The sequence below is a fragment of the Nocardia aegles genome (assembly GCF_052545135.1).
Genome location: NZ_JBQWRI010000002.1, coordinates 630,201 through 1,062,420, shown reverse-complemented (window position 1 = coordinate 1,062,420; position 432,220 = coordinate 630,201). Strand labels below are relative to the sequence as shown.

362 protein-coding genes, 8 pseudogenes and 1 CRISPR repeat array (1 of these 371 running past the window's edge) are annotated in these 432,220 nt (G+C 68.5%); of the genes and pseudogenes, 196 read left to right on the top strand and 174 right to left on the bottom strand.

The annotated features are described in order from the left end of the window. Positions 1-154: 154 nt before the first annotated feature. Positions 155-448 (top strand): annotated as a pseudogene (locus ACT89H_RS10000) (tyrosine-type recombinase/integrase); the annotation flags it as partial. A gap of 240 nt (positions 449-688) precedes the next feature. Here ACT89H_RS10000 and ACT89H_RS09995 read toward each other — a convergent pair. The 3 genes from ACT89H_RS09995 to ACT89H_RS09985 are packed head-to-tail and all read right to left on the bottom strand — an operon-like array spanning position 689 to position 10,374. Next, the gene (locus tag ACT89H_RS09995) at positions 689-4,075 is read right to left on the bottom strand and encodes a Swt1 family HEPN domain-containing protein (protein ID WP_445108231.1); all 3,387 of its coding nucleotides are present in this window, start codon (positions 4,073-4,075) and stop codon (positions 689-691) included. A gap of 57 nt (positions 4,076-4,132) precedes the next feature. Next, positions 4,133-6,877 (bottom strand): DUF1156 domain-containing protein, encoded by a 2,745-nt coding sequence (locus tag ACT89H_RS09990; protein WP_445108230.1) that lies wholly within the window; start codon positions 6,875-6,877, stop codon positions 4,133-4,135. Continuing rightward, positions 6,874-10,374, bottom strand: coding sequence for a helicase-related protein (locus tag ACT89H_RS09985; RefSeq protein ID WP_498049527.1), 3,501 nt, complete (start codon positions 10,372-10,374; stop codon positions 6,874-6,876). The genes ACT89H_RS09990 and ACT89H_RS09985 overlap by 4 nt, the downstream gene beginning before the upstream one ends. Positions 10,375-10,849: 475 nt before the next feature. Between ACT89H_RS09985 and ACT89H_RS09980 the strand changes: the two genes are divergently transcribed. Continuing rightward, positions 10,850-11,667 (top strand): IS5 family transposase gene (locus ACT89H_RS09980; protein WP_445108276.1). Its coding sequence is split into 2 segments (ribosomal slippage): positions 10,850-11,197 and positions 11,200-11,667, totalling 816 coding nucleotides; the frame shifts between segments, so codons are not numbered across the junction. A 519-nt stretch (positions 11,668-12,186) separates the two neighbouring features. Here ACT89H_RS09980 and ACT89H_RS09975 read toward each other — a convergent pair. Continuing rightward, on the bottom strand, positions 12,187-12,471 hold the full coding sequence (locus ACT89H_RS09975) for a hypothetical protein (protein ID WP_445108228.1): 285 nt from the start codon (positions 12,469-12,471) through the stop codon (positions 12,187-12,189). Positions 12,472-12,584: 113 nt separating this feature from the next. Between ACT89H_RS09975 and ACT89H_RS09970 the strand changes: the two genes are divergently transcribed. Continuing rightward, entirely contained in the window at positions 12,585-12,944 is a 360-nt protein-coding gene (locus ACT89H_RS09970) for an amidohydrolase family protein (RefSeq protein WP_445108227.1), read from the top strand. Between the two features lie 103 nt (positions 12,945-13,047). On the opposite strand, the gene ACT89H_RS09965 is transcribed toward ACT89H_RS09970, so the two are convergent. From ACT89H_RS09965 to ACT89H_RS09925, 9 genes are all read right to left on the bottom strand, one after another. After that, a complete protein-coding gene (locus ACT89H_RS09965; RefSeq protein ID WP_445108226.1) occupies positions 13,048-13,593 on the bottom strand; it encodes a bifunctional DNA primase/polymerase in 546 nt (181 codons plus the stop codon). A gap of 206 nt (positions 13,594-13,799) precedes the next feature. Further along, positions 13,800-14,483 carry a hypothetical protein gene (locus ACT89H_RS09960; protein ID WP_445108225.1) on the bottom strand — a complete coding sequence of 228 codons (684 nt, stop codon included), beginning with the start codon at positions 14,481-14,483 and terminating at the stop codon, positions 13,800-13,802. 54 nt (positions 14,484-14,537) lie between these two features. Further along, entirely contained in the window at positions 14,538-14,747 is a 210-nt protein-coding gene (locus ACT89H_RS09955) for a hypothetical protein (protein WP_445108224.1), read from the bottom strand. Beyond that, positions 14,744-15,250: a hypothetical protein gene (locus ACT89H_RS09950; protein WP_445108223.1), complete on the bottom strand. Its 507-nt coding sequence runs from the start codon at positions 15,248-15,250 to the stop codon at positions 14,744-14,746. Before ACT89H_RS09950 ends, ACT89H_RS09955 begins: the two co-directional genes overlap by 4 nt. Beyond that, positions 15,247-15,720, bottom strand: coding sequence for a DUF3085 domain-containing protein (locus ACT89H_RS09945; RefSeq protein ID WP_445108222.1), 474 nt, complete (start codon positions 15,718-15,720; stop codon positions 15,247-15,249). Before ACT89H_RS09945 ends, ACT89H_RS09950 begins: the two co-directional genes overlap by 4 nt. Before the next feature lie 2 nt (positions 15,721-15,722). Beyond that, positions 15,723-16,175 carry a hypothetical protein gene (locus ACT89H_RS09940; RefSeq protein WP_445108221.1) on the bottom strand — a complete coding sequence of 151 codons (453 nt, stop codon included), beginning with the start codon at positions 16,173-16,175 and terminating at the stop codon, positions 15,723-15,725. Further along, complete coding sequence (locus tag ACT89H_RS09935) at positions 16,172-16,477, bottom strand: hypothetical protein (RefSeq protein WP_445108220.1); 306 nt, start codon at positions 16,475-16,477, stop codon at positions 16,172-16,174. The genes ACT89H_RS09940 and ACT89H_RS09935 overlap by 4 nt, the downstream gene beginning before the upstream one ends. 21 nt (positions 16,478-16,498) lie before the next feature. Beyond that, positions 16,499-18,082 (bottom strand): hypothetical protein, encoded by a 1,584-nt coding sequence (locus ACT89H_RS09930; protein ID WP_445108219.1) that lies wholly within the window; start codon positions 18,080-18,082, stop codon positions 16,499-16,501. 295 nt (positions 18,083-18,377) lie between these two features. Beyond that, entirely contained in the window at positions 18,378-18,614 is a 237-nt protein-coding gene (locus ACT89H_RS09925; protein WP_445108218.1) for a hypothetical protein, read from the bottom strand. Between the two features lie 594 nt (positions 18,615-19,208). On the opposite strand from ACT89H_RS09925, the gene cas3 reads away from it, so the two are divergent. The 6 genes from cas3 to cas4 all read left to right on the top strand — a co-directional run bounded on the left by cas3 (position 19,209) and on the right by cas4 (position 26,243). Further along, positions 19,209-21,503, top strand: coding sequence for a CRISPR-associated helicase Cas3' (cas3, locus tag ACT89H_RS09920; protein ID WP_445108217.1), 2,295 nt, complete (start codon positions 19,209-19,211; stop codon positions 21,501-21,503). A gap of 282 nt (positions 21,504-21,785) precedes the next feature. Continuing rightward, positions 21,786-21,947, top strand: coding sequence for a hypothetical protein (locus ACT89H_RS09915; protein ID WP_445108216.1), 162 nt, complete (start codon positions 21,786-21,788; stop codon positions 21,945-21,947). A gap of 185 nt (positions 21,948-22,132) precedes the next feature. Continuing rightward, a complete protein-coding gene (gene cas5c, locus ACT89H_RS09910; RefSeq protein ID WP_445108215.1) occupies positions 22,133-22,765 on the top strand; it encodes a type I-C CRISPR-associated protein Cas5c in 633 nt (210 codons plus the stop codon). Next, positions 22,765-24,615: a type I-C CRISPR-associated protein Cas8c/Csd1 gene (locus ACT89H_RS09905; RefSeq protein WP_445108214.1), complete on the top strand. Its 1,851-nt coding sequence runs from the start codon at positions 22,765-22,767 to the stop codon at positions 24,613-24,615. The genes cas5c and ACT89H_RS09905 overlap by 1 nt, the downstream gene beginning before the upstream one ends. A 32-nt stretch (positions 24,616-24,647) precedes the next feature. Further along, complete coding sequence (gene cas7c / locus ACT89H_RS09900; RefSeq protein WP_445108213.1) at positions 24,648-25,595, top strand: type I-C CRISPR-associated protein Cas7/Csd2; 948 nt, start codon at positions 24,648-24,650, stop codon at positions 25,593-25,595. 6 nt (positions 25,596-25,601) lie between these two features. Further along, positions 25,602-26,243: a CRISPR-associated protein Cas4 gene (cas4, locus tag ACT89H_RS09895; RefSeq protein WP_445108212.1), complete on the top strand. Its 642-nt coding sequence runs from the start codon at positions 25,602-25,604 to the stop codon at positions 26,241-26,243. 39 nt (positions 26,244-26,282) lie between these two features. Here cas4 and ACT89H_RS09890 read toward each other — a convergent pair whose 3' ends face one another. After that, a complete protein-coding gene (locus ACT89H_RS09890; protein ID WP_445108211.1) occupies positions 26,283-26,705 on the bottom strand; it encodes an IS110 family transposase in 423 nt (140 codons plus the stop codon). Between the two features lie 223 nt (positions 26,706-26,928). On the opposite strand from ACT89H_RS09890, the gene cas1c reads away from it, so the two are divergent. The 4 genes from cas1c (at position 26,929) to ACT89H_RS09870 (ending at position 33,358) form a co-directional block, all read left to right on the top strand. Next, positions 26,929-27,945, top strand: a complete 1,017-nt coding sequence (gene cas1c, locus ACT89H_RS09885) for a type I-C CRISPR-associated endonuclease Cas1c (protein WP_445108210.1) — start codon at positions 26,929-26,931, stop codon at positions 27,943-27,945. Further along, the gene (cas2, locus tag ACT89H_RS09880; RefSeq protein WP_445108209.1) at positions 27,945-28,235 is read left to right on the top strand and encodes a CRISPR-associated endonuclease Cas2; all 291 of its coding nucleotides are present in this window, start codon (positions 27,945-27,947) and stop codon (positions 28,233-28,235) included. Before cas1c ends, cas2 begins: the two co-directional genes overlap by 1 nt. A 136-nt stretch (positions 28,236-28,371) precedes the next feature. After that, positions 28,372-30,936: direct repeats of the CRISPR family, unit length 37 nt; unit sequence GCAGCGCCGAGCCTCCGCGCTCGGCGAGAATCTCAAC. Between the two features lie 173 nt (positions 30,937-31,109). Next, the gene (locus ACT89H_RS09875; protein WP_445108208.1) at positions 31,110-32,711 is read left to right on the top strand and encodes an ISL3 family transposase; all 1,602 of its coding nucleotides are present in this window, start codon (positions 31,110-31,112) and stop codon (positions 32,709-32,711) included. Between the two features lie 329 nt (positions 32,712-33,040). Beyond that, positions 33,041-33,358, top strand: a complete 318-nt coding sequence (locus ACT89H_RS09870; protein WP_445108278.1) for a hypothetical protein — start codon at positions 33,041-33,043, stop codon at positions 33,356-33,358. A gap of 43 nt (positions 33,359-33,401) precedes the next feature. Here ACT89H_RS09870 and ACT89H_RS09865 read toward each other — a convergent pair. Further along, a pseudogene (locus tag ACT89H_RS09865) lies at positions 33,402-34,452 on the bottom strand (IS110 family RNA-guided transposase); the annotation flags it as partial. 881 nt (positions 34,453-35,333) lie between these two features. Beyond that, entirely contained in the window at positions 35,334-36,806 is a 1,473-nt protein-coding gene (locus ACT89H_RS09860; RefSeq protein WP_445108275.1) for a penicillin acylase family protein, read from the bottom strand. Between ACT89H_RS09860 and ACT89H_RS09855 the strand changes: the two genes are divergently transcribed. From ACT89H_RS09855 to ACT89H_RS09840, 4 genes are all read left to right on the top strand, one after another. After that, positions 36,805-37,446, top strand: a complete 642-nt coding sequence (locus ACT89H_RS09855) for a hypothetical protein (protein ID WP_445108207.1) — start codon at positions 36,805-36,807, stop codon at positions 37,444-37,446. The two genes, ACT89H_RS09860 and ACT89H_RS09855, sit on opposite strands and share 2 nt — an antisense overlap. Positions 37,447-37,765: 319 nt before the next feature. Then, positions 37,766-38,332 carry a peptide deformylase gene (gene def / locus ACT89H_RS09850; RefSeq protein ID WP_445108206.1) on the top strand — a complete coding sequence of 189 codons (567 nt, stop codon included), beginning with the start codon at positions 37,766-37,768 and terminating at the stop codon, positions 38,330-38,332. Next, entirely contained in the window at positions 38,332-39,255 is a 924-nt protein-coding gene (fmt, locus tag ACT89H_RS09845; RefSeq protein WP_445108205.1) for a methionyl-tRNA formyltransferase, read from the top strand. Before def ends, fmt begins: the two co-directional genes overlap by 1 nt. Beyond that, positions 39,252-40,907 carry an RsmB/NOP family class I SAM-dependent RNA methyltransferase gene (locus tag ACT89H_RS09840; protein ID WP_445108204.1) on the top strand — a complete coding sequence of 552 codons (1,656 nt, stop codon included), beginning with the start codon at positions 39,252-39,254 and terminating at the stop codon, positions 40,905-40,907. The genes fmt and ACT89H_RS09840 overlap by 4 nt, the downstream gene beginning before the upstream one ends. Before the next feature lie 8 nt (positions 40,908-40,915). Here the strand turns inward: ACT89H_RS09840 and ACT89H_RS09835 are convergent, their stop codons facing one another. Together ACT89H_RS09835 and ACT89H_RS09830 are read right to left on the bottom strand one after the other, a co-directional pair. Beyond that, positions 40,916-41,785, bottom strand: coding sequence for an RNA polymerase sigma factor SigF (locus ACT89H_RS09835; RefSeq protein ID WP_445108203.1), 870 nt, complete (start codon positions 41,783-41,785; stop codon positions 40,916-40,918). Next, positions 41,785-42,207, bottom strand: a complete 423-nt coding sequence (locus ACT89H_RS09830) for an ATP-binding protein (RefSeq protein ID WP_039798878.1) — start codon at positions 42,205-42,207, stop codon at positions 41,785-41,787. Before ACT89H_RS09830 ends, ACT89H_RS09835 begins: the two co-directional genes overlap by 1 nt. A 96-nt stretch (positions 42,208-42,303) precedes the next feature. Between ACT89H_RS09830 and rpe the strand changes: the two genes are divergently transcribed. After that, positions 42,304-42,960, top strand: a complete 657-nt coding sequence (gene rpe / locus ACT89H_RS09825) for a ribulose-phosphate 3-epimerase (protein ID WP_445108274.1) — start codon at positions 42,304-42,306, stop codon at positions 42,958-42,960. 6 nt (positions 42,961-42,966) lie between these two features. Here rpe and ACT89H_RS09820 read toward each other — a convergent pair whose 3' ends face one another. Continuing rightward, complete coding sequence (locus ACT89H_RS09820; RefSeq protein WP_445108202.1) at positions 42,967-43,437, bottom strand: hypothetical protein; 471 nt, start codon at positions 43,435-43,437, stop codon at positions 42,967-42,969. A gap of 561 nt (positions 43,438-43,998) precedes the next feature. Between ACT89H_RS09820 and ACT89H_RS09815 the strand changes: the two genes are divergently transcribed. The 4 genes from ACT89H_RS09815 (at position 43,999) to ACT89H_RS09800 (ending at position 47,392) form a co-directional block, all read left to right on the top strand. Continuing rightward, positions 43,999-44,622: a riboflavin synthase gene (locus tag ACT89H_RS09815; RefSeq protein WP_445108201.1), complete on the top strand. Its 624-nt coding sequence runs from the start codon at positions 43,999-44,001 to the stop codon at positions 44,620-44,622. Positions 44,623-45,142: 520 nt separating this feature from the next. Continuing rightward, the gene (locus ACT89H_RS09810) at positions 45,143-46,387 is read left to right on the top strand and encodes a bifunctional 3,4-dihydroxy-2-butanone-4-phosphate synthase/GTP cyclohydrolase II (protein ID WP_445108200.1); all 1,245 of its coding nucleotides are present in this window, start codon (positions 45,143-45,145) and stop codon (positions 46,385-46,387) included. A 31-nt stretch (positions 46,388-46,418) separates the two neighbouring features. Then, positions 46,419-46,898 carry a 6,7-dimethyl-8-ribityllumazine synthase gene (gene ribH, locus ACT89H_RS09805; RefSeq protein ID WP_445108199.1) on the top strand — a complete coding sequence of 160 codons (480 nt, stop codon included), beginning with the start codon at positions 46,419-46,421 and terminating at the stop codon, positions 46,896-46,898. A 2-nt stretch (positions 46,899-46,900) separates the two neighbouring features. Further along, positions 46,901-47,392: a PH domain-containing protein gene (locus ACT89H_RS09800; RefSeq protein WP_445108198.1), complete on the top strand. Its 492-nt coding sequence runs from the start codon at positions 46,901-46,903 to the stop codon at positions 47,390-47,392. A 154-nt stretch (positions 47,393-47,546) separates the two neighbouring features. On the opposite strand, the gene ACT89H_RS09795 is transcribed toward ACT89H_RS09800, so the two are convergent. Further along, on the bottom strand, positions 47,547-49,499 hold the full coding sequence (locus ACT89H_RS09795; RefSeq protein ID WP_445108197.1) for a gamma-glutamyltransferase family protein: 1,953 nt from the start codon (positions 49,497-49,499) through the stop codon (positions 47,547-47,549). An 86-nt stretch (positions 49,500-49,585) separates the two neighbouring features. Here ACT89H_RS09795 and ACT89H_RS09790 point away from each other — a divergent pair, with 86 nt between their 5' ends. From ACT89H_RS09790 to tpiA, 8 genes are all read left to right on the top strand, one after another. Then, complete coding sequence (locus tag ACT89H_RS09790; RefSeq protein WP_445108196.1) at positions 49,586-49,729, top strand: hypothetical protein; 144 nt, start codon at positions 49,586-49,588, stop codon at positions 49,727-49,729. 57 nt (positions 49,730-49,786) lie between these two features. Beyond that, on the top strand, positions 49,787-51,796 hold the full coding sequence (gene uvrC / locus ACT89H_RS09785; RefSeq protein WP_445108195.1) for an excinuclease ABC subunit UvrC: 2,010 nt from the start codon (positions 49,787-49,789) through the stop codon (positions 51,794-51,796). 110 nt (positions 51,797-51,906) lie between these two features. Further along, positions 51,907-52,887 (top strand): RNase adapter RapZ, encoded by a 981-nt coding sequence (gene rapZ, locus ACT89H_RS09780; protein ID WP_445108194.1) that lies wholly within the window; start codon positions 51,907-51,909, stop codon positions 52,885-52,887. After that, positions 52,884-53,930, top strand: a complete 1,047-nt coding sequence (locus ACT89H_RS09775) for a gluconeogenesis factor YvcK family protein (protein WP_445108193.1) — start codon at positions 52,884-52,886, stop codon at positions 53,928-53,930. The genes rapZ and ACT89H_RS09775 overlap by 4 nt, the downstream gene beginning before the upstream one ends. Further along, complete coding sequence (gene whiA, locus ACT89H_RS09770; protein ID WP_280497505.1) at positions 53,921-54,904, top strand: DNA-binding protein WhiA; 984 nt, start codon at positions 53,921-53,923, stop codon at positions 54,902-54,904. Before ACT89H_RS09775 ends, whiA begins: the two co-directional genes overlap by 10 nt. A 196-nt stretch (positions 54,905-55,100) precedes the next feature. Further along, positions 55,101-56,120, top strand: coding sequence for a type I glyceraldehyde-3-phosphate dehydrogenase (gap, locus tag ACT89H_RS09765; RefSeq protein WP_445108192.1), 1,020 nt, complete (start codon positions 55,101-55,103; stop codon positions 56,118-56,120). Positions 56,121-56,125: 5 nt separating this feature from the next. Continuing rightward, positions 56,126-57,340, top strand: coding sequence for a phosphoglycerate kinase (locus ACT89H_RS09760; RefSeq protein ID WP_445108191.1), 1,215 nt, complete (start codon positions 56,126-56,128; stop codon positions 57,338-57,340). A 2-nt stretch (positions 57,341-57,342) separates the two neighbouring features. Further along, complete coding sequence (gene tpiA / locus ACT89H_RS09755) at positions 57,343-58,128, top strand: triose-phosphate isomerase (RefSeq protein ID WP_445108190.1); 786 nt, start codon at positions 57,343-57,345, stop codon at positions 58,126-58,128. A 232-nt stretch (positions 58,129-58,360) separates the two neighbouring features. On the opposite strand, the gene ACT89H_RS09750 is transcribed toward tpiA, so the two are convergent. Further along, a complete protein-coding gene (locus ACT89H_RS09750) occupies positions 58,361-58,732 on the bottom strand; it encodes an META domain-containing protein (protein ID WP_445108189.1) in 372 nt (123 codons plus the stop codon). 98 nt (positions 58,733-58,830) lie between these two features. On the opposite strand from ACT89H_RS09750, the gene ACT89H_RS09745 reads away from it, so the two are divergent. Beyond that, positions 58,831-60,429: an MFS transporter gene (locus ACT89H_RS09745; protein WP_445108188.1), complete on the top strand. Its 1,599-nt coding sequence runs from the start codon at positions 58,831-58,833 to the stop codon at positions 60,427-60,429. A gap of 56 nt (positions 60,430-60,485) precedes the next feature. Then, the gene (gene secG / locus ACT89H_RS09740) at positions 60,486-60,719 is read left to right on the top strand and encodes a preprotein translocase subunit SecG (protein WP_039798855.1); all 234 of its coding nucleotides are present in this window, start codon (positions 60,486-60,488) and stop codon (positions 60,717-60,719) included. Positions 60,720-61,025: 306 nt separating this feature from the next. On the opposite strand, the gene ACT89H_RS09735 is transcribed toward secG, so the two are convergent. Beyond that, positions 61,026-61,364, bottom strand: coding sequence for a hypothetical protein (locus ACT89H_RS09735; RefSeq protein ID WP_445108187.1), 339 nt, complete (start codon positions 61,362-61,364; stop codon positions 61,026-61,028). 80 nt (positions 61,365-61,444) lie between these two features. Between ACT89H_RS09735 and ACT89H_RS09730 the strand changes: the two genes are divergently transcribed. Further along, positions 61,445-62,047, top strand: a complete 603-nt coding sequence (locus ACT89H_RS09730) for a DUF7691 family protein (protein ID WP_445108186.1) — start codon at positions 61,445-61,447, stop codon at positions 62,045-62,047. 9 nt (positions 62,048-62,056) lie between these two features. Here the strand turns inward: ACT89H_RS09730 and ACT89H_RS09725 are convergent, their stop codons facing one another. From ACT89H_RS09725 to tkt, 7 genes are all read right to left on the bottom strand, one after another. After that, positions 62,057-62,536 carry an SRPBCC family protein gene (locus ACT89H_RS09725; protein ID WP_445108185.1) on the bottom strand — a complete coding sequence of 160 codons (480 nt, stop codon included), beginning with the start codon at positions 62,534-62,536 and terminating at the stop codon, positions 62,057-62,059. A 48-nt stretch (positions 62,537-62,584) separates the two neighbouring features. Continuing rightward, on the bottom strand, positions 62,585-64,894 hold the full coding sequence (locus ACT89H_RS09720; protein ID WP_445108184.1) for a thiamine pyrophosphate-dependent enzyme: 2,310 nt from the start codon (positions 64,892-64,894) through the stop codon (positions 62,585-62,587). A gap of 118 nt (positions 64,895-65,012) precedes the next feature. After that, complete coding sequence (gene pgl / locus ACT89H_RS09715; protein WP_445108183.1) at positions 65,013-65,768, bottom strand: 6-phosphogluconolactonase; 756 nt, start codon at positions 65,766-65,768, stop codon at positions 65,013-65,015. Next, positions 65,761-66,669, bottom strand: coding sequence for a glucose-6-phosphate dehydrogenase assembly protein OpcA (opcA, locus tag ACT89H_RS09710; protein ID WP_445108273.1), 909 nt, complete (start codon positions 66,667-66,669; stop codon positions 65,761-65,763). Before opcA ends, pgl begins: the two co-directional genes overlap by 8 nt. Next, positions 66,666-68,240, bottom strand: a complete 1,575-nt coding sequence (gene zwf, locus ACT89H_RS09705; RefSeq protein ID WP_445108182.1) for a glucose-6-phosphate dehydrogenase — start codon at positions 68,238-68,240, stop codon at positions 66,666-66,668. The genes opcA and zwf overlap by 4 nt, the downstream gene beginning before the upstream one ends. A 3-nt stretch (positions 68,241-68,243) precedes the next feature. Then, positions 68,244-69,380 (bottom strand): transaldolase, encoded by a 1,137-nt coding sequence (tal, locus tag ACT89H_RS09700; protein ID WP_445108181.1) that lies wholly within the window; start codon positions 69,378-69,380, stop codon positions 68,244-68,246. A gap of 6 nt (positions 69,381-69,386) precedes the next feature. Continuing rightward, positions 69,387-71,528 carry a transketolase gene (tkt, locus tag ACT89H_RS09695; protein ID WP_445108180.1) on the bottom strand — a complete coding sequence of 714 codons (2,142 nt, stop codon included), beginning with the start codon at positions 71,526-71,528 and terminating at the stop codon, positions 69,387-69,389. Between the two features lie 555 nt (positions 71,529-72,083). Between tkt and ACT89H_RS09690 the strand changes: the two genes are divergently transcribed. Continuing rightward, positions 72,084-73,073, top strand: coding sequence for a heme o synthase (locus ACT89H_RS09690; protein WP_445108179.1), 990 nt, complete (start codon positions 72,084-72,086; stop codon positions 73,071-73,073). A gap of 182 nt (positions 73,074-73,255) precedes the next feature. Here the strand turns inward: ACT89H_RS09690 and ACT89H_RS09685 are convergent, their stop codons facing one another. Next, on the bottom strand, positions 73,256-74,221 hold the full coding sequence (locus tag ACT89H_RS09685) for a quinone oxidoreductase family protein (RefSeq protein ID WP_445108178.1): 966 nt from the start codon (positions 74,219-74,221) through the stop codon (positions 73,256-73,258). A 61-nt stretch (positions 74,222-74,282) separates the two neighbouring features. Here ACT89H_RS09685 and ACT89H_RS09680 point away from each other — a divergent pair, with 61 nt between their 5' ends. Further along, complete coding sequence (locus ACT89H_RS09680; RefSeq protein ID WP_445108177.1) at positions 74,283-74,633, top strand: hypothetical protein; 351 nt, start codon at positions 74,283-74,285, stop codon at positions 74,631-74,633. Between the two features lie 178 nt (positions 74,634-74,811). On the opposite strand, the gene ACT89H_RS09675 is transcribed toward ACT89H_RS09680, so the two are convergent. Together ACT89H_RS09675 and ACT89H_RS09670 are read right to left on the bottom strand one after the other, a co-directional pair. Further along, the gene (locus tag ACT89H_RS09675; RefSeq protein ID WP_445108176.1) at positions 74,812-75,072 is read right to left on the bottom strand and encodes a hypothetical protein; all 261 of its coding nucleotides are present in this window, start codon (positions 75,070-75,072) and stop codon (positions 74,812-74,814) included. A gap of 4 nt (positions 75,073-75,076) precedes the next feature. Then, a complete protein-coding gene (locus ACT89H_RS09670) occupies positions 75,077-75,958 on the bottom strand; it encodes a universal stress protein (protein ID WP_445108175.1) in 882 nt (293 codons plus the stop codon). Between the two features lie 252 nt (positions 75,959-76,210). On the opposite strand from ACT89H_RS09670, the gene ACT89H_RS09665 reads away from it, so the two are divergent. Beyond that, positions 76,211-78,457, top strand: coding sequence for a protein kinase domain-containing protein (locus ACT89H_RS09665; RefSeq protein ID WP_445108174.1), 2,247 nt, complete (start codon positions 76,211-76,213; stop codon positions 78,455-78,457). Between the two features lie 270 nt (positions 78,458-78,727). Here ACT89H_RS09665 and pip read toward each other — a convergent pair whose 3' ends face one another. The 5 genes from pip to mptB form a co-directional block, all read right to left on the bottom strand. Beyond that, positions 78,728-79,705, bottom strand: coding sequence for a prolyl aminopeptidase (gene pip / locus ACT89H_RS09660; RefSeq protein ID WP_445108173.1), 978 nt, complete (start codon positions 79,703-79,705; stop codon positions 78,728-78,730). Positions 79,706-79,872: 167 nt separating this feature from the next. Beyond that, positions 79,873-80,847 (bottom strand): COX15/CtaA family protein, encoded by a 975-nt coding sequence (locus ACT89H_RS09655; protein ID WP_445108172.1) that lies wholly within the window; start codon positions 80,845-80,847, stop codon positions 79,873-79,875. Between the two features lie 66 nt (positions 80,848-80,913). Further along, positions 80,914-81,705 carry an ABC transporter permease gene (locus tag ACT89H_RS09650; protein WP_445108171.1) on the bottom strand — a complete coding sequence of 264 codons (792 nt, stop codon included), beginning with the start codon at positions 81,703-81,705 and terminating at the stop codon, positions 80,914-80,916. Continuing rightward, the gene (locus ACT89H_RS09645; RefSeq protein ID WP_445108170.1) at positions 81,702-82,634 is read right to left on the bottom strand and encodes an ABC transporter ATP-binding protein; all 933 of its coding nucleotides are present in this window, start codon (positions 82,632-82,634) and stop codon (positions 81,702-81,704) included. The genes ACT89H_RS09650 and ACT89H_RS09645 overlap by 4 nt, the downstream gene beginning before the upstream one ends. Beyond that, the gene (gene mptB, locus ACT89H_RS09640) at positions 82,631-84,313 is read right to left on the bottom strand and encodes a polyprenol phosphomannose-dependent alpha 1,6 mannosyltransferase MptB (protein ID WP_445108169.1); all 1,683 of its coding nucleotides are present in this window, start codon (positions 84,311-84,313) and stop codon (positions 82,631-82,633) included. The genes ACT89H_RS09645 and mptB overlap by 4 nt, the downstream gene beginning before the upstream one ends. A gap of 531 nt (positions 84,314-84,844) precedes the next feature. On the opposite strand from mptB, the gene ACT89H_RS09635 reads away from it, so the two are divergent. The 7 genes from ACT89H_RS09635 to ACT89H_RS09605 are packed head-to-tail and all read left to right on the top strand — an operon-like array spanning position 84,845 to position 91,203. Further along, positions 84,845-85,645, top strand: a complete 801-nt coding sequence (locus ACT89H_RS09635; protein WP_445108272.1) for a helix-turn-helix transcriptional regulator — start codon at positions 84,845-84,847, stop codon at positions 85,643-85,645. Then, positions 85,642-87,078, top strand: coding sequence for a Fe-S cluster assembly protein SufB (sufB, locus tag ACT89H_RS09630; protein WP_445108168.1), 1,437 nt, complete (start codon positions 85,642-85,644; stop codon positions 87,076-87,078). Before ACT89H_RS09635 ends, sufB begins: the two co-directional genes overlap by 4 nt. Beyond that, a complete protein-coding gene (sufD, locus tag ACT89H_RS09625) occupies positions 87,078-88,256 on the top strand; it encodes a Fe-S cluster assembly protein SufD (RefSeq protein WP_445108167.1) in 1,179 nt (392 codons plus the stop codon). Before sufB ends, sufD begins: the two co-directional genes overlap by 1 nt. Positions 88,257-88,287: 31 nt before the next feature. Beyond that, positions 88,288-89,064 carry a Fe-S cluster assembly ATPase SufC gene (sufC, locus tag ACT89H_RS09620; RefSeq protein ID WP_445108166.1) on the top strand — a complete coding sequence of 259 codons (777 nt, stop codon included), beginning with the start codon at positions 88,288-88,290 and terminating at the stop codon, positions 89,062-89,064. 1 nt (position 89,065) lies between these two features. Then, the gene (locus ACT89H_RS09615; protein ID WP_445108165.1) at positions 89,066-90,319 is read left to right on the top strand and encodes a cysteine desulfurase; all 1,254 of its coding nucleotides are present in this window, start codon (positions 89,066-89,068) and stop codon (positions 90,317-90,319) included. A 3-nt stretch (positions 90,320-90,322) separates the two neighbouring features. Next, a complete protein-coding gene (gene sufU, locus ACT89H_RS09610; protein ID WP_445108164.1) occupies positions 90,323-90,790 on the top strand; it encodes a Fe-S cluster assembly sulfur transfer protein SufU in 468 nt (155 codons plus the stop codon). A 29-nt stretch (positions 90,791-90,819) separates the two neighbouring features. After that, positions 90,820-91,203: a metal-sulfur cluster assembly factor gene (locus ACT89H_RS09605; protein WP_445108163.1), complete on the top strand. Its 384-nt coding sequence runs from the start codon at positions 90,820-90,822 to the stop codon at positions 91,201-91,203. Between the two features lie 59 nt (positions 91,204-91,262). On the opposite strand, the gene ACT89H_RS09600 is transcribed toward ACT89H_RS09605, so the two are convergent. The 3 genes from ACT89H_RS09600 to ACT89H_RS09590 are packed head-to-tail and all read right to left on the bottom strand — an operon-like array spanning position 91,263 to position 93,822. Further along, positions 91,263-91,925, bottom strand: coding sequence for a methionine ABC transporter permease (locus ACT89H_RS09600; protein ID WP_445108162.1), 663 nt, complete (start codon positions 91,923-91,925; stop codon positions 91,263-91,265). Beyond that, complete coding sequence (locus tag ACT89H_RS09595) at positions 91,889-92,953, bottom strand: methionine ABC transporter ATP-binding protein (protein ID WP_445108161.1); 1,065 nt, start codon at positions 92,951-92,953, stop codon at positions 91,889-91,891. The genes ACT89H_RS09600 and ACT89H_RS09595 overlap by 37 nt, the downstream gene beginning before the upstream one ends. Next, a complete protein-coding gene (locus ACT89H_RS09590; RefSeq protein WP_445108160.1) occupies positions 92,950-93,822 on the bottom strand; it encodes a MetQ/NlpA family ABC transporter substrate-binding protein in 873 nt (290 codons plus the stop codon). Before ACT89H_RS09590 ends, ACT89H_RS09595 begins: the two co-directional genes overlap by 4 nt. A 128-nt stretch (positions 93,823-93,950) precedes the next feature. Here ACT89H_RS09590 and ACT89H_RS09585 point away from each other — a divergent pair, with 128 nt between their 5' ends. Next, the gene (locus ACT89H_RS09585; protein WP_445108159.1) at positions 93,951-94,196 is read left to right on the top strand and encodes a DUF6098 family protein; all 246 of its coding nucleotides are present in this window, start codon (positions 93,951-93,953) and stop codon (positions 94,194-94,196) included. A gap of 30 nt (positions 94,197-94,226) precedes the next feature. On the opposite strand, the gene ACT89H_RS09580 is transcribed toward ACT89H_RS09585, so the two are convergent. Next, the gene (locus ACT89H_RS09580) at positions 94,227-94,412 is read right to left on the bottom strand and encodes a DUF2795 domain-containing protein (protein WP_445108158.1); all 186 of its coding nucleotides are present in this window, start codon (positions 94,410-94,412) and stop codon (positions 94,227-94,229) included. A gap of 178 nt (positions 94,413-94,590) precedes the next feature. Between ACT89H_RS09580 and ACT89H_RS09575 the strand changes: the two genes are divergently transcribed. Both ACT89H_RS09575 and ACT89H_RS09570 read left to right on the top strand, forming a co-directional pair. After that, positions 94,591-95,916, top strand: a complete 1,326-nt coding sequence (locus ACT89H_RS09575; RefSeq protein ID WP_445108157.1) for an NAD(P)/FAD-dependent oxidoreductase — start codon at positions 94,591-94,593, stop codon at positions 95,914-95,916. 105 nt (positions 95,917-96,021) lie between these two features. Then, positions 96,022-96,633 carry a hypothetical protein gene (locus tag ACT89H_RS09570; protein WP_445108156.1) on the top strand — a complete coding sequence of 204 codons (612 nt, stop codon included), beginning with the start codon at positions 96,022-96,024 and terminating at the stop codon, positions 96,631-96,633. A gap of 31 nt (positions 96,634-96,664) precedes the next feature. Here the strand turns inward: ACT89H_RS09570 and ku are convergent, their stop codons facing one another. Further along, positions 96,665-97,645 carry a non-homologous end joining protein Ku gene (ku, locus tag ACT89H_RS09565; protein ID WP_445108155.1) on the bottom strand — a complete coding sequence of 327 codons (981 nt, stop codon included), beginning with the start codon at positions 97,643-97,645 and terminating at the stop codon, positions 96,665-96,667. Then, positions 97,642-98,754, bottom strand: coding sequence for a lycopene cyclase family protein (locus tag ACT89H_RS09560; RefSeq protein ID WP_445108154.1), 1,113 nt, complete (start codon positions 98,752-98,754; stop codon positions 97,642-97,644). Before ACT89H_RS09560 ends, ku begins: the two co-directional genes overlap by 4 nt. 459 nt (positions 98,755-99,213) lie before the next feature. Between ACT89H_RS09560 and ACT89H_RS09555 the strand changes: the two genes are divergently transcribed. Then, positions 99,214-101,424 carry an MMPL family transporter gene (locus ACT89H_RS09555; protein ID WP_445108153.1) on the top strand — a complete coding sequence of 737 codons (2,211 nt, stop codon included), beginning with the start codon at positions 99,214-99,216 and terminating at the stop codon, positions 101,422-101,424. Between the two features lie 158 nt (positions 101,425-101,582). Here ACT89H_RS09555 and ACT89H_RS09550 read toward each other — a convergent pair whose 3' ends face one another. After that, positions 101,583-102,347, bottom strand: coding sequence for an SDR family oxidoreductase (locus ACT89H_RS09550; RefSeq protein WP_445108152.1), 765 nt, complete (start codon positions 102,345-102,347; stop codon positions 101,583-101,585). Positions 102,348-102,514: 167 nt separating this feature from the next. Between ACT89H_RS09550 and ACT89H_RS09545 the strand changes: the two genes are divergently transcribed. Beyond that, positions 102,515-104,146, top strand: a complete 1,632-nt coding sequence (locus tag ACT89H_RS09545; RefSeq protein WP_445108151.1) for an ABC-F family ATP-binding cassette domain-containing protein — start codon at positions 102,515-102,517, stop codon at positions 104,144-104,146. An 81-nt stretch (positions 104,147-104,227) separates the two neighbouring features. Next, positions 104,228-104,458 (top strand): helix-turn-helix domain-containing protein, encoded by a 231-nt coding sequence (locus ACT89H_RS09540; RefSeq protein WP_445108150.1) that lies wholly within the window; start codon positions 104,228-104,230, stop codon positions 104,456-104,458. 109 nt (positions 104,459-104,567) lie between these two features. Here the strand turns inward: ACT89H_RS09540 and ACT89H_RS09535 are convergent, their stop codons facing one another. The 3 genes from ACT89H_RS09535 to ACT89H_RS09525 are packed head-to-tail and all read right to left on the bottom strand — an operon-like array spanning position 104,568 to position 106,485. Beyond that, complete coding sequence (locus ACT89H_RS09535; protein ID WP_445108149.1) at positions 104,568-105,497, bottom strand: MvdC/MvdD family ATP grasp protein; 930 nt, start codon at positions 105,495-105,497, stop codon at positions 104,568-104,570. A 42-nt stretch (positions 105,498-105,539) separates the two neighbouring features. Then, positions 105,540-105,995, bottom strand: coding sequence for a hypothetical protein (locus ACT89H_RS09530; protein WP_445108148.1), 456 nt, complete (start codon positions 105,993-105,995; stop codon positions 105,540-105,542). A gap of 19 nt (positions 105,996-106,014) precedes the next feature. Then, the gene (locus ACT89H_RS09525; RefSeq protein WP_445108147.1) at positions 106,015-106,485 is read right to left on the bottom strand and encodes a hypothetical protein; all 471 of its coding nucleotides are present in this window, start codon (positions 106,483-106,485) and stop codon (positions 106,015-106,017) included. A 119-nt stretch (positions 106,486-106,604) separates the two neighbouring features. On the opposite strand from ACT89H_RS09525, the gene ACT89H_RS09520 reads away from it, so the two are divergent. After that, entirely contained in the window at positions 106,605-107,399 is a 795-nt protein-coding gene (locus ACT89H_RS09520; protein ID WP_445108146.1) for a hypothetical protein, read from the top strand. 6 nt (positions 107,400-107,405) lie between these two features. Here ACT89H_RS09520 and ACT89H_RS09515 read toward each other — a convergent pair whose 3' ends face one another. Together ACT89H_RS09515 and ACT89H_RS09510 are read right to left on the bottom strand one after the other, a co-directional pair. Continuing rightward, positions 107,406-107,972 carry a TetR/AcrR family transcriptional regulator gene (locus tag ACT89H_RS09515; RefSeq protein ID WP_445108145.1) on the bottom strand — a complete coding sequence of 189 codons (567 nt, stop codon included), beginning with the start codon at positions 107,970-107,972 and terminating at the stop codon, positions 107,406-107,408. A 110-nt stretch (positions 107,973-108,082) separates the two neighbouring features. Further along, the gene (locus tag ACT89H_RS09510) at positions 108,083-110,980 is read right to left on the bottom strand and encodes an aconitate hydratase (protein ID WP_445108144.1); all 2,898 of its coding nucleotides are present in this window, start codon (positions 110,978-110,980) and stop codon (positions 108,083-108,085) included. Positions 110,981-111,264: 284 nt separating this feature from the next. Between ACT89H_RS09510 and ACT89H_RS09505 the strand changes: the two genes are divergently transcribed. From ACT89H_RS09505 to ACT89H_RS09465, 9 genes are all read left to right on the top strand, one after another. Beyond that, on the top strand, positions 111,265-111,858 hold the full coding sequence (locus ACT89H_RS09505; RefSeq protein ID WP_445108143.1) for an Rv1476 family membrane protein: 594 nt from the start codon (positions 111,265-111,267) through the stop codon (positions 111,856-111,858). A gap of 416 nt (positions 111,859-112,274) precedes the next feature. Then, positions 112,275-113,693, top strand: coding sequence for an NlpC/P60 family protein (locus tag ACT89H_RS09500; RefSeq protein WP_445108142.1), 1,419 nt, complete (start codon positions 112,275-112,277; stop codon positions 113,691-113,693). A 133-nt stretch (positions 113,694-113,826) separates the two neighbouring features. After that, positions 113,827-115,008 (top strand): AAA family ATPase, encoded by a 1,182-nt coding sequence (locus ACT89H_RS09495; protein WP_445108141.1) that lies wholly within the window; start codon positions 113,827-113,829, stop codon positions 115,006-115,008. A gap of 26 nt (positions 115,009-115,034) precedes the next feature. Then, entirely contained in the window at positions 115,035-115,988 is a 954-nt protein-coding gene (locus ACT89H_RS09490; RefSeq protein ID WP_445108271.1) for a DUF58 domain-containing protein, read from the top strand. After that, a complete protein-coding gene (locus ACT89H_RS09485) occupies positions 115,985-116,986 on the top strand; it encodes a VWA domain-containing protein (protein WP_445108140.1) in 1,002 nt (333 codons plus the stop codon). Before ACT89H_RS09490 ends, ACT89H_RS09485 begins: the two co-directional genes overlap by 4 nt. Before the next feature lie 170 nt (positions 116,987-117,156). Then, complete coding sequence (fabG1, locus tag ACT89H_RS09480) at positions 117,157-117,873, top strand: 3-oxoacyl-ACP reductase FabG1 (protein WP_445108139.1); 717 nt, start codon at positions 117,157-117,159, stop codon at positions 117,871-117,873. Between the two features lie 83 nt (positions 117,874-117,956). Further along, positions 117,957-118,793, top strand: a complete 837-nt coding sequence (gene inhA / locus ACT89H_RS09475) for an NADH-dependent enoyl-ACP reductase InhA (RefSeq protein ID WP_445108138.1) — start codon at positions 117,957-117,959, stop codon at positions 118,791-118,793. A gap of 8 nt (positions 118,794-118,801) precedes the next feature. Beyond that, positions 118,802-119,875, top strand: coding sequence for a ferrochelatase (locus ACT89H_RS09470; RefSeq protein WP_445108137.1), 1,074 nt, complete (start codon positions 118,802-118,804; stop codon positions 119,873-119,875). 70 nt (positions 119,876-119,945) lie between these two features. Further along, a complete protein-coding gene (locus tag ACT89H_RS09465; protein WP_445108136.1) occupies positions 119,946-120,320 on the top strand; it encodes a hypothetical protein in 375 nt (124 codons plus the stop codon). Positions 120,321-120,417: 97 nt separating this feature from the next. Here the strand turns inward: ACT89H_RS09465 and ACT89H_RS09460 are convergent, their stop codons facing one another. After that, positions 120,418-121,233: an Rv1486c family protein gene (locus tag ACT89H_RS09460; RefSeq protein WP_445108135.1), complete on the bottom strand. Its 816-nt coding sequence runs from the start codon at positions 121,231-121,233 to the stop codon at positions 120,418-120,420. Between the two features lie 158 nt (positions 121,234-121,391). Then, entirely contained in the window at positions 121,392-122,216 is an 825-nt protein-coding gene (locus tag ACT89H_RS09455) for a DUF3097 domain-containing protein (protein ID WP_445108134.1), read from the bottom strand. A gap of 130 nt (positions 122,217-122,346) precedes the next feature. Here ACT89H_RS09455 and ACT89H_RS09450 point away from each other — a divergent pair, with 130 nt between their 5' ends. After that, complete coding sequence (locus ACT89H_RS09450) at positions 122,347-122,778, top strand: NfeD family protein (protein ID WP_445108133.1); 432 nt, start codon at positions 122,347-122,349, stop codon at positions 122,776-122,778. Continuing rightward, positions 122,778-124,037: an SPFH domain-containing protein gene (locus ACT89H_RS09445; RefSeq protein ID WP_445108132.1), complete on the top strand. Its 1,260-nt coding sequence runs from the start codon at positions 122,778-122,780 to the stop codon at positions 124,035-124,037. The genes ACT89H_RS09450 and ACT89H_RS09445 overlap by 1 nt, the downstream gene beginning before the upstream one ends. 67 nt (positions 124,038-124,104) lie before the next feature. Here ACT89H_RS09445 and ACT89H_RS09440 read toward each other — a convergent pair whose 3' ends face one another. Then, positions 124,105-124,950 (bottom strand): SGNH/GDSL hydrolase family protein, encoded by an 846-nt coding sequence (locus tag ACT89H_RS09440; protein ID WP_445108131.1) that lies wholly within the window; start codon positions 124,948-124,950, stop codon positions 124,105-124,107. 115 nt (positions 124,951-125,065) lie between these two features. On the opposite strand from ACT89H_RS09440, the gene ACT89H_RS09435 reads away from it, so the two are divergent. After that, a complete protein-coding gene (locus ACT89H_RS09435; RefSeq protein WP_445108130.1) occupies positions 125,066-125,743 on the top strand; it encodes an O-methyltransferase in 678 nt (225 codons plus the stop codon). 61 nt (positions 125,744-125,804) lie between these two features. On the opposite strand, the gene ACT89H_RS09430 is transcribed toward ACT89H_RS09435, so the two are convergent. Further along, positions 125,805-126,479 (bottom strand): TetR/AcrR family transcriptional regulator, encoded by a 675-nt coding sequence (locus ACT89H_RS09430; protein ID WP_445108129.1) that lies wholly within the window; start codon positions 126,477-126,479, stop codon positions 125,805-125,807. Between the two features lie 61 nt (positions 126,480-126,540). Here ACT89H_RS09430 and ACT89H_RS09425 point away from each other — a divergent pair, with 61 nt between their 5' ends. The 4 genes from ACT89H_RS09425 (at position 126,541) to ACT89H_RS09410 (ending at position 130,208) form a co-directional block, all read left to right on the top strand. Beyond that, complete coding sequence (locus ACT89H_RS09425) at positions 126,541-128,013, top strand: MFS transporter (protein WP_445108128.1); 1,473 nt, start codon at positions 126,541-126,543, stop codon at positions 128,011-128,013. 103 nt (positions 128,014-128,116) lie between these two features. Beyond that, positions 128,117-128,782 carry an urease accessory protein UreF gene (locus ACT89H_RS09420; RefSeq protein ID WP_445108127.1) on the top strand — a complete coding sequence of 222 codons (666 nt, stop codon included), beginning with the start codon at positions 128,117-128,119 and terminating at the stop codon, positions 128,780-128,782. A gap of 25 nt (positions 128,783-128,807) precedes the next feature. Further along, positions 128,808-129,527 carry an urease accessory protein UreG gene (ureG, locus tag ACT89H_RS09415; protein ID WP_445108126.1) on the top strand — a complete coding sequence of 240 codons (720 nt, stop codon included), beginning with the start codon at positions 128,808-128,810 and terminating at the stop codon, positions 129,525-129,527. A 9-nt stretch (positions 129,528-129,536) separates the two neighbouring features. Further along, entirely contained in the window at positions 129,537-130,208 is a 672-nt protein-coding gene (locus tag ACT89H_RS09410) for an urease accessory protein UreD (RefSeq protein WP_445108125.1), read from the top strand. Positions 130,209-130,277: 69 nt separating this feature from the next. On the opposite strand, the gene ACT89H_RS09405 is transcribed toward ACT89H_RS09410, so the two are convergent. Both ACT89H_RS09405 and ACT89H_RS09400 read right to left on the bottom strand, forming a co-directional pair. After that, positions 130,278-131,156, bottom strand: a complete 879-nt coding sequence (locus ACT89H_RS09405; RefSeq protein ID WP_445108124.1) for a hypothetical protein — start codon at positions 131,154-131,156, stop codon at positions 130,278-130,280. Positions 131,157-131,245: 89 nt separating this feature from the next. Then, positions 131,246-132,679: an NAD(P)/FAD-dependent oxidoreductase gene (locus tag ACT89H_RS09400; RefSeq protein WP_445108123.1), complete on the bottom strand. Its 1,434-nt coding sequence runs from the start codon at positions 132,677-132,679 to the stop codon at positions 131,246-131,248. A 216-nt stretch (positions 132,680-132,895) separates the two neighbouring features. On the opposite strand from ACT89H_RS09400, the gene ACT89H_RS09395 reads away from it, so the two are divergent. Next, the gene (locus ACT89H_RS09395) at positions 132,896-134,392 is read left to right on the top strand and encodes a cytochrome P450 (RefSeq protein WP_445108122.1); all 1,497 of its coding nucleotides are present in this window, start codon (positions 132,896-132,898) and stop codon (positions 134,390-134,392) included. A gap of 13 nt (positions 134,393-134,405) precedes the next feature. Here the strand turns inward: ACT89H_RS09395 and ACT89H_RS09390 are convergent, their stop codons facing one another. Both ACT89H_RS09390 and ACT89H_RS09385 read right to left on the bottom strand, forming a co-directional pair. After that, the gene (locus ACT89H_RS09390) at positions 134,406-135,251 is read right to left on the bottom strand and encodes a serine hydrolase (protein WP_445108121.1); all 846 of its coding nucleotides are present in this window, start codon (positions 135,249-135,251) and stop codon (positions 134,406-134,408) included. A 164-nt stretch (positions 135,252-135,415) separates the two neighbouring features. Then, positions 135,416-135,613: a hypothetical protein gene (locus ACT89H_RS09385; protein WP_445108120.1), complete on the bottom strand. Its 198-nt coding sequence runs from the start codon at positions 135,611-135,613 to the stop codon at positions 135,416-135,418. Between the two features lie 257 nt (positions 135,614-135,870). Between ACT89H_RS09385 and recC the strand changes: the two genes are divergently transcribed. From recC to recD, 3 genes are all read left to right on the top strand, one after another. Beyond that, on the top strand, positions 135,871-139,239 hold the full coding sequence (gene recC, locus ACT89H_RS09380; RefSeq protein ID WP_445108119.1) for an exodeoxyribonuclease V subunit gamma: 3,369 nt from the start codon (positions 135,871-135,873) through the stop codon (positions 139,237-139,239). 214 nt (positions 139,240-139,453) lie between these two features. Next, positions 139,454-142,843 (top strand): UvrD-helicase domain-containing protein, encoded by a 3,390-nt coding sequence (locus ACT89H_RS09375; RefSeq protein ID WP_445108118.1) that lies wholly within the window; start codon positions 139,454-139,456, stop codon positions 142,841-142,843. Then, positions 142,840-144,729: an exodeoxyribonuclease V subunit alpha gene (recD, locus tag ACT89H_RS09370; protein WP_445108117.1), complete on the top strand. Its 1,890-nt coding sequence runs from the start codon at positions 142,840-142,842 to the stop codon at positions 144,727-144,729. The genes ACT89H_RS09375 and recD overlap by 4 nt, the downstream gene beginning before the upstream one ends. 40 nt (positions 144,730-144,769) lie before the next feature. Here recD and ACT89H_RS09365 read toward each other — a convergent pair whose 3' ends face one another. Further along, positions 144,770-145,804, bottom strand: a complete 1,035-nt coding sequence (locus tag ACT89H_RS09365) for a cytochrome d ubiquinol oxidase subunit II (protein ID WP_445108116.1) — start codon at positions 145,802-145,804, stop codon at positions 144,770-144,772. 3 nt (positions 145,805-145,807) lie between these two features. After that, the gene (locus tag ACT89H_RS09360; RefSeq protein ID WP_445108115.1) at positions 145,808-147,226 is read right to left on the bottom strand and encodes a cytochrome ubiquinol oxidase subunit I; all 1,419 of its coding nucleotides are present in this window, start codon (positions 147,224-147,226) and stop codon (positions 145,808-145,810) included. A gap of 406 nt (positions 147,227-147,632) precedes the next feature. Between ACT89H_RS09360 and ACT89H_RS09355 the strand changes: the two genes are divergently transcribed. Then, positions 147,633-147,848, top strand: coding sequence for an Rv3202a family protein (locus tag ACT89H_RS09355; protein ID WP_445108114.1), 216 nt, complete (start codon positions 147,633-147,635; stop codon positions 147,846-147,848). Continuing rightward, positions 147,820-148,191 carry a cold-shock protein gene (locus ACT89H_RS09350; RefSeq protein WP_445108113.1) on the top strand — a complete coding sequence of 124 codons (372 nt, stop codon included), beginning with the start codon at positions 147,820-147,822 and terminating at the stop codon, positions 148,189-148,191. Before ACT89H_RS09355 ends, ACT89H_RS09350 begins: the two co-directional genes overlap by 29 nt. A gap of 364 nt (positions 148,192-148,555) precedes the next feature. Here the strand turns inward: ACT89H_RS09350 and ACT89H_RS09345 are convergent, their stop codons facing one another. The 4 genes from ACT89H_RS09345 to ACT89H_RS09330 form a co-directional block, all read right to left on the bottom strand. Next, positions 148,556-148,867, bottom strand: coding sequence for a hypothetical protein (locus ACT89H_RS09345; RefSeq protein ID WP_445108112.1), 312 nt, complete (start codon positions 148,865-148,867; stop codon positions 148,556-148,558). Positions 148,868-148,889: 22 nt separating this feature from the next. Then, complete coding sequence (locus ACT89H_RS09340) at positions 148,890-149,309, bottom strand: Hsp20/alpha crystallin family protein (protein WP_445108111.1); 420 nt, start codon at positions 149,307-149,309, stop codon at positions 148,890-148,892. 444 nt (positions 149,310-149,753) lie between these two features. Next, a complete protein-coding gene (locus tag ACT89H_RS09335; RefSeq protein ID WP_445108110.1) occupies positions 149,754-150,554 on the bottom strand; it encodes a putative protein N(5)-glutamine methyltransferase in 801 nt (266 codons plus the stop codon). A 98-nt stretch (positions 150,555-150,652) separates the two neighbouring features. Beyond that, positions 150,653-151,522 carry a YdcF family protein gene (locus ACT89H_RS09330; protein ID WP_445108109.1) on the bottom strand — a complete coding sequence of 290 codons (870 nt, stop codon included), beginning with the start codon at positions 151,520-151,522 and terminating at the stop codon, positions 150,653-150,655. Positions 151,523-151,960: 438 nt separating this feature from the next. Between ACT89H_RS09330 and ACT89H_RS09325 the strand changes: the two genes are divergently transcribed. Then, a complete protein-coding gene (locus tag ACT89H_RS09325; protein WP_445108108.1) occupies positions 151,961-152,806 on the top strand; it encodes a bifunctional 5,10-methylenetetrahydrofolate dehydrogenase/5,10-methenyltetrahydrofolate cyclohydrolase in 846 nt (281 codons plus the stop codon). Positions 152,807-152,834: 28 nt separating this feature from the next. On the opposite strand, the gene ACT89H_RS09320 is transcribed toward ACT89H_RS09325, so the two are convergent. From ACT89H_RS09320 to ACT89H_RS09305, 4 genes are all read right to left on the bottom strand, one after another. Further along, positions 152,835-153,605, bottom strand: a complete 771-nt coding sequence (locus ACT89H_RS09320; RefSeq protein ID WP_445108107.1) for a DUF8176 domain-containing protein — start codon at positions 153,603-153,605, stop codon at positions 152,835-152,837. Positions 153,606-153,859: 254 nt separating this feature from the next. Further along, positions 153,860-154,507: a nucleotidyltransferase domain-containing protein gene (locus ACT89H_RS09315; protein ID WP_445108106.1), complete on the bottom strand. Its 648-nt coding sequence runs from the start codon at positions 154,505-154,507 to the stop codon at positions 153,860-153,862. Between the two features lie 55 nt (positions 154,508-154,562). Then, positions 154,563-155,315: a L,D-transpeptidase gene (locus ACT89H_RS09310; RefSeq protein ID WP_445108105.1), complete on the bottom strand. Its 753-nt coding sequence runs from the start codon at positions 155,313-155,315 to the stop codon at positions 154,563-154,565. 191 nt (positions 155,316-155,506) lie between these two features. Beyond that, the gene (locus ACT89H_RS09305) at positions 155,507-155,941 is read right to left on the bottom strand and encodes a winged helix-turn-helix transcriptional regulator (protein WP_445108104.1); all 435 of its coding nucleotides are present in this window, start codon (positions 155,939-155,941) and stop codon (positions 155,507-155,509) included. A 66-nt stretch (positions 155,942-156,007) separates the two neighbouring features. Here ACT89H_RS09305 and ACT89H_RS09300 point away from each other — a divergent pair, with 66 nt between their 5' ends. Further along, positions 156,008-156,910: an NADP-dependent oxidoreductase gene (locus ACT89H_RS09300; RefSeq protein WP_445108103.1), complete on the top strand. Its 903-nt coding sequence runs from the start codon at positions 156,008-156,010 to the stop codon at positions 156,908-156,910. 34 nt (positions 156,911-156,944) lie between these two features. On the opposite strand, the gene ACT89H_RS09295 is transcribed toward ACT89H_RS09300, so the two are convergent. Beyond that, positions 156,945-157,604, bottom strand: a complete 660-nt coding sequence (locus ACT89H_RS09295; RefSeq protein WP_445108102.1) for a cyclodeaminase/cyclohydrolase family protein — start codon at positions 157,602-157,604, stop codon at positions 156,945-156,947. A 147-nt stretch (positions 157,605-157,751) separates the two neighbouring features. On the opposite strand from ACT89H_RS09295, the gene ACT89H_RS09290 reads away from it, so the two are divergent. Then, on the top strand, positions 157,752-158,789 hold the full coding sequence (locus ACT89H_RS09290) for an LLM class F420-dependent oxidoreductase (RefSeq protein ID WP_445108101.1): 1,038 nt from the start codon (positions 157,752-157,754) through the stop codon (positions 158,787-158,789). Positions 158,790-158,837: 48 nt separating this feature from the next. Here the strand turns inward: ACT89H_RS09290 and ACT89H_RS09285 are convergent, their stop codons facing one another. Further along, a complete protein-coding gene (locus tag ACT89H_RS09285) occupies positions 158,838-159,176 on the bottom strand; it encodes an STAS domain-containing protein (protein WP_445108270.1) in 339 nt (112 codons plus the stop codon). Positions 159,177-159,541: 365 nt separating this feature from the next. Beyond that, positions 159,542-160,486 (bottom strand): MerR family transcriptional regulator, encoded by a 945-nt coding sequence (locus ACT89H_RS09280; RefSeq protein WP_445108100.1) that lies wholly within the window; start codon positions 160,484-160,486, stop codon positions 159,542-159,544. A 165-nt stretch (positions 160,487-160,651) separates the two neighbouring features. Between ACT89H_RS09280 and acpM the strand changes: the two genes are divergently transcribed. Further along, complete coding sequence (gene acpM / locus ACT89H_RS09275) at positions 160,652-160,957, top strand: meromycolate extension acyl carrier protein AcpM (protein WP_445108099.1); 306 nt, start codon at positions 160,652-160,654, stop codon at positions 160,955-160,957. A 2-nt stretch (positions 160,958-160,959) separates the two neighbouring features. Here the strand turns inward: acpM and ACT89H_RS09270 are convergent. Further along, positions 160,960-161,317, bottom strand: a pseudogene (locus ACT89H_RS09270) (alcohol dehydrogenase catalytic domain-containing protein); the annotation flags it as partial. A 162-nt stretch (positions 161,318-161,479) separates the two neighbouring features. Between ACT89H_RS09270 and ACT89H_RS09265 the strand changes: the two are divergent. Next, the gene (locus tag ACT89H_RS09265) at positions 161,480-161,977 is read left to right on the top strand and encodes a hypothetical protein (protein WP_445108098.1); all 498 of its coding nucleotides are present in this window, start codon (positions 161,480-161,482) and stop codon (positions 161,975-161,977) included. A 24-nt stretch (positions 161,978-162,001) separates the two neighbouring features. Here the strand turns inward: ACT89H_RS09265 and ACT89H_RS09260 are convergent, their stop codons facing one another. Continuing rightward, entirely contained in the window at positions 162,002-162,685 is a 684-nt protein-coding gene (locus tag ACT89H_RS09260) for a PAS and ANTAR domain-containing protein (protein WP_445108097.1), read from the bottom strand. A 232-nt stretch (positions 162,686-162,917) separates the two neighbouring features. Here ACT89H_RS09260 and ACT89H_RS09255 point away from each other — a divergent pair, with 232 nt between their 5' ends. Together ACT89H_RS09255 and ACT89H_RS09250 are read left to right on the top strand one after the other, a co-directional pair. Beyond that, positions 162,918-163,421 (top strand): STAS domain-containing protein, encoded by a 504-nt coding sequence (locus tag ACT89H_RS09255; RefSeq protein ID WP_445108096.1) that lies wholly within the window; start codon positions 162,918-162,920, stop codon positions 163,419-163,421. A gap of 271 nt (positions 163,422-163,692) precedes the next feature. Further along, positions 163,693-164,145, top strand: coding sequence for a TraR/DksA family transcriptional regulator (locus ACT89H_RS09250; RefSeq protein WP_445108095.1), 453 nt, complete (start codon positions 163,693-163,695; stop codon positions 164,143-164,145). Between the two features lie 27 nt (positions 164,146-164,172). Here ACT89H_RS09250 and ACT89H_RS09245 read toward each other — a convergent pair whose 3' ends face one another. The 3 genes from ACT89H_RS09245 to ACT89H_RS09235 form a co-directional block, all read right to left on the bottom strand. Next, entirely contained in the window at positions 164,173-165,825 is a 1,653-nt protein-coding gene (locus tag ACT89H_RS09245) for a SulP family inorganic anion transporter (RefSeq protein ID WP_445108269.1), read from the bottom strand. Positions 165,826-165,827: 2 nt separating this feature from the next. Next, on the bottom strand, positions 165,828-167,660 hold the full coding sequence (locus ACT89H_RS09240) for a phosphoenolpyruvate carboxykinase (GTP) (protein WP_445108094.1): 1,833 nt from the start codon (positions 167,658-167,660) through the stop codon (positions 165,828-165,830). 94 nt (positions 167,661-167,754) lie between these two features. Next, complete coding sequence (locus tag ACT89H_RS09235; RefSeq protein ID WP_445108093.1) at positions 167,755-168,084, bottom strand: ArsR/SmtB family transcription factor; 330 nt, start codon at positions 168,082-168,084, stop codon at positions 167,755-167,757. A gap of 441 nt (positions 168,085-168,525) precedes the next feature. On the opposite strand from ACT89H_RS09235, the gene ACT89H_RS09230 reads away from it, so the two are divergent. Beyond that, positions 168,526-169,362, top strand: a complete 837-nt coding sequence (locus ACT89H_RS09230) for an SDR family oxidoreductase (RefSeq protein WP_445108092.1) — start codon at positions 168,526-168,528, stop codon at positions 169,360-169,362. A 90-nt stretch (positions 169,363-169,452) separates the two neighbouring features. On the opposite strand, the gene ACT89H_RS09225 is transcribed toward ACT89H_RS09230, so the two are convergent. Further along, positions 169,453-170,454, bottom strand: coding sequence for a helix-turn-helix transcriptional regulator (locus tag ACT89H_RS09225; RefSeq protein WP_445108091.1), 1,002 nt, complete (start codon positions 170,452-170,454; stop codon positions 169,453-169,455). A 62-nt stretch (positions 170,455-170,516) separates the two neighbouring features. Here ACT89H_RS09225 and ACT89H_RS09220 point away from each other — a divergent pair. The 4 genes and pseudogenes from ACT89H_RS09220 to ACT89H_RS09205 all read left to right on the top strand — a co-directional run. Further along, positions 170,517-171,068: pseudogene (locus ACT89H_RS09220) on the top strand (DinB family protein); the annotation flags it as partial. After that, positions 171,066-171,485, top strand: a complete 420-nt coding sequence (locus ACT89H_RS09215) for a RidA family protein (RefSeq protein WP_445108268.1) — start codon at positions 171,066-171,068, stop codon at positions 171,483-171,485. The pseudogene ACT89H_RS09220 and the gene ACT89H_RS09215, both read left to right, overlap by 3 nt. Positions 171,486-172,342: 857 nt before the next feature. Continuing rightward, on the top strand, positions 172,343-173,026 hold the full coding sequence (locus ACT89H_RS09210) for a CPBP family intramembrane glutamic endopeptidase (RefSeq protein WP_445108090.1): 684 nt from the start codon (positions 172,343-172,345) through the stop codon (positions 173,024-173,026). 449 nt (positions 173,027-173,475) lie between these two features. Beyond that, a complete protein-coding gene (locus ACT89H_RS09205) occupies positions 173,476-174,021 on the top strand; it encodes a hypothetical protein (RefSeq protein WP_445108089.1) in 546 nt (181 codons plus the stop codon). A 377-nt stretch (positions 174,022-174,398) separates the two neighbouring features. On the opposite strand, the gene ACT89H_RS09200 is transcribed toward ACT89H_RS09205, so the two are convergent. After that, entirely contained in the window at positions 174,399-175,601 is a 1,203-nt protein-coding gene (locus ACT89H_RS09200) for an AI-2E family transporter (protein ID WP_445108088.1), read from the bottom strand. A 538-nt stretch (positions 175,602-176,139) separates the two neighbouring features. On the opposite strand from ACT89H_RS09200, the gene ACT89H_RS09195 reads away from it, so the two are divergent. Next, positions 176,140-177,204 (top strand): DUF4185 domain-containing protein, encoded by a 1,065-nt coding sequence (locus ACT89H_RS09195; RefSeq protein ID WP_445108087.1) that lies wholly within the window; start codon positions 176,140-176,142, stop codon positions 177,202-177,204. Here the strand turns inward: ACT89H_RS09195 and ACT89H_RS09190 are convergent. The 6 genes from ACT89H_RS09190 to mftR form a co-directional block, all read right to left on the bottom strand. Further along, positions 177,149-179,440, bottom strand: coding sequence for a SpoIIE family protein phosphatase (locus tag ACT89H_RS09190; protein ID WP_445108086.1), 2,292 nt, complete (start codon positions 179,438-179,440; stop codon positions 177,149-177,151). The two genes, ACT89H_RS09195 and ACT89H_RS09190, sit on opposite strands and share 56 nt — an antisense overlap. Continuing rightward, a complete protein-coding gene (locus ACT89H_RS09185; protein WP_445108085.1) occupies positions 179,437-180,072 on the bottom strand; it encodes a SpoIIE family protein phosphatase in 636 nt (211 codons plus the stop codon). Before ACT89H_RS09185 ends, ACT89H_RS09190 begins: the two co-directional genes overlap by 4 nt. Next, complete coding sequence (locus ACT89H_RS09180; RefSeq protein WP_051020806.1) at positions 180,065-180,478, bottom strand: ATP-binding protein; 414 nt, start codon at positions 180,476-180,478, stop codon at positions 180,065-180,067. The genes ACT89H_RS09185 and ACT89H_RS09180 overlap by 8 nt, the downstream gene beginning before the upstream one ends. Beyond that, positions 180,468-180,857 carry an STAS domain-containing protein gene (locus ACT89H_RS09175; RefSeq protein WP_039798459.1) on the bottom strand — a complete coding sequence of 130 codons (390 nt, stop codon included), beginning with the start codon at positions 180,855-180,857 and terminating at the stop codon, positions 180,468-180,470. The genes ACT89H_RS09180 and ACT89H_RS09175 overlap by 11 nt, the downstream gene beginning before the upstream one ends. Before the next feature lie 13 nt (positions 180,858-180,870). Further along, on the bottom strand, positions 180,871-181,764 hold the full coding sequence (locus tag ACT89H_RS09170) for an STAS domain-containing protein (protein WP_445108084.1): 894 nt from the start codon (positions 181,762-181,764) through the stop codon (positions 180,871-180,873). A 138-nt stretch (positions 181,765-181,902) separates the two neighbouring features. Then, positions 181,903-182,499, bottom strand: coding sequence for a mycofactocin system transcriptional regulator MftR (mftR, locus tag ACT89H_RS09165; protein WP_445108083.1), 597 nt, complete (start codon positions 182,497-182,499; stop codon positions 181,903-181,905). Between the two features lie 65 nt (positions 182,500-182,564). On the opposite strand from mftR, the gene mftE reads away from it, so the two are divergent. Both mftE and mftD read left to right on the top strand, forming a co-directional pair. Further along, entirely contained in the window at positions 182,565-183,266 is a 702-nt protein-coding gene (mftE, locus tag ACT89H_RS09160) for a mycofactocin biosynthesis peptidyl-dipeptidase MftE (protein ID WP_445108082.1), read from the top strand. Continuing rightward, the gene (gene mftD / locus ACT89H_RS09155; RefSeq protein ID WP_445108081.1) at positions 183,263-184,486 is read left to right on the top strand and encodes a pre-mycofactocin synthase MftD; all 1,224 of its coding nucleotides are present in this window, start codon (positions 183,263-183,265) and stop codon (positions 184,484-184,486) included. Before mftE ends, mftD begins: the two co-directional genes overlap by 4 nt. Before the next feature lie 4 nt (positions 184,487-184,490). Here the strand turns inward: mftD and ACT89H_RS09150 are convergent, their stop codons facing one another. Then, entirely contained in the window at positions 184,491-184,961 is a 471-nt protein-coding gene (locus tag ACT89H_RS09150) for a MarR family winged helix-turn-helix transcriptional regulator (protein ID WP_445108080.1), read from the bottom strand. Positions 184,962-185,237: 276 nt separating this feature from the next. Between ACT89H_RS09150 and ACT89H_RS09145 the strand changes: the two genes are divergently transcribed. From ACT89H_RS09145 to ACT89H_RS09135, 3 genes are all read left to right on the top strand, one after another. Next, positions 185,238-186,914, top strand: a complete 1,677-nt coding sequence (locus ACT89H_RS09145; RefSeq protein WP_445108079.1) for a fumarate hydratase — start codon at positions 185,238-185,240, stop codon at positions 186,912-186,914. Positions 186,915-187,053: 139 nt separating this feature from the next. Beyond that, positions 187,054-187,518: a hypothetical protein gene (locus tag ACT89H_RS09140; protein ID WP_445108078.1), complete on the top strand. Its 465-nt coding sequence runs from the start codon at positions 187,054-187,056 to the stop codon at positions 187,516-187,518. Between the two features lie 789 nt (positions 187,519-188,307). Continuing rightward, complete coding sequence (locus tag ACT89H_RS09135) at positions 188,308-188,835, top strand: M15 family metallopeptidase (protein WP_445108077.1); 528 nt, start codon at positions 188,308-188,310, stop codon at positions 188,833-188,835. Positions 188,836-188,958: 123 nt separating this feature from the next. Here ACT89H_RS09135 and ACT89H_RS09130 read toward each other — a convergent pair whose 3' ends face one another. The 4 genes from ACT89H_RS09130 to ACT89H_RS09115 form a co-directional block, all read right to left on the bottom strand. Continuing rightward, on the bottom strand, positions 188,959-193,146 hold the full coding sequence (locus ACT89H_RS09130; RefSeq protein WP_445108076.1) for a TIGR02680 family protein: 4,188 nt from the start codon (positions 193,144-193,146) through the stop codon (positions 188,959-188,961). Between the two features lie 3 nt (positions 193,147-193,149). Then, positions 193,150-194,574, bottom strand: coding sequence for a TIGR02678 family protein (locus ACT89H_RS09125; protein WP_445108075.1), 1,425 nt, complete (start codon positions 194,572-194,574; stop codon positions 193,150-193,152). Next, positions 194,574-196,226 (bottom strand): TIGR02677 family protein, encoded by a 1,653-nt coding sequence (locus ACT89H_RS09120; RefSeq protein ID WP_445108267.1) that lies wholly within the window; start codon positions 196,224-196,226, stop codon positions 194,574-194,576. The genes ACT89H_RS09125 and ACT89H_RS09120 overlap by 1 nt, the downstream gene beginning before the upstream one ends. A gap of 155 nt (positions 196,227-196,381) precedes the next feature. Beyond that, positions 196,382-197,521 (bottom strand): XRE family transcriptional regulator, encoded by a 1,140-nt coding sequence (locus tag ACT89H_RS09115; protein ID WP_445108074.1) that lies wholly within the window; start codon positions 197,519-197,521, stop codon positions 196,382-196,384. Between the two features lie 331 nt (positions 197,522-197,852). Between ACT89H_RS09115 and ACT89H_RS09110 the strand changes: the two genes are divergently transcribed. Next, a complete protein-coding gene (locus tag ACT89H_RS09110) occupies positions 197,853-198,158 on the top strand; it encodes a hypothetical protein (protein WP_445108073.1) in 306 nt (101 codons plus the stop codon). Here ACT89H_RS09110 and ACT89H_RS09105 read toward each other — a convergent pair. Continuing rightward, positions 198,060-200,651, bottom strand: a complete 2,592-nt coding sequence (locus ACT89H_RS09105; protein ID WP_445108072.1) for an AMP-binding protein — start codon at positions 200,649-200,651, stop codon at positions 198,060-198,062. The genes ACT89H_RS09110 and ACT89H_RS09105 overlap by 99 nt on opposite strands. Positions 200,652-200,759: 108 nt before the next feature. Further along, positions 200,760-201,644: a PAC2 family protein gene (locus ACT89H_RS09100; RefSeq protein ID WP_039798445.1), complete on the bottom strand. Its 885-nt coding sequence runs from the start codon at positions 201,642-201,644 to the stop codon at positions 200,760-200,762. A gap of 162 nt (positions 201,645-201,806) precedes the next feature. On the opposite strand from ACT89H_RS09100, the gene metH reads away from it, so the two are divergent. From metH to ACT89H_RS09045, 11 genes are all read left to right on the top strand, one after another. Continuing rightward, entirely contained in the window at positions 201,807-205,403 is a 3,597-nt protein-coding gene (metH, locus tag ACT89H_RS09095) for a methionine synthase (protein ID WP_445108071.1), read from the top strand. A 603-nt stretch (positions 205,404-206,006) separates the two neighbouring features. Continuing rightward, positions 206,007-207,830: a serine/threonine-protein kinase gene (locus ACT89H_RS09090; protein ID WP_445108070.1), complete on the top strand. Its 1,824-nt coding sequence runs from the start codon at positions 206,007-206,009 to the stop codon at positions 207,828-207,830. 379 nt (positions 207,831-208,209) lie between these two features. Then, positions 208,210-208,881 carry an HAD family hydrolase gene (locus ACT89H_RS09085; protein ID WP_445108069.1) on the top strand — a complete coding sequence of 224 codons (672 nt, stop codon included), beginning with the start codon at positions 208,210-208,212 and terminating at the stop codon, positions 208,879-208,881. A 167-nt stretch (positions 208,882-209,048) separates the two neighbouring features. Beyond that, positions 209,049-209,912, top strand: a complete 864-nt coding sequence (locus ACT89H_RS09080) for a HalD/BesD family halogenase (RefSeq protein WP_445108068.1) — start codon at positions 209,049-209,051, stop codon at positions 209,910-209,912. Between the two features lie 44 nt (positions 209,913-209,956). Further along, entirely contained in the window at positions 209,957-210,793 is an 837-nt protein-coding gene (locus tag ACT89H_RS09075) for a class I SAM-dependent methyltransferase (protein ID WP_445108067.1), read from the top strand. Continuing rightward, complete coding sequence (locus ACT89H_RS09070; protein ID WP_445108066.1) at positions 210,790-212,604, top strand: choline/carnitine O-acyltransferase; 1,815 nt, start codon at positions 210,790-210,792, stop codon at positions 212,602-212,604. Before ACT89H_RS09075 ends, ACT89H_RS09070 begins: the two co-directional genes overlap by 4 nt. 102 nt (positions 212,605-212,706) lie before the next feature. Continuing rightward, positions 212,707-212,988: a phosphoribosyl-ATP diphosphatase gene (locus tag ACT89H_RS09065; protein ID WP_498049529.1), complete on the top strand. Its 282-nt coding sequence runs from the start codon at positions 212,707-212,709 to the stop codon at positions 212,986-212,988. Positions 212,989-213,031: 43 nt separating this feature from the next. After that, on the top strand, positions 213,032-213,883 hold the full coding sequence (gene hisG, locus ACT89H_RS09060) for an ATP phosphoribosyltransferase (RefSeq protein ID WP_445108064.1): 852 nt from the start codon (positions 213,032-213,034) through the stop codon (positions 213,881-213,883). A 113-nt stretch (positions 213,884-213,996) separates the two neighbouring features. Next, on the top strand, positions 213,997-214,131 hold the full coding sequence (locus ACT89H_RS09055) for a hypothetical protein (RefSeq protein ID WP_445108063.1): 135 nt from the start codon (positions 213,997-213,999) through the stop codon (positions 214,129-214,131). 101 nt (positions 214,132-214,232) lie between these two features. After that, on the top strand, positions 214,233-215,324 hold the full coding sequence (locus tag ACT89H_RS09050; protein ID WP_445108266.1) for a YeiH family protein: 1,092 nt from the start codon (positions 214,233-214,235) through the stop codon (positions 215,322-215,324). Positions 215,325-215,470: 146 nt separating this feature from the next. Further along, on the top strand, positions 215,471-215,698 hold the full coding sequence (locus ACT89H_RS09045; protein ID WP_445108062.1) for a hypothetical protein: 228 nt from the start codon (positions 215,471-215,473) through the stop codon (positions 215,696-215,698). Positions 215,699-215,702: 4 nt separating this feature from the next. On the opposite strand, the gene ACT89H_RS09040 is transcribed toward ACT89H_RS09045, so the two are convergent. Continuing rightward, a complete protein-coding gene (locus tag ACT89H_RS09040) occupies positions 215,703-216,614 on the bottom strand; it encodes a RecB family exonuclease (RefSeq protein WP_445108061.1) in 912 nt (303 codons plus the stop codon). A gap of 75 nt (positions 216,615-216,689) precedes the next feature. Here ACT89H_RS09040 and ACT89H_RS09035 point away from each other — a divergent pair, with 75 nt between their 5' ends. Further along, positions 216,690-217,523, top strand: a complete 834-nt coding sequence (locus tag ACT89H_RS09035) for a tRNA (adenine-N1)-methyltransferase (RefSeq protein WP_445108060.1) — start codon at positions 216,690-216,692, stop codon at positions 217,521-217,523. 43 nt (positions 217,524-217,566) lie between these two features. On the opposite strand, the gene ACT89H_RS09030 is transcribed toward ACT89H_RS09035, so the two are convergent. After that, positions 217,567-218,082: a WKL family lipoprotein gene (locus tag ACT89H_RS09030; protein WP_445108059.1), complete on the bottom strand. Its 516-nt coding sequence runs from the start codon at positions 218,080-218,082 to the stop codon at positions 217,567-217,569. 179 nt (positions 218,083-218,261) lie between these two features. Here ACT89H_RS09030 and arc point away from each other — a divergent pair, with 179 nt between their 5' ends. Further along, entirely contained in the window at positions 218,262-220,022 is a 1,761-nt protein-coding gene (gene arc, locus ACT89H_RS09025) for a proteasome ATPase (RefSeq protein ID WP_445108058.1), read from the top strand. Positions 220,023-220,194: 172 nt separating this feature from the next. Here arc and ACT89H_RS09020 read toward each other — a convergent pair whose 3' ends face one another. After that, positions 220,195-222,285, bottom strand: a complete 2,091-nt coding sequence (locus ACT89H_RS09020) for an acyltransferase family protein (RefSeq protein WP_445108057.1) — start codon at positions 222,283-222,285, stop codon at positions 220,195-220,197. A gap of 222 nt (positions 222,286-222,507) precedes the next feature. Here ACT89H_RS09020 and ACT89H_RS09015 point away from each other — a divergent pair, with 222 nt between their 5' ends. Together ACT89H_RS09015 and ACT89H_RS09010 are read left to right on the top strand one after the other, a co-directional pair. Next, positions 222,508-222,990, top strand: a complete 483-nt coding sequence (locus ACT89H_RS09015; protein ID WP_445108056.1) for a cation:proton antiporter regulatory subunit — start codon at positions 222,508-222,510, stop codon at positions 222,988-222,990. A 4-nt stretch (positions 222,991-222,994) separates the two neighbouring features. Then, a complete protein-coding gene (locus tag ACT89H_RS09010) occupies positions 222,995-224,176 on the top strand; it encodes a cation:proton antiporter (protein WP_445108055.1) in 1,182 nt (393 codons plus the stop codon). 102 nt (positions 224,177-224,278) lie between these two features. Here the strand turns inward: ACT89H_RS09010 and ACT89H_RS09005 are convergent, their stop codons facing one another. Further along, positions 224,279-225,007: a peptidylprolyl isomerase gene (locus ACT89H_RS09005; protein ID WP_445108054.1), complete on the bottom strand. Its 729-nt coding sequence runs from the start codon at positions 225,005-225,007 to the stop codon at positions 224,279-224,281. Positions 225,008-225,218: 211 nt separating this feature from the next. Here ACT89H_RS09005 and ACT89H_RS09000 point away from each other — a divergent pair, with 211 nt between their 5' ends. The 4 genes from ACT89H_RS09000 to ACT89H_RS08985 all read left to right on the top strand — a co-directional run bounded on the left by ACT89H_RS09000 (position 225,219) and on the right by ACT89H_RS08985 (position 229,083). Beyond that, entirely contained in the window at positions 225,219-226,055 is an 837-nt protein-coding gene (locus tag ACT89H_RS09000) for a nitrilase-related carbon-nitrogen hydrolase (protein WP_445108053.1), read from the top strand. Positions 226,056-226,071: 16 nt separating this feature from the next. After that, a complete protein-coding gene (hydA, locus tag ACT89H_RS08995; protein WP_445108052.1) occupies positions 226,072-227,493 on the top strand; it encodes a dihydropyrimidinase in 1,422 nt (473 codons plus the stop codon). Between the two features lie 30 nt (positions 227,494-227,523). Continuing rightward, entirely contained in the window at positions 227,524-228,570 is a 1,047-nt protein-coding gene (locus ACT89H_RS08990) for a TIGR03842 family LLM class F420-dependent oxidoreductase (RefSeq protein ID WP_445108051.1), read from the top strand. Between the two features lie 171 nt (positions 228,571-228,741). Beyond that, positions 228,742-229,083: a DUF732 domain-containing protein gene (locus ACT89H_RS08985; RefSeq protein ID WP_445108050.1), complete on the top strand. Its 342-nt coding sequence runs from the start codon at positions 228,742-228,744 to the stop codon at positions 229,081-229,083. Positions 229,084-229,242: 159 nt separating this feature from the next. Here the strand turns inward: ACT89H_RS08985 and ACT89H_RS08980 are convergent, their stop codons facing one another. After that, positions 229,243-229,452, bottom strand: a complete 210-nt coding sequence (locus ACT89H_RS08980; protein ID WP_445108049.1) for a hypothetical protein — start codon at positions 229,450-229,452, stop codon at positions 229,243-229,245. Between the two features lie 12 nt (positions 229,453-229,464). Beyond that, on the bottom strand, positions 229,465-229,641 hold the full coding sequence (locus tag ACT89H_RS08975; protein WP_445108048.1) for a hypothetical protein: 177 nt from the start codon (positions 229,639-229,641) through the stop codon (positions 229,465-229,467). 403 nt (positions 229,642-230,044) lie between these two features. On the opposite strand from ACT89H_RS08975, the gene ACT89H_RS08970 reads away from it, so the two are divergent. The 11 genes and pseudogenes from ACT89H_RS08970 to ACT89H_RS08920 all read left to right on the top strand — a co-directional run bounded on the left by ACT89H_RS08970 (position 230,045) and on the right by ACT89H_RS08920 (position 241,773). Beyond that, positions 230,045-230,548, top strand: a complete 504-nt coding sequence (locus ACT89H_RS08970; protein WP_445108047.1) for a general stress protein — start codon at positions 230,045-230,047, stop codon at positions 230,546-230,548. Between the two features lie 3 nt (positions 230,549-230,551). Then, entirely contained in the window at positions 230,552-232,435 is a 1,884-nt protein-coding gene (gene dnaK, locus ACT89H_RS08965; RefSeq protein ID WP_445108046.1) for a molecular chaperone DnaK, read from the top strand. 8 nt (positions 232,436-232,443) lie between these two features. Next, entirely contained in the window at positions 232,444-232,971 is a 528-nt protein-coding gene (locus tag ACT89H_RS08960) for a nucleotide exchange factor GrpE (protein ID WP_445108045.1), read from the top strand. A gap of 6 nt (positions 232,972-232,977) precedes the next feature. Next, positions 232,978-233,883: a DnaJ C-terminal domain-containing protein gene (locus ACT89H_RS08955; protein WP_445108044.1), complete on the top strand. Its 906-nt coding sequence runs from the start codon at positions 232,978-232,980 to the stop codon at positions 233,881-233,883. Next, a pseudogene (locus ACT89H_RS08950) lies at positions 233,880-234,208 on the top strand (chaperone modulator CbpM). Before ACT89H_RS08955 ends, ACT89H_RS08950 begins: the two are co-directional and overlap by 4 nt. Then, positions 234,190-236,823 (top strand): ATP-dependent chaperone ClpB, encoded by a 2,634-nt coding sequence (gene clpB, locus ACT89H_RS08945; RefSeq protein WP_445108043.1) that lies wholly within the window; start codon positions 234,190-234,192, stop codon positions 236,821-236,823. Before ACT89H_RS08950 ends, clpB begins: the two are co-directional and overlap by 19 nt. A gap of 14 nt (positions 236,824-236,837) precedes the next feature. Continuing rightward, positions 236,838-237,290 carry a thioredoxin gene (gene trxA, locus ACT89H_RS08940; protein ID WP_445108042.1) on the top strand — a complete coding sequence of 151 codons (453 nt, stop codon included), beginning with the start codon at positions 236,838-236,840 and terminating at the stop codon, positions 237,288-237,290. Continuing rightward, entirely contained in the window at positions 237,287-237,553 is a 267-nt protein-coding gene (locus tag ACT89H_RS08935; RefSeq protein ID WP_445108041.1) for a UBP-type zinc finger domain-containing protein, read from the top strand. The genes trxA and ACT89H_RS08935 overlap by 4 nt, the downstream gene beginning before the upstream one ends. Further along, positions 237,531-239,243 carry an FAD-dependent oxidoreductase gene (locus tag ACT89H_RS08930; RefSeq protein ID WP_445108040.1) on the top strand — a complete coding sequence of 571 codons (1,713 nt, stop codon included), beginning with the start codon at positions 237,531-237,533 and terminating at the stop codon, positions 239,241-239,243. Before ACT89H_RS08935 ends, ACT89H_RS08930 begins: the two co-directional genes overlap by 23 nt. 13 nt (positions 239,244-239,256) lie before the next feature. Further along, on the top strand, positions 239,257-239,697 hold the full coding sequence (locus tag ACT89H_RS08925; RefSeq protein ID WP_445108265.1) for a DUF1931 family protein: 441 nt from the start codon (positions 239,257-239,259) through the stop codon (positions 239,695-239,697). Positions 239,698-240,456: 759 nt separating this feature from the next. After that, the gene (locus tag ACT89H_RS08920; RefSeq protein WP_445108039.1) at positions 240,457-241,773 is read left to right on the top strand and encodes an aspartate aminotransferase family protein; all 1,317 of its coding nucleotides are present in this window, start codon (positions 240,457-240,459) and stop codon (positions 241,771-241,773) included. Between the two features lie 9 nt (positions 241,774-241,782). On the opposite strand, the gene ACT89H_RS08915 is transcribed toward ACT89H_RS08920, so the two are convergent. Further along, positions 241,783-242,286: a nitroreductase/quinone reductase family protein gene (locus tag ACT89H_RS08915; RefSeq protein WP_445108038.1), complete on the bottom strand. Its 504-nt coding sequence runs from the start codon at positions 242,284-242,286 to the stop codon at positions 241,783-241,785. Between the two features lie 102 nt (positions 242,287-242,388). On the opposite strand from ACT89H_RS08915, the gene ACT89H_RS08910 reads away from it, so the two are divergent. Together ACT89H_RS08910 and ACT89H_RS08905 are read left to right on the top strand one after the other, a co-directional pair. After that, positions 242,389-242,757, top strand: a complete 369-nt coding sequence (locus ACT89H_RS08910) for an arsenate reductase family protein (protein WP_445108037.1) — start codon at positions 242,389-242,391, stop codon at positions 242,755-242,757. A gap of 44 nt (positions 242,758-242,801) precedes the next feature. Continuing rightward, on the top strand, positions 242,802-243,482 hold the full coding sequence (locus ACT89H_RS08905; RefSeq protein ID WP_445108036.1) for a TIGR00266 family protein: 681 nt from the start codon (positions 242,802-242,804) through the stop codon (positions 243,480-243,482). Here ACT89H_RS08905 and ACT89H_RS08900 read toward each other — a convergent pair whose 3' ends face one another. Then, on the bottom strand, positions 243,483-244,085 hold the full coding sequence (locus tag ACT89H_RS08900; protein WP_445108035.1) for an NUDIX hydrolase: 603 nt from the start codon (positions 244,083-244,085) through the stop codon (positions 243,483-243,485). It lies immediately after the preceding gene. A 53-nt stretch (positions 244,086-244,138) separates the two neighbouring features. Between ACT89H_RS08900 and ACT89H_RS08895 the strand changes: the two genes are divergently transcribed. Next, positions 244,139-244,519, top strand: a complete 381-nt coding sequence (locus ACT89H_RS08895; protein ID WP_445108034.1) for a nitroreductase family deazaflavin-dependent oxidoreductase — start codon at positions 244,139-244,141, stop codon at positions 244,517-244,519. A gap of 94 nt (positions 244,520-244,613) precedes the next feature. Here the strand turns inward: ACT89H_RS08895 and ACT89H_RS08890 are convergent, their stop codons facing one another. The 3 genes from ACT89H_RS08890 to ACT89H_RS08880 all read right to left on the bottom strand — a co-directional run bounded on the left by ACT89H_RS08890 (position 244,614) and on the right by ACT89H_RS08880 (position 246,852). Then, positions 244,614-244,901 (bottom strand): DUF427 domain-containing protein, encoded by a 288-nt coding sequence (locus tag ACT89H_RS08890; protein ID WP_445108033.1) that lies wholly within the window; start codon positions 244,899-244,901, stop codon positions 244,614-244,616. Positions 244,902-244,965: 64 nt separating this feature from the next. Next, complete coding sequence (locus ACT89H_RS08885; RefSeq protein WP_445108032.1) at positions 244,966-245,496, bottom strand: NUDIX hydrolase; 531 nt, start codon at positions 245,494-245,496, stop codon at positions 244,966-244,968. Between the two features lie 144 nt (positions 245,497-245,640). Next, positions 245,641-246,852, bottom strand: coding sequence for a DUF418 domain-containing protein (locus ACT89H_RS08880; RefSeq protein ID WP_445108031.1), 1,212 nt, complete (start codon positions 246,850-246,852; stop codon positions 245,641-245,643). 121 nt (positions 246,853-246,973) lie between these two features. Between ACT89H_RS08880 and dop the strand changes: the two genes are divergently transcribed. The 13 genes from dop to ACT89H_RS08815 all read left to right on the top strand — a co-directional run bounded on the left by dop (position 246,974) and on the right by ACT89H_RS08815 (position 260,601). Further along, positions 246,974-248,473 carry a depupylase/deamidase Dop gene (gene dop, locus ACT89H_RS08875; protein WP_445108030.1) on the top strand — a complete coding sequence of 500 codons (1,500 nt, stop codon included), beginning with the start codon at positions 246,974-246,976 and terminating at the stop codon, positions 248,471-248,473. Between the two features lie 264 nt (positions 248,474-248,737). Beyond that, on the top strand, positions 248,738-248,932 hold the full coding sequence (locus ACT89H_RS08870) for a ubiquitin-like protein Pup (protein WP_014986166.1): 195 nt from the start codon (positions 248,738-248,740) through the stop codon (positions 248,930-248,932). 65 nt (positions 248,933-248,997) lie between these two features. Further along, positions 248,998-249,783, top strand: a complete 786-nt coding sequence (prcB, locus tag ACT89H_RS08865) for a proteasome subunit beta (protein WP_445108029.1) — start codon at positions 248,998-249,000, stop codon at positions 249,781-249,783. A 2-nt stretch (positions 249,784-249,785) separates the two neighbouring features. Then, a complete protein-coding gene (gene prcA / locus ACT89H_RS08860) occupies positions 249,786-250,583 on the top strand; it encodes a proteasome subunit alpha (protein WP_445108028.1) in 798 nt (265 codons plus the stop codon). A 219-nt stretch (positions 250,584-250,802) separates the two neighbouring features. Beyond that, positions 250,803-252,161, top strand: a complete 1,359-nt coding sequence (gene pafA, locus ACT89H_RS08855; RefSeq protein ID WP_174372166.1) for a Pup--protein ligase — start codon at positions 250,803-250,805, stop codon at positions 252,159-252,161. A 33-nt stretch (positions 252,162-252,194) separates the two neighbouring features. Next, a complete protein-coding gene (locus ACT89H_RS08850; RefSeq protein ID WP_445108027.1) occupies positions 252,195-252,491 on the top strand; it encodes a thiamine-binding protein in 297 nt (98 codons plus the stop codon). A gap of 101 nt (positions 252,492-252,592) precedes the next feature. After that, positions 252,593-253,588 (top strand): helix-turn-helix transcriptional regulator, encoded by a 996-nt coding sequence (locus tag ACT89H_RS08845; protein WP_445108026.1) that lies wholly within the window; start codon positions 252,593-252,595, stop codon positions 253,586-253,588. Beyond that, positions 253,585-254,562 carry a helix-turn-helix transcriptional regulator gene (locus ACT89H_RS08840; RefSeq protein ID WP_445108025.1) on the top strand — a complete coding sequence of 326 codons (978 nt, stop codon included), beginning with the start codon at positions 253,585-253,587 and terminating at the stop codon, positions 254,560-254,562. The genes ACT89H_RS08845 and ACT89H_RS08840 overlap by 4 nt, the downstream gene beginning before the upstream one ends. A gap of 22 nt (positions 254,563-254,584) precedes the next feature. After that, positions 254,585-255,634, top strand: coding sequence for a 2-dehydropantoate 2-reductase (locus ACT89H_RS08835; RefSeq protein ID WP_445108024.1), 1,050 nt, complete (start codon positions 254,585-254,587; stop codon positions 255,632-255,634). Between the two features lie 64 nt (positions 255,635-255,698). Then, positions 255,699-255,959, top strand: coding sequence for a Sec-independent protein translocase subunit TatA (tatA, locus tag ACT89H_RS08830; RefSeq protein ID WP_445108023.1), 261 nt, complete (start codon positions 255,699-255,701; stop codon positions 255,957-255,959). 98 nt (positions 255,960-256,057) lie between these two features. After that, positions 256,058-257,011, top strand: coding sequence for a twin-arginine translocase subunit TatC (gene tatC, locus ACT89H_RS08825; protein WP_445108022.1), 954 nt, complete (start codon positions 256,058-256,060; stop codon positions 257,009-257,011). A 3-nt stretch (positions 257,012-257,014) separates the two neighbouring features. After that, a complete protein-coding gene (locus ACT89H_RS08820; RefSeq protein ID WP_445108021.1) occupies positions 257,015-259,717 on the top strand; it encodes a DEAD/DEAH box helicase in 2,703 nt (900 codons plus the stop codon). Positions 259,718-259,881: 164 nt separating this feature from the next. Next, entirely contained in the window at positions 259,882-260,601 is a 720-nt protein-coding gene (locus ACT89H_RS08815) for a DUF4333 domain-containing protein (RefSeq protein WP_445108020.1), read from the top strand. Between the two features lie 51 nt (positions 260,602-260,652). On the opposite strand, the gene ACT89H_RS08810 is transcribed toward ACT89H_RS08815, so the two are convergent. Continuing rightward, positions 260,653-261,618 (bottom strand): 5'-3' exonuclease, encoded by a 966-nt coding sequence (locus ACT89H_RS08810; RefSeq protein ID WP_445108019.1) that lies wholly within the window; start codon positions 261,616-261,618, stop codon positions 260,653-260,655. An 83-nt stretch (positions 261,619-261,701) separates the two neighbouring features. On the opposite strand from ACT89H_RS08810, the gene ACT89H_RS08805 reads away from it, so the two are divergent. Next, positions 261,702-262,829 carry a M24 family metallopeptidase gene (locus tag ACT89H_RS08805; protein WP_445108018.1) on the top strand — a complete coding sequence of 376 codons (1,128 nt, stop codon included), beginning with the start codon at positions 261,702-261,704 and terminating at the stop codon, positions 262,827-262,829. Positions 262,830-262,871: 42 nt separating this feature from the next. Here the strand turns inward: ACT89H_RS08805 and ACT89H_RS08800 are convergent, their stop codons facing one another. Next, positions 262,872-263,315: a PPOX class F420-dependent oxidoreductase gene (locus ACT89H_RS08800; RefSeq protein ID WP_445108017.1), complete on the bottom strand. Its 444-nt coding sequence runs from the start codon at positions 263,313-263,315 to the stop codon at positions 262,872-262,874. Between the two features lie 111 nt (positions 263,316-263,426). Between ACT89H_RS08800 and dprE2 the strand changes: the two genes are divergently transcribed. The 4 genes from dprE2 (at position 263,427) to ACT89H_RS08780 (ending at position 266,878) form a co-directional block, all read left to right on the top strand. Next, positions 263,427-264,182: a decaprenylphospho-beta-D-erythro-pentofuranosid-2-ulose 2-reductase gene (gene dprE2, locus ACT89H_RS08795; RefSeq protein ID WP_445108016.1), complete on the top strand. Its 756-nt coding sequence runs from the start codon at positions 263,427-263,429 to the stop codon at positions 264,180-264,182. Further along, positions 264,179-265,441, top strand: coding sequence for a precorrin-6y C5,15-methyltransferase (decarboxylating) subunit CbiE (gene cbiE / locus ACT89H_RS08790; RefSeq protein ID WP_445108015.1), 1,263 nt, complete (start codon positions 264,179-264,181; stop codon positions 265,439-265,441). The genes dprE2 and cbiE overlap by 4 nt, the downstream gene beginning before the upstream one ends. A gap of 79 nt (positions 265,442-265,520) precedes the next feature. Continuing rightward, on the top strand, positions 265,521-266,138 hold the full coding sequence (locus ACT89H_RS08785) for a DUF8020 domain-containing protein (protein WP_445108014.1): 618 nt from the start codon (positions 265,521-265,523) through the stop codon (positions 266,136-266,138). Further along, complete coding sequence (locus tag ACT89H_RS08780) at positions 266,135-266,878, top strand: cobalt-precorrin-6A reductase (RefSeq protein ID WP_445108264.1); 744 nt, start codon at positions 266,135-266,137, stop codon at positions 266,876-266,878. Before ACT89H_RS08785 ends, ACT89H_RS08780 begins: the two co-directional genes overlap by 4 nt. Before the next feature lie 31 nt (positions 266,879-266,909). Here ACT89H_RS08780 and ACT89H_RS08775 read toward each other — a convergent pair whose 3' ends face one another. The 5 genes from ACT89H_RS08775 to ACT89H_RS08755 all read right to left on the bottom strand — a co-directional run bounded on the left by ACT89H_RS08775 (position 266,910) and on the right by ACT89H_RS08755 (position 270,664). After that, the gene (locus ACT89H_RS08775) at positions 266,910-267,440 is read right to left on the bottom strand and encodes a PadR family transcriptional regulator (protein ID WP_445108013.1); all 531 of its coding nucleotides are present in this window, start codon (positions 267,438-267,440) and stop codon (positions 266,910-266,912) included. Between the two features lie 58 nt (positions 267,441-267,498). Further along, positions 267,499-267,894 carry a hypothetical protein gene (locus tag ACT89H_RS08770; RefSeq protein WP_445108012.1) on the bottom strand — a complete coding sequence of 132 codons (396 nt, stop codon included), beginning with the start codon at positions 267,892-267,894 and terminating at the stop codon, positions 267,499-267,501. Between the two features lie 32 nt (positions 267,895-267,926). Beyond that, positions 267,927-269,492: a precorrin-3B C(17)-methyltransferase gene (gene cobJ / locus ACT89H_RS08765; protein WP_445108011.1), complete on the bottom strand. Its 1,566-nt coding sequence runs from the start codon at positions 269,490-269,492 to the stop codon at positions 267,927-267,929. After that, complete coding sequence (locus ACT89H_RS08760) at positions 269,489-270,124, bottom strand: precorrin-8X methylmutase (RefSeq protein WP_445108010.1); 636 nt, start codon at positions 270,122-270,124, stop codon at positions 269,489-269,491. Before ACT89H_RS08760 ends, cobJ begins: the two co-directional genes overlap by 4 nt. A 102-nt stretch (positions 270,125-270,226) precedes the next feature. Continuing rightward, positions 270,227-270,664, bottom strand: coding sequence for an Lrp/AsnC family transcriptional regulator (locus tag ACT89H_RS08755; protein ID WP_445108009.1), 438 nt, complete (start codon positions 270,662-270,664; stop codon positions 270,227-270,229). 137 nt (positions 270,665-270,801) lie between these two features. On the opposite strand from ACT89H_RS08755, the gene ddaH reads away from it, so the two are divergent. Next, complete coding sequence (gene ddaH / locus ACT89H_RS08750; protein ID WP_445108008.1) at positions 270,802-271,647, top strand: dimethylargininase; 846 nt, start codon at positions 270,802-270,804, stop codon at positions 271,645-271,647. Positions 271,648-271,659: 12 nt separating this feature from the next. Here the strand turns inward: ddaH and cobG are convergent, their stop codons facing one another. Both cobG and ACT89H_RS08740 read right to left on the bottom strand, forming a co-directional pair. Further along, positions 271,660-272,865 carry a precorrin-3B synthase gene (gene cobG, locus ACT89H_RS08745; RefSeq protein ID WP_445108007.1) on the bottom strand — a complete coding sequence of 402 codons (1,206 nt, stop codon included), beginning with the start codon at positions 272,863-272,865 and terminating at the stop codon, positions 271,660-271,662. Between the two features lie 44 nt (positions 272,866-272,909). Further along, positions 272,910-273,929 (bottom strand): alpha/beta hydrolase, encoded by a 1,020-nt coding sequence (locus tag ACT89H_RS08740; protein WP_445108006.1) that lies wholly within the window; start codon positions 273,927-273,929, stop codon positions 272,910-272,912. Between the two features lie 194 nt (positions 273,930-274,123). Between ACT89H_RS08740 and ACT89H_RS08735 the strand changes: the two genes are divergently transcribed. The 4 genes from ACT89H_RS08735 to ACT89H_RS08720 all read left to right on the top strand — a co-directional run bounded on the left by ACT89H_RS08735 (position 274,124) and on the right by ACT89H_RS08720 (position 280,693). After that, positions 274,124-275,197: a hypothetical protein gene (locus ACT89H_RS08735; RefSeq protein WP_445108005.1), complete on the top strand. Its 1,074-nt coding sequence runs from the start codon at positions 274,124-274,126 to the stop codon at positions 275,195-275,197. Between the two features lie 112 nt (positions 275,198-275,309). After that, positions 275,310-276,092: an SAM-dependent methyltransferase gene (locus ACT89H_RS08730; protein ID WP_445108004.1), complete on the top strand. Its 783-nt coding sequence runs from the start codon at positions 275,310-275,312 to the stop codon at positions 276,090-276,092. Positions 276,093-276,425: 333 nt separating this feature from the next. After that, on the top strand, positions 276,426-280,001 hold the full coding sequence (locus tag ACT89H_RS08725; RefSeq protein WP_445108003.1) for a cobaltochelatase subunit CobN: 3,576 nt from the start codon (positions 276,426-276,428) through the stop codon (positions 279,999-280,001). A 170-nt stretch (positions 280,002-280,171) separates the two neighbouring features. Next, positions 280,172-280,693, top strand: coding sequence for a DUF8020 domain-containing protein (locus ACT89H_RS08720; RefSeq protein WP_445108002.1), 522 nt, complete (start codon positions 280,172-280,174; stop codon positions 280,691-280,693). 117 nt (positions 280,694-280,810) lie between these two features. Here ACT89H_RS08720 and ACT89H_RS08715 read toward each other — a convergent pair whose 3' ends face one another. The 6 genes from ACT89H_RS08715 to ACT89H_RS08690 form a co-directional block, all read right to left on the bottom strand. Beyond that, positions 280,811-282,163: a cytochrome P450 gene (locus ACT89H_RS08715; RefSeq protein ID WP_445108001.1), complete on the bottom strand. Its 1,353-nt coding sequence runs from the start codon at positions 282,161-282,163 to the stop codon at positions 280,811-280,813. Positions 282,164-282,280: 117 nt separating this feature from the next. Then, complete coding sequence (locus ACT89H_RS08710) at positions 282,281-282,649, bottom strand: STAS domain-containing protein (RefSeq protein ID WP_445108000.1); 369 nt, start codon at positions 282,647-282,649, stop codon at positions 282,281-282,283. 339 nt (positions 282,650-282,988) lie between these two features. After that, positions 282,989-283,246, bottom strand: coding sequence for a DUF4235 domain-containing protein (locus tag ACT89H_RS08705; RefSeq protein WP_445107999.1), 258 nt, complete (start codon positions 283,244-283,246; stop codon positions 282,989-282,991). After that, on the bottom strand, positions 283,243-283,638 hold the full coding sequence (locus tag ACT89H_RS08700; RefSeq protein ID WP_445107998.1) for a DUF3618 domain-containing protein: 396 nt from the start codon (positions 283,636-283,638) through the stop codon (positions 283,243-283,245). The genes ACT89H_RS08705 and ACT89H_RS08700 overlap by 4 nt, the downstream gene beginning before the upstream one ends. Beyond that, entirely contained in the window at positions 283,635-284,051 is a 417-nt protein-coding gene (locus ACT89H_RS08695; protein ID WP_445107997.1) for a phage holin family protein, read from the bottom strand. Before ACT89H_RS08695 ends, ACT89H_RS08700 begins: the two co-directional genes overlap by 4 nt. Before the next feature lie 182 nt (positions 284,052-284,233). Beyond that, positions 284,234-284,782, bottom strand: a complete 549-nt coding sequence (locus ACT89H_RS08690; RefSeq protein ID WP_445107996.1) for a TerD family protein — start codon at positions 284,780-284,782, stop codon at positions 284,234-284,236. 337 nt (positions 284,783-285,119) lie between these two features. Here ACT89H_RS08690 and ACT89H_RS08685 point away from each other — a divergent pair, with 337 nt between their 5' ends. After that, the gene (locus ACT89H_RS08685) at positions 285,120-285,500 is read left to right on the top strand and encodes an RskA family anti-sigma factor (protein ID WP_445107995.1); all 381 of its coding nucleotides are present in this window, start codon (positions 285,120-285,122) and stop codon (positions 285,498-285,500) included. 12 nt (positions 285,501-285,512) lie between these two features. On the opposite strand, the gene ACT89H_RS08680 is transcribed toward ACT89H_RS08685, so the two are convergent. From ACT89H_RS08680 to ACT89H_RS08670, 3 genes are all read right to left on the bottom strand, one after another. Further along, positions 285,513-286,664 carry a carboxylate-amine ligase gene (locus tag ACT89H_RS08680; protein ID WP_445107994.1) on the bottom strand — a complete coding sequence of 384 codons (1,152 nt, stop codon included), beginning with the start codon at positions 286,662-286,664 and terminating at the stop codon, positions 285,513-285,515. A gap of 305 nt (positions 286,665-286,969) precedes the next feature. Beyond that, positions 286,970-287,710: a histone deacetylase gene (locus ACT89H_RS08675; protein WP_445107993.1), complete on the bottom strand. Its 741-nt coding sequence runs from the start codon at positions 287,708-287,710 to the stop codon at positions 286,970-286,972. 86 nt (positions 287,711-287,796) lie between these two features. Then, positions 287,797-288,060, bottom strand: coding sequence for a helix-turn-helix transcriptional regulator (locus ACT89H_RS08670; protein ID WP_445107992.1), 264 nt, complete (start codon positions 288,058-288,060; stop codon positions 287,797-287,799). 101 nt (positions 288,061-288,161) lie between these two features. On the opposite strand from ACT89H_RS08670, the gene map reads away from it, so the two are divergent. The 3 genes from map to ACT89H_RS08655 all read left to right on the top strand — a co-directional run bounded on the left by map (position 288,162) and on the right by ACT89H_RS08655 (position 289,917). After that, the gene (gene map, locus ACT89H_RS08665; protein ID WP_445107991.1) at positions 288,162-288,926 is read left to right on the top strand and encodes a type I methionyl aminopeptidase; all 765 of its coding nucleotides are present in this window, start codon (positions 288,162-288,164) and stop codon (positions 288,924-288,926) included. Positions 288,927-289,043: 117 nt separating this feature from the next. Further along, a complete protein-coding gene (locus ACT89H_RS08660) occupies positions 289,044-289,454 on the top strand; it encodes a PadR family transcriptional regulator (protein WP_445107990.1) in 411 nt (136 codons plus the stop codon). A 79-nt stretch (positions 289,455-289,533) separates the two neighbouring features. Next, positions 289,534-289,917: a PPOX class F420-dependent oxidoreductase gene (locus ACT89H_RS08655; RefSeq protein WP_445107989.1), complete on the top strand. Its 384-nt coding sequence runs from the start codon at positions 289,534-289,536 to the stop codon at positions 289,915-289,917. A 286-nt stretch (positions 289,918-290,203) separates the two neighbouring features. On the opposite strand, the gene ACT89H_RS08650 is transcribed toward ACT89H_RS08655, so the two are convergent. Together ACT89H_RS08650 and ACT89H_RS08645 are read right to left on the bottom strand one after the other, a co-directional pair. Continuing rightward, a complete protein-coding gene (locus tag ACT89H_RS08650; RefSeq protein WP_445108263.1) occupies positions 290,204-291,520 on the bottom strand; it encodes a metallopeptidase TldD-related protein in 1,317 nt (438 codons plus the stop codon). Between the two features lie 68 nt (positions 291,521-291,588). Then, complete coding sequence (locus tag ACT89H_RS08645) at positions 291,589-293,118, bottom strand: TldD/PmbA family protein (protein WP_445107988.1); 1,530 nt, start codon at positions 293,116-293,118, stop codon at positions 291,589-291,591. Between the two features lie 162 nt (positions 293,119-293,280). Here ACT89H_RS08645 and ACT89H_RS08640 point away from each other — a divergent pair, with 162 nt between their 5' ends. Next, positions 293,281-293,928, top strand: coding sequence for a TetR/AcrR family transcriptional regulator (locus ACT89H_RS08640; RefSeq protein WP_445107987.1), 648 nt, complete (start codon positions 293,281-293,283; stop codon positions 293,926-293,928). Here the strand turns inward: ACT89H_RS08640 and ACT89H_RS08635 are convergent, their stop codons facing one another. Beyond that, a complete protein-coding gene (locus tag ACT89H_RS08635; RefSeq protein ID WP_445107986.1) occupies positions 293,929-294,696 on the bottom strand; it encodes a TSUP family transporter in 768 nt (255 codons plus the stop codon). Between the two features lie 446 nt (positions 294,697-295,142). Here ACT89H_RS08635 and ACT89H_RS08630 point away from each other — a divergent pair, with 446 nt between their 5' ends. From ACT89H_RS08630 to ACT89H_RS08595, 8 genes are all read left to right on the top strand, one after another. Then, a complete protein-coding gene (locus ACT89H_RS08630; protein ID WP_445107985.1) occupies positions 295,143-296,315 on the top strand; it encodes a sensor histidine kinase in 1,173 nt (390 codons plus the stop codon). A gap of 132 nt (positions 296,316-296,447) precedes the next feature. After that, entirely contained in the window at positions 296,448-297,107 is a 660-nt protein-coding gene (locus ACT89H_RS08625; RefSeq protein ID WP_445107984.1) for a response regulator, read from the top strand. A 90-nt stretch (positions 297,108-297,197) separates the two neighbouring features. Further along, the gene (locus ACT89H_RS08620) at positions 297,198-297,674 is read left to right on the top strand and encodes an FxsA family protein (RefSeq protein WP_445107983.1); all 477 of its coding nucleotides are present in this window, start codon (positions 297,198-297,200) and stop codon (positions 297,672-297,674) included. Between the two features lie 125 nt (positions 297,675-297,799). Next, complete coding sequence (locus ACT89H_RS08615; RefSeq protein WP_445107982.1) at positions 297,800-299,398, top strand: amidohydrolase; 1,599 nt, start codon at positions 297,800-297,802, stop codon at positions 299,396-299,398. Positions 299,399-300,307: 909 nt separating this feature from the next. Beyond that, positions 300,308-301,975: an apolipoprotein N-acyltransferase gene (gene lnt, locus ACT89H_RS08610; RefSeq protein ID WP_445108262.1), complete on the top strand. Its 1,668-nt coding sequence runs from the start codon at positions 300,308-300,310 to the stop codon at positions 301,973-301,975. Positions 301,976-302,351: 376 nt separating this feature from the next. Then, entirely contained in the window at positions 302,352-315,986 is a 13,635-nt protein-coding gene (locus ACT89H_RS08605; protein WP_445107981.1) for a non-ribosomal peptide synthetase, read from the top strand. After that, positions 315,983-316,975 (top strand): ATP-binding cassette domain-containing protein, encoded by a 993-nt coding sequence (locus ACT89H_RS08600; RefSeq protein WP_445107980.1) that lies wholly within the window; start codon positions 315,983-315,985, stop codon positions 316,973-316,975. The genes ACT89H_RS08605 and ACT89H_RS08600 overlap by 4 nt, the downstream gene beginning before the upstream one ends. 89 nt (positions 316,976-317,064) lie before the next feature. Next, the gene (locus tag ACT89H_RS08595) at positions 317,065-317,847 is read left to right on the top strand and encodes an ABC transporter permease (protein ID WP_445108261.1); all 783 of its coding nucleotides are present in this window, start codon (positions 317,065-317,067) and stop codon (positions 317,845-317,847) included. A 75-nt stretch (positions 317,848-317,922) separates the two neighbouring features. Here ACT89H_RS08595 and ACT89H_RS08590 read toward each other — a convergent pair whose 3' ends face one another. Further along, the gene (locus tag ACT89H_RS08590; RefSeq protein WP_445107979.1) at positions 317,923-318,258 is read right to left on the bottom strand and encodes an RNA polymerase-binding protein RbpA; all 336 of its coding nucleotides are present in this window, start codon (positions 318,256-318,258) and stop codon (positions 317,923-317,925) included. A gap of 243 nt (positions 318,259-318,501) precedes the next feature. Here ACT89H_RS08590 and ACT89H_RS08585 point away from each other — a divergent pair, with 243 nt between their 5' ends. After that, a complete protein-coding gene (locus tag ACT89H_RS08585; RefSeq protein WP_445107978.1) occupies positions 318,502-318,822 on the top strand; it encodes a hypothetical protein in 321 nt (106 codons plus the stop codon). Here the strand turns inward: ACT89H_RS08585 and ACT89H_RS08580 are convergent. Continuing rightward, a complete protein-coding gene (locus tag ACT89H_RS08580) occupies positions 318,794-319,852 on the bottom strand; it encodes a hypothetical protein (protein WP_445107977.1) in 1,059 nt (352 codons plus the stop codon). The genes ACT89H_RS08585 and ACT89H_RS08580 overlap by 29 nt on opposite strands. Before the next feature lie 386 nt (positions 319,853-320,238). After that, positions 320,239-321,225, bottom strand: coding sequence for a glycosyltransferase family 9 protein (locus ACT89H_RS08575; protein WP_445107976.1), 987 nt, complete (start codon positions 321,223-321,225; stop codon positions 320,239-320,241). A gap of 212 nt (positions 321,226-321,437) precedes the next feature. On the opposite strand from ACT89H_RS08575, the gene ACT89H_RS08570 reads away from it, so the two are divergent. The 3 genes from ACT89H_RS08570 to ACT89H_RS08560 all read left to right on the top strand — a co-directional run bounded on the left by ACT89H_RS08570 (position 321,438) and on the right by ACT89H_RS08560 (position 324,087). Then, positions 321,438-322,028 (top strand): HdeD family acid-resistance protein, encoded by a 591-nt coding sequence (locus ACT89H_RS08570; RefSeq protein WP_445107975.1) that lies wholly within the window; start codon positions 321,438-321,440, stop codon positions 322,026-322,028. Between the two features lie 171 nt (positions 322,029-322,199). After that, positions 322,200-322,505 (top strand): hypothetical protein, encoded by a 306-nt coding sequence (locus tag ACT89H_RS08565; protein ID WP_445107974.1) that lies wholly within the window; start codon positions 322,200-322,202, stop codon positions 322,503-322,505. 739 nt (positions 322,506-323,244) lie between these two features. Then, on the top strand, positions 323,245-324,087 hold the full coding sequence (locus ACT89H_RS08560; RefSeq protein ID WP_445107973.1) for a patatin-like phospholipase family protein: 843 nt from the start codon (positions 323,245-323,247) through the stop codon (positions 324,085-324,087). Between the two features lie 159 nt (positions 324,088-324,246). Here ACT89H_RS08560 and bfr read toward each other — a convergent pair whose 3' ends face one another. From bfr to ACT89H_RS08545, 3 genes are all read right to left on the bottom strand, one after another. Then, entirely contained in the window at positions 324,247-324,726 is a 480-nt protein-coding gene (gene bfr, locus ACT89H_RS08555; RefSeq protein WP_445107972.1) for a bacterioferritin, read from the bottom strand. Positions 324,727-324,784: 58 nt separating this feature from the next. Beyond that, entirely contained in the window at positions 324,785-324,976 is a 192-nt protein-coding gene (locus tag ACT89H_RS08550; protein ID WP_445107971.1) for a (2Fe-2S)-binding protein, read from the bottom strand. Between the two features lie 257 nt (positions 324,977-325,233). Continuing rightward, a complete protein-coding gene (locus ACT89H_RS08545; protein WP_445107970.1) occupies positions 325,234-325,419 on the bottom strand; it encodes a PhlB family protein in 186 nt (61 codons plus the stop codon). On the opposite strand from ACT89H_RS08545, the gene ACT89H_RS08540 reads away from it, so the two are divergent. Then, positions 325,409-325,678: a hypothetical protein gene (locus tag ACT89H_RS08540; protein ID WP_445107969.1), complete on the top strand. Its 270-nt coding sequence runs from the start codon at positions 325,409-325,411 to the stop codon at positions 325,676-325,678. The genes ACT89H_RS08545 and ACT89H_RS08540 overlap by 11 nt on opposite strands. Before the next feature lie 468 nt (positions 325,679-326,146). Here the strand turns inward: ACT89H_RS08540 and ACT89H_RS08535 are convergent, their stop codons facing one another. The 3 genes from ACT89H_RS08535 to ACT89H_RS08525 all read right to left on the bottom strand — a co-directional run bounded on the left by ACT89H_RS08535 (position 326,147) and on the right by ACT89H_RS08525 (position 327,193). Beyond that, positions 326,147-326,404: a cold-shock protein gene (locus tag ACT89H_RS08535; RefSeq protein WP_445107968.1), complete on the bottom strand. Its 258-nt coding sequence runs from the start codon at positions 326,402-326,404 to the stop codon at positions 326,147-326,149. A gap of 23 nt (positions 326,405-326,427) precedes the next feature. Then, a complete protein-coding gene (locus ACT89H_RS08530) occupies positions 326,428-326,574 on the bottom strand; it encodes a hypothetical protein (protein WP_445107967.1) in 147 nt (48 codons plus the stop codon). Positions 326,575-326,773: 199 nt separating this feature from the next. Further along, positions 326,774-327,193 (bottom strand): Hsp20/alpha crystallin family protein, encoded by a 420-nt coding sequence (locus ACT89H_RS08525; protein ID WP_445107966.1) that lies wholly within the window; start codon positions 327,191-327,193, stop codon positions 326,774-326,776. 145 nt (positions 327,194-327,338) lie between these two features. Here ACT89H_RS08525 and ACT89H_RS08520 point away from each other — a divergent pair, with 145 nt between their 5' ends. Beyond that, positions 327,339-327,716 (top strand): MerR family transcriptional regulator, encoded by a 378-nt coding sequence (locus ACT89H_RS08520; RefSeq protein ID WP_445107965.1) that lies wholly within the window; start codon positions 327,339-327,341, stop codon positions 327,714-327,716. An 8-nt stretch (positions 327,717-327,724) separates the two neighbouring features. Here the strand turns inward: ACT89H_RS08520 and ACT89H_RS08515 are convergent, their stop codons facing one another. The 12 genes and pseudogenes from ACT89H_RS08515 to ACT89H_RS08460 all read right to left on the bottom strand — a co-directional run bounded on the left by ACT89H_RS08515 (position 327,725) and on the right by ACT89H_RS08460 (position 338,013). Next, positions 327,725-328,144, bottom strand: coding sequence for an ATP-binding protein (locus tag ACT89H_RS08515; protein WP_445107964.1), 420 nt, complete (start codon positions 328,142-328,144; stop codon positions 327,725-327,727). 345 nt (positions 328,145-328,489) lie between these two features. After that, positions 328,490-328,936, bottom strand: a complete 447-nt coding sequence (locus tag ACT89H_RS08510; protein ID WP_445107963.1) for a response regulator — start codon at positions 328,934-328,936, stop codon at positions 328,490-328,492. After that, positions 328,933-330,546, bottom strand: coding sequence for a sensor histidine kinase (locus ACT89H_RS08505; protein WP_445107962.1), 1,614 nt, complete (start codon positions 330,544-330,546; stop codon positions 328,933-328,935). Before ACT89H_RS08505 ends, ACT89H_RS08510 begins: the two co-directional genes overlap by 4 nt. Next, complete coding sequence (locus tag ACT89H_RS08500; RefSeq protein ID WP_445108260.1) at positions 330,543-331,784, bottom strand: PP2C family protein-serine/threonine phosphatase; 1,242 nt, start codon at positions 331,782-331,784, stop codon at positions 330,543-330,545. The genes ACT89H_RS08505 and ACT89H_RS08500 overlap by 4 nt, the downstream gene beginning before the upstream one ends. 237 nt (positions 331,785-332,021) lie before the next feature. Next, positions 332,022-332,186, bottom strand: coding sequence for a hypothetical protein (locus ACT89H_RS08495; protein ID WP_445107961.1), 165 nt, complete (start codon positions 332,184-332,186; stop codon positions 332,022-332,024). Positions 332,187-332,347: 161 nt separating this feature from the next. Continuing rightward, a complete protein-coding gene (locus ACT89H_RS08490) occupies positions 332,348-333,397 on the bottom strand; it encodes a fused (3R)-hydroxyacyl-ACP dehydratase subunits HadA/HadB (protein WP_445107960.1) in 1,050 nt (349 codons plus the stop codon). Positions 333,398-333,510: 113 nt separating this feature from the next. Continuing rightward, entirely contained in the window at positions 333,511-333,996 is a 486-nt protein-coding gene (locus tag ACT89H_RS08485) for a hypothetical protein (RefSeq protein WP_445107959.1), read from the bottom strand. A 745-nt stretch (positions 333,997-334,741) separates the two neighbouring features. Continuing rightward, the gene (locus tag ACT89H_RS08480) at positions 334,742-335,086 is read right to left on the bottom strand and encodes a hypothetical protein (protein ID WP_445107958.1); all 345 of its coding nucleotides are present in this window, start codon (positions 335,084-335,086) and stop codon (positions 334,742-334,744) included. Between the two features lie 106 nt (positions 335,087-335,192). Further along, positions 335,193-335,327, bottom strand: a pseudogene (locus tag ACT89H_RS08475) (MarR family transcriptional regulator); the annotation flags it as partial. Positions 335,328-335,512: 185 nt separating this feature from the next. Next, positions 335,513-335,953: a limonene-1,2-epoxide hydrolase family protein gene (locus ACT89H_RS08470; RefSeq protein ID WP_445107957.1), complete on the bottom strand. Its 441-nt coding sequence runs from the start codon at positions 335,951-335,953 to the stop codon at positions 335,513-335,515. A gap of 137 nt (positions 335,954-336,090) precedes the next feature. Further along, complete coding sequence (locus tag ACT89H_RS08465; RefSeq protein ID WP_445107956.1) at positions 336,091-336,975, bottom strand: tyrosine-protein phosphatase; 885 nt, start codon at positions 336,973-336,975, stop codon at positions 336,091-336,093. A 495-nt stretch (positions 336,976-337,470) separates the two neighbouring features. Next, positions 337,471-338,013, bottom strand: a complete 543-nt coding sequence (locus ACT89H_RS08460) for a MarR family winged helix-turn-helix transcriptional regulator (protein WP_445107955.1) — start codon at positions 338,011-338,013, stop codon at positions 337,471-337,473. Positions 338,014-338,300: 287 nt separating this feature from the next. Between ACT89H_RS08460 and ACT89H_RS08455 the strand changes: the two genes are divergently transcribed. After that, a complete protein-coding gene (locus ACT89H_RS08455) occupies positions 338,301-339,164 on the top strand; it encodes a phosphotransferase family protein (RefSeq protein WP_445107954.1) in 864 nt (287 codons plus the stop codon). 15 nt (positions 339,165-339,179) lie between these two features. Here the strand turns inward: ACT89H_RS08455 and ACT89H_RS08450 are convergent, their stop codons facing one another. Continuing rightward, positions 339,180-339,488: a VWA domain-containing protein gene (locus ACT89H_RS08450; protein ID WP_445108259.1), complete on the bottom strand. Its 309-nt coding sequence runs from the start codon at positions 339,486-339,488 to the stop codon at positions 339,180-339,182. Positions 339,489-339,527: 39 nt separating this feature from the next. Then, a complete protein-coding gene (locus ACT89H_RS08445; protein WP_445107953.1) occupies positions 339,528-340,661 on the bottom strand; it encodes an XdhC family protein in 1,134 nt (377 codons plus the stop codon). Positions 340,662-340,796: 135 nt separating this feature from the next. Here ACT89H_RS08445 and ACT89H_RS08440 point away from each other — a divergent pair. Beyond that, positions 340,797-341,036 (top strand): annotated as a pseudogene (locus tag ACT89H_RS08440) (LysR substrate-binding domain-containing protein); the annotation flags it as partial. A gap of 162 nt (positions 341,037-341,198) precedes the next feature. On the opposite strand, the gene ACT89H_RS08435 reads toward ACT89H_RS08440, so the two are convergent. Together ACT89H_RS08435 and ACT89H_RS08430 are read right to left on the bottom strand one after the other, a co-directional pair. Beyond that, on the bottom strand, positions 341,199-341,576 hold the full coding sequence (locus ACT89H_RS08435; RefSeq protein ID WP_445107952.1) for a cupin domain-containing protein: 378 nt from the start codon (positions 341,574-341,576) through the stop codon (positions 341,199-341,201). 147 nt (positions 341,577-341,723) lie between these two features. Beyond that, positions 341,724-342,602: a LysR family transcriptional regulator gene (locus tag ACT89H_RS08430; protein ID WP_445107951.1), complete on the bottom strand. Its 879-nt coding sequence runs from the start codon at positions 342,600-342,602 to the stop codon at positions 341,724-341,726. A 425-nt stretch (positions 342,603-343,027) separates the two neighbouring features. Here ACT89H_RS08430 and ACT89H_RS08425 point away from each other — a divergent pair. The 3 genes and pseudogenes from ACT89H_RS08425 to ACT89H_RS08415 form a co-directional block, all read left to right on the top strand. Further along, positions 343,028-350,671 (top strand): annotated as a pseudogene (locus tag ACT89H_RS08425) (type I polyketide synthase); the annotation flags it as partial. A 121-nt stretch (positions 350,672-350,792) separates the two neighbouring features. Further along, a complete protein-coding gene (locus tag ACT89H_RS08420; protein ID WP_445107950.1) occupies positions 350,793-359,462 on the top strand; it encodes an SDR family NAD(P)-dependent oxidoreductase in 8,670 nt (2,889 codons plus the stop codon). Positions 359,463-359,468: 6 nt separating this feature from the next. Beyond that, positions 359,469-365,843: a type I polyketide synthase gene (locus tag ACT89H_RS08415; protein ID WP_445107949.1), complete on the top strand. Its 6,375-nt coding sequence runs from the start codon at positions 359,469-359,471 to the stop codon at positions 365,841-365,843. A 58-nt stretch (positions 365,844-365,901) separates the two neighbouring features. Here the strand turns inward: ACT89H_RS08415 and ACT89H_RS08410 are convergent, their stop codons facing one another. The 8 genes from ACT89H_RS08410 to ACT89H_RS08375 form a co-directional block, all read right to left on the bottom strand. Further along, on the bottom strand, positions 365,902-366,315 hold the full coding sequence (locus tag ACT89H_RS08410) for an ester cyclase (RefSeq protein WP_445107948.1): 414 nt from the start codon (positions 366,313-366,315) through the stop codon (positions 365,902-365,904). Between the two features lie 41 nt (positions 366,316-366,356). Beyond that, positions 366,357-367,127: an SDR family NAD(P)-dependent oxidoreductase gene (locus ACT89H_RS08405; protein WP_445107947.1), complete on the bottom strand. Its 771-nt coding sequence runs from the start codon at positions 367,125-367,127 to the stop codon at positions 366,357-366,359. After that, on the bottom strand, positions 367,124-368,944 hold the full coding sequence (locus ACT89H_RS08400) for a dipeptide ABC transporter ATP-binding protein (RefSeq protein ID WP_445107946.1): 1,821 nt from the start codon (positions 368,942-368,944) through the stop codon (positions 367,124-367,126). Before ACT89H_RS08400 ends, ACT89H_RS08405 begins: the two co-directional genes overlap by 4 nt. Next, complete coding sequence (locus ACT89H_RS08395) at positions 368,941-369,792, bottom strand: ABC transporter permease (protein ID WP_445107945.1); 852 nt, start codon at positions 369,790-369,792, stop codon at positions 368,941-368,943. Before ACT89H_RS08395 ends, ACT89H_RS08400 begins: the two co-directional genes overlap by 4 nt. After that, positions 369,789-370,748, bottom strand: a complete 960-nt coding sequence (locus tag ACT89H_RS08390) for an ABC transporter permease (protein WP_445107944.1) — start codon at positions 370,746-370,748, stop codon at positions 369,789-369,791. The genes ACT89H_RS08395 and ACT89H_RS08390 overlap by 4 nt, the downstream gene beginning before the upstream one ends. Continuing rightward, the gene (locus ACT89H_RS08385; protein ID WP_445107943.1) at positions 370,733-372,328 is read right to left on the bottom strand and encodes an ABC transporter substrate-binding protein; all 1,596 of its coding nucleotides are present in this window, start codon (positions 372,326-372,328) and stop codon (positions 370,733-370,735) included. Before ACT89H_RS08385 ends, ACT89H_RS08390 begins: the two co-directional genes overlap by 16 nt. A gap of 335 nt (positions 372,329-372,663) precedes the next feature. Further along, positions 372,664-372,915, bottom strand: coding sequence for an ADP-ribosylglycohydrolase family protein (locus ACT89H_RS08380; RefSeq protein ID WP_445107942.1), 252 nt, complete (start codon positions 372,913-372,915; stop codon positions 372,664-372,666). Between the two features lie 120 nt (positions 372,916-373,035). Then, a complete protein-coding gene (locus ACT89H_RS08375; RefSeq protein ID WP_445107941.1) occupies positions 373,036-373,227 on the bottom strand; it encodes a hypothetical protein in 192 nt (63 codons plus the stop codon). A 615-nt stretch (positions 373,228-373,842) separates the two neighbouring features. Here ACT89H_RS08375 and ACT89H_RS08370 point away from each other — a divergent pair. Continuing rightward, the gene (locus ACT89H_RS08370) at positions 373,843-379,299 is read left to right on the top strand and encodes an ATP-binding protein (protein WP_445107940.1); all 5,457 of its coding nucleotides are present in this window, start codon (positions 373,843-373,845) and stop codon (positions 379,297-379,299) included. Between the two features lie 131 nt (positions 379,300-379,430). On the opposite strand, the gene ACT89H_RS08365 is transcribed toward ACT89H_RS08370, so the two are convergent. Continuing rightward, positions 379,431-380,321: a universal stress protein gene (locus ACT89H_RS08365; protein WP_445107939.1), complete on the bottom strand. Its 891-nt coding sequence runs from the start codon at positions 380,319-380,321 to the stop codon at positions 379,431-379,433. A gap of 67 nt (positions 380,322-380,388) precedes the next feature. Then, complete coding sequence (locus ACT89H_RS08360) at positions 380,389-382,182, bottom strand: AMP-dependent synthetase/ligase (RefSeq protein WP_445107938.1); 1,794 nt, start codon at positions 382,180-382,182, stop codon at positions 380,389-380,391. Positions 382,183-382,617: 435 nt separating this feature from the next. Here ACT89H_RS08360 and ACT89H_RS08355 point away from each other — a divergent pair, with 435 nt between their 5' ends. Together ACT89H_RS08355 and ACT89H_RS08350 are read left to right on the top strand one after the other, a co-directional pair. Then, a complete protein-coding gene (locus ACT89H_RS08355) occupies positions 382,618-383,607 on the top strand; it encodes an Acg family FMN-binding oxidoreductase (protein ID WP_445107937.1) in 990 nt (329 codons plus the stop codon). A gap of 27 nt (positions 383,608-383,634) precedes the next feature. Continuing rightward, positions 383,635-384,237 (top strand): Rv1733c family protein, encoded by a 603-nt coding sequence (locus ACT89H_RS08350; RefSeq protein WP_445107936.1) that lies wholly within the window; start codon positions 383,635-383,637, stop codon positions 384,235-384,237. Positions 384,238-384,264: 27 nt separating this feature from the next. Here ACT89H_RS08350 and ACT89H_RS08345 read toward each other — a convergent pair whose 3' ends face one another. Continuing rightward, positions 384,265-385,821, bottom strand: a complete 1,557-nt coding sequence (locus tag ACT89H_RS08345) for a bifunctional aminoglycoside phosphotransferase/ATP-binding protein (RefSeq protein WP_445107935.1) — start codon at positions 385,819-385,821, stop codon at positions 384,265-384,267. Between the two features lie 58 nt (positions 385,822-385,879). Continuing rightward, positions 385,880-386,215 carry a hypothetical protein gene (locus ACT89H_RS08340; RefSeq protein ID WP_445107934.1) on the bottom strand — a complete coding sequence of 112 codons (336 nt, stop codon included), beginning with the start codon at positions 386,213-386,215 and terminating at the stop codon, positions 385,880-385,882. Positions 386,216-386,462: 247 nt separating this feature from the next. Between ACT89H_RS08340 and ACT89H_RS08335 the strand changes: the two genes are divergently transcribed. The 5 genes from ACT89H_RS08335 (at position 386,463) to ACT89H_RS08315 (ending at position 393,885) form a co-directional block, all read left to right on the top strand. Further along, positions 386,463-387,419, top strand: a complete 957-nt coding sequence (locus ACT89H_RS08335) for a universal stress protein (RefSeq protein WP_445107933.1) — start codon at positions 386,463-386,465, stop codon at positions 387,417-387,419. A gap of 134 nt (positions 387,420-387,553) precedes the next feature. Continuing rightward, the gene (locus tag ACT89H_RS08330) at positions 387,554-389,344 is read left to right on the top strand and encodes a thiamine pyrophosphate-requiring protein (RefSeq protein WP_445107932.1); all 1,791 of its coding nucleotides are present in this window, start codon (positions 387,554-387,556) and stop codon (positions 389,342-389,344) included. Positions 389,345-389,465: 121 nt separating this feature from the next. Next, positions 389,466-391,163 carry an aa3-type cytochrome oxidase subunit I gene (gene ctaD / locus ACT89H_RS08325; RefSeq protein ID WP_445107931.1) on the top strand — a complete coding sequence of 566 codons (1,698 nt, stop codon included), beginning with the start codon at positions 389,466-389,468 and terminating at the stop codon, positions 391,161-391,163. Positions 391,164-391,383: 220 nt separating this feature from the next. Then, positions 391,384-392,058, top strand: a complete 675-nt coding sequence (locus ACT89H_RS08320) for a DUF6069 family protein (protein ID WP_445108258.1) — start codon at positions 391,384-391,386, stop codon at positions 392,056-392,058. A 765-nt stretch (positions 392,059-392,823) separates the two neighbouring features. Then, entirely contained in the window at positions 392,824-393,885 is a 1,062-nt protein-coding gene (locus ACT89H_RS08315) for an acyl-CoA dehydrogenase family protein (protein ID WP_445107930.1), read from the top strand. 508 nt (positions 393,886-394,393) lie between these two features. Here ACT89H_RS08315 and ACT89H_RS08310 read toward each other — a convergent pair. Continuing rightward, positions 394,394-394,867 carry a hypothetical protein gene (locus ACT89H_RS08310; RefSeq protein ID WP_445107929.1) on the bottom strand — a complete coding sequence of 158 codons (474 nt, stop codon included), beginning with the start codon at positions 394,865-394,867 and terminating at the stop codon, positions 394,394-394,396. A 371-nt stretch (positions 394,868-395,238) separates the two neighbouring features. Here ACT89H_RS08310 and ACT89H_RS08305 point away from each other — a divergent pair, with 371 nt between their 5' ends. After that, the gene (locus tag ACT89H_RS08305; RefSeq protein WP_445107928.1) at positions 395,239-396,156 is read left to right on the top strand and encodes a hypothetical protein; all 918 of its coding nucleotides are present in this window, start codon (positions 395,239-395,241) and stop codon (positions 396,154-396,156) included. Positions 396,157-396,173: 17 nt separating this feature from the next. Here the strand turns inward: ACT89H_RS08305 and ACT89H_RS08300 are convergent, their stop codons facing one another. Both ACT89H_RS08300 and ACT89H_RS08295 read right to left on the bottom strand, forming a co-directional pair. Continuing rightward, positions 396,174-397,622, bottom strand: a complete 1,449-nt coding sequence (locus tag ACT89H_RS08300; protein WP_445107927.1) for an aldehyde dehydrogenase family protein — start codon at positions 397,620-397,622, stop codon at positions 396,174-396,176. 196 nt (positions 397,623-397,818) lie between these two features. Continuing rightward, entirely contained in the window at positions 397,819-398,547 is a 729-nt protein-coding gene (locus ACT89H_RS08295; RefSeq protein ID WP_445107926.1) for an IclR family transcriptional regulator, read from the bottom strand. A 155-nt stretch (positions 398,548-398,702) separates the two neighbouring features. On the opposite strand from ACT89H_RS08295, the gene ACT89H_RS08290 reads away from it, so the two are divergent. The 9 genes from ACT89H_RS08290 (at position 398,703) to ACT89H_RS08250 (ending at position 407,114) form a co-directional block, all read left to right on the top strand. Further along, the gene (locus ACT89H_RS08290; protein ID WP_445107925.1) at positions 398,703-399,956 is read left to right on the top strand and encodes an FAD-dependent oxidoreductase; all 1,254 of its coding nucleotides are present in this window, start codon (positions 398,703-398,705) and stop codon (positions 399,954-399,956) included. A 34-nt stretch (positions 399,957-399,990) separates the two neighbouring features. Next, positions 399,991-401,238 carry a styrene monooxygenase/indole monooxygenase family protein gene (locus tag ACT89H_RS08285; protein WP_445107924.1) on the top strand — a complete coding sequence of 416 codons (1,248 nt, stop codon included), beginning with the start codon at positions 399,991-399,993 and terminating at the stop codon, positions 401,236-401,238. Further along, complete coding sequence (locus tag ACT89H_RS08280; protein ID WP_445107923.1) at positions 401,169-401,765, top strand: flavin reductase family protein; 597 nt, start codon at positions 401,169-401,171, stop codon at positions 401,763-401,765. Before ACT89H_RS08285 ends, ACT89H_RS08280 begins: the two co-directional genes overlap by 70 nt. A gap of 26 nt (positions 401,766-401,791) precedes the next feature. Continuing rightward, positions 401,792-402,610, top strand: a complete 819-nt coding sequence (locus ACT89H_RS08275) for an alpha/beta fold hydrolase (protein WP_445107922.1) — start codon at positions 401,792-401,794, stop codon at positions 402,608-402,610. Between the two features lie 310 nt (positions 402,611-402,920). Continuing rightward, positions 402,921-404,057, top strand: a complete 1,137-nt coding sequence (locus ACT89H_RS08270) for an alcohol dehydrogenase catalytic domain-containing protein (RefSeq protein ID WP_445107921.1) — start codon at positions 402,921-402,923, stop codon at positions 404,055-404,057. A 35-nt stretch (positions 404,058-404,092) separates the two neighbouring features. Continuing rightward, a complete protein-coding gene (locus ACT89H_RS08265) occupies positions 404,093-404,635 on the top strand; it encodes a cupin domain-containing protein (RefSeq protein ID WP_445107920.1) in 543 nt (180 codons plus the stop codon). A 540-nt stretch (positions 404,636-405,175) separates the two neighbouring features. Next, the gene (locus tag ACT89H_RS08260; RefSeq protein ID WP_445107919.1) at positions 405,176-405,751 is read left to right on the top strand and encodes a VOC family protein; all 576 of its coding nucleotides are present in this window, start codon (positions 405,176-405,178) and stop codon (positions 405,749-405,751) included. A gap of 27 nt (positions 405,752-405,778) precedes the next feature. Next, on the top strand, positions 405,779-406,738 hold the full coding sequence (locus ACT89H_RS08255; protein WP_445107918.1) for a fumarylacetoacetate hydrolase family protein: 960 nt from the start codon (positions 405,779-405,781) through the stop codon (positions 406,736-406,738). Continuing rightward, entirely contained in the window at positions 406,731-407,114 is a 384-nt protein-coding gene (locus ACT89H_RS08250; RefSeq protein WP_445107917.1) for a carboxymuconolactone decarboxylase family protein, read from the top strand. The genes ACT89H_RS08255 and ACT89H_RS08250 overlap by 8 nt, the downstream gene beginning before the upstream one ends. 118 nt (positions 407,115-407,232) lie before the next feature. Here the strand turns inward: ACT89H_RS08250 and ACT89H_RS08245 are convergent, their stop codons facing one another. Then, entirely contained in the window at positions 407,233-407,922 is a 690-nt protein-coding gene (locus tag ACT89H_RS08245; protein WP_445107916.1) for an IclR family transcriptional regulator, read from the bottom strand. Between the two features lie 227 nt (positions 407,923-408,149). Here ACT89H_RS08245 and ACT89H_RS08240 point away from each other — a divergent pair, with 227 nt between their 5' ends. Then, the gene (locus ACT89H_RS08240) at positions 408,150-409,616 is read left to right on the top strand and encodes an NAD-dependent succinate-semialdehyde dehydrogenase (protein WP_445108257.1); all 1,467 of its coding nucleotides are present in this window, start codon (positions 408,150-408,152) and stop codon (positions 409,614-409,616) included. A 111-nt stretch (positions 409,617-409,727) separates the two neighbouring features. Here ACT89H_RS08240 and ACT89H_RS08235 read toward each other — a convergent pair whose 3' ends face one another. Then, entirely contained in the window at positions 409,728-410,582 is an 855-nt protein-coding gene (locus tag ACT89H_RS08235) for a PaaX family transcriptional regulator (protein ID WP_445107915.1), read from the bottom strand. A gap of 130 nt (positions 410,583-410,712) precedes the next feature. Between ACT89H_RS08235 and ACT89H_RS08230 the strand changes: the two genes are divergently transcribed. From ACT89H_RS08230 to ACT89H_RS08210, 5 genes are all read left to right on the top strand, one after another. After that, complete coding sequence (locus tag ACT89H_RS08230; protein ID WP_445107914.1) at positions 410,713-411,582, top strand: p-hydroxycinnamoyl CoA hydratase/lyase; 870 nt, start codon at positions 410,713-410,715, stop codon at positions 411,580-411,582. Between the two features lie 36 nt (positions 411,583-411,618). After that, positions 411,619-413,211 (top strand): class I adenylate-forming enzyme family protein, encoded by a 1,593-nt coding sequence (locus tag ACT89H_RS08225; protein ID WP_445107913.1) that lies wholly within the window; start codon positions 411,619-411,621, stop codon positions 413,209-413,211. A gap of 51 nt (positions 413,212-413,262) precedes the next feature. Further along, positions 413,263-415,044 carry an acyl-CoA dehydrogenase C-terminal domain-containing protein gene (locus tag ACT89H_RS08220; RefSeq protein ID WP_445107912.1) on the top strand — a complete coding sequence of 594 codons (1,782 nt, stop codon included), beginning with the start codon at positions 413,263-413,265 and terminating at the stop codon, positions 415,042-415,044. Between the two features lie 153 nt (positions 415,045-415,197). Beyond that, positions 415,198-418,032: a tetratricopeptide repeat protein gene (locus ACT89H_RS08215; protein WP_445107911.1), complete on the top strand. Its 2,835-nt coding sequence runs from the start codon at positions 415,198-415,200 to the stop codon at positions 418,030-418,032. 79 nt (positions 418,033-418,111) lie between these two features. Then, complete coding sequence (locus ACT89H_RS08210; RefSeq protein ID WP_445107910.1) at positions 418,112-418,570, top strand: DUF6294 family protein; 459 nt, start codon at positions 418,112-418,114, stop codon at positions 418,568-418,570. Between the two features lie 258 nt (positions 418,571-418,828). Here ACT89H_RS08210 and ACT89H_RS08205 read toward each other — a convergent pair whose 3' ends face one another. The 7 genes from ACT89H_RS08205 to ACT89H_RS08175 form a co-directional block, all read right to left on the bottom strand. Further along, entirely contained in the window at positions 418,829-420,292 is a 1,464-nt protein-coding gene (locus ACT89H_RS08205; protein ID WP_445107909.1) for an NAD-dependent succinate-semialdehyde dehydrogenase, read from the bottom strand. Positions 420,293-420,387: 95 nt separating this feature from the next. After that, positions 420,388-421,191 (bottom strand): HpcH/HpaI aldolase family protein, encoded by an 804-nt coding sequence (locus ACT89H_RS08200; RefSeq protein WP_445107908.1) that lies wholly within the window; start codon positions 421,189-421,191, stop codon positions 420,388-420,390. Next, positions 421,176-421,964: a fumarylacetoacetate hydrolase family protein gene (locus ACT89H_RS08195; protein WP_445107907.1), complete on the bottom strand. Its 789-nt coding sequence runs from the start codon at positions 421,962-421,964 to the stop codon at positions 421,176-421,178. The genes ACT89H_RS08200 and ACT89H_RS08195 overlap by 16 nt, the downstream gene beginning before the upstream one ends. A 34-nt stretch (positions 421,965-421,998) precedes the next feature. Then, entirely contained in the window at positions 421,999-423,153 is a 1,155-nt protein-coding gene (gene hpaD, locus ACT89H_RS08190) for a 3,4-dihydroxyphenylacetate 2,3-dioxygenase (RefSeq protein ID WP_445107906.1), read from the bottom strand. 38 nt (positions 423,154-423,191) lie between these two features. Then, positions 423,192-424,700, bottom strand: a complete 1,509-nt coding sequence (hpaE, locus tag ACT89H_RS08185) for a 5-carboxymethyl-2-hydroxymuconate semialdehyde dehydrogenase (RefSeq protein WP_445107905.1) — start codon at positions 424,698-424,700, stop codon at positions 423,192-423,194. Positions 424,701-424,740: 40 nt separating this feature from the next. Further along, on the bottom strand, positions 424,741-425,445 hold the full coding sequence (locus tag ACT89H_RS08180; RefSeq protein WP_445107904.1) for a GntR family transcriptional regulator: 705 nt from the start codon (positions 425,443-425,445) through the stop codon (positions 424,741-424,743). After that, positions 425,432-426,952 (bottom strand): fumarylacetoacetate hydrolase family protein, encoded by a 1,521-nt coding sequence (locus ACT89H_RS08175; protein ID WP_445107903.1) that lies wholly within the window; start codon positions 426,950-426,952, stop codon positions 425,432-425,434. The genes ACT89H_RS08180 and ACT89H_RS08175 overlap by 14 nt, the downstream gene beginning before the upstream one ends. Positions 426,953-427,191: 239 nt before the next feature. Here ACT89H_RS08175 and ACT89H_RS08170 point away from each other — a divergent pair, with 239 nt between their 5' ends. Next, complete coding sequence (locus ACT89H_RS08170; protein WP_445107902.1) at positions 427,192-429,105, top strand: FAD-binding monooxygenase; 1,914 nt, start codon at positions 427,192-427,194, stop codon at positions 429,103-429,105. Between the two features lie 54 nt (positions 429,106-429,159). Here ACT89H_RS08170 and ACT89H_RS08165 read toward each other — a convergent pair whose 3' ends face one another. The 3 genes from ACT89H_RS08165 to ACT89H_RS08155 all read right to left on the bottom strand — a co-directional run. Beyond that, positions 429,160-429,858, bottom strand: a complete 699-nt coding sequence (locus ACT89H_RS08165; protein WP_445107901.1) for an IclR family transcriptional regulator — start codon at positions 429,856-429,858, stop codon at positions 429,160-429,162. Positions 429,859-429,998: 140 nt separating this feature from the next. Then, positions 429,999-431,324 (bottom strand): UDP-glucose dehydrogenase family protein, encoded by a 1,326-nt coding sequence (locus ACT89H_RS08160; RefSeq protein ID WP_445107900.1) that lies wholly within the window; start codon positions 431,322-431,324, stop codon positions 429,999-430,001. Continuing rightward, positions 431,317-432,220: the 3' portion of a glycosyltransferase family 9 protein gene (locus ACT89H_RS08155; protein WP_445107899.1), read on the bottom strand. 47 nt of this gene lie beyond the right edge of the window; the window shows 904 of its 951 coding nt (coding positions 48-951); the start codon falls outside the window, past its right edge; it ends in the stop codon at positions 431,317-431,319. The genes ACT89H_RS08160 and ACT89H_RS08155 overlap by 8 nt, the downstream gene beginning before the upstream one ends.

The window sequence follows — 432,220 nt, the reverse complement described above, 5'->3', positions numbered from 1 at the left end:
GGCCGCGAGCTCGTCGGCACGGCGCAGCTTCCGCACGATGTCCTCCGCGGAATGCCGCTTACGTCCTGCCATATCCCTCAGTGTCCCTTCCAGCCCTCACCAGGGCCAACAAGGACTCTAATACCAACTGGTCTTACTCAATGGGAACAGGCCATTCCCGTCCGCCGTATGGACGCTGCGCGACCCGCAGAATGTCGGTCACGCGTGGCAGCGCGTCCGTGAAGCCCTTGGCTTCGATGAGGACATCACCCCGCACAGCTTCCGCCACGCCGTCGCCACGATCCTCGATGATGCTGGCCTATCTGCCCGAGTTACCGCTGACGTCCTCGGCCAGATCGATGTCACGATGGCGCAGAAGTACTACATGGCACGAGGCCGACCGCACCGCAACGCCGCCGCTGTCCTACAACGTGCCATCGAGGGCGGGCCAGACGAGTCCGTCAGGTGACGACTGACGATTCGACACCGGTCACATCGGGCCGGTTGTGGTTGGCCCTCAGTAGTCCCCGGTTGCCCGCGGTCCTCATCTTTCTCACGGGTACGTCGGAGGAGAAAGGGCACCACTGGTGACCTGCCCTAGCTAGGGCGGGTCACCAGTGTCTTGGCCCGACTCATAAAGGAGGCGCTTCCACCGGCTTCCTCGCAGGCCAAGGAGCCATCCACACGACTCATGGTCGAACAGCGACCGCTATCGGTCCTCGAATTTCCCTTCGACTCGAAGGTGCCCAAGATTCTCCAGCACCTTCATTACAGTGTCCTCGGAGAATCCGTCTGTTCGCGTCGCAGTGATCTGCACCTCCACATCAAGGTCCACGCCTTCGGGCGCGGACAATAGCGCCAGCAGGTCTTTGGCGAGATTGTTCAGATCGCGGGAATAGCGTTCAGGGTTCACCTGCAACGAGCCCCAAAACCTGGTATTGCGAACAAGCGGCTGGCTGACGGCCCGCTCTGTTGCTCCACCCGAGCTGGAATCCGAAGCAGCTTCAGTGTGACCAGTCTGCTGACGCGGCCCCGCGTGGTCGCCTGATTCGGCCGTTGATTCCAGCTCGTCATCAACCTTGTCACGCTCCCGTTGAGCGTACGCACGTCCGAGCTGGACAAGCACGCTGCTGTCGGTCAACTGAGTCAGGAACTCCCCCGAGCCTGGCAGGACCAACTCGATGTAGCGGTTGTCCGCGTCGTCATATCCAGCGGCGACCGCAAAGCCTTCCACACCCCCAGTCAATTCCTCGAATACTCCAAAGATTCCTTCTTCAAGAACCTTTCGACTCCTCAGACGACTCAGGTATGGGTACCGGCAGTAGTACTGCCACAACTCACCCAACGAGATGTGGCCCGACTCCCATACTTTGGAAAGTTTTTTGTCGAGATCGTGTCGAATCAGCCGCGCTCCCTGCACCACGCGGAGTTTGTCGAGATTGCGAAGCTTCGTTCCGACGCGGTCCGGGATTACATCGCCTTCATCATCCAAAGTGACTGCACGCAATCCAACTCGACCGGTTTTCTCGTCCCAGACCGGATAGATAGCGGTGTTATAAGCCTGGGTCAAGCGGAGCCAGACCGTGTCATCGGCGGTCTTACGACGCTTCCGTGCCATCGACGCCTGGTCCGGCACTAGGGGCAAGTCACCATCATTGACGATGGATTCCCACGCCAGGTATTCGCGGGTCGCATCCATCAAGTAGCCCAGCAGTTCGCGATCGGCAGCCGCAAAGACCAGCATGTTTTGGTTCATTCGCGGCGCATCACCGCGTGCCTCAAGTGTCTGCGTGGCGTATTCAAGCGCGGGGTTGACTTGGTTCTGCGCCGAGAAATGATACCGCGGATGAATTATCGCAAGGGCAACTTCAACTGTTTCGGAGACGTCACCCGATTCCGAACCCGGGAAGACCCGCCCAAACAATCCTCTATGCTTACCCGCAGAATCACGTTCTTTCAACCTGCGGACTATTTCCACATAGACGTCCTCAGGGTGGCTGCGATACTCCTCCGCACGATCACGGGCAAGACGATTGACCGATTGTTGGGTGTCGTACCAGTATGAACTTCCATCGACGTAGAAGTAGAGCGCCTGCTCGCTCAGGAGGTGGATAGCTGAGGCGAAGTTCCCAACAACGTCCCCCGGCAAAGCGGTGCCAAGCCAGATTCGCTTCCGCTCAACACCTTTCTGCTGAGCACCGCTCCGAGCCGCCGAGGCAAGGAATGCCGAGCGGGCGAGCCGACGCGTGATGTGGCGTTGAGAAAATATCGCACGACTCTTGTCGACACGCTCGGGGGTGGAGTTCGGCGAGTCGACATCGGCCTCGATGACAGCTTTCCACGAATCCGACAGGTAGTGCGTGATCTCACCGAGCACCCACTCGTCTCCCAGCGGCAGCGATCCAGGCATGATCAGCGGAGCAGGATCTTCTGCCTGCCACAGCCGATAGATTACCGCGCTCATCAAGCGCAGAACGCCGCGGGTCTTCTGGAAGCGCTCTAGGGTCGACCAATCCTCGTAGAGGCGGTGGAACAACTCGGGGTGAATCGGGTAGGCGCCTTTGATCTCGTCCTCATACTTGGGCTCCAACACCGTGTTAGGGAACTCGGCACCATGCTCTCGATAGAACTTCACCAGAGCTTTTGCGATGAAGTCCCGCTCCTTTGTCGCATGCGCAGTTGGTTCTTCGAACAATCGACGTCGGACGATCTCGAACGATTCATCTGGAGTGGCTGGACGCCAATGTTTTCCCAACCGGCCGACCACGTTCTGCAGTCGTTCCAGTACTTCTTGACCGCGGACTCCCCCAACCTCCGCCTCGTTGCCTCTTGTTGTACGGTCCTTGGGGTCGTGAGAGGCCGGAACCGAGACGATTAGCATGATGCCGGGGATTGCTTTGGCCAGCTCGGTAAGTGTTTGAGCAAAGGTGAACTGGCCTTCGAAGTTGCCACCGGGAAGATCGTCCCTGCCGTGGAGCAGCCGCGCGTAGGCCACCCACTCATCGATCAGGATCACACACGGGGCATAGGTCTCAAGCAACTGCCGGAGAGAGGCTCCGGAAGGCACTCTGTTCAGGTCCGATTCCGCAACAATGTCGTAGGCAGCCTGCCCACCGAGTTGCCAGGCGAGCTCACCCCAAAGAGTGTTGATTCCTGGCCGGCCACCTTCACGAGAAGGCTTGGCCGTCTCGATATGGTTGCCGACGATGGCAACCCGACGCACTCCCTGGACGAGTGGGGTCCCTCCGAGCATGTCCTGAACAGGCTGGGGAAAGTCATCCGCACTGTAGCCCGGAGAGTATAGGTGCCATACTGCAAGCATCGAATGGGTCTTGCCACCACCAAAGTTAGTCTGGAGGTTGAAGACCGGCTCAGCATTGCCGTCATTCGCAATCCGTCGCGCGGTATTGGACAACAACTCACGCAGACCATCTGTCAGATACGTGCGCTGAAAGAACTGAACCGGGTCGGAATACTCCAGGCTGCTCGTCTTGCCGTTGGCGACATGATACAGATCAGCAGCGAACTCGGCCTGGGCGTACTTGCCAGTCCGGACATCCTCGTGGGGGATCATCACATCACGCCAGCTGCCCAGCCTCTCGGCAGCAACCGTGATCGACGCCGCAGCGCTAGCGCTCTTGCGCGCACGATCTAGAGCTCGCTTGTTATCAACCTGCGCCGTATGTTCCTCACGCTGCTCACGAGCCTGGTCAGACAGCGCCACCTCACCTACTGCTCTGAGCAGACGCTCGATAGTATCCAGAATCCGGTAGGCGTCGTCGTAAGTGATCTTTCCATTGTGTGCCCAGACGTTACGAGCCTCGCGCAGCTCGCTTGCATACCGCTGACCACTGTGCCCAATCAAGTCATGGAAGACATTTCTATAGTCTGTGATGACCTTGAGCTGCAGCTGGGGATCCTGCTTGGACAGCTTTGTTCCACCGCTACGTTTGGCAGATTCTTTCGCAGCGACGAGATCCAGCCAATCTTTGCCTTGCGGGGCAGCTTCCTGCATTAGCCGATCTACGACCGGTTCCAGCCCCTCAGCGAGGATCTCAAATCCCTTGCCCACCCGCTGGGCGTTTGACAACGCCATCCTTGTACCTATCCCCTCGAGCCCAGGAGGCCACCCCAACCGGCAGCCCGTCAGTCATCAATCCTCGACCTCCTCAATGAAGGAGAAGAGGTCGGCTTCCTCCTCCGAACCGTACTCGACCGGTCTGACAGTCTGTGCGGCACTGATGATGTCGGGCCAGGCCGTACCCAACTCGTTGAACATTGCGGCAGTTCTCTGATGCTTCCTATCTGCAATCTTGAACAGACGATGGACCAGTCGGTTCACGCGGTCGAAGCTGACCGCAGCATCTGGCCGGCTACGGACTTCGGCAACCAATCGTGCAGCCCCGTCGATGCCATGTTCCTTATACCTCTTCGCCAGGTGCATCGCGACCTCCCAATGGGAGATCCGATGATCCTTGAGGCGAACATAATTCGCGGGAATGTCGTCGACATCGAGCAGGCCGACAGTCGATCGAGGAGTGTTGCTCACAACGCCAGCTTCGACAAGGTCACGGATCGCGGTTCCGGTCTGTCGGAGAACGACATCCGCATCTCCGTACGCACCGCGTTCGAAACCGAACTGGCGGAACCACTTCAGCGAAAATCTCGTCGCGGCGTCGAACTCTGCCTCCTCACCGTCGATAATTGACGTTGCAGTCTTGTCGATCTCAACCAACGCGTCTCGAACCGACATCGACTGTCCGTCTGGCTGGAGCACTTCTTTGTAGCTTGACAGAATTCTCATACCAGGACCGATTGCAGCTTGTCCCATGTCAAGAGGGGACACGCCACCTTTTCGCAGCGCTTCGATCGCGTCAGGCAACTCTTCCTGCAGGCGTGACAGAAAAGTAGACTTGTCCGCAATTTCGTCCCCGTTCCTCGGCCGGCAGATAAGGATAATGTAGGACGCGAGGGCATTTGCCCCCTGACTCACCTGTCTGGTGCTCATGGTGGAGTCGATCGGCATCGTTCCGACGATACCGAGACCCGACGCTAAAACAGCTTGAAGGAGCGAGACCCACGCTGACGAGACCGCACCAGTTCCTTCAGAATCATCTTGTTTGGCGGCGTACGCAACAACGATAGGCAGATCCGCTCGGGAAGCCTTCTGCAACGAGGTGAACACCTCTGTGAATCCGTCGATAAAGTACTGCTGAGCTTTGTCTTTGCTGCCATCGTGGCGAGCTGGATTCGCCACCAACTCGACAGCCTTCGGTGTGGCGATGGTTCCGAATAGATCAGGGTGAATTCCGCGAAGTGCACGCCGCAGCCAGAGGTAGAAGTAGTCGCTCAGATCTGCGTAGTTAATTTGACCAAAATATGGTGGGTCCGTGACAATCAGCGCCGTACCAGGGTCGACCAAATCACCTGCACGGCGGGCATCAATCTGCGCGACTCTTCCTAGCATTCCCGCCGACGGCAATGAACGCAGCACCCCGATTACAGAGTTAACCTGCGCATTCCAGCTTCCGACGGATTCACCAAAGGGATACGCCTCGGCAAAATCCCACAGCATTGGCATCGCCTGGGTACCGAATCCCGGCTCCGGTTTCGACGGACCTAGACGCGTCCTCCATCGCACAAGGCTGGAGTTCGCCTGCGCCATCTTGCTCACGCAGATCCCCAGCACCGTGGCCACAGTGCGCGCGTACTCGTCGCTGCCTCCGTCATCCACAATCCGATCGCACAAGCCAGCGATCTCGTCAGAAAACGCCGCCAATACGGCCAACTGCCGAGGCGTATAGAGATCAATGTGACGATGCAGACCGTACAGCCCGGTTCGGAAATCCCTCGTATTACTGCCGATCTCGATCTCATCCAGATCGTCCGGGAGTTCGATTTCGAAAGATTGCTGATCGCCGGCCGACTCCGGACTGACGAAGGTCCGCCCGCTGGCGGTATCCATACAGTAGGCAATCATCTGGAGGCCAAGCCTCCCAGATTGCCCCAAGACTCGCAACTCCCGTTCCCCCAGTGTCGATGAGCATTTCGGGCAGGAGAATTGCGCCCGCCCGCTACCTTTGGTGGCAGTCGCTGGGCCACCCTTGCCCGGGTGGACGACAAAGCGCACCGTGTCGCCCTCGACTACGGGCTCGACCGTAGCTTCTCTCCCTTTTTGCTTGCTGAGCCAGGCTGACCCGAAGAGTGGAATTTCGATGGAGCACATTGGGTTTGGGCAAGGCGCGGTTCGGGCCCATAGCCAAGCAACTGGTTCGCCGCCGGCAGGAAGCACATAGTAGTGCCCAACCTTCTCGCGAACGTTTTCAAGCACGACCGATGCATAGTGGCGAAGGTCGTCGGAAAAGCCGTCGTAGGCTACATCCTGAGTGCGCCCCGATTCGTTGTCGCTCGATACGGCGGTAGTTCTTGCAACTGAGGGCAGCAGCTCACCTAATGTTCGGGTGACGAGAGCGGCCACAGGATTCAGGTCGGAGCTGACTGCTGGCAAACCGAGACGAAGCGCTTCGACAATTGTGGAGCCGCCCCCAGCGAACGGATCAATTACTGTGGGTAGCTCGTCGTTCGACGCCGCAATGTACGCCCGAGCCTTCCGGAGTATGGCGTCAGTGGGCGCGGTTCCGTCCGCGGGGACGAGTTGCTTGACAAACTCTATGAGCGCGTCTCGATCGGGACCGGGGCCGGGATCATCGACAAGGGAAGCGAAGATGAGGGCCCGGAGCGCAGGCGTAGGCATCGGTGCGAACCATTTGTGAAGATTCTTGATCGTGCCGACCTTGCGGTCCTTGTAGGCGATGCTTGCACGGCTGATCTGAGTCAGCGGCAGAGTGACCTCGATCAGCTTGGGCCGGTACTCACCGTCAGTTGTTGCCGGGTTCATACCGGAGGCCCTCCTCGCATCCACGTCTTCTTCCAGTTGCCACCGAGCTCGGTCGCGTCGAACCTGCCGAAATCTACATGCTGGAACGGGTCGGTGATGTAGCGGACCTCGTCGTACTCAGGTCCATCAGGGTGCACGCTCACCAATGCCAGCCTGAAGTTCTGTCCAGAGTTCTTGCCTGTCAGCACCTCGGTCCTGGTCACATGGAAGTCCGCGGCACCGTGGATCCGCCCTTTGACCTCGATAAACACCCAGTGGTCATCGACAGTACGCGATTGGATATCGTAACCCGGGTGGTTGTGCGCCATCTCCTCAGGGATGCGTCCGAGCTTGCGTTCCTCCTGAAGTACGCGATCGACCGCGCGTCGTTCGACCTCCTCGGTCGACTTCGCGTATGCCTCCGGAGGATCGTGACGCAGGCCAGCGAGGCGATCGAGCAAACCCTGCGGGATCACCAGAGCGGCTCCACCGACGCGTGGTGGACGGACATGCAGTCTGGTGTCACGGTCGAGCTCGGCCATGCGCCGTTCGAGTCGCTGCTCAAGGTTGCGCGCCTGACGGTCGGCAAATTCCGACCTCATCTTCACGGACTTGCCTGATTGTTCGGCATCGAGGAGGTCGACATGCCGGGAGTCCCAGTAGTTGATCTCCTGGAGCAACCGTTGACGTACAAGTCTGCGAGTGCGTTCAGTCTCTTTCTCGACCCGCTTTCGAATATCAGCGATGTGGTTGCTCAGCCCGTGTTGCACCGCCCAGCCGATCGCGAGATCCTCGACGCCGTTCGCCAACCACGCTTCGTCTCGGACTGCCCGAACCAAGTCCCGCTCTTCCTCGTTTGCGGGCGCATAGTCGAGATATGGCGCCGATCCAGCCATTCTGGTTTCTTCTGGTCCAATTTCAACGAAGTCAAATCGTTTACTGATCGTCCTCGGAGGAACCTGACCGTCTGCAATTTCTTGCGTAACAGCGACGAGCAAGCGAGGTCGCTCTCCGACATCTCGACGGTTAACCAAGATGGCACCACTCTTGAGCTGCGAACCGTACCTCTCAACAACGAGCGCCAATACTGCATCAAGTAGCGGGTGTCCCGGCGCAAGAAGAGCTGCGTGAGGTGCACCAGCGTGCCGAACCAACGGCTGGTCGAAGGTGATGCGCTCGTATCGGTGAACTATCGGCGCACTGATCTTGACTAGACGTTCAAAGTGGCGAAGGTCAGCGGGAACATGTGTGATCTCGTAGCGTCCGGGCTCCCGCTCTGAGATACGACCTCCGAGCAGCTTGAAAGCAGCAAGGAAGAACGCCTTGATGTAGTGCGGCTGGAGCCTCCGGGCTTTAGCTTCTTCCATCCGCAGTCGCCACTCGGCCACATCGGCATCAGCAAGCTTTTGGTGGGCGAGCGCACGCTCCGCAAGGAGCTTGTCAAGTCCTTCACCCACCGATGCGTCTATCACTTCGTTCAGGCGGCTGCGAACTTCTGGGCGATCTCCGTATTGAACAGCTTCCATCAATAACGTACGGAGTGGCCGGTCCTGGAATGCTTCGCCAAGTACGTCGAATACCTTGCCCTTATAGGCTTTACGCTGTTCATCAATCTTTCCCAGCAGCCGAAGAAAGACGGCTCCCTCTCTGGTGTCCTCGGCGACGAGGTTCCAAAGATGGCACACCTCAGTCTGCCCAATGCGGTGAACTCGACCGAAACGCTGTTCGATGCGGTTCGGGTTCCACGGCAGATCATAGTTGACCATCAGGTTGGCCCGCTGCAAGTTCAGACCTTCGCCGGCAGCATCTGTCGCGATCAGGATGCGACATTCAACGTCTTGGGTGAATAGCTCCTTAATTTTACGGCGGTTTTCCCGCGATACTCCACCATGAATGGTTACGACGGCTTCTTCCTTGCCGAGCAGGCCGCAGATTCGGTCTCGAAGATATTCCAGGGTGTCCTTGTGCTCAGTAAAGATTATCAGCTTTCGGGGACTGCCGTCCGTGTCTCGTATCATCGGTTCGCTGAGCATCAGTTCGCGTAGTTCAGACCACTTTTTGTCTGTACCGCTGTGGCGCACATGACGAGCAACAGCTACGAGATCCGAGAGGATGACCAGTTCCTTGTCCAATTCTGCCAGTGTCTGAGCAGCGGTGGCAGCGTCAACAACGTCATTCTCAAGCTCCTCGAGTTCTGAGCTTGGAATCTCATCTAATGCTTCGTAAGGGTCGGCGTCGATACCAATTCGTGTGGCGATGTCGTGAATAGCGCTCTGCGATGTAGCCCTGTTTGCCACCATCTCCTGACGGAGCAGACGAAGCCGCTTCTGCCGACGCACCAGCGACTGCAGTATCGCTTCGGGACTCGATGCAAGACGCCTCTGAAGGACAGTGAGCGCGAAGCCGACGGTATTGCCCCGCTTGCCATCCGCCATTGCCTGCGCCTTGCCCATCTGATCGCGAACATACGCGGTCACCACTTCATACAGCTCACGCTCTGAATCCGAGAGGGGGTACGGCACTGTATACGCGCGACGCTCAGGGAACAGCGGCCTTCCTTCAAAGGTCAGCAAGTCTTCTTTCACCATTCGGCGCATTAGTCCGTCGGTGTCGGTTGAGCTGACTCCTTCGCGATACTTTCCCTCGAACCGATCTGAATCGAGCAACCCCATAAACAGCTGGAAACTTGGTTCACTACCAGCATGGGGAGTTGCTGTCATCAGCAGAAAGTGTCGAGTTTGTTTGCCGAGAATCTCCCCAAGCTGGTAGCGCATCGTCTTCTTTAGTTCGTCCCCGAAGTAGCTTGCCGACATGCGGTGAGCTTCATCGACCACAACCAGATCCCATTCCGATCGTTTGAGTTGCTGTTGCAGCTCCTCTGACCGCGCGAGCTGGTCCATCCGGGCGATGAGAAACGGGTGTTCCTCGAAAACCGACCCGTCCAATTTCGAGTGGATCAAATCGCGAGTAAGCAGGTCGAAGCGAAGGCCGAACTTATCGAGAAGCTCCTCCTGCCACTGGTCGACCAAGCCTCCAGGCGCAACGATCAAACACCGCTCCAGGTCTCCACGGAGCTTGAGCTCCTTGATGTAGAGGCCAGCCATGATCGTCTTCCCAGCGCCCGGATCGTCTGCCAGTACGAATCGGAGCGGGCTGCGGTCGAGGAGCTCGCCGTAGACAGCTTGGATCTGGTGAGGAAGAGGCTCCAAGTCACTGGTTGTCACGGCCAGCATCGGATCGAAGCTAGCAGCCATACGAATCCGCAGCGCTTCGGCAGCGAGTTTGAACAGTGCGCCGTCACCATCGAAGCTGTAGGCAGGTGATTGCGCGCCGACACTCAGTCGTGCTTCATGATCGCGATACACAAGTTGATCAGCAACGGCGCCGTCGTCGTGTCTGTAGGTCAGCATCACGGCACCCTCGCCGTACCATTTGGCGGCCACTACGGTCACCACGGTGTCCGCCGCTAGGCCAATGACGACCGCCCCCGGAGTCAGGTCCTCCAACCTCGCCGCCATGCTCTGCCTCCCAGCTTCTTACGACCACAGCTCCAGGCCGCCTACAGCAACCTACCGGAGCCGTACGACAGCACCGGCTAGCTGGCGAATCTGACTGTTCGTCGGATTGTTGGTTGCCGTCGCCAGCCGAACTCCTCGCACCACCCGCATTCGCTCGGTATCGGATAGCGCGCCGCCGCCTGGGGCTCGCGTCTTGCTCCTCGAACGCCTAGACCACTGATGGGCGACACCTGACTATCCTGGTTCAGCTGATCTCCCACCCCGTAGGCCGCAACCACCCGGTATACGCCCGCAGCCCGATTGTCCCGCAGGGCCGATTCGTGTGCGCCACGTATACACGACTGCACCGAGCACGCCGGGGTGCCTCCGGCACGAAAGCCGTCGGCTGAATTAGTGGTGACTTAGACCGCGTCTTACGTGGTTGTGATTCGGTTCTGCTGCATCCGATCCGGTTGTGCTGCATGATGTTCGACTTGTGGTCGATGAGTTGTCCAAACGCCTTGTCCCGGATGAGTTGTGGGCTCTGGCCGAGCCGCTGTTACCGGAGTTCACCCCGCGGCCGCAGGGCGGTGGTACCGCGCCGACCGATGAGCGTGCGGTGTTCGCCGCGGTGGTGTTCGTGCTGACCAGCGGCTGCGCCTGGCGGATGCTGCCGCCGTCATTCGGCGTGACCGTCCCGACCGCGCACCGCCGGTTCAGCGCATGGACCGAGGCCGGGCTCTGGCGGCGATTACACCGTGCAGTTCTGGACGAGCTGGGAAGCAAAGGCTTGATCGATTGGTCGCGTGCGGTGATCGACGCGGCGTCGGTGCGAGCGAAAAAGGGGGATCTCTGACCGGGCCGAGCCCGGTCGACCGCGGCAAATCCGGCTCGAAGATCCATGTCCTGTCCGATCGCGCGGGAATCCCTCTGTCCGTGGGGATTTCGGCCGCCAACACCAATGACGCACAAGCGTTACGCCCGCTGGTCAAAGCGATCCCAGCAGTCCGATCCCGGCGCGGCCCACGCCGGCGTAAACCCGGCAAGCTGCACGCCGACAAAGCTTACGATGCTGCTGACCTGCGGGAATGGGTGCGCGACCGAGGCATCGGTGTCCGCATCGCCCGCAAAGGCATCGAATCCTCCGACCGCCTCGGCCGCCATCGATGGGTGATCGAGCGCACGATCTCGTGGCTGACCGGCTATCACCGGCTCAACATCCGCTACGACCGCAAGGCCACGCACTATCTCGGCTTCCTCACCCTCGCTGCGGCACTGACCTGCTACAAGAAGCTCGCGAAGTCATCCACATGAGACACGGTCTTAATGGGGAAGACAGATCAGGCGGGGTTCCGAATGGCCGGTCCCCGATGAGGCGACCACCCGGTATCGGAGTCCGGGGTCGATTCGATCCAGATTCAGTTGATGCTGCAGGCCACCGGGTGGTGGCTGTGCGTGCACCGGGCAGCGTACTCGGCCGGGGTGAGATAGCCGAGCGCCGAGTGGCGGTGCCGTAGGTTGTGTCTGCGCGGCCGGCAGCGGACGACGGTGGCAGAATCACCATACGGAGTGGGGCGGGGACGGTGGATGTGTCCTGGAGGGGGACGGACGCATCCACCATCGCGCCTCGGCGCCGGGTGCAGCAGCGGGCAACAGCCCAGCGCGGGCAGCATCGGGCTTCGACCAACGGAAACCGAAAGTGACTGTCCCCCGGCGAACCCCGAACCCCTGCAGGCAGACTAGCCTCGCCACTCACCCGAACCACAGGGAAACGCCCATATCGATACGCTGCCCGTACGCCGGGGGATTCGGGGTGTCACCGCGTGTTCTGCGTCAGCCCCGGCCGGTGGTGCGGGTGGCGGCGTAGGTCAACCCGTCGGTGATGGTCCGATCGGCCTCCGCCGCGGTGAACCCGTCGACGCCGACATGGATATGCGCGGCGTCGGTGAGCACGGCGTGAGCGTGGGCGTGGTCGAGCAGTCCGGCGCCGACGAGCCGACCCAGGGAGTTGGCCGCCAACAACAGCGTGCGATGCCGCACCCCCGGGTAGGCGTTACGAACTCGGGCGCTCTGATTAACCAACGCCGCCCGCAGGTAGGCGTCGGGATGACCGACCACCGGAGCACTGTGGGGAACCGGTTGCGGCGCTAGCGGGCTCAGCAGCTCGGTCAGCCACTGCGGCAACAGGATCGGTGACTGCTTGCCGAAGCAGCCGTGATAAACCCGCCCGCTTGTACGGCGAAACGACCCTGGCGGCCGAAGCGATACGCGCGCAGATGCCGATCGCGCTCGGAGCCGACTGGCTGCCGACCTGGTCGGCCAGCTTGCTGGCCGAGATGAAGGTCGCGCAGCGTGTGTTGGCCGAACAAGGCGCACCAGTTCCTCCCGACAAGCTGGTGCAGATGGTGACCAGCGATGCCGCACACATCGCCGGTATCAACGGCAAGATCGGTGTCGTCCACGAAGGCGCATCAGCTGACATACTGGTGTTGGAACGTCACCACAACGACCCGTACGAAAATGTGCTGGCTGCGGATCCCTCTTGGGTCGATCTGGTGTGTATCGGCGGCGACATCTGTTACGCACGTTGAGATTCGAATGCTCTGAAGGCGGATTTACCTGGTGTCGAAGAAGTTATAGCGTGGGGCAAGCAAATGCTGCTCGATACTCGATTCAGTACTGACGCTGGCAACGTCAACCCATCGCTGTCCGCTGTACGAGCACAGCTGACGGCGAACTATCCGCCGGTCGGACCGATATTTGCCTAACCTCGGGTAGTCGGGATCCTGCGGCGACGACGTAGCCGCCGTGTCCGCGGCTGTCGATGCGCCAACCCAGGCGGGCGATGGTGTTGCGCAGCGCGAGTGTGCGCGGCGCACGGTAGTACAGGTGCATCCCGCCCGACGGCGTCGCCACAGCGTACGTTGGTACCGGTGCCGGCTGCCCGGACTCGGCTGCCAACCGGACCAGCACCTCTCGGCCGTTGCGCGCCGGACTCCACTGCGGCGGGGGAGCGTGGCCGTGGCCGGTGTCGAGATCCAGTACATGCACTCCGGAGGGGCCGCATGCCACCGCGACGTTGTCGGCCGGTCGCCGCCGCCACCACGCGCGAATCCGGCGGTGATCCCGGGTGGCGGCCCGGTCCCACTGTTTGATGACCGGCACCTTCGTTCCCGGATGTAGGGGGAACACATGGAAGCCACGCTCGGCGTTGTCCAGCGCCGCCCCCAGCAGGGGCAATTCTTCTGCCCGAAGGCGACCACTGTCCTGGACCGCGCCGCACACTCGTATTGCTGAGCGCAGACGCGTCCGGGATCCGGCTCGCTGCGGCGGCGGCCGATCCGGTCACACGGCACCCGGAGGTTTTTTCGCCGGAACTGAGCTCCAGCGATCTTCGGGCGTGCGTGCCGGCCCGTGGATGCGGGCGAGCACCTTATCCGAGGTCGTCACGGTCGTCGTCGCCTGTTGCCAAACAGTATCGAAAAGGCGACGTGCGCAGCCAGCAGGTCGATCGGACGGGCGGATCCGTCATCGTCGGCGGGGGCGGCGTCGCGGACTTTGCGGATTTTCAGCAGTTCGACTCCGCGCAGGTCGACACCGACGACGGGCGAGGTGGTGTCGGTGCCGGGGTCGTGGACGACGGTGTAGTCCGAGATCGCGATCCACACCTCGTACCAGGCGTCGGCGGGCTGGCCTTCGCGCGGTGCCTCCCGGGGATCCCGCTCGTTGGCCTGCCACCGGCCGCAGGCGCACGTCGGGTCGTCGCAGCGGGTGAACTTCTCGGGTGGGTGTGGGTTGTAGCGGGTCTGCCGCCCGGCCAGCATGGGGCACGCCTGGCGGGAGTAGTGCCCGCATTCGGGATGTACCCCTGGCTCCGGAGCGATCCCACGCAGGTAGTCGGCGGGCCGGATGTAGAGCACGACCCGGTCCTCCAGCGGTTGCCCACAGACCTGGCACAGCGTGCGCGACCACGTCTGGGACAGTCGTTGGTGGTCGAGTTTGCCCCACACCGGGCGGGTACGGTCGCGGTGGGCGAGGGTGATGTAAGGGACAACTAACCCCTGCGACTGCGGTGCGGGCGCCAACCGCACCGGGATCTTCGGTCGGGTCGGCGGCGTCGGGTCGGTCAAACGAAATCACCTCCAAGCGGCTGGGTGCGCCACAGCGGGCGCGGGATGGGAAGGTCAGGACCGGCGGGGCGGGATCGGTGCGGCCGACAACTCGACTCGGATCACCTGGTCGGGGACGGCGGGGGCGTGGATGCGGATTTCGATCACCGCGCGGCGCGCGCCCGTGACCGGTGGCTCAGCGAGCCAGGGCTCGAATCGGTCGGGGTCCAGGTGGGGCAGGTTGGTTTCGATCCAGGCCACCAGCTCGGCGGCGCTGGTGATCACCACGGCCAGCGGTGGCCGGTGTGCGGGTCGAGGTCGTGCACCGCGACCGCGACGGGCGCGCCGGGCACCTGGATGCTCACCGACCGCGGCAGCAACGCCTGCACGCCACTGGCAGCGAGGTTGCCGCGCGTGATCACCCACCGGCCGCGCTCATCGAGTTCGGCGGGCAGCAGCCGCCACCGGTACCCGGTCGGCAACCGATGAAACAGCTGCGGTTGCCAGAGATCTCGACTGCCGCCGTCCTCGTCGACGGTGACGTGGGTGGCGTACTCGATGCGCACCAACGCCATCACCCCCGCAACCCCTACCCGGGCGGGGACTGGATCGACGCCAGGGAATATGCCGATCGAGGCGCGCGGCCGGGGCACGGTCGCGAACGCGGCGTGATAGCCCGCGACGAGCACCCGCTCTGTGGGGGCGATATCGGACAGGACCGACCGATACTGCGGATCGGTCTGCAGGCGGGCGAGGTAGCGGCTGGCGTCGGCTCGCAGCACAATCACCCCACACCCTGGGACGGGCGCCGGTCAGCGTCGGACAGTGGCGTGGTGGGCGCGGTGGGGCTGAACATCATTGTGAAGCTGCTGGGTGAGACAGTGATGGACAACCAGCCGTTCACCGCGGCGTAGGCACGGATCAGCTCGATGAGCGTGTGTCCGTCGACGTTCTCGGTGAGATCGAGGTATTCGATGAAGTCGTCACCGAGCGGTTCACCGTGATCCCAGTGGGTTGCGGGCCCGTGGTCGAGAGCGTAGACCACCCGCGCCTGGTAGTCGGGGCTGTCGGGTTCGCCGGGCTGGTGCGGGATGCCGTTGCTCATCAGGTAGATGCCGTGGTCGTTGACCCAGATCAGCGACGGCATCGCCGGGCCGGGATCAGCATACGGCGGGCGGGAATACTCAGTGGCTGCCATCGCGTGCTCGGCAAGAGCGATCACCTGCGACAGCGGGAACCACAGAGCGACCGACGTCATGCTCAGCACTCCTTCCGATGGGAGAACGCGGTGGACACCGCTTCGGCCGTGCCGCCGCCGAGCGGGGTGACGGACTCGATGAACGCCAGTGGCAGCGGCACCCCGGCCTGCTCGCCGGGCCGGGACAGCACGGTGTGGTGGCGGTGCACCGCCTGGACGCGGACGGGGTCGTGGACGCAGCCGCCGCGAGTGATGACCGTGGCCGCCACCCGGGCGCGGCGAAGCCGCTGCAGCTCGGTCGCGATGAGCGCGACTACCGGATCACCGCCCTCGCCCACTTCGGAGGCCGCAGCGGTGCCGGCCAGGCGCTGATACAGCAGGTCTCGGGCGGCGTCGAGGTCGTCGAGGTTGGCGTCGTCGTCGAACCAGGCGTCGATGCGAGCGAGGACCTGGCGAAGGAACTCGGACTCGGACGCGTCAGCGACGGGTGCTGGCGGGGTGTGGTGGTCGCTCATTGGCGACCTCCTGGCAGACGTCGCCACCACCTGAGACGCCGCTGTCGGCGAGGCCGGGCGTGGCAGGCCAGCACGGCGGCGAGGGTGTCGGCGCTGCGAGCGTCGAGATCGGCGTAACGCCAGTCGTGGTCGGGGTCGTCGCGGTCACGCAGCAGCAGCCGCAGATGGTGGCCGTCGGTGCTGGCGACGACGGCGTGGCCGTCGACATCGCGCAGCCGGATCAGGATCGTGGCCAGATTCGGGTAGTAGGGCACGGAAATGTCCGCCTCTCTGGAGGTGGGTTCGCGGCCGAAGATCGGCACGCGGTCGGAAAGAACTTGTGGTCAGGCGGTTTCGAGTTCGAGGAGGTCGGCATAGCGGTCCAGGCCGTCGAACGCCGCGCATTCGCAGCGGGGGAACGGGCGCAGGCACTCGGCGTAGAATCCGCAGGCGGTGCAGTGCGGGCCGGGCTGTTCGGGGTCGAATTCGCCGCAGCCCAGGCAGTACTCCCAGTCTGCGGCGCTATTGTCGTCCCACGTGTGCGGGAGGTAGGTGCGGTTGGAGTACCAGATCCCGCCGTCCCAGTGCCCGTAGTGTTCGTTGAAGATGTAGGCGGAATGCTTGTAGGCGGGGTCGACGGTCAGCAGCACCATCTTGTCGCCGCCCAGCCACCGCTCCAGCCGCTCACGGCCCGACCAGGAATCCAACGGGCCGAACGGCCGGGTGGGCAGGAGTTCCTCGGCGGCGATGCGGGTGTCGCTGCGCTGATCGCCTCTGGTCGGGCGGACATTGCTGGGCAGGATCCCGTTGTGCGCGAGCACGGTGCGCTGGCTTGCTGGCGGGAATGGTGATGTGCGCAGGGCAGCGCGCGCGGCCCCCGATCGCGGGACGTGGCGGTAGTGGCGGAGGCGGTGTGGCAGGTGCAGTCGGGGAACGCGGTTTCGCAGTCGAAGCACCAGCCGCAGTTGGTTGATCGCCTGATACCGCTCCAAGCCCAGCGCGTGCTGCGGGCCTTTGGCGGTGTCCTTCGCCCGCGCCCGCGCGGTTCGGTCGAACGGCGCATACCGGGATCGGCGTCGGGCGATGGTCGAGACGGCGGATTCGTTGCGGTACAACAGCTTCATCCACCGGTAGATGTGGGCGGGGGAGTCGAACCCGTCGCGGCTGGCATGCACATGCAGCCCCACGGTCGTGTCGGTGTCGCAGTGGAGGTCTTCGAGTGCTTCCAGCAGCGGCCACGGGAAGTGCTCGATCGCGTACTGGTAGGACATGGGGTGGGTGACGAGTTCGAATCCGGTGGTCCGGATCGAGGAATCCTGCTTCAGATACCCCAGGCCGCCGAGGTGTTCGGTGGCGACGGTGACGCATTCGCCGTAGCGGTAGCGGGGGACGATGATCTCCAGCTCCAAACCGAGAAACAGCGGGCCCTTGCCGTGGAAGCGGGGATCGGGTTTGTAGCTGTAGTGCCAGACGTGATCTCGGCCCGCCCGGCAGTCACAGTCGTAGCTGCGGCGGGTCAGGGTGCCGCAGCTTGGGCACGGGGCGAACCGGTGGACGCAGCGGGGGCAGGCGCGGTGCCCGCCGGCGACGTAGCGGCCATCGGTGGTGTAGCGGCTGCACCGGAAGCAGATGTCGAACAAGACTGTGGCGCAGCGTAGGCATACCGGGTCGTCGGTGTCGGTGCGTACTGCGGGGCTGGTGGGTTTGCGACAGGACACGCACGGCCGCCAACCGGACACGCAGCGGGCGCAGAACTGCTGATCGTCGGCGGTTTCGGTCAGTGCGAGCGTGGGCTCGCGGCAGTGATCACACAGCGATATCTGTCCTGCGCAGTGATGACAGACGAACTGGTGCTCGACCGGGTACCGGTCACCGGGATCACCACTGCCGCAGACCGCGCACAGCGCAACAGAGAGGGTATCGGGCATGACAGGCCACCTTCCGGAAACGACAGAACGCCAGACCGGAAGGCGTCCGCCCGGTCTGGCGTTCAGGGGGCAACAGGGTGTGGGTGTGATGTGAGTGGTGCACTGCAAAGCCACGAATCGGCGGGCTCGCGTGGGCGAGTCGGCACCGCGTTCGTTAGTGGAACAGGTAAAATCGAATGCGGGAGAATCATCAGGCGGGCCTGAAGATTTCAGGAGGCCGGCCATGCCATCGCGTCGCCCATCGCAATCCCTGCGCACGGCTCGATCCTCGGAACTTGCGGCGCGACTGGAACGTTCACGCGCTCGCAGCAAACGACGCCGGGAACTGGCACGCCAGCGAGAGCGCGCCATCCAGGATGCGGTGAAGCGTTACCTCACCGATTGGGAAGCGATCAAAGCCTGCGAAAACCGGCGTGATCAGAATATCGCCGCGTTGCGACAGCAGATCAGCGCCCTCGAGACGCGCGCCGGTGCCGAGATCGCCCGTCACCGTGCCGATCAGGCCGAGGCCGCCGCTGTCATTCGTGACCATGGTGGCTCCGACGAGGACATCGCTGAGTTGTTCGAGATCAGTCCCAAACTAGCTCGGCAACTGATCGCCGCCGCCCGCGCCGCTCGCGATATCACACCACAGCAACCGCCCTCAGCGGTCGTCGCGGCAACCGGACGACTCGAGCGTGTCCGACCGATCCCGGCAGAGCCCCGTCCCCCGACACCACCGGTCACAAGCACCGACGACACCGCTGAGCCGCCGCAATCAACGCTGACCACGGACCCGTTGAGCACCTGAGGCAACGCGGGCGGGTGGTCGAAAGAGCAGATGCCGGGGGCGGCGAGCGCTGCTCGGTGGTTCCCTGGTGGTGTCCCCATGGTTTCGTCAAGAAATGTCGGCCGGATTACGCGCGGCCGGGTTCGAGAACTCGGCGAGAATCTCAACATCTTGAACGTCACGCTGAACGATCGAACGCTGAGCGTCCTCGCTCGGCGAATATCGCAACGCTGGCCCGCGACCCGCCGATTGTCAGCGACACCGATCGCGACTTATTGATCGGTTCGACCGTACGCGAGATTGCCGAGCGTCGCTGTTTGGTGGGTATCGCGTCGTTGGTCGGGATAGGCTGGGCGAATGTCTCTTTGGGCGCACAGCCGTAGTGACATGTCGGGTGTTCGTCACGAGCTTGATGAGCACTGTAGGTCGACAGCGCTGTGGGCGTCCCGCTTCGCTTCGGTCTTCGGCGCGGGAGAGTTGGCCTATGTGTTGGGGTTGTTCCATGATGCGGGGAAGGCGTCGTGTGCCTGGCAGCAGCGGTTGTTGGAGGTGGAGGGCACCGGAGACCGGGTGGGGGTTGCGCATAAGCAGTTGGGTGCGCGGTTGGTGTTCGGTGTCGGTGGATTGGGGGCGATGGCAGTCTTGGGTCATCACGGGGGTTTGGCGAATCAGTCACAGCTGCGGGATGTCCTGACCAGTTCGCTCAGTGACGACGATTATGAGGCTGCGGCTCGGTTCTTGTTCGCTGTGCCAGAGGCTTCTGGGGTTTACGCCGGGCAGCGGCTGTTCCCGGCGCGGTGGGCGAGGGTGTCGGACAAGCTGGTGTGGGAGATGCGGCTGCGGTTGGTGTTTTCGGCGTTGGTGGATGCCGATCATCTCGACACAGGGGCACATCGCCGTGGCTTGCCGGGCCCGCAGGTCGCGCCGCCAGCAGATATGCGGATGCTGGTGAAACGGTTCGAACAGCGTCGTGCTGAGATGCTTGGTGATCGGAGCGGCGAGATCGGACAGTTGCGTTCGCAGGTGTATGAGGCGGCGGTGGCGGCTTCCGAATGCGAGCCGGGCCTGTATCGGTTGACGGCGCCGACAGGATTGGGGAAGACATTCGCGCAGGGAGCCTTCGGGTTGCATCATGCAGCGCGACGCGGTATGTCGCGGGTGATTGTGGCGGTGCCTTTCATTACGATCACCGAGCAGAACGCCGATGTGTACCGGCGATTGCTCGATGACGGTGACCAGCCGGTGGTGTTGGAGCATCACTCCAGCGTCCGCTTCGAAGAACGTGACGACCATGATCCGGTCGGGTCCAATAAGCGTGATCGGTGGGCGAGGTTGGCGGCAGAGAACTGGGATGCACCGTTTGTGGTGACAACCACGGTGCAGCTGTTCGAATCATTGTTCGGCCGCAAGCCTTCCCAGGTGCGTAAGGTGCACCGGTTGGCGAACGCGGTAGTGATCCTGGACGAGGTTCAGGCGTTGCCGACACGGCTGTTGTTGCCGATCTTGAGTGGTTTGCGGGTGCTTGCCGAGCACTTCGGCACGACGGTGCTGTTGACCTCGGCGACCCAGCCGCAGTTCCAGGCTCTGTCGGTGTGGAATGCCTCTGACACCCACGACAAGGTTGGCATCACGGAGGTCATCGCTGATCCGCAGCCGCTGTTCCATCGGGCGCGGCGAGTGCGTTATGAGTGGCGGCTGGATCCGAAACCCTCCTGGCAGGAGATTGCCGACGAGGTGATCGGACAAGCGCAAGCGCTGGTGGTCGTCAATTCCGTCGCCGATGCTCGCGACCTGTTCCGGTTGGTGTCGCAGCATCGCAAGGATGTGTGGCACCTGTCGACTCGAATGTGCCCCGCGCACCGTCGCGCCGTGCTGACGAAAGTGACCGAGCGGCTGCGTGTGGGCCGGCCCACCGTCCTCGTCTCGACGCAGTTGGTTGAAGCCGGTGTAGATCTCAGCTTTCCGGTGGTCTGGCGCGCACTTGCTCCGGCTGACTCCCTGCAACAGGCCGCTGGCCGCGCCAACCGTCACGGTGAATACGACGAAGGCGGGCTGGTCGTTGTCTTCGACCCGGCCGAAGGCCGCCGGCCTGCCGAGTACGAGGTGGCGTGCTCGCTCACGATGACGCATTTCGGTCCGGACGGAGCGGAACTGGACGATCAGCGAACCTTGGCTCAGTACTACGAAGAGCTGTACCGCGATCTGCAACTCGACCATTATCTGGCGGATTCGTCGAACGCGCCGGTAGGTCAAGTCGTTCAACGTAACCGAGCAGCGCTGGACTTCATCGCGGTGTCTGATGGCCCGCTGGTGAACGCTGGTGGCTCGCAAAAACGCGACCGGAAGAAGGCGTTCCGCATGATCACCGACGAGTCGATGCCGCTGGCCGTCGTTGATCACGAGGACGCCACCCGAGTCGAAGCGATGCTGGGCGACCTGGCCGCGGGCACTGTCGGGGCCGGAACTGCGCTGCGGCAGCTGCAACCATGGATCGTTCAGTTGAGCGCGAACATCGCCCGGCGCCCCGAGGTAGCAGCCCTGATCGAGACCGTTGTAGGCGATCTTGGTGTATGGAAGGGCACCTACGACTGGGATCCCCGTACCGCCTGTGGTGTCGGCCTCGATGAGAAAAAAGTCGTCACAGTACTCTGATCGGAAAGACAGTGGTCACAGGCAGTGCCCGTGGTTACGCAGCGCTAGCGTGCCCGTTAGCGAGGATCTCAACATACATTTGTCGACTCGGACACCGCACGCCGATCGGGCTTGGCTCGATCGGCGTTCTTCGTTAGCGCCCTACCTGAAACGAACTGTGCGGTCTAATTTCCTTTTGGCGCAGTCTAATTCGATCTGCTGGTGGTTGCTCGCGTGTTCAGGTGCATGTAACCTCCTTGGCTCGTGGGTGAGTGGAAAAGTGTATGAACTGACGGAGTCGTGATGACTGTTGAGGATGAGAGAGTTGCGTCGCGCGGTCAAGGGCAGGTCTTCGGTCGTTTGCGGTCGATCGCCCTTTGGATCGGGCAGTTGCTTGCGGTAAAAATCCTTGCCGAGCTCCTCGTTGCTGTCCCGCGTGCCGTGTGGCGGTGGCTCGATCTCTGACGGCCGCGCTCGAGGTCTTGGGGTTGCCGGCACAGTGCTCACTGGACTCGGGTGGAACCATCGCCTCGACCGACGCGGACTTGTCGGGGGTGTAAGGCATGATCCCGCAACGAGTTCGACTGTCAGTCCGATAGGTACCGCAATCGCGTGAACTCCTCGGGGTCCCAGGGAAGGAAGGGTGGCTTATGGCTTTGGTGGTTCAGGTTCATGGCCCGGGTGCGTTGTTCACGCAGCCCGGGTTGACCGCTGAGCGGTTGACCTATTCGGTGATGACGCCGACTGCGGCGACCGGCGTGTTGACGGCGATCTATTGGAAGCCGGAGTTCCAGTATCGGATACGCCGGATCGAAGTCCTGAGTCCGATAAGGACGTTCACGCTGCGCCGTAACGAGACCACGGATCTGGCGTCGCTGCTCGACGCGGTGTCCAGCGGCAGGACGATCGACACCACCGCTCATCGGGTCCAACGGAATGCGGTGTGCCTGAAGGATGTCGCCTACCGCATCCATGCGCAGATCGAGTTGATGCCGCATGCGAACAAGCCCGAGGCCGCGTACCGGGACCAACTGCGGCGGCGGGTGGCCCGTGGGCAGTGCTTCAGCCAGCCGTATCTGGGGACGCGCGAGTTTCCTGCGGCGTTCGAGGAGCCGGACGATCGCGCACCTATCGAGCTGTCGGCTGAACTGGGAATGATGCTGCACAGCATTGATTACTCTCGCACGCCGCGGCGGTCGACGTGGTTCCCGGCTCGGCTCGAGCGGGGTGTGTTGGAGGTTCCCCGGCGTGGGATCGCCGACGATGAGGCGGGGGCGTCCTGATGTTGTTGGAGCGTCTGACCGCCTATGCGCGGGAGCACCGCAGTGCGGTACCGGCGTTTCACCGCGGCCGGGAGTTCCGGTGGAAATTGGATATCCGCACCAGCGGTGCGCCGACGTTGCAGCCTCTGCGCAATCAGGACAGACCGAAGCGAGGCGTAGTGCATACCGTTCCGGCATCGACTCGCACGGTGGGGATCTCGCCGAATCTGGCGGCAGACGATGCCCAGTACGTTCTGGGCTGGGGAGATGACGATACCGACGATTCCCGGGTCGCTGACTGCCATGCCGCGTTCGTCGCTTTGATCGACGACTGGGCCGCGGAGGTGCCCGCCGAGCAAGACCAGGTTCCGCACATTTTGACCGACCTCTATCGTTCCGGGACCTTGGCAGCGCTGTCTCGTCCCGACGGTTTGCGCGCGAAAGACGGTGTGGTGATCGCGGTCGACGGACGGTATGCCTATCGCAGTCCGAGCGCCGCGGAGTTCTGGCGCGCCCGTGTCGGAGTGAAGAAGGGCAGCGGGCGCAGCGGGGTGTGCCTGGTGTGCCGGAGCGCGGCACCGCTGGCGAACACGATTCCGGGCAAAGTCCCTGCGACGCTTGTGCCCGGTGCCAGCAACGATGCCGCGTTGGTCAGCGTCAACGAGCGGGTATTCGGCTACGACTTGGCCGCTCAGCTGACCCACACCCCGATCTGCCTGACGTGTGCCGACGATGTGATGGTCGGACTGACCGGCGTTTTGTCTTCCGATCACGCGCTGACCTATTCCGGGCAGGACACACGAGTGGCGTGGTGGGTCGCTGAGACCGACGAACTCGACCGCATGCAGTTGGTGCTCGACCCCGATCCGGCCGAGGTCGACGCGTTCTTCGAATCGGTACACAAGGCCCGCGAACGCACTCAGCGCCTCAACGGTCGGTTCTGCTGGTTGGCTGTCGGCGGAAATGTCGCCCGCATCATGGTCCGCGAATGGCTCGATATCTCGTTGACCAGCAACGACGACGACGTCGTCAACCACGACACCAACATTCTGGCGTGGTTCGCCGATCACAAGAACACGCCGCGAATCACTCAGCCGTTTCGGCGGCGGGACGGGACCGCAATCCCCGCCGGCAGGTGGGTACACAGCCCGGTCGCTCTCGCGGCGTGTCTGGGCCGGTGGGACGAGAACAGTAAACGCTACCGGCCATTTGGTGCCAAGAACGCCGACCGACCTGACCACGCGCTCCATCAGTTGGTGCGGGTGGCGGTGCTCAACGAACCGCTAACGGCAGCGATGCGCTCGCACCTGATCCACCGCATCCGCAGCGACAGCCGGATCGACAACCAGCGCGCTGCACTCGTGCGCCTGGCCCTCAACCGAAACCCATACCGACAGAAGGACGACACCGTACCGATGTCCCTGGACGAAACCTGCACCGATCCCGCCTATGTCGCCGGCCGCATTTTCGCCGCCCTGGAAGAAACGCAACGAGCCGCGCACCGCAAACCCACGAGCGATTCAGACACGTCGGCCACGGCTGACCAAGAGACGGAGGAGGAGGTGCGGCGCGAAGTCAACAGCACCTTCGGCGACCGCTTCCTGCGCCGTGCTATCGACACCCCTAGACCCGTACTAGCGCAGGGACGCAAAGAAGCCGCTGCCTGGCTGACGAAGATCCGACGTCGCGACAGCGCCAACCGCGCCTACTGGTACAAGAACAGGCTGACCGGCCTCTATGACCTTCTCGAGCAGGCCGGGGGTGTTCCGGCGCGCAACAACCTGCGCCAGCAGGAGCAATTCGTCCTCGGCTACCACCACCAGCTCGCCCACCGGGCCAATCCCGCGAAAACCGCCACCGATCAGGCGTGACAACTCACCATCACCAGGAAGGACACAACCCGATGACCGCTCACCCTGCCGCGCACCTGAATCCGGCTGTTCGCCACGACATGGTGTTCTTGTTCGACGTCACCGATGGAAACCCCAACGGTGACCCCGATGCAGGCAACCAACCGCGCGTCGACCTCGAATCCGGCCACGGGTTGGTCACCGACGTGTGCCTGAAACGCAAGATCCGGGACGCCCTGGCACTGGCCGCCGCAGGCAATCCGCGCTACAGCATCTTCGTCGAGGCCGGTCACGCGCTCAACACCCGGCTCAAGGAATCGTTGACCGCCACCGGCGTCGAGACATCCGCGAGCAGCGCCAAGAAGAACACCAGGGAAAAAGCCAAACTGACCGCAGAACAAGCCGCGACGGCGAAGGCCTGGCTGTGCGACCGGTACGCCGACATCCGATTGTTCGGGGCGGTGTTGTCCACCGGCGAGACCAACGCACTCGGCAGTATCCGTGGCCCGTTGCAGTTCGGGATGGCCCGATCGCTCGACCCGGTCATTCCCACGGAACATGCCATCACTCGCGTCACACAAACCCGCCAAGAGGACATCGACAACGGGGAAAGCACCGAGATGGGTTCCAAATGGACTGTGCCCTACGGACTGTACCGGGTCGAGATCACCTACTCCGCCGCCCGCGGCAGCCAAACCGGCGTCGACACCAAAGATTTCGAACTCCTCTACCAGGTGATGGAAATGATGTTTGACCACGACGCTTCGGCCACCCGCGGTCGGATGACCGCGCGCGGCCTGCACGTCTTCAGCCACGACAACGCCTTCGGTAACGCTCCGGCCCACAAACTCTTCTCCCGAGTCCAGATCCACGCCAGCGGTGACCCGCAGCTGTATGACGCCGGTGACTGGAGCCCACGCAAGTTCAGCGACTACACCGTGGTGCCGGTGGACACCAGTGCCTTGCCCTCTGGTGTCACCTACACCGAAGTGTTCAACTGACCGACGATGCCCGAGCAATATTTCGCCGACGACCTGTGGAGTGTGCCGCTCTCAGCGATCGAGCACTATGCCTACTGTCCCAGGCAGGCCGTGCTGATCTGGCAGGAGACCTACTTCGAGTCCAACACCGACACCGTGCGCGGCGACCTCGCTCACGAGGCAGTCGACCGCGGCGGCACACTCACCGGGCGTTCCGGCGCTCGCATATGGCGGTCGTTGCCTGTGCACAGCCACGAACTGGGTGTCCACGGTATCTGCGACACAGTCCACCGCACACCCACCGGGCCGATACCAGTCGAACACAAATCGGGTCGCTACACCCCGGGCGGCCCAGCGGACTTTCAGGTGGCCGCGCAAGTCTTGTGCCTGCGAGAAATGTTCGACCAACCCGTGCCCCATGGAGAGGTGTTCGCAGGGAAGAGTCGCCGGCACTACCGGGTCACCGTCGACGGCGCCCTCGAAGCCGCAGTGCAAGATGCGATCGAGCAGCTGCGGCGACGGATCACCGAAGACGCACTGCCGCCGCCGGTGAATGACCACCGCTGCACGCGATGCTCACTGCGTCCGGGCTGCGTTCCCGAAACAGCCCGGCGCAAAACGATCGACCTGTTTACACCGCGCCCACTCCGAAACCACGATTCTCAATGAAGATGTCGACCGTTCAAGATCATGAGGTGCGGTTCGATGTCACCGACGGCGGGCGGTGAGCATCCGCAACTCGGTGATGAGTTCGTCGTCGATGCGCATCGGTGTCAGGTCGCGGCGGACACGGACCTGGTCGGCGATGACCGCCGCGTCCTTGGCGTCGGTTTTCCCCGCGCCGCGATAGCCGTCGGCGGCCCGGTTGACCTGGGTGCCGCTGATGTAGAAAACCGTCTGGTCATGGACTGCGAGCAGGGTCAGCAGCAGTGCCGATTCGCCGGTGGCGATGTCCACGGCCCAGTCCACCCGGTCCGCAATGCCGGCGGCCTGGCCGATCAGCTCCAGCAGGGCCTGTTCATCGTTCCGGACTCGCCGCGACAGCAGCCGGTTGCCGTCGGCGTCGACCACCACCGCGTGATGATGCCGCTTGCCGATATCGACTCCGGCCCACGCACGTTCCAACGTCATCTCCCTCGATCACCAAACCTGTTGCACCACAGACGGCCTCGCTGTCACATCCCTACGCAGCGACTGGTTCGCAATTCTCAATCAGCAGTCGAGTCATCGAGGGGGTGGCGGGCGGCCAATCGTTGGAAGCCACAACTACTGCAGATGACTGAAAGCCACACCCGACACCCCTGGGCACCAGGACCCTACGACTGGCCCGAGCTACCCGAGAAAGAAGGTAGGGATGACTGAGCTGCTCAAAACCCTCTACGTCACTACACCAGGCACCAGCCTGCACCTCGACGGGGACGCGCTGCGCGTCCACCACCCGGACAAGCCGGGTCGGCACCTGCTGCCGCTGATCCGTCTCGACGACATCGTCGTCTTCAACGGTGTCACCGTCACCGACGACCTCATGCACCGCTGCGCAGCCGACGCCCGCGGTGTGACCTGGCTGACCCGCAACGGTAAGTTCCTCGCTCGTGTCAGCGGACCCCGGACCGGCAACCCGCACCTGCGCATCCAGCAGATCCGCGCCCACGATAATCCCGACCTGCGGCTGGACATCGCGCGATCGATGGTCGCGGGCAAGTTACACAACTACCGCCAGCTACTGCTGCGGGCGGCCCGCGACCTCACCGGAGACCGACAATCCACACTCCGGTCCATCGCAGACCGCCACGCAGCAGCACTGACCAACCTGCGAGATGCCCTCACCCTGGACGAAATACGCGGCATCGAAGGACGCGCGGCACGTGACTACTTCCAAGCAATGCCCACCCTCGCGCCGGGCGCCGGAACCGGCAGAAGCAAACGCCCAGCCACCGACCCGGTCAACTGCCTGCTGTCCTTCGGCTACGGCATGCTCCGAGCCGCCATCCACGGCGCCCTCGAACAAGTCGGGCTCGACCCCTACGTCGGGTACCTTCACGGCATCCGCCCAGCCAAACCAGCCCTCGCGCTCGACCTCATGGAAGAGTTCCGGCCGCTGCTGGTCGACCGACTCGTGCTCACTCTGCTCAACCGAGCACAAATCAAACCTGATCACATGCAACAACTCCCAGGCGGACAAACCAATCTCACAGACGACGGCCGGAAATTCTTTCTCGAACAATGGTCCATCGCACGCGAACGAACATGGCCGCACGCCTACCTCGACCGCGAGATCCCCGCCGCGCTCCTCCCACTCGTCCAAGCACGGCTATTGGCCCGCCACCTACGCGGCGACACCGATACCTACATCCCGTGGATGGTCTCCTGATGGAACTACTCATCACCTACGACGTAGAGACCGCCACCCCAGCAGGAGCCCGCAGACTTCGACAAGTTGCGAAGATCTGCGAGGGTTACGGCCACCGCGTCCAGAAATCCGTCTTCGAAATCACATGCACTCCAACAACCCGCCTACGGCTGGAAGCCGCGCTCGCCAGAACCATCGACCCAGTACGCGACAGCATCCGTATCTACCAACTAGACCGCGGCACCTTCGAAACAACCCAACACCTCGGTGCCGCAGTGCAACCGCCGCACACCACACCCCTGGTCCTGTAATGACCAGGTTCGGAACCCCAAGCGCAAGCAGAACACCACGAACGTTCCCAACCCACCACCAGGACAAGCGAAAGATTCACGAGACCACGCCGCCATCTAATCCATTCGCTGAACCGAAAGCAGCAGGTCATCCAGCGCAGCGCCGAGCCTCCGCGCTCGGCGAGAATCTCAACGCCGGACGGGGCGAACGTACCGGCCACCGAGCACAGCAGCGCCGAGCCTCCGCGCTCGGCGAGAATCTCAACGAGTACCTGGCCCGATCCGCCGCCAACGGCTCAGCGCGCAGCGCCGAGCCTCCGCGCTCGGCGAGAATCTCAACTACCCCATCGAGGAGCACCAACTACCGCTGGATGGGCAGCGCCGAGCCTCCGCGCTCGGCGAGAATCTCAACCGCATCACCGCGAACACGGCAGACAGCCAGCAGCCGCAGCGCCGAGCCTCCGCGCTCGGCGAGAATCTCAACTGGCTACCAAGGCCGCGCGCACACCACGCCAATGCGCAGCGCCGAGCCTCCGCGCTCGGCGAGAATCTCAACGGGTTGTCGGCGTAGTGCGCACTCACCAGCGCCATCGCAGCGCCGAGCCTCCGCGCTCGGCGAGAATCTCAACGGCGGCGTGGTCGGCGCGCATCTGGTCGCGATCGGCGCAGCGCCGAGCCTCCGCGCTCGGCGAGAATCTCAACCGCTGCCGAGCAGGTCGAGATCGTGCGCGCCGAGGCAGCGCCGAGCCTCCGCGCTCGGCGAGAATCTCAACCTTTGTGGCTTCCTCGAAATCCATGCTCACGCCTGCAGCGCCGAGCCTCCGCGCTCGGCGAGAATCTCAACGACGCCCTCGATGAGGTGTGGTCGTCGTGGATGCGGGCAGCGCCGAGCCTCCGCGCTCGGCGAGAATCTCAACCTCGCCCTCGGCGATGTAGACCGTGCGGCCCTGCTGCAGCGCCGAGCCTCCGCGCTCGGCGAGAATCTCAACTCCCACTCCCGGTTGCAGCGCCTCCGTGACGCGGCGCAGCGCCGAGCCTCCGCGCTCGGCGAGAATCTCAACTCCAACGCGCTGGTGACCCGCTCCCAGCTGGCGCGCAGCGCCGAGCCTCCGCGCTCGGCGAGAATCTCAACAGCTGCTTCAACGTCGGTGGCGGCGTGTGTGCGGCGGGCAGCGCCGAGCCTCCGCGCTCGGCGAGAATCTCAACGATTAGGAGGCACACACCTATGCCCACAGCCACGGCAGCGCCGAGCCTCCGCGCTCGGCGAGAATCTCAACGGGTGGAGGAACAACCAGAGCAGCACTGGGATGCTGGCAGCGCCGAGCCTCCGCGCTCGGCGAGAATCTCAACGTGTCCGAGGCGATGATGCACTCCTACCGCGGCAGCAGCGCCGAGCCTCCGCGCTCGGCGAGAATCTCAACCGGAAACGCCCAAAGCATCGGTGACCGTGTTCGGCGCAGCGCCGAGCCTCCGCGCTCGGCGAGAATCTCAACGACTCGGGGCGCTTCCGGTCACGCACGCCATATAGGCAGCGCCGAGCCTCCGCGCTCGGCGAGAATCTCAACTGCTGCAACTGCGGTTGATTGATTACATCAAAGAATGCAGCGCCGAGCCTCCGCGCTCGGCGAGAATCTCAACTCGTTCGAGGTACCCGAGTATCTGCCCGGCCCGGAGCAGCGCCGAGCCTCCGCGCTCGGCGAGAATCTCAACATCAACCTCGGCAATAAATTGGCGGGGATCACGCAGCAGCGCCGAGCCTCCGCGCTCGGCGAGAATCTCAACGTCAGCTACGCGGTGTACACGCCCGCCGAAGAGGGGCAGCGCCGAGCCTCCGCGCTCGGCGAGAATCTCAACTCCACGGTAAGGCTGAGGAGCGCAAGCTATCCGGGCAGCGCCGAGCCTCCGCGCTCGGCGAGAATCTCAACTACTGCGGCGGAGGACATCTCCCGTAGGACGTTCGCAGCGCCGAGCCTCCGCGCTCGGCGAGAATCTCAACATCAGCGATCGCGTCGCCGCCGCGCTGGCCGATGCCGCAGCGCCGAGCCTCCGCGCTCGGCGAGAATCTCAACATCAGCGATCGCGTCGCCGCCGCGCTGGCCGATGCCGCAGCGCCGAGCCTCCGCGCTCGGCGAGAATCTCAACTCCTTCGGTTTCTGTGTATCTCCTTGCATCCCCCGGCAGCGCCGAGCCTCCGCGCTCGGCGAGAATCTCAACTCGCACGAGGACGACTGAGGATGGACTGCCTACGGGCGCAGCGCCGAGCCTCCGCGCTCGGCGAGAATCTCAACCTGTGCCACGGCGTCTACTTGATTCGCGCCGGCCAGCAGCGCCGAGCCTCCGCGCTCGGCGAGAATCTCAACTGCGCTGCCGCTGGTCAGCGGCACGATCAACCCGGGCAGCGCCGAGCCTCCGCGCTCGGCGAGAATCTCAACATCGAATCGGCCGGTGATCGCGTGACGGTGTTGCGCAGCGCCGAGCCTCCGCGCTCGGCGAGAATCTCAACGAGCCCGTCGGCCAGGAGCATCTGTTCCACCGGCAGCCGCAGCGCCGAGCCTCCGCGCTCGGCGAGAATCTCAACCGCTGATCGAAACGTGGACCAGCACGGAAATCGATGCAGCGCCGAGCCTCCGCGCTCGGCGAGAATCTCAACTCGCGCCGCAGCGCAGGGCTGGACCCGCTACTTCGGCAGCGCCGAGCCTCCGCGCTCGGCGAGAATCTCAACGGTACCCGCAATGACCTGCGGCAGCAGCTCCGGGCAGCGCCGAGCCTCCGCGCTCGGCGATGTCGGCGGAACGTGAAAACTGGATCTGGCACAGACTTGGTGATTGACCCGTTTCGGGATGCGGAGGGGCGGTTGATAGTTCATTATGTCGCGGGTGTTCTGATCTTGGAGCGATGGAGGTCCTGTTCCCGCATCTGGACGGTCTGCGGATCGAGGTGATCCGCGCGGCGGGTTCGACAGTGCGGATCGAGGCCGCCACCAGTGACGATCCGGTCGGCTGTCCGGGCTGCGGGACGCTGTCCGGGCGTGTCCATAGCCGGTACCGGCGACGGTTGTCGGACACCTCGATCACCGGCCGGGAGGTCGTGATCGGGTTGCAGGTCCGCAGGCTGTTCTGCGACAACTCCGATTGCGGCAAAACAACTTTCGCAGAGCAGGTACCGCAACTGGCCGCCCGGCACGCCCGCCGCACCCTGATCCTGCAGCACACGCTGTGCGCAGTCGCGCTGGCCTTGGGCGGGCGCGCGGGAGCGCGGCTGACCCGGCAACTGGCCGCGACGGTGAGCCGGATGACGTTGCTGCGTCAGATCCGGGCGCTGCCCGATCCGCAGCATCCGATCCCGCGGGTGCTGGGCGTGGACGACTTCGCCCTGCGTCGCGGGCACGAATACGGCACGATCCTGATCGACATGCATACCCGCCGGCCGATCGAGGTACTCGAGGATCGGACCGCCGACACCCTGGCAGCCTGGTTGCGGGCCCACCCGGGCGTGGAGATCGTCTGCCGGGACCGCGCTGGCGCCTACGCCGAAGGCGCCGCGATGGGAGCACCGGACGCGGTGCAGGTCGCCGATCGATGGCATATCTGGCACAACCTCGGTGAAGCGGTCGAACGCACCGTGGCACGCCACCGCGCCAGCCTGCCCGCCGCGACCACCGCCCCCGAGCCGCAGGACGGGTCCGAAATCGCCGCGGCTGCCGCCGGAATACTCCCCGGGCCGGCCGCGCCCGAGGAACGGCAGGATCGCACCGCGGTGCGCACCCGCCAGCGCTGGGCCGAGGTCCATGCATTGCTGGCCCAAGGCACGAGCATCCTTGCGATCAGCCGCGAGCTGGGGCTCGCACGCGGCACCACACGCCGCTTTGCCCGCGCCGAATCGGCCGACGAGCTGCTGGTCAACAACCGCCTCGGCTACCGAGTCAGCATTCTCGAGGCATACAAGCCCGACCTGCATCGGCGGTGGAACGAAGGCTGCACCAACGCAACCCAGCTGTTCCAGGAGATCAAAGCCCGCGGCTACCAAGGTAGCGAGAAATTAGTGCGCAACTACCTGCAGCCCTTCCGCGCCCTCACGCACGCCCCGGCCGCCCCACCCAAGCCACCGACCGTCCGCACAGTCGTCAGCTGGATCATGACCAACCCCGACACCCTCGCTGCCGAACACCGGGCCAGCCTCGACGCAATCCTGGCAGTCAGTCCCGAACTGACCGCGCTGGCTGGGCACGTCCGCGCGTTCGCCGAGATCATGGGCCAGCGGCGCGGCCGGGATCTCGAACGGTGGATGGCCGCGGTCGCGACCGACGACCAGCCGCCGCTGCACTCGTTCGTCCGAGGCCTGCGCCGCGACCAGGACGCGGTCACCGCCGGGCTGACCATGTCCTGGAGCAGCGGAACGGTCGAAGGGCATGTCAACCGCTTCAAGATGCTGAAGCGGCAGATGTTCGGCCGCGCGAAAACCGACCTACTCCGCAAACGAATCCTGTTGAGCAAGTGAGCAACCCGGCCAACCGAATCACGAAATTTGTGCCAGATCCTGGATTGGCGTTCCGTTGACAGGCGAGAATCTCAACGACCGCTATACAGTCTTCTATGCCGAACCCGTAACAGCAGCGCGAGCCTCCGCGCTCGGGGAGAATCTCAACGCCTCACCCGGCCGATATGTCGAGCTGGCCCGCAGCGCAGCGCCGAGCCTCCGCGCTCGGCGAGAATCTCAACTCATCGGGTGGTCTTCAATCCGGGTGGGGGGTGTCCCTATGGTTTTCGTCAAGTTGTGGCGGCGGGTGGATCCGCTCTGTCCGTGATCGTCGGATACGTTGGTTGCGGGTGGCGATTCGAGCGGTGGGAGGCTGGCGGATGCACTGGGTGATCGGGGTGGCGGGGCTTGTCGTGGCGGTGGTCGTGATCGATCGGATCGCGGTGTGGGCGGAGCGTCGGGGCTGGATCTATTGGCGTCATGGGCCCAAGACCGCTGGAGTCGGTTCGGGCATGCTCGGTCAGGTGGAGTCGCTGCTTTCTCCGTCCTATCGGCATGTCGTCGAGGAAGCCCGGTCCAGGCAGATGGTGAGGCTCGACCAGGCAGTCGGCGAAGGCGACGACCCGGTGGTGATCGTGGTGCGCGGCGGCCGGGAGGGTTCGCGCTAGCCGGTGCTCGCTGATGCGGGTGAATCGCGGGAGGGCTGTTTGGTTTCAGCATGGCGTAGAGGACGTCGCAGCGGCGTCTGGCCAGGCAGATGAGGGCGGCGTTGTGTTTCTTGCCCTCGTCGCGTTTGCGCGTGTAGTAGGCGCGGCTGGCCGGGTCGTGCAGGGCCGCGAACGCGGAGAGGAATAGCGCCTGTTTGAGTTTGTGGTTGCCGGATCGGGCGGGGTGCGCGCCGCGGATGGAGCTGCCGGAGCGGTGGGTGATCGGGGCGATGCCGGCGTAGGCGGTCAGGTGCCCGGCGGTAGGGAAGGCGCTGCGGTCGCCGACTTCGAGCAAGATGCGAGCTCCGGTCCTGACTCCGACGCCGGGCATCGAGGTCAGGACCTTGGCAAGAGGGTGCGCATCGAGCATCCTCTCGATATCGGCGGCGATCGATTGTCGTTGCAGCAGCATCGATTTCAGCGAGTCAGCGAGTTTGGGGAGCACGATCTCGGCGGCCTTGCTGCCGGGGACGGTGACCGTCTGCGCGGGCGGCGGCAAAGATCTCCTCGGCCAGGCGTGCGCCCATGCGCGGTGCGTGTTTGACCGCCAGCGCGGTGAGCTTGCGTTTCCCGGTGGCTCGGATGCTTTCGGGTCCGCCGCAGCGGGACAGGATTTCCGGCACCGCTGGATGGGTGATGCGGGAGCCGAGGACGCGTTCGAGGGCGGGATGGATGCTGGTGAGCAGGCCGCGGATACGGTTGCTGGTGCGGGTGGCCTCCCCGGCCAGGTCGTCGTCGTAGCCGACCAACACCCCGAGCTCGGTGAGTGCTTCGTCGCCGACATCGACCCGGCGCAGCGTGTGGGGCATGGTGCGGGCGGTGTCGGCGATGATGAACGCGTCGCGGGCGTCGGTCTTGGCTTGTCCCGGATAGAGATCGGCGATGCGGCGCATCGACAGTCCGGGCAGATAGGCCACGTCGTGGCCCATGGCGCGGGCGACGGTGACCGGCAGTGCGCCGATGGTGTTGGGTTGGTCGACCACGATCAGCAGCGGCCCGTGTGCGGCCAGTTTCCCGAAGACCGCCCGCAGGCGGGCTTCGTCGTTGGGTAATGCGATGTGTCGATGATCCGAATCTGCATAACGCATGGTCTGTTTCCTTCCACCGATGTGATCCCGCTCGGTCGGCTCGACAAGGGCAGCGGATCGGCAAATAACTGGTAAATAGAGGTGGGTATGTGGCCGGGATCTCACGCCTCGATAGTGCGGAGAAATCGTTGGAGGAAAGGTGCCCAGAACCTGAAATTTGTGTCAAATCCACTGCCGCGGGTATCTTTCGTGCGGTGGCAGCCCGTTCGTAAGCGGTCGAACTGCACCCATAGTTCCGGATGTTCAGCCTGGACCTTCGCGGCGTTGAACCAGCGCACCGAGTCGGCCTTGCCGAACGTCGCGATCCCGGTGATGCCGCGGAGCGGTACTGACAGCGCGAAGCGCCTCGGCTGACGCCATCCAGCCCCGTTCAAAGGCCGCCCCGCGTGGCTGGTCAACTATCCGCCGCACCGCTGCGGCGACGGGTTGCCGACTCTGATCGGTGCATCCATTGCTGCGGGGAGAAACGCCATGGACGACCGGACGTTGGAGAACCACTACCTCGACGTGATCGAGCAGCTGCGCAGGGCGGCGACCCTGACGACGTGGCGGCTCGTGATCTCGACAAGCACCTGAGCAGGCTCGATCGCGAGCTTGAGAGGGGTGCTTGGAGCGACCGCTACTTCGAGACGATGCTCGAAGTGCGTGAGCGCTCGTGGATCGCGTTGCACAAGGCCACCACCGGGCGGAAGTCGCCGATCGGGCAGCGCAGATGGAGGCATCGAGGGCGGGATTTGCCCATCCTCCCGAAACTGCGGTCACGGCATCTCGCTCGAAGACGAATCATGTTGCCCAGCAGCCCGTTCGTAACCGCTTGACTTGCGGTCGAGGAATGTCTGGGTAGTCAGTTACCCACGCAGGGTGTTTCGCGGTGGTGGCTCTCTGTGGGCGATCTGGACTGTCGGGCCATGCGGATGCGGTATTGGAGGTGGGAGTCGGTGAGTCGAGTCGTCGGGCACTGTCTGCAGCGGGGTTGGGCGGCCGGTCCGCCAGGCGCGGTGTTGATCGCGGTAGTAGCTGGAGTACACGACACCCGACTGCCCGCCGGGCATCTGGGCTAATCCATCGTATTCGTGTCCAGGGGAGACGATGAGGCGTTGGACTGGGCCGTGGCCGGGGCCGTAAGCGGCGATACTTTCCAGGCCGCCTTCTGGCACCAGATGCCTGAGGCTGAAGAAGCGGGTCAGCCAGGTGACCCCCAACGGGTGTGGGACCTCCACCTGTAATACGTCGCGCCAGCGCAGTCGGCTCAGCGGCGTGCTCGGATGGGCTGCCGCGAGTTGCTGGGCGGCGGTGTCGGGCCGGGCAGCTAGGTAGTCGGACCAGTCGGCAGAGCCGTCCAGCAAGCTGGGGATCGGGGATGGTGTCTCCCTCAGCAGGCGTCGCAGCACCGGTTCGGGGTTACGCCAGGTGTAGCGGAATGCTGGGTCTGCAGCGGCGCATCGATGCAGCAGTCGGGCCATGAGATCGTGCACCAAGCGGGCTCGGAACGCGACGAGCAGGGCGATTCCGAGACTGTCAGGCCCACTGCGGCCGTCCCAGGCCAGCAGCGCCCGTGTGGCCTCATCGGCCAGTGGCGAGCGAAGGAGTCCGGTCAGTTGCAGAGCCTGGTCGTGGTAGAAGGTGTAGAAACCAGCATGCGCGTCGCGCTGCATGGCGAAGAGGGACGGTTCGTCCCAGTCGTCGCGGGTCTCGAGGAGCTCAGCGATGCGGAAACGGCGGTAAGATGCGGGGACGTTCGTGCCGACGTCGCTGTCGCGGTGTGGAGGAGGGTCGTTCGCCCAGACCGCGACGTCGTCCGCGGCGAGGGCGACCGTCGGAAGCCGGTCAGTGTCGATGAAGCCGGGCAGCAGTTCCGTGTCGGTCCGGTTGGGATAGCGGCCGGAGACCGTCTGCACAAGGCTGGAATCGGCGTCGATGATGATCATTGCCAAGGGCGGACTGCCGCTACCGTGTGCGATTGCGCAAGCCTCGAGCGCGCTGTGCGCCTCCAGCAGCTCCGTCCAGCGCAGGTCGGTTGCCTCGAGACGCAGGCCGTTCCATTGGAGTGCGACAGGGGCGCCGAGCACCGGCTCGGGCAACACGGGTCCGGCGGGAGTGCTGTGGACGGTGATGGGCACCGGGTCTGCGCCGCGGACCTGGATGATCTCGGTGCGCTCGGTGATTTGGTCGTCGGGTGCGGCGACGAGGCGGGTCACGTCGGCAGGAATATTGGCCAGTCCCCAGGCGACTGAGCCATTGCTGCCACACACCAGCAGAGGAAGCCCCGGCAGGGCGAAGCCCAGCGCCCGCCCACCCGGAGAGGTAGATGAGCCCGAAATGGATGGCTTCTCCTGTGGCGGCCGGGACCGCGGCGCGTTGCATCGCCACGTCGAGGTCCTCGCGGATGGCGTTGAGGCGGAGGCGTTCTCGGCTGTCGGGAAATCTGGAGAACGCCATCGCCCACCGGTGCAGTTGCTGATCGACCTCGCGGCGGTGCTCGGACGGGATGGCGGCGGGCAAAATGGTCTTGGCGAACTTCTCGGCGGAGATCGACCGGTTGAGCGCGCTGACGCGCTCGTTGGACCATTCCGCCCAGCCGAGGTCGACAGCGGGGTCTACGGTGACCGTGGCGGTGTCGGGGTCGAGGATCAGCCCGTACTCGTCGCGGAAGTCCTCGATCAGGTTGGCCAGGGTTTCGGCTGCGAGCGTAGAGGTGCCACGCCACAGCCAGGCATCGGTCAGCGCGGCCGCCAACTGTTCGAGCGAGCCCTGGTAGTCGATGTTCAGCATCCGCTGGCGTGCAGCCGCACGGTGGCGGGAGATCATGTCGTCGACCGCGGTGTCGCCGGTCGGTTCGGAGTCTGCGGCGGTGTAGGCGGAGGACCACTGCGCGAGCAGCATGGTGGCGCGGTGCAGCACCACTTTGATCAGCAGATGAGCCATGCGCTGCGCCTGGGTACCTGGTTGATGGGGTGGTGACGCCGTCACCACTTTGCTGGTGACGCCGTCACCACTGGAGCGTCCAAAACTGCGCTGACCTGGTTGTTGACGCCGTCACCACAATCCCGCTACGTTCGGTACTGAAATGCATCGACATGTCGTGAACCTGCAGGTGAGAAGCAGGTCAGGTGTCATCGATGGGCCGCTGACCAGGCCTTTTCCGGGCGGCCGGGCGGAGGGATCGACACCCCGCCCGGACCGCATAGGAGTTGTACCAGCTTCGGGCCGGTGAATCGGGGATTTCCGATCGTCTCACTAGAATGGGGCGACCGTATTCGTCCGCTTTCGGGAGCCAGCCGTGACCATCCAGCCCGTTCGCCTGTTCGGCGATCCCATCCTGCGTGCCCGCGCCGCGGAGGTCACCGCGTTCGACCGGGAGCTGCGGCAGCTGGTGACCGACCTGACCGAGACGATGCACGACGACGGCGGTGTCGGGATGGCCGCGCCGCAGATCGGGGTCGGCCTGCGCGTGTTCGTCTACGACACGGGCGACGCCGCGGGGCATCTGGTCAACCCGCAATGGGAGGTCGTCGGCGACGAGGAGCAGGTCGGGCCGGAAGGCTGCCTATCGATTCCCGGCGTGCGCTACGACACGCGCCGGGTGCTGCGGGTGCGGGCATCCGGTGTGGACGTCGACGGCAGACCGGTCGCCTTCGAGGCCGAGGGGCTGCTGGCGCGATGCGTGCAGCACGAGACCGATCATCTCGACGGGGTGCTGTTCATCGACCGTCTCGACCCGGCTCAGCGCAAGGAGGCGATGCGGGTGATCCGCGAATCCGAGTGGTTCGCAGCGGGCTTGACGGTGCGCCCGGCCCGCTCGATGAGCGGTGCGGGCCGGCCCAACCCGTTCGGGGTGGGCCGCTGATGCGCGTCGTCTTCGCGGGAACCCCGGAACCGGCGGTTCCGTCGCTGCGGCGTCTGCTGGAATCGGCGCGGCACGAGGTGATCGCCGTGGTGACGCGGCCGGACGCGGTCGCGGGCCGCGGCCGGAAGGTGACCAGATCGCCGGTCGGCCGGTTGGCCGACGAATACGGCATCCCGGTATTCACCCCGGGCCGGCCCTCGGAGCCGGATTTCGTCGCGCGGCTGACCGAATTGGCGCCGGACTGCTGTCCCGTCGTCGCCTACGGCGCGCTGCTACCCCAGCAGGTGCTCGACATCCCGCGCTTCGGCTGGATCAATCTGCATTTCTCGCTGCTGCCCGCGTGGCGCGGCGCGGCGCCGGTGCAGGCGGCGATCGATGCGGGCGACGAGATCACCGGCGCCTCCACCTTCCGGATCGAGGCCGGCCTGGACACCGGTCCGGTTTTCGGGATGGTGACCGAGAAGATCGCCGTCACCGACACCGCGGGCAGCCTTTTGCAGCGGTTGGCCGACAGCGGCTCCCACCTGCTGGAAGCGACGCTCGACGGGGTGGAGGACGGGCGCTTGCACCCGGTGCCGCAGTCCGCCGACGGCGTCTCGTACGCACCCAAGGTCGGCGTCGAGGCCGGGCACGTGCGCTGGGATCTGCCCGCGCTGGTCATCAGCAGGCGGATCCGCGCGGTCACCCCCGCGCCGGGGGCGTGGACCGAGGTCGGCGGCACCCGGCTGAAGCTGGGGCCGGTCGAGTTGGTCGAGGAGGAGTTGCCGCAGCGCGTGATCGAGGTTCGCAAGTCCGGTGTCTTCGTCGGCACCGCGACCACCGCCGTGCGGCTCGACCAGGTTCAGCCGCAGGGCAAGCGCATGATGGCCGCGCTCGACTGGGCGCGCGGTGCCCGCCTGCAGCCGGGCGCGGTGGTCGAATGACGCGCGGCAATCGGCCCGGTGACGGCAACGCGCGCGACCGGCGGCGCGACGAACGAGAGTCCGCACCGAATCGTTCCGGCGAGCCGGGCCGCGGCCGCGCGCAGGGGAGCGGGCGGCAGCAGGATCGCGATGGTGCGGACCGGGCACGGGCCACCGGACGGCGTTCCGGCGGTAAGCGAGCCGACGCGGGTGGTCGTGATCACGACGAACGGCGCGGCTCCACCGGACGACGCTCGGCGGCTGCCCGATCGGATCGTTCCACCGGCGGGCGCCCGGCTTCGCGCGAGGGAGCCAAGGCCGCCGGACGATCGCACCGTAACGATGCCGATCCACCGCGATCGGTCGCCAGGGATGTGCTGCGGGCGGTCCGGGAGCGCGATGCCTACGCCAACCTCGTCCTGCCCGGATTGCTGCGAGAACGGGGATTGTCGGGTCGAGACGCCGCGCTCGCCACCGAACTCGCCTACGGCGCGTGCCGGTCGCTGGGACTGTTGGACGCGGTGATCGCCGACGGCGCGGGCCGGCCGGTCGAGGAGATCGACGGACCCCTGCTGGACGTGCTCCGGCTCGGCGTCTACCAGTTGCTGCGCACCCGGATCGGCGCACACGCCGCCGTGGACACCTCCGTCGCGCTGACGCGCGCCGAATTCGGCGCGGGCAAAGCGGGTTTCGTCAACGCCGTGCTCCGGCGCGCGGGAGAGAAGACTCCCGAGCAGTGGGTCGACGCGCTCGCGCCCGCCGATCCCGTCGGCCGGTTGGCGTTCGAGTACGCCCATCCGTCCTGGATCGCGCAGGCCTTCGCCGACGCGCTCGGCGCGCGAGCGGCGGAACTGCGCGACGTGCTCGCCGCCGACGACGCCCGCCCGCTGGTGCACCTGGTGGCCCGTCCCGGCGACATCACCGCGGAGGAACTCGCACTGGTCACCGGTGGCGAGGAGGGCCGCTGGTCGCCGTACGCGGTCTATTTGGACGGCGGCGACCCGGGCAAGCTGGAGCCGGTCCGCGCGGGCATGGCGGCGGTGCAGGACGAAGGCAGTCAGTTGGTGGCGCTGGCGCTGACCAGGGCCGTACTCGACGGCCCCGACACCGGGCGCTGGCTCGACCTGTGCGCCGGACCGGGCGGCAAGGCCGCGCTGCTGGGCGCGATCGCCGCGATCGACGGTTTCCGGGTGGACGCCGTCGAGCCCGCCGCGCACCGCGCCGAACTGGTGCGCAAGGCCGTGCACGACCTGCCGGTGGACGTGCACGTCGTCGACGGCCGCGCGAGCGGGTTGACCCCGGGCTACGACCGCATCCTGGTCGACGCCCCGTGCACGGGCCTGGGGGCGTTGCGCCGCAGACCCGAGGCGCGTTGGCGGCGCACCCCGGCCGACGTCCGCGAGCTGGTGGTGTTGCAGCGCGAATTGCTCACCGCCGCATACGGTTTGCTACGCCCCGGTGGGGTGGTGGTGTACTCGACCTGCTCGCCGCACCTGCCGGAAACGGTGTCCATCGTCGCAGATGCCGTGCGCCGTCTCGGCGCCGAGCAGCTCGACACTCGTGAACTGCTGCCCGGCGTCACCGATATCGGGGACGGACCCGGGGCACAGCTGTGGCCGCACCGACACGGCACCGACGCCATGTTCCTGGCCGCGCTACGCAAGCCCCGCTGAGCGCGGGCTCATTCCCGGCTGGATTGCTCGCGCAAGCGGGCCAGGGTTTTGGCGAGAATGCGGGAGACGTGCATCTGGGAGATACCCATCTGCTGCGCGATCTGGGTCTGGGTCATCGATTCGAAGAACCGCATGGTGAGGATGCGCCGTTCCCGCTCCGGCAACCCGGCCAGCAGCGGACGGATCGCGACGTACTCCTCGACCCGATCGAACTGCGACTCCTCCTCGCCGAGAGTGTCCAGGAGCGAGGCGTCGGTGTCGCGGCCGAGCGTGGCCGCGTCGATCGAGCTCGGCTGGTAGGCGTTGCCCGCGATGACCGCCTGGGTCACCTCGTCCGGGTCGACGTCCAGCTCCGCGGCGATCTCCTTCGCCGTCGGCGAGCGGCCGAGGGATTGCGAAAGGCTGTCGATCGCCGCGCCGATGCGCAGGTGAGTCTCCTTGACCCGCCGCGGCACTCGCATCGCCCAGGTGTTGTCGCGGAAATACCGGCGGACCTCGCCCATGATGGTCGGCACCGCGAAAGACAGGAAGTTCGAGCCGCGCTCGACGTCGAAACGATCCACCGCGTGCACCAACCCGACCCGCGCGACCTGGGTCAGGTCGTCGAACGGCTCACCGCGCCCGCTGAACTTGCGGGCGATGTGGTCGGCGAGCGGAATGCAGCGGCTGATCAGTTCCGCGCGCAGCGCGCTGTGCCGCGCCGTTCCGGCCGCACTGGCCGATAGCTGCTCGAAGAGCAATCCGACGTCGCCGTAACCGGGAACCGCGCCCGCCGCGTCCAGGGTCTCCGTGGCGTCTAGTGCGTCGTCGTCCTCGGTGGTCAGCGTGTCGGCGTCGTCGTCGCGCTGGGGGTCGAACACGGTGTCTTCGTCCGCCACTACGCCTTCCCCCGGACCCGACGGAACTCGACCGTCGTCGGATATCCGGAGACCGTCGCGTCGAACGAATCCTGGGTCGCCTCCACCGCGTCGGTGAGGGTGCGCAGCACATGCCAGCCGAAGCTGCGCTGGTCGGGCAGCCCCGGCTTCTCCGCGAGGCCATCGACCCGGACCAGCAACTCGGTGTCGCCGACGGTGAAACGGCAGTTCAGGCTCGTTTCCGGAGCGGCGACCGCGATCAGGGTCGAGCAGACCTCGTCGACGGCCAGTCGGATGTCGGCCACCTCGTCCAGCGTGAAATCGCTGAGTAGCACGAGAGTTTCGGCGAGCCCACGCACGATGGGCAGTTGTGTCACCGACGCCGCCACCCGAATCTCCACCGGGGTGCTGTAGAGCCCCTGTTCCGCCGAAATATTGATCACCCTATGCAGGCTACCCACTCGCGCGCTGGACAACCCTGGCTACCGTTAGACTCCGGCGTTGTGTCCAACCCGATTCACCCGCGTCCGGCCGCTCCGATGATCGCCCCCTCCATCCTGTCCGCGGACTTCGCGCACCTCGCGGACGAAGCGCGGGCCGTCGCAGGCGCCGACTGGCTGCACGTGGACGTGATGGACGCACACTTCGTGCCGAATCTCACGATCGGCCTGCCGGTGGTGGAGAGCCTGCTGAAGGCGACCGCGATCCCGCTGGACTGCCACCTGATGATCGAGGATCCGGCCCGCTGGGCGCCGCCGTACGCCGAGGCGGGCGCGCACAACGTGACCTTCCACGCGGAGGCGACCGACGATCCGATCGCGGTCGCCCGCGACATCCGCGCCGCTGGCGCCAAGGCGGGTCTCTCGGTGAAGCCCGGCACGCCGATCGAGCCGTACCTGGAGATCCTGCGCGAATTCGACACGCTGTTGGTGATGAGCGTGGAACCCGGCTTCGGTGGGCAGTCGTTCATTCCGGACGTGCTGCAGAAGGCGCGCATCGTGCGGAACCTGGTCGATGCCGGTGAGCTGCGGCTGCTGGTCGAGATCGACGGCGGCATCAACGCCGACACCATCGAGGCGGCCGCGGAAGCGGGTGTGGACTGCTTCGTCGCCGGGTCCGCGGTCTACAGCACCGCCGACCCCGCGGCCACCGTCGAGAAGCTGCGCAGCCAGGCGGCCGCGGCGTGGGCGCGCTGAACGGTGCTAGCGGGCCCGCGTTGCGCGCCCGGCGACCGCACGGATCGTCTCGATCACCGCGCTGATCGGCGGACGGCGGGCACCGGCCTCGGGCGACCGGATCCATACGCGATACCCGGTGCGCTCGTCGTCCGGTGAGGGCAGCACCACTTGGCTGCCCGTGCAGGCCACCGCCGCGTAGAGGCGGAACAATTCGGCCGAGACCGCCGGGCTGACGGCGTCCGGCTGGGCGGGGCCGGTGAGGAAGGTCCAATGCCTGGCTCGCGGATGGTCGACGACGGGACCGGCGATTCCGTCCTGGACGAGTTGCCGCAGCACCTGCTCGCCGAGTTCGGCGGGCATGGTGACGGCTCCGTAGTCGACGCCGATGTGCAGGAGAATGCGGTGCGAACCGGGATCCATCGATGCGGGCAGTTGGAATTCACGCCGATACCGTGAGCAGCGAACTTCCGGCGTCGAATCGAGAAATGTGGTCACACTGCGCTCCCAGCTGTGTACAACCCGATTTCTTCCACTGTGTTCTCCGGCTTTCTCGAGGAGTGAACATCGTGCGGCAGGCTTCCCGTTCGTCCGAAATGTTCCCTGGTAGAAAGCCTCATCGGACTTCATGGTCGGGAAAGTTGAACGTGAGAAGTCGGCCGCGTAACGATATCGCCTCCGGCGTCGCCCGAGCGCGGATTCTGCGTTATAACCGTGTTTCGTTCGGGTATCGAGCATGAATCGGAAACCTCCCCAGCGGGGTACATTAATTCATGCGGTACGGCGAATGCCTTCGAAGGATTTTCGTTACCCGTCCGCCGGGGCGATCGCCGCGGGTGCGGCCATATTTCGTTCCCTTTCCGATGGGACCGGCCGGTTCCGCCTGCCTCGGCGCGGCACGCGGTCTGTTCCGGCGCAGGGCCCGGTCCGCGCTCGGCGGCCCGGAACGCGGCTGTCTATGGCGACCCCGCGTCACTAGGCTGAGGCGGTGCGGGAATAGTGTCCGGGTCCCGGCTGTTCCGCAACCGGAAGACAACGACGCGACAGGAGTCGGACGACATGTTCACAGGCATCGTCGAGGAACTCGGCGAGATCGTCGCCAGCGAGCAGCTGACCGACGCCGCGCGGCTGACGATCAAGGGCAAGCTGGTGACCTCCGATGCCGGGCACGGTGATTCGATCGCCGTGAACGGAGTGTGTCTGACCGTCGTGGAGGTGGTCGGCGGCGACTCGTTCACCGTCGACGTCATGGCGGAGACGCTCAACCGCTCGAGCATCGGCAAGCTGGACGTCGGTGCCAAAGTGAATCTCGAGCGCGCCGCGGCGCTGAACAGCAGGCTCGGCGGCCACCTGGTCCAAGGGCACGTCGACGGCACCGGCACCGTGCTCTCGCGCACTCCGTCGGACAACTGGGACGTGGTGCGGATCTCGCTGCCCGAGAACATCGCCCGCTACGTCGTGGAGAAGGGTTCGATCACGGTGGACGGCATCTCGCTCACCGTCTCCGGCCTCGGCAGCTCCGACGCGCCCGCCGACACCGGCGGCCGGGACTGGTTCGAGGTCTCCCTCATCCCCACCACCCTCGCCCTGACCAACCTCGGCTTCGCCGCCGTCGGCACCACGGTCAACCTGGAAGTCGACGTGATCGCCAAGTACGTCGAACGCCTCCAGCAGCGCGGTTGACCGTGGCCGCCCCGCCCGCCCTCGCCCGCTCACGGAGGCTGCGCGACGGGTATCGCACGTGCGCTACGGAGCTGCCGCAGCGTTGTAGTCCTCAGGCACAGTCACGGTGATCGCCGAACATGCGGTTCGCTGAGCATCGTCTCGATTCGTCGGATCGACGTAATTCAGGTATCCGAGCGAGGGAAACCCGACCAGGCTCCGCCTGCGCCCGAGCCCGCATCCGAGAAACCTGCTATCCGCAACCGGTAGGCGCGGATGGCCGCTGGGAGCCCAGGTCTCGGGACACCGCGGCAGTTGTCCCATGTCGCGGCGGGCGGCGGGGCGCGGCGAACATCAGGGTCGAGCGATCCCGGCGTCGAGCGCCCAGCGCACCTCGACCCCGTCTTTCGAGCGGAGCGAGACCGAGCATGCGTCGTTCGCGGCCCGGCTCGAGGGGCCGCGAACACGCAGCGCCGCAGGCGCTGCAAAACCAACCCAGTACTGTGGTGAGGCACCTATTTCGAGATGGAGCACAGCAGACGTGACCAGGTTCGACAGCATCGAGCGCGCAGTCGCCGATATCGCCGCCGGTAAGGCGGTTGTCGTCGTCGACGACGAGGACCGCGAGAACGAGGGCGACCTCATCTTCGCGGCAGAGAAGGCCACCCCGGAACTGGTCGCCTTCATGATCCGCTACACCTCCGGTTACATCTGTGTGCCGCTCACCGGTGACGACTGCGATCGGCTCGGCCTGCCGCCGATGTACGCGATGAACCAGGACAAGCACGGCACCGCCTACACCGTCTCGGTGGACGCGCGTGAGGGCGTCACGACCGGTATCTCCGGCGCCGACCGCGCGACCACGATGCGGCTGCTGGCCGACGCCGACGCGAAGGCCGACGATTTCACCCGGCCCGGCCACGTGGTGCCGTTGCGCGCCAAGGACGGTGGCGTGCTGCGCAGGCCCGGTCACACCGAGGCCGCCGTGGATCTGGCGCGCATGGCCGGCTTGCGTCCGGCCGGCGTGATCTGCGAGATCGTCAGCCAGAAGGACGAGGGCCACATGGCCCGCACCGAGGAGTTGCGCGTTTTCGCCGACGAGCACGAGCTCGCGCTGATCTCGATCGCGGACATGATCGCGTGGCGGCGCAGGCACGAGAAGCACGTGGTGCGCGTGGCGGAGGCGCGTATCCCCACCGCCCACGGGCAGTTCATGGCGGTCGGCTATCAGAGCATCTACGACGAGGTGGAGCACGTCGCGCTGGTTCGCGGCGACATCAGCGACGGCGACGACATCCTGGTCCGTGTGCACTCGGAGTGCCTGACCGGTGACGTGTTCGGGTCGTTGCGCTGCGATTGCGGTCCGCAGCTGGATGCCGCCTTGGAGATGGTCGCGGCCGAGGGACGCGGCGTGGTGCTGTACATGCGCGGTCACGAGGGCCGCGGGATCGGCCTCATGCACAAGTTGCAGGCCTACCAGCTGCAGGACTCCGGCCACGACACGGTCGACGCGAATCTGGAACTCGGCCTGCCCGCGGATGCCCGCGATTACGGCACCGGCGCGCAGATCCTGGTGGATCTGGGCATCCGGTCGATGCGATTGCTCACCAACAATCCGGCCAAGCGGGTCGGCTTGGACGGCTACGGCCTGCAGATCACCGAGCGGGTGCCGATGCCGTTGCGCGCGAACGCGGAGAACCTGCGTTATCTGCGCACCAAGCGGGACCGGATGGGCCACGACCTGATCGGCCTCGACGAGCTGGATCTCGGCGAGACCGCGCATTGAACAGCGAACAGACTCCGAAAGGCGGACATCGATGAGCGGTTCCGGGGTACCGACTTTCGCGCTGGCGGACGCCAAGGACCTCTCCTTGGGCATCGTCGCCTCGCGCTGGCACACCCAGATCTGCGACACCCTGCTGGCGAACGCCGAGCGGGTGGCCAAGGACGCGGGCGTCCAGCAGATCACGGTGGTGCGCTGCGCGGGTGCGATGGAGCTGCCGGTGGTGGCTCAGGAGCTGGCCAAGTCGCACGACGCGGTAGTGGCGCTCGGTGTGGTGATCCGCGGTGACACGCCGCATTTCGACTATGTGTGTGACGCGGTTACCGCGGGCCTCACCCGGGTGTCGCTGGACGAGGGCACGCCGGTCGCGAACGGGGTGCTCACCACCAACAACGAGCGGCAGGCACTGGACCGGGCCGGGCTACCGGAATCCGATGAGAACAAGGGCGAACAGGCGGCCGCCGCGGCGCTGGACGCCGCGTTGACCCTGCGCGCCCTGCGACAGTCCGCGTAGCGATGCCGGTCGTCCGTATCTTCCGGAGGAACGTGGGCCCGGCCGACGATACGCCGGAGTGGGACTTCGAGGTGCGCCCCCGGCGCGCGGTCCGGACGGCCTGGATCGCGGCGGTGGTGGTGGCGGCCACGTTCACCGTGGGCGGTATCTGGCTGCGCAGCGGGTCGACCGGTGTCAACTTCCGGGTGGCCGATCAGATCGCGATGATCGGGATAGGTCTGCTCGGCGCCGCGGCCGTGCTGCTGCTGACCAGGCCGCGGGTGCGGGTCGGCGCCCGGGGGGTGTCCGTGCGGAACATACTGGGCGACAACGATTTCCCCTGGGACTACATCCGAGGGGTGTCGTTCCCGGACCGGAAGTCCTGGGCTCGTCTGGAGTTGGTCGACGACGACTACGTCCCGTTGCTGGCGATCCGCTCGAACGACAAGGAGCATGCGGCGCAGGCCATGGCTCGCCTGCGCGAACTCGGCGCGAAGTATTCCGGGCGGAAGTGAGCGGGCACGGTGCGCGGCCGCCCGCCGGCTCGGGGGCCCGGTCGCGTAACCGATGGTCCGGCGTAGATAGCCGTATCGCCCTCGGTGGGCGCGCCGACAACTCGACGTGCGCCGGGACAGCAACCAGCGGTCGCGACCGAGCCCGTTGGCTCGATCACTGCGTATCGCCGAGGACCACGCCTTCCCGGCGCGGATCCGCGCCGCCGATCCAGCCGTCGGCGCCGTTGCGTTGCAGAGCGCTGAGGCCGCTGGACTGGGGCGCCACCGAGACCTGATGGCCCAGTTGGCGTAGCCGCAGCACCAGCGGGTCGTGGTCGCCGTTGTCGGTGGCGTCGATCGCCGGATGCTCACCACCGATACCGGTGGACGGACTGTTCCCGGCGCCGAACGCGACCGCGGAGACCGCCTGCTGCGGGTCCAGGCCCCAGTCGAACATGTTGACCAGTGTTTTCACCAGGAACTGGATGATCACCGAACCACCGGGCGAGCCGGCCACATGGGTGAGTTCGCCGCGCGAGCCGTCGGGCGCCTTGTCGAAGATCAGCGTCGGGCTCATGGAGCTGCGCGGGCGCTTGCCCGGCTGCACCCGGTTGGCGACCGGGACGCCGTCAGCCCCCAGCGGATCGGCATTGAAGTCGGTGAGCTGGTTGTTCAGCACGAAGCCGTCGACCAGATGGAAGGAACCGAACGCCGACTCCACGGTGGTGGTCATCGCCGCGGCGTTGCCGTACTTGTCGACCACCGAGATGTGGCTGGTGCCGTGCTCGGGTGGTTGCGGGCCGATGCCGAGCGGCACGGGGCCGAAGTCGCCCGGCGGCGCGGTGCCCATGCTGCGGTTCGGATCGATCAGCCCGGCACGCTGCCGCAGATAGTCGCGATTCAGCAGGGTTTGAGCGGAATTACCCGGCAGCGGAACGAAATCCGAGTCGGCCACGTACTTGTTGCGATCGGCGTAGGCGAGGCGTTCGGCCTCCGAGATCACGTGCACGGCTTGGGCGTTCGGCCTGCCGCCGTTGCGGTCGATGTTCTCCGGCCGCAGGGCCGACAGGTCGAAGTTCTCCAGGATGCCCAGGGTGGCGGCGACGGTGATGCCGCCCGAGGAGGGACTGGGCATGCCGCACAGTTCGTGCTCGCGGTAGCCCGTGCACAGGGCGGTGCGCTTCTTCGCCTGGTAACCGGCCAAGTCCTGGGTGGTGATCAGACCGGGAGTGCGCCCGCCGGAGGACCTGCCCGCGGCCGCGGCGATGTCCTGGGCGATGGCGCCCGTATAGAAGGCCTGCGCGCCCTCGGTGGCGACGGCGCCGAGCGTCTTGGCCATGGCGGGATTGGTCAGCACGGTACCGGCGGTCTTCGGGCTGCCGTCCGGGTTGAGGAAATACGCTTTGGCGTCCTCGTCCGGGGCGAGGTCCTTGGCCGACTCCGCGATCTGGCCCGCGAGGCGGGGACTGATCGGGAAGCCCTGATCGGCCAGTGCGATGGCGGGGTCGAACAGCGCGCGCCAGGCGGTCTTGCCGTGATCGCGGTGCGCCAGCTCGAGCATCCGCAGCACCCCGGGGACGCCGATGGAGCGGCCGCTGGCCCGCGTGTTCGGCGTGGGCTCGGTGCGCTCGGTGTCGCTGATCCAGCGCAGATAGTTCTCGGTCGCGGCGGCGGGGGCCACCTCGCGCCCGTCGTAGGCGTCCACGGTCTTGGTGTTCGCGTCGTAGTAGATCAGGAAGGCCCCGCCGCCGATGCCGGACGCCTGCGGCTCGACCAGGCCGAGCACCGTCTGCGCCGCGATCAGCGCGTCCGCCGCGGTGCCACCGTCACGAAGCACCTCACACGCGGCTGTGGTCGACACCGGATTCGCCGTGGACACCGCGAAGGTGTGCGTGCGCACCGGCGTCATGTTCGCGCGATAGCCGGTCGCTATCTCCGGGTTGGTGCTGAGGTCCTTGGTGGCGCTGCCTGCGGGCCCCGCCGCGGTGGCCGTCACCGGCGTGCCGTTCGGCACCGTCGCGCAGACACCGCCTGCCTGGCTTTCGCCGGACGAGCAGGCGGTGGCCATCCCGATGATCAGTGTGAACGCCGCCGCCACGGCGACCCGAGTTGCTCGCTTGCGCCCCATGCCGGGACTCTAACCCTCGCTATCGACCGCCGCGGTGGTTTCCTTCCCACCGGCGAAATCGCCCTGGCGGCAGCGTGTGTCGTCGGGTGCTGGGTGATCGGGACCTCGCGACCGTCCCACCCGTTGTCGCCCTCGTCGCCGCGGGGTACTCGCTCGCCACGTCGGCAGCCGTCGTGCACCTGCTGTGCCGCCCGGAAGCCGAGGCGTGGTTCGGCACCCCCGTGCCCTGACCGCCGCCGACAGCCGCCGTCGGCCGGGCTGTCGGTGCCGGTCTATACCCTGGATGGGTGGCAGATCCAGCGACGTACCGGCCCGCGCCGGGCACGATCCCCGTCGAACCCGGTGTGTACAAATTCCGGGACGCCCATCGGCAGGTCATCTACGTCGGCAAGGCCAAGAGCCTGCGCAGCAGGCTGAACTCGTATTTCGCCGACGTCGCCGGGCTGCATCCGCGCACGAGGCAGATGGTCACCACCGCCGCGAGCGTCGAATGGACGGTCGTCTCCACCGAGGTGGAGGCGCTGCAGCTGGAATACAACTGGATCAAGGAGTTCGATCCGCGCTTCAACGTCCGCTACCGCGACGACAAGTCCTACCCGGTGCTCGCCGTCACCCTGAACGAGGAATACCCCCGGCTGTTCGTCTACCGTGGCGCGCGCCGCAAAGGCGTCCGCTATTTCGGCCCTTTCGCGCACGCGTGGGCCATCCGCGAGACGCTCGATCTGCTGCTGCGGGTGTTTCCCGCGCGCACCTGCTCCAACGGAGTCTTCCGGCGGCACAGTCAGATCGGGCGTCCCTGTCTGCTCGGCTACATCGACAAATGCTCGGCCCCCTGTGTCGGGCGGGTGAGCGCCGAGGAACACCGCACGATCGTCGACGACTTCTGCGACTTCCTCGCCGGCCGCACCGACCGCTTGGTCCGGGAGCTGGAGCGCCGGATGCACGAGGCCGCCGAGGACTTGGACTTCGAGACCGCCGCCCGGCTGCGTGACGACGTCCAAGCGCTGCGCCGCGCACTGGAGAAGCAGGCGGTGGTGCTCGGCACGGGCACCGACGCCGACGTCATCGCCTTCGCCACCGACGAGCTGGAAGTGGCGGTGCAGGTCTTTCACGTGCGCGACGGCCGGGTGCGCGGCCAGCGCGGCTGGGTGGTCGACAAGTCGGGCGACGCGGTCGACGTCCCGGAGGCGGGCGGGGAACTCGCCGCGTTGGTCGAACAGTTCCTCACCCAGTTCTACGGCGAGCAGGTGGCGGTGGTCGAGCAGGCCGCCGACGAGCAGCCCGCCGCCGTGGTGCCGCGCGAGGTACTGGTGCCCGAACTGCCCGTCGACGTGGAGCAGCTCCAGCAATGGCTGTCGGACCTGCGCGGTTCGGCGGTGAAGCTGCGGGTGCCCCAGCGGGGAGACAAGAAGGCGCTCGCCGAGACCGTGCAGCGCAACGCGATGGAGGCGCTGGCCCAGCACAAGCTCAAGCGCGCGGGCGACTTGACCTCGAGATCCCAAGCGCTGCAAGAGATCCAGGACGCCCTGGAACTGGACACCGCGCCGCTGCGCATCGAGTGCGTCGACGTCAGCCACGTGCAGGGGACCGATGTGGTCGCCTCGCTCGTGGTCTTCGAGGACGGTCTGGCCCGCAAGTCCGAGTACCGCCACTACACGATCCGGGAAGCGGCGGGCGAAGGCCGCTCCGACGACGTCGGCAGTATCGCCGAGGTGACTCGCCGCCGGTTCCTCAAGCTGCGCCGCGAGCGCGACATGATGGAGCACGAGGACCTCGCCGCGACCGGAAGCGCCGACGACGCGCTGGAGCTCACCTCCCGTCCCGGCATCGATCCTCGCACCGGACGCCCGCGCAAGTTCTCCTATCCGCCCAACCTGTTCGTCGTCGACGGCGGCGCCCCCCAGGTCGCCGCGGCCGCCGAGGTGCTCGACGAGCTGGGCATCACCGATGTCGCGGTGATCGGCCTGGCCAAACGGCTCGAGGAGGTGTGGGTGCCCGGCGAGAGCGACCCGGTGATCCTGCCACGCACCAGCGAGGCGCTGTATCTGCTGCAACGCGTCCGTGACGAGGCGCACCGCTTCGCCATCACGTTCCATCGCAGCAAACGGTCCCGCCGGATGACCGCCTCGGCCCTGGACTCGGTGCCGGGGCTCGGCACGGCGCGCCGGACCGCGCTGGTCTCCCATTTCGGTTCGGTGGCCAAACTGAAGCAGGCCAGCGTCGAGGAGATCACCGAGGTGCCCGGCATCGGCTTGGCGACCGCGAAAGCGGTCCTTGCGGCGCTCGAGTCCGAATAGTCAGTCGACAGTGCACCAGAAGTTTCGGTTTCGCGTACGTTGTGTCTGCGGCCGATACCGAAGCCGGTGCGCGATGATCGGAAGGCACCCAGGGACGGATCCGGTAGGACATGACACGCGTCGAATCGAACAGCAGTGCGGGCAACCCGCCGACGAGCGCGGGACGAGCGGCATCGTCCAGCGCCGTCAGCGGGGCGAGTCCGCAGGTCGAGGTCGTGATCGTGACCGGGCTCTCGGGCGCGGGCCGCGGCACCGCCGCCCGCGTGCTCGAGGACCTCGGCTGGTATGTGGCCGACAACCTGCCTCCCGAACTGTTCGGGCGAATGGTGGAGCTGGGTGCTTCCGCGAAGCCGCCGATCCGTCGTCTCGCGCTGGTCATGGACGTGCGCAGCCGGTTCTTCACCGGCGATCTGTCGGTGGTCACCGAGCAACTGCGAACGCTCGGCGTGCGCACCCGGGTCCTGTTCCTCGAGGCGTCCGATGACGTGCTGATCCGCCGTTTCGGTTTCGCGCGGCGCAGGCATCCGCTGCAGAGCGAGAGCAAGGACGGCACGCTGTCGGCGGGCATCGCCGCCGAGCGAGTGCGGCTGTCCGCCGTGAAGGCCGCCGCCGACCTGGTCATCGACACCACCGAGCTGTCCATCCATCAGCTGCACCGCAAGATGGAGGAGGCCTACGGCGGCGGCGCGCCCACCGCGTTGCAGCTCACCGTGCAGTCGTTCGGCTTCAAGTACGGGGTGCCGCTGGACGCGGACATGGTATTGGATGTCCGTTTTCTACCCAATCCGCATTGGATACCGGAGTTGCGGGAACACACCGGTCAGGAGACGGTGGTCAGCGAGTACGTGTTGTCGCGTCCCGGTGCGGAGGATTATCTGCGCACCTGCCACCACCTGGTCGAACTGGCCACGAACGGTTACCGCCAAGAGGGGAAGCGATACATGACGGTCGCAGTGGGCTGCACCGGAGGTAAGCACCGGAGCGTCGCGATTGCCGAGGCACTGGGCGAGTTGATGAGCGAGGTCGCCGGCGGGGCGGAGGACTCCGCCGACGTGGTCCGGGTCGTGCATCGAGATCTGGGGCGAGAATGACCGGTTGGGAATCCGATCCCAGCATCGTCGCGCTGGGTGGCGGACACGGCCTGTACGCGACACTGACCGCGGTGCGACGGCTGACCAGGAAGATCTGCGCGGTGGTCACCGTCGCCGACGACGGCGGCTCCTCGGGGCGGCTGCGCGCCGAGCTGGGGGTGCTTCCGCCGGGCGATCTCCGGATGGCGCTGGCCGCCTTGGCCGCGGACGCCGACGGCGTCTGGACGCGGACCGTGCAGCATCGGTTCGGCGGCACCGGCGCGCTGGCCGGGCACTCCGTGGGCAACCTGATCCTGGCCGGGCTCACCGAGGTGCTCGGCGACCCGGTGGCCGCGCTGGACGAAGTCGCCCGCATGTTGCGCATCACCGGCCGGGTACTGCCCATGTCGCCGATCGCGCTGGACATCGAGGCGGATGTGTCCGGGCTGGAGGCCGATCCGCGGGTGAGCCGCTGCATTCGCGGCCAAGTTGCCATCGCCACAACCCCGGGTAAGGTGCGGCGGGTGCGGCTGATTCCCTCCGATCCACCGGCCGGTCCGGAGGCGACCTCGGCGATCGAACACGCCGACGTCGTGGTGCTCGGCCCGGGATCGTGGTTCACCAGCGTGATTCCGCACGTCCTGGTTCCCGAGCTACGGGAAGCCCTGGTATACACCAGGGCTCGCAAAGTCCTGGTGCTCAATCTCGCCGCGGAGCCGGGGGAGACCGCGGGGTTCTCCGCGGAGCGGCATCTGCATGTATTGTCCCAGCACGCACCGGAATTCGTCGTCGACGAGGTGCTGGTCGATTCCGGCTCCGTGCCGGAGGGCCGCGAGCGGGAACATGTGGCCAGGGCTGCCGAACAGTTGCGGGCGCGAGTAACGTTCTCCGATGTCGCCGAAGCGGGAACGGACCGGCATCACCCCGGAAAGCTTGCCGCCGCACTGGATCAACTGATCCGGCAACCTCGGCCGCAAATGGCAGGGCTTCGAGTCGAGGGACGGCACATGGGTCAGGATGTGCGTTCCGGGTTGGGTGGAAAGGAGCGCGTCCCGTGGCGATGACAGCCGATGTGAAAGACGAGCTGAGCAGGCTCACGGTGTCGCAGGTGAGTTCCCGCAAGGCGGAACTGTCCGCTCTGCTGCGTTTCGCGGGCGGCCTGCACATCGTCGGCGGCCGGGTGATCGTCGAGGCCGAGGTGGACATGGGGTCCATCGCGCGCAGGCTGCGCCGGGAGATCTTCGAACTCTACGGCTACGGCTCCGACGTGCACGTGCTCGGTGCGGGTGGACTGCGCAAGACTTCCCGTTACGTGGTGCGGGTCTCGAAGGAGGGCGAGGCGCTGGCCCGGCAGACCGGTCTGCTCGACGTGCGCGGCCGTCCAGTACGTGGCCTGCCCGCGCAGGTGGTCGGCGGCAGTATCGCCGACGCCGAAGCCGCTTGGCGTGGTGCGTTTCTCGCACACGGCTCGCTCACCGAGCCCGGACGTTCCTCGGCGCTCGAGGTCAGCTGCCCCGGCCCCGAGGCAGCGCTGGCGCTGGTCGGCGCGGCCCGGCGGCTCGGTATCACGGCCAAGGCACGGGAGGTGCGCGGCACCGATCGCGTGGTGGTGCGCGACGGTGAGGCGATCGGCGCGCTGCTGACCAGGATGGGCGCGCACGGCACCCGGATGGTGTGGGAGGAGCGCAGGCTACGCCGCGAGGTGCGCGCGACCGCGAATCGGCTGGCCAACTTCGACGACGCCAATCTGCGCCGCTCGGCGCGGGCCGCGGTCGCCGCGGCGGCGCGGGTGGAACGCGCGCTGGAGATCCTCGGCGACGACGTGCCGGATCATCTCGCCGCCGCGGGACGGCTGCGGGTGCAGCACCGGCAGGCGTCGCTGGAGGAACTCGGCCAGCTCGCCGACCCGCCGATGACGAAAGACGCTGTCGCCGGCCGTATCCGGCGGCTGCTGTCGATGGCCGACCGGCGGGCGAAGGAACTGGGCGTGCCGGACACCGAATCGGCCGTCACGGCCGAACTGCTCGACGAAGCCTAGTTCGGGTTTTACGCGATCCCCGCGGCGCCTCCGTCGCGGGGATCGTGGCGCTTCCGGCGCCCGTACCGGTGTCGGTCGGGCGTCTGACCAGGCATCGCGTGCTCACGAAAGCCAGGTGCGTGTCGGAGAGGCCGCGGCAGGACGTTAGTGTGAGTGGACATCGGAATGATCCGCTGGAAAGTTGAGGAGCGATAACGTGACTGTCCGGGTAGGCATCAACGGCTTCGGTCGTATCGGACGTAATTTCTTCCGGGCGGTGGAGGCGCAGAAGGCGCTCGGCACCACCGACATCGAGATCGTCGCGGTCAACGACCTCACCGACAACGCGACCCTCGCGACCCTGCTCAAGTACGACTCGATCCTGGGCAGGCTGCCCCAGGACGTCTCACTCGACGGCGACGACACCATCGTGGTGGGCGACCAGCGGATCAAGGCGCTGGCCATCAAGGAGGGCCCCGCCGCGCTCCCCTGGGGCGACCTGGGCGTCGACGTGGTCGTCGAGTCCACCGGCATCTTCACCGACGCAACCAAGGCCAAGGGCCACCTGGCCGCGGGCGCCAAGAAGGTCGTCATCTCCGCCCCGGCCAAGGGCGAGGACATCACCATCGTGATGGGCGTCAACGACGACAAGTACGACGGCAGCCAGAACATCATCTCCAACGCCTCGTGCACCACCAACTGCCTCGGCCCGCTGGCCAAGGTGCTCAACGACGAGTTCGGCATCGAGCGCGGCCTGATGACCACCATCCACGCCTACACCCAGGACCAGAACCTGCAGGACGGCCCGCACAGCGACCTGCGCCGCGCCCGCGCCGCCGCGCTGAACATCGTGCCCACCGGCACCGGCGCCGCCAAGGCCATCGGCCTGGTGCTGCCCGAACTGCAGGGCAAGCTGGACGGCTACGCGTTGCGCGTGCCGGTCCCCACGGGCTCGGTCACCGACCTCACGGCGACCCTGCGCAAGTCGGCCTCGGTCGAGGAGATCAACGCCGCCTACAAGGCCGCCGCCGAGGGCCCGCTGAAGGGCATCCTGAAGTACAACACCGACCCGATCGTCTCCGGCGACATCGTCACCGACCCGGCCTCGTCGATCTACGACGCGCCGCTGACCAAGGTGATCGACGACCAGGTCAAGGTCGTCTCCTGGTACGACAACGAGTGGGGCTACTCGAACCGTCTCGCCGATCTCATCGGCCTCGTCGGCAAGTCGCTCTGACGCGCATGGCTGTCAAGACACTCACGGATCTGCTCGACGAGGGTGTCGAGGGCCGGGGCGTGCTGGTGCGCTCCGACCTGAACGTGCCCCTCGACGACCAGGGACAGATCACCGACCCCGGCCGCATCATCGCCTCGGCGCCGACCATCAAGGCGCTCGCCGAGGCGGGCGCCAAGGTCGTCGTGACCGCGCACCTCGGCAGGCCGAAGGGCGGACCGGACCCGAAGCTGTCGCTGGCGCCGGTGGCCGCCAGGCTCGCCGAGGAGCTGGGCCGCAACGTGCAGCTCGCCGGTGACGTGGTGGGCCAGGACGCGCTCGCGCGGTCCGAGGGCCTCACCGACGGCGACGTGCTACTGCTGGAGAACATCCGCTTCGACCCGCGCGAGACCAGCAAGGACGACGCCGACCGGGCCAAGCTGGCGGCGGCGCTGGTCGAGCTGGTCGGTGACGACGGCGCGTTCGTCTCCGACGGGTTCGGCGTGGTCCACCGCAAGCAGGCGTCGGTGTACGACGTCGCGCAGTCGCTGCCGCACTACGCGGGCAAGCTGGTCGCGGCCGAGGTCGAGGTGCTGGCCAAGCTGACGGAGAACCCGGACCGGCCGTACGCGGTCGTGCTCGGCGGATCCAAGGTCTCCGACAAGCTGGCGGTGATCGAAGCGCTCGCGCCGAAGGTCGACACGCTGGTGATCGGCGGCGGCATGTGCTTCACCTTCCTTGCCGCACAAGGCCTTTCGGTGGGTGCCTCGCTGTTGCAGGAGGAGATGGTCGACACCTGCAAGCGGCTGCTCGAGCAGTACGCCGACGTCATCCACCTGCCGCGCGACATCGTGGTGGCCGACAAGTTCGCCGCCGACGCGGAGTCCACGGTGGTGCCTGCGCACGAGATCCCGGACGGCTGGCTGGGGCTCGACGTCGGCCCGGATTCGGTGGACCGTTTCTCGGCGCTGCTCACCGAGGCGCAGACCGTGTTCTGGAACGGGCCGATGGGCGTGTTCGAGTTCGAGAAGTTCGCCGCGGGCACCCGCGGGGTGGCGCAGGCGATCGTGACGGCCACCGGCAAGGGCGCGTTCACCGTGGTCGGCGGCGGCGACTCGGCCGCCGCCGTGCGGGCGCTCGGCCTGCCGGAGGACGGCTTCTCGCACATCTCCACCGGCGGTGGCGCGTCGCTGGAGTACCTGGAGGGCAAGCAGCTGCCCGGCATCGCGGTGTTGGAGGACTGAGCATGGCACGCAAACCGCTCATCGCGGGCAACTGGAAGATGAACCTCAATCACCTCGAGGCCATCGCCCTGGTGCAGAAGATCGCGTTCGCGCTGCCGGAGAAATACTTCGACAAGGTGGACGTGGCGGTGATTCCGCCGTTCACCGACCTCCGCAGCGTGCAGACGCTGGTCGAAGGGGACAAGCTCCTGCTCACCTACGGCGGCCAGGACGTCTCGGTGCACGAGTCGGGCGCCTACACCGGCGAGATCAGCGCGAGCATGCTCGCCAAGCTGGGGTGCACCTTCGCCGTGGTCGGGCACTCCGAGCGGCGGCAGTACCACAACGAGGACGACGCGACCGTGCTGGCCAAGGCCAAGCAGGCGCTGAAGCACGGGATCACCCCGATCGTGTGCATCGGCGAGGGCTTGAACATCCGTGAGGCGGGCACGCACGTCGAGTACAACCTCGAACAACTGCGCGGTTCGTTGAAAGGCCTTACGGCGGAGGAGATCTCGAAGATCGTCATCGCCTACGAGCCGGTGTGGGCGATCGGCACCGGCAAGGTCGCCACCCCCGCCGACGCGCAGCAGGTCTGCGGCGCGATCCGCGGGGAACTGGAGAAGCTCGCTTCCCCGGAGGTCGCCGCGGGCGTCCGCGTGCTCTACGGCGGGTCGGTGAACGCCAAGAACGTCGGAGAACTGGTCGCGCAGACCGACATCGACGGCGCGCTGGTCGGCGGTGCTTCGCTGAAGGGTGACGAATTCGCCACCCTCTCCGCCATCGCCGCGGGCGGTCCACTGCCCTGATCCGGGCACTAGGCGCGACAGCCCGGTATCGCTCCGTCGGTGATACCGGGCTATTGTGCGTTTCCCAACGGTGAACCATGGATGCTGTCCGGCCTGCGATGGTGAGGCAGCCCGATTCCCCAGTCGGACAGGGACTTCCGTGCGGCGACGAAAGCTGTACGCCGCGCTCCCGGTCGCGCCGGCCGCTCGTGCCGGTCGTTCCGGGGACCACCTCGGCCGACGAGCACACCCATCACGACCGAGGCCACCGCGACGGCGGTGCAGCCGGGCAACGGCGCGCGCGCTCACCCGCGTGCAGGACCAGGCCCGCGCCGTTGTCGTTGCGTATGGTCAGCGTGTCGGCGTCCACCGTGGCGGTGGTTTTGCCGGCGTTACCGGAGACGCCGTTGTCCTCGGCGATGACGAGCGTGGGTCGCGCTTCGTCGAGCGCGCGTGCGCGGATCTGGCTGTTGTCCGTGATGAGCGCGACGACCAGCCACGGCGTGACCTTGATCGGTGTGTCCGGCCGGGCGATCTTCTTGTCGAGCAAGGTCACGGTGCGGTCGGGGCTGCGCAGCACGAGCCGCCTCACCGCGGCGGGGCCGGCGGGCGCCGCCTTGCTCATCGCGGCGGTGCTGCTCGCGGCGACCCAGGCGCGACCGGCGGCGCAGGCACCGGATGCGGCGTCTGGGCGGTGTTCGTCCCGCGACTAAGCTTCGCCGAGTGACCACTGCCGCGACGATCCCGATTTCCACCTGGGCGCCGCTGCGTTCGCCGGTCTACCGAGCGCTGTGGGTGGCACAACTGGTGTCGAACCTGGGCACCTGGATGCAGACCGTCGGCGCGCAATGGATCATGGTCGATCAGCCGAACGCGGCGGCGCTGGTGTCGTTCGTGCAGACGGCGATCACGCTTCCGGTGATGCTGCTGTCCATTCCGTCCGGAGTGATCGCCGACCTGCTGGATCGGCGCAGGTTGCTGCTCGGCGCGCAGTCCACGATGGCGGTGCTGGCCATGGTTCTCGCGGTCTCGACCGCCACCGGGCACACCACGCCCGCGGTGCTGCTCACCTTGTTGTTCCTGCTCGGCTGCGGTCAGGCGCTGACCGCGCCCGCCTGGCAGGCGATCCAGCCGGAACTCGTCCCTCGCGAGCAGATCCCGGCGGCGTCGGCGCTGGGCAGCATGAACATCAACATCGGAAGGGCGGTGGGTCCGGCGCTGGCCGGGGTGCTGGTGTCGCTGTCCGGGCCGACGCTGGTGTTCGCGCTGAACGCGGTGTCGTTCGTCGGCATCGTCGCGGTGCTGACGGTATGGCGCCGCCCGCCGACCGAGCGCCGCCTGCCCACCGAGCGTCCGCTCGCGGCCTTGCAGGCGGGCACCCGGTTCATCCGCGCGGCGCCCGCCGTCCGGCGGGTGCTGCTGCGCTCGATCCTGTTCATCGCACCCGCCAGCGCGGTGTGGGCGCTGCTGCCGGTGATCGCACGGGATCGGCTCGGGTTGTCGTCATCCGGGTACGGCCTGATGCTCGGTTCCCTCGGCATCGGCGCGGTGCTCGGAGCCGCGGCGCTGTCGCGGTTGCGCGCGTGGCTGACCCCCACCCAGCGGCTGACCACCGCCGCAATCCTGTTCGGACTGGCGTCGGCGGGCACCGCGCTGCTGCGCGTCGTCCCGGTGGTGCTTGTCCTGCTGGTGTTCGCCGGCCTCGCGTGGCTGCTGGCGATGTCCACCATGAACTCGACCATGCAGCTGCTGTTGCCGTCCTGGGTGCGTGCCCGAGGACTGTCGGTGTACCTGCTGGTCTTCATGGGCGGGCAGGCGATCGGCTCGCTGGTCTGGGGCTTGGTCGCCGACGCGATCGGCTCGGTGCCCGCGCTGCTGTGGGCCGCCGCGCTGCTGGCGTTCTGCGCGGTGAGCACGGCGTGGCTGCCCATCCGCAACGATCCCGAACTCCTCGACCTCACCCCCACGGCGTTCTGGCCGGAACCCGAGCTGGTGGTCGAACCCGATCCCGACGACGGTCCGGTGCTGATCCTGCGTAACTACGACGTCCCGGACGAGTGCGCCGAGGAATTCCTCGCCGCCATGGCCTTCGTCGGGCGATCCCGGCAGCGCACCGGAGCGATGGAATGGCGCCTGTATCGCGACGTCGGGGTGATCGACCGCTACGTCGAGGCGTTCGTCGTGCGGTCCTGGGCCGAGCACATGCATCAGCACCAGGTCCGGCTCACCGCCCAGGACCGGCTGCGGGAAGAAGCGGTCGCGAAGTTCAACGCCCTCGACGGGGAACAGGTCACCCACCTGGTCGCGGTCGACCGGCGCTAGGGCGCCGCCGAGTGCCTGATTCGGTGCCGTCGCACCGACCGCATACACTGTCCGGCATGCGGATGTTCCTGGATATCCTCCTGATCATCACCAGTGTGCTGCTGGTGCTGTTGGTGCTGCTGCACCGCGCCAAGGGTGGGGGTCTGTCCAGCCTGTTCGGTGGCGGCGTGCAGTCCAGCCTGTCCGGGTCCACCGTCGTGGAGAAGAACCTCGACCGCGTCACGATCTTCACCGGCGTCATCTGGCTGATCGCCATCCTCGGCATCGGCCTGGAGATCAAGTTCGCCTGATCCCGGCGGTCATCGCGCCCGCCGCGGCGCAATAGCTCGTCCCGGGTACCGGGGCCATCCGCAGCGTGCCCAGCAGCTGACCTGCGTAGTTCGCGGTCGCGATCAGCGCGCCGTCGGGCGCGGTGATGCGGTGCGCGTCGAATTCTCCCCGTTGCCGCCGGCCGCGTGATTCGCCGCGACCCGCAGTGGGTACGAGGACCGGGGTCGGATCACGTTGCGGTGCGTAGATGGATCCGCACGCCGCGCGGACGGTCGACCTCGCGATCTACCTCGGCACAGCGCTTTCCCGGTGTGCGCTGATCGGACTCACTCGACGCGATGAATGCGACAGTAGATGTCGGTGAACCCGTAGTACTCGGCGAGATCGCGGCGAAAAAGCTTGCCATGTAATGAAACCGGACGCCCACGTCGAACGACTCCTCCCATGCCGTCGGCGGGATCTCCCAGAACGGCTGGCCCAGCCGCCGGGCCGCGTCGGGGGTTGTAGACGTCGTTCACCAGCACGTCCGGCCTGCCGTGCTCGGTGCGGATCAACTCGAACAGCCGCCCCACCGCGTCGTCGTCGCTGTGGTCGAACACGTACGCGACGCCGATCCCGCCCGCGGCATCGACCTGCGCGGCCGTGGCGTGTCCGGTGCCGCGCATCCGGCCGGGCTGCCCCTTGAGTCGAAACGTATTCGGGCTCAGCGGTGTTCGTGTCGGTGGGCACCGCTAATGTTCGGTGGATGAGCTATGGCCTGAGCATCTACGTCGTCGAGCTGGACCGGATCAAGGGCGCCATCGGATCCGGGGACGACAAGCTCCGGCGGATGATCGGCGGCCGGTTCAAAGCCCAACTCACCCACGACGACGACTGGTTCGCCGACGAGATCGCGGCCGGCGCGCCCACCCGCTACGAGGCCGTGCGCGCCGTGATCGAGGGCGGGCCGTTCGACCCGGCCTACGGTTTTCAATACGGCTACGCCTACCAGACGATCTGCCGGTTCTACGGCCGGTTCGTGGACAACCGCTACTTCTCGGCGTTCCGGGGCCGCTGGCTGGACCATATCGACGACGGCTTGGCCACGCTCGGCATCAAAGCGGTGAGCGTCCGCGCGTTCAGGTACCACTCGCTGCCGCCGTCGCTGCCGCAGCCCGACGAGTTGCCGGGCTACGGCGAATGGACACCGGAGCAGTGCGCGGAAGCGCTCGTGCAGTGGGAGTCGACAACGCCACCGCAGCGCGAAGAGGTCGACCACGAAGTGCTCGCCGCCATCGAGTCCTGCGTCGAATGGATCCGGGAGGCGCAGGCCCGCCCCGGCTGGGGCATCGCCGGGTTCTTCTACTGAGCGGCGGGCCTAGCGGTATTCCCCGGCCAGTTTCGGGTAGTCCGACCACCGCGGCAGCGGCTGGTAGTCGAGGTAGGCGGTGAGACGGTCGAGCAGGTACTGCCAGCGCGGGCCGATCGCGCCCGCGTCGGCGGAGCACACGTGGCGGCGGGTCAGTTCCACGGTGGTGACCACGCCGACCTGGGTCATCCGGACTTCGAGCAGGCAGCCGTCGATGTGCACGACCAGTTCGTGCGGCGCTTGGCAGTGGTCGACGCGCACCGCGACCGGGCCGGGGACGGGACCGTCGAACAAGTCGATGGTCAGGTTGCCGTTGCCGCCGGATACGGCGCCGAGCCAGCGGGCGAGCTGGCCCCGCTCGGTGGCCGCCGACCAGACGTCCAGCACGGGCTTGCGGAACGACCGCAGGTAGTGCAGGAGCACGAGGTCGCCGTCGGCCGTGTGCTCGTGCTCCGGGCGTACCTCGCCGAGCATGGACACCGTGGTCATCGCGAGTCCTTTCCGCTGCCGGTCACCGTCGTGCTGACGGTATTTCCACTATTCCCCGGCCGAATCGAATTCCGGGGAATGCCGTGCCTCGGCGCGCCGCGGCTGTGCTCCGGTCGCCTCGCTCAGCAGGCGGAGGGCCGCGGCTTCGATCCGGTCCTCGTCGAGCAGCACCGTCGCGGCGGCCGGACCCAACGGCACGAAACTGTCCTCGCTGGTGACGCGCGCGATGCGGCCGGTGAAACCGGCGTCGATCAGCGCGGCGCACACCGACTCCGATACGCCGCCGCTGCGGCGCGTCTCGTCCGCGACGAGGACCCGCCCGGTCGCGTGGGCGTGGCGCAGCAGATCCGCCACCGGCAGGGGAGCGAGCCAGCGCAGGTCGAGTACGCGTGCGTGAACGCCGTGACGAGCCAGGCGCCGCGCCGCGCGCAGGCTCATCGGCACGCCGTTGGCGAAGGCGACCAGGGTCAGGTCCTCGCCGTCGCCGTAGACGCGGGCGCGACCGATTTCCACGTGCTCGGCCGGAGACGGATGTGCCAGCCATGCGTCGTCGCCGGGCTGGTGCAGGTCGCGGGTGTGATACAGCGCGATGGGCTCGAGATACAGGCAGACTCTGCCGTCCACGCGGGCCGCCGCCACGCACGTGCGCAGCATCGCCGCGGCGTCGTCGGCCCGGGCCGGGGAGGCGAGCACGACGCCGGGGATGTCACGCAGCGCGGCCACCGAGTTGTCGTTGTGGAAATGGCCGCCGAAGCCCTTCTGATAGGCGTATCCGGCGATCCGCACCACCATCGGATTCCGGTAGCGGCCGTCGGAGAAGAACGACAGCGTGGCCGCTTCGCCACGGATCTGATCGGCGGCGTTGTGCAGATAGGCGAGGTACTGGATCTCCGGAATCGGCACGAACCCGGCCAGCGCCGAGCCCAGCGCGGTGCCGAGGACGCTCTGCTCGTCCAGCAGCGTGTCGAACACCCGGCGCGCGCCGAACGTCTTCTGCAAACCCTTCGTCACGCCGTATACGCCGCCCTTGCGGCCGACGTCCTCACCGAAGACGAGGATGTCGCGGTCACGTGCCAGCAGGCTCGCGAGGGTGTCGTTGATCGCCTGCGCCAGCGTCATCGGCTCGGTGCGCGCAGCGCCGTCGAGGCGGTGCGGCGAACCGATGGCATTCCCGATGTCCGCGGGTTGGCGCTCGTTGTGCGGGAGAGGGCCGGTCCGCAGCGCGTCGGCGCGCACCAGCGCCGGGCGGGAGGGCGCGATCGGCGCGATCACGGCCGCCGCCGAGGTGAGTTTCGGGTCCGCCGAGACGAGTTCGGCGGCTGTGGCGACGCGGCGGCCGATGTCGGCATAGCGGTCCAGCACCTCGGTGGGGGTGGCCACGCCGGACTCGATCAGCAGCCGTGCGGTGGCGAGGACCGGATCGCGGGCGAGATCGGCGGCGATCTCGGCGGGACGGCGGTAGGCGGTTTCGACATCCGATCCCGCGTGACCGAGCAGACGCACGGTCCGCAGCTGCAGGAACGCGGGCGCGCGGCGATCGCGCACCCACCGCACCGCAGTGTTCGCGGTGGTCAGCGCGTCGAGGGCAGCGCAGCCGTCCGCGTGGAAGTAGGCCAGGCCCGGGCGGCTGCCGTAGGCCTGCCGGATCCACTCCGGCGGCGTGGGAACGCTGATCCCGATGCCGTTGTCCTCGCAGACGAACAGGATGGGCATGGCGATCCCCTGGCGCGCGGTGTGCACCGCGGCATTGATCGCCCCGGCCGCGGTGGAGTGGTTGGCCGACGCGTCGCCGAAACTACACACCACCACCGAGTCGGCGGGCCAGGGACCGGCGACGCCGAGCCGGGCCGCGCGATCGATCGCGAACGCCAGCCCGACGGCCCGCGGCAGGTGTGAGGCGATGGTCGAGGTCTGCGGGATGACGTTGGCGGCGGCGCTGCCGAACACCTTGTGCCGCCCCCCGGAGATCGGGTCCGCCGCCGCGGCCACCACCCCGAGCAGGACGTCCCGGATCGGGTCGAGCCCCGGCACACGCCGGGCCCGGTGCACGAAGAACGCCCCCGATCGGTAATGCGGCAACGCGGGGTCGGTGACCCGCAGGGCTGCCGCAAGGGCGGCATTGCCCTCGTGACCGGACGATCCGATGCTGTAGTAGCCGCGCCGGGTGCTGCCGAGGCGGCGTGCCGCGAAATCGAGCTGCCTGCTCGTCGCCTGTGCCTCGAACAACTCGAGGCACGCCGCGCCGGTGATCACGCCGCCGGGCGCGATCGACTGATCCGCCGGGCGGCCGGGCCGCGGTTCGAGTGCGGCGACGGCGGTACGGAACCGCTCGTCCAACTCCACTGCCTGATCGGTCACCGACCGATCATCTCGTAAGATCCGCCGTTCTTCCGCATTATCCGGCAGTGATCTTCCGGAAATAGAGCGGTATTGCGGGCAAATTCACGAGCTGATCCCGGTCGGTGACAGTGACCGCTCAGCGCAGAGCGGACGCGGCCTCCTGATCCAGCAGCCAGGTGGTCGACTCGATGCCCGTCGCGCCCGCCGCGGGAACGTCCACCGGATCCGCGCCGCCGATGGCCGCGGCGACTGCCTCGGCCTTGGCCGCGCCGCCGACCACCAGCACGACATGCCTGCTGCGGCGGATCGCGGGCAGGGTGAGCGTCACCCGGACCGGCGGTGGTTTCGGCGAATTCGTGACGGCGACGACGAGTTCGTGCTCCTCCCGCACCGCGTCGGTGTCCGGGAACAGTGAATTCACGTGGCTGTCACCGCCCATGCCGAGCAGGTGCAGATCGAACGCGCCGTGTTCGGCGAGGTAGGCGTGCACTGTCGCGGAGTACTCGGCCGCGGCCTCCACCGGATCGGGGTACTCGCCGTCGGAGGCGGCCACCGGATGCACCCGGGCCGCGTCCACCGGCACGTGATCGAGTAGCGCCTGCCTGGCTTGCAGGTCGTTGCGCTCCGGGTCGTTGGCCGGCACGAAACGCTCGTCGCCCCAGAACACCTCGACTCTGGACCAGTCGATAGCGCCGGGCGACTTGCGCACCTGCTCGAGCAGGGCGATGCCGGTGCCGCCGCCGGTCAGCACGACCGACGCGGAACCGCGCTCGGCCTGCGCGGCGACGACGACCGAGACGAAGCGGGCCGCCGCGGCGGCCAGCAGCGACTCGGTGTCCAGGTGCACCTCGACGGTGTCGCTGGGGAACGGCGAATCGGTGTGCTCACTCATAGATCACCCTTTCGATTCCGGCCAGCGCATCGGCGTAGATCTCGTCGGCGTCCAGCCTGCGCAGGTCTTCGGCGAGGCAGTCACGAGTTTCCCGGCGCGCCAGCGCGATCCGCTGCACCGGCTCGCCAGTGCGGGTCAGTGTCGCGGTGCGGCCGGTCTGCGGTCGTTCGATCGCGATGGAGACGGTGGGACGACGCAGTTCCACCCGCAGCGGTCCGGTCCGCCGGTACACCGGGCAGCCGAGCCGGGCGGACAGCCAACCGGCCAGCATGTCCAGGGCGGGTTCGTCGCGCAGCCCGGACACCGTCACCGAATCCACCGTCTCGAACGGCGGCTCGTCCATGGCCGACGCCAGCAGCGCCCGCCAGTAGGTGATCCGGCTCCACGCCAGATCGGTGTCGCCGCTGGCATAGGACCGCAGCCGTCGCTTGATCGCCGCCTGGGGATCGGCCGCGAACGTGGCGTCGGTGATGCGGCGGCCCGCCAGGCGGCCCACCGAATCCCTGGCCGGGAAATCCGGCGCGCCCCGCGGCCACCAGGCCACCACCGGCGTATCCGGTAGCAGGAACGGGGTGACGACGCTGCTCTCGTGGCTGACCAACTCACCTTGCAGCCGCAGCACGATGACCTCGGCCGCCCCCGCGTCGCCGCCCACCCGGATCTGCGCGTCCAGCCGGGTGGCGGCCTCCCGGGCGCCGCGCGCGAGCACCACCACGCGACAGGGGTGCTCGCGGCTGGCCTCGTTCGCCGCTTCGATCGCGTCCTCGGCCTCGGAACTGTCCAGCGTGCACACCACCAGCGTGAGCACCCGGCCCATGGTGATCACACCGTTGCTCTCGCGCAGCTGCACGATGCGCTTGGTGACCTCGCCGGTCTTGGTGTCGGGCATGTCGACGATCACGGGCGCCGCCATTCCCGCCCGGTGCGAGCGATCATCTCGTCCGCCGACGACGGACCCCAGGTGCCCGCCTCGTACGGTTCCGGCCTGCCGTCGCCGGCCCAGTGCTCGAGCACGGGATCGAGGATGCGCCAGGACAATTCGACCTCCGCGTTCACCGGGAACAGCGACGGTTCCCCGAGCAGCACGTCGAGGATCAGTCGTTCGTAGGCCTCGGGCGAGGACTCGGTGAACGCCTCGCCGTAGCTGAAGTCCATGTTGACGTCGCGCACCTCCATGCTGGAGCCCGGCACCTTCGAGCCGAACCGCGTGGTGATGCCCTCGTCCGGCTGCACCCGGATGACCAGCGCGTTCTGCCCGAGTTCCTCGGTCATGGTCTGGTCGAACGGCAGGTGCGGCGCCCGCTTGAAGATCACCGCGATCTCGGTGACCCTGCGGCCAAGTCGTTTCCCAGTGCGCAGGAAGAAGGGAACACCCGCCCAGCGGCGGGTGTCGATCTCCAGCCGGATCGCGGCGTAGGTCTCGGTCTTCGAGTTCGGGTCGAAGCCTTCTTCCTGCAACAGCCCGACTACGTGCTCGCTGCCCTGCCAGCCCTCGGTGTACTGGCCGCGCGCGGTGGTCTCGTCCAGCGGTTCGATGAGCCGGGTTGCCGAGAGCACCTTGATCTTCTCGGTCTGCAACTGCTTGGGCTCGAAGCTGATCGGCTCCTCCATGGCGGTGAGGGCCAGTAGTTGCAGCAGGTGATTCTGGATCACGTCCCGCGCGGCGCCGATGCCGTCGTAGTAGCCCGCGCGTCCGCCGAGGCCGATGTCCTCGGCCATCGTGATCTGCACGTGATCGACGAAGTTGGCGTTCCAGATCGGCTCGTACTGCTGGTTGGCGAAGCGCAGCGCGAGGATGTTCTGCACCGTCTCCTTGCCCAGATAGTGGTCGATGCGGAAGACCCGCTCCTCGGGGAACACCCCGTTGACCAGCGCGTTGAGCTCCTGCGCGCTCGCCAGGTCGTGCCCGAAGGGTTTCTCGATCACCACCCGCCGCCAGGGCTTGCGTGCCGCGTCGGGCCCGGTGGTCTGGGCCAGGCCGTGCGCGCAGAGCTGATCGAGCACGAGCGGGAACATGTTCGGCGGGATGGACAGATAGAACGCGTGATTGCCGCCGGTGCCGCGCTCCTTGTCCAGTGTGGTCAGGGTGTCGGCGAGCCGGTCGAAGGCCGCGTCGTCGTCGAAGGTGCCCTGGACGAACCGGATGCCCTCCAGCAGCTGATCCCAGACCTCCTGGCGGAACGGGGTACGCGCGTGCGCCTTGACCGCCTCCAGCACCACCTGCGCGAAGTCCTCGTCCGCGTAGTCGCGGCGCGCGAAGCCGACCAAACCGAAGGCCGGGGGCAACAGCCCCCGGTTCGCCAGGTCGTAGATGGCCGGCATCAGCTTCTTCCGAGACAGGTCACCCGTGACGCCGAAGATGACCATGCTGCACGGACCGGCGATGCGCGGAAGCCGTTTGTCCCGTTTGTCCCGCAGCGGGTTGTGCCATTCGGCCGCGTCGGGCCGATCCTCGGACGCTGTCCCGGCCATCAGTCAGCCGTTCCCGGTCGACGCCGACTTCAGCTCGTCGGCGGTGGCGGAAAGCAGCTCCTCCCAGGACTTCTCGAACTTGTCCACGCCCTCGCGCTCGAGCACCGCGAACACGTCGTCGAGGTCGATACCCACCGCGGCGAGCCGATCGAAGACATCCTGGGCCTCCTGGGCCTTGCCACTGACCGTGTCGCCGGCGATCGCGCCGTGATCGGCGACCGCCTGCAGTGTCTTCTCCGGCAGCGTGTTCACCGTGTTGGGGGCGACCAACTCGGTGACGTACATCGTGTCGGGGTAGTCCGGGTTCTTGACGCCGGTCGACGCCCAGAGCGGACGCTGCCGATTCGCGCCCGACGCCGCCAGGTTCAGGTACGTGGAGGTGTGCTCGCCGCCGTCGAACACGTCCTGGTACTCGGCGTAGGCCAGGCGGGCGTTGGCGATGCCCGCCCGGCCGCGCAGCGCGAGCGCCTCCTCGGTGCCGAGCGCCTCCAGTCGCTTGTCGATCTCGGTGTCCACGCGGGAGACGAAGAAGGAAGCGACGGAATGGATCTTGGCCGGGTCGTGACCGGCGATCTTGGCCTTCTTCACACCCTCCAGGTAGGCGCCCATCACCGCGCGGTAGCGCTGCACCGAGAAGATCAGCGTGACGTTGACGCTGATGCCCTCCGCGATCACGGCCGTGATGGCGGGCAGGCCCTCCTCGGTGGCGGGGATCTTGATGAACAGGTTGGGCCGGTCGACGATCTTCCACAGTTCGACCGCCTGCGCGATGGTCTTGTCGGAGTCGAACGCCAAGCGCGGGTCGACCTCGATGGAGACCCGGCCGTCCACGCCGCCGGTCGCCTCGAAGACCGGAGCGAACACGTCACAGGCGGCGCGGACGTCATCGGTGGTGATGGTGCGGATCGCGGCGTCGGCGTCGGCGCCTTGCGCGGCAAGCTCTTTCAGCTGGCCGTCGTAGGTGTGGCCCTGGCTGAGCGCACCCTGGAAGATCGTCGGGTTGGTGGTGACCCCGACGACGGATCGGGTCTCGATCAGCTCGAGCAGGTTGCCGGAGCGGATCCGGTCCCTGGACAGATCGTCCAGCCATACGGACACTCCCGCCGCCGAGAGGGCGGCGAGATTCTCGTTCTGAGCCATGAGCGCTTATCCCTTCACGTTCTCGAGCGTGCGCTGCGCGGCGGCAACGACGGCTTCCGGAGTGAAGCCGAATTCGCGGAACAGGGTCTTGTAGTCGGCGGAGGCGCCGAAGTGCTCGATCGACACGATCTCGCCCGCGTCACCGGCGAACCGGTGCCACGGCATGGCGATACCGGCTTCGACGACGACGCGCGCGGCGACCGCGGGCGGAAGCACATCGTCCCGGTAAGCCTTGTCCTGCGCGTCGAACCACTCCACGCACGGCATCGACACCACGCGGGTGGCGATGCCCTGCTCCTCCAGCGTAATGCGGGCGGCGACGGCGAGCTGGAGCTCCGAACCGGTGGCGATCAGGATCACTTGCGGTGTGCCCGTGGACGCCTCGGCAAGGATGTAGCCGCCCTTCGACACGCCTTCGTAGCTGGTGCCCTCGAGAATCGGCAGATCCTGGCGGGTCAGCGCCAGCCCGGACGGGCCGTCCTGGTGCGGCGGCTCGGACACCGAGAAGTGCGAGCTGTGCTCGCTGCTGTCGTGCTCCAGGATGGTGCGCCAGGCGTAAGTGGTCTCGTTGGCGTCACCCGGACGGACCACGTTGAGGCCCGGGATGGCGCGCAGCGCGGCCAGGTGCTCGATCGGCTGGTGCGTGGGGCCGTCTTCGCCGAGACCGATGGAGTCGTGGGTCCAGACGTAGATCGCGGGCACGCGCATCAGCGCGGCCAGTCGCACCGAGGGGCGCATGTAGTCGCTGAACACCAGGAAGGTGCCGCCGTACGGACGGGTCGGGCCGTGCAGCGCGATGCCGTTGAGGATCGCGCCCATGGCGTGCTCGCGCACACCGAAGTGCAGGGTGCGGCCGTACGGATCGGCCTTCCACATGCCGGTGGAGATCGACTCCGGCCCGAAGCTGCGCTGGTCGGGCATGGTGGTGTTGTTGGACTCGGCCAGGTCGGCCGAACCGCCCCACAGCTCCGGCAGCACCGGCGCCAGCGCGGCGAGCACCTTGCCGGACGCCTTGCGGGTGGCCATGCCCTTCGGATCCGGTTCGTAGCTGGGCAGATTCGAGGTCCAGTTCTCCGGCAGCCGCCGCGCGAACAGGCGGTCGAACAGCGCCTTGTTCTCCGGGTTGGCCGCGGCCCACGCGTCGAACGACCGCTGCCACTCCTCGTGCGCTGTGCGGCCGCGCTCGACGACCTTGCGGGTGTGCTCGAGGACGGCCGGGTCCACGTCGAAGCTCTTGTCCGGGTCGAAGCCGAGGATCTTCTTGGTGGCGGCCACCTCGTCGGCGCCCAGCGCCGCGCCGTGGGCGGTGCCGGTGTTCATCTTGCTGGGGGCGGGGTAGCCGATGATGGTGCGCAGCACGATGATCGAGGGCTTGCCGGTCTCGGCCTTGGCGGCTTCCAGCGCGGCCTCGATGGCGACGACGTCCTCGCCGCCTTCGACCACCTGCACGTGCCAGCCGTAGGCCTCGTAGCGCTTGGCGACGTCCTCGGTGAACGCGATGGTCGTGTCGTCCTCGATGGAGATCTTGTTGTCGTCGTAGATCACCACCAGGTTGCCCAGCTGCTGGGTGCCGGCGAGCGACGACGCCTCGGAGGTGACCCCCTCCTCGAGGTCACCGTCGGAGGCGATGACGTAGATGAAGTGGTCGAACGGGCTCGTGCCCGGCGCGGCGGCGGGATCGAACAGGCCGCGCTCGCGACGCGCCGCCATCGCCATGCCGACCGAGGAGGCCAGGCCCTGGCCGAGTGGGCCGGTGGTGATCTCGACGCCGTCGGTGTGCCGGAATTCGGGGTGGCCCGGGGTGAGCGAGCCCCACTTGCGCAGGTTCTTCAGGTCGTCGAGTTCCAGACCGTAACCGGCCAGGTACAGCTGGATGTACTGGGTCAGGCTGGAGTGACCGGCCGACAGCACGAACCGGTCCCGGCCGACCCAGCTCGGATCGCTCGGGTCGATGCGCATGGTCCGCTGGTAGAGCGTGTACGCCAGCGGCGCCAGGCTCATCGCGGTGCCGGGGTGACCGTTGCCGGCGTTCTGCACCGCCTCGGCGGCCAGCACCCGGATGGTGTCGACAGCCTTGGTGTCGAGATCCGTCCAGTCGTCCGGGTGGTTCGGCTGAGTGAGGGCGCGGATGTCGTCTGTGATCGACACGACCGAGGTTCTCCTGACATTGGTTCGTCGGCGGCGGGCGGGGTTTCTGACGGCGATGATCGCGCGGCAGCTACGGCGGGCTAACCGGATATACCCACTTACCCTAGATGTGCCCGCTGACCGGTACACCACTCACCCTGTGTTGGTTTCGCGGCGCCCACTGCGCCTCGGCCGTGCAGGTCGGGTGTCGAAGAGGGGGCGGACGACGCCTGCGCGGAACAACGGCGCACGGCTCGGCGTGCCGGTCGAGGACGCGGCGGAGGAAGGGCGAGCGGCTCCGGACCGGGTGGTGCGGAGTAGCCGTAGGTGCCCGGCGAAACCTGCCACAGCGGCGTGGCGAGAGCAGTCGGGCCCGTCACAGTCCGGCGCGGTAGCGCGGGGCGACGGGAGGGGCGAGCGCGGCGAGGGTCTACCATCCTTTGTAGTAGTAGTCGCGCCGCACCGGTCGGAAGGGCGCCGGGGCGGACGGAAGTCCGGCGCGGGCGCACCCGTACCACCGGGACGAGTGCACTGCTGGTCGATGCCGGATGCGAGCACAGCGTGCGAGGAGAGACAGTGCGGATTGGGCAACAGCCGGGTGGCGATGGTGCGCACGGTTCCTCCGCGACGACGCTGGCCGACCGGTTCCCGGGTCCCGGCCTACCGTCCCGGCTGATGCGACGGGTGCTGGCCTACGTCGCGCTGACCAAGCCCAGGGTCATCGAGCTGCTGCTCGTCGCCACCATCCCGACCATGCTGCTGGCCGATCGCGGCACCGTCGATATCCGCCTGATCCTCGCGACCCTGTTCGGCGGCTGGATGGGCGCGGCGAGCGCGAACACGCTCAACTGCGTCGCGGACGCCGATATCGACAAGGTCATGAAGCGCACCGCCAAGCGGCCGCTGGCCCGGGAGGCGGTGCCGACCCGCAACGCCTTCGTGTTCGGCGTCGCGCTCGGCATCGGCTCGTTCGCCTGGCTGTGGTGGCAGGCCAACCTGCTCAGCGGCCTGCTGGTCGTCGCGACGATCCTGTTCTACGTCTTCGTCTACACGCTCGGTCTCAAACGCCGCACGTCGCAGAACGTGGTGTGGGGCGGCGCGGCCGGCTGTATGCCCGTGCTGGTGGGGTGGTCGGCGGTGACCGGCGGCATCGGCTGGCCCGCCATCGCGCTGTTCGGCGTCATCTTCTTCTGGACGCCGCCGCACACCTGGGCGCTGGCCATGCGCTACAAGGAGGACTATCGCGCGGCGGGCGTGCCGATGCTGCCGGTGGTCGCCACCGAGCGGACCGTCACCAAGCAGATCGTCGTCTACACCTGGCTGACCGTGCTCACCACGCTCGCCCTGGTGCCCGCCACCGGCGTGATCTACGCGGCCGTGGCGCTGGTGGCCGGAGCGTGGTTCCTGCTCATGGCGCACCAGCTGTACGCGGGCGTGCGGCGGGGCGAGTCGGTGAAGCCGCTGCGGCTGTTCCTCCAGTCGAACAACTACCTGGCCGTGGTGTTCTGCGGCCTCGCGGTGGACTCCGTGCTCGGCTGGGACACCATCGGCAGCTTCTTCAGCTGAGCGCGCGGGTGTAGCCGTCCGGCCGGACGAGCACCCGGGTGTCCTCGGCCGCGACGGAGCCCGCGTACCCGTCCGGCGCATCGCGCTCGGCCGGGTCACGGTAGCTGATGTCGACGATGCCGAGGCCGGTGGGACCGGGCGCCCGTGCGAGAACGAGCTGTATCCGACCTACCGCCCGCGGCTCACGGAAGCAGGACGATCGAACCGGTGGTCTTGCGGTCTTCGAGGTCGCGGTGGGCCTGCTCGGCGTCGGCGAGCGGGTAGGTCGCGCCGATCCGGATGTTCAGGGTGCCGCGCGCGATAGCGTCGAAGACATCACCCGCGCGCCAGGTGAGTTCGGCACGGTCCCGGATGTAATGCCCCAACGTGGGACGGGTGACGAACAGCGAACCGGCCGAGCTGAGCCGCTGCAGGTCGAACGGCGGCACCGGACCGCTCGCGCCCCCGAACAGGGCGAGCATGCCACGCACGCGCAGCGCGGCGATGCTGGACTCGAAGGTCGCCGCGCCGACGCCATCGTAGACCGCCGCCACGCCGACGCCGCCGGTGAGTTCGCGCACCCGGTCGGCGAGGTCGTCGCCGTAGCGCAGCACCTCGGCGGCTCCCGCCGCGCTGGACAGCGTCGCCTTCTCGTCGGAGGAGACCGTCGTGATCACCCGGACGCCGCGCGCGGTGAGGAGTTGGGTGAGGATCAGCCCGACGCCGCCCGCGCCCGCGTGTACGAGGACCGTCTCGCCGGCCTCGGGCCGATAGACGGACTCGATGAGGTAGTGCGCGGTCATGCCCTGCAACAGGGCCGACGCGGCGACGGGAGGCTCGACGTCGTCCGGTACCCGGATGGCGACGGCGGCGGGTACCGCCACCTTGGGGGCGTAGCTGCCCGACGCGTCGGCCCAGGCCACCCGGTCGCCCACCGCGAAGCCGGTGACCGCCGAGCCTACCTCGGTGACGACGCCGGTGCCCTCCGCACCCGGGATGTAGGGGACCGCCTGCGGATAACGCCCGGTGCGGATGTAGGTATCGATGAAGTTGATACCGATCGCCTGCGTATCGACCAGGAGCTGATCCGGCGCGATCCGCGGATCGGGCACCTCCACGTACTTCAGGACCTCGGGACCACCGTGCTCGGAAACCTGGATGGCGTGCATGGGTTCCAGTTCTACACCCGAGGGGCGGGCGCGCCGCCTACCGGTCGGTAAACTGCGTCCCATGAGTTCTCAGACCGCCACGGCGCCGCAGAAGCTGTCGGGTGCCCTCGTCGAGTCCGTCAAGGGGTTCGTCGCCGATCACGGACGTTCGGCCACGGCCGTGCTCCAGCCGATCGGTCGCGCGGGTGTGCGAGTCACCCTGGTCGGCGCCGACGGTGTGCTCGGTGACCGGGTGGTCCCGGGCCTGGAGACGGCCAAGGAGCTCGTCGCCACGATCGACGGTCTCACCGAGGCCGACGAATGGGATCGTGAACTCACCTCGATCGTCACCCCCCGCAAGGGCCACTGGGCCAAGATGGCGGGCTGGGTCGCCAAGCAGGCCCGCTTCCCCAAGGCGCGCAACGAGAACTGATCGTTGCCCAGCCTGTCGCCGCGCGGCGACTATCCGCCGTACTCGATCAGGGACGACGCGAGCGAGCACCGCGGTGTGGACGTCGATCTCGCGCGGGTGGTGCCGCGCCGGTGATCCGGCCGGCTCGCCGCGCCTGCCGAACGAGCGACTGTTCCCGCAACCATGACCGATGGCGCACTCAGGTGTCGCGGTGAGGATCGTGCCGCCGGCCGATTCCCCAGCGCACCAGCCCGGCGGCCACGGCGAGATAGAGGATGGCGGCGGCGATCACCATGATGCCGTAATCCGACGCCCAGCCGGGGATCCTGGTCGATGCGGAGAGGGCGACGACCACCATCACCAAGCCCAGGATCTCCGCCACCGGGCCGAGGGGTGCGAGGTCCGTATCGTGGCGCTCGGACGAGGACGGGCCGGGCACGCGGCGGGTGCGACCGCCCACGGTCCTACCGTTCACGGCAGATCACCACCGGACGCTGTGCGTGGTGCAGCAGATTCTGGCTCGTGGATCCGAGCAGGAGCCCAGTGAGCCGGTTGTGCCCGCGGTTGCCGGTCAGCACCAGTTGCGCGTCCTCGTCCCCGAGCAAGGCCTCCGCGGGCGTGGCTTTCCGTACCACCTTGGTGACGACGACATCCGGGTATTTCTCGCTCCATCCGGCCATGCGTTCGGACAGCAGTTCCTCCTCCTGCTGGGCCAGCGTCTCCCAGGCGTCGGGGACCGGGGTCCATTGCAGCAGATCCGGGTCGTTCCACGCGTGCACGGCGATCACGCCGACGCCCAGCGCGGACGCCAGTTCGAACGCTTCGCCGATCGCGGCGGAACATCCGGGACTCCCGTCGACACCGACGAGTACCGGCCGCTCGTCCGGCTGTGGGCGGTCGAGCCTGCCCCGCCAGACGGTCACCGGACAGGCCGCCTTGTTCGCGACCGTGAGCGCGGTGGAGCCGAGCAGCAGCGTGGACAGCCGGTCCTGGGATTTCGCCGCGACGACCACCATGCGCGCGCGTTTGCTGTGCTCGATCAGCTCGCGCGCGGGCACGCCGTTCTCGACGATCCGGCGGATCTCGACGTCGGGCTGCTCGGCCCGCACGGCCTCGAACGCGTGCTCGACCTTCTGCTCCGCCGCCGATCGGAGTTCGGGTAGCAGGTCGACCTCGGCCAGAGCGAAGGAGGTCATGGGGTAATCGATCGTGGGAACGACGCCGAGCAGCATTAACGCGGCGTGCTGCCGGTTCGCGATGGCCCCGGCCCAGCGTGCCGCGCCCACAGCGGTCGGGCTGCCGTCGATTCCGACGACGATCGACTGACGGTCGGCTGGTGCGCTCATTTTTGCTCCGATTCTCGGCTTCGGGAGTGTCGGCTCTCACGGTCCCAGCCGACCGGCTGCCCGCACCGGAGCCGGTGGCCCCCGATTGGGAGGACCTAAGACCTTCGCCGCCCGCACGCGGGTCTCATCCTCGGAGCGATACTCTTGAGCTGGGAGTTCCCGTAGTGAGGAGGCGATGTGGGAGACGTACGACACTGGGTTTCCTCGCCGGTAGTCGCCGAGTGAGTGATCACGGCTGATTCCGAGCTACCGATGCGCGAATGGGCCGATCCGGTCGATTCCGCCGAGCGGACCCGTGCGGAGCTTGCCGCCGTCGTGGCGCGGTTCTCCGCGGCGTGGGCATCCGGGTCTCCGCCCGACCTGTCCGCCTACTTGCCCGGTGAGCAGGCCCAGCGGCGCACGGCACTGATCGAGCTGATCAAGGTCGACCTCGAAAACCGCTGGCTTCGCCATCACTGCCCCAAGAGACTGATCGACTATCGTGCGGAATTCCCTGAGCTGCGTAACGGCCCGCTGCCCCGGGACCTGGTCTACGAGGAATTCCACGCCATGCGCCGCAGCGACCACGCCGCGGCGGCCGATATGGCCGCCGCCGCGGCGGCCGGCCCGGACGTCGACGAGCTCACCGGCGACTACCGCAGCACGATGATCGCGCGCCCGAGCGCCCAAGTCGCGCTCGATGCCATCGAGGTCGGCGACCAGGTCGACGATTTCGACCTGCTCATGCGGATCGGGACCGGCGCGTTCGCACACGTCTACCTCGCCCGGCAGCAATCCATGCAACGACTCGTCGCGGTGAAGATCTCCCACAATCACGGCAACGAACCGCAGACGCTCGCCCAGCTGGACCACGAATACATCGTGCGCATCTTCGACCAGCGGCTCATCGCCGATCGCGAGCTGAAGCTGCTCTATATGCAGTACCTGCCGGGTGGAACGCTGCTGGACCTGCTGCGCCTATCCCGCGCGACACCTCCGCAGCGGCGCGGCGGGCAACTGTTGCTCGATGCCGTCGACAGAGTACTCGCCGACAAGGGCGAAGTCCGGCCCACCGAGTCGGCCGTCCGGACCCGGATCGCGACGCTGACCTGGCCCGAGACCGTGGCCTGGCTGGGCCGGCGGCTCGCGGACGCATTGCAGCACGCCTCCGAACGGGGAGTACTGCATCGAGACATCAAACCCGCGAACGTGCTGTTGAGCGCCGAGGGAATTCCCAAGCTGGCCGACTTCAACGTCAGCTTCAGCGATCGGGTGAAGGGCACCAGCCCGCTGGCGTACTTCGGTGGATCGCTGGCGTACATGTCGCCCGAACAGCTGGAAGCCTGTCACCCCGACCTGCCGGGCAGCGCCACCGACCTCGACACCCGCAGCGACCTCTTCGCACTCGCGGTGATGCTGTGGGAACTGCTCACCGGGCGCAGGCCGTTCGCGGACGAGAAGGGCGCGGGCGAGTCGCAGGCGTCCCTGGCTCGCATGCTCGAACTGCGGCGCAGACCCATCGCGCCGGCATTCGTGTCGGAGCTTCCCCCGGATTGCCCGATGGCACTGCGCCGAGTGCTGCTGAAGTGTCTGTCGCCCGACCGCGCGGACCGCTATTCGTCCGGCTGGGAATTGGCGCAGCAGCTCGACCTCTGCCTGGAGCAGCGGGCCCGTGATCTCGTCTATCCACCCCCGGACAGTTGGCGCGCGCGACTGTCGCGCCGGCCCACCCCGATCTTGTGGCTGTCCTCGCTCGTCGGCGTCGGACTGGCGACGATCTATCTGGCCGTGCACGTCCAGGAACTGATCCGAGAGCGACTGCCCGATGCCACCAATGCGCAGCTCAACCTGGGCGTGTACGTGTTCGTCCTGATCGCGGGCCCGCTGTCGGTCCTCATCTACGCATACATGTCGCGTGATCTGCTCGCGGTTCCCCGCGGCTTGCGCGCGGGCAGACGTTACGACGAGGCACTGCTCGCGCGAGTGCGCTCCCGAACGCTGTTCTGGGGTGACATGTGCGCGCTGAACACCTTTCAGACCGGGATCACGGCAACCGCGACCGGGGTGTTGCTGTGCCTGCGGTCGACCGACCTTCCGGCTCGGCTGGTGGTCCATGCGGCGATGACCGTGGTCATGGCGGCCGTCATCTCCGTTGCCTACACGTTCTTTCTGTCGACGTTCTACATCGTCCGCTGTGTCTATCCGGTCTATCTGCGCTACAGCCGCGCGACGGCACACGACTTCGGCGACATCCGCATGTTGCGCCGCAGAACCACGGTGTATCTCGCGGTGACGGCCTCCGTACCGTTGGTCGGGGTACTGGCCGGATTCAGCCTGCTCGAACCCTACGAACTTCCGCTGGTGCGTGACTCGGTCCTGGGATTGTGCGCGGTCGGCGGACTCGCGTTCGTCGCCGTCTATTGGCTGTACCGGACACTCGACGCAGACCTGCGCGCGCTCCAGCGGGTGGTCGGCATCGACGGAGAGCGTGAGCCGACCGGCCCGCGCGGCAGAACCTAATGGGTGCGGTCGGACGTAGTCCGTCCTCAGCCCCGCGCATGGCCGGAGCGAAGGCGGAGGTACGCCTAATGGGCGCCGCCGGACGTAGTCCGTCCTCAGTCCCGCGCATGGCCGGAGCGAAGGCGGAGGTACGCCTAATGGGTGCGGTCGGACATAGTCCGTCCTCAGTCCGCGCATGGCCGCAGCGAAGGCGGAGGTACGCCTGATGGGCGCAGCCGGACGTAGTCCGTCCTCAGTCCGCGCATGGCCGCAGCGAAGGCGGAGGTACGCCTAACCGGCGAACCGTGCGACCGCCCGCAGGACGGCGGCCCCCATCGCGGGGCTGCCGGTATGCCCGGAATCGTCGATGACCTGGAGTTCCGCGTCGGGCCATGCCTGGGCCAGCTGCCAAGCGGTGTACAGCGGGGCGCTCAGGTCGAGTCTGCCGTGGATCAGCACGCCGGGAATTCCGGTCAGCCGGTGCACGTCGCGCAGCAACTGCCCGTCCTCGAGCCACGCCGCGTTGGCGAAGTAGTGCGTGCAGATCCGCACGAAGGCCAGCCGCCCGGCGTCCGGCTTGGCGCTGTACTGCCCTGGTCTGCCCAGGTTTTCGTGCGCGATCACCGCATCCTCCCAGGCGCACCACCGCCGCGCCGCCGACTCGCGGGTCCGCGCGTCGGGGCTCTCGATCAGCCGTCGATAGGCGTCGACGAGGTCGCCGTGTCGGTCGGCGAGCGGAACGCCGGTGCGGAAGGTCTCCCACTGCTCGGGCAGCAGTCGCGCGACGTCGCGATAGAGCCAGTCGATCTCCTCTGGCCGGGTCATCGTCACCCCGACGAGCACGATCTCGCTGACTCGATGCGGGTAGCGCTGGGCGTAGGCGAGGATCAGGGTCGAGCCCCAGGAACCGCCGAAGAGCAACCACCGGTCGATCCCGAGGTGTTCGCGCAGCCGTTCCATGTCCGCGATCAGGTGCTGGGTGGTGTTGTGGGTGAGCTCGACCGAGGGGTCGGAGGCATGCGGCAGGCTTTCGCCGCAGCCACGCTGATCGAACAGGACGATCCGGTAGGCCGCCGGGTCGAAACTCTTCCGCGAGCCGCGCCGTCCGCCGCCGCCCGGTCCGCCGTGCACCACCAGCGCCGGTTTCCCGTCCGGGTTACCGCTGGTCTCCCAGTAGATCCGCTGTCCGTCTCCGACATCGAGCAGCCCGTGGGCATACGGCTGTATCTCGGGAAAAGGCTGCGGCACATCGGTTTGCGGCGTGGACACGATCGACCACGCTACCGTCGAGCGCGGCGGAACGCGCTCGGATCGCAGCGCGGCGGGTCAGGCCCGCGGAGTCTCGGAGTCGCGAAGAGAGCAGCGCGGGCAGCGGTCACGCCCTGTATCGCCCGGTTCGTTCGGGCCGGACGATCACGGTTCACGCGGCAATTCGTTCAGGCCGCCTGCGCGGCGGTGTCCGGCGTCGGTGCGGTGACCCGCTCCCGGGTGCGCAGCGAAGCCCACAGCGCGGCGGTGGCGGCGGTGCACGCCGCGGCCCCGCCGACGTGCACGACGACCAGTGCCGCGGGGACGTCGGTGAAGTACTGCACGACGCCGACCAGCCCTTGCGCGCACACCAGCCCGAGCAGCACGAACAGGCGGGTGCGCACGGCGGGTGCGATGCCGACCGCGAACAGGCCGAACGCCAAGCCGATCAGCAGCGCGAGGTAGCCGACCAGCAGCTGTGAGTGCAGATGCACCAGGGTGACGATCTCGACCTGCAACCGCTCGACCGGACGTTCGATGCTCTTGTCGCCCGCGTGCGGACCGGCGGCGGTCACCAACGTGCCCGCGATCAGAACCGCCGCCAGCGCGACTCCGGCCAGCGCGGTGAGCCGGCGCAGCGGGGCGGGAGCCTGCACGGTGTCGATGCCGTCGTCGGGTTCGCCGATCTTCGCGTACAGCACCACCGCGAGCCACACCATCACCATGGACGCGAGCAGGTGCGTCGAGACCGTCCACCACAGCAGTCCGGTGCGCACCGTGATGCCGCCGATGACCGCCTGCACGACGGTGCCGCCGGGCATCAGCCACGCGTACACCAGCACCTCGCGGCGGCGGCGCGCCCGGGTGACCGCCAGCACGATCGCCGCCGCGCACAGCGTGACCACGAACGTGAGCAACCGGTTGGAGAATTCGACCGCCTGGTGGAGGGCCGGGACCTCCGACACCGCGACCGGTGTGAAGCTGCCGGGGAAGCACTGCGGCCAGGTCGGGCAGCCCAAGCCGGACGCGGTGACCCGCACGACGGCGCCGGTCACCGAGATGCCCGCCTGGGAAAGGATGACAGCCAGCGCGATCAGGCGCTGCACCCGTGACGAGGGCAGCGGCAGTTTATCGACGAGTCGCAAGAACGCGCGATACAGCATGTCGAAAATGGTAGCCGGGCCGGATCCGGCGGCTTCATCTGGTCTACTACATTTCGTCGTTGACGCTCAGTGGAAGCGGAACAGGCGGGCGGCCGCGACGCCCGACACCGCGCCCCACACCGCGAGCACGGTGATCCCGAACCAGTCGACGCTGTTTTCCAGCGCGCTTTCCAGCGCTTCCGCCAGCGCCCCCGACGGCACCAGCCGGGCGAGCACGCTCACCGCCGTGGGCAGGTCCTCGGAGGCGAACACGACGCTGGCGACGGCGAGCATGACGAACCACAGGATGTTCGCCAGCGCGAGCACCACCTCGGCCTTGAGGGTGCCGCCGAGCAGCAGGCCCAGCGCCGCGAACGTCGCGGTGCCGAGTGCGATCACCGCCGCGCCCAGCAGCAACCCGAGCGGTTCCGGACGCCAGCCCAGCGCCACGCCGATGAGGCCGAGCAGCACGGCTTGCAGCACCACCACGATGAGCACGGCCGCGCATTTGCCCGCGATGACGCCCCAGCGCGGCAGCGCCGTCGCACCGAGCCTTTTGAGCGCACCGTAGCGCCGGTCGAAGCCCACCGCGATGGCCTGACCGGTGAACGCGGTGGACATGACGGCCACCATCATCACCGCGGGCACGATCTTGTCCACCCGGTGCGCGCCGAGGTCGCCGAACGGCAGCAGGCTCAGACCGACCAGCAGGGTGATCGGGATGAACATCGTCAGCAGCAGTTGCTCGCCGTTGCGCAGCAACAGGATCAGCTCGAGTCTGGTCTGGGCCAGCAGCATCGCGGCGCGGGTGTTCGGACGCGGGGCGGGGGTGAAGGTGCCCGGCGCGAAACGGTTGGCGGTCCGGTTGTGCTCACTCATCCGCGCAGGTCCCGTCCGGTCAGTTCGAGGAAGACGTCCTCGAGGCGGCGCTGGTCGATCCGGATGTCGGTGGCCAGTACGTTCATGCGCGCGCACCACGCGGTCACGGTGGCGAGCACTTGCGGATTGATCTCGCCCTCCACCAGATAGGTGCCCGGCGTGGTCTCCCGGGGCGCGAAGCCCTCGGGCAGGGCGTTGGCCAGCAGTTCCAGGTTCAGTCTCGGCGGCGCGCAGAAGCGCAGCTGCCCGGCCGCGCCGTGAGCGGTGACCTCGGCCGGGGTGCCGGAGGCGACGATGCGGCCGTGGTCGATGATCAGCAGCTGGTCGGCGAGCTGCTCGGCCTCGTCCATCATGTGCGTGGTCAGCACGACGGTCACCTCGTCGCGGCGCAGGGCGTCGATCAGCTCCCACACGATCAACCGGGCCTGGGCGTCCAGTCCCGCGGTGGGCTCGTCGAGGAATACGATCTCCGGCTTGCCGACCAGCGCGCAGGCGAGGGCGAGCCGCTGCTGCTGGCCGCCGGAGAGCCGGCGGTACGGGGTGCGGCGGTTGTCCTGGAGGCCGAGCGTGCGCAGCAGCCAGTCGGGGTCGAGTGGATCCGCGGAGTAGGCGGCCACGAGGTCGAGCATCTCACCCGCCCGCGCGCCGGGGTACGCGCCGCCGCCTTGCAGCATGACGCCGATGCGAGGGCGCAAGCGTTCGGAATCGGTGACGGGGTCCAAGCCGAGCACGCGCACCGTGCCCGCGTCCGGCGCGGCGAATCCCTCGCACATCTCCACGGTCGTGGTCTTGCCGGCGCCGTTCGGGCCGAGCAGCGCAAGCACCCGCGCCGGTTCCACCTCGAACGTCAGGCCGTCCACGGCCGTGGTGTCGCCGTAGCGCTTGACGACGCCGTCGACGCTGACGGCGGGTCCGGAGGGTGCGTTCACGATGTCACACCGTAGGAGGTGGGCACCTGTGACGGAGCCGACACCCCCGTCTGCCCGCGCCAGGGCAGCGAATTGCGCGTGATCACGATGAACAGCACCCCGACGATCACAGTGGCGATCGCGGCGCCGACGATCTGGAACACCTCGAGATCGGCGCCGCGCGGCATCAGGATCACGCTCACGATCGCCGAGAACGTCACCGCGGGGACACGGAACACCGGCCGCGTCGCCCAGGCGGCCATCGGGACGATCGCCCACAGCAGATACCAGGGCTGCACCACCGGGAACAGCAGCACGATCGCGCCGAGCGCCACGCCGAGCGCGCCGACCGGGTGCAGCCGCCCGGTGCCGGTGGCGACCAGCATCCGCACCGTGAAGAAGGCCGCGACCAGCGCCGCGATCGGGCGGGTGATGCTCAGCAGGGCGGTGGTGTGGTCGCCGAGCCCGAGCAGCACGCCGCCGAATCCGGTGATGATGCCCAGCACCGTCGGCAGCGACATCCAGCTGCGTACCACGCTCGCCGTGTTCAGGGTGTAGATCCAGCCGAAGCCGAGACCGCTCACCGAACTGATGACAAGCGTTGTGCCGATGGCGATCGCGCCGAGCATGGCGGCCGCGATGGCGACCGTGCGCAGCGAGGCGCCCCATCGTCGAGCCAGCGCCATGCCGACGAAACCGAGCGCGATGATCGAGGTGAACTTGATCGACGACGACAGCGTGATGATGATCGCGCCCCCGATCAGCCAGGCGTAGGCGCGGCCGTCGAACGGGTGGGTGTCCTCGATGGCGCGCAGGCAGAACTCCATGCCCGCCAGCATCAAGCCGAGCATGAGGGCGTCGTTGTGTACGCCGCCGACCAGGTGGAACAGCACCAGCGGGTTGGCCGCGCCGAGCCACAGCGCGCTCACCGGCGCGACGCCGCAGCGCACCGAGAGCCGCGGCAGCGCCCAGACGATCAGCGCGACCCCGCCGAGCGCGAGGATCCGGTGCACCCACACGCCCGCGATGATGTTGTCGCCGGTGAGTTCGGCGATGCCGCGGCCGATCCAGAGAAACAGCGGACCGTAGGGCGCGGGGGTGTCACGCCAGATGGTCGGGACGTTGTTGGTGAGGACATTGTCGATCCCCAGTCCCGCCACCGGCCCTTCTTCGTAGGGGTTGATGCCGCGCGCGGCGATCTCGCTCTGCGCCAGATAGGAGTAGACGTCGTTGCTGAACAGCGGGGGAGCGACGCTGAGCGGGATCAGCCACAGCAAGAGCGTGCGATCGAGCTGCGAGCGGGTCAGCCGGTGCAGCGGGGAGCCGCCGATGCCGCCCACCGCGAACCGGCCCAGCAGCAGCCAGGCCAGCACCACGACGACGGTGCCGGTCATGCACATGGCCAGCGAGCCGGTGTGGGCGCGGGCGAAGATGCCGAGCACGCGCACGCCGGAGGTGGGGTTCTGGTGCACCGGCTGCGCGCCGATGCCCAGCGCGCTGATCGCCATCAGCACCGTACCGGTGGCGCCCATCAGGCGGATCCGGTCGAGCTGCGCCAGCTCCGTGCGATCGAGTCCGGGCACCTCCGACTCGTCGCGGTGCAGCACCGCGATCGTGTGATCGGCCGCGGGCACGTCCAATCCGAGTGCCCGGCGCCCGAACGCCAGTGTCCTGCGCCGCGCGCCGTCCAGTACCGCCACGCAACGAAGCCTAGTTCGAACGGCGTGCGTCTACCGCGAACGGACCCTGCTCGTTCCACCCGGACCCGGCTCGCTCGGGCGGCACGGTCGACGCATGGTTTCGGAGGTCAGGCGGCGGATCGACGTGGCCGCCTCCGGCTGCGGGCGCGGCGCGGATATCCGGGGTCGGTCCGAAGGCGTCGAGCGAGGCGGCCGAACTTCCCGGCCGGCGAGGCGCCGAGCGCCTGTGACCAATCGCACTGCGTGCCCGACCGTACCGGTAACCGGCCGCGCGAGTGGGTCGTGCGCGCGATGCCCGGCCGTCGCGGTCGTGCTCGCTCCGCTCGATCGGGCCCGATCGGCGTTTCCTCTGCGCAGGTCAGCCCGGGAAGTTGTGCTGCGCCCAGGTGTCGGGCCGGGCGACCCCTGGCCGGAACGGTCGACTGCGGTTTTCCGCCGGTCGGGATCCGCGCAGGTCGATGGGGTCGCTGACTCAGGGCACCCTTATTAGATTTCGGGAACGAATTCCGCCACACTGATGTTGTGAAAACCGTGGATTTGCGGAGGAACGACGCGGGAGCCGGTCGCAGGGCCGACGCCGGGTCGGTCGCTGCGCCCGCGGCGGTCGGCGGCGAAGGGCATACCCGAGCGGCCATCGTCCAGTTGCTGCTGGAAGAAGGACCGATCACCGCCACCGCCATCGGGAACCGGCTCGGCCTGGCCCCGGCCGGCGTACGCAGGCATTTGGACGCCCTGATCGACTCCGGTCAGGCGCGGGCCGGCCGATCGGCGCCCTGGCAGCAGAAGGGCCGGGGCCGCCCGGCCAAGCAGTACCAGCTCACCGCGGCCGGACGCGGCAAACTCGGCCACGCCTACGACGATCTGGCCGGAGCCGCTATCCGGCAGCTCGGAGAGATCGGCGGCGAACAGGCCATCACCGAGTTCGCCCGCTCCCGGGCACGCACTATCGTGGCCGGGATCGAACCCGTCGGTGAGCACACCACGGAACAGACCACGGCCAAGGCCGAGGAGATTGCCGAGGCATTCACCGACGCCGGGTTCGCCGCTACCACCCGCAAGGTGGGCGCGGGCGTGCAGATCTGTCAGCACCACTGCCCCGTGGCGCACGTCGCCGAGGAGTTCCCGCAGCTGTGCGCGGCGGAGCTCGAGGCGTTTCGTGAGCTGCTCGGCACCCACGTGCAGCGACTGGCCACGATCGCCAACGGCGACTGCGCGTGCACCACGCACGTGCCGCTGCTCGTCCTGCCCGCCGGCCGGACCGAAACTCCAGCACCCGCCGCTGCACAGCCCGCAGCGGAACGAACGAACGACTCCGGAAGGAGTGCCGAATGACGACGACCACCGACCAGGTGCAACCGCTCACCCAGGAAGAGACCATCGCTTCCCTGGGCAAATACGGTTACGGCTGGGCCGATTCGGATGTGGCCGGCGCCAGTGCGCAACGAGGCCTGTCCGACGCGGTTGTCCGCGACATCTCGGCCAAGAAGAACGAGCCGGAATGGATGCTGGAACAGCGGCTCAAGGCCCTGCGTATCTTCGATCGCAAGCCCATGCCGATCTGGGGCTCCAACCTCGACGGCATCGACTTCGACAACATCAAGTACTTCGTGCGCTCGACCGAGAAGCAGGCCGCGTCCTGGGACGAGTTGCCCGAGGACATCAAGAACACCTACGACAAGCTGGGCATCCCTGAAGCGGAGAAGCAGCGGCTGGTCGCCGGGGTCGCCGCGCAGTACGAGTCCGAGGTCGTCTATCACCAGATCCGCGAGGATCTGGAGGCCCAGGGCGTGATCTTCCTGGACACCGACACCGGCCTGCGCGAGCACCCGGAGATCTTCCAGCGGTACTTCGGCTCGGTGATCCCCGCCGGTGACAACAAGTTCTCCGCGCTGAACACCGCCGTGTGGTCGGGCGGTTCGTTCATCTACGTGCCGCCGGGTGTGCACGTCGACATCCCGTTGCAGGCCTACTTCCGGATCAACACCGAGAACATGGGCCAGTTCGAGCGGACCTTGATCATCGTCGACGAGGGCGCCTACGTGCACTACGTCGAGGGCTGCACCGCGCCGATCTACAAGTCGGATTCGCTGCACTCCGCGGTGGTGGAGATCATCGTGAAGAAGGGCGGCCGCTGCCGCTACACCACCATCCAGAACTGGTCGAACAACGTCTACAACCTGGTCACCAAGCGGGCCAAGGCCGAGGCGGGCGCGACCATGGAGTGGATCGACGGCAACATCGGTTCCAAGGTCACCATGAAGTACCCGGCGGTCTGGATGACCGGTGAGTACGCCAAGGGCGAGGTGCTGTCGGTGGCGTTCGCCGGCGAGGGCCAGCACCAGGACACCGGCGCCAAGATGCTGCACCTCGCGCCGCACACCTCCTCGACCATCGTGTCGAAGTCGGTGGCGCGCGGTGGCGGCCGGGCCTCCTACCGCGGCCTGGTGCAGGTGAACAAGGGTGCGCACGGCTCGAGGTCCACGGTGAAGTGCGACGCGCTGCTGGTCGACACGATCAGCCGCTCGGACACCTACCCGTACGTCGACATCCGCGAGGACGACGTGACCATGGGGCACGAGGCGACCGTCTCGAAGGTCTCCGAGGACCAGCTGTTCTACCTGATGAGCCGCGGCCTCACCGAGGACGAGGCGATGGCCATGGTGGTGCGCGGCTTCGTCGAGCCCATCGCCAAGGAACTGCCCATGGAATACGCGCTGGAACTCAACCGCCTGATCGAACTGCAGATGGAAGGAGCCGTCGGCTGATGGCCGTGGAGAACGTAGCCGAAGCCGCCGAGGCTCGTACCCCTGCGCTCAACAAGGGCGAGGTCTTCACATCGTTCGACGTGAACGCCTTCGAGGTGCCCTCCGCCAAGGACGAGGCGTGGCGGTTCACCCCGCTGCGCCGCCTGCGCGGACTGCAGGACGGCACCGCGGTGCGCGATGGCCGCGCGACCGTCGAGGTCGCCGCGGCCGAGGGCGTCACGGTCGAGACGGTCGACCGGTCCGACGCCCGGCTCGGTGCGGGCGGCGTGCCGTCCGATCGTGTTGCCGCCCAGGCATACTCGGGCTTCGAGCAGGCCACCGTCGTGACGGTCGGCAAGGAGGTCGAGGTCGCCGAGCCGGTGACCGTCACGATCACCGGGCCCGGCGAGGGTAAGACCGCCTACGGCCACCTGCAGATCCGGCTGGAGCCCTTCGCCAAGGCCACCGTGGTCATCGACCAGCGCGGCAGCGGAACCTACGCGGAGAACGTGGAATTCGTGCTCGGCGATTCGGCCACGCTGACCGTCGTCGCCGTGCAGGACTGGGCCGACGACGCGGTGCACGTCACCGCGCACCACGCCGAGCTCGGTCGCGACGCCACCTTGCGGCACACCGCGGTCACCCTCGGCGGCGACCTGGTGCGCCTGACCGGCAACGTCCGCTACGACGGCCCCGGCGGCGACGCCGAACTGCTCGGTCTCTACTTCGCCGACGCGGGCCAGCACTTCGAGCAGCGTCTGCTGGTCGACCACGCGGTGCCGCACTGCAAGTCGAACGTGCTGTACAAAGGCGCGCTGCAAGGCGACCCACACTCGCCGAAGGGCGACGCCCGCACCGTGTGGGTCGGCGACGTGCTCATCCGCGCCGCCGCCGAGGGCACCGACACCTTCGAGGTGAACCGCAATCTGGTGCTCACCGACGGTGCGCGGGCGGACTCGGTGCCGAACCTGGAGATTGAGACCGGCGAGATCGTCGGCGCCGGACACGCGTCCGCCACCGGCAGATTCGACGACGAGCAGCTGTTCTACCTGCGCGCCCGCGGCATTCCGGAGGACGCCGCTCGCCGCCTGGTGGTGCGCGGTTTCTTCCACGAGATCATCCAGAAGATCGCGGTGCCCGCGGTCCGGGAGCGGCTGGAGGCGGCCATCGAGGCCGAACTCGCCGCCATCGGCGCCTGATCAACGACCCCATACCTGGCAAAGGAATTAGATGACCACCCTGGAAATCAAGGACCTGCACGTCGAGGTCGCCAACCCCGACGAGACCGCCGAGCCCATCACGATCCTCAAGGGCGTGAACCTCACGGTGAAATCCGGTGAGACGCACGCGATCATGGGCCCGAACGGCTCCGGCAAGTCGACGCTGTCCTACGCGATCGCCGGTCACCCGAAGTACACGGTGACCTCCGGCTCGATCACGCTGGACGGCGAGGACGTGCTGGCGATGTCGGTGGACGAGCGCGCCCGTGCGGGCCTGTTCCTCGCCATGCAGTACCCGGTCGAGGTGCCCGGCGTCTCGATGTCGAACTTCCTGCGTACCGCCGCCACCGCCGTACGCGGTGAGGCCCCGAAGCTGCGGCACTGGATCAAGGAGGTGAAGGAGTCGATGAGCGAACTGGAAATCGACGCCGCCTTCGCCGAGCGCAGCGTGAACGAGGGCTTCTCCGGCGGTGAGAAGAAGCGCCACGAGATCCTTCAGCTGGGCCTGCTCGCGCCGAAGATCGCGATCCTGGACGAGACCGACTCCGGCCTCGACGTCGACGCGCTGCGGATCGTCTCCGAGGGCGTCAACCGCTACAAGGAGCGCGAGAACGGCGGCATCCTGCTGATCACGCACTACACCCGCATCCTGCGCTACATCCAGCCGGAGTTCGTGCACGTCTTCGTCGGCGGCCGCATCGTCGCCGAGGGCGGCCCCGAGCTCGCCGAGGAACTCGACGCCAACGGCTACGTCCGCTTCACCCAGACTGCTACCGCTGGAGCCTGATATGACCGCTACGGTCCGCACCCTCGACATCGCCCGCATCCGGGCCGACTTCCCGATCCTGAACCGCACGGTCCGGGACGGGAAGCCGTTGGTGTACCTGGACTCCGGCGCGACCGCGCAGCGGCCGATCGAGGTGCTCGAAGCCGAACGCGACTTCCTGATCACCAGCAACTCGGCGGTGCATCGCGGTGCGCACCAGCTGGCCGAGGAGGCCACCGACGCCTACGAGGGCGCGCGGGCCGACATCGCGCGGTTCGTCGGAGTGGACGCGGGCGAGATCGTGTTCACCAAGAACGCCACCGAGTCGCTGAACCTGGTGACCTACGCGTTCGCCGACGACCGGTTCCCGCACCACGTGGGCCCGGGCGACGAGATCGTCATCACCGAGCTGGAGCACCACGCGAATCTGGTGCCCTGGCAGGAGCTGGCCCGCCGCACCGGCGCCACGCTGAAGTGGTACGGCGTGACCGACGACGGCCGCATCGACCTGGACTCGCTGGAACTGTCGCCCGCCACCAAGGTGGTCGCGTTCACCCATCAGTCCAACGTCACCGGCGCCGTGGCTCCGGTCGAGGAGCTGGTCCGCCGGGCGAAAGCGGTGGGCGCGCTGGTCGTGCTCGACGCCTGCCAGTCGGTGCCGCACATGCCGGTCGACTTCCGTTCGCTGGGTGTCGATTTCGCCGCGTTCTCCGGGCACAAGATGCTCGGTCCCTCCGGCGTCGGCGTGCTCTTCGGCCGCCGCGCGCTGCTCGAGGAGATGCCGCCGTTCATCACCGGCGGGTCCATGATCGAGACGGTCTTCATGGACCACAGCACCTACGCACCGCCGCCGCAGCGCTTCGAGGCGGGTGTGCCGATGACCTCGCAGGTGGTCGGATTGGGCGCGGCCGTACGGTATCTGGAAGAGATCGGCATGGACGCCGTCGCCGCGCACGAGCACACGCTGGTCGGCGCGGCGCTGGACGGGCTGGCCGGGATCGACGGCGTGCGGGTCATCGGGCCCACCGAGAACGTCGATCGCGGCGGCGCGGTGTCGTTCGTGGTGGACGGCATTCACGCCCACGACGTCGGGCAGATCCTGGACGACGAGGGCGTCGCCATCCGGGTGGGCCATCACTGCGCGTGGCCGCTGCACCGGCGTTTCGGCATCGCCGCGACCGCGCGCGCCTCCTTCGCCGTCTACAACACTCTCGCCGAGGTGGACGCGCTGGTCGCCGCGGTGCGGAAGGCGCAGCGCTTCTTCGGGGTTGCATAAGTCATGCGCATGGAGCAGATGTACCAGGAAGTGATCCTGGATCACTACAAGCACCCGCACAACCGGGGGCTGCGCGAGCCGTTCGGGGCCGAGGTGCACCACGTGAACCCGACCTGCGGCGACGAAGTGACCCTGCGCGTGCAGCTCGACGACAACGGTGACGTCACCGACGTCTCCTACGACGGCCAAGGTTGCTCGATCAGCCAGGCCGCGACCTCGATTCTCACCGACCAGGTGATCGGGCTCCCGGTGCAACAGGCGCTGAAGGTGGTCGACTCCTACAGTGAGATGATCTCCAGCCGCGGCACCATCGAAGGCGACGAGGACGTGATCGGCGACGGCATCGCCTTGGCGGGAGTCTCGAAGTACCCAGCGCGGGTGAAGTGCGCGCTGCTCGGGTGGATGGCGTTCAAGGACGCCGTCCTCAGGATCGGCCCCGAGCAGCCCGCGCCGGCCGCGGAAGAGAACTGAACCGTCCGATGGAAAACGGGGATAGCGTCATGACCGACACACCGGCCACCGAGCAGACCGAACCGGCCGCAGAATTGCCCGAGCTGCCCGCCGAGGACACCACACTGCTCGAGGACATCGAAGAGGCGATGCGCGACGTCGTCGACCCGGAACTGGGCATCAATGTCGTAGACCTCGGCCTGGTCTACGGGTTGCGCGTCGAGGAAGAGAACATCGCGGTCCTCGACATGACGCTGACCTCGGCGGCCTGCCCGCTGACCGACGTCATCGAGGACCAGTCGCGCAACGCGCTGGTACGCAGCGGCCTGGTGGAAGATCTGAAGATCAATTGGGTCTGGATGCCGCCGTGGGGTCCGGACAAGATCACCGAGGACGGCCGCGAGCAGCTGCGCGCCCTCGGCTTCACGGTGTAATCGCGAGTTCGGCAGCAGCCGCCGGATAGTGCCCGAACAAGGCCCCTCCGGCGGCTGAGTCATCGGCGCAGAACCTTACGGGCCAGCCAGTTGCCGAAGAACTGGATGCCCTGCACACCCGCGATGATGATCAGCGTCGCGACGAGCGTGACCTGCCAGTCGAAGCGCTGGTAGCCGTAGACGAGGGCGAAATCGCCGAGACCGCCGCCGCCGACGGTGCCTGCCATCGCGGACATGTCCACGATCGCGATCACCACGAAGGTGTAGCCCAGGATCAACGGCCCCAGCGCCTCGGGGATGAGCAAGGTCACGATGATGCGCAGCGGTCCCGCGCCCACCGCGCGCGCTGCCTCGAGCACGCCGGGATCGACGGTCACGAGGTTTTGTTCGACGATGCGCGCGATGCCGAACGACGCCGCGACGATCATCACGAACGCCGCCGCTTCGGTACCGATCGTGGTGCCGACCACCTCCAGCGTCACCGGGCCCAGCGCGGCCAGCAGGATGATGAACGGGATCGGGCGCACCACGTTGACGAGTACGTTGAGCAGCAGGTTGATCGGCGCGTTCGCCAGCAACCCGCCCCTGCGGGTGGTGTAGAGCGCGGTGCCGAGCAGCAATCCGATGAAGCCGCCGGCCACGAACGTGATCGCCACCAGATAGAGCGTGGTGCCGATCGCTTCGTTCAGCACGGGTCCGAGTTTGTCCCAATCGGTGTGCATGGCAACTCCTTTCCGGTCGACCGGCGCTCGAGCTCGGCGACCACCTTGTCGACGGCGTCGTCCGGGCCGTGCAGCGCCAGGGTGAGGCTGCCGAAAGTCTTCTCCTGCAGGCTGCTCACCCCGCCGTAGACCACCTCGAACCGGACCTCGGCGTGCGTGGCGGCGGCCAGGGCCGCGCCGATGCCGAGTTCGTCGTCCACGTCCACGGTGATCAACCGGCCCCCATGGCGATCGGCGAGGCGGCGCAGCTCGTCCTCGGAGGGGCGGTTGTGCAGGACGGTCTCGACGAACGAGCGGGTGGGCGCCGCCCGCGGCGCGGCGAAGACGTCGAAGGTGTCGGCGAGTTCCACGATGCGTCCCTCGGCGAGCACCGCGACGCGGTCGGCCACCGCGCGGATCACGTCCATCTCGTGGGTGATGACCACGATGGTGACACCGAGTTCGCGATTGATCTTGCGCAGCAGCCGCAGCACCTCACCGGTCGTCTCCGGATCCAGCGCCGACGTGGACTCGTCGGCCAGCAGCAGCGACGGCGAAGTGGCCAGCGCCCTGGCGATGCCGACCCGCTGTTTCTGGCCGCCGGACAGCTGATCGGGGTAGCTGCGCGCTTTGTCGGACAACCCGACGAACTCCAGCAGTTCGGCGACCCGCGCCTTGCGTTCGGCGCGTTTCCAGCCGGCGACCCTCAGCGGATATTCGATGTTCCCCGCGGCGGTGCGGGAGCGGAAGAGATTGAACTGCTGGAACACCATTCCGATATCGCGCCGCAGGCGCCGCACCTGGCGTTCCGGCACGCCGGTGATGGGTGTGCCGGAGACCTCGACCGTGCCGCTCGTCGGTTTCTCCAGCGCGTTGATCAGCCGCACCAGCGTGCTCTTGCCCGCCCCGGAATACCCGATCACACCGAAGATCTCGCCCTGTTCGATGCGCAGATCGATATTGTCGAGCGCCACGTTGCGCTGCGCGCCCTTGCCGAAAGCCTTCGTGACCGAACGGAACTCGATGGCGGGAACGGCTGTGTCGCTCACTTGCCGTCGCGGATGGTCTGCTGCACCCGCTGCAGGATCTGTTCGAGTTCCTGGCCGCTGCGCCGCACCTCGACGGCGGTGCCCTTGGTCACCTCGTCGTGCGCCTTCTGCACCTCGGGGTCGTGCCATAGTTCGGCGAGCTGCAGATAGACCGGGTTGTTCTTGTCCTCGGCGCGGGTGACCAGCGCGTTGATGTACGGCTCCGCGGCAGGATCCTTCGGATCATCCTTGTACAACGCCGAATGCGGGTCGATGCCGGAGCGCTCCAGGAAGGTGTTGTTGATGATCGATCCGTCGACCGAGGCCAGCGACAGCGCGGTCTGCGCGGCGTCGACGGGGGTCACCCGGACCTTGGAGGCGCCCTTGTCGATGTCGGCCGGAGTGGGCGCCTTGGTGTCGGACGTCAGTTTCAGCAGTCCGGCGGCTCGCAGCACGAACAGTGCCCGCGCCTGATTGGTGGGGTCGTTCGGGATCGCGATCTCCGCGCCCTGCGGAATGTCGGCCACCGACTTGTGCTTCTTGGAGTAGAGACCCAGTGGCACGATATAGGTGGAACCGATCGGCGTCAGCGTGTCGTTGTTCGCGACGTTGTAGGCGCCCAGGAATTGCAGATGCTGGAAGAGATTGATGTCGATCTGTTTCTGCGACAGCGCGAGATTCGGTTGCTTGTAGTCGGAGAAGTTGGTGATCCGCAGCGTGATGCCCTTGTCTTTGGCGCGCTGCTCGAAGACGTCCCAGGAGTGATCCCGGTCGGTGGTGCCGATTCGCACGACCTTGTCCGAGGAAGCGTCGTGACCGCCGCAGCCGGTCAGGGTCAAGGCCGCGGCCGCTACCAGAACCGGGATCGCCAGTACCCGATGGAATTTCACTCGTGCTCCCGATTGCTCGTCGCGATATGACCCGATAATCCAAGCGACGAGGCGGAACGAGCGACAACTGTTTCGATTGTGGTGAGCGAAACCCTCCGCGCGAACTGTACGAGCGTCTAGGTCCCGCGGTGGACTGGATCGCTCGCAGAATTCACCAGTACGCGGACCTGGGCGCGGAGCACGACCGCTATGCCTGGCTGCTGACCGGCCGGGTCGCGGGGTTCGGACCCGATCACGAACCTCTGCTCACCGACATCCGGCCGCTGGCTCGTCTGACGTCCGGCGTCCTCGCCGAAGCCGCCGAGCTGTACCACCGGCGGTTCCATGTCGGGCGCGATTCGACCGAAAGCGACCACGGGTCCGGTGCGGTCTGAGTCGGCGACCGGCTCCGTGGTCGCGGTCGTTCACGAGACGGCTTTGCTCACCGCGTTGGGACCGTCGTAGGTCCGGTCGGGGATCGCCTCGAGGGCGTTGAGAATATCCTTGTCGGCGCCGTTGTCCCGGGCTTTCGTGACAATGCCGTCGCGGTCGCACGGATAGTCGATGCCCGACAGATACTTCTGTACCTGAATGGGATTCACCTGGCCCATGGTGTGCTCCTTTCGCGAAATCGTCGATTCGAGCAGCGGACACCGACGCACTACCACCCCCTGGGCATGCCAAACCATGACCTCAGGGCCGTCCGCGCGGCCACGAGCGACCGGTAGCGCGGTTTCGGATGGGTCCGGGCGGGAATCGCGTCGGGGAGTCGACGCCAAGGAGGTCTCCGTGCCGGATGGGAACACTGCGAGCCCGCAGCGGGTCGTGATCGTCGGTAGCGGGTTCGCGGGTTTCACCTGCGCGCAGAAGCTGTGCCGCATCGTGGCCAAGGCGAACCGGGATGTCGACATCGTGCTGGTCACGCCCAACGACTACATGCTCTATACCCCGCTGCTGCCGGATGTGGCGGGTGGACTGATCGACCCTCGGTTCGTCGCCGTTTCGCTGGCCGATTCGCTGCCGAGGGTCCGGTTGGTGGTCGCGAACGCTCGGTCGGTCGATCTGCGGAACAAGACGATCACGGTGGCCGGTGAACATCACCCGCCCCGGCAGTTGTCGTGGGATCGGCTGGTGCTCACGCCCGGGTCGGTGACCCGCCTGTTCGACATCCCGGGCCTGGCCGAGCACGCGCGCGGGCTCAAGACCGTCGCCGAGGCGCTGTACCTGCGCGAGCAGCTGCTGCGCCAGCTCGAACTCGCCGACGACGAGGAGGACCCGCAGGTGCGGCGGGCTCGCCGCACCGTGGTGGTCGTGGGGGCGTCCTACGCCGGCACCGAACTCGTCGCGCAGTTGCGCGCCCTCGCCGACGCCTACGCCGCGCGCCGCGGGTTCGATCCGGCCGAAGTGCGTTTCCTCCTGCTCGACATGGCCCCGAGGGTGATGCCCGAGGTCGGCGAGCGGCTCAGCGAAAAAGTGCTGAAGGTGCTGCGCAAACGCGGCATCGAGATCCGGCTGGAGACCTCGCTGACCAAACTCGACCAGAACTCGGTCGTGCTCACCGACGGCACGGTGGTGCCCACCCACACGGTCGCCTGGGTGACCGGAGTGACCGGCGCCCCGGTGCTCGCCACCCTCGGCCTGCCGCTGGAGAAGGGCCGCCTGGTCGTCGACGCGAAACTGACCGTGCCCGGCCATCCGGACGTCTTCGCGGGCGGTGACGCGGCGGCGGTGCCCGACCTCACCAAGCCGGGCCGGATCACCCCGCCCACGGCGCAGCACGCCACGCGGCAGGGCAAGACGCTCGCCAGGAATGTCGCGGCCAGCCTCGGCATCGGCGCGGCCGCCGACTACAAGCACCGCGACCTCGGTCTGGTCGTCGACCTCGGGCCGGGCTTCGCGGTCGCCAACCCGATGGGCGTCGGCCTGTCCGGACTGCCTGCCAAGGCGGTGACCCGCGCCTATCACACGTTCGCCGTGCCGCGAGCGGTCAACCGCTGGGCGATCACCATCTCCTATCTGACCATCGCGGTCACACCCCGCCCCCTCGCCCTCCTGGGACTCGTCAGTCACGAGGAGGCGAGCTTCGGCGCCAGCGAGGGGATTTCCGCGACGTAGCGGGTCACGGCGCCGTCTTCGGGACAACGCGAGGCGACCGGCTGCTTCCTTGCCGAACCCCGTGCGGTGGGCGTCGGCAGCGGAGATGATGCGGGGGTGGACGAGATGACGTATCGGCGATCGCGAGTCGCGCTGCACGCGGTCGCGGAGTTGCTGATCGCCGGGCCGCAGCACCGGCAGTTCGGCACCATCCGGCTGGAAATCGTGCACCGGGGTTTCGCCGGTGTGCGTTGGCCGGTTTCCGTGGTCGGGGAGGAACTGGTGTGGCCGCGCGGACGTCGTCGGCTGACGGGGACCTACCGGGAGGCTGCCGAGGCCGCGGGCTTCGAACCGGTGCCGCCGGAAGGGGTGTATGCGAACACCACGGGCGTGGATCCCGATGCGGCGATCGAACTGGATCCGTCCGCGGCCGGGTTGATCGAAGACTGGTTCACGCTGGCAGACAAGGCGTTGCGCTGCCTGACCTCCGGTGCGACACCCGTGCTGTGGCCGGAGCATTTCGATCTGGCGAGCACGATCGACGAGGTGAACTACGGGGTGTCGCCCGGGGACGACGCCCATCCCGGTCCCTACGCCTACATCGGTCCCTGGCGACCGCGAACCGGCGACTTCTGGAACGCGCCGTTCGGCGCGCTCCGGCCCCGCACCGCGGTGAACACCGTGGCGGCCCTGCTGGAGTTCTTCGAAGCGGGCAGGCGGCACGCGGCGCAGGACTGACCTCGGCGTCGGCGACGGCCCCGAGGAATACTCAGGCGCCTTTGCGCGCCGCGGCCTTCTTGGCGGCCTTCTTCGCGGGCGCCTTCTTCGCCGCGCTCTTGGACGCACCGCTCTTCGCCGCGCCCTTGGACGCGGTGCTCTTGGCGGCGGTGCTCTTGCCGCCGGCGCTCTTGGCGGCGGCCTTCTTCGCGGTCTTCTTCGGCTCGGCGCCGTCGCCCCCCGCTGTCCGGCGCCCGCTGGCCTCCAGGCTGCGCTGCAGTGCGGCGACCAGATCGACCACCTCGGCGTCCATCCCGCTCGGCACCGGCTCCGGCTGCTCGGGCACCGTGCCGGTGCCGCTGGCGATCGCTTCGTCGAGCAGGCGTTTGAGCTCGATCTGGTACTCGTCGGTGAACTGCTCCGGATCGAAGTCGTCGGACATGGCCTCGACGAGCGTCTCGGCCATCGTGATCTCCTGCGGCCGGGGCTCGGCGACACCGTCGAGGGATTCGAACTCCACGGAGCGGACTTCGTCGGGCCACAGCAGCGTCTGGACCACCAGAATGCCCTCGCGCACGCGCAGCGCGGCCAGCCGGGTCTTCTGCCGCAGCGTGAAGTACACCAGGGCGGTGCGTTCGATCTTCTCCAGCGTCCGGGCCAGCAGGACATAGGCCTTCGGCGTGCTGGAGTCCGGCTCCAGGTAGTAGCTCTTCTCGAACAGGATGGGGTCGATCTGCTCCGACGGCACGAACTGCAGCACCGGGATCTCGTGCTTCTCCGCTACGGGCAGTTTCGCGAAGTCCTCGTCGCTGAGGACCACCTTGTCGCCGTCCGGCGACTCGTAGGCCTTGTCGATCTCGGTGTACTGGACGGATTGGCCGCACACGGTGCAGACGCGGTCGTATTTGATCCGGCCTCCATCCTTGGCGTGCACCTGATGGAACCGGATGTCGTGGTCCTCGGTGGCGGTGTACACCTTCACCGGAACGTTTACCAGCCCGAATGCGATCGAGCCCTTCCAGATCGACCTCATGCATCCATCATGGCCGAAGCCCACCGGCCTCGCGAGGGAACCGGAATCGTGAGTGTCGCGGCTGCGACCCGCCGGCGTAGCGGTCCCGGCAGCGCCGCGAACAGTGCGCTCATCGCCGCGACCGTCCCGGCGAGGTCGGTGCGGCCGGACAGATACGCGCGTTGCGCGTCCGGTGGCAGCGCGAAAAACGTGTCGAAGAACAGTGGGACATCACCGGGCGGCAGCGCCAGCAGCGCGCGCAGCCCGGCGCGGCGCAACCAGTGGACGACACGTGCCGGGGCGGGCCATACGTCCTGTCCCGCGGCCACCGCGTCGGCGGCGGCCAGCGCGGCGCCGACGCTGTAGCCGGTCGCCGGATGCAGGAACCCGCCCGCCGCCCCGAACCTGCGCGCGCCCGGACGGCCCCCGTGCAGCGGAAAACGGACGTGCTCCACGGGCTCGTCGCCGGTGAGCCGGATGTTCCTGGCGTGCAGCCGTTCCCGCAAGCGGGTGCGCAGTTGCCCACCCGTCAAGGCGGGGCGGCCCGCCAGGCAGGTTTCCTCGAGCAGCATCCGCTCGTCGTCCAGCGGAACGGCGTAGAGGAACGAGCGCGGAGCGTCGGGGTCCGCGCCGTTGTCCGGACGCCAATCCATGAACAGCGGCTCGAGCCCGGCGCACTGTCCGGCGTCCGCGATGACGCCGTAGGCGGTCTGCTCGGCCCGGGCGGGCGAGCGGGCGAGTCCGCGCGCGTCGACCACCCGGCCGCCGGTGACCATCGCGCCGGACGCCAACCTCACCCGCGCGGGGCCGACATCGATCGCGCGATCGATCACCACGTTCACATCGGCCAGATGCAGCGACTTCTGCAGCCGTGCCGTGTCGAGCACCGCGTACGGGCGGTCCAGCCGGTGAACCCGCGTTCCCCAGGCCGTCGGCCGGGGTACCGTCGCCGCGACGACGCGAGGCGACAGCCAGTCCGGCAGCTCGTCGGCCCACGCCGCGTAGGTGGCCGTCCACCTGCGCTCCGGCGCGGGATCGACCACGGTGACCGTGAGCCCGCGCACCACGGCGCGGTGCGCGAGGGCGCGTCCGGCCGGGCCGAGACCGCAGACGACCAGGTCCGGCTTCACGCCGCCCTCGTCCGGATCCGCGGGAGTGCGTTGCGATGCATGGGTCGAGCCTCTCATCCGCGCCGGGCCGTCGCGCGGCCGCGGCGTCGGAGCCGTACTCAGCGCAGGTTCCGACCGCGAAGTGAACGTTGCGCGAATGTCGTCGTGGGGGTCGGGATCGCCTGCCCGCGCGCGGAAGGGTGTGCCGGCGGGGCTCCGCTGCCTTCCGGTGCGGAGGAGTGAGCAGCGTGTCGGCAGCCGGCCGGACTCGGCGCACCACCGGAATGTGTTCGGGCTCACCGGAGTTTGTTCCGCGTTGCTAGGATGCCGGGGCGCTGGCGCACGCATCCGGCTCCGGTGCCGAGTGCCAGAAGCCGGCGCACCGGTGCGCCGCGGATGGCGCGCCGGGCCGGTTGCGACCGGCGACCGCTGGAGTCCGAGCGAAAGCGGTACGACCGGAACGAGTTAGGGGTAGACGCAGTGTTCGAACTGACCAGGCGGCACAGCCGGTGGATCCTGGCCGTGTTCGTGGTGCTCGCACTGGCGATGGGCACGCTGAGCGCGACGCTGTTCGACAAAGTGCAGGGCGGCGGGTACATCGACCCCGGCAGCGAATCGAGCCGGGCCACCGCGGTGCTGCGCGACGCCTTCGGCCAGGCCACCCCGAATTTCGTGCTACTGGTGCAGACTCGCCGGTCGGTGGACGACGACGCGACGGCCACCGCGGCGACGAATCTGGTCACCGAGCTGAAATCGGTGTCCGGCGTCGCGGGTGTCACGTCGTACTGGACCGACAAATCGCCCGCGCTGCGCAGCACCGACGGGACCAAGGGCCTGATCGTGGCCAGCATCCTCGGCGAGGAGGCCGAGGTCGACCAGCGGGTGGGCGATCTCGCCGACCGATTCGGCGGCACCCACGGTCCGCTCGAAGTGCGGGTCGGCGGCTACGCGATGCTGCTGCACGAGACGGTGCAGCAGAGCGAGAAAGACGTCGTGCTCGGCGAATCCATCGCGTTCCCGATCACGCTGATCGCGCTGCTGCTGGTGTTCGGTGGTCTGGTCGCGGCCAGCCTGCCGCTGGTGATCGCGATGATCACAGTGATGATCACGATGGGCGCGCTGTGGATCATCGCGAGCGTCACCGATCTGGCGGCCACCGCGACCAACGTCGCCACCCTGCTCGGCCTCGGCCTGGCGATCGACTACAGCCTGCTGATCATCAGCCGCTACCGCGACGAGTTGGTCGCCGGTCAGCAGCCCGCCGCCGCCGTGGCCGCCACCATGCGCTCGGCGGGCCGGACCGTCGCGTTCTCGGCGGTCACCGTCGCCGTCGCGCTGTCGGGCCTGCTGTTCTTCCCGCTGCTGGCCGTCCGCTCGATGGGCTACGCGGGCCTGGCCGTCGCGGTGATCGCCGCGACGGTGTCGCTGACCGCGCTGCCCGCGATCCTGGTCCTGCTCGGCACCAAGATCGACAACGGCCAGTTGTGGTGGTTCCTGCGCGCGGCCCGTCCCGCCCCCGGCGAGGGCGCCTGGCACCGCCTGGCGCGGTTCGTGATGATGCGGCCGGTGCCCATCGGCCTCGGGGTGACCGCCCTGCTGCTCGTGCTGGGCGCGCCGTTCCTCGGGGTGAACCTCGGCTTTCCCGACGAACGGTCGTTGCCGGAGTCGATGAACAACCGCCAGGTCACCGAGACCATCCAGCGCGACTTCGCCGCCACCGAACAGAACGGCCTGTTCGTGGTGCTGCCCGACAGCGCCTACAGCGCAGCCGGATTGGACGCCTACGCCCGGGAACTGTCGGAGATCGAGGATGTGCGCCGGGTCGACACCGCCACCGGCAGTTACAGCCACGGCGGTTTGCTCGTGGGGCCCACCGCGGCCGACGACCGCTTCCGAGCCGAGAACGCCGCCTATCTCACGGTGGTCCCGGACACCACGGATCCCACGGTGCTGGACCGGATCGCCGACGACGTGCGTGCCGCGCCCGCCGCCTCGCCGGTGCTGGTCGGTGGCGTGGCGGCGGCCGACACCGACGCGATCGACTCGGTGATCTCGGCGCTGCCGTACGCGCTGGCCTTCGTCGTGCTGGTCATGATCGTGGTCTTGTTCCTGCTCACCGGAAGCGTCGTGCTGCCGTTGCTGGCCGTCGTGCTCAGCTTCCTGAGCCTCACCGCGACCTTCGGCGCGCTGGTCTGGATCTTCCAGGACGGGCACCTGTCCGGGCTGCTCGGCTTCACCGTCACCGGCGACCTGCCGCCGACCGTCCCGGTCATGCTGTTCGGCGTCGCGTTCGGTCTCGCCATGGATTACCAGGTGTTCCTGTTGGCCCGCATCCGCGAGGAGTACCGGCGCACCAGGTCCAACGCGCTGGCCGTCACTTCCGGACTGGAGCGGATCGGCCGGATCGTCACGGCAGCCGCCCTCCTGATCTCGCTGGTGTTCCTCGGCTTCCTCGCCTCCGACATCACCTTCATGAAGGCGTTCGGCATCGGCCTTCCACTCGCCGTGCTGGTGGACGCGACCCTGGTACGCGGCTTCCTGCTGCCCGCTGCGATGGAGTTGCTCGGCCACTGGAACTGGTACGCGCCCGGCCCGCTGCGCCGACTGCACGAGCGGTTCGGGATCGAAGAGGCTCCTGCCGCCGCCGCGGTCGCCGGACGCGAGGACTGGCGCCAGCCCGTCCGGCTCTGATCCCGCAGCGACGGAAAGGCTCGATCGAGCATGGGCGATCAGGCGGCTTCGGGGCGGCCCGCCCGATGCCGCGACCGTCCAGAAGTACCTGCACTACCGGCACGCCGACACGATCGGCGCACTGGCGTTCCGCGAGCGCAGGCGACCGACGTGCGCGGTCAGATTCCGCCCGTGGACAGCAGCCCGCCGTCCACCCGGACCGTCTCGCCGGTGATCCACGCCGCGTCGTCGGAGACCAGGAATCCGATCAGGCGAGCCACGTCCTCCGGGCTGCCCAGCCGCTTCATCGGGTAAGCGCTGGTCGCGCGCTCTTCGTCGGCCGAGTACAGAGCGTCGGCGAACTTCGTCTTGATCACGCCCGGCGCCACCGCGTTCACCCGGATCTTCGGTCCCAGCTGCCAGGCGAGTTCACCGGTGAGATGGATCAGCGCGGACTTGGACGCGCCGTAGGCGGCGATCACACCGGTCGAGCGGATGCCCGCGACGCTGGCCACGTTGACCACGGCGCCGCCGTGGTCGCGCATCCACGCCCTATACGCCTCCTGGATGTAGCCGAGGGCAGCGACCACATTCACGTCGAAGATCTTGCGCACGGCATCGAGGTCGGCGTCCATCAGTGAGCCGAAGACCGGGTTGATGCCGGTGTTGTTGATCAGGACGTCCAGCGAGCCGAACTCCGTGACCGCGCGCTCGACCGCGGCCGCCCGCTCCTCGGCGACACCCGAGTTGCCCGCCAGGGCGACGACCTGCCCTTGGTGGCCCAGTTCGCGCAGCCGGGTGGCGGCTTCCTCCAGCGGATCCTTCTTCCGCGCGGTGATCAGCACGTTCGCGCCGCGGCCGAGCAACTCCGCCGCGACCGCCTTGCCGATGCCCCGGCTGGCCCCCGTGACCAGAGCACTCTTGCCCAATAGATCGGTACTCATGGCTTCGCACGGTAGCGCAGGCGGACGCGGAGGCCGTTATCGCCGTCACATGCGGGGTGCTGGTATATGGGCGGACCGTTCGCCCCGGGTAAAATCAGTGGTTCTTGTGCGCATCGGGCCGCACAATCGAGCACGCGTCCAGCACCACGATCCGCGAGGAGAAATTTGTGATCACCGCGACCGACCTGGAGGTCCGGGCCGGAGTCCGCACCCTGCTGTCCGCTCCCGGACCGGCGCTTCGGGTGCAGGCGGGCGACCGGATCGGGTTGGTCGGGCGCAACGGCGCGGGGAAGACCACCACGCTGCGCATCCTGGCCGGCGAAGGCGAACCGTACGCGGGCAAGATCCTGCGCTCCAGCGACATCGGTTACCTGCCGCAGGATCCGCGCGAGGGCGATCTCGACGTGCTGGCTCGCGACCGGGTGCTGTCCGCGCGCGGCCTGGACACACTGATCCGGGAGATGGAGAAGCAACAGGCGCTGATGGCGGAGGTCGCCGACGACGCGGAGCGGGAGAAGGCGGTCCGCAAGTACGGTCGCCTCGAGGAACGCTTCTCGGCGCTGGGCGGTTACGTGGCCGAGAGCGAGGCGGCCCGCATCTGTCACAGCCTGGGGCTGCCCGACCGGGTGCTCGGTCAGCCGTTGCGCACCCTGTCCGGTGGTCAGCGGCGCCGAATCGAATTGGCGCGCATCCTGTTCGCCGCCTCCGACGGCAGCGGCGGACGCTCGGACACCATCTTGCTGCTGGACGAGCCGACCAACCACCTCGACGCCGACTCGATCACCTGGCTGCGTGGTTTCCTGCAGAACCACGACGGCGGCCTGATCGTCATCAGCCACGACGTGGACCTGCTCGCCGATGTGGTGAACAAGGTGTGGTTCCTGGACGCGGTGCGCGGCGAGGCCGACGTCTACAACATGGGTTGGAAGAAGTACCTGGACGCGCGCGCCACCGACGAGCAGCGCAGGCGCAGGGAACGCGCGAACGCCGAGAAGAAGGCGAGTGCGCTGCGCGCCCAGGCGGCCAAGCTCGGCGCCAAGGCCACGAAAGCGACTGCCGCGCAGAACATGGCCAAGCGCGCCGATCGCCTGCTGGCCGAACTCGACGACGTGCGGGTCGCCGACAAGGTCGCCCGGATCAAGTTCCCCGAGCCCGCGGCCTGCGGTAAGACGCCGCTGATGGCGGAGAACCTGACCAAGGTCTACGGCTCACTGGAAATCTTCACCGGCGTCGACCTCGCGATCGACCGCGGCAGCCGGGTGGTGGTGCTCGGGCTCAACGGCGCGGGCAAGACGACGCTGCTGCGCCTGCTCGCCGGGGTCGAGCACCCGACGGCGGGCGGCCTGGTGCCGGGGCACGGTCTGAAGATCGGTTATTTCGCCCAGGAGCACGACACCCTCGACGACAACGCCACCGTGTGGGAGAACATCCGACACGCCGCGCCGGACGCGGGCGAGCAGGATCTACGTGGCCTGCTGGGCGCGTTCATGTTCTCCGGCCCGCAGCTCGACCAGCCCGCGGGCACGCTCTCGGGCGGTGAGAAGACCCGTCTCGCGCTGGCCGGACTGGTCTCCTCGGCGGCGAACGTGCTGCTGTTGGACGAGCCGACGAACAATCTCGACCCGGTGTCGCGGGAGCAGGTGCTCGACGCCCTGCGCACCTATGCGGGCGCGGTGGTGCTGGTGACCCACGACCCGGGGGCGGCGGAGGCGCTGGCTCCGGAACGGGTCATCTTGCTCCCGGACGGGACAGAAGACCACTGGTCGGCCGAATACCTGGAACTTATTCAGCTTGCGTGAGATTCATCACAGTTACCCGTTGATCACGGCCTGTTGAGTGCTTAGCCTGGAAAGACGCTGCTCGGCGACTCGGAGGAAGCCATGAGCGACAGGCCACAGAGCAAGGCCACATTGGGTAAGGGCACACGCGTCACCGGGAAGTCACGCGACCGCCTACAGACCCAGCTGAAGAAACAATACGAGGCGGGTGCGAGCATCCGGTCACTGGCGCGGTCCACCGGCCGCTCCTACGGTTTCATCCACAACGTGCTGGTGGAGTCGCATGTGCAGCTCCGTAGCCGGGGTGGGGCCAATCGCCGCAAGAGCCGATAACGCCGTCACGGCCTGACCGCGTGTGGTCTCGGCGCGGACCTGGCCGCCGACGTCGCGGCGTCGAAGAACGCCCTCGGTACGCCGGTGGCGGTGTTCGCCGCTGCCGGGCTCAGTAGCCCTCGACCGTGCCGTCGCCGTTCACCAGCAGGTGGGCCAGGCTGCGGAAGATCGGCAGCCCGGTTTTGATCTCCAGGTAGGCGAACTGGCCCTGCGGGTTGACCTCCAGGAAGTAGTACTCGCCGTCGCGGCCGAGCCGAATGTCGAGTACGCCGAAGGACAATCCGAGCGCGCCCATCAGAGTGGCCAGTGACTTGCTCACCGAGGCGGGCAGGTGATCGTGCGCGAAATCGACCGACGTGTCCAGACGGGAGTCGACCCGGCCGACGCCCGCCTGGGAGTCGATGCGCACGGTCCATTCGACCCCGTCCACCCACACCACGCGCAGATCGCAGGTGGCGTCGACGTAGTCCTGGAAGGTGGTCGGCGCCGAACGGATCGCGGCCAGCCTGCCGAAATCGTCCCTGGAGATGATCCTGGTCTCGGCGAACTCCGCCCGGCTGGTGCCGGTGCGCTTGTAAACGACCGGGCCGGGACGGGATTCGACGAAGCTGCGCGCCTCGTCCGGATCGTTGGTGATCAACGTCTCCGGCACGGCGAACCCGGCCCGCAGCGCCGTCTCCAGCTGGACGATCTTGCGTGCCGCGGTACGGTCGGCGCCCGGGTCGTTGACCCAGTAGGCCGGGATGGACCAGAGCAGCCCTTGAATGAATCCGTCGCACTCGGCCTGGCGAAAATCGTTGTCCGACGCGCGGACACCGGCGGGAACCCGGGTGTGGTGCGGGCGGCGCCACCACACCGACCGGACGTCGTCGAGGCCGATCAGGTGCGACAGCGAGCGGGCGGTGCCGAGCCGGTCTAGCCGGAAGCTGCCGGACTCCCGGGGGAAATCGCGCAGGTCGAGGTGGATCGGGCCGAGCCCGTGATGTTCTCGGAGCGTCGCCGCCATCGCGGTGGCGTGTAGATCATCGGATTCGGACACGATCAGGACCGAACCGCGCCGGCGTGCGGCCATCGCCTGAGCTCAGTCGAGGCTGTCGCAGTTGATGCCGTCGTCGCTGCCGTTGATCGACTTGGTCTGGCAGTAGGTGAACGTCGCCCCGCCCGCAGCCGGGGAGTCGACGAGTTGCAGCCGGTCGGCCCAGCTTTCGGTGAGCTGCCGCAATTGCTCGTCGCCGAGCGCCTCCGACGGTGACTCCGGGATGGTCATGGGCCGATCGACCAGGTCGATCCGCAGCCTGCGGGTGAAATCGGCGGTGGCGCCGGCGCGAATATCCACCAGCACGGGACGCCCGTCCTGATCGGCCTGTGATGCCGCGGAATCCACCACGCGCAGGACATCGGACCGACTGAAGGTCCACGTTCCCTCGGCGACGCGCACGCTGATCTGCCGGTCCGATTCCGCGACCAGCAGACCCTGGAGCGGAGGAACACGGTCGCCCCTCGGCGTCGGCCCGGGGAGGTGGATTGCGTCGGTCATAGCCGTTTCTCCGATCTGCTCACGATTTGCCACGACCCCCGAGCGTGTGAGCGATCATATCGCGATGAGCGGCGCAATCGGTTCGGATCGCGAGAATTTCCCGCCAATGGCAAACCGAATTCCGATCAATACCGGCCGAGTGTCGAAAGTTTTCCGGTAGCCTGGAAATACTGACAAAGCAATCATGAAGCTGATCTCCCGTGCTGCGCGGATGCCGGCCATCGCCTGATAGTGGCGGCGGTGCATCTGTACTTTCGTCCTGCTCGGGCGGGCGGCTCGCGGCGACCGCTTCTAGCGGCATCGGATTTCCGCCCGCTCCGCAACTTGTTCGAAATCGACTGCGCGCGGCCGCGAGATCGGTCATCGGGGATTCGCCCGCGGCGATTCGTTCCAGCAGCCGGAAATACTCGAAGCGCTGCACGCCGGGCGTGAGCGCGATGCGGATCCGCGCCGTGCTGTCCGGTGTGGCGTCGAAGGCGCCGAATCGCACTCCGGATGCGACAACTCGTGCCGCGATGAGGTAGCTCGATCCTCGTGTCGAGCGGGCGTCCGTGCTCTACCTTGAGATTCCGTACCGAAGGGGTCGGTGCGGTGGGCAAGGAGGCCTCGATGATCGACATCATCACTCTCCGCGGCACCGGGGAGCCGCGCAACTCCGACGGATCGCCCGCGGGCATGCTGCACGACGTCGCGAAACTACTCGACACCGCCAAGTTCAGTTGCTTCGAACCGGATTGGCCCGCTTCCGTCGGCCCCGTGCCGGAGGTCTGGGGTCCCTCGCTGGAGACCTCGGTACGGCTCGGCATCGCCGCCGGGGTGCGGGCCATCCAGGACTCGCCGAACGTCTGCGGCCTGCTGAGTTATTCACTCGGCGGCATCTGCGCCGGCCGGATCCTGGAGGGCGTCCGGTCCGGGAAGTACAAGAACGCCGACGGCACGCCGCTGGAGATCGCCTTCGTGGTGAACATCGCCAACCCGTTGCGCCGAGCCGGGCAGTCGGTCGGCAATCTCTGCCCGGCGAATACGTTCGGACTGCACGGGCAGCGGGGTGCGTGGCCGGCGTCGGTCGACGTCCGCGAGTACGCCAATCCCGGCGACATCATCACCGCGTCCCCGGCGGATTCGCCGTTGCGCGTCATCGACGTGGGCATCTCGCCGTTCTCCTTCGTGGAGGGCGCCCGGATCGGCGATGTCGCGCCGCTGATCTTCGCCGAACTGCTCGAAGTCCTGCTGCGCGACCCGATCGCGAACCTCGAGCGCTACACGACCGCCGTACGCGGTGTCATCGGCTATCTGACTCCGTGGCCCGACGGCCAGCACGTGCTCTATTCCGGACGGACGATGCCGGGGACGAACGTCCTGTGGACCACCCACGCCGCGCAGTACCTCAACGCGACGTACTAGCCGCGCTCACTGCTTGCGCCGGACCGAGGCCTCGACGAGATCCAATACGGCGGAAAGGTTCTCGTTGGTGTGGCCGGAGGCGATCCGGGCGATCAAACCGTCGAGGACGAGGTCGAGGTAGCCGAGCAGGACATCGGTGGGCACGTCGTCGCGCAGCGCGCCCGCGGCCTTACGGCGTTCCAGGCGGGCCAGGGTGGCGGCAGTGAGTTCGGCCGAGCGTTGGGTCCAGCCGGCCCGGAATTCGGGGTCGGTGCGCAGCCGCCGGGCGATCTCCAAACGCGTTCCGAGCCAGTTGAACTGGTCGGGGTGGGCGAGCATGTCGCGCATCACCTGCACGATGCCCTGATTGGCCGCGACGTCGGCCATGCGTTCGGCGTCCTCCTGGGCGAGGGCGAGGAACAGCGCGTCCTTGTCGCGGAAGTGGTGGAAAATGGCGCCCCTGGATAGCCCGATCTCCTCCTCGAGGCGGCGCACGGTGGCGCCGTCGTAGCCGTATTCGGCGAAGCAGCGGCGTGCTCCGTCCAGGATCTGGCTGCGCCGGGCGGCGAGGTGATCGTCACTGACCTTGGGCATGGGATCCTCCAGCGGGGGATACGCGGACCCCCGCGTCGGTGTTCACCGAACGCGGGGGTTTCACGGCACGAGCGAGGGGCGCGAACACGCGCCGCCGAAGGTGGGCGCGATCAGGCGCGGATCATGTTGCGCAGCACGTACTGCAGGATCCCGCCGTTGCGGTAGTAGTCGGCCTCACCGGGGGTGTCGATGCGCACCACCGCGTCGAAGGTGATCTTGTCACCGTTCTCCTTGGTGGCGGTGACCTTCAAGGTCTTCGGGGTGGCACCCTCGTTCAGCTGGGTGATGCCCTCGATGTCGAAGGTCTCGGTGCCGTCCAGCTTCAGCGACGCGGCCGACTCGCCCGCCGGGAACTGCAGCGGGATGACGCCCATGCCGATGAGGTTGGACCGGTGGATGCGCTCGAACGACTCGGTGATGACGGCCTTCACGCCCAGCAGGCTGGTGCCCTTGGCGGCCCAGTCGCGGGAGGAGCCCGAACCGTATTCCTTGCCGCCCAGCACGACCAGCGGAATGCCCGCGGCCTGATAGTTCTGCGCCGCGTCGTAGATGAACGCCTGCGGACCGCCGGGCTGGGTGAAGTCGCGGGTGTACCCACCCGAGACGTCGTCGAGCAGCTGGTTGCGCAGCCGGATGTTGGCGAAGGTGCCGCGGATCATCACCTCGTGGTTACCGCGACGCGAGCCGTAGGAGTTGTAGTCCTTGCGCTCGACGCCATTGGCCTCCAGGTACTGCGCGGCCGGGGTGCCTGGCTTGATGTTGCCCGCCGGGGAGATGTGGTCGGTGGTGACCGAGTCACCGAGCAGCGCGAGCACCCGGGCGCCCTTGATGTCGGTGACCGGCTCCGGGGTCTGCGGCATGCCCTCGAAGTACGGAGGCTTGCGCACATAGGTCGACTCGGCGTCCCACTCGAAGGTCTTGCCCTCCGGCGTGGGCAGGCTGCGCCAGCGCTCGTCGCCCCGGAACACGTCCTTGTAGTCCTCGAGGAACATGTCGCGGCTGATGACCCGGTCGATGGTGTCCTGGATCTCCTGCGGTGAGGGCCAGATGTCCTTCAGGAAGACGTCCTTGCCCTCGGTGTCCTTGCCGAGCGGGTCGTTCTCGAAGTCGAAGTCCATGGTTCCCGCCAGCGCGTACGCGATGACCAGTGGCGGGGAGGCCAGGTAGTTCATCTTCACGTCGGGGGAGATGCGGCCTTCGAAGTTACGGTTGCCCGACAGCACCGCGGTGACGGTGAGGTCGTTGTCGTTGACCGCCTTGGAGATCTCCTCCGGCAGCGGGCCGGTGTTGCCGATGCAGGTGGCGCAACCGAACGCGACCAGGTTGAAGCCCAGCTTGTCCAGGTACGGCCACAGGCCCGCCTTCTCGTAGTAGCCGTTGACCACCTGCGAGCCCGGCGCCATGGAGGTTTTCACCCACGGCTTGCGGGTCAGGCCCTTCTCCACCGCGTTGCGGGCCAGCAGGGCGGCGCCGAGCATGACCGACGGGTTGGAGGTGTTGGTGCACGAGGTGATCGAGGCGACCACGACCGCGCCGTGGTCGAGCACGAAGTCGCCGTACTCCTCGCTGCGCACCGTCACCGGCTTGGAGGGACGGCCTTCGGCGCCGTTGGCGGCCGACGCCAGCGGCACGGCGCCGTCGTCGGCGAAGGACAGCACGGCCGGGTCGCTGGCCGGGAAGGATTCCTCGACGGCCTCGTCCAGCTTGCTGTGCGGGGTGTCGGCGGCGGGGCCGCTCTCCGCGTCGCTGGTGTAGTTGTGGATGTCCTTGCGGAACGCGATCTTGGACTCCGACAACAGGATCCGGTCCTGCGGGCGCTTCGGGCCCGCGATGGACGGCACCACGGTGCTCAGATCCAGCTCGAGGTACTCGGAGTAGGCGGGCTCGGTGTCGGGATCGTGCCAGAGGCCCTGCTCCTTGGCGTACGCCTCGACCAGCGCGACCTGCTCGTCGGAGCGGCCGGTCAGGCGCAGGTAGTCGACGGTCACCTCGTCGATCGGGAAGATCGCCGCGGTGGAACCGAATTCGGGGCTCATGTTGCCCAGGGTGGCGCGGTTGGCCAGCGGCACCTCGGCCACGCCCTTGCCGTAGAACTCGACGAACTTGCCGACCACACCGTGCTTGCGCAGCATGTCGGTGACGGTGAGCACGACGTCGGTGGCGGTCACGCCCGGCTGGATCTCACCGGTCAGCTTGAAGCCGACGACGCGCGGGATCAGCATCGAGACGGGCTGGCCGAGCATGGCCGCCTCGGCCTCGATGCCGCCGACGCCCCAGCCGAGGACGCCGAGGCCGTTGACCATGGTGGTGTGCGAGTCGGTGCCGACGCAGGTGTCGGGGTAGGCCTGGCGGATGACATCGCGGCCCGTGCGGGCGCCCTGCGTGGTTTCCCCTTCGGCTGCCTCCTCCGGGCCCGACCCGCTCGGGCGGTCGCGGACCATGACGACGCGGGCCAGGTGCTCGATGTTGACCTGGTGCACGATGCCGGTGCTCGGCGGCACGACCTTGAAGTCGTCGAACGCGGTCTGGCCCCAGCGCAGGAACTGGTAGCGCTCACCGTTGCGCTGGTATTCGATGTCGACGTTGCGCTCGAAGGCGTCGGCGCGGCCGAAGACGTCGATGATGACGGAGTGGTCGATGACCATCTCGGCGGGGGCGAGCGGGTTCACCTTGTCCGGGTCGCCACCCAGGGTGGCCACGGCCTCGCGCATGGTGGCCAGGTCGACGATGCACGGCACGCCGGTGAAGTCCTGCATGATGACGCGGGCGGGCGTGAACTGGATCTCGGTGTTCGGCTGCGCCGTCGGATCCCAGCTCGCGATGGCGCGGATGTGGTCGGCGGTGATGTTGGCGCCGTCCTCGGTGCGGAGGAGGTTCTCCGCGAGGACCTTCAGTGCGTAGGGGAGTTTCTCGGTGCCGGGCACGGCGGAGAGGCGGAAGATCTCATAGGAGTTGCTTCCCACCTCGAGGGTGCCCTTGGCGCCGAAAGTATCGATACTTGTCGTCACGTCAGCTCCACTCGTCTTTGCGGCAGCCGCCGGCGGGGCTGTGCCGGCGGCCGAGTCTTCGGAGGGGCTCCGGCGCCGCTCGGGCGCTGGTTCCTCGCGCCTAGAACCTTAACAGTACGCTTGTCCTGTGAAATACCAGGGGGCGGTTCGGCGTGCCGCGCGCGCGGGATGCGACACTCCGTCGCGTACTGTGCATTCGAGCCGGCAAGGGGATCTTGCTCGCGCTGCAGTGTTGGATGCCCGTCGCTTCGGTTGCCGATGCGGCTCGACAGACCGGATGGAAGATGACCGCCCCGCACAACTCGGTTTTCACCCCTATGGCCGCCGAATTGCCGCCGAACGTCACCACCGACACCGTGCGCACGCTCAATGCCGATCTGGCCGACGATCACGTCGCGACGCTGACCGGCAAGGACAAGACGGAACTGATTGCCATCGCTGCGGAGGCGCGAACGCACGGGATCCCGCTGAGCATCGTAGTCGTCCCCGGTAATCCAGGACACGACTCGAGCCTACGGGACTTGGCCACCGAGATCGGCAAGACACAGCACGGCACCGTGGTCGTCTTCAGCGACGACTGGGTCGGCACCTACAGCGACACGATCAGCCGCGTGCGGCTGGAGTGGGCCGAGGACGCCGCCAAGAGCACGCAGGGCAGGAGCGGGGAAGCCGCCGGCATCTTCGCCGCCCGCTTGGAGACGCCGGAGTCGGTGTCCTGGACCGCGATCACCTGTGCGCTGCTGGCCGGAACGGTTGCGGTCATCGCCGGACTGTACTGGCTCAAGGTACGGCGGGCGGCCGACGACGCGCGGTCGGTGCGAGTATCGAGCGAGGCACGGACGCCGGGGGACGAATCGCCCGACGCTCGCTCCGTCTGAGTTTTCGCGTCGCGGCCGGCCCGGATCGCACGGGTGCGCACGCCGAAATAGCGCCGTTGCTCATCGCCGCGCAATATTCTCGCGTTTTCCCTGACGCGGCCTTCGCTCGATGCGAAGTCGCGACGTGTCCGATTCAGGGGTATAGCGGGGGCTCTGGTATCCGCCTAGCTAATTTTCCGGACGGTTGGTCTGTTCTCTTAGGTCGACCTCTAGCAGCCATGTAGCAAATTCAAGGCAATAGCGAAATTGCGGGCATTCGCCGTGTTGTTGCAGTTTTGTCGGTGACGTAAGTGTCGTACGGTTCGAATGGTCCCTGATGGGGAATAAGTGTTCCCAGAGGCCATCTGTCGACCACAGTGCATCATGGTTCGCCTGATGCCCTCGAGGATTGCCGGAATCCGGTCCTTGGAGGTGTGATGCGCAACAACGGCGGGCTCACCAACCGGCGCCGACTGTCGATCGCTGTGGGATTGCTGATTGTGGTCGCTGCAGTGGTCACGGCCGGGCCGGTCGCTGCTGTGCCGCCTCCTCCGCCAAATCCCAGCGACGGCGAGATCGCCCAGGCGGGCGCGCAGGTCGACGCCGGTGTCGCCGAGGTCGGCACTCTCATCAACCAGGTCGCGGTGGCCGATCAGCAGCTGGGACAGCTCGACGGCGCGGTCGCGCAGCGCCGGGAGGACGTCAACAGAGCTCTGGTCGACCTGCAGACCGCCCGCGATGCCGCCGACGCGGCCGCCGTCGTGGTGGTGGACACCCAGCTGGCCCTCGCCGATGCCGCGGCCAAGGTGGGCCAGGCACGACGCAACTTCGATCAGTTCGCCACCCAGGCCTATACCAATCCGGGCTCCGACTCGATGGTCACCTACCTCGCCGCGGCCACCCCCGCGCTGGCACTGGACCGGGCCCAGCTCCTCCAGCTGGTCGCCAAGGACCGCAGGCAGGTGCTCGACGGCCTGCGCCGGGCGCAGATCGATCAAGGCAACAAGAACTCCACCGCCCGGCGGGCGAAATCGGACGCCGACGCGGCCGCCGCCGTCGCCGCGGCGCGCAAGGCCGACGCCGAGCACGCGGTGGCCGCGGCCAAGGCCGAACTCGATCGGCAGACCGCTCAGCGCGACGACCTGCTGCGGCGGCGCCAGGACGCGCAGGACCGGTTGGATCACGCGCGGCAGAACGTGGCGGGCCTGCAGGACCAGCGCGACGCCTACCTGGCCTGGGACGCCATGCGCAAGGTGGAGGAAGCGGAGGTGCGTGCCGCCGCCGCGGCGGCCGCCGCGCGCGCGGCCGCGGACCAGGCCGCTCGCGATCGGGCCGACGAACTCGGCACCGGAAAACGGCCGCACACACAGCTGGAGGACGCGCCGCCGCCGCGGCGGAGCGCGCCACGGCCGAAGTCGCCGCCGGTCGCAGGCTCCGCGGCGATCGAGATCGTGGTCGATCGCGCCATGTCGCAACTGGGCGTCACCTATGCCTGGGGCGGCGGCGACGAGGACGGGCCGACCCGCGGCATCCGCGACGGCGGCGTCGCCGACAGTTACGGGGACTTCGACAAGGTCGGCTTCGATTGTTCGGGGTTGATGGTCTACGCGTTCGCGGGCGTCGGGGTCTCGCTGCCGCACTACAGCGGCTACCAGTACAACGCGGGCACCCGGGTACCGGTCGGCGATCGCGAGCGCGGCGACATGCTGTTCTGGGGACCGAACGGCAGCCGGCACGTGGCGCTGTATCTGGGCGACGGGAAGATGGTGGAGGCGCCGGAGTCCGGCGACGTGGTGAAGGTGTCCCCGGTCCGCGAGAGCGGCATCATGCCGTTCGCGGTGCGCATCGTCTCCTGATACCGGACATTCCGGGTGCTCGGTCCGGCGCAGGCACCGCGGAATTTCCATTCTGTCGGGTCCGGTTGCGGCACAGGCGGTGATTACCTGGAATAGTTGTGGCAGCACGCACAGGACCAAGGCGAAAGCGGGGATGTTGGTGACTTCGACGGACGGTGTGAGCGGAGCGAACTCGGCGAAGGATGCGCCGGTCTCCACGCCCGGCACCCTCGAGCGTGACGTCCAGACCCTGGAGAAGGCGATCTACGAGGTCAAGCGGGTGATCGTGGGACAGGATCGCCTGGTCGAGCGACTGCTCGTGGGCGTGCTCGCCCGCGGTCACGTCCTGCTCGAAGGGGTGCCCGGCATCGCGAAGACCCTTGCCGTGGAGACCTTCGCCAAGGTGGTCGGCGGTTCGTTCGCCCGCGTGCAGTTCACGCCCGACCTGGTGCCGACCGACCTCATCGGTACCCGCATCTACCGGCAGGGCCGCGAGGAGTTCGACACCGAGCTCGGCCCGGTCGTCGCCAATTTCGTGCTCGCCGACGAGATCAACCGCGCGCCGGCCAAGGTGCAGTCGGCGCTGCTCGAGGTGATGGCCGAGCGGCATGTATCGATCGGCGGCAAGACCTATCCGATGCCCGACCCGTTCCTGGTCATGGCGACGCAGAACCCGATCGAGAGCGAGGGCGTGTACCCGCTGCCCGAGGCACAGCGCGACCGCTTCCTGTTCAAGGTCGTCGTCGACTACCCCTCCGTGGAGGAGGAGCGCGAGATCATCTACCGGATGGGCGTCACGCCGCCGGAGGCGAGCCGGATCCTCGAGCCGGAGGACCTGATCCGCCTGCAGAAAGTCGCGGCCAACACCTTCGTGCACCACGCCCTCGTCGACTACGTGGTCCGAGTGATCGCGGCGACCCGCAAGCCGGCCGATTTCGGCATGCAGGACGTGGCGGGCTGGATCTCCTACGGCGCCTCGCCGCGGGCGAGTCTCGGTATCATCGCCGCGGCGCGCGCGGTCGCGCTGATCCGCGGTCGTGATTACGTGGTGCCGCAGGACGTGGTCGAAGTGATCCCGGATGTGCTGCGCCATCGCCTGGTGCTGTCCTACGACGCGCTGGCCGACGAGATCAGCCCGGAAGAGGTCATCAGGCGCGTTCTGCAGACCGTCGGCCTGCCGCAGGTCGCCCCGCAGGCAGTCGCGCCGGGCGTCCCCGCCGCGCCGCCGCAGGGCACCCCGCAGCAGGTTCCCCAGCCGCCGTCGCCGCAGCAGGCCGTGCCCCAGCCGCCCAACGGGCAGCAGTCGCAGCCCGCGGGCACCGTTCCGCCGAAGTGACCTCGGATCGGGTTGCGCCAGTGCCGATGTCGCCATCCCACGCACCGCCGTCCTTCCACGCGGGGGAGTTGACCGACCCCAGGCTCACGGTCGCCCTCAAGACCCTCGAACTCACCGTGCGCCGCAGGCTCGACGGCGTGCTGCACGGCGATCACCTCGGGCTCATCCCCGGCCCCGGCTCCGAGCCGGGTGAGGCGCGCGTCTACCAGCCGGGCGACGACGTGCGCCAGATGGATTGGTCGGTCACCGCCCGCACCACCCATCCGCACGTGCGGCAGATGATCGCCGACCGGGAGCTGGAGACCTGGATGGTGGTCGATCTGTCGGCCAGCCTGGACTTCGGCACCGCTGCCTGCCAGAAGCGCGATCTCGCCATCGCCGCCGCGGCCGCCATCACCCATCTGACCGGTGGCGGCGGCAACCGGATCGGGGCGGTCGTCGCCACCGGTGACCGGTTGACCCGCATTCCGGCGCGCGGCGGGCGCATCCACGCCCAGTCGCTGCTGCGCAGCATCGCGACCACACCGCACGCGCGTGACGGTGTGCGCGGGGACCTGCGCGGCGGTATCGAATCGCTGCGCCGTCCGCAGCGCAAACGCGGACTCGCGGTGATCATCAGCGATTTCCTGGGTGACATCGATTGGCAGCGTTCGCTGCGCGCGATCTCGGCCAGGCACGATCTGCTCGCGGTCGAGGTGCTCGACCCGCGCGACCTGTCGCTGCCCGACCTGGGCGACGTCGTGTTGCACGACCCGGAGACCGGGCGGACCCGCGAGTTCAGCGTGACCTCCACTCTGCGCGCCGATTTCGCCGCCGCCGCGCAGCGCCACCGGCAGCAGGTCGAACAGGCCCTGCGCAGCTGCGGCGCTCCGGTGCTCACCCTGCGAACCGATCGGGACTGGATCGCCGACGTGGTCCGGTTCGTGTCCACCCGGCGCCACAGCTTCGGCGCCCCGACCGGGCGGGTGCCACGTCAGTGAGTATTTCGCATTTCACCGCACAGATCTGGCTCGGATTCCTCGCCGTCATCGCGCTGATCGCGCTCGGCTACATCCTGGTGCAGCGCAACCGGCACAAGCACATGTTGAAGTTCACCAACATGGAGCTGCTGGAGAAGGTCGCTCCCGCGCGGCCGAGCGCGTTCCGACACGTGGCCGTCGCGCTGCTGCTGGTCGGCCTGGTGTTCCTCACCGTCGCCGCCGCCGGACCGACCGCGGTCAAGAAGGTGCCGCGCAACCGCGCGACCGTCATGCTGGTGATGGACGTGTCGCTGTCGATGGAGGCGACCGACGTCGCCCCGAGCCGAATCCAGGTCGCCAAGAAGGCGGGTAAGGAGTTCGTCGACGGGCTGCCCGAGGGCGTGAACATCGGCTTCATCACCTTCGCGGGCACCGCCTCGGTGATGGTGTCGCCCACCACGAACCACGAATCGGTCAAAGCCGCGATCGACAATGTGAAGCTGGCCGAGCGCACGGCTACCGGTGAGGGAATTCTCACCGCGCTGCAGGCGATCGATACGCTCGCCACGGTGCTCGGCGGAGCCCAGGAGCCGCCGCCCGCCCGGATCGTACTGATGTCGGATGGGAAGCAGACCGTTCCGGATTTCAAGGACGTCGACAATCCCCGGCACGAGTACGTCGCCGCCCGGCTCGCCAAGAGCAAGAACGTCCCGATCTCGACCATTTCCTTCGGCACCCGCTGGGGCGTCGTCGAAATCCCCCGGGAAGACGGCAGCAAGGACCAAGTGCGCGTCGAGGTGGACGACGACGCCATGCGCGAGATCGCGCGGCTGTCGAGCGGGGAGTTCTACACCGCGTCGTCCCTGCAAGAGTTGACCAAGGTGTACGACACCTTGGAGCAACAGATCGGGTACGAATTGACCAGAGGCGACGCCAGCCGCCCGTGGTTGCTGCTCGGACTGGTGGTCGTCGCGGCGGGCGTGGTGATCGGTCTGGTGTATCGCCAGCGTTTGCCCTAGCGCTACGGACGTCGAGGTGCGCACGATTCAGGCCGTAGCCGCCCGCTGGAGCGGGCTTCGATTATGCCGTTTTGTCGCGTTTCACCCGACGCGGCAGGGCGCGAATGACGGTCGGACGAACGTGGCGGCCCGGTCGTTGTCTGCCGATTCGACCAGGTAGGTTGAAGCCCATGTCGAACATCACATCCCGGTCGGTCCTGGTGACCGGCGGAAACCGCGGCATCGGACTCGCGGTCGCGCAGCGTCTGCTTGCCGACGGTCACAAGGTGGCCGTCACGCATCGTGGGTCGGGGGTGCCGGACGGCCTGTTCGGCGTGAAATGCGATGTGACCGACAGTGAGTCGGTGGACAGCGCCTTCGCCGAGGTGGAGGCGCACCAGGGTCCGGTCGAGGTGCTCGTGGCGAACGCGGGCATCACCGACGACACACTGCTCATGCGGATGAGCGAGGAGCAGTTCACCCGGGTGCTCGACGCCAACCTGACCGGTGCGTTCCGCTGCGCCAAGCGGGCCAACCGCGCCATGCTGCGCGCGCGCTGGGGCCGGATGATCTTCCTCGGCTCGGTGGTCGGCATGACGGGCCAAGCCGGCCAGATCAACTACGCCTCCTCGAAGGCCGGCGTGATCGGCTTGGCCCGCTCGATCACCCGCGAGCTCGGCTCGCGCTCGATCACCGCGAATGTCGTCGCCCCAGGGTTCATCGAGACCGACATGACCGCTGATCTGCCCGAGGACATGCGGGACATGGCCAAGAAGTTCATCCCCTTGCAGCGGCTCGGTCAGCCGGAGGACATCGCGGCCGTCGTCAGCTTCCTGGCTTCCGAGGATTCCGCCTACGTCTCCGGCGCCGTCATCCCCGTCGACGGCGGCATGGGCATGGGCCACTGACCACACCGACCATCGCGTCGAGCGGCCCTCAGCGGCCGCCCGCCGCCGACCCCACATTCGAATGTCAGGAGAACCGAGAACTCATGGGCGGACTGCTCGAAGGCAAGACCATCCTGGTCACGGGCATCATCACCGATTCGTCGATCGCCTTCCACGCGGCGGCCGTCGCGCAGGAGCAGGGCGCGAAGGTGCTCATCACCGGCATCCCGGAGCGGCTGCGGCTGATCGACCGGATCGCCAAGCGCCTGCCCCAGGAGGTCCCGCCGGCCATCGGGCTCGACGTGACCAGTGAAGAGGACCTCGCGGGCCTGGCCGACAAGCTGCGGGAACTGGCGCCGCAGGGCATCGACGGGGCGCTGCACTCGATCGCGTTCGCGCCCCGCACCCTGATGGGCCCGGAAGCCCGGCCGTTCCTGGACGGCCCCGGCCCGGACGCGGCCAAGGCGTTCGAGATCTCGGCGTGGAGCTACGCGTCGCTGGCGCGCGCGGTGCTGCCGGTGATGAACGAGGGCGGCTCGATCGTCGGCATGGACTTCGATCCGCGCACCGCGATGCCGTTCTACAACTGGATGGGCGTGGCGAAGGCGGCGCTGGAGTCGGTGAACCGGTACGTCGCACGCGAGGTGGGCGCGGCCAAGAAGATCCGGTCCAATCTCATCGCCGCGGGTCCGATCAAGACGCTGGCCGCCAAGGCGATCGCGGGCACCGCGACCGACGACGCCGCCAAGCTCAACCAGCTCAACGTCTACTGGGATGGCGCCTCGCCGATCGGCTGGGACGTCGACGACCCCACCGTGGTGGCGAAGTCGATCGTGGCGCTGCTGTCGGACTGGCTGCCGGGCACCACCGGTTCGATCATCTACGTTGACGGCGGAGCCAGCCACAACACCTGGTTCCCGGAGAACATGGCGATGAACTGAGCGATCGGATGGGAGACACCGTGGTTCGCACCGCCGACGCACTGCTGCTGCTGTCCTTCGGGGGTCCGGAGCGTCCCGAAGACGTGATGCCGTTCCTGGAGAACGTCACCAGGGGCAGGGGAGTGCCGCGCGAGCGCCTCGAAGCGGTCGCCGAGCACTACCTGCACTTCGGCGGTGTCTCGCCGATCAACGCACTCAATCGCGACATCATCACGGCGGTCGAGGCCGAACTGGCCGCCGCGGGGATGGATGTGCCGGTGTACTTCGGTAACCGGAACTGGCATCCCATGGTGGAGGACACCGTCGCGCGGATGGCCGCCGACGGTGTCGGCTCCGCACTGGTGTTCCCGACTTCGGCATGGGGCGGCTACTCCGGATGCCTGCAATACCACGAGGACATCGCCCGCGCGCGTGCGGCTTTCGGTGCGGGCGCGCCGGAACTGCTGAAGCTGCGCCAGTACTTCGATCACCCGCTGTTGATCGAGACATTCGCCGATGCCATCCGCGCGGCGCGCGATCAACTCTCGGCCGGGCAGCGCGCCGCGGCGCGGCTGGTGTTCACCGCGCACTCCATTCCGGTGTCCGCCGATGCCGCCGCGGGGCCACCCGCCGACGGCGGTCGGCTCTACAGCCGTCAGGTCGCCGACGCGGCCGGATTGTGCGCGGCGGCAGCCGGTTTCACCGACTACGACCTCGTCTGGCAGTCGCGTTCGGGTCCGCCACAGGTGCCGTGGCTGGAACCGGACATCCTCGACCACCTAGACGATCTCGCCGCCAAATCGGTCGAGGCCGTGATCGTCTGTCCGGTGGGCTTCGTCTCCGACCATCTCGAAGTCATCTGGGACCTGGACGACGAGGCCGCGCGGAAAGCAGCCGAACTCGGTATGGGCTTCGCGCGGGCCGCGACGCCCGGGAGTGATCCGCGTTTCGCGAAGCTGGTCGTCGAGTTGATCTCCGAGCAATTGCGCGATGTCGAACCCCGGCGGCTCGGTGCGGTCCCGGGCTACGGCTGCACGCGCGACGGCGCGCCGTGTGCTGTCGGCTGTTGTGCGATCACGCGTCGTCCCACTGCTGGGAACTGAGGAGGAGCGGTCGCGGATAGCATCGCCTGCGACCGATCGCCGAATCCGACCTCCCTGGGGGTAACGCTAAATGACCTGTGCCGACGTGCTGACCAACGCCGCCGTGCTCGATCCGCACGCCTGGTCCGATGCGAATGTGTGGACCGTGGCGCTCGACGCCACGGAGGCCAGGCGCCGCGGCGGCCGCGGTGGCGGCGGTTTCTCGATCGGCGGTCTGCTGCTGTGCATCGGGGTCGTCGCTGTGGTCATCGGGCTCGTGGTCTGGCTGAGTAAGCGGAACAAACCGAACCGGTCCCCGCAGCAGTATCCACAGCAGCAATACCCCCAGCAGTACCCTTCGCAGCACCACTTCCAAGGGCAAGCGCAGTACCCGGCGCCACAGTACCAGCAGCCTTTTTCGCCGCAGGGGCAACAGCAGTATCAGCAGTATCCGCCGCAGCGGTGAATCCCGCCGCACCGGTGCCGCAGAAGTCCGGGCTGGGCAGGACGGGCCGCGCCTACGCCCCAGGACGTGAAGCGCATGTCCACGAGCCGCGGCAGGTTCAGCGGCTTCCGCGTGCCGAAGTGTGCACCGCGACCAGGCGCGCGGCGCGGATCGCGTCCCACAGCGGCCGCAGCAGCGATTCCTGCGCTCCGATCGCGCTGGCGGAGGTGGGCGCGGAGGCGGGCTCCCGCTGCGCCACCGTGAGGATGGCGGCCACATGATCGGCGGTATCGAGAATGCGTCTGGCGCGCAACGGAATCGACTCCGGATAGTCGTGCCGCGAGTAGTCGGCCAACTCGGCTTCGATGAGTTCGCGGGGATCGGAGTCGGCCGCGCCGAGCGAAGTGGTGTGCAACTTCATCAACGCGTCGGCGGCGTCGCGGACCGCTTCGCGCATCGCGTATTCGGCTTCGCCGAGGGACATGTCGGGGCCCGGCTGCACGGGGAAGGGCGCGCTGTAGACGGTCCATTGCAGCGTGTCGTCCTCGGCCCAGTGTGGGATGAGACCGGTCCCCTCGGTGCCCGGCACGCCCATCAGCATGCCCTCGCCCGCCTCGATCGCGTCGGCGGCGAACGCCGTGCCCGCGGGCACGCCGCGGACGTCTCCCGGGACGGGCAGCACCAACCGCAGTTGCGCGCCGGGCTGAGCCATCGTCTCGCGAATCACCTTGAGCAACGCCATGACTCCGCTTCCCGGCAGGCTGCCGTGAGCGGACCAGGGTAGGTCGGTGCGGCCGCCGGTGAGCGGATCACCCGCCGCGATGGTGTGCTTCGGCGCCCACGCGTGCAAGGCGGCCAAAACGTCGTCGGGCGCACTGCAGCCGGCCAGCCAGGAGCTCGCCCACACCGTCAGCGTCGCACTTGGAGAGCACATAATTATCGAGCATAAAGGGTGGGCGCTACCAGTGGGCATCCATCCGCCAGGGCATTGGTGAGCAGCGCGGAAACCTCAGGCGCCGCGCCGGGGACGACGAGTGGGCCTGTGCGGATACCTGTGCGGCAGCTGACTGGCGCGCCCATGATCCGCCGGCGTCAGTCCGGTTCGGTGACGAAATCTATGAGTCGCTCGACAGCGCCGATGAGGGGCGCCTCCAGATCGCGGAAGGACGACACCGCCTCGTACACCTTCCGCCAGCCGTCCTGCGGGGAACCCCAGCCCAGGCGCAGGCAGACGCCGGTCTTCCAGTCCTCGTCGCGCGGCACCGGGGGCCACTGTGCGATGCCGAGGGTCGCCGGGCGCACCGCTTGCCACACGTCGACGAACGGGTGGCCGGTCACCAGGACGTGCGGCCCGAGCCCGGTGGTCAGCTGGGTCTCCTTCGATCCGGTCACCAGATGGTCGACCAGCACGCCGACCCGCCTGCCCGGGCCGGGCCGGAATTCCGCGAGCCGAGCGGCCAGATTGTCCAAGCCCTCCAACTGCTCGACCACCACGCCCTCGACCCGCAGGTCGTGGCCCCATACCCGTTCGACCAGCGCGGCGTCGTGCACGCCCTCCACCCAGATCCGGCTGCCGCGAGCGACCCGGGCGCGCAGCCCCTCGACCCTGGTGGAGCCGGAGGCGGAGCGGTTCGGCGTCTTCGGCGGGGCGGCCCGCGGCCGCACCAGCGTCACCGGCTCGCCGTCGAGGAGGAACGCCGCCTCGCGCAGCGCGAACAGGCGCACGGTGCCGCGGGCGTCCTCGAGTTTCACGAACTCGCCGTCGTAGCCGCGATCGAATCCGACCACCGCGCCACAGAATCCGGTGGCCGCGTCCTCCACGACCAGGTCGCGTTCCGCGGTGACCGTCGGCACCGCCCTTTTCTTCGATCGAGGATGTCCGGAGAAGATGTCGCCGTACCTGTCACGCCCGCTCACCTGCCTGAAGCTAGCACCGCCGCTGGCGCTTTCGGCGTACCAGGGGCACCGCGCGTCCGCGTGCGGAATTCATCGGGAGTACTCGTGGCGCTCGCCCCCGGGATCATGGTCCGCGCACTACAGTGGTCGTGTGGCCGCAATTTTTTGGCTGGTCGCGGGCATTGTGCTCGCGGCGGCGGAGATGCTCACCGGCGACTTCACCTTGCTGATGCTCGGTGTCGCCGCGCTGGGCACCGCGGGCGTGAGCGCGGCGGCGGATACCACCGTCGTGGTCGACGCCGTCGTCTTCGCGGTGATTTCGGCGGTGCTGCTGCTCGGCGTGCGCCCGATCATCCGGCGTCGCTTCGGAACTCCGCCGCCCACGCCGACGAACGTCGATGCCCTGCCGGGCAAGACCGCTCTGGTGCTCGAGCAGGTCGCGGCGCACTCCGGCCAGGTGAAACTGGGCGGGGAGGTGTGGACGGCGCGGCCGATGGACACGACAGAAGTCTATGAACCGGGTACGACCGTGTATGTCATGAAGATCGACGGCGCGACCGCCGTCGTCTGGAAGGGGCCTTGATGGCTGTACTGATCGTTGCCGCCGTCCTCGTCTTGCTGGTCGTGGTGGTGGTGTTCAAGTCGATCGCGCTGGTGCCGCAGGCCGAGGCGGCGGTGATCGAGCGGCTGGGCCGGTATTCGCGGACAGTGTCCGGCCAGCTCACGTTCCTCGTGCCGTTCGCCGACCGCGTTCGCGCCAAGGTGGATCTGCGCGAGCGGGTGGTGTCGTTCCCGCCGCAACCGGTGATCACCGAGGACAACCTCACCCTGCACATCGACACGGTGGTCTATTTCCAGGTGACCAGCCCGCAGGCGGCGGTGTACGAGATCAGCAACTACATCGCCGCCGTGGAGCAGCTGACCGTCACCACACTGCGCAACGTCGTCGGCGGTATGACACTCGAGCAGACCCTCACCTCCCGCGACGCGATCAACGGCCAGCTGCGCGGCGTGCTGGACGAGGCGACGGGGCGCTGGGGGTTGCGCGTGGCCCGGGTCGAGCTGAAGAGCATCGATCCGCCTCCGTCGATCCAGGAATCGATGGAGAAGCAGATGAAGGCCGATCGCGAGAAGCGGGCCATGATCCTCACCGCCGAGGGCCAGCGCGAATCGCAGATCAAGACGGCCGAGGGTTCGAAGCAGGCGCAGATCCTGTCCGCCGAGGGCGCCAAGCAGTCGGCGATCCTGGCCGCCGAAGGTGAACGGCAGAGCCGCATCCTGCGGGCGCAGGGTGAACGGGCCGCCGCGTACTTGCAGGCGCAAGGCCAGGCCAAGGCGATCGAAAAGGTCTTCGCCGCCATCAAATCCGGCAAGCCGACGCCGGAATTGCTTGCCTACCAGTACATGCAGACGCTGCCCATGGTCGCGCGCGGTGACGCCAACAAGGTGTGGCTGGTACCGAGTGATTTCGGCAAGGCGCTGGAGGGATTCGCGAAGAGCTTCGGCACGCAGGGCGAGGACGGCGTGTTCCGGTACGAGCCGCCCGCTTCCGACGGGGCGGAAGCCAAGCCCGAGGACGACTCCGATGTCGCGGACTGGTTCGATACCGCGCCCGACCCGACCATCGAGCGTGCTGTGCGTGCCGCCGAGGCGACGGCGCGGACCCCGGTCGAGGGCCTGACCCCGACACCGCCCCCGCAGGGGTTCGAGCCTTCACCGCACCAGCCGGTTATTCCTCCGCAGGAGGCCTTCCCGGCTCAGCAGCCGCCGCAACCTCCGGCCCAGCGCCCGGACGACCCGCACGGCCGTCCGTGGCAGCCGCCGGAGAACTTCTCGAAATAACATCGCGCCCGCGCCGCCCCGGACTCCGCCCGAGCCCGGGGCGGTTGCGTCGGTGCGGTCGGATCGCTCAGCCGGGCAGTCCGGCGGCGCGGATCGCCGGGACGACCACGTCGGCGATGCCGCGCATGCCCTGCGGGTTGAGGTGGTAGGGCACGAGCGTTTCGGTGGCGAGGACGGGCTCCATCCAGCGCACGCCGACGGGTGCGCACGCATCGCGGCCCTCCGATGCGGCGCTGGTATCCACGTAGGTCGCGCCGTGCGCGATGGCGACGCGGGACACCACGGAGTTGAGCCGGTCGAAGGCGGCTCGGATGGGAGCCGCGTCGGACGGGCGAAGACCGACCAGCGCTGGACAGCCGCCGTCGCGCACATACCGCGGCCAGCCGTCGACGACGATCAGCGCCCGCGGCGCCCGGGCCGTGATCTGCCGCAATGCGGCCGCGTAGGACGGCGCGATCGCATCGATGTCGGCGCTCCACTCCGGGCCCGCGCACCCGCCGGCGCCGGTGAGGCCGTAGCCATGGCAAGCGACGATGTGCTCGGCCATCAGCGCGTCATTGGCGCCGATGTGCACCGTGACCAATCTGGTGGCGGGGCCGAGCGCGTCGAACTGGGGTGGGATCCCCGGTTGCTGGGCAGCGCTGAGATCCGCGATGACCGCGGAGTTGCAGGTGCGGTCGTCGATCTGGAGGCCGAGGTCCCTGGCGATCAGATGCGGTGTATTCGCGGTCGAGCGAAGGCATCGGAACGGGGCCGAGATGTCGAAGTTCCGCACGCCCGTGGTGGCCGCTCCGGAATCACCCAGAGCGACGTATTCGGCCCCGCCGCCGGTGGGGTCGGCCTCGGCGGGGGAAGTGGTGCCGAGGGCGAGCAGACAGGCGGTGACCGCTATTGCTCGTGCGAGATTCGTCAAGTCGTCTCTGCCCGTCCATTCGTCGGCGCGCTCACCAAACAGGTACGTCTCGTCGTGCCGAACGCTACTCGGGCAGGCGCGCCCGCGGGCGGAATCGAGTGGCAGACTGCGAGGTATGACGACAGCTGGATGGGCCGATGTAGACCACTACCTGGTGGAGACGCTTGTGGCGGATCCCGATTCCGACGCGGCGCTGGAGGCGAACAAGGCGGCCGGCCTGCCCGCCATCGATGTGTCACCGCCCCAGGGAAAGTTTCTTCATCTGCTGGCCAGGACGGCCGGCGCGCGCCGCGTGCTGGAGATCGGCACGCTCGGCGGATACAGCACCATCTGGCTGGCCCGCGCGGTCGGCCCCAAGGGGCGGGTGGTCACGCTCGAGTTCGCGGCCCGGCACGCCGAGGTGGCGCGGACGAATCTGGACCGGGCGGGCGTCGGCGACCGGGTGGAGATCCGGGTCGGCGCCGCACTGGACAGCCTGCCCGTGCTCGCGGAGGAGGATCCGGAACCGTTCGACTTGGTGTTCATCGACGCGGACAAGGTGAACAACTCGAATTACGTGCTGTGGGCGCTGCGGCTGACCCGCCCGGGCTCGGTGATCATCGTCGACAACGTCGTGCGCGGCGGCAAGCTCGGCGACGAGCGCTCCGAGGACCCGGAAGCGCAGGCCGGGCGCGAACTCGTGGAATTGCTCACCGCCGAACCGAACCTGGACGCGACCGTGGTGCAGACCGTCGGCAGCAAAGGCTGGGACGGCTTCGCCTATGCCGTGGTGAACGGCGACAGCGTCGAGTGAATCGTCTCGGCGCCAGCAGGCGGCTGCGGTCCGTCGGCGTCGCCGGGCCGCTGACATCACGCTATGTCGAGGTCGATGGCGCTCGCCGCGTCGCCCGTGCCTCGAAGCCGTCGCAGAGCGCGCCGAGCCCGTCGTAGAGCAGCTCCGCCTGGGTCAGGTCACGCACACCACTGCCCGCGAGATCGGCCAAGGCGGCGGGGACCGGTTCCCGCGCCGTGCCGTCGAGCAGCGTCCGCAACCCGTTGTCGCCTGCGGGATCCATGCCTTTGCGCGCCATCAGCTCGGCGCTGATCTCGGGCAGCGTCGCGCCGGAGATGTAGTTCCACACCGTGAAGGACATGCCGGTCGCCTCGCGGGTGGACACGCCGAGTTCCATAAACCCCTCCACCAACCAGGCCAGACAGGCCATGCTCTGCGGCCCGAAGCTGTAGCGCGGCGTGGCGAAGGTGAGTAGCACCCACGGATGCTGCCGGTACAGAGACCGGTCGACCTCGGCGGCGATGCGAACCCGGTCGCGCCAGGTCCACTCCTGCCCCTCGGGGGAGGGGTACGGGTTGCGCCGGGCCACTTCGTCGGTCATCAGCGCGAGGAGTTCGTCCTTGTTCGCGACGTGGCGATACAGCGACATGGCTCCCACCCCGAGCCGGTCGGCGATGCGCCGCATGGACAGCGCGTCCAAGCCCGCGGTGTCGGCGAGCTCGATCGCGGTATCCACGATGGCGGCGCGGTGCAGCATGCGTACACTGTACCCGGACTCGGGCGTTCGACGTGCGCGCCGTGGAGAGGATGATTCGGTGATGACAGACGTGCACCCGGTCCGGACGGCGCCGGCCACGACCGGCTCGCGACGCGCCTGGCTCGGTCTCGCGGTCCTGCTGCTGCCGGTGCTGCTGGTGTCGATGGACATCTCGGTGTTGTTCCTCGCGCTGCCGACACTGACCCTCGATCTGGACCCGTCGGCGGACCAGCAACTGTGGATCCTGGACATCTACGGCTTCCTGATCGCGGGCCTGCTGATCACCATGGGCACGCTCGGCGACCGGATCGGGCGGCGCAACATCTTGCTGACCGGCGCCGCGGTTTTCGGCATCGCGTCGGTGATCGCCGCGTTCGCGCCCAGCGCGGGCGTGCTGATCGCGGCGCGGGCACTGATGGGCATCGGCGGCGCGACATTGCTGCCGTCCAGCCTGGCGCTGATCTCGAGCCTGTTCCCGGACACCCGGCAGCGAGCCGCGGCGATCGGTATCTGGACGGCGTTCTTCGCAGGCGGTTCGGCTGTCGGGCCGATCCTCGGAGGCATGCTGCTGCACCAGTTCTGGTGGGGCTCGGTGTTCCTCATCAACGTCCCGGTGCTGCTGGTCCTGCTCGCGCTCGGCCCGTTCGTGCTGCCGGAACACCGGGCGGGAGTGCGGGGACCGCTGGATCTGCCGAGCGTCGCGTTGTCGATCGGCGGCATCCTGCCCGTGGTGTACGGGATCAAACATGCCGCTACCCAAGGCATCGACGCGCAGGCGATCGTCGTCGCACTGGTCGGCGGGGTGATCCTGGCGGTGTTCGTGCGCAGGCAGCGACAGCTCAGCGAACCTCTGCTCGATCTGCGGCTGTTCACCAGGCCCCAGTTCTCGGTCGCCATCGGCGCCAGCCTGACCGGCATGCTGTCGCTGGCCGGCCTCAGCTACCTGACCAGTATCTACCTGCAGTCGGTGACCGGGCGCACGCCGCTGGCGGCGGCGCTGCTGGGCATCCCCATGGCGATCGCGGTCTTCGTCTGCTCGATGAGCGGCGCCCGGGTCGGGCACCGTTTCGGGGTCCGCGCCACCTTCGTGCTCGCTCTGCTCGCCTCGGCGGCGGGCAACCTGATGCTGCTGGGTGTCGGCGCGCACGACGGACTCGGCTGGTACCTGGCCGGTTCCACGATCGCGGGGATGGGCTACGGCCTGGCCTTCACGCTGGTGTCGGAGGTCTCGGTGTCCTCGGTGCCGCCGGAGCGGGCCGGGTCGGCGGTGGGTATCTCGGAAACCAGCTTCGAACTCGGCAACGCCCTGGGCCTGGCGCTGCTCGGGTCGCTCGCGGCACTGATCTTCCGGCGCGGCGGCGACTATGCGGCGACGCTCGGCGAAACCATTCAGCAGGCCGGCGGGAACACGGTGCTGATCGAGGCGGCGCGCGGATCCTTCGTCGACGGCATGCACGTCGCGGTGGCCGTCGGTGCGACGGTGCTCACGGCGATGGCGCTGATCGCGCGCTTCGTGGCTCCGCGTGCGCGCTGAGCCGTGCGGCCCGGTGTGACCACGAAGCCGCGCGAAATCGCGGCGGAACCTTCGGGCAACAACGGGGACATCCGTCCGACACACCGGGACATAGGATCGACGAATGCGTGACTCCGCTGCGTCCGGTCCGGCTACGTCCGGTCTCACGACGGTGCTGGCGCTGGCCGATTCGCGGCTGCCGATCGGCGGTCACGTCCATTCCGGTGGCGTGGAAGAAGCGGTCGCCTCCGGCTTGGTCCGCGACGTGGTGACGGTCGAGCAGTATCTGCGCCGCCGGATCCGGACCGCAGGGCTGGTGACCGCGTCGCTTGCCGCGGCGGTGTGCGCGGGCGACCTGGAACCGACGCGGGCGGAGGCGGAAGCAGACGCGCGCACGCCCGCACCCGCGGCGCGGGCCGCGTCCCGCGCTCAAGGCCGCGGCCTGTTGCGCCTGGCGAAACAGTTGTGGCCGCGGCACGATTGGTCGTCGCTCGGTACGACCCCCCATCTGTCCACGGTCTTCGGAATGGTGGGGGCGGCCACCGCGATGCCGCCCCGGGAGATCGCCGGTGTGGTCGTCTACACGACTCTCACCGGTGCCGCCACCGCGGCCCAGCGTCTGCTCGCCCTCGACCCCGCCGCGATCGCCGCGTGCACGGTCCGGCTGGCCGACCTGTGCGACCGTGTCGCCGCCGAGGCCGTGACCGGTCTCGCCGCGCTGTCCGACCCGCTGCAGGACGTGCTCGCCGAGCGACACCGGCAGCGGGACATGCCCCTGTTCGCGAGTTGACGTCCCGGAAGAAGGAGACCGCGCCATGCCCCCGCATCTGATCGACGGTGAGCCGCACGACCACGGTCACGACCGGCCCAAACGCGCCCGCACGCCCGGAGAGGCGCTGCGCATCGGGATCGGCGGCCCGGTCGGTTCCGGCAAGACCGCGCTGGTCGCCGCGCTGTGCAGGCAGTTGCGCGACGAGCTGTCGCTCGCGGTCCTGACCAACGACATCTACACCACCGAGGACGCCGACTTCCTGCGCAGGCACGCGGTCCTGCCGGACGAGCGGATCACCGCCGTGCAGACCGGCGGCTGCCCGCACACCGCTATTCGCGACGACATCACCGCCAACCTCGACGCGATCGACGATCTGGTCGCCGCCAATCCGCCGCTGGATCTGATCCTGGTGGAATCCGGCGGCGACAATCTGACCGCCACCTTCTCCTCCGGCTTGATCGACGTGCAGATCTTCGTGGTGGACGTGGCGGGCGGCGACAAGGTGCCGCGCAAGGGCGGTCCCGGTGTGACGTTCTCGGATCTGCTGGTGGTCAACAAGACCGATCTGGCGCCGTTGGTCGGAGCGGACCTGGGCGTGATGGAGCGCGACGCGGCGCGGGTGCGCGCCGGCCGGCCGACAGTGCTCGTCTCGCTCACCGCGGACCCCACGGCGACACCGGTGCTGGCCTGGGTGCGCGAGCAACTGCGCGCGGTCGCCGAGCAGGACCGAGCGGGCGCCGGCGAATCCGCCGCCGCGCACTGAGTGCCGCCGGTGCGCACGGAGTTACGCATCGCCGCTCGCCCAGGAGCGCTTCCGGAGATCCACGCGAGCGGTGGTTTGTCCGCACGCCACACCGGCCTGCGGTCGGTCCATCTGATCGGCACCGCCGCTACGCCGCTGGGCGGCGACGAACTCGACGTCGTGATCGTGGTCGCGCCGGGCGCCGAACTGGTGGTGCGCTCGGTCGCGGCGACAGTGGCGTTGCCGGGCGCGGCGACGCCGTACTCGTGCGGACGCTGGCAGCTCGACGTCGGCAGCGGGGGAGTGCTGGATTTCGATCCCGAGCCGATGATCGTCGCGGGCGGAGCGCGCCATCACACGGTCACCACGATCCGGCTGGGCTCCGGTGCACGGCTGCGGATGCGCGAACGCGTCCAACTCGGCCGCGCGGGCGAGGACGGCGGCGCGTGGCGCGCAGACCTGATCGCCGACGTCGACGACACACCCCTGCTGCGCCACCGGCTGGCGCTGGGCGCGGACACACCGGCCGACGACGCGCTGTCCGCACCACGGGCCCTGGAAAGCGAACTCGTCTATCCGGACGACCGTGCCGCGGCGGTGACGGGTTTGACGCAGACCCGGCTGCCGCTGGCGGCGGGGGGCAGTTTGTTCACCCGCACCGGGGCGCTGTTGAGCGGCTCCCGGGCGGAGCACGCCGGATAGACAAGGGTGGGAGCCCGACAGTGTCGTCGGGCTCCCCCTTTCCGGCTCGCTCCTAGACAACCCATCCGATCAGCCGTCGGCCGGCCCCGGGGCCGTGTCCCCGGCCTCCGGAGCTGTGTCGGTGGCTTCCGGGGCCGGGTCCACCGACTCCGGCGCGCTCTGCGCCCGCGGAGGTGCGCTGAGCGAGTGCGCCGCACCGAGTCCCGCGCCGATGCCCGCCCCGATGGCAGCCAACGGGGCCGCCATCAAAGCTGCGCCGTAAGCGGCCCCGATCGGGCCCGCGGCGAGACCGATCGGGGCGAACGGCAGACCGATGGCCAGGGCGAGACCCCCGCCGACGGCCGCCCCGAACAGCGCGAACGGACTCGCGAACGCGGCGCCCGCCGCGGCGCCGATGGCGGCGGCACCCACGGTCTGGCCCGCCACCCGATCCGACCGCGTGCGCTCCATCCCGATCGAGTCGAGGTAGGTCGCGATATTCGCCTCCGCCATCGCGGCGCCGTCGTTGAGCTGGATCGCCTGTTCCCGGTAGAGCCAATCCGGCGCGTCGACCTGCACGTCACCGAAGCGCAACTTGTGCGGCGGCGGCGCGATCGGTGGCACCGGGGCGACGGGAACGGGGCCGTGCAGCCCTTCCACCGGGGCCAGATACTTCGGATTCGGCAACGGACGCGCCCACTGCAGCGAACTCAGCGTGTCGTCCGGAATCCGCAGTCCTTCATAAGGGCGGACGTTCGGTGCCTCCGCCGCGGGCCATTGGGCCGGCTGGTCGGTCCGTTCGGACTGGTCGACGGGATCGGTCCGGGTCACCGGAACGGGGCGATCGGGCGCGGCGTTCGCGGTGCCGGTTCCCACCAGCGCGAGGACGAGTGGAACCGCTCCCACGGCGACGATGGACCCGAGTTTCGCTCGGTGTGGTGTGGGTGCTCGATGCTTGCCTGTGCCCATAGATCGCCTTTCATCCGAAGGAGACGTCGACGCCCCACATTCGGATCTGACGGCGACCTGGATTGGTCGAGCACGCTATAACGGCCGGATCAGCCGGCTTTCGCGTCGGTGTGCGCCTTGTCCACCGCGAGCCTGCTGTTGGTGGCGGCGCCGAGCGCGGCGGCCAGTTGTTCGGCGTCCTCGTCGTCGCCGTTGCTGATCGCCTCCAGGGCCAATCGGGCGAACACCCATTGCTCGGTGGCGGCCATCTGCCCGCGGCTGCGGCCGAGGAAGGTGACGAACCACTGGATGACGGTGATGATCCGGCTGCGGTAGCCGACCAGGTAGTACAGGTGCAGCGCCAGCCAGGCCAGCCACGCGATGAACCCGCCGAACTCCAGCTTGCCCACCTGGCACACGGCGCTGAACCGCGAGATCGTGGCCATGCTGCCCTTGTTGAAGTACTTGAACGGCTTGCGTTCCTGCGGCGTCCGGCCTTTCAGCCCCGCCTCGATCTGCCGGGCGGCGTAGGTCGCGCCCTGGATGGCGCCCTGCGCCTGCCCCGGTACGTTCGGCACCGACATCAGATCGCCGACCACGAAGACGTTCGGATGGCCTTTGACGGTGAGGTCCGGCTCGACCACGACCCGGCCCGCGCGGTCGACCTCGGTACCGTCGGATTGGTCGGCGATCAGCTTGCCCAGCGGGCTGGCCTGCACACCGGCCGACCACACCTTGCACGACGACTCGATGCGGCGGGTCGTGCCGTCGGAATCCTTCACTGTGACGCCGAACGCGTCGACATCGATCACCATGGCGTTGAGCTGGATCTCCACGCCCATCTTGGCCAGGCGCCGCTCGGCCTTGCCGCCCAGCTTCGGGCCCATCGGCCCGAGCACCGCGCCCGCGCCCTCGATCAGCACGACCCGCGCGTCACGCGGATCGATGTTGCGGAAGGTGCCCTCCAGCGTGCGGTCGGACAGCTCGGCGATCTGTCCGGCCAGCTCGACGCCGGTCGGGCCGGCGCCGACGATGACGAAGGTCAGCAGCCGGTCGCGCTGCTCCTGTGTGGTCGCGAGTTCGGCCTGTTCGAAGGCACCGAGGATCCGGCCGCGCAGCTCGAGTGCGTCATCGATGGTCTTCATGCCGGGGGCGTAGGTGGCGAATCGGTCGTTGCCGAAGTAGGACTGCTGGGCGCCGGTCGCGACGATCAGGCTGTCGAACGGGGTGATCGTGTCCTGGTCGAGCAGGCGCGAGGTGACCGTCTTGGCGGTCAGGTCGATATCGGTGACCTCGCCGAGCAGCACCTGCGCGTTCTTCTGCTTGCGCAGCACCAGCCGGGTCGCGGGCGCGATCTCACCGACCGACAGGATGCCGGTGGCGACCTGGTAGAGCAGCGGCTGGAACAGGTGGGTCGAGGTCTTCGAGATCAGCGTGATGTCGACGTCGGCGCGCTCGAGGTGCTTGGTGCCGAACAGGCCGCCGAAGCCGGAGCCGATCACCACCACCCGGTGCCGGCCGTTCTCGACAGTCTGAGTGCTCATCGTGCTGCTCCTCGATGCACCGTGGGGTCGTCCCCGGCAAGGGTTCCTGACAGCTAAACGGTAGCCGCCGAGCCGGGCACCGTCACGACGAGATCCCCGTTCCTGGCGTGTTGCGACCGCGGCCGGGCCGGGGGAAAAGAGCCGACGCGAGGCGAACCGGCCGAGTGCACGACGTCGAGAGCCTACGATGGTAACTGTCGCTCAGGGAGGATTGCCATGGTCGCCGGTGACCGTGCGATCGGTCGGAAGCCCAGCGTGCGGGCCGAATCGGAGAACATCGCGCTGATCGAGGTACCGCACGGCCATCTGATCGATCGGGCGTTGGGATTGTTGCCGGAACGGCGCCAGGTGCTGGCCACCCCGCCGCGGGGCAGCGACACCGTGCCGGTACGCGGCGATGCCGGGCTGCCCTACCTCGGCCGGGCGTTGCACTACATGCGCTGGGGTCCGGCCGAGATGATGGAGCGCTACCGCAGGTACGGACCCGTCTCGCTGAACACCTCGCTCGGTGTCGACCGTGTGCTGGTCGCGGGGCCGGACGCACTCGACGAAGTACTCGGGCACCGGCGCCGTGATTTCGGCCAGGGCTGGGACTATTTCATCGGCCCGTTCTTCCGGCGGGGACTGCTGCTGCTGGAATTCGACGAGCACAGATTCCACCGCAAGATCATGCAGCAGGCGTTCACCCGGGACCGGCTGGAAGCACACCTGGCCGCGCTGACACCGGTGGTGCGGGACACGATCGCGCACTGGGTGCCGGGGGAGCGTGGCGCCGAACGCACGGTGCGGCTGTATCCGACGATCAAAGAGCTGACCCTCGAGATCGCGGGGGAGACCTTCCTGGCCGTGGACGTCGGCCCGCAGCGCAGGAGACTGATCGACGCGTTCGTCGACTGCACCCACGCGGGGCTGGCGATCATCCGGCATCCGGTGCCGGGCGGGAACTGGCGTGCCGGGCTGCGCGGCAGGAGAGTGCTCGAGGACTACTTCACCGCGATGCTGCCGCAGAAGCGCCGCGTCGAGACGGCGGACTTCTTCTCCGGGTTGTGCCACGCCCGCAGCGAGGACGGCGGCGTCTTCGGTGACGCCGACGTGGTGAACCACATGATCTTCCTGATCATGGCGGCGCACGACACCACCACGACGACCGCCACCGCCGTCGCCTACTACTTGGGCAAGCACCCGGAGTGGCAACAGCGGGTGCGCGCCGAAGTGCTCGACATGGACGCACGCCTCGGCGATGCGGTGCCCGCCATCGCGGACCTGGAGGCGCTGCACGACCTGGATCTGGTGGTCCGGGAAAGCCTGCGGCTGATGCCGCCGGTTCCGGGTCTGTCGCGCCGCGCCGTGCGCGACACCGAGATCGCGGGCCATTACATTCCGGCGGGCGCCCCGGTGGACCTCGCCTACCAGGTGAACCACTTGCTGCCCGAACTGTGGACCCACCCCGAGCGCTTCGATCCGGAACGATTCGGCGAGCAGCGGCGCGAGGACAAGTCGCACCGCCTCGCGTGGATGCCGTTCGGGGCGGGCGCGCACAAGTGCATCGGGATGCACTTCGGCACGTTCGAGGTGAAGACGGTGACCGCCGCCCTGGTGCGTGCCTACGAGTGGCGGATTCCCGAGAAGTACCGTATGCCCTGGGGCTTCACCGCGATTCCTTTCCCCAGGGACGGTGCGCCGATGACGTTGCGCAGGCGCGCGGCCGCCTGAGCGGGCGCGTCGGTCAGCGGCCCGCGAGCAGGATCTGCGCGAGCTTGGTGTCGGTCTCGGCGCCCTCGGTGTAGCCGCCCGCGTCACCCAGCGAGCTCATGATGGCCAGGGTGTAGCGCTCGCCCGGTCCGGCGAAGCCGACCGAGTTGACCACCCAGCCGCCCTGTTCGGCCGACCAGCCGTTCTTCAGTCCGGGCCGCATGCTCGCGCCCGCGCCCCACACGCCCCAGTGCTGGTTGGAGTCCACCGCGCGCATCCGGTCGACGAGGTAGTTGCGGTCGTCGGGGTGCATGCGGTTGAGGATGTGGTCCATCAGGCGGTCGAGGTCGGCGGCGGTGCACTTCTGGAACGACCAGTCGGGGAACAGCGCGGTGTTGGTGGGCTGCGGAACCAGCGAGGTCATCCCGTTGGCGCGGAAGGCGTTGTTGAATGCCATCCGGTCGATTCCCGCGTACTTGGTCCACAGCAGGTCGGCGGCGCCGTCGTTCGAGGTCGCGAGCATTCCCTCCATCAGGCCGCGGTCCTCGGGGGTCAGAGTGATGGCGCCGGCCCGCGCCCGATTGAGCAGGTCCGCGGCGATCGCGAGCTTGATCGTGGAGGCGGTCCAGACCGCGTTCTGGGCGTTGGCGTTGGCGTAGACGCCGCCGGAGACCCGGTCGCGCAGGACGTAGCCGGTGACACCGGGACGGCTGTCGAGGTAGGCGTCGGCCTTCGCGATGCGGCTGCTCAGATCGCAGTCGAGCCCGGGCAGGCAGCCCTGGGTGTGCGCGAGCGGCACCGCGCCCGCGATCGGGAGCGCGGCGGGCAGGCTCGGGGCGATGATCGCCGCAGCGGCGAGGACACAGGCGGAAGCGGCCACGCGGGGAACGGTTCGGGTGGCGGGGGACGGATAACGCACGAGGGATCACGATCGCACATCACGGGTCGGGACGCACGTCTTGAGCCAGGGGTCCGTGGTGTGCTATCCCCGGGTCCGGTGGTTGCGCCGCAGTGGAATTCGCACATCACCGCCGGCCGGGCGGGTCAGCGGAAGGCGGCGCGGAGTTCCTCGACGGTGCGTCCGTTGAGCCGGTAGCAGTGCTCGAACGCCTCGGTGTGCCGATCCCGGGGCCAGGAATGCAGGACGACGGTGCGACCGTAGTGGCGCGAGTTGATCAGCTCCCAGTGGTCACCGATCCGGCGGACCGTGAATCCGCCTTTCGGGACCAGGGGAATCACCATCGCATCCATGAACGCGAACCAGCCTTTCGGTGCAGCTCTCTCGTTCCGCCCCGGTGCAAACTCTCCTCCCGGTGCAGCACTGTCGCACATGGCCGCGGCGGTCCCCGCGTGACACGTCGGAGCAATCCGTTCTCGTGTGGTCTATTTCACTGTCCTCCGGATGGGGCGGTGCGATTGCACGTCGGTCGCTGGGCGTATAAACGTGCACGTAAGTCCGCGGCCGGGGCAGCCGGACACCACCGATCGAGAGGGCGCAGATGCCGCTGCACATCCACCGTGCCGAGCGCGCCGACGTCCTCGCCGTGGCGCTCGCCGAGGTGCTGGCGGCGCCGCAGGAGGACCCGTTCGCGGCGGAGGTGGTCGCGGTGCCCGCGAAAGGCGTCGAGCGCTGGCTGACCCAGACGCTCTCGGGGGTGCTCGGCGCGGGCGTCGCGGCCGACGGCGTGTGCGCGAACATCGTCTTCCCCGCTCCTGCCGCGTTGGTCGCCGAGGCGCTGGCGGCGGCGAGCGGGGTGGCGCAGGCGGAGGATCCGTGGGCCCAGGAGCGGGCGGTGTGGACGCTGCTGCGGGTGATCGACGCCTCGTTGTCCGAGCCCTGGTGCGCGGTGCCGGCCAGGCATCTCGGCGCACGGGACACCGCGGGCGGCGAGCACCGCGCCGGACGGCGCTACGCCACCGCCGCCCGGGTCGCCGCGCTGTTCGACAGTTACGCCGCCCAGCGTCCCGCACTGATCACCGAGTGGGCGGCGGGCCTGGACACCGATGGCGCGGGAGCTTCGATACCCGACGACCTGCTCTGGCAGCCGATGCTGTGGCGCAGGTTGCGCGCCGAGATCGGGACGCCGAGCCCGGCCGAGCGGCTCGACGCCGCCTGCGCCCGGCTGCGTGAGCGACCGGATCTGGTCCCACTGCCGCCGCGGCTGTCGCTGTTCGGTGTGACCCGGTTGCCCAGCGACCAGCTCGCCGTGCTGTCGGCGCTGGCCGCCGCCCGCGAGGTCCATCTGTGGCTGGTGCACCCGAGTCCCGTCCTCTGGTCGGCCCTGAGCGGGCTGCCGCCTGCCCGCACGCGTGCCGAGGACCGCAGTGCCACGGCGGTCACCCACCCGCTCCTGGCGGGACTGGCGCGCGACATCCGGGAGTTGCAGCAGCGGCTGGCCGCGTCCACCGTCGCCGGATCCGACACCTGCCATCCGCTCATCGTCCCTGGAGACGGAGCGGCACAGGATGATTCGCCCGTGACATTGCTGCGCGCGCTGCAACGGGGCATCCGGGACGACCGGTGGCCCCCGGTGCCGCGGGAGGTCGGCGCCGACGGCACCGTGCAGGTGCACGCGTGTCACGGCCCGGCCCGGCAGGTGGAGGTGCTGCGGGAATGCCTGCTCGGATTGTTCGCCGCCGACGCGACGCTCGAGCCGCGTGACGTGCTGATCATGTGCCCGGAGGTGGAGGCGTACGCGCCGCTGGTGCGCGCGGCATTCGGGCAGCGCACGCCGGGGTCGCCCGAGGCGCACAGTGATTCGGAGCACCCCGCGCATCGCCTGCGGGTGCGCCTGGCCGACCGGGGGCGCGGGGTGACCAATCCGCTGCTCGCGGTTATCGCTGTGCTGCTCGAACTGGCCGACGGACGGGTGACGGTGACCCAGGTGCTCGATCTCGCCGCCGCCGAAACCGTCAGGCGCCGTTGCGGATTCGACGACGACGACATCGAGCGATTGCGTGCGTGGGCGGCCGAGTCCGGGGCCAGGTGGGGCATCGGGCAGCGTCAGCGCCAAGCGTTCGGGCTGGCCGATTTCGCGCAGAACACGCTGAACAGCGCGGTGGACCGAATCCTGCTCGGCGTCACCGCGGGCGAGACCTCCGAGGACTGGCTGGATCTCGCACTGCCCTTGGACGATGTGGACAGCAACGACGTCGATCTGGCCGGGCGCTTCGCGGAGTTCGTCGATCGGCTCGCGGTGTGCCTGCGCGACCTGCGCGGTCCGCGGCCGGCGCACGAATGGGCCACGGTGCTCGGCCGCGCGCTGGATCTGCTGACCGACGTGCCGGACCCGCAGGCCTGGGTGCGGACCGAGGCCCGGCGGGAAATCGCCGCCGCCACCGAGCACGCGGGCGATGTGTCGTTGCGGCTGTCCGACATCGGTGTGCTGCTGCGTTCGCGGTTGGCGGCGCGCCCCACCCGCGCCAACTTCCGCACCGGCGAGCTGACCGTCTGCACGATGGTGCCGATGCGGTCGGTGCCGCATCGGGTGGTGGTGCTGCTCGGGTTGGACGACGAGAAGTTCCCGCGCGCGAGCGCAGCGGACGGAGACGACGTGCTGGCCCGCGCACCGATGCTGGGCGAACGCGACCCGCGCAGCGAGGACCGGCAACTGCTGCTGGACGCGGTCATGGCGGCCCGGGACACGCTGCTGGTGCTCCACACCGGCGCCGACCCGGTCAGCGGAGCGCACCGGCCGCCCGCCATCCCGGTCGCCGAGTTGCTGGACGCGCTGCGGGCCCACGTCGGCGCCGCGGCGATGCGCTCGGTGGTGACGCGGCATCCACTGCAATCGTTCGATCGTCGCAATTTCCGGGCCGAGCAGCCGTTCAGCTTCGACACCGTGGCCTTGGCGGGTGCGTACGCGGCCGACGGACCTGCGCGGCCGCGGCCCGGTTTCCTGGCCGCGCCGCTGCCCGCCGCGGAGACGGCCGACGTCGCGCTGGCCGATCTGATCGCGTTCGTGGAGCATCCGGTGCGCGCGTTCCTATGGCAGCGACTCGGGCTGCGGGTCCCGGAACACGACGAGGATATCGCCGACCGGCTGCCCATCGAGCTCGATGGGCTGGCCAAGTGGGAGCTGGGCGAACGTCTGCTCGCGGCTCGTCTGACCGGTGCGGACCCGGCCGGGCTGCGGGCGGCGGAGTGGCGGCGCGGCACGCTGCCGCCGTTCGGGTTCGGCGCCGCCGTGCTCGACGAGGTGGAGCACACCGTGGACCGGTTGGTGCGCGCGGCGCAGGCGGACTACGCGGGCCCGGCGCGCGCGGTGGACATCGCGGTCGACCTGGGCAACGGGCGGCGGCTCACCGGCACCGTGCCCGAGGTGCGCGGCGACACCCTGGTCCGCACCACCTTCTCCCGGCTGGCCCCGAAACACCGGATCGCAGCGTGGGTTTCGCTGCTGGCGCTGGTGGTCACCGAGGATCGCTCCTGGCGGGCGGTGAGCACCGGCCGCGGGCAATTCGGCCGTCCGACCCGGCGCTGCGAGCTCACCGCACCCGACGCGCCCGCGGCCAGGGAGATTCTGCGCCGGCTGGTCGCGCTGCGCGACGCGGGTCTGACCGAACCACTGCCCGTCGCGCCCGCCGCCACCGCGGTCTACGCCGAACGCCGTTTCCGCGGGGCGGGCACCGAGGACGCGATCGCCGCGGCGGAGCGCGAATTCAACGGCGGCCCCAACGGTCCCGGGCCGTTCGGCGACCACACCGATCGCCACCTGCGCTACGTCTGGGGCCCGGCGCCCCGGCTCGACGACCTCATGGCCGCGTCCGCCGCGGCCGGCGAACCGGGCGAGAGCACCCGCTTCGGCGCGCTGGCCCGGCGGATGTGGGCACCGCTGCTGGCCGCGGAAAGCCAGGACCGGCCGTGACCGTTCACGAAGCCGGCCGCCCGAGACGGTCCGGCGCGCCGCGGCACGCGATACCCGCCGCCGCGGCGCGTGCCGGTCGCCGCCGGGCGGCGGGGCGCGCGGCACAATGTCAGCTCGGACAGCCGCTACCGGTCCGTCGGGCGTGGCCGGGTACCCGGGCGACCGTGACGGCCGCGGACCACGTGACCACCGGCCGGGCAGGAGGGAGGCGCGCATGACCGTGCCGGAAACCTCCTTGCGGGCACGGGCCTTCGACGCCGACGCGGTCCAACCGTACGGACCGTTGCCCACCGGCACCACCGTGCTGGAGGCGAGCGCGGGCACCGGCAAGACCCACGCCATCGTCGGTCTCGCCGTACGCTATGTCGCCGAGGCGGGGGTCGAGGTGTCCCAGCTGCTGCTGGTGACGTTCAGCCGCGCGGCGACCCAGGAACTGCGGGAACGCACTCGCGACCGCTTCGTGGCCGTCGCCGCCGGATTGGCCGACCCGGACGCGGCGAGGGCGCATGCCGACCAACTGGTCCGATACCTCGCGCAGGCCGAGGAAGACGAGGTACGGTCGCGGCGGCAACGGTTGCTGACCGCCCTGTCGGATTTCGACGCGGGCACCATCGCCACCACGCACAGCTTCTGCCAGCGCATGCTCGACGAACTCGGCCTCGCGGGCGAACACGACCCGGGTACCCGGCTGGTGGAAACCGTCGACGATCTCGTCGGCACCGTCGTCGACGATCTCTATCTCAACCGCTATGCGCGCGGCGAACCGCCGTTCTCGGTGAAGGAGGCTCGCACGCTCGCGCTGGCAGCGGTGCGGGACCGGCACGCGACGCTCGTGCCCGACGGCGAGACCGGCGAGCGCGTGGCGTTCGCCCGAGCCGTCCGCGCGGAGACCGAGCGCCGCAAACGTCTGGCCGGGCTGCGCGACTTCGACGACCTGCTCGTGCTGCTGCACGACGTGCTCGCCGATCCGGAGCACGGCCCGCGCGCATGCCGCCGCATCCGGTCGCGTTACCGCGTCGCCCTGGTCGACGAGTTCCAGGACACCGACCCGCTGCAGTGGGACATCCTGCGCAGGTCGTTCCACGGGCACGCCACCTTGGTGCTGGTCGGCGATCCCAAACAGGCGATCTACGCGTTCCGCGGCGCGGAGGTGCTCAGCTACCTGGACGCGGTCGCGCACGCCGACATCCGCGAAGAGCTCACCACGAACTGGCGCAGCGACGCGGGACTGCTCGCCGCGCTGGACCACCTGCACGGCGGGGCGGCCCTGGGGCACGAGGACATTCGCGTCCATCCGGTCACCCCGACCAGACCGTGGTCGCGGCTGTCCGGACCCGCCGAGCTCATCACGCCGCTGCGAGTGCGGTGCCTGCCGCGCACCGGCGCGGGACCGCTGAACAAATCCGGCTTTCCGGCCGTCGGGCGCATGCGCAGCGCAGTCGCCGACGATCTCGCCGCCGACATCGTGCGTCTGCTCGAATCCGGTGTGCTGCTGGATGGTAAACCGGAAACGGTGATACCAGAAGGGGATTCGCTGGCGGTAGGCGATCCGGCGCGCAGGCCGATCGGACCGGGCGACATCGCGGTGCTGGTGCGAACCCGCTCGCAGATCGACGTGGTGCGTGCCGCGCTGGACCGCGCCGGGGTCGCCTCCGTACTCGCCGGCGGTGTCAGTGTCTTCGGCACCGACAGCGCCACCGACTGGCTATGGGTGCTGCGGGCGCTGGAACAGCCGCACCGCGGCGACCGGGTGCGGCTGGCCGCGTGTACACCGCTGCTGGGTGTGACCGCGGCCGAGATCGACAGCGGGGGAGCCGATCTGGTCGGCCGGGTGAGCGTTCAACTGCGTGAGGCGGCGCGGTTGTTCACTCGCGCGGGATTCGCGGCCGTGTTCGAGAAGATCGCCGCCGAAACCCGACTGGCGCCGCGACTGCTCGCGGTGGAGAACGGGGAGCGGCAGCTCACCGACCTGCGTCATCTCGCGCAGTTGCTCGACCAGGTCGCCTCGACCGAGGGACTGGGGCTGACCGCGCTCACCCGGTGGCTGGCCGACCGGGTGCGCGATCCCGCCTCCGGCGCCGTCGCCGACCGTAGCCGCAGGCTCGACCGGGACGCCGCCGCCGTCCAGATCGCCACCGTGCACGCGAGCAAGGGACTCGAATTCCCGGTGGTGTACCTGCCGTTCGCCTGGGACAGCGCGAAGAACCCGTATCCGGCGACATTGCTGTTCCATGCCGACGACGGTGCGCGTGTGCTGGACGTCGGTGGCGCGGACGCCCCCGGATACGCCGCACGGAAGGCGCGCAGCGAAGCCGAGGAGGCGGGCGAGGAACTGCGGCTGCTCTACGTCGCGCTGACCCGCGCCATGTGCCAGATCGTCGCCTGGTGGGCACCCGCGATCACCACCGCGGCCGCGCCGCTGCATCGCATGGTCTTCGGGCGCGCCGATCGTGGCGCCGCCGTCGCCGACCGAGCGACGGTTCCGGCCGACGCCGTTGTCGCGCAATCGCTTTCGTCGTGGGCGCAGGGCGCGGGCGCGGCGATATCGGTGACGGCGGTGGCCGGGCCCGACGGAGTCGCGATCCGGCGAGCGCGCACCGCGCCCGCGCAGGGCGCACTGGCCGCCGCCGGCTTCGACCGGGTGCTGGACCAGCAGTGGCGGCGCACCTCGTACTCGGCGCTGACCGCCTCCGCGCACGGCCCGGCGGCACCCGGATCCGACAGCGAACCGGAGGACGCGCGCGGACCGGGTGACGAGCCCGCGGGAACCTCCCTGATCGGCGCGGCGGAGCCGGAGCCGTCGGGCGCCGCGTCGCTGATGAACGCGCTGCCCTACGGCGCGGAGTTCGGCACGTTGGTGCACGGCGTCCTGGAGCGGATCGACACCGGCCGTTCGGACCTGGGGGCCGAGGTGCGCGATCGGTGCCGCGAGGCGGTGGGCGAGCTGATGGCCGAGGTGGATACGGAATGTCTGGCCACCGCGCTGCTGGCGGTGCTGCGCACCCCACTGGAGGGTGGCTGCCTGGCCGATATCGCCCCGCGGGACCGCCTCAGCGAACTCGAGTTCGAATTGCCACTGGCAGGCGGGGACCGCGTCGGCTCCACCGCGGCGACGCTGCGGCGCGTCGCCGAGTTGCTGCGCGAACTCCTTCCGGCCGACGACGAGCTGTTCCCGTACGCCGATCAGCTGGCGGCGCTGGAGGACATACCGCTGCGCGGCTACCTGACCGGCAGCATCGACGCCGTGCTCCGTGTCCAGGGGAGCGCGCACCCGCGATTCGTCGTCGTCGACTACAAGACCAACCGGCTCGGCACCGGTGATCTCACTGTCGCGCACTACACCCGTGACCGGATGGCCGCGGAGATGATGCGTTCGCACTACCCGCTGCAAGCATTGCTGTACTCGGTCGCGTTGCACCGGTATCTGCGCTGGCGGCTGCCCGGCTACGATCCGGCCCGGCATCTCGGCGGGGTCCGTTACCTGTTCGTGCGCGGCATGATCGGACCGGAGACGCCCGCGGGGTGCGGCGTCTTCGACTGGCATCCGCCCGCCGATCTGGTCGCGGCGCTGTCGGCGCTGCTGGCGGGGGAGGCGGGCCGGTGACCTCGATCCAGGTGGCGCAGCGAGGAACCGGCCTGCTGCGCACGTTCAACGAGGCGGGCGTGCTGTCGGCCGCGGACGTGCACGTGGCGCTGCGCTTGGGCCGGCTGGGCCGGGAGTCGTCGGAGGCGGTGTTGTTCGCCGCGGCGCTGGCCGTGCGCGCGGTGCGCTCCGGCTCGGTGTGCCTGGAACTGCATCGGATGCGGGAGATCGGCGTCGACGCCGACGAGACCTGGGACGCGGGCGTCGATCCGGCGACATTGCCGTGGCCGGACATTCCCGCCGTGGTCGCCGCGCTGCGGGTGAGCCCGCTGGTACGTGGTGGACCGGCGGGTCCGTTGCGGCCGCTGCGGCTGGTGGAATCCCACGGGGCGGGCGATTCCGGTCCGCTGCTCTACCTCGATCGGTACTACCGGCAGGAGCAGACGATCCGGCGGGTGCTCACCGAGCGATCGGCACACCATCCAGTGGTCGTTCCCGGGATCGTGCGCCGCGAACTGGACCGGTTGTTCGACGCGCCGTCCGGCCCGGCGCCGGATCGCCAGCGCCTGGCCGCCGCGCTCGCCGCGACCCATTGGACCACCGTGGTCGCCGGCGGGCCCGGCACCGGCAAGACCCACACCATCGCCCGGATCATCGCCTTGCTGGCCACGCACCGCGAGGCCGAGCCGAAGCTCCCCGCGCTGCGCATCGCGCTGGCGGCGCCGACCGGGAAGGCGGCGGCGCGCCTGCAGGAAGCCGTTCGCGAGCAAGCGGTTTCGCTCGGATTGCCGGAACTCACCGCCGCCACCCTGCACCGGCTGCTCGGCTGGCAGCGCGGTCGCAGTACCCGGTTCAAATACCACGAGTTCAACCGGCTGCCCTACGACGTGATCGTGGTCGACGAGACGTCGATGGTCTCCTTGACCATGATGAGCAGGCTGCTGGCCGCGCTGCGCCCGGACACCCGCCTGGTGCTCGTGGGCGACCCGGACCAGCTCGCCTCGGTCGACGCGGGCGCGGTACTCGCCGACCTGGTCGCCGGACCGGTCGCCGCCACCCCGAATCCCGTGCTCGACGAGATCCTCGGCCCGGAGGCGACCGGCGAGCACACCGAGGCATTGACCGCGCTGGAGCGCACCCGTCTGCGCGGCGGCATCGTCCGGCTGACCAGGGGCCGCCGGTTCGGCGGGCGGATCGCAGGGCTGGCCGTCGCGGTGCGAGCGGGAGACGCGGACGCCGCGCTCGAGTTGTTGCGCGCGGGCGGCGACGAATTGTCGCTCAGCGGGCCCGACGAGCTGACCGCGGTCCGCGCCGACGCAGTGCGGGCCGCGACCACGGTCACCGCCGCCGCGCTCGACGGCGACGCGGCGGGCGCGCTGCACGCGCTGGAATCGCATCGCCTGCTCTGTGCGCACCGGCAGGGGCCGTTCGGTGTCGAGCGCTGGGACCGGATGGCCGCGGAGTGGGCCGCCGCCGCGGGAGCGGGCCCGGATTCCCACCAGGCGCCGTGGTACCCCGGCCAACCGCTGCTGGTCACCGCGAACGATCACGAGGCGCGGATCTACAACGGCGACACCGGCGTCGTCGTGCGCATGCCCGACGGCTCGCTGCGCGCGGCGCTGCAACGCGGCAGCGAACCGTATCTGGTGCATCCCACGCAGTTCCCCGCGGTGGTCACCGTGTTCGCCATGACCATCCACCGCAGCCAGGGCAGTCAGTACGACACCGTCTCGGTCGTCCTGCCCGAGCCCGAATCCACCCTGCTGACCAGGGAATTGCTGTACACCGCGATCACGAGGGCACGTCGCCACGTCCGCATCATCGGCACCGAGGAGTCCATCCGCGCGGGGATCGCGCGGCGGGTGCTGCGCGCCAGCGGGCTGTCGCGCCGGGAAGAACCCCGATGACGGGATCGCACATTCGCGGCGCCCACGGCGGCTATCTGGTCTACACCTGTTCCGGTGTGCCGGCACGCACGGGCTCGTCGCGGACCCACGCGTCGGTCTGGGTGAGCCAGAACAGGTAGGCCAGGGCGGGGAGGACCGTGACGGCGGCGACGGCGACGACGACGAGCAGTCCCACCAGGGTGGCGCGCGCACCCGCGGCATCCGCGATGAGCAGGTGATCGACGAGGATCCACGGCGTCTGCGCGACCGCCCACCCGATGACGATCGCGGCGACCGCGACCGTCGCGGGAACGCGCGCCCACCCGAATCGGCGGCGGTACACCAGGGCCAGGGTGAGCACGCCCGCGGCTGCCGAGAGTGCGATCAGCGGAAGGGCGCGCCCGAGGAGTTCGGCACCGAGTGTCGGTGCGTCGTGACGGATCGGCGCGATCGCCGCGATCGCGACCGCCCCGGTCACGCCACCGACGATCAGCGTGCGCAGGCGCAGGTATCCGGCGAGTGCGTTGTCGCCCGAGCGCGCGGCGTCGGCGGTGAGGAAGACGCCGGCCAGGAAGGCGGACGTCCCGACCGCCAGAACACCGCCCAGAATCGAGGTCGGGTTCAGCCAGGAGCGCATCCGGTCGCCGTACCCTTCGGCGGGCACCCGGCCGGAGGCGATCGCGCCGACGGCGGTGCCGAAGAAGAACGGCGTGATGAGCGACGCGCCCGCGAACAAGGCGCCGAACAAGCGTGCCTGGCGCAGTGTCGCGGAGTACTTGCGGAACGCGAAGTTCGCCCCGCGCAGCACGATTCCGAGCAGCGCCAGGCTCATCGGGATGAACAGGGTGGTCATGATGGCGGCGAACACCGTCGGGTACGCGGTCCAGAGGAACACCAGGACGTAGATCAGCCACACATGATTGGCTTCCCAGACCGGTCCGATGCTGTGGTCGATGAGCACTCGCAAGCGGCTGCCGCGCCGGGGGCCGCCCGCGGTCAGGTCCCAGAATCCGGAGCCGAAGTCGGCGCCGCCGAACAGCGCGTAGAGCACCACCCCGGTGAACATCGCGGTCGCGACCACGTCCGAGAGATCCATCGGTCACGGCTTCCCGACGCCGCGGGCGCGCTGCGCCTGGTCGACCGGTGAAGCGCCCGGTCCATAGGGGGCGGTGATGGTCGCGGTGCCGGTGCGCCAGCGCCGCGCCATGGAACGCAGGACGACGATCGCACCCACCGTCATCCCGGCATACACCAGCAACACGCTGACAAAGCTCCACCACAGGCCGGTGCTCGTGCCGGCGGCGTCGGTGGTGCGCAGCACCTGCCACACCGTCCACGGCTGACGGCCCACTTCTGTGGCGATCCAGCCGCATTCCAGCGCCAGGATCGCCAACGGTCCGGCGGCCACCGCCGCTGTCAGGAACCAACGTTCGGCCAGCAGGTCGCGGCGGCGGCGCAGCAGCCAGAACACGATCACCATCAGTGCGAGCAGGGTGCCGATGGCGACCATGGTCTGGAAGGCGAGGTGGGTGAGGTTGACCGGCGGCCGATCCGCCACGGGCACCGAGTCCAACCCGGGTACCGGAGCGGTGAGCGAGTTGCGGGCGATGACCGAACCCATCCAGGGTATCTCGAGCGCTCCCCGGACCTCGCCGTCGACGAGGACGCCACCCAATCGCAGCGGGGCGGGCCCTTCGGTCGTGGCGGCCAGTTCGAACGCGGCCAGCTTCGACGGTTGCGTGTCGTTCACCCGCATCCCCAGCACGTGCCCGAGGAGTGGTTGGGCGAGCGCGGCGGCGGTCGCGAAGACGAACGGAACCGTGAACCCGAGCCGGTGATGCGGGTCGCTGCGTCCCCGTAGCAGACCGGCGGCGTAGACGCCGGACACGAGGAATCCGACCACCATGAACGCCCCGACCCACATGTGCGCGAACTGCAGGTACACCCCGTCGTTGAACATCGCTCGCCACGGATTCACATCGGTCACCTCGCCGTCGGCGAGCCGGAAGCCGGTCGGGTTGTTCATCCACGCGTTGACGCTGACCACACAAAAGGTGCCGACCACACCGGCGGCCCCCATCGGCACGAGCATGGCGAGATGGCGGCGTGGCGGCATACGCCCCCATCCGTAGAGGTAGATGCCCAGGAAGATCGCTTCGATGAAGAACGACAGCCCTTCGAAGGCGAACGGCAACCCCAGCACGTCGCCGAAGCGGCCCATCAGCCCCGGCCACAACAGCCCCATCTCGAAACTGAGCACCGTTCCGGAGACCGCACCTATGGCGAACAAGATCGCCGACACCGTCGCCCACCGCTTCGCCAAGCCCAGGGCCACGGGGTCGTCGCGGACGATGCCGCGGCGGTGGACGACGTAGATCATGGCGGGAAAGGCCACGCCGAAACAGGCCAGCACGATGTGCCAGCCCAGCGAGAACGCCATCTGCTGGCGCGCGGGCAGCAGACCGGGCGGCCCTTCGCGCGACGCCTGGTAGAGCGCGATGAGCGTGCTCGACACCATGCGGGCCCCTTCTCTCGGTCTCGGTAGCTCTCGGTCTCAGTAGCCGTATGCATTGCCCGCGCATCCGGCTCTCAGCCGGAATATCCCACTCGCGCCGCACCAACCCGGCGCGGTCGCGGAGCATCGGGCGGCGACGTAGCCGGTCGCGGTAGCGCTGGTCGCGGAGGCGGCAGTCGCTCGGGCAGTCGACAGCCGCGTGCGCTGCCGTCGGGCTGACACAGTGGAACGGATTCGGGACTTGCGCAGATATCATAGGAGTGATAGAAGAAATCTGTGTCAGAAAATAGAGATAATGCGACACGACGATGTTCGATCTCTCGTTCTCGACTCTTCCCCACAGGTGGGCTCGGTGGGATCCGAGCCCACCTTTCCCACGAAACCGATATTCACCCCGGAGGAGTAACGAATGACCACGATCCCGCTCTACAGTGACGGTGACCACGCCGACCAGCAGACCCTCGTTCGCGCCGCCGACCGCGATATCGGACTGGACACCGGCGGATTGCACCCGCTGGCCGAGCGCATCCGCGCCGCGTTCGACACCGCCGATATCAGTGACCGCATCGATCAAGCCTGGATCACCCCTACCGCCGATGACGACTACGATTGCCTCGCCTACTGACAGCACCGTCCATCCCGACCCGCACACCGGCGCCGCGGAACTGCCACGCTGGCAGCACGGATACGTGGCCTGGTTCAACAAGGAAAAAGGCTTCGGGTTCCTGACCCCGGACAACGGCGGTGAGGCGGTGTTCGTCCGGTATACCGCCATCTGCGCCCCCGGCTACAAAACGCTCACCGCCGGGCAATCGGTCGTGTTCACGGCCGCCGACACCGACCGCGGACCCGAAGCCACTCAGGTGCTGACCTACACGCGTGCCCACACCACGCCCTCGTCGCGCGAGCTGCCGCGACCGCATCGCTCCGGCCGCCGCTGCCGATCGCGGCTACGGCCGGGGCGATAGCCGCCAACTCCGCCATGGCCGCAACGACCCCCGCCCGCATCGACGATTTCGACGGTGCGGGCGGAGGTCGCTCAAAATCGGGCAGGTGGGACACTGTTTCGCCGGCGAAGGAGCGCCGGGTGCTTCGGCGATCTGCCGCGCAGTGGCATATGCGAGGTGCGAAAACCGCGGCTGGTGCGCGTCGGGGGAGGGATCTGTAGTCCCTCCCCCGACCTGGAGAAGAGTGACGTGACTACGAGAGGTCGTTCCCGCGGCGAGCTGTCATCCCCGCGTGCCACATGGTGTGGCGGTGCGCGTAGAGCAGTTGCTGCTCGGCAGCGCCTGGGGCAGGGCGGCGACCGCCGCGCCGCGGAACTCGTTTTTCTCAGTGGGATGCGGGCATCACCTCCTTTGCTCTGCACCGTGTGGTGGGCGGTTTGTGCGGAGGACCGCGTTCGGTGGCAGGCCACGCTTCGGGGTGCCGGCCGTGCGTCTCGAGCGTGTCCCGGCCACGGCACGGGCTCGAGGCGCGCCGCGGTCTCGGCGCGGGGATGAACGGATGCGCCCGGCCGCGCAACCGGGCTCCCGCCTCGCACAGGATCGCGTCGACCTCGGCGAACAACCGCTCGAGGTCGGGATCGAGCAGCCAGACGTCGCACTCGTCGAGTGGCCGCGGACAGACAGCCGAATCCGACATGACGGTGTCTCCTGTCCCCGCGTCAGGCGTCGATCGCCTTGTGCCCGTTGCCGCGACCGACCTCGATCTTGCGCGGCTCGGGCCGGTCCACCAGTGGGATGGTCAGACGGAGCACGCCTTCGGCGTAGTCGGCGCGAACCTGGTCGATGTCGAGATCGTCGCCGAGGAACAGTTGGCGGCTGAACTCGCCGCGCGGCCGCTCGGCGGCCACCATCTCGCGGTCGGCGTCGAGCTGCGGCCTGCGCGCCCGAACGGTCACGACGTCGCGCTCGACGTTCAGGTCGAGGGAATCGCGATCGATGCCCGGCGCGTCGATCTCGACGACGAACTGGTCGCCCGCACGCCAGGCGTCCATGGGCAGGACCGCGGGGCGGGTCGCTGTGCCGAACATCTGCTGCGTCCAACGTTCCACATCGCGGAACGGATCCGTGCGCATCAGCATGGTCGTCACCTCCAACTCACTCTATTCTGCATAGAACGAATCAGATAAGTTGTACCAAAGGGCACAGATTTCTTATAGCACTGATTCGAGTGCCGCGCAAGTACTCAGCCGAGGAACTTGGCGGAACTTGGCTTAGGGGCCGGTTCACGCTGGTTGCCGCGCATCCGCAGGCGTCGGCGACACCGGATGTGATGCGGCGCCCCGACGGTGACCTGGTCGCGAACGCGCGCTGACCCTGCTGCAGTCCACGCTCACCGATCAAGGGTTCGAGCCCGGCCGGGAAGGCGCAGGCTGCCTGCGTCTGCGGAACTGTCCGTTCCATCCGCTGGCGGACAACGCTCCCGACCTGGTGTGCGGAATCGATCACGCCTACCTGCGCGGATTTCTGGATGGCCTGGAAGCCGACAGCCGTGACGGCAGTCCTCGCGCGGAAGTAGCGCGTCGTCACCGTGGACGGGTCCCGATGACCACCGTCGCGTAGTGCTCCTCCGATTCCGCGACCCGGCCCGCCAGACCGTGCGGCGCGAGAATGTCGAGGGCTGGTGGCGCCTGCTGCTCGCTGGACTCCACCAGCAGATGCCCGCCCGGGGCCAGCCACTCGGCGGCCTCGGCCGCGACCCGGCGGAAGACGTCCAAGCCGTCCGGGCCGCCGTCGAGGGCGGTGCGCGGCTCGTGATCGCGAGCCTCCGGCGGCATCCGCGCGATCATCTCCGAGGGGACATAGGGGGTGTTGCAGAGCAGGATGTCGATGCAGCCGCGCAATTCCTCCGGCAAGGGCTCGAACAGGTCCCCTTCGTAGACCGCAGCGCCGAGCGGGGTGAGATTCCGGCGGGCGCACGCGACCGCGACCGGATCGATGTCGGCGGCCGCCAGCGTGATCGGACGGCCCGCGTCGGTGGCGGCCCGCGCCGTCGCGAGGCCGAGGGCGCCGGAGCCGCAACACAGATCGACCACCACCGGATGACCGGTGCGGTCGCGGAGCAGATCGACGGCTCGGTCGACGAGGAACGCGGTGCGCTGCCGCGGCACGAAGACGCCGGGGGACACCGCGACCCGCAGTCCGCGGAACTCCGCCCAGCCCAGCACGTGCTCGAGCGGGCTGCCGGTCACGCGCCGGGCGACCAGCGATTCCAGGGCCACACCGGTCTGCGCGGCGGCGGCTGTGAGCAGCCGCGCCTCCTCCTCGGCGAACACGCAGCCCGCCGCCCGGAGCCGGCCCACCACATCGGTACTTCCCGCTGACATCACCGGGCCATCCTGCCGGGCGCACGCGGGATGCCGCCAACGGATTTCCCCGGCGATCGGGACCCGCGCTTCGGATGCGGGTCCCGATCGGCCCGGCGTCAGCGGGCGGTGGCGAGCTGAAAGGTGCGGGTGGCGTCGAGATAGATGCCGTACTGGGCCGCTCGGCCCGGCGGCGGCAATTGCGAGACCAGTTGCTCGAGCGAGGTCGTCGCGCCGACGACCCTGGTGCCCGCGACGACGAAATCGGCCACGGCACGGCGGATGTGGTTGGGGGAGGTGACCACGATCGCGCTCGTCGCCCCCACGTCTCGCAACAGCCTCGTGCTGAACAGGGCGTTCTGCACGGTCGAGCCCGCGCGGGTCTCCACGTGGATGCGCGTGGCGGGCACCCCGTGGGCGACCAGCCAGTCGCGCATGGCCTCGGCCTCGGTGATGCCGTTCTGCGGATTCCCGCCGGTGACGACGATCGGCGACAGCGGCGCGGCGATCGACTGCAACCAGGCCGCGGTGAGCCGGTTCACCAGTTCGGGACGCAGCGCCCCGTCCGGCAGCAGACCGTAGCCGAGCACGACGATGCCGGTCTGCGGCCCGGCCAGCGCGGGCAGCGGGTTCGGCAAGGTGCCCACCGCGGCGCGAATGGCGCCGAGCACGTTCTCGGTGCCCTGCGCCAAGCCCGCATCGACCGCGTGCAACCGCGCTATTGCGTCCACGAGCGCGGGCAGGTCACCGGCGTAATCCGACCAGATCGCCTGCAGGGCGAGCGCTTCGGCGTCGGCGGGGTCGGCGCCGATCAGGTTGCGCAGGTCGGCGCGGCCCGCGTCCTCGTCGCCGTTGGCGAAGTGGCGCTGGGCGGAGTTGTACAGGGCGTCGGTGTCCGGTCCGGCGTGCGCGGGGACACCGGCGAGCCCGGTCAGCGAGAACGCGGCGAACGACGCCGCGACGAGAAGTTTCCAATGCCTCGAGATCATCACTACAGTCGTCACCTTTCCGCTGTGGAACGGGTGGGCACGTGCTAGCAGTCAGCTGGGGCAAGCACGGATTACGATACGGCCGAAGTTCCCGGCGACCCGGCAATGAGTGAGCGGGTCATGCGATGCCGTCACGGCTCCGTGCGCCCGGCTCGACCGCGAGTCACGAATTCCGCCGTCGGTGGTTTCGCAGCAGCGCCGGTCGCCGACTCACTTTTTAGGCGTACCTCCGCCTTCGCTGCGGCCGTGCGCGGGGTTGAGGACGGACTGCGCCCGGCTGCGCCCGTTATGCGTACCTCCGCCTTCGCTGCGGCCGTGCGCGGGGCTGAGGCCGGACTGCGTCCGGCTGTGTCCGTTATGCGTACCTCCGCCTTCGCTGCGGCCGTGCGCGGGGTTGAGGACGGACTACGTCGGCCGCGCCCATTACGCTGTGTCAACGTGGATACCGTTTCGCTGTCCGGCAAGGAACTCGCCGCCGCCATCAACGCCGATACCAAGGCCCGCGCCGCCGCGCGCACCGAGGGCGGCACCGCCCCCCGCCTTGCTTTGGTCGTGGCGAACGACGACCCGGCGAGCGCCTGGTATGTGAACTCGCTCCGCAAAGCGGCCGAACGGCTCGGAATCGCTTGCGACACAGTCGATCTCGGTCCGGAAGCCGACGTGACGGCGATCCGCGCCGAGCTCGCCGCCCGCGGTGCGGATCCGGCGACCGACGCGATCATGCTGCAGACCCCCCTCCCGAAGGGCGTCACCCTCGACGACGTGAGTTCCGCGATCGTCGCGTCCAAGGACGTCGACGGCGTCAGCCCGTTGTCGCTCGGTCTGCTGGCGGCCGGGCTGGACGGCTTCGTCCCCGCCACCTCCGAGGCCGTGGTGGAACTGCTCGAACAACACGAGATCCCGCTGGCCGGCCGCCACGTCGCGGTCGTCGGCCGTTCGAACGTGGTCGGAAAGCCGCTCGCCCAGCTGCTGCTGGCGAAGGACGCGACCGTCACGGTCTGCCATTCCCGCACCGCCGACCTCGCCGCCGTCACGGCCACCGCCGACGTCGTCGTCGCCGCGGCGGGCCGCATCGGCCTGATCTCGGGCAAGCACATCCGGGCGGGTGCGGTGGTCATCGACGTCGGCACCAACGAGGCCGCCGACGGTAAGATCGTCGGCGATGTCGACGCCGATTCGGTACGCGGCAAGGCCGCCGGGCTCAGCCCCGTCCCCGGCGGCGTAGGGCCGGTCACCACCGCGCTCCTCATGCGCCACGTCGTCACCGCCGCCGAATCCGACTGAGCGTTTTCGCTCGAGCGCGCGAAGAGCCCTATCCGCGGGTGATGGCGCTGATGAGAGTGCGGTCGCCGTCCTTGGCGGTGGTGACGAGCTGCGGGTTGTAAGTGACCGGCTGCTGCCCGGTGCGGTGCTCGGTGACGACCACGATGTACTGGCCCGCGAAGGCGCCGGGACTGATCGCTACGCAGTGGGTGGTCCCCGCGGGAATGCTGTCGATGCCGCGCTGAATGGCGTCAGCGGCTTGGACGGCGGCGTCCGCGGTGGTGGTGGCCCGCACCTGCTCGCCGGACCGGTCGACGTAATAGGCGTGCTGGAACGCGAAGATCACCGCGGGACCGGAGTCGAAACCGCCGGCGCCGTTGCCCTGGATCCGGTTGCCCACCCGCTCGGCGGGGCACTGCGCGGTCGGTGCCGCGGGGACGGTGGCCTGCGCGGACGGTTGCGGCGCGGCGGCCTGCTGATCGGGGCCGCCGATCCCGACCAGCAGATAGGCCACGAGGGCCGGTGCGGCGATACCGAGCGTGCCGAGCAGTGGGATCAGCCATCGCCGGGAACGCGGCGCGGGCGAGCGGTCGATCAGCCCCGCGAATTGATCCTCGTAGAGCTCGTCCGGCTCGGGTTCCCGCGGCGGTGCGGGCTCGAACGGCGGCGCGGGCTCGAACGGCGGTGCGGGCGACCGATCCACCCACGTGGCCCACTCGCCGCGGTACTGCTCACCGGACGGCGCCTGTACCGGCCGTTCGGCGCCGTACGGATCACCCCGGTCGTAACCGGGTCGTGCGCCCATCTCCGGTCGATCCATCGCCCCACCCTTCATCAGGTCCCCGTCAGATTATCCGCATCGCCACGAGCCGGGAATGCCCTGCCCCGTTCACAATTGAGCCGTCTCGCACCCCGCAGGGTACCGCCCGGTACGTCGATCCGGCGCACGTTGTCCCGATGGCCGACCCCGGACCGCCGAGCGCATCGCCCCCGTGCCGGCGGAGGACGCCGCGGTGGCGATTCGGAACTCGGGTGCCGGCGGAGCACCTTCCTCGCTGCTCCCGGACGCCCACATCACCGTAGTAGAGGCAACCATTCGTGCTCGGGATAGTGTCCGGTCACATACGTTCGCACCGCTGCTCGCTGTGCGGCGGTCAACTTCGGCCAGGTTCGCTCGAGATCCGCCCGGTCCTTGGGTCTGCCCTGCTTTGCTTTGAAGATCAGCACCAGTTCCGGGTTGAGGTATCGGATGCCGTCGTCGGCGATCCAGGTCACCTCGTCGAGCGGTGCGACCATGGCGTGATCGCGCCGGTTGACCCATGCCCCGTCCTGTCCCGGATTCAGCAGAAGGTCGATCAGCCACGGCGACCGCGCGTTCGCACGCAGCCAGACCTGGTCGGCGTTCTCGGCTACGTCGGGGAAGCGCTCGTCGACGGGACGGATGCCGTCCGGGCCCGCCGACCAGATGTGCAGGCGGCCGCGTGCGGCGATGCGCAGGGCGGGCAAGTCGGCACGGAACATCGCCACGTCGACATCGCTGTGCCGCCGCCGGGTGCCGGTGCAGGCGTCGATCGCCCAGCCGCCCGCGATCCACCACGCAGCGCCGACGTCGCCGAGGATCTCGCCGACATCGCCGGGCGTGACGTATGCCCAAGGGCCCCAAAGGTCTTGGAACTCGGCTTCGGCCGCGTCACGCGGCGGTGGGATCGGAAACTCGCGCAACGGTGGCCCTCCCGTCGGGTACGTCTTCCGACGCTACCCGCAGGAGGGGCGTCGTTCACCAGTGCGTGACGACCGGGTCGCCGACGCCGATGGTGTGATAGACCCATTCGGCGTCGTCGGGCGCGAGGTTGATGCAGCCGTGGCTGACGTTCGCGTAACCCTGCTGGTCCACCGACCACGGGGCCGAGTGGATGAAAACGCCACCCCACGTGAGCCGTTCGGCGAACTCGCCGTTGATGATGTAACCCTCGGGCGAGCTCAGCGGAATGCCGATGGTGCGGGAGTCGAACACGACGGACCGGAACTTCTCCAGCACCGGCCAAGTGCCGGTGGGTGTTTCGTATCCTGGCTTGCCCATCGAGGCGGGCATCGTCCGGACGACCGTGCCGCCGACGGTGAGTGTGAACGTGTGCGTCGACATATTCGCTTCACCGAAGACGCCCGCGTTGGTGGTGAATTCCGTACGTACGCCGCCGACCGAGACGAGGATGCTCGCGTCGGCGGGCAGGAACCCGGTCGGCGTCCACGTCACGTCGCGATCGTCGGTCCACGCGAAGGTACCCGGCAACGGCCGGGTGGTTCTGATGTCGATGGATTGTTCCGTCTGCGCGCGATCCGCGACAGGTGCGGCGAAACGAACGGTCACGGGGTGAGCTACGCCCACCACCTGGCCGTTCGAGGGTCCGATCGACGCCACCGCGGGTGTCGACGGCTTTCCGATCATCGTCGCTGCCGCCGCGCCCGACCCGAACGCGGCCAGTGCCACGATCACGGTCGCGAGGAACAGGTACCGAATGGAGCTCCTCATGGGCGTCCACCCCTTCGAGCTGGTGTGGTAGGCAAGGGACAGTCTAGGGCCCCATGATCAACTCGGCCACGGATAGGAATTGGTCCGTGGTCCAGTTGCGATCGGGGGCATGTCCACCACTGAGCCTTACCCCGCGGGATCGGGTCGAAACGGGCACGCGTCACCGGATACCGGGGGCCACCCGGCGACGGTCAGCGTGCGCCGTCGACGGGCAGCGGCTCCGGCGCGGCCGCCGCTCGCGCGTCGAAATCCGCTCGGGCGGTGAGAATTCGGTCCTGGTGCTCGACGGCCCAGACGCCCATGGCGTGCGTGATCGCACCGATGCTCGCGCCCATCTCGGTGAGCGAATACTCGACCCGGGGCGGCACCGTCGGATAGACCGCACGGCGCACCAGACCCTCGCGCTCCAGGTCGCGCAGTGTTCGAGTGAGCATCTTCTGGGTGATGCCGTCCAGGCGGCGGCGCAATTCGTTGAATCGGATCGGCCCATCGTGGCCGCGCAGCACGCCGAGCACCAGCATCACCCATTTGTCGGCGAGCACGGTCAGTACTTCTCGTGCGGGGCAGTGGTGCAGGTAGTTGTCGACCAGGCTGCCCGCCGAGGGCCGGTCACAGGCAGTATCCATAGGGAACCTCGGTATCAAGAAGGTGCCTTCTTCCCGAAAGGTACTACGGGTGGCCAGAATCGGTGCATGCTCGCAATCACGCAATACGCGTTCGGTGGCCCCGAAGTGCTCCAAGTGGTCGAGGTGGATCGGCCGCGGCCAGGTCCGGGGGAGGTGCTGGTGCGGGTCGCCGCGACCAGCGTCAACGCCGCCGACTGGAAGGTGCGCGCCGGACTGGTCGGGAAGCTCGGCGACCCACCGCTGACGCTGGGGCTCGACGTGTCGGGTGTCGTGGCCGAACTCGGACCCGGTGTGGACCGGTTCGCGATCGGTGATCCGGTGTACGGCATGGTGTTCGGCGGTGCGAACGCGGAATACGTTGTGGCGCAGGCGCACACCTTGGGACCGAAGCCGAGGAACGTCGACCTGGTGCACGCCGCGGCACTGCCGACGGCGGCGCTGACCGCGTGGCAGGCGCTGGCCGCGCTCGGCGCGGGGCAACGCCTGCTGGTGCACGCCGCCGCGGGCGGCGTCGGGCATCTGGCCGTGCAGATAGCCCGGCATCGCGGCGCGTACGTGATCGGCACCGCCCGCGTGGCCAACCACGAATACCTGCGCGGGCTCGGCGCCGACGAAGTGATCGACTACACCGCTGTCGATTTCGGCGCCGCGGTGCGCGACGTGGACATCGTGCTCGACCTGGTCGGCGGTGCGTACGGTTCCCGCTCCATCCCGGTGCTGCGGCCCGACGGCCGGTTGATCGACACCCAGGGCTCGGACGCGGAAGCCGACCCGCGCTACGAGCGGTTCTATGTCGAACCGTCCGGGGTATCGCTGCGTGAGATCACCACGATGGTCGAGCGCGGTCATCTGCACGCGACTATCGACCAGGTGCTACCGCTGGCGGACGCCGCGAAGGCCCACGAACTCAGCGAGTCGGGGCGGGTGCGCGGAAAGATCGTGCTGGTCGCATGGAATCCGCCCGCCTGACCGAGCCGGGCCGCGACGGCCCCGGACGAGCGGGTCAGCGGCGAACGGCGTGCACGACGTCGGCGTGCAGGGCGTCGGCCCGCGCCGCGAGCTCCTCGATCCGCACCAGGACCGCGGCGAACCGGTCGCCCTCGGCGGCGGGTAGCGATGCCACGTTGATCTCGATGTTGAGTTGCGAGGAGGTGGCGGCGGCGCGGCAGGCGTCGGCGGCCGCGCCGATGTCGGTGACGACGTTGGGATTCCCGATCGGGAACAGCTCCGCTGCCAGCGACAGCACCTCGTCCGCCTCGTCGACGACGGCGGCGGGCACGCGGGCGGCCTCGACCAGCGCGGCGGTGATCGCCGAGGCGCGGGCGGCGAGGTCCTCCGGAGTGTCCTTGGGCAGCTTGTAGGCGGCGCCGACGGCCGTGAACGCGGCGGCGTCGGCGTCGGCCAGCGCCAGCGCGCGCTCGCGGGCCGCGTCGGCGGCCTCGATGATCCGATCGACCACCGGCCGGTTCTCGGCGTCCTTGGCGCGCGTGGTGTAGCGCGCGACCATCGCGATGAGCGCGGCGGCCTGCGCGGCGTGCAGTGCGGCCACCGCGCCGCCGCCGGGCGCGGGGATCTTGGCGGCCAGATCGCTCAGGTACTGCGCCAAGGCGGCCCCGCCGAAGGACGACGCAGTTTCCGTGGACGACGAGCTGGTCTGCGACACGAGGGTGGTGCCTTTCGTTTACGGCGAGGATGGTCTACGTGTAGACGCTACCCCGTGGCGCTGGTCGCGCGATCGTGACCACGGCTTACCCGGCATCCCCCGTGGCCGGTGCGCGGCCGGGCCGTATCCGCCGTTATGTTGAGTGCCATGCGGATCGGATTGAGCGTCAACTACTCGGGGGGCTTCAAAGAGGCGGCGGCCGAAGTCGCCGACCTCGAGCGGGCGGGCCTGGACATCGTCTTCGTCCCCGAGGCGTACTCGTTCGACGCGGTGAGCGCGCTCGGCTACCTGGCCGCCAAGACCACGCGCCTGCAGCTGGCCTCCGGCATCCTGCAGCTCTACACGCGCACCCCGAGCCTGACCGCCATGACCGCGGCGGGCTTGGACTTCGTCTCCGACGGACGCTACGTGCTCGGGCTGGGCGCGTCGGGTCCGCAGGTGATCGAGGGTTTCCACGGCGTGCCCTACGACGCGCCGATCGGCCGGACCCGTGAACTGGTGGAGATCTGCCGGAAGGTCTGGCGGCGCGAGCGCCTGGAGTACCAGGGCAAGTACTACCAGATCCCGCTACCCGCAGGGCAGGGCACCGGCCTGGGCAAGCCGCTCAAGCTGATCAACCACCCGGTGCGTGAGCGCATCCCGGTGCTGCTGGCCGCGCTCGGCCCGAAGAACGTGGAACTGGCCGCCGAGATCGCCGAGGGCTGGCAGCCGATCTTCTTCCTGCCGGAGAAGGCGAAGGATGTGTGGGCGGACTCGCTCAGCGCGGGTCTCGCCGAGCGCGACCCCGCGCTGGGCGCCCTGGACGTGTACGCCGGTCCGGCCCTGGCCATCGGGGACAACGTCGAACCGCTGCTGGAGTTCGTGAAGCCTCATCTGGCGCTCTACATCGGCGGAATGGGCGCCAAGGGAAAGAACTTTTACCACACGCTGGCCACCAAGTACGGCTACGGGGCCGAGGCCGACCGCATCCAGCAGCTGTACCTGGGGGGAGAGAAGGAGGCCGCCGTCAAGGCGGTCCCGGACCAGTTGGTCCGGGACATCTCCCTGGTCGGCTCGGCCGGATACGTCAAGGAGCGAGTCGCCGCCTTCAAGGAAGCGGGCGTCACGGTTCTGAACGTGGTCCCGATGGCGGCCACCGCCGCCGAGCGCGTCAAACTGATCGAACAGCTGCGCGAACTGGTCTGAGAACGGCGCTGCCACCGTCGACGGGTGCGACGGTGGCAGCGGCACGGGTCATCTCCGGCGCAGCGCCGCCAGCGCGTCGTCCAGCGTCGAATGCAGCGCGAACACCTGATCGAGGCTGGTCATCTTCAGCTGCCGACTGGTCGCCGGGCCGTCGGCGACGACGGCGATCGCGGTGGTCGAGCCCGCGCGCTGATGGGCGGCCACGAGCGTCGCCATGCCCGCCGAGGCGAGGAAGCTGACCGCGGTGAGGTCGATGATCAGGGCCGCGGGCTTGCCGCTGAGAAGGGCATCGATCGCGTTCTCCAGCGCGGGCGCCGTAGCCAGATCGACCTCGCCGGCCACCGTCAGCACGGTGGCGCCGTCGTGGGCCGCGACCGTGGTGGTCATCGTGTCCGCGAGGGGATACGCGTCTCCGGAAGTATTGGTCACAACTTCACAACACACAAATCGCGGCGGATTCGCAACCTTTGAGTGTTCATAGAGGCAACCATACCCTGTTGCACCGACCGGTCTGCCGAGCCGGCGGCTACGGTGCCTGCGACCGCATCGCCGGGCGTGGGCGGGCGATCCTCGCCGGTGAGCACGCAGACAGCTACAAACCGGCGAGTTGGATCGCGACCGGAACAAGTCGTTCGGGCGGTGGAGAGCGGGTCGGCGCCGACATCGTCGCGGCGGCGGCCGGCGACCGACCGCACGACGAGCGGAATGCGCTGCGTGCCGCCAGGTGTGGCGCATCGCGGCGGTGAGGTGAATCAGCGTGGCGAATCCCCGGGAGCGAACGCTGGTTGGGGTGCCTGCGCATCGGCGAGGTCGGTGGAGTGAGCCAGTGCGTTGTACAACCAGTCGTGGGCTCGGCCGACAGTGACACGAGTTCCGAGGAACCGTTCTGTCAGAGTCCAGTACCGGTGAATCCGGTGATCGGAATCGGTTGCGTCGATCAGCAACTGCTCGCGGAAACGCCGGGAATCGTGTTCCCCTCGCGCGCCGGCATGGGCGTTGACGAATCGATCGAGTTCGCCACCGGCGCGCGGCCGCACGCCTTCCGCGACGAGTGGCACCACGTCCATCACTACACCGTCCATCTCGATGTACAGTGCGCGAGGGTCGCGGATCAGCTCCGGCCGATGCCGCCAGTATTGCTGCCGCACGGCATTGTGCAGATCGGGATCCGCCACCAGAGCGGCCAACTCGGCATACGCGACAACTTCGTCGACGGACGGATCAGCAGGCGGCTCGGGAACATTCCAGCCCACCCATATGTCGCTGTCGCACCGTGGTATCGGTGCGAGAACGCGCCGCCAGAACCGCACCAGGCAGTCGTGCACCGCACCACCGTCCTGCGCGGCGGACAGTAACGCGAGTCGCTCGGTCCGCTGTGCCGGGGTGACCGTCCCGATGGCCCGCAGTGACGCCCGCCGCCACGCCAGCGACCTGAACTCGATATCCAGCCGCGCACTTTCGGCAGCGATGACCTCGGTCATCGACCGCTGTTCGTGCAGCACGTCGGTGATCGAGTCCAGCCCGAGACCGAGCGCGCGCAACCGACGCACCAGCAGTAGTCGTTCGGTGGCGCTATCGGCGTCGAACATCCGATGCCCGCCCGCGCTGCGCTGGGATTCCAGGATGCCTTCATCGCAATAGAACCGGATCGTGCGCACCGCGAGCCCGGTACTGCGCGCCAACTCCCCGATACTCACCAACGCATCGGATCGTGTGTTGTCTGTCACAAACTGTTGAACCTCCACCCCGCTGGAGCTTTTAGCGTACTGGCACTGCCGTCCGACCCCGAGAGCGGAAACCGAAGCAATCGCGGCGGACAAGGGAGTACTACGTATACGTCGTCACACCGAGGAGGGTGTTTCATGCCTACCGCGCAAGAAGAAATCGTCGCCGGCATCGCAGAGATCGTCGAGGAGGTGACGGGTATCGACGCCGCAGAGGTGGTGATCGAGAAGTCCTTCGTCGACGATCTGGAGATCGACTCCTTGTCACTGGTGGAGATCGCAGTACAACTGGAGGACAAATACAGCGTGAAGGTCCCCGACGAGGACCTCGCGAGCCTGCGAACCGTCGGTGACGCGGTCGCCTACGTGCAGAAGATGCAGGCCGAGAAGCCCGGGCTCGCCGCCGAAGTGGAAGCGAAATACCAGGAGGGCAAGGCGAATTGAGCTGCGCCGCCGTGCACGAGGGCGCCCTGATCGGTCGTGAGGTGGGCGTGGTCGAACAATCCTTGCCACGCGGTCGGTCCGGATATGGGCAGCGCGGCGGCCACGGTGTGGTCGACGTCGGCGGCGGGGGCGAGGTTGCGAGCCGCTACCGCGGTGTACTCGGCCAGAGATCCGTTGCGAGCCCGGTCGGTCGGTCCGAACATCCGCCGGCCTACCGTGATGCCAGTGGTTCCGTAGCCGAATTCGACTACGGTTCCGGACAACTCGTGTCCGGGGATGGTGGGGGTCCGGTCGCGGCCGGCGCGATCGGACCAGGTCGGGCCGGTCGAGCTCGCCAGGGGTGAAGCCCGCGGCGTGCACGCATGGATGCCTCCACTGATCCGTGCTCGCCGTACCCGGGGCCGCAGCCGTGAAACGCCACTGCCCGGCCGCGTCCCGGTTCCGGTGCCAGGAGTCGTGGACCTGTTTGCCGTGTCGGCGGTCACTCTTGCCGGGTTCCGATTCCGCTGCTACACCGGATCTATGTCCGTACATGCAGATTTACTAGTTCAGGATCAACAAGATCTGGCGCAGCGTGTGCCGGCGCGCCCGGGTGACTGGCATCCAGGGTCGCTGTGGTGGGACGCGCAAACCGTGCTGGTGACCCATGAGATCGAACCGGGCCGGTGGGAGAGGCTGCGGCGTCTGGTGGTGCCGGTCGGGCTCGGGCGACTGGCGTTCCGGCTCTCGTCGTGGTCGCCGGAGGCAGCGTGCATGATGCGCGATCGCCGGGTGATCGTTCAGGCCGGGGACTGGCGCGGCGAGCCCGCCATCGGATCGCGCGAGCATCAGGGCAGCGTGCAGCTCTACGGTCCTGGACCGCTGGCCGACACGGTCGCCGAGGGGCTGCGGATCAAATATGGTGCGCGCCTGACCATGGCCCGGTTCGGGCATCGGCTCAGGCTCGGCTCGGCCCCGTACGCGGACCTCGTCGCCGTGGTCACCGTCCGCGAGAACAAGGGCATGCTCGCTCTGCCCTGACCCGCGGCCATGGGGGGCGGTCGGTCAGTCGGGATACTCGTGGACGGTCAGCAGTAGATGATCCAGCCGAGTACGTAGCTGAACAGGGCCGCCGCCGGCCGCCGACGCGACGGTGACCAGTTTGGTGGCCAGCAGCCGCAGCTTGGTGTTGGTTTCCTGCGATCGCCACCGCAACACCTGGAAGGCCTGGTCGGCGTTCAAACCGTAGGCGAGCATCAGCATCCCCTTGGCCTGTTCGATCGCCGCGCGGGCCTCGACCACTTCCGGCAACGTCTCATCGAGCGCTTCGCGCCGCTGCTCGTCGACCGTGGCGGTCAGATCGACGAAATAGCCGGAGGTGCCCACGACCGCACCGGTGCCGTCGAAGATGTGGTCGGCGACCACGAGCACGTGCCGGACGCGTCCGGCGGTGTCGATGATGCGGTGCCGGCTGCAGAACGCGCCGTGGTCGCGCACCGCGGTGGCCAGGGCGTCGGCAACCGCGGCGCGATCGGCAGGATGGTTGTGCGACAGCACCAGATCGGTGGTCGGCTGCACCTGGCCAGGGGCGTAGCCATACAGTTCGGCGACCTCGTCGGACCACTCCCAGCGCTGATCGTCGAACCAGAACCGGAAACTGCCGACCCGCTGCGGCCCCTCCGCCTCCGGGGCGCCACCATGCGATGCGCTGGGGACGCCCGGTCCGTTGGCATCACCCTCCTGTGCCATCTTGCTCCCTCCTGGCATCCGAAGGACACGATCTCTCGGTACCGGGAAGCGTTCCCCGGAACGCGGCGGTCATCGCTCGGCCGGGCGCCTGCCGGATACCGAAATGGTCACACTCGCCGCTCTCCTCGCCCGACCACGGCGCGTGATGGTAGGCAGGACGGTGACGAGACGTCTTGATTCCAACAGGACTCCTCGGCTGTGCCGGACAAGGCACTCGAACCAGGAGAGAGTCATGGATTCGGACTCGTTTCGCGGGCACATGCCCGATCCGCGGACCCGATTGTTCAGCAGACTGCGGCGTCAGGGGCCTGCGGTGGTGATGTCGGCCCGGGGTGTCGCGGACGGGTTCACACTGCAGACGTGGGCGGGTGATCTCCGCGAAGCTATGGAATGCGCGGAAACGTCATCCTGCGGCTTGGTCGTCGACACCACCAAGCTCGAATTCATGTCATGGCGTGCGCTCTACCTTCTGGCGCAGTATGCCGCCGCGTGCCGTAGCAGCGGTGTGGCGGTCAGATTGGTGAGCAGGAATTCGACGATCGCCAAGATCGCGCCCAGCGACCCGGTCACCGCACGACTGCCCGTCCATTCGACAACGGTCAGCGCACTCACCGCCCTGCGATTGCACCCGCTGCCGACTCGCCGAGCGGACCCGGCTGCCCGCCGCGCCACCGCCGGCAACGATCGCGTCCATCGGGCCCATCGCCCGGGACCCGCCGACAAATCCGCACGATAACCCCGAACGCGCGCGGCATGGGACCGCTGCGTCGTGCGACCGATCGGATCGCGGCGACCGACTCCGGCGCTTCGCCCGACAGACGAGGCCAGGTCAAAAAGGCGTCGGGGCCCTGACAAGCGCAGCCGTGGACCGTAAACGTTCTTGGGGTTGTCAGCGAATATTCCGATGGTGTGGAGGTGATCCTACGAAAGGGCCGCCGGCAGGGTGGCCCGACCTCGCACCTGACCGCATCTCGAACCGTATTCGATCCGTCAGCCCTGGAGACTGGATGCCCATCGCCCACCCTGACTCACCCGCACGCCTGTCCGACCACATACCCGCGCTGCGAGCGAGACTGAATCAGCAACGCCGCTTCCGCCTGCAGCAACTGGCCGAACTGGATGCCGACATCGACCGCACGCCCACACCCGTCGACGCGGCTGCTGAGGCCAGGCAAGAAGTCACCATCACATTGGCCGCGGCGGCACGCCACGCGCTGGCCGATATCGACGAAGCCCTGACGCTGATCGGCGCAGGCCGTTACGGCCGCTGCCGCGGCTGTCATGCCGAGATCCCGATACACATCCTGCGAACCATTCCGACGACACAATGGTGCCTGCACTGCCTGCGGCATCTGCCTGCCTTCGACGGCTCCCGCCCGATGCGCGGGCAGCTGCCTCGCGCGACATCCCACACACCGCGTGACCCGTCGACGCGACGGAAACCCCTCGCGCGCCGTTGATCGGACCGTCGAGCGATGGGCCGGTCATCAGCACGCGTTCTCCACCGGGCTGGGCAGTCGACCGCGGGCGTGGGTGATGGCGTCAGGCGTGTGTTCGAAGATTTGCGAGTCACCCCCGGCCGGAAGTGCGCCGATCGCGGCCAAGCGCCGCTTGTGGTCGTCGCGTAGTCCGGACATGAGCACGGTGATGTGGCGGTGTTCGAGTTTGCCGATGGCGTCTTTGAGCACGAGGGCGCCGGTGGTGTCCAGAGCGGTGATGTGGGACATGCGCAGGATGATGATGTGGACATCGGACACGTCGGCCAGTTCGAGGAGGAATCGGTGGGCGGCGGCGAAGAACAGTGGCCCGTCGATGCGGTAGGCCACGATGTGGTCGCCGAGCAGTTGGTGTTCTTCGGCCAGGTGGGTGCTGCCGTCGGTGGGAGGATCGAGCGGGATCTGCTGTAGCCGGGCTTCTTTCGCGACGGCCCGCAGGGCGAGCACGACAGCGATCCCGACTCCGACCGCGACCGCGGTGACCAGGTCCATCGCGACGGTGACACCGAAGGTGACGGCCATGATCGCGGCGTCGCCTTTCGACGCGCGGGCGATCGCCGCCAGTGACGCGGTTTCGATCATCCGCACGGTGGTGGCCAGCAGCACGCCCGCCAGCGCGGCCAGCGGGATGTCGGCGACCAAGGGTGCGGCCAGGTAGATGATCGCGGCCAGTACGACGGCGTGGGTGAGTGCGGCGAGGCGGCTGCGTGCGCCGGAGCGGACGTTCACCGCGGTGCGGGCGATCGCGCCGGTAGCCGGGACGCCGCCGAATATCGCAGCGGTCAGATTGGCCAGTCCTTGTCCGAGCAGTTCCCGGTCGGGATTGTGGCGGGTGCCGACGGCCATCGCGTCCGCCGCGGTGGCCGACAGCAGCGATTCCAGCGCGGCGAGTGCGGCCACCGCGAGTGCGGGGCCGGCGAGGGCGCCGAGCTGATCGAGATGCACGACGGGGAGCGTGGGGGTGGCCAATCCGGCGGGAATCTCACCGATCGGGGTGAGGCGCAGATCGAATGCCTGCGCCGATACGGTGGCGACGGCCACCGTGATCAGCGCGAGTGGCAGCTTCGGCAGGTACCGCCCTCCGGCCAGCACGACCGCAGCGACCAGCAGCGCCGTAGCGAGCGTCGTGGGGTGCGGGTGCGCGATGTATTGCCGCACTGCGTCGAAGGCCGCCTGCCATACCTTCTCGCCCGCGGGGTGGGCGATGCCGAGGGCGGACGGGAACTGTTGCAGGGCGATGACGACAGCGATCCCCGCGGTGAAGCCCTCGATCACCGGAGCAGGCATGTACCGAACCGCCCGGCCGACACCGGCGAACGCGAGCACGAGCAGCACAAGACCGGCCATCAGCCCCACGGCCAGCACTCCACCGCCGCCGTGCTGGTGAAAGATCGGCACCAGGACCACGGTCATCGCCCCGGTCGGTCCCGACACCTGGAACCGGGATCCGCCGAATACCGCCGCCACCGCTCCCGCGACGACCGCGGTCGTCAGACCGGCGGCCGCGCCCAGGCCGGAGCTGATGCCGAATCCGAGCGCCAGCGGGAGCGCGACCAACGCGACCATGAGCCCGGACAGTAGGTCCGCGCCGGGTGCGCGGACGGCCGAACGCCAGTCCGACCACGACGGTAGGAGTGCGCGCATGGTCATCGGGCGGCGGCCAGGCGCAGTTTCAATGCCGCGAGCTGTTCGCGCAGCGGTTCGGGCAGCCGGTCGCCGCCTATGGTGGCGTACCACTCGTCGATCGAGCGGGTTTCGCTCACCCACTCGTCGATATCGACGGCCAGAGCCTGCGCGGCCGACTCTCGGTCGCCGTCATCGAACCCGGACAGATCGAGGGCGTCCGCGGTGGGCACGTATCCGATCGGAGTCTCCACGGCCTCCGCGGTGCCGTCCAGGCGGCCGAGAGCCCATGTCAGGACGCGCACGTTGTCACCGAAGCCGGGCCACAGGAATCGACCTTCCGGGCTGCGGCGAAACCAGTTGACCTGGAAGATCTTCGGCAGCCGCGCACCCTGATGGTGCGCCATCGACAGCCAGTGCGCGAAGTAGTCGCCGACGTGGTAGCCCAGGAACGGCAGCATCGCCATCGGATCTCGGCGCACCACACCGACCGTGCCCGCGGCAGCGGCTGTGGTTTCCGACGACAGCACCGAGGCGGTGAACACGCCGTGTGCCCAGTCGAACGATTCGGCGACCAGGGGAACGGTGCCGGCGCGGCGGCCGCCGAAGAAGATCGCCGAGATCGGTACGCCCGTCGGGTCGTTCCACTCCGGCGCCACCGACGGGCACTGCTCGATCGGGGTGCAGTACCGCGAATTCGGGTGAGCGGCGGATGTCGGCGTCTCGGGGGTCCAGTCCCGTCCCTGCCAGTCGATCAGGTGCGCGGGCTGGTGGTCGGTCAGGCCCTCCCACCACACGTCGCCGTCGTCGGTGCGGGCGGTGTTGGTGAAGATCGAGTTGCCGACGTTTATAGTGGCGATAGCGTTCGGGTTCGTGGTCGCCCCGGTTCCGGGGGCGACACCGAAGAATCCGGCCTCGGGGTTCACCGCGTACAACCGGCCGTCGGCCCCGAACCGCATCCACGCGATATCGTCACCGACCGTTTCGGCGCGCCAGCCGGGCAGCGCCGGTTCCAGCATGGCCAGATTCGTCTTGCCGCACGAGGACGGGAACGCCGCGGCCACGTAGTGCGTGTCGCCCTGCGGTGAGGTCAGTTTGAGGATCAGCATGTGCTCGGCCAGCCACCCCTCGTCACGACCGATCACCGACGCGATCCGCAGAGCGAAACACTTCTTACCGAGCAGCGCGTTTCCGCCGTATCCCGAGCCGTAACTCCAAATTTCGCGGCTTTCGGGAAAATGCGAAATGTACTTGGTCGTATCACACGGCCACGCCGCGTCGGCTCGGCCCGCGGCCAGCGGCGCGCCGACCGAATGCAGGCACTTCACGAAGGTCGTCTCGGCACCGAGCCGCTCCCACACCGGCGTCCCGGAGCGGGTCATGATCTGCATCGACACCGCCACGTACTCCGAATCGGTGATCTGCACACCGAACTTCGGGTCCTCGGCATCCGTCGGGCCCATGCAGAACGCGATCACGTACATCGTTCGCCCCGCCATGGCCCCGCGGTAGTGCTCGGTCATCACCGTGCGCATGTCCAGCGGGTCGACCCAGTTGTTGGTCGGACCCGCGTCCGTCTCGTTCTCCGAGCAGATGAACGTGCGATCTTCGACCCGCGCCACATCGTCGGGATCGGAAACACACCAGAACGAGTTGGGCTTCGCGGGCAGGGGCACGAACGTTCCCTTGTCCACCAGCAGGCCGGTCAGCCGATCCCACTCGTCCCGCGACCCGTCGCAGAACACGATCGCATCTGGCGCGGTGAGTTCGGCGACTTCCGCGACCCACGCCAGGATTCCCTCGTGCGTGGTCGGTGCCGAGGAGTCGGCGGGGGCGGCGGCGGTGGGATGGGTCACGGCGGATCTCTCCTTTATGAAGATGCAAGGTGATAAGTTTAGAAAATCTGCAATCAGTGCTTGCGTGCACCCCATGGGTGATGTGTGCGATCGGTTACGCGGGCTCTTCCAGGGCTTCGGCTTGTCCGGCGACAACGCCGGTGAGGATGGCGCGGGCGGTGGCGAGTAGTTCGGCGATCTCGGGGCTGGCGAGTTCGTAGGTGACCGACAAGCCCTCGCGACGGGCTGCCACCAAGCCCGCGCGCCGCAGGATGGACAACTGTTGCGACAGATTCGCTGCTTCCACGCCGATCTCGGCCAACATCTCCGACACCGCGTGCTCACGCCGGCTGAGCAGTTCCAGAACGCGGATGCGGACGGGGTGGCCCAAGGTTTTGAAGAAGTCGGCCTTCATCTGATAGAGCGGCCTGCTCGGTCCCGGCATGGCGGCCGCTCCTTTCCGCTGGCGGGCCGATCCGGTGACGATCACCCGGCCTGTTGATTGCGAAGTTTAGCAAACAGAGTAGATCCGTGAACGACGCCCCATCTGATTGCGCGGATTCTCGCCCTGGTGGTCTCATGTCCGCCCGTGCGCAAACCCCGAGCCGGCCGAGCGCCGGAGTGCCTGCTGCTCGGCGCGCCGTTCGATGCCGTGCAGCATCTTGCGTTCCATCACGAGGCTGCCCGGCTCCATGACGAATCGGTAGACCCGGCGGGTAAGTGTCCAGGCACCGGTGCGCGCGATGCGGTTGTGGCTCAGCGCGCCGTCGGTGCGGGTGGTCGGAGTGCGCGTGGCATGCCGGAGCCGGCGTGGCGGCGGAAATCTCGGTTCGGATGACTCGTGTCGGCAATCTCCGGGGAAACTTCTGTGGCAGGGTGGTCGGCTGTGCGGACAATCCTGATCACGGGGGCGACATCGGGTATCGGTCTGGCGTCGGCTCAGCAGTTGGCGGCGCAGGGGAATCGGCTTGTGCTGGTCGGGCGTAATCCGGAGAAGCTCGCCGCGGCGGCGAAGCTGGTCCGGGGCGCGGGGGCGGCGGCGGTCGACACCCTGGAGTGCGATTTCGCGTCGCAGTCATCGGTCCGGCAATTGGCGAAGGAGATTCTTGCCGCGTACGACCGGCTGGATGTGCTGGCCAACAACGCGGGTGGCTACCACAAGACCCGAACCGAGACCGTGGACGGCATCGAGGCCACGTTCGCGGTCAACCATCTCGGTGGCTTCCTGCTCACCGAACTGCTGACGGATCTGATGGTGCGCAGCGCCCCGTCGCGCATCGTGTTCACCTCGTCGGTCATGCAATTCGGCGCCACCATGGATTTCGCGGATCTGCAATTCCGGCAAGGATATTCGGGAGAAAAGGCCTACAGCCGCTCCAAGCTGGCGAACATCATGTACGCCCGGGCGCTGGCGCGGCGCCTGGAAGGAACCGGGGTAACGGTCAATGCCTTCCACCCCGGTGCGGTGGCGACCGGAATCTGGGATTCGATGCCGTGGTTCGGTCAACCCCTCGTGGCGCTCGCCAAGCGATTGTTCATGATCTCCGCCGCGGAGGGGGGACGAGCGTTGACGTACCTGGCCACCGACCCGGAAGTCGCCGCGGTCAGCGGCTGCTATTTCCAGAACAGCCGCGTCAAGGCTCCGTCGCGTCTGGCCCAGGACGAGACGCTCGGGCGGCAGTTGTGTGAAGTCAGTGCGACCTTGGTCGGGCTCGGCGCGTAGGCGCGCGTACGACCAGCGATAACCTTGTCGCGCAGCGACACGACACGTATGCGGCCGGGTGTGTCCCGGTGTTGTCCTTCGACCTCGGGCTCAGGAATCCTCGATGCCGGGCGCCGGTGCGACTCTGGCACCGGCCGACAGCAGTCGCTCGGCCAGCGCTCGGCCGCGGTGGGCGAGCTCGGGCGGGTCGAGTATGTCGAAGTCGTGCCCCAGCAACAGCATGTGCACGAGCACGATGTCGAGGCTGTGGTCGGCTCCGCTGCGGACCTCGCAGCGCTCGCTGCCGCACGGTCGAACGACCGCCGCCGACGCCGGAATCTGCGCGCGCACCAGGTCGGCGGAGGCGTGCACCAGGAAGCGGGCCCGCAGCGGGTAGACCCGGCTCGCCACGCCTTCCTGCACGTAGGCCGCCGCCTCGGGCGCCGCGCGCGGGCGGAAGCGCCACGTCCGTGCGGTCACATCGGTCATCCGGTCGACGCGGAAGCTGCGCCAGTCCTCGCGATCGAGGTCGAAGGCGAGCAGGTACCAGCGCCGGTCGGAGGAGACCAAGCGGTAGGGCTCGACCCGCCGCCGTCGCACCCGGTCTCCCGTGGGGTAGTCGAAACCGGCCTCCACCTCGTCACGGCAGGCTCTGGCCAGCGTCATCAGCACGTCGGGTTCGATCGGCGGGTGTCCTCCGCCGAAGGATTCCACCGAGCCGGAGAGTGCCTGCACTTCGCGCCGCAGCCGGATGGGCAGTACCCGGTCGAGCTTGGCCAGCGCCCGCAGCGCGGCGTCCTCGGCGCCCGCGAGCGCGGCGCCCGCGCCACCGAGGAGCGAGACCGCGGTGACGATCGCTTCCTCGTCGTCGAGGAGCAGCGGCGGCAGCTCCTGCCCCCGGCCGAGCTGGTACCCGCCGCCGACACCGTGGCAGGCGTGCACCGGATAGCCGAGCGCGCGCAGGCGTTCGACATCGCGCCGCACTGTGCGCGGTGTGACGCCCAGTCGCTGAGCGAGCTCATGCCCGGTCCAGACCGGGCGCTGCTGGAGCAGTCCGAGCAGAGTGAGCACCCGCTCGGTCGTGCCACGTCCGCCACCGTTCGCCGCTTCCACGTCGCTCAGCCTGCCAGAAATAGCGGACCGATACTGTCCGCGAGGCATGTCAGGGTAGCGGCATGGACACAGACGCACTCGACTGGAACAGGACCCTGCGGGAGCAGTGGGAAGTCCACTGGAATCATCAGCTACGGGACCGGCTGCGCGCCCTCACCGACGACGAGTACTTCTGGTCGCCGGTACCGGACGCCTGGAACGTGCGGCCACGTGGCAGTTCGACGGCGCCCGTGCAGGCCGGGACCGGGGACTTCACGATCGACTTCGCCTTCCCGGAGCCCGATCCCGCGCCGTTCGCCACGATCGCCTGGCGACTCGGTCACGTCATCGTCGGCGTGCTCGCCGTGCGCAACGCGATCCACTTCGGCGCGCCCGCGGCCTCGTATGAGACCTGGGAATACGCGGGCGACGCGGCCACCGCGCTCGATCAGCTCGAAGCGCAGTTGGATATCTGGTCGACGGGAGTGCGTGGCCTCGGCGCGGACGGCCTGCGGGTCCCGATCGGGCCGAAGGAACCCTTTCCCGAGGCTCCGATGGCCGATCTGGTGTTGCACATCCACCGTGAGCTGATCCACCACCTGTCCGAGGTCTGCCTGCTCCGCGACCTCTACTTGCACACCGGCGCCGCCAGCAAACCCACGACCACGAACCCGACCCGCCTCGACCCCGACGAACTGCACCGCAACCCCGCGTTCACGCAGGGGGTGATCGCACCCGCGGGCCGAACGCTCTACGTCGGCGGCCAACTCGGCACCGACAGCACGGGCACACTCCTCGACGGCGTGGAAGCGCAGACCGTCCAGGCCATGCGCAACGTACTGTCCGTGCTGGCGGCCGCGAATACCGGTCCGGAACACGTCGTCAAACTCACGATCTACCTCGTCGACGGGGCCGACGCTCGGGCGGGTTACGCGGCGGCGCGAACCGTGTGGGGTGACCACCGCACCGCCATCACGGTCGTCTCCACCGCCGGACACGCTCGGCCCGGCGCACTCGTGGAGATCGACGCGATAGCGACCGTCCCCGAATAGCCGCGCTTGTGCTAACCAGGGACGGCAGACGCGGCTGTTCGCGGGAGGCGCACGGCATATCGCGCAGCGGTGAATGTGACATACCGGCAGGTGCATTCGCTCCCGGGCGCCGCGGTGACGTACAACGCGTTCGACCGTAACCGTCGGCTGTGGCTCGCCGCTTGCCTTTTCCTCGGTGTCGAACCAACTGCTGCACGGGAGAATGAACAAATGGTGCCGGACGACTACGTTCGGGGCTACCTCGAGAGCCTGCTCGACCTCGGCATGATCCACTGGGGCCCGCGGCTGCCTTTCCGGAACATGGTGCGATTGTGCACCATCGGATTCCGGGCTCCGATTTCCGGGAACAGCTCCGGGCGGAGTGGACCGACGCCGACCAGCGGCGTTTCGAGAACCTGTTCGTCTTCGTTTCCTTTGCCGACCGCTTCATTCCGAGCTTCGTGCGGCACAACGGATCGCACGCGCTGATGATCGATCCGCGCCGCGAATCCGCAAGGGGAACAACCACATATGGGTCCGAACGAGTTGCTCGTCGAACCATTCCGTCGCCACGGGGCCTGGTTTGGTGATTTCGTGTGCCAGCCGGTACATTCGTCTCGTCAAAATACCGAGCGATCGGTGGTTAGGCACGAATACCCCCGAGCGAGCCCCGAACCGATGTAGATCGGTTCGGGGCTCGGTTGGTGTGTGCACCATTTTCCGTCGGTGCGGCCGGAATGCGGCCATGCGGGTCGTCGGCGGCGAGAAAATCGCTGCGCGCACGCGTCCGAATCACCGGCTCGGATGCGGCCGGGTCGAAGATGGCACCCTGTCGAACGTGATCGGCGGGCTCCGCGCCGTGGACTTATGCTGAGGCCGTGCGGATCAGACTGCGGCGGCGGGTGTACCTGGGCGCCGAGTACGCGACACTGTTCTTCGGCGGAGCGACCGCCTACAACGCGTTGCTGCGCGGCCGATCGCCGATTCCCGCGCTGTTGGCGCTGGCCGCGGGTGCGGCGGTCTATCTGCGGCGTTCTTCCGATTTCGATCGCGCCGCATTGTGGCGTAGCGAGACACTGCGCGCCCAGGCACGGTCGATGGCGACCGGGGCGGCAGCGAGCGCGGTGGCACTCACCGCGGCGGTCGCGATGGTGCGGCGGGAGGATCTGTTCGATCTGCCCCGGCGGCATCCCGAGATCTGGCTCGCGGTGCTGGTGCTGTACCCCGTGTTGAGCGTGTACCCGCAGGAATTGATCTTCCGATCGTTCCTGTTCCACCGGTACGCACCCGTCTTCGGGGAAGGCGCGGGTCTGGTGATCGCCAGCGCGGCCGCGTTCGGCTTCGTGCACATCGTCTTCGGTAGCTGGTTCTCGGTTGTCGCCAGCGGCGTCGGTGGCTGGATATTCGCCTCGCGGTATCTGCGGACCCGGTCGCTGTTCACCGCGTCGGTGGAGCACTCGGTGTACGGAATACTCGTGTTCACCGTCGGTTTGGGCCGGCACTTCTACCACGGCGCCGTACCGGCGGCTCCCACTCGGATGATCGCTGCGGCACCGGAGTGACACGGCGCGTTCCGGGCGGGCCTCGGCGTCGATGACGCGATTATCCGCAGCCCGGCCCACTTCGGGACGCTCCTCACCGCCGGGGGATGTACCTGCTGATCGGGTGGGTGCCAGGTGCGGTCCTGCCCACCGATCGGCCGGCGAACTCGAGCGGTCCGCTGCCGACGGTGGTGCGCCTGGCCGGTGGCGTTTCGCAGCGGGGTGCGACCTCGTGTCCGTTCCTGCTCACCGGTGTCGATGGGAGTCCGGCCGAGGGGCTCCCTGCGCCTGCCGGGCCCGGCGCGGAGCGTGACGATTCGCTTTCCATCGCGCGACGACACGAAGATGTCGTTGCACCGCATCCAGCCTGGTGGTACACGAAATCTTCAACGGCGCCACGGCGCCGGTTGCAGTACGGAGATCGAATCGGCACCCCTGAACCCACCCCTTTCCCCGGAGGTTTCCACGCGATGGCATATCCCGTGCACGGCGGCTCCTCGCTCGGCCGAAGACTCCACGGCTACACCCCGCGGCGGCCCAACCGGCTCGCGGCGGCGCATCGCGTCCTCACCGTGCCGGATCGCCCCGGCGAATGGTATCCGGGGATGCTGTGGTGGGATGCGAGCACGGTACTGGTGACCTACCCACGGCCGGAGGCAACGGGCCGCTGGAATACCGTGCCGCACTTCGTATTGCCGGTCGACCACGGGCGTCTGGCCGTTCGGATCTCGTCGCATTCACGCGAAGCTCGGCACCTGGCCCGCGAGCACCGGGTCATCGTGCAGGCCGGGAACTGGCGGGGGGAGCCTGCCCTGGGGTCTCGGCAGCATCCGGGCACGGCCGAATTGCTTCGTACCGGGCCACTGGTCGACAAGGTGCGAGCCGGAATGCTGACCAAATACGGACGATGGCTCGGCTTGGCGCACCTCAGCCACAGACTGGCCATGGGCGCGGCGCCGTACGGCGATATCGTGGTCGTCATCACCGTACGCGAGAACTCGCTGGTGGGTACGTGACGTCACCATGGCGATGTCGTCGGACCGGGCATACGCACAGGGGTTCGCGGATCCGCGCCGATGTCGAGAGCCGCTACCGCGGCGGTGTGCTTCGGGGCGGCACGGAGGTGCCGGCACATCACGACGGCGATCGGGAAAGGTGGGTGCATTCGGAGGGGATCGAGCGCACCCACCCTCGCGCCTCGGCGTCAGCTGAGCAGCCGGCGCGGGCAGCGTCGGGACGGACCGACGGAGACGAATGCGAACCCCCGGAAACCCCGACCCGTGACCGACTTTAACGCCGTCGTCCCGACAATGACAGCGAAAACGCGTTCTCGACACCCGCCGCCACGTCCGCCGAGAGCTTGGGCGTCCAGATGACTCGAACTCGGCCTCCGTCACCGCTCGTCGAGCGAGGGCAGGACGGTCTCGCGCACGATCAGCAGCACGGCCGCGGCGACGGGGATGGCGAGCAACGCCCCGACGATCCCGAGCAGCGCGCCCCCGAGCAGCACCGCCACCACGGTCACGAGCGCGGGCACGTGCACGGCGCGGCCGATGATGCGCGGCACCAGAACGTAGTCCTCGACCAGGCGCAACGCGATGAAGAACACGACGGTCGCCACCGCGACCGGCAGGGAGACGGTCAACGCGACGAGCGCGACGATCATCCCGGCCAGCGTCGAACCGACGATCGGGATCAGGTCGAGCACCGCCACCAGCACGGCCAGCAGCAGCGGGTACGGCACGTCGAAGATGAGCAGCCAGATACCGGTCAGCACGGCGGTGATCAGGGAGATGACCAGGTTGCCCAGAATGTAGCCGCCGACCTTGGCGAAGATCTCGTCGCCGATCAGAATCGCGCGGGGGCGGCGCGAACTGGGGAACAGCCGGTAGACCGACGCGCGCACCCGGGTGAAGTTGGCCATGAAGTAGGCGGTCAGCACCGCGACGATCACCGTGCTGCTGACGACCGAGAACACCGCGCGTCCGGCGGTCAGCACCCCGGTGGTCACGCCGGAGGAGTCCGATTCGAGCAGGTGCCGCAGCCGGTCTTCCAGGTGGAATCGCTGGTCGAGCGTGCCGATGTAGGGATAGCGGTCGGCGAGGTGGGTGACGTAGTGGGGCGCGTTGTGCGCGAGTGCGTCACCCTGCGTGATCAGCGGTGGTATCGCCGCGGCGAGGAATCCGGCGAACAGGCCGAGCCCCGCCAGGTAGACGGTCGTCACGGCGGCCCAGCGCGGGAAGCGCGGCCGGACCAGCCGGGACACCAACGGCTCCATCCCGATGGCCAGGAACAACGCCACCAAGATCAAGATCAGCGTTTGACCCACGGCGAGCACGGTGCGAATGGCCGCATAGGTCACCGCGACACCGGCGGCTCCGGCCACCCCGACCATGAATGGGGAGCGCCGATCGAAGGGCCGCCCGGGCCGGCCCAGCGGGAAGGCCGTACTGCGCGCACGGGCGGCTTCGGCCTCGGCGGCGACGATCGGACCGGCTTCGTCGGTGCCGTGGGGTTGTGCGATGTCGCCGCTGTGTCCGGTGTCCGCGCAATCGCGTGCGGGATGTTCCTGGTCGGGAGTGTCTCTTTCGGACATGCCTTCCGTCCGATCGGTGGGTGAGCTGGTCCGGGATAGCAGTGCGCGGCTTACCCGCTGCGCGACCGCCCAAACGTGGCACCCGGGCCGGTGGGCGGCCGTGCGGCCGAGCAGCGAATCGGTGATCACCTCGCGAAGCGCGGTCCCCGGCGATGCCCCACTGAGGCGGAGTCGCACTGTGGCGTCGACACGCCCGCAGGGGCATCGAGACGTCGACGGATGCCGCGCCCGGCGCGGGCGATACCGCCGGCACGCTCGATCGGTATCGACGGATCCCGCACGTCGCCGGCCGCGGGCGAACACCGCGCACCTCCGAAACGGACGTCGGCCACTGGAATCACGCGGCCCGACACCGACTCGAATTTCCGAAACACAAGCTGCGCAGTCTGTTTCCGCATTCCCGTCCGCATCCGTCGACCCGAATCAGCAACGTCGCGGCCACGGACAGCCGATACTGATGGGTAGCCCGTGCGTACCTCGCGGTGATCCCTACGAGCAGAGCTATCCGCGACGCTCCGAGAATCGACAGGATCCGGCGATGCCCAAGATCAAGGACCTGAACCCGCTACCGATGGCCGACATCGGTGGCTCGGATCTCTTCATCCCGTTCCGCATGCCGAGCGGTGAGATCGGATACCTGCTCGGTGACACGTTCGCCGGCGCCGAACCCGCGGTGGGCGGTCCGAATTGGCGTTCGCCGATGCTGTTGCGCAGCGGCACCCACGACATGTACCGACCGATCGAATTCCGGTCGGCGGCGCGGGACGCCCGGCAACTGTGGGATTACGTGCACGACAATCCGCAGTACTCCACGGTTCTGCCCTGTGACGCCATCACGATCGGCAGCCGGATCTATCTGTGGGTGATGGTCACCCAGGGATTGGCGAACGAGCGGTGGTGCGAGATCCGTTATTCCGACGACAACGGAGAGAGCTGGACCGATACCGCCGTCCGGTGGTCGACCAGCGTCTACGGCGGAAAACGCACGATGATCTCCTGGGAACGCGGAGGCGACGGCTACGTCTATGTCATCTCCACCGGCGGGCTGGCCCGGAACAAGAACATGCTGTTGTGGCGAGTACGCGAGACCCATGCCGCGCTCGTCGATCCGGCGGCCTGGCAAGGCTGGGGCTGGAACGGACAGGACTGGGGCTGGGGCCGGGACCCGGGTAGCGATCCGCGTTTCGGCATCCTGGCCGACGGCACGAAACTCGGCGAGATCGGATTACGCCGCATCCAAGGAAATTGGGTGATGTCGGGGTTCGACGCCGGCGCCTACGGAGCCTTCGTCAAGGTGGCCGCGAGGATCACCGACAACTGGCGCACAGCGTGGACCTACCGTCCGGTGAAAGGGTCGTTCTGGGCGCCCGGCGGTCCGGATATCGTGCCGCGTCTGTATGGCTGCTATGTCCACCCCGACAGCAGGTTCGACGGCGCGTTCTGCATGATTGTCAGCGAGTGGGCGGAATCCGGTATGCCGTATCGGGGCATGCAATTCCGGATCGACGGAGTCCGGCCCGCCGCTGCGCTCACCGCGGGGCGAGTCGTCAGCAGGCAACGTGGCGGTTCGTCCCGCGCAGCGGATTGGCCACCGGGAAGGTGATGGCCGGCAGCGTCACCGACATGCGCACGGTCGTGCCCGATTCCGAGTGGTCGATGTCGAGTTCCTCGGTCAGCGCGCGCATCATGTCGATGCCGCGGCCGCGATACCCGGGATCGGATGCCCGCGGCTTCCACTCGCCGGTATCGGTGACCACGATGACGACGGTGTCGATGTCGCAGGTGGCCGACATCCGAACCCGGCCGGTGTCGTCGTTGCGGTAGGCGTGCTCGATGCTGTTGCTGCACGCCTCGTTGGCCGCGGCGACCAGATCGGCGGCCAGGTCGTGCGGCACCGCCGCGGCGGCCAGCCAACCCTTCAGCGTGCGTCGCAGCACCGCGAGCTCGTCCGCGCGCGCGGGCACGTCCAGCCGCAGCGGCGCGGGCGGCTGGCGGTAGACCACCATGGCGACGTCGTCGTCGTAACCCATGGCCGGCCGCAGGCTCGACAGCACCGCGTCGGCCACCTCGCGCGGCAACCGGCCGGAGGTGTCGGCGAGCACCGCCGCGATCTTGGCGAACCCGTCGTCGATGTCGACACCGCGCTGCTCGACCAAACCGTCGGTGAACAGCACCAGGGTCGAACCCGGGGTCAGCGCCGTGGTGGCCTCCGGCCGGCGCGGCGGATCGAAGGTCGCCAGGGGCACCGAGCGTCCGCCCTCCAGCAGCCGGCCGGTCCTGGCGACGTCGGCGAGGATCGGTGGCATGTGACCGGCGCTGCTGTAGCGGACCAGGCCGCGCACCGGGTCCAGCACGGCGGCGCAGACGGTGGTGCACATGGCGCCGGGGATGCGCGCGGCGACGGTGTCGAGTTCGGCGAGCAGCTGCGCCGGCCCCGCGCCGCGCAGCAGCAGCGCGCGGGCGGCGGTCCGCAACTGGCCCATCACGACCGCGGCGGACAAACCGCGGCCGACACAGTCGCCGACCATCACGCCGATGGTGCCGTCGCGCAGCGGCACCACGTCGTACCAGTCGCCGCCGATCTCCAGCGGCGGCAGCGCGGGTTCGTAGTGCACCGAGAAGCGCGGCGGCAATTCGATCGGGCCGAGCATGGCGCGCTGCAGGGTCAGCGAGGTGGCGCGCGCCTGGTCGAAGTTGCGTGCCCGCTGCACGGCGAGACTGAGATGACCGATCAACAAGGAGAACAGCGTCCAGTCCGCGGCGCTGATCGCACGGGGCGCGGCGAAGCGCAACCACACCGCCGCGTCGCCGGTCTCGCCGAGCGGAGCGACGATGCCCTCGGAGCTCTCGGCTCCGTCCGGGATGGCCAGCAGGCTGCGCGGCGGCCTGCGTCTGGCCCGGTCCAGCAGGGCGCGCGACCCGTCGTCGAGGGACGCGGCGCCGTCGTGCGACGTGCTGTCGGCACCAGTACCGGAGACGTACACCTCCGGGACCGCGTTGCGGCTGGGCCACACCGCCACCACCGCGGTTTCCGCGCCCACGGTGCGGCGCAGCTCGTCGAGCCCGACGGCGAGCACTTCGACCACACTGGTGGCCGCGCCGACCGCGGTGGCGAGCCGGGACGCGGCTTGGTCGCGCGCCTGCGCGTCGTGTTCGGCGGTGACGTCGCGGAGTGTGCCGACGAAGATCCGCTCGTCACCTTCCGGCCTGATCACGGCGCTGGTGCTGACCGCGAGCCACACCGTGCGCCCGTCGCGGTGCCGGATCGGGATGACGAAGCGCTGTGCCTCGGTACCGGGGTCGGGATAGCCCGGACCCTCCGGGCTCGACCACGGGTGCGGCAGCGGATAGGGGACGCCCGCGGCGCCGTAGCCGGTCAAGGCGCCGAAGGCGGTGTTGACCTCGATGATCGTGCCCTGCGCGTCGGCGACGAAAAAGCCGTCCTGCAACGATTCCACCAGCGCGGTGCGGAACGCGTCGCGTCCGGCGAGATCGTCGGCGCGGGAACGCTGCTGCTCGTAGCGGCGGGTGCCGTCGAGATAGCCCCGGGTGGCGATGTCCAGCGGAACGAGGGTCTGCAACAGGAATTCCAGCGCGGTCTCCGGGATCCGCGCCGCGGATTCACCGCCCTCCGCACAGATCTCCTGCTGTCGCCGCTGCTCCACGTCCTGGACCACGCGGAAGTGGTTCTCCGTGAGGTCGAGCAGGCTGATCCCTTCGACCAGGGCGCGCCTGCCCAGCTCATACCCCTCGGCGAGACCGGCCTGGCTGGGCGAATCCATGTGCCGCCGGAGCGCATCGGCGTAGTCGTCCAGGAAGTCGGCCAGCAGGGCGCTCATCTGGCCGCCCCTCCCGCGCCGCGGTGCCGCGCCGCGAGTACCAGCGCGTCGTCGGTGTCCTTGGCGTGCCGGGCGAGCATCTGGGCGGTGATGTCGGCGGTGGACTTGGAAAGGTCGATGGCGGAGGGGGATTCGACGACGATGCCGTCGGTGGACATCAGCAGCAGGTCACCGGGACGGACCGCGACCGACTGCGGCTGGAGGTTGGCCGGAAGGCGGTAGCCGACGATGCCCGCGGTCAGCAGGACGGTGGCGTGCACCGTCGGGCTGCCCGCCGGACCCGCGGTCAGCACCTGGGATTCGACATTGCCGACGCCGAGCCAGCGCACGGTGTCGCCTTCGTCGAACAGGGCCAGCGAGATCGCCGCCCCCCGCGTGTCGGCCATCGCCCGATGGCACAGCACCATCAGCACGTCCAACGGTTCCGCGCGGTTCTCCGACAGCACTCGCGCGGCGCGATCGGCCGCGTCCGCCGCGGCGGCGCCGTGCCCGAGCCCGTCGAGAACGGCGAAGAGGACGGTGCCGCCACCGGCGTCCAGGACGACACCGCGGTCACCGGAGACCTGTTGACCGGGCAGTGCGCGTCCGGCCACCGCCCACTCGATCCGGCCGATGAACCCGTCCTCACGCACCGTTCGGTACCCACTTCCACATCTCCACCAGCGTGCCGCGACCCGGCGCCGAATCCACGGTCAGCCGGTCCATCAATCGCCGGGCGCCGGGAAGACCGAGCCCGAGCCCGCGTCCGGTGGAGTAGCCGTCCTCCAGTGCCCTGGCGATATCGATGATGCCGGGCCCCTGATCCTCGGCCTGCACCACCAGCGCTTGACGACCCTCCCGGTCGTCGACGAGCAAACGGATTTCGCCGCTGCCCGCGTAACTGGTGATGTTGCGGGCGATCTCGGAGATCGCCGTGGAGATCATCGTGCGGTCGGTCAGGGTGAATCCGAGTTTCGCTGCCAGTTCGCGTCCGGCTTGACGTGCGGTCACGATGTCCCCGGACACCCTGACCGCGATCACCACGTTCTCAGCGGCCACTGTCACGACCGTCTCGCTGGCGACGGGCTGGGATCTTTCGGTCCAACCACGCGAGCCCCTCTTCCAGATCGAGGGCGGTGTGCATGTCTTCGAAGGTGAGGCCGAGCTGCACCATGGCGAACGCGACTTCCGGTTGCAGACCGACGATCACCGTTTCGGCGCCGCGCAGCTGCGTCATGTGCGCGATGGTACGCAACGATCTCGCGGCGAACGAATCCATCACGTCGATCGCGGTGACATCGACGATGATGCCGTGTGCCCGGTATTTGCTGACCTGTTTCATCAGGTCGTCCTGCAGGCGCTCGGTATCGGCGTCGGTCAGCGCCGACTGCACCGACGCGATCAGGTACGTCCCTTGCTTCAGAATCGGAACCGGCATGTGGCGCGCCCGATCAGCGGCCGTCGCGTTCGGTGACGCGGGAAACCTCGTAGCCCAACAGCCGTTCCGCTTCTTCGATACCGCCCTGCAGGTCGCCGACCGCGTTCATCTTCGACAGATCGAGGCCGATGGTGACCAGGGTGAGCGCGATCTCCGAGGACAACCCGGTGATGATCACGTTCGCGCCCATCAGCCCGGACGCGTCGACGGTCTGCACCAGATGGTTGGCCACGGTGGAGTCGATCTGCGGCACACCGGTGATGTCGATGACGACGACCTTCGCGCGGTTGGCCCGGATGGCGCGCAGCAGCTGCTCGGTGAGCTGGCGGGCGCGCTGGCTGTCCAGCACGCCGATGATGGGCAGGATCAGCAGCTGCTCACGCACCTGCAGCACCGGCGTGGACAGCTCGCGGATGGCTTCCTGCTGCTGGCGGATGACGCGCTCGCGCTCCTGGACGAAGGAGACGGTCACGGTGTTGGCGATGCGGTTGGCCGCCGGTTCGTAGGCATCGAGCACCTTGTTGAGGAGTTCGAAGTCCGACTGGTACTTCTCGAAGAGACTGCGCGCCAGCACGTCGCGCAGCAACAGCACGATACCGATGACCTCGTCGGTCTCGACGCCTCTCGGGATGATGCGTTCGGACAGGTCGCGCGCGTATGCCTGCAGCGCTTCGACGCTACCGGTCTCGAGCACGTCGACGTAGCCGTCGTAGATCGAGGTCGCTTCGGAGAAGATCTCCTCCGGGGTCATGGCGGTGAGCAGCTGGGCATCGGCGATGCGGCGGGCCCACTCCTCACGCAGCGCGGTGCGGTTCTGGCGCAGGTGCTCGACGAGCTGCGGAAGCAATTGATCGATCGGTCCCGCGGTCAGGGAATCCGCCGAAAGGCTCATGGACACCTCGGACATGAACTCCTGCCCCTTTCGACGGTTCGGTCGGGATCTGTGTGCATTCGGCGCTTGCCGATTTCGAGCCTAGTCATACCCCACCCGAGTCGCCGACGAAACCTGCCGGTTGTTCGCCTGATGTTCCAGTGCGGGAGTACCTCACGGCACCGTAGCGAACCCGCGTTCCAGCGCTGCGAGCGCCTCGTCCAGATACACCGTGAGGGCCACGTCCGCGCGGGTCAGCCAGGCGTCGAACGCCGCGCGCGCCGCCGCCAGCGTGGTCCGGCCGACGGCGAGCGGGATGAGCCCGTCCTCCGGCTGCCCGAGCCGGCCCGCCGCGAACGCGCTCACGGCGCGCTCCCAGGCGTCGTAGTGCGTGCCCGCGGTGGCGGCCAGCGCGGGGGTGGTCGCCACCAGCTGCATCCGGGTGCGCAGTTCCGGGACGTCCTCGGCGCGATATTTGTTGGCCTCGACCACAACTCGGCGCACCGCGGTCATCATCGGAACGTCGTCGGGCACCGTCGCGAAGGCGGCGCGCAGCGCGGCGACCTCGTCGTCGAACTGCCACCAGAGCACCTCCGCCTTGGTGGGGAAGTACCGGAAGAAGGTGCGTCCGCTGATACCCGCGGCAGTGGCGATCTGCTCGACGGTGGTCTCGTCGAAGCCCTGTTCGCTGAACAGGCGCATGGCGATCAGTTCGAGTTCGCGTTTGGTGGTGCCCCGTGGGCGGCCGCGCGTGGCCCGGTTCTCCAGCATTGTTCGATTGTGCTCGGCGACCGCGAACCCTTGATTTTGTCAGTGACTGACGATAATCTCGCGGCATGTTGGCGGATCTCACGTGGCCCGAGGCGGGCGCGCGCGCCGCCGCGGGTGCGATCCTGGCCGTCGCGGTCGGTGCCACCGAGCAGCACGGCCCGCATCTGCCGCTGTCCACCGACACCGATGTCGCCGCGGCGCTGTGCGCCCGGCTGGCCGCGGCGCGCGCGGACGTGCTCGTCGGACCGGCGATCCCGTACGGCGCCAGTGGCGAGCACGCGGGCTTTCCCGGCACGTTGTCGATCGGGCAGGCGGCACTGGAACTGCTGGTGGTCGAGTTGTGCCGGTCGGCGACCGACACCTTCGAGCGGATCCTGCTGATCAACGGGCACGGCGGCAATATCGAACCGCTGCGGCGCGCCGTGGATCTGCTGCGTGCCGAATCCCGTGATGTGCGCCTGTATCTGCCCCGCTTCGACGGCGATCCGCACGCGGGCCGGTCGGAGACGGCACTGCAACTGGCCCTCGCGCCCGAGCGGGTACGCGTCGACCGCGCCGTGGCCGGGGACACCCGTCCGCTGGCCGAACTGCTTCCGCTGTTGCGCAGCGGCGGCGTGCGGTCGGTCAGCCCCAACGGCGTGCTCGGCGACCCGGCGGGCGCGACCGCCGCCGAGGGCGCGGCGCTGCTCGAGCACTGGAGCACCGATCTGCTCGACCGAACCCGGCGCTGGTGGCCGGAGAACTCCCCGGAAAGGACCGGAACATGAATCCGTGGTTCGAGACCGTCGCCGAAGCGCAGCGCCGGGCGAAGAAGCGCCTGCCGAAATCGGTGTACGGCGCGTTGATCGCAGGCTCCGAGCGCGGCCAGACCATCGAGGACAATCAGCGGGCGTTCACCGAACTGGGTTTCGCACCACACGTGGCCGGGCCGATCGGAACGCGCGACCAGTCCACGACGGTACTGGGACAACAGCTTTCGATGCCGGTGCTGATCTCGCCGACCGGCGTGCAGGCGGTGCATCCCGACGGTGAGGTCGCTGTCGCCAGGGCGGCCGCGGCGCGGGGCATCGCGATGGGCCTGAGCTCGTTCGCCGGCAAGCCGATCGAAGAGGTGGTCGCGGCCAACCCGACGACATTCTTCCAGTTGTACTGGTGTGGCGGCAAAGACGAGATCCGGCAGCGGATGGACCGGGCCGAGCGGGCGGGTGCGATCGGGCTGATCCTGACGCTGGACTGGTCGTTCTCCCACGGGCGGGACTGGGGTAGCCCGGTCATCCCGGAGAAGCTGGATCTGCGCACGATGGTGAAGTTCGCACCGCAGACCCTGGCGCGTCCGCGCTGGCTGGCGACCTATCTGCGGTCGGGCAGCATCCCGGATCTCACCACACCCAACATGGCCATCGGCGACGCGCCCGCGCCGGGTTTCTTCCGCGCCTACGGCGAATGGATGGGCACGCCCCCACCTGATTGGGCGGATGTGCGCTGGGTCTGCGAGCAGTGGGCAGGTCCGGTGCTGCTCAAGGGCGTCATGCGGGTCGACGACGCGCTGCGCGCGGTGGACGCGGGTGTGGCGGCGATCTCGGTGTCCAACCACGGCGGCAACAATCTCGACGGCACCCCCGCCGCGATCCGCGCGCTCCCGGTAGTGGCGGACGCGGTGGGCTCGCAGATCGACGTGCTGCTCGACGGCGGCATCCGGCGCGGCAGCGACGTGGTGAAGGCCGTGGCGCTGGGCGCGCGGGCGGTCATGATCGGGCGCGCCTACCTGTGGGGCCTGGCCGCGAACGGACAGGCAGGCGTGGAGAACGTGCTGGACATCCTGCGGGGCGGCATCGATTCGGCGCTGCTGGGTCTGCGCAAGACACGCGTCACCGATCTGGACCGCTCGGACGTGCTGGTGCCCGCGGGGTTCGAGCGAGCGCTCGGGCTGCCCGAAAACCTCTCCGCGGCAAGCGATCGGGTCGATCACACGGCAACGCGCGCCTGAGTGGTCAGTTCTCGGCCGCCGCCTGCCGGTGGTGCGCGAGCAAGATGTCGTAGATGTCGGCCAGGGCGGTCAGCTGCTGACGATCGAGAACGTCGATCAGGTGCCTGCGCACGCTGTTCGCGTGTGCGGGCGCGGCGTCGGTGAGCACGTCGGCACCCCACGGGGTGAGCTTGGCGGCGGTGCGGCGCGCGTCGCCGGGGATCGGCTCGCGGACCACCAGCTCCCGTTTCTCCATCCGGGTGATCTGGTGGGAGAGCCTGCTCTGCGACCACTCGAGCCTGGCCGCCAGATCGGCGAAGGCGAGCCGGTGGTCCGGTGACTCGGCCAGATAGGCCAGCACCGAGTATTCGACGAAGGTGAGGTCGGACTGCCTGGTGGAATCGCGCCCGACCGCCGCGGCGATGATGTCGCGGGTGCGCACGAAACCCAGCCAGGCGCGCATCTCGACGTCGTCGAGCCACTGGGGATCGGTCACGACAGTGCTCCAAACTCCGACTTGTCCCACAATCGTCGCGCGTCGCGACGTGCGGCGCGCGAACGGTCCGCGCGCGGCCGGACTCGGGCGCCCGGGCGCTTCCTCAGAGATGAGAGGTAGCACCACCGGGGTTGAAGGTGCAACCCCTATCCCGGCCGACAATTCGGGATAGGGTTGCCTAACCAGCGGGGCGTGCGCGCCGGTGGCTAGGCTCGCTGTGCTCGTGACCAGCCCGGCCGTTCGCGGTATGCGGGCCCGTTCGAAGGAGTGCGACTGGTGACCGCGCCGGAGTTCCGTTATTCAGACCTGCTGCCGATCGGCGCGGACGATACCCCCTACCGGCTGCTCACGACGGAGGGTGTCAGCACGTTCGAGCACAACGGGCGTACCTTCCTGCAGGTCGAGCCGGAGGCGCTGCGGCTGCTCACCGAAACGGCGATGCACGACATCAGTCATTTCCTGCGTCCGGCGCATCTGGGTCAGTTGCGCAAGATCATCGACGACCCGGAGTCCAGCGGCAACGACCGCTTCGTCGCGCTCGATCTGCTCAAGAACGTCAACATCTCCGCGGGCGGTGTCCTGCCGATGTGCCAGGACACCGGCACCGCGATCGTGATGGGTAAGAAGTCCGAGGGCGTGCTGACCGGCGTCGACGACGCGGAATGGATCAGCCGGGGCGTGTTCGACGCCTACACCAAGCTGAATCTGCGGTACTCGCAGCTGGCGCCGATCACCATGTGGGAGGAGAAGAACACCGGTTCCAACCTGCCCGCGCAGATCGAGCTGTACTCCACCGCGGGCGATCCGGCCGACCCCGCGTACAAGTTCCTGTTCATGGCCAAGGGCGGTGGCTCGGCGAACAAGTCGTTTCTGTACCAGGAGACCAAGGCCGTCCTGAACCCCACCCGGATGCTGGAGTTCCTGGACGAGAAGATCCGCTCGCTCGGCACCGCGGCGTGCCCGCCGTACCACCTCGCGGTCGTGATCGGCGGCACCAGTGCCGAGTTCGCGTTGAAGACGGCCAAGTACGCCTCCGCGCACTACCTGGACAACCTGCCCACCGAGGGCTCGCTGTCGGCGCACGCCTTCCGCGATCTGGAACTGGAGGAGGAGGTCTTCGCGCTGACCCAGTCCTTCGGTATCGGCGCGCAATTCGGCGGCAAGTACTTCTGCCACGATGTGCGGGTCGTGCGACTGCCCCGGCACGGCGCCAGCTGCCCGGTCGCCATCGCGGTGTCCTGCTCGGCGGACCGGCAGGCGCTGGCCAAGATCACCGCCGAGGGTGTGTTCCTGGAGCAGCTCGAGCGCGAGCCCGCGCAGTACCTGCCCGAGCAGACCGACGCCATTCTCGGCGGCGACGTGGTACGCGTCGACCTGAACCGGCCGATGGCCGACATCCGTGCCGAATTGTCCAAATACCCCGTGAAGACCCGGCTTTCGCTGACCGGTCCGCTGGTCGTCGCCAGGGACATCGCGCACGCCAAGATCAAGGAGCGGCTCGACGCGGGCGAGCCGATGCCGGACTACCTGCGCGACATGGCCGTCTACTACGCGGGACCGGCCAAGACTCCGGAAGGCTACGCGTCCGGCTCGTTCGGCCCGACCACCGCGGGCCGGATGGACTCCTACGTCGACCAGTTCCAGGCGGCGGGCGGCTCGTTCGTCATGCTCGCCAAGGGCAATCGCTCCGCGCAGGTCACCAAGGCGTGCAAGGAACACGGCGGCTTCTACCTCGGTTCGATCGGCGGGCCCGCTGCCCGGCTGGCGCTGGACTGCATCAAGTCGGTCGAGGTGCTCGAATACCCCGAACTGGGCATGGAAGCCGTCTGGAAGATCGAGGTCGAGGATTTCCCGGCGTTCATCGTCGTCGACGACAAGGGCAACGACTTCTTCGCCGAAACGCAGAAGCCGATCGCGCTGCGCGTGCGCACTCGCTCACAAGAGCGCGTCTGAGTCGTCTTCGGGCCTGCCCTGCGGCAGGCCCGGACACGAGGATGTCCCCTCGATCACCGGGGCGGCAGTGCGGTCGCAGCGGGCACGCTTAGCGGAGTACATCGTTGATGTCCGGCACCGATGCAGGTCGAGGAGAGCTATGAGCACGTCCAGGCCAGTACCGACGGCGTTGTGTATCACCGAGTCGGCCGCTGTGCGGCTGGCCGATCGCGCTGCCCGCGAGGGAACCAGCTGTACCGCGTTGCTCGATCGGCTGATCCATGAAGGCGTCGACCAGCTCGACCACCCCGGAATCGTCTTCCGTGGTCCGCTGCACGACCGGCGCGCCGCGCTGACGGCTGGTCCGGAGGTCTGGGAAGTCGTTGCGCGCCTGCGGGAACTGGACGGCCCGGCGGAACGCCGGATCGCCGTGCTCAGCGCGAAATCGGACCTGCGCGCGAGCAAGATCCGGCTGGCGCTGGCGTACGCCCGCGCGCACGGCGGGGAGATCCTGGACCGGATCGCTCGCAATAGGGAAGCCGCGGAATCCATTCGCCGGGCAGATGTGCGGATGACCGCGGCGACGTCGCATCCGAGTGCGCTGGGAGGTCCGCCAGGAGAATGACCGGTCCGTATCGTCTGATGCGGCCGGTCTTCACATGACTGGGGAGGGAATGTGAAATTCCCGACAACTGTGGATGATTCACCCGACTCGCGGGCGGCTGGCGGCAGGAGCCACAGCCGCCCGCGGCGCGTCCGTGACGGCGGCGGCTCGCCGCACTCGGCTCCGCGGGGGATTCGCAGAGTATGTCCGTCCCGATTCCGGCGCTCGGTATGTGTGACATACGGGTCGAAAGGGACGCATTGCTTCGCGAAAGTGCCTCGCGCAAACGCGATCTCATCGTGCCGACCGGCGACGATACGGCGCAAATCGCCCAAAGTTCCCTTATCGGGGGACAATTCGACAATGACGTCCGATCCCATGCCGCTGTGATCCACAGCACGTGCATAGATTGTGGACATCACCTGTTCCAGGGTGGGCGAAATATTTGCCACCCGAGTGCAATTGGGTGCATAACGGACATATCAGATCGGCATTATCCCAAGTTGTGGAGTTTTCTGTGGAATTCGCTGAATGTTGTCCACATGGGGTGAACTGCGTGTGGAGCGAGTAGGGCGCCAGTTGGAGGTACAGAACCGGATGTCGAGGTGGGGACGCTGCACCGTTGTGGTCGCGGCCCATCGGTATTCGACGATTCGGGACGCGGACAATGTCGTGGTGCTCGATGCGGGTCGCGTGGCAGCGATCGGAACCCAGGACGAACCGCGAAAGTGCTGCGCGGCTGCCGTGCGGAATACGGTCGTCGTGCGCCTCCGATCGGGGCAAACCCGGCATAGGCGATAGCATCGGCGCATGGTGCTTGGGAATGCTGGGCGGAGCCGGGTGGCGGTGGGGCTGTCGGTGGCGGTGCTTGCGGCGCTGGTAGCGACCGGTTTTTCGAGGGGTGAGGCGGAGGCGGACACGGCTGTTGTCATCGAGCGGCGGGAGTCGGTGGGCTCGGCGACCGGTACCGAAGGGCTCGACCCCGCGCTGGCGCTCGCGTACACGTTGGCCGAACGCGAGGCGCACGCGCAGGGAGTACCCCTGTCCATCACGTCCGGATACCGGACGCCCGCCGAGCAGCAGGCGCTGTGGGAGGACGGTGTGGCGACCTACGGGCCGGACAACGCGCGTCGCTGGGTGCTACCGCCGGAGGAGTCCACGCACGTGTCCGGGGATGCCATCGATGTCGGTCCGCAACAGGGCGCGCGATGGCTCGAGGACAACGGGTACCGATGGGGGCTCTGCCGCTCGTTCGAGAACGAGTATTGGCATTTCGAGTTGCAGACCGTGCCGGGTAGGCCGTGTCCGCCGATGCTGCCCGATGCCAGCGTGCGGTGATCGGGTCGGTTGGGTGGCACGCGACACGTCGAAAACAATTGGCCGCGTTTCGGATCCTCCGCACCCGGGCGCGAGCTGTGCGGCGCGGCAGCGGGCGGCGAGCGCGCGCCGACGCGGAAGCGGTCAGGTCACCGGCGTGAGTTCCAGGCCGCCTTCGATCGTGGTGGGAAGCCTGCGCCGGTCGGGGGAGCCGAGCGCGGCGGTGAGATCCGTTCCGTCGTGTTCGGCGAGCAGGTCGCCGCTGTCCCACACCAGCAGCGTCGCGCTGACGGTGTTCTCGGCCGCCGAGTGCGCCAGGTCGTAGTGCGCGCACGCCGGGACATGCGGATAGGTGATCCACAGGTCGTAGCCGGTCATGAACAGATCGAGGTCGAATTGCACGCTCAATCCGAGCAATTCGCTGCGGCCGTTGTCGTCGACACCCGCGAACGCCTCGTCGAGCGCCAGTAGGCGGGGGGCCTGTGGGTCGGCCGAATCGAGCATGACGTGCGCCGCGGCGAACAGCGGCAGATGCAGCGACACCGACTGCTCACCGCCGGACAGCGCGCTGTGCCTGGCCACGGTGAGCTTGTCCTCGCTGCCGTCGGCGGAGATCAGGGTGAAGGAGAACACCCGCCAGGTGCGGTAGTCCAAGGTCGCGGCCAGGATCTCGGGATAGGAGCGTTCCGGGTGCACGGCCCGCGCCGCCCTGATCTCGGCGGCGAAGTGCGCCCGGATCGCCGCCAGATCCTCCGCTGTCAGCGCCGAGGCATCCCGGTCGAGCAGCTTGCACATCGCCCGCGCCGCATCGGAGAGGCTGTCGGCGAGCACCCAGTGCACACCGATGGTGTTGCCCGAGGACATCCGCCGCCGCTTCATCTCCGCGCCCATCCGGGCGATGAGATCGCGCGCGTCGCTGGTGCGTTCGTGGATCTGCTGGGCCAGGCCGGTCAACAGGGCATCCTCCAGGATCCGGCGCTCGGCGTCGGTGAGCAGCAGTTCCTGATCCCGGCGCGCGGCGTCGATCCGTGCGGCGAAGTCGGCCAGGGCGGAGACCCCGTGCTCGTCGTGTACCTGGACGACGGTGAGACCGTCGGCGGCATCCCACTGCAACCGGTAGTCGCGGCCGGAACCGGCCAGCGCCGCGTCGAACTCCTGCAACGCCGCGGTCACCGCAGTGCGCGTGGACTTGCGCGTCGCCTCGCTCGCGCGCACCGACGCCGTGGCCGCGAGGAGACTGTCGAACAGCACGGTGACGTCGTCGGGCAGTACCCGCGGTGCTGCCTGCGGCCCCGCCGTCGCGATCCGGTACAGCAGTTGTTCGGGCGTCGACCACGCGGCGTCGCTGCTGGGCCAGCGGGCGTCGGTGGGCGCGCCGAGCAGGGTGAGCAGATCCGGCTGGGCGTACGGCGCAAGGGCTTTCACCTCCGCCAGCACCTCGGTGAGCGCGGTGGCCAGCGACTCGTGCGCGGTGCGGTAGGCGGCTTCCGCGTCGCCGACCGCCTCGATGGCCTGGTTGGCGGCCTTGCGCGCGGCCTTCTGCTCGGCTTTGGTCGCCTCGATCCGCTGCCGCGCCCGCTCCAATTCCCGGTCGATGTCGGCCGCGCCCGCGCCGAGGGCCTCGCGCAGGGTCTCGAGTTTGCGCAGTTGTTCCTGGTAACCGGTGCGCGCGGCCTCGGCCTCTTCCGCGAACGCTTCAGCCAGGTCGGCGGCCTCGGTCAAGCGGTCCTCGGCTTCGCGTTCGCGCTCCCGTTCCCGATCGTGGTCGCCGCGCAGCCGCAGCAATCCCATGCCGGTGTTCTCGAAGTGCCGGATCGCGGCGGCGAGCGCGTCGATCTCGCGGGCCGCGCGCGGTGTACGGTGCGCGGTGGCGGCGGCACGCAGTTTCTTCTCCGCGGCGGACACCTCCGCGACCGCCTGGTCGAGATCGTGCTCCGCGTGGGCGGCGGCCTCCGCGCGTGATCGCAGCACGCCCGCGGCCTCCGACACCGCCCGCAAGGCAGCGGTCACCGCGGCCGGGCGCGGAAGTGCTTTGGCGGCGGCGGAGATGCGCGCGAGTTCGGCGTGCGCGGCGGCCTCCTGCCGTTCGGCGGCGCTCCGGTCTTCCTCCGCGGCCGCGACAGCCGCGGTCAATTCGGCCGAGCGGATCGCGCGGCGCCTGGCTCGCGCGGTGGCGCCGATGAACTCGGCGTCGGTCTTGCGGTGGCGGCCCACCTGCACGCCTTGCCGGAAAGCGCCGTTCGCTCCGATCGTCAACGCGCCGCCCGGCTCGCCCGCGCCCTCGTGCAGGGCGATGGAGGCGAGCACGCCGGCGACGACCTGCCGCGGCACCGCCACCGTGTCCGAGTCGTCTTCCACGACCAGCACGTCGGCGAGCGTCCGACCGGTCGGGCGGTCCGATGCGGGCAGCGGCACCAGGAACTGATCCGATTCGTAGTCCGGCGGCTCGCCTTCCGGAGCGACCCAGGCGTCCAGCAGATTCGCGGCCTGCAGCGCCGCCTCGATGCCCGCCGCGGTGTCGGGCGTTACCTCGTCCGCGAAGCGCACCAGCCGCCACAGTGCGGCGCCGGGCCGGTCGCCGGTCCGGCCGGAGCGGCCCGCGAATGCCGGTGGGGCGTCGTCGCGCCGGGCCGCGACCCGCTCGAGCTCGCCGGTCGACTCCGCGACGTGGGCCGTGGCCGTTGCCACCCGGGTGCGTGCCTCCTGCCGGCGGGTGCGGATCTCCTCGAGCAGGGGTGCGGTGCGTTCGGCCAGCACTTCGGCGACGGTGGGCGCATCCGAACCGGCTTCGGCCAGCGCCGAGTTCAGCGCATCCAGCAGGCCGTCGGGTACCGGGCCATAGATCGCACGGTGCTCGTCCCACCAGGCCCGCAACGCGGCCTCGGCCTCGGAGCGGTTCACCGTGACCGCCGTTTCGGCGTGCGCGACCTCCGCCGCGGCGGCGTCGCGCAGGTCCCGCGCGCGCTCGGCCAGCCGCTCCGCCCTGGTGCGTTCGGCGGCGGCCGTGTCCACGGCGGCTACCGCCTTGCGTACCGCGCGCACGTCGGCGTCGCGCTCCTCGGCATGCCCGCGCACCGCCGCGGTGAGCTGTTCGGCCCGCGTCGATTCCGGCAGCGGTGTCCACCCGATTCCCGCCTCCTCGGCCGCGGCGCGCAGGTCGTCCTCGCCGCGGGCGAGCGCTGCGGCGGCGGTGCGCACCGCGGTTCGCGCGCGCTCGGCCTCGTGGGCACGCTGGTCCAGGGTCTGGCGGGATTTGAGCGCCTTGTCGGCGTGCACGCCCGCCGAGGTCTCCAGGCGCCGCACCGCGTCGGCCAGGTCGTCGATCTGCTGTTTTCCCTCGTACGCGCTGGAACGCTGAAGGTTCTCCCGGTCGGCGACGGCCTGCTCGTAAGCACGGTCGGCGTCCTCGGCTCGGGCCTCGGCCGCGGCGCGCTCGATCTCCCTGCGCTCGCGCAGCGCGGTGGCGGCGAACAGCGCGGTGCTCGTGTGGGTCACCGCGTCGAGCCGCGCTCGCACCTGGTCGACGTCCGTCTTCGCCTGGACCGCAAGGTATCTGCGATACACCTCGACGAAGGCCCTGGTCGCCGTGTCGGCGTGCACCAAACCCTCCAGGGTGCGGCCGACCTCCTCCATATCGCTGAACGAGCGGGCGGCGTCCAGGATCAGTTGCTGGTCGAGCGGGCGCAGACCGTCGGTGAGCGCCTGCGACAAACCGCGTGGGTCCAAGTTCTTGGCCAGCTGCGGGCGGCGCAGCGTGAGGATCAGATTGATCAGCTGGTCGTAGCGCTGGGCCCCGAGGCCGAACATGCGCGCGTCGATGGCGTTGCGATAGTCCACCGGCCGGTCGACGATCGAGTCGGTGCCGATCTGCTCGGCCAGCTGCTTGCGGGTGAACGGTCGATCATCCGGGCCGATCAAGGAGAAATCGACCCCGACCCGGCCGTCGGCGACGAAATACCAGCGGGTCACCTTGTCCGACGAACGGGTGGCGCGCATGCCGATGCCGACGGTGACCGCCTCGGGATCCTCCCAGCGGCCGCGGGCGAACTCCATCCAGACATACGAGTAGGCCGAGTCCTGCTTGCGGTAGAGCAAGTTCGACTTCATCGTGCGTTCCTCGCCGGCGAACGGGTTGAGCCTGCGCGGCTCGATCCGTCCGTCCAGGACGAAGGGGAACAGCACCTCCAGCGCTTTGGTCTTGCCCGACCCGTTCGGCCCGCGCAGGACCAATCTGCCATCCGCGAAACAGAACTCCTGGTCGCGGTAGTCCCACAGGTTGACGATCCCGGCGCGGGTCGGGGTGAACCGCACTCCGCCGTGAATGAGCGACATTCGTCAGTTCCCTTCCGTCCCGGCGCCGCCGGGCCCGTAGGTGTCGGCCGCGGTGACGAACAGTTCCCCGGCCCGCTTGGTGCGGACCGTGACGACCGCGCCACGGTAGCGGGCCAGTGCGGGCAGCACGAGCAGTCCGTCCTCGACCATTCGCACCAGCCGCAGCCGCTCCAGCAGGGCCACCACCTCGATGGTGAGGCGAGGTATGTCGGCCTGCCACTGCGCCGCGAACGTCGTGCCGTAGCGATCGGCCAGCGCCTGCACCGTCTCATTCAGCCATGCCCGGTCGATCAGCGGATAGCCCGATGACACAGACCGATCTGCCTGCTCCGGGGTGTCCGCGATCGAAGGTGGTTCCGGGGCGGGCGAATCCGGCGAACGCGGCTCGGCGAGTGGCTCGAACAGCGTGGACTCGGGAATGGCTGCGTCGAGCTGATCGGCGAGCGCCGCATCCGAGTCCGGCCCGGTGCGGCGCCGCGGCAGCGGGTGATCGAGGTCCAGCACGCGGTCGGCGATCTCACCGGACAGCAGCAATGCGACCTGCGCGAGCGTCCCGGTCCCCGGAAAACGCACGTCCGACAGCCGCCCCGAGGTGTCGATGAGCGCCACCCCCTCCGCGCGGCGCTCGGCGCGCAGCCCGGTGAACAGTTCGACCTCCGCGACGATCCGCTCCTGCGCGAGAACGGGACGCTCCTCGGGCGTGAGATCCGCGGCGTACACCACCGGCTGCTCGACCAGCGCCCTGCGCACCCGGCGCGCGATCTCCGCGGTGGACGCCGTGTGCGCGGAAACGCCGGTGACCATGGGTTCTTCGGTGAGCAACCCGCGCACACCATGCAGATGTTGCAGCGCCCGCGGCGGCCGGAACAGTGCGAAGACCACCGGCCGGTCGATGTCGTAGAGCGCCTCACCGGTCGCCGGGTCGCCGGCCCAGCCGCTCGCGTCGCCGTCGGCCAGGCTGAGCGCGCCACGCACGGTCAGCCAGCCCACCGCGTCGACGAACGCGTCGCGGTCGGCGGCCCGGTCGGTGGCCAGCTCCAGCCCCTCCACCCGGTTCGCGTAGGCGGCGACCTGATCGGCCAGTTCGGACAGCGTGATCTGGTCCCCGGCGCGCCCCAGCGCGGCCAGTGCGAGCGCGAGGTAGGCGTAGCGGCGGCGGTCGAAGACGCGCTCGGCGGGTGTCCGCGCCGGCTTGCCCGCGTCCAGGCGGTCGATGACCGGGAAGACCCGCGCGGTGGTCTCGGTGACTTCGAGCCGGTAGCCGAACAACTCGGCGAGGTCCTCGCGTAACTCGGTGGCCCAGCGCCGGATCAGCGGCAGGGCGATCCGGTCCGGATAGGTGCGGGTGACCAGGTGGTTGGCCAGCACGACCCGGGCGGCGCGTTGATAATTGTCCAGCGCGAGCGCGTCTACGGTGCGTGCGTGCATCAGCCGTGCTCCCCGCGCGGGCGCGACCGTGTTCCGGTGGTCTGCTCGATCGTCAGCGACCGGTTGTTCAACCGCAGCAGCCCCCGGGTGGTGCGTACCACGGTCGGACCGTCGTGCTCGGACACCGTCAGGGTGACGCCGCTGTCGGAGCCGGTGGTGCCCGCCACCCGGCCGCGCACCGGAACCCATGCGGTGGACGCGGCGTCGAGCAGCCGCAGCAGCACTTCGGTCTCCCGGTCGTCCAGCACCCGTTCGTGCACGTCGCCGGAGGCCAGCGACCTGGCGGCCGCGGCGCGGGCCCGCTGCGCGTCCAACTGCGCCTCGCGCAGCCGCCGGATGCCCGCGTCGTTGCGGTGGATACGAGCGGGCGCACCCGCCGCAGGTGGGCGCCCGGTTTCGGCGAGCGTGCGCGAGATCTCCAACGGTGGTGCGTCCCACCACGATCGGATCGCCGGGATCACGTCGGCGTCGGGGTGCTCCATCGCCAGGTGCCGCGGCTTGCCCAGTCCGAACACCGCGTCGAACAGCGCGTGGGCGCTGTCCGCGGTCGGCGCCGAGGTGAACCAGCCGGCCAGATGCCGCAGCGCGGATTCCCGGCTGACCCCGCCGCGGCGGGTCTCGGTGACCCGCCGCAAGAGCGAAAGCACCGCCGCGATAGCACTCATGGTGGCCTCGCGCAGCCGTTCGGCTTCGGTCGTCCCCACCTGTTCTCCGCCGCCGGAGGCCACGAACCAGGTACGCAGCCCATCCCACCTGGCCTGCCAATCCGACCGGCGTTCCGCGACGCTCAGCAGCACCCGTTCGTCGCAGCGTGCCGCCCGCAGGATCAGGTCGTCGACGCCGGTCTCCTCGATCGCGGCGATCGCGGCCGCCAGCCGCGGGGTGAACCGGGCCAGGTCGAGGCTGAACTCCCGCATGTGCGCCAGCAGTGCGTCCTTGTGCGCGAGAAACGATTCCGGGGTGATCTCGGTGGTGCGGACCAGATCGCCGAGTCCCAGGTAGAAGTGCGCGGCGCGGGCGGCCAGGTCGGACAGCGCGGTGTCGAGACGGCGCAGCGTGCGATAGACGCGTTCGGCGTCACCCGCCCGATTGGCCTCGGCCAGGGTGTGCAGGTCGGCCAGCAGCTCCGGCAGCACCAGACGCGACAACGAGGCTTCGTCGAGGCGGGCGCTGAGCACTCCGGCGACCGCCTGGTAGGCCTGGAAACCCGCTGGCGAGAACTGGTACACGTAGTGCCGATTACGGTATTCGGCCAGCGTCGCGGCGCGGGTTCCGTCGTAACTGCGCTCGAGCACGCCCCACTGGTGCAGTTGGTCGAGCAGCGGGCCGATCTCGGCCGCGGCCGGCGACGGTGCCGCGGCCGGGTCGGGTGTCCGCGGGGACGGGTCCGGCGCACCGGTTTCCGGCTCGTCCTCGCGTGGATCCGCCGGACGCGTGCGTGGTTGCGTCGGATCCACACCGGTCCGCGCGACCGGTTGGTCCGTAGCGGCCGAATCGGGAGTGCGCAGGGCATTGCCGTTGCGTTCGATCCACTCCGCGACATCGTCCGCGTGCAGCAGTACCACGTACGCCGCTCGCGCGCCGTCGACCGCGCGCAGCACCCGGAGGTAATCGGCGCGCCGCTCGGCGGTGGCGAAAGAGAACAGCCGCAGCCGGTCGTCCCAGTGGGCCTCGGCCCAGCCCTCATCGGAGTCGGTCACCGGGAACAGGGTAGTAGCGGGCCGATCGCCATCCACCCGATGTACCGGTGTTCGGCGCGGTCGGGTCTGGTTCGTCATCATTCGCCGCGGCTGCGACGCAGGTCGGCTCACTCGACCGACAACGAACGCAACTGGTCCAGATAAGCCCGGGTGCGCGGGTCGCCGGGGAACTGCTCGATGATCTCGCGCGCGACCTCCCCCGCGATCCACATCAGCGAGGGCAGCGACCGCCTGCTGCCCGCGAACGCGCGCATCCCCTCGGTCACCGCCAGTTCCAGGTCACGGTCGCGCACCGCGACCACGGCGAGGGTCAGATACGCCTCGGAGACCCGCATCGGATTGCGCACGCTCCCGTCGGGGCGCGTGGCGTTGCGGATCACTTCTCGCGCGTAGGTTTCGGCGAGCCGATCCTCGCCCGCGACCCGGCAGCAGTCCATCGCGTAGAAGTCGAACTTGTTCGCGTCGATGACGAAGTGGTTGTCCATATTCGCCGGATGATCGAGTCGCTCCAAGATAGCTCGTCCGTCGTCGAGTGCCGCCTCCACCTCGCGCGGATTGCCCATCCTGGCCCATGCTTTGGCGCGCTGGGCGGCGAGCTGGACACCGACGCGCAGGTGCCGGCTTACTTCCAGCGTCGGCTGCACGGTCTCGATGACACCGCGGTAGTTGCCCTGGGTCAGCGCGAACCACGCGGACATTTCCGCTGCCCATGCGGCGATCTCGAGATTCTCCGCCTCTTGCGCCAGCGACTGCGCGGCGCGACGGGTCGCCTCGGCGGCGGTGCGCCGGCCCAGGTCGTAGTCGACGCAGCCGACCAGCAGCGCGACCCATCCGGCGAGAACGAGGATTTCGCGATGCTGCGCCAGTGTCAGGCGACCGTCCAGCAGCGACGTTATCCGGCGCAGCCACGCGGTGCCCTCGGCGTGCAGGTCGTGCGGGTCGGCGTAGGAGTATTCGCAGCACAGGCGTTCGGCGGTGATGCGGATGGCCTCCAGCGTCACCGAGGACACATCGGACATCCGGAGTCGTCCGATGAACTCGAGCGTGTCCATGCCGGTCGCCGAGAGCAATTCGTCGTCCCGGTTCGGTCTGGCTTTGGGGAAGAACGCCGCGGTCACCGTGTCGAAGGTGGCGGCGATGATCGGCGCGTAGAAGTCGTCGGGGCGTGATTCGCCCGATTCCCAACGGCGCCAATTGCGTAGGAGAGTACTGTCGGTCGGCAGGTTGTGCGAAGACTTTCCACGCATTACGCGAACAGCGTCGGCTTGCGACCACCCCCTCGCGTCACGCTCGGAACGCATTCGGACTGCCCAGACGGGTCGATCGTCGGTAGCGGCCACATCTGTAGTATCGCACCAGTTAACGTTTGGTGGCCCCAAGAGGGCAGGCAGATGTCCGTGTGTTGACAGCTACTTTCGCCTCGGCCCGGTGTGCATGCTTGATCTGGCGCCAGAAGTTTGCCAGCCCCTCCTGTAAGAGCAGTTGCAAGTACATCTGCTGTTGCACGAAGCGCAAATACCCCGTAAAACGGGTGGATCCACATAAGAGAACAGCGATCCCAATCCAACGGAGGTTCGGGTGGAAGCGTTGATCTATGGATACTTGCGTGACGATCTGGCCGATGGCCATAGCAAGGAGCTCGAGGCCGCGATGAGCAGCCTCGCCCGCGAGGAAGGGCTGTGCTTCGCCGCAACGTTCCATGAATCGACCGGCGGTGACGGGACGGCTTTCGCGGAGCTCACGGCGGAACTCAAGCGCGCGGACGCGCACCACGTGGTGGTTCCCTCACTCGATCACTTTGCCGGTCAGACGATTCCGCGCGACATCTTGATCGCCAAGCTGGCTCAGGAGGCGGCGGCCCAGGTGTGGACCGTCGAAAGCTGACCGCCGCGACCGAATCGCCCGGTACCGCACCGAACCCCAGCGTCGCAGCCCGGTCACCGCGCCGGTGACGAGGACACCCGCTGCCAGGGAAGCGAGCAGCCCCGCGAGCCGATGCTGTTCGAACAGCGGGTACACCTGCCAGTGCAGCAGATAGACGAACAGCGAGCCGTCGGCGAGCACCGCCGCGCAGACGGCGACGACGGCGGGAACCCGGACCGAGGACAGCCACACCAGTGCGAGCAAGCCCGCCATGATCAAACGTTCCCGCTCGGGAACGCCGAAATAGCCAGGCACCGTGATCAGTACGACGGCACTGACCGTCATCCGCTGCCACATCGAAGTCGCCTTCGCCGCCGCCCAGCCGAGCGCGAAGAGCCACACCGCCAGCGGAGAGAACGGAATGTCCTTCGCCGAATACAGACCGAACGCCTGGTATCGAAAGACGAGGCTCAGCGCGACCAGCGCCATCGCGAACCGGAACGGCGCGGCCCGTTGCCACCGGTCCACCACGGGGATCCGGATCAGCAGTGCGGCGGCCAGCATGAAATACACGAGCACCTCGAGAAACCACAGGTGCCCGGCGGTGGCGCTGTCGCGCGGGCCGAGGATCTTGTGCAGTAACAGTACGTTCTGCCAGCCGTAATAGTCGGTGCAGGTCAGTGTCAGCGCGACCCAGAGTGCCGTCGGCACCGCGATGTATCCCACGGCGCGCAACGTGTGGCGCAGTCGTTCGGCGGGCGGCGCCGCGGTCACACCGAATCGCGCGAAGTTGAAACCGGCCACACCGAGCAGCACGTGCGCCGCGCCCCAGAGCACGAACGCTCCGGTGTGGGAGCTGACGATGAGCACGATACCGGCGGCGCGCAGTAGTGTTCCGGTGTCGAGTGCCCGCCCGAAGCGCCTGCGGCCCTCGGGTATCCGTTCCAGTTCCGCCACGGGCGTGTTCGGCCAATCGATGGGCAGGCGGCCGAGCGCTCGCTCCAGTCGTGCCGCGGTGGTCACGTAGGTGAGCGAGTTCCCGCCGAGGTCGACGAATGTGCTGTCCGGGCGCACCCGCGCGAGATCGATGCCCAGCGTCGTCGCGTAGAGGGCGCGGATGTCGCGCACCTGCGGCGCGGACCCGGCCAGGTCTCGGATAGCGGGGTAATCAGGTTTGCCGTTCGGTAGCCGAGGGATCCGTTCGATCGGGTGGACTCGAACGGCGGCGGCGGGCAGGCCGGACAGTCGGGCGGCGAGCTCGGTGGGATCGGACCGAGGGGTCTGCACGGCGACGACGAGGTGGGCGTCGTCGTCCGTACAGTACGCCGTGAATCCGGCCGCCGCGAGCCCGGATTCGAGACGCTCCAGATCGATGCGCAGTCCGAAGATCTTGGCGAACCGGCTCCGCCTGCCGACCACCTGGTACAAGCCCTCGGGTGTGCGCCGCGCCAGATCTCCGGTGCGCAGGGCGTCGACCGTGCGACCGAGTGCGAGGTCCGCGGCGGACTCGGCGTACCCCAGCATCACATTGGGCCCGCGATAGACCAGTTCGTGTGGTTCATCCTGATTGTCGCCGGTTTCCGCGAGCGGCTCGAGGGTGAATTCGCCGCCGGGGATCGGGATCCCGATGCAGTCGGGGTGCGCGCTCGCCAGATGCGCGGGGAGATAGGCCATCCGCGCGGTGGCCTCGGTCTGGCCGTACATGACTACGAAGTCCCAGCCGCGCTCCCGGCCGAGGCCGGCGTAGTCGCGTACCCGTTCCGGCGCGAGTCGACCGCCGGCCTGGGTGACATAGCGCAGGTGGGGCAGGTCCATGCTGGTGAAACCGATGCGGTCCAGCAATTCGATGGTGTAGGGAACCGCGGCGAACGACGTTGCGCGGCAGTCCCGGAACGCCTGCCAGAATTGCCCGTCCAATACCGACTGGTCGGTGAGCAAGAGGCTCGCGCCGCGCCACAGGTGGCTGTGCACCACCGACAGTCCGTAGCAGTAGAACATCGGCAGGGTGGTCGCCGCGCAATCGTCCGGGCCGATGGCCAGATACTCGGCGATGGCCGCCGCGTTGGAGCGCAGGTTCGTCGCCGAGAGCCGGACCAGCTTGGGCGACCCGGTGGACCCCGAGGTGCTCAGCAGCAGCGCGAGATCCGGATGCAGGCGGTGCGCCGAGCGTCGCCGGACCACCCGGGTCCGCCCGTCCTCGACGAGCACGTCGGGATCATAGGCGTCCCGCAACTCCGCAGTGATCCGCTCGGTCAGCAAGACGACGCACCCGGCGCTGAGTGCTCCGAGGTACGCGACGAGTGAGCCGAGATCGTTGCGCGCGGCGAGCGCGACGAGGCGGCGGGCCGGGCCGAGCTCGGTCGCGTAGGCCTCGACGAGCGCCGCAAGCCGAGCGTAGGTCACCTGCCGGAGGGGTGGGGGCCCGGCGCCGTCCCCGCCCGCGCGGTCGGGGCAATGGACGGCGATCCGCTCGTCGAAGGTGCGCAGACGCTCGACGATCGGCTGGACGGTCACCGGCGACAGTGTAGGAGTGGTCGTTTCCCGACTCGAAGGTGGCCCCCTGGCGAACTTCCGGTGAACCTGCGGTCGGCGGCCGCGCCGATCGCGCCGCCGCCCAGTCGATCAGAGACCGAAGCTGCCCGGACCCCGTCTGCGCAGGTACTTCTCGAATTCCGCCGCGATGGCGTCGCCGTCGATCTTGGCCATCGCCTCGTTCACGTCGACCGCGGCGTCGCCGCGCTCCTCCAGCGAGCGCACGTACTCGCTGATCTCCTCGTCACCCACGGTCATCTCGTTCACCGCGGTCTCCCAGTCCTCGGCCTGCTTGGGCAGCTCGCCGAGCGGCACTTCGATGTCGAGCACGTCCTCGACCCGGTGCAGCAGCGCGATGGTCGCCTTCGGATTCGGCGGCTGGGAGACGTAGTGCGGGACGGCGGCCCAGAACGACACCGCCGGGACCCCCGCCTTCACGCACTGATCCTGCAGGACGCCGGTGATCCCGGTCGGTCCCTCGTAGCGGGTCTGTTCCAGGTTGAACCGCTCGGCCGCCTCCTTGCTGTAGGCCGAGCCGGTCACCGGTACCGGACGGGTGTGCGGAGTGTCCGCGAGCAGCGCGCCGAGAATGACCACGGTCTGCACCCCGAGCTGCTCGATGAACTCCAGCAGGTCGCCGCAGAAACTGCGCCAGCGCATGTTCGGTTCGATACCGCGCAGCAGCACCACGTCGCGGTCGCTGCCGGGCGGCGAGCAGACCGACAACATCGTCGACGGCCACTGGATTTCCCTGGTCACGCCGTCCACCTGGCGCACCGTCGGCCGATTGACCTGATAGTCGTAGTAATCCTCGGAGTCGAGCTCGGCCAACGGCTCGGCGTCCCAGATCAGTTCCAGATGTTCGACCGCGCCGCTGGCCGCGTCACCGGCGTCGTTCCACCCCTCGAAGGCGGCGACCAGTACCGGATCCCGCAACGTCGGCAGTTCCGGATCGGGAGTTTCACTGGCGTTCACTCGGTCAGCCTACGGCGTGCGGCGATATGGCGTGTCGTATGGCGGGCGGACCGGGTGGCGTGTTTCCGCGCGCGGACGCGGCGGCGGGCCGGGCGTGTGGTCCACGACACCGCGGATCGACGCCGTGTCGGATCGTCGGCCCCGCCCACTACGCTGGAACGCATGTCTGCGTCCGTCCCCGCCGAGTTCGACACCACGCTACTCGACACGCTGCGCCGTCGTGTCGTCATCGGCGACGGTGCGATGGGCACCATGCTGCAAGCGGCCGATCTGACCTCGGACGATTTCCGCGGGTTGGAGGGCTGTAACGAGATCCTCAACGACACCCGCCCCGACGTCCTGCGCGGCATCCACCGCGCCTATTTCGAAGCGGGCGCCGACGCGGTCGAGACCAACACCTTCGGCTGCAACCTCCCCAACCTCGCCGACTACGACATCGCCGACCGGATCCGCGACCTCTCGGAGCGGGGTACCCGGCTGGCCCGCGAGGTCGCCGACGAGATGGGACCGGCGCCCGACGGTGCGCCACGGTACGTGCTCGGCTCGATGGGGCCGGGCACCAAGCTGCCCACACTCGGGCACGCCCCGTTCGCCGCGCTGCGCGACGCCTACACCGAGGCCGCCCTCGGCATGCTCGACGGCGGCGCCGACGCCATCCTCATCGAGACCTGTCAGGACCTGCTGCAGGTCAAGGCGGCGGTGACCGGCAGCAAGCGCGCGATGGCGAAGCTGGGCCGCCGGATCCCGATCATCACGCACGTCACCGTGGAGACCACCGGCACGATGCTGGTAGGTAGCGAGATCGGCGCGGCACTCACCGCGCTGGAGCCGCTCGGCATCGACATGATCGGCCTCAACTGCGCGACCGGCCCGGACGAGATGAGCGAGCACCTGCGCCACCTGTCCCGGCACGCGCAGGTGCCGGTCTCGGTGATGCCGAACGCCGGGTTGCCGGTGCTCGGCGCCGACGGCGCGGTCTACCCGCTCACCCCCGAGGAGCTGGCGGTCGCGCTGCGCGGGTTCGTCACCGAGTTCGGCCTCGCCTTGGTCGGCGGCTGCTGCGGGACCACGCCCGAGCACATCCGCCAGGTCACCGCCGCGGTGCGCGAGGCCGAGCCGACCCTGCCGCCGATCGCCGAGCGGCGCGCGCCGGTGCACGAGCCGAGCGTGTCCAGCATGTACACCGCGGTGCCGTTCGAGCAGGACGCCTCGGTCCTGATGATCGGCGAACGCACCAATGCCAACGGCTCCAAGGCCTTCCGTGAGGCCATGCTCGCCGGAGACTGGCAGAAGTGCCTGGACATCGCCAAGGACCAGACCCGCGACGGCGCGCACATGCTCGATCTGTGCGTCGACTACGTCGGCCGGGACGGCACCCGCGACATGGCGGAGCTGGCGAGCAGGCTGGCCACCGCCTCGACGTTGCCGATCATGCTCGACTCCACCGAGGCCCCGGTGCTGCGGGCCGGGCTGGAACACCTCGGCGGGCGTTGCGCGGTCAACTCGGTGAACTACGAGGACGGCGCCGGTCCCGATTCGCGTTTCCAGCAGACCATGCGCCTGGTCGCCGAGCACGGCGCCGCCGTGGTCGCGCTGACCATCGACGAGGAGGGCCAGGCCCGCACCGCGGCGAAGAAGGTGGAGATCGCCGAGCGGCTGATCGCCGACATCACCGGCAACTGGGGATTGTCGGAGAGCGATATCGTCATCGACACGCTCACCTTCACCTTGGGTACCGGCCAGGAGGAGTCGCGCCGGGACGGAGTGGAGACCATCGAGGCGATCCGTGAGCTCAAGCGTCGCCATCCGCGGGTGCAGACCACCCTGGGTCTGTCCAACATCTCCTTCGGCCTCAATCCGGCCGCCAGGCAGGTGCTCAACTCGGTCTTCATGCACGAATGCGTCCAGGCGGGTCTGGATTCCGCGATCGTGCACGCCTCCAAGATTCTGCCGATCAGCCGGATTCCGGAGGAGCAGCGGGAGACCGCGCTGGATCTGGTGTACGACCGCCGCGCCGAGGGCTACGACCCGCTGCAGAAACTGATGGCGCTGTTCGAAGGCGTGTCCACCTCCTCGTCGAAGGCGTCGCGTGCGGAGGAACTGGCCGCACTCGGGCTGTTCGAGCGGCTGGAGCGGCGGATCGTCGACGGTGAACGCGCCGGACTGGAAGCCGACCTGGACGCGGCCATGGCGGAGGTGCCGCCGCTGCAGATCATCAACGAGACCCTGCTCGCCGGGATGAAGACGGTCGGCGAACTGTTCGGGTCCGGCCAGATGCAGTTGCCGTTCGTGTTGCAGTCCGCCGAGGTGATGAAGGCCGCTGTCGCGTACCTCGAGCCGCACATGGAGGCCACCGACGACAGCGGCAAGGGCCGCATCGTGCTGGCCACCGTGAAGGGCGACGTGCACGACATCGGCAAGAACCTGGTCGACATCATCCTGTCCAACAACGGCTACGAGGTGGTCAACCTCGGTATCAAGCAGCCAATCGCCACCATCCTGGACGCGGCCATGGACAAGAAGGCCGACGTCATCGGCATGTCCGGCCTGCTGGTCAAGTCGACCGTGGTGATGAAGGAGAACCTCGAGGAGCTCAACGCCAAGGGCGTCGCCGAGCAGTTTCCGGTGCTGCTCGGCGGTGCGGCGCTCACCCGCTCCTACGTGGAGAATGACCTGGCCGAGGTCTACGAGGGCGACGTGCACTACGCGCGCGACGCGTTCGAGGGCCTGCGGCTGATGGACGACATCATGACCCGCAAGCGCGGCGGCGAACTCGACCCGGACAGCCCGGAGGCCATCGCCGAGCGGGAGAAGGCCGCCGAGCGCAAAGCGCGCCACGAGCGGTCCAAGCGGATCGCGGCGGAACGCCGCGCGGCCGAGGTTCCCGTCGTGGTACCGGAGCGCTCCGATGTCGCGGCCGACCTGCCCGTGCCGGTGCCGCCGTTCTGGGGCACCCGGGTGGTGAAAGGCCTCGCGGTGCACGAGTACTCGGGCCTGCTCGACGAGCGGGCGCTGTTCCTGGGGCAGTGGGGCCTGCGTGGTCAGCGCGGCGGCGACGGGCCCGGCTACGAGGAGCTGGTGGAAACCGAGGGCAGGCCGCGTCTGCGCGCCTGGTTGGACCGGTTGAGCACCGAAGGCGTGTTGCAGCACGCCGCGGTGGTGTACGGCTACTTCCCCGCGGTGTCCGAAGGCGACGACGTCATCGTGCTCACCGAGCCGGCACCCGACGCGCCGGAACGGCACCGATTCACCTTCCCGCGTCAGCAGCGCGACCGGTTCCTGTGCATCGCCGACTTCATCCGTTCGCGGGAGTACGCCCGATCGACCGGTCAGGTGGACGTGCTGCCGTTCCAGCTGGTCACCATGGGCCAGCCGATCGCCGACTTCGCCAACGAGCTGTTCGCGGGCGACAGCTACCGCGATTACCTGGAGGTGCACGGCATCGGCGTCCAGCTCACCGAGGCGCTCGCCGAGTACTGGCACCGCCGCGTCCGCGAGGAGCTCGTCCTCGACGGCCACGCCGTCGCCGACTCCGACCCGGCCGATGTGCAGGAGTACTTCAAGCTCGGCTATCGCGGCGCGCGCTACTCGTTCGGCTACGGCGCCTGCCCGGAGCTGGAGGACCGCGCCAAGCTGGTCGACCTGCTCGAGGCCGAGCGCATCGGCGTCGTGCTGTCGGAGGAGTTGCAACTGCATCCGGAACAGTCCACGGACGCCTTCGTCCTGCTGCATCCGGAGGCGAAGTACTTCAACGCGTAAACGCTCGGAACCTGATGCGGCGCCGTCGGCCGGACGGCCCCGGCGCCGCACTGTCCGTCGGACCGGCCGCGGTCGGCTCGGAGGTTTCCGGTCGAGCCGTTCGGTGCGTCCTTCGGCGCGGTTACGGCGGCTCCTGAGCCTTCGTCCGCCGACCGGCCGGTGTCATTCCGCGTCGCGAGTTCGCCTCGGCTCACGTAGGTCCGGTCGGCGGCTCTCGTCGGCTCCCCCGAAGTTCCGCCGCGCAGAGGGTCTCGCGGTTCCGGCGCACTATGGTTCATAGCGAAATGCTCTCGCTCCGAGGGCCTTTGCTACCTGGTCGGATGTCGCGTCTCGCGGATCGGAGTGCTCATCGGCGCGCCGCAGCGCCGTGGCGCGCGGTGTTGACCTGCGCTATCGCTCGTGCCGGTGCGCGGAGGTGGCTGCGTGTCGGGTGATTGTGCCATTGTCGAAGGCGTTGTAACTGCATCCGGAGCAGTCGGCGGATGCGTTCGCGTCCCTGCTCGGTGGTGCAAAGTACCTCGGCGCGTACGCCTTCGGAGTTTCCTCCGGGCTTGCGCTGGAGTGCGAAACGGCTGGGCGCGCAAGTAGGAGAGGCACACCACCATGACGGCGGATCGATTGATCGCGGGACGGTACCGGCTCACGGATCCGATCGGCAGCGGCGCCATGGGTGTGGTCTGGCGGGCCACCGACGTCCGGCTCCAGCGCACCGTCGCGGTCAAACAGGTACTCCTCGGTCCGGGACTCACCGGATCGGCTGCGCTGGAGGCGAAACGACGTGCCATGCGGGAGGGGCGGATCGCGGCGCGGCTGCACCACCCGAACGCCATCACCGTGTTCGACGTGGCCGAGGAGGACGGCCGGCCCTGGCTGGTCATGGAGTACATGGACGCGCCGAGTCTGGCGACCAAGCTGTCGGGCAATCGCACGCTGCCGCCGCTCGAGGTCGCCCGGATCGGCGCGCAGGCGGCGAGCGCGCTGGCCGCCGCGCACGACGCGGGGATCATGCACCGGGACGTGAAGCCGGCGAACCTGCTCGTCGCCGACGACGGCACGGTCAAGATCACCGATTTCGGTATCTCCCGCGCAGTCGGCGACGTGACGGTCACCGCCACCGGGTTTCTCGCCGGAACACCGGCCTACCTCTCGCCGGAGGTCGCCCGCGGCGAGGATCCGGAACCGGCTTCCGACGTCTTCGCCCTCGGTTCGACGCTGTACGCGGCGGTGCAGGGCGCCCCGCCGTTCGGCGAGAGCGACAACCCCCTCGCCCTGCTGCACGCGGTGGCGCGGGCCGATGTCCCGGCCCCGGAGGCAGCGGGCGCGCTCGGGCCGGTGCTGATGTACCTGCTCGCCCCAGCCGTCGCCGACCGCCCGACCATGCGGGAGGCGAAAGCGGTCCTCGAAGCCGTTGCGGCGGGACGGGATGTGGAGCTGCCCGCGGCGGTGACCAAGGTGATTCCCGCCCCCGCTGTCGCGACGACCGTGCGGCCGAACCACGCCGCTGCCGCATCGCCGGACCAGCCGGGGGACACCGGTGTCACCACGGTGATACCGCCCGCCGTGCCGGGTTCGTCCGCGCCGCAATCGGTCACGTCACCGCCGGTGCCGAGGCGGGCCGCGGTGGCGGCGACGTTGCGGGGCGCTCTGCGCGGCCGGCAGCGCGGCCGGCTGATCGCCGTGGAAGTCGCCGCAGTGCTCGGGGTGCTGATCCTGGCCGGCATCATCGCAACGCTGGCCGGAATGGACGGCGACGGTGGCGCCGCGCCGACCTCGCCGGTCGTGCCTCCGGCCGCCGTGGCGCCCGAGAACAACGCGCCGTCACCGGCCGACGCGGCCGGAACCGAGCCGCGGCAGGCCCCGGCCCAAGCGCCCGCCCGAGCCCCGGCGCAAACCGCCGCCTCGTCAGCGCCCGTGCCCACATCCGGGCCCGTGCCGGCGCCCACGACGACCGCAGCGGGTGCCCCGCTGCCCCCACCCGTCCCGGGAACCACCCCTCCGGCGCAAACGACGAACTCCACACCGAGCACCACTGGGCCGACCAGCACCACACCGCAGTCCACGTCGAGCCCTGCCCCGACCACCACCGGGCCGGCCACCTCCGCGACGACGACCCCGTCCGGTCCGCCGCCGCCCGACCGGATCGCTTCGTTCATCCAGGGGTACTACGGCATGCTGCCCACCAACGTGTCCGGCGCCTGGGCACAGCTCGCCCCGGTGTACCAGGCCAAGACCGGTTACGACTCCTACGTGAACTTCTGGGGCACGATTCGCTCGGTGAACGTGGGCTCGGTCACGCCGAACGGTGCGAATCGGGCGGTCGTCGCGCTGACCTACACCCTGAAGAACGGCACGACGACTTCCGAGAACCGCTGGATCGAGGTCGTCGGCGACACCGCCAAGTTGCAGATCGCCGCATCGGGAACGTAGGGCAGTCCGAACCATCCGGCGGCTGCCCGAATCGAACCCGCCGGACATGCGCCGGGTGGGCTCCCCGGGCGAGTCGGCCGCCGAGCACCGGCTACGACCTTTGTCGCTGCTGTTCACCCCGCCCGCGCGATGCCGATCCGCAGCTCACCGCAGTCCTCGACGCCATCGGGGTACCTCGGCGCGCGCGGGTCGCCGTGCTGGCGCACCGGCCGATCTCGCCGGGGACGCGGGCATCCTGCCGACCCTCCCGCCCACCCGGCCCCGCCGCCATGGGATCGTGGCGCGGGTTGCACTGCGTCGAGGTTCTCGACGGGGTGGTCGCGGACGGCCGTCGAGCGGCGCCCATGACATGGACGAAATCTAGGAGAAGGACCGACACGTGACAGCGCGACTGGCTGGAGTGCTCTGGGACATGGACGGCACGCTGCTCGACTCGGAGAAGCTCTGGGACGTCGCGGTGCGAGAACTGGCGCGCGAGCACGGCCATGAGATGACCGACGCGATCCGGCACGCGCTGATCGGGGCGTCCGGCCCGAACGCACTGCGGATCATGTTCACCGGCTTGGGTATCGAGCCCACGCCCGACTCGCTGCGCGCGGCGGGGGAGTTCCTGGAGTACCGGGTGACCGAGTTGATGACCGGTCCCATCCCATGGCGGCCGGGTGCGAAGGACGCGCTCGCCATGGTGCGTGCGGCGGGGCTGGCGAGCGCGCTCGTCACCAACACCAAGCGGTCGCTCACGGAGTTCGGTCTCGACACGCTGGGGCGTGATTTCTTCGATGTCTCGGTCTGCGGTGACGAGGTGGCGCACGGCAAGCCGGAACCGGATGTCTACCTGCGCGCTGCCGACCTGCTCGGGCTCGATCCGGAACATTGTGTAGCGGTCGAGGATTCGCCGACCGGTGCGCGGGCGGCGCAGGCCGCGGGGTGCGCGCTGGTGGTCGTCCCGTGCGAGATCCCCGTGCCGGACGCGCCGGGCCGAGTGTTCCGGGATTCGCTGCTCGGGCTGACCCTCGCGGACCTCGAACATGCTCTGCGCATGCGAGGTTGAGCTATCGGGGTGACCGCGGCGGGCCATCTCCGGCCCACCAAGCCTGCCGAGAGTTGCTGTGCCGCAACCGGTATGCCCGCAGACGGTGGGTGTGACCGCCGGTCACCGGCAATCTCGATCTCGCCGAATCCCGGGCGTGTCGGCGAGCGCTCCACCACAATGACGCCATGGCAGCGTGGGGCGTCCTCGACGAGATCGTAGATACCGGGCGGTATCCTCTGGCGGATCGGGGCGGGCTCGCGCTGCGGGAAGCGGTTCGGCGGGCGCGAGCCGAACTGGCCGACACCGGCTGCACCGTGCTGGGCGGCTTCATCCGCCCGGAGCTGACCGAGACGCTGCGCGCGCAGGGGGAGCTGATGGCCCCGCACGCGCACTACGAGGTCGAGCGGGTCAACGCCTACAACATTCCGTTGAACGCCGACCTGCCGGAGGACCATCCGGGCCGGATCGTGCTCGAGCGGGGCAACGCCTTCGTACCCCGCGACCGCATCCCCGCCGACGCGCTGATCCACCGGCTCTACACCGACGAGCTGTTCCAGCGATTCGTCGCCGACTGCTTCGGCCTGTCCGAAGTGCACGAGTTCGCCGATCCTCTTGCGGGACTGTGCCTCAACGTCGTCGCGCCGGGTATGTCGCATCCCTGGCATTTCGACACCAATGAATTCACCGTCTCGATGCTGACCCAGCCCGCCGAGGAGGGCGGCGTCTTCGAATACTGCCCCAACATCCGCACACCCGAGGCGGAACAGCTCGACGACGTCCGCGCCGTGCTCACCGGCACCGGCGAGCGTTTCGTGCAGCGGCTCCCGCTGCGTCCGGGCGACCTGCAGCTGTTCCAGGGTCGCTTCTCGTTGCACCGCGTCTCACCCGTCGGCGGTGCGCGTCAGCGTCATTCGGCCATTTTCGCCTACACCGACCGTCCCGGGATGGTCGGCACGGTGGAGCGCACCCGGCAGTTGTTCGGCCGCGTGCTACCCGACCACGTAGCCGCCGCGGCCGACGCCGTCCGGGGCGATCGACTGCTCGACTGAGCCGAACGGCTCGACTGACCGAGCTCGACCCGAGAGGACCGACAGTGCCAGTGCCGTTAGACACCACCGGGAAAGCGTCTTTCGACGACATCTACGTCCGCCCCGATCCCCGCGCGTACTACGCCCGCATGTCCGCACTGGACTACCGCATTCCGGAACTGGCGAAACCGTTCTTCCAGCAGCAGATCCGGGAATTCCGCGCCTCCGCCCGGGTCGCCGTGCCCACCGTGCTCGACCTCGGTTGCTCCTACGGCGTGAACGCCGCGCTGCTGCGTCTGGACACCACGATCGCCGAGCTGGCCGAGCATTACGCCGCCGCCGACCTCGATCGGGCCGCTCTGATCCGGCGCGACCGAGCTCGGGTCGCGGCGCGGGCGGCGGCCGAGGACGTGCGCTTCCTCGGCATGGACGCCGCGCGCCCGGCCCTCGAGTACGCGTGGGAGGCCGGGCTCTTGCACGACGTGGTGCACGCCGATCTGGAGTCCGGCGAACCGACCGAGGAGCAGCGCGCCCTGCTGGCGACCGCCGATCTGGTCGTCTCCACCGGCTGCGTCGGATACATCACCGAGAAAACCCTGACCCGAGTGGCCGCCGCGCACCCGCGCAGGCGGCCGTGGATGGCACACTTCGTACTGCGCATGTTCGACTTCGCACCGATCGAGGCGGAACTCGCCGCGCTCGGTTACCGGACCGAGCAGGCGCCGGGGCTGTTCGAGCAACGCAGGTTCGCCTCCGCGGCCGAACAGGCGCAGGTGCTGAACACCCTGTCCGCCAACGGGATCGACACGACCGGCCGGGAAGACGAGGGCTGGCTGTATGCCAACCTGTACGTCTCCAGGCCGCTGCCGAAACATCACGCCGACACCGAGGACTCGCATTGACCGAACGCACCTTTGTCGCCGACGACCACCTGCCTCGGGTGCCCCTACCGACGCTGGAGGACAGCTGTGGCCGGTTCCTGCAGTGGTGCGAGCCGCTGCTGACCGCCGACGAGATCGCCGCCACCCGGGCCGCGGTCGACGACCTGTTGCGGCCCGACGGGCCGGGGCGCACCCTGCACGCGGCGCTCGCGGAGTACGACGCGACGCCCGGCGTCGGCAGCTGGCTCGACCTGTTCTGGCCGTCGCGGTACCTGGGCAGGCGGGATCGGATCGCGCTGAACGCGAACTTCTTCTTCCTGTTCCGGGACGACACCCCGCTGGCGGCCTCCACCGCCGCCACCCAGGTGGACCGGGCGGCGGCCATCATCTCCGCCGCCGTCGACTACAAGCTGGCTCTCGACCGGGAGGCCATCGCGCCGGTGACCCAGCGCGGGCAGCGGCTGTCCATGTGGCAGAACAAGTACCTGTTCTCCGAGACCCGGATCCCCGGCGTGGAGCAGGACACGGTGCGGGTGCCCTACAGCGCCGAATGGCCTGGCCCCTCCCAGGCCCGGCACATCGTGGTGTTCTTCCACGCCGGCACGTTCCGGATGGATGTGATCGGCCCGGACGGAGCGCCGTATGCGCCGGAGGATCTCGCCGATGGGCTGCGCGCGGTGCTGAAGGCGGGCGCACGCCAGGCGCGCACCGACACCGCCGTCGGCCATCTCACCACCAAGGCCCGCGCGGACTGGGCGCACAGCAGGCAGCGGCTGCTGGCCGAGCCCGCGAACGCCGCGGCGCTGGACACCATCGAGACCGCGCTGTTCGCCGTCTGCCTCGAGGACTTCGCTCCGCGCGACGAACTGCACGCCTGCGACGAGCTGTTGCACGGCGACAGCGCGAACCGGTGGTTCGACAAGTCGGTGTCGTTCATCGTCTTCGCCGACGGACAGGCGGGCATCAATGTCGAGCATTGCGGACTCGACGGCACCACCATCCTGTCGTTCGTGGACACCCTGCTGGAAACCCCGGTGCGGGAACACGCCGACCGGTCCGGCGCTCAGGCGCAGGGACTGCCCGCGGTGGAGCCGGTCGAGTTCGTGCTGGACGAGGCGCAGCGCAGCGATATCGCGGCGGCGGCCGCGGCCTTCGCCCGGTACGCCGCGGCCAACGCCACCCAGACCGTGTCGTTCCCGGACTTCGGCACCGCCCAGGCCAAGCAGCTGGGTATCTCGCCGGACGCGTTCGCGCAGCTGAGCTACCAGTTGGCCCATCGGCGCAGCAAAGGGCTCACCGGCGCGACCTACGAGTCCATCGCGACCAGGCAGTACCGCAACGGCCGCACCGAGGCGATGCGGGTGATCACCCCGGAGATGATCGCCTTCGTGGACACGATGCAGGACCCGGACGCGAGCGCCCCCGCGAAGCTCGCCGCGGCGCGGACGGCCGCCGCCGCGCACGTGCAGCGGGCCAAGCAGTGCCAGGCCGGGGAAGCGCCCGAGCAGCACCTGTGGGAGCTGCAGTGGATCCAGCGTCGCCGCGGTGCGGAACTGGGCGTGACCGACCCGATCCCGCTCTACGACAGCCCCGGCTGGACGATCATGCGCGACGATTACCTGAGCACCAGCTCGGCGCCATCGGTCAACATCCGCTACTTCGGTTTCGGCTCCACCAGCTCCCGGTGCATCGGCATCGCCTACGTCCTGCTGCCGGACCGCTGGAATCTCTACCTGGCCACGCCGAAACCGGTCGCCGACCAGATGTACGCGTTCGCCGCCCACCTCCGCACGGCGGTCGCCGACCTGCGGGCGCTGCTGGCCGCCGACTAGCCGCTTTCGGTCCGGTTCCTGCGCACCCGATCAGGGGCGGAGGAACCGGACGGTCGCTGTCACCGGCCATCGTGGGCCGGAGCAACAGGCCCGCATCCGGGTCTGAAACAATGGCTCATCGTGAAGAACTTCGAATCCCTGTTCGCCGAGCTGCAGGATCGTGCGGTCAACCGCCCCCAGGGGTCGGAAACCGTGGCCGCGCTGGACGCAGGCGTGCATACCCAGGGTAAGAAGGTGCTCGAGGAGGCCGGCGAGGTGTGGCTGGCCGCCGAACACGAGAGCGACGAGTCGCTCGCCGAGGAGATTTCCCAGCTGCTGTACTGGGTGCAGGTGCTGATGGTGGGACGCGGGCTGAAGCTCGAAGACGTGTACCGACATCTGTGACGGCCGTCGACCACCCGTTTCTCCTCCCGAAAGGACTTCCTCCATGCTGCGCGTCGCAGTCCCCAACAAAGGCGCCCTGTCCGAATCCGCCGTCTCGATCCTCGCTGAGGCGGGCTACCGCAAGCGCACCGATTCCCGTGACCTGACCGTGCTCGACCCGGCCAACCAGGTGGAGTTCTTCTTCCTGCGGCCCAAGGACATCGCGATCTACGTCGGTTCCGGGGAACTGGATCTCGGCATCACCGGACGCGATCTCGCCCTCGATTCCGGCGCGCCGGTGCAGGAACGGCTCGCGCTGGGCTTCGGTCGCTCCACGTTCCGCTACGCCGCCCCGGCCGGACGGGAGTGGAAGGTCGAGGACCTCTACGACAAGCGCATCGCCACCTCGTACCCGAACCTGGTGCTCGACGACCTGCGCCGCCGCGGCATCGAGGCCGAGGTGATCCGCCTCGACGGCGCGGTGGAGATCTCCATCCAGCTCGGCGTCGCCGACGCCATCGCCGACGTGGTCGGCTCCGGGCGCACGCTGCGACAGCACAACCTCGTCGCCTTCGGCGAATCGCTGTGCGACTCCGAGGGAGTGCTGGTCGAGCGCAAGGACGCCGATCGCAGCGACCGGGCGCGCAATCAGCTCGTCGCCCGGATCCAGGGCGTGGTCTTCGCCCAGCAGTACGTCATGCTGGACTACGACTGCCCGAAGGACCTGCTCGACGAGGCGTTCGTCATCACCCCCGGGTTGGAGTCGCCGACCGTGGCGCCGCTGGCCGACAGCGGCTGGGTCGCGGTGCGCGCATTGGTGCCGCGCAAGCAGAGCAACGAGCTGATGGACAAGCTGGCCGATCTGGGCGCGAAAGCCATCCTGGCCACCGACATCCGCTCCTGCCGCGCGTTCTGAGCGCCGGCTTCGTCCGATACGCCTGATTCGCTCAGGCTGAGCGCAATCGGTGTGCGCTGCGACCGGGTGTTGCTACCGTGCGGCCTCTCGATGAGGAAACGCAAGGAGCACCCGTGTCGCAGTCATCACCCGAGGAGCAGTCGGGCAGCACATTCACCTGGAACGAGGACTGGCTGGCGGCGATCGCCGGACTGATCCTGATCGCGCTGGTCCTGCTCGGCGCGATTCCGGATCGGCTGGTGCCGTGATGGCCGAGACCGGCGCCGGAGCGGCGAAGGAATCGGAGACGCCGGCGGACACCGGAATCGGCGCCGCATCGCCCGGGATCCCGACGTCGGAGACCGAGGCGATGCAGGCGACGTCTCGCCCGACCGCCGGGGCCATAGCGGCGGGCATCGCGGTCGTGATCGTCCTCGGTGCCCTCACCCGCTACTTCGAGACGCACGTCCCGCGGTGGGCGGTGGACACCCCGTTCCAGCGGATCGCCAAGTCCGTCGAATTCCCCGTGTACGCCATCGCCCTGGGTCTGCTCGGCAATGTCGTGCTGAGCAAACTCGCACTGCGCGACCGGCTTTCGGCGGGCTTCCGTACCGAATTCTTCATCAAGACCGGTGTGGTGCTGCTCGGCGCGTCGATCAACCTGAAGGTTCTGGTCACCGCGGCGGGCCCGTCGATCCTGCAAGCGCTGCTGCTGATCACGGCCGTGTTCGGCTTCACCTGGTGGCTGGGCGGACGCCTCGGGCTGGACGACAAACTGCGCGCGCTGCTGTCCTCGGCGGTGTCGATCTGCGGTGTCAGCGCGGCCATCGCCGCGGCGGGCGCGGTGCAGGCGCGGCGCGAGCAGATCGCCTACGCGGCCTCGCTGGTGATCGTGTTCGCGTTGCCCTCGATCTTCCTGCTGCCCTGGCTGGCGGAGGTTTTCGGACTGTCGGACGCGGTCGCGGGCGCCTGGATCGGGGGAAATATCGACACCACGGCGGCGGTCGCGGCCTCGGGCGCGATCGCGGGGGAGAAGGCGCTGCAGATCGCCACTATTGTCAAGACCACACAGAACGCGCTGATCGGCGTGGTCGCCATCGCGCTCACCGCGTACTTCACCCTGCGCGTCGAGCCGACGCCCGGTGCGGTGCGGCCCTCGCCGCGCCAGTTCTGGGAGCGGTTTCCGAAGTTCGTGCTCGGCTTCGTCGCCGCCTCGATCATCGGGACGCTGTACCTGCAGACGGCCGACAAGAAATCCGGCGCGGCGCACATCGCGATCGTCAACGATCTGCGCACCTGGTTCCTGATCTTCGCGTTCGTCTCCATCGGCTTGGAATTCTCGCTGCGCGGACTGCGGGAAGCGGGTTGGCGGCCGGTCGTGGTGTTCGGATCTGCTGCGGTCGTGAACCTCGCTGTGGGCCTGGGTCTTTCGGTACTGCTCTTTCACAACTTCACCGCATGAGGGGGCTTCGCGCCATGAGCATCCGGCCCGACCTCCGTCACCGGTCCCGCAATTCGGGATCGGCGACCCGGCACACGGAAATATCCTCCGGCCGGATTCGCGGATGGGCTCGAAAATTCCCGGGCCCATCGGGCAGACTGTCGGGCGTGTCGGAGAGGATCAACGACGAGAAAGCCGGGACGGAGCCGGGTAGCCGAGCGACCACCCCGACGATCGGCGGCGTTCCCGAGCGCCGCCCGGCGTGGACGCGGATACGAAATCTACTGCTCGTCGCGGGCGATGCGGTACTGGTCGCTGTTTTGATCGCAGCGGTCGTACTGCTCGGCGAGCGCGGGACGTCATTGGACTTCCTGGTGGGCGCGCTGGGCCGCTAGCCCGTCAGTCGGAAACGGCTTCGGCCAAGGTCTCGTCCGGGGATTCGGCGACGCCGCCGCGCGGCCAGCCGGGGTAGGGCGGTGGCGTGCCGCCGAACGCCGGGCACAGTGGCTTGTAGTCGCAGTACGAGCACAGCCAGCCGGTGTTCGGCTGGAAGTCCCCGGTGCGGCCCGCCGCCAGGATGGCCGCCCACAGTGCCGAAAGTGTGCGCTCGAAGCGCAGCAACTCCTGCTCGTCGGGGGTGTAGGTGAGGATCTGCTCGTCGGCCAGGTAGACCAGCCGCAGCTGGGCGGGCACGAGGCCGCGGGTGCGCAGCACTACCAGCGCGTAGAACTTCAGCTGGAACAGCGCTTTGGTCTCTTGCGTCGGCCCCGGTACGCGGCCGGTCTTGTAGTCCACGACGCGCAGGGCGCCGTTGGGCGCGATGTCGATCCGATCGACGAACCCGCGCAGCGGCGCGCCGTCGGCCAGTTCCACCTCCACCCGCGCTTCGCGCGATTCCGGATCGAACCGGGTGGGATCCTCCAGCCGGTAGTAGCTGCGCACCAGCGCGCGCACTTCGTCGAGGAACGCGTCGAGCTGCCCGGCGGCGATCAGTTCCGCCACCTCCGGCCGTTCCGCGTGCACCCGGGCCCACGCCGGCGGCACCAGGGCTTCGGCGCGCTCGGGCAGCCGTTCGGCCGCGGGCAGCCCGTAGAGGTCCTCCAGCACCGCGTGCACGATCGTGCCGCGCACCGCGTGCACCGATGGCCGCTCCGGTATCCGATCGATCGCCCGGAAACGATATTTCAGCGGACACTGCTTGAAATCCATTGCCCGGGAAGGCGACAGCGCGGGCCGGGCGCGGGCGGCCGTCGCGTCGGGCCGGGCGGCCCGCGCGTCGTCGGCAGGGGGCGTGGACACGGGCGAGCACATACCTGGCAGGCTATCCGGCGGCACCGACACGCCGGTGCGTGACAGCACGGATTCCAACGAGTGGGACGGAGATTCATGACGGCCAGACGGACCGGGCCATTCACCATCGGTGACCGGGTGCAGCTGACCGATGCCAAAGGGCGTCTGTACACGGTGGTCTTGGAGCCGGGCAAGCAATTCCACACCCATCGCGGCGGGATCGAGCACGACAGCCTGATCGGCGCCGACGAGGGCAGCGTGGTGCATTCCACCAACGGCACGCCCTACCTCGCTCTGCGTCCGCTGCTGATCGACTATGTGCTGTCCATGCCGCGCGGCGCCGCGGTGATCTACCCGAAGGACGCCGCGCAGATCGTGCACGAGGGCGATATGTTCCCCGGAGCGCGCGTGCTGGAAGCAGGCGCCGGGTCCGGCGCGCTGACCTGCTCGCTGCTGCGGGCAGTGGGGCCGCAGGGGCAGGTGCTGTCCTACGAGATCCGCGCCGACCACGCCGAGCACGCGATCCGCAATGTCGAGACGTTCTTCGGCGAGCGTCCGGCGAACTGGTCGCTGACCGTGGGTGACGTGGCCGACTACACCGGCGAGCCGGTCGATCGCGCGGTGCTGGACATGCTCGCGCCGTGGGACGCGCTCCCGGCGGTGTCCAAGGCGCTCGTGCCGGGCGGCGTGCTGATCGTCTATGTGGCCACCGTCACCCAGCTGTCGAGGGTGGTCGAAGCGCTGCGCGAGCAGGAGTGCTGGACCGAGCCCCGTTCCTGGGAGTCGCTGGTGCGCCCGTGGCATGTGGTCGGTCTGGCCGTGCGGCCCGAACATCGCATGCAGGGTCACACCGCTTTCCTGGTCAGCGCCCGCAGGCTCGCCGAGGGCACCGTCACGCCCAAGCCGCAGCGCAGGCCGTCCAAGGGCTGAGCGCGGCGGCCGGGCGGGCCTGCGGCGTGCCGCCCGGCGCGACTCAGGCCGGGGCGCAGGGTGCCTGCGCGAAGCCGAGCAGCAGACAGCCGCTCGCGTCCGACAGCTTCCAGGTGCCGCCGACGTTTTCCCAGGTCAGCGGAACGGCAGGGGCGGCTCCGTGCGGGGAGGTGATGGTCACCTGCGCGTTCGCGGTGTTGCCCTGGGTGGTGATGTCGGCGACGGCGAAGGTGAGCGCGTAGCCTTGCAGTCCCGCGTTCATCTGGTCGATGTTCGCCGTACGCTTTTCGCCGTCGACGATCAGCTTGGTCTTCTCCGCGGTGGGTACAGCGGGATCGGTGAGCTTCACCAGCACCGCCTGCAAGGTCTCGGCGGTCGGCGCGCCGGTCGCAGGGGCCGAGTGCTCGTGGGTGCCCGTCGCGGCGGCGCCGGTGGTGGCCGAGGTCGCCGTGCTGGTGGAGTCGTCGCCGGAGCCGCACCCCGCTACCGCGCCGGAAATGGCCAGCGCCGCCGCGGCGGTGGCGAGGGAAACACGCAGGGTTCTCGCGGGAAGGAGCATGGTCGGCAACCTTTCGGCTCGAGCGGCGAGCAGGCTCGCCAGGGTCGGGTTAGGGCAGGCTAACATGGTGGTCCGGCCGCCGATCGCGGCCCAGATGTGATCACCACGAAACCATGTCGGAAAGCGAGAACGGGTCGCGCCCGGTAGCGTTGATAGACCGGGACTGGGAGGAGCAGCACATGAGCCCCATCGAGAATTCGGATTCGGCGGCCTGGAGAGAGCTCGAGGCGGTACGCGCCGAGGCGGCTGCACTCCGAAGGCAACTCGCCGACTCGCCGGATCGCACACGGGAATTGGAAGCCCGCATCGATTCGCTGACCATTCGCAACACGAAGCTGATGGACACCCTCAAAGAAGCGCGCCAGCAGTTGGTCGCGCTGCGTGAGGAGGTCGATCGGCTGGGTCAGCCGCCGAGCGGATACGGCATTCTGATCGGTGTGTACGACGATCAGACGGTCGACGTGTTCACTTCGGGGCGCAAGATGCGGTTGACCTGTTCACCGAACATCGAGACCTCGACGCTCGAATACGGTCAGACCGTCCGCCTCAACGAGGCGCTCACGGTCGTCGAGGCCGGGTACTACGACGCGGTCGGCGAGATCGGCACCCTCCGGGAGATCCTCGACGACGGCCGTCGCGCCCTGGTCGTCGGCCATGCCGACGAGGAGCGCGTGGTGTGGCTGGCCGGCCCGCTGGCGAAGGTCGCCGAGATGGACGACCTGGACGATCCCGATTCCCCCATTCGCAAGCTGCGGCCGGGCGACTCGCTGCTGGTCGACACGAAGGCCGGATTCGCCTTCGAGCGCATCCCGAAGGCCGAGGTCGAGGACCTCGTGCTGGAAGAGGTGCCCGACGTCGACTACGGCGACATCGGCGGTCTCGGCAGGCAGATCGAGCAGATCCGCGACGCGGTGGAGCTGCCGTTCCTGCACAAGGATCTCTTCCGCGAGTACGCGCTGCGTCCGCCGAAGGGCGTGCTGCTCTACGGTCCGCCCGGCTGCGGTAAGACGCTCATCGCCAAGGCGGTGGCCAACTCGCTGGCCAAGAAGATCGCCGAGGCGCGCGGTGAGGATGCCAAGGAAGCCAAGTCGTACTTCCTGAACATCAAGGGCCCCGAGCTGCTGAACAAGTTCGTGGGTGAGACCGAGCGCCACATCCGGATCATCTTCCAGCGGGCGCGCGAGAAGGCGTCCGAGGGCACGCCGGTGATCGTGTTCTTCGACGAGATGGATTCAATTTTCCGCACCCGTGGTTCGGGCGTCTCCTCGGACGTCGAGACCACGGTGGTGCCGCAGCTGCTGTCGGAGATCGATGGCGTCGAGGGCCTGGAGAACGTCATCGTGATCGGCGCCTCCAACCGCGAGGACATGATCGATCCGGCGATCCTGCGGCCGGGCCGCTTGGATGTGAAGATCAAGATCGAGCGTCCGGACGCGGAGTCGGCGCAGGACATCTTCTCGAAGTACCTCACCGAGGACCTGCCGCTGCACGACGACGATCTGGCCGAGTTCGCCGGCGACAAGGTCTTGTGCATCAACGCCATGATCGAACGGGTCGTCGACCGGATGTACGCCGAGAGCGAGGACAACCGCTTCCTGGAGGTCACCTACGCCAACGGTGACAAGGAGGTCCTGTACTTCAAGGACTTCAACTCCGGCGCCATGATCCAGAACATCGTGGACCGCTCCAAGAAGTACGCCATCAAGGCGGTGCTCGACACGGGCAACCCCGGTCTGCGCATCCAGCATCTCTACGATTCGATCGTGGACGAGTTCTCCGAGAACGAGGACCTGCCCAACACCACGAATCCCGACGACTGGGCACGCATCTCGGGTAAGAAGGGCGAGCGGATCGTCTACATCCGCACGCTGGTCACCGGCAAGAACGCCAGCGCCAGCCGCGCCATCGACACCGAGTCGAACACCGGTCAGTACCTGTAAGGTTCCGCCGACCAGGAAGGGCCGCGTCTCCACGGAGGCGCGGCCCTTCCCGGTCGGGGAGTGCGGGTCACGCGCGGTAGGGGACAGCCGGCAGCACGCGGGGCAGCCCGAACCGGGGATAGCGGGCGTCGAGGGCGGACATCTGCGGCTGAATCGACCGGGCCGCCGCGCCTCACCACCAGCCGAGGATCGCCGCCAAGCGCCTGCCGAGTTCCGGCGCCAGCGACCGCGAATAGCTGGCGGTGAGGTGGTGCTCGTCGTGGTAGATCAGGATGTTGCCCTCGGTGACCGCGCACACGTCGCGTTCGCACAGCGCGTCGGACAGATCCAACGGGAACACATTGGGGAACGAGGCGGCGAACTCCAGCGCCGGATTCACCTCGTCCAGCGCGGCTTCGCGTGGCATCCCGCAGCTGATCCGATCGCCCTGCTGGGCGAGGCAATCGATGGCCCGGTAGCGCACGCCGTCGCGGCGCAGCCACGGCGTGTCTCGGATGGCGAGCACGTTGAGTCCCCGGTCGGCCAGGCGGCTCCAGACGTCCAGATAGTCGGTCGGGGTCTCGTCGCCCGCGCCGTCCCGAGGGCGGGTCGCCGTCGTGAAGACCCACTCCGGGCGTTCGACGCCGAGGCGGTCGATCACCTCCACGGACCAGTCGCGGCAGTCCGGATTGGCTTCGCCCTTGTACATCGGTTCCGCCGCGACGGTCAGCGGGCAGCCCATCTTCAGATAGACCTCGACCCGGAAGGAATGTTCGCGGGCGAGCAGGTCGAGGGCGGGCACCCAGTGCTCGGCATGTGAGCTGCCCACCACCGCGATGGTGCGCTCCGCGGCGGCGTCGCCATAGGTGCAGGTGAGGACGTCGCGGGTGTCCCAGTCCGCGATGCAGCCGTCGCGCGCGGGGTACGCGGCGTCAGCGGGCGCTTCGTACACGCTCGGTCGCATCGGAGCCTCGGGCGTGCTCGCGCCACTGACCAGAGCTTCCGCACCGGGGTAGCGCGCCGAGTCCAGCGCGGCCACCGCACGCGGCGGGTTTGCCCTGGTCACTACCCGTTCGCCGACCGACGCCGCGAGCACCGCGATGCCGAGCGCCACGACCAGCCGGCCGGTACGGCGTACGTGGGTGGGTGTCTCCCGGCCCGCCGGGCCGGACCGCATCCGCAGCGGCTCCTCGACGAAGCGGTTGGTCAGATAGGCCAGTACCAGCGACGCCCCGATGACACCCAGCCCGATGCCGAGTCCCGCGGTCGCGGCTCCGGTCCGCGCCAGCACGAAGATCAGGATCGGCCAGTGCCACAGATACAGCGCGTAGGACAGGTCGCCGAGGCGCACGACGGCAGGCGTGCCGAGCAGCCGATTGGGCAGCGGCTGCTCGGCGGCGGCGAGACCGCCGCCCGCCACGATCAGCGCCACCGCGGCTCCGACGGGGACCAGGGCGGCCGGACCGGGGAACCGGTCGGCGCCGTCGATCAACCAACCACAGCTGAGCACTGCCACCGCGCCGAGGACGGCCGCCGCGACCCGCACCGAGCGCGACGGTGACAGCCGGGGCCCCACGATCGCCAGCAGCGCACCGGCGAACAACTCCCAGGCGCGGGCGACACTGTCGTAGTAGTTCCAGCCCTGATGCACCGCGGTGCCCTGCGCGGCGTAGGCGAACGAGGCCGCCGCGCCCGCGGCGAGCACGATCGCCAAGGCCGGGCGCACCGCCCCGGGGTGGGCGAAACGCAGGCACAGGCGCGCGACCGCCGCCACACCTACCAGCGCGAGCAGGTAGAACTGCGTCTGCACCGCCATCGACCACAGATGCTGCAGCGGGCTCACCGACGGATCGGCGGCGAGGTAGTCCGACCAGGACAGCGCGAGATACCAGTTCTGGTAGTACAGCAGTGCTGCCAGCGTCTGCGCCGCCATATCGCCCCATTGGGTGAACGGGCGCAGTAGCACGGTCGCCACGACCACGGCCGCCAGCAGCGTCACGAGCGCGGGCAACAATCTGCGCGCGAGCCGCCGACCGGTGTGCACGATGCGGACCGAGCCGGTGGCTGCCACCTCGCGCAGGAGCGAGCTGGTGAAGAAGAACCCCGACAGTACGAGGAACACGTCCACGCCGCCCGACACCCGGCCGAACCAGATGTGGAACGCCACGACCAGCGCTATCGCGACGCCACGCAGCCCGTCCAGATCGTGTCGGTACGCCGCGGCGCCCGCGTGCGGCGCAGCCGCGGCGGTGGCGACCGCACCCGGCCGAAGCAACCGATTCACCGCTCGGGCGACGGTCACCGCACTCGCACGGCGCGGTCGTCGCGGAAACGGAATGCAACGGCTCGGCGACGAGACGATGTACGGGACACGTCATCTCTCTTACCACGGGCGGTGAACGTGGTCCATCTCGCCGGGCCGGAGTGGCGTGCGGAACCGGCGAAATATGGACAATTCGGTCACTCGGTGAGCGGGGTGTGGTGGGCCGGTCGATAGGGTGGGGTCGTGAATGTTGAGGTGACACCCCTGCCGGGTATCGGTGTGCGCAAAGATTTCCCGCTGACCAATACGCGACGCCGGATAGGGGTGATCGTCCATCGCGACGGCACGATGGACCTCATCGTGAGCAAGCCGGACCACCCCGACGACACCGAACAGGTACCGCTGAGCGGGAAAGAGGCGGCCGTGCTGGCCAGCCTGCTCGGCGCGCCGCAACTGGTCGAGCAGCTGCGCGAGGAACACCGCGAGTTCACCGGACTGACCACCCGACAGCTCTCCATCCCGGACCGCTCCCGCTTCGACGGGCGCAGGCTCGGTGAGACCCAGATGCGCACCCGGACGAAGGCGTCGATCGTCGCGGTCGTCCGCAGCGGGCAGCCGATTCCCTCACCGGGGCCGGACTTCACCTTCACCGCCGGGGACGTGCTCGTCGTCGTCGGCACCGTGGAGGGCCTCGAGGCCGCCGCCAAGATCCTGTTGGACGGCTGAGCGCATGGTGGCACACGAGACCGCGCTCGCGCTGATCCAGCTGGGCGCGGTGTTCTTCGGCCTCGGCCTGCTCGGGCGGATCGCCGCGCGCATCGGCATGTCGCCCATTCCGCTGTACCTGATCGGCGGGCTGCTGTTCGGCACCGGTGGCCTGGTCGAGCTGCGGCAGGTGGACGACTTCATCCATCTCGCCAGCGAAATCGGCGTCGTCCTGCTGTTGTTGCTGCTCGGCCTGGAATACAGCGCGCCGGAACTGGTCACCGGGATGCGCCGATCGTGGGCCGCGGGTGTGCTGGACATCGTGCTCAACGCGACGCCGGGTGTGCTCGTCGCGCTCGGCCTGGGCTGGGGGTTCACCGGCGCCATCGCGATGGCCGGGGTCACCTACATCTCATCCTCGGGCATCGTCGCGAAGGTGCTCGACGATCTGGGCAGGCTCGGTAACCGGGAAACGCCGGTGATCCTGTCGATCCTGGTGTTCGAAGACCTGGTGATGGCCGGATACCTGCCGGTGCTGACCGCGGTGCTGGCCGGTGTCGGCTTCCTCGCCGGACTGAAGACGCTGGCCATCGCCTTGGCGGCGGTCACCGTCGTGCTGATCGTCGCGCTGCGCTACGGCCGCTACGTCTCCGCGATCGTCGACAGCGCCGACCGGGAGATCTTCCTGCTGAAGTTGCTGGGTTCCGCGCTGCTGGTGGCGGGCGCGGCCTCCGCGGTGCAGGTGTCCGCGGCGGTCGGCGCGTTCCTGCTCGGCATCGCGATCTCGGACTCGACCGCGCACAACGCGACCAAGCTTCTGGAACCGCTGCGCGATCTGTTCGCCGCGTTGTTCTTCGTGCTGTTCGGCCTGAGTACCGACCCGGCGAGCATTCCGCCGGTGCTGGGCTGGGCATGCCTGCTGGCACTGGTCACCACGGCCAGCAAGATCGCCACCGGATGGTGGGCGGCCAAGCGAGCCGGTGCGGGCCGTCTGGGCCGGGCGCGCGCGGGAACCGCCCTGGTCGCCCACGGCGAGTTCTCGATCGTCATCGCGGGGCTCGCGGTGGCCGCGGGCGCGGTGCCCGACGAATTCGCCGCACTGGCCACCACCTATGTGCTGTTGATGGCAGTTCTGGGCCCGATCGTCAGCCGGTTCGTCGAACCGGCGATGGCGCTGCTGCTGCGTCGACGCGCCGCGGTGTCCTGACGGGGACGGTCATCTCTTGGGAGGTCGTGTTCTGCGCGGACCGGGCAGGCCGACCCCACGGCGGCGGCGTCCGATCCTCGCCGCCACCGTGGGCGCCGGAATTCAGTTGCGCGCGGCGACGGAATCGAGCACCACGTCGACGGCCGGTGCGCCGTCCGAGGAGCCGTCCTTGACGCCGCGGGCGGCGATGGCCTTCAGCACATCCATGCCCGCGGTGACCCGGCCGAACGGGGTGTAGTTCGGCGGCAGCGGCGCGTCCCGGTAGACCAGGAAGAACTGGCTGCCGTTGGTGTCGGGGCCCGAGTTCGCCATCGCGATCGTGCCCGCCGGGTAGGTCGCGCCCGCCAGGTTCTCGTCGGGGAACCGGTAGCCGGGCCCGCCCATGCCGGTCGCGGTGGGGTCGCCGCATTGCAGGACGTAGATGCCGTCGGTGGTGATCCGATGGCACCTCGTGTGGTCGAAGTACTGTTCCCCGGCCAGGAACGCGAACGAGTTGACCGTTCGCGGCGCGCGGGCGGCGTCCAGCGTGACGGTCACGGTGCCGCACGTGGTGATCAGCGTTGCCGTGTAGTGCGCGTTGGGATCAATGGACATGCCGGGTTCGGCGGGCCACTGTTTGCCGTTCGGCTGTCCCGCGGTGGGAACACCACAGCCGGCGGGGCCCTGCTCCCGGGCCGGCGACGGGGCCGCCGAGACGACACCCGTCGCGGACGCCACCAGCGCCACGCCGACGGCGAGCACCCCGACGATCCGCAGCGATCGCCACGGTATGCCCCGGCGCCCCGCGCGCCGGCCGTTGACGAGTTCTCGCGCTTGCACTTCGCTGCTCACCGCTGAAAATCTCCTTCATTCGGGTTGCGCACCGGACGATGCAGCGCGAATCATTCCATCTCGCCCGACCGGGTGGAGGAGTACGGCTCGATTGCGCGGGGCGGGCGCGGTTCGGATGTCGCCGTGACCGCGGTTGCCACGGATTGGCTACAAAATGTTTCGCGGCTGTCGTCGGACCACGCAATCGGCTCCGGCTGACGTATAACGAGGCATGGGAATCGTTCGAGCGGCGCTGGTCCAAACGAACTGGACCGGTGACAAGGAATCGATGCTCGCGGCGCACGAGAACTACGCGCGCCGCGCCGCCGCGCACGGAGCGTCGGTGATCTGCTTCCAAGAGTTGTTCTACGCGCCCTATTTCTGCCAGCGGCAGGACACCGAGTTCTACGACTACGCCGAATCCGTCCCGGGGCCGACGACGGAGCGATTCGCCGCGCTGGCGAAGGAATTGCGCCTGGTGATGATCCTGCCGGTGTACGAACAGGAACAGCCGGGTCTGCTCTACAACACGGCGGCGGTGATCGACGCCGACGGCAGCTATCTCGGCAAGTACCGCAAACACCACCTTCCGCACGTGCACGGATTCTGGGAGAAGTTCTATTTCCGGCCCGGCAACCTCGGCTGGCCGGTATTCGACACCGCGGTGGGCAAACTCGGCGTGTACATCTGCTACGACCGGCACTTTCCGGAAGGGTGGCGGGCGCTGGCCCTCGCCGGTGCGGAACTCGTGTTCAATCCGTCGGCCACGTCGCGCGGCCTGTCCGGTTACCTCTGGAAACTGGAACAACCGGCGGCCGCGGTGGCCAACGAGTACTACATCGGCGCCATCAACCGGGTCGGCGCCGAGCAGTACGGCGACGACGACTTCTACGGCACCAGCTACTTCGTCGACCCCGAAGGCAAGTTCGTCGGCGAGGTCGCTTCCGACACCGACCCCGAGCTGGTGGTCCGCGATCTGGACATGGACCTGATCAAGGTGGTGCGCGACCGCTGGGCGTTCTACCGCGATCGCCGACCCGACGCCTACGGGCCGCTCGTGGCCCCCTGAGACCGGGGAGAAGGACATGGCGCGCGTTTTCATCCACGGCGGCACGGTGGTCTCCACCACCGGAGCGCAGCCGCTCGACGTGCTCGTCGACGGAGAGACCATCGCCGCCGTCCTGCAGCCGGGCTCCGTCGCGCTGGGCGCGGATCTCGCCGCGTCCGCCGATCGCGTGCTGGACGCGACCGGCCGATACGTCATCCCCGGCGGCGTGGACGGTCACACCCACATGCAGATGCCCTTCGGCGGGACCGAGGCCTCCGACACCTTCGAGACCGGCACCCGCGCGGCCGCGTGGGGCGGCACCACCACCATCATCGACTTCGTCGTCCAGAGACAAGGCGAACAGGTCCAGGACACGCTCGCCGCCTGGCACGGGAAAGCGGCCGGACAGTGCGCGATCGACTACGGCTTCCATCAGATCATCGGCGACGTCGACGCGGAATCCTTGAAGGCCATGCGGGAATTGGTGACCGAGGGCGTCACCAGCTTCAAGCTCTTCATGGCCTACCCGGGCGTCTTCTACTCCACCGACGGCCAGATCCTGCGCGCCATGCAGACCGCGGCGGAGCTGGGCGCGCTCGTGATGATGCACGCGGAGAACGGGATCGCCATCGACGTGCTGGTCGAGCAGGCGCTCGCCCGAGGCGACACCGCGCCGTACTTCCACGGCACGACCAGACCGTGGCAGCTCGAGGAGGAAGCCACCCATCGCGCGATCATGCTGGCCGAGCTGACCGGCGTGCCGCTGTACGTCGTGCACGTGTCGGCCGGGCAGGCGCTGGCCCGGATCGCCGCCGCCCGCGACGCCGGGCGCAACGTCTTCGGCGAGACCTGTCCCCAGTACCTGTATCTCTCGCTCGAGGACCAGCTCGGCGCGCCGGGGTTCGAGGGCGCCAAATGGGTGTGCTCCACGCCGCTGCGATCGAAGGCCGAAGGGCATCAGGACCAGTTGTGGCGGTACCTGCGCACCGGCGACGTCACGGCCGTCGGCACCGATCACTGTCCGTTCTGCATGAAGGACCAGAAGGAGATGGGGCTCGGCGACTTCAGCAAGATCCCCAACGGCATCGGGGGCGTCGAGCATCGGATGGACCTGATGTTCCAGGGCGTTCGGTCCGGTCGGATTCCGCTGGAACGCTGGGTCGACGTCTGCTGCACCACACCGGCGCGGATGTTCGGCATGTACCCGCGCAAAGGGGTGATCGGTCCGGGTGCGGACGCCGACATCGTCATCTACGACCCGGACGGCCACACCAGCATCGGCGTCGGCAAGACCCACCACATGAACATGGACTACTCGGCCTACGAGGGATTCGAGATCGACGGTCACGTCGACACGGTGCTGTCCCGGGGCCGGGTGATCGTGGACGACGGTGTCTACCTCGGGCATGCGGGGCACGGCCGGTTCGTCGTACGTGGACTCGCGCAGAACCTGATCTGATTCTCGACGCTCGGAACGGAGAAGTGCCGCATGGACATCGGTGTGGTGTTGCAATGCACGCCCCCGGCCTCGCGAGTGATCGAACTGGCCAGGCTCGCGGAAACCTACGGGTTCTCCCACGTCTGGACCTTCGACTCACATCTGCTCTGGCAGGAGCCCTACGTCATCTACAGCCAGATCCTGGCCGCCACCCGCAAGGTCATGGTCGGCCCGATGGTGACCAACCCGGCCACCAGGGACTGGACGGTGACCGCGTCGAGTTTCGCCACGCTCAACGAGATGTTCGGCAACCGCACCATATGCGGGATCGGCCGCGGCGACTCGGCGGTGCGCACGCTGGGCGGCAGGCCCGCCACACTGGCGACGCTGCGGCGAGCGATCGAGATGATCCGCGAGTTGGGCAACGGCCGCAGCGCGCGGGTGGACGACACCGTCGTACGGTTGCCGTGGGCGGCCGACTCCCGGCTGGACGTGTGGGTGGCGGGTTACGGACCCCGCGCACTCGACCTGACCGGTGCCGTGGCCGACGGGTACATCCTGCAACTGGCCGACCCGGACATCACGGCCTGGACCATCGCCCGGGTGCGGGCCGCGGCCGAGCGCGCGGGCCGCGACCCGGCGGCGGTCCGGATCTGCGTCGCCGCACCCGCCTATGTCACCGACGGGACGGACGCGGCGCTCGAGCACGCGCGGCAACAGTGCCGATGGTTCGGCGGGATGGTCGGCAATCACGTGGCCGAGATGGTGGCGAAATACGGTACGGCAGCAGACATCCCGGCCGCACTCACCGACTACGTCGAAGGCAGGCGCGGGTACGACTACAACCTGCACGGGCGCGCGGACAATGTCCATGCCGAGTTCGTGCCCGATGTCATCGTGGACCGCTTCTGCCTGCTGGGCACGCCCGACGACCAGCTGTCCCGGTTGCGGGAGCTGGATGGGCTCGGCGTGGACCAATTCGCCGTCTATCTCCAGCACGACGCGAAGAACGCGACTTTGGCGGCGTACGGTGAATCGGTGCTGCCTCGTCTCGCTTCGCTCGTGACCGCCACCACGTCCACCGAAGGGGGCGGCTAGCGTGGCCGATCGGCTATCCAGCGGGGGCACTGGAGCTCAGCGGGCAGGCCGCTTCAGACGAACTCCGTCGGGCGGCGTGACTTTCCCGGCTATTTTCCGTTGGCCCCCACCAGGTCCCGCTAGAGTGAAGCGGCGTCGCTCCAGACGTATGGTTGCGAGAGAGGGACTCTGATGAGGGGAATCCACCGGCGGCTGGCTGTTATCACGGTTACCGCTACTTTGCCCATGCTCGCGGCGGGGGTGTTCGCCGGGGTCGCGTCCGCGCACACGCCAACGGAGGACTCGTTCCTGCAGAGACTTGTGGCCCTCGGTGAGGACCCGGCTGTAGCAGTACCTAGGGTCGCGGACTCCAGCATCGGCCTCGGCTACGCCATATGTCAGGAGCTAGGAGACGGGAACAGCTCTACCGAGGTCGTGGTGCACCTGCATCGGAATGGTAAGGACATGCATTCTTCCGCTATCTGGGTCGTCGCCGCACAATCCGTTCTGTGTCCGCAGTACGAAGACCGGTAGCTGATCCCGCCGACGTGCGCGAATCGTGTTGCCCCCCTCTCTTTATCGCCTGCGTTGTGGGTCCGAATCCCACGTGCCTGTGCATACAGATTGGCTGCCGCTGGGGCCTGTTGACCCCCAACGATGCGGGCCCGTGAGGTCCAAGTCCTCCGGATCCCTTCACCACCCGGCCCCGACCCTCCAGGTCGGCGAGCAGGCCGAGCCGCCCGAAGTCACCTGCACCTCCGCGCCGGGCTCGCAGTCGGCTACCCGCACCGTCGTCCGTTTCTGCCCGAATCCCAATTCGATTGTCGCGTAACGATGCAACGTCCGATACGACACCACCACCCCGCGCCGGCCCAGAAGGACGTGGATCTTGGTCAGGGTCAAGTCCTGGTCCAGTCACTGCTTGATCTGCTCGGACTGGGCAGCGACGGCCTCCCATGCCTCGCTCCTGGCGTTCGGGCGCGCTCGCCGCACCCCGGTGATCACCTTCGTCAGCAGTTCGTCGGTCGACTGCTCGATACCGCCGTCACGGCCCATCCCGCACGACTGGGCCATCTTCACATACCGGCGCACGGCCCTTCCTCCTGACAGCCGACGGGCATGGAGCCGTGACTCCCGGTGCTTCCGTGACTACACTGTGTGGCGTAGTTGGCTTCCTATTTTCGACTTGCTGGGACCGTGTCACACCGCTCAGCAGTCCCGATCTTTCGTATCGGAGTTCTACTCGTGGAAGCACCGGATTAGTGGCTGATGCCCGGAGTGCGCGCACCAGCCGCCTCGAGCGGGTTCCGGCACTCGTATGCCCCAGCCGGGGTGTGGACGACACCGCCTCCCGTTCTGTCGACGCCTACAGGCGGATGAAGAACTTTCAGCGGTTGAGGCGTCCGTGAGTTCAAGCGGTTGACCGACCGGCCGGACGCCTAACTGGTTCGCGCCGGCTCGGCGAACACCGAATCATCGACGTCCAGGGGGCGTGATGTCAGAGTCCAGTCGTGGAACCTCCGCGGTACGTCCGCACCAACCTGCCCGCCAGGTAGTAGCAACATTCGACAACTACGCCGACGCTGAAAGCGCCGTCGACTACCTCTCCGACCAGCATTTCACGGTCGACAAATTGGCCATCGTCGGACGTGACATCGAGGTGGTCGAGCAGGTCGTCGGCCGATTGAACTACGGCTGGGCCGCTCTGCGAGGCGCCGCCGCGGGTGGGCTGACGGGCGCACTGTTCGGCTGGATCTTCGGATTACTCGACTGGGTCCAGCCGCTGCTCACAGGCCTCGTGCTCGCCTGCTACGGGCTGGTGTTCGGCGCTGTTGTCGGCGCCCTGCTCGGCCTACTCATGTACGCGTTGCAGGGCGGCCGGCGCGACTTCACCTCAATCCAGTCGTTACAACCACGTCACTACGAAGTCCTCGCCGACGTCGAGGTCGCGGACGAAGCCGTCCGCCTGCTCACCGGCCGGACCGATCGAAAGGAATGAGTCATGGCGACCGCTGTAGGTATCGACCTGGGCACCACGAACTCGGTCATCGCAAGCTGGCAAGGCGGCGAGCCGGGGGTGATCTCCAATGCCGAGGGAGCGCGGACGACGCCGTCGGTGGTGGCCTTCACCGAGAGCGGGGAGCGGCTGGTGGGTCAGCTCGCCCGACGGCAGGCGATCTTGAATCCGAAGGGCACGATATACTCGGCGAAACGCTTCATCGGACGTCATTTCGACGAGGTCTCCGAGGAGGCCAAAGCGGTCAGTTTCGACGTCGTACCGGGTGACAACGGTGAGGCTCGATTCGACGTGCGGGGCAAGAAGTACGCGCCGGAGGAGATCAGTGCCCTCGTGCTGCGCAAGCTCGTCGACGACGCGAGCAAGTTCCTCGGTGAGAAGGTCAAGGAAGCGGTCATCACCGTTCCCGCCTACTTCAACGACGCGCAGCGCAACGCCACGAAGGACGCCGGCCGGATCGCAGGGCTCGAGGTTTTGCGGATCATCAACGAGCCGACCGCCGCGGCACTGGCATACGGCATGGACAAGCAGACCCACGAGACCGTACTGGTCTTCGACCTCGGCGGCGGCACCTTCGATGTGAGCCTGCTCGACGTCGGCGAGGGAGTGGTCGAGGTTCGTGCCACCGCCGGCGACTCCCACCTCGGCGGCGACGACTTCGACCGACGTCTGGTGGACTACCTCGCCGACGAATTCCAACGGGCGGAGAACATCGATCTGCGCAAGGATGCCCAGGCGTTGCAGCGCCTCTTCGAGGCAGCAGAGAAAGCCAAGGTCGAGCTGTCCTCGGTGACGCAGGCCCAGGTCAACCTGCCCTTCGTCACCGCTGACGCGAACGGTCCCAAGCACCTCACCACCACGATCATGCGATCGAAGTTCGAGGATCTGACGGCGGATCTGGTGGAACGCTGCCTCGGCCCGGTGAAGCAGGCGATGAGTGACGCCAAGGTCACCGCCAACGACATCGACGAGGTGATTCTGGTCGGTGGTTCGACACGTATTCCGGCGGTGCAGGCGCTGGTTCGCCGGCTCACCGGCGGCAAGGACCCCAACATGAGCGTCAACCCGGACGAGGTCGTGGCGCTCGGTGCCGCAGTGCAGGCGGGGGTGCTCAAGGGTGAGGTCTCCGATGTGCTGTTGCTCGATGTCACCCCGCTGTCCCTCGGCGTCGAGACCCAGGGCGGGGTGATGACCAAGATCATCGAGCGCAACACGACGATCCCGGTTCGGCGCAGTGAAGTGTTCGCCACCGCGGAAGACAATCAGCCCGCAGTGGATGTCGTGGTCCTGCAGGGCGAACGCGAACGGGCCGCCGACAATCGGGTGCTCGGTCGGTTCCGGCTGGAAGGCATCCGCCCCGCACCCCGTGGCGAGGCCCAAGTCGAAGTCACGTTCGATATCGACGCCAACGGCATCCTCCACGTCACCGCCCGCGACAAGGACACCGGTAAGGAGCAGAGCATCACGATCAGCGAGCAGAGCAATCTCGACCAGAGCGAGGTCGAGCGCATGCTTGCGGAGGCCGAACGGAACCGGGCCGAAGATGAGGCGCTGCGCAAGGCGGTCGACGCGCGCAACGCGCTCGATTCGGTGGCCTATCAAGTGGAACGGCGACTCGCCGAACTCGGCGACAGTGCCCCACCGCACGACAAGGCACGCGCTGAGATGCTGATCGCCGACGCCAGGAAAGCCGTGAAAGACAATGCTCCACCCGCGGAGGTAGAGCCACTCACCTCCGAACTGCAGCAGCTGCTCTACGGGCTCGCACCGGTCCAGGCCGGCGGCGGAGACGGACACCGGGCAGGCGGCGCAGACGCTGCGTCGTCGGATGACGACGACGTGATCGACGCCGAATTCGATCGAAGCTGAGGCACACGATGGAAAGGTCCGCAGATCATTCGACGACCGAGTCGACTACCGAGTCGGCTACCGACGGGGATCAGACCGAGACGGCGCCTGATCGCACCGACACCGCGGCCGAGTTGGCTCAGCTCGAGGACCGCTGGCGCAGGGCCCTTGCAGATCTGGACAACCTGCGCAAGCGGTTTGCCAAGGATCTGGACCGTGCGCGCGCCGCTGAGGTGGCGAAGGTTTCCGCTGCGTGGCTCCCGGTGCTGGACAATTTGGAGCTCGCGCTGGCCCATGCGGGCAGCGATCCCCAGGCTGTCGTCGAGGGCGTGAGGGCGATCCGGGAGCAGGCGGTGCAGGTGCTGGCGCAGTTCGGCTTCGAGCGCCACGACGAGGTCGGTGTGCCGTTCTCCCCGGAGCTACACGAAGTGGTCAGCGTGGTGGCCCAACCGGACGTTCCCTCCGGGACCGTGATCGAGGTCTTGCGCCCGGGCTATGGGGAGGACGGTCGGCAGTTGCGTCCCGCCGCGGTGGTCGTCAGCCGACCCGAGGGGTGAGCACCGATGGCGCGTGACTACTACGAAGTGCTCGGTGTCTCGCGCGGCGCCGGCGCCGACGAAATCCAGCAGGCGTACCGCAAGCTGGCGCGCAAGTATCACCCCGACGTGAACAAGGACCCCACTGCGGAGGACAAGTTCAAGGAGGCCAACGAGGCCTACCAGGTGTTGTCCGACCCGGACACCCGGAAACGCTACGACCGATTCGGTGAGGACTTCCGGCGTGTGCCCGAGGACTACGACGAACGGGTCCGGGCAAGCGCCGGTGGGTACGGCGGCGCGGGCAGAAGGGTGCACTTCGGTCGAGGTTTCGGTGGCGAGGGCGCAGTCGACTTCGAGGACCTCTTCGGGCAGATGTTCGGCGGCGCCGGCGGGTACGGGCCGATTCCCGGCGCCGATCAGGAAGCGGAACTGGAACTGACTCTGGAACAGGCGTATCGGGGCGGCAAACACACACTCAGACTGGACGGACGTCAGTACGACGTCGACATTCCCGCCGGTGTCCTGGACGGCCAGAGAATCCGGCTGGCCGGGCAAGGCGGGCGGGGCAACGGTGACGCGCCGCCTGGGGATCTGTACCTCGTGGTGCGGATCAAGCCGCATCGCCGGTTCCGGGTGCAGGGCCGGGACATCTATGTGGACCTGCCCGTATCGCCATGGGAGGCGGTGCTCGGGTCGACTGTCGTCGTTCCCACCCCGGGTGGCGAGGCGAAAGTCAAAGTGGTACCGGGCTCGTCAACGGGAAGGAAGCTGCGGCTGCGCGGAGAAGGAATGCCCAATCCGCGTGGCGCCAACGGCAATCTCTACGCCGAGATCAAGGTAATGGTGCCGTCGAAACCGACAGCACGCGAGCGCGAGCTGTTCGAGCAGTTGGCCACCGAATCTAACTTCGATCCGAGGAAAGAGACATGAGCACCCCGAGCCCGGTCACCCGGTACGTATTGGTTCGCCGTCCCGGATTGTCGCCAGATGCCTTCGCCGAACGTACCGGACTGCACCCGGATCTGGCACGACGGCTCGTGGCGCTCGGCCTGCTCGACGCCCACCGCGACGCCGGCGGCGAGATGTCGTTCGAACCATCCGAAGTGGCCCATGCCGCCCGCATCCAACGGCTGCGGACCGGTCTGGGCCTGAACTACTCGGCAATCGGGCTCGTGCTCGATCTGCTGGATCGAATCGAGAAACTCGAAGCAGCTTCCCGCGGAAGGAGGGCACCCCATGGATACCGGCAGCCTGACTGAAAGGTCACGAGAAGCCCTGCAGGAAGCCCAGAATATAGCGACCAGAATGAGTCACACCGAGGTCGACGGAGAGCACCTGCTGCTCGCGTTGGTCGATCAGCGGGAAGGGCTGGTACCTCGACTGCTCGAGCAGGTCGGCGCCAACGTCGATGCCCTGCGATCCGATCTGGAACGTGAACTCTCACGTAGGCCGAAGGTCAGCGGCCCCGGCGCGACGCCCGGTCAGGTGATGATCACCCAGCGCCTGGCCAAGTTGCTCGACGCCGCGGAACGGGAGGCGAAGCGACTCAAGGATTCCTACGTGTCCGTGGAGCATCTCGTGATGGCCCTCTCCGAGGAGGGGTCGGCCACTGCGGCAGGCCGGGTCCTCGCCAGTCATGGGGTCACGCGAGAATCCTTCCTCGCCGTCTTGACCACAGTGCGCGGCCATCAGCGCGTCACATCGGCGACCCCGGAAGGGGCCTACGAGGCGCTGGAGAAGTACGGACGCGATCTCGTCTCCGAGGCCCAAGCAGGCAACCTCGATCCGGTCATCGGCCGAGATGCCGAGATCCGCAGGGTAACGCAGATCCTGAGCCGGAAGACGAAGAACAATCCGGTGCTGATCGGCGACCCCGGCGTCGGTAAGACCGCGATCGTGGAGGGACTCGCCCAGCGGATCGTCCGCGGCGACGTGCCCGAGGGCCTGCGCGACAAGACGATCTTCTCGCTCGACATGGGTTCCCTGGTGGCCGGCGCGAAGTACCGCGGCGAGTTCGAGGAGCGACTGCAAGCGGTGCTGTCGGAGGTGAAGGCGGCCGAGGGGCGCATCCTGTTGTTCGTCGACGAGCTACATACCGTTGTGGGCGCGGGATCAGTCGGCGGCGACGGGTCTCTCGACGCCGGCAACATGCTCAAGCCGATGCTCGCCCGCGGCGAACTACACATGATCGGCGCCACCACTCTCGACGAGTATCGCAAACACATCGAATCCGATGCGGCACTGGAGCGTCGCTTCCAGACCGTTCTCGTCGACGAGCCCAGCATCGAGGATGCGATCTCGATTCTGCGCGGACTTCGGGAACGACTCGAGGTGTTTCACGGCGTGAAGATCAAGGATGGCGCCCTGGTTGCCGCCGTGACCCTCTCGCACCGGTACATCACCGACCGCTTCCTTCCGGACAAGGCGATCGACCTGGTCGACGAGGCATGCGCTCGGCAACGCACCGAAATCGACTCGATGCCCGCCGAACTCGACGAGCTCACCCGGAAAGTCACCCGGCTGGAGATCGAAGAGGCCGCGCTGTCCAAAGAAACGGACGCGGCCAGCAAGGCGCGCCTCGAAGAGCTCCGTAAGGAGTTGGCCGACCTACGGGCCGAGGCCGACGCCAGGCACGCTCAATGGGAGGCCGAGCGGCAGGCGATACGGCGGGTGCAGGAGCTGCGGGGAGAACTGGAACGGTTGCGCCACGAGGCCGAGGAGGCGGAGCGCAACTACGACCTCAACCGCGCGGCCGAGCTGCGATACGGCGAGATCACCGAGCTGGAACGCAGACTCGAGGCGGCGGAGGAGCAACTGGCCACCAGGCAGGGCCGGAATCCGTTGCTGCGTGAAGTGGTCACCGAAGACGAGATCGCAGAGATCGTGGCCGCATGGACGGGTATCCCGGTCGCCCGGCTGCAGGAAGGCGAGCGGGAGAAGCTGTTGAAGCTCGACGAGATTTTGCACGAGAGGGTCGTCGGTCAGGACGAGGCCGTGCAACTGGTCGCAGACGCGGTGATCCGGGCAAGGTCGGGTATCCGTGACCCACGCAGGCCGATCGGTTCGTTCATCTTCCTGGGCCCGACGGGCGTGGGAAAGACCGAGCTCGCGAAGACGCTGGCCAGTGCCCTCTTCGACAGCGAAGACAACATGGTGCGCCTGGACATGAGCGAGTACCAGGAGCGGCACACGGTGAGCAGGCTCATCGGTGCGCCCCCCGGGTACGTCGGCTACGACGAGGGCGGCCAGCTCACCGAGGCGGTACGCCGCAAGCCGTACTCCGTCGTGCTCTTCGATGAGATCGAGAAGGCCCACGCCGATGTCTTCAATACCCTGCTGCAGGTGCTCGATGACGGCCGGATCACCGATTCTCAAGGCAGGCAGGTCGATTTCCGGAACACGGTGATCATCATGACCTCCAACATCGGATCCCAGTATCTCCTCGAGGGAGTCACAGCCGACGGCGAGATCAAACCGGATGCCCGGGGGCGGGTGCTGGCGGAACTGCGCGGGCACTTCCGTCCGGAGTTCCTCAACCGGGTCGACGACATCGTGTTGTTCACCCCGCTCACGCTGCCCCAAATCGAGCACATCGTCGAGCTACAACTCACCGATCTTCGGAACAGGTTGTCGGAGCGGCAGATCCACCTGGATATCGCGCCGGAAGCGCGCCGGCTCATCGCCGAACACGGTTTCGACCCGGTCTACGGTGCGCGGCCGCTGCGGCGGTACATCGCCCACGAGGTCGAGACCAAGATAGGTCGTGCGCTGTTGCGCGGCGATATCGAGCCGGGTAGCACCATCCGTGTCACGGTGGACCGCGGCGAGCTCGCCGTCGCGTATGCCGAACCCGCCGTCGCGGCGGCCTGAGAAGAGGTGTCGTCGTGGGATTCGAAAAGGTGAAGTGCCCGAACTGCGGCAAGGTCAACAAGGTGGCGGCGGCCGGGGAAGGAAGACCGCGCTGTGGGAACTGCCATGAGCCGCTGCCCTGGATCGCCTCGGCAGGGGACGACGACTTCGCGGAGGTCGCCGAGAAATCCTCGGTGCCTGTGCTCGTCGACCTCTGGGCGACGTGGTGCGGCCCGTGTCGCATGGTCAGTCCGGCGCTCGAGCAGCTCGCCAGGGAACGCGCGGGTCGAATCAAGCTGGTGAAGATCGACGTGGATGCCGCGCCAAGGACGGCCGAACGATTCACCGTCCGCGCCGTACCGACTCTGCTGGTGATGGACCGAGGCGAGATCCTGGCTCGTCAGGCGGGCGCCGCTCCGGTGCCACAACTGCGCACATGGCTCGACCAGGCGCTCTCGGAAAACGCAGGAAAGGAGGCGAAGCGATGACTTCTGTCCATGTCGACCCACACGTGACCGCGATCCGGCCCGTCGTACCCCGGACTCCGCAGGGCTGCGAGGAATGTCTTCGCCTCGGCACCCCGTGGGTACATCTGAGGCTGTGCCTGACGTGCGGACACGTCGGTTGCTGCGACTCCTCGCCGGGCAAGCACGCGAGCGCGCACGCCCACGTCATCGGCCATCCGATCGTCCAGTCGATGGAGCCAGGCGAAGATTGGCGCTGGTGTTATGTCGACCAGAACTTCGTCTGACGACGCCGCTCCCGCACCCGACATTCCGCCGCTCGACGAGACTCCGGATGAACTCGGAGCATTCCCGCGGCTGACGGACGACCAGGTCGCGACACTCGAGGTCGGTGGCACGCGTCGATCGGTTCGCGCCGGCGAGGTGCTGATCCGAGAGGGCGAACCCAGCAACGACTTCTTCGTCATACTCTCGGGCAAGGTCGCGATCATCGACGAGGGCGACGGAGACGGCGAACGCCGGATTCTGCGCGTGCATGGTCCCGGCCGATTCCTGGGCGAGCTCGGGCTGCTGGAAGGCCAAGTAGCATTCTTCACCGCCGAGGCGATCGAGGACGACGAGATACTCGTCATCCCGGCCGACCGGGTGCGCGAGCTGGTTTCCCACGATCCCGTGCTCAGCGATCTGATCCTGCGCGCCTACCTGGTGCGCCGGCACCTGCTGATCGGGCTCGGTTCCGGATTCCGGATCATCGGCTCCTGTTATTCACCGGATACGTTGCGGCTTCGGCAGTTCGCCATGCGAAACCGATTGCCCCACAGGTGGATCGATGTAGAGCAAGACGAACGGGCGGAACAGCTGCTGCGCAGCCTGAACGTCGCCCCCGAGGACACCCCCGTCGTGATCTGGCACGGCGAGAAGGTGCTGCGCAATCCCACGAATGCGGAACTCGCCCGCATCGTCGGGCTTCCGGTCCCGGACGCGGCCCAGGACGTCTGCGACCTCGTCGTGGTGGGTGCGGGACCGGCCGGTCTGGCCGCGTCCGTGTACGGCGCCTCGGACGGGTTGAACACGGTGACGCTGGAGTCGTTCGCCGCAGGCGGCCAGGCCAGTACCTCCTCCCGGATCGAAAACTACCTGGGCTTTCCGGCAGGGATCTCCGGCGCCGAATTGGCGGAGCGGGCCGTGATCCAGGCCGGCAAGTTCGGCGCCCGCATCCTGGTGTCGGCGGAGGTGACCGGTGTGGGGTCCGAGGACGGCCATCACGTGCTCCGGCTGGCGGACGGCGGCACGGTTCGGGGCCGGGCCGTCGTGCTCGCCACCGGGGCGCGATACCGCAAGTTGGCGGTTCCAGGAATCGAGGTACTGGAGGGGACGAGCGTGTACTACGCCGCAACCCATCAGGAAGCGCGGATGTGCGGCACCGACCCGGTGGCCATCGTCGGCGGCGGCAACTCCGCCGGACAGGCCACCGTTTTTCTCGCGGACCGCGTCTCCCACGTTCACCTGCTCATCCGCAGCGGTGACATCGGAAAGAGCATGTCTCGGTACCTCGTCGACCAGATCGAGCGCCATCCGCGCGTGACCGTCCACCGGAATACCGAGGTTCGCGAGGTCCACGGTGAGAAGTACCTCGACGAGATTGTGGTCGAGAACAATCACACGGGCGAACATGACACCCTCCGGGTACACGCCCTGTTCGTCTTCATCGGGGCGGTGCCGCACACCGGGTGGCTGGCCGACACGATCGCACTCGACGACCACGGCTTCGTCCTCACGGGCGTGGACGTGGTCCACGCCCGTGAGGACGGCAACCAGTGGATCGGCGACCGGCCGTCGAGGACGCTCGAAACAAGCCTGCCCGGCCTGTTCGCCGCCGGCGACGTCCGCACCGGCTCCGTGAAACGGGTCGCCTCCGCTGTCGGTGAGGGAGCGATGGCGGTTCGCCAAATCCATGAATACTTCGACAGGAGCTGACGACATGCCAGTGATGGGTACCGTGAAATTCCAGCAACTCTTCCGAGCAGCGGCCGGCCTGCAAGTCGACCGGAACGACCTCAAGCGCTATACGGATTTCGTCGACGACAAGATCTACGATCTGATCCTCATCGGCAAATCCTCGGCAAAGGCAAACCTGAGGGACGTGATCGAACCGTGGGACCTGCCGATCACCAAGGGGCTGCAGGAGAGCATCCACCGGTTCGAGAAACTCGACCAGGAAATCGAACTACAGTCTGTGCTCGATCAACTAACGGCCCGGCCGCCGTTGGACATGGCCCTCTCCGAGGCGACCGAGCAGCGACTGCCGCTGATTGCCGGAGGCTTGAGCGTGGCGCTGGCGCACACATTCGTCACGATCGAACCGGACCGTAAGAACCCCGGGACCACCGAATGGAACGTCGCGTTCGACATCTTCCATCTCCTGCTCTGACCACCGCCCCCGCCCGGCGAACCAGTAGACCGCCGCTGGCCTGCGACGGCACTTGCGCTGTGGAACAGCTTGCGCGGCAATGTATCCAGCTTTCAACACCCGCCAGCAAGACCCGGTTGATCCTCGCCACCTCGCGGTCCCACATCGAACCCGCCACCCTCGGCCTGACGCGGCTCCCTGCGCCGCCGAACCAGAGCTGCACGATGATCATCCTCGAACGATCCCGCCACGAACGCTTATCACGCGATCGCCACAGTGGCACCCACCACCCGATGGCGTGCGGAACCAACTGAAACTGGATCACACACACGCGGGTGCCGATCTCGGCGCCCACGAGGTGCCGCAGTTGCGCCGCCAATCGAAGGTGGCCCTTCCGCGTCACCACCGGCCGAACCGTTCGCGCGGGAGGACAGGACAGCGACTCCGCCGCTCATACGCCAGCCGAGGCGATCACCCGGCTCCCAGCCCCGTGAGGCGACCAGCTCACGGTCCACGATCTGGCCATGAGTATCGACCGGACGCAACGAGTACCCGGCCGCGTTCGGTCGATGGCGGCGCATAGGGCCAGCGGCAGCTCGACCATGTCTCCTGCCGTGGCTGCGGAATGCGTGACGGCGTGGCCGAGGCTTCCTGACCTGTGGGGAATCACAGGCGGGACAGTTCTCGTCATATGCCGCGCCTCCAGCCGCGAAGGCGCTCCGATAGGGCTATGGTGCCAATTGTGCTGTTCTACCCAGGTCGGAAGGGGGAATTCGCCCCATGAGCGGGTCAGATCACGTCTTCTATCCCTGGAGCGCGCAGGCCGAGTTGCATCCGGCTCCGATCACCGGGGCGTTCGGCTCCTATTTCTGGGACGAGACCGGCAAGCGCTACCTGGACTTCTCCTCTCAGCTGGTCAACGTGAACATCGGCCACCAGCATCCGGACATCGTCGCGGCGATCGTCGCCCAAGCACAGCGGTTGGCGACCGTCTCGCCGACGGTGGGTAACGACGTGCGCAGCGAACTGGCCCGGCTGATCGTCGAGCGGGCTCCCGGCGAGCTGAACCGGATACTGTTCACCACCGGCGGCGCCGAGGCCGTCGAGCATGCGGTGCGTTTGGCGCGAAGCTACACCGGGCGGACGAAGATGCTCGCCGCCTACCGCTCCTACCACGGCGGCACAGGCGTGGCGATCGGCTTGACCGGGGAACCGCGTCGCTGGGGCGCGGAGCCGACCAACGTCGATGTGGTGCGGTTCTTCGGGCCCTACCCGTACCGGTCGCCGTGGGGCACGTCGACTCCCGAGGAGGAGACGGCCGCCGCGCTGGGGCACCTGCGGCAGGTGATCGAGCTGGAGGGGCCGCAGCACATCGCGGGACTCATCCTGGAGACCGTGGTCGGCACCAACGGTGTGCTCGTCCCGCCGCCCGGTTATCTGGCCGGTGTGCGAGCGCTGTGCGACGAGTTCGGCATCGTCTTCATCGCCGACGAGGTGATGGTGGGGTTCGGCCGGGTGGGCGAATGGTTCGCGGTACAGGCGTTCGGCGTGGAGCCGGACATCATCACCTTCGCCAAGGGGGTGAACTCCGGCTACGTCCCGCTCGGTGGCGCGCTCATGGCCGAGCGGATCGCGCAGCGCTACGACCATGTGGTGTATCCGGGCGGCCTCACCTACGCGGGCCACCCGCTGGCCTGCGCGGCGGGTGTCGCCTCGATCGCGGTCTTCGAGCGTGAGGGAATCCTCGATCACGTGCGGGCGGTGGGCGCCGATGTGCTCGGGAAGGGGCTGCGCGAACTGGCCGGTCGTCATCCGAGCGTCGGCGAGGTCCGCGGGCTCGGCTTTTTCTGGGCGCTGGAACTGGTCCGGGATCAGCGCAGCAGGCAGCCGCTGGTCCCGTTCGCGGCGGCGGGCGCGGATGCCGAACCGATGATCGCGGTGACCGCGGCGGCCAAAGCACGCGGGCTGTGGCCGTTCAACGCGGGCAATCGGTTCCAGATCGCGCCGCCGCTGACCACAACGGCCGACGAGCTTCGGACCGGCCTCGAGATCGTCGACGAAGTGCTCGACGTCGCCGACGGCTACCTCGAAAGCTGACCGGCAGTGTCAGTGTGGCGTCAGTTCCACCACGACACCGCCCTGCTGCCAGGTTTGGTAGATATCGGCTTTGGATGGTGAACCGTCGGCGGTGAAGCCGATGCCGTTGTACTTCGCGTTCTGCTTGTTGTCCCGCGCGATGATCTCGTAGAGTCGCAGCACGTCGGCCTCGGAGGTGTGGACGACCGGGTCGAAGGTGCGCGGCTCGCCGCCGAGGGAGGCCCGCACGGGATCGCCCACCCGCAGATTCTTCACCCACGGACGCAGGGCGGTGCCGATCAGCAGACTGTCGCCGTGCCGGGTGTATGCCACCGGCACGTCGTAGGTCTTCCCCGACTTGCGCCCGACGACGTGCAGGATCATCAGCCGCTTGCCGACGACGCCGGACAGGCCGGGCACGCGCAGCAGCGTGCGCACGACCCGATTCAGCAGGCCCTGATACGAGGGAATGCGTTCGGGACCGGATGTGGTGGGGGTGCCGTATGGGTTTTCGGGTGACGCGTGCTCGGTCATCGCTCCAGTATCCGGCCACGCGCCGCGCTCGGCGTGGCGACGTCCGAGATCCGCCGGCGGGCGCCGGGCTGGCGAGCCGCGCGCCCTCGGTACCCTGCGTGCATGACTTCCGGGCAGACAGAGATCTGGCACAACCCGCGGTGCAGCAAGAGCCGCAACGCCACCGCGTTCCTGAACGAGGCCGGTGTCGACTACACCGTGCGCAAGTATCTGGACCAACCGCCGACGGCCGCCGAACTGCGCGAGGTGTTGCGGCGGTTGAACGCCGAACCGTGGGACATCACCCGCACCGGCGAGCAGGTCGCCAAGGATCTCGGCATGGCGAGCTGGGCGCGGACCGCCGCCGACCGGGACCGCTGGATCGAAGCGCTGGTCGAACATCCCGGACTGATCCAACGGCCGATCGTGCTCACCGCGGACGGCGGGGCAGTGGTCGCCCGAGACGAGGCCGCTCTGCGCGATCTGCTCTGACAACCGTTCCCGCCGTAGGGAACTCGGCGGTAGGGTCGGTGGACATGAAAGTACAACTGCGCCACAGTCCCGCCGCCGCCGTCGCGCGGTGCTTTCTCGCCGGGGGAGAGCCGATGCGGGTCGAGAGCGGCGCCATGGTGGCTCATTCGGCGGGAGTCACATTGCAGGCCAAGGCCGAGGGTGGCATCCTGGCCGGGCTGAAACGGTCCGTGCTGGCCGGGGAATCGTTCTTCGTCTCCACTTTCACCGCGCCGCCGCAGGGCGGATGGGTCGACGTGGCGCCGGCGCTCCCCGGCGACATGCTGAATTTGCAGATCACGCCCGATCGGCCTTTCTTCATCAGCCGCGGGGGCTGGATCGCCAATTCGCATGGCGTGCAGGTGGAGAGCAAGTGGGGCGGTTTCGCCAATCTGTTCGGCGGCGAAGGCGGGTTCGGTCTGCGCGCGCACGGCGAGGGTGAAATCGTAGTGGGCGTTTTCGGCGCGATCGATGTGATCGATCTGCAACCGGGCGAACCGATCACGATCGACACCGGACACGTGGTCGCCTACGACCTGGCGATGAATTTCGGCATCCGGCGCGCGGTCTCGGGTCGATCGATCCAGTCGTTGAAGTCCGGCGAGGGTTTCGTCTTCGATTTCACCGGTCCCGGCCGGGTGCTGTTGCAGACACGTAATCCCGGTGCGTTCGCCGCCTGGGCCGGATCCGTCGCCTCCTCCAGTTGATCAGGGCCTCGTCCCGCTGTCCTGCGCCGACCGGGCGTCGGTCAGCAGATCCGCGATCAGCAGGCGGGTATCCGGGACGAACGGCCAGGCCGGATCGGCCAGACGCGCCAGCAATTCGGCGTCGGTCCACCACCATCCCGCGGCGATCTCCGCGGGTTGGTGGCGGACCGGGCCGTCGTAGCGCAGCTCGTACGCGAAGAGGTGACAGCGCATCGGCCGACCGGCCCATTCGCCGTCCCAGGAGACCGTCGCCGACGGTTCCGGGGAGACGTAGGCGGGGTCCGGCGTGACGCCCAGTTCTTCAGTCAGTTCGCGCAGGGCAGTGTCGCGCGGCGCCTCCCCGGGTGCGACCACGCCACCGGCCAGACAGTCGTGCATGCTCGCGAACACCAGCTTGGTGTCGGTGCGGCGGTGCACGTAGATGCGCTCACCGTCACCCGACCGCAGGAGCACGCCCGCGCCGGCATGCCACAGTCCGTCGCGATAGACCGTGGCACGCTCGGCAGCGCCCACCGGAGCGCCCGCCGCATCGTAGACCGCGATCTGTTCGGCGCCGGGATCTCCGATGTGGGGCGACCGGCGACGATGTGGGGGAGCGGACATGGGTCGAGAGTAACGTGGATACCGCACGCCACAGGGAGAGAGGATCGCCGCCCATGGTGCTTCCACACGCACTGGCGAATTTCAACCGGCATGTCACCAATCCGACCACGGGCCTGGTCGCGGGCCGCGCGCCCGGCTTCGGCATCGTGCAGCACAAGGGCAGGAAGTCGGGACGGTCCTACCGAACCCCGGTCATGGTCTTCGAGCAGGACGGCACCTATCGGATCGCGCTGACGTACGGCCGGAAGGTGGACTGGGTCAAGAACATCTGCGCGGCGGGCGGCTTCGCCTTGGAAACCCACGGTCGCGTCGTCGAGCTGACCGATCCGGTCGTGCGGCACGACCCGTCGGCGGCATGGGCGCCGCTCGGTGTGCGGCAGGTGCTGAAGACGATCTCGGCGGACTATTACGTCGAGTCTCGTCCGACGGACTGATTGCGTCGTCCGCCTGCGCTTCCCACGCCGACGACCGGATTCCGGCATCGATCATGAGTTCGCCACTCGATTGCTCGCAGCGAAAGAGCGCCGCTCAGTTCTCGGTCACCTCGACGCCGCGCCAGAACGCGACGTAGTCCTTGATCTGCGCGGCCTTGGTCTTCGGCTCCGGGTAGTACCAGGCGGCGTCGGTGTTGCTGTCTCCGTCGACCACCACGGTGTAGTAGCTGGCGGTGCCCTTCCACGGGCAGTAGGTGTGCGTGTCGGAGGGCTGGAAGAACTCCGGCCGGATCGAGTCCGGCGGGAAGTAGTGGTTGCCCTCGATGATGATGGTGTCAGTGCTGGTCGCGAGGACGCGGCCGTGCCAAGTTGCCGTTGCCATACGTCGATTCTGCCTCGGTCTCACCGATGGCCGCGGGCCGACTGTGCGCGGTCGCACGCCGGGGTCACTCGGGCCGGTGGAGTTCTACCGCCAATGCCACCAGTTCGCTCAGGTGCTCACCATCGGATCCGGCCAGTCGCATCGCTTCGGCTACCGGAAAGGTACGCACCTCGAGGATCTGCTCGGCGTCGTCGGGATTGGTCGGGGCGGAGTCGAGCACCACGTCCGCGGTGCACCACAGCCACGCCTTGTGGGGGTGGGGCTGCCACTCGCGATACGGTGCGGGACCGTTGCTCGTCGCATGGTGCGCACCGAACCATCGGATCGGTCCGACCGGGCGTGCGCCCGCCTCCTCCCGCAGTTCGCGGCGCACGCAGGCGTCGATCGACTCGCCGCGTTCCCTGGTGCCGCCCGGAATCAGCCAGACGTCACGATCGTCGCGGCAGAGCACGATCTCGTCGCCGAGGAAACAGACGACGTGGATATTGGTGACCAGTTCGTCGGACGGGAGCGTGGTGGAGAACCGGACATCCAGGTCGCCCCACGCCCAGTGGGCCGGGGTGTGCAGCAAGGGGTAGCGGTCGGCAAGCGTCACAGGACGACGGTAGCGGCCGCCGCGTGCCGGGGCAGCTTGATCGTCGCGGCATGTGCGGATACGACAGGCCCTGCGTCACAACGAAGTCGGTGGGCATGGGGGTGTCCGTATCCCCGGCGCGGGAATACGGGCGTTCACGGCGTTTCAGCGTCCCCGCGCCGCCGTCCGGTAACTCACGTTCCAGAACCACTCCACCGGCCCGCGCTCGAAGCGTCGTAGCCACAGGTGTGCTCCGCAGGCGATGATCAGCGATACCAGTACGTAGACACCGATGGTGAACGGGACACGGTCATCGGGCGAGATGCGCGCCGCGAGTCCGAAACCCCAGCCGTAGCACAGGATCGATGCCACCAGGTTCTGCAGGATGTAGCAGCTGAGCGCGGTGCGGCCGATCTCGGTGAAACGCCGCCCGGCGAACCCGACGCCAGGACGGCGCAGGTACCACTCGGCGACCGCCGCCAGAATGCCGAGCGCGACGAACGGGGCGCTGCCGTACCGGGTGAACAGGATGAGATCGCCACCGCGCAGAATGCCGACGCCCAGGTCGATCGGCGCGGCGACACCGAAGCCGAGGAACATCAGCCGCTTGCGCAGTCGCGCGCCTTCCGGGCCGAACACCCCCGCCCGGAACAGCCGGGCGCCGGTCAGGAACAGCGCGACCGACATCGCGAAGACGAAAATCGCCTCCACCCGGAACAGGCCGGCGTTGCCGAGCCGGAACAGCGCGAGTTGCCAGAACGAGCCGTCCGCATACGGATTCGGGTCCAACGCACGAGGCGCGGTCGCGTCCTGGTGCGGCGCGAACGCCAGGGCGAGCGCGATGAGCGTCAACAGCGACACGTGCACGGCCGCCGCGCCCACCAGCCAGCGTCGCTGCGTTCGCTCGCCGGTGGCGAGCACGAACGCGACCACGAGCCCGGTCACCGCGTACCCCATGAGGACGTCGAACTCGGCGACGAAGACGAAATTGACCAGACCGTCCAGCAACAGCAGTCCCGCGCGCCAGGGATACTTGCCCGGCCAGCGGCGCGCGGCCTCGGTCGCGGAGCGTTGCTGGATGGCCAGGCCGATGCCGAACATGATGGTGAGCAGCCCGAGGAACTTGCCCTGCGCCAGCTGCTGGAGGACGCGCTCGGTCCACGTCCATCCGCCGGCTTCCCCACCCACGTCGCGCAGATACCCGACCAGACCCTCCGGGTCGGTGATGATCCAGATGTTGGTGGCGAGGGTGCCGAGAATCGCGATCCCGCGCAGCACGTCCAACGCGACGAGCCGGGCGGGCGCGGGTGGCGGCGCAGGCGCCGCGGGGTTCTGTTCGGTGGTCTGCGCGCGGCGGGCCGCGATCGGTTCGGACATGTCCCGACTATCGCGCCGACCTGCGCCGCGGCGGGTCCTCCGGAAGTACCATCCGCGGTATGACATCGGAGTCCGCCGGTCGCGGCGGATCCGGCCGGGTGTGTGACCTAGGCTCGATGCCATGCAGCGCATCATCGGAATAGAGGTCGAATACGGCATCTCGACCCCGACCGAGCCGTCGGCCAACCCGATCCTCACCTCGACCCAGGCGGTCCTGGCCTACGCCGCGGCCGAGGGCGTGCCGCGCGCCAAGCGCACCCGCTGGGACTACGAGGTGGAGTCGCCGCTGCGCGACGCACGCGGATTCGACCTGAGCCGGATGAACGGGCCCGCGCCGGTGATCGACGCCGACGAGGTGGGCGCGGCCAACATGATCCTCACCAACGGCGCCCGGCTCTACGTCGACCACGCCCACCCGGAATACTCCGCGCCCGAGGTCACCGACCCGCTGGACGCGGTGATCTGGGACAAGGCGGGCGAGCGGGTGATGGAGGCCGCCGCGCGGCACGCCTCGAGCGTGCCGGGGGCCCCGCGGCTGCAGCTGTACAAGAACAACGTCGACGGCAAGGGCGCTTCGTACGGCACCCACGAGAACTATCTGATGAGCCGGGATACCCCGTTCAACCAGATCATCGTCGGGCTCACGCCGTTCTTCGTGTCCCGCCAGGTGGTGTGCGGTTCCGGCCGGGTCGGCATCGGCCAGTCCGGCGATCACGCGGGCTTCCAGCTGTCTCAGCGCTCGGACTACATCGAGGTCGAGGTCGGCCTGGAGACCACGCTCAAGCGGGGCATCATCAACACCCGCGACGAACCGCACGCCGATGCCGACAAGTACCGCAGGCTGCACGTCATCATCGGTGACGCCAACCTGGCCGAGATGTCGACCTACCTGAAGGTCGGCACCACCGCCCTGGTCCTCGACCTGATCGAAGCGGGGGAGGACCTGTCCGACCTGCAGCTGGCCCGCCCGGTCACCGCGGTGCACACGATCAGCCACGACCCCACGCTGCGGGCGACCGTCGCGCTCGCCGACGGCCGCGAGCTCACCGGCCTCGCGCTGCAGCGCGTCTATCTGGACCGCGTGATCAAGTTCGTCGACCGCGCCGGCAACGACGACAAGCGCGTCCAGGACATCATCGAGAACTGGGCCATGGTGCTCGACCTGCTCGAACGCGATCCGATGGAGTGTGCGAACCTGCTCGACTGGCCCGCCAAGCTGCGGCTGCTCGAGGGCATGCGCAGCCGAGAGGGGCTGGGCTGGGCGGCCCCCAAGCTGCACCTGATGGACCTGCAGTACTCCGACGTGCGCCTGGACAAGGGTCTCTACAACCGCCTGGTCGCCCGCGGCTCGATGAAGCGGCTGGTCACCGAGCAGCAGGTCCTCGACGCCATGACCAACCCGCCCACCGACACCCGCGCCTACTTCCGCGGCGAATGCCTGCGCCGCTTCGGCGCCGACATCGCGGCGGCCAGCTGGGACTCGGTGATCTTCGATCTCGGCGGTGACTCCCTGGTGCGCATCCCCACCCTGGAACCCCGCCGTGGCACGAAGGCCCACGTCGGCAAACTCCTCGACGGCGTGACCACCGCCGCCGACCTCGTGGAGCAGCTGACGGCGTAGTCCTTCGAGCGAGCCGCCAGGGCAGTGCCGTCCGTCGCCTACCCACCCACACCGGCCCGACCACGGGTTTTCGAGCGAAAGCGAGACCGGCATCGTCCGAACACGTCGCGACGAAGTCGCGGCCGAACCAACACCGCCACACAAAATAGGCACACTGTCGGTGCTGGTAGGTAGTGTTGAGGGACGAGCACGGACAATGCTCATGATCGGGGCCGTGCTCACCATGGGTCCCGATCATGGTGAGGACAGAGGAGGTCGGCTGCCATGGCACAAGAGCAGACCAAACGCGCCGGGGGTGGCGACGAGGACGAGGGCCCCGACGGTGTAGACGCCGCGGGTCAGGAGCGCCGCGAGAAGCTGGCGGAGGAAACCGACGACCTGCTCGACGAGATCGATGACGTGCTCGAGGAGAACGCCGAGGACTTCGTCCGCGCGTACGTGCAGAAAGGTGGCCAGTGACAGTCGGTGACCCCTCGCGTCTCCACCTGGGGTACGCCCTTTCTTCCTTCTCCGACCATCTCCGCATGCATGCTCCGGATTTGTTGCCCGGCAACAGGTTCGGACAGAGTGCCGCCGGAATTCCCGGCGGCACTTCCGCGAAGGAGATCGCTCCGCACGGCACCACCATCGTTGCGGTGAGCTATCGCGGCGGTGTGCTGATCGCCGGTGACCGGCGTGCCACGCAGGGAAACCTGCTGGCCAGCCGGGATATCGAGAAGGTCTACATCACCGACAGCTATTCCGCGGCGGGCATCGCAGGCACCGCGGGAATGGCGGTGGAGATGGTGCGGATCTTCGCGGTGGAGCTGGAGCACTACGAGAAACTCGAGGGCGTGCCGCTGACCTTCGACGGCAAGGCCAACAAGCTGTCGAAGATGGTGCGCGAGAATCTGCCCGCGGCCCTGCAGGGTCTCGCGGTGGTGCCGATGTTGGTCGGCTACGACCTCGACGCCACCGATGCGGACAAGGCGGGCCGCATTGTTTCGTTCGATGTGGTGGGTGGACGCAGCGAGGAGCGTTTCGGGTACGCCGCAGTCGGTTCCGGATCGATGTTCGCCAAGTCTTCGCTGAAGAAGTTGTACGCCAAGGGAATCGATCAGGATCGCGCGTTGCGCATCGCCATCGAGTCGCTGTTCGACGCGGCCGACGACGACACCGCGACGGGTGGCCCGGATCTGGTGCGCGGCATCTTCCCGACGGCGATCGTGATCGATGAGGAGGGTGCGGTCGAGGTGGCCGAGTCGCGGCTGGCGGAGATCACCCGCGGTATCGTCGCCGACCGCGAGGCCGCCGAAGAAGGGAGCGCCTGATCATGACGTTGCCGTACTACGCGTCGGCCGAGCAGATCATGCGCGACAAGACCGAGCTCGCGCGCAAGGGCATCGCTCGGGGGCGCAGTGTCGTGGTCTTGACGTATGACAAGGGTGTGCTTTTCGTCGCGGAGAATCCGTCCGCGACGCTGCACAAGGTGAGTGAGCTCTACGACCGCATCGGCTTCGCCGCGGTGGGCAAGTACAACGAGTTCGAGAATCTGCGCAGGGGCGGCATCCTGCAGGCCGACCTTCGCGGGTATCAGTACGACCGCCGCGACGTCACCGGCCGGGCGCTGGCCAATGCCTACGCGCAGACCCTCGGCACGATCTTCACCGATCAGCTCAAGCCGTACGAGGTGGAGATCTGTGTGGCGGAGGTGGGTTATCCGGAGCAGGCCGCGCAGTCGGTGCTGTACCGGATCACCTTCGACGGGTCGATCGTGGACGAGCGAGAGTTCGTGGTGATGGGCGGCACGACGGAGCCGATCGTGACCGCGCTGAAGTCGTCCTACCGGCCGGGGCTGGATCTGGCCGCCGCGGTGGGCGTCGCGGTGCGCGCGCTGCAAGCGGGCGTGCCGGAAGGCGCGGAGAAGGAGAAGCGAGTGCTGGGCGTGAGCTCGCTCGAGGTCGCGACCTTGGAGCAGGCGCGTCCGCGCCGGGCGTTCCGGCGGGTGCCCAATGCCGTGCTGGAGCGACTGCTGAGCCCGGCGGAGGCGGCCAAGCCCGGGGCGGAGGAGACCGGCGCCGAGTCGAAGGACGAGAAACCATCGGCGAAGGAGACTCCGCCGGCGGAGTGATCCGGCGGGAGTGCTCCGGGGGCCGACGAGCTCGACGGCCCGCGAACGACGGAGGTTCGCGGGCCGTAGCGGCATGTCCGGTGCCGTGCCTGCTCCGGTGAAACCGGTGTCTCATCCGGGCAAATTCCGACAAAGCGGGCCAAATCGTTGTGAAGACGTATGCATACGGGTTGTTCGGTGCCCCACGCAACACCTCGTCTTGGCTGTAATGTCGATGGTGTGCAGCGACGAATTATGGGGATCGAGACCGAGTTCGGTGTGACATGCACCTTCCACGGTCACCGTCGACTGTCCCCCGACGAGGTGGCCCGGTATCTGTTCCGCCGGGTGGTGTCCTGGGGCCGTAGCTCGAACGTGTTCCTCCGCAACGGTGCTCGGCTCTACCTCGATGTCGGGTCCCATCCGGAGTACGCGACCGCGGAGTGCGACAACCTGGCGCAATTGGTGACCCACGACCGTGCGGGCGAGCGGGTCCTCGAAGAGTTGCTGGTCGATGCCGAGCAGCGGCTGGCCGAAGAAGGCATCGGCGGCGACATCTACTTGTTCAAGAACAACACCGACTCCGCGGGCAACTCCTACGGTTGCCACGAGAATTTCCTGGTGGTGCGCGCGGGCGAGTTCTCCCGGATCTCCGACGTGCTGCTGCCGTTCCTGGTCACCCGCCAGCTGATCTGCGGCGCGGGCAAGGTGCTGCAGACGCCGAAGGCCGCCACCTTCTGCCTGTCGCAGCGTGCCGAGCACATCTGGGAGGGTGTCTCCTCGGCGACCACCCGTTCGCGGCCGATCATCAACACCCGCGACGAGCCGCACGCCGACGCGGAGAAGTACCGCCGCCTGCACGTGATCGTCGGCGACTCGAACATGTCCGAGACCACCACCATGCTCAAGGTCGGCACGGCCGCCCTGGTGCTGGAGATGATCGAGGCGGGCGTCTCGTTCCGCGATTTCGCGCTGGACAATCCGATCCGCGCGATCCGCGAGGTGAGCCACGACCTCACCGGTCGTCGTCCGGTGCGCCTGGCAGGGGGCAGGCAGGCCAGTGCCCTGGACATTCAGCGCGAGTACTACGCCCGCGCCGTGGAGCACCTGCGCAATCGGGACCGCGATCCCCAGATCGACCAGGTGGTCGACCTGTGGGGCCGCACCCTGGACGCGGTCGAGGCACAGGACTTCGCGAAGGTCGACACCGAGATCGACTGGGTGATCAAGCGCAAGCTGTTCCAGCGCTACCAGGACCGGTACGGCATGGAGTTGTCCGATCCCAAGATCGCCCAGCTGGATCTGGCCTACCACGACATCAAGCGCGGACGCGGCGTCTTCGACCTGTTGCAGCGCAAGGGTCTGGCCAAGCGCGTCACCGAGGACGAGGCCGTGGACGCCGCGGTCGACACCCCGCCGCAGACGACCAGGGCCAAGCTGCGCGGTGACTTCATCACCGCCGCCCAGGAGGCAGGCCGCGACTTCACCGTCGACTGGGTGCACCTGAAGCTGAACGACCAGGCGCAGCGCACCGTGCTGTGCAAGGACCCGTTCCGCTCGGTCGACGAGCGGGTGGATCGCCTCATCGCGTCGATGTGACATAGCTCGACCCGGGACAGGCATGATCGAGACATGATCATTGCCTTCTCCGTCACACCGCTCGGGACCGGCGTCGACGTCGGGAGCGCCGTCGCCGAGGCGGTCCGTGTGGTGCGCGCCAGCGGACTACCCAACCGCACCGACGCCATGTTCACCACCGTCGAGGGGGAGTGGGAGGAGGTGATGGCCGTGGTGAAACAGGCGACCGACGCCATTCTCGCTGTCGCACCGCGTTGCAGCCTGGTGCTGAAGGCCGATATCCGGCCCGGGGTGACGGACGCGATGACCGCCAAGGTGGAAAAGGTCGAGCGCTACCTCTCCGAGGGCTGATGGTCCGCGCGCCGCGGGCGCCGGCGAACCAGCGCGGAACACGCCGCGCGAACGCGCGGCCGAGCCGACACCGCCCAGCCGCGCAGATTACCCTCTATCGGGTGGCGATATCCAAGGTCGAGCGGCTGATGAATCTGGTCATCGCGCTGCTGTCGACCCGGCAGTTCCTCACCGCCGAGCGGATCCGGGAGAGCGTGGCCGGATACGAGGACTCCGCCAGCGACGAGGCGTTCAGCCGGATGTTCGAGCGCGACAAGAACGAACTGCGTGATCTGGGCATTCCGCTGGAAGTCGGCCCGGTGAGCCGGTACTCGACGATGGAGGGCTACCGGATCAACCGCGACGCCTACGAACTACCCGACATCGATCTGACCGATCAGGAAGCCGCCGCCGTCGCGGTGGCCGTGCAGATGTGGGAATCGCCGGAACTGGCCGCCGCCGCGGAGGGCGCGCTGCTCAAACTGCGCGCGGCGGGCATCCACGTGGAAACCGACGCCGCTGTGGCGTCGGTGCCCGCGGTGCCTGCCCGCGCCCGCGGCTCGGAACCCGTGCTCGGCAAACTCCTCGCCGCGATCGACGCGGGCCAGGCGGTGCGGTTCGAGCACCGCGGCGCGATCAACGCCCCGTATCTGATGCGCGACGTCGAACCGTGGGGCGTCGTCACCCGCCACGGCCGCTGGTACCTGGTCGGGCACGACCGGGACCGGGACGCGGTGCGCAGCTTCCGGCTGTCCCGGATCGGCGACGATGTGAGCCCGTACGGCCCGCGCAACGCCGTCCGTAAGCCGGAGGGTGTCGACCTGCGCGCGATCGTCGACCAGGTCACCAGCACCGCGCCGGTCAGTGGCGCGGCGACGGTGTGGGTGGCCGAGGGGCGCGGGCGGGAGATCCGCAGGCTCGGCCAGGTCACCGGTGAGCGCGTCGTCGGCGGCCGTGCGGGCGCCGTGGTCGAGTTGCCGGTGCGATCCCGCGATTGGCTGGCCCGGCTCATCACCGGCCTGGGCCCCGACGCCGTGGTACTCGCTCCCGAGTCGCTGCGTGCCGATGTCATCGGGCGGCTGCGTTCGGTGTTCGACCGCACGGAGGTGCGGGCATGAGCTCGCGGCTTTCGGTCCGGTTGTCCCGGCTGCTCAACATGATCCCGTACTTCATCGCCCACCCCGGCATCAGCGCCGCCGAGGCCGCCGCCGATCTCGGCGTGACCACCAAACAATTGATGAGCGATCTCAATCAGCTGTGGATGTGCGGGCTTCCCGGGTACGGCCCGGGCGATCTGATCGACTTGTCGTTCTCCGAGGAGAGCATCGAGGTCACCTTCTCGGCGGGCATCGACCGTCCGTTGCGGTTGACCTCCACCGAGGCGACCGCGCTGCTGGTCGCCCTGCGCTCGATCGTCGACATGCCGGGCATGGTGGATCCGACCGCGGCGCACGCGGCCATCGCGAAGATCGAAGCGGCGATCGCGGGCGGCGCGGAACTCGCGGAGAACGGGCGGTCCCGAACCCCGCCGCAGGAGGCGCCGGCGGTGGCCGCCGTGCGGTCGGCGCTCGCGCTCGGCCGGGCGCTGCGGCTGGTGTACTACTCCGCCAGTCGTGACGTGGTGTCCGAACGCATCGTCGACCCGATCCGCACCGTTCTCGTGGACGACAACAGCTACCTGCAAGCGTGGTGCAGACAGGCCGAGGGTGTGCGGCTGTTCCGCTTCGACCGGATCGAGGCCGCGACCGAGCTGGACGAGCCCGCCCGCCCGCCGGTGCATGCCACCGACGCGACGGCGGGCCTGGACCTTTTCCAGGACGATCCGGCGGTTCCCTTGGCGCGTCTGCGGATTCATGCCGATTACGCTTGGGTTCTGGATCAATATCCGATGCATCGGCTGGCGGTGCATCCCGACGGCAGCCTGGAGGCGACCATGCGGTTCGCCACGCTGGACTGGATGGCCCGCCTGCTGCTCGGTTTCGGGGCCGGTGTCACCGTCCTCGGTCCGCCGGAACTGGTGGCGGCGGTGCGTGAGCGGTCGAACGCCGCGCTGGCCGCCTACGAGGAAGCCGGATACCTGGAGGCCAGATGAGGAAGGTAGAGGCCCTCCCGGCATGAACAGTCGTGTGCTGGTGGTGGGCGCGGGCCACATCGGCAACTTCGTCGGCGGCAAGCTCGGCGTGGCGGGCGCCGAGGTCACCCTGGTCGGCCGTAAGCGCGTACTCGACGAGCTCGGCGCGTCCGGGCTTCGACTCACCGACCTCGACGGCGGCGACGACGCGCTACCGCCGGAGCGGTTCCACCGCGCCACCGAACCGGATGACGTCGGCTCGTCGGATCTGGTGCTGGTCACGGTGAAATCGGCGGCGACGGCGGAGGCGGTGCGCGACCTCGCGGGCAAGATCCGGCCCGGCACTGTCGTGCTCAGCCTGCAGAACGGCGTCGGCAACGACTCGGTGATCCGGGAGATACTGCCGCACTGCGTGGTCCTGGCCGGAATGGTGATGTTCAATGTCGTGCACCACCCCGGCGGGCGATTCCATCGCGGCACCGAGGGCGGTCTCGCGGTGCAGGACGATCCGGCCCTGGCGCCGTTCGTGGGCATGTTCGAGCGGGCGGGCCTCGGCTTGCGCCGGTATCCCGACCTGCGCCCGGTGCAGTGGGCGAAGCTATTGCTCAACCTGAACAATCCGATCAACGCTTTGTCGGGGCGTCCGCTGCGCGAGGAACTCGCCGATCGGGACTTCCGCCGCTGTCTCGCGCTCACCCAGCGCGAAGCGCTCGCGGTGATGAACAAGGCGCGAATTCGACCGGCTCGTTTGACCCCGCTGCCGCCCCGGGTGATGGCCGCGCTGCTCACTGTTCCCGACGGTCTGTTCCGGCGGGTCGCGGGGCGGGTGCTGGCCATCGATCCGATGGCGCGTTCCTCCATGGCGGACGACCTGGAGCTGGGCCGCCCGACCGAAATCTCCTGGTTGTGCGGGGAAATTGTCGATCTGGGCGCGCTGGTCGGGATGCCGACGCCGGTGAATCAGCGGCTGATCGAATTGATCGTCGCGGCCGGGCGGGGTGACCGCCGCGCGTGGACCGGCCGGGAGTTGCTCGGCCAGTTACGGGCCGCCGCGGCGGGCGCTGTGCCCGAACGCCGGGCAAACGAGCAGTAACGGCGGCGTTCGCGCACGTCACCCTCCGGTAGCATCGAAACATCACAGTCTTGGGAGGTAGATCATGGGCAGTCTGAGCATCTGGCACTGGCTGATCATTGCGGTGGTCTTCGTGATGTTCTTCGGTGCGAAGCGGATGCCCGATGCGGCCCGCAGCCTGGGCCGATCGTTGCGCATCTTCAAGAGCGAGGTCAGCCAGATGCAGAACGAGAGCAACGCGCCCAGCAGCGGCGCGCCTGCTCAGCAGCCCGCACCGCAGTTGCCCGCCGCTCAGCAGCAGGCGCCGCAGGTCACCGAGCCCCGCACCGAGCAGAAATCGGTCTGAGCGGATGCGCTCGCGCCGGAGTGAGGAGGAACTCACTCCGGACTCAGTGCTGTTGCCGAGCCGTGCGAGGCACGTGAACCCAGGGGCGATCACCAACCATGCGAATCCCGTTCGATCCGCGGCGCAGTAAGCGCAGGACCAATCCCGACGGCACCATGTCGTTGGTCGAGCATCTGCAGGAGTTGCGGTACCGGTTGCTGGTGTCGATCGCGGCGGTGATCGCGACGACGGTACTGGGGTTCCTGTGGTACGCGCACGGGTTCCTGGGGATCGAGAGCCTCGGTGAAATCCTGCGCGGTCCGTATTGCTCACTGCCCGCGTCGGCCCGTGCATCGTTGACGCCGGACGGCGAATGCCGTCTGCTCGCGACCGCGCCGTTCGAGCAGTTCACGCTGCGGTTGAAGGTCGGCCTGACCGCGGGCGTGGTGCTGGCCGCGCCGGTCTGGCTGTATCAGTTGTGGGCGTTCATCACCCCGGGGCTGTATGCCAAGGAACGCAAGTACGCGGTCGGGTTCGTGTCCTCGGGCACGGTGTTGTTCGCCGCGGGAGCGGTGCTGGCGTATGTGGTGATCGCGCACGCGTTGAGCTTCTTGCTCACCATCGGCGACAACGTGCAGATCACGGCCTTGAGCGGGACGCAATATTTCTCGTTCATCATCCAGTTGCTGATCATCTTCGGGGTCAGTTTCGAGACGCCGTTGCTGATCGTCGGATTGAACCTGGTGGGCGTGCTCACCTACGAGCGCCTGAAGGCGTGGCGGCGGGGGATCACGTTCGGTTTGTTCGTCTTCGCGGCCGTCGTGACGCCGCAAGATCCCTTCTCGATGTTGGCCCTGGCACTGGCGTTGACGGTGTTGTTCGAGGTGGCGATCCAGTTCTCCCGGATCAACGACCTGCGCCGGGCGCGCAAGGAGAGCGAGGGGTGGGGTGCGCTGGCGGACGAGGAGGCTTCCGAACTCGGCGGTCCGCAGCCGATCGATCCGGCCGGGTCGATCGGTACGCCCGCGGAGAAATCCGCACGACCGGTGTCGGACTACTCCGATACGCTCTGACGAGTGACAGTTGACCGGTCGCAGACGGGCGAGTTGACCGTATTTTCCACCGAGTTGAAGTTCAAGCTCGATCCGTTTCAACGCGAAGCCTGTGCGGCGCTCGAAGAAGGCCACAGCGTTCTGGTCTGCGCCCCGACCGGCGCGGGTAAGACGGTTGTCGGCGAGTTCGCCGTTCACCTCGCGCTGGCGGCGGGCGGGAAGTGCTTCTACACCACGCCCATCAAGGCGCTGTCGAACCAGAAGTTCGCCGACCTCACCGAGCGCCACGGCCGCGACCGGGTCGGACTACTGACCGGCGACCAATCGATCAATCCCGACGCGCCGGTGGTCGTGATGACCACCGAGGTGCTGCGCAACATGCTCTATGCCTCCTCGGACGCGTTGCGCGGGCTGTCCTACGTCGTGATGGACGAGGTGCACTACCTTGCCGACCGGTTCCGCGGCGCCGTGTGGGAGGAGGTCATCCTGCACCTTCCCGCGGACGTGCGGCTGGTGAGTCTTTCGGCCACGGTGAGCAACGCCGAGGAGTTCGGCGCCTGGATGGAGACCGTGCGCGGCGACACCGCGGTGGTGGTCGATGAGACCAGGCCCGTTCCGCTGTGGCAGCACGTCATGGTCGGGCGGCGGATGTTCGACTTGTTCGACACCAAATCCACCGAACAGAAAGTACTCGTCGACGAAGATCTGGTGCGGTTCATCCGCCACCGCGAGGCCGCCGACCGGATGAACAGCTGGGGCGGCCCGCGCAACGGCCGCGGCGGCCCGCGCCGGGATTTCCGCCCGCTGCCGCGGCCGGAGGTGCTCGCCAAGCTCGACGAAGAAGGCTTGCTGCCCGCGATCACCTTCATCTTCAGCCGGGCGGGATGCGATGGCGCGCTCGCCCAGTGCCTGCGGTCGCGGCTGGACCTGAGCCGTCCGGAGGAGCGCGACGAGGTCGACGCGATCATCGAGAAGCACACCGGCGATCTGCCGAAGTCCGATCTGGAGGTGCTCGGCTACTGGGAGTGGCGCGAGGCGCTGCACCGCGGTCTCGCCGCGCATCACGCCGGGATGCTGCCCGCGTTCCGGCACACCGTCGAGGAGTTGTTCGTCAACGGACTGGTGCGTGCCGTCTTCGCGACCGAGACGCTGGCCCTCGGCATCAACATGCCCGCCCGCACCGTCGTGCTGGAACGGCTGGTCAAGTTCAACGGCGAGTCGCACGCCGAGCTGACGCCCGGAGAATACACCCAGCTGACCGGGCGGGCGGGGCGGCGCGGCATCGACGTCGAAGGTCACGCGGTGGTCCTGTGGCAGCCCGAGGTGGACACCAGCGCGGTCGCCGGCCTGGCCTCGACGCGCACCTATCCGCTGCGCAGCTCGTTCCGGCCGGGCTACAACATGTCGATCAATCTCATCGATCGGATGGGCGCCGGCGAGTCGCGCGCCCTCCTGGAGCGATCGTTCGCCCAGTTCCAGGCGGACCGCTCGGTGGTCGGGCTGGTGCGCGGCATCGAGCGCAACGAGGGGGCGTTGCGCAAGCTGCGCGACCAGCTCGGCGGCACCGAAGGCGGATTCCTCGAGTACCTGTCGCTGCGCGAGCGGATCAAGCAGCGGGAGCGGCAGCTTGCCCAGCAGAGCCGTGCGGACCGGCGGGGCGCAGCGGTGGACGCGCTCGGCGCACTGCGGCGCGGTGACGTGGTGGCTATCCCGTCCGGCCGCCGCGCCGGGCTCGCGGTGATCCTGGAGCCGGACGCGACGCCGGGCGATCCGCGTCCGCTGGTGCTCACCGAGGACAAGTGGGCCGGACGGGTGTCGGTCGCCGATTTTCCGGTGCCCGCCGAGGCGCTCGGGCACATGCGGCTGCCGCGCCGGGTGGATCATCGCACCGCGCGCACCCGCCGCGATCTTGCCTCCGCGCTGCGCAGCACCGGAATCTCGGTGCCGGGCAGGCCACGTCGCGGCAGGCAATCCGCCACGGCCGACGACCGGGAACTGGCCACCTTGCGCCGCAGCCTGCGCGCGCATCCGGCACACGCCCGGCCGGAGCGTGAGCAACTGGCCCGGGTCGGCGAGCGCTACAACCGACTGCTGCGCGAAACGGAGGCGATGCGCCAGAAGGTTGCCACTACCACCAATTCGCTGGCGCGCACGTTCGATCGGATCCTCGGCCTGCTGGAGGAACGCGGATTCGTGCACGAGAGCGAGGTGACCGCCGACGGCCGCCGGTTGGCGCGCATCTACGCCGAAAGCGATCTGCTGGTCGCCGAATGCCTCCGGAAGGGGTTGTGGCGTGGCCTCGGCCCGGCCGAACTGGCCGGTGTGGTGTCGATTCTGGTGTACGAATCCCGTCAGGAAGGTGGATATCTCGGTGCGACCGGACCGACGGCCCCGATCCGGCGCGCGGTCGGTGCGACCATCGGCGTCTGGTCCGAGCTGCGCTCCGACGAAGCGCGGCACAAACTGCCGCCGACCAGGGAACCCGATCTCGGTTTCGTCGACGGCGTCTACAAATGGGCGCGCGGCGACGGGTTGGCCGAGTCGTTGCTCGCCAGCGGTGACCAGGGCGCGCCGCTGTCGGCCGGTGACTTCGTGCGCTGGTGCAGACAGGTGATCGATCTGCTCGATCAAATCCACGGCACGGCCGACGATCCCGAGGTCGCCGCTACCGCGGCCAAGGCGGTGCGAGCGATCCGGCGGGGTGTCGTGGCGGTGGACGCCGCCTGAGCGGTGTGAGCTCCGGGCGTGCGGCCGGCGGCAATATCAACGCGGCGGATTCGATTGTGATTTGATTTCTTTCGCGTACCGACCGTGGCGGAGTAGTCGTGTCCTGCGACGAGGCCCACGCGGGGGGCTACCGTGTGTACAACGATGCGAGTGGAGGCAAGCAGATGAGCGGCCCTTACGGACCGAACGACCCCGGGGAGGGACGCAACGATCCCACCCAGCAGTGGGGTGGACAGCAGGCGCCGGGTGGGGCCGGTCCCACCCAGCAGTGGGGTGGTCAGCCGCAGACCCCGGCCTCGGCGCAGCCGACCCAGCACTGGGGTGAGCAGCAAGCGCAGCAGCAGTGGGCACAACCCCAACAGCAGTGGGGTCAGCAACCCCAGCAGCCTCAGCAGCCCCAGCAACCGCAGTGGGGCCAGCAGCCCGCCCAAGGCCAGCAGCCCGCCCAAGGCCAGCAGCCACAGTGGGGCCAACCGCAGCAGCAGGACTGGGGCCAGCAGGGGCAGCAGCCGCAGTGGGGGCAGCCGCAACCGCAATGGGGCGCGCCGGGACAGCAGTCGCCGCAGCAGGGTGGCAAGAACAAAGGCTTGATCATCGGGCTGTCGGTGCTCGGTGTCGCGGTGGTCGGTGCGATCGTGGCGCTCGTGCTCGTGTTGACCGCCAAGGACCAGCTGGACCAGGCCGCCGTGCAGGACGGTGTGAAGAAGGTGTTGTCGGACTCCTACGGCATCCAGGACATCAGCGACGTCTCCTGCCCCTCCGGCCAGGATGTCAAGGTCGACGCCACCTTCGAATGCAGCGTCAAGGTCAGCGGCGAAGCCAAGAAGGTGACCATCAAGATCACCAAGGACGACGGCACCTACGAAGTCGGTCGCCCCAGCTGAGCTGTGTTCGTTTTCCAGCGCCTGCGCGTGCGACGGGTTTTCGTTCTCCGGTCAGGCGGTGCGGACCGCGAGTGCGGTGATCAGGCGGGTGACCGGGCTTTCGGCGTTGTAGGCGGTGGCGAGCGCGCGCAGGCGGGCGGGGTCGGCGGGTTCGGTGGGGAGAATGTCGTCGCGGGACAGGGTTACTTCGGCGTCGCAGACCACCCGCACGACCGGTGCGGCGGCCTTCAAGTAGTCCTCGGCGGCACGCAGCTTGGCGCGCACACCTCGGGCCAGATCGGCGCTGGGATCGTCGACCGCGGCGCGCAGGGCGTCCAGGGAGCCGAAGCGGGAGATGAGGGTGGCGGCGGACTTCTCGCCGATGCCGGCCACCCCGGGCAGGCCGTCGGAGGCGTCGCCGCGCAGCGTCGCCATGTCGGCATAGGCCGGGCCCGCATTCCGTTGCGGCACCCCGTACTTCGCCGACACCTCGGCCGGGCCGAACAATTCCGCCTTGGCCAGCCCCCGCCCGGCGTAGAACACCCGCACCGAGGGCGCGGGCTCGTCCCGGACGAGCTGCAGCAAGTCGCGGTCGCCGCTGACCACGACGACCTCGTCGGCGCGCTCACGGGTGGCCAAGGTGCCCAGCACGTCGTCGGCTTCCAAGCCCTCCGCGCCGCCGGTCGCGATACCGGCGGCATCGAGCACCTCCAGGATCATCTCGACCTGCGGGGTGAGCGTGTCGGGGACGATCTCGGCGCCGGGCGCGGCCGTCGGCGACGTGTCCAGCCGGTGTGCCTTGTAGGACGGGACCAGCTCGACCCGATACGCGGGACGCCAGTCCAGATCCAGGCACACCACCAGCCGGCTGGGGCCGAACCTGGTGATCAGCGACGCCACCATGTCGGTGAAACCACGCAGTGCGTTCACCGACCGGCCGTCCGGCGCGGTGATCTTGTCGGGAATGGCGTGGAAGGCGCGGAACCACAGACTGGCTCCGTCCACCAGCACAAGGGGCCCACCGGCAACAGAGGTCACGGGCTGAGGCTACTCGGTCGCACCGACCTCGCCCGGCCAAGTCCGGCGTTCACCGAGGGCGCGTGGCGGGTAACGTCGGGCGAATGAGCTCGCATACGGATTCGAGGTTCGCGGCGGACGTCTACGGTGCACGGCTGGAGCGGGCGGTGGAGCTGATGCGGGCCGCCCACCTCGATGCCCTGCTGATCACCCCAGGCCCGGACCTGCGCTACCTGATCGGCTCGGCGGCCGAGTCGTTCGAGCGGCTGACCTGCCTGGTGATCCCGGCGGACGGCGCGACGCCGTCGGTCGTCATCCCGAAACTGGAGCTGGCGTCGCTGGAGGGCTCCGCGGCGGGCGAGCTGGGCCTGCGGGTGCTGGACTGGGTCGACGGAACCAACCCCTACGCGCTGGTGAAGTCCGCACTGCACGTGGGTTCCCGGGTGGCCGTAGCCGATGTCATGCCCGCGCTGCATCTGCTGCCGCTGGCCGAGTCGTTCACCGGTCTGCCGGTGTCCGCCACGCCCGTCCTGCGCGAACTGCGCATGATCAAGGACCCGGCGGAGGTGGATGCCCTGCGCCGGGCAGGAGCCGCGATCGACCGGGTGCACGCGCGGATGGGCGAGTTCTTGCGCGTCGGGCGCACCGAGGCGGAGGTCGGACGCGATATCGAGGCCGCGATCGTGGCCGAGGGGCACACCGAGGCGGCGTTCGTGATCGTCGGCAGCGGTCCGCACGGGGCGGACCCGCATCACGGCGTGTCCGAGCGCCGCATCGAGGCCGGCGATGTGGTGGTCGTCGACATCGGCGGCCCGGTCGAGCCCGGCTATTACTCCGATTCCACCCGGACCTATGTCCTGGGCGAGCCGGATCCGGAGGTGGCTGCCCGGTACGCCGAACTGGAACGCGCGCAGGCGGCGGCGGTCGCGGCCGTCCGCCCGGGCGTCACCGCGGCCGAGGTGGATGCCGCGGCGCGAAAACCGTTGACGGAAGCTGGTTTCGGGCCAGCCTTCGTGCACCGCACCGGCCACGGCATCGGCCTGTCGGTGCACGAGGAGCCCTACATCGTCGCCGGTAACGACCTGGTCCTGCGGCCCGGCATGGCATTCAGCGTGGAGCCCGGCATCTACTTCCGCGGCGAGTGGGGCGCGCGTATCGAGGACATCGTGATCGTCACCGACGCGGGCGGTGAGTCGCTGAACAAGCGGCCGCACGACCTGACGGTGCTGTGATCGATGGCCGCCGGCGGTGCGGAAGGCGTCCGGCGGAGGCGGTTACGCGACTGCGCCGTTCCCGCCCGCCGCGCCGTCCGCGGCCGGTGCGACGAGCGTGCTGCTGGACAGGACGCGCCGGACCTGGATGGCGATAACGACGCGCGTCGGGTTCTCCCGCGGCACGCGATAACGAGCCGCGTACCGCTCGACCGCCTCGGCGACGTCGTCCGGGGCGTCGAGTACGGTGGCCGGGCCTTCCAGCGTGAGCCATCGGATCCCGTCGACCTGGCTGACCGCCGCGTAGCCGCAGCGGCGCACGTTGCGTACCTTGACCGACCCGTCGTTGGTGATCACACGCGCGATCCCGGCCTTCTGGTCCCAGGTGAAACCCACCGCCACCACGTGGGGCGTTCCGTCCGCGCGCAAGGTCGTCAGCGTCGCGAGGTGCCGTTCGGCGACGAACTCGAGGGCGGCGGGCGACAACTCAGCAGTACTCGTCGGCATCCCCCGACCGTAGCCTTCGGTATCCGTCGCCGCCGCAGCAACCCGATCCGGCACAGAGCGCGCCGTGGAGCGATGACAAGTCCGGCCGGTGCCGATGACACACTTGGGCACATGGGAACGCGTGGTTTGTCCGACGGGACCGTACTGTTGCTGGGCGGGCGGAGCGAGATCGGACTCGAGGTGGCGCGACGGCTGGCACCGGGCCGAGCGGTGGTGCTGGCGGCCCGGCGTAGCGGTGAACTGGACGCACAGCGGGCGGGGATCACGGCCGCGGGTGCGAGCGAGGTACACACCGCCGAATTCGATGCCGACGACATGGCGAGTCATCCGGCGTTGCTGGAGAAGATCGCCGCTGAGCACGGGCCGATCGGGATCGCGGTGCTCGCCTTCGGCGTGCTGGGCGATCAGCAGCGCGCCGAGCGGGATCCCGCCCACGCGGCGGCGATCCTGCACACCGACTTCGTCGCTCAGGCAGGCGTCCTCACCACGCTGGCGAATCTGCTGCGCGCGCACGGTGCGGGGCAGATCGTCGTGTTCAGCTCGGTCGCCGGTGTGCGGGTCCGGCGCGCGAACTACGTCTACGGTGCGGCCAAAGCGGGACTCGATGGATTCGCCTCCGGTCTGGCGGATGCCCTGCACGGCAGCGGCGTTCGGTTGCTGCTGGTGCGTCCCGGGTTCGTCGTCGGGCGGATGACCGAGGGGATGTCCCCGGCGCCGTTCTCCAGCACGCCGGATCAGGTTGCCGACGCGGTGGTGAAGGGTCTGCGCCGGGGCGCGAGCCGAGTGTGGGTGCCCGGGATCCTGCGACCGGTCTTCTTCGCGATGCGCCTACTGCCCCAACCGATCTGGCGCCGGATGCCTCGATGAGCCGCACGCCCGGGTCGTGGGCGGGCCCGCCGGTCACGATTGTCGGAATCGGCGCGGACGGCTGGGACGGCCTCGGTCGCGCCGCGCGGGAGGCCATCGGTGGTGCGGACGTGCTGTTCGGCTCCGCGCGCCAGCTCGCGCTCGTGCCTACTGTGGCGCAGCGCCGGGTGACCTGGCCGTCGCCGCTGCTGCCCGCGCTGCCCGGCCTGCTCGAACGGCATATCGGGGCACGGTTGTGCGTCTTGGCCAGCGGCGATCCGATGTTCTACGGAATCGGCGTCACCGTGACCCGGTTGCTGGGCCCGCAGGCGGTGCGGGTGCTGCCGCAGCCGTCGTCCGCGTCCCTGGCCTGCGCTCGACTGGGCTGGCCGCTGGCCGAGACACCGGTGGTCAGCGTGGTCGGGCGCCCGTTGGCGACGGTGCTGCCGGAGCTGGCCGATGGCAGGCGGCTGCTGGTGCTCAGCGCCGACGAGGACACTCCGCGGGAACTGGCGCACCTGCTGGGCCGCCAGGGTTTCGGCGGTTCGGAGTTGACGGTGCTCGAGCAGTTGGGCGGCTCCGCCGAACGGCGCCGCGCCGGGATCGCGGAGCAGTGGGCGCATCCGCCGGGTGACCCGCTGAACATCGTGGCGATCACCTGCGCGGCCGATCCGGGCCGGCCGCGCACCACCCGCGTTCCCGGCCTGCCGGACGAATTGTTCGGCGGCGACGGCCAGCTCACCAAGCACGAGGTCCGCGCGCTGACGCTGGCGGCGTTGGCCCCCGCTCCCGGGGAACTGCTGTGGGATGTGGGCGGCGGTTCGGGCAGCATCGCCATCGAATGGTGCCGGGTGCATCCGGGCAACCGGGCTGTCGCGTTCGAGCGGCTCGAGCGCAGGCGGCGCCAGATCGCCGACAATGCCGCGGCTCTGGGGGTTCCGCATATCCAGGTGCGGGGCGAGGTCCGTGCCGAGCTCGCCGCTGACACCGAATTGGCCCGGCCCGACGCGATTTTCCTCGGCGGTGGCCTGACCCAGGACGGCGTGCTCGAGACATGTTGGGCGCAGTTGCGCCACGGCGGCAGGCTCGTCGCGAACGCGGTGACGGCGGAATCGGAATCGTTGCTGCTCAGCTGGTCGAGTGCCCAGGGTGGCAGATTGCGGAAGTTCCAGATCTACCGCGGCGAACCGCTGGGTTCGTTCACCACCTGGCGTCCCCAGCTCCCGGTCACACAGTGGTCGGTGGTGAAGACGGCGCGGACGTTCCCCGCGCAGGGGTGAACTTGTTACTGGCCACGCGGTAGGGTCGGGGCCGAGTTCCGATCAGTGGTCGGAAATCCGATTCCTGTTGGGGAGATAGATGAGATACCAGACGTTCGCCGCTACCGCATTGCTGGCTGTCGCCGCCACCGGAGTCGCCGCCGGGACTTCCTACGCCGCTCCGGTGCCGCCCGCGGTGCAGGACCAGGCCGCGGCGGCTCCCACCGTCACCGGTACCGATCAGGGTGTCAGCTACGCGCTGCAGCTCGCCGACGCGGGCAAGTCGGTCGTCACCAGCGTGACCGGCGGTGCGTTCAGCGTCGACACCGACAACAGGTCGGTCACGCTGACGAACTCCGCGGGTGCGGCCGTCACCACCATCCCGCTCACCGCGACGGCCAAGGGCCAGGAGGTCCGGATCGCCGCGGCCGTCGCCGACGAGGGCAGGCAGCTGACGCTGACGCCGCAGATCGCGCCGACCGCGAACGCGCCGGTCGCCGCCCAGTTCATCGGCGCGCAGGAGTGGTTCTTCGCCGAGTTGCAGCGCGCCTCGCTGGGCGCTCTGGTCGGTGGCCTGATCGGCGCCGCCATCGGCATCGTGTTCTTCGGTGTCGGCATCCTGCCGGGCGCGGTGCTCGGCGCGCTGATCGGGCTGGCCGTCGCCGGCGGACCGTCGCTGCTGAACGCGGGTATCGCCTACTTCAGCGGTCAGCCCTGAGAGTTCTGATTCTGGGCGGCACCCGGGAAGCGCGGGAGCTGGCCCATCTCGTTTCCGGCGAGCGAGGATTCGAGATCGTGTCCTCGCTCGCCGGTCGGGTGCGCGCGCCTTTGCTGCCGGAGGGCGAGGTCCGTATCGGCGGCTTCGGAGGCGCCGAGGGACTGCGCGCCTGGCTCGCGGCCAACGACGTGGCCGCGATGGTCGACGCCACCCATCCGTTCGCGGCGGCCATCAGCGTCAACGCCGCGGTCGCCGCGCAGGTTTCGGGTGTGCCGCTGGTGCACCTGCGTCGGCCCGGGTGGGCGGAGCAGGCCGGGGACCGCTGGACGCGAGTGCCCGATCTGGCCGCGGCCGCGACGGAAGTCACCGGCCTCGGCAGCCGTGTGTTCCTGACCATCGGCAGACAAGGCGTCACCGCGTTCGCTGGACTCGACCGGCACTGGTTCCTGATCCGTGCCATCGACCCGCCGGAGGGCATGCTGCCGTCGCGGCACGAATTGCTCCTGGCGCGTGGGCCGTTCGCAGTGGCGGACGAAGCGCGGCTGCTGGCGGAGCATCGGATCGATGTGCTCGTCACCAAGGACAGCGGCGGGGAGCAGACCGAAGCGAAACTCGCCGCGGCCCGTGCCGCGGGAATCCCGGTCGTCGTGGTGGACCGCCCGCCGCTGCCCGAGGACGCGCGAATCGTGGAGTCCGCGGCGCAGGCGCTGGATTGGCTGCGCGGAACCCGGCCCGGCTGACGCGTTCGGGGTGGGGACGAACGGGGAGGGATCAACCGCCGAGAAGTTCGGGCAGATGATCGAACCAGTCCAGTACCGCCCGCTCGTAACGAATCCCGAAATCCAGGGTGGCGCGGGCGAAAGAGGACTTGGCCATCGGATCTTCGGCGAGGTACCGGGTGAGCCGGGCCTGATGGATCTTCCGGTTGGCGGCGATGATGCCGTCGAGCCGCTGCCGATCGAGATGCTCGCCGAAGGAAAGCGTGAGCAGCAACGGCACCCGGATGGTTTCCCCGCCGGGATCGCGGGCGACCCATTCGAGGAACGCTTCCCGGCCGGCGTCGGTGATGTGGTAGGGGGTGCGCTCCCTGGCGCCGGTCTCGCCCTTTTCGACGAGTCCCGCCGCGTCCATGGTGGCGAGTTCCCGGTAGACCTGGCTCTGCGTGATGGTCCAGAAGTCGCCGATGCGCTCCTGGGCCTCGGTCACCAGATCCCACCCCGACATGGCGCCTTCGTGGAGAAATCCGAGTAACGACGCCGCCGTCGAGTTGAGTGGCCTGCGCTTGGTCGCGGTGTTGGTCAACGACTGCTCCCTTTCGCTCTCAACACTCCATAGTGGAATGTTACCTGAGCGGGGTGGGTCAGGCGTCGCCGGTCAACTTGTCGAGCCGGGCGAGCACCTGTGCCATTCCCTGCTCCAGCCGTGCCTGTCCTTGTTCGAGTTGCGCCTGGCTGCGGGCGAGCGCGGCCTGGCCCTGTTCCAGACGGACCTGTCCTTGTTCGAGAACGGTGACCCTGCGGTTGAGCTCGCCCACATTCTCGCGCAGGTCCCCGGCATCCCGGCGCAGCTCGCCGACGGCTTCGCCGATGGTTTCCGCGCGCCGGTCGATCCGGCCGATACCGTCGAGCGTCTTCCTGGTCAGCGCCGCGAGTTCGTTGAGGACCTCGCCCTGCTCGTCGAGTGCCTGTTCGCTCGCGGTGGCCCTGGCCTCCAAGGCGCGGGCGCGCAGCGTCAGCTCCGACAATGTCGCGGCCAAGGTCCCTCCGATCTTCGGTGCGTCAGGCGATACTACGCGCCGCCGACGGCCGCGTCGCGCGCGCGACCGTAACGGCGGGAGGTGTAGACCCGGGGGCCCGCATCGGTTTCGAACATCGCGGTAGTGGACGCGCCGATGATCAGCAGCGTACGCATGTCCACCTCCTCGGGGTCGAGGTCACCGAGGGTCACCACCCGGACCGACTCGGTGGGCCCGCCGACGTCGCGCCCGATGACGACCGGTGTGTCGGGCTTGCGATGCTCCAGCAACAGATCCCGCATCGCGCCGACCTGCCAGGTGCGTTGCGAGGATGCCGGGTTGTAGATCGCGATCGCCATGTCGGCCGCCGCGACGGCGGAAAGGCGCTGCGCGACAACCTCCCACGGCTTGAGTCGATCGGAGAGCGAGATCATCGCGTAATCGTGCCCGAGCGGCGCGCCCACCCGGCTGGCGACCGCGTTGGCCGCGGTGAGTCCGGGTAGCACCCGTACGGGCACTCCGCGCCACTGCGGGTGGGCCGATTCCTCCAGCACCGCCGCCGCCATCGCGAAGACCCCGGGATCGCCCGAGGAGACGACCGCGACTCGCGCGCCCCGCTTGGCCAGATCCAACGCCATGGCCGCGCGCTCGGACTCGACCCGGTTGTCGCTGGCATGGCGACGCTGGCCCGGCTGTTCGGGCACCCGGTTCAAGTAGGTGGTGTAGCCGACCAGGTCGGTGGCCTCCGCCAACGCCGCGCGCACCTCGTCGGTGGTCCACTCGGGCGCGCCGGGGCCCAGTCCTACCACCACGACCGCACCGACCCGCTCGGCCGTGTCCGCGCCGCGGTCATGACCGGTAACGGAATCCTCGTCGAGGCAGGGCAGCGGCGTGGTGGGCTCGGGACCCGGTACCAGGGTGATGGCGAAGTAGGGCACCTCGGCGTCGTCCACCGCTCCCGCGTGCAGCACGCGCTGTTCGCTGGTGCTCGCGCGCTCGACGTAGTACGCGCCGGCGAGTCGGCCGGAATCCGACAGTGCCCGGCGCACACCGGGGTACGTGCGCCCCAGTTTCATTATCGCGGCGGCGTCGGTGCTGCGCAGCCGCCGGGTGAGCTCGTCGACCGGCATGGTGCCCGGCAGCACGGTGAGCACCTGCTCGCCTTCGACCAGCGGCGTGCCGAGCGCCGCCGACGCCGCGCTCACGGATGTGATGCCGGGGATGATCTCGGCTTCGAACCGGTCGGCCAGCCGCCGGTGCATGTGCATGTAGGAGCTGTAGAACAGTGGGTCGCCCGCGGCGAGCAACGCGACCGACCGGCCCGCGGCGAGGTGCTCGGCCAGCCGGGCGGCGGCCTGTTCGTAGAACTCGTCGATCGCACCCTGGTAACCGCCGGGGTGGTCGGTGGTCTCCGTGGTCACCGGGTAGACGAGATGCTCTTCCAGTTGACCGGGGCGCAGGTACGGCGCCGCGATCCGGCGGGAGATGCTGCGGCCGTGGCGCGCACTGTGGAACGCGATCACGTCGGCCGCGCCGATCACGTTGGCCGCCTTGACCGTCACCAGCTCGGGATCACCCGGACCCAGCCCGACGCCCCACAGCTTGCCCGGAGTGCTCATTCCTGCTCGCTCGCAATCGCGTTCAGCGCGGACGCGGTGATGGCGCTGCCGCCGCGCCTGCCGCGCACGGTGAGGTATTCGACGCCGCCGAACTCGATGAGCGCATCCTTCGATTCGGCCGCGCCGACGAAGCCGACCGGGATCCCGAGCACGGCGGCGGGCCGGGGCGCTCCCGCGTCGAGCAGATCGAGCAGATGGAACAGCGCCGTCGGCGCGTTGCCGATCGCGACGACGGCGCCGTCGAGACGGTCGCGCCACAGTTCGAGCGCGGCGGCGGATCGGGTCGTGCCCGCGGCCGCCGCCAAGTCGGGCACGCGCGGGTCGGCGAGGGTGCACAGCACCTCGTTGTCGGCGGGCAGCCGTTTCCTGGTCACGCCCGAGGCGACCATGGTGGCGTCGCAGAGAATCGGAGCGCCCGCGCGCAGGGCTGCCCGTGCCGAGGCGACGACCCCGGGGGAGAAGGCGATGTCCGACGCGAGATCCACCTGACCGCAGCCATGGATCATCCGCACCACCACCTGCGCCACGTCCAGCGGGAATCCGCTCAGATCGGCCTCGGCGCGGATCGTCGCGAACGAGCGACGGTAGATCTCGGCCCCGTCGGTCAGATAGCTGGCACGTACGTCGGACATGCGCTCAACCATATGGGTGCGGTTCCGGACGGAGCGGTCCGGGTCGGGCGCTGCACCTGCAGGCCCGGGCGCCGGACAACCCAGGGGGCCGGGGCCGCTGGATCAGGTCCTCGGACGCTCGAGAATCCGGGACATGACGATGGCGCTGCGGGTGCGCCCGACGCGCGCGTTCTCCCTTATCCGTTCCACGGTCACCTCGATCTCGGCCATGTCGGTGGCCATCACGTGCACCAGCGCGTCGGCTTCGCCGGCGATCGTCCACACGCCGACCACCTGGGGGATCGGTTCCAGACTGCGTTTGAGTTCGGCCGGGGAGATGTTGTCGCGGTAGTACACCTCGACGTACGCCTCCGTCTTCCAGCCCAGCGCCGCGGGATTGACCAGCGCGGTGTACCCGGTGATCTGCTTACCCGCGACCAACCGGTCGACCCGTCGCTTCACCGCGGGCGCGGACAAGCCGACCGTGCCGCCGATCTCCTGAAACGACGCCCGCGCGTTCTTCAGCAGTTGTTCGAGAATCCGCCGGTCGAGGTCGTCCACGTCGCACCTGCTCTCCTCGCGCGAAACGATTCGCTGATTTTCGGCAATTATTCGCAACAAATCATCATTTCTGGCGCAATGCTATGCGACTTACGGTCGTGTCAGTAGAAAGTTCACGCTCACTGCCGGGAGTTCCGTTGACGTCCGTAGCCACCCTCCCCGTCGAGTCCGCCGCCCGCCGTTGGTCGCCGCGCCGGTTCGTCATGTGCCGTCCCGACCACTTCGACGTCACCTACTCCATCAATCCGTGGATGAATCCCGCGGAGCCCGTCGATCGCTCGCTGGCCATCGAACAGTGGGAGAGGTTGCGCGCCACCTACGCCGACCACGGGCACACCGTGGAGGTGGTGCCCGGTGTCGCGGGCCTGCCCGACATGGTGTTCGCCGCCAACGGCGGGCTGGTCGTGGGCGACCGTGCCATGTCGGCTCGCTTCACCCATCCCGAGCGTGCCGCGGAAGGCCCGGCCTACCACGCCTGGTTCGCCCGCCGCGGTCTGCCGAACCTGGTGGCCGCCGCGGAATGCAACGAAGGCGAAGGAGACTTCCTCCTGGTCGGCGACCGGCTACTCGCGGGAACGGGATTCCGCAGCTCACGGGCGGCGCACGAGGAGGTGTCGCGCCATTTCGGTCTGCCGGTGGTATCGCTGGAACTGGTCGATCCGCGCTTCTACCACTTGGACACGGTGCTGCTCGCGCTGGACGCCGAGACCATCGCCTACTACCCGCCCGCCTTCAGCCCGGCGGCGCGCGCGGTGCTGACGGAGCTGTATCCCGACGCGATCGTGGCCACCGACGCGGACGCGGCGGTGCTCGGGTTGAACGGGGTCTGCGACGGCTCGAACGTCTTCCTCAGCAGCGCGGCCACCGACCTGAGCGAAGCCCTGCGCGCTCGTGGCTATCGTCCGGTGGGAATCGAGATGTCCGAGCTGCTCAAAGCCGGTGGCTCCGTCAAATGCTGCACCCTCGAGATGCACGGCAGGTGACCTGCCCGGATCTCATGGAACGCGGGGCGGCCGGTCGACGCGATAGCCCTCGTCCGTGGCGACGATGTCGGTGACCGCTCCCCGGGGGCGGCCGCAGCGGCGATCGCACCCGGACCAGTGCTGGCGCCCACGCACCGCGACGTCCGCGGCGGACAACATCCGCGGGACGGCGAGCGGATCGGCAGGCCCCGGCAGGACGCGGCCGGTGCCAACGGCGTCGGCCGCGTCGGCTCGGACATCGGTGTGCGACTTCGCGCAGCCCGGTTGCCCGGCGCAGGCGCTGACCAGCAGCCAAGGCGAGTCGGCGTCGAAGATCAAGCCCATCGGTGCGAGCACCCGCACCACCTGCTCGGCCGTCCACTCGGTCAGGTCGGTGATCACCAGGCTGCGCCACGGCGTGACAAAAACCGGTCGTTCGACCGCGGCGAGGAACTCGGCGGTGCGGGCGGGCAGGCAGCCGAGCCGCACGCCGATGCCGAGGCCGACCGATCCGTCGTCCTGCTCCAGCCAGCCGATCGGAATGCTCGGTGCGGCGGGAAATTCCAGGTGTTCGGTGCGCGGTGCCTGACCCAGGCGGTCGACGACGCGTTCGGCGCCGTGTTCGATGTCGTGCAGCCGCCATCGGCCGGGGTCCGCGCCGCGCAGATCCAGGAATACGTGTGCGGCGGCGAGCATGACGTCCACAGCGTCGGCGGAGGACAGCCGCACGCCGCTGTCGCCGCCCGCCAGCAGCAGCGCGAACTCGTCGTCCCCCACCGCGTGCACGCCGATGTCGGGGCCGAGCGCGCTGACGTCGCCGCGCCCGTCGTCGAGGGTGAACAGCGTCCGGCCGGGTAGGCCGGCCAGCCGCGGCGCCGCGAGCAGCCCGGTGTCCAGCGTGGCGACCAGCGGATGCACATTCACCAGGCCGCCGATCCGGCCGGACAGCGGCGAGGCGATGATGTTGCGCACCCGTTCGTGCGTGGTGCTGGGTAGGAGACCCGCGGCCACGAGCCGGTCGGTCATCGCCTCGGCATCGCCTACCCGGCGCAACTGGAGGTTGCCGCGCGAGGTGAGTTCGATGTTGCCGTCCGCCAGGTCGTGCGCGGCCTCCGCCAGCGCCTGCAGTTGGGCGGGCTCCAGATGGCCACCGGGCACGCGGATCCGGGCCAGCGGCCCGTCGGCCGCCTCGTGCAGCCGCAGTACGCCCGGGCAGGAATCAGGAGCACGTCGTGTCATAGCGACTCCAGCCTACGGACGCGGGTGGCCGGCGGAACGGCCGGTCACGCTCCGATCGAACGCAGCCAGTCGACGACGGCGGCCCGATATTCGGCGGTATTGCGGGCCAGATTGATCGAATGCCCGCTGCCGGGCAGCACGAAGGTGCGCAGTCGCGCCGCCGGGCCGAAGAACGGCGCTTCGGTGGCGCGCAGTGTCTCGGCATCCGCGCAGACGGCGTACGCGGGGCCGCACGAGAGCCGGTCCAGACCGCCGTTGACGATCATGACCGGGACACCGATGAAATTGGTCATCGGCGGAAGGGTGGAGCTCAGGCCGTCGGGATACTCGGTCGGCGAGAAGACTTCCTTGGTCGCTTCGTCCACCGCGAGAACGTCGGGGTCGGCCGTCTCGGGGGCGAAGAAATCGGCGGCGCGGGTGCCGGGCCGCGTCGCCAGATAGCCCGCGTCGTAACCGCGCCCGGCGAACTGCGGATCCTCGGCGGCTCGGTGGTAGGTGGAGATGACGCCGAGTACCTCGGACACGTTGAGCGCGTGGGAGAAACCGGTGAGCAGGATGCCGTCGACGTCCTGGTAGGTGGTCGCCTCCAGCACGTCGATGCCCGAGCTGAGGGAATGGCCTCCCGTGATGACCTTGCCGAACGGGGGCGCGCCCGCCGACCCTGCCCGCAGGGACCGGACGATGTCGTGCAGGGCGCGGGCGGAAACGGTCGCCGTCAGCTGCGTGCTCGGCGGGCGGGTGCTGGCACCGTTGCCGAGCCGGTCGACCACCAGCGTCGCGATGCCCGCGGCGTTCATCGCCCGCCGGAAACTGTAGGTCTCCGGCGCGTAGGGGAAATCCCAATAGGTGGCGTTGTAGTTGGACCCCGCGATCAGCACCATGACGGTATCGGTGGCGCGCGCCGTGGGGGTGCACAGGGAACCGGCCATCTCGCCGAGTGGAACAGGGATGGCGACCGCTGCGCAACGACCCGGTTCGGTCTCCTCGGCGTGGGCCGTGCTCGGTGTCAGGCAGAGAAGAATCGCCGCCGCGAACGCGGCGATCGACCGTAGCGAGGTTCGCACGCGACGCAGGCTATGCGCGAACTCGGCCGTGCGCAATACTTGTCGCCGTCGGCTCGGGCTGCGCGCGACGGCTGTATCGGCTGTTCCGGCAAAAGATTTCGGTGGGCGAATCCGTCTGCCGCGCTCAGCAATCGTCGGCTCCGTTCGGGAGAGCGGATATCCGGTACGCCGCGACGGACAAGGAGTGCGGGAACGTGAGTGCGACGGGACCAGGGGTGGGCACGCGAACGGTGCACTTCGTCGGAAGCTTTCCGGCCGAGAGCGCGGACGTCGCGATGCGGGCCATGCTGGACAGTGCGGGGGCGCGACTGCGTACCTTGCCGACCGGGGAGACCCGGCGCTACGAGTTCTACATCCAGCCGATCATCGAAGACCTGGTCGAGCAAGGTGTCCTGGCGGTGAAGAAGCAGGGAACGTGGGGCTCGAGCCGGCAGCGGACGATCCATCGCGTCGCTCCGGGCATCGAATTATCCGGCGAGAGAATGGATTTCGGTTATATTCGGGAAGCGGAGGAGGCGCTGCCGATCCTCCGCGCACTGCGCGCCGAGCGCGGCTTGCCCGGTCTCGCGCTCCAGATCGGCATGCCGACCGATTTCACGCTGACGTTCATCGCCCTGGGAGTCGCCGGTCTGCGGCGGCATCGCCGAGCCTTCTTCGACACGACCGTGCGTGCGATCACCGCCATTCGCGAACTCGCCGGGGACGACGTCGTCGTGCAGGTCGAGGCCACCGCGGAACTGGTGCTCATGGCGAAGGCGCAGCCGGTGCACCGGCAGGTCGATCGGGCGCTGGGGCTGGGCGAGGGGATCGCCGCGCTGGCCGAGGCCGCCCCGGAGGGAACCCGTTTCGGGGTGCACCTGTGCCTGGGCAGTCTGCGCAACAAAGCCCGCGGCAGGTTGCGTGATGCCCGGCCGCTGGTCGATCTGGCCAATTCCGTGGTCCGGCAGTGGCCGCGCGGGCGCATCCTGGAATACGTGCACGGTCCCCTCGCGGCCGGCGATGTGGCTCCGTCGGAGAATGCCGGATTCTATGCGCCGTTGGCGGGGCTGGCGCTCGACCCGGGCACGAATTTCTACGCCGGTCTGGTGCACGACGGTCCCACGGAGGCACAGCAATTGCAGACGCTGCGGCTCGTCGAGAAAGCGCTGGGCCGCCCGGTCGACGGGGTCGCCTGTGCGTGCGGCCTGGGCCGCCGATCCCGCCCGGTGGCGGATGAGCTGATGGCACGAGCGGAAGTACTCGCCGCGGGCCGAACGCCCGGCGAGTGAGCCCGTGCGGGGCAACGTCATTCGGTACGCCGGTGGCTGCGCGCGGGCAAGCCCGCGGCGACGGATCGTGACTGTCTGGTCAGGATCCCGACCGGGGCGTACGGTGTCCGGAATGGAGCGAGCACCGCGCGGCGTCGATCCGAACCTGCCGAATTCCGCCCGGGTATACGACTATCTGCTGGGCGGTAAAGACAACTACGAGGTGGACCGGGCTGTCGCGCACCGCATGCTGTCCATCGCGCCGGATACCCGGACCTTGGCCTGGTTCAGTCGCCAGTTCCTGGTGCGGGCGGTCCAGTCGGCCGCCGAGGCGGGGATCCGGCAGTTCATCGATCTGGGCGCGGGTATCCCGACCTCGCCGAATGTGCACGAGGTCGCCCACAAGGTCGATCCGGCGGCGCGGGTGGTGTACGTCGATTTCGACCCGGTCGTCTACGCGCACTGCAATGCCCTGCTGGCGCATGCCGACGGTGTGACGGCGATGCTGGGTGACGTTCGCCGTCCGGACGACATCATCGATCGGTTGCGCGACGCGGGTTCGATCGACTTCGCGGAGCCGGTCGCGATCACGCTCGTCGGCGTCTTGCACTTCGTGATGGATGACGAGGGCCCGGCCGAGATCGTCGCTCGGCTGCGGGAAGTCATGGCTCCGGGAAGCCATCTGGCGTTCACGCACGGCTCCGACGACAGCGATTCGGACTTCATCGCGCAGTCGTCGTCGGATACCGCCAGATCCTCGGCCCAGGTGGTCTACCGATCTCCGGCCGCGGTCGAGTCGTTCTTCACGGGGTTCGAGATGATCGAGCCCGGCGTGGTTCCACTGCAGCAGTGGCTCGGCGACGACCTGCCTCGAACCGGGCTGGTGCTGCTCGGCGGGGTGGTCCGCAAGGTATAGGAACGCGCGTACCGGGCTCCGCGACCGCGACGGGGTGCCCCATCCGCCGGGCAACCATCGCATCGATCGCGAGCGCCGGCGCATCCACCGCCGACTGCGCCCGGCTGAGGGACGGCTTCTCGGCCGCACGAGTGGCCGACCGCGACCCCGCGCGGCCGATCGGGTGGGGCGCGTGGACGAGGACGCGCCGGACGGCAGGTAGCATCGGCGTGCTCGGCGGACGACGAGGAAACCGGTGAAAGTCCGGTGCGGTCGCGCCACTGTGGAAAGCCAGACCCTCTCCGGCGAGCAGCGAACCCCCGATGGGCGCGTCACCCGAGGAAGGCTGCCACCGTGATTGTGCTGTTGTCCACATCCGACACCGATCTGCTCAGTGCCCGCGCCAGCGGCGCCGACTATCGGTGGGGAAATCCGGCTCGCCTGCTGGTCGACGACCTGCCCGGCCTGCTGGACGGCGCCGCTCTGGTGATCGTGCGCATCCTCGGCGGCAAGCGGGCCTGGGAGGACGGGCTGGAGGCGGTGCGCGCGAGCGGGATTCCGCTCGTCGCGCTCGGCGGCGAGATCGCCCCGGACGCCGAGCTCATGGAATGCTCCACCGTCCCGGGCGGTGTCGCGGCCGACGCGCACAATTATCTGGCCGCCGGTGGCCCGGAAAATCTGCGTCAGCTACACAATTTCCTGTCCGACACCGTGCTGCTGACCGGCCACGGCTTCGAGCCGCCGATCCAGTTGCCCAGTTGGGGTGAATTGGACCGGGTAGCTGCCGAGCGGGCCGATGGGCCGACCGTGGCGGTGATCTACTACCGCGCCCAGCATCTGGCGGGCAACACCGCCTATGTCGACGCCCTGTGCGGCGCGATCGAACAGGCGGGCGCGCGGGCACTGCCGCTGTACTGCGCGTCGCTGCGAACCGCCGAACCCGAGCTGATCGACACCTTGCGTCGCGCCGACGCGCTGGTGGTCACGGTGCTGGCCGCCGGAGGCACCAAACCCGCCACCGCGTCCGCCGGGGGCGAGGACGAGGCGTGGGATGTCGGCGCGCTCGCCGACCTGGACGTGCCCATCCTGCAAGGGCTCTGTCTGACCACCGGGCGCGCTCACTGGGCGGCCGACGCCGACGGGCTGTCCCCACTGGACGTCGCCACTCAGGTCGCGGTGCCCGAATTCGACGGGCGGATCATCACCGTCCCGTTCTCGTTCAAGGAATTCGACGCCGACGGCCTGTCCACCTACGTCCCCGATGCCGAGCGCGCCGCTCGGGTCGCGGGCATCGCGACGCGCTACGCGCGGCTGCGGCACATCCCCGCTGAACGCAAGCGCGTCGCCGTCATGCTGTCGGCCTACCCGACCAAGCACGCCCGTATCGGCAACGCCGTCGGCCTGGACACCCCGGCCAGTGCGATCCGTCTGCTCACCGAATTGCGCGCCGCCGGTTACGATCTGGGCGCGCCGGGCGAGATTCCGGGCCTGGCGGAACAGGATGGGGACGCCCTCATCCACGCTCTGATCGCCGCAGGAGGTCAGGACCCCGACTGGCTCACCGCCGAGCAGTTGGCGGGTAATCCGATTCGCATCGGCGCGGCGACCTACGCCGCCTGGTTCGACACCTTACCCGGCGACCTGCGCGACGCCGTCGTCGAAGCGTGGGGCCCGCCGCCGGGGGAACTCTACGTCGACCGCTCGGCCGACCCGGACGGTGAGATCGTCATCGCCGCATTGCGTTTCGGCAATGTCGTGCTCATGGTGCAGCCGCCGCGCGGTTTCGGCGAGAACCCCGTCGCCATCTACCACGATCCCGATCTGCCGCCGAGTCACCACTATCTGGCGGCCTACCGGTGGCTCAGCGCGCCCGAGGGTTTCGCCGCCGACGCGATGGTGCACTTGGGCAAGCACGGGAACCTGGAGTGGCTGCCCGGCAAGACGCTGGGCATGTCGGCCTCCTGCGGCACCGATGCCGCTCTCGGCGATCTGCCGCTGATCTATCCGTTCCTGGTGAACGATCCCGGCGAGGGCACCCAGGCCAAGCGCCGCGCGCACGCCACCCTGGTGGATCATCTGATCCCGCCGATGGCTCGCGCCGAAACCTATGGTGACATCTCGCGTCTGGAGCAGTTGCTCGACGAGCACGCCAACATCTCGGCCCTGGATCCGGTCAAGCTGCCCGCCATCCGTCAGCAGATCTGGACGTTGATGCGCGCCGCCGCGATGGATCACGATCTCGGTCTCACCGAGCGCCCGGACGAGGAGTCCTTCGACGACATGCTGCTGCATGTCGACGGCTGGCTGTGCGAGATCAAGGATGTCCAGATCCGCGACGGCCTGCACGTGCTCGGCCGAGCCCCGGCCGGGGAGAGCGAACTCGATCTGGTGCTGGCCATGCTTCGCGCGCGTCAGCTGTGGGGCGGCGAACGCACCGTGCCCGGCCTGCGCGAGGCCCTCGGCCTCGACGAGTCGGGAGGCGAGGCGCGCGAGCGGGTGGATGCGGTGGAGGGCCGTGCCCGCGCGCTGGTCGCGGCGTTGCAGGCGGCGGACTGGTCGCCGGAGGCGGTCGACGGTATCACCGACGACCCGCAGGTCCGCCGGGTGCTGCGATTCGCGGCCACCGAGGTGGTGCCGCGCCTGCGGCAGACCGGTGTGGAGATCGACCGCGTCCTGCACGCGCTCGACGGCGGGTTCATCCCGGCCGGTCCGAGCGGGTCACCGTTGCGCGGCCTGATCAACGTCCTGCCGACCGGACGCAATTTCTACTCGGTCGATCCCAAGGCCGTGCCGTCCCGGCTGGCCTGGGAGACCGGCCAGGCCATGGCGGAATCCCTGCTGGAGCGGTACTGGGCCGACCAGGGTGACTTCCCGCGGTCGGTGGGTCTGTCGATCTGGGGTACCTCCGCGATGCGTACCTCGGGCGACGACATCGCCGAGGTCCTCGCGTTGCTGGGCGTCCGGCCGGTCTGGGACGACGCGAGCCGCCGCGTCCGCACGCTCGAAGTGATCTCGCTCGCGGAACTCGGCCGTCCCCGCATCGATGTCACGGTGCGCATCAGCGGTTTCTTCCGCGATGCCTTCCCGCACGTACTCGCCCTGCTGGACGACGCGATCCGCCTGGTCGCCGACTTGGATGAGCCGGACGAGGCGAACTATGTCCGCGCGCACGCACAGGCCGACTTCGCCGAGCACGGCGACCAGCGGCGCGCCACCACCCGCATCTTCGGTTCCAAGCCCGGAACCTATGGGGCGGGCCTGTTGCAGCTGATCGATGCGAAGAGCTGGCGCACCGACGACGACCTCGCCGAGGTCTACACCACCTGGGGCGGCTACGCCTACGGGCGTGATCTCGACGGAGCGCCGGCCGCGGAGGACATGCGCGGCGCGTATCGCCGGATCGCCGTGGCGGCCAAGAACACCGACACCCGCGAGCACGACATCGCCGACTCCGACGACTATTTCCAATTCCACGGCGGCATGGTGGCGACGGTGCGTGCGCTGACCGGCAAGAACCCGGAGGCCTACATCGGCGACAGCACGCGCCCGGACGCGGTGCGCACCCGGACGTTGTCGGAGGAGACGGCACGGGTGTTCCGCGCCCGCGTGGTGAACCCCCGTTGGCTGGAAGCCATGCGCAGGCACGGCTACAAGGGCGCGTTCGAAATGGCGGCGACCGTCGACTATCTGTTCGGCTACGACGCCACCACCAACGTGGTGGCCGACTGGATGTACGAAAAGCTGACGGAGAGCTACGTTTTCGACGAGGTGAACCGAAAGTTCATGGAGCGGTCCAATCCCTGGGCGCTGCACGGGATCGCCGAGCGATTGCTGGAGGCGGCCGAGCGGAAGCTGTGGGAACACCCCGAATCGGACATGCTCGATCGGCTGCGGCAGGTCTATCTGGAGACCGAAGGGGAGTTGGAGTAGCGGCCACAGTTGTCCCGAATTCCGGATTCGTCACGAAATGCGCTGTTGTGCAGGACATTTCGGGCATCACCAGGTGTCCGAAGCGGTGATGTGGAACGTCTATAATCGCTAGTGTTTCACGGCTGTACCCAGGTAACGACAGATCGAATCTGCTGAGGATGGGAAGGCTCATGAAGTTCAGGAAATTGGTTGCGACCACGCTGCTGACCATTGCCACCACGGGTGTCACCGCCGCCACCGCGTACGGGCAGGCCGACTTCGACAGTCCGGCGGTGAGCGGCGGCGATATCGGCTACACCGCGACCGTCGCGCCGGACCGGTCGAGTGCCGCGGTCACGCTCACCTCCGGTTCGTTCACCCGCACGCCGGACGGAAGCATCGCGGTGCTGGGGCCCGACGACGCACTGGTGGCGACCGTGCCGACGACCGTGCAGTCCGTCTTCGGCCAACAAGTCGAGGTGGCGCCACACATCGATGCGGCCGGGACGACGCTGACCTTGACACCGGTCGGCGCCGCCATCCCGGAACCCGGCGCGCCGCAGTTCATCGGCGACGCGACGACCACATTGGGCGGGGTGGCGATCGGCTGCGCGATCGGCGCGCTGGTCGGTCTGGTCTTCTTCATCGTCGGGGTCTTCCCCGGCTGCGTGGTCGGCGGTCTGATCGGTGCCGCTGCGGGCGCGAGCCGGTAGTCCGAGACCGACCCTGAGTGGCCGGAATCGGCCGCGCTCGGCGTCGAGCGCGGCCGATCTCTGTCTTCGCCATGGTCCATAGCCCCGCGCATGGCCGGAGCGAAGGCGGAGGTACGCTCAGCTCGTCTGGGTCATGCACGGCTCGACGGTGAAGTCGAGGCCGAAATTGTTCAAGGTCACCGGCAGGGGGGCGTCCGGGTTGGGTCGCGGGGTGGACCGCAGCCGGAAATCGGCCGAGGTGAGCAGGTGCGCGAGCAGGGTGCTGGTGACGAACAGCACCAGATTGCGGCCGGGACAGTCGGCGGGGCCCGCGCTGAAGGGCACGAGCTGGGGGTACTGCTCCGCGCGGCCGTCGAGCCAGATCTCCGGGACGAACCGGTCGGCGAACGGCAGCAGATCGGCATCCCGGTGGAACGCCGGGACCGCGATCATCAGGGCGGCGCCCGCCGCGATGGTGAAGCGCTCGTCGCCGTCGCGCCACTCGGTGTCGGCGGTGATGTCGCGCAGCAGCATGGGTGTGGTCGGCCACAGCCGCACCGACTCGAGCACGCAGGCGCGCAGATAACCGCGCAGGTCGACGCGCTCCGGATCGACGGCGTCGGCGAGTGCGCGGGCGTGGTGCCCGGGATGGGTGCTCAGCACCGCCAGTGCCCGGCTCAGCGCGATGCCCGCCGCGTCGAAGGCGAACAACCAGTGGGGTATCTGGCCGACCGGGTCGGTCGCGCCGCCCGCGGGCACCGCGGCCAACGCCCCGGCGAGACTGTCCGGCGGAGCCGACTCCACGTGGCGGTACAGCCGATTGGTGAACTGGTCGCGTTGCCTGCGGTGCGCAGGGGCCAGGAACGACCAGTTGCCCGCCGAACGCAGCCGGGAGAGCTCGTCGGTGAGCACGGTGTCGTCGCGTCCTCGTGCGCCGAGCACGATCCATCGCACCAGCCGCCACCAGCGCGTGGTGAACTGTCGCGCGTCCAGGTGGCCGCGGTGCAGGGCCGACACGATCATCTCGCGCGCCTCCTCCGCGATCGCCTCGGCGAACGGCACGGCCAGGCGATGCAGTGGCTCGCCGGACTCCAGTGCGGCCTCGTTCACGGCGCGGCGCTGGTCGCGGATCGGTCCCTCCGAGAGCAGCACACCGTGCGGCTGGAACTGGCGCAGCGCGGCGCGCTTCTCCCGATTGGCCGGACTGAACGGCGTCGGCGCGTCGGCCAGTACCCGTCCCACGTCATGCGGATCGAGAACGACCACGATCCGGCGCCCCGGCACCACGAGCTCGACCGGTCCAGCGCCGAACTCGCGCCGCAACTGCCGGATGCGTTCGATCGCCCTGGAATCGGCTCCGGTGCGTTCCAGCAAGCCCAGCACCGGTCGGCGCCGTGCGATGACACCCGAGGCGACCGAGGCGAATCCGAGATCCGCCAACGCCGCCACCGCGGGTACTCCCACCAATCGGTGTTCGCGGTTTTCTGCCATACGGCCTCCTCCCGGTGCGCACAGGTCGACACGATGCCGACGACCGGTCAGGTACCCGGCGACGCGGAGTCGAAACCCCGACAGGGGTTGAGCGGCACCGATGCGGTGCCGTGAAGCTCAGTTCGGCGCCTGGGTCTCGTTCACCGCGAGCGCGGCCTCGACGGAGTCGAACACCGTGAGCAACCGGTCCAGCGCGGTCACCTCGATCGGCCTGCGCGCGGCGTCGCTGGGGACGACCCGCAAGCCACCGGAGCCGGTGGCCTCCGAGGCCGCCAGCAAGACGCTCAGCCCGGCGGAGCCGAGGAACCCGACGTTCGTCATGTCCACCACAACCGCGGCGGGCGCGTCGCGCAATGCTTCGTCGAGTGCCGATTGCAGGCGTGGCGCGGACGCCATGTCTATCTCGCCGTGCACGGTGACGACCACCGTGTCCTCAGCCGACCGCACCTCGACCTCCAGCGCCCGGGGCGCGCTTTCGGAACTCACCATCCACCTCCAGTGCCGGCGACGCGTCCTGGGCAGTACGCCACGTCGACCTCCGCTCCGGTTCGCGTCTCCTGCGCACTGGTCCACGGCGCAGAGAGCGACCACTCCGCGGCCAACTTACCGCATCCCGGCCCCCGCCGATCACAGTGTGCGCCGGCTCGCGCCGCCGACCAGGCGGTATCGCGCGGCCGGACAAGCCCTGGCGCGGGCCGGAATCGGCGGCCCCGACCGTCGCGCGACGGGAGGCGTGACACAGCGACCGCGGCACACCGAAAAGCCGCCGTGACTCGAGCAACGTCGAGTCACGGCGGTCTCCTTCACCGCGAAGCGCCGGTGGCGTTATTCCGGCCAGGTGCCGGTGAGCGATCGGTAGCCCGTCGCGCCCGCCCGGTCGATCGCGGCCTTGACCAGGCCGAAAACGGCGCCCTGCAATGCCGCGGCGAACAGCACCTCGCGCCAGGAATGATCCCGGGCGGTCGACGTCGGAGCCTGCTGCTCGCCGCTGATCTGCTTCCACACCTTGGTGAACACGGCATTCGCCGCGAGGCCGCCGAGCACGCTGATCAGCAGGCCGAGTGGTTTGTAGAGCGTCTTCATCGCCGCCTCCGCACGATCTGCCAGACCACGGCCGCGAGCACGGCCGCGCCGAGGGCGGCGGGAATCGGATGGGCGCGCAGCGCGCCACCGGCTTGCCTGGCGCGTTCGGCGACCGGCTCCGGTGTCGCCGCCACCACTCGGTGGGCCAGGTGCGCCGCGCCCGTCCCGGCGTGCTCGGCCTGGTCCGCGACGATGAGCGCCGCCTCGGAGGCCGCGTGCTGGGTCGCCGCGACGGCGTCGTGTGCTTTTTCCTTGCTTCGCGCGGGCACATCGAGCTTGTGGCCGAGCTCTTCTACCGTCCGGCCGAGATCCGCCCGCGCCTGATCGCGGTCCCGCCGCAGGGCCGCGATGTCGTCGGTGGGCTGCCCCGCCCGAGGTCGGCTGTCACTCATCCCCGCCTCCTGTCCTTGATCACCTCGATGTCCTCGCGTACGCCCTCGACCGCCTCCCGCGGGAACGGCGGATTCGCGTCTTCCACGCTCTTCTTCCCGGCCAGTCCGAGGACGGCCGCGATCACCAGCAGCGCGCCCGCCACGATCAGCGCGGAGGCCCAGCCCGGCAGCACCTCGGTGAGTCCGAGCACCGCCGCGGCGACCAACGCCGCCCCGCCGTAGAACGCCAGCAGCGCCGCCACACCCGCCAGGCCCGCTCCGAGGCCGAACCGTCTGCCCTTCTCGCGCATCTCGACGCGCGCGAGCTGGAGTTCGTCGCGGATGAGCCGGGACAGCTGGGCGGTGGCATCCTCGACCAGTTCGCTGACCGACCGTGTGTTCGCGGGCGGGCGAACCTGTGTCGTCTCGGTCATGAGACCTCCTTCGGCATGTCACACTTCCTGCCCGGCGACTACCCGCGCGTCCAAATTCCAATCGGACGCCGCGGTCCGGTCACGTCCGGCGGAGGTGTGCGACGCGCGGAGGGGCCGCCGCGGCATCGAAGATCGCGACGAGTCATCGAATCCATAGCGGCGCAAGCGGAATCGCTTCGAAGTCACTCGAGGTAAGGGCCGATCTGCGGAAGGGCCTCCACCGGGTGCCGCGCGTGCAGGCCCGCGCCGACGTCCTGGAAGTGCCAGGCACCGTCGGTGCGGCGCACTCGACCGAGCACCAGGCCGGTGTGCGAGCCGCCGCCGGTCAGCTCGTGGCGGACGAGCTGGGTACCCGCCACGGTGTCGATCACCCGGCAGTAGGCGTTCGCGATCCGCTCGAAGGTCTGGCCGGTATAGCAGGTGATGAGGAACAGCACCGTCGTGACCTGCGCGGTGATGCGGGACAGGTCGACGCTGATGATCTCGTCGTCACCGGCGCCTTCCCCGGTCATGCTGTCGCCGTGCAGGCGGACGGCTCCGTCCGTAGAGCTGAGCTGCTCGTGGTACACGACGTCGACGAGCCGGTCCGCGGCGAAGAGCAGGGCCGCGACATTGAGATCGATCTCGGCACGCCGACCGAAGAAGCGTGAACGCGTGGCCGGATCCCAGCCGAGCGCCACGGTGACATGTTCGAGCGGGACGCCACGCTCGTCGCGGAGCTCGGTGCGCATCGGTGTTCTCCTCCGCGTCGGAAAGTGGGCACGGGTGCGGCGGCCTCCGGCGCGTCCGCCGACCTTCGGGGCCGAGACCGTCGGAACTCGCCGGAGCAGGACAGTACCCGGGTTCGGGCGGACTATGGCGAGAATCCAATCCGCGACGCGGTGCGCCGCGAAGTGAGGGCATGCGGGTTGGCGCAGAGCGCATGGGCCGAGACCGCGGTGCAGGTCAGTCCCCGCACGGCTGTACGCCTGCGGAGTCCCCGGTCCGTTCGGCGGGTATCGAGGCCGCGGCGCGACCGCGCTCGGCGGAGGCGGCGCGCCCAGGCCTGCCGGTCGACGGTGACCGGCCATGACCGGCACCCAGCCGGGCCGCGCGGATCTGCTCGATCTGGCGTACCCGTACGCGATGGACGCGGTGGCCGAGATCGAGCGCAGGCGCATCGAGAACCGGCTCGCGACAACCGATTCCGGCACCGCCGCGGCGTTCCCGGATACGGTGCGGCGCATTCGGGAGACGCTGGCGGCGCTGAGCGCGACCGCCGCGGTGCACCCACCATCCACCCTCGAGTCGAGAATTCTGCGGGCGATCGACGACTCGGATCCGAACGCGCGGCGCCGTCACGGTGAGCCGAGCGAAGTGTTCGGACTGCGCCGCCTGGCCAGGCTGGTGCAGTCCGTCGGGGGCCGGGCGGGCGTCGCGCGTCGGCGCGGCCGATCGCGCGGCGAATAGCCTGGCGCGGGCTCAGTTGAGCGGCGCTCCGGTCGCCGGTGCCGCATGGGAATTTCCGGGCTGGTCGCAGCCGTCGAGGGTCGCGCGCGCCACCTCTTCGACGACGTCATCGATCTCCCCGCGCGCCCGCAGTGCCGCGACCTGCCGGTGCGCTCCGTTGCCGCGCGCGAGCAGGCGGCCGAACGCCTCGTCGACGAACCGGCGATCGCCCGCGTCGTCCAGCGCGGGCGCGGCGTGGTCGATCAGCCGCGACAGCAGGTCGCGCACGGGCGCCACAGTGCCGTCGCGGGGGTCGACGCCGTCTCCGGCCAGTCCCGAACGCGCCGCTTTCCAGTACGCCGCCCGCAACATTTCGGCGGGCACCTGCGGCGCCGTCCGCCCCGCCGCCAGCGATCTCTCCGCCATCACGACGATGGCGCGCACCAGCGCGGCCAAGAGCGCGGTTTCCTCGACGGTAGCCGGAATGTCGCTCACCCGGATCTCGACGGTCGGGAACGTGGCCGAGGGCCGGACATCCCAGTAGACCATCTGCTTGTCCAGGATGCTGCCACTGTTGAGCATCATCGCGACCATCGCCTCGAAGTGACGCGCGGATTCGAAGTACGGCGGTGGTCCGGCGCTGGGCCAGCGCCGCCACAGAATGCTGCGCCAGCTGGCGAAACCGGTTTCGGTGCCCCGGTAGATGGCCGAGTTCGCGGTCATCGCGAGCAGTTGCGGCAGCCACGGCCGCAAGTGGTTGCTGACCTGGATCGCGGTTTCGACGTCGGGGATGCCGATGTGCACGTGACAGCCCGACAGCCCCTGCTCATGGGCGAGCATGCCGAAGTTCTCTTCGATGCGCTGGTAACGCGGGGTATCGGTGACCGGGAACTCGTGCGGGACGGTGGGCGGGATACCGACCGCGAGCAGGCGGGCGTCGTTGCGCTCGGCGCACGCGGCGATGCCGCGGCGCAGATCGCGCAACTCCCGGTGCAGCGCACCGATATCGGTGTGGACCGAGGTGCTGGTCTCCACCTGGCAGCGGGTGAGTTCGAGCTGCAGGTCGATGCCGATTTCCTCGGCGGTGTGCGCCACCTCGACATTGCGTGCCAGGGGCTCGCCCGTGCGCGGGTCGACGAGCAGGAACTCCTCCTCAACTCCGATGGTCAGCCGCCCATCGTCCATGTGCTCGTAATACCCAGGGCCCGGCGGGCTAGTCAATCGAACGCGTGCGGTTCGCGCCGAGCGGATGCCGCCCGGGTCCGGCGCGGTCTGATCTGGCACTTCGGCTCGGCGGGCGTGGTGATGGTAACCACTCCGCCGTCGATGGCTACGTCGCAACCGAGCCCACGGAGCACATCACCCGGAGGCGGGCACCGTGAACTGCAGTGGGTGCGGGGCCGCACCGGCCGCTGGTGGCCGTGACCGCCGGTGTCACGTCGCTCGTCGACGCCGACGGATCCACACCTCCCACGAACTCGTGCGGTTTCTCAGCCGCGTCGCGTGGTTCGGTGCGGCGGCGCCGACTCGCCGTCGCCGAGCAGGGCATGGACCGTCTCGGGGGTCCAGCGCCGGTCGGCGCCGGGACGAGTGGCGAGATAGCCCGCGGTCGCCCGGGCGGACCAGCCGTGCGCCGTGCGCAGGCCCGCCGCCAGATACCGCAGGTAGGTGGCGGCGGGTGGATTGCCCGGCACGTCGCGACAACGCCAGGGCGCGGTGAAGGTGAGTACCGGGTATCCGGCGCGCATCCCCGCGTACACCAACGTTTCGTAGCGGCCCGGGCCGAGAGTGGCCGTCCCCTGCGCGATCGCCGCGCTGAGATCCACCTCCGTCCCCGGGGCGCGATACATCTCCTGCGCCGCGATGTCGGCGAACTGCGCGGCGGTGAGCAGGTGGGCGTGCACGGCGATCTCACCCGGGCAGCCGGGGTCATAGAGCGCGCGGCCGCCGGTCCAGGTCAACGATTCGGTGGCGAAATACAGCACGCCCCGCAGCAGCAGCGGCATCGAGCGGATCGGGTCGGCGTGGTCGCGGCAGCCGGGCAGGGTGAGTGCCCCGCCGTCGGGCCTGCCACCGCGAAGATAGGTGCGCAGCCTGGCCGGGCTCATATTCGAGCCGTACGCGGCGTACCAGACCAGGTCCGGGCGCGGGGGCGCTCGGTGCCGGTACGCGTCCTGCCGCGAGCCGTGCGCCGTCGCGCCGCCTATGCCGTCGGTGTGCCGCACCGCCATGCATTCATTGTCGGCCGTTCACGACGCCGCGCCCACCGCGTCCGCACGGTCGATCGCGCGGCGCGGGTGTCACTTCCTGCGCGCCACTAAGCCGACTCGGCGAGTCCCGCCGAGCGCCAGATGTTGGCGAGATCGTCGAGGGGGATCGAGAGCGCCTGTGCCAATGCCACCACGGTGCCGAAGGCCGGGGAGGGCAACCGGCCGGTCTCGATCTTGCGCAGCGTCTCCGGTGAGATCCCGGCGGCCCGAGCGACGTCGGTGAGCTCGCGGTCCGCGCGGGCCGTGCGCAGGGCGGCGCCGAGGCGGCGGCCTGCATCGATCTGCGCTGGAGTCAACGGGAGGCGGACCATTGGCTCAGGCTACGGACGGTGGTTCCCCGCCGCAAGGGGGATGGTATTAAAATACCGACCCAGCTATGCTGGTATTAAAATACCGGCGTACTGGAGGAATGATGGTCGAGCTGAAGAGCCCCGCGGAAATCGCGCGGATGCGAGTGGCGGGCCGGTTCGTCGCGGAGGTGCTCGCCGAGTTGCGCGAGCGGGCGCGGGTGGGGGTGAACCTGCTCGATCTGGAAGCCGACGTCCGGGAACGCATCCGCCGCCGTGGCGCCCAGTCCTGCTACTGGGACTACGCGCCCTCGTTCGGCCGCGGACCGTTTCGCAATACCGTCTGTTTGTCGGTGAACGACGCTGTGCTGCACGGGCTTCCGTTCGACTACGCCCTGCGCGACGGCGACGTGCTGACCATGGATCTCGCGGTCGGCATCGAAGGCTGGGTCGCGGACGCGGCGACGACGGTCGTGGTCGGCTCGGCCGCGGACGAGGATGTGCGGCTGGTGCGGGCGACCGAGGAGGCCCTGGCCGCGGCCATCGCGGTCGCGGTGCCGGGCAACCGCATCGGCGACATCTCCGCCGCCATCGCCGGGGTCGCGCGTGCGTACGGCTATCCGGTGAACACCGAATTCGGTGGTCATGGCCTCGGTCGCACCATGCACGAGGACCCGCACGTGCCCAATGCCGGCCGCCCGGGGCGCGGCTATCGGTTGCGCCCCGGCCTCACCATCGCGATCGAACCGTGGTTCGCGCGCACGACCGACCGCATCGTCACCGATCCCGACGGCTGGACCATCCGCTCGGCGGACGGCTCCCGCACCGCGCACTCCGAGCACACCATCGCGATCACGCCGGACGGGCCGCAGGTGCTGACCGCGGTGTGACCTGTCGCGTCTACGCCTCCGACAGCCAGGCGGACAGGTCGTCCGAGGCCCGCAGCTCGTCGGCGATGTACGCACGCTCCTCGGCGGACAGCTCCATCGCGCTCGATCTATCACGCCTTGAAGCAGCTCACGCGGGAGGGCAAGCTGAGCACGTTCGGCACCCAGAGCAGCGACCAGGGACCGGGACGCACGCTGTTCGAGCTGACCGATGCGGGGGAAGCCGAGTTCCGCAGACTCATGGACGAGGCGCTGGTCAGCGTCGACATGGAAGAACTGGGCGCTGCCATCGCCTTCATGGACGCGCTGCCCAGGGCCCACGTCATCGCGAAACTGCGGGAACAGCGCCGGCGCAGCGAGGCGGTGCGCGCCGACCTGCTGGCCATGATCCCGGACTTCCCCGGGCGGTACGAGGCGCCGCACGCGACCGATCTGCTGGAGTTGTGGAGCGGGGTGTTCGAGAATCTGTCGAGGTGGACCGACGGAGTGCTGGCCCGCCTGGAATCGGGGGAGTACCGGATGCCGCAATGAATGTCCGGCCAGGCGGCGCACGAACCCGCGGTATTTCCCATGCCGCTCACCGCGCCGGTATACGGGATACGCTGCCCGCATGACGAATTCGCTGGACGCCGTCACCAAGGCGAACTACGTGCTGCTGACCACCTTCCGCAAGGACGGCACGCCCGTCGGCACCGCGGTGTGGGCGGTGTCGGAGAACGGCAAACTCTACGTCTGGACCGTGACCGACAGCTGGAAGGTCAAGCGCCTGCGCCGCAATCCGGCGGTCACCGTGCAACCGTGCAGCGCGACCGGCAAGCCACACGGTGCGGTGGTCGAAGGCACCGGAAGGATTCTGGACGCCGAGGGCACGGAGCGGGTGCGCAAGTTGCTGCGCCGCAAGTACTGGCTCACCGGTCCGCTGGTCCTCCTCGGCAGCGACCTGCGGCGCGGCAAGGCAGGCACGATCGGCATCGAGATCCGCTTCACCGCATAATGGGTGCGGTCGGACGTAGTCCGTCCTCAGTCCCGCGCATGGCCGGAGCGAAGGCGGAGGTACGCCTAATGGGTGCGGTCGGACGGAGTCCGTCATCAGTCCCGCGCATGGCCGGAGCGAAGGCGGAGGTACGCCTAATGGGTGCGGTCGGACGGAGTCCGTCATCAGTCCCGCGCATGGCCGGAGCGAAGGCGGAGGTACGCCTAATGGGCGCGGTCGGACGTAGTCCGTCTTCAGTCCGCGCATGGCCGGAGCGAAGGCGGAGGTACGCCTGACCCGCCGTTGCTCAGGTCGCTTGACTGACCGACGACATGTGGAAGTCGGGAACCCGCAAGGGCGGCATCGCGGTGCGGGTGAACCAGTCCTTCCATTCCCGAGGCAGCGTCGGCTCGGTCGCGCCCGCCTCGCTCACCCGCCGGAGCAGATCCAGTGGGCTCTCGTTGAACCGGAAGTTGTTCACCGCGGCGGTGACCTCGCCGTTCTCCACGAGATACACCCCGTCCCGGGTGAGGCCGGTGAGCAGCAGTGACGCCGGATCGACCTCGCGGATGTACCACAGCGTGGTCAGCAGCAAGCCGCGCTCGGTGCGCGCGATCATGTCGTCGATCGTGGCTTCCGAACCGCCGGTGAGCAGTAGGTTGTCCCCGGGAACCGTGGCGGGCGCACCGAACTCGGCGGCGGTGGCGCGCGGATAGATCAGCGCCGAGATCACGCCGTCGCGCAGCCAGTCCACGCGCTCGGCGGTCATGCCGTTGTCGAACACCGACATCGATTCCGACGACGCGGTCGCCGCTACGAACGGCTGATATTCCAGCCCGGCCGCGTGCGGATCGGAGTAGAGCGTGAGCGGAATGTCGCTCAGGCGCTCGCCGACCCGGGTGCCGCCCGCCCGCGCGAACGCCGTATGACCTTCCTGCGCGCCCCGGCCCTCCATCGACCAGGCGAGGTAGATCATCAGATCGGCCACCGTCGAGGGCGGCAGCAGGGTCTCATAGCGTCCCGCGGGCAGCTCGATCGTGCGCTTGGCCCAGTCCAGGCGGCGGGACAGGTTTGTGAGCAGGCCGGATACGTCGACATCGGTGAAGTCCGCGGTACCCACCCCGACCCACGCGCTGGCCAGATCCGCGCCCTCGCCGCGTTTGCCGTTGATCTCCACCGAACCGGTGGGCTGCACGAAGCGGCGCCGGATGCCGGTCGAGGTGCCCAGCCAGGTGGTGTGCATCTGATGATGGGCGAAGCCGTAGAGGCGGTCGGCGCCGTCGAATCCGGCGGACAAGCCGTCGGCCAGATCGGTGAACACCTCGATGCCGGTGCCGCCCGCCGGGGCGGCCCAGTCGTCGTCGACGGTGTCCGGCTCCAGCAGCGGCATCGCGTCCCGCGCGGGTTCGGCGTCCCGCGCCGCCGCCTCGCCGGCCCGCACGACGGCCTCGATGTCGTCCGGGTCGACACTGGTCGACGCGATGGTACCGACGCGGGCCAGGGTGGGCCCTTCGCGGAACACCGAGATCACCGCCCAGGTGCGCGACACCGACGACCCGTTGGTGGTCATGGAGTTGCCCGCCCAGCGCAGCGACGCCTCGTGCTCGTCGCGGACGATCACCATCGCCTCGTCGGCGCGCGACAGCGCCAGCGCGCGCTCCACGGTCACGTCCGCGGGGAACAGATCCTCGTTCACCGGCCTGCCTCCGTCCGGGTGTTGAGAATGTTGACGCCGCGTACCAGGATCGACGGGCAGCCGTGGCTGACCGCGGCGACCTGGCCCGGCTGCGCTTTGCCGCAGTTGAACGCGCCGCCGAGCTGCCAGGTCGACGGCCCGCCCACCGCTTCCATCGCGCCCCAGAAATCGGTGGTGGTGGCCTGGTAGGCGACATCGCGCACCTGGCCGTCGAGCTTGCCGCCGCGGATGCGGAAGAACCGCTGGCCGGTGAACTGGAAGTTGTAGCGCTGCATGTCGATCGACCACGACCGGTCGCCGACGATGTAGAGGCCGTCGTCCACCCGGGAGATCAGCTCCTCGGTGCTGGTGTCGCGGTCCGGGTCGGGTTGCAGCGACACATTGGCCATCCGCTGGATCGGCACGTGGTGCGCCGAGTCCGCGTACGAGCAGCCGTTGGACCGCCGCAGGCCGAGGCGCGGCGCGAACACCCGGTCGAGTTGATAGCCGACCAGGATGCCGTCGCGGACCAGATCCCAGCGCTGCCCGGCGACGCCCTCGTCGTCGTAGCCGACGGTGGCCAGCCCGTGCGAGTGGGTGCGATCGCCGGTCACGTGCATGATCGGCGTGCCGTAACGCAGCGACCCGAGCAGGTCGGGTGTTGCGAAAGAGGTACCGGCGTAAGCGGATTCGTAGCCGATGGCCCGGTCGTACTCGGTGGCGTGGCCGATGGATTCGTGGATGGTCAGCCACAGGTTCGTCGGATCGATGACGAGGTCGGTCGGCCCGGCCTGCACGCTGGGCGCTTTCACCTTCTCGGCCAGCCATTCCGGAATCCGCGCGAGTTCGCCGTCCCAGTCCCACACCCCGTCGGCGCCGGTCACGTACTCCCAGCCGCGGCCGACCGGAGCGGCCAGCGTGCGCATCGTCTCGAACACCCCCGCCGCGGCGTCCACGGTGATCGCCTCGAGCGTCGGGTGCAGCCGCACTCGTTGCTGGGTGATCGAGGAGCCCGCGGTGTCGGCGTAGAAGGTCTGCTCCTTGACCTGCAGCACGCTCGCGGTGACGTGATCCACACCGTCGGCGTGCGACAGACGCTCCGAATAGTCCTGCAGCAGCGCGACCTTCTCGCCGGTCGGCACGGTGAACGGATCGATGTCGTAGGCCGACACCCAGCGCGCGTCGGCGTAGCGCGGTTCGCCGGCCAGCTCGACGCGTTCCCGGTTGAGTACCCGCAGCGCGGTCGCGACGGTGACGGCGGTGCGCGCCACCTGCGCGGCGGTATCGGGGGTGAGCGCGGCATGCGACGCGAAACCCCACGTGCCGTCCACGATCACCCGCACGGCGAAACCGAGTTCGGCGCTGTCGGTGACGGCCTCGACTCGCCCGTCGCGCAACCGGATCGACTGGGTCACCAGACGGTGCACCCGCAGGTCGGCGTGCTCGGCGCCGGCCGCCGTCGCCGCGGCGAGCGCGGCGTCGGCGAGCGCGGCCAGTGGCAGGTCGAGGAACTCGGCGTCCACGTCTCTGGAAGTCGCGATGCTCACCCGCACCAACCTAGTCGGGAGCGGGCCGGCGCGGTGACCACACGCCGTGCGAAAGCGCATCGAGTGCCGGTGTGCACCGAATGCGCGGTGGCAGTGCGGGAACGGCGCGCGCGACACTTGGCCTTCCCGCGTGTTGCTCCCCGGATGCCGTACTGTGCCCGCGTGCCGCCATCCGCCCTGCGTGACCGTAAACGCGAACGTACCCGCCGAGCCATCCTGGAAGCCGCAGCCGAGCTGTTCGAGACGAGCGGCTACGAGGAGACCACGGTGGCCGACATCGCCGCGGCGGCGGACGTCGGCACACGCACGTTCTTCAACTACTTCGCCAGCAAGGAGGAACTGCTCTTCCCGGAATCCGACGAGCGGGTCCGCTCCGCGGTGGCGGCGATCGCAGGCAGGCGTCCGGGGGAACGACCGGTGGAGGTGGTGCTGCGCGCGTTGCGCGCCGCCGGTGACAACCCCGGCGAGCACCTCGTCGACGATCTCCATGCCCGGATCGGGGCGCTGCGCGCCGAGGTGTCGCGGACCGTGCCCGCGGTGAGCGGCCGCGCCGCGCACGCCCAGTTGGTCACCCAGCGCGAGATCGCCAGGCAGTTGCACAAGGCCTTCCCCGCCGAATTCGACGAGGTCGGCGCGGCCGCGTTGGTCGGCGCGGTCGTCGGCGCCGTGTCGGGCGCGCTGACGGTGTTGTTCCAGCGACCGCTCGCCGGCATCGAGGACGGCGAGCGGTTGCAGCGCGAGATCCACGAGACCACCTCCCGGGTGCTGCAACCGTGGCTGGCCACCCAGCACGCCCGACCGGTGGGCTGATCAGCCGAACTGCTGCCACCCCAACCGGAGCACCATCCCGATCACCACCACCAGCAGCACGATGCGGACGAACTCGGCGCCCTTCCGCAGCGCCATGCGCGCGCCGACCACGGCACCGAGGACATTCGCGACGGCCATGGCCGCGCCGAGGGCCCAGAGGAGGTGCCCGGTCGCCCCGAAGAAGATCAGAGCGCCGAGGTTGGAGCCGCAGTTGATCACTTTCGCCATGGCGGCGGCGCGCACGAACTCGGTGCCGAGCAGGGTCGCGAAGGTGATGATCAGGAACGTTCCGGTGCCGGGCCCGAGCAGGCCGTCGTAGCAGCCGATCAATCCCGCCGCCAGCGCGACCGTGAGGACGACCTTGCGCCTGGTGGGCGGATGCGTGGCCAGGGTGACGCCGATCGACGGACGCAGCGTGACGAACACCGCGACGCCGACCAGCACCACCATGACGATCGGAACGAACAGCTCGCGGTCGATCAACGAGACCGCGGCCGCGCCGAGTGCCGCCGCCACCGCGGCGATCAGCGCCGCGGGCAGCAGGATTCGCCAGCGCATCGGCACCTTGCGCGCGAAGGTCAGCACCGATGCGCTCGTCCCGGCTACCGCGGCGAGTTTGTTGGTACCCAGGGCCGTCTGCGGCGCGATACCGGGAGCCACCACGAACAGGGTCGGCAGCACGATCAGCCCGCCGCCACCCACCACCGCGTCCACCCAGCCCGCCGCTGTCGCCGCCGTCAACAAAACCGCCCAGTCTCCGATTTCCACCGCGTCAGACAACCAGACCGCGGATCCGGACTCTGCCCGGTGCCGGGGACGGTAGCGGTCGGCTGCGGCGGGCCGCCCGCGCGCCGGGCGACCTGATGGGTGCGGTCGGACGCAGCCCGTCCTCAGTCCGCGCATGGCCGGAGCGAAGGCGGAGGTACGCCTGATGGGTGCGGTCGGACGTAGTCCGTCTTCAGTCCGCGCATGGCCGGAGCGAAGGCGGAGGTACGCCTATTGGGTGCGGTCGGACGTGGTCCGTCCTCAGCCCGCGCATGGCCGGAGCGAAGGCGGAGGTACGCCTATTGGGTGCGGTCGGACGTAGTCCGTCCTTAGCCCTGCGCATGGCCGGAGCGAAGGCGGAGGTACGCCTGATGGGTGCGGTCGGACGTAGTCCGTCCTCAGTCCGCGCATGGCCGGAGCGAAGGCGGAGGTACGCCTACCCTGATTTGGTGCGTCGTTTCAGTCTGTGGCTCCGGGGCAAGCCCGTCGTGGCGGACTCGGTGCTGGCGGCGATCTTCGTGCTGCTCGAGATCATCGGCGTCGCCGACGCGCACAACAAGCTCGCCTACCTGGTCATCGGGGTGCTGCTGCCGCTGCCGCTGGCCCTGCGCCGGGTGTATCCCCGGGCCATGGCGGCCACCACCCTGGCGCTGTCGCTGACGGAGACGCTGGTGGGCTTCCTGACCCGGGACGACGCCGATCACATCGCGCAGCTGTCGCACGGCATCATGCTCTACACGCTGGTCGCTTACGTCGGCAGGCGGGACGGGCTGTGGTACGGACTCGGTCTGGTGGTGGATCTCGCGTTGTCGATCCTTGCGATCGGGAAGCCGTCCGGGTCCGACGGCGTGTTCACGGCCATGTTCTACGCGTTGTGCTGGACGCTCGCGGAATTCATCGGCGCGCGGCACGCCTACGACGCCGAGGTAGCGGCCCGGCTCGCGGTCGCCGACTACGACAAGGAGCGTCGCGCGCACGACGCCGTAGCGGCCGAACGCACCCGCATCGCGCGGGAACTGCACGATGTGGTCGCCCACGCGGTGAGTGTGATCATCGTGCAGGCCGACGGGGCGAAGTACGCGCTGCGCCGCGATCCGGACGCGGCCGAGCAGGCGCTCACCACCATTGCGAGCACCGGCCGGGAAGCGCTGCGCGAACTGCGCAGAACCGTGGCCTTGCTGCGCACGGAGCATGCGCCCGACCAGCTTCCCCAGCACGGCACCGCGGGCATCGCCAAGGTCGTGGAGATGATGCGCGGTACCGGTCTGGCCGTCGAACTGGAATTGACCGGCGAACTCGACGACATCGCGCCGGAGGTCAGTCTCGGCGTGCACCGCATCGTGCAGGAATCGCTGACCAATACGCTGCGGCATGCTGGGCCGCACCCGAAGGCGTGGGTGCGGGTGCGCCGCACCGATACCGACGTGCTGATCGACGTCACCGACACCGGTGGGGCCCCGCCGCCCGAACCGGGCGCGCGCATCCAGGGCAGTGGGCTCGGTTTGGTCGGGATGCGCGAACGGGTCGCCGTGCTCGGCGGCCGCTTGGCGGCGGGCCGCGACGCCGACGGAGCCTGGCGGGTGCACGCCGGCATCCCGCTGCGGTCGGACCCCGTGGACTGAGCCGGGACGGTGCCATACGCGGTGCGAAAGTCGCTGGGCCGCAGGCAGATTCGGACCGATCCGACCGGGAGGACGGGCCGGCGGCGCAGCGGCCACCCGGCGCGCCGACGCGGTCACGTTACATTGGGGAACGTGCCGATCACCGTGCTCGTCGTCGATGACCAGGAACTCATGCGGATGGGATTGACGATGGTGCTCGGCGCGCACCCCGACATCGAGGTGGTCGGCGAGGCGGCCAACGGCGCGGCCGCGGTCGCCGCGGCGGCGGAACTGCGGCCCGACGTGGTGCTGATGGATGTGCGCATGCCCGTGGTCGACGGGGTGGTCGCCACCACCCGCATCGTGGAGGCCGGGCACGGCAGCCGGGTGCTCGTCATGACGACCTTCGATCTCGACGAACACGCGCTCGGCGCGCTGCGGGCGGGAGCGAGCGGATTCCTGTTGAAGGACACTCCGCCGGAGGATCTCGTCTCGGCCATCCGCAGCGTCGCCGCCGGTGACGCGGTGGTCTCGCCGAAGGTCACCAAACGTCTGCTGGATCGGCTCCTCGCGGAAGACCCGGCGCGCACCCGCGATCCGGGCGTGCTCGACGTGCTCACCGCCCGCGAACGTGAAGTGCTCGAGCAGATCGCGGCCGGCCGCTCCAACGCGGAGATCGCCGAGCAGTTGTACCTGTCGGAGGCCACGGTCAAGACGCACGTGGGCCGGGTGCTCACCAAACTGGGTCTGCGCGATCGAGTGCAGGCGGTCGTGCTGGCCTACGAGACCGGACTGGTGCGGCCGGGCGGCTGACCGTGGGGCCGCTGCGCACCCTATCCGGCGGATCGGGAGAAAAAGCCGGGCGTGGGACGTTGACCGGGTAGATCGTCCGAAAGGATAGCCATGCCCGCCTTGTTGTTCGTGCTGTATGTCGTCGTGGAGGTCGCCGCGCTGATCGCGGTCGGTCAGCTGATCGGCGCGCTGCCGACCATTCTGCTGCTGATCGCCGGGTCGGGTGCGGGCATGCTGCTGGTCGGTTCGCAGGGGCGGCGGGTGTTGGAGCGGTTCCGCCGGGCCGCGCGCGGCGAAGTGGCGCCGGGGACCGCCGTGGCCGACGGTGCCCTGGTCGCGGCGGGCGGTGTGCTGATGTTCGTGCCCGGCCTGGTCACCTCACTGTTCGGTCTGCTCCTGCTGCTGCCGCCCACGCGGTTCCTGGCACGCCCCGTGCTCGCGGCCGTCGCCGCACGGCGCTTCCGCAGGCTCGTCGCGACCGCGCCTTACCGCGGGGTGGTCGTCGACGGTGGCGACGTGGTCGACGGTGTCGTCGTGGGGCAGTGGTACGACGACGGCCAGGGCAACGCGCGCCGCGCGATCACCTAGAACTCGCCGCACCTGTTCCGTGCGGCGTCGCGGAGGGCTATCGCAGCCGGAGGATCTGGTCGGCCACCCCGTACTGAACGGCTGACCGAAACCGCCGATTCGGGCATGGGGCAGACTGGTGCCTCGTGAGTACCCAGTTGCTGATCGGCGGCCGTTTCTACAGCGCCAGTTCACCCGACGCCACGGCGATGGCGGTGAGCGACGGGACCGTCGTCTGGCTGGGCGCCGAGCAACCCGGTCGCGCGCTGCACCCGGACGCCGAAATCGTCGACCTCGACGGCGCCTTCGTCGCGCCCGCGTTCGTCGATCCGCACGTGCACGTCACCGCGCTGGGCCTGAAGCTGACCGGCCTCGACCTGTCGGCCGCCCGGTCGCTCGAGCACTGCCTGCGGCTGCTGCGCGAGTTCGCCGTGGCGTATCCCGACGGCGCGGTACTCGGCGACGGCTGGGACGAGACCGCCTGGCCGGAGGGACGGCCGCCCACCGTCGAGGAAATCGACGCGGCGGTGGGCCCGAGCAGGCAGGTCTATCTCGCGCGCGTGGACGCCCACTCCGCGGTGGCGTCCACGGCACTGCTGGACGCGCTGCCCGAGTTGGCGGCGACTGATGGATTCACCCCAGGTGAGCCCGTGCGTGCCGCCGCCCACCACCTGGTGCGTGCCGCCGCGTTCGCCGGTCTGTCTCGGGCTCACCGAGATCGAGCGCGCGCGGCGGCGCTGGACCACGCCGCCGCGCGCGGCGTCGTCGCGGTCCACGAATGCGCGGGCCCCGAGATCGCGGGCCGCGCCGATGTCCGTGAACTGCTCGAATTCGAACACGGCGTCCAGGTGCGGGCCTACTGGGGCGAGGCGGTGCGCAGCGCCGAGGAGGCTCGCGCCCTGATCGACGAACTCGGCGTGCACGCCCTCGGCGGCGACCTGTTCGTCGACGGCTCCTTCGGATCGCGGACCGCCTGGCTGCGTGCGCCCTATGCCGACGAATCCGGCTGCGGCCGAAGCTATCTCGATGCCGAGGCGATCGCAGATCACGTCCGCGCCTGCACTGTCGCCGGCATCCAGGCCGGATTCCACGTGATCGGCGACGCCGCGATGGACGCCGTGGTCACCGGTATCGAACGGGTGGTCGCCGAACTCGGCGGCCCGGCCGTCGCGGCGCTCGGGCATCGCGTCGAACACGCCGAACTCGTCGACGAGGAGCACATCTCCCGCCTGGCCCGCTGGGGCGTGATCGCCAGTGTGCAGCCGGGATTCGACGCCGCGTGGGGCGGAACCGACGGCATGTACGCGGCGCGGCTCGGCGCCGAGCGCGCCGCGGCGCTGAACCCGTTCGCCGCCATGGCCTCCGCGGGCATGGCCCTGGCGATCGGTTCCGACGCTCCGGTCACCGCGCTCGATCCGTGGGCGGCGGTGCGTGCCGCCGCCGAGCACCGCACACCGGGCCACGGCCTGTCCCCGCGGGCCGCTTTCGCCGCGGCCACCCGCGGCGCGTGGCGCGCGGGCGGAGTTCGCGACGGGGTCGCGGGCACCCTGGTACCCGGTGCGCCCGCGTCCTACGCGATCTGGGATGCCGGCGAACTCGTTGTCGCCGCGGCCGCGGACTCGGTACAGCGCTGGTCCACCGACCCGCGCTCACGTGTCCCGGGATTGCCCGCGCTGGACTCTGGCGCACCGCTGCCCACGTGCCTGCGCACCGTGCACCGGGGAGTGACGATCTATGCGAAATGAGCGGGCGCTGGTAGGGCCCGCGACGGCGCCCGATCGTCACGGGCCCGGCGTTCGAATACATCGGGCGGATCATGAGCGGCGTGGACCAGGCCGGGCGCCCACCGCGAGGCCGCGTGCCGGTGCGGGTCGCCGCTCCAGCGTGGCGCCGCCACGAGGTCCGCATGGTGCGCCCCACTCCGCCCGGCTCCTGCCGCGCCGTTCGGTAACCGGATTTCTCCCGGGTGATTGCCGCTGTGCCCAATCGGGACGGGAAGCGAGCACGGGCGGATGGGTAGCGGCAGGTGGCCGAGTCGAGTGCGGAAGAGATTGCGTACCGGTTGCGTGGCATGTGCCCGGCTTGTTCTCGGCCGATCGCGGAGCGAATCAACCGCCGTTTGTCCGTCGATTGCGGTGCGAAATGGCACCGCGTGCCAGTTCGGTGCTCGCCGAATTGATCGGGGAGCGGTGTGTGAATCGGCGGCATCGCTTGGCGTGGCTCGTTCGGGTTTTCCAGGGCCCGGGTTCGCGTACGGCTGCCGGAAGACGCCGGTCTGTCCGGCGCGGCGTAACCGGGGCACCGATACCGGGCGAGCGGCCGACGAACCGGTGTCGCCCGGCGATGAGCGAGTGGACACCTGATGAGTCGTGTGCGGAGGCGGTCCGCGGTTTTCCGCGCCGCGCCTCCGCTCGCTCGGCTCGGTGGGGTCCAACCGCCGCCGGGTCGACGTGGCGCGGCCGGTGTGCTGGTGTGCGCGTAGCGACTATCGCGGACTCGAGATTCCATGTGACAAACATCACTTCGCTTGCCGGGTTCGGATTCGCCGCATGGCGCCTGCCGACTTCGGCCCGGTGGGGGTCTCGATGGTCGACGGCTGACTGGCGGCGACCGGTCCGATGGCGGACAGTGGCCGAGTGATGGTGCGAGAGGGAATGCTCGGGTCGGTGTGGCAGGTGTCCGCGGTGGTACACCGTTATCCGGTGGCCACCCGTTCGGTGGCGGCGGTCCTCGCGGGTCTGTTACTGTTCGGCAGCTTCCCGCCCCGGCCGTGGTGGTTCCTCGCGCCCTTGGGCGTTGCGGTGCTCACCCTCGCCGTACGCGGCGACGGCCGCTTGCGGGCGGGTTTCGGCTACGGATTCCTGGCCGGGCTGGCGTTTTTCGTCCCCCTCCTGCCCTGGACCGGAATCTACGTCGGGCCGCTGCCGTGGCTCGCGCTGTCCACCGCTTGCGCGGTGTATCTGGGCGTCTTCGGCTTGCTCGGCCGGCTCGTCGGCGCGCTGCCCGGCTGGCCGCTGTGGGTGGCACTGGCCTGGACCGCGGCCGAATGGGGCAGATCCAACTTTCCGTTCGGCGGTTTTCCCTGGGGCCGTTTGGCCTTCGGCCAGGCCGACGGCTGGTTCCTGCCGTTGGCGGCGGTCGGCGGCGCCCCGCTGGTCGGGTTCGCGGTCGCGCTCACCGGCACCGGTACCGCGGCGTTGGTGTCCTCGCTGTGGTCGGCGCGGGCCACGAGTGACGGGAACGAAACCGCCGCCCCCGAATCCGGCGCGTCCGGACCCGCCGGTGCGGGCGAACCCGCCCCGGCGGCCCGACTGGGATATGCCGCTGGTGTTTTCACCGTCCTCGTCATGCCGCTCAGCGGTCTGCTGCTCAGCGCCGCGCTACCCGATCCGGACGCGGGTGACCGAACGGTCACGGTCGCGGCGATCCAGGGCAGCGTGCCGCGCCTCGGGTTGGACTTCAACGAGCAGCGGCGGGCCGTGCTGGACAACCACGTCCGGCGCACCGAGGAACTGGCCGACGAGGTGGCGGCGGGCCGCACGCCGCGTCCGGATGTGGTGATCTGGCCGGAGAACTCCTCCGATATCGATCCGCTGCGCAACGCCGACGCCGCCGCCCTGATCACCGCCGCCTCCGAACGGGTCGGCGCACCCATCCTGGTCGGCGCCGTGCTGATCAACTCGGACCGGACGACGACCAACTCGGTAATGGTGTGGAACGGCGCGGCCGGTCCGGGCGAACGGCACGACAAGAAGATCATCCAGCCCTTCGGCGAATATCTGCCGATGCGGAGTTTCTTCCGGCTCTTCTCCGAATACGCCGATCGGGCCGGATATTTCGTACCGGGAAATGGTGACGGAGTTGTGCATGCGGCCGGTATCGACATCGGCGTAGCGACATGCTATGAGGTGGCCTTCGACCGCTCGTTCGAGGACGCGATGCGCGCGGGTGCCCAACTTCTCACCGTGCCGACGAACAATGCGACCTTCGGTGACAGCGAGATGACCTATCAGCAGATGGCCATGTCCCGGGTCCGCGCTGTCGAGCACGGTAGAGCGCTGGTCGTCGCGGCCACGTCTGGTGTGAGCGCCATCATCGCCGCGGACGGCAGTGTGCGGCAGGAGTCCGCGTTGTTCGTTCCCGCCGCTCTGGTCGCGGAGCTTCCATTGCGCAACGACACCACTCTCGCAACACGAATCGGGCCTGCACCCGAGCGGATCTTCGTTATCCTGACGGCGGCCGCCGCAATGGCCGCGGTTTTGCGGCGGCGTTCAGCGCGTGCGGAATCGAGAACCGGCCGTCGAGCCGTCGGCCACCGCTAGATCCTGCTCTTCCCGCTTTTACCGAACATCCGGTCTGTTCTTTCCCCTGCCGCCCCGAAAGCGAAGGTGTGTAATCAAGTTGCGCGCTGTTCGCCGGACAATGTGAACGATCTGCGGAGTACCATCGAACAGTCTGGTCAGGAGCCGTTTTGCTTCGGTTCTACCTAGTTGAGTCGCAATGTTTGCGGAAATGTAACCAACCAAAGTGGCCTTCTGCCAAGGACGTTGGATGTGAAACAAATCCAAAACGTCGGCAATCCGGCTGATGTGACGCTCCGAATCATAGGGCGTGGATAACGTCCTGCGGCTGGCGCGCGTGCGCTTGCTGGGGCGGTGCTCGGGGAGTTGCGTCAACAGCGGCAGAACGGAGTGATTGATGAGTTCATTGGCCACGGATCGCGTCGACCAATGTTCATCCGGCGAATTCTCAGCCCAACCGTTTGCTCTGTCACCCGCACAGACAGCTCTCTGGTATGCGCAGCGGATTCGCCCCGACGTACCGCTGACGATCTCCCAGTACGTCAGGATCCACGGTCCCCTGGACGAGGGGCGGCTGCTGTACGCGATCGAGCGGTTCGGGGCGGAGACCCAGGTGGGTCAAGTACGCATGGTGGAAATAGATGGCACTCCGTATCAGATCGTGGATCCGGTGCACCGGCCCGGCTGGACCCGCATCGATCTGCGTGGCGAGGCCGACCCGTACACCGCGGCGTTGCGTTGGATGCACGAGCACACGAGTTCGCCGATCGATCTGGAACGCGACCCGCTGACCTCCAACGCGGTCCTGCGGATCGGTGACTCCGACTACATCTGGTATTCGTTCGCCCACCACATCGTCATCGACGGCTACGGCGCGATGAACGCGCTCACCCGCACCGCGGAGATCTACACCGCGCTGGAGAACCGGACCGAGCCGGTCGCGTCGCGGGCGACACCGCTGGCCGAGATCTACGCCGACGAGGCGCGCTACCACGACTCCCACCGCTTCCAGAGCGACCGTGAGTACTGGCTGGGGCAGTTGTCGGGCGTGGGGGAGCCGGTGAGCCTCGGCGGCGCCCGGCTCGGCGCCGCCACCCACGACGCGGGCCGCAGGCTGGCCACCGCCGTGCTCGACGACGAACACCATGCCGCGATCGGCGCGGCGTCCAGCGCGTGGAACACCACCGACTCGGTGCTGTTCGCCGCGGCGCTGGCCGCCTACGTGCGATCGGTGACCGGCAACGCCGACGTGGTGCTGAGCCTGCCGGTCTCGGCGCGCACCACGGTGTCGCTGCGCCGCTCGGCGGGCGTGATCTCCAACGTCGTGCCGATCCGGCTGCGTTTCGACGAGACGACCACGATCGGCGACCTGGTGAAGGCGGCCGAGCTGCAGATCACCGGCGCCCTCCGGCATCAGCGCTACCGGCACGACGACATCCGGCGCGACAGCGGCTACTCCCGCGACGCGCGCGGATTCTTCGGCCCGATGGTGAACCTGATGCTGTTCCACGACGAGCTGCGTTTCGGCAGTCTGGTCGGCTCCATGCACGTGCTGGCCACGGGCCCCGTGGAAGACCTCTCGGTCAACGTCTACAACGGTGCGGGTGGCCGCCTGCACGTCGACTTCGAAGCCAATCCCCGCCTCTACGGCGAGACCGAAGTGAGCGTGCACCACGCACGCTATCTGGACTTTCTCGGCCGCTTCCTCGCCGCGGATGCCGCGACGCCCGCCGAGTCGCTCGGCGCGATCACCCACGCCGAGCGGGAACAGGTTCTGCACCGGTGGAACGCCACCGGGGCGCCCCGGCAGGAAGGCACCCTCGCGAGCCGCTTCGCCGAACGCGCGGCGTCCGACCCGGACGCGATCGCGCTCGAGTTCGGCGACGAAGCGCTGACCTACGCCGAGCTCGACGCCCGCGCCAACCGCCTGGCCCGGCTGCTGATCGCGCGCGGCGCCGGACCGGACACGACGGTCGGGCTGTGCCTGCGCCGCAGCCTCGACCTGGTGGTCGGCATGTACGCGATCGTGCAGTCGGGAGCGGCGTACCTGCCGCTGGACACCGAGCACCCGGCCGAACGGATCGGGCAGATCGTGGGGCAGGCCGAGCCGTTGTGCGTGCTCACCTCGACCCGCGACGATGTGGAACTGCCCGCGACGGTGACCCGGCTGGACATCGACACCGTCCGGCTGTCCGGTTTCGACGACGCACCGCTCACCGACGCCGACCGCACGGCAGCACTGCTCCCCGACCACCTCGCCTACGTCATCTTCACCTCGGGATCGACCGGAAAGCCCAAGGGTGTCGGCGTGACTCATGCCGCCATCGTCAACCGGCTGGCCTGGATGCAGCACGAGTATCCGCTGGGCCGCGACGACGCGGTGCTGCAGAAGACCCCGGCCACCTTCGACGTCTCGGTGTGGGAGTTCTTCTGGCCCTTACAGGTCGGCGCGCGCTTGGTGATCGCCGCTCCCGACGGGCACCGCGACCCGGCATACCTCGCGCAGGTCATCGCCGAAAGAGGGATCACCACAGCACATTTCGTGCCGTCTATGCTATCGGTGTTCGTCACCGAGGCCGATCTGCGCGGCTGCGCCCGGCTGCACCGGGTGTTCTGCAGCGGCGAGGCGCTGCCCGCCGCCGCCGTGCGGGAGTTCTACGCGGCGCTGCCCGCCTCCGAACTGCACAACCTGTACGGCCCGACCGAGGCCGCCGTGGACGTCACCTACTGGGCGTGCCCCCCCGACGCGGCCGCCGTGCCGATCGGCTCGCCGGTATGGAACACCGAGACCTACGTGCTGGACGACCGGTTGCGGCCCGTCCCGCCCGGTGTGGTCGGCGAACTGTACCTCGCCGGAGTCCAGCTGGCCCGCGGCTACCTGAGACAGCCGCGGCTGACCGCGGACCGGTTCGTCGCCGACCCCTTCACTCCCGGTGCCCGGATGTACCGCACCGGCGATCTGGCACGCTGGCAGATCGGCCGCTCCGGCGCCGAACCGGGCGTGCTGGAGTATCTGGGCCGCAGCGACTTCCAGGTGAAGATCCGTGGTCTGCGCATCGAGCTCGGTGAGATCGAGGCCGCCCTGCTGGAGGACTCGACGGTGGCTCGCGCGGTATGCGTGGCACACGCCGGACGCACCGGCGACGAGCTGGTCGCCTACGTGGTCGCGGCGAAGCAGGACGACGAGGATGCCCGGCTGGACACGGCGGCTCTGTTGACCGCGCTGCGCCGCACGCTGCCCGGGTACATGGTGCCGTCGGCGTTGATGGAGCTCGACGAGCTGCCGCTGAGCGCCAACGGCAAGATCGATCGCAAGGCGCTGCCCGCACCCACGCCGGCCACGCGATCGCTGCGGCCGATCGCCGAACCGCGCACCGAGGTCGAGCGGGTGCTCGCGAGCATCTTCGCCGAGGTTCTCGACACCGAGGTCGGCATCGACGACAACTTCTTCGATCTCGGCGGCAACTCGCTCATCGCGGCACGGGCGGTGTCCAGGATCAACGCCGCCCTCGGCACCGCGCTGACCATCCGGGATCTGTTCGAGTCCGCGACGATCGCGGCGCTCACCCGTCGGTTCGCCATGCAGACCACCGATGTCTCCTCGCCGCGGCTGACCCCGGCCCAACGCCCGGAGCGGATCCCGCTGTCGCAGGCGCAGCAGCGGCTGTGGATCCTCAACCGGTTCTCCGAACACGCCGCCGCGTACAACATGCCGCTGGCGGTGGAGGTGGAGGGTCCACTGGACGTGGCCGCGTTGCGGGCGGGTCTGGTGGACGTCATCGAACGGCACGAGAGCCTGCGCACCACCTTCCCGGAGTCGCCGGAGGGCCCCTACCAGCTGATCCACTCGGCCGAGGCGATCCCGCTGACGCTGGACCCGATCGATGTCACCGCCGCCGACGTGGCGGAGCTGGCGGCCGAATACGCCGGATACGGCTTCGATCTGCGCAGCCAGGCCCCGATCCGGGTGGCGCTCTACCGCACCGGACCGCAGCGGCACGTGTTCCTCGTCGTGCTCCATCACATCTGCGGTGACGGCTGGTCGATCGCACCGCTGGCCAAGGACCTGATGACGGCGGTGGCCGCGCGGGCGAACGGCGTGCAGCCGCAGTGGACGCAACTGCCGGTGCAGTACGCCGACTTCGCCCTCTGGCAGCGCGAGCTGCTCGGCGACGAGTCCGATCCGGCCAGCGCGCTCAGCCGCCAGCTCGTCCACTGGCGCACGGAACTGGCCGGGCTCCCGGATCAACTCGATCTGCCGCTGGACCGCCCGCGCCCGCTGCACAGGTCGACCGTCGGCGGCCGGGTCGAGTTCACCATTCCGGCCGAGATCCGCCGAGCGGCGATCGAACTCGCGGCCGGCCGCGGTGTGAGCATGTTCATGGTGCTGCACGCGGCGTTGGCGACCCTGCTGTCGCGGCTGTGCGCGAGCGGTGACATCGCGATCGGCACCCCGATCGCGGGCCGTTCCGATCCGGCGCTCGACGACCTGGTCGGCATGTTCGTCAACACGCTGGTCCTGCGTACCGCGGTGGACCCGGCGGCCGGGTTCGACCGGATGCTCGACGTGGTGCGCGAGACCGACCTCAACGCCTTCGCCAACGCCGACGTGCCGTTCGAGCGGCTGGTCGAGGTGGTCAACCCGGAGCGTTCCCCGTCGCGGCACCCGTTGTTCCAGGTGATGCTGTCCTACGACCACGCGCCGGATCTGCGGATCGAGTTGCCCGGGGTCCGCGCCACGGTGCTGCCGATCGCCTCCGACGTCGCCAAGTTCGATGTGCAGTTGGTCGTCCACGACGACTCGGGCGACGGACCGCTGTCGGCCGAATTCGGTTACACGACAGATGTTTTCGATCAGTCCACGGTGCAGTCGTTCGCCCGGCGGTTCATCGCGGTGCTGGCCGGCGGCGTGGCCGCTCCCGAGTTGCCGGTAGGCGATCTGCCGATCCTCGACCGCAGGGAGAACGAGCAGCTGGTGCCCATCGGGGGCGCCCCCGCCGAGCCGTCGATCACCCTGGCCACCTTGCTGACCGGCACCGCCCGCAGGCTGCCGGACGCGGTGGCGGTGCGCTACCTCGGCGTCGACACCACCTACCGTGAACTCGACGAGCGATCGAACGCGCTGGCGCGGGTCCTCATCGAGCGCGGCGCCGGCCCCGAGACGGTCGTCGCGATCGCGCTGCCCCGCGGGCTCGACGCGATCATCGCGGTGTGGTCGGTCGCCAAAACTGGTGCGGCCTATGTGCCGATCGATCCGAACTACCCCGGTGAGCGGATCGCGCACATGATCGGTGACTCCGGCGCGATGCTCGGCCTGACCGACCCCGAATGCCTCGCCGCGATACCCGCCGTGCCCACCACGCGGGGCAAACACCGCAAGACCCAGGTCGACTGGCTGGTCGTGGGCTCGGGCGAACTGACCGCCGAACTGGCGGACCACGCCGTGGATCCGATCAGCGACGACGAGCGGCACCACCCGATGCGGGTGAGCCACCCGGCCTACCTGGTCTACACCTCCGGGTCCACCGGCACGCCGAAGGCGGTCGTCGTGACCCACGCCGGCATCGCCTCCCTCGCCGGCGAGCAGAACTATCTGTTCGGCATCTCGGACGCGGCGCGCACCCTGCACTTCGCCTCACCCAGCTTCGACGCGTCGGTGCTGGAGCTGCTGCTCGGCTTCGCCGCGGGCGCCACGATGGTGATCGCCCCGCCGGGCATGTACGGCGGCGCCGAGCTGGCCGCGTTGCTGCGCGAGGAGCGGGTCACCCACGCGTTCGTCACGCCGGCCGCGCTGGCCACCGTGCCGAGCGAGGGGCTCGACCACCTGGAGACGATCATCGTCGGCGGCGACGCCTGCTCGGAGGAACTCGTCGAGACCTGGACCGCGGGGCATCGCCTGCACAACATGTACGGTCCCTCGGAAGCCACTGTCGCGGTGACCGCGAGCGGGCCGGTGCGGCCCGGCCGCCCGGTGCCGCTCGGTTCGCCGGTTCGTGGGATGCGTCTGTTCGTGCTGGACGGTCGTCTGCACCCGGTGCCGCCGGGCACGCCGGGCGAGCTGTACGTGTCGGGTCCCGGCGTCGCCCGTGGTTACCACGGCCGTTTCGGTCTGACCGCGCTACGGTTCGTGCCCAACCCGCACGGCAGGCGCGGAGAGCGGATGTACCGCACCGGCGACCTGGTCGTCATGGAGCGGTCCGGACAGCTGCGGTTCCTCGGGCGCGCGGATGATCAGATCAAGATCCGCGGCTTCCGGATCGAACTGCGCGAGATCGACAACGTGCTGCGCCTGCATCCCGGTATCCGGTTCGCGCTCACCGTGGTGCACACCGACGAACAGGGGCAGGTGCGGCTGGCGTCGTATGTGACGGCCGACCGGCCGATCGAGGCGCGGGCGGTGCTGGAGACCGCGCGGCAGCGGCTGCCCGGCTACATGGTGCCCGCGTCGGTGGCGGTGCTCGACGAGATTCCGGTGACACCCGCGGGCAAGCTGGATCGAAGGGCGTTGCCGGAGCCCGTGTTCGAGGCCGCGGGGACTTCCCGTCCGCCGCGCACCGCGCTGGAACTCGGGGTGGCCGGCGTGTTCGGCGGGGTGCTCGGACGCCCGGTGACCGGAGCCGAGGACAGCTTCTTCGATCTCGGCGGCAACTCGCTGCTGGCCACCCGGCTCGCCGCCGCGCTGCACGCGGAGTTCGGTGTGGAGCTGCCGGTGCGGTCGATCTTCGAGGCGCCCACGGTCGCCGGAGTCGCCGAGCAACTGGATCGAGCGCCCCGGGCGCAGCGGCCGGCGCTGGCGGTGCAGACGCCGCGCCCGGGGCGCATTCCATTGTCGCTGCCGCAGCAGCGTTTGTGGTTCATCAATCGATTCGCACCCGAATCGAGTGCATACAACATCGCTTTCGTGATCCGCGTAGCGGGCGATCTGAACGTGGCCGCGTTGCGTGCAGCGATCACCGACGTGGTGCGGCGGCACGAAGTGCTGCGCACCGTCTTCCCGGAGGACGCCGAAGGCGCGCAGCAGGTGGTGCTGCCGGTGGAGCGCGCGGTGCCGGAGGTGGTGGTCACCGACGTCGACGACTCCGGCGCCGAGGCCGCGCTGGAGGCGTTGGCGCACAGCGGTTTCGATCTCACCAGGCAACCGCCGCTGCGGGTGGCGCTGCTGCGCACCGCGCCGGGGCGTTACCTGCTCGGGGTGGTGCTGCACCACATCGCCGCCGACGGCTGGTCGCTCGGCCCGCTGACCAAGGACCTGGCCGCGGCCTACGCGGCACGGCAGCGGGGCGAGGCGCCCTCGTGGACGCCGCTTCCGGTGCAATACGCCGACTTCGGGCTCTGGCAGCGTGCCTGCCTCGGCTCGGAAGCCGACCCGGACAGCGCCGCGGCGATCCAACTGGAGTACTGGCGCGGCGCGCTGGCCGGCATCCCCGACCGGGTGCCGCTGCCCTACGACCGGCCGCGCCCCGAGGAGCCGACGCAGCAGGCCGGGACGGTGCGCTTCACGGTGCCGGAGCAGGTGCGCCGCGGGCTCGCCGCACTGGCCCGCGATCGCGGCGTCAGCAAGTTCATGGTGCTGCGTTCGGCGTTCGCGGTGCTGTTGCGCTGCGTCACCGGCGGCCGCGACATCGTGATCGGCACCCCGGTGGCGGGACGTACCGATACCAAGCTCGACGATCTGGTCGGCATGTTCGTGAACACGTTGGTGCTGCGCTCCGACGTCGACCCCGACCACAGCTTCACCGACCTGTTGCGCGCCGACCGCGACACCGAGCTGGCCGCGCTGGCGCACGCCGACATCCCGTTCGAGCGCATCGTGGAGGAACTCGGTGCCGAGGTGCGCTCCTCCGGCCGTCATCCGCTGTTCCAGGTGGCGTTGAGCGTGCAGGACGCTCCGGCGCCCGCCCTGGAACTGCCCGGCCTCGCGTTGCGCGCGGAGCCGCTGGACATCGCGCTGGCGAAGTTCGACTTGGAGCTGCGGGTCGCGAACGACATCGGCACGCCGGCATCCGGCCCCGCCGAGACCGACAGCGTCTACGAATTCGTCTACGCCGCCGAGCTTTTCGACGAGGCGACGATCGAGACGCTGGCGCACCGATTCCTGCGCGTGCTCACCGCCGTCACCGCCGATCCGCGCGTGCTGATCCGCGACGTGGACGCGCGTACCGACCACGAGCGCCGCACACTCGCCCCGGCGCGGGGCGGGCAGGCGGGCGAGCCGTGCACGCTGGCCGCGTACTTCACCACCACCGCGCGGCGGTTCCCACACAACACGGCGCTGTGCGCGGGGACGACGTCATTGACCTATGCCGAACTCGACCGGCGCTCGAACCGCTTGGCCCGCGCGCTCATCGCACGCGGACTCGGTCCGGGAACCCGAGTGGCGCTCGGGCTCATCCGCTCGATCGATTCGGTGGTGGCGCTGCTGGCGGCCGCCAAGTCCGGCGCGACGTTCGTCCCGGTCGATCCGAAGTACCCGGCCGAGCGCGTCCGGCACATGCTCGCCGACTCCGGTTGCGCGATCGGCGTCACGGTCACCGAGTACGTGCAGCAACTGCGGGCCGGCGCCCCGGCCGGGCAGGACATCGAGTGGTTGCTGCTGGACCGTCCCGGATTCGCCGCCGAACTCGAAGGCCACGACGACGCGCCGATCCACGACCACGAGCGCCGGCACGCCGTCCACGTGGCGGATCTGGCCTACCTGGTCTACACCTCGGGATCGACCGGAACGCCCAAGGGCGTCGCGGTGACGCACACCGGTCTGTCCAACTTGGCCGACGAGATCCGCGATCGCATCGGCGTCGAGCAGCATTCCCGCACCCTGCACTTCGCGACGCCGAGTTTCGACGCGGCGATCCTGGATCTGCTGATCGCGCTGAGCGCGGGCGCGGCGATGGTGATCTGCCCGGCCGACATCTACGGCGGCGACGAGTTGGCCGCGCTGCTGGAACGTGAGCGGGTCTCCCACGGCTTCATGACCCCGGCCGCGCTGGCCACGATCGATCACGAACGCTGGCCGCTGCCGCACTTGCGTGCGCTCATGGTCGGCGGCGAGGCGGTGGCGCCGGACCTGGTGGCGCGCTGGGCGCCCGGACGTGTGCTGTGCGACGTGTACGGCCCCACCGAGACCACCGTGGTGATCACGATCTCCCGTCCGATGCGCGTCGGCGGTCCGATCACGATCGGCAGCCTGGTGCGCGGAGCCAGGGCAGCGGTGCTCGACGAGCGGCTGCGCCCGGTGCCGGTCGGCGTTCCCGGCGAGTTGTACCTCGCGGGGCACGGCGTCGCGCGCGGGTACTTCGACCGATTCGGGCTCACCGCAACCCGTTTCGTGGCCGATCCGTTCGGCCCGGCGGGCGCGCGGATGTACCGGACCGGAGACGTGGTGCGCTGGAACGCAGCCGGCGAGCTGGTCTACCTCGGACGCAGCGACCATCAGGTGAAGCTGCGCGGTTTCCGGGTCGAACTCGGCGAGATCACCGCCGCGCTCGGCGAACACCCGTCGGTGCGGTTCGCGCACACCGAGGTGCGCCGCATCGCGGGCGCCGACCGGATCGTCGCCTTCGTGCAGCCGGCCGACCCGGTAGCCGGTGTGGACACCGAGGCGGTGCGCGCCTTCGTCGCGCGCAGGCTGCCCACGCACATGGTGCCCTCGGGCCTCACCGTGCTGGACACCATCCCGCTGACTCCGGTCGGCAAGCTCGACATCAGCGCACTGCCCGAACCGCAGTTCCTCGGGGACTCGACCGGCCGTGCGCCGCGGACCGGAGCGGAGCGCCTGGTGGCCGGGGTGATGGAGGAGCTGCTCGGGGCCGAAGGCGTGCGCGCCGACGACAGCTTCTTCGACATCGGCGGCAACTCACTGCTGGCGACCCAGCTCGTCGCGCGGCTGGCCGCGGCCACGAATGTGCGGCTCGCCGTCCGCGCCGTGTTCGCCACGCCGACGGTCGCCGGGCTCGCCGAGCTGCTGGATGCGGGCGCCGCGTCCGACGCGGACCGCCCCGCGCTGGTGCGCCGGGAGCGCCCGCAGCGCATCCCGCTGTCGGCCGCGCAGCGGCGGCTGTGGTTCCTGAACCGGTTCAACGCCGGGTCGGGCGCCGGACAGTCGGCGGGCGCCTACAACGTCCCGCTCGTGCTGCGTATGACCGGCGGCCTCGATGTCGACGCATTGGTTTCCGCACTGCACGCGGTGCAAGCCAGACACGAAACCCTGCGCACAGTGTTCCCGGAGACCGACGGCGCGCCCGCGCAGGTCGTCCTCGACCCGGCCGAGGCGGCGATCTCGCTGTCACGGATGACGGTGCGCCCGGAAGAGGTCGAGACCGCCGTGCGGCGTTTCGCCGCATCGGGCTTCGATCTGGCTGCCACCGTGCCGATCCGCGCGGCGTTGATCTCGGTGCCGACCGGCGATCCGGCGGAGCACGTTCTCGTCGTCGTGGTGCATCACATCGCGATGGACGGCTGGTCGCTCGAGCCGATGGCCGCCGACGTCGCCGTCGCCTACCGCGCGGCCTGCGGCGGTGGCGCGCCGGACTGGATGGATCCCGAGGTTCAGTACGCCGACTACACCCTGTGGCAGCAGGACGTGCTCGGCAGCGAGGACGACCCGGACTCGGCGGTGAGCAGGCAGTTGGCGTACTGGCGACGGACCCTCGACGGCATCCCCGAGTTGCTGACCGTGCCCGCCGACCGGCCGCGTCCGCCCGCTCCGTCCTACCGGGGCGGCACCGTGGAGTGCGCGGTGGACCCGGTGACCCACCGCGAGCTGCAGATGATCGCGGGCAGCAACAACGTCAGCCTCTTCATGGTCCTGCACGCCGCGCTCGCGGTGCTACTGCACCGGATGACCGCTACCGACGACATCACCGTCGGCACCCCGATCGCGGGTCGCGGCCATCCCGCGCTGGACCGTTTGGTCGGCATGTTCGTCAACACGCTCGTGCTGCGCACCCGGATCGACCCCGGCGCCCGGTTCACCGATCTGCTGCACGCGGTGCGCGAATCCGACCTCGACGCCTTCGCCCACGCGGACCTGCCGTTCGAACGTCTGGTGGAGGTGCTCAACCCGGCCAGGTCCCAGGCGCATCATCCGATGTTCCAGGTGATGCTCTCGGTCCGCAACCAGCCGGTCGGCGGCTTGGACCTGCCCGGTCTGCACATCGAGGCGGCCGACATCGACACCGGGGTCGCGAAGTTCGATCTCCAATTCACCTTGACCGAAACGCAGACCCCGCAGCGTGATCCGGCCGGCATCACGGTGGCGGTGAACTACGCGAGGGACCTGTTCGACGAGCCGACCGCGCAGCGGCTCGGCAAGCGCCTGACTCGCCTGCTGGCCGCGATCGCCGCGAATCCGACCACCTCGGTGGGCGATCTGGAGGTGCTCGATCCCGCCGAGTGGTCGGGGCTGGCCCCGGTGCGCGGGGCCAAACCGGATCGGCCGATCACCTTCCCCGAGGTATTCGAGCGGGCCGCGAGCGTCGAGCGGGCCGGCATCGCCCTGGTCTCCGACGGCACCGAGGTGACCTACGACGCCCTGGATCGCTGGACCAACCGGCTGGCGCGCGTGCTCATCGCCCGCGGCGTCGGCCCGGAAACACTGGTGGCACTGGGTATCCCGCGGTCGATCGAGTCGGTGGCCACGGTGCTGGCGGTGGCCAAGGCGGGAGCGGCGTTCGTGCCGGTCGACCCGCTGTACCCGCAGCAGCGCATCGCGCACATGCTGTCGGATTCCGGTGCGGCACTGGGCATCACGCTCGCGGGCTACCGAGCCGAATTGCCCGAGGGGACGGAGTGGATCGTGCTCGACGATCCGGCGTTCCGCAGCCAGGTGCTCGACGCGCCGGACGTGCCGATCGCGGACGCGGAGCGCCTGGCTCCGCTGCGGATCGACAACCCCGCGTACGTCATCTACACGTCGGGCTCCACCGGCACGCCGAAGGGCGTGATGGTCACCCACGGTGGATTGTCGAACTTCGCCGCCGAGACCGCCCACCGGTTCGACGTCCAGCCGGGGTGCCGGGTGCTGCACTTCGCGACGCCGAGCTTCGACGCCGCGATGCTCGATCTGCTGCTGGCCCTCGGCGGCGCGGCGAGCCTGGTGATCACGCCCAGCGGCGTGGTCGGCGGCGACGACCTGCGGGAGGTCTTCGCCACGGAGCGGATCACCCACGCGTTCATCACCACCTCCGCGCTCGGCACGGTCGACCCCCGCGGTCTGCCCGAGTTGCAGCACGTGCTGGTCGGCGGTGAGGCGTTGCCGCCGGACCTGGTGACCAGGTGGGCGCCGGGCCGGAGTCTGTACAACGTCTACGGACCGACCGAGACCACCATCGTCACGGTGATCTCACAGCCGATGACACCAGGTGAGCCGATCACCATCGGCGGACCCATCCGCGGCGTCAACGCGGCGATCCTCGACGCGCGGCTGCATCCGGCTCCGCTCGGGGTGACCGGCGAGCTGCACCTGTCCGGTGACGCGTTGGCCCGCGGCTACCTGAACCGTCCTGGTCTGACCGCGCAGCGGTTCGTCGCCAACCCCTTCGGCAAGCCGGGGGAGCGGATGTACCGCACCGGCGATCTGGTGCGGTGGCGGGCCGGGTCGCGCGACCAGGGGTCGGCGGACGCCGCACCGGAGATCGAGTACGTCGGCCGCACCGACCATCAGGTCAAGATCCGCGGTTTCCGCATCGAACTCGGCGAGATCGACGCCGCGCTCGCCCGCCACGGCGGGGTCGCGTTCTCGATCACCATCGGGCATCGCACCCCAGCCGGCGCGACCGCGCTGGTGTCGTATGTGAAGGCGCGCGACGGAGTGCCGCTCACCGCGGCGGAGCTCTCCGGGCATGTGGCCGGGCTGGTGCCGAATTACATGGTCCCGCAATCGATCATGCTGCTCGACGAGATTCCGCTGAGCCCGGTCGGCAAGCTGGACCGGGCGAGGCTGCCGGAACCGGTGTTCACCGCGGGGGAGGGCTATCGGGCCCCCGCCACCCCGACGGAGCAGGCGCTGTGCGCGGCCTTCGCCGAGGTACTGGGTGTGGAGTCGGTGGGCGTGGACGACGGCTTCTTCGAACTCGGTGGTAACTCGCTTCTGGCCACGAAAGTCGTCGCGCGGGTGCGGGAGGCGGGCATCGACCTGCCGGTGCAGTTGATGTTCGGCGACGCGACGCCCGCGGCCATCGCGGCGCGGCTGGACGACGCGGGCGCGACCTCGGGCGCCGCGGTGGCGGCCATGCTGGCGCCGGTGTTGCCGATCCGGCCGCGCACCGCGGCGAGCCGGGCGCCGCTGTTCTGCGTGCATCCGGCGATCGGCCTGGCTTGGTGCTACTCGGGATTGCTCGCGCACCTCCCGGCGGACCGTCCGGTGTACGGGTTGCAAGCGCCGCACGCCGCCGGGCAGGCCGGATACGAGTCGATCGACGAGGCCGCGAGCCACTACGTGGCCGCCATCAGGGAGATCCAGCCCGAAGGGCCCTACCACCTGCTCGGCTGGTCGCTCGGCGGTCTGATCGCACAGGAGATGGCGGTGCAGCTGCAAGAGGCGGGCGAGGAGGTCGCGCTGCTGTCGATGATGGACAGCTACCGCCTGTCCGACGAGCTGCTCGACCAGGCGACGCCGAGTGTCGCCGAGATAGTCGGAGAGTTCGGCAGCGACGAACTGGGCGCGCAGATCGATCCCGGCATGAGTCTGCGCGAGGCGGCCGAACTGCTGCGCTCCCGGTCCGGGCCGTTCGCGGCGCTGACCATCGAGCATCTGGAGCGGCTCTACGCGGGCTACGACAACGGCACCGTGCTCGCGCACAGCTTCCGGCCGCGCCCGTTCGACGGCGACCTGCTGTTCTTCAGCGCGGGTGACGACCCGATCAACCGGGCCGATCCCGACCGGCGCGCCGACGCCTGGGAGCCGTACGTCACCGGCGCGGTGCACGATCACGAGCTGCGCTGCGCGCACTCCGCGATGACGACTCCGGAGGCACTGGCGGTGATCGGGCCGGTGCTGCGGAGGTGGCTGGAGACGAAGGAGACGCACAGGTGAGCTTCGCGGTGGAAGTGACCGGCCTGATGAAGAACTACGGCCGGGTCCGCGTCTTGGACGAGATCGACCTACGGATTCCCACCGGCACGGTGATGGGCCTGCTCGGCCCCAACGGCGCGGGCAAGACGACGACCGTGCGGATCGTCACCACGCTGCTCAAGCCGTCCGCCGGATCGGTGCGGGTCGCGGGCGTGGACGTACTGCGCGATCCCGCGGCGGCGCGCAAACGGATCGGCTTGTCCGGCCAGTACGCCGCCGTCGACGCCAACCTGTCCGGTTACGAGAACCTGCGCATGGTCGCGCGGCTGTACGGGATGTCGCCGCGACAGGCCACCGCGCGGGCCACCGAACTGCTCGGGGCGCTCGGGCTCGACCACGCCGCGCACCGTAGAGCGGGGACCTACTCCGGCGGCATGGCCCGGCGGCTGGATCTCGCGGGAGCGCTTGTCGCCCGGCCCGCCGTGGTGGTACTGGACGAGCCGACCACCGGGCTGGACCCGCGCGGCAGGATGGACATGTGGCGGGTGATCGGCGACCTGGTCGACGACGGAACCACGGTGCTGCTCACCACGCAGTATCTGGAAGAGGCCGACCTGCTGGCCGACCGGATCACCGTCATCGACCACGGGCGGGTCATCGCGCGCGGCTCGGCCGACGAGTTGAAGACCTCGATCGGCGGTGACCGGCTCACCGTCACGCTGGCCGCCGGACAGGCCGCCGAGCCCGCGCTGGCCGTGCTGGCTCAGGTCGGCATCGGCGAGCCCGGCCACGAGGCGGGCACCGACACGGTCTCCATAGTGGTCGGCGACGGCTCGCGCACGATGGTGGAGGCGCTGCGCAGGCTCGACGACGCGGGTGTCTGCGTGGTCGACGCGAACGTGCACCGGCCGAGCCTCGACGACGTATTCCTTTCCCTCACCGGGAAGCCGGGCGGTGCGCCCGTCGCGGAACCGGAGAACGACGACGTACAAGAGGAGATCATGTCGTGAGCACGGCAACCGTCGGGGAGAGCGCTCCGAAGACGAAGCCGGAGCCGAGAAAGGCCGCGGCGCACTCCGATTCCGCCCCACGGCTGCGGTTGTTCCGGGATAGCGCCATCGTCGCGCACCGCAATCTGCTCACCATCCTGCGCGTGCCGACGCTGCTGGTGACGGCCACGATCCAACCGCTGATGTTCGTGTTCCTGTTCGCCTACATCTTCGGGGCCTCGCTGGGCGGCGGGCAGTACCGCGAATTCCTGCTCGCAGGCATCTTTACCCAGACGGTGGCGTTCAACGCCGCGTTCACCACCGTCGGTCTGGCCGGGGACCTACAGAAGGGCATCATCGACCGGATGCGGGCACTGCCGATGTCGCGGCTGGCCGTGCTGATGGGCCGGACGCTGTCGGATCTCGTGGTCAACATCCTCAGCCTGGCGGTGATGGTCGGGTGCGGGTACATCGTGGGCTGGCGCATCCACGGCAGCGTCTCCGACGCCGTGCTCGCGTTCGCGGTGATCCTGCTGTTCGCGTTCGCGATGTCCTGGGTCGGTGCGCTGACCGGCCTGCTGTCACCGACGGTCGAGGTGGCCCAGAGCGCGGGGCTGATCTGGCTGTTCCCGCTGACGTTCATCTCCTCGGCATTCATCTCGGCGCAGACGCTACCCGGGCCGCTGCGCACGATCGCCGAGTGGAATCCGATCACCGCGGTCTCGGCGGCGGGACGCAAGCTGTTCGACAACGACTCGCCACCCACCTTCGTCCCGCCCAGCGGCTGGGCCGCCGACCACTGCGTCGAATACGCGGCCGCCTGCTCGGTGGCGATCCTCGTGGTGGCCGTGCCGCTGGCGCTGCTGCGCTACCGAAAGGTGGCGAGTCACTGACCTACGCGACGACGCGCACAGCGAACGGCCGCCGCATCCCGACGATGCGGCGGCCATGTCGATATTCGCGAGCCGTCAGGCGCGGCGGCGGGTCTTGAGCAGCTCCAGGCGCTCCTTGAGCAGTTCCTCGAGCTCCTCCTTGCTGCGGCGCTCCAGCAGCATGTCCCAGTGCGTGCGCGGCGGCTTGACCTTCTTGCTCTCCTGTGTGGTGCCTTCGACCAGCACGCCCTCCTGGCCGTTGCGGCACAGCCAGGTCGGCGGGATCTCGGCGTCGTCGGCGAAGGGGACGTCGAATTCCTCGCCGTTGTCGGTCCGGTACCGGGCGATCCGACGCGGAGCCAGGTCGTGGTCGCGATCGGTCTCGTAGCTCACCGCTCCGAGCCGACTGCCTCGGAGTACGCGATCTGCCATGGTGTGCCTCTCCCTGTGTGCTCGAGTCTTCGTGCGCTGCGACCGTTGTCCGCGCGAGTGTGCGGGGCATTCGCCGGACCTGATGTACAACGATCGGGCCTGCGCCGATAGTTCCCGACGCGGCCGCGGTGAACCGTTCCATTGTAGTGCCCGCGCCGTAGCGGAGTCGTCGCGCCCGATGCCGGGTGATTCGCCGGGGTCGCCGAGCGGATCGTGGGTGGCGAGCTATTAGTGTTCTGCGTCATGTCGCGCCGCTTGTCCTGCCAGTGGTGTGGGCGGGAGATCGTGGAATCGGAGGCCGGCCGCCGTCGCCGGTACTGCCGCCAGTCCTGTCGCCAACGCGCCTACGAACACCGGAACAGTCTGAAGGGGACCGGGATTCCCGACGACGCGGTCGTGCTCAGCGCCCAGGAGGCCGCCGACCTGGCCGATCGCTGGTTCGCAGCCCGCTGCGCCGCCGAGGATATCGCCACCGCCATCGCGGAGGGGGCGACGCCCGATGAGCTGGCCGCGCTCGGCAACACGCTGGTCACGCTCACCCGTGACGCGGAACGCCTGCGCTGACCGGCTCCGGCGGGTGCGGGCGTGCGCCGCCCCGGTGGCGTAGATACACCGCGCCGAGCAGCACGCCGACCGTCGCGGCGAGTCCGCAGGCCGCCGACCAGGTGGCGGCATCCGGATGGATCAGCGACTGGCCGCGCATCGCCTGCCAGAACACCAGCGCCAGCACGCCGGCGTAGCCCGCCGCCAGCACACCCACGACGGCCGCGCGGGCGCGTTCCGGGCGCAGCCAGCGGTACCGGGGAGCGAGCCGGGCGAGTGCGAGGGCCGCCAGCAGCAGCACCTGGATGCCGTGCAGCCCGACGAAGTGCGGAACGCGCAGGTCACCGCCGACCGTGCTCCAATGCGTGATCGGCATGCCGCCCGTGCCGTCACGGGCGGCGAGATCGCCGCCGCCGGACAGGACCGTGTGCCCGGCGGCCAATTCGACGGGTCGTCCGGCACTGTCGCGGACGAGTTGCTTGCCGGTGAAGCCCATCAGGTAGCCCAGCGCCATGCCGGCGACGGCCAGCGCCAGACCGGCATGGACAGCGCGTGCCGTCGGCTGGTCCGCCACCCGCTGCCAGGACAGGATCAGCACGATCACCAGGTTGGCCAGGAACAGGCCGGGCACACCCGAGGCGAAGACCATCTGCCCGATCGAGTTCACCGGGTCGGCCTCGGTGTTGAAGTGGCTGAACGTACCGCGTGCGGCTTGCAGCACGATGAATCCCACATCGATGAATCCGGTCACCGCGAACACCGTGCCCAGCCACCAAGTGGCCCGGCTGCCCCGGTGCGGCAAGGACAGCAGCCACGCCAGAGTGAGGCTGTAGAGGACGAACGCCACGCCGAATTTCATCGGCTTCAGCCAGACCGATTCGTCGAGCAGTGTGCGGTCGTCGACCAGCATCGCGGCGAGGCAGAACAGGACGAGCGCGGCCATCGCGGCGACCGTGCCCAGCAGTGGTCGATGCAGTCGTCCGCGCGTCGCCCTCGTCGCGCCGGCCCGCGACTCGGCGTCGGGTGCGGCGGCGAAATGTGTTGTGAACATGGACCGAACGTAGAATTCGCGGACCCCGGCGAACGTCCCGCCGCGGCGCTATTCGCGTCTGGTACCCGGGTATCGAGCGGACACCGCGGGCGGTACCGCAGACGTATGTGTCGCCGCATGCGGTCGGGTCCCGGCTCGTGTGCTCCGGCAGTCGGCGCGCGATGCGATCTTGCGGCGCCCGGGTCGTCGCGTTGGGTATGCCCGGTTGGAGTTCGTGCCCGCACGGCGCCGGCGGACCCGACCCGCCACGCGATCGTCGAGGCCCTGCCGCAGGCCGCACGCTCGGTCCGAGCGTGATCGCCGCCTGTTCCGCCGCGCTCAGAACCGCGACGGCGAGCTGCCCGCGACGGTTGCCCGCACCGGGCGCTCGTCGTCCTGGGTGGTGGTCATCCCACCCGCCGGTACGCCGCTGTACGGCGATCGGTACCCGTGCCGGGCCAATTGCGCTTGCTCAGCTGCTTGTCGACGGCGTTGATCACCTCGGTGACGCCGATCTGCAACAGACCGGGGTCGGGGGTGTCGGCGTCCGGATCACCGATGCGGCCGGTCCACAACACGGCGTGCCGGCCCAGCAGGTGCGCGGGCGGGCCCGCCCACCGTGGCGGCGTCGGGCCGAACAACAGAACGGTGCGGGTGCCGAACGCCGTGGCCAGGTGTGCCACACCGGTGTCTCCGCAGATCACCAGGGCGGCCTCGGCGACGGTGGCGGCCAGATCGATGAGGTTCTGCTGCCCTGCGAGTACCCGGCCCACCGGCAGGCCGGCCCGCGCGGCGACGCCGAGCGCGAGTTGGCGTTCGTTCTCGTCTCCGGTGAGGACCACCTCGCGCCCGCGGGTGAGCAGGTGCCGGACGACGGCGGCGAACCGGTCCAGCGGCCACCGGCGCGCCGGTGCGCCCGCGCCGACGTGCACGACCACGCAGTCGCGGTGGCTGGTCGTCGACACCGGCGGAACCAGACCGAGGTTGCGGCGGTCGGCGCCGATGCCCCCGTACTCGAGCAGATGACACCACCGGTCCACCGGGTGCATGTCCGGTTCCCACTCCGGGCCGGGCAGCTCGGGGAACGCGTGGTTGCGGAAGGTGAGTATGCGCTCGGCCCGGGTCTTGGACAGCGTGACGATGCTCTCGGGACTCGCGCCGTGCAGGTTGACCGCCAACTCGGGCGGGGGCGCGTCCCAGCGGAGGCTGCCCGGATCGGAGGCGGGTACCAGCGCGTCGACCGAGGCGATGAGATCGACAATCGGCTTGAGTCGCAGTGGCGCCGCCAAGACGATGCGATCGAGCGGTGTGGCTCGGCGCAGCGCGCGTAGAGCCGGGATCGCGGTGAGTAGATCACCCAGCCCACGCGCCTGCAACACGAGCAGAACCGCCACCCTCTTCTCCTAGCCACCCGAGTCTCACCGAACCCCGACCCACCCGTTCACCCCAGGGGCGCCAACGAAGAGTCACTATGGGATAACTACCCGGCGGTCCGGATGGCGAAACGTGAAGACCGGACGACGCCGTCGTGTCGGCCGGCAGCTGCGACGCGCTTCGATCAGCAAATGTTCAGAAAACATATGTAGAGCCGCTATATCATCAGGTAATGACGACAAACAGCGTGGTTGAGGGTCCTCTTCAGTCTCTTGCCCGCCGTGCGTGGCAAACGATACTGCTCACTGGCGTTCTCGCGGTGATCCTCGGCATTCTGATCCTGGTCTGGCCCGACATCACTCTGGCGGCGGCCGGCATCATCTTCGGCATCTACCTGGTGGTCACCGGCTTCCTGCAGCTGATCGCGGCCTTCGGCGCGCCGGCAGGCGCCGGCCTGCGGGTGCTGTCGTTCATCATCGGTGTGCTGTCGATCGTGGTCGGCGTCTTCTGCTTCCGGGACGAGCTGGCCTCGTTGCTACTGCTCGGACTGTGGATCGGCATCGGCTGGCTGTTTCGCGGGATCGCGCTGCTGATGGCCGCGATCTCCGAACCGGAACTGCCGGGACGCTGGTGGCAGGTGCTCTTCGGCGTCGTCACCGCGGTCGCCGGTGTCGTGCTGATCGTCTGGCCGGTGCGCTCGGTGGCCACGCTGGCGGTCTTGGCGGGGGTGTGGCTGATCATCATCGGCCTCATGGAGGTCGTCGTGGCGTTCGGGGTGCGCAGGGAGGCCAAGGCCCTTCGCGGCGAGGGCGCTGTCGCCTGATCCCAGTCCCGCTCGGCCGGGCGCCATCGGCGCCCGGCCGAGCGATGTCGTGTCTCGTGCCGCTGACCAGCACGGTTCCGTCCTGCTGGAACTCGTGACAGAATCACAGGCGCATTGTCACGAGACGTCGGCTTCGGGGTTGGTCGACATCGAAAAGTACTGGAGGCACGAATGATTCGTACTGCTGGGTTTGTCGGTGCGCTGGCCCTGGCGGGGGCCGCGGCCCTGCTGTCGGCGGGCACTGCCCAGGCCGCGGTCGGCACGCTGTCGATCAACGGCGAACTGCACGCGGATCCGGTGGGCTGCCTGAACACCGACGGTACCTTCTACACCACGTTCCAGATCACCGTCGTCAACAGCACCGATCGTGCCGTCACGCTGTACTCCGGGAGGGACTGCACCGGTTCCGTCGTCGGTGAGCTGCCCGTGGAGAGGATCGGGTATCTGCCCAAGGGCGGCAGCGTCTCCGTCAGCTGAGCGGTCGGTCGCACTCGCGGCCGCGGCGGATCACCGCCGCGGCCGCTCCGATCGACGACAGCGGCGGCACATCACATCGTGACCGCGCTGGAGTTTTCGAACTCGCTCGCGGGACTCGCGTTCAGTGTGTGCGCGGCCGGTCGCCCGGGCTCGGCACGGTGGGCTCCGGTCTCGCCGATACCGGAGCCGGCGTGGCAGCGCCAGAGCGGCGACGCCCCCGCGGATCCCAGGTCATCGCCGTCGCCGCTCCTGCGAGCAGGACGACCACGATCGTCGGCACTACACACCAGACCAACACGGTCATTGCCTCCCTGGCATCACCATCCGATGGACAGACTGCGTCGACCTACCAAGGCGGACAGGTGTTTCGAGTCGCTGACAGTATTCACCGACCGGGTGGCGCGCGCGAATCCGCGCCGCGGCGCCGAATCTGGTCCCCCACGCGTCGACCTGTTCCGCCGCGGGCGGCGTGCCTGCACGAACGTGGATGCGTCCGGTGACCTGGCTCCCGGTGCGGTGAGCAGAGGAGATGTGGATCACGGCCGCGCCGCCGCCATCCCGTGTGTGGGTGGGGTCTCAGCCGAGCGCGTGCCGTTCACACGGCGGCGGTACGTCGGTGCGGGCTATGCCGGGAAAGCCGGTGGATCACGCGGTGCGGCGAACGCGGAGAGATCGTTCTAGGTCGTCGTCGGCGGCCGAGGCGGATGGAGGCCCGCGCTTCGGCGGATAGGCTGGCGGCATGTCGGACACGATGGCATCCAACGGCTTCTCGGTCGCGCTGGTGCTGGGCGGGGGTGGTCCGGTCGGTATTTCGTGGTTGGCGGGACTGGCGACCGGGTTGCGGGACAACGGTGTCGACTTGACGCTGGCCGACCGGTTCGTGGGGACCTCCGCCGGGGCGGTCGTCGGCGCGGTCCTGGCCGACGGCGGTGATCCGGCGCGATTGTTGCGGCCACCGCCCGCGTCGGCGGCGCCGGTGCGGGCGGATCCGGCGCGATTGGCGGAGATATTCGCCGTGCTGCGTGCCCCGGGGCAGGATGCGGCCCAGGCGCGCCGCCGCGTGGGGGAGATGGCGCTGGCCGCGCGGGCCGGTGACCCGGACGAGCACATCGCGCGCATCGGCGGGCTGGCCGGTGTGACGCAGTGGCCGGCGCGCGATCTCGTCGTGACCGCCATCGACATCACCACCGGTGAGTTGCGGGCATGGACCAGGGACGGCGCGGCGTCATTGCCCGCGGCGCTGGCGTCGAGCACCGCGGTACCCGGCGTCTTCCCGCCGATCCCGATCGACGGCCGCCACTACATCGACGGTGGGGTGCGCTCGCCGGTCAACGCGGATCTGGCCGCGGGCGCGGATGTCGTCGTGATTCTGGAACCCTTGGCACACATGTTCCCGCGCATCCTCAGCGATCGCGAATTGGGTTCCGCGACAGAGATTTCCATAGTCCCCGACGAGGAAGCGGTCACCGTGTTCGGACTCGACGTGTTCGACCCGGCGGCGCTGGCTCCTGCCTATGCGGCGGGCGTGCGCCAGTCGGCGGACGCGGCGCCGCAACTGAAGGACTTCTGGCCCGATAGATAACCGAGCCGTGGGCCGCGCGTTCACGACCGAGGCGGCCGGTCCGGGTATCGAAGAACGTCCTGCGGCGGAGACGGCCGCCCCCGGCGATACGCCTCGGCGCGGCGAGCGCCGGGGCGTAACGCCGGTCGGTCTCTCCGAGGCGCACCGGGAAGTAGCCGGTCAGTCGTCCGGAGTCTCGGTGAAGCGCTGGAGATACAGCGGCTCGCCCAGTTTCTCCACCAGATCTAGCTCGGTTTCCAGGTAGTCGACGTGCTGCTCTTCGTCTTCCAGGATCTGCTCGAAGATGCGAGCCGAGGTCACGTCGCCGCGCGAACGCATCAACTCGATGCCCCGGCGGAGCCGTTCGACCGCTTCCATCTCGATCTGCAGGTCGGCCCGGAGTTGCTCGGGCACGGTCTGCCCGATGCGCAGCGGGTTCAGCTTCTGGTAGTTGGGCAGGCCCTCCAAGAAGAGGATCCGGTCGGTGAGGATCTCGGCATGTTTCATCTCATCGATGGACTCGTGCCGAGTGTGCCGGGCCAGTTTGGTAAAGCCCCAGTTCTCCTGCATCTTGGCATGCAGGAAGTACTGGTTGATCGCCGTGAGTTCGGCCGTCAACTGCTCGTTGAGCAGCGCAACGATGTCCTTGTCGCCGTCCATAGCAGCGATCGTGGCACACAATGCGCGCAGCGGCAGGCAGACCGCCTGGTGTGTCGGCTCAGGCGGCCGAGGGCTGTGTTCCGGCGGACGCCCGCGCGCGGCCGATCACCTCGGCCAGTCGCGCCGTGCAGCTGCCGCAGCCGGGCTTCCATCCGCAGGCGTTCTTCACCTGGCGGATGCTGTCGGCGCCCGCGGAAACGCAGGTGTGCACGTCACCTTCGGACACCGCGTTACAAATACAGACGTACATGAAGCCTCACAGCCAGGTCACATTATCGCTGAGGTTAGCCTCGACTAACGAGGTAAGCCTCCCCTAATGTATAGCAGCTCCGAGCGGTGATGTGAAGCCCGGTGCCGATGGAGGGGGTGACCGGAACGCGAGGCATGCCGTCGCGGCGGTGTGTCGGCGAGCAGCTGCGACCGCTGGACAAGATGACCATCAACGGGAGGCGGCGCCTTCTGGCTTCGAGGTGATCGCGTCGGTGCGCCGCGCACCCGGCCGCGGGGTCAGGTCGGTCGGGCGACACTCCCCGAGGTGCGCGCCTCGGAGTTGACCGCGAAGACCGGGAACCTGTCGCCCTGGGGACGTGCCTGGAACCGCACCCGCACCGGTGTGGTGGAGGACGGTGGCAGCTCGCCCTGGATGATCGTGTACAGCCACGGGCCGTCGTCGAGTTCGACGATGGCGATCATCGACCGTTTCGCGTCCGCGCGCGGGTGGTCCGCGCAGTTCAGTATCCGCCAGGACACGATCGACCCCACCCCGGAGGACGGCACCCACTGGAGATCGTCGGAAGAGCAGGACGAACACGTGCCGAACAGTGGTGCCAGCAGTCTGGCGCAGCATCCGCAGCGCCGGATCATCAAGATCGGAGCCGTGCGATCGCCGGGGTTACTGCCGACGTCCGGGGTTCGCTGCGCATCGAACCGGTCCATGAGAGCCTCGATGTGATACGTGCTGATGTGACCAACCAAGCCAGCATCGCGTGCGCGCGGTCCCCCCGCGAGGGCCGATCGGCCGCGGGTATGCCTATTTCTCGCCGATCTTTCTCGCCGATCCCGCGTTGAGCGGGCCTCGGTCGAACCCGCGACCAGGCGTTTTCTCCGGGCAGCGCGGGGCGGCCCGGGGTCGAGTCCGATAACCGGGCTACCGTGGAAATCACGTGACGGGCGCGCCTGCGGTCGCGCGTGGAGCGTGGGGTGGGCAGCCGGTGCTCGGTCAGCGCACCGAGGCCAGGGTACGGAAGGCCAGCGTGCGGAAGGTCGCGACGACGCCGGCGTCGGCGAGCAGGCCGGTCGTCGACGAAGCGGGCGTCGGGACCGAGCAGCAGCGGCGACTGTCCGGGCGCGCCCAGGCTCTTGGTCGCGGGCACTCGTCGGCACGGTCATCTGATCGCTTCCGCTGGGCCGGGGCAGGTGGTCAGACGTCGGGCAGCACTGGGCGCACCGCCGTGGCCTCCGGGCCGCGCTTGCGCATGGTGGCAGTGAACACCACGGGCTGACCGGCGTGCAACGATTTGTATCCGGTGGTCTCGATACTGGTGTACTCGACGAAGACCGGCGTGGGATCGTCTTCGGATCGGAGAAACCCGAAACCCTTCTCGATGTTGAACCAGACCACCGTGCCGCGGCGCCAGTATTCCGCCGCGCTGCGGTGGGGGTGGGACTGGTCGGTCACGAAAGTCAAGGATAGAGGGTGGATCACGCAGCCGGATCGGAGTGCATGATCCGCCGCCACCATGTGTCCAGCGGGCTCGGGTCGGGCCAGATGATCGCGGCCTCGGCGGAAACCCCGCCTGCGGCATCGGTCGCTGTCAGCAGGGGGTCGCGTGTTTCGGTGGATGCCATGATCAGATGCTCCATCAGGTGGTCGGTTCGCAAGAAAGCTTCTGTGCGACAACGTTGTTCGCGCTCCGGGAGGGTGCGGGCCCGGAACTCCGGGCCCGCACGGAAGGGGGATGACACTCGTCGCACGTTGATTCGATTGCACTGGCTTGGACATCACCTCGCTTCCGATTCCGGTGGAGTCTCGCGGTCGGGGCGCCGCTCAGGCGTTGATCGCCTTGTGCCCGTTACCGCGACCGATCTCGATCTTGCGTGGTTTGGCCTTCTCCGCCACCGGAATCGTGAGGCGGAGAACGCCGTCGGTGTAGTCGGCGCGAATCTGGTCGGTATCGAGGTTCTCGCCCAGGAACAGCTGACGGCTGAACACGCCGCGGGCGCGTTCCGCGGCGATCATCTCCCGGCCGGAGTCGAGTTCAGGACGGCGTGCGCGCACCGTCACCACATTGCGCTCGATGTCCAGGTCCAGGGATTCGGGATCGATGCCGGGCAGGTCGAACTCGACGACGAATTCCTCGCCCGCGCGCCAGGCGTCCATCGGCATCACCGCGGGATGCGCCTTCGTGCCGAACACCTGCTGCGTCAGACGGTCCAGATCGCGGAACGGATCGGTGCGCATCAGCATGGTCGCCACCTCCAAATCACTCCATTCTCCATAGTAGGAGCCAGATAACCTCTGCTGTCTGGCATAGATTTGTTGTACCACTTAGTGAAGTTGAGTGCAAGGCGCTAAACTAGGAAATCTGTAGGCCGAAATGAAGTGAGGATGGATGGCGCAGGACAGGGGCGACTCGGGGCATCTGCCGGATCCCGGCCGAGCGGTGTACGGGATTTCGGTCGCTGCCGGGCTGGCCGGGATCGGCGTGCAGACGCTTCGGCTCTACGAGCGTCACGGATTGCTGACTCCCGCGCGCAGCGACGGAGGCACCCGCCGCTACAGCGGCAACGATCTGGCGCGGCTGCGGCGGATCACCGACTTGGTCGCCACGGGCGTGAACCTGGCCGGTATTCGCCGCATCCTCGACTTGGAGGACGCGAACGCCGACCTGCACGCGGACAACGACCGGTTGTACGCGGACAACGACCGGTTGCAAGCCGACAACACCCGCCTACGCGATGCGCGGAACGATCCGTCCGACCCGGTATAGGTCGTGGACTATTTCGAGAAGGGGATACGTAGATCGACCACCGTACCGGTATCACCGGTGGTCACAGTGACTTCTGGAATAAGCGCGCGGATCAGGGGCATGCCCCGCCCGCGCAGCGAATCGGCGTGCGGATCGGGGTGTTTCCATCGGCCACTGTCGGAAACGGTCACCCGGAGTTCGTCGCCCTCGATCGACGCGCGCAAGCGGACCAGGCCGCCGTCGCCCCGATGGCCGTGCTCGACGGCGTTGGTACACGCTTCACCGACGGCGAGCAGTACGTCGTAGGCCGGGGCCGCGGCCATGCCGCACCGGGCGAGCCATTCCCGCAGGGCGTGCCGGACGATGGCCAATTGCACCGCCTCGGCGGGAAAATCCAGCTCCAGTGGCGTCACGGCGTCGGGTAGCGGGACCCGCTCGCCCGCGTTCACGAGCGCGCACCAGCCGCCGGGATCGCAGTGCGTCTGTCGCGGCCCGGTCTTCTTCTCGTCGTCGTGCCCTGACCGTGGCGTCGATGCGCCGTCACCTCGGTACCTTCCTGTCGGGGATCGGTGCGCTGTACCCACGCCACGCCGAGCGGGTGGACCGCCATCGGGCGCGGCTGTCGTGTTCCCCGTGCGTGTGCCATAGCTTCCTGAAGCTATACCCAGTTGATCATTCCCCATTCATCGCTGCGGTCCCGTCCGTGAACACCCGCGACCTTCCCGGCCTCGCCGCAACCGTAAACCGCTGTGCCGCAGACCCGGGAAACGGCCGGGGTACTGCGGCGAGCGTCATCAGAGTGTCGGGCGCGGCAATCGGACGACCTGGACGAAGAAGTCATCGATCTGCTTGATGGCGGCGACGAACTGGTCGAGGTCGACCGGCTTGGTGACATACGCGTTCGCGTGCAGCCGGTAGCTGCGCAGGATGTCCTCTTCGGCCGCCGAGGTGGTGAGCACGACCACCGGGATGTGCGACAGCTCGGGGTCGGCTTTGATCTTCTCCAGCACCTGCCTGCCGTCGTACTTGGGCAGGTTCAGGTCGAGCAGGATCAGATCCGGCCGCGGCGCGTCCGCGTGCCGTCCTCGGCGATAGAGGAATTCGAGCGCCTCCTCGCCGTCCCTGGCGACATGCAGGGTGTTTCCGATCTTGTTGTCCTCGAAGGCTTCTCGTGTCATCAGCTCGTCGCCGGGATCGTCTTCGACGAGCAGGATGTCGATGGGCCGGCCGGGCGTGGTCATGCGGTGGCTCCTTCACGGGCGGGAAGGTCGGCGGTACGGGTGGTGGGGTCGGAATCGGCGGTGCGCAACGTGAAACAGAAGCGGGCGCCCCGGGTGTAATCGGTGTCGATCCAGATCCGGCCGCCGTGATATTCCACGATCTTCTTGCAGACGGCCAGCCCGATACCGGTTCCGGTGTACTCCTCCCGATTGTGCAACCGCTGGAAGATGACGAACACCTTCTCGGCGAATTCGGGCGCGATTCCGATGCCGTTGTCCGAGACCGACAGCAGCCAGCCGTTGTCGTCCTCGGCCGGCTCGCAGGTGATCTCGATCCGCGGTGCGCGGTCGGGCTCGCGGAACTTGATCGCGTTGGCGATCAAGTTCTGCCACAGCATGGTCAGCAGCGTCGGATCGCCGACGATCTCGGGCAGCTCATCCGGTCGCCGGATGCTGGTGGCGGTGTCGTCGATCGCCGCGGACAGATTGGTCAGGGCCTTGTCCAGGGACTGGCCCAGGCCGGTGGGTTCGGCGCGGTCGGTGATGCGGCCCACGCGGGAGAAAGTGAGCAGGTCGTTGATCAGCACCTGCATCCGCTTGGCGCCGTCGACGGCGAAGTCGATGTACTGTTTGCCGCGCTGGTCGAGTCGGTCGCCGTAGCGCTTCTCCAGCAACTGGCAGAACGACGCCACCTTCCGCAGCGGCTCCTGCAGATCGTGCGAGGCGACGTAGGCGAACTGCTCCAGCTCGGCGTTGGATCTGCGCAATTCGACGGCCTGCAGGTCGAGATCGGTCTTCTGCTCGGCGAGCACCGCTTCCTTGGCGCGCGAGGAGTCCAGCTCGGCCACGATGCGGCGGCGCATGCTCTCCACGGCGCGTGCGACGGACGCCACGTCGGCGGGGCCGTGGGCGTCGATGTGATGATCGAAGTCGCCGCCAGCGACCCGCAGCGACGCGTCCGTGAGGTAACCGAGGGGACGGGCGATCAAGCGCCGGATCAGCACGGTCAGCAGCACGCCGGTCAGCAGGAACGCCATCACCATCCCGGCCAGCACGGCGTCCCGGACGGTGCGGGTGTGCGTGAGTTCGTCTTCGTCGTGCGCGATGGCCGCGGCGAGACTGCTGTTCTGCGCGTCGAAACGCGTCCGCAGTTCGTCGAACAGCGGTTTGCCCCGGGCCGGGGCACTCGGATCGCTGCCCACTGCCAACCCCGTGACCAGCGGCTCCGCGTACTCGGTGCGCCACCGCTGCGCGGACTGCTCCACGGCGTCCAGTTGGTCGAGCAGCGGCTGCCGGTCGGCAAGCAACTCCCGCAGGCGGGCGACCGCCTGCGCCTCGTCGCGGGTGCCGTCCCGGTAGGGCTGCAGGAACTGCGGGTCGGCGGTGATCCCGTAGCCGCGCAGGCCGGCCTCCTGGTCCACCAGGGCACTCTGTAACCGGTAGGCTTCGGCCGCCGCGGGTAGCGACTTGTCGAGCAGCCGATCGGTCACGCGGTTGGTCTGCGCGATCACCTGCGCGCCCGCCACGGTGCCGATGATCACCACCAGCACCATCGCGGCCAGCACCAGCTGGAACCAGGCCTGGGCGGTCAACCGCGCGCTCAGCGGCGGTCGCCCGGTCTTGCTCGTCATCGGTTCTGGTCCTGTCCTCGTCGGTCGCCGTTCCATTCCAGATACAGAATGGCGACATCGTCGTCCAGACCGCCGGACGCACCAGCCAGTGCCTCCACGCGGCCGATCAGCTCGTCGACGAACCAATCGGGATCCGCGGCTCGCACGGCGCCTGCGACCTCCAGCAGCCCCTGCTCGCCGAGCCGTTCCCGGTCTGTCCCGACCCGTCCCTCGAACAGGCCGTCGGTGAACACCATCAGCCCGGAGCCCAGCGGCAGGTCCACCTCGTGGACGGGCCACTCGGCGCGCCCGGGCAGGAAGCCGAGGGCAGGCCCGCCGGGCACCTCCACCCAGGTCAATCCGGAGGACGAGCGCAGCAGCATCCCCGGGTGCCCGGCCCGCAGGACCTGTGCGCGGCGGTCGCCCGGATGCAACACCAGGCTCGTGACCGTCGCGAAGGTCTGTCTGCCGGTGCGTTCGGCCAGCAGCACTTGCTCCAGCAGCCGAAGTTGCCGTGCGCCGGTCACCCCGCTCAGCACCAGAGTGCGCCAGGCGAGGCGCAACGCCACGCCGGTCGCCGCCTCGTCCGGGCCGTGGCCCGAGACGTCGCCGATGACGGCGTGCACCGTGCCGTCCGCGTCCTGCACGACATCGTAGAAATCGCCGCCGAGCAGGGAATGCGCCCGGCCGGGACGGTAGCGCGCCACGACGTCGACGACCCGCTGTCCCCGCAGCAGCGGGGTGGGCAGCAGTCCGCGTTCCAGTCGGGCGTTCTCCTGCGCGCGCATATTGCTCGCCTGTAGGGCCGCGCTGGTGCGCTCGGCCTGCTTGCGCTGGATCGCGTAGCGCACGGCGCGCCCGAACAGTTCGGGCTCGACCCGGCCCTTGACCAGGTAATCCTGGGCTCCCGCCGCGACCGCGGCCAGCCCGGTCCGCTCCTGGTCGAGCCCGGTCATCACTACGATCGCGACCTGGTCGGTGTGTGCGCGGATACGCTCCACGGCCTCGAGCCCGTTGGCATCGGGCAGATGCAGGTCCAGTAGCACGCAGTCCGGCTCGGCGGCGGCGAGGTGCTCGGCGGCCTCTGCCAGCGACCGGACCCAGTCCAGCCGCAGACCCGGCGCGCCGTCCACGACCAGTTCCTCGACCAGCAGAGCATCCCCCGGATCGTCCTCGATCAGGAGTACCGAAGGTTGCTGCCACGGCCAATCCGCGCCGACGAGCACCTCGGGATCGTCATCCGCCCCGTCACGCCGCATCGGCACCGCCGGGCGCGCCTGCGGCGCAACGAGTGACAGCACTACCGCCGTCGTCGGTGAACACCGACAACCCGGCCTCCGATCGCCAAAGGCGGCCTCAGCGCACGCCGACTGTCTCAGCGGCCGTTTGCTGGACCGAGAGGCAGTCAAGATCGTATCCGATTCTCCACCCGGCCGAGACATGACGGTGTTCACCTGCGCAGAAGCGGAGGCGGGCGCGGAATAGGCGCCGGAGGATCAGACCATGGTGCCCGTCAGCCGCGCGGTGTTCCGCTCGTCGTCGCGGACCGCGCCTGCGCGGCGCGGAGAGCGCAGTTCCGCCAAGCTGCGTGCGACGACCGTGGCATGGACCGCGATGACGGCAAGGGAAGCCGAGCCGATCACAGCAAGAAGCACAACCACGACAGATACCGGTCCTTTCGGGTGCGAGCAGGCCGGTTGCCCACTCGATCGAGTGCCGAGGTCGCGTCCGCCGATCCCGGCGGGTGCGAACTCCGCCTCCAACGTGCCCGCGTTGCTCCGGCCCAAACACATCCATTCCGCCGGCGCCACGGGCGGTGCGATCACGAGAGGACGACCTCGGCCGTCGCGCGACCGAAGATCTTGTGTCCATCGTGCCGGCCGGTGACCGCGATGGTGGCGGTGCGCGTGTCCGGATCCAGGTGTTTCACCCGGCCCGAGAACTCGATCCGGCCGCCGGTCGCGCCGACGTGCACGGGATTGGTCAGGCGCACGTTGTAGGAGCGCAGGGCGCCGGGGTCACCCAGCCATGAGGTGAGCAGGTCCACACTGAGCCCGATGGTGTACAGACCCTGCGCGACAACGGTTTCCAGCCCCATCCTGGCAGCTGCCGCGGTGCTCCAGTGGATGGGGTTCGGGTCTCCCGCCACTCCGGCGTAATTGACCAGGTCGCCTCGGCTCACCGTGAGGGTGCGTCCGGGAAGCTCTGTTCCGGTGCGCACGGTGTCGAACCGCCGTACCCGCGGACTGGCCGGCGGGGGCGGCGTCCGGTGTGCGGGCTCGCTGTCGTCCCCGACGTAGCGCGGGGGCGGGACGCGGCGCTGCTGCCGTGCCTCTGGGCGTACTCCCTGCATGACCACCGCGTCGAACCAGGTCGGCAGGGCCTCGTCGGCCCGCCCGACCAAGCTGGTCCGGGAGGTGAGGACCGGCCGATCGTCCTGGTCCACAATGGTCTGGCGCAGAACGATGAGGTCGCCGCCGAACGCGTGCCGGAACGAGTCGAGGCACATGTCGAAACCGATCCGGTCGCCGGCCAGCAGCGGGCGGTGGAATTCGATCATCTGATCGGTCTGGATGGTCCGGCTCAAGTCGTAGCCGGGCAGGATCGTGTCGAACACTTCGGCGTAGGCGAGATACCCGGGCACCGCGCCGAAGGTCGGCGGCGCGACGAGGCTGTGGTAGCCGAAGTCGGCCGCGCCGTCCTCCGACCAATGCGCCGGGTGATGGTTGCGCACCGCACGGGCGTACTCGCGGAGTTTCTCGCGGGCGACCTCGTAGAGATAGCCGCTGCGATATCGGCGCCCGACCATCGAGGCGGGTACCGCGGCGTCGGTCACGTCGTTCGCACCTGGTGTGGTGGGGAGTCTGGACATCGCGGGGGAATCTACCCAAGTGGCGGCGGAATTCCGGTGAGCCCGCATTGCGCGCCGTTTCGCGGTCGACGATGTCCGCGGACCGGGTCGTCCTGGTCGCCGATCGTGGTGGTTCAGCACAGATTCCGCTCGGCGGCCACCACGACGGCGGCGGCCTCGTCCACCGACTGGTGCGCGCTCACCTGCACCACAATGCCGTCTTCGGACGTTCCGCCGCCAATTCCCGGCACACCGCGTAACCCAGGTCGAGCAGCGCCGCGGTCATGCCGTCGCCCGCGGTTCGTACGCCGAGGCGATAGATCGGCGAAATAGCCTTTGGCCGCACCGCGGGGAGCGTGCGCCCGAGCGTGGGTGACGACGAATGTCGCCGCGACCGCGGAGACGGACAACGGGCAGACGACCGACACCCCGCGCAGCGCGAGCTTCATTTCGGTCCGGGAAGGCTTGGTCAGCGGCCGTCGCGGGTCCGCAGCGACGTGGCACACCGACAGTGAACTCGTGGCTCGGCCTACCTGGACGACGACGATGGGATCGGCACCATGGCTGACGTACTCGACGAAGCGGCACGCCGGCGGCCGGCCGACAATATCGTCGGGCACCTGTTGAAACGGCGTCAGCGCGCCGGTGCTGGTTCGGGCATTCGTCGGCGCTATCGAATGCCTGACACTCGTTTAATTTTTCGTTATCTCCCCGCCGTGTGTCCCGCGCGGGCTCGTCGAGTGTGTGCGGGACCATGACTCCCCGGATCCAGTGGACCGCAAGCACCGTGGTGTTTCGAACGAATTCGAGGCTGGGTGACGGCCCGTGCTACCGGATGGGCCGCACCGGGCCTGCCGACGCAGATCGGAGGGCCGCATCATGGCATCAGACGCCGATTTTCCACCTGATCAACGCTCGCGCCGTGGTTCATGGCAGGCCCGGACGATCGCCGCGGCGGTTGTCGCCGGGACAGCGGTGCTCACCGCCACTCCCGCCGCCGCACAGCCGTTGTCCCCAGGCGCACCCGATGTCCCGGTGGAAGTGCCCATTCCCGGTGGCTTCCGAGGTTTCTCGGAAATTCTGCGATTCACTCCGCCCGCGCCACCGGCGCCGCAGATGCCGCTGGGTCGACCCGCGCCGCACCACGGCGGGATATCGGGGCCGCAGCATGCCGGGACGCCGGTGCCACACCATGACGGTGGGCCGGTGCCGCACCACGGCGGCTCGACCGGTCACACGGCGTAGGCCACCATCGGGCGATCCATTCGGTGGACGGACTCCCGCCGGCGCAGCTCCCGTCGCTCCTGCTCCGCCATGCTGGACGACACGCCGGTCGCTCGGCGCGGTCGCGGGATGCGGTGCCGGTCACTTGCCGTGCAGTGAGTTCGGTGTCGCTTCTGTGATCGCGGTGAAAGCGAAGGTCTGCTGGGAGGAGCGATCGAAGGAGGGGTGGATCTCCATGTCCTTGGCGGCGGCCGAGAGCGCGGCCAGCGCGGTGGGGAGATCGTCGGTGTCGATCTCGTAGATGGCGAGGTAGGGCAGCTCTGGCATGTCGCCGTGGATGCTCGGTGCGGCGACGAACCGGCGCGCCGCGACAAAGCCCTCAACCTGGAGAACATCCGGAAGGTGAACCGTGTCGTACCAGGTGTTGTACTCGACGTCGCGGCCGTCCGTGGGGGTCGAGTGAACGAGAAGGATGTGGCGGGGCATGCCGGCTCCTAGGGGTGTCGGTGTGATCGTCCGGCAGATACTCGTTTCATAGAGTATATGCCGGTGTCCGTGGCACCCTTGGGAACTCAGGCGTCACCAGCGGACCGTGTGGGCTGCGCTGGAGCACGCCCTTGCCTTCCAGCCGGTCGGTGGCCAAGGTGGCCGTTGTCGCATGCACCAGCAGGTTGCGGGCGAGTCTGGAGATCAGGCGCGTGCCTGTCTCGGAGAGTTGGAGAGTCACCGACGAAAAGCGGAGGGCGAGCACCTCGTTGTGCTCGCCCGCCGCGCACCGAGCCCGGGACTCGGGAACGATCGCTGTCCGAAATCACGAACTCTGCGCCGCCCATAGGAAGTTGATCGTCGCCTCGGGCCCGGCGGATCTGCGCAGATCTCCACCGGGCCACTTTCTGTGCGGAACGGGCTGTTTCAGCCGGCGACCGCGGTGTGTCCCATCTCCTGAGCCAGCGACTGGAGCTGGGTCGCGGTCCCGAGGCTGTCCAGGTAGTCGGTGTAGCGATGGATCTTGCCGTCGCGCACCTCGAGTACACCGGCGACGCGGAAATCCATGATCTTGGTGCCATCGGCCTTGCGCATAGTGTCCACGCGCTCGGTGAAGACGAGATCACCGGCCGAGCCGATGTTGATGACGTTGATGTCGCAGTAGGCCATGCCGGTCTGCTCGGCCAGCGTGTCGAGATACTTCAGCGAGTCCTGCAGATTCGGGTGGTGATCGAAACCGACGCTCTCCCACTCGACGTCCTCGGCCAAGAACTCCTGGTAGGTCCGTTTGAACGCGGCCAGGTCCGGGCCCATGCCCGCGAAGAAGTCCAGGACGAATTGTTCTTTGTCGTTCTGAGCAGTGGCCACCAGAATCTCCTAAAAGACTTGTTGTAAATAGTCTAACCTTAGACTATCATACGTAATATATATCTCAGTGTAGCCGTCCTGCAATGGGATCGAAGGCTTCGAGTCGCAATGACATCGTCATGGACCGGACCTGCTGACTATGCGCTGATCAGTCGCTGACGAAGGGTCTGCAGGGTGCTGTCCTGGAGACCCAATCCTGCGTGGAGGTAGTTCGTCACATTGCCGTACCGCAACTCGATCTCGGTGATCGCTGTCTCGAGGTAGCTGCGATCGACGGTCAGCATCGGTGTCATCGCGTCGGCCACGGCCGGTCCTCGGCTCTGTCGCAGCGAGTCGAGAGTCCGGGCGATGGATTGCGCGCTGCGCTGATTGGATTCGAGGAAATCGGTCATCGTGACCTCGGGCGACACGCCCGCCATCTGGTGCAGCAGATACGTGGCGAAGCCGGTTCGGTCCTTGCCCGCGGTGCAGTGGATGACAACCGGTCCGTTCTCGTTCGCCAACCCTGTCAGCAGGGCGGCGAACGCCTGCCGTTCGGTGGTGCCGGCGACGAAGCCGCGGTACAGGCCCCGCATCACGTCGTACGCGTCTTCGGCCGAGGTCAGCGCAGCCAGGGAGGCGTTGAGCTCCCGGCCGTCGCCGATCACCGAGATCTGCCGGTATGCCGTTGCGGCGGGCAGGTGATCCGGTGTAGCACTGGACTCATCCGGAGTGCGCAGGTCGTACACGGTGCTGGGATGCAGTTGTGTGAGGGTGGCCAGGTCGGTCTCGTTCGGAGTCAGGGCGTTGGAGCGGTAGATGACGTTCGTTCTGAGGTGTCGTCCGTCGGTGGTGGCATACCCACCGGAACTACCTGCGACATCCCGGAAGTTGTCGAGGCTGGACAGCCTCGGTACAGCGGTCGCGGGCTGGACGACGGCCGGAGTCCCCTGGTCCGGCGCCGTGGAACAGCCCGTGGGCGCGAGGAGCAACGCCGTTCCTGCCAGCAGGCCCGAGATCATCCGGGTGAACCACGTGAACATACGACTCCTGCCGAACGGCCGATACTTATGGTCGTGAACGACTCTATCGTCAGTGGTCGAATAATAAATAATCTACAAGTGTAGTTATTCTTGCGGGGTGGGGTCGCCACGGTTAACCGTGCGTTGTCCTTGTGTCATCGGCGCTGAGGTGCGAGCGGACGCGTCGCGCGCGGCAGTCGGCAGCGCGGTGACCAGCCTGATCAGGGATGCCGACATGCGCGCTCAACGTGGAGTCCACCGATATTCCCCAGGTGAACGCTCTTCGTCCGATCCCGGCCGGATGGTAGAGCACCGGCATACCGGTTCGGAGCTCGGGAGGGCGTCGCTACCTCTTCGGAGCGGTTCGGTCGACCAAGTGGCGCTGGTTCCTGTCGGGTGGCCGGGGTACCGTTACGCCCGCGGCGCGCATCACCGATCCAGACGGGGCCGCCGACGATTGCACCTGTAGTCAGAAATCGTGCTGCTGTGGCCGGGGGAGAGCCGCGTCCGGCTCGGTCACCTGGTACCGGTCGTTGCCCGCGCATCACCGGCGGCGCTGCGGAGCTCGCTCAGAAGTTCGATGAGGCGACCGACGTCCTCCGGTTTTGCCTCGCCGAGACCGAACCCGATGTCGGTGAGTGACGAATTGGCCTTCAACACAAGCTTGCGGCCGGTCGGCGTGATCGAGACCAGGGTGGCGCGCCGATCCGTGGGGTGCGGCTTGCGGCTGATCAGCCTGCGTTTCTGCAGCCGGTCGGTGGCGAGCGTCGCGGTGGTGGCATGCACCATGAGGCTACGAGCGAGGTTGCTTACGAGTCGGGTGCCGCTGTCACTGAGCTGTAGTGTCATCAGCACCAGGTAGTCGGTGAGGTTCAGGCGGTGCTTGCGCAGTTGCGTCTCGACCGGGTCGATCACGAGACGCTGATAGCGAAGTAGCGAAGACATGGCCAGGAAACGTTGTTCGTCGCCTTCCAGCCCCTGCTCGGTCCAGTAATGGTGCGCCCACTCGACCGGGTCGGTGGTGTCGGGTACGGTCGCCTGCGTTTTCTGGGTGGCCATGGAGTCCCCGCTCGAATTCGTATCGTCGATGGTCGGTGACTGAATAGTCTACGTGTGGCCGATCGGTCTGCCGGAAACCGTCCGCGGACCGCCGCAACGTTGTCGCCCACCCGTCCGCCTTCGCGGGACGGCCCAGGATGTCCGGCATTGGGGTACCGGGGCTCGGTGCGGAGCCGGCGACAGTCCCGTTGCGGAACGGCAAGGACCGAGGCGGGCGGACTCACGGGTTCTAGAGTCGTGGCATGGGAGTTCGCGACGGCGATCGTGCCGTAGGTGTCCGGGATGTCATGGCCGAGCAACTGCCCGACTATCGGATCGACTCGGTAGTACTGCTGGGGGAAGGGGAGGACAACGTTGCCTATGACGTCAATGGCGAGTTGATCGTGCGCTTCGGTAAGGAACCCGATCTGGAAAGCCGAGCCGCGCAGGTGACCGATGAGGCCGGTCTTCTGGCTGCTGTCGCGGATATCTCGCCCCTTCCGGTACCTGAGCCGCGTTTCGTGGTGGTCGAGCAGGGGTGCCTGGCGTATTTCAAACTTCCTGGCAGCCCGCTGATCGACCTGCCCGCGTCGCGGCGATCGGCCCATGTGCGGTCGATCGCCGCAGTGCTCGGTCGATTCCTCGCCGCTCTGCATGCCGTTCCCCTCGACCGGATGGCGGACCTGGTGGACACCGACGACCAGCCGGAGGCAGTGTGGCGTGCTGAGGCCGCCCGGACCTACGATGCGATCGTCGGCACGGTGCCGCAGGCGCATCGTTCGGTGGTGGAGACATTCCTCGAAGCAGGGCCCATGCCGGATCGCTGTGGCCTGGTGTTCTCCCACAACGATTTGGGGATCGAACACGTTCTCGTGAAACCGGTTTCGGGAACGGTCACCGGCGTCATCGATTGGAGTGATGCCGCGATTGTCGATCCGGCCTATGATTTCGGCCTCATCTACCGAGACCTCGGCCCAGCTGCCCTGGCCATAGCGCTGGAGAATTACCGGACCACTGCCCACGACCTGCGGGCGATCCGGGCGCGCGCTGCGTTCTATGCCAGGTGCAGCGTGTTGGAGGATATGGCCTACGGGCTCGAGAACGGCCTTCACCGGTATCTCGACAAGAGCCTCGCGGCGCTGACGTGGCTGTTTCCGATCCCCGCCCACTGACCCCGATGCACCGGGTCAGCGCGCGTCGCCGGTGATGCCAGAACTCGCACGAACGCGGGTATCTCCGCCGGCGTGTGCGCGGGCATCATCGTGTCGCAGAACGGCAGGGCGGCCGCCATCGCACCGGTGGTCGGCCGGAACCCGGACTCGCCGGGGCCGGCGTCTGATCCGGGCCATCGCGCGGGCGAGCAGCTCGGGGGCATCGCTGTCCCAGCCATCCGATGCGATGACGACGACGGCGCCGCGTATCGCGTTACCGGATGGTGTCGCGAGCAGCGCGCCGAGGCATCGGCCGATGTGCGTGCCGCCGTGCCGGTCGATCACCTTCGCGTTGGCCCGGGCCACACCGGATCAAACGATTACTCAATCCGCTCTCGGCGCGGTGTGGTGAATCCGTCCGCCGGTCCGGGTGAGGGAACCCCCGTGCCCGCCCCAGCGCCGCGCGATGATCTCGGCAGCGATGGACACCGCCGTCTCTTCCGGCGTCCGGCCGCCCAGATCGAGCCCGATCGGGCTGGCGAGCCGGCCGAGTTGCTCCTCGGTGACACCGGCCTGCCGCAGGCGCGCCAGCCGCTGGTCGTGCGTGCGGCGCGACCCCATCGCGCCGACGTAGCCGAGCTGCGGCGCCCGCAGCGCCACCTCGAGCAGAGGGACGTCGAACTTGGGATCGTGGGTCAGCACGCAGACCACGGTCCGCGAATCGACCGCGCCTGCCGCGATCTGCGCGGCCAGGTAGCGGTGCGGCCAGTCGACGACGACCTCGTCGGCGGTCGGGAACCGGGCCGAGGTGGCGAAGATCGGTCGCGCGTCGCACACCGTCACCCGGTATCCGAGCAACGATCCCTGCTGCGCCACGGCGGCGGCGAAATCGATGGCCCCGAACACCAGCATCCGCGGCTGCCGGGTATGACTGGAGACGAATACCGCCATGCCCTCGCCGCGGCGTTGCCCGTCCGGGCCATACGACAGCACCTCGCTGCGGCCCGCCGCGAGCAGCCCGCCCGCGTCATCGATCACCGCGTCGTCGGTGCGCGCCGACCCCAGCGTGCCGTGCGCCTCGTTCGGCCGGATCAGCAGCCGTCGCCCGATCCGAGCGGAGTCCGGGTGTTCGATGACGGTCGCGATCGCGACCGGCCGGTGCTCGGCGATGTCCGCGGCGACCTCGCCGAGTTCGGGAAACGTCTCCCGGGAGATCGCTTCGACGAAGACGTCGATGATGCCGCCGCAGGTGAGGCCGACGGCGAACGCGTCGTCGTCGGAGAACCCGTACCGCTGCAGCACCGGACGACCGGTCCGCATGACGTCGGTGGCGAGGTCGTAGACCGCGCCTTCGACACAGCCGCCGGAGACCGAACCGCCGACCGTCCCGTCCGGGGCGACGACCATGGCCGCGCCGGGCGGTCGCGGCGCCGAACGGAAGGTTCGCACGACCGTCGCGAACCCGGCCGTGCCCCCGGCGTTCCAGACTGCCATCAGATCCGTGAGCAGGTCCTGCATGATGCGTCCTCCGCGCGCGATTCGGCGGTAGGCACCGCGTCCACGTCCAAACTAGACTCGGATCGTCACGCCCGCCCAACTTCGGGCCTATTCGAACGTGGTGCGGCTCGGCTCCGTCCATGCGGCGGCCAGAGAGCGCGGGCGAAAGATTTGGCAGTCGAGCTGAGTGTGCGCCCCACCAGCCGGTTCCGCTGTCTGATCGAGACCCGTGCGGTGGACATCGCGCTGGGGCCCGGGCCGGAGAACTCCGACACGACCATCGCCGCCCGGCCGTTCCTGAAGTACCAGATCATCTCGGTCGCGCGCCCCGACAGTCCGCCGGCGGGCACCGCCGCGCATCCGGCGCTGCTGCGCGAGCAACCGTGGGGCGTGGGCGTCGCGCGATTTCGCCCGAAAATGCATGTGACTCTGTGGAGTTGAACCTCCTCCTGCTGCCCGAGCGCTCGCGTCCGCAGGCCGGACTCCGGTTGATCGCCGCGACCATCGTCGATTTCGCCCGGACTCGGGCTCTGTCGCAAGGCGGCGGCGCCCGAGGGATCAGGGATGGTGGTGGATCGGGTCGGTCCAGTGCACGGCCTCGGGTTTCTCGACCGGCTCGATGTCGAGATTCACCACGACCGCTTCACTGTCGCTGCGCACCAGTACGCATTCCAGCGCTTCGTCGGTGCTGGCGTTGATTTCCTGATGCGGCACATACGGCGGCACGAAGATGAAATCGCCCGGCCCGGCCTCGGCCACGAATTCCAGCCGCTCCCCCCACCGCATCCGCGCGCGCCCGCGCACAACATAAATCACGCTCTCGAGCGCGCCGTGGTGATGCACGCCGGTTTTGGCGTCGGGATGAATGGTCACCGTGCCCGCCCAGATATGCTGCGCGCCGACGCGCGCCCGATCGATGGCCGCCGCGCGATCCATCCCGGGCGTCTGAGCGGTGTCGGTGTGGAGCTGGTCGGCTGCGATGACACGCACGCCCTCGTGGCGCCAGTCGCGTGTGGCCGGTCCGGGTGGCGGCGCGGATTCCTGGGCAGCTGGTCCCTCGGTCACAGTTGTCCTCTCCCGCCGCTATGCGACGCCTCTCAGTTGCCGATCGGTCATCGATCGATAATGTGTAGTGATCGCTTCGACAGCGGTGAGTTCGATTTCGGGTCCGAGTCCGCGCCGCGCCACCAGACGTACGTCGATGCTTCCCATCGCGGGCAGTTCCGGCACCTCGACCAAGCCGGGCGGAAGTGCGCTGTGGAAGGGGAGCAGAGCCACGCCGAGGCCGGCCTGCGCGGCCGCCATGACGCCGTCGAGATTGCCGGATTCGGCGGTGACCGATACGTCGTAGCCGAGTTCGGCGAGCCGGTGCAGTGCTCGCTTGCGCAGGGTGCACGGTTCCTCGAAGGCCAGCAGCGAGATCGGGCCCCGTCCGGAGGCCATCCGCCAGCTGGGCGCCGCGGCCCAGCGCAGCCGGAGTTCGCCGACGGCGGCGCCGACGGGTTCGGGGCTGCCCCCGAGGACGACAGCCAGATCCAGCGCGCCTTTCACCACCGATTCGGTGAGACTGGTCGAGCGGTCGATGCGGAAGTGCACGTACACGCCGGGGTAGGCGCCGCGCAGGACGCCGAGCAGTTCCGGGAGCAGCCGGTCGGCGGCGTGTTCGGTGGAACCGATCGTGATCCGGTCCGGATCGACGGCGACGAAGCGTTCGAGCATCTGGTCGTGCGCGGCCAGCAGCGCCCTGGCCTCGCCGACGAATCGCTCCCCGTCCGCGGTGAAACGTGTACCGCGGCCGCCTTTTTCGATGATGGTCCGCTCGAGTCGGCGTTCCAAGAGCCGGATGTGCTGACTGACCGTCGGCTGACTCAGGTACAGCGCGTCGGCCGCGCGCCGGAAACCTCCGGTGTCGGCGATGGCCAGCAGGGTCCGAAGATGCGCCAAGTCCAAGGGATATGCCATACGCCCACCTGTCTCCACCGTCGACATCCCGTATGGGGTAAACCAACTACATAAACTTCGGTCACGCAGCGTTTGGAATCTGCGAGATCGAAATATTCGGTGGGATCGGATCGGGACGCGGGCCCGTCGACCGCGTACACCGAAATCGACCGGAAGGTATCTTTCCGGGGTTGAATCGGCGGATTCCGCGCGGGAGATGTTCTACTGGCCCGCCCGATCGGAATATCGGATCGGCGGCTATCGAATCACATGATCCGACTCTGTAAATGTCTGTGCTGCAATCACTTTCGATAGAACCGAGCATATGGGAAGCTGGTCGCGCCGAGTTGCTCGCGTTTCGTACTCGACCGCACAATTGCGAAACAGTAGGCGCCCGCCGTAGTGCCGCCTTATCGCACGAAATTCCTCCGGACAAAGGGAAATAGATGCCTGTCGCCGACAAGGAAGACGATGTGCCCGCTTTTTCTCCGATAGCGGTGGTGGGACTCGCGTGCCGATTGCCCGGCGCCCGCGATCCGGAGGCGTTCTGGAAACTCCTGGCGGGCGCGGGAAATGCCATCGGAGCACCGGCACCCGCCCGCGTGGGAGGTGACACTCGCCTGGAAGGGCTGATCGGCGGATTCCTGGACCGGGTCGACGAGTTCGACGCCGACTTCTTCGGGATCGCCCCGCGCGAGGCGGCCGCTATCGACCCGCAACAGCGACTGCTGCTCGAATTGGCCTGGGAGGCGACCGAAGACGCCGGGATCCCGATGTCGGCACTGCGTGGCAGCGACACCGCCGTCTTCGCGGCCGCGATGGCCGCCGACTACGCCGGGCTCGTCCAGGAGGCCGGGGACGCTGCCGTCACCCGGCACACGCTGACCGGAATCAGCCGCGCCATGCTGGCCAACCGGCTCTCCTACACCTTCGGCCTGCGCGGAGCCAGTCTCACTGTCGACTCCGCGCAGTCCTCCGGGCTCGCGGCCGTGCACGCGGCCTGCGCCTGCCTCGGCAGCGGTGACTCCGCGACCGCGTTCGTGGCCGCGGCCAATCTGAACCTCGCCCACACCGGCGCGCTCATCGCCGAACGCTTCGGCGGGGTGTCGCCCAGCGGGCGCGCCTCGGTCTTCGACGCGGACGCCGACGGCTACGTGCGCGGCGAGGGTGCGGTGGTCCTGCTGCTGAAGCCGCTGGACCGCGCTCTCGCCGACCGTGACCGGATCCACGCGGTGATCCGGTCGACCGCACTCAACAACGACGGCGCGAGCCCCGCGCCAACCGTGCCGACCGCCGCCGCGCAGGCCGAGGTCATCGAGCGGGCGTTGCGACGAGCGCGACTGCGGGCAGGTGACATCCAATACGTCGAACTGCACGGCACGGGCACCAAGGTCGGCGATCCGATCGAGGCCGAAGCGCTCGGCCGCGTATTCGGGCGGCACCGGGATCCCGGCGACCCGCTGCTCGTCGGCTCGGTGAAGGCGAATATCGGACACCTCGAGGGGGCCGCCGGTCTGGCCGGACTGCTCAAGGCGATCCTCAGCGTGCGGAATCGGAGGATTCCCGCCGTGCTGCACCACGACCGGCCCCACCCCGCTGTCGATCCGGCGGGCCGGAACCTGCGCGTCGTCACGGCCACCGAGCCGTGGCCGCACGCGGACCGGCCACTGCTCGCCGGAGTCAGTTCCTTCGGTATGGGCGGCACCAACGCCCACGTCGTCATCGAACAGCCCCCCGCGCCGATCGGCGGCGACCGGTCGTCGGCCGAGACCGGCGTGGTCACACCGTTCGTGGTGTCGGCGGCCACGCCCGGTGCGCTGGCGGCGCGGGCGGCGCAATTGGCCGCGTTCGTCGCCGACGAGAACCCGGAACCCGCCGCTGTCGCCTCCGCGCTCGTGCGCCACCGCAGCACCCTTGGACAACGGGCGGTCGTGCTGGCGAGTGATCACGACGGCCTGGTCGCGGGGCTGCGCGGACTCGCCGACGGGCGGGTGACGCCGGCGGTCGTGCGCGGTTCCGGTCCGGCCGACGGCTCGATCGGCGTGGTGTTCGGGGGACAGGGGAGTCAACGCGTCGGTGCGGGATCGCAGCTGTACGAGCGCTTTCCGGTGTTCCGGGCCGCCTTCGACGAGGCAACGGCCGCACTGGACCGGGAATTGAGCGGCACCGTCGCGTATCCGGTGCGGGACGTGGCCTTCGGTGCGCCGGGAACGGAGGGGCTGCTCGACACCACGGTGTACACGCAGTCGGTGGTCTTCGCGGTGGAGACCGCCCTGTTCCGGTTGATCCGATCGTGGGGGATCGAAGTCGCCGTGGTAGCCGGGCATTCCATCGGCGGGATCGTCGCCGCCCAGATCGCCGGTGCGCTGTCCTCGGCGCAGGCGGCGCGGCTGGTGGCGGCGCGGGGACGGCTCATGGCGGCGCGGGCCCCCGGTGGCGTGATGATCGCGATCGAGGCCACCGAGGACGAAGTCGCCGCGGCGATCGGTGCGTCCACCGATGTCGGTGTCGCCGCGGTCAACGGTCCGCGTGCGGTGGTCGTCTCCGGGGGCGAGGCGGCCGTGACCGCGGTGGCCGACGCGCTCGCAGCCGGTGGACGCCGCACCAGACGACTGTCCGTCTCGAACGCCTTCCATTCCGCGCACATGGATCCGGTGCTCGCGGAATTCGAGGACGTCGTCGCCGGGTTGTCCTTCGCTGTCCCGGACGGCCCCGTCGTCGTCTCGGATTCGACCGGCGGCGTATTGAGCTACGCGGAACTGTCCGACCCCGCGTATTGGGGGCGTCACCTGCGTGGCACCGTCCGCTTCGCCGACGCCGTGCGCACCATGCGCGCACTCGGCGTCACCCGGTTCCTGGAACTGAGCGCCGACGCCGTGCTGACCCCCATGGTCTCCGCGGTCCTCGACCAGGACAACTCCGTCGTCGTCACCAGCGCACTGCGCGCCCGCCGCGACGAGATCACCACCGTGCTGTCGGCCGCCGGGACACTCTTCGCGAACGGCGCGACACTCGACTGGTCGACGATAGTTCCGCCCGCTCCCCGAATTCCGCTTCCCACCTACCCGTTCCAGCGCCGACGCCACTGGATCACCGCACCCGGAACAGACGCTCAGCCAGTCGCGGGTGCCCGCCGCGCCGCGCGTATCGCTGCGGCAGAGGCTGCCGCGGGCGGTGCGGGCACTCGATCCGCGGAGATCACGACCCAGGCTGAGCGCACGGGCAACGGTGGACTCGCGGGCTCGTCCGTCCAGTCGGGGCAGGGCGTTTCTGCGACCGAAGACGCGGCGATGGGGGATACGGTCGTGGGCGAGGTGTCGATCGTGGCGGCGGTGCGCGAGGCGTCGTCCACGGTGCTGGGCTACGGGGATCCGGCGGAGTTGGATCCGCGGCGCACGTTCAAGGAACTCGGGCTCGACTCGCTCGGTGCCACTGAACTGGCGGCGACCCTGACCCGGGCGCTCGGGGTCCGGGTCGCGGCGACGGCGATCTACGACTTTCCCACTCCGGACGCGCTGATCGCCCATCTCGGGCAACGGCGGACGGGTACGGCGTCCGCCGAGGTGAACGCGGGAAGTGCGGGTGCCGATGTCGGGGAGCCGATCGCGATCGTCGCGGTGAGTGGCCGTTTTCCCGGTGGGATCGACAGTCCGGAGCGGCTGTGGGATCTGGTCGTGGCGGGCGGTGACGCGATCGGTGACTTCCCGGAGGATCGGGGCTGGGATCTGGCCGGTCTGCACGATCCGACCGGGGCGAGATCCGGTAGCAGCTACTCGCGCTGCGGCGGATTTCTCAGCGAGGCAGGGCATTTCGATGCAGCGTTCTTCGGGATCGCACCCCGCGAGGCCGCCGCCATGGATCCGCAGCAGCGTGTGGTGCTCGAGACCTCGTGGGAGCTGTTCGAGCGCGCGGGCATTGTGCCGGACTCGCTGTCGGGCAGCCGCACCGCCGTCTATATCGGGGCGACACCCCAGGAGTACGGGCCTCGGCTGCATCAGATGTCCGACGGCGCGCAGGGGTACGGACTGACCGGAGTCGCGCCGAGCGTGGTGTCCGGGCGCGTGGCCTACACCTTCGGGCTGGCGGGGCCCGCGGTCACGATCGACACCGCCTGCTCGTCGTCGCTGGTGGCGGTGCATCTCGCGGTGCGGGCACTACGGTCGGGCGAAGCGGATCTCGCGGTGGCGGGCGGTGTCACGGTGATGGCCAACCCCGGCATGTTCACCGAGTTCTCCCGGCAGCGTGGCCTGGCCCCGGACGGGCGGTGCAAGGCGTTCGCGGCGGACGCCGACGGTACCGGCTGGTCGGAGGCGGTGAGTCTGGTGCTGGTGGAACGTCTGTCGGACGCGCGGCGGCACGGCCACGACGTGCTCGCGGTCATCCGCGGATCCGCGGTGAACCAGGACGGCGCCTCCAACGGTCTCACGGCGCCCAACGGTCCCGCCCAGCAGCGCGTCATCCGCGCCGCGCTGGCCGACGCCGGCCTGCGCCCCGAGGACGTGGACCTGATCGAGGCGCACGGCACCGGCACCGCACTCGGTGACCCGATCGAAGCGCAGGCCCTGCTGGCCACGTACGGGCAGGATCGCGCCGAGCCGGCGTGGCTCGGATCGCTGAAGTCCAACATCGGGCACACCCAGGCGGCCGCCGGAACCGCGGGCCTGACCAAATCGGTACTGGCGCTGCGCAATCACCGGATGCCGGCGACCTTGCACGCGGGTAATCCGTCCCGCCACGTCGACTGGAGCGCGGGTGCGGTCGAACTGCTGTCGGAGGCCCGCCCGTGGCCTCGCACCGAGCGCCCCCGCCGAGCCGCCGTGTCCTCCTTCGGCATCAGCGGCACCAATGCGCACGTGATCATCGAAGAGGCTCCGTCCGTGGCCGCCGAACCGAGTGCGGCAACCGATCCGGGTGCGTCGCCGGAGCCGGACGGTACGAGCGCGCGGACCGGCTCGGACGTGACCCTTCCTTTCGTCGTATCGGGAACGTCTGCGGCGGCGGTGCGTGCTCAGGCACGGCGGTTGGCGGAGCACATCCAGAGTCGGTCACTCGACCCGGCGGCGGTCGCGTCGTCCTTGATCCGGACCAGGACGGTGTTCGGGGTGCGGGCTGTCGTCACGGCGGCGGACCGGCGTGAGCTGGCCGAGGGACTCACCGCGGTGGCCGAGGGACGTTCGACGCCCGGGGACACGACGTCGACGGAGGGCCGGGTCGCGGTGATCTTCGGCGGTCAGGGCAGTCAGCGAGCTGGTGCGGGACGTGAGCTGTACCAGCGCTTTCCGGTGTTCCGTGCCGCGTTCGACCGGGCGACGCAACTGCTGGACCGGCACCTCGAAGGTGTGGCGGACTACCCGATTCGGGACGTCGCGTTCGGGGTTCCCGGCACCGAGGGACTCATCGATTCGACCGTGTACACCCAGCCGGTGGTGTTCGCGCTCGAGACGGCGTTGTACCGGCTGATCCAGTCGTGGGGGATCGACGCCGCCGTCGTGGCGGGTCATTCCATCGGCGGGGTGGTCGCCGCGCACGTCGCGGGAGCGCTGTCGCCGGCGGACGCGGCGCGTCTGGTCGCGGCGCGGGGGCGGTTGATGGGGTCGCTTCCGGCCGGCGGCGCGATGATCGCCGTGGAGGCCAGCGAAAGCGCGGTGCACGAGGTCATCTCGCAGCACGATCGCGCCGATATCGCGATCGCGGCGGTGAACGGGCCGCGCTCGGTGGTGATCTCGGGTGCGGAGGCGTCCGTAACGGAGGTCGCGGACGCGATCGCGCGTGCGGGCGGCCGGACCAAGCGGCTGGCGGTGTCCCACGCGTTCCACTCGCCGCTCATGGACCCGATACTGACCGAATTCGAGCGGCTGGTCGGCGAATCGGAGTTCGGCGCGACCACGACCGCCGTCGTCTCGGACGCCACCGGCAGATCCGCGACCGATGCCGAACTGGCCGATCCGCGGTATTGGGTGCGTCATCTGCGCGGCACTGTCCGGTTCGCCGACACCGTCCGCACGATCCGGGATTCCGGTGCCGCGCTGATCCTGGAACTCGGCGCGGACGCCGTCCTGACACCGATGGCCTGGGCCACCCTGGAGGAGCACGATCCGTCGGGCACGGCGGTGTGCGTGCCCGGTCTGCGCGCGGGGCACTCCGAGGTCGCGAGTCTGCTGCGCGCGGCCGCGACCCTGTTCACCCACGGCGGGTCGGTGGACTGGGCGGCCATTGTGCCGCGGATGCCCCGCGTCGACCTGCCCACCTACGCCTTCCGGCGCGAGCGGTACTGGATCGCGGCGCCGGAGGTCGCGCGGCCCGCCGACCGCACCGAGGACAGCTGGTTCTGGGAGCGCGTCCGGGACCGCGACGCCGGCGCACTTGCCGCCGAACTGGGCGTGGACGCCGCCCAGTTGCCCGCGATCCTGCCCGCACTCGACGCCTGGCAGGTGCGCAACCAGCGCGCCGCCCGCCTGGACTCCTGGATCCACCACGTGCGGTGGCGACCGCATCGCCCCACGGGTGCGGCGCCACGCCCCGGCGAGCGCTGGCTGCTCATCGTCCCGGCGGACGGCGCAGCGGACCCGTGGGCCGCCGCGATCGGCCGCGCACTCGAGCGGTCGGGTGCGACAGCGGAAACGCTGCGTATCGACCCGACCGCAGCAGGATTGCCGACCGACGGCCGCCACGATCACACGAAGGTGCTCTCGCTGCTCGCCCTGACACCACAGCGACCCGACGCTGCCGAGATACCCGTGGCCGCGGTCGCACTGGCGCGTGCCGTCGGCGGTACGGGAGCCGACTACTGGGTGCTCACCTCCGGAGCGGTCGCCGCGACCCGCGATGACGCCGTCCGCGCTCCGGATCAGCACTGGCACTGGTCCTTCACCGCCGCGGCCGCCGCCGAGGGCACGGTGCGGACCGGTGGGCTGCTCGACCTGCCACCCGAACCCGCAGACGGTCCGGCCGCGCGGGTCGTCGACGCCATCGCCGGCGCCGGCTCCGAGCGCGAATTCGCCGTGCGCGGCGACGAGACGAGAGTGCGGCGGCTGGTTGCGGGCCGGCCACGGCGGCCCACCGGCGGCACGTGGCGGCCCACCGGCACGGTCTTGATCACCGGCGGCACCGGCGCGCTCGGTGCCCGGGTGGCCCGGCGGTTGGCGCGCAACGGAGTTCGCGACCTGTTGCTGGTCAGCAGGCGAGGCGAGACGGCGCCGGGCGCCGCCGACCTGATCGCCGAACTCACCGCACTCGGCGCGCGTCCCGTGGTGGCGGCCGTCGATATCGGCGATCGTGTCGCGGTGGCCGCGCTGCTGGCCGCTGTCCCGGCGGACCGACCGCTGACCGATGTGGTGCACACCGCCGCGGTTCTCGACGACGCCGTCGTGGACGGACTGGACGGAGACCGGCTCCGTCGCGTACACCGGGTCAAGGTCGACGGGGCGCGAAACCTGCACGAACTCACCGCCCACCTCCCGCTGGCGTCGTTCGTGCTGTTCTCCTCGATCACCGGGACGATCACCGCACCCGGCCAGGCGAACTACGGCCCCGGCAACGCCTACCTCGACGCGCTGGCGCGACACCGTCGATCCCTGGGCCTTACCGCGACCTCCGTTGCCTGGGGGCACTGGGACGGACCCGGAATAGCCGGTGCCGGAACGGATCTGCGTCGCGGCGGCCTACGACCGATGGATCCCGAACTCGCATTGGACGCGCTCGAGCGCGCGGTCGGCGACGACGAGACGCATCTCGTGGTCGCCGATATGGACTGGGCCGTGGCGGCCCGCGGTGTCCACTCGGCGCTGCTTTCCGAACTGGTGGACACCGGGGACACCGCCGAACCCCAGCCGGCACTCGCCGACCATATCTCGGGTCTCGATCCCGCCGCAGCCCGGCGCTACGTCACCGATGTCGTCCGTACCGAAGTGGCCGCCGCCCTCGGCCACAGCGCACCGGATACCGTCGCCGACGACCGCAGCCTGCGCGACCAGGGGCTCACCTCGCTGTCGGCGGTGGAACTGCGCAACCGTCTGCGGGAGGCGACCGCACTCGATCTGCCCGCGACGGTGGTCTTCGACCATCCGACGGTGCGGGAACTGGCGGAGCTCATCGTGGCCGAATCGCATCCATCCGCACCCAGCGCCCTGGACATCCTGTTGAGCGATCTCGAGCGCGTCGCTGCGGCACTCGCGGATCCGGCGGTCTCGGCTCGGGAACGAGCCCTCGTCGATGAACGGCTGCGGCGCCTGCTGGACCGGTCGCGGGCATCCGGCGACACCGCGCCACCCGCCACGGAACTGTCCAGAACCTCCGACGAGGACCTCATCGGCTTCATCAGTTCCGAGCTCGGCATCTCCTGACCTGTCCGCGCTGTACCGGGCGTACCCGAAAGGCATTGCCATGAACGATCATGCGAACGACGAGACGTTGCGGCGCCTGCTGCGCCGAGTCAGCGAGGAGCTGTACAAGACACGTGCCGAGCTGCGGGAGGTCACCGAGGCCGGGCACGAGCCCATCGCCGTACTCGCCGCCGGATGCCGGTTCCCCGGTGCCGATTCACCCGAGGAGTTCTGGGATCTGCTCGTCTCGGGCCGGGAAGCGCTGAGCGACTTCCCCAGCGACCGGGGATGGGACACCGCCGCCCTCTACCACCCGGACCCCGATCACCTGGGCACCTCTTATACCCGGCGCGGCGGATTCCTCGACGGCGCCGCGGATTTCGATCCCGACTTCTTCGGTATCTCCCGCCGTGAGGCCCTGGCCATGGACCCGCAGCAACGTCTGCTGCTGCACACCACCTGGGAGGCGTTCGAATACGCGGGAATCGATCCGCGCACGGTGCGCGGCACCAGGACCGGGGTGTACATGGGCACCAACGGCCAGACCTACGTCACCGGACCCGGATATGTCCCCGCCACCGTCGAGGGCTATCTGGTCACCGGGACCGCGGCCAGTGTGCTCTCGGGCCGGCTGGCCTACACCTTCGGCTTCGAGGGGCCCGCGCTCACCGTGGACACCGCCTGCTCCTCGTCGCTGGTGGCGCTGCACCTCGCGGTGCGCGCACTGCGAGCGGGTGAGGTCGACTTGGCCGTCGTAGGCGGCGCGACGGTGATGTCGACACCGGAGATCTTCGTGGAGTTCTCGCGTCAGCGCGGACTGTCCGCCGACGGCCGGTGCAAGGCATTCGGCGCGGGCGCCGACGGTACGGGATGGGCCGAGGGCGCGGGCGTCGTCCTGGTGGAGCGCCTGTCGGACGCGGTGCGGCTGGGTCACCCGATCGCCGCCGTGGTGCGCGGGACCGCCGTGAACCAGGACGGCGCGTCCAACGGCCTGACCGCGCCGAACGGCCCGGCCCAGCAGCGGGTGATCCGGCAGGCGCTGACCGATGCCGGACTGACGGCCTCGGAGATCGACGCGGTCGAGGCGCACGGCACCGGCACCGCGCTCGGTGACCCGATCGAGGCGCAGGCCCTGCTGGCGACCTACGGCCAGGACCGGACCGAACCGTTGTGGCTGGGTTCGGTGAAATCCAATATCGGGCACACCCAGGCCGCCGCCGGGATCGCCGGGGTGATCAAGACCGTGCTCGCGCTGCGGCACGCGCACCTGCCGCCCACCCTGCAGGTGGCGGAGCCCTCGCCGCTGGTGGATTGGGCGTCGGGTCGTATCGGACTGCTCGTGCGGGGACGTGCCTGGCCGGAGGCCGGGCGCCCGCGTCGGGCCGCGGTGTCCGCATTCGGGGTCTCGGGGACGAACGCGCACGTGATCCTCGAGCAGGCTCCGGACATCGAGGCGACAGCATCCGATCCGGTGCACGAACCAGGTGCGGCATTGCCGTTCCTGGTGTCCGGGGCGACACCGGAGGCGCTGCGCGCACAGGCGGAACGGCTCGAGACCTTCGTGGAGCACACTGCGGCGCAACCGGTGTCGATCGCATCGTCCACGGTGCGTGCGCGCGCGGTGTTCGGCACGCGTGCGGTCGTTGTCGCGGGAGATCGCGGCGCACTGTCGACCGGGTTGCGGGCGCTCGCCGGGGGGAACGCAGATCCCGGCGTCGTCACCGCACCCGAGACCAGTACTACACCTACGGTGGGCGTCGTCTTCGGCGGTCAGGGTAGTCAGCGCGTCGGCGCGGGCGCGGCCCTGTACGCGCGGTTCCCTCGGTTCCGGTCCGCCTTCGACGCGGCGGTGGAGCTGCTCGACCGGTATCTGGGTGACGCGGTGGCCTTCTCGGTCCGCGACGTCGCGTTCGGTGCTGCGGGCACCGAGGGGTTGATCGACTCCACCGTGTACACCCAGGCGGTGATCTTCGCCGTCGAGGTCGGACTGTACCGGCTGGTCGAGTCGTGGAACGTCGAGATCGCCGCTGTGACAGGGCATTCCATCGGCGGTGTGGTCGCCGCCCACGTCGCGGGCGTGCTCTCCCTCGACGACGCGGCCCGGCTGGTGGCCGCGCGTGGGAGGCTCATGGGCGCGTTGCCCGCCGGTGGCGTGATGGTGGCGATCGAGGCCACCGAATCCGAGGTCGCCGCCGCGCTGACGGAGGCGGCGGTGCGGGCGCGCGTCGCGATCGCGGCGGTGAACGCGCCACGCTCGACGGTGCTCTCGGGTGTCGAGGCCGACGTGCTCGCCGTCGCGGCCCGGCTGTCGGCGGCGGGCAGACGGGTCAAGCGACTCGCGGTCTCGCACGGATTCCATTCGCCCGCCATGGATCCGGTGCTCGCGCAGATCCGCGCGGTGGCCGCCGAGCTGACCTGCACCGCGCCGTCGGGGCCCGTGCTGGTCTCGGACGCGACGGGTGCGGTGGTGACGGACGTGGAGCTGGCCGATCCGGACTACTGGGCGCGGCATCTGCGCGGCACGGTGCGCTTCATCGACGCGGTGCGCACACTGCGTGACACCGGTGTCGGTGTCTTCGTCGAACTCGGCTCGGACGCGGTGCTGACACCGATGGTGTCGGCCGCGTTCGAGGACGACGACGCGGTGGCCGCGGTCCCCGCGCTGCGCAGAGGAGGCGACGAGGCGGCGACCCTGCTGGCGGCGATGGCCGCGATCTTCGTGCGCGGCGGCCACGTCGGCTGGCCGCTGATCGTGCCGCAGGCCCCGCCCGCCGAACTGCCCACCTACGCCTTCCGGACCGAGCGGTTCTGGACCGCGGTCGAAGCCGTGCCCTCCGGTGCCGGCCCGCGCGAGGGCGGACATCCGCTGCTGGACGTTCCGGTCGTCCTCGCCGACGGCGATCTCGCCGTCGCCTCGGGCCGTATCGGTGTGGCGACGCATCCCTGGCTCGCCGAGCACGTCATCGGAGACGAGATTCTGGTGCCCGGCACCGCGCTCGTGGAGATGATCGTGCACCTCGGTGACGCCGTCGCCGCCCCCGTGATCGAGGAACTCGTCATCGAGTCGCCATTGGTCCTGCGGCCGGACGCGATCGTCGACGTGCGCGCCGCCGCCCGCGGGACCGACGGCGGATTCGATGTGGAGATCCACGCCCGCGAATCCACGCGGGCAGACGCGCCATGGATACGGTACGCGGTCGGCCGGATCATCGCCGAGGACGCCCCCGTGGTGGCGGCGTCGCACACCACCTGGCCGCCGCTGGAGGCCACCGCGTTCGACACCGCGAACGCCTACGAGCGGCTGCGTGCGAGTGGACTGGCCTACGGTCCGCTGTTCCAGGGGCTGGCCGCTTTCTGGCGCGCCGGAGACGAGATCTTCGCCGAAGTCGCGCTGCCGGACGCGGCACGGACGGGGACGGAATCGTTCGCGGTGCACCCGGCGCTGCTCGACGCCGCATTGCATCCTTTCCCGCTGGCGACTGATCCCGCAACGCCGCGAATTCCGTTCGCGTGGAATGGAGTTCGAGTACACGCCAGCGGAGCCACCGCACTCAGGGTCACCTTTACCGTCACCGGGGACGGAATCACCGGCCTGTCCGCGACCGACGGCTCGGGCTCACCGGTGCTGACGGTCGACGCCCTGGCCCTGCGCGCGGCGACCGCGCACAGGGCGACACGCCACGACGACCTGTTCGAGGTGACCTGGGTCGAACACCGCCCGGCCGGCGCCACCCCGGTCGAGACCCGCACCTGGATGGCGGATCCGGCAGCGGAATCCGCTGTGCACGAGGCGCTCACGGTACTGCGCACCGCCGACGCCGGCGATCCGCTGATCGTGCGCACCCGTAACGCGATCGCCGTCCTCGACACCGATCGGCCCGATCCGGCGACCGCGCCGATCTGGGGCCTGGCCCGCGTCGTGATCACCGAACGTCGCGGCGCGGTCATCCTGGTCGACACCGATGACAGCCCCGGCTCCGCCGCCGTTCTCGATCGCGCCGTCGCCGCCGCGGTCGCCGCCGGTGAGACCCAGATCGCCGTGCGAGAAGGCCGGGCGTATGTGCCGCGTCTGACTCGCTCCAGCGAAACGGCGACTCCGCGCGCGTGGGACCGCGAGGGCACGGTGCTGGTGACCGGCGGCACGGGAGGGCTCGGCGCGCTGCTCGTCCGTCATCTGGTGACCCGGCACGATGTGCGGCACCTCCTGCTGGTCAGCCGCAGCGGTTCGGCGGCCCCCGGCGCCGACGAACTCGTCACCGAACTGCGTGCCCTCGGTGCGCATGTCCTGGTCGTATCCGCCGATATCGCCGATCGCGACGCGGCGGCCCGCGTCCTGGCCGCGGTGCCCACCGCCCATCCGCTGACCGCGATCGTGCACACCGCGGGCATCGTCGACGACGGCGTCCTCGAATCGGTCACCCCGGACCGGCTCGACGCCGTTCTCGCGCCCAAACTCGGCGGGGCTCGCAACCTGCACGAGCTCACCCTGGACCACGATCTGGCCGCGTTCGTGCTGTATTCGTCGGTGGCCGGACTGCTCGGCACCGCCGGACAGGCCGCCTACGCCGCCGCGAACGCCGGACTCGACGCGCTGGCGGCGCTGCGGCGCGCCGACGGCCGGGCGGCGACCTCGCTGGCCTGGGGACTGTGGTCCGAATCCACCGGCGTGACAGCCCATCTCACCGACACCGATCGTGCCCGGCTCGCCCGGCAAGGAGTCCGTGCGCTGGAAACCGACCACGCGCTCGAGCTGTTCGACGCCGCGGTATTTCATCGGGACCGGGCACTATTGGCTCCCGCGCCGCTGGACCCGGCGGCATTCACCGGAGACGGCACCGACACCCCGGTGCTCTTACGCGACCTGGTGCGGCCGAGCCGACGTCGTGCCGCGCCGGGCGTCGACGCCGCGCCGGGACTCGCCGTTCGTCTCGCCGGATTGTCCGCCGACGCTCGGGACGCACATCTGCTCGACCTGGTGCGCAAGGAGGTCGCCGCGGCCCTCGATCATCCCGATCCGGCGAGCATCCGCGGCGATCGAGGACTGTCCGAACTGGGACTGGACTCGCTCACCGCCGTCGACCTGCGCAACCGGCTCGCCGTGGCCTCGGGCCTGCGCCTGCCCGCCACCCTCACCTTCGATCACCCGACGCCCGCCGCGATCGCCGACCTCCTGCTCACCCGCCTGCTCGGGGCGGACACCGCGACACCGGTGGCGGTGCGCGGTGTCGCGGCGACCGACGATCCGATCGTCATCATCGGTGTGGCGCTGCGGCTTCCCGGCGGCATCGAAAGTCCGGAAGGCCTGTGGCGACTGCTGGAGAACGGCGGCGACGCGATCGGTGACTTCCCCGGCGACCGGGGCTGGGATCTGGCGGCACTCTACGACGAGGATCCCGAACGACCTGGCACCTCCTACACCAGGCACGGCGGATTCCTCACCGCCGCCGCGGAGTTCGACGCCGGGCTGTTCGGCATCTCGCCGCGCGAGGCACTGGCCACCGACCCGCAACAGCGCCTGCTGCTGGAAACCGCGTGGGAGGCGCTGGAACGGGCAGGCATCGATCCGACCTCGTTGCGGGGCAGCAGGACCGGAGTCTTCGCCGGAACCATGTACCACGACTACGCCCCGCACATCCAGGACGCGCCCGCCGATCTGGAGGGCTATCTGGTGAACGGCAGCGCGGGCAGTATCGCCAGCGGACGTATCGCCTACACCTTCGGATTCGAAGGCCCGGCCATCAGTGTCGACACCGCCTGCTCGTCGTCGCTGGTCGCCCTGCACCTCGCGGCGCAGTCGCTGCGATCGGGCGAGAGCGATCTGGCACTGGCCGGCGGCGTCGCCGTCATGTCCAGTCCCGCGACCTTCGTCGAATTCTCCCGGCAGCGCGCACTGTCGCCGGACGGGCGCTGCAAGGCGTTCGCCGCCGCCGCGGACGGGACCGGCTGGGGTGAGGGCGTCAGCATGCTGGTCGTCGAACGACTATCGGACGCACGGCATTTCGGACATCCTGTACTCGCGGTGGTCCGCGGGTCGGCCGTCAACCAGGACGGGGCATCGAGCGGACTGACCGCGCCGAACGGCCCCGCCCAGCAGCGCGTCATCCGGCAGGCACTGGCCAACGCCGGACTCACGGCCGCCGAGGTCGACGTGGTCGAAGCGCACGGCACCGGCACCACCCTCGGCGATCCGATCGAAGCGCAGGCGCTGATCGCGACCTACGGTGCCGAGCACACCCCCGAAAGGCCGCTGTGGCTGGGATCGCTCAAATCCAACGTCGGCCACACCCAGGCAGCCGCGGGCGGCGCGGGCATCATCAAAATGCTCCTGGCCCTGCGTAATCGGCTGCTGCCGAAAACGCTGCACGTCGACGCGCCCACCCCGCACGTCGACTGGTCGGCGGGCACCGTACGCCTGCTGACCGATGCCCGGCCCTGGGAGCCCGCCGCGACGCCCCGGCGCGCGGGAGTGTCCTCCTTCGGCGTGAGCGGCACCAACGCCCATGTCATCCTCGAGGAACCACCGATCGAGCACCCGGCACCGGTCGCGGTCGGCGGGTCGGCACCGGGTGCGGTCGACGGGTCGGCACCGGCCGCGGCGGGAGATCCCGCGCCGCACGCGGCTGACGAATCGGCACCGTACCCGGCCGGTGGCTCGGTGCCTCGACCGTCGGTGCCGCTCGCCGCGGCACCCGTCCCATGGGTGCTGTCGGCGCACAGCCCTGCCGCGCTGCGCGGGCAAGCGGTGGCGCTGGCGTCATATCTGCAGACCCGTCCGGACCTGGACGCCGCCGACATCGCGCGCACCCTGGTGCAGAGCCGGGCCGAACTGTCCGAACGCGCCGTGGTGGTGGGCGCCGACGACGCCGCACTGCGCGAAGGATTGAACGCTGTGGCCACGGGCGCGCCGCTGCCCGATCACGTGGTGCGCGGGAGCGCGGACGTGGCGGGCAAGACCGTGTTCGTCTTCCCGGGGCAGGGTGGTCAGTGGCATGCGATGGCGGCCGAGTTGTACCGGACAGCACCGGTTTTCGCGCGGCGGCTGACCGAGTGCGCGGCGGCGCTCGCATCGTTCGTCGACTGGTCGCCGTTGGACGTGCTGCTCGGCGCGGGCGAGGTCGACCTCGAACGCGTCGACGTGGTGCAGCCCGCGCTGTGGGCGGTGATGGTGGCGCTGGCGGAGCTGTGGCGGGCCAACGGGGTGCGACCGGACGCGGTGATCGGTCATTCGCAAGGCGAGATCGCGGCGGCCGTGGTCGCCGGCGCACTGTCGGTGCACGACGGCGCGCGCGTGGTCGCCCTGCGGAGCAAGGCCATCGCCGCCGCGGCCGTGCCGGGCGCCATGGCGGCGGTCGCCCTGTCCGCCGAGGCGGCCGAGAACCTGGTGCGGGACACCGGCGGACGTGTCTCGGTGGGCGTGGTGAACTCCCCGACGTCGGTGGTGCTGTCCGGCGATGTCGACGCCGTCGAGCAATTGCTCGTCCGCCTCGACGAGTCCGGGGTGCGCAACCGCAGGGTGGCGGTGGACTACGCCTCCCACTCGGCGGGGGTCGACGCCCTGCGGGCCGAACTCGCCGAGGTACTCGCCCCGCTTCGGCCGGGCCCGGCCGATATCGCCATCCTGTCGACGGTGACCGAGGACTGGGTCGACGGCGAGGCGCTCACCGCGGACTACTGGTTCGAGAACCTGCGCGGCACCGTCCGTTTCGAGGCCGCGACACGCGCGCTCATCGAGCAGGGATACCGGTCGTTTGTCGAGGTCGCTCCGCATCCGCTGCTGTCGGCCGCCATCGAGGAGACCGCCGAAGCCGTCGACGCGCCGTCCATCGCGGTCATCGGCACCCTGCGCCGCGACGACGGCGGTCCGCGCCGGTTCACCCTCGCGCTGGGTGCCGCCCACGTGCGCGGCGTCCCGGTCGACTGGACGGTCGCACTGGCGGGGCGCGGTCGGCGCATCGAGTTGCCGACCTACGCCTTCCAGCGCACCCGATACTGGATCGACGCGGATCGCTCGGGCTCTCGGCGCGAGGACCGGGGCGGACGCGACCCGGTGGTCGTCGCCGAATCCACGCCGACGCCGGTGCTGCGTTTCGACGGTCTCGACCGAGTCGCGCGGCGCGCCGCCGTGCTCGAGCTGGTGCGCGGTGAGACGGCGGCCGTGCTCAAACACGCCGGCGGAGACGAAATCAATTCGACCAAGGCCTTCCGCGAACTCGGCCTGGATTCGCTGACCGCCGTCGACCTGCGCAACCGGTTGCGTGCCGCGACCGGGCTGGCGCTGCCCGCGACGCTGATCTTCGACCATCCTTCCCCGGAGGCGGTGGCCGACTACGTGGTGTCCACTCTGCCCGACGACGCGTCGAGCGCACCTGTGCAGGTCGACGACGTCCTGCGCTCCCTCGAGGATTCGCTGACGGCGGTCGCCACGGGCGACGCGAACGACGCGCTCGCCGAGCGGTTGCGCGCCCTCGCCGACCGCCTCGCGGGTGGCGGCGCCGACGCTTCCCTCGACCTCGACTCGGCTTCCGACGACGACTTGTTCGACTTGGTAGACAGGAACTGAACCGATATGGCCACCGAAGCCAAACTCCGTGAATACCTGAAGCGTTCGATCGCCAAGGAACAACGACTCCAGCAGCGCGTCGATGACCTGCGGGCCAGAGCGCACGAACCGATCGCCATCATCGGCACGGCATGCCTGCTGCCCGGCGGTGTCGACACACCGGAGCAACTGTGGCAGCTGGTCGCCGACGGCCGTGACGCGGTCGGCGACTTCCCGGCCGACCGGGGCTGGGATCTGGCCGCGCTCTACGATCCCGACCCCGACCGGCCCGGCACTTCCTACACCCGGCAGGGCGGATTCCTCGACACCGCCGCCGATTTCGATCCGGACTTCTTCGGCATCTCCCATCGCGAGGCGCTGTCGATGGACCCGCAGCAGCGTCTGCTGCTGCGCACCGCGTGGGAGGCCTTCGAACGCGCGGGCCTGGATCCGAACGCCTACCGAGGCAGCCGGACCGGTGTGTACGCCGGATTGGCGGGCCACGACTACGGTTCCCGCCTCGACCCCGTCCCCGAGGATCTCGAGGGATATCTGGCGATCAACAATCTCGGCAGTGTGGTGTCCGGGCGCATCGCCTACACGTTCGGTTTCGAGGGCCCCGCCGTCACCGTGGACACCGCGTGCTCGTCATCGCTGGTCGCGCTCCATCTGGCGGTGCGCGCACTGCGCGGCGGCGAGGTGGATCTCGCGGTCGCGGGCGGTGCGTCGGTGATGGCGACGCCCATCGGGTTCACCGAGTTCTCGCGGCAGCGCGGACTCGCCGTCGACGGCCGGTGCAAGGCGTTCGCGGCGGGCGCGGACGGCACCGGATGGGCCGAGGGCGTCGGCGTCGTCCTGGTCGAGCGCCTGTCGGACGCCGAACGGTACGGCCACGAGGTGCTCGCGGTGGTCCGCGGTTCGGCGATCAACCAGGACGGTGCGTCGAACGGCCTGACCGCGCCGAACGGCCCCGCCCAGCAACGCGTCATCCTCGCCGCGCTGGCCGATGCCGGACTCGGTGTCGGTGACGTCGACGCCGTGGAGGCACACGGCACCGGCACCGTGCTCGGCGATCCCATCGAGGCGCAGGCCATCCTGGCCACCTACGGCGCACGCACGGACGGCGAACCACTGCGACTCGGCTCGCTCAAGTCCAACATCGGCCACGCCCAGGCCGCCGCCGGCGTGGCAGGCGTCATCAAGACCGTCGAGTCCCTCAGGCGCGGCCGTCTCGCCAGATCCCTGCATCTGGACGCTCCCTCCCCCCTCGTCGACTGGGACTCCGGCCGTGTCGAACTACTCACCGACGAACAACCCTGGCCGGAAACCGGCCGCCCGCGCCGCGCGGGCGTCTCGGCCTTCGGCGTCTCGGGCACCAACGCCCACGTCATCCTCGAACAGGCTCCGAACCCGACGCATGCCCATGGCATCGGGAACGGCACGCCCGACGGCTACAACACCGGCAGCGGTGTCGCCGAGGACGGGCATGGTGCTGTCACGGGCGGCACGGTGACCAGCGGCGCTGCCGGAAACGGCGTTGCCGGGAATGGAGTCGCTGAACGTCGTGCCGATGGAACCGGTGCCGCGGACGGCCCCGGCGCTGTCGGAAGCGGGGTGCATGGGAGCAGTGCGGCCGGAACTGGCGTGGTCACGGATGACGCCGTTGCGCGCGAGGTCCTGCCGTTCGTGATCTCCGGTCGCACACCGGAAGCGTTGCGGGCCCAAGCCGCGCGCCTGGAGGAACATCTCGCGACGACGCGGGACGAGGATCTGCGATCTGTGGCGTCCGCACTGGTCCGAGACCGCGTAGTTTTCGACACGCGCGGCGTCGTGCTGGCCGTGGACCGTGCGGGTGTGCGCACGGCGCTGTCCGCCATCGCCGACGGGACCACCGCTTCCGGCGCCGTGGTGGGCGATCCGGGTGCCGGAGGTGGGGTCGCGGCGGTCTTCGCGGGACAGGGGAGTCAGCGTGCCGGTGCGGGAGCCGACCTGTACCGCCGATTCCCGGTGTTCCGTGCGGCATTCGACGCGGCGGTCACGGCACTCGACGAGTACCTAGGTGCGGCCGTCGACTTCTCGGTCCGCGAGGTCGCGTTCGGGGCGCCCGGAACCGACGGGCTCATCGACGCGACCGTGTACACGCAGGCGGTGGTGTTCGCGGTCGAGACCGCCGTGTTCCGGCTGTTGCGCTCCTGGGGTATCGAATTCGGCACGGTGGTCGGACATTCCATCGGCGGTGTGGTGGCCGCGCATGTGGCGGGGGTGCTGTCGCTCGACGACGCGGCCCGGCTGGTGGCGGCCCGCGGACGTCTGATGGGCAGCCTGCCTGCGGGCGGGGCGATGGTGGCGGTGGAAGCCGAGGAGACCGAGGTCCGTGCGGTCATCGACCGCGCGGGCTCGGTGGTCGACGTGGCCGCGGTGAACGGGCCGCGCGCCGTGGTCGTTTCGGGCGCGGAACAGGCCGTGCTCGAGATCGCCGCGACGCTGACCGCGGCCGGACGGCGCACCAAACGCCTCACCGTCTCGCACGCCTTCCATTCGGTGCTGATGGACCCGGTACTGGCCGAATTCGAGAGTGTGGTGGCCGAAATAGATTTCGCGCAGCCGGCTGGGACCGTCGTGGTCTCGGACTCGACCGGCGCCGTCGCGACCGGCGCGGAACTGGCCGATCCGAGCTATTGGACCCGGCATCTGCGCGGCACCGTGCGATTCGCCGACGCGGTGCGGACCACCAGAGACCTCGGCGCGGCGTTCTTCGTCGAGATCGGCGCGGACGCGACACTCGCGCCAGCGATCTCGGCGACCGTGGACGCCGCCGCCGTCACCGCGACACTGCGCGACGGCCGCGACGAGTTCGCGGCCGTCCTCACCGCCGCCGCGACCGTGTTCACCCACGGCGGGCACGTCGACTGGAGTGCCGTGGTGCCGCGGGCGCCGCGCGTCGCATTGCCCACCTACGCCTTCGCGCGACAGCGGTTCTGGGCCTCGCCCAGCGCCGCCCGCCCCGGTACCGCCGGACTCGGCGTCGGTGTCGTCACCCATCCGCTGCTCGGCGCGACGGTGACGCTGGCGGCCGACGGAAGCACCGTGCTCACCGGCAGGCTGTCGTTGCGCACCCACGGGTGGCTGGCCGATCACGCGGTCCTCGGCACCGTCATCGTGCCGGGCACCGCCCTGCTGGAACTGGCTGCGCGGGCGGGCGAGGAGGTCGGCGCGCGCGAGATCGGCGAACTGATTGTCGAGGCGCCGCTGGTTCTCGGTGACGACCCCGTCGACATCCAGGTGACCGTGTCCGCCGACGCGTCCGGTGAACGCGAGATCGGCATCCACTCCCGTCCCGCGACCGCGACCGACGCCGGGTGGATTCGGCACGCCGTCGCCGTGGTCGGCGACCGAATCATCGCCCCCGCTTTCGATCTCGCGGTCTGGCCGCCCGACGGCGCCGAATCGGTCGACGTGGACGACCTCTACCCGGCGCTGCGGGAGACCGGCCTGCACTACGGTCCCGCCTTTCGCGGCGTCCGCCGAGCCTGGGTACGCGACGACGAATTGTTCGTCGAGGTCGAACTGCCCGAATCGGAGGCAGTGAACGCCACGAACTTCGCGATTCATCCCGCGCTCCTCGACGCCGCTGTCCACCTGCCCGCACTACGCGCGCTCGCCGAGATCCCGCCCGGCCACAACCGGCTGCCTTTCGCGTGGAACGGCGTGCACCTCCACGCCGAGGGTGCGGCCGCACTGCGGGTCAGGATCGCGTCCGCCGGACCGGATACGGTGGCGCTGTATGCCGCCGACACCACGGGCGCACCCGTGCTGACCATCGAGGGGCTGGTCGCCCGCCGGGTATCGGCCGAGCAATTGCAGTCCGCGCGTGCGCAATCACGCGACGCGCTGTTCGAACAGGTCTGGGTAGCGGCGGGAGTTCCTGGTGCGGCCCTCGCAACCTGGACCGTACTCGCCGATCCGGCCACCGACCTACCGGACCGGCTGCGGGTCCTCGGGCACCGGGCCGACCGCGTCCCGGATGTCGCGACCTTGGCGGCGGCCGTCGCGGCGGGTGGGAGCGCGCCCGAGGCCGTCCTGCTACCCTGCGACAGTCTCGACGCGCTGGTGCCGACACTGCGGCGCTGGCTGGCCGAACCCGCGCTGGAACAGATCCGGCTGGTCGTGCTGACCAGCAACGCCATCGCGGTCGACGACGACGAGACCCTGGGGGACGGCGCGGCGATCTGGGGTCTGGTGCGCTCGGTGCAGGCCGAACAGCCCGATCGTGTGCTGCTCGCCGATATCGATGACACCGAGGAATCGCTGTCTGCGTTGGCGTCACTCGTGGCCGCCGCCGAGGACGGCGACACCCAGACCGCCCTGCGCGGCGGCCGGGTGGTCGTGCCCCGGCTGACGCGCTCGACCCCGTCAGCTCGGACCGATGCCGTCCCGTGGAGCCGGGAGGGCACCGTCCTGATCACCGGCGGACTCGGTGGACTCGGCTCGGAGATCGCCCGGCATCTGGTGTCCGCGCACGGTGTCCGGCATCTGCTGCTGCTCGGCCGCCGCGGCATCGAAACCCCCGGCGCGGCCGAACTCGTCGCCGACCTCGCGGCTGCGGGCGCGTCCGCCGAGGTGGCGGCCGTCGATGTCGGCGACCGGACCCAGCTGGCCGGCGTACTCGCACGCATTCCCGGCTCGCGTCCGCTGGCCGGTGTCGTGCACGCCGCCGCCGCGGTCGACGACGGACTGTTCGACTCGCTCACGCCCGAACGGCTCGCGGCCGTCCTCGCGCCGAAGAGCGTGGGCGCGCGGAATCTGCACGAGCTCACCGCGACCTCGGACACTGTCACGCATTTCGTGCTGTTCTCCTCGGTCTCCGCGCTGCTCGGCGGGCCCGGCCAGTCCGCGTACACCGCCGCGAATGCCGACCTCGACGCAGTGGCCGCCCGCCGCCGCGCCGCAGGGCTGCCCGCGGTGTCGGTGTCGTGGGGTCTGTGGGAACGCGCGAGCGGCACGACGGCGCATCTCGGGGCCGCCGACCGGGCCAGGATCGCGCGCGGCGGCCTGCGCCCGCTGCCCACCTCGGTCGCACTCACCCTGTTCGACGCCGCCGTGGACGCGGATCGGGCCGTCGTCGTCGCCGCGCGATTCGATACGCGCGCACTTTCGGCGCGTGCCGAGTCCGAGCGAATCGCGCCAGTGCTGAAGACGCTGATCCCCGCGCGCCGTCGCGGTGCGGCGGCGGCCGGCGGTCAGCGCTCGGTGCTCGACGGTCTCGCCGGACGTGACGAGGCCGAACGGCATCGGCTGTTGCTCGGCATCGTGCGCACCGAAGTCGCTGCGGCACTGGCGCATCCGGATCCCGACGGTATCGCAGCCGACCGCGCGCTCGTCGAGTTCGGTCTCGACTCGCTCAGCGCCGTCGAGCTGCGCAATGGCCTGGGCCGGGCCACCGGACGGCGCCTGCCCGCGACATTGACCTTCGACCATCCCACCCCCGAGGCGATCGCGGCCTACCTCGCGACCCTGGTCGAGGCCGGCCCCGTGAACGTGGCGATCGACGGCCCGGGCCCGACCGGACTCGCGGCGATCCACCGCCGCATGCACGAGAGCGGTAAACACGCCGAGGCCGCGCGGCTGCTGATCGCCTCCTCCCACGTCCGGGTGACCTTCCCGGTGGAGGACCGCAAACGCCATGCCATCGAACCGATCCGGCTGACCTCGGGGCCCGCCGACACCGTCGTCGTGGCGTTCCCGGCGTTGAGCGCGATCTCCGGACCGCACGAATACTCCAGGATGGCACGGGAGTTCCGGGACGAGCGGGACTTCTACGTGGTGCCGTGGCCGGGATTCACCGCGGGCGGCGACGAATTGCCCGATTCGGTAACCACCCTGGTGCGTCTCGGCATCGACGGTCTGCGCGCCGTGGTCGGCGATCGGCCGTTCGTGGTATTGGGCCGTTCGATGGGCGGATGCGCCGCCCACGCGGTCACCGTCGCGCTGGAACAGGAAGGTCTCGCCCCGCGGGGAATGCTGCTGGTGGACAGCTATCCCATCGACGCGGCCGCCCAACCCGGCATGGAATGGTGGATCGGGTCGATGATCACCGGCATGCTCGACCGGGTCGACCGCTTCGATCTGGCGGTCCAGGACGAACGCCTCACCACCATGGGCACCTACAACCGGCTGTTCGAGCAGTGGCGGCCCGAGCCGGTGCGCACGCCGATCCATTTGCTGCGCGCCACCACGCCACTGCCGGGGACCACGGTCGACGGTCCGCGGGACTGGCGCGCGTACTGGCCGCAGCCGCACAGTGTCGCCGATATCCCCGGCGATCACTTCACCGCGCTGGAGCAGGACGGTCCCACCACGGCCGCGGCCGTGCGCGCGTGGCTGCGGGCCCTGGAGTCCTGACCGACGAGAACGCCGCGCCGCCAGGAAATTCCGTGCGGCGCGGCGTCGGTGACAGGGGCTACGGTCCGGTGAGCTGGGCGATGATGCCGAGCCGGTCGGGCAGCACCGAGTATTCGGTGATCCGTCCGTCCCGGAAACGGATCGTGCTGATACTGACGCCGACGAAATGCCGTCCGCTGTCGGGCACCCCGAAGATCTCACCCCGCTGGGTGCCGTCGATGGTCCAGTAGACGACCACGCGATCGTCCTCGGCGACGGTATCGGTGACCGTCGCGGTGACGTTCTCGACATTGGCGCGCAGCCAGGTGATGTGCTCCACGAATCCGTCGCGGCCCTTGATGTTCCCCGCGGGCACCGCGGAATCGCGGCCGTCCTCGGCGACGATCTCGTCGAGGACGGCCAGATCGCCCTGGGTGACCACTTCGGTGTAGAAGCGGTGGGCGACCTTCTTGTTGGTCTCGAGTGTGGACACGGGAACTCCTTCGGTAGTCGGTGCGGAGACGATGGGGTCGGTCAGAGGGATTGGCCGGGCAGCGGGAGGATGCCGAGATTGGCGTCGAGTCCGCCGTCGACGACGAGGGTGGTGCCGGTGATGTACGCGGCGGCGGGGGAGGCCAGAAACCAGATCGCCTCGGCCTGTTCGCGCGGCTCGGCGAAGCGGCCCAGCGGAATCCGGCGTTCGATGGCTGCCAGCAGTGCGGGATCACGATGCACATTCGCCGTGATCCCGGTACGGGTGAGTCCCGGCGCGACCGCGTTGACGCGCACACCCTGCGCGGCGTAGTCGAGGGCGAACGCACGCACGAGATTGATCAACGCGCCTTTGGAGGCGTTATAGGCCCAGTTCCCCGGATCTCCCCGCAGCCCGGCCACCGAGGCGGTGAAGATCGCTGAGCCGCCCGCGCGCCGCAACGCCGGAATGGCGGCCTTGAGGCCGTGGATCGGACCGCGCAGGTTCACGCCGAAGATGCGGTCGGCGATATCGACCGCACCGTCGGCCTCGAGCGGCGGCGTGCCGCCGGTACCCGCGTTGAGCACCACGGTGTCCAGGCGCCCGAACCGGCTGAGGGCGGTCTCCACGGCCGCCCGGTTCACCGCGGCACCGGAGACGTCGCCGGAGATCGGCACGACCGCGTCGCCGAGATCGGTGAGGCCGTGCGTCGCGATATCCACCGCGACGACCTGATATCCGCGTTCGGCGAACAGTTCGGCGGTGGCCCGGCCGATTCCGGAGGCGGCGCCGGTCACGATCGCGACGTGCGCGGTGGAGGGGGGTGCGGTCATGGGATGCCTTTCGGGATGGGATCGACGAGGACCGGCCGGTCCACTGACGACGGCGCGGCCGGAAGGGGTGTCCGGGGTACGGCGGCCAGCAACCGCCGCGTGTAGGGGTGTCTCGGGTCGTCGAAGAGTTCATCGGTGCGACCGGTCTCGACGATCCGGCCCGACCGCATGACCGCGATGCGATCACACAGTTGCCGGACCACCGCGAGATCGTGGGAGATGAACAGCAGCGCGGTGCCCGTCTCCCGCTGCACCCGACCGAACAGGTCGAGGATCTGCGCCTGGATGGTGACGTCGAGCGCGGATACCGGTTCGTCGGCCACGAGCAGCTCGGGTCCGGTGGCCAGCGCACGGGCGATCGCGACCCGCTGGCGCTGTCCGCCGGACAACTGCGCGGGTCGTCGTTCCCGCAGTCCGGGATCGAGTCCGACCGATGCCAGCAGTTCCGTCACTCGACGTCGTCGCGTGGACGCGGTGCCGAGCCGGTGCAGCGCCTCCGCGACGATCCGCTCCACCGAGTACCGGGGATCGAAGGCGCTGAGCGGATCCTGGTCGATGAGCTGGATGCGGTGGCGTTCCGGTCTGCGGTCGCGTTCGCTCAACTCGCTCCACGGCAGGCCGTCGAAGGTGACGGCGCCCGCGGCGGGGGCGATGTGGGCCAGCGCGAGTCGTGCGAGTGTGCTCTTACCGGAACCGGATTCGCCGACAACGCCGAGTGTCTCACCCCGCGCCAACCGAAGCGACACCTGCTCGACGGTCCGGTGCGGGCTGCCGTCGCGGCGCGGATAGTGGTGCGAGACATCGGTGAACTCGAGCAGCGTGTCCCCGGTGGACGACGGCGGCACCCGGGGCGGTGCCGGGTGTGCCGAGGGGAGGTGCTCGCCCGGGCGCAGACAGCGCACCGCGTGACCGTCGCCGAGTCCGGTGAGTTCGGGAAGCGTGTGACGGCAGCGGTCGTCGACGAGGGGGCAGCGGGCGGCGAATGGGCAGCCGGTGACGGCGGCGGGTGCCCACGGCGCGACCGGGATCCGGCCCCGGGGGCCGTCGAGGCGCGGCGTCGCGGCGAGCAGTTCGACGGTGTACGGATGCGCGGGCTCGCCGAAGATCTGTGCGACGCTGCCCTGTTCGACCACCGTGCCCGCGTACATGACGGCAACGGTGTCCGCCATCCCGGCGACCACGGCAAGATCGTGGCTGATCAACAGGACGGCGGTACCGTCACCGCGATAGGTATCCAGCAACCGCAGGATCTGTTCCTGCACGGCGACGTCGAGGGCCGTGGTCGGTTCGTCGGCGATCACCAGATCGGGTCGCGCCGCGATGGCCGAGGCGATCAGCGCCCGCTGTCGCAATCCACCCGACAATTCGTGCGGGAACTGGAGCAGACGCTCCTCCGGATCGGGAATCCCGACCGAGTCGAGTAGCCCGAGAACGGTGTCGTCCAGGTCGCCGGGGGAGACCAGCCGGTGGATCTGCAGCGGTTCGGCGATCTCGTGGCCGATCCGCCGCAGCGGATCCAATGAGGTGAGCGCGTCCTGGAGGACGAATCCGATGCGCCTGCCGCGTATCCGACGCCACTGCCGACCGGTCGGGCGGCGCAGATCGATCCCGTCGAACTCCAGTCGGTCGGCGCGCACCCGCGCGCCCTGCCCCGCGAGACCGACCAGGGCGCGCGCGAGAACGCTCTTGCCCGACCCGGATTCGCCGACCAGCGCCAGGCATCGCCCCGCGTCCAGACGCAGGCTCACCGACCGCACCACGTCAGCGGATCCGAAGTCCACCGACAGATTCCGCACGCCGAGCAGCGGTGCGCTCATGAGAAATCCCCTCCCGTCCGCGTGCGCAGGGCACGGCCGAGCACACTGATCGCCAGGACCGTCACGGTCACGGCCAGCCCGGGGAACAACGCCAGGGTCCACGAAGCCGACAGGTAGCTGCGCGACTGCGCCAGCATGGAACCCCAATCGGGGACGGCGTTCTCGGGCCCGAGTCCCAGGAAACTCAACGACGACGCCATGATCACCGCTGTGCCGATATTGATCACCACGAGTACCCCCAGCGGCAGCAGCACGTTGGGGGCGATATGCCGCACCGCCACCCGCCACGGCGCGATCCCGAGATCGAGCGCGGCCCGGACATAGGCGAACCGGCGCACCAGATGCGTTCTGATGCGGATAACCCGCGCGAAACCCGGTGCGAGCGCCAGGGTCACGGCCACCGCGACATTGCCGGTGCCCGGCCCCAGTATCGCGACCACCAGCAACGCCATCAGAATGGCCGGGAACGACAGCAGCACATCGGCCGCCCGCATCGCAATCTGGTCGACCACCCGCCCGCCGAGCGACGCGGTCAGCCCCCACACCGATCCGGTGACACAGGCGAGTACGGTCGAGCCGATCCCGATCAGCAGGGTCGTGCGCGCACCGTGCACCACCCGCGCGTACACGTCGCGTCCGAGCCAGTCGGTGCCGAACGGATGGGCGAGTCCGGGGGGCCGCAGCGCGCTCGCGGGATCGATCCGCTCCGGCGAACCGGCCAGCAGATCCGGCGCGACGGCCGCGACCACGATGACCGCGAACAGCACACCGGCCAGTACCGCGCCGACCGCGGGCATCCGGCGGGATACCTTGTGCCGCAACGTCCCCGAAGCCGTGATGTCGGTCATCGGGCCGCCGCTCCGATCCGCGGATCGACGACGTGATACAGCTGATCCAGCGCGATGGCGATCACCGAGAAGGTCGCGGCCGTGAGGACGACCACCCCGGTGACCACCGGATAGTCGCGACCACGGACCGCCGAGACCAGCACCTGCCCCAGACCCTGCCTGGCGAAGACGGTCTCGACCACCACGACGCCGCCGAGCACATTGCCCAGCATCCAGCCCGACATCGTCAGCACGGGCAACGCCGCGTGCCGCAGGGCGTGTCGGAGGCGGACCCGGATCTCGGTGGCGCCTCTCGCGCGGGCGGTGAGCGCGAACGGCTGGCCGAGGGCCTGCTCGATCCCGTCCCGGGCGACCTGGGACAGCACGCCCGCGATCGCGATGGCCAAGGTGAGCCACGGCAGGATCAACGAGTCGATCCCGTTGTTACCCAGAACCGGGAACAGGTGCCAGTGGAACGAGAACAGGGCCAGCAGAAGGAAGCCGATCCAGAAGGTCGGCATGGACAGCGCGGTGAATTCGGCGGTCCTGGCGAGCGCGCGCGAACGGGGACGGTCGGCCGTTGTCACCGCGACCGCGACGGCGAGCAGCAGCCCGAGTGTCATACCGCCCGCCGCCAGTAGCAACGTCGGACCCAGCTGTTCGGTGACGATCGTCAGCACCGGCCGGTTCTGCTGATAGGAGGTGCCGAGATCGCCCCGGCACAACCGGCCCAGAAACCGCACGTATCGCACGAGAACCGGGTCGTCGAAACCGTATTCGTCGCGGATGCGAGCACGCACCTGCGGAGAAGCGGCCGCGGCGACCCCGCCCGCGACCGCACGGGCGGGATCGCCGGGAATCAGCAGCAGACCCGCGAAGGTGAGTGTCGACGCGCCCCACACCACCACCAGCGCCAGCCCCATACGAGTGGCCAGCCGGCGCAGCGGTTCGGGGACCCCGCTCAGGACGCGAGCCATACGTCGTAGAACCTCGGGTAGGTCTGGGCATCGAAGGTGAGGCCGCGCACCGACTTCGCGAACCCGGTCAGGCTGACCGGTGTGTAGACGGGAATGATGTACGCCTGGTCCAGCACTTCGTGCTGCACCGAGGAATACGCCCGTGCGGCCTTACCGGCATCGGTGGTCGCGGCCGCGTCGGTGACCCACGCGTCGATCTTCGGCGACCGCACCAGCGCCACATTGCCGCCCGCCTTGGCGTAGGTGTTGTCGGAGAAGAACGCGAAACGCAGCACGTCGGGCGTCGGCCGCGCGAAGCTGACGTCGACGATGTCGTACTGTCCGCCGATCAAGTATTTGTCGACATAGGTCCCGGTGTCGACGGTCGGGCGCAGGATCTCGATACCGGCCGATCGGGCCTGCGCCTGAAAACCTTCCGCGATCACCTCGCGTTGTTCGCGCGTGCCCTCGGGCCAGTACGGCCACGTGAGCGACAGCCGCTGCCCGTCCTTGACCCGGATACCGTCGCCGTCACGCCGGTCCCAGCCCGCCTGATCGAGCAGACGCGCCGCCGTCTCGGGCCGATAGGTGGCCAATTGGTCGCGCGCGGAGGCGTCGTAGGCGGCGGTGCTGCGGCTGAGCGGATTGTCGGCGACGGGGTAGCGGCCGAAGTAGACGTTCTCGACCAGTTTGGGGATGTCGACCGCCGCCGAGAGCGCGCGGCGCACCGCCACGTCGGCCAACGGGCCGCGCGACTGGTTGAGATAGACGTTGTAATTGAGTCCGGGCGTCTCGGTGCTCTGGAGCGTGAAACCGGGCAGCGCGGCGAGTTGTCCTGCCGACACCGGCGGCACACCCGCGATGCCCTGCACCTGGCCGCTGGTCAGCGCGCCGAATCGCGTCGCGTCCTCGGAGATGAATTCGAAGACGAGTTTGTCCAGGTACGCCGGGCCGATGTGGTCGGCACCGCCGGGCGCGGAGTTGTATCCCGGATTGCGGGCGAGGGTTTCGCGCCGGCCCTGCTCCCATTGTTCGAATACGAATGGCCCGGTACCGACCGGCCGATAGTTCGACGCGGGTTCGGCCAGCGCCTTCGGACTCTGGATTCCCAGGCTCGGGGTCGACAGCGCTTGGAGCAGCGGTGTGAACGGCTGCTTCAGCACGATCTCGGCGATATTGCTCGCGACGACGCGCGTCTCCTGATATGGCGCGATCAGAGAGGCCGCGTAAGCGGATTTCGTCTTCGGATCGACCACGTGATCGAGGCTGGCGCGCACCGCCGCGGCGTCGAATGGCGTGCCGTCGTGGAAGGTGACGCCGGAACGCAGTGTGAAGGTGTAGGACTTGCCGTCCGGTGAAATCTTCCACGACTCGGCCAGCCACGGGGCGAAGCTTTCCGGCCCGGTCTGCACGACCAGCGAATCGAAGACGTTCCGGTTGATCACGCTCGTAACCGCCGTCGCCGCCACCGCCGGATCGAGCGAAACCTGTGTTCCGGCAACGCCGTACACGAGTGTGCCGCGGTGGACCGGAGTCTGCGCGTCGCCGCCGGAGCCGGGCCGCGTGACCGCGACGGCGACGGCCGCGATCACGATCGCCACGACCGCTCCACCCGCGATCAGCCACGTCCGACGGCCGCGGCCGAGGCGGCGGGTGCGACGGACCGGCCGCGGCGGTTCTATTTCTGAAGACATGGCACCTTTTCCCTGGAAAGGATTCGATCGTGCGGATGGCCCACCGAGGAGATGCCGCCGGTTCGGTGTCGACGCCCTCGGTGGCTGATAAGACTTCAGCATGAAGAATTCGCCGTTGTCAATGACTGCGGCACAGTGCAATTCATATTCGGCCGAGCTTGTATCCATTATTTCGGAAAAATCCGACATGGCTCTCGAAGTCGATCGGACAATTCGATCGAACGTCTGGAATCGGCATGATTTCAATTAATTCCGGTGCGGCGCGATATGCGATAATTCGCCGCGGCGGAACGGCAGGCTCCGATCACCTCCGATCGACCGCACCGATCGACCCGACGGACCGGCTGGACCGCGACGGTGCCGGTGTAGGTGGCGACGATTCCGCCGACGATGGCGCTGGTGGTATCGGTATCTTCGGCTGCGGCAATGCATGTGGTGATCGCGGTTGGGTAATCGTCCAGATGCGTTGCCGCCACCCACATCGTGAACGGCACCGTGTTCTGCGCGGTGACCGGGACCCGGTGCCGAGTTCGTCCGCGGCCTCCTGCGCGCAGGCTCCGAGCAGGCTGCGCGCACGGCGGATCAGTCGGCTCGAGTCACCCTCGTCGAGGCGATCAAGGACGCCGGTCGAACACGGCTCCGGCTGCCTCGCGCCAGTGCACGCCGTTGCGGATGCGACGCCCCGTGTCGACCGCGAGGAAGCCGTGGTGACGGCGCGGGGCCAATCGTCGTGCGACGGCGGCGGGGAGCCGATCCTGATCGATCCCACCGTGTCCGAAGAGTTCGGCGACCACGGTGTCGGCCATTTCGGTATCGTCGGTCCGCTCGCACGGTCGGGCAGGGAGGTCGGCCGGCCCGAAGATCCGGAAGCGACCGGCCCATGATGGGAAATTCCGCGCCCAGCGCATCTCGCACGGACAGTTCATCGAGTGAATCGAGCAGCAACTCGACATGCATCGCGTCCGATGGTGGCTGTCCGCATACGCCCGAGACTGTGGCGGTGGGAGTGGACGAGCTGAGATAGCGCTGTCGTGGCGAAGACACTAGCATGTTCTTACTGCGATATGCGCATCTCACAATTGGTAGAAACTCCGATGACGCGACTGTACGCGAGGCGAAAAGATTGACGCGGCATCGGCCTGCCTCTAACCTTCGCCTGGTAAACGATGCTTACCGTGCGGTGTCGGAGTAGCCGTCGCAGGTATCGCATCCCTGCGACCGACGGCTGCCGGATCATTCCACGCTTCCCTGACAGTCGCAGTCGGCAGCGAGCTACCTGGCGCGCCTGCCGGCGGTCCGCGCAACGATACGGCCGAGTAACCGCCGGACAGGTGTATTTGCACCGACCGGCTGTGCGAAAAAGGGTGTAGACCCTTTGCCCGTCGACCGGGCCAACACTTCGGAGAGGAAGGAACCGGCGAGTGTTCAGCCGCATCGCCATTGTGAACCGGGGAGAGGCCGCCATGCGCCTCATCCACGCGGTCCGAGACCTGGCCGCGGAAACGGCACGTTCGATCGAGACCATCGCTTTCTACACCGATGTCGATCGCAACGCGACGTTCGTGCGCGAGGCCGACATCACCTACGACCTCGGTCCGGCCTCCGCGCGACCATATCTGGATCTGAAGGCGCTGGAACGCGCGCTGGTGACGACAGGGGCCGACGCCGCGTGGGTCGGCTGGGGCTTCGTCGCCGAGGATCCGGCGTTCGCCGAGTTGTGCGACCAGATCGGCGTGACCTTCATCGGTCCGGATGCCGAGGCGATGCGCAAACTCGGCGACAAGATCGGCGCGAAGCTCATCGCCGAAGAGGTCGGTGTACCGGTGGCGCCCTGGAGCCGCGGCCCGGTCGAGACCGTCGACGACGCACTGGCCTCCGCCGCCGACATCGGCTATCCGCTCATGCTGAAAGCCACCGCCGGCGGCGGCGGACGCGGCATTCGCGTGGTCACGAACGAGGCGGAGTTGGTCGACGCCTACGAACGCACCCGGCAGGAGGCCGCCCGCGCGTTCGGCAGTGGTGTGGTGTTCCTCGAACGGCTCGTCACCGGTGCTCGCCACGTCGAGGTTCAGGTGATCGCGGACGGTCAGGGCACCGCCTGGGCGCTGGGTGTGCGCGACTGCTCGGTGCAGCGGCGCAACCAGAAGGTCATCGAGGAGTCGGCGTCACCGGTGCTGCGCCCGGAGCAGGTCGCGGAACTCAAGGCCTCGGCCGAGCGCCTGGCGGTGGCGGTCGGCTACCGCGGTGCGGCGACCGTCGAGTTCCTCTACCACCCCGGTGACGAGCTGTTCGCATTTCTCGAGGTCAACACCCGTCTTCAGGTCGAGCACCCGATCACCGAGCAGACCACCGGTTTCGACCTGGTGCGCGCCCAACTGGCGGTGGCGTCCGGTGAGCGTCTCGAGGGCGAGCCGCCGGCCGAGCGTGGGCACGCCATCGAAGCACGGCTGAATGCCGAGGACCCCGACCGCGACTTCGCTCCCGCCCCGGGCCGGATCGCCCGCCTGGACCTGCCCGCGGGTCCGGGCATCCGGGTCGATACCGGCGTCAGCGAAGGCGACACCATTCCCGCCGATTTCGATTCGATGATCGCCAAGATCATCGCCTACGGTCGCGACCGCTCCGAGGCGCTGGGCAGGTTGCGCCGTGCGGTCGGGCAGACCCGGGTGATCATCGAAGGCGGCGCCACGAACAAGAGTTTCGTGCTCGAGCTGCTGGATCAGCCCGAGGTGATCGACGCGAGCGCCGATACCGGCTGGATCGACCGCGTGCGTGGGCAGGGGCGCCTCGTCTCGCACCGCAATTCCGCCGTCGCGCTCGCGGCCGCTGCCATCGACGCCTATGAGGAGGAGGAACGGGCCGAGCGGAACCGTCTGCTGTCCACCGCCGCGGGCGGTCGCCCCCTGGTGCAGCACCACGCGGGTCGACCGCTCGACCTCAAATTGCGGGGAGTCGGCTATCGCGTGCGTGTGGCGCGTACCGGTGCGCACCGGTTCCGCATCGGAATCGAGGTGGGCGACGACATCCGCACCGCCGACGTCGATCTCGTCCGCTACGACCGGCATTCCGGGCAGATCGTGGTCAACGGCACCGCTTTCCGCGTCACCGCGGGCACGCACGGACCGATCCACGTGGTGGACGTCGACGGTGTGACCCATCGGGTGAGCCGGGACGAGGGCGGTGTCGTCCGCTCACCGGCACCCGCGCTCGTGGTCGCCACGCCGCTGCAGGTCGGCGACGAGGTGGAGGCCAACGCGCCGGTGCTGGTGCTGGAGAGCATGAAGATGGAGACGGTGCTGCGCGCACCGTTCAAGGCACGGCTGAAGGAATGCGCCGTCTCGGTCGGTACCCAGGTGGAGACCGGGGCGCCCCTGCTTCGGCTGGAGCGCCTCGTCGACGACGCGGTCGAGGAGGCCGCGGCCGTCGGATCGGTCGAACTGGATCTGCCTGCCGGGGATGCGCAGGCTCATCCGCCCGAGCGCATCGCCCGACGGACGCAGGATCTGCGCGGTCTGCTGCTGGGTTTCGACGTCGATCCGCACGACGACAGCCGGGTGCTGACGGACTACCTCGACGCGCGCCGTGTCGCCGTCGCGGACGATCGCAGGCCGCTCGCGGAGGAACTCGAGCTCATCGACGTGTTCACCGACCTCGCCGAGTTGAGCCACAACCGGCCGTCGGGTGAGGACGCCCAAGGCCATGTCCACAGTGCCCGCGAGTATTTCCACACCTACCTGCAGAGCCTCGACGTGGAGCGGGCCGGACTGCCGGAGTCGTTCAAGCGCAAGCTCGCGAGGGCACTCGGGCACTACGGCGTCTCCGATCTGGAACGTTCTCCCGACCTCGAGGCCGCGGTCTTCCGGATCTTCCTCGCTCAGCAACGCACCGACACCGTCGCGGTCGTGACGGCACTGCTGCGTGAATGGCTGGGCGAGCCGATGCCCGATCGAGCCCTGCGCGAACCGGTCGGTTTGGCACTGGAACGGCTGGTGGCCGCGACCCAGGTGCATTTCCCCGTCGTCGCCGATCTCGCTCGCGGTCTGGTGTTCGCCTGGTACGGCCAGCCGCTGCTGCGGCGCAATCGCGCCCGCGTGTACACCAACGTCCGCAGGTCGCTGCGGTACCTGGACACCCATCCCGACGCGCCGGATCGCGCCGAGCGCATCTCCGACATGGTCCGCAGCACCGAACCGCTGGTGCGGCTGCTGGGCCAGCGGTTGGTGCGCGGCAGTGACGACAACACCGCCATGCTGGAGGTGCTGACCCGCCGGTACTACGGCAACAAGGGGCTCACCGGCGTCCGCACCCATGCCGTCGACGGATGCCGCTACCTGATCGCCGATCGCGACGGTGCGAGCCTGGTGTCCGCCGCCGTGCGCTTCGACGCGCTCGGCGCCGCGGTGCGTGGGCTCGCCGAGTTGACCGCCGACGCGGTGTCGATCGACGCCGACATCTATCTGAGCTGGGAGAAGCAGCCCGCGGACTTCGATGCCATGGCCGCGGCCTTGCAGTCGGTGCTCAGCGCGCAGCCGCTGCCGAAGCAGGTGCACCGGATCACCGCCACGGTCGCGGGCAGCAACGGGGCGGTCATGCACCACCACTTCACCTTCCGCCCGTCGGCGACCGGCCCGGCCGAGGAACGACTGATCCGCGGCCTGCACCCGTACATCGCGCAGCGGATGCAGATGGAGCGGCTGCGCAAGTTCGACCTCACTCGTCTGCCGTCCTCCGACGACGAGGAGATCTATCTGTTCCGGTGCGTCGCGAAGGAGAATCCGGCCGACGACCGGCTCATCGCGTTCGCCCAGGTGCGGGACCTGACCGCGCTGCGCGAACACGACGGACGGCTGCTCGCGCTGCCGACCGCCGAGAGCACCATCGCCACCTGCCTCGACTCGATTCGCCGGGCGCAGTCGCGGCGGCCGTCGGCGAAGCGGCTCAACACCAATCGCATCGTGATGTACATCTGGCCACCGCTGGATGTCACCCGCGCCGAACTCGAGCGGATCGGCGGCCATGTGCTGCCGACGGCCGCGGGCGCGGGACTCGAGGAAATCGTGCTCATCGCGCGGGAACGCGACGCGGACACCGGCGAGTTGGCGAAGGTGGCCATCCGGATCAGCTTCGATGCCGCGGGCGGCACCGTGGTGACCTTCGGTGAGCCGTCCGACGAACCGATCGAACCGCTCGATGCCTATCGGCAGAAGGTGCTGCGCGCCGCGGGCCGCAATGCCGTGTACCCGTACGAGTTGACCGGCCTGCTCGGCGATTTCACCGAATACGAGCTGGACGCCGACCACACGCTGGTCCCGGTCGATCGGCCGAAGGGGCGCAACACCGCCGCGATCGTCGCGGGCGTCATCACCACGACCACCCCGAAACACCCGCAGGGCGTCAGGCGGGTGGTGCTGCTCGGCGACCCGACGAAATCCTTGGGCGCGCTGTCGGAGCCGGAGTGCAGGCGGGTGATCGCCGCACTGGACCTGGCCGAGCGCTTGGCGGTGCCGCTGGAGTGGTACGCGTTGTCGGCGGGCGCTCGCATCTCGATGGAATCGGGCACCGAGAACATGGACTGGGTGGCGGCGGCGCTGAAGCGGATCGTCGAATTCACCCAGGCGGGCGGCGAGATCAACATCGTGGTCGCGGGCATCAATGTCGGGGCCCAGCCGTACTGGAACGCCGAGGCGACGATGCTGATGCACACCAAGGGCATCCTGGTGATGACGCCGGATTCGGCCATGGTGCTCACCGGTAAACAGGCGCTGGATTTCTCCGGTGGCGTGTCGGCCGAGGACAACTTCGGCATCGGCGGTTACGACCGGGTCATGGGTCCGAACGGGCAGGCGCAGTACTGGGCGCCGAACCTGGCCGCGGCGCGCGACATCCTGATGGCGCACTACGACCACACCTACATCGTCCCCGGCGAGCAGGCGCCGCGGCGATCGCAGACCAGCGATCCCATCGATCGCGACATCTCCGATTTTCCGCATGTCCTGGCCGGCAGCGACTTCGCCACCGTCGGTGAGATCTTCTCGGCGACAGCGAATCCGGACCGGAAGAAGCCCTTCGACATCCGGACGGTGATGCGCGCGGTCGCCGACCAGGACCACCCCGTGCTGGAGCGCTGGGCGGGAATGGCCGACGCCGAGACCGCCGTGGTGCAGGACGCGCATCTGGGCGGAATCCCGGTGTGTCTGCTGGGCATCGAGTCCCGGGGCGTTCCACGGCACGGTTTTCCGCCCACCGACGGCCCGGAGACCTACACCGCGGGCACGCTGTTCCCGCGGTCGTCGAAGAAGGCCGCGCGGGCGATCAACGCCGCGAGCGGCAACCGGCCACTGGTGGTGCTTGCGAACCTGTCGGGCTTCGACGGGTCGCCCGAGTCGATGCGCAAGCTGCAGTTGGAGTACGGCGCCGAGATCGGCCGTGCGATCGTCAACTTCGACGGTCCCATCGTGTTCTGTGTGATCTCCCGCTATCACGGTGGCGCGTTCGTCGTCTTCTCGAAGGCGTTGAACCCGAACATGACCGTGCTGGCGCTGGAGGGCTCGTTCGCCTCGGTGCTGGGCGGCGCGCCCGCCGCGGCGGCGGTGTTCTCCGGTGACGTCTCCACCCGGACCGCGGCCGATCCGCGGGTGCAGGAACTGGAGGTGCGCGTCGCCAACGCGTCCGGTACCGATCGCGCCGCCCTGATCGCGGAACTGGACGAAATCCGGTCCTCGGTGCGCGCGGAAAAGCTCGGTGAAGTGGCCGCGGAGTTCGACCGCATCCACAACATCCGGCGCGCGGTGGAAGTCGGCTCCGTCGACGCGGTCATCCGCGCCGCGGAACTGCGGCCTCGGATCATCGAGTCCATTCGGGAGCGTCTGGACGGCTGACGGCGGGATCCGTCCTCGGCGGGCGGCGGCTGTACGGTCGGTTGTGCGCGACGCGGCACAATCCGATCGGCGGTCGCCGCCCGCTGTCATAGGCAGGCTCCGCTGCGAAGGATTACGGTGGAGCCGGCCGTCTATCGTCGGTTCCGGGAGTACTGCGCGAGGCTCGCCGGTCTGGTGATGATCACCGGCACCTGTGCCCCGTGTAGTACGGCTCGACTGACCGAACCGAGCGGCATCGTGGCGGACGCGTCATGCCCGCGGCTGCCCACGACGATCGACCGCGCTTTTTCGCCCACCTCGAGCAGTCGCCTGGCGGGGTGATCCTCCACCACCACGCGCCGCACCGGCACCTCCGGATAGGCCTCGCTGTACCCGGCCAGGGTGCGGTCGAGCAATCCCTCGCCACCATTCCGTGCTTCGACGAGTGAGCTGTGGTCGCGCAAGCCGGATAATGCGTGCACCGCGACGAGATCGGCGCCGCGAAACGCCGCCTCGGCGAAAGCCAGTGCGACAGCGGCGGCGCTGCTCGTGGAGGCATCGACACCGACGACGACAGGTCCGTCACCGTGCTCGACGCCATGGGGAACCACGGCGACGGGGCATCCCGCCTGCCGAGCCAGCGCGGTGCTCAGCGATCCCAGCATCGCGCGGCTGAACGCGCCGAGGTCGTGGGCGCCGACCACGAGCAGCCGCGCGTTCTCGGATCGGCGGCGCAGAACCGGGACGGGGGCGGCGTTCGTCAGCTCGGCGGTCACGTCGATCCGGTTGATCGGAACGGATTCGGCGATGGCCGTGGCGTACGCGATCTCCAACGCGTCCTGGCCGCCCCACCGATACCTGCCGGAGACGGACGGTCGGAACTCGACGCCGGCACCGCAGTCGCCGAAGCCGCCGGTCAGATAGACGAGATGCAGCGGTACGCGGCGGTGGGCGGCATCGATGGCAGCCCAGCGTACCGCGGCCAGTGCCACCTCGGAACCGTCGACACCCACCACGATCGGAGCCTCGCTCGAAGTGGACATGGTTGCTCCTCCGGTTCGCGTGCGGTGGCCGTGGTTGGGCGGGGCGAGAACGCGGGCGCGAGTCGCCTCACTCGCCGTATATCGCGGCGACCTCGGTGGCGAAGTCGCGCAGCACGATGTTGCGTTTGAGCTTCAACGACGGAGTGACATACCCGTTGGCCTCGGTGAGCTGGGTGTCCAGCAGCCGGAATGTCCGGACGGACTCGGCGCGTGACACGGCCTTGTTGCCGTCGTCGATAGCGGCCTGGATGGCGGCGAGCAGATCGGGGTCCGCGGCGAGGTCGGCGACGGAGGCGTCGGCGGGTTTCCCGTTGAGCTGTTTCCACAGGGGGAGGTGCTCCTCGTCGACGGTCACCAGACAACCGATGAACGGCTTGCCGTCGCCGACGACGATCACCTCGCCGATGATGGCGTGCGCACGGATGCGGTCTTCGATCACCGCGGGGGCGACGTTCTTGCCCGCGGCGGTGACGATGATCTCCTTCTTGCGTCCGATGATGGTGAGGTATCCCTCGTCGTCGAGCCTGCCGAGGTCACCCGTGGCGAACCAGCCGTCGCGAAACACTTCCGCGGTGGCGCGCGGGTTGTTCCAGTATCCGGTGAACACGTTCGGTCCGCGCAGCAGGATTTCACCGTCGTCGTCGATGCGGACCGAGGAGCCGGGCAGCGGCCTGCCGACCGTACCGATCTTCGGCCGGTCATCCGGATTGAACGTGGCGGCCGCGCACGTCTCGGTCAGTCCGTAACCCTCCAGCACGGTGAATCCGACGCCGCGATAGAAGTGACCGAGCCGTTCGCCGAGCGGCGCGCCGCCGGATATGGCGTGCGTGGCGCGGCCACCCAGCGCGGCACGCAGCCGTCGGTAGACCAAACGGTCGAACAGTGCGTGCCGGATCCGGAGGGGAAGCGGTATCCGCCCGGCGTCCCGGGCGCGGCTGTAGGCGATGGCGGTCGTGGCCGCCAGATCGAAGATACGTTCCCGGTGGGCGAGCTCCGCCTGGGCGCGGGCGGTGTTGTACACCTTTTCGAAGACGCGCGGCACGCCGAGGATCAGTGTCGGCCGGAACGCACCGAGTTCGGCGGTGACATTCTTGACGTCGCTGACGTGAGCGATCTCCACCGGAACGAACGCCGCGGCGATCTCGGCGATCCGGCCGAACACGTGGGCCAGCGGCAGGAACAACAGCACCGAGGACTCTCCGGTGCGGAACAGCGCCGGCATCTGGGCGGTGATGTTGCCCAATTCGGCCAAGAAGTTCCCGTGGCTCAGTCGGCAGCCCTTCGGTCGGCCGGTGGTGCCGGAGGTGTACACGATCGTCGCCGGCACGTCGGCCGACACCGCGGCCCGGCGATCGGCCACGGCGCTGTCGCTTATCCGGCTGCCCTCCGCTGCCAGGGTTGCTATCGCGCCGGCGTCGATCTGCCAGCTGTGCATCAATTTCGGCAACTGGTCGCGCACGGCCGCGACCGCGGCGGTGTGGTGGTCGGTCTCCGTGCAGATGGCGACCGCGCCGGAGTCGGACACGATCCACTGCACTTGTTCGGCGGAGGAGGTCTCGTAGACCGGGACGGTGACCGCGCCCGCACACCAGATCGCGAAGTCCAGCAGCGTCCATTCGTAGCGGGTGCGAGACATGACGGCCACCCGATCGCCGGCCTGGATGCCGTTGGCGATGAGTCCTTTCGCCGTCGCCCACACTTCGGTGCGGAACTGGGCGGCGGTCACATCGACCCAACGGCCTTCCACCTTGCGGGAGATCACGGTCAAGTGCGGATACCGCTCGGCGTTGCGTTCGATCAAGTCTGTGAGGTTTGCGTCGGCAGGGACGTGGTACAGAGCCGGCGATCCGAATTCGTGCATGACAGCTCCTCGTTCGGCGCCGCTGCTGGAAGGGAGCTCGGTGCGCTCGACCTCGGTGAGCTGCGCACAGTCGAGTATGGCGCGGCTCGCACCCGTGCTGCGATGGATTTTGGCAGTCGTGCGTGAGGACCTAAGTCCTCGAGTCGAAGAGACCGATGGACCCGGCCGGAGCCGGATCGTGGCCGGAGGACCCGGCATCCGGTGACCTTCGGCAGTCACGTCCGCCGTCGGTTCGCGCGATGCTGAAGCACGGAGCAAACGGGCACAACCGGCCGAAGTGTGCTGATCGTCATGGCCGACAAGAGCTCGCCACAATGGTGCGGTTCCTGCGCACCGAAGCCGCCTATTCGACCGGCTGGAAGTTCCTGCCGGGCAGCGACGCGACCGCCGGTCAGGTCCCGGATCTGCCGGACGAATCCCGATGAGAGGCAAGCGATGCCGAGAACACACCCCGATCCAGAGGCGCTCCGATCCGCGCTGGCATTGGCATCCAGGGCGCCATCGGTGCACAACACCCAGCCGTGGCTGTGGCGACTCGGGCACGAGACCGTCCACCTGTTCGCCGACGAGAGCCGAAGGCTGCCGCACACCGACCCCGACGGACGTGACCTGGTGTTGAGTTGCGGTGCGGCGTTGCACCATCTACGAGTCGCCGCCCGTGCCGAGGGGTGGGAGACGGTGATGCATCGGCTCCCGAACCCGGCCGTGCCCGAGCATCTCGCAGCCATCGAATTCCGGCCCACCACATGCACCCCCGCGGACGTCGAGTTGGCGCGCGCCATCAGCATGCGCAGCACAGATCGCCGTCGCTACAGCTCCTGGGAGGTGCCCGCGGCGTATATCCAGGCCGTCATCGCCGCGGGCGCCGCGACCGGAGTACTCGTGCACGATGTCGACGCCGAACCGGCGCGTACCCGGCTGCTGCGAACGTTCGAACGGGCCGCATGGCATCACGCCCGTGACGTCTCCTACGGTGCCGAACTCGCGCAGTGGAGTGGCAGGCACGCGGCACCACAGGGAGTTCCGGCGCGCAACGCGGTGCTGACCGACGACGATCCGGCGGTGCGTCCGTTCTCGAATCCGGGATTGCCGCAAGCGGTGGTGCGCGATATCGACGCCGCCGACCGGATGATGCTGCTGAGCACCAGCGGTGACGACCGGCTGTCGCAGTTGCGGGCCGGTGAGGCCGCCAGCGCGGTGCTGCTGACCGCCACGACACTCGGGCTGGCGACGTGTCCGCTGACCGAGCCGATGGAGTTGACCGAGACCAGGAGACGGATCCGCGCCGACGTCCTGGACGACACCGGATATCCGCAGATCATCGTTCGGATCGGCTTCGCGATCCCCGGCGCCGATCCGGTCCCGGCCACACCACGCCGTCCACTCGACGAGGTCGTGCGTCCGCTGGGTCCGTCGGATTCGTGATCGCCGTGTCCGGATGAGGTGATCCAGGTGTCGCGGTATCCCTCGCCTGCGGTTCGCCTGTGGCGACGGCGGCCGTGGAACGACAACCCGTTGATGCGGGCCTCGGACCGGTGGCAGGCGCTGCTCGGGCTGCTGGTCGGGATGGTGGTCGTGATCGCCATACCGCTGGCCGGTGCCGCGGGCACGGCAGGGTACACGCAGGCGGGGGAGCGGATTCGGGTGGAGAATTCCGCCAAAGTCGCCGTGCCGGCGACGGTGGTGGGCACACCGGGGCCGGTGGCGCCGACAGCTCGCTACGACGGCGCCGAAGAACGGTTCCAAGCGCCGGTCCGCTGGAGCCACGATGGCCGCGAAGGCAGCGCGACGGTCGAGGTCCCCGGCGCGGCGGAGCCCGGTAGCCGGATCACGGTGTGGTTCGATCCGACCGGCACAGTGACCACACCACCGCGGCCGTCCTCGGACGCGGCTTGGGCCGGGATCGTGTACGGCTCGGTCGCTCTGCTGGGCATGTGGTGTGGCGCGATGGCTGTGCTGCTCTCGACCGGCTGGCTGCTCGGCCGCATCCGCAGCGCTCGCCTGGATGCCGAATGGCGGCGGCTGAGCAGGCCGATCGGCACGGATATGGAATGACCGACCAGCGACCGATGACGACGACCCTTATTCGGAGGCCCGTCGTCCTTCGTCGATCCGGGCGCGGCAGAGCTGACTCGCGGCGACGGCGGGATTCGGCGCGCGGTGCCAGGCATGCAGCGCCGCCACGATCGACTCCTCGATCGGCCGGGTGGTGTCGATCGCGACGGCCTCGGGCCATGGCGCCGCCGCGGCCGCCAGAGCGTCCGCGATCGCGGGTGTGGCATCGGAGTCGCCCGCGGGCCTGGTCTCGATCCGCTCGGCCGCGACGTCGCGGGGGCACGCACACCACAGTGGCACGAGATCGCTTCGAGTCTCCTCGGCCACGGTGGCGGCTCGGGCGCGCTGGTCGGCGTCGGTCCAGCTGGCGTCGAGGACCACTGACACGCCGTGCTCGAGCCGATCCCTGGCCTGCTCCAGAATCCGCGAATACACCAATCCCTTCGCAGCGGCTCGATAGGCGCCTGTGCCGAACATTCCCGCGGCGCCGCTGATGGATCCCGTGTCCCGCAGCGCGGCGCGGACGCTGTCGCTGGAGATCACGACGGCGCCCGTCGCGGCCGCCAAACGGCCTGCCAGCGTGGATTTCCCGGTGCCGGGCAGGCCGCCGACGAGTACCAGACGGACCGCGCCCTGTTCGAGGTGCTCGGCGGCGAGTTCGAGATGCCGCCGCGCGTGCCCGGCCGCTGGTGGATCGCCTTGATCAGCACGGATACCGTCGGTCTTGGCACGGACCAGCGCCCGGTAGGCGATGTAATGATGACGAAGCGACGGCGGAGGCGAATCGTCCGCCGCGCGCAGGTAGTCGTTCAAGAACGAGTCGGATAATTCCGAGTGCCCCAGGAATTCGAGGTCCATCGCGAGGAAGGCGGCATCGTCGAGGCCGTCGACGAAGCGCAGCTCGTCGTCGAAGTCGAGACAGTCGAGGATTCGGAAGCCGTCCGGCAGGACGAAGATGTCCTCGGCGAGCAGATCCCCGTGGCCGTCGACGACGCGGCCGTCGGCGATGCGCTGCGTCAGCAGGGCGGTGCGGCCGTCGATGAAGCGCATCGCCAGGTATTCGGCGCGAGCGAGAAGGCCGGGATCGGATAGCGCTCGCGGGTGGTCGCGCAAGGGCCGCAGCAGCGTGTCCCAGCGTCGCCGCAGCTGCGCCGGTGTGCCCGCGCGGTCGATGCCGGCGCCGCGCCGCGCGCCCGCGTGGAAGCGCGCCAAGGTTTCCGCCAGCGCGGACAGTCCGGTCGGTCGCCGGGCCGGGTCCGCGAGCGTGGTGGACAACCGTAGCGCGTCCGGCATCCTGCGCATCACGATGATCGGTTCCGCGGCGCCGCCCTGCGGGTCGGTCAGGTGAGCCAAGCCGAGATAGACGTCGGGTGCGAGGCGCTGGTTCAACTCGAGTTCCCGAGCGCACGCCCGTTCCCGATTCTCCGGCGTGCCGAAATCGAGGAAGTCGGTGACGACCGGCTTCTTGGCCTTGTAGGCACGGTCTCCACACAGCACCACCAGACCGGTATGCGTCTCGCGCAGTTGCGCGAACGGTTCGCCGGTGCTGTGGAGGGCGGTGCGCGGGGCCGAGGCATCGAGCATGACTACTCCCTCTCGCGGACGAGTCGATCTACAGCGTCGTCCCGGCGTCCCGCTCCGCCTAGAGTCCAATGGCCTGCCCCGGTACCGGCCGGAGCAGGCCGCGCGGATCGCGCGAAAGTCGTTCGTCCACTCCGGCGGTGGCCGATTCCCGTTCGCCCATCGACCCGTGGACCTGTCGTATCCGGTGGTCGGCGGGGCAGGCTGGATTCGACGGGTTCCAGCTCGAGATCTCCTTCGGCGTGCGCGAACACCGCCGCGTCGTCGCGGCGATGCAGCCGATACCGGTCCCCACACCCCATCCGGCGGGCAGCCGCCGGCCGGAGTCCAGCTCGTCCGGAACGATCGCGCTGCCGCGGACGTGCGGGCCGATGACGCGGTACCCCTGCTCACGCAACACGCCCACCAAGACGGTCCAGACCAGCGCGATCGATCACCACGGTGTCGTCAGGCATTGTCGATAGCCCCTGCTCGGTCGGACACAGCCGTCCGGTTTCGAGTCCGGTGGGGGCGGAAGTTCGAGATACGGCCTTTCGGCCCTTCGCTCGAGGACGATCAGCCGCATTCGCGCGGGCGGCACGGCTCATACCGTTGGGAGGCGCTCGGCCGGGCGCCACACGATGACACAGGCTCGGGAGGTCTTCATGACAGGGCAGCGATTCGACGATCCGCATCATCTCGCCACGTCGAAGGTCGTCGTCGGGGTGGACGGTTCGGACGGGTCGTGGACCGCCGTTCGGTGGGCGGCGCAGTTCGCGGCCGAGCGCGGACGCGAACTCGAAATCCTGCACGGCATGGAGCTGGTAGGGACCGGTTGGGCGCTGGGTGGCTACGCGGTAGCGGTTCCCCCGGTCGTCGACGCCGCGCGGGAACACGGCAAGGACGTGGTGACCCGAGCCGAGCGCGTGGCCCGCTCGACCGTGCCGGGGCTGCGCGTCTCGGCTCGCGCGACGACCGACACCGGTCGGCAACTGCTACTGGAGCGCAGCGCCGACGCGTATGCCGTCGTGATCGGCGCGACCGGCAACGCCGGAACGCTCACCCATCTGGGTTCTACTCTGCTGGCCGTGACCGCCCACGCGCAGGGCACGGTGATCGTCGTCCGCACCGACCCCGACGCCGGCGACACCACGCACGCCTCGGGTCCGGTGGTGGTCGGCGTGGACGGGAGTCCGGTCGGTGAAGCCGCGATCGCCGCGGCGTTCACCGAAGCCGCCGAGCGCGGCGCGGAGCTAGTAGCAGTGCACGTCTGGAGCGATTGGGACTCGGGCCGGTTCGCCGGTCACACCACGCTTTCCGAGCTCGAACTCGACAATGTCCAACGGGCGATTCTCGCCGAGCGTCTCGCGGGCTGGCAGGAGAAGTTCCCGGAAGTCCACGTCGCCAAGAAGGTCGAGGTGTCCGCGCCGGCTCCGCATCTGCTGAGCTGGTCGAAGGTCGCGCGACTGCTCGTCGTCGGCAGCCGCGGGCGCGGTGGGTTCGCAGGCATGCTTCTCGGTTCGACCACCAACGCCCTGGTGCAGCACGCGTCGTGCCCGGTGATGGTCGTCCACCCGCACGACGAGCACCGGGGGCGGCAGGACAGCGGAGACCGGGGCTGAGCAACCGTCCGCACGACCGTGCCGCCGATCGTGCAGCAGACCGCGACCGCCGCCGCGTATGCCTGGGTTGAGGGCTGCTCGCCGGGGTAATCGCCCCCCGGAGACGACAGCTCGAAGGCGGACAGGAGAACGACATGGCTGACCAGGTCGCCGACTATGTCTTGCGACGACTGCGTGACTGGGGCGTGCAGCAGGTGTTCGGCTATCCGGGCGACGGCATCAACGGCCTGATCGCCGCGTTCGGGCGGGCAGACAACACCCCCGCCTTCATTCAAGCGCGCCACGAGGAGATGGCCGCTTTCCAGGCGGTGGGCTATGCGAAGTTCAGCGGCGAGGTCGGTGTCTGTACCGCCACGTCGGGTCCCGGCGCGATCCATCTGCTCAACGGCCTCTACGACGCGAAACTCGACCACGTGCCGGTCGTGGCGATCGTCGGACAGACCGCGCGCAGCGCCATGGGCGGCAGCTACCAGCAGGAAGTCGATCTGCAGAGCCTGTTCAAGGATGTCGCCTCGGACTACCTGGTCGAGGTGAACGTTCCCGATCAATTGCCCAACGCGCTCGACCGCGCGTTCCGCATCGCGACCACCCGGCGGGCTCCCACGGCGCTGATCATCCCCTCCGATCTGCAGGAGGAGCGCTATCAGCCGCCCGAGCACGCGTTCAAACAGATCCCCTCCAGCCCGCCGGCGGCCCTGCGGGGCACGGTCACCGCCGACCGCGCCGACCTCGAACGAGCGGCCGAGATCATCGACGCGGGGTCTCGAGTGGCGATCCTCGTCGGGCAAGGCGCCCGTGCTGCCGCCGCCGAGGTGATGGAGCTGGCCGAGCTCACCGGAGCCGGGGTGGCCAAGGCCCTGCTCGGCAAGGATGTACTGTCGGACGACCTGCCGTACGTGACCGGATCGATCGGGCTGCTGGGTACCCGGCCCAGCTACGAATTGATGCGTGACTGCGACACCCTGGTGATCGTCGGATCGAATTTCCCTTACTCGCAGTTCCTTCCGGATTTCGGTCAGGCGCGGGCGGTGCAGATCGACATCGACGGCGCGATGATCGGCATGCGATACCCCACCGAGGTCAATCTCGTCGGCGACGCGAAACGAACGCTCACCGACCTGCTTCCGCTGCTGAGCCGCAAGTCCGATCGCAGCTGGCGCACGACGATCGAAACCGATGTGGCGCGCTGGTGGGAGACGATCGAACGCCAGTCGCTGCTGGACGCGAAGCCGGTCAATCCGATGCGAGTGGTGTGGGAGCTGTCGCAGTGCGTTCCCCAGAACGCCATCGTGACCGCGGACTCGGGATCGTCGACGAACTGGTACGCCCGCTGTCTGCGGTTCCGCGGACAGATGCGGGGCTCGTTGTCGGGGACGCTGGCCACCATGGGGTCCGGTGTGCCGTACGCGATCGGCGCGAAGTTCGCCCACCCGGACCGGCCGGTGGTCGCTCTCGTCGGTGACGGCGCGATGCAGATGAACGGGTTGGGCGAGTTGCTGACCATCCGCCGCTACCAGGAGCAGTGGCGCGATCCACGGCTGGTGGTGTGCGTCTTCCACAACAACGACCTGAACCAGGTGACGTGGGAGCTGCGCTCGATGGGGGGTGCGCCGAAATTCGAGGAATCACAGTCGCTGCCCGACGTTTCCTACGCCGAGCTCGCCCGCACGTACGGTCTGGGCTCCATCGCCGTCGATGATCCGAACGACCTCGCGCCGGCCTGGGCAGCGGCGCTGTCGGCCGAGCGGCCGACGGTGCTGGATGTGCGCTGCGATCCCGAGGTGCCGCCGATTCCACCGCACGCCACCTGGGACCAGATGAAATCCACCGCGGAAGCGGTGCTGCGTGGCGACCCGGATGCCTGGCATCTCGTGGCCCAGGGCGCGAAGACCAAGGCCCAGGAATTCGTCCCCGGCCACCGCTGATGAACTTCTCGACACCCTCGATACCTTTGCCCAGCAGTGGGGCCCGCGACCGGCGCACGAGGTTGGTCGTCGCAGGGTGGTTGCGGCCGGTCCCGGCCCGGGCAGCAGACGAGGAGCAGTGATGACTCAGGTCTCGGACCCACGCGCGCCACAGCTCACGCCGACCAAGCCGTATCCGGCGCGGACCGCTCCGAAGGGCTCGGTGCTGTGGAAGCTGGTCACCACGACGGACCCGAAGGCGCTCGGCATCATGTATCTCGTCGCCGCCACCGCCTTCTTCATGCTCGGCGGACTGATGGCGCTGCTCATGCGCGCGGAGCTGGCACGGCCGGGCCTGCAGTTCCTCTCGCCCGAGCAATACAACCAGTTGTTCACCATCCACGGCACCGTCATGCTGCTGCTGTACGCCACTCCGACGGTTTTCGGATTCGCCAATGCGGTCCTCCCGCTGCAACTCGGCGCACCCGATGTGGCATTTCCGCGCCTGAACGCGCTGAGCTTCTGGCTGTTCCTCTTCGGCGGAACGATGGTGGTCTCCGGATTCGTGACTCCTGGTGGAGCCGCTGATTTCGGATGGACTGCGTATACACCGCTGAGCGACATCGTCCATGCGCCCGGAGCGGGCGCCGATCTGTGGATCATGGGCCTGGTCCTATCCGGGTTGGGCACCATTCTCGGCGCGGTCAACATGATCACCACCATCGTCTGCCTGCGCGCGCCGGGGATGACGATGTTCCGCATGTCCATGTTCGGATGGAACGTCCTGGTGACGAGCGTGCTGGTGTTGCTCGCGTTCCCGGTACTCACCGCCGCCTTGATGGCGCTGGCCTACGACCGGCATCTCGGCGGGCACATCTACGACGCCGCCACCGGTGGCGTCCTGCTCTGGCAGCATCTGTTCTGGTTCTTCGGGCACCCCGAGGTCTACATCGTGGCACTGCCGTTCTTCGGGATCATCAGTGAGATCCTTCCCGTGTTCAGCCGCAAACCCCTCTTCGGCTACGGGCCTCTCGTGTACGCCACGATCTCGATCGGGGTGCTGTCGGCAGCGGTATGGGCGCATCACATGTTCGCCACCGGGGCGGTGCTGATGCCCTTCTTCTCGATGATGACTTTCCTGATCGCGGTGCCGACCGGGGTCAAATTCTTCAACTGGATCGGCACCATGTGGAAAGGGGACCTGACCTTCGAGACGCCGATGCTGTTCGCCGTCGGCTTCATCGTCACGTTCTTGTTCGGTGGACTGTCCGGTGTCATCCTCGCCAGCCCGCCACTGGACTGGCAGATTCACGACACGTATTTCGTCGTAGCCCACTTCCACTACGTGCTGTTCGGCACGATCGTTTTCGCCACTTTCGGCGGGATCTACTTCTGGTTCCCCAAGATGACCGGGCGCTACATGGACGAACGCCTGGGCAGGCTGCATTTCTGGACCACATTCGTCGGCTTCCACACCACCTTTCTCGTCCAGCACTGGCTGGGCGCCGAAGGCATGCCCCGCCGGTACGCCGACTACCTACCGACCGACGGATTCACCGCCCTGAACGCCGTGTCGACCGTCGGATCGTTCATTCTGGGCGTCTCGATGGTCACGTTCGTCTGGAACGCCTTCCGCAGCTACCGCTACGGCGAAGTGGTCACCGTGGACGACGCGTGGGGCGGGGGCAATTCACTCGAATGGGCCACGACCTGCCCGCCTCCCCGGCACAACTTCTACGAACTTCCCCGCATCCGGTCCGAACGCCCGGCCTTCGAACTCCACTACCCGCACATGCGCGAGCGGATGCGCGCCGAAATGCACGTCGGCTGGGGCTCGTAGACATGAGCGGGGCGCACGTCCGCATCGGGCAGCGCGGCACCGCCGCCGCGCGCTCGCCCCGATGAGTTCGCCGGCTGTTCGGGGTGCGCTCACGAGACGGAAGTCCATGGCGTGGTTACGGACCGACCGGAGTCGGATAGGGGGCAGCGGCCAGTTCGGTCCCGCCCTACACTCGACGCACACGCAAGCTTTCCACGGAGGTGATCGGCGGTTGAATCCCATGGATCCGCGCGAGCGGCACACCGCACGTTACGAAGCCGGTTATCAGCCAGGCGATTACCGCGATCCCGGGTACGGCCAGGATCGTGGGTACGGTCCGGCTTCCGGGTACGACCAGGATCACGAATACGACCAGGATCGCGGATACGATCAGGATCGCGGATACGATCAGGCCTCCGGGTTCGACCAGGATCCAAGACGCGAGGCGTATCAGCAGTCCGAACGTCCGCACCGGCGGTCTCGGTCGCAGCAGGAGCCGGACGTCAACGTCGGCATGTTCGTCGGCGGTGTGATCGCGGCGGCGGTGGTGACGGCGCTGGCGGCCTGGTTGTGCGCGTGGATCATCGAGATCATCGCCACCCGAGTCAGCGAGAGCGGCACGTTCGGGGTCTGGAATCCGATGGCCCAGGATGCGTACTGGTTCGCTGTGGTGGCATTCATCTGCGCGCTGCTGGGCGGGGTGCTGTGGTACCTGCTGCGCTTGGGCACTCCGTCGCCGGAATTGTTCTTCAGCTGGATCGTGGGCATCCTCACCGCCGCGGCGGTGATCATTCCCCTGGCGCTGTCCAGCGACCTGTGGGTGGGTATCTCCACCGGCATCGAACATCTGGTGATCGGGCTCCCGATCTTCAGCCTCGTGCGCATGGTGGGCGCCAAGAGCATCGTGTATCGGTGATCGGTCGGCCATGTGATCAGCCCTCGTCGTAGCGGTTGACGACGGAACCTGCTCTGATCCGCCCCACTGTGCCGGGACTGCGCCGCTACGCCTGGCGAAGCGATTGCCGATACTGCTGGTCGACAAGACGCTGGACGATTCGTCGGCGGCATCAGTCGATGTGTGGCGAGACCCGCAACGGCTGCCCGCGAGTGGTGCGTGAAGCCTGCCGGACGCCGGTCGGTGAGTAGCGGCCACGCCAGGTCTGCGACCGCATCACGGTGCTGAAGCCGGCCGCCCGTGATGTCGCAGGATGGCGGTGTGCGTGTGCGGTGGCCATGACCAGTGATGTTCGCAGCTCGGTTGCCGATCGTCGTGCTGACACGCGCAGCCGATGTCGTAACGGTCGCGCCACTGTGGTGGTCAGTGCTGTCGGTTCCGCATCGAGGGTGCAACTGGTGGTTTGCCGAACTGGACGCTTGCTGGATTGACACGTGGTCAGACTGCGGGCCGTGCCGTGCCGCTGAGATCGCCCACGCCACGCCGAATCCGTTTGACGGTCGCTGAGTTTGCCGACTCGGCACGGCATAATCCATCGACACGTTGTGGGAGCAAACCGACCGATCGATTGTTACCCGGGGCGGCTGATGCCGCGGTGCACCGCCCGTCGCTCCACGTTTCGACGACCGAAGGGCCGAACAGCTCGCCGGCATCCGCGGCCTGGCGGTCGGATCCACCGAATGACGACTCGAACCGCGCCGATCGATGATCCGGAGAGGAGTGATTTTGGGTTTCACCGGAGTCGACAGTGAGGATGCTGTCGCCGAAGCTGTCGTGCGTATGCTCGAACGCGAGAACGCACGCGATATCACGCTATGGCCGAAACTCGCCGCGTCCGGCGTACTCTCGGACGCATTGCCCGAGCACGGCGGCGAGGATACGGGCCTGCTCGGGGTGTCGGCGCTACTCACCGAACTCGCCACTGACGCGGTGCAAGTGCCGGCCTTGACAACACTCGGTTTCGGAGTGCTGCCACTGGCACAAGCCGCTCCGGCAAGCCTGGCGCAGAAAATTTTCCCTGCCGTAGCGCAGGGCGCGATACTTACCGCCGCGCTCAACGAGCCCGGCGCACCGTTCGTGGTGACCCCGAAAACAGTGGCGGTCATCGAGGGTGGTTCGGTGCGGATCACCGGTCACAAAGTGTGTGTGCCGTATGCCGAGTCCGCACGCTGGATTCTGGTGCCCACGGATTCCGGTGTCGCCGTCGTGGACTCCTGCGCAGCTGGTGTCAGGTGTGTACGAACTGCCGGTGCGAGTAGTGCGCCGGAGTATTCGGTGTACCTCGATCAGGCCGAGATTCCGGCAGAACAGTTGTTGATCGACGGCGCCGCGACATTGCAGCGGCTGGCGGTGGCGACAATCGGGTCCGTCGCCAACGGCTTGCTCGAGGGACTGTTGCGGGTGCTCACCGAACACATCCGTATCCATCGTCGGTTCGGCCTGGCGCCCGCCGAAGTCCACGCGGCGAGACGAGAGTTCGAAGAGGTCCGTGACGTGTCGCGCCTGTTGCACGCCGCATCCCGCTCGGCGAATCACATGCTGTCGCATCGAGACGACCACCCGGAGTACGACGAACGGGTCCGCGACGAGCTCGGCACGCTCGCTCACTGGATCAATGCGCAGCTGCCCGCGGCTATGAGCAAATGTCATCGCCTGCAGGGCGGCCCGATCACCGCGGAGCCCTTCCGTCGCTACTACGCACAAGCCGATGACCTGGTGCGCTGGCTCGGCCGTAACTCGTTCCCCATTTTCTCTCCCCTGGCGAAGGCCCAGAACTCCCGGCCCTGAACCACGGTTGCCCGTGGCGCGATGTGCCATCGCAGGGCACCGACTCGGTCGGGCGAGCTGCGGGTTGTTCCGGCGCCGGCAGCGTGTCGGCGGGTGGCCGCCGAACTGGAAGCGGCTGCGGGATTTCGATCGCGCGGCTGGTGTGATCGGTTGGCGGGTGATGGTGGACTCGGCGAGCATGCGAGCCCACCATCACGCCGCCCGCACCCCGTGGTGGCGGCCGAGCCGGTAAGGGTGCCCGAAGACTACCCAGCATGGTTCGCGCCGGTCGCCCGGCGGCTGAACGAGCACGCTCCATGGTGCGCAGCGGTGCTGCCGGGTTCTGGCCATGCTGGTCAGGCGCGTGCGGGACTCCCGTTCCCGGCGGGCTTCGACGCGATCGAGTTCTCCCAGCGGACGGCGATCGGATCGGGTGCTCTGGTGGGGGATTCGGGTGCCGCGGGTACTCGCGCCCGGAGGGGACTGTCGAGTCACACGAAATCGGGTGACAACCCGTGACACTGCCGGGTCAGGAGATGTCGGACAGTCCCCACGCGCCCAGCGAGTCGCGCGAGTACCAGTGGCCGGTCCATTCCCGACCGGACTCCAGGGCAGCATAGAAATCGTTGTCGTCGGGCAGCTCGGGGGTATGAGCGTGCACGATCCCGGGCTGGGCGCGATAGAAGCGGCGGGCGCGTTCCACCGATCGGGCGGCGTATTCGGCACGGTAGGCGCGCTGGGTGATCAACCACTCCTCGCTCGTGCGCGTGTCCGGCGTGCCGCCGTAGTCGAGCGGATAGTGCATCTGGTACTCCAGCCGTGCCCATTGTTCGCCGGCGCGGTCGTGCAGCCACGCGATCCACGCCGGTAGTTCTGGTTGCGCGGCAAGCGCCCGGGCAGCGAATCCGCCATCCGCGGTGGTGGTGTGCGGATCGCGTCGCACCGCAACGGCGGCAAGGTCGATTCGGTTGCCTTCCAGGTCCTTCCGATGCCTACCTCCCATAGCGGTCAACTATAGATCTTGATGCCTGTCGCCGGCGCGGGTTCACTTCAACTGCCGAGGTCCGAGAACGGGCGGAATCGGACAGTGTGCGACCGGTCTGGCGGCAAGTTGCGGCTGGTCGATGGAACAGACGGGCCCGCAACACGATCCGAGTAGATATCACCCGGATGCCGTAGCCGAGGCGGCAGCGGCCCGCGATCAACCCCAGGGGCGCTCCGCCGGGCCGCAGCGGGGCGTTGGCACCAACGCCCGATCGAACCAGGCGACGGGAAGTGCCCAGAACTCGGGAGTTCTTCGCATCAACCGCCGTCCGGACAGTAACATTTTTCGGCCGACCGAACATGTCGGTTGTCTATGTCACAGTTATGCATGTGAGCTACCAATATTCGAGTCTCACCATGGCGATCGCCGACAAGTTCTGCCCCTTGCGCCAGTACTTCGATCGGCGCTACCCGCACGTCGGGCCCGTGCAAGCCGACTATCGGGCATCCTCGGGCACCTTGCAGGTCGACGGCTCCACAGCGAATCCCGGAACCCTCGGCGTTGCGTTCGACTTCCTCATCCGTTTCACACTCGACGCCGACTACCGGCCGCAGGTCGCGGTCGCACACCCAGCGATATCCGGTACGCAGAACTACCTGGGCGAAGTCCTGAAGGTGGCGAGGCTGGCCAGTAGGGTGGCCCACCGGCCGCTGCCGGAGGAGGCGCTGTCCACCGTCATTCGTGCCAGTTGGGCGCTGGCGCTGTGCACGGAGCTGTACCGCGACCCGCTCGCCTTCCCGACCTCCCCGCTGGCCGGCCCGATCCGCAGCGGCCGGTTCACTGCCGACGCACTGCTCACGCTGGCACCGGACGATGGGGTCGAACAGGTGCGGGCACTCTACCTGCTGGCGGTTACCGAACTTTCCGAGCTGCTGACCGCGCCGGTGTCGGCGGTGGCGTTGGGGCCCACGTTCACCGCGTCCCGCTTCTGCGCCGCCGCCGCCGACATCATCCTCGATGGTGTACTGCTGGAGCTGAAAACCCGGCCGGGTATCGCCACAAAGGCGGGGCGAGTGGACACGCTGTCACTCGCCGACGTCTACCAGTTGATCGGCTACGCGCTGTTCGACACCATCGACACGTTCCGCATCCACACGATCGGCCTCTACTCCGCCCGCTACGGGGTTCTGCACCGCTGGCCACTCCAAGAACTCCTCGACACTCTGGCCGGCGAGCCGATCGATCTCGCAACCGAGCGGGCGAACGTGCTGAAACTACTCGGCTCGCAGCAGGGCATGACAGCATGACCTCGGCATGTCGGAACCTACGTCTGCACGTATCGGATCGCATGTTCCTCGACGTACTCGGACAACCCGTAAGTGCCGAATTCGCGGCCGATACCGCTTTGTTTGATGCCGCCGAAGGGCATGCGCAGATCCAGTGACTCGAACGAATGTGTGTTGATGAAGGTGGTGCCCGCCTCGATGCGGCGGGCCACGGAGAGTCCGCGGTCGCGGTCGGTAGTCCAGACCGAGGAGCACAGACCATAGGCGCTGTCGTTGGCCCAGTCGACAGCCTGCTCTTCGTTGTCGTAGGCGATGAGCGGGATCACGGGACCGAACTGCTCCTCACGGGATACGGGTGCAGTGTGCTCGACGTCGCGTACGACATGAGGGAGGACGTAGTAGCCGTTCTCCCAGGCCGAAGGGTCCAGCTTGCGACCCAGCTCGACCACGTCGGCCGACGAGTTGCGGGTGTGGTCGAGCAGGTCGTTGACCTTCTTGAACTGTGCCTCATTGTTGAGCGGGCCGAACTTGGCGCGGGGGTCGAGGCCGTGGCCGATCTCGAACTCGTCGACGCGGTCGCAGAACGCGTCCGCGAAGCGCCCGTACATGCTGCGCGGCAGATAGATTCGCTTGACCGCGAAACAGATCTGCCCGCTTCGGGTGTACACGCCGCCCAAGATCCGGTCGAGGACCGCGTCGATGTCGGCGTCGTCGAGAACGATGGCAGGATCGTTACCACCGAGTTCGAGAGTGACGTTTTTGGTTGTGGCAGCGGTAGCTTCGATCACTTTCTGCGCAGTCGCCGTTCCGCCGGTGAAGCCGACTTTGCGAACCAGTGGGTGGCTGCAGAGCGCGGCTCCCACGTCGCCTTCGCCGTGGACGACGTTGAGCACACCGACCGGCAGCGCGGCAGCGATCTTCTGCAACGCGAGGGTCAACGCGACCGGTGCGAACGGGGAGGGCTTCAGCACGAGCGTATTGCCTGTCGCCAGGGCGGGCGCGAGCTTGACCATGGTCAGAACGATCGGCATATTCCACGGAACGATCGCGGCCGCAACGCCGCGCGGAACCCGTTCTACCGTGATGAAGCCCTGTTCGCCGTCGAACTGGTCGGGACGCAAGAACTCCTCGGTCAGGCTCAGTGTGTGCTGAAGCACTCCTGCTCCTAATGCGAAGTCGGTCTGGGCTTCCCACAACACACCTCCGTGCTCACGCACCAGCAGCGGGGAGAGGCTCTCCGCGGCATCACCCAGGATTGCCACCGCGGCGAGCAGTTTCTGCACACGCTCCTGAGCGGAAGTGTCCCGCCACGCGGGAAAAGCCGCGTGCGCGGCACGTACAGCGCGATCCACGTCATCGGCGGTTCCGACGGCCACGCGCGCGACGACGTCGTTCAAGCGCCCTGGATCGTGCACATCCCGGAAGCTGATGCCGGACATCTCTCCGGCGATGAGGTGTCCGACCTGCGGCACGGTCGTCTGGGTCATGGTGCGGTGTCCTTCCACGGCTGTTACGGCCCATCCGCGATCAGCGGATGTGAGCTACGTTACGGTCGGGAGTCCGCAAAACGGAATGAGCGCAGACGATATTCCGCTATGCGGTATGTGCGGTGCCGGTCGGCGGTATGGACCGTGCCGGCGAAAGCGCTGTGCGACTTCGGTCGCCTGCTCGGTCCGGCACGGATCACCCGAAAGCGCGTGTGATGGCCGCCGCGGTTTCCTGCAGGAACCTGACTCTGGCACTTGCGGTATGCGGTGGCAGGCGGTAGTACGGTGCCGCAATGGCCAGCGCTGCGACGACCTCGCCGGAGTGGTCGTAGACCGGGACCGCCAGGCCGTTCAATGCCGGCTCGCTCTCAGCGGCGCTGTATGCGTATCCGTCGCTACGAACCTGTGCGAGTTGCTGCTCGAGTTCCGGCCAGGTGGACTTGGTCTCGGCGGTCAACGACGGCAAGCCGTGGGGGAACAGTTCCACAAGGGCCTTCGCCGGCAACTGCGCCAAAAGCACCTTGCCTGCGGCCGTGGCATTGGCGGGCAGAACTATGCCGGTGCGCAACCCGACGCGGATCGCTTGCTTGGACTCCACCCCATCGACAACGCGGGTGGAACTCCCCTCGTGGATCACGAGGCTGACGGTCTCGTTGAGGTGGTCGCAGAGGCGCTCCATGGGCCGCCGCGCATGACGGCGGATATCGGCCTTGCGTAGCGCCGTCGCGCCGATCTCCAGCAGCGCGGGCCCCACGATGAACTCGGTGGGGTGGGCGGGACTGCGTTGCAGAAAGTTCGCTGCGGCCAGCGTGGTGACCAGCCGGTGGGCGGTCGATTTGCCCACCCCCAGGTGTTCGCTGATCGAGGGCAAGCTCACCGAGCCTTCCTTGTGCGTCAGCCTGAGCACGCGGAGGGCGTTGGTCACCGAGTTCAAGGTATGTGCCGCTTCTTGGGACCTCACGTGCCGCATAGAGGAATTATTGCTCATGGAGTTCCATTCAGCGGTTCTGAGTTCGTAGCGTGTGCCACACAACATCTGCTTTGTGCGGCAGGTCACGCGTGACCGGCGAAAGGACTGAGGTGTCGAATTCCATTGCTGAAGGCGATCTGCCCGACTACGACGTGGTCGTCGTCGGCGCCGGCCCGGTCGGCCTGACGGCGGCCCTGGTGCTGGGCCGGGCCGGGCGCCGGGTCCTGGTTCTGGAGGCGGAGCCGCAACCGGCTACGCAGTGGCGGGCGTCGACCTTCCACCCTCCCACGCTCGAGCTCGCCGAAGGCTTGGGCCTGGTAGACGACATGCTGGCTCTAGGTCTGGTGGCACCGACCTATCAGTTGCGCGAGCGTACCGGAGGTCTGATCGCGGAGTTCGACTTTTCCACCCTCTCGGACGCCACTCGGTATCCCTACCGCCTGCAACTCGAGCAGTACAAGTACGTACGGATTGTGCTCGACAAGCTCGCCGATGAGAAAACGGTCGAGGTCCGCTTCGCGCACCGGGCAACCGGTCACGTGGCAAACGCCGAGCTCGCGACCGTCTATGTGAACGGCGCCGAGGGCGACTATGCCGTGACCGGTAGCCACCTCGTCGGGGCTGATGGTGCCCGCAGCACAGTGCGCCGAGATCTGGGCATCGAGTTCGAAGGCATCACCTACGAACACCGGTATCTGCTGCTGGGAATCGATGCGCCGCTCGAGGATTATTTTCCCGGCATCTCCTACGTCAACTACGTTTCGGACCCGAACGAGCATCAGATGCTGCTGCGGATCCCCGACTGCTGGCGGGTGATGTTCGAGGTCACCGAAGGGCCGTCCGACGAAGCGGTGTTGACGGACGAATTCATCGGCGGGCGCCTGCGGACGCTGTTCGGTTCGCACCCCACACCGCAGGTGCTCTCGCGGCAGGTGTATCGGGTGCACCAACGGGTGGCCGAGGAGTTCCGCCGCGGACCTGTGACGCTCATCGGGGACGCGGCCCACGTCAATTCGCCCATCGGAGGTATGGGTCTGAACTCCGGCATCCATGATGCGTACACCTTGGGTCGGACACTGACCGACCCTGGACAGCTCCCGGATCTCGACACGTGGGCGACCCAGCGCAGGGCAGTGGCCTTGTCGGAAATCCAGCGGATCACCCACCAGAACACCCAAGACCTCTCCCTGAGTGAGGGAACAGCCCGCGAGCTGCGGCTGAGGCAGCTGCACGAAATCTCTCGCGACCCGGACCGATCGAGGGAATGGATGCTCGAGGCCTCGATGATCGCCAGCGCCCGAAAGCAAAAACTCATCCCCGAACACCTGATCAATGGCAGCGACCCGTCCGTCACCACAGCATGACCGATCCAGCACAGTAATACCAAGGGAGTCAACTATGTCGACCAAGCCATCGATCGCGATCGTCGGCGCCGGGCACGCAGGTTTGGTGCTCGGCCTCGGCCTGCAAGACCGGGGGTACCAGGTCACTCTGGTCTCCGACCGCACACCGGCGCAGATAGCTACCGGTCGGATCACCTCCACCCAGCTGCTCTATCCCGCCGCCCGGGCCATCGAACGGGAATTGGGCCTGGACTTCTGGCAGGAGTCCGCGCCACCGGCACAGGACCTGCGGGTAACGGTCACCGCCCCGAACGGCGACCTGGACTTCACCTGGTCGGCGCCATACCAGCCGGGCCCGTCCACATCGGTGGACTACCGAGTGCGAATTCCCTACTGGATGAACACTTTTCGCCGCCGAGGCGGACGCCTCTTCGAGGTGTCGGTGGGGCTGCATGACCTCGACTCCATCGCCGCTTCCCATGACCTCACCATCATGAGCACCGGCAAAGGCGAGATCGGCAAATTGTTCGAGAAGGACAGGGCTCGGACCGTCTACGACACGCCGCAACGATACATCGCCGCTGTTTACGTCGACGGGCTGCGGACACCGGAGCGGTTGGCGACGGAAGTCACGGTGATCCCCGGGGTCGGTGAGGTGTTCTTCTTCCCCGTGCTGACGATCACCGGCCCCGCCGACTTGCTGATGTTCGAAGGCCGGATCGGCGGTGCACTGGACTGTTGGGAGGGCATCGACTCGCCGGCCGACTATCTGAAGCAAGCGAAGACCATCGTCGACAAATTCGTGCCGTGGGCGGCCGATCGCGTCGCCGACGTCACGCTGACCGACGACAACGCGGTACTGCGTGGATGCTACCCACCCACCGTGCGCAAGTCCGTCGCTACGCTGCCTTCGGGCCGGAAGGTGTTGGGCATGGCGGACTTGGTCGTTCTCAATGACCCGATCACCGGCGAGGGGGCCAACAACGCCGTCAAATGCGCCAAGATCTATTTGGACGCCATCGTGGAGCGGGGCAACGAACCGTTCGATGAGCAATGGATGAATCGCACCTTCGAAACCTATTGGGACGATGTGCAGTGGGCCACCGCGTACACCAACATCACGCTGGAGGGCCCGCAGCACGTGCGCGATCTGGTGCGGGCCGGGACTCGCTCGGAGGTGATCCGGCAATGGCACTCCGACTCCCGGAGCACCCCGCGCGATTTCTTCCCGGCGTGGAACGACCCGGCCGAAGCCGCGGCGTTCATCGCAAGCCACACCGAGATGGCGGCGACGGAATCATGACCGCCGCAATGCAGGAGGACATCGCAGCTTCGGCACAGATCGACCCTCTGGTGATGCGGGCCGCGATGGGCCGCTTCGCCACCGGCGTCACAGTGATCACCAACGACATCGGCGGGGAGGTGCACGCCATGACCGCGAACGCTTTCATGTCGGTGTCACTGGATCCGCCTCTGGTGCTGATCTCCCTGGGCAACAAGGCCAGGATGGCTGCCCGTCTCGCCGGCGCCCAGCACTACGGCGTGAGCATCCTCGCGCATTCTCAGGAGTCGATCGCGCGTCGGTTCGCCGGCAGTAAACACCCCATGCCGCCGCCGCAGTTCGAATGGCTCGGCGCGGTGCCGGTCGTCGCCGGATCCCTCGTCCAGTTGACGACGCGGATCATCGACCGCCATCCGGCCGGCGACCACACGCTGTTCATCGGCCAGGTGGAGCAGGTGAATCTGCGCGACGGACAGCCACTGTTGTTCCACACGGGCGCATTCAAGCTCGTCCAGGTCGGCGTGACGGAGTCACTATGGGAGAGTTGAGCACACACACGGCACACTCGTTGCCGATGGCGGCGACGGAACATCGGAATGGCTATTATCTCGTCGGCGGCGGCCCTCGCAAGGTCATCGTCTTGCACGGTTGGCTGTCGGATGCCGCATCGTGGTCGGCTGCCTGGCAGATAGCGGACAAGCATTCCTTCACCTGGTGCTTTATGGACGCCCGCGGCTACGGCCTGTCCCGCACCCGCGGCGGTGCGTACACCATGGCGGAAATCGCCGAAGACGCACTGGTCGTCGCGGATTCCCTGGGCTGGCAGGAGTTCTTCCTCGTGGGCCACTCCATGACAGGATTGGCCATCCAGCAGGCATTACTGGCTGCCCCGGATCGGATCCGCGCCCTCGTGGGGATCGCCCCGGTGCCGGCGAGCGGGGGAGGACTCATCGGCGAGCGTCGCACCCTGTTCGACCGAGCCGTGGAGGACAGCGCGGCGCGAGCCATGGTGATCAACCGTTCGACCGGCGGCATGCGAAGTGACCGTTGGGTTCATCGGCTGACGCAGCGATCCTTCGCCTGCTCGGAGGTCGACGCGCTGCGCGGCTACCTCGACGCATGGGCGGAGGGCGACTTCCACACCGAAATCCTCGGCAACGCGGTGCCGGTGGGGGTGATCGTCGGAGAAAATGACCCCTCGCTGAGTCCGCAGCGGATGAAGGACACTTGGTTGTCGTGGTATCCCAATAGTCGCCTGCAGGTACTCGCCGGATGCGGGCACTACCCCATGGACGAGCAGCCCTCCGTGCTGATGTCCGCCATCGACACAGTGCTGGTAAATCACGTCGCCGAGATCGGTCCGAATCTGTCGGGAATTCGATCTGAAAATTAAATCCTAGGAATCGGATAGTTCGCCGCATCACTGCGGCGGGATTTCTGCGACGATCGTCAAAAAGTCCCCCGCCGGCACGCATCGCTCCCCGGAATATGGCATGGGGATCTCGGTAACTCCTGCCCTGGGTTCGCCACTCTCGACGTTGTGTTCTTACGTCGACCGGAATGGACGATAATCGAACTCGGCAGACCGAGAATCGGAAAAAAATTATTGACATTCTCGCAGGCAACGCGAGACGATGGGCTTCCCACAGTGATGTCGATCACGTTCTCTGGCAGCTCGCCGTATAAACAGTGAGGTTCAAATCGTGTCCAAGATCAATGTCGCCCGTCTCGTTGCCACGGGGAAGCCGCTGGAAGTCGGCATAGCTGATAAACCTGTTCCCGGTCCGAAGGATGTGCTCGTCAAAGTCGAAGCGTGCGGGTTGGTGCCCAACTCGTTCAACGTGGTCAACGGCTACACGCAGCTCAAACTGCCGGACCTTCCAGTGGTTTTCGGTCTCGATGTCGCGGGCACGATCGAAGCGGTCGGCGAGTATGTGGTCGGCCTCGAGGTGGGCCAGCGCGTGTACGTCGATCCATTCCTGACCTGCGACACTTGCCACCATTGTCGTAGCGGCCGGCGCGACCTCTGCCCGAATGCCTGCTACCGGGGATATATGACCCCGAACGAATTCGGTTGGCAGCTGCTCAACCACTACCCGATCGGCGGGTTGTCCGAATATGTCCTGTCACCCGACGCGAGGGTGGCGCGCCTGCCGGAGTCGATCGACTTCGAGACCGCGGCGCGCTTCGGCTATATCGGCACGTCGTTCGCCGCGCTGCGCAAAGGTGATCTCGGCCCTGGCAAGACCCTGTTGATCAACGGGGTCACCGGGACGCTCGGTGTGGCCGCGGTGGCGATCGCACTCGGCATGGGCGCCACCAAGATCCTCGGTGTCGGACGTAACCGGGAGCTGTTGGAGCGGGTTCGGCAGATGTCCCCTACGCGGGTGGAGACGGTGTCGTCCGAAGACGGCATCGACCTCGTCGCATGGGCCGAAAGCCGCACCGACGGAATCGGTGTGGACGTGCTGTACGACTGCCTGGGCGTCGGCGGGGACGTCCATGGCACCAACACACTGCTCTCGGCGATCAAAGCCGGCGGGCGCGCAGTCCTTGTCGCCGCCGGCGTCGAGGGCGGCCTCTTCCAAAGCTACTGGGACGTTCTGATGGGCGATGTCCATGCTGTCGGATCTCAGTGGTTCAGCGCGGCGGAGGCCGACCAGATGATCGCGATGATCGCTGCCGGCGTGATCGACCTGTCCTGCCTCGAGCATCGGCGCTTCGCTCTGTCCGAGGTGAACGAAGCGATCGAACTCGTCGGGTCCCGGGTCGGCGGCTTCGTCAACGTCGTTGTCCTGCCCGGCGTGACCAACTCTACGCACCTGAGCGCTCGGCAGTAGTCAGGGCCGATATCAATGGATGAGGAGCAAGCCCGATGACCATCAGACGGGTCGTGACCGGTCGACGCGCGGGCAGATCGCTGGTGCTCAGCGACGGGCCGGTGCCGACGGAACACAGATTCGAGGCGATACCCGGAATGTCGTCGGCGATTGTCTGGACGACTGCGCCATCACCTGCGGTCGATGTGGAGGAAGCGGCGCCCGAGGGAACCACGGCGCATCCGGCGCCCGGGCACACGCTCATGTTCGTGGTGGACTTCCCGCCGGACTCGGTGATGGCCGAACCCGGCTTCGATCCCGTTGCGGCAGGCACCGAGCAACTCCACCACCTGCCCGGCCTGGCCGAGCGCTTCGAGGCGGAGAACCCGGGCATGCACACCACAGACAGTGTGGACTACGGGATCGTGCTGCAAGGAAGGATTTGGCTCGAACTGGATGACGGGAACCAGGCGGCGCTCGAAGCGGGTGACATCGTCATTCAGCAGCGCGCACGCCACGCCTGGCGGAACAAGGGCAGGGAGACGGCCCGGATGGCGTTCGTGATGGTCGGAACCGACCGGCACGTGAATGCGGGCTGATTTCTCCGCCTATTCGGCCGGCGCAGGATCGGCAGGCGAAAGCGGTGCCGACTCGGCGGAGTCGGCACCGCTTTCGGTGGAACTGCCACGTCGGGATCGCGTTTCGAAGCCTGGATCGCTCCACAGTGGTCGGCCACGTTGCGGCGCCCGCACGCCGTCCGATCGACGGTGGGCGTGTCGGCAGCTGCCGCGACGGTGACGGTTGGATTGCTGATCACAGGCCGTATACGCAAAGTTGTGTCCGGATATCGGACACCGATCGATGTTCCTGGTAATCAAGGATTGCGCTGACGGTTACCTCCCGGCTCGGGCGTTCGGTCAACCTTTGCCGATGGCAACCCGGGACAAGTCTCTATGGATCTCAGAAGCATTGAGTACCAACGGTTTCGAGCGACATGCGGATGCCGTAGCTCCGCTGCGTCCTACGCTCGGCATCGGTCCCCGCGGTGCCGGCATTGACGCTCAGGGTAGGAGCTATTACATTTACCGGAGTTATTGAACCGATTATCGGTCTCAACTGAAAGGGTAGGGAGTGACAACATGAGCGGACGTGTTGCGCGACTGGGCCATGTGGGGATCGCCGTGAGCGATCTGGATCGCTCTGTCGACTTCTACACAGATGTTCTCGGCATGCGCCTGACGGAGATCTTCCGGTACGACGCGAACAAGGTCGGTCACGGTGTCGCGGTGCTGGCGGGAGCCTTCGTGCGGGGATGGGAAGACACCATCCACCACCGCCTGTCGATCTTCACCCTGCGGGACCCCAGCCCGCAGCAGCCGGATGCGCGTGCTCTCGGGTTGCATCACATCGCCTTCGAGATGGACTCGAGTGAAGACCTCGTGGAACTGTATCGACGCTTCAAGGAGCGTGGGGTACCTATCGTCAACGCTCGTATCGGCGGGCCGGGTAATCAGCCCCGCTTCTACGGCCTCGACCTGGATGGCAATCTGCTCGAGTTCTACTGGAGCATCGACCACGTCGGCTGGGACGGAATTCCTCGCCCGTACCCGCCGATCCAGGAAGTCGAACTCGAAGACTTCGACTTCGACGCCTACACCGCGCAGCGCGAGCAGCAGGCCGAGGCCGAGCGTGCACGCCGCGCGGCCCGGGTTTGACGCCGTTTCTCGGAAAGTGGGGCATACATGACTCAGCTCGTTCGATTTCGTCACCGCGGCAGCGACAAACTCGGAGTGATCCGCGGAGAGCATTTCATCGATATCACCCGCGCGTATGCGGCCAGGTTGGCGGCGCAAGGCTCAGCGAACTCCAATGCGCTTGCTGCGGCGATCCTTCCGCCCGACGCGCTTGTCTATTTTCAGGGCGGGGCGGCCAGTTACGCGGCCCTGCGCGATGCTGTTGCCTTCGCCGACGAACTGGACGCCACCAAGGCGAGGAATCACGGCATCTCGGTAGCTCGATCCGAGGCCTCGGTTCTGGTTCCCATTCCGAACCCGCCCAAGATCGTGTGCGTTGCCCGCAACTATCGCAAGCATGCCGCGGAAGCGGGTCTCACGGTGTCGGAGATCCCGATCCTTTTTCCCCGGTTCGCGGCGACCCAGATCGCCGACGGGGAGGCGATCATCGTGCCGACTGTCTCCGACCAGGTCGACTGGGAAGGGGAACTCGCCGTCGTCATCGGCAAGGGCGGGCGACACATCACGAAAGAGGACGCCTTCCAGCACGTCGGTGGGTACACCATCTTCAACGACGTGTCGGTGCGCGACTACCAGTTCCGAGTGACGCAGTACACCGGTGGGAAGAACTTTCACGCATCCGGCCCGATCGGTCCGCACATCTCGCTGGTCGACGAAGGACTGGACCCGCATGATCTCCGGATCACGACGACGATCAACGGTGTCGTGAAACAGGACGCCACGACAGCGGAGTTCATCTTCGACATTCCCACATTGATCGAGCACATATCCGAGTTCATCGAGTTGGAACCCGGAGACATCATCCCCACCGGTACCCCTGCGGGCGTCGGCTTCAAGAGGAATCCGCCTGAATTCCTCTCTGACGGCGATGTGGTGGAAGTGACCGTCGAGGGGATCGGGACGCTTCGGAACCCGGTCCGGAACGAAGAAAGGAAGCATGATGAGTGAGTCGGGGTTCGATCGCGGCCTGCGAATCCGTAAAGAGGTCGTCGGCGAGGAATACGTGGAGCGCGCTTTCGCGAACGCGGGCGACTTCGGACGCGAGTTCCAGGAGTTGGTCACGGAATTCTGCTGGGGCGCATCGTGGGGGCGCACGGCGCTCACGCGACGGGACCGCAGCCTCCTCAACCTGGCCATCATCGGGACACTGGGGCGCACCAACGAGTTCCGCCTGCACACGCAGGGTGCGCTGCGAAACGGCGTGACACCGGAGGAGATCAAGGACACGCTGATCCATCTGGCGGTCTACGCGGGAATCCCGGCCGGGGTGGAATCTTTCCGTATCGCGGGTGAGGTGCTCCGGGAGAACGACGCCGAGCGATAGCATCCGCGGCGCATCCTGCACAGCGATGTTATTCAGGGAGCTCCCGGCACGCGACATCCGGGAGCTCCCGCACGCTATGAGGGCGAAGGCCGGATTCAGCGCACAGAAAGCGGGCGTATCAAATCGCACCCAACTCGGCGGCGGTGTCCTGAAGTTTTCCGAGATGCCGGAGAAGTTCGTGCCCGCGGCCGGCCGGAGCCACGATGGAGAGGCTGGCCTCTTGCTGAGCGATTCGGAGCGGAACGGCAATTCCGTAGGCTCCGAGCCGAAGCTCGTCGTGGCTGACCGCGTAGCCGAGGCCCCGCTCTTCCCGGAATCGTTCGAGCGCTACCGGATCGTCGCTTTCCGCGGCGATCATCTCCTCCGCGCGGTCGGCGGCGAGATTGAACAAAATCGCTCGGCCCGCTGCCCCGGTCGCAGCGCGGTGGCGGTATCCGAGTGGGTACTCCACCCTCAGCGGATGAATATCGGATTTGGCCGATGCCACGACCAGTGCTTCGTTGCCGTCGAGAACGGAGACCACGATCGTCTCCCCGATGTCGCGCGCCAGCTCGTCCAACAGGGGCTGCGCCTCGCGGTAGACATCGGGAACGGCCTTGGCGGCTATTGCCAGAACGGACGGGCCGATCGAGACGCGGCCACCATCGACCTTGACGAAAGATCGGCGCTGAAGGGTCACTACCAGGCGGCGCGTCACTGTTCGCGCCAGATCGAGGCGGGTAGCCAATTCGCCTATCGATTGCGGTCCATCTTCGCTGAGGGACAACAAGATACGCAGTGCGTGGTCAGCGGTCTGCGCGATCTCCACCCTGGCACCTCCCGAGTTGTCGACGAGTCATCGTATAGCAGCCATCCGTGGCGCTCACTCCGCAGTCGGGATAATATCCGATATATGCAAAAATGAGTCCGATTATCGGACAAATCCAACATGGTCGGCCGGTCGGGTCCCGCGCTTGTATCGGCGTGGTGACTCGGATGCCGAATCCGGCGCCCGGAAAGGAAACCGACGTGTCCGACGTCCACGCTGTTACGCCCATGCGTGAGCAAGAACTTCTCGCCCGAGTCCCTACGGGGCTGCTCATCGGCGGCCAGTGGCGTGAAGCCGCGAGCGGAGACGCCTTCGCCGTCGAGGATCCCGCAACCGGCGATGTCCTGATGTCGGTCGCCGACGGTGCCGGCGTGGACGCCCTGGCCGCGTTGGACGCCGCAGAAGCCGCGCAGGCATCATGGGCACGTACTCCGCCGCGCGAGCGCAGCGAAATCCTCCGCCGCGCGTTCGAACTTGTCATCCAGCGCGCCGAGGACTTCGCCCTCCTGGTGACGCTGGAAATGGGAAAACCTCTCGCCGAGGCCCGCGGCGAGGTGGTCTATGGTGCCGAATTCCTTCGGTGGTTCGCGGAGGAAGCGGTCCGCGACTACGGCCGATACGCGACCAGTCCAGAAGGCGGCAACAAACTCCTCGTCCAGCGAAAGCCGGTCGGTCCGTGCTTGCTCATCACGCCGTGGAACTTCCCTCTCGCCATGGCCACTCGGAAGATCGCCCCCGCTGTGGCCGCCGGCTGCACGATGATCGTCAAGCCTGCCAAGTCCACCCCGCTCACCACCTTGCTGTTCGCCGAGGTCATGCGGGAAGCGGGTCTTCCGACCGGTGTGCTGAATATCGTCACCTCGTCTTCTGCCTCGGAAGTTTCCGGGCCACTCATGAGCGACCACCGTCTCCGTAAGCTCTCCTTCACCGGGTCGACGCCTGTGGGTCGACGCCTGCTGGCCGCCGCGGCCCGGAATGTCCTGCGCACCTCCATGGAACTCGGCGGCAACGCGCCGTTCATCGTGTTCGAGGACGCTGACCTGGACAAGGCGGTGGCGGGTGCGGTGGCCGCCAAAATGCGCAACATGGGTGAGGCCTGCACCGCGGCCAACCGCTTCCTTGTGCAATCCTCGATTGCCGCGGAGTTCGTCGGCAAGCTGGCCGACGCCATGGCGGGGCTCGAGTCCGGCCGGGGAACGAACCCGAACTCCCAAGTCGGCCCGCTCATCGACGGCCGCGCCCGAACGGATATTCATTCCCTCGTCGTCGAGGCCGTCGAATCCGGTGCGACGCTCGCGCTGGGCGGGACCCCTTTGGCCGGTGACGGCTACTTCTACGCCCCGACCGTCCTGGCGGATGTGCCGAACGACGCCGCGATCCTCGGAACGGAAATCTTCGGGCCGGTGGCGCCGGTGACCACCTTCGATTCCGAGGAACAGGCCATTCGTCTCGCGAACGCCACCGAATACGGCCTCGCCTCCTACCTCTACACCAGCGACTACGCCCGGATGTTCCGGGTGACCGAGCAGATCGAGTACGGCATGGTGGGATTCAACGTCGGTGTGATCTCGAACGCCGCCGCCCCGTTCGGTGGTGTCAAGCAATCCGGCCTTGGTCGTGAAGGCGGCGCCGAGGGCATTGCCGAATACACCGCTGCTCAATACGTCGGCATTGCCGATCCGTACGGTGGTTAGGCGTACCTCCGCCTTCGCTGCGGCCATGCGCGGGGCTGAGGGCGGACTACGTCCGGCTGCACCTATGAGGGTGAACCAGCGCGCATCGATCGCCGGGGGTTCCGCTCGAGCTCAGGATGCCTGTTCGATGTCGAGCAGTCCGGCGACGTCGGCGGCGATCCGTGTCGCCGGGCTCTCGAGCTTCCGATAGAGCGTCCGAAAGAGCGCTTGCGCGTCGGCGGCCGGCCAGCCATCGGGAAGATGGTCGGATGGCAGCCGCGGGTCGGCCTGGACGAGCTGTTGCCATTCGCTGCGCAGCACGAGGAAGGCGCACAACTCGTCGGCATAGGTCGAGGAGAAGTCGCCACTCCAGCGCGAGATGAACCGCCGGTAACGGTCCGCGATCTCGGTCAGGTCGTAGGCTTCTGCGATCAGGTCGGCAGGTGCGGTCGCGGCGATGGGGGTACCGCGGAAAACCCGCACGTCATCGAGAACGTCCAAGCCGTCCAGCAGGCTCGTGACGTCGACCTCCCCAGCTGCGATCCATACTCCGCTGCGCAGTAGCCCGAACCCTCCCCACGACAGCCGCGACCGAAGCCGCAGCCGTAGAGCACGTCGCTGTTCGGGAATCGAGTAGGCGAGCACCGTCCAGGTGCCGGTCCGATCCGGATCGGAGGTCTCTCGCCATGCCTGGGCGTTGCCTTCGCGCAGGATCCGGGACCCGTGCGAGGTCAGCGTGTAGTACGTCTCGCGGCCGTGGCGGCGGCGATCCAGCAGGCCGCTGTCGACCAGCCGGGTGAGTGTGGACCGCGCGGCATGGCCGGAAACGCCGAGCCGGGCGAGTACCTCGATGAACGTGCCGGTGGACAGCGCGATGGGCTGCTCGTGCGTCAAATGGCCCAGCAGCATCAGCGTCAACCACTTGGGTCGTCGAGCCCGGGCGACTTCGGCTTCGGGGACGTGGGCAGCGTCGAGCGATCCAGCCATGGTCGAATGGTAGCCGCTGCCAATATTAGGCAAAATATTGACGTTGGGATCAGATAACGCATAACGTTGCACGCGGGTCAACGCACGTCGACCCGGTACGGCCTGACTTTTCGGGAATGGAGTACGTCCCATGACAACCACTGGCGAACCGCTGTCGGCCGCTCCACTTGCCGGTCGTGAGCTGGGCACCTGGACCACCATCAGCACCGCGGTCGAGAACGAGATCGCCTGGGTGGTGCTGAATCGCCCGGAGAAACGCAACTGCATGAGTCCGACCCTCAACGACGAGATGCTCGAGGTGTTGGACGCGGTGGCTCTCGACCGCGAGGCGAGGGTGATGGTCCTGACGGGCGCCGGCGAGGCGTTCTCCGCGGGAATGGATTTGAAAGAATTCTTCCGCGACACCGATGCCTTGCCGCAGGCGGAAAGGGAGATCAAGCAGCGCTCCGCCTTCGAATGGCAGGGGCCGCGGCTGCGCAATTTCCCTTTGCCGACGATCGCGATGGTGAACGGGTATTGCTTCGGCGGCGCGTTCCTGCCTCTGTCCAGTTGTGACCTCGCTGTCGCGGCCGACGATGCGGTGTTCGGGCTCTCCGAGGTGAATTGGGGAATCATTCCGGGCGGCAACGTGCCACTCGCGGTGGTGCACACGATGGGTCTGCGCGACGCGATGTACTACAGCATTACCGGGGAGACGTTCGACGGGCGCAAGGCAGCCGAAACCGGTCTGGTCAACGAATCGGTTCCACGTGATCAGCTGCGAGCCCGGGTCATCGAGATCGCCGAACTGCTGAAAACGAAGAACACGACGATCATCCGCGGCACGAAGGAAACGATCCGCCACCTGCGGAGCATGGGCTGGTCCGAAGGTGAGAACTACATCAACGCCAAGTTCGCCGAAGCGCAGTACGCCGACCCCGAAGGAGGCCGAGCGAAGGGTCTCGAGCAGTTCCTGGACGACAAGACCATCCGCCCGGGCCTCGAGGCCTACCGCCGGTGACCTGACGAGTCGGCTCTGCGGCGGAAAGGACGAATCGTGTCGGTGAGTAGTGCGTTGACCGTGTGCGCGGCGTTCGAGCGTGTGGCGCGTGTGTATCGGGACGCCGAGGCCGTGGTAGACGGCATCTCTCGGTTGACGTTCGGTGATGTGGATGAGGCGTCACGGCGCTGCGTGTCTTTGCTGCGCGACCGGGGCGTCCGGCCGGGCATGCGGGTCGCGCTGCTGACTGTGCCCTCAACGGTGCACATCGTGGCCTGGCTGGCCGTCGTGCGATTGGGCGCGATTCCAGTGGTGCTGCATACCCGCGAATCCGCGCCGCTGCTGGCGCGACTGTGTGACAGGTTCGATGCCCGCGTCCTGCTGCACGACAGGTCGCTCGGTCCGGTCGCGGCCGCGATCGCCGACAACTGCGCAGATCCGCTGGACGTGATCGCCCTGCGATCCGGCGTTGCGGGCTCGGCCGAGGCGCCCGGAGCGCACATCGAGATTCCGCGTGATCTGTCCGACTTTCCGCCCGCCGACGACTTGTTCGTCCCTGCGGAGGACGATGTCGCGGTCATCATCCTGTCGTCCGGGACAACCTCGCTGCCGAAGGGCGTCGTGCACAGCCACCGCGCTGTAATAGACGCAGCACGAACAGCATTCGGGCTGTACGCCGGACTTCGTCCGGGTCAGCGGGTGATCGTGCCCTACAGTACGGCGTTCACCGCGTGCTATGCGACCTGGCTGCCGTTCATGAACGCCGGCGCATGTTCGGTCTTCCTGGAAAAGTTCGATCTGCGGGAATACCAGGCCGCCATCCGACGCGAACGAATCACCCACATGTCGCTCACCCCGACCATGTGGCGCAAGCTGTTGACACTGGAGTCTCATCCGGACACCTACAGCAGTGTGAATGTGGCGCAATTCGCCGCCGAGCCCATGGACCGGACAACGCTGCAGCACATCCGAAGCACTGTGACACCCAACGTGGTCCAGGCCTACGGCTCCACCGAGACCTTCGCTTTCCTGACCGTCAATGTGGCCGAGGACATGACAGACGGACGCCTCATCAGCGTCGGAAGGCCGTTCGCCAACGCGGAAGTGCGAATCGTCCGGCAGGGCGGCACCGTCGAGGACGTTCTTCCGGTGGGTGAACTGGGCGAGATCGTGGCGACCTCGCCCAGTGTGGCGGAGGGAATCTGGAACGACGAAGCCATGACGGCGAGACTGTTCCACAGCGATGCCGACGGTCGTCGCTGGTGGCGTTCGAGTGACTTGGGGCGCCTCGACCACGACGGATATCTGTTCCTCGAGGGCCGAAGCGACGACATGATCATCTCGGGCGGAATCAACATCATGCCCGCTGCCGTGGAAGAAGTCCTCCTGAGTCACCCAGCTGTGGTCGAGGCCGCTGTCGTAGGCCTCCCGCATCCAGAATGGGGCCAGCAGGTCCACGCATTCGTGGTGGCCGGCGATCCGTCACTGACAGCCGAGGTACTCGCGTCGTTCACTTCCGCTTCGCAGCTGTCCGGTTATCAGCGTCCGCGCGAATACCATTTCGTGCCTTCGCTGCCTCGAACGGCCACCAACAAACTCAACCGCCGACTGCTGCGCGAACAGGGACGTGCGGCCCGAGGGACGGACTGAAGCGGAGCCGAAACGGTGGTTGTCTCGAGTCAGAAAGTGTGAGGAAACGAAATGCCGGACTACAAGCCGCCGATCGATGATCTGAAGTTCGTCCTCAATGAGGTCCTTGCCATCGGAAAGCACACCGAGTTGCCCGGCTTCGAAAGCGTGGACGAGGATCTCGTCTCCGCCACGATCGATGCTTTCGGTGACTTCGCCGCCAAGGAACTCGCGCCCTTGAATGCCGAAGGCGACCGATGCGGCGCGACCTTGGGGCCGGACGGTGTGGTGTCCGCGCCGGGATTCGCCGGGGCCTACCGCAGTTATATCGACGGCGGCTGGCCTGCGCTGACGGCTCGCGGCGCGGACGGTGGCGAAGGCATGCCCGGAGTGCTCTACACCATCGTGGAAGAAATGCTCGCCGGTGCCAACCTGGCGTTCGCGATGGCTCCTCTGACCTCCCCCGGAGCCTACCGAGTGATCAGCCACGGTGCATCCGACGAGCTGAAGTCCCGGTACTTGCCGAAGATCGTCACCGGCGAGTGGGCTACGGCGATGTCGTTGACGGAACCACAATGCGGGTCGGCGCTGGGCCTGCTGCGAACTCGAGCGGAGCCCGGAACGGCCGGCAGCTACCGAATCACCGGCACCAAGATGTTCAACAGCTGGGCGGATCACGACCTTACCGAGAACATCGTCCATCTGGTGCTCGCGCGTCTGCCCGGCGCGCCGGAAGGAGTCAAGGGGATCAGTCTGTTCCTGGTCCCCAAGTATGTCGTCGGACCGGACGGTCGACTGGGTGAGCGCAACGCATTCTCGGTCACCGCACTGGAAAAGAAGCTCGGTGTCCACGCCAGCCCAACCTGTGTTACGGACTTCGACGGCGCAACGGGCTATCTGATCGGAGCACCGCACCGCGGAATGGCCAACATGTTCATCATCATGAACTCCATGCGACTGGCGACCGGTGTGTGCGCGGTGGGCGTGTCCGATGCGGCATATCGCAATGCCTCGAGCTACGCGCGCGAGCGGCTGGCGGGACGCGCGGTGACCGGAGCGAAGTATCCGGAATTGGCCGGTGATCCGATCATTGTGCACCCCGACGTACGGCGGATGCTGATGACGATGCGTGCTGTGGTCGAGGGCGGTCGGGCATTCTGCTTCTGGGTGAGCCTGAACCTCGATCTGGCCGGCAACCATCCCGATCCAGCGCAGCGGCAGGCGCACGAGGCGCTGGTGTCGCTGCTGACACCCGTGGTGAAGGCCTTTTTGTCGGACAAGGCGTCCGAGTGCGCCGACACTGCGGTGCAGTGCTTCGGGGGGCACGGTTACATTCGCGACAACGGTGCAGAACAGTACCTCCGCGATGCCCGGATGCTGCGGCTGGGCGAAGGAACGAGCGGTATCCAGGCCATGGACTTCATCGGCCGTAAGGTGGTAGGCGACGATTCCGAAACGCTGAACTCCTACTTCGACTCCATCCGGGAGACGCTCGACGCGGTCACCGGCATGTCAGGAATTGTCGCGGAACTTCGAAATTCGCTGGAATCCGCCACGCGCCTCACGGAAGAACAGCTCCCGCGCTGGAAGAATGACCCCGAGAGCATGGCGGCGGTGGCCCTGGATTACTTGCACCTGGTGGGCTATCTTTCCCTCGGCTTCATGTGGGTGAAGATGGCCGCCAAGGCGGAAGAAATTCTCCAGGGCCACTCATCGCGTTCGACATTCCTCGAGAACAAACTGCGCACAGCGCGTTTCTACTGTTCCTATGTACTCCCGGAAGTCGAGGCGCTCACCGCACGGATCCGCGCGGGCGGTGCGGCGATCATGGCGATTCCGGAGAACGAATTCTGAAGCGGATCTGGTTCGCCGGAATATCGCCACCACATGTCGCGACCCGATCCCGATCGTGCGCGGCCGGGTCGATCGCTGGTCGGGAGCGATCACGGCGCCGGTGGCGACCGGGGACGAGTTGTGCTGTGCGCCGCGCTCCCCGATAGTTCACTCATGGCGGAGAGACTCGCTCTGATCGTCGCGGCCGAGTGCGCGGCATTCCCGCGGCTGGGGTTCACCGGCGAGCTGGCCGCGGCGCTGTACGCGGCTTTCACGACGGTGGGTGGTTGGCTACCGATCGCGGACGGTCCCGTGCTCGACCCCACGGTCACCGAATTCAAACGGCGCGTGAAGGCCGCGTTCCGGCAGGCGGACGAACTGAAGGCGACGCTGTTGATCGCCTTCATCGGCCACGGGTTCACCGCCAACGACGAGGATTTCTATCTGCTCGCCACCGATTCCGCACTGCCGCTGGATTCCGATTCCGGCTTCAATCTGGTCAATGTGGTCACCGAGCAATTGGGCAATACGCGGGCACTGGACGGGCTGATCGTTCTGGTCGATGCGTGTGAGGCGGGCGCAGGAGCGCTGGGAGCTGGCAACCGCTGGGTGCGGATGCTGGAAAAGACCGCAGGGCGAATGGAATTGCTGGTCGCGTCGGACGAGGGGAACGCCTACGACGGCTGTTTCAGTCGAACACTGCTGCGCACATTCGATACCGGCCTGCCGGGCAGCGGAACGAACCTGCTGTGCGCCGACCTCACGCCGGAACTGAACAGCGCGTGTCCACAGCAGACCGCACGGCATCTGTCGTTCAACGGCACTCAGGTGCGCCGCGGCGACCAGGGGCTGTGGTTGGTGCCCAATCGCTCCCGGTCCAGAGACGCGGTGACCGACAGACCCGCCGCGGGCTTGGTGGACCACCTGGTGCGCGGCGTCTCCCTGACGATGAACGTGCACGAGACCCTCGCCGGAATCGTGGAAGCGAGCGGCGAGCGGTTGCAGGCGGTGATCGGACCGGCCGGCGCCGGGAAATCGACGCTGATGTCGCTGCTGATCCGGCCGGGACTGGTCGAGACGTTGGGTTCGCTGACCGCCGAGTTCATCACGGCGGCCGTCTTTCTGGACGTCACGAGCACCATAGAGTCGGTGCTGGTGGAACTGTGTGAGCAACTCGGCGCCCGATTCGGCGCGGAATTCGCGGCGGCGCGGCAGCAGGTGCGGGAGGAGTTGACCGACCGGGAGCGGTTCAGCGCTTTCGAGATCGAGATCGTGCGGCCCTTGCATCGAATGCGGAAGGCGGGCAGACGTATCCGTGTTCTCATCGACGGCCTGGATCAGCCGGAGGAAGGCTGCCGCAGCAGTGTCGTCGCCGCTGTCGCCACCTTGACCACCGACCAGCGGTTGGGCCACGTGCGCGTGATCGTCGGCGTCCGGTCGGGCACGGACGTCGTCGATCATCCGGACCTCGCCCACGCCCGGCGGGTCCACTTGCGGTCACCTACCGCCCGCGAGGTCTTGGCGGAGCTGGCGTCGGCCGAGGGGGGCATCCCCGACGGACTCGATCGAACCCTGCACGGATTACCCGACGACGTCCGCGGTGGCTGGCTGATCCCGCGGTTGATCACCGAGATCGACCAGCGCAAGACCGGTCTCGACGGCGCGGACCTGCATGCTCTGGTGACGCTCCGGTTTCACACCACGCACCGCCATCCGGTGCACGAAGACATCGCGCTGCCGGTCGGTGCCCTGCTCGTGGCGGTCGGTGTCGGCCCGACCGCGCCCTTGCCGCTGATCTGCGCGGCCCTCCATCGCCTCGGATGGCCGGTGACGTTGCCGCGACTGCGCGATGTGGTGGTCGATCTCGGTGTGCTCGTCGCACGCGGCCATCCCGGTCAGGACAACGAACGAATCGGGCTGTCGCACACGGCGTTCACCGATTCGCTGCGACGAATCGTCTGCGCGCGTCGGCCGAGCGCGCTGATCGACGCGCACAGCGCGCTCGCCGCGGCGTTCGATACCGTGACCGGTCCGGATATCGACGTCTATGCGCGCACGGCGGCGCCGCGGCACTATCTGGCCGGCGGGAACTCCGCTCGGGCCGTGGCGTTCCTCGACGCGGCGGACACCGGGCGGCGTCCGATCGACAATCAAGCCTCCTGGGCGAACTGGCTGGTGGCCTTCCGAGAAGCGCTGCCGCCGGACCACCCGGATGTGCTGACCGCTCGTGCCCGCCTGGCGCGATGGACCGGCGAGGCCGGAGAGCCGTTCGTGGCGCGCGCGATGTTCGCCGGGCTCGTCGAGGATTGCACCGCGATGTTCGGTCGGGACCATCCGCTGACCCTCCTGCCGCGCGTGCAACTCGCCAATTGGCACGTCCAGACCGGTGGCGCCGAGCAAGCGGTGACGATGCTCACCGAGCTGCTGGACTTGGAGCAGGACGAACGGGAGAAGCTGCGGATCCGCGCCGACCTAGGATTCAGTACCGGCCAGGCCGGTGACATCATCGGTGCACGCGATCAGTACACCGCCTTTCTCCCGTCCCTCGAACGTGCCCTCGGTGCGACGCATCCCGACGTGCTGCGCTCCCGAGACCAGTACGCGCGCTGGATCGGTGAAGCCGGTGACCCGGAGCGGGCGCGACGGCAGTTGCTCGAACTGGTTCCGATTTGTGAGAACGTACTGGGGCCGGAGCACACCGACACCATGTGGGCCAAGAACAATCTCGCCATGTGGACCGCGGCCTGTGGCGACCCCGGTGGCGCCGCACGTTTGTATGGTGAAGTGCTGGCGATGCGCGCGAAGGTATCCGGCCTCGAGCATCCCTTCACGCTGATGACCAGGCGCGATTTGGCCCGATTCCATGCCGGGCAAGGCGATTACGCCGCTGCGCTGGAACTCGGTGCCGATCTCCCGGAGATCTGGCGACGGCTGTACGGCTCCGAGGATCTGGGGACCATCGAGGTGACCATGGATATCGCCGAATGGGTAGCTCGGCAAGCCACCTGAACAGGTATTGACGATCGTAGAACGGCTGTCCGACAATTTATATCATCGAGACCGACCATTTCTCGGGGGGAGCGCCACTATGACCGCAACGATTCGCCACGCCTTGATTCGGCTGGCCGTGGGCGTCGGCTTGGCCACCGCAACACTCGTCGTATCCGCGCCCGCCGGACATGCCGACGCCGACAAGGTCTTCACCTGGGACCACGACATCAAAGCCGGCGATTGCACGATGTTCCGTGGGGCGCGCTGGATCTTGCACAACGATGGCATCGCGGAATTCCACGCTGTGGTCACCAGCGGTGACGACAACGACGCTTGGCTCATGCACGCCGCACTGTTCGACGCGAACCACAAATATCTCGGCAACATCATCAACGACAAGCCGCCCGGCGGCGATATCGGCAAGTTCGTCATCAACCTGCCCTCCTCCGCTGTCCGCTACCCGTGGGATATGGACCGGAAGCACCACGACGAGAAAACCTATCCGCCAGAGGCGTTCGCGAGCGTGACCAGGATCGAGCTGCAGAACCACTGCTGAAATCCGGACCGAACAGCCCGGACGGGGATGAGGTCGTCCGACCGGGTGCCGGCGAGGTCGACGTGCCACTCAGGCGTCGCCTCGGCGAAGTCGCCTGCTGCCACTCTCGCCGCCCTCGGCGTGGGTCCGTCGTTCGGCGCGCTCCAGCGGTCGAGTCCGGCTCATCCGCTCCTGATTCCGTGGTGACGGACCCCGATCCGTAGGTCGCAGGCCCGCCCGCGCACCGATCGGCGCGGGCGGGTTCTGCGCGCCGAGGGGCTACTGATTCGGGACGAAGGTGTATTTCGTGGAAAGGAATTCGTGGATGCCCTCGAACCCGCCTTCTCGCCCGACGCCCGACTGCTTGACGCCGCCGAAGGGTGCGGCGGCGTTGGAGACGATGCCGGAGTTGAGGCCCATCATGCCGGTCTCGAGCTTGTCGATCATGCGGTGAGCGCGGGCGAGATCCCGGGTGTAGACGTAGGAGACGAGGCCGTATTCGGTGTTGTTCGCGAGGCGGACCGCCTCGTCCTCGGCGGCGAACGTCGCGATCGCGAGAACCGGACCGAAGATCTCCTCCCGGAGGATGTCGCTGCCGTCGGCGACACCGGTGAGGACCGTGGGCTGATAGAAGCTGCCCGGTCCGTCGACCTTCGCGCCGCCGGTCAGCAGCACCGCGCCGCGCGCCGTCGCGTCCGCCACGAGTTCGGCGGCCTTGTTCACCGCGTCGTCGTCGATGAGGGGGCCGATCGTCACGCCCTCCTCGGTGCCGCGGCCGATCCTCATCTGCTCGACGCGCTCGGTGATCCGTTTCGCGAACTCGTCGGCGACATCCTGGTGCACGATGAACCGGTTCGCGGCCGTGCAGGCCTGGCCGATGTTGCGGAATTTCGCCAGGAGCGCCCCTTCCACGGCCTTGGCCAGGTCGGCGTCCTCGAACACCACGAAAGGCGCGTTGCCGCCGAGTTCCATCGACACACGCAGGACGTTGTCCGCGGCCTGGGCGATCAGCTGGCGGCCGACCTCGGTGGAGCCGGTGAACGACAGCTTCCGCAGCCGGGGATCGGCGATTATCGGCGCCGAGACGCGACGCGACGACGCGGAGGTCACCACGTTCACGACACCGGCGGGCAGACCCGCCCGCACGAGCAGCTGTGTGAAAAACAGCGTGGTCAGCGGTGTCAGCTGCGGGGGCTTGATCACCACCGTGCACCCGGCGGCGAGAGCGGGGGCGATCTTGCGAGTCGCCATCGCGAACGGGAAGTTCCACGGCGTGATGAAAAACGACGGTCCGACCGGCCGCTGGGAGACGATCATCTGCCCCGTGCCCTCGGGATTGGGGCCGTACCTGCCGTGGACGCGTACGGCTTCCTCGCTGAACCAGCGCAGGAACTCGCCGCCGTAGGCGACCTCACCGCGTGCCTCGGCGAGGGGCTTGCCCATTTCCAGCGTCATCAGCAGGGCGAGATCTTCCTTGCGCTCCTGCACGAGTTCCCAAGCGGCTCGGAGGATGTCGCTGCGCGTGCGCGGCGCTGTCGCCGCCCACGACTCCTGTGCGGCGACGGCGGCGTCCAGCGCGCGGATCGCGTCGTCGGCGGTGGCGTCGGCCACCTCGCACACGATCCGGCCGGTGGCCGGGTCGCGTACCGGGAAGGTGCCGCCGCCGGCGGCATCGATCCACTGGCCACCGATGAACAACTGGTGGGGGGCGGCGGATAGCAGTGTGGTTTCGCGTTCGGTCACGACGTCACTCCTGAGGCGGTTGTCTCGGACACGGCTGGTGGTACGCCGCTGCGCGCGGACCCGCCGTTCGCGGATGGCGCACCGTGCGGGTCCTTTCAGTACGAGGCACGGGGAGCCTGATCCGTGCTCGCGATGTAGCTGTCGGCCAGCTGCTCCGAGGCGCGTGCGAGCAGCGCCACGTCGGCTCCGACGAGGATGAACCGGGCTCCGGCTGCGGCGTAGTCGCGCGCGGCAACCGGATCGAAAGCGTTGACGCCGACGGGTTTTCCGGCCGCGGCGATACCCGCGAAGGCACGCTTCACCGCGGCGACGACATCCGGATGCGTCTGCTGCCCGATCAGTCCCATCGAGGCAGCGAGGTCGCTCGGACCGACGAAAACCCCGTCGACACCGGGAGTCTCGGCGATCGAGCGGGCGTTCGCCACGCCCTCGACGGTCTCGATCTGCACGAACACCGAAACGTGAGCCGCGTCGTCGCGCAGATATCCCTCGACGCGGTTCCATCGCGCCGATCGCGCAAGTGCGCTGCCCACGCCGCGGACCCCCGCGGGCGGGTACCGGGTCATCGCGGCGACCGCTTTCGCCTCCTCGGGGGTGGAGATCATCGGCACGAGGATGTTCTGCGCGCCGAGGTCGAGCACCTGCTTGACGATCACCGTGTCGCCCGCCGGGACACGCACGACCGGTGTCGACGCATAGCCCGAGACGGCGTAGAGCTGCGCGAGCGTCGACTCCAGGCCGTTGGGCGCATGCTCCATGTCGACGAGCAGCCAGTCCAGACCCGCACCCGCCATGATCTCCGCGACGACCGGCGAACCCGAGCAGATCCATCCGCCGTAGAGCGTCCGGTCGGAGTGCGCCAGCTGCTCCCGGAACGTCGGGTTCAGACGAAGCGGCATGAGACCGTTCCCAACGATCGGTAGTCGGCCAGCACCGTGTCCCCGCGTTCGACCCACATCGGGCGGGTGAACGAACCGGCCAAGACGATCTCGCCTGCCTCGAGCCGGTCGCCGTGCTCGGCGAGTTTGCCTGCCAGCCACGCCACCCCGGTGGCCGGGTGGTTGAGCACCGCCGCCGCGACGCCGGACTCCTCGATCGTCTCGTTGCGGTAGAGCAGGGCGGAAACCCAGCGCAGATCGGTCTCGCCGATCCGCACCGGATTGCCACCGTAGACGAGCCCACCGAAGGCGGCGTTGTCGCTGATGGTGTCGACGATCGTGCGGCCCGGCAACTCGATGCGCGAAGACAGGATCTCCAGCGCCGGAACGACGTATTCGGTCGCCCGCAGCACGTCGAAGACGGTCACCTGGGGACCCTCCAGCGGCGCGGACAAGACGAAGGCGAGTTCGACCTCGATGCGCACGTTGGAGAATCGCCCGTGTTCGATGACCGAGCCGTTGTCGAAGACCGCGTCGGCGAAAATCGCGCCGTAGTCGGGTTCGGTGATGCCGGTCGCGGCCTGCATGACCTTGCTCGTCAAGCCGATCTTGCGGCCGATCGGACGGCGCCCGGCGGCGATCCCGCGGCGGCGCCACTCGTTCTGCACGGCATAGGAATCCGTGATGGTCATGCCCGGATGCCGGGCAGTCAGCAGCGGTACCGTGGTGCGGTCGCGTTCCGCGGCGGCGAGTTCGTCCGCGATCGCGGTGATGGTGGCGGCGTCCAGCGCCATCCGATGTCCTTTCCTGGTCGGGAGGTTTCGCGCGCTAGAGTTGGTGACCCAGCTTGTACTCGCCCTTCTTCCAGTCGGGCAGGTCGTCGCGGTCGTGTTCGCGAGTGTAGGAGAACCCGTCGGCGCCGATGGTGACCTCGAGTTCGCTGGAGTCGATCCGCGGCAGCACCGGCTGCGGGTTGCCGTCCAGGTCGAGCACCAGCGAGGCCTCGGTGTACCACGACGGCACCACGGGAGTGCCCCACCAGTCGCGCCGCTGGTTGTCGTGGACGTCCCAGGTCACCACCGGGTTGTCGGGGTCGCCCGTGTAGTAGTCCTGGGTGTAGATCTCGATGCGGTGACCGTCCGGATCGCGCAGGTACAGGTAGAAGGCGTTCGAGACGCCGTGGCGGCCGGGGCCGCGCTCGATGGAGTCCGACCGGCGAAGGGCGCCGAGCTTGTCGCAGATCGCCAGGATGTTGTGCTTCTCGTGCGTGGCGAACGCGACGTGGTGCAGGCGCGGGCCGTCGCCGCCGGTGGCCGCGGTGTCGTGCACGGTCGGCTTGCGGCGCATCCAGGCGGCGTAGGTGGTGCCCGCCTCGTCCTGGATGTCCTCGGTGACGCGGAAACCGAGATCCTGGTAGTGCTTGACGGCGCGCGGCACATCCGGCGTCACCTGGTTGAAGTGGTCGAGCCGGACCAGCGCGCCGGGAGTGTAGAGGTCGTAGCGCCAGGCCAAGCGCTCGACGTGCTCGGTGTCGTGAAAGAACTCGTACGGGAAGCCGAGCGGGTCGACGACTCGGACGGAATCGCCGATGCCCTTGGTGAAGCCCTCTGCGCGCCGCTCTACCCGGCAGCCGATCTCCGTGTAGAAGGCCTCGGCCCGATCGAGGTCCTCCGGAGTGCGCACCCGATACGACAGCGCGGCCAGCGCCGCGACCGGGCCGCGGCGGATCACCAGGTTGTGGTGGATGAACTCCTCGAGTGTGCGCAGGTAGATCGCGTCTTCGTCTTCCTCGGTGACGACCAGGCCGAGCACGTCCACATAGAACTCACGGGAGGCGGCCAGGTCGGTCACGACGAGTTCGGCGTAGGCGACGCGGAGGATGTCCGGCGGCGGCGAGGACGGGGTCGGCACCGGATCGGCCGCCGCGATGGGGGCTTCTCGCGTGACGAAGAAGCCGGATGAGGTGGGAATGCGTTCGGTCATATCGTTGCCTTGCTGCGCTGAGGGATCGGGGACGGCGCTCACTTGCCGAAGGTGGGGTTGTGCACCTTGCCGAGCGTGATGTGCACCGCCTGCTGGTCGGTGTAGAAGTCGATGGAGCGGTAGCCGCCCTCGTGGCCGAGGCCCGAGGCCTTCACGCCGCCGAACGGGGTGCGCAGGTCGCGCACGTTGTTCGAGTTGAGCCACACCATGCCCGCCTCGACCGCCTGGGAGAAGTTGTGCGCGCGCTTCAGGTCGTTGGTCCAGATATAGGCCGCGAGACCGTATTTCACGCCGTTGGCGAGTTCCAGCGCTTCGTCCTCGGTGTCGAACGGCGTGATCGCCACGACCGGGCCGAAGATCTCCTCTTGGAAGATCCGCGCATCGGGCTTCACGTCGGCGAACACGGTCGGCCGCACGAAGTTGCCGGTCGGGAATTCGGCAGGACGATCGCCACCGGCCACCAGGCGCGCCTCGCCCTTGCCGATCTCGATGTAGCTCATGACCTTCTCGTAGTGCTCGGGATGCGCGAGCGCGCCGACTTCGGTCTCCGGATCGTGTGGATAGCCCACCCGCACGCGTTCGGCCTGGGCGGCGTAGCGTTCGACGAATTCGTCGTACACCTCGCGCTGGACGAGGATGCGGCTGCCCGCGGTGCACCGCTCGCCGTTGAGGGAGAACACGCCGAAGATGGTGGCGTCGATCGCGGCGTCGAGATCGGCGTCGGCGAAGACGACGGCCGGGGACTTACCGCCGAGTTCCATCGACAGGCCCTTCAGGTACGGCGCGGCGTTGCCGAAGATGATCTGGCCGGTGCGGCTCTCACCCGTGAACGAAATGAGCGGGACATCGGGGTGCTTCACGAGCGCGTCGCCCGCGTCCTCGCCCAGACCGTTGACGAGGTTGAACACGCCACGCGGCAGCCCGGCCTCCTCGAAGATGCCGGCCCACAGCGAGGCCGACAGTGGCGTGAACTCCGCGGGCTTGAGCACCACGGTGTTACCGGTGGCCAACGCCGGAGCGATTTTCCAGCTCTCCAGCATGAACGGCGTGTTCCACGGCGTGATCAGGCCGGCGACGCCGATCGGCTTGCGGTTGACGTAGTTGATCTGGCGGCCGGGCACCTTGTAGGTGTCGTCGGCCTGCGCGACGATCAGGTCGGCGAAGAAACGGAAGTTCTCCGCGGCGCGGCGCGCCTGGCCCAGCGCCTGGGTGATGGGCAGGCCCGAGTCGAAGCTTTCCCACTCGGCCAGGCGAGCGTCGCGCGACTCGACGAGGTCGGCGATGCGGTGCAGCACCCGGGAGCGTTCGCGGGGAAGCATCTTGGGCCACGGGCCTTCGGTGAACGCCGTGCGTGCCGCGCGCACGGCGCGGTCGATGTCGGCCTTCTTGCCCGCGGCCGCACGCACGTACGTCTCGTTCGTGACCGGATCGAGCACCTCGAAGGTGTCGCCGTCGACGGAGTCGACGAACTGTCCGTCGATGTAGTGCTGGATGCGCTCGGGCAGGTCGGCGGGGACGTGGCGGCTGCGCAGTGCGCTGTCGGCCATGGTTGCTCCTCCTGGCGGTAGGGAAAGGGGACGATTTCGGTCAGTCGGTGGGGCCGGTGTGTCGGCCCGGATCACGTTGGGCGAGATAGGTATTCATCGTTCGCCAGCGGTGTTCGCGGGCGGCGAGCTCGATCTCGAGCGGATCGGCCCGCCTGCGGATGAGGTCGATGATGTGGTCGTGCTCGTCGACGGACTCGTGGGCGCGCTCGGGCACGAAGGCGAAGGTGGAGTCGCGCACGCCCGACATCCGCGTCCAGCCCCGGCGCACCAGGTCGAGAATATGCGGGTTCGGGCACGGCTCGAACAGCACCGCGTGGAACTGCTCGTTCAGCACCGTGAACAGGTGGGGGTCGAAATCGCCGAGCAATTCCCGTAACCGGCTGTTGACGGCGGCGGCCCGGTCGAGTTCGGCGTCGGTGAGCCGCGGAAGCGCAAGCGCCGTGGCGATGCCCTCGACGACCCCGAGGGTCTGCATCGTGTAGACGTACTCGGCCGGGTCGATCAGTGCGACCCTGGCGCCCACGTTGCGCTCGAACTCCACGAGTCCTTCCGCCTCCAGGCGCCGGATGGCCTCACGCACCGGGACGACGCTCATGCCGAGCGTCTCGGCTATCGATCCGAGCACGAGCCGGTATCCCGGCACGAACCCGCGGTCGGTGATGCGCGCGTGGATCCATTCGTACGCCTGCTGGGATTTGCTCGGGGCCCCGATCGTCTCGGCCACTACGGAATCATGCTTCCGCATCGCCGTGCGCCTGCGCATAGCGCGCCCGCCACTCGGCGTTCATCGGGAACAGGCCGTCGACCGGATGCCCCGCCGCCACCTGCTCGGCGACCCAGGCGTCCTCGGCCTCCTGGGCGAGGGCCGCGTCGGCGACCTCTTCGGCGAGCGCGGCCGGGATGACGATGACGCCGTCGTCGTCGCCGACGATGACGTCGCCCGGAAGCACTGTCGCGCCGCCGCACGCGATCGCGACGTCGACGTCCCACGGAACATGCTTGCGTCCCAGTACGGCTGGATGCCCGCCCTGAGCGAACACCGGGATGCCGATGTCCGCGACCGTCGCGGAGTCGCGCACGCCGCCGTCGGTGACTATGCCCGCCGCGTTCCTCGCCTTGGCCCGCAGCGCGAGGATGTCGCCGAGGGTTCCCGACCCCCGTTCGCCACGGGCCCCGATGACGATCACCTCACCGGGGGCGACGGCGTCGAAGGCGCGCTTCTGCGCGTTGTAGCCGCCGCCGTGGCTGCGGAAGAGGTCCTCGCGGTTCGGCACGAACCGCAGGGTTTTCGCGGTGCCGACCAGTTTCGTCCCGGGACGCAGGGGGTGCACACCGTCGATCGAGACGTTGTCCAGTCCCCGTTTGCGCAGCGCCTGCGACAGTCCCGCCACGGGGGCCTCCAGCAGTTTCGCCCGCAGGGCGGGGGAGAGTGCCGACGATGGCGGCTCGGTGGCGGCAAGCCCTGCGGCGGTTCGCGATCCCCACGCTTCCACGCGCTGACGGTCGTCGACCGAGGGCATCGACCCGAGCGCGGGGTCGAAGGCGGCGGCGCCGTCGACCACGCGCGTCACGAGGCGCCCGCTGGTGGGTGCGCCCGCCGCGCCCGGAGCGTCGACCTCGACCTCGACCACGTCGCCCGGTACCGCGACCGACGAGCCGGCCGGGGTGCCGGTGAGGATGATGTCGCCGGTCTCGAGCGTGAAATGCTGCGACAGGTCGGCCACGAACTGCGCGAGGGGGAAGATCAGGGCCGCCGACGTGTCGTGCTGCACGAGTTGCCCGTTGTGCCAGGTGCGTACGCGCAATGCCGCCGGGTCGACGTCGCGTGCGTCGATGAGCCCCGGGCCCAGTGGTGTGTAACCGTCGCGGCCCTTGTTGCGCACGTTCGAGCCGTTGTCGTTGCCGCGCAGGTCGTAGAGCCCCCAGTCGTTGGCCGCGGTGACCCACGCGACGTGCGACCAGGCGTCCTCGATCGAGACGTGCCGAGCGGGCGTGCCGATGACGAGGGCGATCTCGCCCTCGAACGCGAGCAGTTCGGTCCCCGCGGGCCGTTCGATGTCGGACCCGGAGGCCGCCACGGAACTCGCGGGCTTGAAGAAATACGACGGCGCGGCGGGTGTGCGCCCCCGCTGCGCGGCGCGCGATGCATAGCTGAGGTGGACCGCGATGATCTTGCCGGGTGGGCCGGGCAGGGCCGCGAACCGGGGATCGGTGGTCGGCGTGCTGATCGGAGCTCCTTCGCCCAATGTCATATCTGAAATCGTATACGATCGCGCGCCGAGGAGTAAAGCCTTTGTGGGCGCGGATTCGCCACGGGCGTCATAAGGGAGTGTCGATGTCCGCGAATCTTGGGGGAAGCGGCGTACAACTTGCGGCGGCCGGTTGTGTGAGATCCCGGTCACCCTCTATTATCAAGGAACTCTATATGAGAATTCCCTGTTCCATTATAGAACAAACCAGCCCACTCGGCTTCATGGAGTGAGGAGATTCCGTGCAGTTCCATCACCACGGCTATGTGTCCGGTGACCCGCGCATCCAGCCGCCCGCCGGTTTCGGCGTCGATCGCCCCGCCGAGCTTCCCGACGAGGTGGACGTGCTCATCGTCGGTTCGGGCCCGGCGGGCATGATCGCCGCGGCGCAGCTGGCGCAGTTCCCGACCATCAACACCCGGCTCGTCGAGCGCCGTCCCGGCCGGCTCGAGGTCGGGCAGGCCGACGGTATCCAGGCGCGCAGCGTGGAGACCTTTCAGGCGTTCGGCTTCGCCGAACGCATCGCCGCTGAGGCCTACCGCATCACCGAGATGGCGTTCTGGAAGCCCGATCCGCGGAATCCGCGCAACATCGTCCGTGCCGCGCGCACGCTCGACGACGAGACCGGGATCAGCGAGTTCCCCCACCTCATCGTCAACCAGGCGCGCGTGCTCGACTACTTCGCCGAGGTGGCGCGCAACGCGCCGACGCGCTTGGTGCCCGACTACGGCTACGAGTTCGTCACCCTCGAGGTCGCCGAGGAGGGCGAGTACCCGGTCACCGTGACCCTGCGGCACACGGCGGGCGGCCGGGACGGCGAGGAACGAACGGTCAAGGCCAAGTACGTGATCGGCTGCGACGGCGCGCGCAGCAAGGTGCGTGAGGCCATCGGGCGCCGGTTCCTGGGTGCGCAGGCCAACCACGCGTGGGGTGTGATGGACGTGCTCGCCGAAACCGATTTCCCGGATATCCGCACCAAGTGCGCCATCCAGTCGCACGACGGCGGCAGCATCCTGCACATCCCGCGCGAGGGGAACTTCCTGTTCCGCATGTACGTGGATCTCGGCGAGGTCGGGGAAGACGACAACGGCAAGGTGCGGGAGACCTCGCAGGAGGAGGTCGAGGCGCGCGCGAACCGGATCATGCACCCCTACACGCTGCGGGTCAAGCACGTCGCGTGGCGCAGCGTGTACGAGGTCGGCCACCGCGTGACCGACAAGTTCGACGACGTGCCCGAGCACTGCGGAAACCGGACCCCGCGGGTGTTCATCACCGGCGATGCCTGCCACACCCATTCCGCGAAGGCGGGGCAGGGCATGAATGTGTCGATGCAGGACGGGTGGAATATCGCCTGGAAGCTGGCGCACGTGCTGGACGGTCGCGCACCCGAAGCGATTCTCCACACCTACTCGGCCGAGCGGCAGGTCATCGCGCAGAACCTCATCGACTTCGACCGGGAATGGTCGGCGCTGATGGCGGCCAAGCCCGAAGAGCTGGAAGATCCCACCCAGCTGGAGGAGTTCTACGTCAAGACCGCGGAGTTCCCCGCCGGCTTCATGACGCAGTACGCGCCGTCGATGCTCGTCGCCGAGGCCACGTACCAGGAGATCGCGACGGGGTTCCCGGTCGGCAAACGGTTCAAGTCCAACCTCGTGACGCGAGTGTGCGACGCGAACCCGAAGCACCTCGGCCACCACGCGACCGCCGACGGACGCTGGCGTATCTATGTCTTCGCCGACGCACCCGCCGCCGGTGAGCCGTCGAAGGCGGCCGACTTGGCCGAATGGCTCGGCACCGCACCGGCTTCGCCGCTGCTCGCCCACACTCCCCAGGGCGCGGACATCGACAGCTGGTTCGACGTGAAAGTCATCTACCAGCAGGGTCACACCGGCGTGGACCTCGGCGCAGTGCCCTCGGTGTTCCTGCCGAAGGTCGGTCCCTTCCAGGTCACCGACTACGAGAAGGTGTATGCCGCCGATCCGGCCGACGACATCTTCGCCGCCCGTGGCGTCTCCCGCGACGGCGCGGTGGTCGTGGTGCGGCCCGATCAGTACGTCGCTCACGTGCTGCCGCTGGACGCGACGGACGAACTCGCCGCATTCTTCGGCGGGATCTTCGTGCGTCAGCTGACCTCTGATCGGTCCGCGCCCAGATGAGGGGGTGTGGGGCGTCCCGGGTGGGCGCCCCACACGAACCGGTCCGAGTCGCGATCAGCCGCCGAGCGCCCGGGCGACGGCTTCGGCCGCCGCCGTGAGACGGTCGCCGATCTCGGCCTCGGGGCGGGAAAGCGACACATGGATGGCCGCGATCGAGGCGGCGGGTTGACCGGGTACGACCAGCGGGACGGCCACCGACCGCAGCGACGGCACCACCTCATCGTGACTGACAGCGAACCCGCGCGCCCGACTGCGGGTCAGCTCCTCGTGCAGTTCTCGCGGCCACTGCTGTTCCGGCAGTTCGAGCAAGATCGCCTTGCCCGGGCCGCCGCGGGTCAGCGGGTGCCGATGGCCGGGCCGGTAGGTGACGGCCACGCTGTGCTCCGGCGCGGCGCTGGCGAGGGTGACGGCCTCGTCCCGGTCCAGTCGCACGACCAGCAGACAGGTCATGCCCAATTCGTTCGCGACCGCGCGCAATTGCGGCAGCGCCGCCTGCTGCAGGTCGCGCGAGACGCCGGAGGCGAGTGCGGCCAGGCCCGCGCCGAGCAGGATCCGGCCCGACGGGTCACGAGCGATCAGGCCGTGATCCTCCAGCGTGCGCAGCAGCCGGTAGGCGACCGATCGGTGCACCCCCAGCGATGCGGCGAGTTCGTCGATGGTCCGGCCGCCTCCTGCCGCGGCGAGGATTTCGAGCAGGCGGATGCCGCGGCTGAGGGTCTGCGAACCCGCGGAGCCTCCTGACTTCTCCGGCACGAGAGCCGCACCCTCCTTTCCTGCCACGCGCGCGCACGCGGTATGTGCTCGATAATAGAATATCGAATTCACTATCCGATCATCGGGCGTAGCAGGAGGTGCCGGTCACCGTCGCTCGGGTGCCGCGCAGGGCATCGAGTCTATGAGGCCCGCCCGCCGTCGACAGCGCCGGTGGTGCCGTTGCCCAGCAGCGTGAATCCGGTGCCGGTGAGCAGCCGCTCGTCGAGGAGGTTTCTCGTGTCGACGATCACGGCTCGGTCCACCTCGTTCGCTAGTGTCGCCCAGTCGAGCGAACGGAATTCGGGCCACTCGGTGAGGATCACCAGCGCGCCCGCGTCTTTCGCCACCAGATCGGGGTCGTCCACCACGCGGATGCCATCGAGGCCGGGGGTACCCGCGGGGACACACGGGTCGTAGGCGGTGACCGTGGCGCCGCACCGGGATAGTTGCCGGGCGACCGCGACGGCGGGGGAGTCGCGCAGGTCGCCGGTTCCGGCTTTGAACGCGAGGCCGAGCACGCCGATCCGGGTCCTCGCCAGCGAGCCGTCCACCGAATCGGTGACCGCGCGGCGGATCTTGCGCAGCACCATCGCCTGCTGACGGTCGTTGGCACGCAGGGCAGCACGGACGAGGGCGAAGTCCACCCCCCACGCTTCCGCGGTACGCAGGAGCGCCCGCGTGTCCTTCGGCAGGCACGAGCCGCCCCAACCGGGGCCGGGAGCGAGGAAGGCGGGGCCGATCCGGTCGTCCATGCCCATCGCTCCGGTGACCTCGGTGATGTCGGCGCCGACTCGCTCGCACAATTCGGCCAGCGTGTTGACGAACGAGAGCTTCACCGCGAGAAACGCGTTGCTGGCGTACTTGGCCAGTTCGGCGCCGGCCGAGTCGGCGCGCAGCACCGGCGCGCCCGTCGCGGCGTAGAGCGCCGCGACACGGTCGGCCGCGTCCCGATCCTGCTCGGCGGCACCGAGGAGTACGCGGTCGGGGCGCAGGAAATCCTCGACCGCGTGCCCCTCCCGGAGAAATTCGGGGTTGCTGACCACCGCGGTGCCCGCCAGGCCGGCCAGGGCGGGAATTCGCGCCGCCGTCCCCACCGGGACGGTGGATTTGGTGACGAGCACGCACTTCGGCGGCAGGACGGTGGCCAACGTCTCCAGCGCGTCCTCGAGTACGCCGAGGTCGGCCGTTCCGCCGGTGCCCATGGGCGTGGGCAGGCACAACAGAACCACTTCGCAGTCGTGCAGCGCCCCCGGGTCCGTCGTGAAGACGAGCCGATTCGCCTCGAGCCCCTCTCGAACCAGTTCCGGTAAGCCGGGCTCGACGATCGCGACCGAACCCGCGCGCAGCGCCGCCACCTTGGCATCGTCGTTGTCGACGCAGATCACGTGGTGTCCCAGGTGGGCGAGGCACGCGGCGCTGGTGAGCCCCACATAACCGGCGCCCACCACACCGACGCGACTACCCATGCCGAACCCGCTGCCCGAGCAACCCGGCCGCGGCCGTGAGGACATGCTCGGGCCGCACCATGAGCAGGCCCGGATCCGGATGGTCGGCGTGTGGATCGCCGACGGTCCCGGCCCACAGCGCGATGTGGTGCTCCGCGTCCGCGGGCGGCCCCCACCGGTCCGGCGGCATGGGCCCGAACAGTACCACCGACGGTGTGCCGAAAGCGGTGGCGAGATGCCCGACGCCGGTATCGCCGCACACGACCAGGGCCGCGTCGGCCACCAGCCCGGCGAGTTCGGTCAGATCGGTACGCCCCGCGTACACCGCTGCGGGCGGCAGCCCCGCCTTCTCGGCGACGGTGTTCGCCAAGCGGACTTCCTCCCGGCTTCCGGTGATCACCACTCGATGACCGTCGGCGGCGAGTGCACGCGCCACCCGCGCGAAGCGTTCGGACGGCCAGCGACGCGCGGGAAAGGCCGCGCCGGGGTGGATCACGACCGCATGGGTCTCGGGGGCGGGCCGCAATGGGGCCGGCAGCAGCAGCGCGGTGGGATCGGCGTCGATCCGTCCGTACTCCAGCAGGCGGCACCAGCGATCCACCTCGTGCACGTCGTCGCGCCACTCGGGGCCGGGCAGATCGGGGAAGTCGGGATGGTGGTGGGTCAGCAGCGCGTCCGGGCGGGCCGCCAGCAGGTCACGGATACTTTCCGGACCCTTGCCGTGCAGGTTGACCGCGAGGCGCGGTGGCGCCGCACGCCATCGAAGCGCACCCAGTCCCGTGGTCGGCAGCAGTTCGTCGACGGCGTCGACGAGGTCGACGAGCTCGCGCAGCGCGTGCGGCGCGGCGAGCACCACCCGGTCGTCAGGGTAGGCGCTTCTGATCCCGCGCACGGCGGGCACGATGGTCAGCAGGTCG

What these genes read in the sequence shown, in the direction of transcription:
- ACT89H_RS08525 (WP_445107966.1), bottom strand. Translation starts at nt 327,193, where the DNA reads ATGCTGATGCGCACCGATCCGTTCCGCGATCTGGACCGTCTGACGCAG.
- ACT89H_RS09445 (WP_445108132.1), top strand. Translation starts at nt 122,778, where the DNA reads ATGGCTGTACTGATCGTTGCCGCCGTCCTCGTCTTGCTGGTCGTGGTG.
- ACT89H_RS08275 (WP_445107922.1), top strand. Translation starts at nt 401,792, where the DNA reads ATGGCGGCGACGGAACATCGGAATGGCTATTATCTCGTCGGCGGCGGC.
- recC (WP_445108119.1), top strand. Translation starts at nt 135,871, where the DNA reads ATGCCGCTGCACATCCACCGTGCCGAGCGCGCCGACGTCCTCGCCGTG.
- ACT89H_RS09425 (WP_445108128.1), top strand. Translation starts at nt 126,541, where the DNA reads ATGACAGACGTGCACCCGGTCCGGACGGCGCCGGCCACGACCGGCTCG.
- acpM (WP_445108099.1), top strand. Translation starts at nt 160,652, where the DNA reads ATGCCTACCGCGCAAGAAGAAATCGTCGCCGGCATCGCAGAGATCGTC.
- cas4 (WP_445108212.1), top strand. Translation starts at nt 25,602, where the DNA reads ATGCCCGAGCAATATTTCGCCGACGACCTGTGGAGTGTGCCGCTCTCA.
- ACT89H_RS08920 (WP_445108039.1), top strand. Translation starts at nt 240,457, where the DNA reads ATGAGCGGGTCAGATCACGTCTTCTATCCCTGGAGCGCGCAGGCCGAG.
- tatC (WP_445108022.1), top strand. Translation starts at nt 256,058, where the DNA reads ATGCGAATCCCGTTCGATCCGCGGCGCAGTAAGCGCAGGACCAATCCC.
- ACT89H_RS08760 (WP_445108010.1), bottom strand. Translation starts at nt 270,124, where the DNA reads ATGTCCGACGTACGTGCCAGCTATCTGACCGACGGGGCCGAGATCTAC.
- mftD (WP_445108081.1), top strand. Translation starts at nt 183,263, where the DNA reads ATGAATCCGTGGTTCGAGACCGTCGCCGAAGCGCAGCGCCGGGCGAAG.
- ACT89H_RS09345 (WP_445108112.1), bottom strand. Translation starts at nt 148,867, where the DNA reads ATGTCGGATTCGGCTGTCTGTCCGCGGCCACTCGACGAGTGCGACGTC.
- ACT89H_RS09195 (WP_445108087.1), top strand. Translation starts at nt 176,140, where the DNA reads ATGCCCAAGATCAAGGACCTGAACCCGCTACCGATGGCCGACATCGGT.
- ACT89H_RS08620 (WP_445107983.1), top strand. Translation starts at nt 297,198, where the DNA reads ATGCCCGCCTTGTTGTTCGTGCTGTATGTCGTCGTGGAGGTCGCCGCG.
- ACT89H_RS09080 (WP_445108068.1), top strand. Translation starts at nt 209,049, where the DNA reads ATGGCAGCGTGGGGCGTCCTCGACGAGATCGTAGATACCGGGCGGTAT.
- ACT89H_RS08680 (WP_445107994.1), bottom strand. Translation starts at nt 286,664, where the DNA reads ATGGACGATGGGCGGCTGACCATCGGAGTTGAGGAGGAGTTCCTGCTC.
- ACT89H_RS09580 (WP_445108158.1), bottom strand. Translation starts at nt 94,412, where the DNA reads ATGGGCCAGGTGAATCCCATTCAGGTACAGAAGTATCTGTCGGGCATC.
- ACT89H_RS09465 (WP_445108136.1), top strand. Translation starts at nt 119,946, where the DNA reads ATGACCTGTGCCGACGTGCTGACCAACGCCGCCGTGCTCGATCCGCAC.
- ACT89H_RS08355 (WP_445107937.1), top strand. Translation starts at nt 382,618, where the DNA reads ATGCCGAGAACACACCCCGATCCAGAGGCGCTCCGATCCGCGCTGGCA.
- sufD (WP_445108167.1), top strand. Translation starts at nt 87,078, where the DNA reads ATGGCCGTGGAGAACGTAGCCGAAGCCGCCGAGGCTCGTACCCCTGCG.
- map (WP_445107991.1), top strand. Translation starts at nt 288,162, where the DNA reads ATGGTCGAGCTGAAGAGCCCCGCGGAAATCGCGCGGATGCGAGTGGCG.
- ACT89H_RS09090 (WP_445108070.1), top strand. Translation starts at nt 206,007, where the DNA reads ATGACGGCGGATCGATTGATCGCGGGACGGTACCGGCTCACGGATCCG.
- ACT89H_RS09350 (WP_445108113.1), top strand. Translation starts at nt 147,820, where the DNA reads ATGACGACTACGATTGCCTCGCCTACTGACAGCACCGTCCATCCCGAC.
- ACT89H_RS08375 (WP_445107941.1), bottom strand. Translation starts at nt 373,227, where the DNA reads ATGGCCGACACCGTGGTCGCCGAACTCTTCGGACACGGTGGGATCGAT.
- ACT89H_RS09285 (WP_445108270.1), bottom strand. Translation starts at nt 159,176, where the DNA reads ATGACCACCACGGTCGCGGCCCACGACGGCGCCACCGTGCTGACGGTG.
- ACT89H_RS09460 (WP_445108135.1), bottom strand. Translation starts at nt 121,233, where the DNA reads ATGTGCTCTCCAAGTGCGACGCTGACGGTGTGGGCGAGCTCCTGGCTG.
- secG (WP_039798855.1), top strand. Translation starts at nt 60,486, where the DNA reads ATGCGGATGTTCCTGGATATCCTCCTGATCATCACCAGTGTGCTGCTG.
- ACT89H_RS08550 (WP_445107971.1), bottom strand. Translation starts at nt 324,976, where the DNA reads ATGTACGTCTGTATTTGTAACGCGGTGTCCGAAGGTGACGTGCACACC.
- ACT89H_RS08390 (WP_445107944.1), bottom strand. Translation starts at nt 370,748, where the DNA reads ATGGCTCGCGTCCTGAGCGGGGTCCCCGAACCGCTGCGCCGGCTGGCC.
- bfr (WP_445107972.1), bottom strand. Translation starts at nt 324,726, where the DNA reads ATGGACGGCGACAAGGACATCGTTGCGCTGCTCAACGAGCAGTTGACG.
- ACT89H_RS09925 (WP_445108218.1), bottom strand. Translation starts at nt 18,614, where the DNA reads ATGGTCACGAATGACAGCGGCGGCCTCGGCCTGATCGGCACGGTGACG.
- ACT89H_RS09530 (WP_445108148.1), bottom strand. Translation starts at nt 105,995, where the DNA reads ATGACCGACGCAATCCACCTCCCCGGGCCGACGCCGAGGGGCGACCGT.
- ku (WP_445108155.1), bottom strand. Translation starts at nt 97,645, where the DNA reads ATGAGGTCGATCTGGAAGGGCTCGATCGCATTCGGGCTGGTAAACGTT.
- ACT89H_RS08415 (WP_445107949.1), top strand. Translation starts at nt 359,469, where the DNA reads ATGGCCACCGAAGCCAAACTCCGTGAATACCTGAAGCGTTCGATCGCC.
- ACT89H_RS09175 (WP_039798459.1), bottom strand. Translation starts at nt 180,857, where the DNA reads ATGCCGGTTCCGATTCTGAAGCAAGGGACGTACCTGATCGCGTCGGTG.
- ACT89H_RS08265 (WP_445107920.1), top strand. Translation starts at nt 404,093, where the DNA reads ATGACCATCAGACGGGTCGTGACCGGTCGACGCGCGGGCAGATCGCTG.
- ACT89H_RS08700 (WP_445107998.1), bottom strand. Translation starts at nt 283,638, where the DNA reads ATGAGTGACAGCCGACCTCGGGCGGGGCAGCCCACCGACGACATCGCG.
- ACT89H_RS09615 (WP_445108165.1), top strand. Translation starts at nt 89,066, where the DNA reads ATGACCGCTACGGTCCGCACCCTCGACATCGCCCGCATCCGGGCCGAC.
- ACT89H_RS09235 (WP_445108093.1), bottom strand. Translation starts at nt 168,084, where the DNA reads ATGCCGGGACCGAGCAGGCCGCTCTATCAGATGAAGGCCGACTTCTTC.
- ACT89H_RS09330 (WP_445108109.1), bottom strand. Translation starts at nt 151,522, where the DNA reads ATGATCTCGAGGCATTGGAAACTTCTCGTCGCGGCGTCGTTCGCCGCG.
- ACT89H_RS09375 (WP_445108118.1), top strand. Translation starts at nt 139,454, where the DNA reads ATGACCGTGCCGGAAACCTCCTTGCGGGCACGGGCCTTCGACGCCGAC.
- ACT89H_RS09505 (WP_445108143.1), top strand. Translation starts at nt 111,265, where the DNA reads ATGACCGCCCCGCACAACTCGGTTTTCACCCCTATGGCCGCCGAATTG.
- ACT89H_RS09905 (WP_445108214.1), top strand. Translation starts at nt 22,765, where the DNA reads ATGTTGTTGGAGCGTCTGACCGCCTATGCGCGGGAGCACCGCAGTGCG.
- sufB (WP_445108168.1), top strand. Translation starts at nt 85,642, where the DNA reads ATGACGACGACCACCGACCAGGTGCAACCGCTCACCCAGGAAGAGACC.
- ACT89H_RS09335 (WP_445108110.1), bottom strand. Translation starts at nt 150,554, where the DNA reads ATGTCAGCGGGAAGTACCGATGTGGTGGGCCGGCTCCGGGCGGCGGGC.
- ACT89H_RS09890 (WP_445108211.1), bottom strand. Translation starts at nt 26,705, where the DNA reads ATGACGTTGGAACGTGCGTGGGCCGGAGTCGATATCGGCAAGCGGCAT.
- ACT89H_RS08685 (WP_445107995.1), top strand. Translation starts at nt 285,120, where the DNA reads ATGACCGGCACCCAGCCGGGCCGCGCGGATCTGCTCGATCTGGCGTAC.
- ACT89H_RS08505 (WP_445107962.1), bottom strand. Translation starts at nt 330,546, where the DNA reads ATGACGAGCAAGACCGGGCGACCGCCGCTGAGCGCGCGGTTGACCGCC.
- ctaD (WP_445107931.1), top strand. Translation starts at nt 389,466, where the DNA reads ATGACTCAGGTCTCGGACCCACGCGCGCCACAGCTCACGCCGACCAAG.
- ACT89H_RS09495 (WP_445108141.1), top strand. Translation starts at nt 113,827, where the DNA reads ATGTTGGTGACTTCGACGGACGGTGTGAGCGGAGCGAACTCGGCGAAG.
- ACT89H_RS09735 (WP_445108187.1), bottom strand. Translation starts at nt 61,364, where the DNA reads ATGCGCGGCACCGGACACGCCACGGCCGCGCAGGTCGATGCCGCGGGC.
- prcB (WP_445108029.1), top strand. Translation starts at nt 248,998, where the DNA reads ATGCATGCTCCGGATTTGTTGCCCGGCAACAGGTTCGGACAGAGTGCC.
- ACT89H_RS08670 (WP_445107992.1), bottom strand. Translation starts at nt 288,060, where the DNA reads ATGGTCCGCCTCCCGTTGACTCCAGCGCAGATCGATGCAGGCCGCCGC.
- ACT89H_RS09685 (WP_445108178.1), bottom strand. Translation starts at nt 74,221, where the DNA reads ATGCACGCCATCCAGGTTTCCGAGCACGGTGGTCCCGAGGTCCTGAAG.
- ACT89H_RS08255 (WP_445107918.1), top strand. Translation starts at nt 405,779, where the DNA reads ATGACTCAGCTCGTTCGATTTCGTCACCGCGGCAGCGACAAACTCGGA.
- tatA (WP_445108023.1), top strand. Translation starts at nt 255,699, where the DNA reads ATGGGCAGTCTGAGCATCTGGCACTGGCTGATCATTGCGGTGGTCTTC.
- ACT89H_RS08320 (WP_445108258.1), top strand. Translation starts at nt 391,384, where the DNA reads ATGGATCCGCGCGAGCGGCACACCGCACGTTACGAAGCCGGTTATCAG.
- ACT89H_RS08430 (WP_445107951.1), bottom strand. Translation starts at nt 342,602, where the DNA reads ATGGCATATCCCTTGGACTTGGCGCATCTTCGGACCCTGCTGGCCATC.
- dnaK (WP_445108046.1), top strand. Translation starts at nt 230,552, where the DNA reads ATGGCGACCGCTGTAGGTATCGACCTGGGCACCACGAACTCGGTCATC.
- sufU (WP_445108164.1), top strand. Translation starts at nt 90,323, where the DNA reads ATGCGCATGGAGCAGATGTACCAGGAAGTGATCCTGGATCACTACAAG.
- ACT89H_RS08955 (WP_445108044.1), top strand. Translation starts at nt 232,978, where the DNA reads ATGGCGCGTGACTACTACGAAGTGCTCGGTGTCTCGCGCGGCGCCGGC.
- ACT89H_RS09320 (WP_445108107.1), bottom strand. Translation starts at nt 153,605, where the DNA reads ATGGATCGACCGGAGATGGGCGCACGACCCGGTTACGACCGGGGTGAT.
- ACT89H_RS08900 (WP_445108035.1), bottom strand. Translation starts at nt 244,085, where the DNA reads ATGTCCGCTCCCCCACATCGTCGCCGGTCGCCCCACATCGGAGATCCC.
- ACT89H_RS09470 (WP_445108137.1), top strand. Translation starts at nt 118,802, where the DNA reads ATGGGAGACACCGTGGTTCGCACCGCCGACGCACTGCTGCTGCTGTCC.
- ACT89H_RS08300 (WP_445107927.1), bottom strand. Translation starts at nt 397,622, where the DNA reads ATGACCCAGACGACCGTGCCGCAGGTCGGACACCTCATCGCCGGAGAG.
- ACT89H_RS09875 (WP_445108208.1), top strand. Translation starts at nt 31,110, where the DNA reads ATGGAGGTCCTGTTCCCGCATCTGGACGGTCTGCGGATCGAGGTGATC.
- ACT89H_RS09995 (WP_445108231.1), bottom strand. Translation starts at nt 4,075, where the DNA reads ATGGCGTTGTCAAACGCCCAGCGGGTGGGCAAGGGATTTGAGATCCTC.
- ACT89H_RS09855 (WP_445108207.1), top strand. Translation starts at nt 36,805, where the DNA reads ATGGATGGCTTCTCCTGTGGCGGCCGGGACCGCGGCGCGTTGCATCGC.
- ACT89H_RS08260 (WP_445107919.1), top strand. Translation starts at nt 405,176, where the DNA reads ATGAGCGGACGTGTTGCGCGACTGGGCCATGTGGGGATCGCCGTGAGC.
- ACT89H_RS09915 (WP_445108216.1), top strand. Translation starts at nt 21,786, where the DNA reads ATGACTGTTGAGGATGAGAGAGTTGCGTCGCGCGGTCAAGGGCAGGTC.
- ACT89H_RS08650 (WP_445108263.1), bottom strand. Translation starts at nt 291,520, where the DNA reads ATGGTGATCGTCCGCGACGAGCACGAGGCGTCGCTGCGCTGGGCGGGC.
- cas2 (WP_445108209.1), top strand. Translation starts at nt 27,945, where the DNA reads ATGGAACTACTCATCACCTACGACGTAGAGACCGCCACCCCAGCAGGA.
- ACT89H_RS09360 (WP_445108115.1), bottom strand. Translation starts at nt 147,226, where the DNA reads ATGGTGTCGAGCACGCTCATCGCGCTCTACCAGGCGTCGCGCGAAGGG.
- ACT89H_RS09010 (WP_445108055.1), top strand. Translation starts at nt 222,995, where the DNA reads ATGGTGGCACACGAGACCGCGCTCGCGCTGATCCAGCTGGGCGCGGTG.
- ACT89H_RS09305 (WP_445108104.1), bottom strand. Translation starts at nt 155,941, where the DNA reads ATGGATACTGCCTGTGACCGGCCCTCGGCGGGCAGCCTGGTCGACAAC.
- ACT89H_RS08850 (WP_445108027.1), top strand. Translation starts at nt 252,195, where the DNA reads ATGATCATTGCCTTCTCCGTCACACCGCTCGGGACCGGCGTCGACGTC.
- ACT89H_RS09340 (WP_445108111.1), bottom strand. Translation starts at nt 149,309, where the DNA reads ATGCTGATGCGCACGGATCCGTTCCGCGATGTGGAACGTTGGACGCAG.
- hpaE (WP_445107905.1), bottom strand. Translation starts at nt 424,700, where the DNA reads ATGGCCGACAGCGCACTGCGCAGCCGCCACGTCCCCGCCGACCTGCCC.
- ACT89H_RS09520 (WP_445108146.1), top strand. Translation starts at nt 106,605, where the DNA reads ATGATCGACATCATCACTCTCCGCGGCACCGGGGAGCCGCGCAACTCC.
- ACT89H_RS09680 (WP_445108177.1), top strand. Translation starts at nt 74,283, where the DNA reads ATGAGTTCTCAGACCGCCACGGCGCCGCAGAAGCTGTCGGGTGCCCTC.
- prcA (WP_445108028.1), top strand. Translation starts at nt 249,786, where the DNA reads ATGACGTTGCCGTACTACGCGTCGGCCGAGCAGATCATGCGCGACAAG.
- ACT89H_RS08490 (WP_445107960.1), bottom strand. Translation starts at nt 333,397, where the DNA reads ATGTCCAGACTCCCCACCACACCAGGTGCGAACGACGTGACCGACGCC.
- ACT89H_RS09310 (WP_445108105.1), bottom strand. Translation starts at nt 155,315, where the DNA reads ATGAGGAGCTCCATTCGGTACCTGTTCCTCGCGACCGTGATCGTGGCA.
- ACT89H_RS08545 (WP_445107970.1), bottom strand. Translation starts at nt 325,419, where the DNA reads ATGATCGCCATCGTCGAACTCGACGACGGCCCGTGGCTGTACACGATC.
- ACT89H_RS08720 (WP_445108002.1), top strand. Translation starts at nt 280,172, where the DNA reads ATGAAGTTCAGGAAATTGGTTGCGACCACGCTGCTGACCATTGCCACC.
- ACT89H_RS09775 (WP_445108193.1), top strand. Translation starts at nt 52,884, where the DNA reads ATGACCGGTTGGGAATCCGATCCCAGCATCGTCGCGCTGGGTGGCGGA.
- ACT89H_RS09550 (WP_445108152.1), bottom strand. Translation starts at nt 102,347, where the DNA reads ATGAGTACCGATCTATTGGGCAAGAGTGCTCTGGTCACGGGGGCCAGC.
- ACT89H_RS09730 (WP_445108186.1), top strand. Translation starts at nt 61,445, where the DNA reads ATGAGCTATGGCCTGAGCATCTACGTCGTCGAGCTGGACCGGATCAAG.
- ACT89H_RS08895 (WP_445108034.1), top strand. Translation starts at nt 244,139, where the DNA reads ATGGTGCTTCCACACGCACTGGCGAATTTCAACCGGCATGTCACCAAT.
- ACT89H_RS08520 (WP_445107965.1), top strand. Translation starts at nt 327,339, where the DNA reads ATGGCGCAGGACAGGGGCGACTCGGGGCATCTGCCGGATCCCGGCCGA.
- cas5c (WP_445108215.1), top strand. Translation starts at nt 22,133, where the DNA reads ATGGCTTTGGTGGTTCAGGTTCATGGCCCGGGTGCGTTGTTCACGCAG.
- ACT89H_RS09725 (WP_445108185.1), bottom strand. Translation starts at nt 62,536, where the DNA reads ATGACCACGGTGTCCATGCTCGGCGAGGTACGCCCGGAGCACGAGCAC.
- ACT89H_RS08915 (WP_445108038.1), bottom strand. Translation starts at nt 242,286, where the DNA reads ATGACCGAGCACGCGTCACCCGAAAACCCATACGGCACCCCCACCACA.
- ACT89H_RS09420 (WP_445108127.1), top strand. Translation starts at nt 128,117, where the DNA reads ATGCGTGACTCCGCTGCGTCCGGTCCGGCTACGTCCGGTCTCACGACG.
- sufC (WP_445108166.1), top strand. Translation starts at nt 88,288, where the DNA reads ATGACCACCCTGGAAATCAAGGACCTGCACGTCGAGGTCGCCAACCCC.
- ACT89H_RS09750 (WP_445108189.1), bottom strand. Translation starts at nt 58,732, where the DNA reads ATGAGCAAGGCGGCGCCCGCCGGCCCCGCCGCGGTGAGGCGGCTCGTG.
- ACT89H_RS09260 (WP_445108097.1), bottom strand. Translation starts at nt 162,685, where the DNA reads ATGGCACAGGAGGGTGATGCCAACGGACCGGGCGTCCCCAGCGCATCG.
- ACT89H_RS09250 (WP_445108095.1), top strand. Translation starts at nt 163,693, where the DNA reads ATGCCCATCGCCCACCCTGACTCACCCGCACGCCTGTCCGACCACATA.
- ACT89H_RS08960 (WP_445108045.1), top strand. Translation starts at nt 232,444, where the DNA reads ATGGAAAGGTCCGCAGATCATTCGACGACCGAGTCGACTACCGAGTCG.
- ACT89H_RS09815 (WP_445108201.1), top strand. Translation starts at nt 43,999, where the DNA reads ATGTTCACAGGCATCGTCGAGGAACTCGGCGAGATCGTCGCCAGCGAG.
- ACT89H_RS09940 (WP_445108221.1), bottom strand. Translation starts at nt 16,175, where the DNA reads ATGAGCGACCACCACACCCCGCCAGCACCCGTCGCTGACGCGTCCGAG.
- cobJ (WP_445108011.1), bottom strand. Translation starts at nt 269,492, where the DNA reads ATGAGCACTCCGGGCAAGCTGTGGGGCGTCGGGCTGGGTCCGGGTGAT.
- ACT89H_RS08460 (WP_445107955.1), bottom strand. Translation starts at nt 338,013, where the DNA reads ATGGCCACCCAGAAAACGCAGGCGACCGTACCCGACACCACCGACCCG.
- pgl (WP_445108183.1), bottom strand. Translation starts at nt 65,768, where the DNA reads ATGAGTGAGCACACCGATTCGCCGTTCCCCAGCGACACCGTCGAGGTG.
- ACT89H_RS08730 (WP_445108004.1), top strand. Translation starts at nt 275,310, where the DNA reads ATGGAGCGAGCACCGCGCGGCGTCGATCCGAACCTGCCGAATTCCGCC.
- ACT89H_RS09245 (WP_445108269.1), bottom strand. Translation starts at nt 165,825, where the DNA reads ATGCGCGCACTCCTACCGTCGTGGTCGGACTGGCGTTCGGCCGTCCGC.
- ACT89H_RS09405 (WP_445108124.1), bottom strand. Translation starts at nt 131,156, where the DNA reads ATGGGCACAGGCAAGCATCGAGCACCCACACCACACCGAGCGAAACTC.
- ACT89H_RS09990 (WP_445108230.1), bottom strand. Translation starts at nt 6,877, where the DNA reads ATGAACCCGGCAACAACTGACGGTGAGTACCGGCCCAAGCTGATCGAG.
- ACT89H_RS09670 (WP_445108175.1), bottom strand. Translation starts at nt 75,958, where the DNA reads ATGAGCGCACCAGCCGACCGTCAGTCGATCGTCGTCGGAATCGACGGC.
- ACT89H_RS08405 (WP_445107947.1), bottom strand. Translation starts at nt 367,127, where the DNA reads ATGACCGCACCCCCCTCCACCGCGCACGTCGCGATCGTGACCGGCGCC.
- ACT89H_RS09130 (WP_445108076.1), bottom strand. Translation starts at nt 193,146, where the DNA reads ATGTCGCTCATTCACGGCGGAGTGCGGTTCACCCCGACCCGCGCCGGG.
- cas3 (WP_445108217.1), top strand. Translation starts at nt 19,209, where the DNA reads ATGTCTCTTTGGGCGCACAGCCGTAGTGACATGTCGGGTGTTCGTCAC.
- ACT89H_RS08395 (WP_445107945.1), bottom strand. Translation starts at nt 369,792, where the DNA reads ATGACCGACATCACGGCTTCGGGGACGTTGCGGCACAAGGTATCCCGC.
- ACT89H_RS09125 (WP_445108075.1), bottom strand. Translation starts at nt 194,574, where the DNA reads ATGCACGCACGCACCGTAGACGCGCTCGCGCTGGACAATTATCAACGC.
- ACT89H_RS09650 (WP_445108171.1), bottom strand. Translation starts at nt 81,705, where the DNA reads ATGAGTGAGCACAACCGGACCGCCAACCGTTTCGCGCCGGGCACCTTC.
- ACT89H_RS09800 (WP_445108198.1), top strand. Translation starts at nt 46,901, where the DNA reads ATGCCGGTCGTCCGTATCTTCCGGAGGAACGTGGGCCCGGCCGACGAT.
- ACT89H_RS08910 (WP_445108037.1), top strand. Translation starts at nt 242,389, where the DNA reads ATGACTTCCGGGCAGACAGAGATCTGGCACAACCCGCGGTGCAGCAAG.
- ACT89H_RS08220 (WP_445107912.1), top strand. Translation starts at nt 413,263, where the DNA reads ATGCCGGACTACAAGCCGCCGATCGATGATCTGAAGTTCGTCCTCAAT.
- ACT89H_RS08240 (WP_445108257.1), top strand. Translation starts at nt 408,150, where the DNA reads ATGCGTGAGCAAGAACTTCTCGCCCGAGTCCCTACGGGGCTGCTCATC.
- ACT89H_RS09365 (WP_445108116.1), bottom strand. Translation starts at nt 145,804, where the DNA reads ATGGATCTCTCGGACGTGGTCGCGACCGCGATGTTCACCGGGGTGGTG.
- ACT89H_RS08455 (WP_445107954.1), top strand. Translation starts at nt 338,301, where the DNA reads ATGGCCGAGCAACTGCCCGACTATCGGATCGACTCGGTAGTACTGCTG.
- ACT89H_RS09515 (WP_445108145.1), bottom strand. Translation starts at nt 107,972, where the DNA reads ATGCCCAAGGTCAGTGACGATCACCTCGCCGCCCGGCGCAGCCAGATC.
- fmt (WP_445108205.1), top strand. Translation starts at nt 38,332, where the DNA reads ATGCGCGTCGTCTTCGCGGGAACCCCGGAACCGGCGGTTCCGTCGCTG.
- ACT89H_RS08880 (WP_445108031.1), bottom strand. Translation starts at nt 246,852, where the DNA reads ATGTCCGAACCGATCGCGGCCCGCCGCGCGCAGACCACCGAACAGAAC.
- ACT89H_RS08345 (WP_445107935.1), bottom strand. Translation starts at nt 385,821, where the DNA reads ATGCTCGATGCCTCGGCCCCGCGCACCGCCCTCCACAGCACCGGCGAA.
- hisG (WP_445108064.1), top strand. Translation starts at nt 213,032, where the DNA reads ATGCTGCGCGTCGCAGTCCCCAACAAAGGCGCCCTGTCCGAATCCGCC.
- ACT89H_RS09490 (WP_445108271.1), top strand. Translation starts at nt 115,035, where the DNA reads ATGTCGCCATCCCACGCACCGCCGTCCTTCCACGCGGGGGAGTTGACC.
- ACT89H_RS08510 (WP_445107963.1), bottom strand. Translation starts at nt 328,936, where the DNA reads ATGACCACGCCCGGCCGGCCCATCGACATCCTGCTCGTCGAAGACGAT.
- ACT89H_RS08200 (WP_445107908.1), bottom strand. Translation starts at nt 421,191, where the DNA reads ATGCCGCTTCGTCTGAACCCGACGTTCCGGGAGCAGCTGGCGCACTCC.
- cas7c (WP_445108213.1), top strand. Translation starts at nt 24,648, where the DNA reads ATGACCGCTCACCCTGCCGCGCACCTGAATCCGGCTGTTCGCCACGAC.
- ACT89H_RS08285 (WP_445107924.1), top strand. Translation starts at nt 399,991, where the DNA reads ATGTCGACCAAGCCATCGATCGCGATCGTCGGCGCCGGGCACGCAGGT.
- ACT89H_RS08690 (WP_445107996.1), bottom strand. Translation starts at nt 284,782, where the DNA reads ATGCGCACCGAGCTCCGCGACGAGCGTGGCGTCCCGCTCGAACATGTC.
- arc (WP_445108058.1), top strand. Translation starts at nt 218,262, where the DNA reads ATGAGCCCCATCGAGAATTCGGATTCGGCGGCCTGGAGAGAGCTCGAG.
- cbiE (WP_445108015.1), top strand. Translation starts at nt 264,179, where the DNA reads ATGAGCCGCACGCCCGGGTCGTGGGCGGGCCCGCCGGTCACGATTGTC.
- ACT89H_RS09400 (WP_445108123.1), bottom strand. Translation starts at nt 132,679, where the DNA reads ATGAGCACTCAGACTGTCGAGAACGGCCGGCACCGGGTGGTGGTGATC.
- ACT89H_RS09030 (WP_445108059.1), bottom strand. Translation starts at nt 218,082, where the DNA reads ATGCTCCTTCCCGCGAGAACCCTGCGTGTTTCCCTCGCCACCGCCGCG.
- ACT89H_RS09255 (WP_445108096.1), top strand. Translation starts at nt 162,918, where the DNA reads ATGGATTCGGACTCGTTTCGCGGGCACATGCCCGATCCGCGGACCCGA.
- dprE2 (WP_445108016.1), top strand. Translation starts at nt 263,427, where the DNA reads ATGGGAACGCGTGGTTTGTCCGACGGGACCGTACTGTTGCTGGGCGGG.
- ACT89H_RS08215 (WP_445107911.1), top strand. Translation starts at nt 415,198, where the DNA reads ATGGCGGAGAGACTCGCTCTGATCGTCGCGGCCGAGTGCGCGGCATTC.
- ACT89H_RS08570 (WP_445107975.1), top strand. Translation starts at nt 321,438, where the DNA reads ATGACGACAAACAGCGTGGTTGAGGGTCCTCTTCAGTCTCTTGCCCGC.
- ACT89H_RS08210 (WP_445107910.1), top strand. Translation starts at nt 418,112, where the DNA reads ATGACCGCAACGATTCGCCACGCCTTGATTCGGCTGGCCGTGGGCGTC.
- ACT89H_RS09265 (WP_445108098.1), top strand. Translation starts at nt 161,480, where the DNA reads ATGTCCGTACATGCAGATTTACTAGTTCAGGATCAACAAGATCTGGCG.
- inhA (WP_445108138.1), top strand. Translation starts at nt 117,957, where the DNA reads ATGGGCGGACTGCTCGAAGGCAAGACCATCCTGGTCACGGGCATCATC.
- ACT89H_RS08235 (WP_445107915.1), bottom strand. Translation starts at nt 410,582, where the DNA reads ATGGCTGGATCGCTCGACGCTGCCCACGTCCCCGAAGCCGAAGTCGCC.
- ACT89H_RS08180 (WP_445107904.1), bottom strand. Translation starts at nt 425,445, where the DNA reads ATGCGGAAGCATGATTCCGTAGTGGCCGAGACGATCGGGGCCCCGAGC.
- rpe (WP_445108274.1), top strand. Translation starts at nt 42,304, where the DNA reads ATGATCGCCCCCTCCATCCTGTCCGCGGACTTCGCGCACCTCGCGGAC.
- clpB (WP_445108043.1), top strand. Translation starts at nt 234,190, where the DNA reads ATGGATACCGGCAGCCTGACTGAAAGGTCACGAGAAGCCCTGCAGGAA.
- ACT89H_RS08800 (WP_445108017.1), bottom strand. Translation starts at nt 263,315, where the DNA reads ATGCCGACGAGTACTGCTGAGTTGTCGCCCGCCGCCCTCGAGTTCGTC.
- ACT89H_RS09190 (WP_445108086.1), bottom strand. Translation starts at nt 179,440, where the DNA reads ATGAGCGCCCTGCTGGCCGACTTCCTGGACGACTACGCCGATGCGCTC.
- mftR (WP_445108083.1), bottom strand. Translation starts at nt 182,499, where the DNA reads ATGCTGGAGAACCGGGCCACGCGCGGCCGCCCACGGGGCACCACCAAA.
- ACT89H_RS08560 (WP_445107973.1), top strand. Translation starts at nt 323,245, where the DNA reads ATGTCGGACACGATGGCATCCAACGGCTTCTCGGTCGCGCTGGTGCTG.
- ACT89H_RS09665 (WP_445108174.1), top strand. Translation starts at nt 76,211, where the DNA reads ATGCGCGAATGGGCCGATCCGGTCGATTCCGCCGAGCGGACCCGTGCG.
- ACT89H_RS08970 (WP_445108047.1), top strand. Translation starts at nt 230,045, where the DNA reads ATGTCAGAGTCCAGTCGTGGAACCTCCGCGGTACGTCCGCACCAACCT.
- ACT89H_RS08565 (WP_445107974.1), top strand. Translation starts at nt 322,200, where the DNA reads ATGATTCGTACTGCTGGGTTTGTCGGTGCGCTGGCCCTGGCGGGGGCC.
- ACT89H_RS08815 (WP_445108020.1), top strand. Translation starts at nt 259,882, where the DNA reads ATGAGCGGCCCTTACGGACCGAACGACCCCGGGGAGGGACGCAACGAT.
- ACT89H_RS09035 (WP_445108060.1), top strand. Translation starts at nt 216,690, where the DNA reads ATGACGGCCAGACGGACCGGGCCATTCACCATCGGTGACCGGGTGCAG.
- ureG (WP_445108126.1), top strand. Translation starts at nt 128,808, where the DNA reads ATGCCCCCGCATCTGATCGACGGTGAGCCGCACGACCACGGTCACGAC.
- ACT89H_RS08540 (WP_445107969.1), top strand. Translation starts at nt 325,409, where the DNA reads ATGGCGATCATCGACCGTTTCGCGTCCGCGCGCGGGTGGTCCGCGCAG.
- metH (WP_445108071.1), top strand. Translation starts at nt 201,807, where the DNA reads ATGTCTGCGTCCGTCCCCGCCGAGTTCGACACCACGCTACTCGACACG.
- ACT89H_RS08160 (WP_445107900.1), bottom strand. Translation starts at nt 431,324, where the DNA reads ATGGGTAGTCGCGTCGGTGTGGTGGGCGCCGGTTATGTGGGGCTCACC.
- ACT89H_RS08175 (WP_445107903.1), bottom strand. Translation starts at nt 426,952, where the DNA reads ATGACATTGGGCGAAGGAGCTCCGATCAGCACGCCGACCACCGATCCC.
- ACT89H_RS09040 (WP_445108061.1), bottom strand. Translation starts at nt 216,614, where the DNA reads ATGTGCTCGCCCGTGTCCACGCCCCCTGCCGACGACGCGCGGGCCGCC.
- ACT89H_RS08990 (WP_445108051.1), top strand. Translation starts at nt 227,524, where the DNA reads ATGGACATCGGTGTGGTGTTGCAATGCACGCCCCCGGCCTCGCGAGTG.
- ACT89H_RS08985 (WP_445108050.1), top strand. Translation starts at nt 228,742, where the DNA reads ATGAGGGGAATCCACCGGCGGCTGGCTGTTATCACGGTTACCGCTACT.
- tal (WP_445108181.1), bottom strand. Translation starts at nt 69,380, where the DNA reads ATGGCTCAGAACGAGAATCTCGCCGCCCTCTCGGCGGCGGGAGTGTCC.
- cobG (WP_445108007.1), bottom strand. Translation starts at nt 272,865, where the DNA reads ATGACACGACGTGCTCCTGATTCCTGCCCGGGCGTACTGCGGCTGCAC.
- ACT89H_RS09840 (WP_445108204.1), top strand. Translation starts at nt 39,252, where the DNA reads ATGACGCGCGGCAATCGGCCCGGTGACGGCAACGCGCGCGACCGGCGG.
- ACT89H_RS08905 (WP_445108036.1), top strand. Translation starts at nt 242,802, where the DNA reads ATGAAAGTACAACTGCGCCACAGTCCCGCCGCCGCCGTCGCGCGGTGC.
- rapZ (WP_445108194.1), top strand. Translation starts at nt 51,907, where the DNA reads ATGACACGCGTCGAATCGAACAGCAGTGCGGGCAACCCGCCGACGAGC.
- ACT89H_RS08310 (WP_445107929.1), bottom strand. Translation starts at nt 394,867, where the DNA reads ATGGGAGGTAGGCATCGGAAGGACCTGGAAGGCAACCGAATCGACCTT.
- ACT89H_RS09930 (WP_445108219.1), bottom strand. Translation starts at nt 18,082, where the DNA reads ATGCCCGATACCCTCTCTGTTGCGCTGTGCGCGGTCTGCGGCAGTGGT.
- ACT89H_RS08585 (WP_445107978.1), top strand. Translation starts at nt 318,502, where the DNA reads ATGTCGCGCCGCTTGTCCTGCCAGTGGTGTGGGCGGGAGATCGTGGAA.
- lnt (WP_445108262.1), top strand. Translation starts at nt 300,308, where the DNA reads ATGCTCGGGTCGGTGTGGCAGGTGTCCGCGGTGGTACACCGTTATCCG.
- ACT89H_RS09395 (WP_445108122.1), top strand. Translation starts at nt 132,896, where the DNA reads ATGGTCGCCGGTGACCGTGCGATCGGTCGGAAGCCCAGCGTGCGGGCC.
- ACT89H_RS09605 (WP_445108163.1), top strand. Translation starts at nt 90,820, where the DNA reads ATGACCGACACACCGGCCACCGAGCAGACCGAACCGGCCGCAGAATTG.
- ACT89H_RS09435 (WP_445108130.1), top strand. Translation starts at nt 125,066, where the DNA reads ATGACGACAGCTGGATGGGCCGATGTAGACCACTACCTGGTGGAGACG.
- ACT89H_RS09540 (WP_445108150.1), top strand. Translation starts at nt 104,228, where the DNA reads ATGAGCGACAGGCCACAGAGCAAGGCCACATTGGGTAAGGGCACACGC.
- ACT89H_RS09205 (WP_445108089.1), top strand. Translation starts at nt 173,476, where the DNA reads ATGGCATATCCCGTGCACGGCGGCTCCTCGCTCGGCCGAAGACTCCAC.
- ACT89H_RS08840 (WP_445108025.1), top strand. Translation starts at nt 253,585, where the DNA reads ATGAGCTCGCGGCTTTCGGTCCGGTTGTCCCGGCTGCTCAACATGATC.
- ACT89H_RS08890 (WP_445108033.1), bottom strand. Translation starts at nt 244,901, where the DNA reads ATGGCAACGGCAACTTGGCACGGCCGCGTCCTCGCGACCAGCACTGAC.
- ACT89H_RS09385 (WP_445108120.1), bottom strand. Translation starts at nt 135,613, where the DNA reads ATGGTGATTCCCCTGGTCCCGAAAGGCGGATTCACGGTCCGCCGGATC.
- ACT89H_RS08445 (WP_445107953.1), bottom strand. Translation starts at nt 340,661, where the DNA reads ATGCAGGACCTGCTCACGGATCTGATGGCAGTCTGGAACGCCGGGGGC.
- ACT89H_RS09290 (WP_445108101.1), top strand. Translation starts at nt 157,752, where the DNA reads ATGCGGATCGGATTGAGCGTCAACTACTCGGGGGGCTTCAAAGAGGCG.
- tpiA (WP_445108190.1), top strand. Translation starts at nt 57,343, where the DNA reads ATGGCACGCAAACCGCTCATCGCGGGCAACTGGAAGATGAACCTCAAT.
- ACT89H_RS09600 (WP_445108162.1), bottom strand. Translation starts at nt 91,925, where the DNA reads ATGCACACCGATTGGGACAAACTCGGACCCGTGCTGAACGAAGCGATC.
- ACT89H_RS08930 (WP_445108040.1), top strand. Translation starts at nt 237,531, where the DNA reads ATGTCGACCAGAACTTCGTCTGACGACGCCGCTCCCGCACCCGACATT.
- ACT89H_RS08715 (WP_445108001.1), bottom strand. Translation starts at nt 282,163, where the DNA reads ATGGCAGAAAACCGCGAACACCGATTGGTGGGAGTACCCGCGGTGGCG.
- ACT89H_RS08705 (WP_445107999.1), bottom strand. Translation starts at nt 283,246, where the DNA reads ATGAAGACGCTCTACAAACCACTCGGCCTGCTGATCAGCGTGCTCGGC.
- ribH (WP_445108199.1), top strand. Translation starts at nt 46,419, where the DNA reads ATGAGCGGTTCCGGGGTACCGACTTTCGCGCTGGCGGACGCCAAGGAC.
- ACT89H_RS08530 (WP_445107967.1), bottom strand. Translation starts at nt 326,574, where the DNA reads ATGGCATCCACCGAAACACGCGACCCCCTGCTGACAGCGACCGATGCC.
- ACT89H_RS08590 (WP_445107979.1), bottom strand. Translation starts at nt 318,258, where the DNA reads ATGGCAGATCGCGTACTCCGAGGCAGTCGGCTCGGAGCGGTGAGCTAC.
- ACT89H_RS08870 (WP_014986166.1), top strand. Translation starts at nt 248,738, where the DNA reads ATGGCACAAGAGCAGACCAAACGCGCCGGGGGTGGCGACGAGGACGAG.
- ACT89H_RS08420 (WP_445107950.1), top strand. Translation starts at nt 350,793, where the DNA reads ATGAACGGCTGCGGCGCCTGCTGGACCGGTCGCGGGCATCCGGCGACA.
- ACT89H_RS08195 (WP_445107907.1), bottom strand. Translation starts at nt 421,964, where the DNA reads ATGGCGCTGGACGCCGCCACCATCACCGCGATCGCGGACGAACTCGCC.
- ACT89H_RS09655 (WP_445108172.1), bottom strand. Translation starts at nt 80,847, where the DNA reads ATGCTGTATCGCGCGTTCTTGCGACTCGTCGATAAACTGCCGCTGCCC.
- ACT89H_RS08400 (WP_445107946.1), bottom strand. Translation starts at nt 368,944, where the DNA reads ATGAGCGCACCGCTGCTCGGCGTGCGGAATCTGTCGGTGGACTTCGGA.
- ACT89H_RS09500 (WP_445108142.1), top strand. Translation starts at nt 112,275, where the DNA reads ATGCGCAACAACGGCGGGCTCACCAACCGGCGCCGACTGTCGATCGCT.
- ACT89H_RS08925 (WP_445108265.1), top strand. Translation starts at nt 239,257, where the DNA reads ATGGGTACCGTGAAATTCCAGCAACTCTTCCGAGCAGCGGCCGGCCTG.
- ACT89H_RS08465 (WP_445107956.1), bottom strand. Translation starts at nt 336,975, where the DNA reads ATGTTCACGTGGTTCACCCGGATGATCTCGGGCCTGCTGGCAGGAACG.
- ACT89H_RS09140 (WP_445108078.1), top strand. Translation starts at nt 187,054, where the DNA reads ATGAGCACGTCCAGGCCAGTACCGACGGCGTTGTGTATCACCGAGTCG.
- ACT89H_RS09945 (WP_445108222.1), bottom strand. Translation starts at nt 15,720, where the DNA reads ATGACGTCGGTCGCTCTGTGGTTCCCGCTGTCGCAGGTGATCGCTCTT.
- cas1c (WP_445108210.1), top strand. Translation starts at nt 26,929, where the DNA reads ATGACTGAGCTGCTCAAAACCCTCTACGTCACTACACCAGGCACCAGC.
- ACT89H_RS08480 (WP_445107958.1), bottom strand. Translation starts at nt 335,086, where the DNA reads ATGCCCCGCCACATCCTTCTCGTTCACTCGACCCCCACGGACGGCCGC.
- ACT89H_RS09760 (WP_445108191.1), top strand. Translation starts at nt 56,126, where the DNA reads ATGGCTGTCAAGACACTCACGGATCTGCTCGACGAGGGTGTCGAGGGC.
- ACT89H_RS08655 (WP_445107989.1), top strand. Translation starts at nt 289,534, where the DNA reads ATGACGAATTCGCTGGACGCCGTCACCAAGGCGAACTACGTGCTGCTG.
- ACT89H_RS09050 (WP_445108266.1), top strand. Translation starts at nt 214,233, where the DNA reads ATGCAGGCGACGTCTCGCCCGACCGCCGGGGCCATAGCGGCGGGCATC.
- ACT89H_RS08335 (WP_445107933.1), top strand. Translation starts at nt 386,463, where the DNA reads ATGACAGGGCAGCGATTCGACGATCCGCATCATCTCGCCACGTCGAAG.
- ACT89H_RS09355 (WP_445108114.1), top strand. Translation starts at nt 147,633, where the DNA reads ATGACCACGATCCCGCTCTACAGTGACGGTGACCACGCCGACCAGCAG.
- ACT89H_RS09200 (WP_445108088.1), bottom strand. Translation starts at nt 175,601, where the DNA reads ATGTCCGAAAGAGACACTCCCGACCAGGAACATCCCGCACGCGATTGC.
- dop (WP_445108030.1), top strand. Translation starts at nt 246,974, where the DNA reads ATGCAGCGCATCATCGGAATAGAGGTCGAATACGGCATCTCGACCCCG.
- ACT89H_RS09300 (WP_445108103.1), top strand. Translation starts at nt 156,008, where the DNA reads ATGCTCGCAATCACGCAATACGCGTTCGGTGGCCCCGAAGTGCTCCAA.
- ACT89H_RS08500 (WP_445108260.1), bottom strand. Translation starts at nt 331,784, where the DNA reads ATGCGGCGTGACGGGGCGGATGACGATCCCGAGGTGCTCGTCGGCGCG.
- ACT89H_RS08365 (WP_445107939.1), bottom strand. Translation starts at nt 380,321, where the DNA reads ATGTCCACTTCGAGCGAGGCTCCGATCGTGGTGGGTGTCGACGGTTCC.
- ACT89H_RS09430 (WP_445108129.1), bottom strand. Translation starts at nt 126,479, where the DNA reads ATGCTGCACCGCGCCGCCATCGTGGATACCGCGATCGAGCTCGCCGAC.
- ACT89H_RS08835 (WP_445108024.1), top strand. Translation starts at nt 254,585, where the DNA reads ATGAACAGTCGTGTGCTGGTGGTGGGCGCGGGCCACATCGGCAACTTC.
- ACT89H_RS08675 (WP_445107993.1), bottom strand. Translation starts at nt 287,710, where the DNA reads ATGGCGGTGCGGCACACCGACGGCATAGGCGGCGCGACGGCGCACGGC.
- hydA (WP_445108052.1), top strand. Translation starts at nt 226,072, where the DNA reads ATGGCGCGCGTTTTCATCCACGGCGGCACGGTGGTCTCCACCACCGGA.
- ACT89H_RS08605 (WP_445107981.1), top strand. Translation starts at nt 302,352, where the DNA reads ATGAGTTCATTGGCCACGGATCGCGTCGACCAATGTTCATCCGGCGAA.
- ACT89H_RS09570 (WP_445108156.1), top strand. Translation starts at nt 96,022, where the DNA reads ATGACGTATCGGCGATCGCGAGTCGCGCTGCACGCGGTCGCGGAGTTG.
- ACT89H_RS09115 (WP_445108074.1), bottom strand. Translation starts at nt 197,521, where the DNA reads ATGCGTGGAAAGTCTTCGCACAACCTGCCGACCGACAGTACTCTCCTA.
- ACT89H_RS08935 (WP_445108041.1), top strand. Translation starts at nt 237,287, where the DNA reads ATGACTTCTGTCCATGTCGACCCACACGTGACCGCGATCCGGCCCGTC.
- ACT89H_RS09170 (WP_445108084.1), bottom strand. Translation starts at nt 181,764, where the DNA reads ATGTCCGAGGTGTCCATGAGCCTTTCGGCGGATTCCCTGACCGCGGGA.
- ACT89H_RS08230 (WP_445107914.1), top strand. Translation starts at nt 410,713, where the DNA reads ATGACAACCACTGGCGAACCGCTGTCGGCCGCTCCACTTGCCGGTCGT.
- ACT89H_RS08580 (WP_445107977.1), bottom strand. Translation starts at nt 319,852, where the DNA reads ATGTTCACAACACATTTCGCCGCCGCACCCGACGCCGAGTCGCGGGCC.
- hpaD (WP_445107906.1), bottom strand. Translation starts at nt 423,153, where the DNA reads ATGACCGAACGCATTCCCACCTCATCCGGCTTCTTCGTCACGCGAGAA.
- ACT89H_RS09000 (WP_445108053.1), top strand. Translation starts at nt 225,219, where the DNA reads ATGGGAATCGTTCGAGCGGCGCTGGTCCAAACGAACTGGACCGGTGAC.
- ACT89H_RS09985 (WP_498049527.1), bottom strand. Translation starts at nt 10,374, where the DNA reads ATGGCGGCGAGGTTGGAGGACCTGACTCCGGGGGCGGTCGTCATTGGC.
- zwf (WP_445108182.1), bottom strand. Translation starts at nt 68,240, where the DNA reads ATGGCCGGGACAGCGTCCGAGGATCGGCCCGACGCGGCCGAATGGCAC.
- ACT89H_RS09135 (WP_445108077.1), top strand. Translation starts at nt 188,308, where the DNA reads ATGGTGCTTGGGAATGCTGGGCGGAGCCGGGTGGCGGTGGGGCTGTCG.
- ACT89H_RS08435 (WP_445107952.1), bottom strand. Translation starts at nt 341,576, where the DNA reads ATGGATCGCGCGGCGGCCATCGATCGGGCGCGCGTCGGCGCGCAGCAT.
- ACT89H_RS09795 (WP_445108197.1), bottom strand. Translation starts at nt 49,499, where the DNA reads ATGGGGCGCAAGCGAGCAACTCGGGTCGCCGTGGCGGCGGCGTTCACA.
- mftE (WP_445108082.1), top strand. Translation starts at nt 182,565, where the DNA reads ATGTTGGCGGATCTCACGTGGCCCGAGGCGGGCGCGCGCGCCGCCGCG.
- ACT89H_RS08695 (WP_445107997.1), bottom strand. Translation starts at nt 284,051, where the DNA reads ATGACCGAGACGACACAGGTTCGCCCGCCCGCGAACACACGGTCGGTC.
- ACT89H_RS08805 (WP_445108018.1), top strand. Translation starts at nt 261,702, where the DNA reads ATGAGCTCGCATACGGATTCGAGGTTCGCGGCGGACGTCTACGGTGCA.
- ACT89H_RS08360 (WP_445107938.1), bottom strand. Translation starts at nt 382,182, where the DNA reads ATGCACGAATTCGGATCGCCGGCTCTGTACCACGTCCCTGCCGACGCA.
- ACT89H_RS08785 (WP_445108014.1), top strand. Translation starts at nt 265,521, where the DNA reads ATGAGATACCAGACGTTCGCCGCTACCGCATTGCTGGCTGTCGCCGCC.
- ACT89H_RS08250 (WP_445107917.1), top strand. Translation starts at nt 406,731, where the DNA reads ATGAGTGAGTCGGGGTTCGATCGCGGCCTGCGAATCCGTAAAGAGGTC.
- ACT89H_RS08330 (WP_445107932.1), top strand. Translation starts at nt 387,554, where the DNA reads ATGGCTGACCAGGTCGCCGACTATGTCTTGCGACGACTGCGTGACTGG.
- fabG1 (WP_445108139.1), top strand. Translation starts at nt 117,157, where the DNA reads ATGTCGAACATCACATCCCGGTCGGTCCTGGTGACCGGCGGAAACCGC.